This is a genomic window from Desulfospira joergensenii DSM 10085, from assembly GCF_000420085.1.
GTDB classification, from domain to species: domain Bacteria; phylum Desulfobacterota; class Desulfobacteria; order Desulfobacterales; family Desulfobacteraceae; genus Desulfospira; species Desulfospira joergensenii.
In genome coordinates this window covers 461,372-922,744 of sequence record NZ_ATUG01000001.1, presented here as the reverse complement: position 1 = coordinate 922,744, position 461,373 = coordinate 461,372, and the positions used below count along the sequence as shown (strand labels likewise).

The window sequence follows — 461,373 nt, the reverse complement described above, 5'->3', positions numbered from 1 at the left end:
CGTTCATACTGGAATGCGTTGTAAACCTTAAGGGTTTTATCCAGTTCGGCCGGGTCCATATCGGAAGAAACCGTTGCTGCAAGAACCGTGGGGTTGAAAAATGTTTTTTCATGCCTGTAAAGAACGGTCTCCCCGCCGGCGGTGGTCTTCCGGACCCCGGCACCTAAAGCCACCGGGCGGATGGGAGGTGCGGATGCCTCGGCCAGTTTTTCCCTGGCTTCGTCGGAAACATAGGGACAGGAGTCCAGTTCAGCCTTGCCGGATGCAAGGTTCATTGCAAAGGCCAGACAGGTGGGGACTCCACACTCCTTGCAATTTGTTTTGGGAAGGAGTTTGAATATCTGTATACCGGTTAATGCCATTTTTTTCTCCTTACGTCTTAATATCGGTATGGAAAAGGTGCGGCAGATTTAAATCTGGTGGAATACTGCCGCACCTTTCAGTTTAAGTGATCAGCCCACAAGAGGATCCATGGTCAGGGCAGGATGGCCTTTTTCCTGGAGAAAGGGAAGAATCTCTTCTTCTGTAATCCCCACGGTTTCATCGGCGATCATGTCATAAAGATTGGGAACCCCCATGTCAGCGCCGCGTTTATCGATGCGGTCTTTGAGCTCTTCCTTGAGCATCTTGGGCATCCAGACCATTCTGAGCAGTCCGCCGTCGCCCAGGATGAATTTTCCCTGGGTGATATTGTGTTTGGAGTGACCCACAAAACCCGGAGAAGATGCACCGCCGCCCATGACACCGGCAAGGGTGGTGAACTTCATGCCGCAGGGCGTCTCACCTGTGTAATCCCGGCCCACGGTCATCACGCCGTTGCAGGCGGGAAGCATGGCGGCAATACATTCGCAGCAGCCGCAGGTGGTCATGGGATCATGGACCATGGAGTAGAAGTTGTAATGGGTAACAGCCCCTCTGGAGGCCTTGTATACAAATTCATTTACCCCTTTCCACTGGCCCAGTTTGGGATCAATGCATTCTCCCTTTTCAATGGGCTGGTTGGGGCCGGTGGGGTTGATTTCAAAGGCCGCCTTGCAGTCCATCCAGTTGTATGCACCGCAGAGTCCCGTTCTTTCAGGGGATACAGAGCATACATGGGAGGGAGCAAAAGACTGGCACAGGGTACAGGAGTAGTAGATTTCCACGTCCTCATCCGTCATGGTGTCCACACGGGCATCCCGGGCCAGGTAATTTTCCCTGGCCACGGCCGTCATCTTGTCCACGTCCTCGGGCTTGGTGAAGAGCGTTACCTGGACCTTGTCCACGATTTTCTGGAAATCCTGGTGGAATTTGGCATGGAGGACCACACCGATATCTTTGAGGGTAAAGCCTTTTTCAATGGCAGCCTTGGAGATACGGACCCAGGAGATGTCCCGCTGTCCGATGTGCATGATGCCCTGGATATAGTTGATCAGATGATGGATCTGACGTTCCATGATGGGCTCAAAGTCTTCCTGGAACTCACGGCCGGCGATTTCCACCTTGATGCCCAAGGGGAAGGTTCCGCCTTCTTTGATACCGTCAATATCCGGACCGTCGACAATGACCTTTCCGTCTTCGATGGAACCCATGTCGGCCATTTTCACCAGCTCTGTACACTGGGTCTTGCCGCCGCCGCACTGGGCGTACAGGTCTGCACCACGGACACGCTCACCTTCATATGCCGGGCCAAAAGCGCAGGGAATGTCGATTTCAGCCACCTGAACTTTCAGGCCGCGGACTTCAACGGATCTTTGAACCATTTCATCGTGGGATACCGGAGCCACAACATGCTCGTAGGTACAGATACCCGTGGGCAGGATCTCCGGAATCTCGGTGTCGGCCAGGGTCGGGAAACCCCAGTTAACGCAGCCGGCTGCTGCCACACCCCATTCGGTACCCACATCGCCCAGGGCGTTGACAAAGGCAAATACCCTTTCCTTGTTGTACATGAGGATTTTTTTATAGTCGCCCGGTTTCACACCGCCAAATGCCATGGCTGCCCGGTTGGCAAACCCAAGGGCAAATACAGCGGAGGAGATGTCCGGCCCAAAGGGAACGATACGGGTGTTCCAGCCGATCTGCATGTCGGCTTCCAGGCACTGTTCGATGAGTGTTTTGCCGTTGTGGTTGGCCGCGCAGAAGATATAGAGAGATCTCTTCTGGTAGTCTTCCACGATCATCTTGGCAATCTCCTTGTTCGGGGCTGCCCCTACCATGGCGGCGAATCCCGGAGCGGAACCGTCAACAAATTCCACACCCCTTTTCCTCAGGATGGTATCGTCTGCCGCACCCACCCAGATTTTTCCGTTTTCAATGTCCGGATCTTCCTGGGCAATGTAAAAGTCAGGCTCATACAGATAGCGTAAGGCCTCTTTTACCTCGTAAGAGATAATGCCGGCCATGCCCGCATCCAGAAGTGGCCCCAGGTAGGGAAGCCAGTTCTTGAGCTTGATGTGGGGAGGCAGAAGACCCCTGGCAAATTCCATGGGTTTTTTCAGGTCTTCCAGGGTTTCACATTTCAGTCCGGTCAGGGAGTAAATAACCGGCAGATAGTACGCGGTATTGGGAAATCCGATTTTCGTGCTGGCATCATAGGTCTGGAGTGCTTTATCAAGTTCACCTTCAACCTGTGCGACTACTTTGTACCCGCCCTGAATGGCAGCAAATGCGATCAATTTTGACATATTATCTTCCTCCTTCGTTGAGGATTTATCTATATTAAAACAATGACACCTTTAATCGTGAATGTTTTTTCATGTCCCGATTAAATTTCATGCCTGATTACACTTCCAGGGCCTGGCGGGATGCCATATCCATGAGGACCCTTTCCCTGGCCTTGTCAATGCCCAGCGCTTTTCTCTTTTTATCGATGTGGGCGATCATGAGCTGGGCATGCTTGATGGGATCAGGCTCGACATCCCATTTGCCGCCGTAGACGTTTTCCAATTCCTTGGAGATGTAGTCGTGGAAAACCGGTGCTCCTGAAGTCGGGATGCTGCCGCCGAAAACAGTGTAGACACCGGAGGTGACAAAGTAATGGCCGATGGAGATGGCCTTTTCACTCATCCACTCGGGAGCGGAACCGGCCACGGGAAGATCGGCCAGGTCATTGCCCAGACCGCCGGCTTTCACAACTTCCGTGGCTGCCAGAAGGATTCTGGAGTTATCCACACAGGAACCCAGGTGGAGGATGGGCGGAATTCCCACAACCTCGCAGACCTCGGCAAGACCCGGTCCGCAGTGAACCTGGGCGGCTTCCGGGGTCAGGAGTCCGTGGATGGCGGCGGTGATGCCGTCGCAGCCCGTGGTGAGAACCAGGACATCGTTTTTGATCAGCTCCTTAAGAACTTTTATATGGACTTCATTGTGGCGGGACCTGGCGTTGTTGCATCCCACGACCCCGGCCACGCCCCGGATCCGGCCGTTGATGATGTTATCGTTCAGGGTGTAATAGGTGCCCCTGAAGGTTCCGCCCAGGTGATACTGGATGGATTCCACGCCGAACCCGGCGATCTGGGTGGCCTTGTGCTGGGGAATCAGGACATCGGAGCCGCGGTTCTCAAAGTTGTCAATGGCCATTTTCACGATGCGGGTGGCATCTTCCAGGGCATAATGTTCGTTGAACTCGATGTGGATGACGTTTTCCTGTTCCATCTTGGCAATGGGATGGGTGGTGATCAGCTTGGTGTGGAAGCACTTGGCCACGTTGGCCAGGTTCTGCATGACGCATTGGATATCCACGACCATGGCGTCGCAGGCCCCGGTGATGATGGCCAGTTCCTGCTGGAGAAAGTTCCCTGCAGTAGGAACCCCGTGTCTCTGGAGCATTTCATTGGCCGTACAGCAGATGCCGCCCAACTGAATTCCCTTGGCTCCCTTTCCCTTGGCATAGTCCAGCATTTCCTGGGACTGGGCCACGGCAACGATTATTTCGGACAATACGGGCTCATGGCCGTGAATAATGATGTTGACATGGTCTTCTTTCATGATCCCCAGATTGGCTTCGGACTGGAGGGGGTAGGGAGTGCCGAACAGGATATCCTGGAGATCGGTGGCCAGCATGGAGCCGCCCCATCCGTCTGCCAGGGAACAGCGGGTGCATTGTTTGATCAGGTTTTTGTAATCCTGGTCAACCCCCATGTGGGTCCTGTGCATGATTTCAACGATCTCCCGGTCGATATTCCGGGGTTTGACCCCTTCTTTTTCCCATTTTTCATAGTTGGACTGGGGAGCCCGTTTCAGGTAAAGAAGCTCGCCGTCTGATTTGCCCCATTCGTTGAGGGCGACTTCAGCGACTTCCAATGCGATTTCATCCACATCCCTGTCCTTTACTTCCCCGTCTTCTTCAACGGTGACGTCTACCCCAAGATGGGGGGCTACCTGGAGAAGTTTCTGGACGTCTTTTATCTTATAGGCATCGGTCTCTTTTTTAGCGGCTGACATGAAAACTTCAGCTACACACCTGCCGTGGTCTGAATGGGCTGCGGCTCCGGCCGCCACCATCCTGGCAAAGTTCCTGGCCGCAATGGTGTTGGCGGTGGCCCCGCAAAGACCTTTTCTTGTATCTTCGCCTACAATACCGGCCTTGGGAAGGGGAAGCCGGCAAGGACCCATGGAACAATTTTTACAACAGATTCCCTGGATACCGATATTACAGGGTTTCATGCTTACAGCCCTGTCAAAAATGGTCTCAACCCCAAGCTTATGGGATCTTTCAATCATTTCCTGGGTGGATATTTCATAGGATGCTGCGATTGGATCAGCAAGTTTGGGAGCTTTTTCTTTTTTTTCTGCCATCAGAGGTTCCTCCTCTTAATTATATGAATAAAGGGTTACACAGACTGCTGTAACCTTATTGCTTTCAGCTGGCTCTTTTGTGAGCCTTGTCCAGATGATCAATGATCTTTTCAAGCATGGTCTTCTGGATTTTTGCCGCGGTCTTGGGGACAGCGGTTTTACTTCCGGATTTGGCTTCTACGGCATGTTTTGCCATTTCAGCGGCACGTTTATCTCTTAGGGCCTGTTCTTCGGCTTCCCGTTTGGCAGCCGCGTCTTTTTCAGCCTGTTTCTCAGCCTCAACCTTGGCCTTGGCATCTGCCTCCGCTTTTGCCTTGGCATCGGCTTCTGCCTTTGCCTTGGCTTCCGCATCCGCCTTTGCCTTGGCTTCTGCATCGGCTTTTGCCTTGGCCTCAGCCGCAGCCTTTGCTTTGGCTTCGGCTTCCGGATCTGCAGCCGGAGCCGCAGGGGCTTCTTCTTTGGGCTCAGGCTTAGCTGCTTTTGCTGCCGGAGCTGCTTCCGCCTTGGGAGCCGGAGCCGCGGCCTTGGGAGCTTCTTTTTTGGCAGGGGCCGCCTTCTTGGCAGGAGCTGCCTTCTTTTCCTCTTCCATGGTGAGGTCGGCTTCCGGGGCCATTGCTGCAAAGTCTATTTCAACGTCATCCAGCTGTTTGGAGATGGGAGCAATATCCATGGCCGATCCGCCTTCGGAGATCAGTCCGATGAAAGCCTTGGCCAGTTTGATGGATTCCGGGTGGCGCATGATCAGAATGCTGGATCCGGACATGAGGTAGGATACGGCACCCACTGCTTCCATGAGAATGGCCCTGCGCTCGGGATCACCCAGTTCAGGTGCTTCTTCAACGGTCTGCTTGGCTTCTTTGCATTTCCAGACTTCATTGCCCAGGTTATTGATCATGGGGTTCTGAAGCTTGTCGTCTCCCTGGGTCATGGCTGCCTGGGTCAGACGCTCCATTACGGAGTAGGAGTATTCCAGGCCGTATCCCAATCCGCCTGTTGTGGGATCCACAATCACGTTGTCCAGGGAAACCCCCAGGTTCTCCAGCAGAATGTTTACCTGTTTTGCCAGGTTGACATCAATGGGTGACGAGGAGATGACCGTGTGGCCGTATCCCATGGCAGCGGCACCGATGCCCTTGTGGTTCTTCTCTTCAACCGGTCCCAGGATCAGGTTCTCGCCCTGGCAGACCTCGGCCACTTTCTTCAGGACCTCTTCATCCTTGGCCGGTACGGCACAACCCCACACGATCAGGGGAACATTAACGGCTCCCAGAACCTTTTTGACGGTTGCGGCAGCATCATCGGCGCTGGCGTCCTTGTCGTTGGGATCCGTGCTTTTAAGCTGGAGCACAATGGCCTGGGCTCCGTATTCTTCCACGCATTTCTTTGCCCATGCCGCAGGATCGGAAGCAACATCCTTGAACGGTGCCAGGGCGGATTCAGGCCAGTCTTCAGGTTCAAAATCCCAGATTTCCATTGCGATAACGGGTTTATTGGGCATTTCTCCTTCAAACTGATAAAAAGGATAACTGGTTTGGCCGCCGACGGTAAGCGCGGAATCACCTTTCCCAATGGTGATTCCTTTGATACTGCCGGCATAAGTTTCTTTGGTTATTTCAAAGCCCACTTTTACCTCCTAAAAATTAAAGATGGTTATGAGTTGGGGGGGATTAAAAAGATGTGATGCTATCACGGAAGAGAAAATAGGGGAGGGAATAAAAATATCAAACTTATGCCTAGCAACTTTGATAGTTATTCCCATACAATTTGCCCTAGTTTCTAAATTGATAAATGATAACAGGTAATGACTTATAATTTGTAGGGTTTTTTGTCAATAGATGAGTGAATTTAATAGAGGGGTGCGGTTGGTTATTAAAACAAGAATAATATCAGTTAGTTACCCCTCATATCAGATACGATAATTCGGGGTGAATGCGATTTAGTTTATAAATGCAAATCGTACAGGCGAAAGCTTGATTCTGAAGTCTTTTGAATAGGAATGTATGGTATTTTAGATATTCCTTAGGTTTTAGAAAAAAAATTTACATTATCATAGAATATCATTGATATTATTTGTGAAAACATATAAGAACGAGGAGCCAGACCTCTTGGGGTGTCCGTTTGTCTACCGGGCCGGGCGATGGATTTTATTGTTAAAAAATGTTGATTTTTTAGGTTTATTTATATAGGAGGGTATAAGTCTTTTAAGACCAGACTTTCTTGGTTTTCATAATACTTTTTATCACTGACTCTTGTCGGGAGTCCAAAATCATTAAAGGAGTGAACCATGGCATTAGATCCAACCAAACACTTAGACTGGGAAATTGCAGAAGATGCAGAAAAAACAATGCTCACCATCTATGAAATCGGTGAGAAACTAGGACTGACCAAGGAGGAATTGCTTCCCCAGGGTCATTACATTGCAAAAATTGATTTTCAAAAAGTACTTGAGCGCCTTAAGGACAAGCCCAATGGTAAATACATTGATGTAACGGCAATCACCCCAACACCGCTTGGTGAAGGAAAGTCTACTTCATCAATGGGTCTTGTTCAGGGCCTTGGTAAACTTGGAAAAAATGTTTGTGCTGCAATTCGTCAGCCTTCCGGCGGACCGACCATGAACATTAAAGGTTCTGCCGCAGGCGGTGGTCTTGCCCAGTGTATCCCCCTGACTCCTTTTTCCCTGGGATTCACCGGCGACATCAACGCCATCATGAATGCCCACAACCTGGCAATGGTTGCTTTGACTTCCCGGATGCAGCATGAAAGAAACTACACCGATGAGCAGCTCGAACGTCTTTCGAAAATGAAGAGAATCGATATCGATCCCACAAAGGTGGAAATGGGATGGATTATGGATTTCTGCTGCCAGGCATTGAGAAACATCATCATCGGTATTGACGGTGTAAACGGCAAGGCCGACGGTTTCATGATGAAATCAAAATTCGGTATCGCCGTATCTTCGGAAGTTATGGCAATTCTTGCCATGTCAAACGACCTGAAAGATATGCGTGAAAGAATGGGCAAGATCGTTGTTGCCTATACCAAGAAAGGCAAACCTGTTACAACGGAAGACCTTCAGGTTGCCGGCGCCATGACCGCATGGATGGTTGATGCATTGAAACCGTCTTTAATGCAGACTCTTGAAGGACAGCCGGTTATTGTTCATGCAGGCCCATTTGCCAATATCGCCATCGGTCAGAGTTCAATTCTTGCCGACAAGGTTGGCCTTAAGCTGGCCGACTACCATGTTACGGAATCCGGATTCGGTGCGGACATCGGTTTTGAGAAATTCTGGAACCTCAAATGCCGCTACTCCGGCCTGACCCCTGACTGTGCCGTTGTCGTTGCCACGATCCGGGCTCTGAAATGCCATGGTGGTGCTCCGGTTCCCGTACCCGGCAAGCCCATGCCCGAAGAATATAGTACAGAAAATGTCGAATGGGTGGCAAAGGGCTGTGAAAACCTGATCCATCACATCAGAAACGTCAGAAAAGCCGGAATTTCTCCTGTTGTATGTATCAATGCATTCTACACGGATACCGACGCAGAGATTGCAAAAGTCCGTGAATTGAGTGAGGCAGAAGGCGCAAGGGTTGCCCTTTCCCGTCACTGGGAAAAAGGCGGGGATGGCGCCATTGAATTTGCTGAAACAGTTATTGAGGCGTGTGAAGAAAAAACAGATTTCAAATTTCTCTATGAACTTGACATGCCGATTAAACAGAGAATTGAGCTTATTGCCAAAGAAGTCTATGGTGCTGACGGTGTGGATTATTCCAATGAAGCAAATGTGGCGATTGACAGGATTCAGGCTGACCCGGAACTGGCCGGCCTTGGCATGTGCATGGTAAAAACCCATTTGTCCCTGTCCGACAACCCGGCCCTCAAGGGCGTGCCCACAGGCTGGAGACTGACCATCCGCGAAGTCCTCACCTACGGCGGTGCCGGATTCATCGTGCCCGTGGCGGGCGCCATCAGTCTTATGCCGGGTACCGGCTCCAACCCGGCATTCAAGAGGGTTGATGTGGACGTTGAAACCGGCAAGGTACAGGGCGTATTCTAGAGTTATCGATACGAGATAAGGGTCGTGGGATTCTCCCACGGCTCTGAGAATGTTCAATAATCATAACCGTTCTGCATGAAATCCAGGCAGAACGGTTATGCTGAATTTATCAGGAGAAAAAATATGACTGCTGAAATCATTAGCGGAACCGCGATAAGAAAAGACATCCTTGCCGAGATCAAGGCGGAAGTCGATGAGATGAAAGAAAAAACCGGCAAGGTCCCCGGACTTGTAACCATCCTTGTCGGATCCAGTCCGGCTTCCATCAGTTATGTAACCTTAAAGGTGAAAACCGCCATCAGCCTCGGCTTCCATGAGATCCAGGACGACCAGCCCGACGATATTTCCGAAGCTGATCTTCTGGCCCTGATAGACAAGTACAATAACGATCCCGACATCCACGGCATCCTGGTTCAGCTGCCCCTGCCCAAGCATATTGATGATAAAAAGGTCCTCAATGCCATCAATCCTGACAAAGACGTGGATGCATTCCATCCGGTCAACGTGGGCCGTCTCATGATCGGCGGTGAAGAGGCCATTTTTCATCCCTGCACCCCGGCCGGAATTCAGGAGATGATCGTCCGCTCCGGCACGGAGACCTCGGGTGCCGAGGTGGTGGTTGTGGGAAGATCCAATATCGTGGGCAAGCCCATTGCCATGATGATGGCCCAGAAGGGCGTGGGTGCCAATGCCACGGTGACCATCGTTCATACCCGGACCAAGGATCTGGCCGCCCACTGCAAACGGGCCGATATCCTCATCGTTGCCGCCGGAGTTCCCGATCTCGTAAAACCCGAGTGGATCAAACCCGGGTCAACGGTTATTGACGTGGGAGTCAACCGGGTGGGCATGAACGAAAAAACCGGAAAGGCGATCCTCAAAGGAGACGTTGACTTTGACGCGGCCAAGGAAATTGCCGGCAAGATCACTCCGGTTCCGGGCGGTGTAGGCCCCATGACCATTGCCATGCTCATGAAAAACACACTCAAGTCTGCAAAGGCAGCCATGAAATAGATCTGTAAATTCTGTATTCGAGAATTTCAGGAGCCGGAAGGGATATCCCTTCCGGCTCTTTTTTTTGTCCGGAAGCTTCGGGTTTACAGCTGTTCTCAAAATAAGATTCCGATTGGTGCCGGGAGGAGCAAAGATTTTGCGCTCATTCTCGAAAATCATCCATGATTTTCTCCGAGGAGGGATCCCTTCTCCAGCGGCTTCCTGCCGCCCGAAGGAATTCAATCCGCGAAAACCTCTGCTCCTCCCTGAGGCTGAGCTCAGTCCAAGTCTAAGATAAGAATAAAGGAATTTGAGAACAGCTTATATCGGTTTTTAATTCTTTTAAAAAGTGGTATAGAAAATACTATTGATGTAAAGAGAAGAATGAGCAGACCCCGGTGGCCGATATAACCATTTGCCCGGAGGGTGAACCGCAGACCTAGGAGAAATAGAACATGGCAGAAGGAAACGGATTTGTAATGAAAAATGGCCAGGAGGCGTCGGCAAAGTCGAGAGCTTTGCCGAAAATTGACTTTTCAAGCTTTATTCTCTCCCTTTACTCTTCAGGCCTGGTTCAGCTGGGTAAGGTGGAAGACCCTTCCACCGGGGAGAAAAAACTGGATTTCAGCCTGGCCCAGCATACCATTGACATGATCGCCATGCTGGAGGAGAAAACCCGGGGAAACCTGACCAAGGATGAAGAGAACCTTTTGAAATCCCTGTTGAGCGAGATTCGCCTGGCCTTTGTCGAGGCAAGGGCTTGAGAGTCTTTTCTCCTGCAAAGATCAATCTTTTTTTACATGTCCTGGGAGAGCTGCCCGACGGGTTTCATGAACTCTTTTCCCTAATGGTTCCCATTGATTTCGGGGATGACCTGGAGTTTTCCTTTAAAGGGAAAGGGATTTCCGTGAGCTGCAACCATCCCGGGGTACCCGACGGTTCCCCAAACCTGGCCCACCGGGCCGGAATCCTGTTCTTTGATCAATACCGGAACAGAACCGGACAGGAACCCCTTGCCGGGGTGGATATCCGGATAGACAAGAGAATTCCGCCGGGGGGAGGCCTGGGAGGCGGCAGTTCCAATGCCGCTACAGTGCTCATGACCCTGAACAAAAAATGCGGAAATATATTCACCCGGAATGAACTCATGGATATGGGGTTCAGCCTTGGGGCCGATGTCCCTTTTTTTATTTTTGGGGGGGCGGCCTTTGCCCGGGGCAGGGGAGAAAAACTTGAAAAGGCGGAAAATCTTCCCAAACGTCATCTTGTTTTATGTGATCCGGGGGTGGAGGCCTCCACGGCCAAGGTGTTCAAAAATCTTGATTTATGTTTGACATCAAAGGGAAAATACACTATAAATACTGGTTCGAATGTGCTGATAAGAGGCAATGGTATTGATTTGGAACAGGGGCTGCATAATGATTTGGAAGAGACGGCATGCAGGCTCTATCCGGAGATAAAATCAGCTAGGGAAGAGATGGAAATGCTGTTGGGACAGCGGGTATTGATGTCTGGAAGCGGCTCATCTCTTTTTGCTCTTTTTTCAGGGCCTGAACAGGCTGAGCAGGGGGGTGAAACCCTGCAAAGGCAATGGCAGGGCGGGTCCAGGAAATTGTTTGTTTCCTCGTTTCAGATTGAATAAAGTTTTGCGGTACTGGGGCGTCGTCAAGTGGTAAGACACAGGGTTTTGATCCCTGCATTCAGAGGTTCGAGTCCTCTCGCCCCAGCCAAACAAGAGGACAGGGATGAGAGTCCGGGCCCGGGAATAACTGGATTTCCGGACAGGTTTTTTAGCCCGTACTCTAAACATACGAGGTAAAAGAGATTTGCTATGAACGGTTTGTCCATTTTCGCTGGAAACTCAAATCCCATTCTGGCAGGAAAAATTTCGGAATATCTTTCAAAACCCCTGGGACGACTGAAGGTTGACTGTTTCAGTGACGGAGAGATCCAGGTGGAGATCCAAGAGAATGTCCGGAAACAGGAGATTTTTGTCATTCAATCCACATGCGCCCCTGTGAACGATCATCTGGTGGAGCTCCTGCTTCTCATTGATGCTTTCAGGCGGTCTTCCGCCAGCCGCATCACCGCCGTCATTCCCTATTTCGGGTATGCCCGCCAGGATAAGAAGGTCTCTCCAAGGGTCCCCATCAGCGCCAAGCTTATTGCGGACCTCCTGGACAAGACCGGGGTTGACAGGGTGATTACAATGGATCTGCATGCCGGCCAGATCCAGGGCTTCTTCAATGTCCCCGTGGACAATCTCTATTCCGCCCCCATTATCATCGATGATATCAAAACCCGGTTCTCCGGCGATCTGGTGGTTGTGTCTCCCGATGCCGGCGGGGTTGAAAGGGCCAGGGCCTATGCCAAGCGCCTCAACTGCAGCCTGGCCATCGTTGACAAGAGAAGAAGCGCTCCCAATCAGGCAAAAGCCATGGCCATCATCGGAGACGTGGAAGACAAGGTCGCCCTTGTCATCGATGATATGGTGGATACCGCAGGGACACTGACGGAAGCTGCCGGCGTAATCCGTGAAAAGGGTGCCAGGGAAGTTCATGCATACACCACCCATCCGGTGCTTTCAGGCCCGGCCATTGAACGGATCAATGATTCGTCTTTAAATTCCCTTGTTGCTACGGACACCATTCCCCTGTCTGCCGAGGCTAAAAAATGCGACAAGATCAAGACGCTTTCCATTGCCAAGCTCGTGGGTGAAGCGATTATTCGCAGTTACAGGGGAGATTCTGTGAATTCTCTATTTGTATAATAAATATAAAAGTTGTCTGTAGCATATAGACACGGAGGAAAGAATTTTGGAATTAATTGAATTAAGCGCAAAAACAAGAGAAAACAAGGGCAAGGGAGCAGCCAGGAAGCTCAGAAATACAAATGGCATCCCTGCCATCATGTACGGGGCCAAAACCGATCCTGTCATGCTCTCCCTTGAAACCGTTGAATTGGACAGAATTATCCGGGAGAACGGAACTTCAGGCCTCTTTTTCAGCCTGAGAATTGAAGGGGGGTCCGAGAGGATCGTCATGCTCAAGGATCTTCAGATGGATACCTTTGGCTTGAAATACCTCCATGCCGATCTTCAGGAGATCGATATGGACACCATGGTGACCGTTACCGTGCCCGTTGAAACCGAGGGCGTCTCCGCAGGCGTCAAAGAGGGCGGAATCCTTCAGGTGATCCGGCGCGAACTGGATGTGCTCTGCAAGCCTGCCAACACTCCGGAGGCAATTGTACTTGATATCAGCGAACTCAATATCGGTGATGCCATCCATGTAGAGGATATCGACCTGGGGGATGACGTGGAAATTCCCTATGAAGTCAACTTCACCGTCATCACCATTATCCCGCCGACAGCTTCTGAGGAAGAAGAGACCGAAGAAGAGGTCCTTGATGAGCTGGGTGAGGAAGAGGCTGCTGAGGCACCTGCCGACGAAGAATAAAGGCCGGGTGCAATGTCAGGCTCGGCACCTAAATTGATCGCGGGTCTGGGAAATCCCGGCAGGGAATATTCCCAGACCCGTCATAATATCGGCTTCCAGGTTGTGGAGGTCCTGGCCCGGAATGCCCGGGCAGACCTCGATAAAAAGCGTTTTGATGCGGTCTATGCAAAAACCCGGATTTCCGGGCAGACCGTGTTCCTGACCCGTCCCATGTCCTACATGAACCGAAGCGGATTCCCCCTCCAGAAACTGGCCTCCTATTTTAAGATCCCTGTGCAGGATATCATTGTGATTCATGACGATATGGACCTTGAGTTCGGCAAGATTAAAATTGTAAAGTCCAGGGGACACGGCGGGCATAACGGGGTCCGTTCCATCATTGAAGCCTTTGGGAGCCGGGATTTTGTCCGGGTCCGGGTGGGGCTGGGCCGGCCGCTCCGGTCTGATGGGGGAAGGCCCGGTGTTACCGGATATGTTCTGGGCAAGTTTTCCCCCCGCGAAAAGGAGATCCTGGATACGACCATTGAAGATGCGGTTCAGGCCTGTATCCTTATTCTTGAAAAAGGCGTGACAAGGGCCATGAACCTTGTTAATTCCAAAGACCCGTCCTGATTTCTCTTTTATTTCAACTATTCGCCGCCGGTTTATATCGTAGGGAGTCATGTACTACTCTGTGTCATGGGTCAAGGTTCCCAAAGCCGCCTTGGGCAAGGTGATGATAATTTCATTGACAATGTTGTTAATATGTGGTTTCCTACCCGAGAATGGGCAAATTGTTTTTACATAAATTAAGGCGGGAGATCTAATGGGTGAGAAATCCAAAAAAGAGACGGTAGAAGCGAAATCATCAATCAAAAAAGAATTTGCAGAGGGGGACCTAGCGGTTTATCCGGCACATGGAGTTGGATGTATCGAATCCATTGAAAGCAGGGAAATCAATGGGGATACCATGAATTTCTACATGATGAAAATCGTGGAAAACGGCATGGTGATAATGATTCCAACCTCCAATGTAGAATCCGTGGGCCTGAGGGAAGTCATTCCGGAAACTGAAATTCCTCAAGTCTACAAGGTAATGCAGGAAAAAGCGCAGCCCATCGACAATCAGACCTGGAACCGGAGATACCGGGAATATATGGATAAGATCAAGACCGGTTCCATCTACGATGTCGCCGAAGTTTTCAGGGATCTTTTTCAGCTCAAACTTGAAAAAGATCTCTCTTTTGGGGAGCGCAAGCTTCTTGACACGGCCCAGAACCTCCTGGTCCAGGAGCTGTCAACGGCAAAGGACATTGATGAAAAGGCCATGATGACAGAGATCGAAGATCTGTTCAGTTAGATCCGGAGAAGCTTGATGAATTGCACCGGCAGGCGTTTGCCTGCCGGTTTTGTGTTTTAAAGGGGTAGGGAACACCGGTAAACAGCGACCACCCGGCGCCATCCATCAGACCGGCGAAAACTTCCTGCTCACCCATTTTTTACTATACTTATCCATGGAAATTGATTTTTTTATCCCTGAAGAATTGGCGGGTCAGCGTCTGGATCAGGCCCTTGTCTCACTATCGCCCGGATGGTCCAGGAGCCGGGCCGCTTCCATTGTTTCCCGGGGAAAGATTTGCGTGGACGGGATGATCAAACGCCCGGGGTACAGGGTAAAGAGGGGAGATCACGTTTCAGGGACTGTATCGGAGAGCCGTGAACCTGCAGCGGCCCTTCCCGAGCCCATGGATCTGCCTGTCCTGTTCGAGGATGAGTATATTCTCCTGGTCAACAAGCCCCCCGGCCTGGTGGTTCATCCGGGCCCGGGGAATTATTCCGGGACCCTGGTCAACGGGCTGTTGAGCCATGCCCCGGATATCCGGCGGGTTGGGCAAGACCCTCTGCGGCCCGGCATCGTCCACCGCCTGGACAAGGATACCTCCGGCCTGATCCTGACGGCCAAAACCACCAGATCCCTTGAATTTCTCCAAAAAGAGTTTCAGCAGCGCAGGGTAAAAAAGGAGTATCTCGCCCTGGTCTCCGGAAAAGACCTCCCAGACTCAGGAGAGATTGATCTTCCCATCGGCCGTCATCCGGTCCGGCGCAAGCTCATGGCCGTGAACCATGAAACCGGGAAACCGGCCCGGACATCCTGGAGGGTGGCCCATCGCTTTGATACGGCCTGCCTGGTTGAAGTCAGGCTCCATACCGGCCGGACCCACCAGATCCGGGTCCATTTCTATGCCCTGGACCATCCCCTGGTGGGGGACCGGGTCTACCAGTACAAACGTTTTAGAAAGAAGAACCTGGCGGCGGAACGGCAGATGCTCCATTCCTGGAAACTGGGGTTCCGCCATCCCTATTCCGGACGCAGAATGGAGTTCCAGGCCCCTGTGCCGCCTGATTTCAAATCTGTAATGGACAGACTCAGGCAAACCTAAAAAATTCATTTGACAACGAGGGGAATGAAATGGCCAAATCCTATAACTATAAAATGCACTCTGCCGAACATCTGCTGAACCAGGCCATGGTCCGAAGGTTTGCCTGCAGCCGATGCTTTTCAGCCCATATCAATCCCAAGAAATCAAAATGCGACTATTACTTTGACCGGCCCCTCACACCCGGCGAAATCGAGGCTGTCCAGGAGGATGTAAACCAGGCCATTGATGCGGACCTTCCGGTAACCATGGAAGAGATGCCCAAAGATAAGGCCTTGGAAGAGTTCAACTTGGACCGGGTCCCGGACATGGAGAAAATGTCCCATTTCAGGGTGGTGCGCATGGGCGACTACGATGCCTGTCCCTGCATCGGGGAGCATGTCTCTTCAACCCAGGAGATCGGTCGGTTTGCCATCACTTCCACCGGTTTTGAAGAAGGGGTCCTCAGGATCCGTTTCAAGCTCAAGTAAGACTGTCCCGCCTAATTTTTGAACCCGGTGGAGAGCCGGGGCAGGGTATCGGCTTAATTTCGCCCGGACGTCCTGTCCGGTCTCAAAGCGGACAGCCTGCTGCTTTTCTGTCCGTGAACGCATGCCCTCTGTAGGCCGCCTCAACCCCGCTCCCGCCTGGAGGATATCGGCCATGCGGATCATTTGGCAGGAGATATGGGCTTTATACCCCAAGTTATCGAGAATTGTCTTTAAATTGTCTTGTGCAGCCTGGGATCATAGGGATAATCAACAGGCGAGCCGATATTCATATCTGCAAAATCAGAATGGATAGGATTTATCAGATAGTTGCTTTCCCCGGGGATTACCACACTGGGAACTTCCAGAACTGCAGATTTACCATTCAGTATCCATTGGTCGCCGTAAAGTTGAGATGCAGGTCCTGGCGGGTGCATGTCCCATCCAACCGGTAATGTGGGTGACGCGGTTATACACGAGTCATTAAAAGTGATAGAAACACACTTATATCCTTTCAACAAATCTACCGATGGCAGATGAACTGTTAATTCCAAGGTGGCCAAGCTTAAGGACTGGGCAGTATATACCATTGACGTCCCTGGAGAATTCCACCGGCCTCCGGCTTTTTTGGCCCCGATGCCATTGAAGGCCGCTGATACATATCTTTCCTTGACAATTCTCCAGGAAACGATTTCCATCAGGAGAATACTCCCTCGTCAATACGCGTTAAAAGTTTTTCAACCTCTTTGGCGCCAATTTCCGTTTTAGCAAAATCCAATGGGGTCTCTCCTCCCAATCCAAAAGATTTTTCCTTTAACCATTTCCGGGCATATTCAGGATTGTCATCAAAGACGCATATCGCAAATTTGTATAAATTCAAAATCCGGTATAATCGTTCTGACTCTGTCTGAGAAAAATACCCCCTCTTTTTGCGCTGGGCTAGAGTGCTCACTGATAGGTTGATCAGTTCTGCCAGTTTCTTTTCCGGAATATTCAACAAAGCACAGACTTTCTTAAAAAGCGTAATGCCAAGACCTCCTTCTAAAATCTTAACCAGGCTTTTTGTTGGAAAAAGTTCTGGAAAAGAAGGACTGGATGCAGCACTCAATAGATGAGGCATTATGGGGGATATGAAGTCCTTTCCCAATTGTTTAGAGAGCGATTGCCCAATTTGTTCAAATTGTTTCTGTAGTAAGGCCTGGTCCGGGATCAATAATTGGTTTGCTGTAAGCAGGGCAAGAGCCCCGCTTGAAGAAATAAAAGCCATAAGAGCCGTTGTAACGTCAGATCTTACGTTCTTATCCCTTAATACATTGATATAATCAATATCATTTTCATATGCACTGTCTGTCGATGACATAATAACACCCCTTGTTGTGTTGCTATTTTGCAATAATGATATTGCTAAATTAGAAGAATGTCAAATGAAACCAATATAGATAATGAATTGAACAGCTCGTTTTTTTGATTCAAAAACATGTAAATGTGCAAATCGTAACCATGCCTCCGATTTTCGGAGCAGGATTATATAAACCGAAATGTTAAAATCCGTACGGAATGATGTTGTTCAACCTTCAAGACTATCAGGGCTCGGTTGTTATGCCAGGGGATCCGGAAGCGGGAGGGGCGGGGTGGAGCGGCGTTGATGGCCGGGGTGTCAGGATCAAAAGAACCGGGCATCTTCGCTTTGCCGGAGGCCAGGACGGCCGGAGGCAATTGAGCAGAACGCCCCGCCCCGTCCGCTGCCGGGTTCACTTAAATCGGGTTTAAATAAAAAACCCCTGATATCTGCAGATGCAGATATCAGGGGCGGGTGTTATAAACGAATAAGCTTAGGCTGCGCTGGGTTCGATATTGATGGCGCAGACCTTGAACTCGGGGATCTTGGCCGTGGGGTCCATCTGGGCGTTGGTCAGCTTGTTGGCCGCGGCCTTGGCAAAGTGGAAGGGGATGAAGATGGTGCCGTCCACGGCCTTGGATGAAACCTTGAGTTTGGCCGTGATCCTTCCCCTTCTGGAGCAGACATTGACCCTTGCCCCGGTATCAAGGCCGAGAGCGTTGGCATCGTTGGCAGAGATCTCCACGAAACATTCGGGAGACAACTGGTTCAGGCCCTGGGTCCGCATGGTCATGGTCCCGGTATGGTAGTGGTACAAGACCCTGCCCGTGGTCAGGACATAGGGGTATTTGTCATCGGTCAGCTCCGCCGGCGGTGCATGTTCTATGGCGTGGAAAAAACCTTTGCCCCGGGTGAACTGGGCCGTATGGAGGATGGGCGTGCCGGGATGGTTCTCATCCGGGCAGGGCCAGTGGATCCCGACCTTATCGATCCTCTCCCAGGTAATGCCCTTGTAGGAGGGGGTCACCGCACAGATCTCCTTAAAGATCTCATGGCTGTCCTCATACTTGAGTTCATATCCCATGCGGCCGGCTATGGCGCAGATGATCTCCCAGTCCTGACGGGCCTCTCCAGGAGCTTCCACGGCCTTTCTGACCCGTTGGACCCGGCGTTCGGAATTGGTAAAGGTTCCGTCCTTTTCCGCGAAGCAGAAGGCCGGCAGGACCACATCGGCCAGTTCCGAGGTTTCAGTCAGGAAAATATCCTGTACCACCAGGAAATCCAGGTTGGTCAGGGCTTTCTTGGCATGGTTCAGGTCCGGATCAGACACCATGGGATTTTCACCGATGACGAACAGGGATTTCAGGCTGCCGTCATGGGCGGCCTGGAACATCTCCGTGGCCGTGAGCCCGGGAGTGGGGGACATGCCTGAAACTTTCCAGGCCGTCTCGTATTTCATCCGGGCCTCATCGCTGGCTACAGCCTGGTAGGCCGTGAAGACATTGGGCAGGCCTCCCATGTCGCAGGCCCCCTGGACGTTGTTCTGCCCCCGCAGGGGATTGACTCCGCCCCCGGGTTTGCCCAGGTGTCCGCAGAGCATGGACAGGTTGGCCAGGGACTTGACATTATCCGTGCCGCAGGTATGCTGGGTGATGCCCATGCAGTAGAGGATGGAGGCCGCACCGGCCCGGGCAAAACCCCTGGCCGTCTCCACAAGATCTTCGGCTTTTATGCCGGTGATCTTTTCCACATGTTCGGGTGTGTATTTTTCAGCGATCTCCCTCAGGGCCTCAAAGTTCTCGGTCCGTTCCTCGATAAAGGCCTTATCCTGGAGATCTTCTTTGATGATGACGTGGATGAGGCCGTTGATCCAGGCGATATCGGTGCCTGGGAAAGGCCGGAGCCATCTGTCGGCATACTCGGTGAGTTTTACCTTTCTGGGATCGATGACCGTCAGTTTTTTGCCCTTGAGTACGGCACGTTTGACAAAGCCAGACAGGACCGGGTGATTTTCCGTGGTATTGGATCCGGTTACCAGGATAAAATCTGATTCTTCAATGTCTGCAATGGTGTTGGTCATTGCACCGCTTCCAAATGCTGCAGCCAGACCGGCTACGGTGGAGCTGTGTCACAGCCGGGCGCAATGATCGATATTGTTTGTCTTTAATACGGCCCGGGTAAATTTCTGGGCAATATAGTTGTCTTCATTGGTGGTCCGGGCAGAGGTCAGCACGCCCATGGCATCCGGTCCTGCCTCATCCCGGATGGCCGTGAATTTCTGGGCCACCAGGTCAAGGGCTTCGTCCCAGGAGGCTTGGACCAGCTTTCCGTCCTTTTTGATCAGGGGCTGGGTCAGGCGGTCCGGAGCATTGACAAAATCATATCCAAACCGTCCTTTGACGCAGAGGCTGGCGTTGTTGGGGGGCAGATCCGGATCCGCACCGTCAATCTTAACGATTGTATTGTCCTGGACAAAGAGATCCATCTGGCAGCCCACTCCGCAGAAAGAGCAGGTGGTCCTCACTTTCTGGGTCGGCTTGAACCGGTCATCCCTAAACGCCCTGTCCGGAATCAGGGCACCCACCGGGCAGACCTGGAGGCATTCTCCGCAGAAGACACAGTCGGAATCCTTGAGATGCTTATCGTCCTTGGTGATGATTTTGGGGATCTCTTCCATATGACCGAATTCAATGGCGTCATTTACCTGGATCTCACGGCAGGCCTTGATACACCGGCCGCAGAGGATGCACCTTGAAAAGTCCCTGATAATGAACGGATTGGCCCTTTCGGTCTCATGGGAACAGGCATTCAGGGGCATGCCCCTTGTCTTTACCTGGTACCGATAGGCCAGGTCCTGGAGTTCACAGTCCCCCCAGACCGGACACAGGTCTTCTTTCCCGTCGTCCTTGAGAACGCCGAGCTGGAATGAGGTCCAGTCCAAAGTGTCAAAATCCCGGATGGCGCAATTGTGATTCCCCGAAGCCAGCATCCTGCCGATGGTCTTCTGCCGGTCCCGGACCACCCTGGGAGATTCGGAAAGAATTACCATTCCCGGCTCGGCCTTGGCCACGCATGACTCCACAAGTCCGTCCTCTCCCTTTATCTCCACCACACAGATCTTGCACGTATTGGTGGGAATGGTATTCTTTAAATGGCAGAGGGTGGGGATGTCGATTTTATTGCGCTGGGCAACTTCAAGAATGGTTTCACCAGGTTCAAAGGCCAGTTTATTCTCATTTATCGTTATAATATTGGTTTCCATAGATCTCTTCCTGGATTGAATTTATAACATTTTCGCTGCTTTTCCTGGACAACGCATAATACCTATCCCATCCCCTGTTTGTTGTCAAGATTAACCCTCCATGGCCGGAGGCGGATATGAGAAATAAAATAAATTTCATTGGTATTATTGACTTTTCTTAATTGGGATGACTATACAGTAGTGGAAAAATTTCGGGCGGAATTTGCCAGGACATTCATAGGGATAAGGATGGACAAATGGTTCAGTCAATTTTGATGATGGGCGGGTTGGGAATAGCAATCGGCACGGTTCTGGTGATTGCTTCAAAAGCTTTTTATGTATATGAGGATCCAAAGGTTGTTGCCATAAACGATGGACTTCCCGGAGCCAACTGCGGGGGGTGCGGCTTTCCCGGCTGCTCGGCCAATGCCGAGGCCATTGCCAAGGGAGAGCAGGACGTCAATTCCTGTGTGGCGGCCGGAGAGGATGTGGCCCTGGCCATTGCCGCTATCATGGGGGTTTCCGTGTCTGACAAGGAACCCGAGTTTGCCGGTCCGGGATGCTATTACTCCAAGGACAAGGCCGATTTAAACTATATCTACCACGGGATCCGGGACTGCCGGGCCGCGGCCATGCTCATGGGCGGGATGAAGGTCTGCAGGATCGGATGCCTGGGGCTTGGAACCTGCGTCACTGCCTGCCAGTTCGGGGCCTTGAGCATGGGGGAAGACGGCCTTCCAAAGGTGGACCAGGAAAAATGCACCGGATGCGGGGCCTGTGAGAAGATCTGCCCCAAGAACATCATCCGCCTGACCTCTGTGACCCGGCGCATCATCCGGGAGTATACCCGGAGCGACTGCATCACCCCCTGCCAGAGGGCATGCCCCTCGGGCATCGATATCAAAGAGTATGTCCGCCTGATCAAGGAGGGGGATTACCACGGATCCCTGCAGGTGATAAAGGAAAGAATGCCTTTCCCGACCGTGATTTCCAGGATATGCCCGGCCACCTGCGAGTTCAACTGCCGAAGGCTGCTCCAGGATGAGTCCGTGGCCATCAATAATTTAAAGCGGTTTGTCTGTGATTTTGAGATGAACCAGGACAAGCGGATCCAGCCCTATAAAGCCCCGGAAACGGGAAAGAAACTGGCCGTGATCGGCGGCGGGGTCGAAGGCCTTTCTGCTGCCTATTTTTCCGCCAGGCTGGGACATGATCCCACGGTTTTTGAGTCAACGGACCGGCTGGGGGGGATCCTGAGAATGGCCATTGCCAGGGAACGACTTTCCATGGATGTCCTTGACTGGGATATCCAGGGGATTCTGGATATGGGCGTCAATGTGAAAACAGAAGTAAAGGCAGGGGTGGATTTCACCATACCCGGTCTTTTAAAAGAGGGTTTTGAGGCCGTGGCCGTGGCGACCGGGGGCTGGGACTCCAGGCTGGCCAGAAACGATATATATACGCCGGCCAATGTGTTTCCGTCCACCTTTCTTCTCATTGACCTTTTGCGGAGCGCCTCGGAAAAGAGCCTGGAGATCAATTGCGGGAAAAAGGTTGTGATTGCCGGCGGCGGGGTTCGGCTGCCCGATGCGGTGAAACTCCTGAAGGAAAAGGGGACGGACAAGATCACGGTGATTTCCAGAAAAGCACCGGAAGACTCTTCCTTTGACAAGGCCACCTTAGAGGGGTTGTCCGAACAGGGTGTTACCATCCTTTACAATACGGGCATTACCAAATTGATGGGACAAGATGAAAATCTTATTGGTGTTGAATATCTGGAGCTGGATACAGGGGAAAAACAGGTGATTGATACCGACACCCTGATCATCGGCTCAGGAAGATTCCCTGAGCTTGTCTTTGTCCCGGCGGCCCAGGAAGAAGAGGAGGCGGATCCGGATCCGGACAAAGCCCTTGTCTGGGAAGGCGTGGAACTGCCCAAGAAGCCGGATTCAAACCGGGAATCCGGACTTTTGTCCAGCCAGGATGTGATATCCGAGTACTCTTCGGCCGTTACCGCAATCAACGGAGGAAGAAAGGCTGCCGCTGCCATGCATCATCTGGTTTACGGCATTGAGTTCCAGGACCGGTCCGACATGGTCACGGAAAAGACAATCCTCCAGGATGTCCGGTTTTTAAACCATGTGGAGGCATCCCCCAAAAATCTCCTTGTCCCTGCGGAAAACAGGGAGGAGACAAAAGATGATTTTTCAACGGGTTTTTCCACTGACCAGGCCCATGAAGAGGCCAACAGGTGTCTTCGGTGCGGACTGGTCTGCTATGAAAAATCCGGATTGATCAATGGCTGAGCTTTTGTGGCTGAGTCAGCCTTTTGGATGAGTGTCGCTTGCAACTCTACCGGCATAAAACCGGCGTAATTTTAATGGTATTTTAAGATATATGAAACCTGAAAACATCCTCGTTGTTGATGACGAATCAAGGATCGTTGATAATATCAGCCGTTGTCTGAAAAGGGAGGGGTATGATACCGTGGAGGCTCAAAACGGGGCCCAGGCCCTGGCATTGTTTGAGCAGCAGCATTTTGACCTGGTCCTCCTGGATATCAGCATGCCTGAACTCAACGGGTATGAGACCATGGAACGCATCCTCCGGAAAAACAGCGAGACACTCATCATCATCATGACCGGGTTTGCCTCGGTTGAATCTGCGGTAAAGGCCCTGAAGGAAGGGGCCTGGGATTATCTTAAAAAACCCTTTGAATATGCCGAGCTCATAAAAACAGTCAAAAACGCCCTTGCCCAGGCCAGGCTTCTGGCGGATAAAAAAGCTGTGGCGGCCCGCCTGGAGGCGTCGGAAAAACAATACGAGAACATGGTGAACAATTCCCCGGACCTGATCTTTACCCTGGACGAGAAGGGGCGGTTCACCTTTATCAATGATCAGTTTGAAAGGCTTCTCGGATTTCCCAGAAAGACCCTTCTGGGAACTTCCTTCGAGGATCTGGTCCACAAGGAGGACCGGCCCAAGACAGAAGCCTTGATTCCCCCAAGCCAGGAAGGTCAGGAGATTAATTTTAGGTTCAAGCGGGCCAAAAAAGAGTTGTCTGCCGCCACACCCTATGCCTCTAATTTTGCCTTTATCGAACTCAAGGCCTCTCCCATGCATCTGCCTGCCGGCGGGAGCCGGGAGGAAAAAAAGGGGGTCTACGCGGTTGCCAGGGATATGACCGAGAGGATCAACCTGGAGGCACAGCTCCGCCAGTCCCAGAAAATGGAGGCCATCGGCACCCTGGCCGGGGGGATTGCCCATGATTTCAACAATATCCTCATGGGAATCCAGGGATATGCATCCCTGGTAAAGCACGGGTTTGAAAAGAGCAGTGTGGAGTTTAAGCGCCTGTCCAATATTGATGAGTATGTGGCCTCGGGTGCTGAGATGGCCAGACAGCTTCTGGGCTTTGCCCAGAAAAGCTTCCGTGAGGCAAATCTGATAAATTTGAATTATCTCCTCAAGATGTCGGCCAAGATGTTCTCCAGGACCAAAAAGGACATCACCATTGACCAGCGCCTGGAAAAGAATTTATGGGGAAGCGTGGTCAATGAAGGCCAGATCAAACAGGTTCTGCTCAATCTCTATGTCAATGCATGGCAGGCCATGCCCAAGGGCGGGAAAATTATCATCAGTTCGGAGAACGTCCATATTGAGTCCTCCCAGCTGAGAGAATTCGGCCTTGAAAAGACCGGTCCCTATGTGAAGATCAGCGTTTCCGATACCGGCATCGGCATGGATAAAGATACCATGCTCCAGATATTTGATCCTTTTTTCACGACCAAGGAACGGGGCCAGGGAACCGGGCTGGGCCTGGCAACTGCCTACGGCATTATCAAAAGCCATGAAGGCTGCTTTCAAGTGAGCAGCGAACCGGGCAGGGGCTCTTCTTTCATGTTCTATGTCCCGGCCCAGGAGACAGCCGTCAAGACCGGAGGCAGGGCAGCGGATGAAGATGAAAAAATTATCAGCGGCAAGGGATCGGTTCTTCTGGTAGATGATGAAAAGGGCGTGATCGAAGTCTGTTCGGAGATGATCAAGACCCTGGGATATAAGGTCATCCCGGCCGGCAGCGGCCTGGAGGCGGTCAGGATCGTGGAAAAGAGCGGCGCAGACATCGACCTGGTGATTCTGGACATGGTCATGCCCGAGATGAGCGGGTATGAGACCTATGAGATGATGAAAAAGATCCGGCCCGGGATCCGCGTCCTGGTTTCTTCGGGCTACAGCCGGGAAGAGGAGATCAACGAAATGCTGGAAAAGGGGTGTAACGACTTTATCCTGAAGCCCTTTGATGTGGCCATGCTGTCGGAGAAACTCGACTCGGTGTTCAACTCCATGGCCAAAGCCAGTGCTTAAGGCGATTTTCGCCTGGTCCGCTTCAGTAATTTTTTCCTGTTTAAATTAAAAGAGGGGCTGGAACATATGTTCCAGCCCCCCCTTATCTTTCAGATCTTGGATACAGGCTTATCCAAATACTTTTTCCAGATCAGGGATGATCTGTTTTTTACGGCTCATGATGCCGGGCAGCCAGCATTTTCCGTCCACGGGTTTTTCCCCGAAGGCTTTTTCCACAACGGATTCGTCATCGGATGCCACCAAAAGTTCGGTCCCTTCCTTCATGATATCGGTGAGCATGAGCAGAACGGTGTGGTGCCCTTTTTCCGCTTTCAGATCCCGGATATCCTTTTCCAGATCCGCCTTGATGCCGTCAACGATGGAAAGATCAACCAGCTCGAGCTGACCACAGCCCACGCCCTTTCCGCTCATGTTAAAATCTTTGTAGTCCCGGAGAACCAGTTCGCGGACCGGAGTTCCTTCAACGGCGGATTTTACCTTGAACATCTCAATGCCAAGGGCTTCCAGATCGCTTTCGCCGCAGATCTTTGCCAGTTTGGTACAGACTTCCTTGTCCTTGTCCGTACAGGTGGCGGATTTGAAGATGACCGTATCGGAAAGGATGGCGCAGAGCATGATGCCTGCGATATCCTTGGGGATTTCGATTCCAAAGTAATCATACATGGATGCGATCACGGTACCGGTGCAGCCGACAGGCCAGATCCAGCATTCCAGGGGTTGTCCCGTGGTTACATCCCCCAGTTTGTGATGGTCCACGATGCCGAGGATATTGGCATCGCCCAGGTCGTCCGGGCTCTGGGCCAGGTCGGAATGGTCCACCAGGTATACGTCCTTACCGGCATAGGAAGTGACCACTGCAGGAGCGGCAACACCGTATTTATCAAGGACAAACTTGGATTCCGGGTTGAGTTCACCCTGTACGGCAGGTGAAGCGGCTTCCCCCAGTTTTGTTTTAAGATCAGCAAGTGCGATAGCAGCAGTAACGGAATCCGTATCCGGATTTTTGTGACCAAATACCAAAGTTGACATACAAAACCTCCTAAATTTCTTTATATCATGGTTATATAATTGGATGATTCCCTTCCCGGAAATCATCATAAATTTAAACGTAGATCTTCCCCTGAAAATCAGAGTATCTTATAGAATTAATCGGCCCTAGAAACAAGGAAAATTTTCAACCCTCTATTATTTCACCGGATCAGAATCTGTCCAGCCACTTCACCTGGCTGTTGCCTGGGCAGAAAGAAGCCTAAACGGGTTCGTCCTTTATATGGCAGGAGATCCTCCCGGGGAGGTTATTTCAATCTCTTGAAATCCGTGGTCACGGCCACCCCGTAATTGGTATCAATGATGGAGAGTTTTTCACCGTTTTCGGTCAGTTTCCAGGTTCCCGGCACCAGGTGCCCCGGGGGCATGAATCCGGCGGGGGTCGGACAATTGTGGCGGACCATCTTCAGGAGAACACGGGTCTCTTCCACGGACATGATATCCAGGAGGTTATAGCAGGCCGCAGCCACGGCCCAATAGGTTTTATCGGTAATTACGGCCGTGGACGGCTCTGTGTGAGTCAGTTTCCCGCCAACATAGGTGGCCGTCCTGAGCCAGGTGCCGCAATAAGGATGGGCGCAGGGTTCGGCTTGTGTACTTCCGGGGGTGCCTGCCTGGACCTCTTTGGAAAATATTTCCTTGACCCGGCCCCGGGAAGAGGCATGGGTCAGGGTCATTTTCCCGGCACTTACCTGGTAGGTATATGTAATTTCCTTTCCCGCGGGAATGGTCGAAGGGCAGGAAGAGACCACCACCCTGGTATGGAGTTTGTCCCCCTGGACCGACAGGGAAGCGCTCATTCCGCATGCCTGTTCCGGCGGGGCCTTGACCACCTTGTTAAACGCATCCGTCGTGATGACAAGAGACGCCGGTTCCCTTCCCATGAGTCTTTCGTTCAGGTAATGGCTGTCCCGTTTCCAGATGCCTATATAGCTTTCGGATGCCGCTAAAAGGGCCGGAAAAAATACCAAAAAGATAAAAAGGGAAATGCCTGAAAAATATTTTGTGGATTCCATTTTGCTCCTTCGTAAAGACTTTAGCCAGAAGTGCTCACTTTTATAAAAGGGTTGACTGATAGACATATCTGTCGCTCTACTATTCCTTAATCCGAACATGGGGAGATGATCATAACGCCCTCCATAATTACGTTTTTGATTGTTATTACCATTGATTCAAAGGTATAACAAGTGAAGCTGGTCGTTGTTTCCTACTGCAAAGGTGAATACGGCAGGGTAAATACCGGGACCATCCTCTCTTGGGGACCGTTTGCCCGGATCCAATGCCACCAATCTTCAGTCATGCCCACAGTATCGTAAAATTCCTGTTTCTGATATCCGGGCTCTTGGAGGTTCCCCTTCCAAATATCTATGACCTCATTGCTTTTTCCTGTTACCGAACACATGAAAGAGATCATGGGAAGTCCGGATCTGATACCTTCTTCCTGGCGGGAAATAAAGCCTTCCATCAGCTCGGTGTTCATCTGCAAGACAGCTTTTGTATAGGTTTTGATCGGCTGAGTCCGACTCTCATAAATAGCTGTATGGAAGGCATTTGAGAAGAAGTCATTGGCAGTTTCCAGCAATCTGATTTGCCGTTGAGGCATTAATGTTCTTAGCTCCCGGTTCAAGGTTTGCCAGTCAGTCCCATTTTTAGCCCATGAAAAAAAATTCGTGAAAACGTCAAAACTATTCAATTCCCAGGTTTGTGTAATCTGAAACAAGGTTTTTGAATTACAGTACCACGAGGCCATCAGGGTGGCACCGTTGGCCTCATACAAGGGAACCATTTTTTCTTCTGCAAAGCGGATGAAGGCCTCAATGGTTTTGGGCATGGCAATGATTGGTGTCAGAGTCTCTTCCAGATAGAACATTATCCTCTCCCTTATATGGCTGCTATGAATTGACGGCATTTGCCTGTCACAGTTTACTGCATATAGAGTGCCATAAAATAAAATATTAAATTTCAATAGATTATAGAGAGACACCAGGGGTGTATCGTCATATATGCAGATTTGTTTTGACAATTGTGATATGCGGTAATAAATAGTGTGGGGTATGGCAATTGAAAGAAAATCCGATATCTATCAAAATGTTTTTTTCCGTGAGGCGACCATGCAAATCTGCGGAAGCCTTGATGTCCAATCGTTTCTTCACAAAAGTTTTGTCTATATCAAAGAGGCTCTGGATCTGCCAGCCGATTATGTCTCCATCATTTATTACAGCGCTGACATACGCCGCTTGATCATTATGGCAGTCGCCAATGAAGACGGGAGTGTACTTGTGAATGATTCGGTTGCCGTACCAAAAGACAAACATCAGTATATCATCAGCGACAATAGGTCCGCGGATGCAGTCATTACCGATTCGCTGGAAGATCACCCCGTTGCCGGTCTGTGGGTAGCCAAAGGATATACAAATGATACTGCCCAAATTTCACTTAGGCTGGAGATAAAAGGGGCTTATATAGGGGCGGTAAACTTCTGCTCCAAGGGAAAAAATGAGTTTACCCAGGCGCATGTCGAGATGCTTTCCCTATTAAAAGAGCCATTTTCCATTGCAGTATCCAATGTTATTGTATATCAGGAACTGCTTGAGGCCAAAGGGGCTTTACAGGAAGATAATCAACTCCTGCAAAATGAGTTGCGCATGGCTTCCGGCGGAGAAATTGTTGGCAAGGACAGAGGAATGTGGGGCGTGATGGAAAAGGTTTACCAGGTCGCACCTCTTTCCAACTCGGTTTTGCTCCTCGGAGAGACCGGTACGGGAAAAGAGCTTGTGGCCAACACCATCCACAACCTATCTGACAGAAAGGACATGCCGTTTATTAAAGTCAATTGCGGAGCCATACCTGAAACCCTTATTGACAGTGAGCTGTTCGGCCATGAGAAAGGAGCATTTACAGGGGCTTTTTTTAGAAAACAAGGGCGGTTCGAAAGGGCCCAAAAAGGAACGCTTTTCCTGGACGAAGTCGGCGAGTTGAAGCCTGACGCCCAAATCAGGCTTCTGCGTGTTCTCCAGGAAAAGGAGATTGAAAGAGTTGGTGGTGACACCCCCATAAAGGTTGATGTCAGGATCATTGCTGCCACTCATCGCAACCTGCTAAAAAGAGTTGAGGACGGTCAGTTCAGGGAAGACCTTTATTATCGTCTCAACGTGTTCCCCATTGTCATACCTCCCCTAAGGGACCGCAAATTGGATATTCCACTACTGGTTCAACATTTTATCGCGAAGAAGACACTGGATATGGGTATAGACAAAATTCCCCCTCTTTCCGTTGAATCTCATGAGCAGCTCCTGGCTTATTCCTGGCCGGGCAACGTCAGGGAGCTTGAGAATGCAGTGGAGCGCGCCCTGATTCTGTGTAAAGGAGCCCCCCTTACCTTCCCTGACCTTGATACCTCACCCCGCTCAACCCCCCGAAAAGTAGATCCTCCGAATGATGCCCTGCATTCGAAGGCATCATTTGAGAGTGCCCTTGACTTGGATGCTGTTATGGTCGATCATATCCTCAATGTCCTAAAGATAACCCGCGGAAAAGTTCATGGGAAAGACGGTGCAGCAGCAATTTTAAATGTGAATCCCTCGACTCTACGCAATAAAATGAAAAAACTGAAGATTCCCTTTGGCAGAAATACCTTGAAAAGAAATTAATTTTAGAAATAGTTCACTTGGTACAGAAAAATAAAATGTCTATAGTATTTTCAAATCCTCCCAGGAAAGGGAAACCAGCCAAGATCTGGCATCTGGATGAAGTTCTTGAGCTTGCCAAGGATTTGCCGGTATATCAGCAGAAATTGAGCGAACTTGACTCACTTGACGTTGTGGCTTGGTACGGCAACGGTTTTCACTATGGACGGTTGACTGTGAGAGAAATCGCAAAACATTCACAGAGGATTTATAAAGCTAGGCGCTGTTTCTAAATAAATCATTGCAACCAGACCAAGCAAGAAGCAATCAGAACCATCGCTTCATATCTGCTTGATAGTTTTTCATACCGAGTCGATATTCGCCGATTGGATTTTATCTTTGCAAAAAAGCATTCTACCAGGTGTCTTTCTCTATACGTATGCTTGTCAATCTCCCTCGGGTGTTTCCTGTTTGCTTTCGAAGGAATGACGACCTTGCTACCTACTGCCTCAACAAGTTCAATGAGTTTATCTGTATCATAAGCTCTATCTGCAAAAAAATAATCGCTTTCTATGCCAGCAATCAATTCATACGAAGGAACCATATCATGCACATTTCCACCGGTTAACTTAATTCGGAAAGGATTTCCAAGGGCATCGACCACTGCATGGATCTTTGTCGTCAAACCTCCTTTGCTTCTACCTATTGCTTGAAAATATTGACCTCCCTGAACTCCGCAACCGTGTTGATGCAGTTTCACATAAGACCCATCTATCATCGTTGATTCTGTGTCTATATCTTTTGTGACCTGCTTAAATAAATCTTTCCAAGCTGATAGAGTCGTCCACCTGGCAAACCTTTTATAAACAGTTTGCCATGGTCCAAACTCTTTTGGCAAATCTCGCCAAGGGGCACCGGTTTTTAGAATCCATAAAATTCCATTGAACATTAACCTGTTATCCTTCGGCTTGCGTCCTCGTGTTTCTATCTTAGGGGATGATAAGATAGGCTCTATATGTTTCCATTTTTCGTCTGAAATAGCATGTCTGTTCATAAACAGACGGAATCATTAGTATTCTCAAATGTCTAGATTTTTTTGATGTTTTTTTAGAAACAGCCCCTAATTGAACTTCAAAAACTTAATATTTTTTTCATCAATCTGGATTCCTGGATCGTTGATGAACTTTAACAAAATTTACAATGTATTGAGAAGAGCAAAAGAGAGCACTTATGGTATAAGTGCACTGGGAATTCGGATAAAAAATACTGAGCACTTTGTCTATAAGTCCGACTTTTAAAGCACATCATTTTTTTCCAAACCATAAAGGTACAGATACTTGCATAATCCTTGATTCAACTTTATACATAACAAACCTGAATACAGAAATGAGCCCGAAATAAGGATTATTGGAGCTAATCACTCCAGGGACAAAAATACAAGAGCAAAGTTTAAGGAAAAAAATCATCGTTCCCAACTCCGGCGATTGAAGACCGCAGCTCCGCAGGGTGAATGATTCTAACAGGCTCTAACCTGCACTTCTCTGAAAGGGGAAAACTCGCTGCGCTCAGACAATTCCCCTTTTTAACCGAGAAGCACAGCCAAGAGCCTGAAAAGAATCCCACCCGATGTCTCCGCCACGGCCCTCAATCGCCTCCACGATAGCATGATTTCAGTTGGTGTTAACTGGTATTTTGGATTTTTTACATGAGATTTCTTCGGGAACATGGAACCGATTCAAATTTGTCTGGGCGTGAGGCTGGTGGGGGGATGGGGTAGAGCCGGGTTCAACTTTTTGCGGCCGCAGGACGCGGAGGAGTAAAAAGTTCACCCCAAAGCCGGCACCCCATGCCCCTGCCGGCCGGCTAAATGTGTTTTTAAATTTTAAAACCTAGGAGTCGATGCAAATTCCACATTCCATGCAGTCTTTCATGGGACAGGATGCAGATTGTTTCTTTATTTTGGCCTGCTGAAATTCCCGGGCAAGAAATTTTCGGGAAACATGATGGGTGAGGCGGTCCCAGGGAAGAGGGGCCGAAACCGGTTTTTCTTTTTCAATAACGACGTCGCAATATTCCCGTTGGCTTTTCATGGCCCTTGTCCATCCGGCTTCAAGAGCCGATTCGATGATATCTGCGGTTTGCCGGTCCCCCAGGGAGAGCAGGGCATTGATTCTTGAGTTTTTCAGGGATTCTATTTGAAGGGTGAGATTAGGGGTTCTTTTCAGTCCGTTTTGAAGGATGTTTGCCCGGCGTTTCAAGGTCTTCTGGGGTGTCATTGCCGCCCATTGAAAAGGGGTACAGGGTTTGGGTATAAAGGGATTAACGCTTAAGGTAATCGTGCCGATCCTCTTGTTTTTTCTGGAGGCCTCCAGGAATACGGATTTGATTTCCAGGGCCAGGTCGACAATGGCTTCAACATCTTCATCGGTTTCAAAGGGCAGGCCGATCATGAAATAGAGCCGCAGGTTCAGGATTTGGTGTTCCACCAGTTTCCGGGCGGCATCCAGGATCTCTTTGGCTGTGATCTTTTTATTAATGATCCTGCGCATCCTTTCAGACCCGGCTTCCGGGGCAATCGTTGCCGTTTTTACACCTGACCGGGCCAGACGCTCGATGATACCTTGGTCCAGCCTGTCCGCTCTCAGGGAGGAAAAGGAGAGGGTGAATCCGTTTTCCTCTCCGTACCGGCAGATATCGCCGATGTCCGGATGATCCAGGACAGCGGAACTGACCAGTCCGATTTTGTCTGTTTTCCCCCGGGCCTTGCCCATGACCTGTAAAAGGTCTGATTTGGGATAGATCCTTGGAGGACGAAGTGCGAATCCTGCCGTGCAGAACCGGCAGCCATGGGGGCACCCTTTCAGGGTCTCCATTAAAAAGATGTTTTTAAAGGCCGTGTCCGAGGTTAAGACGGAAGTATGGGTCTGTGTTCCTTCCAGGTTTTCCTGGTATGGGACCTCAATTTTTTTAGAAAACTTTTGATCTGCTTCATCATTATCTTTATATAAAACCGGCTCGTGGAGGGCCGGAACATAAGCCCCTTTCATCCTGGTTTCCACTTTTTCAAGCAGGGATGCCTTGTCCCGGTCTTCTTTAAACAGGTCAAAAAAGGGGGTGAGCAGGCACTCGGCCTCTCCCAGGAGGAAAAGGTCGATGAAAGGGGCAATGGGTTCCGGATTGAGCAGGCAGGCAACTCCCCCCGCAGCCACCAGGGGGTGGATGTGGTTTCGATCGGATGACCGCAGGGGGATGCCTGTTTCACCAAGGATTTGAGCAAGGTGAAAAAAGTCGTTTTCAAAGGAGATTGAAAACAAGATAATATCAAACTGATTAAGGGGCAGACCGGTTTCCAGGCTTTTGACAGGGGAGTGGCGCCCCTGTCCCTGGCTTTTCCAGGTGTCCGGCAGAAATACCCGCTCGCAGGCCAGGAATTCAATCTCATTGGCCAGCCGGTAGACCGTCTGGAATCCCAGACTGGACATGCCGGCCCTGTACGTGTTGGGGTAGACCAGGGCTGCCCTGATCAGGCCTTTGCCGTGTTTGACCACGGCGCCATGTTCCTGGAGGCCTGCCTGCCTAGACGGTCCGGGCCTTTTTTTTTTCGGCCCTGTTTTCATGGATCAGTCTGCTTTTCTTCTCAGAAAAGTGGGCACCTCCAGATCGTCGTTGTCAAAGGCCATGTTGGTATAGGAATCTCCCAGGTCTTCTCCGCCAACCACCTGTTTCTGGGTGACCCGGACCGGGCTTTCATACTCGTTCCAATTGGCCAGTTCTTCCGGGGTGGGATTTCTGACCTGTCCCCTGGCCACTGCCGCGGCTTCCCGGCCCTGGGAAACCGGCCGCTGCATGGGATGGCGGGCAACGGCCTGGGCACCGTATGCTCCTGTCTGGGCCCGGGGGATCTCTTCCTGGCAGGCCTGAACCGGGGCTGAGGGCTCAAACCGGTGCATATTTTCCGCCAGCTGGGGTTCCTGGACGCCGATGCCCGTGGCAATGACGGTGATGCGCATCTCATCTCCCAGGTCGTCGTCAAAGGTCTGGCCCCAGATGATCTCTGCATCATCTCCGACTTCCTGGTGAATCCGGTCCGAGGCCTCTGTCATCTCATCCAGGGTCAGGTCTGAGCTGGAGGTGATATTCATGAGCACCCCTTTTGCCCCTGAAATGGAAATGTCTTCCAGAAGGGGATGGGAGATGGCTTTTTCAGCGGCTTCCGTGGCCCGGTTTTCACCCGAAGCGATACCAATGCCCATGAGCGCTTTTCCGGCCTTCTGCATGGTGGTTTTCACATCGGCAAAGTCAAGGTTGACCAGGCCCGGCATCATGATCAGATCGGTGATGCCTTTGACGGAATGGTGAAGGATTTCATCGGCCTTGATGAACATATCCACCATCCTTGCACCCTTGGGGGCGATTCCCCGGAGGCGGTCATTGGGGATGATGATGACCGTGTCGGTGATGTCATGGAGATTGTTCAATCCTTCCAGGGCCTGTTTTTCCCTTTTCTTGCCTTCAAAGGAAAAGGGTTTGGATGCCACGGCCACGGTAAGCACTCCGAGATCCCTGCAGATCTCTGCAATCACGGGAGCGGCCCCGGTACCGGTTCCGCCGCCGAAACCAGCCGTGATAAACACCATGTGGCTTCCGTCCAGGGCTTCCCTGATTTCGTCCATGCTTTCCAGGGCTGCATCCCGGCCGATGGACGGGTCTGCTCCGGCGCCCAGGCCTTCGGTCAGTTCCCGTCCCAGCTGGATTTTGACTTCCGCCCTGGACTGGTCCAGGGCCTGGGCATCTGTGTTGGCCACGATGAATTTGACGCCCTGGAGCTTGGCGTCAATCATATTGTTGACCGCATTGCCTCCGGCACCGCCCACTCCAATTACCTTGATTTTAGCTGAATTGTTGGTTTCCACAAAAGAAAAACTCATATCCACCTCCCTATGATTAAATAATATCCTTAAACCACTGTTTCATTCTTATAAATATCGTGTTCAGTCCCTGGTGGGACCCTTCTTTTAAACCGGGTCTGCACTCGGCGGAACCGGCACCGAAGATCACCAGTCCGACTCCCGTGGCATAGGCCGGATTCTTTACAATGTCCTTTAATCCCCCGACCTTGTCGGGCTGTCCGATCCTCACGGGAACGTTGAAAACCGATTCCGCAATCTCCGTTATTCCGTCCATGACCACGCTTCCCCCGGTGAGGACAAATCCGGCCGGGAAAGAATTTTCAAGCCCGTTGGAAAAGAGTTCCTTTTTGAGCAGGGTGAAGATCTCCTCCACCCGGGGTTCCAGAATCTCGGCCAGGATGCCCCGTGAAAGCCGTTTGGGATCCCTTCCGCCCACGGCCGGGACTTCGATGGAGTCCCCGTTTCTGGTGGTTCTGGGAATGCAGGTCCCGTGTTCCAGTTTGATTTTCTCGGCTTCGGGCAGGGGGGTTCGAAGGCCGATGGAAATATCATTGGTCAGGTTGTGGCCTCCCACGGTGAGTTCATAGATGAACTTGGCGTTCTTGTCCTTGAACAGGGCCAGGTCAGTGGTGCCTCCCCCCAGGTCTGCCAGGACGCATCCCAGTTCCTTTTCCTCGTCCGTGAGCACGGCCTGGCCCGAGGCCAGGGACTCCAGAACGATATCGCAGACCTCGAGCCCTGCCTTGTTGCAGCATTTGACAATGTTTCTTGCCGAGGAGACCGCACCCGTGACAATGTGAATCTTGGCCTCCAGGCGGATGGCGGTCATGCCCACGGGATTCTGGATGGATTCCATTTCATCCACAATGAACTCCTGGGGGATGACATGGAGGATCTCCCTGTCCGTGGGAATGGCAACGGCCTTGGCCGCGTCAATGACCCTTTCCACATCTGCTTCGGCAATTTCCCTTCCCTTGATGGCAATGATGCCGTGGCTGTTGAATCCCTTGATATGGCTGCCTGCAATCCCCACATAGACCGAGGAGATGTCACAGCCGGCCATGAGTTCGGCCTCTTCAATGGCCTTTTTAATGGAATCCACCGTGGATTCGATGTTGACCACGGATCCCTTGCGAAGGCCCGTGGAGGGATGAGACCCCACCCCGATGATATTGACCTGGTCATCCAGGAATTCTCCCACGATGGCGCAGATCTTGGTAGTGCCGATATCCAGCCCTACGATTATCTTTTCATTTCCCTGCAATTCAAACCCCCTTTTCCATTGAAATGTGTAGAGCATCATCATCCTTAATTTTGATAAAAACCTTTTCAATATCAAAAAGATCCATGGCAGAGATGGTTTTATCCGGATAGTTTTTACCGATATATGTGCTGATTTCCTTGGCCTTGATCAGTTTTTCCCGGAACCGGTCAAATCCGAGTTTGATGCGGACCACGCCATCCGGCCTAGGATGGTTTTTATTGTAAATATCCTGGGCATTGATAATAATTCCCGTGTTCTCATCTCCGTCCAGGTTGATCACGGGATGGCCGGCCAGGGGAGAGGTTTTGAGAAAATCCATAATGGAGTTGAACAGCTTTCCTTCAAACCGGTATACATTGTTCGAAAGGGTCAGATCCACTCCGGAGATCACGGGCAGGCTCTCCACCTGGTCCGTTTCCGGATCATATTCCTTAAAGGGCCGGCCCTGGGTGTTGATGAGAATCCTGGCCATGTTTTCCACATTGACAATGGCCAGGGGCGTCTCTTCATCCACCCGGATGATCAGGGTGGAAAAAAGGGAACGCCTTACAGAAGCCCGGGCAATCCAGGGGTGGGATGCGATCTGTTTTTCCATGATGTTCAGATTGACCTTGAAGATATTGCAGGGTTCTTCCAGGGCGGCAAGTTTCAGAATTTCATTTTTCACCACCCTCTGATCCCCTGAAATGAGGATTTTTTTAACCAGAAACAGGGGGGACTGGGTGACCAGGTCATGGGCCAGAATGGCTCCCAGGCTGAGAAAAAGGATGAGGGCCGGAAGTGCGAGAAAAGCAAAGATCCTTTGGACCTGATTTCCGTTTTCGGCAGATCTGACCCCTTTTTCAGGTGCCGGATCCGGCTTGTACCTGTTTTCTTTACTCTTTTTTGCCATCATCCACCACCTTTACTTCTGTTTCGAGTCTGATATTGAATTTCTCCCATACCTTTTCCCGGATTATCTTTTCCAGGGCCAGGATGTCCTTGCAGGAGGCATTGCCCCTGTTGATAATAAAATTGGCATGGCAATCCGAAACCTGGGCGTCATTCACCCTCATGCCCTTGAGTCCGGCCTGGTCGATGAGTTTCCCGGCGGACTGATCCGGCCCGGGATTTTTGAAAAAACACCCCCCGCTGGCCAGGGACACGGGCTGGGTCTTTTTTTTGGCTTTCAGGTTTTTTTCAAACCGGTCCCGGATCAATTCCGGATCACCGGGTTCAAGTTTCAGCCTGACACTTAGAATCACCTTGTCCGGTAGGCTCAGGTTTCTGTAGGAAAAGTCCATTTCCTCTTTTTTCAGGATTTTTAATTCCAGGGTATTGAGGTCAAGGACATCTACCGAGTCCAGAACATGAGAGATCCATCTGTCAGCCGTTCCGGCGTTCATCATTACGGCTCCGCCCAGGGTTCCCGGAATGCCGGCCGCAAATTCGAGCCCGGACAGCCCCTGGTCCACGGCCGAACTTACTATTCTTGCAAGGGGCTCTCCGGCCGAAGCTTCCAGGAGGGTATTTCCCTTGAGCTGAATGGAAGACCTCAGGTTTTTTAAAACAATGACAAGACCCCGGATGCCCCGGTCCGGAACCAGAATATTGGAGCCCCCCCCGATGATGGTGATGGGCAGCCGGTGCTGCCGGGCCGACTGGATCAGATCCCTGAGCTCCCGGCCGGTTCTTGGCAGGGCCATGAGATCGGCCGGCCCGCCCACCCTGAAGCTGGTATGCTTTTTCATGGGTTCCATGGGCAGGAGACTGAATCTTTGGATCAGCCGGGTATGTGTGTTGGCCGGAGTCATTCTCTATAAGATCTCCACCAGTTTTTCACCGAGGGTGTAAACATCACCCGCTCCCAGGGTCAGGACCAGGTCCCCTTTCCCGGCCTTGTGGGTGACCATGGACAGGGCCTGGGAAAAATCCGGGGCAAAGGAGACGTCCTTGTGGCCGTGGGCCCGGATGCCCTGGCAGAGTTCCTCGGAGTTGACCCCTTCAATCTCTTCCTCGCTTGCCGCATAGATGGGCAGGAGAATGAGCACGTCGGACTGGTAAAAGGAGCGGGTAAACTCATGGAACAGGGCCTTTGTCCTTGTGTACCTGTGGGGCTGGAACAGGACGATGAGTCTTTTTTCCGGATAGCTGTCCCGGACCGCATTGAGCGTGGCCGTGATTTCAGTCGGGTGGTGGCCGTAGTCATCCATGACCAGGATCTCTTTTTTCTTCCCCTTGATCTCCAGGCGGCGTTTGACCCCCTTGATCTGCTCCAGGGCCTTTTTAATGGTGTCAAAGGGGATCTTTAATTCCAGGGCCGTGGCAATGCCGGCCAGGGCATTGGAGATATTGTGCTGACCGGCGATGTTGAGGATGATTTCTCCGAGAAGGGCTTCATGGAGAAAGACCTTGAACCGGCTTTTCCCGTTTTCAAACCGGATGTCCTGGGCCTTGAGGTCGGACTGGGCGGTCATGCCGAAGGTCAGGGTCCTGACCCGGATTCTGGGCAGGATATCCTGGATATGCTCGTTGTCCAGGCAGAGGATGGCCAGACCGTAAAAGGGAACCGAATTGATGAACTGAACGAATTTATCCTTGATGTCCTCAATATCCTTGTAATAGTCCAGGTGCTCCAGGTCGATATTGGTAACTGCGGCTATGGCCGGGGCGTATTTTAAAAAGGATCCGTCGCTCTCATCGGCCTCGGCAACGATGAAATCCCCTTTCCCGTGCAGGGCATTGGTATCCAGTCCCTGGAGCAGGCCGCCGATGATGACCGTGGGATCCAGGCCGGCCGTGTTGAGGATCTGGGATATCATGGCCGTGGTGGAGGTCTTCCCGTGGGCCCCGGACACGGCAATGGAGTATTTAATCCGCATGAGTTCGGCCAGCATCTCGGCCCGGGGGATGATGGGAACAGAGAGTTCTTTGGCCCGGACCACCTCCGGGTTCTGGGAGGCAATGGCCGATGAGGTGACCACCACATCGGCGTTCTGTATCTGGTCCTTGGCATGGCCCTGGAAGATAACGGCCCCTTTTGCTTCCAGGCGCCGGGTAATATGGGAAAGCTTGAGGTCGGAGCCGGACACCCGGTATCCCAGGTTCAGGAGCAGCTCGGCAATTCCGCTCATGCCGATGCCTCCGATTCCGACAAAATGAATATGATAGTCGTTCTGGTACATTAAGCTATCCTTTTATTTCCTTTACAATATGGGCGGCGATGCGTTCGGCCGCATGGGGCATGGCAAGGCCTTTCATGACCCTGGACATGGATGCAAGCCTTTCCGGGTCTGATTTGAGTTCAAGTATGGTCTGGGCAAGACGTTTTCCGGAAAGCTCATGATCCGGGATGAGAACGGCTCCGCCTTTTTCCTCCAATGTTCTGGCATTAGAGGTCTGGTGGTCGTCGGCAGCATGGGGAAAGGGGATGAGAACGGCGGGCAGCCCCTTTATACAGAGCTCCGACAGGGTGCCGGCGCCGGCCCGGGCAATGACCAGGTCGGCCATGTCCTGGACAGCTCCCATGTCGTGGAAAAAGGCAGCGCTGTGGACCCGGATCTTCAGGTCCTGATAGGCTCTGCCGATCTCTTCCTCATCCCGGATTCCGGTCTGGTGGATGATGAAAATGTCCTGGGTCTCTTCCAGGAGTTCGGCCGCCTTGATAAGGGCGCTGTTGATGCTGGCCGCGCCCTGGCTTCCCCCGGTAACCAGGATGGTGAAATCCCCGGGCCGGGCTTTGGGGAGGTCTTCATCGGATTCATTGGTTTCGGTCCGGCGGATGGGATTTCCCACCCACTGGATTTTGGATTCAGGCATGTGCCGGGTGGCTTGAAAAGCGGTAAAAATGGTGCCGCTGAACCGGGACAAAAGCCGGTTGGTGATGCCGGGGATGGTGTTCTGTTCCTGGATGGCCGTGGGAATCCGCAGGATCCAGGCGGCCAGGACCAGGGCAAAGGAGGAAAATCCCCCCACGCCCAGGACAAATCCGGGCCGGAACATCATGATGATGAATAGCGACTGGACCAGGGAGACCAGGATCAGAACAACGGCCTTGGCCTTGGCAAAAAGGCTGCCTCCCTTGACCGGTCTGGCGGCTATGATCCTGTGGTCATACCCGTACCGTTCCAGGGTGTTGATTTCAAAGGGGGCATTGGTTCCCACAAAAAGGATACGGCATCCGGGATCTGCAGATTCCAGGGCCTGGGCCACGGCAATGCCCGGGAACAGGTGCCCCCCGGTTTTCCCGCCTGCTATGATGATCCTGGATCTATTTTCCATGTCTGGCCGATGCTCCGATATTCATTAAAATTCCCATGGCCGTCATATTGATGATCAGGGAGGTTCCCCCGTAGGAGATAAAGGGGAGGGTGAGTCCCTTGGTGGGAAGAACCCCTAAGGCCACTCCCGCGTTGATGATGACCTGGACCCCGATGTAGATGGTCAGCCCGGCTGCCGCCACCGAACCGAACATGCTTTTGGACTTCCTGGCAATGGTGCCGCCTTTGACCAGAATCACCCCGTAGAGCGCCAGGATAAAAAGTACCCCGGCAAGCCCCAGTTCTTCCCCGATGATGGAAAAGATAAAATCCGTATGGGGTTCGGGCAGGTAATGCATCTTATGCATGCCCAGCCCGATTCCCTTTCCCGTGAGCCCCCCTGAGCCGAATGCCTTCAGGGATTGGGTGATCTGGTAGCCGGTGTTATAGGGATCATCCCAGGGATTCATGAAGGTCATGACCCTGAGCAGCCGGTATTCCACCTTATAGACCAGGAAATAGGCCATGGGGATGAGCAGGGGCAGGGGGCTGAGCAGATGGAGAATCCTTACCCCGGCCACGAACATCATGCCCCAGCAGATCAGGCCCAGGACCACGATGGTGCCGAAATCCGGCTGGACAATGATGAGTCCGGCAAAGATGAGATAGATCATGAAATGGGGGATGAACCCGATGGAAAAATTTTCAATGACCGGCTGCTTCTTGGCCAGGGAATAGGCCATGAAAAGGATCAGGGCCAGTTTGGCAAATTCCGCCGGCTGAAAAGTGAAGCCGAAGAGACTGATCCACCGGCTGGCTCCCCCGGCTTTCACCCTCAAGGAGGGGATCATGACCAGGATCAGGAGGACAATGGATGCGGACAGGATGATCCAGGCCAGGCTCTTATACAGCCGGAAGGGGAAGGATGCGGCCACGAACATGACGCTCAGGCTGATGCAGAAGAAAATGGCCTGTTTCTGCATGTAATAATAGAGGGTGTTGTGCTCTTCCATGCTGATGGCCGAAGATGCAGAGCAGACCATGGTGATCCCGATCCCGCACAGAACCAGTACCGGAAACAGGATTCCCTTTTCGCTCAGAAAGGGGTGTATGGCCCTGGGCTTATCCATGATCTGTCTCCAGGTCCCTGACCCGGGCAATGAAGTCATTGCCCCGGTCCTTATAGTTGTCATACATGTCAAAGCTGGCGCAGGCCGGGGAGAGAAGAACGATTTCCCCGGATCTGCCGGTTTCATGGGCCGCATTCACGGCCTGGGCCATGCTGGTCTTTACCTGTACCGGACAGACAGACCCAAAGGTTTCCAGAATATGGGGGGCTGCCTCGCCAATGGCCAGGATCAGTCTGACCCTTTCTTTGATCACCGGGACCAGGGCGGAAAAGTCTGTTCCCTTTTCCCGGCCCCCCAGGATGAGGATGATTCTCTTTCCCGGGGAAGGCGTATCAAAGGTTTGAAGGGCCCGGACCACGGCATCCGTGTTGGTGGCCTTGGAATCATTGTAAAATTGTATCCCGCTGATTTCCCGGACAAAGGAGATCCTGTGGGCCAGGTTTTTGAACCGGGCCAGGGCCGAAGAGATCCCTTCAAGGGATGCACCGGCACAGAGGCTTGCCAGGGCGGCCGCAGCCAGGTTTTCCCGGTTGTGTCCTCCGGGCAGTTCTTTTAAATCCTTACAGGAGATCTTTGCGGAATTCTTCTTTAAAAGGTCCGGCAGGATCAGATCCACCGATGTCCCATCAACGACTGCCCCCCGTGAGATCTTCTTTTGGGGACCGGAACAAAATTCATACAGGGTGGAGGCAATGGATCGGGTGCGGGAAGAAAAGCTTTCTATCCTGCTGTTGATCACGGCATGGTCCTGATGGGTCTGGTTTTTGAATATGGACCATTTGGAATCTTCATAGGCCTTGAGATCCGTGTACCGGTCCAGGTGGTCCGGGGCCAGGTTCAGGAGGGCGGCCACATGGGGCCTGAAATTTCGGGCAAGATCGAGCTGGAAGCTGGAGACTTCAGCCACGACCACCCGGGCGGTTGAATCCTGCATCAGAAACTCCACCAGCGGGGTTCCGATATTGCCCCCCATGAAGACAGGGATGCCCGAGGCTTCCAGCATGTCCCGGACCAGGGTGGTGGTGGTGGTTTTGCCGTTTGTACCGGTAATGGCCACAATTGGGGTGGTATTGTATCGGGCAAAGATGTCCAGATCCCCGGTAAGGGCCGTGCCTGAGTCCACTGCCCTGCGGATATAGGGGATGTCCAGGGGGATGCCCGGGCTGACCACCAGGGTATTGGCCCGGTCAAAGGTCTCCTGGTCATGGAACCCGATCTGGGTCTCGATGCCCAGGTCGTTGAGTTCCTGAGCCGCATCTTTCCTTTCCGGGTCTTTGTCCGTGGCCTTTACGCAGAATCCCTTTGAATGAAGAAATCTGGCCATGGACATGCCTGAACGGCCCATGCCCACAACAAGATAATATGTATCTGATCTCTTCTTCATTCTATCCCAAATGTGTAAAAGGTGATTCTCAATGGTTTTCCTATCGTATTTTAAGGGTACTCAGCGAGATCAGGGCCAGGGTAATGGATATGATCCAGAACCTGACAATGACCTTGGATTCGTGCCAGCCCTTGAGTTCAAAATGGTGGTGCAAGGGCGCCATCCTGAAGATTCGTTTCCCCTTGGTCAGTTTAAAATAAGAGACCTGGAGGATCACGGACAATGCCTCTATGACGAAGAGTCCCCCGACGATGAGCAGCAGGATCTCCTGCTTGGTGACAATGGCAATGGCCCCCAGCATGGCCCCCAGGGGGATGGAGCCGGAGTCGCCCATGAATACCTGGGCAGGGTGGGCATTGAACCATAAAAACCCCATTCCCGCCCCGGCCAGGATTCCGCAGATCACTGAAATTTCACCGGCCGATGTGATATGTCTGACGTGGAGGTATTCGGCAAACTGGGTATGACCGGCCACATAGGCAAAAAACATATAGGTCACCGAGGCCACGATATAGGGTCCGATGGCCAGTCCGTCCAGCCCGTCCGTGAGGTTGACGGCATTGGAGGTACCCACAATGACCAGGCAGGCAAAGGGAATATAGAAAATCCCCAGGTCCGGGGAAAAGTTTTTAAAGAAGGGGATGGTCAGGCTGGTATCAAAATCCGGGCACTTGTAAATCAGGTAAGAGATGATCAGGGCAAACAATACCTGGATGGCGAACTTTCCCTTGGCCGTGAATCCCATGTTCCGTTTTTTTACCTGCATGAGATAGTCGTCGATAAATCCGATAAACCCGAAAAGCACCAGGTTCAGCACCAGGATGTTTACGTAGTGGTTGGACAGGTTCCCCCATAAAAGGGTGGTGGCCAGGATGGAAACAAGGATGAGGATACCTCCCATGGTAGGAGTTCCCTGTTTTCCCAGATGGCTCTGGGGACCGTCTGTCTGGATGATCTGTCCGATCTGCATGGTGGCAAGCTTTCTAATGACAAAGGGTCCCAGGATAAAGCAGATCAAAAATGCAGTCAGTCCCCCGTAAATGGTCCTGAAGGTGATATACCGGAAGATGTTCAGGAAGCCGAACTGTTCGTGGAGGGGATATAGGAATTCATAAAACATTTGTGTCAGGCTACCCTTTGATCTGTTTCTTTGTTCTGCATGGCCCTTCTGTCCTTTCCTGACCGCCGTTCCGGACAATGGGCGGCATAGGAAAATTGTCTTCTGTCGTTTGAGGCGCGCCTTTCCTTGAAAATGGGGGGATGACTCATAGGAACTCCTTTCCCGGTCTGCCTGGGTTTTCAGGCTTTACCTGTCCATTTATCTGGTTTTTTATCTGATTTTTCATCCGGGCGATGACGGTTTCCATGGCCATGCCCCTGGATCCCTTGACCAGGATCCAGTCGTCCTTGGCTGCATGCGTTAAAACCTTTTGGCTGATCTCTTCCTTTGATCCGTGAAAGAGATGTTCCTCAGGAAATCCGTTTTCCAGGGCGCCTTTGAGAATAAACCGGCTCTGGGGGCCGAAAAGAAAGAGTCTTGAAATGGAAAGGCCGGCTGCTGTTTTGCCGATCTCATAGTGCAGGGCCCCGGAGTCTTCTCCCAGTTCCAGCATGTCGCCCAGAACGGCAATGGCGGTTTTTTCCCGGGCCTGGTCGGCCAGGATTTTGAGGGCCTGGGTCATGGAAGCCGGATTGGCGTTATAGGAGTCGTCAATCAGGTGGATGCCGTTTGTGAGGCGGATGATATCCAGGCGGCCGGATACGGGGGTAAAGTCCATGAGTCCTGCCCGGATATCTTCGGGCCCTATGCCGGCAAGCTTTGCCGCGCCAATGGCGGCCAGGCTGTTGTTGACCATGAAAGGGGCAGGGGAGGGAAGGGTGAGACAAAGGGGCTCGCCGTCCCAGTCTATGGAGAATTGGCATTGACCCTCCTTGATCTCAACGGACTCGGCCCGGATGCCGGCTCTGTCACGGGTCCCGAAAAGGAGAATACCTGAAATATCCGGGTTCTTTTCGGCCCCGGCAATGAGTATGTCTGCCCGGGGATCATCCCCGAATATCACGGCAACGGATTCTTTTCCGGCATGTTCAAAAATTTCAGCCTTGGCCCGGGCAATATTGTCGTGGGTTTCCAGGCCTTCCAGGTGGGCACCGGCGGTATTGGTGACAAGGGCGATGTCGGGCCGGGAAATGGACGATAGCCGGGATATCTCCCCGGCGTGGTTCATGCCCATTTCCACAATGGCCCACTCATGGTGTGCCGACAGGCGTAAAAGGGTCAGGGGGACTCCGATTTCATTGTTTAAATTCCCCTGGGTGGCCAGGATATGGAATCTTTTTTTAAAGATTTCCTGGGCGATTTTCCGGGTGCTGGTCTTGCCGTTGGAACCTGTGATGCCCAACACTTTGACCCCGGACCGGATCCGCTGGTACCGGGCCAGTTGGCCCAACGCTTTCAGGGTGTCGGAAACCTGGAAAAGGGCAATTCCTTTTTCCCCGGCAAGATCTCGGATCCGGGATGCTGAGATGGAATCCTCCCGGGCCACAAAGCCCTGGATTCCCTTTCGGATCAGGTCCGGAATGAATTTATGGGCGTCAAAGTTCTCTCCCTGCAGGGCCAGGAAAATCTGGCCGGACTCAATGGACCTGGAGTCTGTGCCGATGCCCTGGAATCTGTGGCCCCGGGGCAGGGACCCGATGGCGGGAGCAAGGCCCAATGCCTGCTCCAGGTCGGCCAGACTCCATTCAATGGGCTTGAAAAGCGATTTGAATTCATCGCAGGCCAAGGCCAGTTCCTCCCTGTCGTCAAAGTGGATGGTTCCTGAGTTGGTGATCTGGTAGGTTTCATGCCCCTTGCCGGCGGCTACGATGATATCCCCGGGCCGGGATACCATTACGGCCATTTTCAATGCCTTTTTCCGGTCCGCCTGGATGGCAAATCCCTTTTTGCTTCCCTTTGGATTTTTCAGGGCAGGGGAATCCGGACGGATTTCAGGCACGGATTCTTCCCGGATGCCCTGAACGATGTCTTGAACAATGGCCTTTGGATTTTCCGTCCGGGGATTGTCTGAAGTGACAATGGCAAGATCGCTGTACCGGCAGGCGATTTTCCCCATGAGGGGGCGCTTGGACCGGTCCCGGTCTCCGCCGCAGCCGAATACGGTGATCAGCCTTTTGGGCGCCCTCTCCCTGAGGGTGCTCAAAATGGACTCCAGGGCATCCGGGGTATGGGCATAATCCACGAACAAATGGCGGAGGATATCGTTGGGTACTTTTTCAAGCCGGCCCGGGATCCGTGTACAGGATTCAAGTCCGGCCCGGATGTCCCCAGGGGAGATTCCCAGGGCGTGGGCCGCGCCTGCGGCACAGAGGATGTTTTCCAGGTTGAACCGGCCGGTCAGGGGAGATTTTACGGCAAACCGTTCATCTTCAACGGCAATGAAGCCTGACAGCCCGGTGATGTCGTCTTTCATTTCCATTGGCCTGATCCGGGCATGGGGATTCTGTCCCACCGGAATCCCGGGCCCGGGCAGGGAGGCAAAGAGCTTTTTTCCGTATTCATGGTCCGTGTTGATGACCGCGATTGCTCCTGCCGGCTGGATAAAATCGGTGAAAAAGCGGCGTTTGCATTGAAAATAATCATCCATATGGGAGTGATAATCCAGGTGATCCTGGGTCAGGTTGGTGAACACGCCCACCTTGAACTCACAGCCGTCCACCCTGCGCTGGTCCAGGCCATGGGAGGAAACCTCCATGATCACATGGGTGATGCCGGAAGCTTTCATCTCAGCCAGGGAACGCTGGATCACAACGGGATCGGGGGTGGTGACGGGGTTGTCCAGGATTTTACCCCCGTACCGGATATTTACGGTTCCCATCACCCCGCAGTTGAAACCACAGGACTTAAAAATGCTCTCCAGCATCCAGGTGATGGTGGTCTTGCCGTTGGTGCCCGTGATGCCCACCAGGGTCATCTCCTTTGAAGGATTCCCGTAAAAACGGGCCGCCAGAGCGGCCAGGGCTTGCCGTGAATCTTTGACAAGGATCACCCGCTCCCGGTTATGGGGATTTTCCTGGGCAATCACGGCTGCGGCCTTCTTTTCAAGGGCCTGGTCAATATAGTCGTGTCCGTCTGCCGCATGTCCCTTGACGGCGATAAAAAGGCTGTTGGGTTTGATATCCCTGGAATCCGAACGGATGGAAACGATCTCCGGATTCTCAGAAATCCCGGAAAGGGAAAGCCCGTGTAGGGGTTTTATCAGTTCCAAGAGTTTCACATCCGGTCTCCCTTGGCCAGGATTGCCACCATCTCTTTTTCCGGCGGAATATTCAAATAGCTGAAAGACTGTGTCATGATTTCACGGAATGCCGGGGCTGCCACATCTCCGCCATAGTAATCGTCCTTTGGTTCATCCACGATCACCAGGGCGGCCAGCCTGGGATTGTCCCTGGGAGCAAACCCGGCAAATACAGAGATGTATTTATTTTTTTCATATCCCGGCCTGTCTTTTCTGGCCTTCTGGGCCGTGCCGGTTTTCCCGCAGACCGAATACCCTTCAATGGCCGCCTTGAAACCGGTTCCCTCTTTCTCTACGGCATGTTCCAGCATCTTTCCGACCTGGTCTGCCGTGGTTTTAGAGACCACGGTCCGGATTTTTACCGGTGAAAAGACCTGGATATCCTTGCCCGTGTTTGAGATTATTTTTTTGATGAGCATGGGTTTCATCAGTATGCCCTGGTTGGCAATGGCGGAGATTCCGGAGATGAGCTGGACAGCCGAAACCGAGATGCCCTGGCCAAAGGAGATGGCCCCGGCATCCATATCCGACCATTGCCCGGGGGGCAGCAGAAGGCCGGGACTCTCTCCGGGGCAGCCCAGCCGGGTCTTGGCGCCGAAACCGAATCCGGTCAGATATTGGTAAAGGGTCTCTTTTCCGATGGTCTCCGTAATTTTTGCCGCCCCGATATTGGAGGAAAATTTTATGATTTTGTTGATGGAAAGCCAGTCATGGGGATGGGTGTCATGGACAATGTACTTTCCGATCCGGTATTCACCGTTTTCACAATAGAAAATGGACCGGGGGCTGAACCCTTTTTCCAGGGCTGCCGCAGCCGTGAACACCTTCATGGCCGAGCCCGGTTCAAAGGCATCGGTCACGGCCCGGTTCCTGAAAATTTTCTGGGTATACTCCTGGTAGTTGTTAGGGTTGAATCCGGGATAATGGGCAATGGAGAGCAGTTCTCCGGTATCCGGACGCATGACCAGGGCCATTCCGGATCGGGCCTTATGGGTTTTCACGGCGGACTCCAATGCCCGCTCCGAAAGGAATTGTATTTTTTTGTCAATGGTCAGAACAAGGGAGTTGCCTTTGAGTTCGGCTTTTTTCTGTTTGTCGATGTCCAGGATCTGGCCGGTTCCGTCCCTCCTGATTTTTATTTTGGCCCTGGCCCCGGTTAAAACCGCATTGTACTTGAACTCAAGACCTTCGAGCCCCATATCATCCTCTCCCGTAAATCCGATCACCTGGGCAGCCAGGTTCCGGTTGGGATAAAATCTTTTGGAATCGTTTTTAAAATAGATGCCCCGGATCTTAAGCTTCCGGATCCGGGCGGCCTGATCCGGTGGGACATCCCTTGCAATGATAGCAAAACGGCGGTCGGTTGACAGCCTCTTTGCCAGGGACGCAGGGTTGGTCTTTAAGATCCCGGACAGGGCTTTTGCCGTTTTTTCGGGGGCCCGGATCTGTGAGGGGTCTGCCGTGACCGTGAGGGCGTCTATGCTGGCCCCCAGTTTGTTGAAATTCCGGTCCAGGATCTGTCCCCGCTCCCCCTGGATGCTCAGGTGTCTGGAGTAGTTGTTTTCAGCCTTTCGGCTCAGGTCCCCGGACTGAAAGATCTGGACCTCAAAGGACCTGGCCCCCAGGAAAACGAGGCAGCCCACCAGAAGAATCTGGATGAAGATAATTCTCGGGCCCGTGGATCTTTCCTGCTTTTCAGGCATCAACGATCCCCTCCGTCAAGGTAGACGATTCTGTCAAATATATTTTCGGACAACCCCAGCCTGATTTTTGCGATCCCCGTAATCCGGGCATCGGATTTGAGACGGTCCCGCTCCAGGGAGAGGGCCTTGGTATAGGACTGGGCCTTTGTGAGTTTTTCCTGGGCATTGGAGATCTGGATAATGGCCTGGGTGGACTCGGTCCGGATCCAGATGTGAACCATGAGCTCGCAAAAGAGGATAAAGATCACCAAAAGCCACCGGTATCCCGGTTTCTGGTATTTTATGGTTTCTTTTCTCTGGTTCATTTATATCCTTTGGCTCATATTTTCTGGGCCACCCGGAGCCGGGAACTTCTGGCCATGGGGTTGGCGTCGATCTCTTCTTTTGTCGGTGCCAGGGGTTTTTTCAGTATGGATGTCAATTGGGGTACAAAACCGCAACCGCATTGGGGAAGGTCCCTGGGACAGGTGCATCCGGACTCAAGTTTTTTAAAGGCCTGCTTCACGATCCGGTCTTCCAGGGAGTGGAAGGAGATCACACAGATCCTGCCCCCTTTTTTCAGCAGGTCCGGCACCTCCTCCATAAAGGTCTTAAGATTTTCCAGTTCGTTGTTTACGGCAATTCTCAATGCCTGGAACACCCGGGTGGCAGGATGGATTTTCTGACGGAACCGGTTCTTTGCCGGCACAGCCGAAACGATAATGTCGGAAAGGGCCTTGCTGGTAAGGATGGGCTGGTTTGACCGTTCCCGGACAATGGCTCTTGCAATGCGGGATGAAAAATTTTCTTCCCCGAAACGGAAGAAAATCTCCCTCAGCTCCTTTTCCGTATAGGAGTTGATGATATGGCCGGCTGTCAGTTCGTTTCGAATGTCCATCCTCATGTCCAATGGTTCGTCCAGTTTAAAACTAAATCCACGTTTGCCGTGTTTTATCTGGTTGAGTGAAAAGCCAAGATCCAGGAGGATTGAATCCGCCCCTTCTATCCCGTTTGATTCAAGGATTTCGGGCAGATCGCTGAAATTATTGTGAAACAGCCTCACATTTTCTTTGAAGGGAGCGAGTTTCTTTTTCGCATGGGCCAGGGCATCCATGTCCTGATCAATGCCGATGAGCAGTCCATCGGGCAGAATGGCCTTGAGGGTAGACAGGGCATGCCCTGCGCCGCCAAGGGTGCAGTCCACGCAGATGCTTCCGGGTTTCAGGTTTTGATACTCATGCACCTCGGAGGGCATGACAGACCGATGCTCAAATCCCATTTTTACAACCCTAGGGAAGCGATTTCCTCTCTGACTTCCTCTTTTTCAAGTTCCTGCTCCATTTTCAATTTTTCCTGATCCCACTTTTCCCGGGACCAGATTTCGAACCGATCCAGTACCCCCACAAGAACGATGTCCTTTTCTATGCCGGCATAGGTTCTCAGACTCTGGGGAATGAGAATCCTGTCCTGTTTGTCACATTTCAGCGGACACGCATTGCCCAGGAAGAATCTTTTGAACTTTTCCATGGCAGCGCTTTTTGCCGCCAGGATCTTGGTTTCAAGATTTTTCCATTCGCTGAAAGTGTAGGCATAGAGGCACCCGTCCTTAATGGAGACCACGACCCCGTACTCATCATCGGCCTTGAGAACATTCCTGAATCTTGCGGGAATGATCACCCGGCCTTTGGGGTCAATCGTATGAAAGGAGCTTGATCGAAACACTTATTTAAGCCTCTGCAAAAAATACACTTACATCCACTTTCCACCACCTTAGGACACACTTTTACGAAAAAACCCGGGTAAGTCAAGGAAAAAATTCATTTTTACTTAAAAAGATAGCCGAAAACCATCTTATTTACTGGGCATTGAGAATGGGGAGTAAAGTGGATCTTGAATATTTTTCTGCAGAGGAACCTCGGAAAAAGAAGGAGTGAAAGACGGAATCTCTTTGTGGACGCGGCTCGCCGTCTGATTTTTCTATGGGATCGGAAAGAGAGATTGGAAGATAAAGGAGGGAAGGGGATAAAAGTGGAGTAACCCGGGATCAGTCACCGGGATGGATCAGATCCTCCACTGCTTTCTTTAAATCGGCAATTCTATAGGGTTTGGGAAGAATTCCCTTAAACCCGTATTTTGTAAACTCGTTCTTCAGGGAGCCTTCCGAGTCCCCCGAGGAGACAATGATACTGGCATGGGGGTCCAGGGCAAGAATTCTTTCACAGGTCTCTTTTCCGCCCATGCCTCCGGGGATGGTCAGGTCCAGGAGTACTCCCTGGAAGGGTCTGTCCTCCTCCTGGGCATTCCTGAATTTTTCAATGGCCTCTTCTCCGTCTTCGGCAAGGGTGGTGTCAAAGCCAAATTTTTCAAGCATTGCCCGGGTGATGTCTCGGATCTGTTCCTCATCGTCCATGACCAGAATTCTAGGACGATGATCCGGGTCTGAAAATGTAGAAGAACTCATTTGCATCCTCGCGGATTCATTTATGAAAAGTATTCCTTGGAGAATTCAGAATCTGTCCAAATTATCATAGAGAGATAAGGAGAAAAAAACAAGGAAAATGTCAAAAGTCCGGGAATCGAAATCAAAGGGGCCTGGCAATGGTCCGGCGGATATCGGTTATGACCTGGTCCAATTGGTCTCCATCGGAAGGCTTCAGGCGGACAGGGGCATGAACAAAGACGTCAATGGTTCCGGGGGTGAGATCAAGGGAATCCGACGGCAGGACCCGGAAAGAGTTTTTAATGGTCACCGGCAGAATGGGAAGTCCGGTTTCCAGGGCAAAGATAAAAGCGCCTTTTTTAAAGGGCAAAAGCCTTCCGTTCCGGCTCCGGGTACCCTCGGCAAAGAAAAAAACCGAGCTGTTTTCCGTCAGGGTCCTTTTGCCTTCACGGATGGACCGGATGGCTGCCCGGCTGTCGGACCGGTCAATAAAAATGCACCCCAGCCTGTGACAGGCTGCGCCGAAAATGGGGATTTTATCCAATTCCTTTTTCATGACCCATTTTATCTTCAGGCCCATGAATCCATGGATGATCGGAATATCCGCCATGCTCTGGTGGTTGGCCACCACCACATAGGCGCTGTTTCGGTTGTAGTTTTTACTTCCCTTTAGTTTTACTTTCAGAAGGGCAACCCCGCAGCAGGCCCTTGACCATATCACGGCAAAGATATCGGCGGCGTCCTGGCCAAGGACCAGTCCGGACAGGATGCACAACAGCCCCATGGCCGCGGTGTTCACAAATATAAAGGGAGCCACCACCAGCCATTTATAGGGCTGATATGCTTTTTTTAGATAGGGGTTCATTCTTTGGCCTTGTTTTTCGCCCCATTTTCCGGTTTTTTTCCTGCCTATTCTGCATCCTCTGCTTTCTTTTCTTCCAGGCCCAGGATCTTGTCCGCATGGGAGAGGATGTCTTTGGCCGTGTATGACTGGAGGGTAAAGGGATACGCATTCATCGAGGAGGTTCCGTCCACCTGTTCCTCTGCTTCCCCATCATAGAGATTTAAAACCATTTCTTCATCATTTTCAAGGATTATCGTACAGGCGGGCCCCTGGTTTTCCTCCTCTTTCTTCCGGACCCGGTATTTTTCGCATTCCAGGGATGAGAGTGAGGAAAGAAGGGAGTCGATTGCTTCCCTGTCCGGAGAGGAGCCGTCTTCATATTTCCACGAAATCCGGGATTCTCCCTCATCGTCCTTTGTCTCCGAGGCGATCAAGGTGCGGGATTTCCCGGCTTTGGTCAGCTGGATCTTCCGAATGGACTTTTCTTCAAATTTCAGGACGGTCTTGTCCCGGAAATCGTCCATGGGTTTATCAAAACTGGACCTGAAGTTTTCCCGGGCATGAAAGATCCGGGTATCCTTGTCCAGCATGACAAAGGTATGGTTGAAGCTCGGGGCGGTCTTGCCTATTTTAAAGGCCATCAAGAGGTTGTCTCCCTTGAATACCTCAACGTCCAGGGCATGGGCGTCGTCCAGTTCATACCGGAACCGGTCCTCCTTATCCGAAACCAGGGCCGATATTTTCAGGTTTTTCACCACGTCCAGCATGCTGTCCACGGCGTGTTTGTCCGCGGGAAACTTTTCTTTGCCGATGACCCATCCGTCATTGGTTTTATTGAACTCCAGGGGGGCATCCCTTTTGCCGATCCTGATTTTGTCCACCTGGGTGGTATCGACTTCTTTGATCTCAGGCAGGGTATAGTGGGTCTGGTCTTCTTTTTTCAGAACCAGATAGAGGCTCAGCCCCAGGATGAGCACTGCGAGTATGAGATATTCTTTTTTCATGGTCTTTTCCTCATGAAAGTCTAAATCTTAAAAGTTCAAAGCCAAAAGCCTGAATTGAAAAGAGGCATTTGACATTATTTGTTTTCTTTAAACATCCTGGCAATTTTTTTCTTCCTGGCGTTCCGGCTGACCAGGACCCCCATTCCGAACAGGATCACCAATACGGGCAGGCCGGCAATGTTGAATCCCTTGATCATGCCCCTGACAAAGGGGGTGGTCTGGACAATGGGATTTAAAGTCTGCTGCTTGCTTCTCATGGCCGCAATCTTGTCCCGGCCGTTAAGGTGGTCCAGGACATTGAGGATAAAGGTGGCGTTGGTGGATCGTCCTTCGGGATCAAGCATATTGTCCTGGAGCATCTGGGAACATCCGAGAACAAAGATTTTGGCCGGTTTGGAGGATTCGATCACCCGGTTCCGGGCCACAAGCTCTTTGGCACCGGGGGAAGCCTCAGCCGGTCCGGATTCTGCCTTTTCCGGGGTCTCCTTGTCTTGAATCTCTTTTTCCCCGGTCTCCTTTTCCGGAACCGGCTTGCCCTTGAAGTAGCTGGTAAATTCCCCTTCCAGGATATAGGCCAGGTCATAGCTTTCCATCTTTTCCTTGGATTCGGGCGGAGAGATAAACATGGGATTTAGGTTGATCATCCCCTTCATGAGCCAGGATTCATCTGAAGAGGAGAGCAGACGGACGGCCGTAACCCGGTCCTTGTCGATATTCTCCTCCTTCAGTTCCAGGGGGGAGATCTGCATGGCGATGAGTCCCTTGATATTGTTCATGAATTCCGGCTCGTTGTTGATGGATTTCTCCTTGATCATGGGGGCGAAGTAAATGGCCTGTTCTCCTCCTCCCTGGCTGGGGGAGGCCTGGTGCTTATAGGCGCTCTTATCCAGGACAAAGGCCTTTTCCACGGCAATCCCGTAATGGCTGAGCAGTTTTTCAAGACCCGTGTCAATGGGGGGATATTGGGGCATGCCCATGCCGCCCTGGGGCATGATCTCGTTGAAGGCGTCCCCAAAAAAGGCGATATTGGTGCCTTTCATCAGGGCCTGGTCGATCTGGAAGAGTTCGTAGTCGGAGAATTTTTCCGTGGGCTTGGCAATGATCAGGCAGTTGAGGCCTTCCGGAATGGGATCTTCCTTCAGGGAAACCGGCTTGATATCATACCGGGAAGAGAGCAGGGAGTTGAACACCTGCATGCCTCCTCCGGGCCGCCCCTGCATCATGGCCATGCGGTCCGGTCCCAGGGACTGGCTGCCGTGGTCGGCCAGGTATCCGATATCCTTGTTGATGCCGATCATCTTTTCGATAATCGTTGTCAGCTCCTCTTCCAGGGCTTCGGGATCCGCCATTTGGTAGGTGGTTCCGATGATGGGCAGTTCAACGGCAGAGATCAGCGGAAGGGTTTCGGTTTTGCCCTTGTACTCCAGTACCAGTCCGGCCGCTCCCTGGCCTTCCCCGATGTTCCTTTCCGGGATGGCCGGCCAGGAAAGGGCCATTAGATTGTACTTTCCGGCAATAGCATCCAGATCTTTTTTGGTGGTCAGGTCAAGATGTTCAAAGTCGATAATGCCCATGCTTCGGGTGTTCAGGTCCCGGATGACTTTTTCAACCCCCTTTGCCAGGCCGGGCAGCCGGTCCTCCAGGCCCAGGAGGGGGGCAATGGGGTTCAGGGAAGAGGAAAGAATCATCTTTACCTTGATCTTGTCCTTGAGACGGAGCAGGGCAGACACCTTGTCGTTCAGTTTCTGGATGGCCGTGGTAAGCTGGTACTCCAGTCCGTCGGTGGAGGTGATGGCCCCGATCTTTTCAATGAGATCCCCGTGGATGATGACAAGCCCCATGTAGGCGTTTTTGAATTTAACCTCGTCGTTCTCCATGATCCGGATCTGGACCGGGGAGATGCCGTAGCTTTTGGCCATTTCCCGGTTGGCATCGGTCCGGTCGGTAAGACCTCCCTCTTCCGGGGAGACATTGTAAAAAGTATAATTAAAGTACTTTCCCGCCCTGGCCCCGTATTCTTCCATGAGGTCCCTCAGGTAACGCTCGGTGTTGTTGTGGGGGGCGGGCAGGTCCTTTGAAAAAAAGACTTTTATGCTCAGGGGTTCGGACAGGGTGGCCACGACCTCCTTGCTGGCCTCGGACAAAGAATAGACTTTTGCCTTTGTCAGATCTGCCCTGAAAAACAGGGTCAGGCCGGCGAGATTGACCAGCACAATCACTGCGGTATACAGAATAAACTTGATATAATGTTCTTTGATCTGTGTCATGATGTCTCCTAAACTGGGTGTCTCCTTAATTCTTTTCATGCATGATCATGTGGGTGGAGAACAAAAAGATAAATGCCACGCTGATGAAGTAGATGATATCCCGGGAATCGATGATCCCCTTGGAGATGTTCATGAAGTGGGAGCCGGCCCCCACGTACTCGATCAGGTCCACTACAGCCGCGGGCATAAAAAACAACAGCCTGTCTATGATGGTCAGGGTGAAACAGAGGGCGCACCCGATGATAAAGGCAATGATCTGGTTCCGGGTCAGGGCCGATGCAAACAGGCCTGCGGCGCAATAGGCCCCGGCCAGCCCCATGGCCCCTATATATCCCCCGATCACCGGTCCCGGATCCACCTCTCCGATCAGAGAGATAAACAGGGGATAGGACAGGGTGGGAATCAGCATGGCCCCGGTAAAAAAACAGGCGGCCAGGAATTTCCCCAGGGCGATCTGGGTAAAGGATACCGGCATGGTTAAAAGGGTCTCATAGGAACCCACGTTTTTCTCCTCGGCAAAAAGGCGCATGGTGATGGCCGGGATGAAAAAGGAAAAGGTGATGGGCAGCAGGGAGAAAAAATCCCTGAGATCGGCCCGGCCGAAGATAAAAAAGGTGGAGAAGAAAAACCAGCCCGTGACCACCAGAAACAGGGCGATCACGATATAGGCAATGGGAGAGATGAAATAATCTTTGAATTCCTTAAGGGCGATGGTCTTTATCTGTGTCATGGTTTTTAAGCCTCCTCCCGTGTCAGTTCCTGGAATACCCGCTCAAGGGCCTGGGATTCCCTGGTAAGTTCCAGGAGGATCCATTCGGTCTTTTTGACCGCAAGATAGATGTCCGATCGTAAGTCCCGGTCTCCGGGAGAGCGGATTTCAAGGGATACGGTTTTTGGGTCCGGGCAGGCCATGGGCGTAATCGTAAGTCCCGGTTCCACTGAGTTGAGCAGGGCAACGGCCTCTTCCCGGTCCGGCCCCAGAAGGGAGAGCCGGATAAAGGCGTTCTGGTTCACCCCCTGTTTGAGACTGGCCGTGGTATCGTCGGCCACCACTTTTCCCTTGTTGATGATGACGATCCGGTCGCAGGTGGCCTCGGCCTCGGACAGGATATGGGTGGAAAAGATAATGGTTTTTTCCTTTCCAATGGCCCGGATAATATCCCGGATTTCCGCAATCTGGTTGGGGTCCAGGCCCGAGGTGGGCTCGTCCAGGATCAGGATCTCCGGATCGGTCATCATGGCATGGGCCAGGCCCACCCGCTGCTTGAGCCCCTTTGAAAGGTTGGCAATGGGCTTATCCATGATGGAGGAAAGGCCGCAGAGGCGGGCCAGTTCCCTGAACCGCTCCTGTCTCTTCCCCGGGTCCTTGATGCCCTTGATCCTGGCCACATAGTCCAGATAATCGTAGACCAGCATATTGTGATACAGGGGGGCGGATTCGGGGAGATATCCCATCAGGGTTTTTATCTTCAGGGTATCTTTGGGCATTTCATAATCCTTGACCGTGATACTGCCGGAACTGGGCTTGAAATAGCCTGTAAGCATCCTCAGGGTCGTGGTCTTTCCGGCACCGTTGGGGCCCAGGAGTCCCAGGATTTCCCCCGGGGGGATGGACAGACTGATATTGTCCACCGCACAGAAGTCGTTATAGTACTTTGTCAGGTTCTGAATTTCTATCAATGCTTCCTCCTAAACAAGTATTTTACATCCCCCGAAACCGGGGGTTTTTGTTCTGTCTTTATTTTTTTCAGACCCGGTGAAATCCGAATCTGCCCCAGCGGTCAAAAATCTTCAAGGACCTTGCTTTTTTCCAGAAAAATGTTGATCTCCTCCAGGGTTTTCCTGGAAGTGAGAATCGACTTTTCCATTTTTCTGCAGAAGGGATCGTCCCGGCCCAGGATCTTTGAGGCCGTGGCATAGAGCTTTTCCCCGGTCCGGAAATGGTCATCCAGGGCAGACTGAAGCTTTTTTCTCTCGCCGTGCCTGAGTTTTTCCGTCTGGATCACGGATTCCAGTTTTTGAATGGAGTATTCCACCAGGGCATCCCGGGGCATCCCATAGGTCTCTGAAATGCTGGCCAGGGCATCAATGGTCTTCCGGCTCAGGACAAATGTTTTCTGCCTTCTGGGGATCTTTTTGAACTGCCGGATCCGGATGGTCTGGGCCAGGTCATCCAGGGCTTCCATGTCTTCGATAATATGGTCAAACAGGGATTTCTGTTTGATTCCCATGTGCACGGCCACCAGACCGATGGCATCAATTGCCTTCTGGGATAATTTAAAGGTTGCCCTGACCGACTGCTTTCCCCTCAGGTCAAACATGGACGGACCGGGAAACGGATCTTCATTTTTGGGCATGGGACCTCCTCTTCCGGAGATTTTAATTATTAAAAATACATTATGCTGAAAAGTAATACACTTGCATAAATAGATCTTACCTTAAAATTTTATCACAATCAATATGGAATGGACCTGATTTGATAAAGATGACTAAACGATAATGAAATGAGATTTTGGATTGGGGATTGATGAAATCGGATTTGGTTGGGCAGTTTCCAGGTTCCAGTTGACAGCCTCAGCGCCGTTCCCGCGTGGCAGCCCGCTCATGTCGATCAATGGAGTCGGTGAGATTCTTGATGAGAACGGCTGCGAGCGCGCCGGTGATCTCCGAATGTCTCGGTGATCCCACCTGACTGTGGTCGCAAAGTGCCTTGACCAGTTGTGGTGCTGTCATGCTCACGTAACTGCTTTCTTTAGGTTTATCCATGATCCATCCCTGCTGTCAAATAATTATACAGATCCGTATAATGTGTAAAAATTAATGTTATCCAACCTTTTTAAAGGCAGGTTGACCCAAAATGAAGATCAGCTTAATTGGAGATTAAACATTCCCTGCCGAAAAAATCAAATGCCAATATATTATTAACCTCCTTTACGAGGTTGAACTCCGAAAATCAGGATACCAGTGTATTAAATTGATTTTAAAGATCGTATTCAGTTGTGGTGAGCGTCAACGAACGACCCGCATATGATGGAGTGAATTTGAACGAATTTTTAGATTGGACAACCTCGTAGAAAAATGGATCCGGAATACCATCTGACCCTATATCTAATTTGATCGGAACCCCTTCGGGCAACCCTGCACCAGGCACGGATACTTGATAGTAATAGTTAAATTCTATTAATTTGAACGATTTCCACGCACTTTGAATAAGCACCCTTTGGCCCTTTTGCAAAGGAATTTTGTGAGAGACAAAACGATTTTTTGCTCTCGGCAGAGAAGTCAGTGAAACAACCAGTATTTTTTCCTTATCTGGAAAGTCGTTCCATGTAAGGGCGGTTACCTCTCCAATTACGCTGAGCTCTCGACCTATATAGTTTGAAAAAGGCTCTTCAAAGGACACTTCTTTATCTGAAGGCCAGAATGGGATCTGATAACCACCTAATCCGATGATAATTAATAAACCAAAGAGCCCTAATACGGTTAACGTCATCCACAGGATTCCAGATATAACCCTCCGAAATATTGAGTGCGAAAATATCACATTAGTACCTTTCGGATTTCCATTATTATCATGTTGCAATCTAACGTATGAGCCGACGAACCGGCAATTGTTTTTATATAAAGACAAGGACGGCGCAGAAAACAAGGGCAAAAAGCATTGCCGTTCCTTCTTTCCCGCTTCGATGAAACTCCGGATCTGTGCGATTTTCGCAATAACAGCGGGCTTCCATGGCAAGGGTAAGGTCTTCGGCGGATTTAAAGTTTTTTTTCAGCAGGGGCCAGGTCAGATGGATCATGCGTTGGACCGGGTTTTTCCTTAAATTCCCGCACCGGGCATTTACGGCATGAGAGACTTCGGCCGCCTGGTTCAGAATCAGGGGCAGAAAGCGCAGGGCCAGGCTGATCATGATGGCGACCTTTTTTTCCGGGATCAGGGGGACGGGTTTCAGGAACCACTGGGCTGCCGCTTTAATCTCCATCGGTCTTGTGGTTGCGGTGAAGACCAGGCCCAGGAACATGATGGAAAGAAACCGGAGGGCAATGAGACTTCCCAGGGCCATACCCTGGCGGGTCAGGGTGACTCCCCAAAAGGTGAACATGGGATCGCCCGGAAAGGTCAGGCCCCTGGATAGTAAAATCAGGACCAGGAAAATCAGAAAAAAAGAGAGTTGTTTCAATATCCGGATCAGTTTGAATCCCATCTTTTTGATGAAAACGAGTAAAAAAAACAGGCAGATCAGGTTTCCCGAGAGGCCAGTGTTCAATATGGCAAGGCTCAGCAGGCAGACCAGGACGCATTTGGCCCTGACATCCAGTTCATGAACCAGGGTCGATCCCGGGCGAAAGGAAAACAGGGTCACGGCCGGGATCCTCCAAGATCGAGTCCCGGCCTGGAAGACCAGGGCTCCTTGACCCCGTGGGATTCCAGTTTTTTCACCAGGGCGTCCGGACGGCCGTCCTCAGCCACCCTGCCGTTTTCCATGATCAGTATCCGGGTGGCGTCCCGGATCACCGGTTCCACATCGTGGGTGGCCATGACAATGGCATGGCCGGCCCGGTTCAGCTCCCGGGCAAGGCCGGCCAGGGCCTGGGTGGACGGATGATCCAGGTTGGCAAAGGGCTCGTCAAACAGGATGACCTCAGGCTCCATGACCAGGACACCGGCAATGGCCAGCCTTCTTTTTTCCCCACCGGACAGGGTGGAAGGGTTCCTGTCTTTCAGATGGGAAAGATCAAGCCGGTCCAGGGTTCGGCTCACCTTTTCACGGATCATTGGACGCTCAAATCCCAGGTTTTCCAGGCCGAATGCGGTCTCATCAAATACCGTATCCCCGATGATCTGGGTGTCCGGGTCCTGGAAGATCATGCCCACTTTTTTCCGGGTCCGGGTCAGGTTTTTTTGAATATTGCACCCCTTGAACAGAACCTGGCCGGAATCGGGACGGAGAAGACCGTTAAGATGGCGGATCAGAGTGGTCTTGCCGGAGCCGTTTTTCCCGGCCAAAAGGATGAACTCATTCCCGGATATGCTGAATGAAATATCAAAGATCCCTCCCTCACCCTGTTCAAAGGAGTGGCTGAGATTCTCTATTTCCAGAATGGGGCAGGTCATGGATAAACTAGTGTCTGATTAAGGGTCTGAGTTTTTTGGCCAGAAAGGCCCCGGCAATGATCTTTAAAACGTCCCCGATCAGAAAGGGGAACATGCCCGCAGCCAGGGCCTTGTCCCAGGACATGGACAGAACGATCTTCAGCCAGGGCACGCCTACGCCGTATACCAGCAAAGAGCCTGTTGTCAGGGCCAGGATATCGCCGACCAGGGATTTTTTCAGCCCTTTGGAAATGGCAGCGGTGATGAAAACAGCCGGGATATATCCGATGAGGTAACCGCCTGTGGGGCCGAAGATCTTGCCGATTCCCGAGGTCCCCCCGGCAAACACGGGCAGGCCGGCAATGCCCATGAGAAGATAGACCCCGACACAGCCCGTCCCCCAAACCGGGCCCAGGATCAGGCCGGCCAGGAGGACAAACATGTTCTGGAGCACGATGGGCACCGGGCCCACAGGAATGGAGATAAAGGCTCCGACGCTGATCAGGGCAACGAACAGAGCGGAATAAACGGTTTGTTTGAGCGGGTTCTGCATGGGAATCCTTTCAGGAATGAAAACAGTCTCCATAGATGATTTTCTGGATCTGATTGTTTTTATCTTCAATGATCAGGGCACCGGATTCATCCACGTCCCTGGCAATGCCTTCGTAGATCTGGTTCTGGGTTTCCACCCTGACCCGGCTTCCAATGGTGGCGGTCCGGGTTTTCCACTGGGCAATGATCTGGGCCGGATCCATGGAACCGGTCAATTCCTCAAACCGGGTCAGGAATTCGGCCAGGATCTTTTTCCTGGGTACGGCTCTGCCCAGGGCGGTTTTCAGGGAGGCGGCCCGGAACGATTCCGACCGGGTTTCATTGTTCACGTTGAGCCCGATCCCCAGGAGCAGGAAATTGATCATGTCGGCCCGGGTCTCCATTTCCGAGAGCATCCCCACCAGTTTTTCCCCGTTCAGCAGCAGATCATTGGGCCATTTCACGCGGACGTCCAGATCAAACATTCGGCTCAATACCCGGGACAGGCAGGACGAGGCGGCAAAGTTGAAAATCCAGGCCAGGGGCGGGGGCAGGTCGGGTTTCAGGATCAGGGTAAACCAGAGTCCTCCTTTGGAGGATACCCATTGCCGGTCCAGCCTTCCCCGGGACTTGGACTGGTGTTCGGAAACCACGCAGCTGAAGTGGGGCGCCCCTTCCCGGGCAAGCTCCCTGGCCTTGTCCATGGTGGATTCGACCTTTTGGAAATGGAAAATCCGGTCTTGACGTCCCCGGGGAAAACAAAAGGGCTCCAGCAGGTCTTCCGGATCCACAAGCGCATATCCCCTGGGCTGGGACAGGATATCAATACCGGAGGCTTTTAAAGATTTAATGTGTTTCCAGACCGCCACCCTGGAAATCCCCGTAATTTCAGAGATTTTACTTCCGGAAACGGTTTCTCCCCCGGCCTGGTAGAGACTATTGAGTATGCTTTGCCTGTTGTCCATTGTTTTATTTATATTTGGTTAACCTTTAATGATCGGGATGGTTAACAAGATTCAGCGGGCAGGTCAAGTAAAAATTGTATACTCAGCGATTTTATAATCTGGTATGATTGCTTTTGTTCTACAGGGATCATTTAGAGAAAAGGAATTGGTAAGATGCCGGAGTCGTGTATCAGGCAGAACCTGCCCAATGTTAAGGATTTTAAACAATTTTGGAAGGATAAGGGGCCCTATTTGTATGCCCTTACCAGTGCTGAATTTCCGCCTGTGCTGCTGGAGGAGGAAGAGTGGATATTCGGCAGTGATATTGTTGATGTGCTCAAGGAACTGATGCAGTTTGATAAAAAGAAAATGGGTTTTGTCCAGGCGCCTTTCAATCCCCGGAAAAAAGGAATTTTAAGGCCGGAAAATATGATTCCGTGGAAAATCAAGAATTTTCCTGAAGAGTGGAATCACTTGGATTGCCGGGCCTTTGTTCCCGAAGGCCATCTGACCCGTTCTGTTATGGATGAAGCCGAGGATATGGAAAAAAAAGAGGCCAGGCCGGATAAAAAACCCAGTGAAGCAATAAAAATTGAAGCCGGTTTTTTCACCCTTCTGGAGAAGGATCTGGAGGACATGGGATATGTGCTTTTAAAACCTTTAAAAAATTCAAAATCTGCATCTGTGCGGGATTACCTGGAAGAGTGGGAAGAGGATGAGAAAGAGGCCGGGATTATATAAGTCAAAAGCTGAAAGTCTAAAGTCAAAAGCAAGGACAGTCCTCAATTGTTCATTCTTAATTGTCAATTATTAATTGCTTTATACCTTTCCCTCCAGAACCATCCGGCAGAGAAAATCCTTATAATCGATGCCCGCTTTTTTAAACCCCTTGGTTCCGTATTTCATATTCCCTTCCAGGACGTAGAATTTCCCCTCTGCCAGGGCAATGTCAATGCCCACATCGTCCCATCCGCAGGTTTGGGCTGTGGCCCGGGCCAGGTCCAGGGCCTCCCGGGGCAGGGGATCAAAGCGGATTTCCCCTCCCCTGGACACATTGGTCTTAAAGTCGGAACCCCGGGCCACGCGCCAATATGAAAAAACCGCTTCCCTGCCCATGACGATGATCCTCATGTCCCGGTCAAAGGGAAGATACTCCTGGATATAGGCCGGGCCTTTGAGGCTGAGATGGGCATCCAGGTGTTCCGGGGTCTGGATGAGGAAAACGCCTTTTCCCTGGGCCGAGCCCCTGGGAATCTTGGCAATAAAGGGAAAACAGAACTCTGCCAGGATTCTTTCCCGGGAAAGTTTCCCGTAAAAAATTCGGGTCCGGGGGTGGGGAATGTTCATCATCTGGAACATGGCGGTCTGTTTGATCTTGTCCATGGCAAATTTATAGGTGTGATAGCTGGGGAAGGTGGGCTTGCCCATGGCGTTGAACAGGTCGGCATAAAAAGCCGTGGGATAGAGAATCCTCGGCGTATTCAATAGAAGTTCCCGTTCTTTGGAGGTGTAATCGGAAAAATTGGGTTTGAATCCCAGGGTAAGGATCTGGGGGCATTTTTTCAACCGGGCGCCAATGGCCACGGGTTTCAATTGGTCTTTACCCAGGATTTGATCTGGGATGTCCGGGCCGGAAAATCGACCCGGCCGGAGATGCCGGCAGCTTGCATTGCTTTTTCCAATTCCTTGGATTCCAGGTTTCTCAACAGGGGGGAAACCATGAGGGGCAGTTCTTTTTTATCGTAGATTTTCCTGGTTTCCCCGGCAAAATCCGTGGATGTCATGTTGTTGAGAATCAGGCTGCAGAGCAGGGCGGAGGGCTTTTCAGCCACCATGGCTTCGAACGCATCCTGGGTGCCTGTGAAGGTTCTTGCGTCAAATCCGCTTAAATGGATGCGTTTGGCATAGACTTCCAGATAGGATTTTGATGGACTGACCACCATGATCACGGGTCTGGTGCCGACTTCTTTTGTTTCTCTCAGGTTTTGAAATCGCTTCAGGGTGGATTTAAGATTTCTCTTTTCAAGAACCTGGATATAGGCATCAAGAACCGTAATGGATGCCTTTGTTTCAAGGTAATTGGAAGCGATATAGGAAAAGGTATCCGATGTCAAAAGGGATTCTATCAACCGGGACGCCCGGACATCCAGGATGGTCCGGACCAGTTCTTCTCCGGTTTTGGAACCGGATTCGATTTTCTGTTTGATTTCAGCCACGACATAGTCTGAGCAATGCTTTTCCAATGCCTTTACCGCAGCCATCCTGACAAATGAAGCCGGTTCTGAAATTCCTTTTAAAATCATTGCCGGGGAATCCAGATCGGGATAGGCCTCCAGAGCATTATAAATTGAAAATTTCACCAAATTGTCGCCGGGATCTTCTGAAATAAGGGAGAAAATGTCCTGGACAGCCCCGGGGGGAAGGGTCATGGAGACCAGCCAGAGAAGGGAGACCAGCAGGTCGGGGTCATCAGGCCCCAGGTTGAGGGAAAGGGCCTGGGCAGTTAAGGACCCATTTTCCGAAAAGTATTGAAGCGCCTGGTATCTTTCTTCCACATTCCCGGAGGAGAGTCTGGCAATGTGGGACTCAAAGGATTCAAAGGTTTGATCATCATCCATTGGATCCGATTTAACAGGAGGATCAGGAAGAATGTCAGATTTTGGCTCTGGCTCGTCAGCCCGGAAGTGTTTTGGATTTGTTTTCAGAAATTCCAGGGCATCCACAATGTCCGGGTCTGTTTTTTCCGTGGCAGCGATCTGCTCCAGCCTCTGGTATGCCCGGTCTGTGCCGATCCTTTCCAGGGCCCTGACAGCCATGGCTTTCAACCCGGGATCGTCATAAAATACGAATTCGGCAATATCGTCCGTGAGTTTTTCCAGCCTGAGTATTCCTGCCATGCGGATGATCTGTCCCAGAAGTTCTGCCCGGGTTTCCCTGGCCAGGATATGCCTGAAAAGGGGGATGGCATTGAGTATTCTTGCCGGGTCTCCATGTTTCAATAGAACCAGGGCAAAGGGAAAATGGAGATGGGCCCGGTCGATCAGGAGCTGGAACAGGGGGCCGGATGTTTCCGGGTCAAGGGATTTGTCTTCCAGAAGAAAATCAAGCAGGGCCAGGGTTGTCTTATCCGAAGCCAGGGCCAGCATCTCCATGATCTTCTGCCGGTCCTGGGCCGGCCGGGACCTGAACCGGCTTAGGTTTTCTTTTGCCGCTTCAATTTTTGCCTCTTTGATCAGCTCCTGCAGTTTGGGTAAATAGTCGTCCATTCCGGTCTCTCAATTATGGGTTGTCAAAGCCTTCGGGGTTGTTTTTCTGCCAGTTCCAGGTATCTTTGCACATGTCTTCCAGGGTCCTGGCCGCTTTCCATCCCAGCTCTTTTTCCGCCAGGGAAGGGTCTGCATAGCAGGCTGCAATATCCCCGGGTCTTCTGTCCACAATATCATAGGCCACCCGGCGGCCTGAGGCTTTTTCAAAACCCTTTACCATTTCAAGAACGGAAAAACCCTTTCCCGTTCCCAGGTTGTAGGTCACCACTCCGGGTTTGGCAAAGAGCTTGGGAAGGGTTTTGATGTGGCCCCGGGCCAGATCAACCACGTGGATAAAATCCCTGACCCCGGTCCCGTCCGGGGTGTCGTAATCGTTTCCGAATATGCTGAGCCGGTCAAGGGAGCCGATGGCCACCCGGGCGATATAGGGAACCAGGTTATTGGGAATCCCCTGGGGATCTTCCCCGATCAGGCCGGATTCATGGGCACCCACAGGGTTGAAATACCGGAGCAGGGCGATGTCCCATTCATTGTCCGAAACATGAAGATCCCTTAAGATTTCTTCGATCATCAATTTGGTCCTGCCGTAGGGATTTGTGACGCTGAGGGGGAAATCCTCTTTGATGGGCAGGGAAGCGGGATCTCCGTATACCGTTGCGGAAGAGGAGAATACGATGGTCCTGACTCCGGCGTCTCCCATGACCTCCAGCAGGTTCAGGGTCCCCGTGATGTTGTTGTGGAAATATCTTAAGGGGATATCCACGGATTCGCCCACGGCCTTGAGACCGGCAAAATGGATGACCGCATCAATTTCATGATCTTTGAAGATCTTTTCCACGGCCGGTTTGTCCAGCAGGTCTGCCTTATGGAACACCAGATCTTTTCCCGTGATTTTTCTGACCCGGTTCAAAGACTCTTCAGAAGAGTTTGACAGATTGTCCAGAACCACCACATCATAGTTTTCATTGAGAAGTTCAACGCAGGTATGGGAGCCGATGTATCCGGCCCCGCCGGTAACAAGTATCTTCATCGATAATCCTCGTAGGGCTGCAAGATTGGTTTGTTTTTTACAGTCGCGCCTGAAAATAGCTCGGTACATAGATTACAGCATTTGCAGTCCTTTGTACAGGAAGTCAGGGTTTTAAAAAAATCAGGATCCAGCTTTTTATTGTCCATGTGATAAAAGCCGGAGAGAAAATTGGCCGCATCCATGAGATCCAGGAGATTGCCGTCAAAGGATCGGTCAATATAGGCTTCAATGCAGCGGATGAGAAATCGCCTGCCCAGGGTCCGGCCGCAGAGCTTTACCGAGTCTGCCAGATCTGAATAGTGAGGGAGATCTTCGGGGCGGATAAACGGGGATTTTAAAAATCTGTGCCCGTGATCATGGAAATAGGCATGGCATCCCAGTTCCTGATTCAGCCTGTAGGTGGTTTCCCTGACAAGACCGGTATTGGACAGGGAAATCTGTGCGTCGTGGCCTAATTTGAAAGGGCATTGATAGATGCAGCCCTCATTGGCCAGAAGTTCGATTTTTATATGGGGGCGGGCCGCTTTTATGTCCCGGACCGTGGACGCCAATTTTTTGGGTTCCCGATTTAAGGAACGGTCCAGAATAATCTTCCCCGGGAGCTTAAACCGGGTGGTTTCGATCATCTCCATAAAAGCAAAAGCTTTCTGGGATGTGTCGATCATGCAGTTGACTCCGGGCAGGGCCTCTAGCCTGGGAACAATGGGATGGCCCGTCCGGTCCAGACCTTTTAAGAGGTAAAAATCCGTAAACACGATGCCGTCAAGACCACAGGTTTCATGGAGGATTTCGATTTTGTCCAGGGCCTGGGTCAGAAAACCCTTGTCCATATACAAACCGGGCCGGACAAACCGGGTGTTGAGCAGACAATATTTTTTTGTCCGGGAAAAAGGGGAGAGCTCCCGGGCAAGGGTCTGGATATCCAGGGAAGAAATCCGTATCCTGGAATCGAGAACCGGCCCTGAACCCAGACTGAAATAAATGGATTCCAGGAAGGGGAGTTTTGTCTGAAGATAGTCTGAGTAGTCCGGGCTGGAAATATAGGGGATCGATAGTTTCATTTTTTTTAATCAGAAGTCAAAAACCTGTGGCGGGATCCATTTTCAGTCCCGGCCTCCAGGAACTTCTCCCATTATGGATTGTTCTCAGCGCAAGTGCAAGAAGGTTTTTACCCGGTGAAACCCATTTTTTTATACAACTCCGGGGTTTACAACATTGACAGGTCCCCGGTGCATGGTTAAACTTAGGACATTCAGGCGTGTTAAACCTGGATAAAAATTAACGAATAAGGAGAGAATTTACAATGATTGAATTGACAGATCCTGCCAAAGTGCAGATTGATGATTACTTCCAGGGCAAAGAACCCAGCCCTATCCGGATTTTTCTTAACTCGGGCGGCTGAGGCGGACCTTCCCTTGCTATGGCTCTGGACGAGCCGAAAAATTCAGACGACACATTTGACATCAAAGGGCTTAAATTCGTTGTTGATAAAGAATTCATGGAAAAAGCCGAAACCATTAAAATTGACTTTACCGGAATGGGTTTCAGCCTGGACTCCAATATCGATCTGGGACAGTCCGGATGCTCCAGCTGCGGATCCGGGGGCGGCTGCGGTTCATCATAAACCAGATCAATATCAAATTCTGTGGTGATTAAAAAGGTGTCTCTCCGGCACCTTTTTTATTGCCTGAAAAGCCTGTGCCTGCAATTTCTCATCTGCCCCCGGACTTGACCATGGCCTTTCTTCATGGTAGCTTCAGGAAAATCAAAAATTAAAAATCAGGATGATTCCCATGAGACGTTTTCTGATCTTCTGGCTGTTCCTGGCCCTTATCCCCCTAGGCTGCGGTGAGAAGACCCAGTCAAAAGAGGAACTGGTCCAGGGGAACTGGATTCTTTTCCGGAACCGGACCTATATCCTCCTTATCCTCAATCCCAAGGGAGAGTGGCAGTCTTCAGTGAGGATTGCCGATGCCACCTCAAAAATCGTCAAGTCCAAGGGAGATGCCAAGGGCACCTGGCATCTGGAAGAGGAACAGCTGATCTTTACGGTCATGGATTCCAGCATTGAAGAGGTCTGGGAAAAAAACACCACCAGTTTTTTTGAGATCGTGGAGCTGGGGGCCTCTGTCATGAAGTTGAGGGCAGAGAACGGGAACCTGGCTGAATGGAAGAAAACCACAACAGGCAAATCCGGTAAAGAACAGGAAAGTTCGTCCTTGATGATTCCCATGGAGCCCATTGCCGTCAACCTCAACAAGATCAGTTCCAATACCAAAGACCGGTACCTTTGTTTGAAGATGAGGCTGGTCCTCCAGGAGTTGATGCCGGGTCAGAAAGTGCCCCGGCTTCACCCCAGGGCCAGGGAGGCGGCCATGGTATTCTTAAGCTCCCTTATCTATAATGACGTCAAGGATTTTGACCGGGTCAAGGCCCAGAAGGCAAAGCTGTTAAAGGTCCTGAATCCCTATATGGAAGGGGCGATCAAGGATATTGAGATTGAGCATGTCATTGTAACGGACACCCATGAAAAGGTAGAGGAGTTTCTCATAGAACATACCATCCCCTCGGGAGCCCCGGCCGAGGGGGAAGAAGCGGACAGCAAGGACAAGGCTGCCGGCTGATTTAATCTGTGGATTTCGTTATGATCAGACTGCCGTTTGTGATGGATATCACGGCCTTCCTGTCTTTATAACAATTGCTGATGCCCAGGGTGGATCCGAATTCAAGGGTATGGTTGTCCAGGGGATATTCAAGGCCTTTCAGGGTAACCCCTTCCACCCTTTCCGATATGGGAATCACAGAGAGAAATTCCCCGGGTCTGCCCTCCAGTTCAAGGCTGTCCCCCCGTGGATTCGAACAGGTGAACAGGTAAATCTCATTATGGCCGTCAATGATCCTGGCGGTGACCTTTAAATCTGCCATTCTGCGCAGTAAAAAGATGTTGGCCAGGGTGTGGTCCAGCCTCTGGCCGGTCATGCCTGCCAGGGTGATGTCCGAGGCTCCTTTTTCCAGGGAAAAGTCCACGCAAAGATCCGTGTCCGTGTTCCCCTTTCTGCTTGGATACCGGATAAATTCGACTTTTTTTTTCTCATAAAAATTCCGGGTTTCCGGATGAATGGAGTCCAGATCTCCGATGATGAAATGGGGGGTGATGTCCAGGCTCCTTAAATGGTTTGCCCCGCCGTCGGCCGCAATGATCAGATCGGCTTTTTTTACCAGCCGGTCCAGTTTTCCGCCCCTTGTCGGGTCCGGCTCAAAAAGACCTCCTGCGATGATGATGCATTTCATGCCAAGGCCATACCATGGAACCGGGTTCACAAACAAGAATAAACAGAAGGTTTTGTCTGCTTTCCAAGGCAGGCAGAAGCCAAAAGCCCAAAGGCAAAAGCAATGGGAAAAATCAATTTCTGCTGAATGCCGGCTTCGAAGATTTGGCTTCAGACTTTTGACTTTATTCATAAAGGTTGACTATTGGGCGGGTAACCATTATTTTTCCGGGGAAATGAATTCGATTAAGATTATAAACAGATATATTTTCGGGGAAATGATCTCTCCCTTTGTCATCAGCCTTTTTTTTCTGACCTTTGTCTTTTTGATGACAAGGATCCCCGAGATTACAAACATGGTGGTCAATTACAATGCCGATTTGTCTGCCATTCTCCTGATGGTGGGCTTTACCCTGCCCAGGTTCCTTGAATTTACCCTTCCCATGTCCGTGATGATCTCCATCCTCCTGACCTTCATGCGCATGTCCGGGGAGAATGAAATCGTGGCCCTGAAAGGGGCCGGGGCTTCCCTTTATAAACTGCTGCCGCCTGTCCTGGTTTTCTGCCTCATGGGAACCTTGCTGACCCTGTGGGTTACTGTATTCGGGGTGTCCTGGGGCAAACTCTCCCTGAAGAAAAAAAGCGTTGAGCTTGCCCGGTCCAGCATTGACCTGGCCCTTCAGGAACGTCAGTTCAACGCCCAGCTCAAGGACATCATGATCTATGTCTCCCATGTGGATATGAAGACAAAGGCTTTAAAGGATGTATTTATCGAAGACAAGAGAGCCCAGGGAATCACCAGTATATCCACGGCCCCTTCGGGAAAGCTGATCCGACGGGAAAATGAAAGTATCTACACCATACGGCTTTACAAGGGCATGATCAACCAGGTCAACTCGGATGATAATTCGGTTTCCACCATCAACTTCGGCCATTATGACATCAATATCGATCTGGCGGCCATGCAAAAAGGGCCGGGAACAATAAAAAAGGATTTTGATGAGCTCAGTCTGGGGGAGCTCCGTGGCCTGATCCGGGAAGGGATAGAGAATAATGCCAGAAGGAGCGAGGCATTAATGGTTTTTCATGAAAAGTTTTCCATTCCCTTTGCCTGTCTTTCCCTGGGACTTCTGGCTTTCCCCCTGGGGGTTCAGTCCATGTCCCTGAGGCGCTCCTCAGGCTTCAGCATGGGAATTTCCTTTTTCCTGCTCTATTATTTTCTGCTGGCCGCGGGCTGGTCAGCCGGGGAAACCGGACATTATCCGCCTTTTATCGGGATGTGGCTGCCCGATCTGATCATGGGCGGAGCCGGTCTCTTTCTTCTGTGGCGGAATGCAAAAGAAAAGCCGGTAAGGCTGCCCAGGGCAATCCGGCAGACCCTTGCCGTCATCGGGAAACAGATGACCCGAAAAGTGATGTCATGACCTGTCTTCATCGATACTGGCTCAAGGAATTCAGTAAATTCTTCTGCATTATCCAGGTGCTGATTCTGGTCATTTTTATCTTCATTGATTACCTTTCCCGGATGGATGAGTTTCTCAAATCAGATATCTCTCTTTTAAGGGGGCTGTGGTACGTGCTCTTAAAGGTCCCGTTCATGTTTGTCCAGCTCACCCCGGCCGGCATCCTGCTGGGGGCCATTGCCGTATTCGGGCTGATGAATAAGAACAATGAGCTGACCACCATAAGATCCAGCGGGATCAGCGTATATTTTCTTGTAAAACCAGCCCTTGCGGCCGGTTTTGTTCTGGCATGCCTCATGTTTCTCCTGGGAGAGACCCTGATCCCGGTTTCCATGGCAAAGGCGAATCATATCCGGTATTTCGAGATCTGGAAAAATGAAAAAATCTCCATGGGCAGGAAAGACATCTGGATTAAATCGGAAAAGAACCTGATCCACATCAATTATTTTGATCCGGCAAGCAGAACAGTATCCGATATCACGGCCACAAGAATGGGAGATGATTTTAAGATCCTGGACCGGATAGACGCCAAAAAAGGGGTGTATGAGGCGGGAACCTGGATATTGGAAAATGTCATGGAACAGATCTATAATCCCGATTCCCATGAGTATGACGTGAAGACAGTGGAGACGAAAAAAATCGATCTGAAAATCAAGCCTGAAGATCTGGGGGTGATGGTTAAAAAATCCGATGAAATGAGTTTTTTCGAACTTAGGGATTATGTAGCCAAGGTGAAAAACGAGGGATACGATGCCAGGTCATATCAGGTGGATATGCACGGCAAACTCGCCTTTCCCTTTATCTGCATCATCATGGCCCTGGCAGGGGCTGCCACGGGCATGCGGTCCTTTGCCGGCACCAGTATGCCCGCGGCCATTGCAGTGGGGGTTGCCATTTCTTTTGTCTATTGGGTCATGTTCGGTTTTTGTCTGTCCATGGGGTATGCCGGCGCACTCCCCCCGGTGGTGGCGGCCTGGATCACAAACCTGGTCTCCCTATGTGCCGGCAGCCTTTATCTCATTCACACGGAATAAAAGAATGAATCTCGTCTATCATACGATTCTAACCCTGGGGTTTATTCTGGTGCTGCCTTTCCTTCCCCTGGTGTGGCTGTTTTCAACAAAACGGCGGGCCAACCTTATCCAGAGGCTGGGCTTTAATACCGGTCTGAAGAAAAAGGCGGCCCGGACCCGGCGGATCTGGATTCATGCCCTGTCCGTGGGGGAAGTGAGATCGGCTCTTCCCCTGGTCCAGGCCCTGGCAGATTCTGTCCCCGGAAAAGGGAGCCTGCCGCCTGAAATTATCTTTACCGCCTCCACAAAAACCGGGTTTGAAACGGCCTGCTCCCTGTTTTGTTCCGGAAAAAAAACTCTGGTATCCCGGATGGGATACTTCCCCTTTGATCTATGGTTTTCCATCTTACGGGTGGCCCGGATCATTGAACCGGATCTGGTCTGCCTGGTGGAGACGGATTATTGGCCCGGGTTCCTTAATACCATGAAGAGAAAAAAGATCCCGGTCCTGCTGGTCAACGCCAGGATGTCCTTATCTTCCTTAAAGGGATATGCCAGGCTGGGTCCTTTGGCGGATCTGTTTTTTTCCTCGTTTTCCCATGTCATGGCCCAGACCAGTCTGGACAGGGAACGCTTCAGGAGTCTGGGCATTCCAGAAGACCGGATTACCGTGGTCGGAAATATCAAATTTGATCAGAGATCTCTGGACATGGGGGAGGAAAAAACAGCACGGCTGAAGTCGAGACTGGGCATGGGAAAAGAGGACAGTATCTTTATCGCGGGTTCCACCCATGAAGGGGAAGAGACAATGATCCTTACCGCCTTTGGCCGGCTCAGGGAAAAAATCCCGAAGCTCAAGCTGATCCTGGCACCCAGGGATCCCGGACGCTGCAAAAAGCTGATCGATCAGATCCGGAAAAAGGAAGAGTTCCAACCGGTTTTCTGGTCGGCTTGTCAGGACGGGGCAGGGACCGGCTCCAGTGACTCCTGTTCCCATGATTTGATCCTCATGGACGTCATGGGGATTCTGGCCTCTTCCTATGCCATCTGCGATATTGCCTTTATCGGGGGCTCCCTTGTGAAATTCGGGGGGCACAATCCCCTTGAACCGGCCATGTTTGGAAAGCCCGTCCTGTTTGGTCCCCATATGGCGGATTTTTTAGAGGTGGCAGCTCTTCTCAAACAGGGCAGGGGGGCTGTGGAAGTCTGTGATGCAGAAGATTTGGCCGCCGCACTTGAGAATATCCTCACCCATCCGGAACTGGCAGGGGAAATGGGTCGATCCAATCTCAGGATTTTCAGGGAAAACTCAGGCGCGGTGGACAGGACAATTCAGATAATGGAGAAGGCCGCCCTTGTTTAAAGGATTTTTTCAAAAGATTGAGCAGGAGATCATCCAAATATCGGGCCGGGATTATGAGCCTGGATTCTTCTCCCTGGAAGGGCTTCTGGCAGGGGCTTCCCACATCTACCGGGCCGGGGCTGAAATTCGTCTTAAGCTCCATGAAAAAGGTCTTCTCAAAAAGAAACGCCTGGACTGTTTGGTGGTTTCCATCGGCAATATTTCGGTCGGAGGAACCGGGAAAACTCCCATGGCCATTTATCTGGCCGAACTCTTTTTAAGACTGGGGAAAAAACCCGTTGTGATCAGCCGGGGGTATAAAGGGAAGATCAGGATAGGGGCCGAAGTGGTCGGGGACGGGACTTCCCTGCTCCTGGATGCCGAAACCGCAGGGGACGAGCCCTATATGATGGCGGCCAGAAGATCTTTTCCAGTGGTGGTGGGGAGGGACCGATACGGGGCCGGGCTCATGGCCCTGGAGAAGCTGAACCCGGATGTCATACTTCTGGACGACGGATTCCAGCACATCCGGCTGGAACGGGACCTGGATATTCTTCTGCTTGACCATGAGCGTCCCCTGGGCAACCGGCGGCTCCTGCCAGGGGGAAGGCTGAGGGAAACCCTGGGCACGGCCAGAAAAAGAGCCCATGCCATACTCTTTACCCGGTGTCCGGAAAAACAAGGGAGTCAGTCTGAGGTGGAACCCGGACCGGGAAACATCATTCAGGAACTTGGAAGCCTTCCTTTTTTTGCAACCTTTCATGTCCCTTTTCTGGCCAAATGGGTTTCTGCCAAAGACCATGGGATTTCAAATAGACTTGAGGACCTTAAAGGGCGGGAAGCCCTTTTATTCTCAGGCATCTCCGACAACAAAAGTTTCAGGACTACAGTGGAGGATCTGGGTTGCAGGGTCTTGGACCATCTTGAATTTTCAGACCATTACAGGTATAAGGGGCCTGATATTTTAATGATCAAAAAAAGGATGGAACAGATCAAGGCCGATATTTTTGTCACCACGGAAAAGGACTGGGTAAAGCTTGATCCTAGTCTGAAATGGCCCCGGGACCTGGCCGTGATCGGTATACAGATCAAGTTCAAAGATGCAAAAGGATTTGAAACCTTTATCCGCTCGAGGCTGCCCCGGTGATAGATGAGTTTATCTATCGGATGTTGAGGCTTTCCATCTGGCTTGTGGGCCGCATGCCCGTTTTTCTTGCCGATTTTTGTTCCAGGGCCCTGGGACTGATCTGGTTCCGGCTTGACCGGCGCCACCGGGTTATTGTCCTGGAAAATATAGGCCAGGCGTATGGGGAACGGTGGGGCAAGGATAAAGTGGAAATCATGGCCAAAGAGGTGTTCAAGAATATTGCCTCCATTTTCTTTGAGGTGGCCTGGGCGTACAAGTTTGATAAACAGGAATTTTTATCCCATTTTACCATCAAGGGGCTGGAGCATGTGAGAAAAGCCCATGCAAAAGGCAGGGGGGTGATTGTCGTCACAGGTCACATGGGGAATTTTGAGATGATGATCCCGGCCATAGATGAAACCGGATTCAAGGGGTACGGCCTATACCGGCCTTTGGATTTTCAGCCCCTGGAATGGCTGATCCTGGATATCCGCCAGCGGTTTGGGGTGACCATGATGCCCATTCATGGGGCATCCAGGAAACTTGACAGAATATTGGGACAGGGATGCGTGGTCGGGACATTGCTGGACCAGAACGTGGACTGGTACAAGGGGGTGTTTGTGGATTTTTTCGGCCGACCGGCATGCACCAATAAGGGGCTGGCCACCCTGGCCATGAGAACCGGGGCGCCGGTGGTTCCCATGTACACCGTGAGGAAAAACAGGAGATATCTCATAGAGTTCTTGCCGGAAGTGCCTGTTGAAAATACCGGAGACAGGATAAGGGACATCGAGAACACCACCCAGAATTTCACGACGGCCATTGAATTTATGGTGAGGAAGCATCCGGACCAGTACTTTTGGGTCCATGACCGATGGAAAACCAAGTCCTACTGCGAACTTCCAAAGGGTTGAAGGTGGTTATGGCAAAAAATAAAGGGCTGAGGACTCAGGACGATCCCCAGACGCGGATCATGATCCGGGCGGCCAATTGGGTAGGGGACGCCATCATGACCACCCCGGTGATCCGGGCAATGAAAAAGAATTTTCCCCGGGCCTGTATCACGGTTCTGGCCAAGCCATGGGTGATCCCTGTCTATGAAAGCAATCCCCATGTGGATGAGATCATGACCTATGAAAACAGCGGACGCCATAAAACGGGCATGGGGACATTGAGGCTTGTCCGGGACATAAAAGAGCGGGGATTCCACCTTGCCATCCTGATGCAGAATGCATTTGAGGCGGCACTTCTCGCATTTCTGGCCGGAATTCCGGAACGGGTGGGTTACAATACCGATGCCAGAAGTTTGTTGCTCAATCCCAGCGTGAAGCTCAACCCGGAATTGAAAAAAAAACATCTCATCGACTATTATCTGGGCATCCTCAGGGGAGTCGGGCTTGAAGACGACGGCCGGGGGATGGATCTTTCCATCAATGATAGTGACCAGGCCTGGGCCCTTGAAGCCCTTACTAACCTGGGCCTATGCAAGGGGCGGCCCGTCATTGGCATCAATCCCGGTGCCACAGGAGGGACGGCCAAACGCTGGTTTCCGGAACGGTATGCCGGGCTGGCCGAAAAACTCTCAAATCTGTATCAGACAAAGATTGTAATTTTCGGGGGACCGGCAGACCATGGACTGGGGGAAGAGATCCTTTCTATGAGCAAGGGCGCCTGCATCAACATGGCCGGGAAGACCGGTCTTTCCCAGGCTTTTGCCCTGATCGGCAATCTGGATCTCTTTATCACCAATGATTCGGGTCTTATGCATGCGGCTGCAGCCCTCAACGTTCCCCAGGTTGCCGTGATCGGCTCCACGGATTATATTGCTACGGCGCCTTCCAGTGAAAACGCTGTCATGGTAAGGGTTCCCGTGAACTGCAGTCCCTGCCTCAAAGATGAATGTCCCATAGATCACCGGTGCATGGACAGGATCAGTGTCGAAATGGTATTAAACACCTGCCGGACGATCCTGGCGGGAAATGAGATCACCCAACCCAATGATCAGGAGAATCATCCCTGTTTGAATCCGTAAAAAATATCCTTATTGTCAAACCCAGCGCCCTGGGAGATATCGTCCATTCCCTGCCCTTTCTCAATGCACTGAAAAGGGGGTTTCCCCATGCGGACATCGACTGGGTGGTGGCCCACGGGCTTCATACCTTTCTGGAAGGTCATCCCTATATTCGAAAACTATGGGTAATCAAGAAAGATCAGTGGAAAAGGGCAGGCCGACTGGGAAAGACCCTTGGAGAGATCAATAACCTTCGAAAAGGCCTTGGGAACTCGAACTATGATGTGGCCATTGATCTGTCCGGACTTTTCAGATCCGGCCTGATTACCTGGTTCTCAAAGGCTCCGGTTAAACTCGGATTCAAGGAATCCGGCGAGGGAAGTCCTTTTTTCTATACCCATAAGATTCACGGCTCCATGGACATTCACGCCATTGACCGGTACCTTGAGATCGCCCGGTTCATGGGATGTCCCACCGACAAAATTGAATACCCCTTTGCTCCCTATGACCCTGAACCGGACATCGTGAAAAGCCTGCCGGATCAATATGTGGTGATGAGCCCCTCTGCTGGCAAGCCGGCCAATCGGTGGCATGCTGAAAAATTTGGCGAACTGGCATCCAGGCTCGATCTGCCAGTCGTGGTCATTGCCTCGGCAGCCGAAGCCCATATTGCCCGGGAGGTTGTCGATCATTCAAAGGGCAAGGCCGTCTCCATTGCCGGACAGACGGGTTTGAAAGATCTTCTGGCCGTGATCGCCAGAGCCCGGTATTTTTTCTGTAACGACACCGGCCCCATGCATATGGCTGCAGCCCTCAAGATTCCTGTATTTGCCATTTTCGGTCCGGCCAACCCGATCCGCACCGGCCCCTATGGCTCCGTCCACACGGTCATCCAGAAGGACTTTCCCTGTTCCCCCTGCTACGCCCAAAAGCCCTGCAGCCGGTTCCATTTCCGGTGCATGGAAGAGCTGTCCGTTGACGAAGTGTTTGAGATCGTCCGGGAGAACATGGAATGAAAATCTCGGTAATCGTAACTACCTATAATCGGCCCGATGCATTGAAACGGGTAGTGGACGGGCTTTATTGCCAGACCTGCCTGCCCCACGAGATTATCATTGCCGATGACGGATCTACCCATGAAACCCGGGATATGCTGGAATCCTATACCAGAAGGACAGACCTGCCTCTTTTCCATGTCTGGCAGGAAGACCAGGGTTTCCGAGCCGCCAGAATCCGAAACAAGGCAATATTAAAATCAAAGGGGGAATACCTGATCCTTTTGGACGGGGACTGCCTGCCCAGCCCCCATTTTATCTCAGATCACCAGGCCCTTGCCCTTCACGGCCATTTTTTCCAGGGCAAACGGGTGATTGTAAACCAAAAATTGGCAGATAGTTTTACCCAGGAAGATATCCGCTCCTTTTTAAATCTCGTCAAGCATACTTTCACCAATGGGATTTCCAACAGCCACCACATTTTGAGGATTCCTTTTTTCCCCAGTTACACGGTAAAAAAACAATCCGGGATTCGGAGCTGCAACATGGGGCTTTTCCGAGAAGACGCCGTTGCCGTTAACGGATTCAACCATGATTTTACTGGATGGGGAAGAGAAGATTCCGAGTTTGTGATTCGGCTGACTCGATACGGACTGAAACGCAACGAAAATCCGTTTCGGGCCATTTGTTTCCATCTATGGCATCGGGAAAATCCAAGGACTGATCTGAACAGAAATGACTATATGCTGGCGCAAGCTGCTCAATCAGCTAATTATTTTTGTAAGAACGGTCTGGATACCTTGACAAAAAGCGATTTACAGCCTGAAAAAGAATGAATTCCAAAGGCCAAAATAAAAAATGGATCATTCTTGCCCATTGTTTTAATATGGACGGCAGGGCGGCAAGTCAGACCATCACGGACAAGATCCCTTTTTTGATGAGAAAGGGCATTGAGCCCATTGTCATTAGTGCCCCGACAGGAAAAAAAGATACAAACTTTATTCATCATCAGGTGCTCTCTCCGGCTCCATCGGGAATTAATTTTGAATTGAGGAAAATGATTGAAAAGAAGTATCCGCATGGATTTATCTCGGAATTGCTAAAAGCCTTCATCACTTTATGTTGTCTTCCGGTTTTGATTTGTGAAAAAATTTTTATTAATCTCGATAGTCACTGGTCCTGGTTTATCACAGCAAGCCTGCATAGCATTTTTGTGATCAAAAAACACAGGCCGATAGTGATTTATTCTACTGCCGGGCCAAGCAGCACCCATCTGGCCGGGTATGTTTTAAAGAAGATTTTTCAAACACCCTGGATTGCAGAGATCCATGACCCATTGATTCATGAAAATGAAAAGAAGCGGTACCAAAGATATGCATTTCACAAATGGTTGGAAAAGGCGATTTTCACCAAAGCGGATGCTGTTATCTATTTTACGGAAACTGCCTGCAGAAATGCCCGAAAAAGGACCCAAATAAGCCATAATTCCCATGTACTTCGGCCCGGCGCAAATCCTCCAAAAATAAACGGTGTAAAGTATGAAAAAAAGGATAAAATTCATTTCGGTCATTTTGGTTCCCTGGATGAAGATCGCAATTTGTCTCTATTTTTCAAGGCAGTTTCAAGATTAATCGAAAAACAACCTCGGTTAAGAGAGATAATATCAGTCGATATCTACGGCACAGATCTGGATCCTGCATCAAATAATGTCGTTAAAGATTTTTCTTTGCAGGATATCGTGTGTGAGCATGGACGTCTTGAATATGACGCATCGACCGGAAAATCCGGACGGCAGAGGGTCTTTAAAGAGATGCATCTGTGTGATGTTCTTGTTATTGTTCATGGTCATACCGATATCTGTGATGAATACATTCCTTCAAAGATGTATGAATATCTTCTGACCAAAAGACCTATTATGGGAATAGCCTCCCCTGAATCGGAGTTGGGACAGATTTTGATTTCTGCAGGCCATCTGGCAGTTGCAAACAATTTAAGTGATGTCGAGATCGCTGTTGAAAATATAATTCATGACTGGGAAAATGATCGGTTAGTAGAAATCGAGCGGACTTGCGTTTTTACAGTAGAAAATGCGGTCAGAGAATTGATAGAAGTTTCAGGCGTATAATTTAAATGGAAATCGATGCACTTATCAAAGACAAGCGTATAAGGTTTTTGGGCTGCGGCAAAAAGAAGAATAAAGATCGTGTTTTACTGCTGGAGCAGTTGCACATTTTTGGCGGTAGGTTCTCCTGTCGGCGGCCCGACTATTTTTTGAATTAATCACCAGGCCTTAAGCCTAAGTGTATTATAGGCTGATTTATCGTCTCAAAGGGAAAAATATGATTCATAAACTAAAAGACATTGTCCGAAAATCAACTTTGTACCTCAGGTATAAAGAATGGAAGTATAAGCGAAGAGAGAAAAAGGAGCTTATTAATTGGGAAAAAAAAGGCCGGCCAGCCCCTCCTCCTCATCTTATTAAGCAACAGGCGTTGAGACATTTTGCTGAAAAGTTTAAATTAGAAGTCCTGGTTGAAACTGGAACATATTTTGGTGATATGGTCGAAGCAATGAGGCCATATTTTACTCAGATATATTCCATTGAATTGAGCAGAGAGCTTTTCCAAAAAGCAATGGAAAGATTTAATAATGTAAAAAATGTAACGATCATCCATGGGGACAGCGGGGTTGAGCTTGAAAAATTGACCTGTGTTCTTAAAGGGAAGTCTGTTTTGTTCTGGTTGGATGGCCACTACTCTGCCGGCGTTACAGCGAGAGGCGACAAAGACACCCCCATATACGAAGAATTAACCCACATATTCAATGCGGACCTTGGGCGGTGCGTGATTCTCATTGATGATGCTAGATGTTTCGGAGATGATCCTGCTTATCCGAGCATTGAAGAGCTGAGCGGATTTATAAAGGAAAACAGCCCCGCTGCTGAGATTGAAGTTAAGGATGACAGTATAAGAATCATACCGATTGAAGAACCCGTATAAGCGATCCTAAAAATTGATATATGACACTCTCCTTTTAAGTATCCCCTGAAGAGCTGGACACCGGATAAAATATGATATAAGAATCAGTGTCAAAGGGCTTTTCCCTGGCCTGAGAGAGGGCTTTTTGTCTGGTTTGGAAAGCCAGGCCGTGTTTCAGTCTCTTAAGGGCAGCGCAGAATGTTTTTTTAAAACCTCCCATGGACGGGTTCCGTTCGTTTGTAAATGGCCACTAGGTGACATCGATTTTGGTGTAAAGCAGGGGATTGAGATACAATTATATGAAAGATCTTGTAATATTCTGCAAATCATATTCAAAAGATTTATGGCGGGCCAAAAGGATGGCAGAGAGTGTCCAACGGTTCAATAAAGAGAATATACCTCTTTATCTATGTGTGCCGAAAGAAGATCTTCTGTCCTTTCAGGAACAATTCGGCAAGATCCCCTGTATATGGTTGACCGATGAAGAGGTTTTAACCCCTTGCTATGAAGCGCATGGACTACCTCCAAGGCTTTTTCCAAACCATCTAATGCAGCAATTGGTGAAGCTATCTTTTTGGCGAATGAATTTTTGTGAGCACTACCTTTGGGTTGACTCTGATGCCTATTTTATAAGACCGTTTTTTAATTCGGATTTTATAGATGAAAAGGGTGTCCCCAAACTTGTCATGCACAAGGCCGAACAATTGAAAAAATACTCCCAAAAATATAATCCAAAAATTGGTCAGGATATTGATAAGATGGCTGATGGGGTCCAAGGTATTTTCGGCAGAAAAGGAGATCGTTTTTGCTTTTGGGAGGCCCCCTTGCTTTGGAGCCGCAAGGTGCTTGAATCACTGGATGGGTATTTGAACCAAAGAGAGATGTCGATTTTCGAACTATTATATAAATATCCGTGTGAAATGCAGATCTATGGGGAATATCTTCTTTCGACCGGAAAGTTTGAGGTGGATCCTTCAGCACCATTTTTTAAGGTTTTTCACTATTTTGAACAATTTTGTGAGTCCCAGGAAAAAGGCGAGTCTGAGTACTCTTTGTCAAAAAAATATATGGGGATTGTCATGCAATCCAACTGGACAAACCTCAGACAGAAGAAAAAGAATGATTTGGCAAGATTTAAAAGGTTTTTAAGGAATCAGCAAAGAAAGATTGGCCTACTGGAATGGTAAAGAAAACAATAAAACCGCTTGGACCTTACAACTAAATTGAAAATGATACCACAACATAGGGTGTACAGAAGTCCATTCAGGGCTCTCTTCATTTATTATGAGGATTTTTGGAACACGGATGTGAACCCCGAGCATTGGGGTGATGTTGGTTCTTTTAAGCTTTTACCCAGTCAAGATTTTCACCCAATGATACCCGTTGGAGCCTTGTCGGACATAACACTGCCACAGATGCTATTATGGCTTCTTTCAAGGATAGACAGGCATACTGGCACAGATAAAGTTGATGCTCAAGAATAAGAGGGAAAATGACCCCTGTTAAAATATCTGTGATTATACCGTTTTTTAATGTTGAAAGTTATATTTCGCAATGCATTCGGTCTGTCCTTTCCCAGACACTTAAAGAGATTGAGATCGTCTGTGTTGATGACTGCGGTGAAGATAATTCTCTAAAAATGGTTAGAGAATTGGCCCGTGAGGATAGGCGAATTCGTCTGATCAGGCATAATATAAATAAGGGGCCCGGAGGAAGCCGAAACTCTGGTATAGATGCTTCCAGCGGTAAGTATCTATTCTTTATAGACGGCGATGATTATCTATATTCCGACACGGTTTTGGAATCCGCCTTTCATTGTTCAGAAAAATATTCAGTTCCTTATCTGATTATGCCTTATAAGGTCTTGACTTGGAATCATCAGATCGATACTTGGTCTGGTAAGGGTTTGAAAACAGGCTTTTATCCCATTGATGATTCTGTTATGAATAAATTCTACATGGCCTGCTGGGGAAAGCTTTATCATAGAAGCCTTTTTGAAAACACCCGGTTCATTGACCATATATATTTCGAGGATGTCCCCGTACATTATGTCCTGCTGCCCAAAGCAGAAACTCTCTTTTTTTTGGACGTTCCCGGCGTTGTATACAGGCAAAGGCAGTCGAGCATTACACAAAGACCTTTTTCGCAAAAAGAGTGTAGGGATTACTTAACCGGCATAGAGTATATCTGCAGATTCTACAGGGAAAACAAACTGATGGACCACTATCAAAAAAGCCTTTTGCGCTTCGTTATTGAAGTTCATCAGATCTTGATTCATCATAATTTAAAATTGGGTCTGGAATTTATTCAAGGAGTCAGCCTTCTGTCAAGTAAAGGCCTTTTGCCGAAAAGAATGCTGTTTTTTCTGAAATTAAAAGATGTTTGGTGGAGATATACATTCATGCGAAGGAAAATCATTCAGATCCACTTGACCAAAGATAAAATGTTTTTAAGGGTGCTTGGACAGGATTTGATTAAACTTAAAACCAACAAACTGGATAAAAACAGATAAAATGACTTGCCTTTTGTCCGGGGCTATCTCTGTTTAAAGGAAAGAGCCATTGGGTAAAAAATATGTTGAAACAGTTGTTAATGGAGGGTTGGGAAATCAGATTTTTCAATTCTCCGCCGGATTTGCATTGTCTAAAAGGTTAAATTTGGATCTTGTCCTAAATATATCTACCTTTGATAGCTGTCAGAAAAGAAACTTTGAGCTTTATACGTTTCCTAAAATTAAAAATTCATTTGCCTGTATAAAAGATGATGATCCGGGTGTATTCAGCAGGCTTCGAATCCCTTTCCTGAACTTTAAGGAAAAAATAAAACAATTTCATGAGAGCCATTTTTTTTTTGATCCGGCCTTTTTTGATATTAGGGAGCCTGTAAGGATTGAAGGGTATTTCCAAAGCTATAAATATTTTGAGAAATATTCAGATCAGTTAAAAGATATTTTACTTGATATCCCCTTGACATCCCGCCTTAAGACAGTCTTAAAGGTGATAAGTTCAAAAAAAGAAAGTGTCTCAGTTCACATCAGAAGAGGCGATTATATTTCTGATCAGGGTATCAATGAAGTACACGGAACCCTAAACGAGGCTTATTATCTTAACAGTATAAAACTGATGGAAAAAATGTTTCCAGAAAGTTTTTTCTTTTTGTTTACCGATGACCCTCACTATGTAGAGGAAAACTTTAAGTTTTTAGAAGATACCTCATGCATTATAAGCGATAATGATTGCCTCCCCTATGAGGATATGTATTTGATGGCAAATTGTCATCACAACATCATTGCAAATAGTTCTTTCAGTTGGTGGGGGGCATGGTTGAATCAAAATCCAGAAAAAATTGTAATCGCTCCGAGAAAATGGTTTTCCAGGAAGATTCTTATGGAAAAACCGGTCATGGATTTGTTACCGGACGATTGGATACTGCTGTAGTTAAAGAAAAAGGCGCTGTTTTATGATGAAGATCGGCCTATTCACTTCGGATTCTGTTTTCAACAAAAACCGGATGTTTGATATCAATGATAGCAAGGTCAACCGAGATAACATAATCTATCCGTATTATCTGCTGAGGGAAAACTTGATTAAAGAAAAGGTAGAATTCAATACACTGGATTTTTATGAAAATTACGAAGAATTGGACGCCATCTTTTTTTTCAAGCTCGATTTTCAGGAATTGTACAAGATCTTGAAGTCTGATTTTCATGGGAAATTGATATACTTTGCGTGGGAACCGCCTGTGGTATCCAGGGAAAATTCACCAAAGAAATTAAAAGGGATAGAGCATTTTTTTCACTATATCATGACCTGGAATGATGAGATCATTGACAATGAAAAGTACTTTAAGATCAATATACCGCAGTATTTTGATGACAGAGTTGACTTTACACGGTTAAAAACAATTAAGGACAAAAAGCTCCTCGTCAGTATTTCAATGGATAAATCTTCCAGTCATCCGGACGAATTATATGGAGAAAGAAAAAAAGTCATTTCTCATTTTGAAATCAACGATTTCAATGATTTTGATTTTTACGGTATGCTGTGGGAAAAGAATCGGTATAAAAATTATAAAGGCTCCTGTGAAAGCAAAGCTGAAATATATACAAATTATAGATTCGCGCTCTGTTTTGAAAATATGAAAAATGTGAAAGGCTATATTTCGGAAAAAATATTTGACTGTTTTAGATCGGGTATCATTCCAATATATTACGGTGCGGAAAATGTTTCAGATTATATCCCGGAACATTGCTACATTGATTATTCTAAATTCAAAAATATTCATCAAGTGTATGATTATATAAGCAATATTGATCAAAGCACATACAATGGGATTCTGAATAGGATAATAGCATTTTTAGAAAGTGATGCCAGAAAAGTGTTTGAAGAAGGATTCTTGAGAAAACAAATTATAAGAGTCATAAACAAGGATCACCAACCATTGAAATTGAGTGGTTGGGACGCACTAAGCCTTTCCGGTTATTGCCATATGAAGAGTCTCAAAGCTATCTGGCGACGCACTAAAGCAAACTGAACGGCTCACAATGCTTAGGTGGAAAAGTGCAGATCTCCCCAAACAGTTCGATCTCTTTTTCTTCAAGGAAATTCTGCAGGGGAAATTTCACTAAACACTATGATTGCAATTTTCAGCACAACTATCATAAGCCAGCCTCCGGCTTTGCCAGAAAGGTTCCCGAAGTTCGGCATTGTTGAAAAATATGAAATATAGTATAGAGAGCAAGCCAAGAAGAAAGTCGATATTATTGTTGAGTTAAAATAATACTGACAGTAAGAATTATATTAGGAGGAAAGGTGATTTGGAAAAGTGAGTATGGAGCTTACAACAAAATTTCTTTTTAATCTGTTGCTTAGAATCGTAAAACCGGAAATAGTCTGTGATATAGGATCCATGGATGGTGCAGATGCTCTTCGTTTCAAGAGAATATTGCCTGCATCCCAAGGCCTTATTTTTGAGGCCAATCCCTATAATTTTGCAGCCATATGCCAGGATTCTGTTATTAAAGAAAAATCCATTCTACTATTTAACGAAATTGTATGGAATGAGAACTGTAACAAATCTTTTTATATAGTAAAACCATCCGACATAAAAGGAGTTGATGAGCATCTTCGTGGAACGAGTTCTGTCTTTTTGCGAAACGCTGAGTCAGAAAAGAACCGTATCCAATTAAGAGGGGTGCGCTTGGACTCTAAAATTTCAGGATTAGGAGCTTTGGGAAATATTGCATTATGGATTGATGTTGAAGGCGCCTCCTATGAAGTGCTGGAAGGAATAAGGGGTATCCGTGACAGAGTTAAATTGATTCACGCAGAAGTGGAAACACAGATGGTATGGAAAGGGCAGAAAACGCGTTCCGATGTGTTGGCATTGGCTGAGAGCATGGGGTATGTATTATTGGGTCATGGTCGTAATAAGCAACAGCATGATGTCGTTTTAATTGATAAGGATTTATTCGATAGTGCTCCAAAAACATTCAAGTTCATCACCTTCATGGCCTTCTTGAAAGCCCTCCCTATCAAACGTTTATTTAAGCATTTTAGAAAAACTATAAATTTTTAAAACAAGATAAAACATGACAATTCGATCAATCGCCGTACCAAAAGAGGGAAACACAACTCTTTTAAACGAAACTGCTTATTTCCTGCTTTTGGGGGTGGCCTTTTTAAATCCGTTTCCCCATGTTTCATTTTTTATACAGGCGTTTTTCTATGCTTCACTCATACCTGTACTTATTCTGGCAATGGGTAGGAAAAAGAACTTTTATTACAAATCTCCTCTGCTGTATCCTTTGAGCTTATTTTTTATCTGGTCCGCAATCAGTGTTGTTTTCGCTTTGGACAGGGCAGACAGCCTCCATGATCTATATTCCCATTTGGTAAGATACTTGATATTTTATGTTCTGCTAATCAATTTTTCCGATACCAGGAAAAGACTTGTTTTATTGACAATCGGTATCATTCTGTCCGAGTGTGTTTTTACCATTGGAACCTTGATTTATTATTATGGTATTTTGAATTATGATATTTCTTCTCGTTTTGTTTTAAGACTTTCATCCATAGCGGTTGATATTATCCCCTTTGGTTTGATTATGGGGGTAATTTTGTCTGTATGGCTTATTCCCATTCAAAAAAAGGGTTTTCAAAGAGTTCTTTTGATCGGGGCGATGTTTATTTTATTGTTTTCTATCATTTTAACCCATTCAAGGGGGGCGCTTTTTTCTCTAATCCTAACCACGCCCATACTCTTCTGGAAGCATAAAAGAATAATGGTAATGATGTTTCTTGTCATTATCATTTCCATTGTACAGACACCAATGAAAAATAGGATCAGACCGAATCTGATTTTTAAAGATCACGCAAGAAAAGCTTTGATTTTTTATTCCCTTGAGATCATAAAGGATTATCCCATTGCCGGTACCGGATTTTCCATTGATACATTCAGGAATCCAAAGTACATTGATAGGGAAAAATATGTGGATAGAATACCGGAAGAATACAGAAAAAATAAAAATTTTTTCTGGCCCCATAATATGTTTCTCCACATAGGTGTGCGTACCGGTGTCTTTGGAATTATCATATATGCCAGTATCTTTGCAGTATCATTGTTCACCTGCGTGAAACTTATTTTGTACGGGAAAGATGAGTTTATAAAAAATGGGGCAAGATGCTGTTTGGCTATGGTAACCATGTTTTTGGTGAACGGGTTGGTGCAGCCTGTTTTTGTTCATTTTTTGGATACCATTTTTTATATTATTTTAGCTTTGATTACGATTGTCTGGAAGCTCAATCAAAACACGCCGACTCGATCTGCATAAAATAATACAAAATGTACATAGTTTTGTTTTCATGGGGTTCGGTTTAATATACAATGCAATATTATTGAAATAACAATGGTGAAGAATTTTTAGAAGATATGAATTGTTCATTGTGCAGATGATGAAAAAGAAAGCCAAAGAAATATTGTGAATATGGGCCTATGATTTCTGTATATATTATAGCCTTTAACGAGCAGGATAAGATAAGGGCGGCAATAAAAAGTGTGCAATGGGCTGACGAGATTATCGTTGCAGATTCCTTTAGCACGGATAAAACCGCAAAGATTGCCGAATCCTTGGGTGCCAGAGTCATCCAGATCCCCTTCAGGGGGTTTGGAGATTTGAGGAACCGGGCCATTGAGGCATGCTCCAATGACTGGATTTTTAGCCTGGACTCTGATGAACGATGCACGGAACAAGTCAAGGGAGAGATTCTTAAAATCATCCAGGCAGAGGATAGTCTGGATGCCTATTATATCCCCCGGAAAAATTTTTTCATGGGGAAGTGGATCCGCCATTCCGGGTTTTATCCGGATTATCGGCAGCCCCAGGTTTTCAGGCAGGGGGTGATGCATTTTCTGGATGATCCGGTCCATGAACGGTATGAGGTAAAAAGCGACAGACCCTGCGGATACCTGAAAAATGCCATTCACCAGATCCCCTTTAAATCTTTGGATGAGATTCTTTACAAGGCCAACCGGTATTCCACCCTGGGGGCCAAAAAACTGGCCCAGGCCGGAGAAAGGCCCGGAAAGATGAAATCCGTGGGTCATGCGGTTTGGTCGTTTATCCAGCACTATTTTTTAAAACTAGGATTTCTTGACGGATGGCCGGGTTTTATTATCGCCTTTGGCAATTTTGAAGGCACCTTTTACAAGTATGCCAAGCTCTATGAGCAGAATTGTGGCAGGACCGATCTGGACACAAATCCAAAGGAATAGGGTTGTGTAAGTTGGAGGGGGAAGCAACGGAATCCTTGAATCTGGCCGTTATTGTCAAGCACTTCAATCTGCTGGGCGGGGCTGAAAAATATGCCGTTGAGACCACCCGCCGTCTGATCTCCCGGGGTCACCGGGTGGATCTTTATTCCTGGGAAGCTGATGAAGGACTGCTTGCCGGGATAAATCACATCAAAATTCCCTGCCGTTTAAACATTTCATCCAGTACCAGACTCTGGGCCTTTGGCCGGGACGTTTCAAAACAATTGGCCAAAAAAAAATATGATGCCGTTCTCTCCCATGACCGGACCGGGTGCCAGGATATCTCCGTTGTTCATACGTTTTCCTATAAAACCGGTATGGACAGGTATCCGGGATTTCGGAAAATCGATCAAATCTGGATGAGCCCCAGGGCCTGGGTTTACCTCTGGATGGAAAAACAGCAGATGAATCGTCCGGTTCTTGTTCCGGTCTCCCGGATCATTGAAAAAGATATCATTCGGCACTATCCGAAGGCGAAAAATATTTCTGTGATCACACCCGGAATTGATACCAATGGGTTTTCTCCAGGGGCAATTCAGGATCGGCGGAAGAAGATCCGTGCCCGGGAGGGCATTCCGGAAAAAGACCTGGCCGTGCTCTTTGTGGGATCTGAATTTCGGCGCAAGGGGCTGGATCTATTGATTCCGGCCATTGATCAAGGCATGCAGCTTCTCGTGGCCGGGCGGGGAGAGAATATGTCCTTTTATCGAAAACGGGTAAGTCAGTGCGGGAATCAATCCCGGGTAAGCTTTCTGGGATTGCAGAAAAATATGCCGGACTGGTTTGCTGCGGCCGATGTGGTGGTGCTTCCGTCAAAGGCTGAGGCTTTTGGTATGGCCGTGCTGGAAGGGATGGCCTGCAGCCTTCCGGTCATTGCCGGACAGGCTTTGGGGGCCTCCTGTTTGATCCGTCACAATGAAAACGGGTTTATCTGTAAAAATAGAGATGATATCGCCCGGCTGCTTGTGAGATTGAAAGATCCCTCCCTCAGGAAACGAATCGGCGAAAACGCCAGAAGAACCGCCCTTGAAAACAGCTGGGATATCTGTACCGATCATTTTGAAGCCCTGTGTTTTAATCTAAAAAGACCGTAAAGGATTATTGCGCCATCCCTTACCCCGGACGTCGATCTTTCCCTTTTACCCGGCAAAGGCCGGTTCTTCCTCCAGATTCGGTCCCAGGCTCCGGCAATGACCATGCCGCCCACAATGGCCGTGATCGGTGCCACCAGGACAAGGCCGATACTGCCCACCAGGGTTCTCATGATCTCGGCGGCCACGATTTTAAGGTTGATCATCCGCATGATGCTGGGTTCCTTGACCCGGAAAATCATGAGCAGGGTAAGATATCCCCCGGAGTATGCCAGAAGAAGGGTGGTGGTCATGGTGCCGATGACCTGGCGGCCCACGTTGAAACCCGACCGCATCAGCTCTGTTGTTGAGATGTCCGGCTTTCTGGCTTTGATCTCGTCCATGGAGGCGGCCACGTCCATGGCAATATCCATGGCCGCTCCCGAGGCCCCCAGAATGATGGCGGAGTAAAAGATCTGGCGGATGTCCAGGTCATAGTAGCCGCTGAAGATCAGGGCATTGACATAGGGCTGGGTCATCCCGAAAAGTCCCGCTTCCCGGCCAACGAGGGAGGTGACCAGCAGGGTGGTGAACAGGCCGCAGGCAGTTCCGGTGAATGCGGTCAGCCCTTTTTTGTTGATCCCGGCCACCAGGAAGATGATGATGGCGGACAGGAGCAGCAGGGTCCAGGTGGTTACCGCCAGGGGAGGATATCCCCGGAGGATCAGCCGGACCAGGACTTCCCAGATGATGAACACGGTCAGAACAAAGGACATCAGGGCCTTGACGCCGATGACTCCGGCGTAGATGAGCAACGCCGCTACAAACAGACCGAACAGGAGCAGGAGGGTGTCCTGACGGAAAAGATCCACGGCTTTGACATAATCAATGGCACCATCTTCCAGGATCAGGGCGGCAATGATGGTGTCATTCTTTTGAAACAGATTCTCCAGGTCGGTCTGACCCACCAGGTTGTTGACGGCGGTCTTTTTTTGCCCCTTGAACCGGCCTTCCAGAATTTCGACCTCCAGGGTCTGGAACCCGATGTGGGACAGGCCCGAAGACCGGACTTCAGAGTTGTCCGACGAAAGGACCCGGGCCTTGACCTCCATAACGTCCATCTGTTCTGCCCCATGGTCCGGCTGGAACGTGTAATAGGCGGTGATCCCGGCCAGGATCAGGCTTAGGAAACCCAGATGAATGACCGTTTTTTTTATCATGGATGCGTTCTTATTCTAAAAACGGCCTGCTCGACTGAGAGCAGGCCGTTTTGTTTTATTCTGAAGAGGATTCCATCAGAGTGATTTTATAAATTAAAGTCCAGGAGACCGGCCATGGCCTGGGCGATCTGGGTGTTGTCCTTGTAGCCGGAAAACCGTTCCGCTCCTTTTCCCGTGGCAGACATGGGGATCATGGTGGCCGTATGGATGGTGGTGGTCCAGTTAATATTGGCCCGGTTGGACAGGATGTGTGCCGCGGTGAGGGCGGCCGGGTTGACTTTATAATACCCGGCGGTTTCACCGGCATCTGCCGATGCCATGGCCTTTGCCAGTCCGGATTTTTCAGTCTCGTTCAGATCTGAAAGGCCGAAGTTCTCCCTGAGAAAGGCAAGATAGGCTTCCTTGTCACCCTTGTACTGGCCTTTGCCGTAGGCCAGGGTATCTTCCACGGAAACTTTAGTGTCCATGAGACAGGACATATCCAGTTTATAGCCCATGGAGTCCATGCCCAGGCCCATACCGCCGGTTTCATGGTCCCCGACGACTACGATGAGGGTCTCCTCCCTGTGTTTCTGGTAGAAATCATAGGCCTCTTCCAGGGCCCGGTCAAAGGCGATGGTGTCGTGGATCACTCCTGTGGGATCATTGGCGTGGGCCGCATGGTCGATCCTTCCCCCTTCCACCATGAGAAAGAATCCTTCCGGATCCTTGGACAGGACGTCAATGGCCGCTCTCGTCATCCTGGAAAGGGAGGGAACCTCCTTGTAGATGCTGGTCCGTTCAATTTCATAGGGCATGTGGGTATAGGTGAATGCGGCAAAGACCTTATCCAGACCTGAGAATTCGGTGGTGTTGAAATCCCTGGCCCCTTTCATGCCGATAAAGGTCTTATATCCTTTTTTCTCAAAACCCTTGACCAGGTTCTTATCGTCCTTTCTCTTGGATTTAATGGTTTTGCCCACGGCATCGGCGTTTTTTTCAACCATGCCCTTGGGGATAAAATGGCGGATGCCGCCTCCGGCAAAGAAGTCCACATTACTGGTCAGAAAGTCTTCGGCAATCTCGTTTTCATTGTTTCTTGAGATGTTGTGGGAGGCAAAGGCGGCCGGGGTGGCATGGGTCAGACGGGTAGTTGTGATGATTCCCGTGGCAATGCCCCGGTCTTCGGCCGCCTCGATCAGGGTTTTGACGTCTTTGCCCGAGGGATCTTTACCGATGACTCCCTTATTGGTCTTCACACCTGAGGCCAGGGCGGTGCCCGCAGCGGCCGAGTCTGTGATCAAGGTGTCTGCGGCATAGGTGGTGTTGAGTCCGGCCACTTCAAATCTGTTCATCAGCAGCTGCTGGGCAGGGTTGTGATTTTTTTCCCGGACAAAGAACTCACTGAACTGCCGCTGGGAGGCGCCCAGGCCGTCCCCGATAAAATAGAATACGTACTTTGGCTGACTGGCCAGAGCGGGCAGGGCAAAAAAGAGCACGGCCATTGTAAAACTGATGATTCTTTTTGTTTTTTTCATGATTTCTCCTGATTGAATTTTTGGGTGAATGAAATAAAAGGCTCTTTTCCGGTCAAATTGATTATGAGGTCAATGTTTGTCCGGAGATAATGCAAGCCTTAGTAGGATCAGCTGGTTTACCTTTTTTATCTTCTTTTGAAGCCAGGGCTTGATCAATGAAGCCATGGCAGGCGGCTTTCAGGTCCTCGGCGTTATCTTCCTTCAGTACCGGTCCCACGGTCATGTGGGTTTTAAGCCGTCTGTTTTTGAAAATCTTTAAAAAATGGGGAATGAAACTGTCCTCTCCCACCCAAGCCGCGGCCCTGTTCTCATAAAGGATTGCCACCGGGACAACAGGGATCCCTTTTTTTGCTGCCATGTGGAAAATTCCCTTTTTGAATTCAAGAAGTCCCGGGCCTTCGTGGGTGGTTCCTTCCGGAAAAACAACCACTGAAATGCCCTGGTCCAGCCTTTCTGCGAGCTGCCGCCTGGATATCTCCCGGCTCTTTGGGTCGGCCCGGTCCACAAACACCGTGTTTCCCTTCATGGCCGCATATCCGAAAACCGGCCATTTCCTCAGCTCCGCCTTGGCCAGGAACGTGGATTCGATATGGGAAAGGATGACCACGATGTCCAGGTAGGACCGGTGGTTGGAAACCACCAGAACTCCCCGGTTCGGGAGCCGGCCTTCCAGGACGATGTCGATGTCAAGGCGGCTGACAAGGGCTTCAGCCCATTGGCTGGCCTGCCCGGCGACCCGTGTCCCGCTCCAGCCCCTTACAAGGGATGCGGCGATGACCCCCGCCATACGAAAGACCGTGAGGACCAGGACAAGGAAAAGCCGGTAACATGTCAGCCCCAGTGGCGGTAGAAAAGGTGTCAAATTGTGAAATTCCTAATAGATCCCCACAGCGGGTCTTTCCACGGGGGTCAGTTTTTTGATTTTGTGCTGGCGCAGATAGTATTTGAGTATGGAAGCCAGCCTGAAGTATCCGATCTGGAGCACTTCGTCTCCCTGGCTGAAATCCATCATGCCGGCATAATACTGGTTCAGATATTTTTTCCGGTGAAAATATTTAAAATCCCCTTCGTTCTTATGGAACACCGTGTCTTTGACGCTTCCCTTGAATATAAAACTATTCTCATCCAGAACCGCCTCCGGCAGCACATACATCTTATCCCTGAAATGTTCATTGATGGCCCGGGCTATTTTTATATGGGTTCTGCCCGGACTTCCCGGGGTAAAGGGGGATGGATAAACGTTTTCAAAGTGCATGGCAACGTTTCCCAGGCTGCTCAGTACGGCCGCGCAATTGCTTACCCATATCCTTCCGAAGGGGTTCTGTTTGAGCAGATAGCCGGTGAGGGCCTTTTTCACCAGGGCATGGGTCAGCCGATTTCCCCTGGCCATCGGATCCACGCAGGTCAGGCCCAGATGAAGAACCTTTCCAAGCCCCTTGACCGGAAGAAATACCATGGAGCAGAATCCGGCCGGTTGATTGTCTTTATCCCAGGCAAGGCTGATGAGTTTGTCTGACAATGCCTCCCTTGTCCCCTTCATGGCCTGGTAGTCAGGGAGTTCGTTAAAACAGGAACAGGCAATTTTCTGAAGATTCTGTACAAGGCTTTTGAATTCCCTGTCAGAAAGGTGACGTCCGGGCCGGTTGTAGACCTCTATCCGAAATGGCGGTTTTAATGCGTTCTTTCCCATGAATCATCCTGTAGGTTAAATTTAAAACAAATAAAATTTCATATTTTTTATACCCGGCACTTTAAGAAATCGTTAAGAAAGCATTAGAAAGATGTTTGGAAAAGGTCCTGCTCCTTCAGGAAATATGTTTTTTAAGGGTTTGTTCCCGGGTTATCTGTTTTGATCATGTTTTTGGTTGATGAGGACTTGGATTGAAGGTGAAGCCGGGGTATAAAAAATATCCGTCCATGGAGGGGATTGGATTTTTAATTGATTTATTCCGGCCATTCCAATAATGAATGTAAGGAAAGGTCATGGACAGGACAAGCCTGAAAACCTGAAAGACAGATCATTGAATTCTATGGAGAAAACAGAAGATGAAAAGTATCAATCCGGCAACCAATCAATGTATTAAAGAACACCGGGGCCACACCCGGGAGGAAGTCTCCCGGATTCTGGAACAGGTTCACGGGGACTGGCTTTTATGGAAAGAGACTTCGTTCAAGGAACGGGCGAGGTTCATGAGAACCGCGGCTGATATTTTGCTCCGGGAGCGGGATGAATGCGCGTCCATCATCACCAGTGAAATGGGCAAATTGAAAAAAGAGGCCCGGGCGGAAGTGGAGAAATGTGCCCTGGTCTGCAATTATTTTGCCGATTCCGCCGAAACCCTGCTCCAGGATGAGATCGTTACAACGGATTATTCCAAAAGTCTGGTGACCTTTGCGCCCATGGGGGTAATCCTGGCTGTCATGCCGTGGAATTTTCCATTCTGGCAGGCTTTCCGCTTCATCGCCCCCGCATTGATGGCCGGGAACGGCGCGGTTTTGAAACATGCCTCCAATGTGTTCGGCGCTGCCCTGAAGATAGAGGAGATCATACAAAGGGCCGGGTTTCCCAAAAATCTATTCCGGTCTTTGATCATCCCTTCGGATCAGGTGGAGAGGGTCATAGAAAATCCCGTCATCCAGGCCGTCACCCTGACGGGCAGCGAAGGGGCCGGGCGGCAGGTGGCCGGCACAGCAGGGAAAATGCTGAAAAAATCCGTACTGGAGCTGGGCGGGTCTGATCCCTTTCTGGTGATGGAGGACGCAGATCTGGACCAGAGCGCCCGGGTCTCCCTGACGGCCAGGACCATGAATGCCGGCCAGGTATGTATCTCCGCCAAGCGCTTTATCGTGCATGAAAAAGTGGCCAAGACTTTTGAAGCAAAGCAGAAAGAGCTTTTTGAATCTCTGGTCGTCGGGGACCCGTCAGAGGATGCCACCCAGATGGCGCCCATGGCCAGGCCGGATCTTGTTGATGAACTCCACGCCCAGGTGGAAAAGTCCATTGAACTGGGCGCCCGTCTGGTGACCGGCGGGCACAGGCTTGACCGGCCTGGAAATTATTATGCCCCCACCATTCTGGCCGATGTAAAAAAGGGGATGCCGGTTTACGATGAAGAGACCTTTGGTCCGGTGGCTGCCATTATTCAGGTCAAAGATGAGGAAGAGGCCGTCTTTACCGCCAATGATACCCCCTTTGGACTCGGGGCCAGTGTCTGGACAGAAGATGCGGCCCGGGGGGAAAGGATCGCCCGGAGAATCGATTCCGGAATGGTGTTTGTCAATAGCATGACCGTTTCCAATCCCAGCCTGCCCTTTGGCGGCACCAAGTCATCGGGGTACGGCCGGGAATGTTCCCAGTACGGGATCAAGGAGTTTGTTAACATCAAAACCATATGCATCCAATAGAATATCAAGGACCTTGCCCGGGGAAAGAGAACCCGTTTAACTCTTTTCCGGATCCGGAGTTTAAGAGGAGGGGTATGGCATCAGCTCTTTTTCAAGCCTGACCTGGTGGAGCCGGTAGATCCGGGTGACATCCCTTCCCGTGACATCCATGGTGTGATGCTTTTTTACCTTTTCCCTTGCGGCATGGATCCGCTCCAAGGCGGCTGCTTCGTGATTCAGGGTGTTAAGGATCTCTTTTGAAATCTGAGATTCCCTGCCCGGTTCATGGAGCAGTCCGGTCTTTTCGTGGTCAATGATCTCGGCAGCCACTCCGGTCTTTGGAGCGATGACCGGGCAGGAGCAGTACATGGCCTGGAAAAGGGTCTGGGACGTTTCCTCCACGGGAAGGCCTTTTTCATCCCGGGCCGCCAGGACCTTGCAGTCCAGGGCCCGGAAAAAGGACCAGCCGTCTTCATCGATATCTGAAAAAAGTTCTGAAAAATGGACCCGGTCTTCAATACCCAGGCGCCGGGAAAGTTCCCGGAGTCTGTCCGGGCAGACTGAGCCTCCGGTGCCAAGAACGGCCATGTGATGGGGAATGTCAGCCCGGATTTTTTTGAATGCCTTTAAAAGGGGAGGCAGCCCTCTTCCGCCGGAGACCCGGCCCGTGACCACGGCTCCGATGAAGCGGGTTGAGGTCTCAAGACCGAGTTCCCCTGCCAGGGCTTTTCTTGCTTCATCCCTTAAGACAAGGCTTTCCGGTTCCACGATTCCCGAGGGGATGGAAAAGATCTTCATATCCTTGAGGTTGAATACCTTTTGAAGGTGACTCCGGGTATGGCCGGCCGGGGTAAAGACATAGTGGCTTATATGCTTAAAAAGCCTTCGGCTGGACCAGGAATTCCGTATCGGGTCGCCAATATGCCGGGAAAGGATCCTGCAGGGAACCTCAGCTTTTTGGGCGGCGGGCAGGGCGATTTTTGAATCGGCAGGGCCGTGGGTGTTGAGGATGTGGGGCTGTTCATTTTCAAAGATCCGGATAAGGCTCCGGTAATTGGCCAGGGTCCCCAGACGCTTGAAAGACATGGGATAGAGGCGGAACCCGAATCCCTTTGCCCGGTCAAACAGGGGCGTGTTTTCCGGGGCAACGATAATGACCTGGTGACCTTTTTCCGCCATCCACATGGATTCGTTGAGGATCCGTTTTTCAATTCCGCCCCAGCCGGTCTGGCAGGCGGTATGCACTATTTTATAAAGGGATCGCATGGGGTCAGGAATTCAGAAGTTTATCCTCAATCCGTTGAATATCTTCAGGCAGGTCGATTTCCGGGGAATCAAACGGGGTGACCACCACCTTGATCTGAAATCCGAATTCAAGAACCCGCAATTGCTCCAGTTTTTCCACATTTTCCCACCTTCCCGTGGGTAAACTCACGATTTTTTCCAGGAAAGCCTTTTTATAGGCGTAAAAGCCCAGGTGCTTGTAATAGGTCACATTTTCCTGGCCGTCCCTGGGAAAGGGGATCTGGGCCCGGGAAAAGTAAAGGGCAAACCCCTGGTTGTCAAAAACGACCTTTACATCCTTGGGATCTGTGATTTCCCTTTTATCCACGATCTCAAAGGCCAGGGTGGACATGGCAAGGCCCGGATCAAGCTGAAACGGGGAGATCAGTTCATCTATGGTTGCCGGGTTGAACACGGGCTGGTCCCCCTGGATGTTGACGATGACGTCCTCGGGTCCCAGGCCGAGAATGTCTGCGGTTTCCGCCACCCGGTCCGTACCGGACCGGCAGGTGTCCGAGGTCATCAGGGCTTTACCGCCGAAGGATTCAACCGCATCCACGATCCTCTGGTCGTCCGTGGCCACAACAGCCTGGGTCACGGCCCGGGAGGCCATGGCCCTTTCATAGACCCTCTGGATCATGGGTTTTCCGGCGATCATGGCCAGGGGCTTTCCCTCAAGCCGGCTGGACCCGTATCTGGATGGAATTACGGCAATGGTCATGGTCTTGCCCTACATCCTCAGGAACAAAGATCTGGCCTTGTCCCTTGTCATGACGGATTTCCAGTCTTTGCCCAGGCAGTTCTCCCACAGGGGATCCAGTCCTAAAGCCACGGTGATCATGGTTTCGATGTCCCCTTGGGAAAGGTCCTTTGTCAGTCCCCTGGGGATATCCACCCCGCATTTATCCATCATGGTTCGAAACTCTTTGACCCCTTCCGGATAATACTCTTCCAGCACGTCAAAGGTGATGCAGCATCCCACCCCGTGGTGGGTGCCCAGGACAAAGGAAAGGCCGTATGAGAGCGCATGGCAGGCCCCCACCTGGGAATAGGCAATGGACATGCCTCCGAAAAAGGAGGCCATCATGAGCTTGTCTGCCGAGTCCGGATGCTGGTCCAGAAAAACCTGTCGGCACAGGTCCAGGGATTTTTCCCCGTAGGCCTTGGAAAATTCGTTAAGATAGGTGCCCTGGAGGGATTCAATGCAGTGGATATAGCAGTCCATGCCCGTGTAAAAATGTTGCTCTTTGGGTACGTCCGCGGTCAGTTCCGGGTCCAGGACCACCTGGTCAAATACGGTATAGTCCGAGTTGAGCCCCAGTTTTTTTTCAGGCCCGGTGAGCACGGCGGTTCTGGACACCTCTGCCCCGGTTCCGGAAAGGGTGGGCACGGCAGCGTGGTAAACCGCCGGGTTTTGGATCAGGTCCCAGCCCTGGTAGAGAGTGGAAGAACCTTCATTGGTCAGCATCAGGGAGATTGATTTGGCAAGGTCCATGGAAGAGCCCCCGCCGATACCGATGACGGCGCAGGGCAGGGCGTCTGCATGATCTTTTACTTCCAGGGTGAGCCGGTCCACATAGGCTGTCTTGGGTTCGTCATCCACGTTGACCCAGAGGAGCATATCCTTGTCGTGGAGGGGAATCCGTCCTTCCAGGTCTTTCCCTTTGAATACCTCATCCACCACAAAAACCGCCCATGCATTGGAATTTTCCCGCCGGGGTTCGATGATTTCATCCAATTGGGCAAAACAGCCCCGTCCGAAGATAATATTGGGGACGAGTTTGAAATTTCTAAACATGGTTATCCTTTACGTCTAAAGTCGGTTGTTTTTAACATATTGATTTTTGAACGGCCCGGATCCGCTGTTCAATGTCTGCCTCGGTCCAGTTGAGCATGATCTGCATGGACAGGGTCCGTTTCATTACCTCGTCCGATTCTTCAAGTACGAGATTCTTATAGTCGGGCAGGTCTTTTGCCAGTTCAAAGGCCAGTTTGGCCGAGCGTTTCATTTCCAGAAGATGGTGCCATTTCTTGTAATAATGCCAGTTATTGTCATACCAATAGGGGCAGGGCGCTCCGTTTTCCGCCAGGTTCCTGGCGGTCTGCCTTGCGGTTTTCTCATCGGGAAGCATAAAGCTTAAAAAGGTGGCCGAGTCTCCAAAGGGATCCGGCACATAGCGGAAAGATACCCCGGGCAGGTCTGCCATGGCATCCCGGATGGCCAGCTTGTTTTTTCTCTGGATCTCGACGATTTTATCCAGCTTCTTGAGCTGGGCCAACCCCACGGCAGCGTTGAGTTCCGATATCCTGTAGTTGGTTCCCATGATGGGATGATCATCAGCCCCCCGGTCCGGGCCCCCCAGATGATCGTGGCCGTGGTCGGCAAACTGGTCGCAGCGTTGGTAAACCTTTGGGTCCGAGGTGATGATCCCGCCCCCTTCTCCGCAGGTCACGGTCTTGACCGCATCAAAGGAGAAACATCCGGCCAGGCCAAAGGAGCCCAGGGCTTTGCCCTTGTACGTGGCGCCCAGGGACTGGCAGGCATCTTCCAGGAGGATGAGCTCTTTTTTATCGCAGAAGTCCTTGATCTCATCGATTCTGGCCATGGACCCGCACATGTGGACCGGAACCACGGCCCGGGTCCTGGAACTTACCACATCCTCCAGCCGGTCCGGGTTCAGACAGAGGGTCTCGTCGATTTCACCGAATACGGGGACAGCCCCGGCCTGGATTACGGCCTCGAAGGTGGCCACAAAGGTGAAGCCGGGGATGATGACCTCGTCCCCGGCCCCGATGCCGCAGGCGGCCAGGGCCGTGCACAGGGCAGCCGTGCCCGAAGAACAAAGATGGGCAAAACCGGTTCCGGTGATGTCCGCCAGTTTTTTTTCAAACTCCAGGGCCTTGAACCGCCCCTTTCTGGCCCCTTCAAATCCGTATCTGAAAAGAACGCCGGTTTCAAGAACCTCGTTGACCTCTTTTCTTTCCTCATCGCCAAATATTTCAAAACCGGGCATGGAAGCTCCTTTTTTCGGGGTGTTAAAGAATAAAGTGGGTATAAATATCACACCTTTGGTAAAAGTTTCAAGGAAAGGTTGAAGCGGTTGAGAATCAATTGGAATAAAAGGAAAAAATCAGACCCTTTTATCCCCTGGGCGGCAATTCGTGTCCGGGATACATCAAACCGGAATCTATGTCTCCTGTGGGGTTTAAACCGTATTCCCAGGCACCGGGTCAACCCTATATCCCGATATGCTTTTCTAGGAATCCGTTTTGGCTTCATCCAATGTTATTCTGACCATTTTGGCCATCTTCGTTTTAACCACAGGTTTCATTAAAAAACCGTTTATCCCTATGGATTTTGCTTTTGCTTTATCGATTCTCTCACTGAAACCGGTGCAGATGATGACGGGAATGTCATGTCGGATGGTTTTCAATTCCCTGGCAAGCTGCTCTCCCGTCATGTTCGGCATGTTCATGTCGGTTAAGACAAGATCATAGGCATCCGGCTTGGCCTTAAATGCATCCAGCGCATCCAGACTGCTGATGCGGGTTGTTACTGTATATCCCATTTTTTCAAGCATTTGTTTTTCGAGGTTTGCGATTGAGGATTCATCATCGACCAGCAGAATCTTTTCACTTCCCCTTGGATATTTTTCAGGCTCCTTTTTTGATGTTTTGTCAGCCGGTCTGCTCATCAATGGAAAAAATATCTGAAATTTTGTGCCTTTTGCTGGATTGGTATCCACCTGGATATATCCTTTATGTTCTTTGACAATGCCGTAGGCGACTGCCAAACCAAGCCCGGTTCCCTTTCCTTTTTCCTTTGTTGTAAAGTAAGGTTCAAAAATTTTACCGATAATTTCCGGGGGGATTCCCATACCGGTGTCGGAAATCGATAATCTGGCATATCGACCCGGTTCATGAGAATTTTGGGGTAAATCATTACCGTCCATTCCGGTTTCTTTCAGTTTTATGAAGATCGCTCCCCCTTTTGATTCAACCGCGTGGAAAGCATTGGTGATGATATTCATCGCGACCTGATGGATCTGTGTCGGATCTGCCATTATCAGGCCGCAATCGGATTGGATATCCTGATGGATTTCGATATCAGAGGGAATCGTTGCCCGGGTGAGCTTTAATACTTCCCTTAAAATCTGCTGAACTCGAACCGGGATCATCTTGTGCTCTGACTGACGGCTGAAGGCAAGAATCTGTTTGACCAGATCAGAGCCTCTTTTCCCTGCCTTGAAAATTTCCCGGGCGTTTTCATGTTCCATAGTTTCCGGGGCAAAGTCTTCCAATAACATCTCAGACATGCCGATGATGGGAAACAGAATATTGTTAAAGTCATGGGCAATGCCGCCGGCAAGATTTCCTATGGCCTCCATTTTTTGGGATTGTTGAACCCGGGCCTCCATTTCCTTTTTTTCCGTGATATCATAATTAATGCCGATCATTCTTGCGGGCTGCCCCTTTGAATCCCATATCACCCGCCCCAATGCCCTGATAAAGCGGATCGTGCCATCCGGCCAGATGATGCGAAATTCGGTATCATATTCTCTTTCTCCACGCCCTGCCGCCTCAGTTATCCTGTCATTTTCTTCTCGATCTTCCGGGTGCAGTCCATTCCGCCATACTTCATAGGCATTTGAAAAGGTCTCTTTTTTAACCCCATAGAGCTGATACATCCGTTCATCCCAGGTCAGCTTCCTGGCTTTTATATCCCAGTCCCAGATGCCAAGACCGGTTCCCCGGGTAGCCAGATCCAGTCGTTTCGCCATATCCTGGAATTTTTTTTCAGCCAGCTTGCGGCGGGTGATATCCCGCGTGAACTCCACTGTTCCGATGACTTGATCCCCGACTTTCATCGGGTTGTGGGATGTCTCGTAAATGTGTTGTTCGCCGTCGATCTCCCAGCAGAACTCCTCCTGGAGGCTGACACCGGACAGCACTTGTAAAAGGACTTCTTCCCAATGTGCTTTTTGATCTTTGGGCAGGTAATCCAGTGTCCGGATTCCAGGTGTTGGATCCACCTTAAAAATTCGTTTTACGACCCGGGCAAAGGCCTGATTATAAACCAGTGCCCGGCCGTTTTTATCCCGGGAGACCATGATGTCATCCGTGTTTTCAATTAATGAGGTCAGGTTGCTCTGGGATTCTTTGAGCTCCTTATCGGCATTCAAACGTTCGGTAATATCCGTTGCAACACTCAATAGGGCCGGTTTGTTCTCCCAAGCGACTTTTTTGACAAAAACCTCCATGGGGATCGGGGTGCCGTCCTTCCGGAAATGAGTTGAGGTAAAGGAGGTTTCCCCTGTATCCTCTATGATCATCATCCGCTCCTGAATCAGGGCTTCACTTTCAGGTGCATTCAGATCGTGGAGATTTACGGCCATGAATTCGTGGGGCTCATAACCGTGAATCTCAAAGGTCTTCTGGTTGGCATAGAGAAACCGGCCCCCAAAGTCATGGATCGTTATTGAATTCGGAGCGATATCGAGCATCTCCGAGATCATCCGATAGTATTGTTCCTTCTGTTTTTGTTCGGTTATATCCCTGTGGGATCCGGCCATACGGTAGGGCCGGTTTTTTTCATCCCGCAACGCCTCTCCCCTTGAGGATATCCAGCGATAGCTGCCGTCCTTATGTCTTAACCGGAACTCAATGGCAAAAACAGGGTTGTGTCCATTTAAATATTGGTCCACATAATCCATAAACTTTGGTTTGTCCTCAGGGTGAAGGCGGTCTTCAAGGCTGGAAACCGTATTGGAAAGTTCATGATCCCGGTATCCGATGATCTGCTTCCATCTGGCAGACAAAAACAAAGTATTATCCCGCAGATCCCAGTCCCAGATGCCGTCCTGGGAACCTTTGACCGCCAGAATATATTGTTCCCGGGTTTTGAGCAGGGCCTTTTCCGCCTGTTTCAATTTGGTAACGTCTGTTATGGAAACAAGCACCTGCCGGATGCCGTCCGATTCTAATCGCTTGGTGGAGATGAGGAGAGCAAGGGATCTCTTTTTCCCGCCTTGAAAAAATGTCATTCGGCCTTCTTCATCAGTGTGGGACTCTCCTGTTTCCATTGTCGCTTCGACCTTTGTTCTTATCGGACAATCCAAACATTCGGTGGTGCGGCCACACCCTTCCCCTTTAAAGGCGTTCACGCAGTTGATCACTTCACCCCCCAGAAGACCGATCAACTCTTTTTCATCCCGTCCCGAGAACCGAATCCCTTTCTGGTTTATCCTTGCCGTGTTTCCGTTTTCATCCACCAGCATCATAATATTCGGAGCACTGTTAAAGATAATATCCAGGGTTTCAGCCTGGGACTGTAATTTCTTTTCAGCTGTTTTTTGATCTGTTATGTCCAGGGCGGTTCCGATTATGCCCTGTTTGGGATCCGTGGGGTCTTTGAATTTCGAGTTCAGTACAACATTTACAGGGGTTCCCTTTTTTTGTTTCCAAATCGTCTCAATGGAACTATATCCCCTTGACGCCAGATTTTTCTTTTTTTTCTCAAAAACGCGATTGTACTCTTTCTCTGTTAAGTAAAGTTCACGGGTTGGAAGGCCTTCCAGTTCCTTTAGGCTGTAACCGGTTATTTCCGATAATTTTTTGTTTGGCCAGTGAAAGGTTCCGTCCGGGTCCAATAGCCCTATCCCCACAGGAGCGCTGCTGTGTATACTGTTTAATACGGCCTCCCTGGTTTGGGTCTCTTCTTCGGCCTTTTTCTGCCGGGTGATATCCATTGAAATCCCATTCCAGAGGATATCCCCATTTGACAGACGATGGGGAGTAGAGCTTACCCGGAACCATTTCAATTCCCCGTTTGGGGGAATCAACCGATGCTCGACATTGAATTCTGTCAGGGTCTCTGCGGAATTGTTTATCTCCTCTTGAACATGATTTAAATCATCCGGATGAATCGGCTTGAACAACAATAGGGGCTCTTTCTTAATCTGCTCCGGCCGGTAACCTGAAAATTCCCTTACTTTCTCACTGACAAAGGGGACGGAGTATGTGCCGTCTTTATGCATCACAAACTGATAAAGCATGCCAGGAATTTGACCTGCGATTTGGCGGTATCTTTTTTCACTCTCCTTCAGAGACGCTTCTGCCAGCTTCCGCTCTGAAATATCCCTCAGGAAAAAAATATATCGCCCGCCTTGTCCAGGCCGGTATTGCACACTGATTTCGATATCATATACCGTACCATCCTTACGCCGGTGTCTGGATTCAAAGCGATCCGCCTCCATTCCAGCCTTTTTCAGGCGCTCAGGCATGAACCGGTGGCTTTTATCCGCCTCCAGATCATGGATGGACATGGATAGGAGTTCATCTGTTGTATAGCCGCTCATGGAACAATAGGAATCATTCACTTCGAGAAGTCGCCCATTGACGTCGGTCAGCCAGAATCCGTCCATTGCCGTTTCAAGAATGGACCGGTGCTGTTCTTCACGCCTTTCTATATTTTTCCGGTTCTCGATCTCCTTGAGTTTTTTCAGACCGCTCTCGGCAATAATTTTAATGAGACCTTTGATAAAAAAAAGATAGTTTTCCAGTTTTTCCCGGGACCAGATCGGTACCTGCTTTACCGCTTTAATATAGGCATCTTCATTAAACCCGTATTTCCTTGCCTGTTCCTTGAAGAAAGCCAGATCCGGTTTTTCAAGAAAAAACTGACCGGTAAAGAAATTACCGTAGTGAATATCCTCGATGATAATAGGGATTGCATTTTCCACCAGCCCATGGGGGCAATGATAGGTTAGGGCCGGGTTAGCCTCATTTATATGCTCTTTGATATATTGATCGCTTTTTATGCAGATTTCTCTACTGGCGATGTTCTTCCGGTGAAATTCTGCGCAGATGTCCTGCCAGGCCGTGGCGGTAAGAATTTTACCGTCATTATCAATGATGGACGAGGGAAATGCGTAGAGTTCATTCAGTCTGTCCTGTATGTCCTGTAATTGTTTTATATTGATCAGTTCTTCCAGTCTGTACTTCATGATGGGGCTCCGGGAGAGTCTATAAAAGCGTTCACTGTAAAATGCTTTACAATTTCATATCAAAAGAAATCGGCCATTGATCATGGATTCAAATTGAATGTAAAACAATTAAAAGTACGGTACATGAAAAATTTGAGTTTAGCAAAATTTTTTAAATGGTATTAAAAATGAATACTTATGGTACCATCGGTTCCCAAATATGATTTGGGAAAAAGATCGGCCGGCCGATCTTTTGGCAGGGTATTTGGTTAAATTTAAAGTCAAAGGGTTAGGCTGCCACAATAAAATATTGGAAATTGTCTTTTTTAAAAGCAAAATATGAGATCATCAAAAACAGATTTTATCGGGAGCCTGAAAAAGGATAAAGGCATCCTGATATTGGGGCATCGGGGTTGTCGCAAAGGCGATGTCTTTGAAAATACCCTCCCGGCATTTCAGAAGGCGTTCGATGTGGGAGCCGACGGAATAGAGATCGATGTTGAAACCGCCTCAGACGGGAGCCTGGTCGTGATCAACCGTTGGTTTGCCAATAAAACCTTCGGGTTTTTCCCCTGGGAGCGGGATCTGGACATGATCCGTGCCTGCGGCCTTGAAAAAGGAATAGAGATTCCCGCCTTTGATGAGGTGTGCCAACTTATCAAAGGGTATCCCGAGGCGGTATTCAATGTTGAAATCAAATCCAGTGACAGATTTTTGTGCCGTACGGCGAAACAGGCCGGTAAGAGCATCCGCCGGTTTGGAATCGGTCATCAGGTTGTCATATCCTCTTTTGATATGAATACACTTCTTACGGCCAGGCGGTATTGTCCCGGGATCGAGACCGCTTACCTGTTCCGGATGGAAGATCGGGTGACGGAATTAAAGGAAAAAGGCAGTTTTAAATACAAGATAAACGGGTATATCAATCGATCGGGAATGAAAGCCCTCCTGGCGGGTGCGGATACCCTGCATCCGGAAATAAAGCTGGTCAATGAAAATAGACGGGCGCTTTGGGAAAAGTATGCAGAACTATCCGGAAGACGGATAAACTGCTGGACCGTTGATACTGAAAAAGATTTTAAAAAGGCGATACGCATCGGCGCAGATCTTATCATCTCAGATAATCCTGAAAGAGCGGTCCGTTATCGTTCCCGAATACAAAAGGATACGGAATCCTGACGAGGGTCAGCCCAGCATCTCCTTTAGGACTGCCATTTTTTTCATCTCTTCCATGACCAGGCTGTGGGCCGTGGCAAGATCGATTTTTTCAAATCCGATGAAATCCCCGGGCGTGGCCTGGGCCACCCTTGAAATGTCCGTGGAAACCAGTGTGGCGATTTTGGCATATCCCCCCACGGTCTGCTCCACCAGGAGGATAATGGGCTGTTCATCGGCCGGGATCTGGATGGAACCCGGCATGGAGGGCTCGGAAACTATACTCTTCGGCATGGAGGCTTTTATGGGAATGGCTTCCCCCTGGAGCCGGTATCCCATGCGGTCTGCCTTGGCCGTGACCATGTAAGGATCCCGAAAAAGAGTCGCAAGGCCCTGGTCAAAGTATTCGTCCTGGGGGCCGGGAATGACCCTGGCCGTGATCTGGGAGGGGTAGTCGGGGATCAACCGGGCCGGGATCTTCCTCTGTTTTGTTGTCAAAAGGAAATTTCCGGTATGGAGAACATCGTCCTTTTTCAGGGGGCGGCCCTGGAATCCGCCCAATTGTCCCCCCGTATAGGTGGAAAGGCTTCCCATGATCCGGGGAACGGATATTCCTCCGGAAAAGGCCAGGTAGGACCGGCAACCGGAAATGACCTGGCCGATGGTGACTATGTCTCCGGGAAAAACCCGGATGGACCGCCATCCTTTCTTTGGCTCGTCATTGATCCGGATTCCCATATCTGCCCCGGTAAGGGCCATGTCCATTTCTTTCATGATTTCAAGGGAGGGGCCCATGACCGTCAGCTCCAGGACTCCTGCATCTTCCGGATTGCCCACCAGGAGATTGGCCAGGGTAAAGGCCGACTGATCCAGGGCCCCGGACATGGGGACTCCCATGTGCTGAAATCCGAATCTGCCCCTGTCCTGGACCGTGGTGTATCCGCCCGGGGCCAGAATTTTTATGGAACTCATGAATTTTCCTCCGCCTTTTCCAGATGATCAAACGCCTGCCGGGAAACGGGAACAAACTTTATCCAGTCCCCGGCCCGGTACAAAAAGGGATTTTTTCTTTCCGGGGCAAAAAGTCTCAGGGGGGTCCGGCCGATGATCTGCCATCCCCCGGGAGAGGCAATGGGATAGATGCCGGTCTGGTTGTTGGCAATGCCCACGGAGCCCCTGGGAACGCTCATCCTCGGGGTTTTGAGCCTGGGGGTGGCCAGTTTTTTGTCCAGACCTCCCAGAAAGGGAAATCCCGGGGTAAACCCCACCATATAGATCAGGTATTCGGTGCCGGTGTGCAGCCGGATCACCTCATCCTCGGAAAGACCGGAAGAGAATCTCACATTCTCCATATCCGGCCCCAGGTCACCACCGTAGCAGACCGGAATTTCAACTATTTTCCTGGATCCTTCATCCACGGGGGAGCGGCCGGGGTCAAATCCTTTCACAAGGGCCCTGAGTTGTTCAGGCCGGATCTTTACGGGATCATGGTTGACCAGGATGGACCGGTAGGTGGGGATGATCTCCCGGACACCTTCCGGGCTTTCTTTTTCAAGGAACCGGGCCATGGCCCTGACCCGGATATTGACCTTGGGGTCAATGCCCTGTCCCAACTCAATGATAAAACCCCGGTCCCCGGCAATTCTGAACACCGGGCTGTCATAGGGACCGGTTTTCTCGCTCAAATCCATTCTCATTCCCCCATGGGCATCACATTGAAGCCGTTGTCTTCCAGCTTGAGTTTAATGGTCCGGACCAGGTCCAGGGCGGCCCTGTTGTCCCCGTGGACGCACAGGGTCTGGGCATCCAGGTCGATGCGGGTTCCGTCCACGGCCGTGACAAAGCCTGCGGCCATGTCCAGGGCCCGTTGGGCCACAAGCTCCGGATCCGAGATCACGGCCCCGGGTTCTTTTCTGGACACCAGGGTCCCTTCCGGGGTATAGGCCCGGTCCGGGAAGGCCTCAAAGGCCACTTTCAGCCCCAGATCCCGGCCCATCTGCCGCATGGTTTCCCCTTTTTGTCCGGCAAGGGCCACGAAGATCAGACCGGGATCCAGACCGATTATGGCCTCGGCCACGGCCCGGGCCACATCCTTGTCTTCGACGGCATCCAGGTAAAGGGCCCCGTGGGGTTTGACATGCTGGAGCCGGGTGTTGTTTGTCTTGCAGAAGCCGGCCAGGGCCCCGATCTGATAGACCAGGTAATGGCGGATTTCTTCCGGGCTTAAGGCCATGCTTCTCCGGCCGAATCCCATGAGGTCCGGGTATCCGGGATGGGCCCCGATACCCACATGGTTTTTAACGGCGGCCTTCACGGTTCTGTCCATGACCAGGGGATCCCCGGCATGGAATCCGCAGGCGATATTGGCCGATGAGATAAATTCCATGACCTCTTGGTCCATGCCTATTTTATAAGCGCCGAAGCTTTCCCCCATATCACAGTTTAAATCGATTTTTTTCATGGATTCCTCCTTTTTACTTGGCTGCCATGAGTTCCGGCAGGATCAGGGCGATTTTGGGAAAAAGGGTTAAAATGGTTGTGGTCAGCAGCATGAGAAAGAAAAAGGGCAGGGCGTGGCGGGCGATCTTCATGATGGGCTCTCCGGTGAGTCCCTGGATCACGAATAAATTGAATCCCACGGGCGGGGTGATCTGGCTGACCTCCACCATGAGAATCAGATAGATCCCGAACCATATGGGATCAAACCCGGCTGCCGTGACCATGGGAAGGGCAATGGGCAGGGTCATGACCACGATGGAGAACCCGTCCAGAAGACAGCCCAGGACAATATAGACCAGGCCCAGGAGGAGCATGAGCATATAGGGGGACAGTTCCATGCCCGTGATGGCCTGGGTAATGGCCGCCGGGATGCCTAAAAATCCCATGGCCCGGGACAGAAATCCCGCTCCCACAACGATGATCATGATCATGGCATTGGTTTTGACCGCTCCTTTCAGGCATTGAAAAAAGATCTTCCAGGTCATGTGGCGGTTGAGCACGGCAAAGACCAAAGCCCCGAAGACCCCAAGGGCAGCCGCTTCCGTGGGCGTGGCATATCCTCCGTAGATGGAGCCCAGAACCATGAGGATGAGGGCCAGGGTAGGAGCAAGATCCTTGAGTCCCAGGATCCGGTCTCTCCAGGAATAGGTGTCCTGGGTCCGGGGGGCGATGTCCGGGTTCTGGATTCCCCGGAAAATGATATAGACGGAGTATACCCCGGACAGCAAAAGCCCCGGTAGAACGCCTGCCATGAACATTTTGCCGATGGATACTTCGGCCAGGATTGCATATACAATCATGATCAGGGAAGGGGGGATGAGAAAGCCCAGGGTCCCGGCCCCGGCCAGGGATCCCATGGACAGACTCCTGTCATATCCCAGCTTGTCGAATTCGGCCAGGGTGATCCGGCCCACCGTGGCCGTGGTGGCGGCGCTGGAACCGGATACAGCGGCAAACAGGGTGCAGGAGACAATGTTCATGAGCAGAAGACCGCCGGGCAGGCGGTAGAGCCAGGGCACCAGGGCCTTGAACAACCGTTCCGATATCCCGGACCGGTATAGGATCTCTCCCATGAGGATGAACAGGGGCAGGGCCACGTACTCCCATTTTTCAATGATGGCCCATACCGAGGAGGCCATGTTGTTCCCGGCGGGCAGGGATGAGAAAAAGGTCATCCCGATGAATCCCACGATGAACAGGGAAAATCCCACCCAGATCCCCGCAGCCAGGGTTAGAAAAAGAGACCCGAAAACCACGACGGACATGATCAGCAATTCGGTTTCCACTAGACCACCTCCTCTTCGGTTTTAATGGCCGAGAATGTCTGGATGCATGTGGCGGCAAGCTGGATGAAAAAGCAGGCCGCGCCCACCAGCATAACAGCCTGGGGAATCCATAGAGGAGTATTTGTCAGGGTGCCGGAGGTGGATTCGTACCGGATGGAGGATCGGACCATGAAAAACAGATAAACCCATAGATATCCCATGAAAGCCGTGGTCACCAGGGTGGCGGCAAAGGTGATGATCCGGGCAATCTTTCCGGGCAGAAACCCCAGAATCAGTGTGATCCTGATATGCCCCTTTTCTTTGAGGCAGAAGCCTGCCCCCAGGAAGATGATGGCAGCCAGACCGTAGGCACTGTACTCGTCGGCAATGAGGGTTGTTTTTTCAAAGGCGTTCCAGATGAAGATCTCCACCAGGATGAGCAGGGTCATGAGACCCAGGATGACCGCGGAAATATCGGCCATGATCTCGCTCAGGGTATCGGATAGTTTTACGATTTTGTTCATTGACATAATCCCAGGGCAAACAAAAAGTCTAAGAGAAAAAAGTTTAAAATAGGGTGAACGTGGTTTCCGGATTTGGGCGGGAACTTTCCCAGATACAAGGCGCAAAGGATTTTAAGGCGGAGCGTACTGCTGTACGTGAGGACCTTAAAATCCTGCGGCAACGCCGTAGATGGGTGAGTTCCCGTTCAAATCCCCTTACCGGCCGGTGATGGTGTAATACTGCTTCAAAATCCCCTGGGCATCCTGGCCTGCTTTCTTTGCCCACTCGGCCCTAAGCTTTTCGCCCACGGCATTGAGCTGGGCCCGGAATTCCTTGGAAACCGGATCAATGATCATCCCGTTTTCCGTGAGGGTGGCCCGGCTCTTGCGGTCCATGTCCCCGGCCAGGTTCCACATCTCATCTTCCATCTGTGCGGCGATCTCAAGAACGATTCCCTGGGTTTTCTTGTCCAGTTTGTCCCAGGCTTCCATGTTCACGTTGATCATGTTCACCGGCCCAACGATATTGATGGGGGTAAAGTACTTGAGGACTTCCCAGGCTTTGGCGTCCACCCCGGATACCGAGGAGGTGTACATGGAATCCAGTAAGCCCGCTTTCATGGCCGGATACACTTCGGAAAAGGGCATTTTCCGGGCCGCAATGCCCGTGGCCTTGCCAAATGCCAGGCCTGTACCGTCATACACTCTCATCTTGAGACCGGCCAAATCAGATTCGGATTTGATGGCCCGCTGGGTATAGATGCCGGAAAAGGGCCAGACCGAGGTATAAAGGGTCATCTGCCTGAATTTTTTGAGCTGTTTGGCATAGACCGGCTTGGCCAGCTGATAGAGCAGGCGCTGTTCAAAGGCATTGGTGGAGATAAATGGCTGGGCGGTCAGGGCCAGGACCGGGGCATCCCCTTCCACCATTCCAGTGGGAATTTCAGCAATGGCCAGCTGTCCCTCAGCCACGGCCTTGAGCAGCTCAGGTCCCTTGAATCCCAGGGAAGAACCGGGATGAAGGACAATGGTCAGTTCCCCTTTGGTGGCTTTGGCCACACGGTCTGCAAAGACCTGTGCCCCCTTGGAATGAAAATTCCCGGCAGGGTAGTTTAGGTGCAGGTCCCATTTGGTCTTTGCCCATGAGGTGGAAAAGGCCGTCAAAGCAAACATCAGGCCGGTGACAACGATCAATAGTTTTTTCATTTCTTTTCTCCTTTGTTCTAGGGTTGTAAACCCTCATGAGGTCATGAACAGGATGATCCTCTGTCTGAAGGTTTCAATATGCTTGTGGAGCAGCTTCTTGAGCCGGGAACTGTTTTTTTCTTCCAGGCTTTGGATGATCTGGTCATGTTCGGTCACAACCGAATCATAGTGGATTTTCAAGGGACGGTCCGGGTCGATGGTGTTGCCGTAGGATAGGTAAGAGAGACGCTTGGCCTCGTTTCTCACGTCGTTCACGGCCCGGATCAAAAACTCATTTCTGGAGCATGCGGCAAAATTCATGTGGAACTCATGGTTGGCCTCCACCAGCCGGAATACCCGGTTGGAGAGAATTGCCTGCCTGGCCGCCTCGTTGGAGAGTCTCATCTCCTTTATATAGATGGAGCAGTCCTTGTTCACGGCCACATCCACCACGCCCTGCTCAATGATAATCATGGACTCAAACATGGCCTTGGTATTCTGAAGGGTGATGGGTCTTACGATCATCCCCTTGTTGGGATGGGATTCCACCATTTTTTCCCCCTGGAGCCTGACCAGAGCCTCCCGGACCGGGGTCCGGCCGATCTTCAGCTCTTCCACCAGCTGGGTTTCCTCCAGATGCTGGCTGGGCTGATACTCAAGGCTGACGATCTTCTTGACAATGTTTTCATAGGCAGATACTGCCAGGGGCTTTTTTGTTGCCGATTTAACCAAAGGTAAACTCCATTTTTGTGATTTTAAAAACGAAGGCCCAAAACTTTTCCGTTTTTAAAATATACTTGACATAGATCGAAAATATATGTCAAGTATATTTTAAAATTATTCTTCTCCGGATATCCGGAGCAAAAACCCAAAACAAAAGCAGGAGAAAAATGATGGGTGACAATACATATACGCTGAAATCGCCGGTCATGGGAACCTTTTACCGGGCGTCCAGCCCGGGCGGCCCGGCTCTGGCCGAAGTGGGGCAGGAGATCAGAGATTCGGATGTCCTCTGTGTGATCGAATCCATGAAGATTTTTACCGAGCTGCGCAGCGAGGTTTCCGGAACCGTTAAGCAGATCCTGGTGGAAAACGAGGAGCCTGTGATGAAAAACCAGGACATCATGATCATCGAGAAAAGCTGATCCCATTTAAAATTGAGGAGCCGGAAAATGGAAATCAAGCGCATCCTGATCGCCAACCGGGGGGAGATCGCCCTGAGGGTGATCCGTACCTGCAAGGAAATGGGAATTCACACCATTGCGGTCTATTCAGATGTCGACAGGGAAAGTCTCCACGTCAGGTCTGCAGATGAGGCCGTTCACATCGGGCCAGCCCTGAGCTATAAAAGCTATCTGAATATGGAAAATATCCTGGAGGCAGCAATCCGGGCCAAGGCCGACGCCGTCCATCCCGGATACGGATTTTTATCGGAGAACGCCGGATTTGCCCGGGCCTGTGAAGAAAAGGGTCTGATTTTCATCGGTCCCCCGGCCCGGACCATAGAAAAGGCCGGGGATAAGTCCTCTGCCCGGCAGATTCTGATGGACTCCGGTATCCCCGTGATTCCCGGATCCAAAGATGTGCTCTCCTCATCTGAAGCGGCCTGTGAGGCGGCAGAGAAGACGGGATTTCCCGTTATTTTAAAGGCTTCGGGCGGTGGCGGCGGCCGGGGAATGAGAATTGCCCGGGACCGGGACGAGCTGGTGAAGGCCTTTGACATGGCCTCGGGGGAAGCCGGGGCCGCTTTCGGTAATCCCGCCATCTACCTTGAAAAGTACATGGAAAAGCCCAGGCACATCGAGATTCAGATCCTGGGGGATCAATTCGGCAACTATGTCCATCTCAACGAGCGGGAATGTAGCATCCAGATGCGGTATCAGAAGCTCATCGAAGAGGCCCCGTCCCCTTTTGTGGATGAGAATCTGCGGAGCCTTCTCGGGGAGACCGCCATAAAAATCGCCCGGGCCATGGACTACGTCAATGCCGGGACCATGGAGTTTCTGGTGGATAAGGACAGGAACTTCTACTTCATGGAGGTCAATGCAAGGATCCAGGTGGAGCATCCCGTCACCGAGATGATCACGGGCCTGGACATCGTGGAGCAGCAGATCCGCATTGCCCGGGGAGAGAAACTGGGAATCCGCCAGGAAGATATGAGGCCCCGGGGCTGGTCCATGGAATGCCGGATCAACGCCTCGGACACCGAGGACGATTTCATGCCCTCTCCCGGGGAGATCGAATCCGTGATCTTTCCGGGGGGGCCGGGGGTCCGCATGGATACCCATATCCATGACCGGTATATGGTCGGCCCCTATTACGATTCTCTGATCGGCAAGCTCATCGTCCACGGGGAAAGCCGGGATGCTGCAGTCCGGCGCATGCAGCGGGCCCTGGACGAATTTGAGATCAAAGGGATCGCCACCACCATCCCCTTTTTCAGGAAGGTGTTTCAAACCCGGGCCTTCCGAAACGGGGATATGGATACCCATTTTATAGAAAGATATATGGAAGAAAGAGGGAAAAGCGGGTAAAGCCGGAAAAGCAGATGAGGAGGATTCATCCATGAGTGAGAGCAGCGTTTGGCTCCAGGACATGACCTGGGAAGAGGCCGGGCAGATCATTGAACAAAGCGGCAAAACCATTCTCATTCCCGTGGGAAGCACGGAACAGCACGGGTATCACCTGCCCCTGGGCACGGATACCATGGTGGCGGCCGCCGTTGCCGAAGATGCGGCAAAAAAGGCCCGGGTGCCCGTGGCCCCGCCCCTGTGGTTCGGCTGGAGCCCCCATCACATGGTCCTGCCCGGGACCATTACCGTCCGTCCGGAACTTCTGGCCGAGCTTTGCTTTGACATCATATCCTCCCTGTCCCGGCACGGATTTGAAAATTTTGTCCTGATCAACGGACATAGGATCGTCAACATCACCTGGCTCCAGATCGCAGCGGAAAGGGCCAAGCGGGAACTTGGCGTCCATCCCGTGATCTTTGATCCCGCCTATATGTCCAAGAGTCTGACCGCGTCCATGGGATGGGGCAGCGTGGGCCATGCCGAGGAGATCGAAACCTCCCAGATGATGCACTGTCATCCGGATCTGGTTAAAATTGACCGGGCCGTGGATCATCCCCACAGGGCCGTGAACCTATACAGCGTGGATCCCTCCTTTGAGGGGGACACCCTCTGTTATGTTCCCTCCAGCCCCGATGAGATGAAGGCCCTTGCCGAATCCTCCGGCGGAACCGCAGGAGAGCCCACAAAAGCCTCTGAAAAAGGGGGTAAAATTTACCACAACCACCTGGTCACCCGCCTGGTGGAGGTGATCCGGGATCTGCAGGCCAAAGGGAACTGAACAAATTTTTCCCGGAAGATCAGGGATAAATCTATCTGAAGAACAATTCACCGATTACGATTGCAACAACACCCATCATCAAGGCAATAACAATAAAACTGATCATGTTTTTCATGTCTGTTCTCCGATCTGCTGTTCAAAGGTTATCCATCCAATGGTATTTTCCAACTCAGTCTATTTCAATAGGGGGTGCCAGGAAAAAGTCATTCTCCCAGCATCATGCGGATGATCTCTTTGTCCGTCTCCCGCATCCCGTCCCGGCCCAGCCGGCCGATGTTGGCAATGGTGTTCTCCACCCCTTTTTTTACGATGCCGTCCCCGCCGTAAAACTGATACCCCTTTTGAAACATGTGAAATCCCAGGATGCCCGCGTCGACGGATGAGGCGATCTTGGCTGCACAGGAGGGCTTGGCTCCGTCGCAGATGATGCCCGAGACCGTGGCCAGGGCATTGACAATGGTATGGGCCACTTCCCTGAACCTCCCTCCGTGGAGCCAGGTAATGCCGGCCCCGGCACCGACTCCGGCGCAGACCGCCCCGCAATAGGCGGACAGCCTTCCGATTCCTGTTTTCTGGTGGATGGTCGTAAGGTTGGATACCACCAGGGCCCGGAGAAGGGTTTCCCTTTCAGCTCCAAGCTCTTTGGCATATTCAATGACCGGAACCGAGGCCGTGATTCCCTGGTTCCCGCTTCCGGAGACGATGACCACGGGCAGTTCGCACCCGCTCATCCGGGCGTCGGATCCTGCCGCAGCCATGGCCTTTGCCCGGATCTTGATGTCATTTCCCCAGGTCTCCAGCAGAATCGAGCCGATATTGGCCCCCCAGTTTCCCTTGAGCCCCTCCTCCGCGATCCTTGTATTGTACTCAATCTGACGGTCCAGGAGATCCTTTACCCGGGAAAGGTCTACCGCCTCGGCAAATTCCAGAATATCCATGACATTCATAAAGGAACGGTCCATGAGCCCGGATTTCTCGATTTCGTCGCAGTCCCGGTTCTGGTACAGGATCTCTCCGTCTTTGGTGATCAAAACGATATGGGTATGAAAGTGGGAGATCCGGACCGAGGCTTCTGACTCCCCGCTGAAAAGGGTGACCACCAGATCAAAGATCAGATCACTCCGGGTTTTACAGACCTTTATCTCCCTGTTTTCCAGAAAGGTCTTGATTCCCCTGCGGCCCTCCTCATCCACAGATGAAATCACCTCAAGGACCTGGGTCGCATCCCCGGCAACGATCCCGGCCGCGGCCGCAGCCTCTATGCCCCTGAAATTCCCGGTATTGGGCACCACCACGCTCTTTACATTTTTAATGATATTGTCGCTGGCTTCGATCCGGACCCGGTCCGGTTCCCGGCCCAGGACATCCCTGGCCTTTGCCGCAGCATAGGCGATGGCAATGGGCTCGGTACAGCCCATGGCCGGTACCAGTTCTTCCTTTAAAATATCAAGATAGTTTTTATATGATTCATCGTCCATTCTCACTCTCCTGTATCCTCTAAGTTCCAGAATTTTAGCCTGTTTTTCCATGGAAAACAATAAAAGATCCCTGGATTTTCTCGGGAATTGACTTTCCCTCCTGGCGTGCCTATATAATGAAATAGGCAAGAAAATAAAACCCAATAGGAAAAGCATCCATGGATAAAAAGAAAAAAGAGGAATACAGGGGCTTTGAGCAGGGGCCGATCCGCCCTCCCAGCGAGGCCTACAGCCTGCTGCTCCGTCTGACCCGGAACTGCCCCTGGAACCGGTGTTCCTTCTGCCGGGTCTATACCAATAAGAAGTTTTCTTTACGGCCGGTTGAGCATATCATCATGGACATTGATCTGATCCATACCTATATCCAGGGGATCTCCCAAAAATTTAAGCCCGGGCAACTCCCGGACCACAACGGGATTTCCGACCTGTTCAACAGCTTTGAAACCAAGGACAGGGTGGCGTTTAACGCGGCCATGAACTGGTATGCATCGGGCATGAAATCCATCTTTCTCCAGGACGCCAACTCCCTGATCCTCAAGCCTACGGATCTGATTTATATCCTGGAACATATCCGCAACTGCTTTCCAACGGCCGGCCGGATCACCTCCTATGCCAGGAGTCACACCATTGTAAGGATAAAGGATGAGAACCTTGAGCTCATGGCACGGGCCGGGCTCAACCGCATCCATGTGGGCATGGAATCGGGATCCGACAGGGTGCTGAAGCGGGTCAACAAGGGGGTGGACAAGCAGACCCATATCAAGGCCGGGCTAAAGGTGAAAAGGGCCGGCATGGAGCTTTCCGAGTATGTCATGCCGGGTCTGGGCGGAATCGAGCTTTCCATTGAACATGCCCTTGAAACCGCCTCGGCCCTGAACAGCATCAACCCGGATTTTATCCGTCTTCGGACCCTGGCCGTGACCAACGGCACAAAACTGGCCGAAGAAGCCCGCCGGGGAATATTTGAAAAACCCACGGATGTGATGATGGCCAAGGAGATCCGCGTGTTTCTGGAAAGCCTCAACGGCATTGATTCCTACATCAAAAGCGACCATATCCTGAACCTGTTTGAGACCATTGAGGGTAGGTTGCCCGAGGACAAGGACAAGATGATCCGGGTCATTGACCGGTTTTTCGATTTGGACCCAGAAGAACAGGCCCTTTACCAGGTGGGGCGGCGCATGGGATTCTTCCGGGGGCCTGAAGATATGGAGGGAAGCCCCCACATGGACCAGGTGAAAATGGCCTGCCGCCATTACGGGGTGACGCCGGACAATGTGGATCTGGTGATTGATGAACTGATGAAACGCTTTGTCTGAGACGGGTTCCCTTTATATCCATGTTCCCTTCTGCATCAGAAAGTGCGGGTACTGCGATTTTTATTCCATTGAAGACCAGGACCTGATCCCGGCCCTGGTCAAGGCCTTGGCCGGGGAGATCCGGCTCAGGACCGGGATCTCAGGAAAAGAGGGCTCTGATCCGGAAAAATCCTTGGAGATCTCCACCCTCTATTTCGGAGGAGGGACCCCTTCGCTTCTTCCTGTCCGGGCCGTGGAGTCCATTCTTGAGACCGTTCATGCCGCCTACCAGGTCCGGGATGGAGTTGAGATCACCTTTGAGGTCAATCCCGGCACCCTGGATGCCTCTTATCTGGCCGATCTCAGGCGTCTTGGCATCAACCGCCTCTCCATGGGGGCCCAGTCCTTTGATGGGGGAAAACTTGAGTTCCTGACCCGGATTCACACCGTGGAAGATAGTTTGAAAGCAATTGAACAGGCCCGAAAAGCCGGATTTGAAAACATGGGCCTGGACCTGATCTACGGACTTCCCGGGGAGAGTCCGGCTGACTGGGAAAAAGACCTTGAAACCGCGGTCCGGTTTGATCCGGCCCACTTGTCCTGTTATATGTTGACCATTGAACCCGGCACCCCCCTGTACAGCCTGGCGGAAAAAAAACAATTTACTCCTTGCAGCCCGGAAGCCAGGGCCCGGCTTTTTCTCAAGACTTCGGAACTCCTTGAACAGAAGGGCTATATCCACTATGAGATCTCCAATTTTTCCCGGGGACCTGGAAACCGGTCCAGGCATAACTCCAATTATTGGAACATGACGGACTACCAGGGGCTGGGCCCGTCCGCCCATTCCTTTGAACGGCCGGATCACGGGGATCCCCAAAGATCATGGAACGTTTCCGAGGTAAATACCTATATCCGGATGGTGGAAGCCTGCCTCCTGCCCCTGGAGGACCGGGAAATCCTGACCCCTGCGCAGCAGAAGCTGGAGCGGATCATGCTGGGCTTAAGAACCCGGGAAGGCATTGATATCCCCTGCTTTAACCGGGATTTTAAAGAGGATTTTTGCACAAAATTTGAAAAAATAATCCCCCGGTTAGAAGACCAGGGCTTGGGGAAGTTTACAGATCAAAAACCTTCCGGGGAAAAATTCGGCAACCTCCACTTTAGGCTGACCCGGGACGGCTGGACACGCCTGGACAGTATTGTCGAAACCTTTGCCGACAGGATTCTGTGACCGGTATCGAGGAAGCCCATTTCCTTCCTGAATCGAGATCTTCTAAAATCTTGACAAAGTTCACATATTTGTATGCTTTGAATTCACGAGGTCAATATCATTTTACAAGACCATTCCAGGGAAGTGACCTGTTGAAGACCACTTGGATTCTCTCTCTGATACTCAAGTTGCTAAAATTACCTGGGTTTTGAAATTGGTACGTGAAACTCAAAATATATCCGCCAAATATTTCAAGAAATTGGTCAATACAGATGATATCTGGGAAGTACGAGTGAGTATAGGAAAGAATATTTTCCGTCTTCTTGGTTTTATGCAGGGGCAGGAATTAATCATTTTGACGAATTCTTTTCAAAAGAAAAGTCAAAAGACCCCAAAGAAAGAGATTAAACTGGCGGAACAAAGAAAAAAAGAATATCTGAGCAGGAGGTAGCTATGGATGACCTTGATAGATATATAGAGAAAAGAAAAACAAAGAGTCCGAAATTTGCTCAAAATTATGAGAAAGGCTAGGAGCAGTTTAAAATTGGTGTTCTCCTTAAGCAGGCCGTCTTGAGGCGGGGCTCACCCAAGAGCAGGTTGCAATTAAATTAAACACCGGGAAATCTGCAATTTCACGGATCGAAAACCATGCCGAAGATATCCGTTTGTCCACCTTAGTAAACTACGCACAGGCTTTGGGAAAAAGTCTTGGGCTGGAAGTGGCATGATCTGCTCTCAATTGAAACTCATACTTTCCGCCGAAGCTGCCGCACATCCCCCACCCTAATGGTCAGATGGGTGGAGTCAAAGTATTCGATCAGGGGAATGACAAATTTCCTGGAAATCCCGGTCAGGTCCTTGAACTCGGGGGTGGACATCTGTTCATTGGCCTTTAAAAATTCAATGACCCTGTTTTCAAGATCCTGAATAATCCCGGCGTCAAAGTAGAGGTCGTCCTTGGTTTTGACAATGGCCTTTTCTTCTATGAGGACGTGAAGGACGTCTTTGGCGGTTTTCTGATCCAGGTTCAGATCCTGGCACACGGTCCGGAAAAAAGGCGGGGTCAGACCCGAGCCCTGGTAGATTTTAATGATCTTCTCCTTGATCTCGTGCTGGTCCACTTTCAGGGCGACCGTGAAATCTGCCATCTTGATCAGGTTCTTGTCCTGGACAATGAGGTTTTCCTTTGCCAGGCGGGTGAAAAGAATATTAAAGAATCGGACATCCTCAATGTACTGGAATTTGGATTTGAGTTCCTGGGTGGGCATTCCCTCTTTTAAGGGATTGACTTCATGGAAAGCCTTGATCTTTTCGATGATCTTCCCCTTGAACTCATCGAAAACCGGTCCGGACACGTAAATCTGCCGGTCCTTGTCCGTCTGGATGATGTCCTGGCGGGCCAGCATCTTCTGGAGGGTGGCGGCAAGTTTTTTGTCCGGGATATTGGTCATGACCCGGAGTTCGGTCAGGGAGAGACCCTGGAATCCTTTCTGGGACAGGAAAAACTCAAGGGTCTGTTCCGGCTCTTCCAGGATCAGGGCCTCCAGGCCCTGGATCACGTTCTGATCGTTGAGCTTATGCTTCTGGGAAACCGGGTTGAGAATGGCTCCGCCGCCGATGGTTCTCACCGGGGAGTAGCTCCTGACCACATACCGGTCATCCTTGATGCAGCAGACCGGGGATTCCAGCCTGAACTGTACCGGGGCCTCGTCTCCGGGCAAAAGTTCCTCCCGGTCCAGGAGGATCATATATCCCAGGATTTCGCTGGTGCCCGAATGGAACCGGATCCGGGTCCGGTTTTTGGCCGGTTTGGCATTGCTCTTCAGAAAATGGAAGTGGGCATCCACCATATAGCTTTCAATGAGGGTATCCGGGGTGGAGAGAATATCCCCCCGCAGGACCGCTTCCTTGTCCAGGCCCTGGAAGTTGATGGCCGTCCTTGTCCCGGCCGAGGCCTGATCCACACCGCTGGAATGGACCTGGATTCCCCGGACCTTGGATACGATCTTCCTGGGATAGACCATGATGTCTTCTCCCACCCGTATGCTGCCCGAGGTCAGGGTCCCGGTGATCACGGTCCCGAATCCTTTCATGGAAAAGACCCGGTCCACGGGGAGTCTGAAGATGGAGGAGAATTTTCGCTCGGGCAGTTCTGCGCAGATATTTTCCAGGGTGGATAAAAACAGATCCAGGCCCTGGCCCGTGGTCGAAGAGACCGGGACAACCGGTTTTTCCTCTAAAAAGGTTCCCTGGACAAAATCGTTGATATCCTCCATGGCCAGTTCCAGGAGATCTTCATCCACCAGATCGGTCTTGGTCAGGGCGATCATACCGTGTTCAATGCCCATGAGGTTGCAGATCTCCATGTGCTCCCGGGTCTGGGGCATAACCCCTTCATCCGCTGCGATCACCATGGCCACCACATCAATGCCGCTGGAACCGGCCACCATGTTTTTAACGAATTTCTCATGGCCGGGCATGTCCACAATGCCGATGTGCTTTCCGCTGGCAAGGTCCAGGGAGGCAAAGCCCAGTTCTATGGTGATCCCCCGTTCCTTCTCTTCCTTGAGCCGGTCGGTCTCGATGCCGGTCAGGGCTTTGACCAGGCTGGTTTTGCCGTGATCAATGTGGCCGGCGGTTCCTAAGATGATATTGTCCAATGAAGCATCCTCTTCCAGGCAAAAGATTTATTCTTTGGTTTTTTTGAAATAGCCCATGGCATAGGCCAGGGCCGTAAGGATTATCCCGGTGCCCACACCGTAAAAGATCCCCCAGTCCGGCCGGAACAGTCGTGTCAGAAGAATCCCGAAGACCAGGCCCAGGATCAGCCGGACAAAAAATATCAATAAAGCGTTCATAATTAAGGTTCCCAGAGTCTAATAAAATCCAAATTCATAAATAATAGTCAAACCCCCGGCCGAGGTCAATCTTATTTAAGGGTTTGACAAAGTTTACCCCAAGGTTGAAGTTTAGGAAAACAGTTCGGCCATTCTATCCCGGCTCTGGATCAGATCCTTTGGGTCCGGGGAGAAGATTTCCAGGGTCATGGTATGGTTGTATCCTGATTTCTTGATCTGCCCGGCAAATTTTTCAAAATCAATGGACCCGCTTCCCACCCTGAGATGTTCATCCTGTTTTCCGTTGTTGTCGCTCACGTGGATATGGCCGATGCGGTCCGGGAACATTCGGATGAATTCAAAGAGCCGGGTTCCTTCAGGGTCGCCCATGTTGGCATGCCCGGTGTCCAGGGTCAGTTGAAGCCCGGGAAATGCCTCGAACACGTGAATAAAGTGTTCGGGACTGAAAAAAGTATGATACCCGGGGAACATGTTTTCAAGGCAGAGGGGGATCCCTAAGCCTTCGGCCTCTGTTACAACGGTGGCGAGGCTTTCACGGGCCAGTCCTGCGGCCTTTTCCGGAACAAAGGGGCCCAGACCGCTGAGCATGGGGGGATGAACCACGGCCTTGACTGCATGGAGCCGGGCAGCCGTCTTTAGGGAAAAGATCATCTCTTCCAGGGAGGCTTTCCGGATCCTTGGCGCAAGATCCGCCGTATAGACAAAGGTGGGAAGGTGGCAGATCAGCTCCATGCCGCAATCCTCAAGGGTTCTGCTCAATTCCGTCCGGATCCTGTTAATCTCTGCATAATGGGCACAGGGCGGGTCAAGGCTCAGTTCAAAATAGTCAAACCCGAGATCGGCAATCTTCCGGAGCTCATCCGGCACCGGCTTTATGGGAAAGTTCATTGCACCGAATTTCATTTTGCATCCTGATGACGGGGTTAAATCTGTTTTTCTCTAGGATAGAGTAGTAGGCGGTCCGGCAGATGAAGTCAAGGGGTCTCTTTTTATGCTTTTCTTGCCGGAAAAATATCGGTTAGGGCTCGACAAGAAAAACCAGGGTTGATAAGGGGGGTATGGAAAAATGATTTTTTATAAATTGGGGTACCAGGAGGAGGTCAATTGTGAGCCGGACAGAATCTGCACAGGAGTTGAGAAAAGCCGCAAAAGCCATATTCAATGCCGGAATCGGGGCAGTGGCTCCGGAGGCCTGTATTGACAAGTATATCCAGGTAACCGGGGATATGCTCAAACTGGGAACGACTCAAATTCCCTTTGAAAATATCCAGCGGATCTTTCTCATCGGCGCGGGCAAGGCCTCCGCTGCCATGGCCGCCCGGGCCGAAGCCCTTCTGGGATCCCGGGTTCACGACGGACTGGTGATCACCAAGTACGGGCACGGGGCGAATCTTGAACAATGCCGGGTCATGGAGGCCGGTCATCCGGTTCCCGACCGCAACGGTCAAGATGCTGCCGACGCTCTTCTGGACCTGGTCTCCGGGGCCGGTCCCAAAGACCTGATCCTCTGCATGATCTCCGGCGGAGCTTCGGCATTGACCCCGGCCCCGGCAGAGGGAATTACCCTGGAAGACAAGCAGGAAACCACCCGGCAGCTTCTCGGCTGCGGGGCAAACATCCACGAGATCAACACCGTCCGGAAGCATCTGTCCCGGATCAAGGGCGGGCAGTTGTGCCGGAAGGCCAACGGCGCGCCCATCATCTCCCTGATCCTTTCCGATGTCATCGGGGATGATCTCGATATCATCGGGTCGGGTATGACCGCCCCGGACAGGGGCACTTTTAAGGACTGCAGGGATATCCTGGTCAAGTACGGCCTCTGGGATCAGATTCCAAAACCGGTTCAGAACCGGATTCATGCAGGGATAGAAGGGCAGATCCGGGAAACCCCCAAGCCCGGGTCTCCTGAATTTGCCAATGTCACCAATCTGATCGTGGGGAGTCTGTCCGACGCCCTATCAGCGGCTGAGAAAGAAGCCGCAAACCAGGGGTTTGCCCCCCTTGTCCTTTCCTCCATGATCCAGGGGGAGGCAAGTGAGGTGGCCAGGGTCCTCTGTGCTGTGGCCAAGGAGGTCCGCCGTTCCAACCGGCCTGTTTCTACACCGGCCTGCCTGCTTTCCGGCGGGGAGACAACGGTTACCATCCGGGGAGAGGGAAAAGGGGGACGGAACATGGAACTGGCCCTGGCCGCGGGAATGGAACTGGCCGGGGAATCCGGGATCCTGATGCTTTCCGCCGGTACCGACGGTACCGACGGCCCCACAGATGCGGCCGGCGCCTTTGCCGACGGATCCACAACGGCCCGGGCCGAAGTCTTGGGATTGTCAGCCCCAAGCTTCCTCGGGGAGAATGATTCCTACCATTTTTTCAAACCCCTGGACGATCTTCTGATCACCGGCCCCACCCGGACCAATGTCATGGATCTCCAGATCCTGCTGGTCAATACGAGGTGATTCCGGTTCCCGGGCCGGGAGAATGAAGAGAATTTTCCGGAAAATCGGAGGAGGAAATTGTATTGAGGCTTCAAGCAGCCATGCAGATTGCCGTTGATCAGGCAAAAAAAAGCCTGTGTGAAGGCAACAACGGGTTTGGCGCCGTGATCCTCCTTGGGGATAGGATCATTGCCCAAGGCCGGGATACCGAAGAGACCCGGCAGGACCCCACTGCCCATGCAGAGATAAATGTCATCCGCCAGGCTTCCAGAAAATTGGGAACCAAGGATTTGAGCGGCTGCATCCTGATCACTACCCATGAGCCCTGTCCCATGTGCGCGGCCGCCATTGTCTGGTCCGGGATAAAAAAGATCGTGTTCGGATTTTCCATTGAAGATGCCCTGAAACAGGGCCGCAGGAGAATCGGTATCCCTTGCAGGGAGATATTTTCAAGAGCAGGGGCAAAGGTGATGATTGAAAAGGGACCCTTGGGGGATGAATGCGCACTGCTCTATAATGGTGCGGTCCGGCAGGAAATCCAAAAGCTGAGAAATGCCACAAAAGATCAGCTCCTGATGTATAACGAGGAATCCACCCGGAAAAGGCTGGAATGGTTTGAGGCTAAAGTCTCTTCTTGTCATGGTTTTTCCGATGACAAGATTAAAGCCGGGTATCAGTTGTTGCTCAGTCGCTTCAATATCAGAGAAGACCAGGCCCCCATCGTGGAAAGAACCGGGAAAAAGATCCTGTTTCATTCGAAAAACTTCTGCCCGACCCTGGAGGCATGCAGGATACTCGATTTGGATACCCGGTATATCTGCAGATACTATAATGAAAGATCAACGGATCTGCTGGTCAAGCAGATTGACAAGAACCTTCGGTTTACACGGAATTATAAGAAAATAAGGCCGTATTCAGAGTATTGCGAGGAGATGATCCTCCTGGATGGATAGGGAGGATTTAGAATATCCTTCTGAAAAAGGATCAGAAAAGTATTGAAAAAACCCCCTGGCTCTGATATACAAGTCAAGTTTTGTTGCGGTGGGTGTAGCTCAGTTGGTAGAGCACTAGGTTGTGGCCCTGGTTGCCGCGGGTTCAAATCCCGTCACTCACCCCATTTTTTCTATTTAATTCCAGCCAGTTGACTTTCTTTTTTACCTTTAATCTCCAAAGATTCTTGACCAGAATTGCATTTTTGTTTTCGGGAACAACTTCATTCCATGAAGAACCCCTTCTGTATTCATCATAGTACATATACATTGGAACATCGATAACATCTCGATATAATCCAAATTTAAAATATGTAATTTGTTTCCATTTACTGTGATGAGCGGTTTGCCCTTTATATTGAATAATCTGGGTGTTATTCAGATATACATTAATAAAGCCTGATTCGGAATGTGATGCTTTAGCATGGACAACTATTCGAATCCATCTATCTTTGAAATCTTCTTTTGATTGGTAGTAATTTATTTTAGTACGATCAAATCTTTGTTTCAGTTTTAATTTGCCGTTTTCATATTCCATTGCAATAAGAGGATTGCCATCACCAGCTTGTTTTAGCTGCCATATTACAAGTCTGTTATCAATTTTGGGAAAGTCTTTAGGGATTTTGAAATCAATTCTGTACCAAGCTTCATCATCTAAGGATACTTTTAAGGGATCTTGAATTTCAGATCGTTCTGTATTCTTAGCAAGCTTGTATCCTTTATCAATCGTAATTCTAAGACCTTTCCTGCCAAAATGCTTCTCATCTGCAGTGATCTGCCAAGCATGATCTTCAATTTTATCAAATCTGAATTTTTCTTTTACTTCTAGTTCTGATTCAAAACTTGATTGAAAAATTGGTATTTTTGTGGTAGTGTCAAATATTTTTCGCACTTTTGATTCTGGTCTCAACTCAGTTTCATAATTTAAGCTGCATATTCTTTGTTAATTTTCATTTCTTTTAATAATTCCATATTCAGGTATTTTTTCGATCCCCACTTGGTGCCTGCAATATGTCTGAGTCGAGCTCCAACCAGCATAATAGCAGAGTTCCCATCAGGGAAAGCACCCACCACTCGCGTTCGTCTACGGATCTCTTTCATAATCCTCTCGAGAGGATTATTGGTCCGGATCCTCCGCCAGTGCTTACTTGGAAAATCATAATATGTGAGCGTTTCTAAAATGTTTTTTTCAACTTTTTCGGCAGCAGATCTGAGTTTTTTCTCTTTTAATTTCAAAACCACAGCCTTTGCCTTTTCAATTGCTGCCTGTTTATCTTCAGAAGCGTGAATAGCCTTGAGCATTCTGGATACTTCATTCATTTTGCCGCGAGGGACGACACTGAATACATTTCTATAAAAATGAACTGTACACCTTTGCCATTTGGCATCAGGATAAAAGTCACCCAAGGATTCAACCAGGCCAAGGCAGGCATCACTAATTACGAGTTCAACACCTTTGAGACCCCGTTGCTTTAAATGCTTTAGGAAACCACTCCAGCCTGCTTTATCTTCTTTGTGGCCTTCCTGGACACCTATTACCTGGCGATATCCCTCCTGGGAAACGCTGACGGCCACGAGGACAGATACATTACGGACTTCATTTGCCCAGGTTCTTTTGAGAACAATGCCGTCCAAGTATACATATGGATGATTACCTTCAATCGGCCGGTTCCGCCAGTCTTCTATATGTTTATAAATCTTTTTGTTCAGATTGCTCACAGTGCCGGGACTGACCCGAGTTCCCCAAAGCGCCTGGGTGATATCTTCAACCCGTCTTACAGACACACCCGCCAGATACATCTCTATCATGGCTTCTTCAACTGAAGATTCTCGGCGTTTATACCGTTCGATGATAGCGGTTTCGAATTTCTGTTGTCTCAGCTTAGGCACGTTCAGTTTAACCTCGCCTGCCTTTGTATGGAGGTTTCTTTGATAATAACCGGCTCGGGTATCAGTTCTGGATTGGGTGCGTTGGTAGCGCTCTGCATTGCAAAGTTTGTCAGCTTCTGCATCCAACATTTTATTGAGCGTCTCTTCAACTGTGCCTCTTACCATTTCTCCAAGGTGATCTTGAATCTTTGATTCATCAATTTTAATGACTTTATCCAGCTTTTGTGTATACTCTTTTTCCAAGATGGTCTCCTTTCTTGATTATTGTTTTTTCTTGGTCGATTTAACAAATAACCAAGTTGAGACCATCTTTTCAATTTTTAATTGTGCGAAATTATTTATACGTTATCAGTTCTTTTTGCTTTTCCCTTCTTCTCTTTTGACCATTACAGATACTGAACTTATAATTCCGTCAACGACGAGCTCGTCAATAACTTTGTTAAAAATCGGGCTCATTCCAAAATCATCTGCTGTTATAATTATTCCTCGTTCTTTCATAATCGATCTATCCATTATGTCGATTTAATGTTAATGATAATTTATCAACTGTGTAACTTTGTCTAAAGAAAACTGTCGACCTTGAACCCTAACTTTTCCCTATTGTTTAAATTAAAAGCAAACTGACGTATTAGGCATATCTTTATAGATGATACTTCATTATCAATTCAAATCCATGCAAGACTATAATTGAAAGTCTAAAACTATTGCTGTATTTCAATATGTTAAATTGAAAGATATTTATTCCCTTCAAAATATCTTTCTGACATAATAAATACTTTATAATAATAAGGATCTATCCGTGGAATAACTTCCCCTATGGTTATTTCAGTATCAACAGTGTTAGTTATACCAGCATCGTCAATTTGATAACCTGTAATTCGCGCCTTTTCGATTCTGCCAGAAAAAAGATCAAGTCCATCTTGGAGTTTCATTTGGACGAGGCCGCCGACTTCATCCGCTTGTAGCTTGTATTGCTCCAAAGGTATATTTGATTCAAGCAAGTATACGTGAGCAAACTCCTGGTTGAGTTTGTCTCCAACACGAGCTGAACTCATACGGATACCCAAATAAATTAAATTTTCATATTTTGCATTTATACCAAGTTCTTCATTAAGCTCTCTTAGACCATCCTCTTTTGACTCTCCTGCCGCCAAATGACCAGCGGCAGTTATATCTAAAGTGTTTGGAAACGTTTTTTTTTCGGGACCTCTTCTCTGAAACAAAATATATTGTTCTTCCCCCGTATTCCTGATTATCCAACAATGAAATGTTTGGTGCCAGTATCCTTTTTGGTGGACCTCTTTTCTACTTGCAGTACCTAAATAGTTCATCTTGTCATCAAAATAATCTAACATTTCAGACATAATCACTCTCCCTTTTTAAGATATTTTTGATTAATTTCTTGTGCTAATTTGGTGTTACCAATTGATTTGGCAGAATTAGATGCTAGTTGAAAATATTTTTTAGCTTCTTCAAGCTCACCCTCGAATTGAAATATTTTTCCTAAGCCTAAATAGCTTTCAATAACTTGATCTTCTCTTGATATCTCTTTCGATAAGGCTAAGCATTTTCTAAAAATATCCTTTGCTGCATTATAATCATCTGTTTTAAATAATAGACTCCCTTGCAAAGCTAAGCACTTCAAATGTCTGTCATTATCCTTTTCGGCTTTATATATTTCAGCCGCTTTTTCTAACTGAATTAAGCTTTGACTGTATTTATTTTCGGCTTTAAGAATGACAGCGTCTAAAAATAATAGTCCTGCTTCCATTTCCTTTTTTTTATTTAAATCAGATATTGAGATTAAATATTTTTTTGCCTTTTCAGAATAATCCTTTGCCATTTTCATCTTATTTTGTCTTAGGTAAATACCTGAAAGATGTCTTGTGGCTTTGCATGCGATAACAGGATTATTGATTTTGGTTGCGATTTCTAAACCATGCTCTATATTTTTCTTTGCCTCATCATACTCTTTCAAAACAACATATGTCCAACCCAAATCATCTATTAATGTTTCAGCTTGTTTTTCAGGGTTATTTGAGTATGCTGAGGCTGATTCAACCAGTTTGCCAATATTAATTCGCAAACTATATTTACCGGTTACCCATAATGGGCGGCTAAGAACGCTACCTATTTTTATTACTTCCTGCCATTTTTCTTTATCAAATGCAGATTTCAAGTCTAAAAATAAAGTATCGACCACCTGTGCGTCTTCTTCCTTTTGGATTTTCGAGTCCGTACTAATTCTTTTAGCCAATAGTTTAATTCGTTTTAATTCCCCAATAAGACCAAAAAGCAGATTCCCCAAACCAAACAGAAATGAAAAGAATAATATATATAAAAATCCATTAAATTTTGAGTTGGATAATATTTTATAGGAAAAAACCCAATCAATTAGAGATATGATTAACCAAAGAAAACTTAAGCAAGCAACAAACGATATTAGAATTTTCTTAACGTACATTAAATAATTTATTTCTGTATTGGGCATAATTTTTCCTTTCTCCCGTATTCAATTCACGGACAATTCTTCTCCCTAATTTATTGACATAGAGACAATTAGGCGGAACAGTTTTATTAACAATGCTTCCTGCGCCAATTACGGAATTTCGTCCAATTTTGGTCCCAGATAGAATAATACTTCCTGCCCCAATCCAGACGTTATCCTCAATGACTACTGGGGCAACTATATCTCCCTGAAACATATAAGGCACTTCCAGGGAATTAAAAATATGGTTGCTTGATAGAACTATACAATGGGAACCAAAAATAACATATTTACCAATTGTAACTTTGCCTTGGCCCGCAATTAAGCTAAATTGACTTAGGTTAGAGGACCCTTTAAATTCTATCATACCTCCGTAGGCATCTATATATGAGTTCCCCTTAAGATACGTTGATTCTCCTAGAACAATTCCATAAGGGTGATTTTTACTTCTTCCATTTAGAGTAATATCTTTACCAATAAATACGTTAGAACCTATTGATATCTGCCTCTCATTTCTGAAAATGGTACTATGGTGAATCGAAAATGGGTTATTAATATTACCAACGATATTTTGAAAATAGAATTTCATAAAAACATTCTTGAAGAGATTATGAATGCTAAAAACACCTTTAATAAATTTGCCTATTTGGGTAGTTGCCATTTCAATGCTCCATATATCTCATCGCAATCTATGTTATTATCATTCTCCAACCCATCTATAGGTTCGCTTTGATAGTATCCCTCTGCGATTTCGAGTATTTTTAATGCAATAAGCTTCCTAAAGGCAGGATCAGTTTCAGTTTTAAAAGCTTGAATAAAAATTTTCAAATCTTGCTGAGTTTTTGAATGATAGTATTTTATATGTTTTGCTCTATGCTCAATTGGGATTACTCTTTTTTTATTTTTAAAAAGATAATCTTCAATATTAGAGTAGTTTTTTCCAAATTTCATAGCTTCCTATTACCTCTATATTACCTGATGAACATATTTTATTGGTAGTTAGTTTAAGAATTAAACCTTTTGGGGTCTCGAAATAGAAATACTTATCTTGAGCATACCCTTTAAGCTTTTTTGAAAAAATGTTTAATAGGGCAAGCATAACGGATCTGTGTGTAATTAAAATAAAATTTTTTTCTTTAGACAGTAATGAATGAAAACCGTTTGAAATATCATTTTCGTAATCGTAAAGGGAGTCACCCTTTGGAAAACATATTTTGTAACCGTTGCACTGCTTATCTCGAAATCGGACTCTTGTTTCCATCAATGATGGATATTTTTCCCAAGCCGTTTTTTCTTTCAGCCCGGCTAATTCTCCCGGATTTATAGGTGGTAATGACTCTACAACACTATAAGTTAATCCCAAGTGCTCTGCTATTTTTTTAGCAGTTAATTCGGATCTCTTTCTTGGGCTAGTAAAGGGTGTTGAAATCGATGACGCAATTTTAACGTTATCCGACAAATTTTCAGTATGTTAGTAATTGAAAAAGCCTCTGTTTAGTTGTATCTTTCAAGCGCCTAAACAAAAAGGAAACAACACCACAGAGGCTTTATGCATACAAAAAATATCAGGCGAATCATCACAAAGCAATTGAAAAAGAGTTTTCCGAACTGGAAAAAGATGACAAGGAAGTCCAAAAAAGAGCTGACAAAGCAAATCATGATGGAAGTTTTGGATAATTATGATTATTCTCAAACCTTGGACATCCCCATCGAAGAACTCATAGGAGTTGAAGATCAGGCCCCCTCAGCAGAGATTCGTAGCCTTCCTGAGATGGCGTCCTACATTGAAAATTTTCATTCCGACAACCTGTTTCATTTTGACACCCTGAAAAAGCCATACCCTGAAATTGTAGACCCGGAATTGCAGTTTGTTGACCAACTTATAGACAACCAGATTATCAACAGCTTGATTGCGCCTGACGGATATTCCGCTGTGCACAGGGATATTCAACCCTACCAGTTATTTCGGATGGAGCTTTTAAAAATAATCAAATACCCTGAAATCAGTTACAGGAAATTTTGCAGCGATGAATATTTTGGCAGGGAACGAAAGCAAAACAGGCGTTTTGTGAGACTGCCTTTAAATACCAAACACCAGGCAGATCATACTGAATTGTGTCACTTCCGGCGTGGCCTGAATTTCAAACAATTGATGAATGTCCTGGTATATTTCCTCCATCATTTTTATAAATCAGGCTGTCTGGAGAGTGCCGTTATCCATGGTGTTGATTCCAGTGAACTGCCGTCTGAAATCAATTACCCCCTTTGCACAATTCAGGTCAAAGGCAAAAAAATACGAATGTATTCCGATCCGGACTGTGATTGTGGAAAACGCCGGAATAAAAGGGATAAATCGTATTACGTCATTGGCTACCGGCTTCACACCCTAACAGCCATCAACCCATCGACAGGCCATAGTTTTCCATTGGTATCCCTAATCGGGGCGGCAAATCATCATGACAGCCTGTTTTTAAAACCGTTGATCAAGCTTGCTCAAACATTGGGTATTGATATCAAATTGATAACCGCCGACCAGGCTTATCACGATAGTGATGGTTCGGTTCTCAACGAAACCGGTGTCTATGTCGTCACCCCTGCATCGGAGAAAGCCAAACTTCCTGACAACGTTTTGGAATCGCCATTAAGGGTTGCCTGTAATGATTCTTGTGAGATTCCAATGCAGTTTTTGGGATCGACACCGGAAGGCCACGAATTTGGATGTGATGCCGTTCCGGGTGAGTGTGCGTTTGAATCAAATTGTTCAAAATCAAGGATCGTTGATTTTGACAGCGGCTATTTTCAACCAATGCCGATTTTTCATAGCGGATCTCAAGACGCAATCGAGATCCGGAAAAACTGTGAAAGGCCCTTTAATCTGATGAAAAAAAGAGAAGGCCTCGAACAAACACGGGTAAGAAGCCAGCATGGTGTGATTGTCCGATCAACTCTGACGACTATCGTAACATTGTTGATTGAAATGGCCGGAACAAGGCATAAACCAATGAAAAAAGAAGATGGGCAAAAGGAGTTGTTTGCTGCCACAGGATGAATTGAACGTTCAATGCGGGATTTTTTCTGAGCCGATTGATCGGTCGCTATTGGTATATCTGAATACAACAAAGGCCGCCGTCTGAAATAGATTTTATGCGGTAAAAAACAAAACCAGATATTGCTACGGTAAAAGCCGGACAATCTGACATTGGAAAAAAGAATTACAAACGCGTGGGGCACCTATAACGAAACAGAAATTTGAACGGTTTCAACACCCTTTAGTATAAATAACAGAACCACTTCTCCAATATTTATCTAAAAACGTACATAGATGTGATAATTGTTTTTTCCCTTCTCCAGTAAGAGTGTCATTTGAATCCATGGAATCAAATTTATTATCAATATTTTTTTTGGTTTCACAATGTCGGATAATTAAAATTCTCATTTTGAAATCCTTTGTTACATTACATGACAATCGAGTTATACCAGTGACACTCCCTGAACGTTACGATAAGCATGCGACCACGCAGCAAAAAAAATCCCTCGATGCCAGCTCCAGCTTCATCTTATTTGTTGGCGAACCCGATTTATCGGGAGAGCCTTGCACGATGTCTGTCCCTTGGGTAAAAGCAATGAAACCCTCTCTGTCCGCCCCCGTGTGTCCACGTGAACGAGTCTGTAGAATAAGTCATTTTTAGGCGGTAGTCATTTGCCGCTATGAAATTATTCTCAGCCTCTTGTTTTTTATTATTCTATGTTAATTCTGTCGTTAAAATCGATTACGCTATTGTAACTGTCTCTTAAGACCGCAATATCAGCCTCTGATAAAGAGAGATCTGTTCCCCCATGCCCTTCCTTTATGTGGCTGGGATCGAACCATACCGATGTATCTTTTTCAAATTATGCAAAGCGCAGAACAGCAGCCATTGACAATTAACCTTGATTTTCCCTCTCAAAGTGAACCTGTCCAACTTTATCGTATGCCGAATATGGCCAAACACCGGTTCTACTGTCCCGAGCCGCTTGGAATAAATCATCCGACCCAAGGCGGAGTCGATTTTTTGTTTCATCCTTTCCGTGGCTGTGTCCGGGGCATCTTTGTTCTTTGTCCCGCTATGAAAATATGCCACCGATCTCTTGGGAGATCTGTCTGGATGACGAAGGCATTTTGATCTGAGCTTACAAGGGCCGCAAGCGGATTTAGGCGCCTTGAATCGCGTTACAAAATTGCCATGGGTATCGAAACCTCTGCCACTTCGGTAAAGCCGCTTTCCGGCCGGACACATGCAAAATTTAAAATCAGGATCAAAATAGAAGTCTTCTTTTGAATACAATTGGGATTTTTTCCGTTTTCCTGCGATCTCTTTACGATGCCTTTCTTTGTAGCGGTCATTATCTTTAAACCGGGGATCTCGTTTGCGGAACCGGTTATCGGCCACATAGGCGTCAATCCCTTCTTTAGCCAGCATATCCATATTGTCCTTGGTGTGAAATCCGCTGTCTGCTGTCAAAAGGGTCTTTTCAAAAACACTATCTTCCAGATTGCCCTTTGTGGATTCAATCATCGGTTTCAACAAATCCTGTTCTGGCCCTTTTCCATAGGCTTCGGCACCCACAATCACTTGATGTTTGCTGTCCACCATGGCCAGGCCGTTGTATCCCTGGATATAACCCTTTGATGATTTCATTTTGGCAGAATCGTTATCAGTGATGTTGGACTTTATGGGTTTGCCACCGGCACCCGGTTTATCATCATTGTCGTTTACCCATTCACGGATCTTTTTAATCTGCTTTTGAAGCGTTGCCATATACTTTGCATCGGACTCGATGATATTGTTTTTCTCTTCAATGTCATCGATTTGCCGGTGCTTTTCAATGATATGTTCTATGGCTTTTTCAAGTTTAAGGGCTTTTTTCTTAAAATCGGCCTTGGTGCCGCTCCATTCCTTTGAGGCATTGGAAGGCAGCTTACAGCCGTCCACAGCAAACATTTCCCTGCCGATCAGGTTCATCTCATCGCAGATAAGGATGATTTCTTGAAACAGAGCGACAGCCTCTTCATCCTGGCTGGAAACAAAATCAGCGATGGTCGTGAAATGAGGTCTTGTATGAGCGGACAGGGCCATGAAGATAATGTTTTCTTCGCAGCATTGGGAGATTTTCCGGCTGGATGTGATCCCCCTTGAATAAGCATAAAGAATTATTTTTAAAAGGATCCTGGGATCATAGGCAGGAGCCCCGGTATCATCGTTTTTATACCGTTTGTCGAAAACACTCAAATCCAGTTCATTGTCAATCAAATGACTGAGGGTATATTCGAATGTGCCCGGCAGGATCTGTCTGTCAAAATAGACCGGAAGGAAAACACCTTGATCGTATGAATAGTCTTTATATTTGGCCATTTTTTACTCTTGTCTGGTCTGCGGTTTTTCTATCTGTTTTGAAGAAAAATCTAGCACAAATTGATAAGAATCTCCAGTGCTTTCAGGCTTTTTCTACAGCCTCAACATTTAAGTTAAGCGGCTGCTGAACAGCCAAAAAAAAATCTTCAACGGTGATGCCCGACTTCAACTTAATTGTTAAATTAACCCGATTTCCGGTTCGATCTGGCACGATATTTTCCCTTGGGTAAAAGTAAGTTTTCTCTCCATCGTCCGCCCGAAGGGCTTAATTTAACAAGTAATTGAGCGGTTGTCCGTTTATCCGTTTATTATCTGACTGCTAACCGCATATCCTGAAAATTTTAATGATAACCAACCAAGTGAAGACCGCTTGGGCTAAACCCGAAAATCAACTTAATTGGAGATTAACCTTACTTCGGGTTTCATTACAAGCCCATCCTAAAAATTCAATTTTATACATGGTTGAATTTGTTATAAAATCTGATTTGCCAGCAATCAGTAATCCAAGGTCAATATCCGCCCCTTTGTAAAAGAGAAGAAAAGCTTTTTATCTGCGATCTGGATGCCATCGGCTAAATCGTCTTTGCTTTTTCCTGCCGCTTTTAGACATCCGGGGCAAGCCATGAGGATCACTTTTTTGGCTTTAAGAGCTGTCAAAGATTCCTTTGACGAAGGAAAATGTGAAAAAGTAATGTTTTCTGAATCCGATAGAACCGCATTAACTGCTTTGATGTCGAAGTAAACGAGAACATCGTGATCAACGGCCATCATGTTTGCCATATTCAGAGCCATCAATAAACGGTGGGGATCATCTTTGCCGTGACTGATATGAAGGAGTACTCCATCCCTATACGATTCTGCTAGTGCCTCACTAATCACGCCAATTACCAGCATTCCGGTTAAAAGGACTGCCGCCACAAGTACAGAAATTCTTTTCATTTTGGTTCTCCTTTTTTTGAGGGATTGATGAATAAATAATTAAATGGGTTCGAATATCATGAATAGCCGAATATTTTATAATACTCAACTGAATTGAAGGTTAAACATCCCTTGCCGAAAAAATCAACTATCAGTTTAAATATATTAACATGGCAATTAAATAGCCGATTATTTAGCAGAGATTATTTTAACAAATGTACTGTTTATAGCTATTCTCAGTGCTATCCTTGTTAAAGTGTTCATGTATTTATTTGCCGGAGTAATATTATAGTCCTGCCGTTCACTAAAATTATGACTATAGATTTTATCCAAATGGCCTGACAGCCATGATGTATGGATCGTATTTTGTCCGGGGCCGGCTATCCTAACCCGAAGAGGAAGTTGATACCGGCGTCTTGGCCACATCGCTTTCCGGTGAAGCGTTGCTGCCGTTGTTTGCCGCCGGCATGGGCTGGCCGTATCCCCCGACCACCTGCTGAGCCACCCCGATAACCATAAAGGCATCCGGATCCACCGTGGCGATGGCATATTTCAAATCCGCCACCCGGGAACGGAGTACCGTACAGAACACCATGGTCCTGGGATTTCTTGAATAGCCGCCCTCAATGGGCCAGAGGGTAACCCCCCGTCGAAGTTGATGAAGAATGGCCCACCGGACATCATCAGGCCTTTGAGTTACGATGGTGGCGGTTCGAACCTGGGAAATCCCCTCCAGAATAAAATCGGAGAACACGCCGCACAGCACCAGGGTCAGGGTTGCCAGCAGCGCCACTTCCCAGTTGAAGATGATACCGGCTATCAGGATAATGGTGCCGTCAGTAAATAAATAGCATTGGGACATGGGATATCCCAGACGCTCATAGATGATCCGGGCCGGAATGGAAGAACCACCGGCCGTACCCCCGGCCCGGTAGACCATCCCTATACCGATGCCGAAAAGTACCCCGGCATAGATGGAGGCCAGAAGCATATCCCCGGTAATTGGCCAGGTGGCGTTGAGCTGTGGCAGGTAATGGTTGAAAAGATCCGTCCCCAGTGAGAAGCAGATCACCGACATTACAGTGGAATAGACAAACCGCCATCTCCCCAGGTAGAAAAAACCGAGAACCACAAGCGGGATATTTAGGGCAAGAACGGTCAATCCTACCGGGAATCCGGTGAAATGGTTGAGAATAATGCCCACACCGGAGATACCGCCGGCCGCCAGATTAAAAGGAACCTGAAAGAGTACGAATCCGAGGGCCGCCACCAGGCTGCCCACCACAATCTGAGACTGTCGCCAGATGAACCGCCACGCGGCAGCGACTCGAGGCTGTCTGAATTTTTCCTTAATTTTTTCAGGTACACGCGAACGTCTGCGGTTTTTCGAAAATTCATTATTGACTTGAGCAAAGGCCATGGCAAGGATCCTTGTTCAGAAGTTTGTTAGATATTTTTGAGAGACGAAACCTACCATAAATTCAATAGAGCGGCAAACGATAGTTTCCGCTGGGGCTTTGCAATAAATGAAAATTGAATGGGAACAGGGAAGAGTTCTGACCGGGAAGGGGATCCGGGGCATCGTCGTGATTGGCAGCCTGATCTCCAGCTTGCAGACATTTTTTATCAGAAAGCTGATGAGTTGGAAAAAGCCTTTAATGATAGACACAGCTATCGCTTTCTAAAACGGCGAAACTGCCCCAGACGGTCTAATATGTTGCGTTCCCATGATTTGTCTCCATCGGTCACTATTTTGCTTTTTTGGGAAGATATAATAGTTGTGTTTCTATCTCCTCTTCCAGAGCTGAATCCAATAATAAATTTGAGTGTATCACTATGGGGATCTATATGATTTTTTTGAGTTACCCACCGAAAGAGAACAGACCAGAAAAAGCAGGATATGAAACATAAAACCAAATAATAAATAATAGCAAAATTAAATTCATTCATACGATAAGCGATAAATGCAACCAAAAGAGTGCACATTACAGCAGCTATAATTGGGTTTTTTTTCCCGATGAATGCGGATAGAAAAAAAGTAACAAAAACTACGGAAAAGAAGTTGATATATTGAACGTCCATAATTAGTCCTTCGATATCAATGGGTTTCTATTTCAATAGTCTGTAAGATTAGAATGATCATTCTTAAACAAGAGTGGGGTATATTATATTATAATTTAATGATAATCTCAACTTTCGTTAAAAAACGTGAAGCTATAAAGCGGGCAATCCTAGTATACAGACTCAGCTCTTTGAATAAAATCCCCACACCATATGTTATGACTGATCCCAGGCCATAAAAACCCATATAGTCCATTCTCATGACAGCCGGGGAATATCAAAAATCAAATTTATATTCTCCCTATTTTTAAAAGAGATACCATGAGACATCCGTCGTTTACTTTCAGCCGAGGGTATGCCATATTTCTTAAGGTTATTTGTACAAAAAGGACCTCCACACTTGAAGGGTAAGGGCATTGGGAAAAATGGAAGGGGCTCTCCCTTTTTTCCGGCGGCGGTCCTGAAATGGAATGAAGAAGTTGATCCTAAGGATATATCATGAAGATTCAGGTTATTAAAAGTATAGTGCAAGGGGGAAAGGCGTTGTTTCTTTTCCTCTTTTGTCTTTTTGCTCTTTCGTTTTCCGCCCAGGCGGAGGAACTTCCGGACGGGCTCTACGCCCGGTTTGAAACCACCAAGGGGATGATCCTGGCCAAGCTTTTTTATAAGGAGGTTCCCTTGACCGTGATCAATTTTGCCGGTCTGGCTGAAGGAACCAAAGACTCCAATCAGGCACCCGGGAAAAAGTTCTATGACGGTCTGAGCTTTCACCGGGTGATTCCCGATTTCATGATCCAGGGGGGAGATCCCGAAGGAACGGGCAGGGGAGGGCCGGGCTACCGATTCCCCGATGAATTTCATCCCTCATTGAAGCATGACTCTCCGGGCATCCTGTCCATGGCCAATTCCGGCCCCAATACCAATGGAAGCCAGTTCTTCATCACCCATAAGGCCACCCCGTGGCTCGATTTTAAGCATGCGGTATTCGGAAAGGTGGTCAAGGGGCAGAACGTGGTGGATGCCATTCAAAAGAGGGACAGGATCATCCATTTGACCATTCTCAGGAAGGGAAAGGAAGCAGAAGCGTTTAAGACGGATCAGGCTTCTTTTGACGCCATTATCCGGGAACGGAAACAGGAAAAGATGGCCCGCCGGGAAAAGGATCTTGCCGCATTCAAGGAAAAGATGAGGGCCAAATACCCCGATGCCGTGTCCGTGGATCCGGGGCTCCTTTACGTGGTTCTTAAGCCGGGAACCGGTGCAGGGGTGAAAAAGGGGGGCCGGGCCAGCGTTCATTATACCGGACTTTTGGAAAACGGGAAAAAATTCGACAGCTCCCGGGACCGGGGAACCCCGTTCCAGTTCAACCTGGGAAAAGGGGAGGTGATCCGGGGCTGGGATCTGGGGATCGCCGGCATGAAAAAGGGAGAGCAGCGCCGGCTGATCATTCCCTATCCCCTGGCCTATGGAGAATCCGGATATCCCGGAGTGATTCCGCCCAGGGCGACTCTGATCTTTGACGTGGAGCTGGTCGACTTACAATAGTTTCGGTCAGGGCAGGCGCATCTTCCCCATATCCCTGAGAATTCTTCGCTGGCGGTCTTTTACGTGGGCGCTGGGATGGGTAACCGACCATTTGTGGGGGCTGGGAAGAACCGCCGCCATCAGGGCGGCCTGGCTGCGGCTGAGTCCTCCGGCATCGGTTGAGAAATATTTCCTGGCCCCGGCCTGGGCTCCGACCACGCCGGTGCCCCAGTCCACCGTGTTTAAATAGATCTCCAGGATCCTTTTTTTATCCCAGAATAATTCCATGAGAAGGGTGTACCAGGCTTCGGCCATCTTTCGCAGGGGATTCCTCGAGGCCGGAAGAAACAGGGACCGGGCCGCCTGCATGGTAATGGTGGATGCCCCCCGGAAGGTCTGCTTTTCCACCATATCCCTGATGACGATTTTTATTTCCTGGAAGTCAAATCCGTTATGGATCAGGAACCTCTGGTCTTCAGAGGCCATGACGGCCCTTTTGAGAGAGGGGGAAATCTCTTCAATGTCCTGCCAGACATAGACGGGTTTTACATACCGGGTTTCCCAGATTTCAAAGGAGAGCCTTTCCCAGATCATGTTCACGGTGACCGGGGGATTGAAATACCCGAAGAACAGGACCTGACAAAGAGAGAGAAGTACCAGAACCAGGACAAGCTTGAAAAGCATTTTCCAGATCCAGATGATGATCCCGGGTCTCTTTTTTTTCCCCACTGCCCCTTCCTTGATTTTCTGCTGTTCCGGATGGATAAACAATCCCGTCTTTTTTTTGTCCCAGGGTTCTACAAAGAATCAGACTCAATGTCAATCGGCCTGAACAGAAAGGGGTTCAGGATTTTTCAGGCAGTGAGCTCTTTGGCCCCGGCTTCCCGGATTTCCCGGATTTTTGCCAGTATCCTGTCATCCAGGGGGGGGACCTTATGGCTGTCCAGAATCTGGGCCAGCCGCTCCTGGATCCTTTGGGCCATATCCTTTTCCCCCTTGGCCTGCCATTTTTCATAGGGTTCCCGGGTCAGGAGCCGGGAGTTCCATACTGCATTCCGGCAATGGGCCAGGGTATGTCCATGGGCCAGGAAATGGCCTCCCGGTCCGATATCATCGATGACCTGGCGGGCAATGGTCTCCTGGTCCACCCGGATGCCCTCCATGAATTTCCGGGCCATTCCGATGGCTTCGTTGCCCAGGACCAGCTGGGCCGGGGAGCAGACCATGGCCTGGTCAAGGTATCCCACATCATGGATCAGGTTAAGGCCGGACAGGGCCTGGGTGATGATGGAGAACCCGCTTTCAAGGCCGGCCTGGGCATCCACGCTTTTTGAATCGCTGCATCCGGCATAGCCCCAGGTGGGAAGATCAAAGGACTGGGCCACTTCTGCCTGGGCGCATATCCCCAGGCTCATCTCCGGGTATCCCACCCCGAATACCCCCGAGGACATGTTCAGGATCTGGACATTTCCGGAGAGGCAGACCGGGCAACCCGGCTGCCGAAGCTGGGCCAGAACCAGGCACATGAGGGATTCCGCCGTGATCAGAGTGATCACCCCGGCCATGGTCATGGGGCCTGTGGCCCCCATCTGGACAGCGGGTCCGGGGACCTGGGGAATGAAATGATCGGCCGCGGCAAAGATCCGGTCAATGGTTTCTTCGGGCTGGACCAGGGGGGAGATGGGCTCGGGATAGAGGGCCAAAAAGGGCTTTTGCCTTAAGTTGTCCATGCCGCCGGCAACCTCGGCCGCCATTTCCAGAACCAGTTCCGTTCCCCTGCCCGAGTACCCGATAAATACGATGGGTTTTATCGTATTGGTGACCACGGCTTCGAATTCATAGAGATCCGCGGCAATGGAGGGGACATCCTGGGATGAGCCCATGGGCATGACCCAGTCGATGTGCTCACAGGCATCGGCCACCCTGGCTCCGATGCCGATATCTTCCACGGTTGTGGGATGGATTTCACCGGTCCGGGCATCCTTGGTCCGGGGGCTTCCCGTGGAGGTTCCGTAATAGCTTTTCCGGCCTTCCACCTCCAGGGCCCGGTTCCCGTTGCGGTCGTAAAGGGTAAATCCGTTGGGGGCCGTTGCCAGGCACTGCTTGACGATGAACTCGGGAACCCTTACCCGCTCGCCCTTTACAACGGCTCCGGCCTTTTTGAGCATCTTTCTTGCCCCGGCATGGAGAACCTTGAACCCCGTGCTGTACATGAGGTCAAAGGCGGCCCGTCGGATCTCGTATATCTGGTCCTGGGTTAGGATTTTAAGAAAGGGCTGGCCTGCCTGGATGGATCCCGAGTTGATCATGTTCCCTCCTGAAATTGAAAGTTTTTAAACGGATCTTAGAAAGTAATAGCCCTTGTTTTTTTTAAATGTCAAGGATGTATTTGGGTTTAATATATTTTATAGCATTGTTTTTTGTGCTATGCATAAATTTTTTATGAATATGGTTTGTTGATCAAGACCGGATTCCGGTCCGGGTGCAGGCGGTCTCGGATCAGGAATGAATGTTCTTGTTTTCCGGGTCCAGTTGGGAGGCCGCCACAACCCGGTTCCGGCCCAGGTGCTTGGCCCGGTAAAGGGCTCTGTCCGACTTCTTCAGGGCATCTTCAATCTTGGTATCTTCTTCATTGAGTTCGGCGATGCCGATGCTCACGGTAAACTGGAAGGATTGTCCGTCCTCGCTCACAACCGCCCGGGACAATTTTTTCCTCAACCTTTCCGCCACCTGGAATCCTTTTTTCTCTTTTGTTTCCACAAGCACGGCTGAGAATTCTTCCCCTCCGACCCTTCCGAAAAGATCATTCTCCCTGAGAACGGTGAGACAGATCTCGGTCAGCAATTTCAGGGCCAGATCTCCCATGTGGTGGCCGAAGGTATCGTTGATGTCCTTGAAATGATCAATGTCGATCATCAGGGTGGAAAGAGGATGGTTGTACCTTTTGCAACGGGCCAGTTCGGTTTCGGCCTGTTCCATGAAGCTGCGCCGGTTATTGGCCCCTGTCAGGGGATCGGTCAGGGCCAGGATCCGGATCTCCTCTTCCATCTGCTTGAGATCCGTAATGTCCCAGTTGACCCCGATCATTCTGATTACGAGGCCGTTGTCATTGAACTGGGGAAGGGCCGCCCCCCGGATGTTCCGTACGGTCTTGTTGGGCCGGATGATCCTGAACTCTCCGTTAAAACGGCCGCCTTCCCTGGCGGCCCGGTCCAGGGCCTGGATTGTTTCCTGAGTATCCTCCGGATGGATCCTCCTTTTCCAGTCCTGAAAAGATCCGCTGAAATCCCGGCCTTTGATCTTGTAGATGTCCATCATCCGGCTGTCCCAGACCATTTTATTCTTTTTGACATCCCACTCCCACACACCGATTCCGCCGGCAGCCGTGGCCAGGGTGAGGCGGTCCGAGACCTCCTGAAGGGTTTCCCGGGTCCTTACCCGGTCTGATATGTCGGTACAGACCAGGGCAATGGTATCAATTTCATTTTTCCGGTTATAGATGGGAGACAGGCCCTGGTCCGTCCATATCTTCATCTTATCCTTTCCCTGCATCAGACGGTCTGCCCGGTTGGATTTGATCTCGCCCCCGGAGAACTCCTGGAGCACTGCCCTGGCATCACCCATGAATTCCGGAGCCAGCAGCTTTAAATAGTTCTGACCGATCAGGGAATCCGAGTCCTGGAATCCGAGCATCTGGGTAAAAAAGGCATTGGCGTTCCGGACAATCCCGGTTTTGTCCAGCAGGGCAATTCCGCATCCCATATTGTCAAAGAGTCCCCTGAACAGGGCCTCACTTTTTGACAGGGCCTTTTCCATAAGACGTCTGTCCGTAAGATCCATGTGGGTTCCCACCATTCTCACCGGCCTGCCAAAACCGTCCCTGGCAACCAGTTTGCCCCGGCTCAGAATCCATTTCCACTGGCCGGTTTTGGTTTTGAGACGGAAATCCACCTGAAAGGACTTGCCCAGATCGTGGCTTCGGTCAATCAGGCTTTCCACCCGCTCCAGATCATCGGGGTGGACAAGGCTTTGCCAGGCCTCCCGGGTGGGCGGGAATTCACCCGGATCATATCCCAGCATGGTGTAGTATCTGGGACTGAAAAAGGATTTTTTCCTGTTGATATTCCAGTCCCATATGGCGTCGCTGGTGGCCTCCAAAGCCAGGGCCAGCCTTTCTTCATTTAATTTAAGGGCTTCCTGTGCCCGGGTCTGTTCGGTGATATCGGTAACCACCACCACGCTGCCTTCAAATTTTCCGGATAGATCCAGCATGCCCGAACGGATCACCCGGAAGACTTTGGGTCGGTTGTCAATCCGGATTTTGATTTCAAGGGGTTCAGGCCGGAGGCCTGGACTGGCGGGCGGAGAAAAAACCGGGCTGAGCCATGGCAGCAAAGTCTCCAGGACGGTTCCCTTGAATCTTCCCGGATCTCCATGCCCGGGGATTTTTCCCGCTTTGATCAGGTCCGTACCGGCCGGATTGATGTTCTGGATCATCCCCTGGGCATCGACCAGAAAGACCGGATCGGAAAGGCTTTTAAACAGGGTCAGGTATCTGTTCTTGTCATTGGTCAGATCCCTGTTGGTCTTCTGGAGCTCGTCAATGATCCGGTCTTCGGGAACTTTGTTCCATTCGGCGCACAGGGCCAGTTCAAAAAGGTCAAAGCAGCGGACAATGAAGAGGTCGCACCGGTACCTGGTTTCATGATCTTTGATTTTTTTCCGGATCAGGTCCTGATAGGTCTGGCGGTAGTACTTTAAGAGTCCCAGAAACATCTCAAGGCGGATCCCCCTTTTCCGGTGGCGGCCGGCTTCAATAATCCCGAACCGGGCAATGGGATTTTCTGTATAGGTGTCGTCCGGGGAAAATTCGGGGAGCCGGTCGCCCAGAAGATCAATGGCCTGGATAACGGCTTGGGACAGGCCTGAAATGGAAAGTTGCCAGGCGTTGATAAGGGGGGAAGAATACCGGGTATATCCCTGTTGCTTGGCATAGTCCAGGATCTTTTCCATGAGCCATTGTTCATGGGAAATCAATAGATTTTTTAATTCGTCCAAACGAAAAAAATTCCCGGTTGCGGCAGGACTTGCCTGATTTGTCATCGCCATTCAACCCGAACGGCTTGTTAAATTGCCTTTGTATTCCTTTCAATATCTCGTTTTGGACGATTTAAGTCAAGCAAAGAATCCTGGGATCCCATCCTGATCCGGGCTGGGTGGAACATAATTGTACCCTCTTTTTTCCTAAATTTAAATTGGACAGGGAGGGGGTAAAATTGTATGTAAGAGTCTATTTGAAAACGGAGATGAAAAATTTGTCGGAAAAATTGGAAAATAGAATCGGGAAGGCCTTTCTGAGCGCCATTCCCGAGCCGTTTTTTATATTTGATGAAAACGGGGTCTATGTCAAAGTCTTTGGCGGGGCAGACATGGAAAAGTACCATGACGGAACCCATCTGACCGGCAGGCAGATACATGAGGTCATGGATAGTGAACTGGCCGATCTATACCTGTCCCAGATTCAAAAAGCCATCCGGTCCGAAAAGGTTTTAAATTACGTTTATCAATTGTCAGCCAAGGACATCAAAGGTTCTGAAACCTTACCCGGACCCGAGGGACCCCAGTGGTTTGAGGCACATATCTCTCCCCTGGAGAAGATGGAAGGCCTGCCCCGCATGGTGATCTGGATCGCCTTCAATATTACAGAATCCGTGGAAACCCTTAAAGAGAAAGAGGCCTTGATTCTGGATTTGAAAAAGGCAAACAAAGAGATAAAATCCCTGAGGGGAATCCTGCCCATCTGCGCCAGATGCAAAAAGATCAGGGATGATGAGGGATATTGGAAGCAGATCGAAGGGTATATCCAAAAACACTCCCAGGCCTCTTTCAGCCACGGTCTCTGTCCCCGGTGCTCCGACGAACTCTATGAAGGACAGGCGTGGTATGCGAGGATGAAAGAGAAGAAAGCAAAAGCCGGTCCCGGGATCCAGGATCCGTCATAAAAAAAGGCCCTTCCCGTTATATCCGGGAAGGGCCCTTGTTTCTATACTGAATTAAAACATCTTTTCAACGGTTTCCATGGCCAGGCCGAATACCTTGTCATTGAACCGGGATTTCAGGGCCAGGGTCAGCATATCTTTGGTGACGGCGATATTCCTGGCAGCAATCAGACCCAGGGAAGCCAGGGCCCAGTCCTGTTTTTTGATCTTAAGTGCCTTGAAATCGATTTCCTCCACCCGGGCCGGGGTTTCGGGAATGGTTACGGATTTTTCCTTGAGCACAAAGGTAGAGGGCGCAAGGGTCTGGAATATTTTTTTCCTCCGGGCCACGCCTTCATCGCTCAGGGCCAGGACAACCGTGGGGGATTCAATGCCGGTGTATCCGATTTCTTCGGGGGTAAGCAGAATCTCGGATACGGACTGCCCCCGGAGAACGGTGATGTTGTAGTCGTTTTTTATGGATGCGTTCATGCCTGCTGAAATGCCGGCATGGCAAACAATATCCCCGGCCGTAACAATTCGCATGCCCGCAGACCCCAGGATGACGATTTCCTGGCGTCCGGGATCGGGCAGATCAAACTGGGATTCAATCACCAGGGGTTCGGGGAATCTGGATTCCTTTTTGGCCAGTTCCCGGTAGAGCTCTCCGTATTCAGGACGCTGGTTTTCCTCAACCACGCCCCCCGGGACAGGGTTCTTTTCGATCATCTGGTCAATGGATTTTACGGTGAGCTGGTTTCTCTTGGTATACCTTCCCGTACACAGTCCCAGGGTCTCCACAAGGGAAAATCCCTTGTGCTGCATGGCCTTTACCAGTTCTTCAGGCAGTTTGGGGTCATGTCCCGAGCACTTGGATATATAGGTGGCCCCTGCGCTTTTTGCCACGGAGCAGATGTCAATGGGGATCTCGGCCCGGTTCAGGAATTCCGATCCCACCACGGCGTCATTGGGGGTGGTGGCCGAGTACTGGCCCCCGGTCATGCCGAAGTTGAAGTTGTTGAGAACGATCAGGGTAAGGTCCAGGTTTTTCCGGCAGGCGGAAAGCACGTGGGCGCCTCCTATGCCCAAGCCTCCGTCTCCCATGGTCACAATCACGTTGAGGCTGGGATCGGCCAGTTTCAGACCGGCGGCATAGGTCAGGGCCCGGCCGTGAACTCCGTGGAGGGCGTGGACGTTGAAAAAGGTGTCAAACAGGCCGGAACATCCGATGTCGGTGACAATGGCGATTTTGTCGGCCTCAAGCCCCATGTTTGAAAAGGCCTTGTCCAGACCCTTGGTGATCCGTTCATGGGTGCATCCGGGACAGAAAACAGGGGGCCGGTCTTGATTTATAAAACTAGTCATTTTCAATCACCTCCATAATCCGGGACGGCGGAATCAGAATTCCGTTCATCTGGCCGTAAAAATCAATCTCTTTTCCGCACAGAACCCGCCGTATTTCATTGACGTACTGGCCCAGGTTCATTTCGATGACCACGATGCGTTTGAACCTGGCCGCCTTTTCCAGAAGGACCTGTTCGGGAACCGGCCACAGGGTCTTTAAAGAGAGCCAGGATACGGGTTTTGCCTTTTCGGCCAGGGCCTTGGCCGCGTCGGCAACCGCCCGGGAGGTGATCCCGTAGGAGATCACCAGGGTGTCCGTGCCGGGGATGAGATTTTCCTCGTACAGGGATATCCTTTCCCGGGCCGAGTGGATCTTGGTTCTCAGCCGCTGCTGGGTGGCTGTGATCACTTCGGGATCAATGGTGATATAGCCGTCGGGCCCGTGGGTGGAAGAGGTCTGCCTGACCAGGATTTTACCGCCCATGGGGGCAAAGTCCGGGGCCTTGTCCGGCTCTGCTTCAAAGGGGAGATATTTTTCCCCGGAAAAGATCTTTCTCTCCTTCAGGGGAGGAAGGGTCAGTCCGTCCAGGTCAAAACTCTCCTTGGTCATCCCGATTTCCTTATTGGATGCGATGAAGACCGGGCACCTGAACTCCTCGGCATAGTTGAATGCATGCACGGTGAGTTCATAACAGTCCCGGACATCTTTCGGGGCCAGAACAATCACCGGGACCCCGGAGGTGGAGCCCCACCTGAGAAACTGGATGTCTGAATCCGCTGCCCGGGTGGCCGATCCCGTGGAAGGTCCCAGGCGCTGGACATCGGCGATGACCAGGGGGATTTCACTGCCGATGGCAAATGATATATGCTCGCTGTAAAGACTGATGCCGGGGGCGGATGTGGCCGTCAATGCCTTTTTCCCGGCCATGGATGCCCCGATGCAGTATCCCATGGAGGCGATTTCGTCTTCTCCCTGGATACAGATTCCACCCTTGGGGGGCAGCATTTTGAGCATGCTGCTGAATATGGTGGTGGCCGGTGTAATGGGGTAGCCGGCAAAAAAATTGCAGCCTGCGGCCACGGCTCCCCGGGCCACGGCTTCATTGCCTTCCATAAATGTTAAAGCCATTTGTATCTCTCCTTGCTGAATTCCCTAACTTCAAATTAAATATTTGATCATAAATATGATTAAATATATGAACTCATATCCTCTGAACCCGGTTATGTCAAGCAATAAGTGAACGGGAATCCCCAAGAAAAAAGGTTGAAAATCCATAAATTTTATTTGATTTTGGAATAATCTTGGTATAAGGATAATCCTATGAAAACACAAAAAAAACAAATGGCCGGGAAAACCAAGGAGGATTTCACCCAGGAGGCCTATATGGGTATCCGGCGGATGTTTTTTCTCAATGAGATCATTCCGGGCCAGAAGATATCCTACGGGGATCTGGCCAAGCGGCTCAACATGAGCACCACCCCGGTGATCCAGGCCCTCAAACGCCTTGAGTTCCAGGGGCTGGTCAGGCACGAACCCAACCGGGGATACTATACGGAAAACATCAGCCTTGGGGAAATCACCGAGATCTATGAGTTCAGGGAACTTATAGAGGTCTCCCTGCTGCCCCGGACCATTGCATCCATAGGAAAACGGGGGCTGAAAAAATTGAAAAAAGCCCTGGATACCCATTTGGAGGCGGTGCGGGATATCTATCTCAAGGACCGTCTTTTAAAAGATATGGAGTTTCACCTGCTCCTGGCCGAACTCTCCGGGGCCGGGATTCAGTTCAATACCCTCAAGTTTTTATTTGATCTGCTCTATCTGAAATACCGGGGAAACATTCTATTTGTCACCCCCATGGAGACCGTGGACTCCGAGCATATCAAACTCTACGATTATATCGCGGAAAAGAATGTTCAAGGGGCCCAGAAGATCCTGGCCAATCATATTTCCAATGTGAAAAAGCACGCCATCCTGAGTATTGAGCGGATGGACAGGGAGAAAAACATCAAAACAATTTGATGCGTGAACGATAATTCACCCATCTGCGGCGTTGCTGCGGAACTTTAAGATCCTCACTTACTTCAGTACGCTCCGGTCTTAAAATTCCTTGCGCCTTGCATATGGGTAAATTTTCATCCAAACCTTTTCTGGCAGGTGGATTGCGGTTCCCGCCTTTCATCGTTTCTGAAAAATCATTCAGTTTTGTTCAAGTTCAAGGCGGAGAAAAATTTTAACCGGAGGCATACGTAATCGTATTCTGGGGATTAAAATTTTTCTCCAACGCCGAAATCGGTCAAAAGGGGATGGTTTTGCGAAAGCTATGCATAGACCACCCGGGTTTCGGTCTCAATATCCGGATGAAGCTGGTTCTTGACGGCACATCCAGCCATGGCCTTGATAACGGGTTTGATATACTTTTCCGGGAAATCCTGACCCACATGAAGGGTGATCTCAATCCTGTGGAGGAGCTTCTGCTTTTCCTTGAAAAAGACCTCCAGAATCAGTTTCATGTCTGAGGTGTCTATTTTCCTGCTGTCACAGAAGACCTTGGCATAGATTCCGGCGCAGGAGCCAAGGGAGGCCAGAAACAGGGCAAAAGGCTCAGGCGCGGTTTCATCTCCTCCGTTTTGTTTGGATTGATCTGTTTGAATCAAAAAATTTTTGAATTTAATGTCAATTTTCTTGTTTTCGGGAAAGATAATTTCAAAGGGTTCCATTCTTCATTCCTTAATTTAGCTCCAGCCATTCAAACCAGATGGGATAATTTTCCTTATACCAGACCAGAATTGTTCTCAAGGTCTCCTGCTCCTCTTCGGAGATGGTGGCCTTGGGTATTTTTTCAAATTTGAGGACGACCTTGTCCCCGTAGTGCTCCAGCGCCTCTGTACACAGGGTCTGGAGTTCGTTTCGAATCCTTCCCGAGTCGGACACCTTCACGGCCCGGTGCATAAAATCTTCTCCCTTAAAGAACCGGTTGAGCAGGGGGGAGAACACCAGCTTGCTTTCCTCAAGGTTCTCCAGCAGCCGCAGGGCAAAGGTGATCCGCTTGTCCCCTTTCCGGGTGGCCATGCGGACGGTGATCTCATAGGTATCTTCTGAAATCCGGGTGACGCCCGGAGCCCCCGTATAGGGATCGGGAAGCATATACCCGGTGGCGGCCAGGGCCTTCCACTTTTTTTCCGAGATCAGGTCATCTGCGCAGATGGTCCGTTTCCGCAAAGGGATGCCCGCGTTCCTGGCCAGCAGGATACTCTCTCTATAACTTTCCACCAGGTCCGAATCAATTTCCCGGTTGAAAAGCTCCTTTTCAAGCCGGGATGAAAAATCAGGGGCCTCGGGATCCAGCTTCATGGAGGCGGCATCCCTGTCATAGGGCAGGTGAAATTTTGAAGAGAGGACGGCCAGGGATACATCCAGGTCCAGGACCGGCCCCAGACTGGCCGTCTGGATGGCTTCGGCCGAGCCGGCATACCCGTCCACCAGAAAGAGGTGGATCTGGTCCTTCTCGTCTGTCCAGGTGTTTATGGAATAGGTGGGGGCATAGGTTCCGGAATCGGTAAAGGGGGTAAACCCCGTGGGAAGCTCCCAGGCATCGTCCACCAGATGGGCCCCGGCATTTTCCCACTGCTCCCAGAGCGTGCGGATCCGCTGGCCCCTTCCCTTGCCCTTGAGGGTCCAGACATGGATGTTTTCCTCCCGGATTCCGGGATAGGTCTTTTTGATGGCCTCAACCACCAGCCCCCTGGGGGTGAAATAGTTGACCAGGACGGAATCCATGGCTGCGGTTTCCACCACCTCCCTGGGCAGGACCAGACTGCCCATATACCCTTCATACTGGTTGGTGATGGAAAGGGGCTGGTCAAAGAGGTGGAATACGGTCATGGGACCGGTTTCTTCCCCTTTGGCGAACCGGGAGGTATTCTCCAGGGTATCAATGGCCGCCCCCCAGACCGTGACGTCTTTTTTGGCGATGGCCCGCTTAAAGTCCTTCCATCGGTATCCCGGATCATTGATGAGCTTCAGGACACAGGCTTCAAGGAATTTGGCCACCCCCGGCCTGGCGTAGACCCTGCCGAACCCCAGAAGGGGATTGGCCCCCATTTCCGGGGTCTCCCCGGCCTTGGGCATGAGCCCTTCCCCCAGGCAGACCATGATGGCATGGTTCTCCGGCAGGGTTCGGGAAAGATACCAGAGGCTTTCGCTCATGGAGTAGGCAGAGATGGCGTCGGCATCCTTTTTCACCAGGTTAAGGTCTTTTTTCTCCATGCCGGCGCCCTGGCCGTAGCGGCCGAAAAGCCGGGTACCCAGGGCTGTGACCGCCGAGGTCATGGCCAGCATCTTTTCGGTCCTATCGTCTACGAATGAAATGGAACCGGCCAGATCGTCCCCGGCTTTTCCCCGTATCCACTCAATTTTCACATCCTCGAGCCATAGATGAAACCTGCCGAGAATCGGACGGGTATCAAAGGCCCACTGGGAGATCAGATTTTTCTGTTTCAGACTGGTCATGGTTTGCTCCCTTTATATGGGAATCAAGGTTTTACTTAAGTCCTTGCAAAAGTTTCAAATTAGTATCATTTACCGGGAAAACCTGTCAAGAATTAACCCGGAAGGGCAAAAGACATGAAGGTTTGGGTTGACAAAGTGTGGGGACCTGTCCTATCGGTATGCTAAAGCAGCAAACAGAATCATGAGGGATATCACTTTCTTCAACAGGGGAGAATCAGCAGGTGAAGATATCTGAACCCGGACGTTTAAAACCCTCACGAAATCCAGGATTTTTTGATCGGATGTACCACAGGTTTAATTCCCTGGAGATCCGGTTCAAGTTTCTCATCAGCTTTGCCATTATCTTTTTTCTGTCCATGCTGTTCTGCAATTTTTTTATCTATGTCTATGTGCGGGATAACATCGAGGAACAGATCGAAAGCGAGCTGACCAATACCACCCGGATGATCTACAACATGGTCAACACCTCGGTGAATGTCTCCATCAAAAACCACCTGAGGGCAGTGGCGGAAAAAAACCTGGACATTGTCCGCCGCCTTTACGAAAAGGCCAAGGCAGGAGAGATCAGCGAAGAAGAGGCCCAGAAAAGAGCCGCAGACGTGGTCCTCAGCCAGACCATCGGCAGTTCCGGGTATCTCTACTGCCTGGACAGCCAGGGCAAGGTGACGGTCCACCCCAGCACCACCCTGAGCGGTACCAATGTGGCTGATTTCGAGTTTGTCAAACAGATGACCACGGTCCGCCAGGGCTACCTGGAGTATGATTGGAAAAATCCCGAAGAGACCCTGGCCCGTCCCAAGGCCCTTTACATGTCCTATTTTGAACCCTGGGACTGGATCATCTCGGCCAGTGCCTACCGGTCCGAGTTCATCACCCTGGTCAATGTGGAAGATTTCAGGTCGAGTATCATGTCTTTGAAGTTCGGAGAATCCGGGTACGCCTATGTGATCGATAAAGATGCCAATGTCATCATCCATCCCGTTCTCCAGGGGGTCAACATATTTGAAGCCGAGGAACTGCCCAGCGAGCAGATGGCGGACATTCTGGCCCGGAAACGGGGCAAGGCGGTCTATTATTGGAAAAATCCGGGAGAGCCGAAAATCCGGCAGAAACTGGTAATGTTTGATTATATTCCCGAGTACCAGTGGATCGTGGCCTCATCTTCCTACCTGGATGAACTTTACAAGCCCCTTTCCACCATCCGGAACATGATTCTGAGCATTTCTGTTTTGTTTTTCGGGATTATGCTGATTACGACCATTGGCATCAGCCGGACCATTACCACACCCTTAAGGGAACTGATGGCCCGGTTCAATACGGTGACGGCAGGGGACTACTCCGCCCGGATGAAAAGCCGGTTTGATGACGAGGTCGGTCAGTTGACCCGGTACTTTAACCGGTTCATGGATCAGCTGGAAAACACCCATAAGAATCTCCAGGACCAGATCCGGGTCCGGCATATCGTGGAACAGGCAAGAAAGGAGAGTCAGGAGCGGTATTTCCTGCTCATGGAAGCGGCCCCGGATCCTATTGTCAACTACGATGTGGAGGGACGGGTGATCTATATCAATCCGGCCTTCACCCGGGTGTTCGGATGGGACCTGGAAGAGGTGACCGGAAGAAAAATGGATCATTTTGTTCCGGAAAATCACTGGGCCGAAACCCGGGAGATGATCCGGCTGGTCAGCTGCGGGGACGGGATCTTCAACGTGGAGACCCGGCGGTACTCCAAGCAGGGTTCCCTGGTGGATGTGAGCATCTCAGGGGCTGCGGCCCAGGACAGCCAGGGGGACCCTGCCGGCAGCATCATTATCCTCAGGGACATCACAAGGTCCAAGGACCTGGAAAAGCAACTCATGCAGGCCGGGGACCGGGAACGGCTCAACATCGGCCAGGATCTCCACGATGACCTCTGCCCCCATCTGATCGGGGTGGCCGGCCTGGCCGCCGTGCTCAAGACTGATCTGCAGGGCAGACAGGAGCCTTCGGCCGGCCTGGCCGAAAAGATCGGGGAACTCATGGAGGATGCCGTGGAAAAGACCCGGCAGCTGGCCCGGGGCCTCTGCCCGGTCCACCTGGTGGCCCACGGACTCCAGAACGCCCTGGAGGATATCGTCACGGGATTTGCCTATCACCCGGGAGTCCGGTTTGAATGCAAGGCAGACCCGGACGTGGATGTCCTGGACAACAGCCGGGCCACCCATCTCTTTCACATTGCCAGGGAAGCGGTGAATAACGCGGTTAAGCACTCAAAAGCCGGTCTGATCCGAATCTCTTTACAGGTGGAGAACAAGGGGACAGCATCGGAACGGATTCATCTCAAGATTCAGGACAACGGACAGGGCATTGACTGGAACAGAAAGGGCAACGGCATCGGGCTCAGGATCATGGAATACCGGGCCAAAATCATCGATGCCCAGTTTAACATGGATACCGATGCCCGGGGCACAAAGATACATATCTGCCTGGATCAGGCAGTTCAGGAAATCATCCCCGCCATCGGGGGATAGCAATCGGGGAATAACAAGGGAGGGCTCCATGACGGCAAAATCAACACCCCACAGGATTACCATCGTGGACGACCATCCCATCTTCTGCCTGGGCATGACCGAGCTGATCAACAAGGAGCCGGACCTCCTGGTGGCCCGGACCCTGGATACGGCGGACAAGGCCTGGGAAGCCGTTCAAAAGGACCTGCCCGATCTGATCATCGTTGACATTTCCCTTGCCGAGAGCAACGGAATTGACCTGGTGGAGGATATCAGCCGGGAATACCCGGACCTGCCCGTCCTGGTGCTTTCCATGTACGATGATTCCATGTACGCAGAGCGGGCTTTGCTGGCCGGGGCCCGGGGATATGTGATGAAACAGCGGGCCATCAGCCAGGTGGTGGAGGCCATCCGCCAGGTCCTGGCCGGAAACGTATATGCCAGCGACAGGATCAAGGAAAAAATGATCAACCGGATGATCAACCGGAAATCCCCCAAAACCGGTTTCAGCCTGGATGATCTGACCAACCGGGAGCTTGAGGTTTTCCGGCTTATCGGAGAAGGCCTGGATTCCAGGGAAATCGCAAGACGGCTCAACCTGAGCATGAAAACCATCAGCACCCACCGGGAAAACATCAAAGGAAAACTCGGCCTTAAGCATTATACCGAACTGGTGAAAGCCGCAGTCGACTGTGTCCACGAGATGAAAAAATAATCTGCTTCCTGACGGTATAGGTCCTAAGCCTATACCGCCTCAGGCCATCGCCCACATCAATATCAGCTTGGGGCCGATTGCCCCTTACCTCTTTTGTTTTATAAATGATGTCAAGTACTTCCCATTTGTCGTCGTTAATTCAAACAAAAGGAGGAGCCAGCCATGCCGGACAAACTCGTCAATTACGATCTTCTCAGCCCCACCAATTTTCTTGCCAGAAGCGTCACTGTCTTCCCTGACAAGACCGCAGTGGTCTATGGCGGAACATCCTATACCTGGACCCAGTTCCAGGAGCGGGTGTTCCGCCTGGCCAACGCCCTGAAAGCCCGGGGGATAGGGCCCGGAGACAAGGTCGCCTTTGTCTGTCCCAATATTCCTCCCATGCTGGAGGCCCACTATGCCGTCCCCCTGCTGGGGGCAGCCCTGGTCAGCATCAACATCCGCCTGTCCGCCGGGGAAATCTCCTATATCATCAACCATTCCGATGCCAAGGCGGTTGTGGCGGACAATGAATTCGGAAAGGTCGTGGCTCAAATCGTGTCTGAGCTGACCCAGGTGGAGACCTTTGTCAATATCTGCGATATCGACGATTCAACCCCCCTGGACGGTCCGGACTATGAAAGCTTCCTGGCGGAGAGTTCGGCAGACCCCGTGGAACTGGCCATCACCGATGAAAGGGAAATCCTTTCCATCAACTATACATCCGGCACCACCGGCCGTCCCAAGGGAGTGATGTACCACCACAGGGGCGCCTATCTCAATGCCATCGGAGAACAGCTTGAATTTAAGACCCATTCCCAGAGCCGGTACCTCTGGACCCTGCCCATGTTCCACTGCAATGGCTGGTGCTTTACCTGGGGGATCACGGCCATGGGCGCCACCCATGTCTGCCTCAGAAAGGTGGAACCCAGGGAGATTTACCGGATTATCGAGGAAGAGGAAATCACCCATCTCTGCGCCGCACCCACCATCCTCATCGGCATGTCCGTCTATGCCAAGGAGTCCGGGATCAAGCTTTCCCACGGCCTGGAGATCATGACGGCCGGGGCCCCGCCGGCTCCCACGGTGATTCTGAACATGGAGAGCATCGGGGCGAATATCACCCAGACCTACGGCCTTACAGAGGTGTTCGGTCCCCACAGCGTCTGTCAGTGGCAGGAAAAATGGGATGATCTGGAACCCATGGCCAAGGCCGGGATCAAGGCCCGCCAGGGCATCCCCTATATTGTGGCCGAGCATATGGACGTGGTGGATCCCATGACCATGACGCCGGTCCCCAGGGACGGGGCCACCATGGGGGAAATCGTGATGCGGGGCAACAACGTGATGCTGGGGTATTACAAAGATGAGAAAGCCACTGCCGAGGCCTTCCAGGGGGGATGGTTCCACTCCGGGGATCTGGCCGTCATGCACCCGGACAACTATGCCCAGATCATGGACCGGAAAAAGGACATCATCATCAGCGGCGGGGAAAACATCTCCACCGTTGAGATCGAAAACGTCCTCTACACCCATCCCGATGTCCTGGAAGTGGCCGTGATTCCGGTGCCGGACCCCAAATGGGGAGAAGTGCCCAAGGCCTTTATCGTCCCCCACAACGGATGCGAGCCTGATCCGGATAAGATTATCTCCTTTTGCAAGGAGAACCTGGCAAGATTCAAGGCGCCCAAACATATTGAGTTCGGCCCTTTACCCAAGACCGCCACCGGAAAGATCCAGAAGTTCAAGCTCCGGGAAAAGGAGTGGGAAGGCCGCGACAGGATGGTGAATTGACGGGTAGAACGATAATCAATTGGTTACCTACAAATCAATAAGGAGAACATTATGTCCCTGTACAGACGCGTGGATGGTGAAGAACAACCTTTCTGGCCCCTGGGCCCATTTAAGATCCGCCTGCCCTTTATTCATTACCGGTGGGAATGGGTGGAGTTTATCCAGGCCCTGATTCTTTTTGTGGTCAGCCTGGCCATGATTCCCCTTTTGGAGAAGTACCTTGGCCTGCCCTATGAGATTGCCCTGGCCTATGTTTTTATCTGCGGTATCGGTTTTATGATGCCCGCCTTTCTGGGAACCCCCATGGTTCCGGGATGGATTACCCCGGCCATTCCCGTGGTTCTGCTCTACCTTGGGCAGTTTACCCCGGGACCCGAGGCCATAAAGGCCCTGGTGGCGCTCCAGCTTCTGGTGGCCGCCATTTTCCTTTTCCTGGGACTGACCCGGTTAAGTTCCAAGGTCGTGGCCAAGGTGCCGGATTCCATCAAGGCCGGTATCCTCCTGGGTGCCGGGGTTGCCGCCTACATGGGTGAGCTCAAGATGGGGGGCAGAATTCCCAAAACCCCCATTGCCATCGGTCTGGGCAGTCTGGTCTGTTTTTACATGCTCTTTTCCCTTTCCTTCTCCAGGATGAAAACCGAAAACCGTCTGGCAAAACTTCTGGGAAAATACGGGATGGTGCCTGCCATGATCGTGGCCATTGTCATCGGGATGCTGGTCAATGAGTATCCTGTTCCCGATATCCAATGGGGGATTACCATGCCCGCGTTCAGGGAGATGTGGGACTATCTTCCCTTCAGTGTAGGTTTTCCGGATGCGAATATGTTCATGAAAGCCATTCCCACGGCCATCATCGCATATATCATCGCCTTTGGGGACGTAATCGTAGGCACGGTATTGGTCAAGGCCAGCTGTGAAGAGAGCCGGCCTGACGAGCATGTGGATATTGATACGGACCGGATCCATATCGTCACGGGTATCCGGAACGTGATTCATTCCTTTTTCGCCCCTTACCCCGGCCTGGCCGGCCCCATATGGACTGCGGTCACGGCTACCGTGGCAGACCGCTACCGCCAGGGCAGGACCGCCATGGATTCGATGTTCAGCGGTGCAGGCACCTTCTGGATTTCAGGTTTCATTGCCCTGTTCATCCTTCCCCTGGTCAGTTTTTTTAAACCCTTTCTTCCCATCGGTCTTTCCCTGACCATGGTGGTCACGGGTTATCTGTGCATCATCACGGCCTTCAAGCAGATCAAGGAACCCCTGCAATTGGGGGTGGCCGGAACCATGGCCGTGGTCCTTGCCGTTCACGGGGCTGCCTGGGGACTCGGGGTCGGTGTTGTCCTTCATATCTTTTTGGAGAGCCGGCTGAGCATTTCCAAAAACGTGGAGGTGCCTGCTGAAAACTGATGGATAAATTCAGCGGCCGGGCAGGGGATTCTGCCCGGCCGGTGTTGAAATTTCCCGGGATTTTTTACTCATTCTCTCCTGGGTTGGGGGCCGGGGTCTTTTGCAGATTCCGGGCCCCATTTTTTTGGGCCTGGGTTTTTTTGCCCGACAGACCGGTAAGCGGAAGACCCTGTTCTTGAAACTTCCCGATGAAAGAAAGATCTGCACCCGGTTACTTCCAGCAGATTTACCCCTGCTTTTTCTTTCGCGTATCCCTGACCAGATAGGAGTGTCCGGGGCCGCGTTTGAGTTCAAACAGATCAATGGCCTTGAACAGGGAGCTTAAATTTCTATAGCCGTAGTTCCGGCTGTCAAAAGAGGTCTTATTGGATATGTGGGAACCCACCGGACCCAGGGCGGCCCAGCCGTTTTCCTCTTCCGTGGATTCAATGGCCTGGCGCAGCAGGTTGATGAGTTTGGTATCTGACTTGATGTTTTTCGGTTTTTTCTGAACATTCCCGTTCTGTTCCGGCTCCTGGTCCAGGAAGAGGAATTTGGAGCAGGCATTCACGAAAGGCGAGGGCGCCTTGCGTTCTCCGAATCCCAGGACAACCTTGCCCTCGGCCAGGGCCCTTGTGACCATGGGGGTGAAATCGCAGTCCGAGGATACAAAACACATGACATCGATATCTTTGGTATACATCACATCCATGGCATCAATGACAAGGGCAATATCTGAGGCGTTTTTTCCCTTTGTGAGGTCATATTGCTGGATCGGCTGGATCGCATATTCGTGCAGAAGTTCTTCCCAGGGCTTAAGGGTCGGGTTTTTCCAGTTCCCATACGCTTTTCTGATGGTGACGACACCATATTTTGCAACCTCGCTCAGAACGTCTTCAAATTTGCCCGCAGGCGCATTGTCCGCATCGATGAACAAGGCTATTTTTTGTTTGGATTCATCCATGAATCTTGCACCTCTTTTTGGTTTAAAGGGGAAACCCTAACACGGATAAGCATAACCATTCCCCTGCCGGAAATGCAAGGAGAAACTTGGTGCAGGGGCTGGAGATCCATGAATCCGGGCCGGTATTCCTGTTTGGGGCTGTCCCTTCCTTTGCGGCCCGGCCTTGGAAGCTTGGGTTCCGTTCCTGGTTCTAAAAATAGGGATATAACCCCGGAAGGGCAGATTCAAAAGGCAGGGCCCGGTTTTCGGTTTCAGGCAGCAGAGCTGTTTTTTGGGATAGATCCCCGGGGACCTCACCCGGGCCTTCCGGCCGGATGAACCGGTTGCCAAAGGCCTGGATCTGCTCCTTTTCCACGAGGATTCCCGGAAGCTGGGTCTGCCGTTCGATGATCACCTTTTTGTTGGAATTGATCCGGATCTCCTTAAAGGGATTGCGGAAGGAGACAGCGGGTTTGAGGGCCGTACTGCTGTGGGATACCTTCAGGCTCACCCGGGAAAAATCCATCAGCGGCCAGAGGGAGGCATTGAAAAAGAGCTGGTCTCCGGCCTTGGATATTTTCCACAGGCTGTTATCAATATTCCGGGTCAGCAGGTTCTGGAGATTCTCCTGGATATCTTTTGGGCCCCCCATGATGCTCAGGGTCCGGATATGGCCTGTGGGGGTGGCATCTTCATGGCCGGACTTGACCAGGCCGGCGTTCCGTTTCCTGGCCCCGGCTCCCTGGAACTGATGACGGAAGGTAAAGGAGCAGTAATTGACGGGCAGGGAAATGTCCTGTTCCAGGGTGGTTCGGATCAGTTCCAGGGCAGTCAGTTCCGTTTCCAGGACCGTGACCCGGGGCCCGTGGAGAAAGGTGTATCCCCTTTGGATCAGCCGCTCCCTGTTAAAGGCGGTGCACCGGATCTGGTGAAGGTTGAGGTGATTGACACCCAGGTCAGCCAGCCGGGGCATGACCTTTTTCATGGTTTCCAGGTCTTCGGGAACGGCCGGGATTTCAACGGTCACCCGGGGGATAAGGCCCACGGCTTTTTTTAAGGCGTCAAGATGGTAATGGTCGGCGCTGATGTCAAAACGGATTTCGTCAAGACCGTTGTCTTTCAACGCCTTGAGCTTGTTTTCCGTTACCAGGAGTCCGTTGGTATACATCCAGATGTACAGGGAATCGGAGAACCGGGAGCGAAGCACCTTTAAATAGGCCAGGACCCGCTCAAAGGTCATCAGGGGCTCTCCCCCGCTGAAGCTGACTCCCTTGATATTGAAGGCCTTTACATAATCGGCATAATCCCGGGGGGAATCAAAGGTCAGGCTGCTGGTCATGGGAAGCCCTTTTTCCTTCTGGGAAGAGGGGCAGTAAAAACAGGATGCATTGCAGATTCCGTTGATAAAGAGACAGGACCAGTCCCCCTGTCCGCACAGGGCACATCCGGGAGAGATGGAATGGGTATAGAGTTTGGTGCCGTCAAAAAGCCATCCCGGCCCGGCCTGTCCCGGGGCAAAGATCTCTTGGAGAAGGGCTTTCCGTCTGTCTAGGGCCTTGTCCGCCGCTTCCGGGAAGAGCCAGTTCATCCGGTCGTAAGTGTCTGAGTATTCCTCCCGGTTCAGACGGATCCTTTCCGGGATATCGATAAATGGCATGGGATACCTTTTCATTATTTTAACAAACCGTCCTAACTCTGCATAATAGGTGCCAGGCAGACCCCATGACCGGAGATGAAAGAAACAGGCTTTAAATTGAAGGATTTATCCATAAAGAAGGTTTTGCCATTGTCTGAATGGAGGGTCCGCACCTTTCCCAAACCGGAAGTTCCAACTCCCGAATACAAAATTTTGGGAACCCGGATGTCCGGTTTTCAAAGGTTTCAACGCTTTTGCAGGGCAAAATCATCCGAACCGTTCTTCCCCTGTACCGCCCTTTTTTTAGGTAGCTCCGCTTTTTTCCCCCGGATCAAAAGATTTGCCTTTTGGCCTGAAAAATCGTAGACTTAGCTAACATTATTTTTTCAACAAGAATTTCAGCAGGAAAAAAATCGATAGATCTGTTTCAACCGCCGGGGGCTGTATGAAAAGGGCCGAAGGGGAAAAATCAATTCTGGTTTTCACGGATCTGGACGGAACTCTTCTTGATCACTTTACCTATGGCTTTGAAGAGGCCGGGCAGGCCCTTTGTCTTTTAAAGAAAAACCATATCCCGGTGATTATCAACACCAGCAAGACAAAGGCGGAGATTCTCGGAATCAGGAGGGAACTGGGCCTTGAACAAAGCCCTTTCATCGTTGAAAACGGGGGAGGGGTATATTTCCCGAAATCTTTTATTCCAAAAGGGCCTGTTGGGGGTGATCTGGAGTTGAAAGATGATTTTTACCGGCTTGAACTGGGCAGATCCCATGACCGCCTCATGGATTTTTTTGACAGGGTAAAAGAGCGGTACCCGATAACCGGGTTCTCCCGGATGAGACCCGAAAAGATCATGGAGCTGACAGGACTTTCCCGGAAAGAGGTATCAGATGCCCTGGAAAGAGAATTTTCAGAACCCTTTCTGATGGAAAGAGAGGATCTGGCAGATGATTTGAAAAGAACCGCCTTATCCCATGGCCTGGACATCACCCAAGGGGGAAGGTTTTTCCATCTGGTTTCCCGGGGACAGGATAAGGGAAGGGCGCTGGTAAAGACAAAAAAGATCTATGAAAAGATCCGGGGGATCCAGTATGGGACCATCGGCCTGGGGGACGGGAAAAACGATTTTTCAATGCTTGAAAAAAGCGATTTGCCGGTATTGATTCCAACACCCGAGGGCAGGTTTCACAACATTGAAATCCTAAACCATATAAAGGCGACCTGTCCCGGCCCCAGGGGATGGAACAGGATCATAACTCAGATTTTTAAGGGCTGGGAAAAATCGGGTTGATATCGCCTTTTGAAGGATAAATCACAAGGAAAAAGGGGGAATCTGAAATGGGAGATTTTTTTCAGAACGGAACCATCACCACCCTTCAGGATTTTCAAAACAGATCCTATGAAGATCTGGAAAAAGAGATGAAGGAAATGGCCGGGGAGACAAATATGGTCCTGCTCCTCCCGGCCCTTTACTCTGAATTTGAAACCCCGGCAATGGAGAGGATCATCAGTGAACTCAAAGAGGTTTCCTTTCTCTATAAGATCGTTCTGGGCCTGGACAACGCCACCCGGGATCAGTTTGAAACCGTTAAGCGCAAGATGGAAGATATCCCCGGACAGGTGGATATCCTGTTCAACGATGGGGAAAACATGTCCGCCCTCTACGAAGAGATCGCGGATGCCGGATTCTCAAGCATCAAAATCCGGGGCAAGGGAAGAAATGTATGGATGTGTTTAAGCTATATCCTGACAGACCCGGAAGCATATGCCATTGCCGTACATGACTGCGATATTATTGACTATGAAAAGAGCATGCTTGCCAAACTTTTTTATCCGGTGGTCCATCCGGCATTGGACTATGAGTTTAACAAGGGATATTATTCACGGGTGGAAAAAAGACTTGCCGGAAGAGCGACCCGGCTTTTTTTTACCCCCCTTGTCAGAAGCCTCCAGGATGTGGTGGGCACCAATGGCTACCTGGAGTACCTGGACAGTTTCAGGTATGCCCTGTCCGGGGAGTTCGCCATGATCCGGAACCTGGCCAGAAGCATGAGAATTTCACCCACATGGGGGCTTGAGGTCTCCACCCTGAGCGAGGTCTATGAGAATACCTCCATTCACAGGATCTGTCAGACCGAGATCGCAGACAACTACACCCACAAGCACCAGATCCTTTCCGGTTCAGACAGGAATCAGGGCATTCCCAAAATGGCCGGGGATATCGCCCAGACCGTTTTCAGGATCCTCAATCAACAGGGAGTGGTTTTCAGTGAAGCCACTTTTGATTCGGTGATTTCAACCTATGTAAACCGGGCCATTAAGATCATCACAAAGTACAATGCCCTTTCTTTGATCAACGGACTTGAGTATAATCGGGGGGAAGAGATAAAAGCGGTCAAGATCTTTTCCGAGGTATTGGAAGAGGTCTCCTGCGGGTTTATAAAAGACCACCTGGGGATACCCCTGCTTTCGTCCTGGGTAACCGTCCGGGGGGTTCTGCCCCACTTTGTTGACCAGCTCAAGGAGGCTGTCAGAGAGGATAATGAGTTGTAAAACCCCATCCGGAGAAATAAATGGCAGAAAATGAAGTCTATACCAGGATCTATTCGGGAATCGAAGAACTTCCCACCCTTCCGGCTGTCATCCCCAGGCTCCTGCGGGCCTTTGACGACAAAAATCTGAACACCGCCGGCCTGGCGGAGCTGATTTCTTCAGACCCTTCCCTGACATCCAAGATTCTGAAAACGGCAAACTCGGCATACTATGGATTTTCCCAGCAGATCGCCTCCCTGGAGTATGCCGCCGCCCTTTTGGGATTCAACATGGTCAAGTCCCTTGCCCTTTCCATCGGTGTAATGACCAGTCTGCCCGGCGGCAGGGGATCGGCATTTTTTGATCCCGGCAAATTATGGCAGCACAATATTGCGACGGCAAGGGCCATGGAAAAAATCGCCGGGAAAGTGAAGGGGATCAGAGAAGATTCCCCCCTTTTTGTCATCGGCCTGCTCCACGATATCGGAAAACTGGTCCTGGATCAGTTTTTCAACCAAGAGTTTTCGGCTGCCCTTGAACAGGCCAGGACCGATGATTCTGTGGCCCTTCACACCGGCCTGAAAAAAAGGATTGGAATGGATCACAACCAAGTGGCGGCCATGCTGTTCCAGCGGTGGAATTTTCCCGATAATATCAAGATGCCGATCCAGCTCCATCACAGTAAAGAGAGGTTTGATTCCTGTTTCAGCCTGGAAATATCTATTCTGCGCCTGGGCAACTCCATTGCCCGTCAGGCAGATATCGGCAGCGACGGGAATGCGGGATCCCTGCGGATCCGGGATTATGACCTGGAAAATACAGGTCTGGGCAGGGAAGATATGGATGAAATCACCGGGGAGCTGTTGAACGAGAAAGAGGCCATTGCCGCCTTTCTAGGCTGATGCGCACAGCCATGCCGTGTCATAGGGCAGAAGTGTCACGGGCAGGCGGCCCTTGTCGGAAAAGAACTTCTCTTCGCTTACCAGATCGAGCCAGTATTGTTGTTCATAGGCTCCCAGGTCCAGACAGACCTTACAGATGTCGGGTGTGACGTTCACAAGGGCGATGATGATCTGACCGCCGTCCACCGATATCCTTTCCACACCGAATATCTTTGAAGATATATCAAGTATCTTCTGGGATGCATTGGGATGAAAGGCGGTCTGTACCGTCCTGAGCTTGAGAAGGCGGCCCAGTTCCCTGTTGATCCTGGATATCTTGGACAGAGGGTCGGCAAGGGCGGCTGTGATGGCGCTTCTGGAGATATCCCTCCGGTTTATATCCCGGTTGCTCTTTGTCCGGAGCACGGCTTCAATGTCATTCTGGGTGCCGATCAGGCTGTGAAGGTAGATTGCCGGCACCCCTCTGAGGAGCAGGGGAATGACCCTGGAGGCCACAAAGCGTTTGACCTGGAATGCTGTATCCTCATTTTTATCATCCTCCCGGTTGAGGGCACTGTACCATGTGATGTTGATCTCATAGGGTTCTTCCGTCCCGTTTTCTCCTGTCTTAAAAGAGATGAGTCCCCCGTGTTCAAGGGCCCGGTCAGCCAAGCTGCGGATCTGTTTATCCGTTAAGATCTCCTTGGCCGCCATCAGTCCGATGCCGTCATGGGAATCCAGAAAATTGAGAAAATGGGTCTGATCCGAAGGGGGATTCAGCTTGGAGGCCCACCCGGATATGGCTTTGGTATCACCGGTGTAGAAGGTATGCAGGACAAGGGGGGGCAGGGCAAAATTATAAACCATGTGGGCTTCATCAAACCCGTTCCCGAAATAGGAGATATTTTCCTGGTGGGGAACGTTGGTTTCCGTGATCAGGGCGACGCCCGGGGCCACGATATCAAAAAGGTCCCGGAAAAGCCGGATGATCTCATGGGTCTGTTCTAGATGCACGCATCTGGTTCCCGGCTGGGACCAGAGAAAGGTGACCGCATCCAGGCGGAGAATGTCGGCCCCCCGCCGGATGTACCTCAGGAGGATGGAAAGTACCCTGACCAGCACATCCGGGTTTTGATAGTTCAGGTCGATCTGATCGTTTGAAAAGGTCGTCCAGACGTATTTGACACCATCCAGGGTGTAAAATTTTGTCAGGATGTCGCTTGTCCTCGGCCGGAATATCATCTTTCGCTGTTCCGGGGTCAGGTCGTCGTGGCTGTTAAAGGTGATGAAAAATTTTTTATAGTATTTGTCTGAATTCAGAAACTCCCTGAACCATCGGCTGTGGGAAGAGACATGGTTGACAACCCCGTCAAACATGAGCTGGTACTTTTCTTCCAGCTTTTCAATATCGGCCCAGGATCCCAGCCTGGGATCAACGGCCTCAAAATCGGTGACGGCAAAGCCCCGGTCAGAGGAATAGGGGAAAAAGGGCAGGATATGGATGGTGTTTATGGTGCCTTCCAGGTAAGTGTCGCAGAATTCTTCCAAAGCCTGGAGCGGGGATTTTTTCTCACTGTGGATGATGTCACCGTAAGTGATCAGGATAATGTCTTTTTCAGTAAACCTCTGGTCCGGGGTGAGTGTTTTTTCCGTTTCGATCAATTCCCTGGATTTATGGGCCCAGTGAACTTTCAGGATCCTTTCGATTTCAGTAAAATATTCTTTGGCAATTTTTTGGCCGTAGATCCGTTCAAGGTGTTTTTTTATCCTTTTTTTAACCTTGTCACTGAGCCGGAGCAGCTCGGTTTCATAATCGGGCTCGTTCCTGTGTACGGTTTTAACAAAACGGCTCAGGTTGTTTGATCTGGGTCGGTCCATGATACTCGCTTTCCTCTCCAAAAATTGTTGCCCCGGATATTCACCTATTACTAGGAAATATCCGGTCTAATCCAGTTCTGATTCGATCTGATCAAAGATATCTTCAATCTTGTATAAGAACTCGTCTGCCCGGGCCAGGTTACGGTTTGCAATCTGCTCCTCTGTCCGGGCGTAGAGATCCTTTAAGGCTTGTTTATGCCGGGCCAGAACCCGGGAGAACTGCATGCCGTCGTACCGGTAGAGCAGCACGTCGACCTGGCCGGCCAGTTCGTAAAAAGAGGGATTGGCGTCTGCAAGCCCCTTGTCCTGGAGCTTCAGGGCCCGGGCGAGCCTTGGATAATCCCCTTCCAGATCGCTGGTGTATTGGGAGGTTACACGGACGGTTAACTGCATTTTTTTGCTCATGGCTTCTCCTGTTGCAAAATAGAGTCAATTGCCTGGATTTTGGGACCGGACCTTGATCCTTCATTCAAAACCCGAATTAAAACCAGGACCCAAAAGCATTATTCTTGTTTTCCAGTGCCCTCGGGAAAGGTGGTCTATGTCTTGTCTTTAAATTTCAATTCACCCTTTTCTGTGAAATCAAACATGGGCCCCCACGCCACTTCCCAATGATACCCGTCCAAATCGGAAAAGTATCCGCCAAAGCCTCCCCAGGATGTTTCCCGGGGCTCCTTGACAATCCGGGCTCCGGCCGACCGGGCCCGTTCGATTACGGCAAGGACCTCATCCCTGCTGCGGCCATTGTGGGCAAGGGTAATTCCGCTAAACCCCTCCTTTGACGGATGGATTTGAGCAGAGATGTCCCCGGCTAAATTTTCCAGGGGATAAAGGGCAAGCCAGGTGCCGGGCAGTTCTATGAAGACCACCCCTTCATAGGTCAGGTTCAAAGGAGTTTTGAGCACGGATTCATAAAATTTTGCGGCCCTTTTTAAATCGGCGACCCCGAGTGTCAGCATACTGATCCTGGGAATCTTCATGATCTTCTCCAAAGTAAAGATGAATTATTTTTTTAATTTCAGGAAATCTCCGTCAATAATCATCAGTTTGACACCCTTCTTTGTAACCGACCGGTGGGAACTTAATTCGTCGGAAACCACATAGGACATTCCCTGGGTTAAAACCGATTTGGCTCCGTCTTTTTGCTCATTAAGGACTTCCCCCTCCAGGCAGTGAACGATATGGCCTTTTTCGCACCAGTGGTCTGCCTTGTAACCGGGAGAATACTCAACGATTCGGATCCGCAGCCCGTCAAACTGAAGGGTCTGCCAATATGCAACTCCGGTTTCCCCTTTGTGTTCACTCCTGGGGATTTTGCTCCAGTCAATTGTTTGAAACGGGATATTTTTATTCTTCATCTTTTCCTTTGTCTGTCCACGCTCTATTTTTTTAGGTGTGATGGCCGGCTCCAATACTCTATCTTTCCATTGGTTTCCCCGTAGGCCGGGAGTATATTTCGCCTCTTATAAACAAATCGGCCCGCAAAAGGAAAGAGAAACCAAAGCAAAAAAGGGTATCCAATTAAATACCAGAACTTCTGCAGAAAATTAAGTCCGTGGTCCGTCTTTTTCAAAAAAAAGAGATTCGTGTCAAAGGAAAATGGTTTTTCCCTTGACACGCCCCTGCCATATCAGGGACAAACAAGTCTGACAAAAAAATGGAAGTCCCCTGATCAAAAACATCCGCTGTCCTCCGGGCCGGTTACAGATAGAGTAAGATAAAGGGAGCCTGACATTGAGATTCTTGACAATTTTTCTGGTCCTGGCATGGGCATGGGGACAAAATCCAGCGATTTCTTCGGATTTACCATCCAAAAACCGCCCCAAAATCGCCATGATCACCTGGCGGGGAGAAACCCGGGCCGAAGAAGGCTTTGCAGACGGGCTTAGGGGAGACGGATATGAGCCCAGGTTTGTCAAATTTCATTGCAGCCAGGATCTGGACCGCCTGGATCAGGCGCTCAAGGCCCTGGAAAAAGAGAAGCCCGACCTGATCTATGTGTTCGGAACCACGGCAACCAAACAGGTGGTCCAAAAGATCACGGTCTGCCCCATTGTCTTTAATATTGTCACAAGGCCCGTCGAATCGGGAATCATAGCTAACTGGCAGTCATCGGGCAACAACGCCACCGGTGTTTCCAGCATGGTCCCCATCCGGCACCAGATCAAAACCTTTGAAAAAGTGGTCTCCTTTTCCCGCCTCGGGATCATCTATAACCCCCTGGAGCAGAACTCTGTGATCCAGACAAAGATTTTAAGGGAGATTGCCCGTTCCCAGGGCTTTGAGCTGATCGAATTTAAAATCACCGGCAAAAAAGAGGTTTCCCGGGTTCTTAATAATTTAAAAGATCTTGTGGATGCCGTCTATCTTCCTTCGGATTCCATGGTAAAAATACTGGGAAAACAGATCATGGCCCATGTCAATGCCCATAAGATCCCCTCCCTGGCCGCCATGGAGGAGATGGTCCTTACCGACAGCTCCATGATGGGGCTGGTCCCGGATTATTACCGGTTGGGGAGGCTTGCGGCCAGAAAAGCCCATGCCGTTTTCAGGGGGAATCATCCTTCGACTATTCCAGCGGTCACCTCGGACCATTTCAATATCACGGTCAATCTGAAAACCGCCCAAAACATCGGGATCCACATTCCCACGGCCGTTCTGGTCATGGCAGATAAAATCATCCGATAGGGGTCCTTTGCCCGGAGTTTTACAAAGGCCGGGGACCCTGCCATACCAGGGGGCCGAATGTGGCCGAAATCACCGGAACCGTGATTGCCCCGGAAATTTTTCTTGCCCTGCCGGGCGCCTGACCGGCCAAAAAGAGCGGAAGGCGCACACATCCGTCCGTGCGCCTTCCGCTCCGTTAAAAGGGGGGCATGTTTAACCTATTGAAATATAGGCAATATTTATTTTTTCCCTTCCGGCATGAAATCTGCTCTTAGACCATCCAGGGAAGTTTCAGTGCTCTATTTCTAACCGTTGCATTTTAACCATTGTTTAAGGAGGCGGATGATGAAAGCAGAAAGATGGACAAGTTTACACCGGGTTCTCATGGCAGTAATGATCTTTACCCTAGTGGCCACGGTATTGCCTGCAGAGGCGAAAAACTATCGCCTGAAGTTCCAGATGGCCTGGCACACCCAGCATCCCCAGTACAAGGCTTACCAGGAATTCATCAAAATCGTGAAGGAAAAGACAGATGGTCAGCTTAAATTCACGGTTTTCCCCGCCAGCCAGCTCATCGGCAGAAACGAGGCTCTGGACGGACTTAAAAACGGCACCATTGACATGCTGGCCAGCTGCGGCGCCTATTACCACGGCATGGTACCTGAGGGGGATGTAGACTGGCTTCCCTATATCTCCCTGGATAACCGGGAAAAATTCTGGGATTACATGAATAAAACCGGGGAAGGAAAGGAAGGGGAGTTCCACGATATCATTGCCGATTCCTATCTTGAAAAGGCCAATGCCGTATGGCTGACCAATGTGATCTGTGGAAGTTCCGGCATCATCGGCCGGGGGGAAACCGCCTATGATACGGTGGCCTCCCTGAAAAATATCAAGCTGCGGGCCGCAGGCGGGGTAAGTACCCGGGTGGCCAAAGCCTGGGGGGCCTGTCCCGTGACCATGGCCACAGGGGAGATTTATCCGGCCCTTCAGCGGGGAACCGTGGATGCCCTGATCTTTTATGCATACGGCCTTAAGGACTATAAATTTTTTGAGGTGGCCAAGACTTTTTCAAAGCCCCCGGTATTTACCTGGGCCGATGATCTGTGGATCAACCAGCAGGCCTTTGAACGCCTGCCCGAGCATCTTCAGACTGCTCTCAAAGAGGCGGCACACGAGTGGGGACGCTGGGCCAGTGTAACCTATTGGCCCCGGTATGAAGAAGAAAATGAAAAATGGTGCCAGGAGCGGAAGGTGAAATTTGTCACCATGGATCCGGAAAACATCAAAAAGTCCAAGGAAATGCTCAAAGAGGTCTGGGACTGGTATGCCAATGAAAGCCCGGGCTGCAAAAGGCTGGTGGAACTGGCAAAAGAAGAACAGAAAAAATGGTCTGCCGGAATGTAATCATCCCAAAATCTTAACGAGGAGAATGAAATGGATAAAAAGCCATTGGCTCGGCTCATGGAGAAGATATCCGCCCTGGATGAAAAACTGGCCGAAGCCGCCGGATGGATCGTGGTGATCATGATGCTGACCATCAGTTATGACGTGGCCATGCGATATATATTCAATTCCCCCACCACCTGGAGTTTTGAGATCAACCGGTATATGCTCATCATGGTGGTTTTTATCGGAGGGGCCTGGACCCTTCCGGCCGGGGGACATGTCAGCGTGGACATTGCCGTGGAGCGGTGTTCAGAGAAGAAACGGCAGATCCTGGACCTTATCACCTCTGTGATGGCCTCGGCCTATGTCCTGGTTTTCCTGGTTGAATCGACGGTATTTACCTGGGACGCGGTGGCACACAATGTCAAAAGCACTGAATACCTGGCCTGGCCCCTGTGGCCGGTCAGGGCGTTCCTGGTGATCGGCGGTCTGCTGCTCCTGCTGGAATATCTGCTGAGAATCGTCAAAAACGCCGCCGCCCTCTTTGGGGCGGTACCCGACCCGCAACCGGATAACGGATAGGAGGAGATCAATTATGGAATGGTATCTGGTACTATTGATTCTTGTGGGATCCCTGACCCTGTTTTTATTCCTGGGTCTTCCCGTGGCGTTCTCCCTGGGGTTTTTGAGCGTATTGGCTGCCCTGGTGTTCTGGCCGGGGACTTCAGGATTGTACGGGGTGGCCCTGGCCGGGTACGGCCACATGGGGAACTATACCCTGGTCTGTGTGCCGCTTTTTATCCTCATGGCCCAGCTGGTCATGCACAGCCGCATGGGAACCGATTCCTATGAGGTGGCGGACAGGTTCCTGCGGAGGCTGCCGGGAGGTCTCGGCATGACCTCTGCCGTGTTCGGGGCTGTATTCGGGGCCGTGTGCGGGGCCAGTACGGCCGGGACCGCCACCGTGGGCCTGCTTTCTTTGCCGGAGATGATCAAGCGGGAATACCAGGCAGGCATGTCCGGCGCCATTGTGGCCTTTTCCGGGGCATTGTCCATCCTGATTCCCCCAAGTGTCATCCTCATCCTCTACGGTACTCTGGCCAATGAATCCATCGGGGCTCTCTTTGCCGGAGGCATCATCCCCGGCATTCTCATGACCTTTCTTGCCCTGATCTATATTTTCATCCGGGTGATCCTGGATCCCAAGGCAGCCCCCCGGGATGATACCCGGTTTACATGGAAGGAGAAATTTTCCTCCCTGTGGAAGGTCTGGTCCCTTCTTCTGGTGATCCTTGTTCTTTTGTTCACCATCTATACGGGGGTGGCCACCCCCACCGAAGCCAGCGCCATTGCCTGCATGGCGGTTTTTGCCATTGCCCTTGTCAAAAGGAGCCTGGATCTTAAAACCACCCGCAAGGCCCTGATGCATACGGTGCGGACCACGGCCATGATCGGCTGGATCATTATCGGGGCCACCTCATTCGGGTATGTGATCATCTATTCGGGATGCGCGGCAGAACTCACCGACTGGGTGGTTTCCCTGCCCCTGCCCACTACGGCTGTGGTCATCATCCTTATGGCCGGATTCCTTATCATGGGCATGTTCCTGGACCCGGCCGCCATTGTCATGATGACCACCCCCATTGTGCTGCCCATTCTCAACGCCCTGGAAATCAACACCCTCTGGTTCGGCATCCTCATGGCCGTGAACATGTGCGCCGGCAATATTTCGCCGCCCATGGGCCTGAATCTCTATATTGTGAAGGGCCTGATGCCGGACAAGATGAAACTGGGGCAATTGTTCCGGGCCGCAGTCCCCTTTATTGTCCTGGATATCATCACCATCGGGCTGATCATGGCCTTTCCCCAGCTTGTAACCTGGTTGCCCAGCCTGATGGTGTAACCCCAAGACGAACGAGGCATACTCTATGGAAAACGAAAAAGTAATGGATCTTGCCACGGCAGTTGACCGGTTTGTAAAAAACGGATCCCATATCTCCATCGGCGGATTCACTGTGAACCGGAACCCCATGGCTGCCGTGTACGAAATCATCCGGCAGGGGAAAAAGGATCTGCATATGTACGCCCACTCCAACGGTCAGGGTGTGGACGAGCTGGCCGGGGCCGGGTGCCTTTCCCGGCTGGAAATTGCCTATGGCGGAAACGGCCGGTTCGCCCCCACCTGTATCCGGTTCAAAAAAGCGGTTCAGGAGGGCAGGCTTCTGGTGGAAGATTACTCCAATTACCAGATGACCCTGAGATTCCAGGCCGGTGCCATGGGACTGCCTTTTTTACCGGTGAGATCCGGCATGGGAACGGACATCGTGGAAAAATGGGGATTCTCCCGGCAGATGAGGACCCGGGACCCCAGGCTTCCCGATGACAAACTCAAGGTGGTGGATAATCCCTTTCCCGGATGGGCCGGAGCCCGGAGTCTTGTCCTGGTGCCGGCCATCAACCCGGATGTCACCATCATCCATGTGCAGAAGGCGGATACGGAGGGCACCTGCCAGATCAACGGCCTGCCCATGGCAGATGTGGAACAGGCCAAGTCTGCCGCCGCCCTCATCGTAACCTGCGAGGAACTGGTCCTGCCCGATGAAATGAAAAAAGAGTCGGATATGAACCGGATTCCCCATTTTTGTGTGGACGCAGTGGTGCACCAGCCATGGGGCGCCTATCCAACGGCCTGTTACAGGTGCTACGACTATGATCCTGTCTATCTGAACGCCTATAAGAAAAGCGCAGGGGATGACCGGCTCTTTGGTGAATACCTGGATAAGTTCGTCTTTGGGGTGAAAGATCATGCCCAATTCCTGGAACTTATGGGAGGGGAGCGCCTGGACGCGGTCCGGGCAGACCCTGAAACCGGATACGCCGTGAACCTGAAAAGGGCCTGACGCCCGGGTGAGAAGAGGCGGGACAACCGTTACCGGCAAGAATCAAGGAGATAAAATGACAGATTATACCCTCAGGGAGTTGATGACCATTGTGGCGGCCCGGCAGATCAGGGACGGTGAGATCCTGTTCTGCGGCACGGGAATCTCCATGCTGGCCGCCATGGCCGCCAAACATATCAGCGCCCCCAAAAGCGTTATATTTTTTGAAACCGGAGCCATTGATTCCCGGCTGGAGGAGGTCCCCCTGGCCGTGGCCGATCCCAGGGTCATGTACCATACCTCAATGAACGGCACCCTTGGGGATTCCTTTTCCGTGATGCAGAACCGGAAAACCGGCAGGCGGGTGGTGGGGATCATGGGGGCGGCCCAGATTGATATCTTCGGGAATCTGAACTCCACCGTGATCGGGGACTACCATGAGCCTAAGGTGCGGTTTTCCGGCAGCGGCGGGGCCTGTGACGTGGCCTCCTTTGTGGATAAAAGCCTGATCTTCATGCAGCATGAGCCCCGTAAATTCGTAAAAAAACTCGATTACCTGACAAGTCCGGGCTGGCTCTTTGGCCCGGACGACCGGAAAAAGGCCGGTCTTCCCGGATCCGGTCCCTCGGCCGTGATCACCAATATGGCCCTCATGGGCTTTGACCCGGACACGAAAAAAATGTTTCTGGACCGGTACTACCCGGGCATGAGCCCCCAAAAGATCCTGGACCATATGGGCTTTGAGGTGGATGTCTCCAAGGCCGAGGAACTGGCCCCCCCGACCCGGGACGAACTTGCCATTCTAAGGGAAAAATGCGATCCTCAGCGCCTGATCCTGGGTCCCTGAAGGCAATGAGCCTGCCGGACCGGTTTTGAAAGGCCTGGATTAATCCCTGATCTTGAGCCGTTCCAGGCGGCGGTTCAGGGAAAACCGGCTGATGCCCAACCGCCTGCCAGCCTTGGTTTTGTTGCCCTTTGTCTTTTCCAGGGCAGAACAGATCAATCGGGATTCAAACCGGTCCAGGCTGGTTTTCAGATCCTCCCCCGGCTCCGGGTCTTCCTTTTCCAAAGCCGGGAAATCTCGGCCGGTTTCGCTCTTCCTGGAAAATTCCCGGGGAAGGACATCCGGTCCGATCACCTCGGCTTTGGTAAAAATGATGGCCCGTTCAATCAGGTTTCTCAATTCCCGGACATTCCCTTCCCAGGGATGGCGGACCAAAATCTCTTTTACTTCCCGGGAGAGTTTCTTGGGGGCCTGTTTCATCTCGTGGCAGAACTGGGAAAGAAAATAATCGGCCAGCAGCAGGATATCCTCTTTTCTCTCTTTGAGGGGGGGCAGGTTCAGGGTGATGACGTTGAGCCTGTAGTAAAGGTCCTGGCGGAAACCGCCCTCCCGGATGGCCAGGTCAAGATCCTTATTGGTGGCGGCAATCACCCTCACATCCACCTTGATGTCCCGGCAGGAACCCAGCCGCCGGAACTGTTTTTTTTCAAGAAAGCGCAGCAGTTTTGCCTGGGCCGGCATGGGCATGTCCCCGATCTCGTCCAGGAAAACTGTTCCCTTGTCCCCCAGCTCAAACAATCCCTTTTTTGTGTTTTTGGCATCGGTAAAGGCCCCTTTCTCGTGGCCGAACAATTCGCTTTCAATGATCTGTTCCGGAAGAGAGGCACAGTTGATTTCAATGAAGGGGGCCTTGTTCCTCCTGCTTTTATAGTGAATGGCCGAAGCCACAAGCTCCTTTCCCGTTCCGCTCTGGCCGCGGACCAGGACGGTTGTATCCCCTGTACCGGCCAGCATGTCTATTTTTTTGTATACCGCCTTCATCCCTTTGCTCTGGCCCACAAGATCGCAGAACCTGTAAAATTTCCGCTGCTGGTATTTGAGGTATTCATAATCTTTTCTGAAATGCCGGTCATCCAGGGCCTTTTCCACCAGATGCCGGATATCATCCAGTTCAAAGGGTTTGTCCACAAAATTGGCCGCCCCTTTTTTTATGGCATCCACCGTGGTCTGTGTGTCTCCGTAGGCGGTCATGACGATGACGGGGATTTCAGGGTTCCAGGCCAGAATTTTTTCCATGACCGTAATTCCGTTCATCCCGGGCAGCCGGATATCCAGGAGAACCAGTTCCGGTGAAAAATCTTCAAGCCGTTCCAGGGCCTTTTCCCCGGAGTCTGCATGACAGACTTCATACCCTTTGGATTCAAAGGCCATGGCCAGGGAGCGGCTTAAGATGATTTCATCGTCAACGATCAGAATTCTGGCTTTATTCATCATTCTCTTCTCCGGTTTCATTATTGAGGGCAATGGGAAGGAGTAAAAGCACCTGGGTTCCCCGGTCCACCACACTGTCGATGAATATATACCCCTTGTTTTTCTCCAGCAGTTTATGGACAATGGGAAGGCCGAGTCCGGTCCCTTTGGGAGAGGTGGAAAAAAAGGGATTAAAGACCTGGGTTAGGTCTTTTTTGGTTATCCCGTACCCTGTATCCTTGAACCGGATGGCAATAAATTTTTGATCTTCCCTGTCCGAAATATCCATATCCGGTCTGAGCGTACTTTCGTTCTCCTTGAAATTTTCAGCCTGAATGGCAAGGGTGCCCCCCTTTTCCATGGACGTGATGCTGTTGAGCATGAGGTTGAGAAAAATCTGATAAAGCTGCTCTTTGTCGGCCATGACCTCTGACAGGTCCGGGTCGTAATTGCGGGAGACCCGGATATGATGCTTGCCGATCTTTTCCTTGAGCATGTCCACGGCCCTTTCCAGCACCCGGGTAATCTCAATGGCAGCCGGGCGGGGCGGTGACGGCCGGGAAAAGGAGAGAAGATCAGATACGATTTTATTGAGCCGGTTGATTTCGGACAGCACCCCTGAGATGAGAAGCTCTTCTTCGGGAGAACCGGCCTTTTCCGCCAGTACCTGGATGCTGGTCTTCATCCCTGCCAGGGGGTTTCTGATCTCATGGGCCATGCCTGCGGAAAGCTGTCCCAGTGAGGCCAGCTTGTCCACCCTTACCATGAGCTCCTCCATCCGCTTCCGCCGGGTAATATCCCGGATGTCGGCAATGGCCCCGATCAACCCGCCGGACAGGTCGGTGAGCTTGGAGGTGTTGACCTCCACATGGGCCATTTCCCCGCCGGGCCGGACCAGCTCCAGTTCAACGTCGAGCACATCCTTGCCCGAAGCCATGGACTGATTCACGAGTTCAAGGATTTTTTTCACCGGCGGGGTGCCCTTGTTCCCTTCATCGACACCGCATCCCAGCATGGCCTTGGCGCTTTTGTTGATGGAGGAGATCCTGCCGGTTTCATCCACGGTAATAATGCCCGAAGACAGGTTCCTGAAGATATCCTCCTTGAAATTTTTCAGGTCGAGGATCTCTTTCATGCTGGTCTTAAGGGTCCGGGCCATGCGGTTGAACTCTTTGGCCAGGTCTGAAAACTCGTCCCTGGATTTGATGGTTATCTCCTGGTCCAGTCTACCTTTTCCGATTTCTTTGGCCCCTTTGATCAGCTTGCGGATGGGCTGGGTCAGGCCGTTGATAAACAAAAAAGAAACCGGCAGGAAAAGACCGAAGACAATGCCGGTAAAGGTGAGGATCTGGTTTCTGAACCGGTGGATGTCGGCCATGAGTTCAGATTTGAATACGGTGACGCCGATGCTCCAGTTCATCCGCTGGCAGGGAAGGTAGACAATAAACTTTTCCGCATTTTCATAGGTATAATCCCCATACCCTTTCTGCCCGGCCATCATCCGGCAGATATGACTCTTGAACCGCTTATCCCCCTTGAGCACCAGATCTATTTCCAACACCGATCCGGAAGGATAGTCCGGATGAAAGATCAAACGCCCCTTGTTGTGAATCAAAAACGCACATCCTTTTTTGCCGATGCGAAGGCTTGCCACATAGTTTACAAACGCCTCCTGTTTGATATCAAAGGCCAGGATTCCCACTTTTTTGGCGGGATCTTCAAAATCGTAAACGGTTTTTCCCAGAATTACGCCCGAGCCCGGGCGGGACGAGGAAAATTCAAGGTCAGACAAAAAAACCCCGGTTTCAAGGGTCTTCAAAAACCATTTGGTCCGGGAAAAATCAGGGTTTGGCTCTTTGGGATCAGGGACAATGGATAAAATACAATGACCTTTCAGGTCCAGTAGATAGATATTATTATAGTAGTTGTTTTTTTTGCTGTAACTCTCCAAAAGCCTCTGGGCCGTGTTCAACCGCTGGTTGAACTCGTACTGGAGAAAGGCCAGCTGGACAAAGGGGGAATTGGACAGAAGCTGGATGTCTTTAAGGACCACATCAAAGAAATGATCCACCTGTTCGGCGGTTTTCCCGGCCACGTTGTCCAGCTGCTGCCGGGTCTGGACCATGAGTGCATTGGCCGCACTATGATATGAAATCGTCCCAACGACCAGGAGGGGAACCCCTCCGAGAATGATGAGGATGCAGATCAACTTGGTTCGTATGCTTGAAAAAAGCACTGGATATCTCCTTATTGGGACAATTCAACAATTCCCCCTTTCAGACCGTATCTGGTTTTTTAATCTGGTATTGCAAATCTAATGCCGTTTCTTTATGGCAAGTTTATCATTCCCGGTAAACCTTTTTTATCGGGGAGGACACAGGAATATTGGCCCTCTCCCGGGCCGGGGACCGGTTTTTAGCAAAGGATTTTATTTAAAAAAGGTGCGCATTCCGCACGCCCGGTCCCGAAAAATAAAATGTACCCCTTTTTTCGCCTCCCCCTGAGCCGGCACCCCAAAAGCTGGACACAGGAAGAAATATACTTTAAAAATACCGGGTGACAAAAAATACAAAAACATATGGGGAAAACCTTCCCCCGGTGGAGCCGGCAGAGAGCCGGGCAGACAACACCCCGGGCCTTTCCCGATCCCGGGTCCGGCTGGTCCCCCTGTCCCGCACCATTATCACCCATCTCTTTGTTTTGTTTGCCTCTTTAATCGTGGGGATTACCCTGATTACCAACAAGTATCTGACCCGGAAGATGGAGATTCAATTCCATGATCAGCTCCACGAGTATATTATCCAGCGCGGGAACCGGGAGAGTGAACTCTTCCGCCTGGCCAAGGACAACCTGATCCGGCTGAAAAACGAGTTCTGTTTTCAATACGAAAATGATCCGAGAACCGACTTTGCCCCCTGGTTTGATTCCCATATGGAGAAGCAGGAGAGCGGAGCCCTCGGGTCTCCCCGGGAATATTTTGACGGGGTATGGACCGGGGAGGGGATCTTTGAACACGGCATGGCTATGTCCGCGGAACCCCACGTGGAGATCACCGGGGAAATCAAACGGCAGATGGGCATCCTCCACGGTCTGATCCTGAAATACGGGCCGGCCTGGCGCTCCCGATTCGTAAACCTCTGGTTTGTGGGGGCAAAGGGTGTCTCCTTAAGTTATTGGCCGGACATCCGGCCGGCAACCCGGATTTCAGGCGATTTTAAAGGCAGGGAAAGCGACTGGTTCTCAAAGACCGATAAAAAGAATAACCCCGGCCGGCGCATCGTATGGACCGGTCTCTATTTTGATTCCCTTGCCGGACAATGGATGATATCTGCAGCATTGCCCATTGATGTTCAAGGAAAACAGATCGGGACCATTGGCACGGACATCGAATGCGGTGATTTTTTTAACCGCAACCTGAGCGACAGTGCCGTATCCTCTTACAGCATCATCCTGGACCGGGAGGGATACATCATTGTTCATCCCTATAAGATCGCCGAGACCATATCCAGCCGGAATCCCAAGTACAGTGTAGACCTGGCAAAGGATGCCAGCCTTTCTTCCCTCTATGAAAAGATCAGATCCGTGTCTGCTTTCCCGGCCATCATCGACAGCAATGAAAATGATGAACTCATTGCCGTGACAAAGATAGAGGGGCCGGACTGGTACCTTGCCTCGGTCTATTACAAGGCCATGTTTCAGGATCAGATCATGACCGATGTCCTCTTTACCCTGGCCCTTGGACTGGGCTCTCTCATGGCGGCCCTGTCCATCATATACCTGGTGGTCCGGAAAAATATTTCCCGTCCCCTGGGGGTACTGACCCGGGCGGCGGAAAATTTTAATGCCCTTTCCAGGGAAAAAAGCCATGAGATCGGGGCCCTGGCCCATCTGGAGTCCCTGGGGACCCGGTCCGATGAATTCGGTCTCCTGACCCGGACCTTTATCAGGGCAGGGGGGCGATTGAAAAAAAACTACCAGGACCTTGAAAATGCCAGGCTCAACCTGGAAGACCAGGTGGCCTCCCGGACGCGGGACCTTGTCCGGGCGAAAAAGGCCGCGGAAACGGCCAACCGGGATAAAAGCATGTTTCTGGCAAACATGTCCCATGAACTGAGAACCCCCTTGAACGTCATCCTCGGCTTCAGCCGTTTCATGGAACGGGATGCCTCGCTTACAAAGGATCAATGTGAAAGCCTGAGATGTATCCAGCAGAGCGGCGACCAGCTCCTGGCTCTCATCAACGATGTCCTTGATCTGTCGAAAATTGAAAACCAAAAAGCCTATTTCAGCCCTGAAAACTTTGATCTGTTTGATTTTCTGGAAAAGATTGCCGCCATGTTTCAACAGCGGGCCGCTGAAAAACAGCTGGTCTTCACCCTTGAAAAAGATGGGGAAGGCCCCCGATACGTCCAGACGGATAAGGTCAAATTAAGACAGGTGATGATCAATCTGCTGGGCAATGCCATCAAGTACACGGATGAGGGAAAGGTGACCATCCGGGCATACCGGGTCGAGGCACATCTGGAACCCCTGCCCTGGGACAGGGGCGGCATCCGGGACCATACTCCGGATGCATGGATCCGGTTTGAAATCAGGGATACGGGCAGGGGGATCGATCCCGGGGATGCGAATCTCATATTCAACCGGTTTGCCCGGGCAGAGCGCAGCGCCTCCGGGGTGACCGGAACGGGCCTGGGACTGACCATCAGCCGCCATTTTGTCCGGATCATGGGGGGGGATCTAAAGGTAAAAAGCGAGCCGGGCAGGGGATCGACCTTTTTCTTTGACCTGCCCGTGGGGATTGCCGAACCCAGGGAGATTCCGGTCCAGGACACCCGTCCCTGGCCCGTGGGACTGGCCCCGGGCCAGGGACCCTATTCGATCCTCCTGGCCGAAGACCATGAACAGAGCCGGATTATTTTGAAAAAGCTGCTCACCTCCCTGGGATTTACCATTCATACGGCCGAAGACGGTCGAAAAGCCGTTGAAAAATTTTTCAGCCTCAGCCCCGACCTGGTTCTCATGGATATCCGGATGCCTGTGATGGACGGCCTGGCCGCCGCAAAAAAGATAAAATCCGCCGCAGCCGGACTGCATATCCCGGTGATTGCCCTGACTGCCCATGCCTTTGAAGGGGAACGGGTTCAGATCCTTTCGGCCGGGTTTGACGATTTTATCCGGAAACCATTGGACGAAACCAAACTCTTTGACAAGCTGGTCCGCCACCTGGGGGTCACCTTTGCCTATGAAGAGGATTCTGCCGGAAAACAGGATGAATCCCCGGGGAGTTTTGATCCTGACAAAGTGGCCCTGCTGCCCCGGGGAATCCTGGCCGAATTAAAGACCGCCTCTGCAGAGCTGAACCAGCAACTTACCCTTGCCTGCATTGAAAGGATAAAAAAGAGAGACCGGTCAACGGCAGAGGGCCTGGCCTGTCTGGCCAATGAATTCAAGTTTGAAGAGATCCTGGCCATGATAAAAGGACCTGAAAAATGAAAATCGATCAAAGCATTTCAGACACCCTGGTCCCCGGCGACCACACCATTATGATTATCGATGACAGCCTGGAAAGCCTGAAACTGCTCACCGGTATCCTGGCGGACCAGGGATTCGGCGTCAGACAGGCCCGGAGCGGATCCCTTGCCCTGAAGGCCGTTGAAAAGAAGCTGCCCGATCTCATCATCCTCGATATCCGGATGCCGGAAATGGACGGATTTGAGGTCTGCCGGAAATTTAAAAAAAATCCTGAAACCCGGGAGGTTCCCATTATCTTCATCAGCGCCCTGGGCGGATCCATTGAAAAAACCCAGGCTTTCAGGGCAGGGGGGATTGACTATATTACCAAGCCTTTCCAGGCCCTGGAGGTCCTGGCCCGGGTGAAACTCCACCTGGCCCTGACCCGGATGAAGCAGAACCTGGAAGAACTGGTTCACCGGCGCACCATCAAGCTGGAAGAGTCCAATACCGCCCTCAAGGTCCTTCTGGAACACCGGCGCACGGAAAGGGAAAAGCTTGAGGAAAACGTGGTCAGCCAGATCAATTCCCTGATCCTGCCCACCCTGAAACGGCTGAATCAAACCGGTCTGACCCTTCAGCAAAAGGCCCTGGCCGATGTAATCGGTTCCAACCTGGAGGAAATCACATCCGGGTTTTCCTCCAGGCTTTTTCAAAAGGCAGCCGGCATCACCCCCAGGGAGATGGAGGTGGCCGCCCTGATCAAGATGGGAAAAACCAACGTGGAAATTTCAGATGTCCTTCATATTTCCGAGCCGGCGGTTTCCTTTCACCGACAAAACCTGAGAAAAAAACTGGGGCTGATCGGTAAAAAAATCAATCTGGCCGTCTATCTCAATGACATCACCCTGAAATAGGCGCCTGGAAAACAGATCTGCCTTTCTGCAGATTTGTCCACACCTATAGTTTTTACCTGTATATATTCTATGGTTTCCCTGTATTTACTTTTACGGCCCGGCCCTTTATCGTATGGACTGGGGCCCGGCCCTTTATCGTATGGACTGGAATGATGGGTGAATTCCCGTTGATTTTGTGGATTTTACAAAGAAATAAAGGATAAGGAGAGGTGTTCATGCCCCGAAAAGATCTATTGCTCCGGGTGGAAGGCCTGGAAAAACGATTTGGGGGGATTGTGGCCGTATCCGATTATACCCTCTCCCTGGGGGAAAACGAGCTAATGGGGTTGATCGGTCCCAATGGAGCCGGCAAAACCACGGTGTTCAACATGCTTTCCGGGATTTTAAAGCCCAGCCGGGGCCGCATATTCCTCAATGGGGAAGAGATTACCTCTTTTTCTCCTTCCCAGACGGCCAAGGCCGGGATTGCCAGGACCTTTCAGAACATCCGGCTGTTCAAGGACCTAAGTGTGCTGGACAATATCAAGGTGGCCTTTCACATGCACCAGGGCCGAAACCTTTTCCATACCCTCTGCCATACAAAGAAATTCTGCCGGACGGAAGAAAAGATCGACCGGGAGGCCAGGGGGTTTGGGCAGATGATGGGTCTTGGGGACCTCCTGGATGAACCGGCCAAAAACCTTCCCTATGGAGACCAGCGCAGAATGGAAATCGCCCGGGCCCTGGCCGCACGGCCAAAGGTACTTCTACTGGATGAACCGGCCGCCGGCATGAACCACCAGGAGACCGCCGACCTCATGGAGATCATCCGGAAAATCCATTCAGATTATTCCATGAGTATCCTGGTGGTGGAACATGACATGCACATGGTCATGAACCTCTGCCGGAGAATCCAGGTTTTAAACCAGGGCCGGCTCCTTGCCCAGGGAACCCCCGGAGAAATCCAGGAGTCCCCCGAGGTGATCAAGGCCTATCTGGGAGCCCCAAAGGAAAAAACAGATGCTGAGTGTTGAAAACATTGACGTGTACCGGGGAAAGACCCATGTGCTCAGAAAACTGAGCCTCTCTGTGGACCAGGGGGAAATCGTCGCCCTGGTGGGGGCCAATGGTGCCGGCAAGACCACCACCCTGAGAACCGTATCCGGACTGCTCCATCCCGCCCGGGGCAGGATAGACTACACACCGGAAAAGGGGAAAGAGCCCCTTGAGATCACGGGAATGGCCCCGGAGCAGATCGTTCAGGCCGGGATCTCCCATTGTCCGGAGGGCAGGGGCATCTTTTCCCAGCTCTCGGTGAAAGAGAATTTGCTCATCGGCGCCTATCTCCGGTCGGATAAGGGGATTCAAAAAGACCTGGACATGGTGTTTGACATGTTTCCCATCCTGGAAAAACGGGAAAACCAGGCAGGCGGGGTGCTGTCCGGAGGCGAACAGATGATGCTGGCCTTAGGAAGGGCCCTCATGAGCCGGCCCAGGCTTCTGATTCTGGATGAGCCTTCCCTGGGCCTGGCCCCCCTTGCCATTGAAATTATCTTTAACATGATCCAGACCATTAACGCACAGGGGGTGACCATCCTGATTGTCGAACAGAATGCCGTAATGGCCCTTGAGCTGTCCAGCCGGGCCTATGTGATTGAGACCGGCCGGGTGCTGCTTTCGGGATCCAGCCGCGATCTTGCCTGTGACCCCGGGGTCCAAAAAGCTTTTCTGGGAGGGAAATAATGGATTCAGGGTATCTCATACAGCAACTGGTCAACGGATTGATACTGGGCAGCATGTACGCCCTTGTGGCCATTGGATTCTCCATGATTTACGGCATTGTCCGCCTCATCAATTTTGCCCACGGGGATATCGTGATGATCGGGGCCTTTACCACCCTGGCCCTCATGGAAGCCTCCAATATCATCCCCTTTCCCGTGGTGGCCCTGTTCGTGGTCCTGGTGGGCTGCGGCGCGGGAATCCTCATTGAAAGGATCTCTTTCCGGCCCATGCGGGGGGCCCCCCAGGTGACCGGATTCATCGCCTCCCTGGGCATTTCCGTCATGCTCCAGAACATCGGGATTCTCACCATGAGCGCCCAGCCCAGGAACTTCACCTTTCCCAAATACATGCAGACCCTGATCCAGGTGGGGCCGGCCAGTTTCCGGGTGGTGGACCTGGTGATTTTTCTGGGTGCGGTTTTTCTCATGGCTGCCCTGATCTTCATGGTACGGAAGACAAAGCTGGGGATCGCCATGAGGGCCACGGCGGAAAACCTGGACGTGGCAAGACTCATGGGAATCAATATCAACAGGACCATCATGGCCACCTTTGCCATTGGCAGCGGCCTGGCCGGGATCGCCGGGCTGATGTGGGGGGGCAAATTCGGGCAGATCGATCCCCTCATGGGGTATATCCCCGGGCTCAAATCTTTTGTGGCAGCGGTCATCGGCGGTGTGGGATCGATTCCCGGGGCCATCCTGGGCGGATTTGTCCTGGGGATCAGCGAGGTGGCCTTTGTGGGGCTCTTGCCCCCAATCTATTCCTCATACCGGGATGCATTTGTCTTCGGCACCCTGATCCTGATTCTCATTGTCCTGCCCAACGGGCTTCTGGGAAAAGATATGGAGGAAAGGGCATGATAAACTCCAAGCGACCCCTTTACAGCCTCGGCATCTTTATTACGGCCCTTGCCCTATGTGCCTTTTGCGTGGATTCCTTTACCAATGATTATTTTATCGCCATTGTCTGCTTTGCCGGCATCAATATCGTTCTGGCCGTGAGCCTCAACCTGACCAATGGATTCACCGGCCTCTTTTCCCTGGGCCATCCCGCCTTCATGGCCATCGGCGGATATACCACGGCTCTGTTAACCTTTTCCCCGGACAAAAAGCCCTTGTTTCTGCCGGATCTTCCCCTTTGGATGGTCCCGATCCATGTCCCGTTTTTTCCGGCCCTGGTTGCCGGGGGATGTCTGGCCTCCCTGGTGGCTCTTTTGATCGGAAGTTCGGTCCTCCGCCTCAAGGGCCATTACCTGGCCGTGGCCACCATGGGATTTCTCATCATCGTCCAGGTCCTGCTCAACAATTCCGAATCCGTCACCCGGGGACCCCTGGGACTCAACGGGCTGGAAGACTTCACCAATCTATACTGGGTGGCTGCCTGGGTGGCCTTTACCATTTATTTTTGCTGGAAAATCAAATTTTCTTCCCTGGGCAGGGCCATGCTGGCCATGCGGGAAGATGAAATGGCGGCCAATTCCCTGGGGGTGGATCTCTTTGCCATGCGCAATTTCGCCCTGGTATCGGGGGCTTTCTTTGCCGGGATCGCCGGGGGATTATGGGCCCATCTCATCACCGCGGTGACCCCGGGTTCCTTTTCCCTGATCATGTCCTTCAACCTTGTGGTCATGGTGGTGGTGGGCGGTACCGGGAGCATTACAGGATCTGCCCTGGCCGCGGTTTTCTTTACCCTGATCAACGAAGCCTTCCGTCCTCTGGAGGAAAACTTCGGTATTTACGGGGTGGGTGAGATCGTCACCTCCCTGGTTCTTATCTCAATTCTGATTTTTAGGCCCAGCGGTATGTTCGGCAGCAGCGAACCCGGATTTATCCTGGGCAGACATAAACCCCAAACCGGTAATTAAGGAGATTGTAAGATGAAAAAATGTGTAAAGCTTGTTGTTATGGTCCTCATGTCCATGGCTCTTGTATCCCCCTGTTTCGGTGCCGAACCCATTAAAATCGGTGCCCTGTACAGCCTGACCGGAGGCATGTCCTCCATTGACACCCCCTCCCTTCGCGGCGCCCAGCTTGCCGTAAAACTCATCAATGAAAAGGGCGGACTCCTGGACGGCCGGATGATCGAACTGATCTCCGTGGATGCGAAAACCGACCAGAAAGCCGCAGCCATCGGCGCCAAAAAGCTTCTCAGCAAAGGGGTCATCGCAGGCATCGGCCACTCCGACCCTGCCTTTGTTCTGCCCTCTGCTCCCCGGTTCCAGAAAAAGGGGATTCCCTTTGTGACCTCCGGCGCCACCCTTCCCACCCTTCCCAAGATGATCGGGGACTGCATGTTCATGGTTCCCTTTGGGGATGACGACCAGTCCTTTGCCATTGCCGACTACTCTTTTAAATCCCTGGGGGTAAAGAACTTTGTCGTGTGGACCGACAATTCCATGGACTTTACCAAGACCCTTTCCCGGTTCTACAAACAGCGGGCCAAGGAGCTGGGCATGAACCTGGTTCTGGAAGATTTCTTCATGATGGGGGACAAGGATTTTTCCGCCCAGATCGCAAGGCTCAAAAACGCCTCTCCCAAGCCTGACGCCATTTTCATTTCCTCCATTCCCAACGAGGCCGGCCTGACCACCAAGCAGATCCGGGAAAACGGACTCACCCTTCCCATTGTCAGCGGTGACGGATTTGATACCGAGCTCATCGTCTCTGTCCCTGGAAAGGAACTGGCCAATGACATCTACTTTTCCACCCACACCTACCGGGCGGATTCCCGGCCCGAGGTCACCGAATTTGTGGAAAACTATAAAAAAGAGTATGGGGTTCCCCCGGAAAATGCCTTTGCCCCCCTGGGCTACGATGCCATTGATCTGATTGCCGACGCCATCACAAGGGCCGGTTCAGCCGATCCCAAGGCATTGAAGGAAAGCCTGGCCAAGACCATGGGCTTCAAGGCCGTCACCGGTGAAATCTCCTATACCCGCCCCAGCGGAGTCCCGGTCAAAGGGGTCTCCATCATCAGCGTGAAAAAAGGGGAGTACAATGTGGAAGAAGTCTGGTTTCCCGAGTCAAAATAAACAGGAACAGCCCTGGAAAAGGAGATTTTGATGAAAACGGTTAAACTTGAAGAACTCAACGAGCATTCTTTTCAGGAAGCAGGGGTTGACAAGGTGATTCTGGCCATTGGATCCACGGAAAGCCATGGGGCCCATCTGCCCTTTGGATGCGACTCCCTGGTCAGCTACGATCTTGCCCTTTCCATTGCTTCCCGGCTGGAACATACCGTGGTGGCGCCCCCTTTATGGTTCGGCATGAGCGCCCATTACCGGCACAAACCCATGTGTATCACCCTGTCCGATGAAACCCTGATCAAGGTGGTGGGTGAGATGCTTGAATCCATTATCCACTGGGGCATCAACAAGGTATTAATCATCAACGGCCATGACGGCAATATTGCCCCCATTGAAATTGCCGCCCGGAAGGTCAAGGTCAAGTATCCGGACTTTAACCTGGCCGTCCTGGACGCCTGGTGGGTCACCGCAGGAAACCTGGTGCCCGAAGATACCTTTGAGGTATGGGACGGACTGGGCCACGGCGGGGAAGGGGAGACCTCCATCGGACTTGCCATGTTCCCGGAACTCTGTGATATGAGCCGGGCCAGGGGCATGATCCCGGAGATGGACAGCAACGTGAAGCTGGTCTGGAATTTTTCCGAACTCACCGACCTGGGGGCCAGCGGAGCCCCGGAAAAGGCCACTCCGGAAAAGGGGGAGAAGATGAAAACCGCCCTTGTGGATTATCTTGTGGATTTTGTTACCCGCATGGACGCCCAGGGATGGAGATACCTTAAAAAATAAAATGCAGACCCAAGGCCGGACCCGGGATTTTTTCCGGGTCCGGCCCATGGCTCACATTTTTTTTATCCCCCGGCTGCATCTGCCCGTCAACGGTCAGATGCGGCCGGGCTTTTTTATCTTGGGAACGTTTTCCCCCGAATATCTCAGTCCGGGATATCCCCGGCCCCGGACAGCCTTGATCTATTCAGGAAAAATCCCCGGGCCCGTGCCACTCGAAAATTAGGAGAGAGGCTTTGCGAGTGCGGGAACACGGACCCAGGGAATTCGGCTAATTCAGAAAGCGCGGCTTTGTATGGGACGGGTCTCCCGATCCTTCCTGGGAAAGATCCATTTTAAAAGAATGATAAATGATCTCGGTGTCGTAAAAAGCCGCTGTTTTTTCAAACATATCTTCCAGTTTTTTCTTGATTTCGCACCGTTCTCCCGGGGGGGACTGGAAAGCCCAGAAGGTTCCGTCCCTGAAGTTGACCGTTCCCTTGGATGAAAATTCTTCGGGTGTTTCTTTGATTAAAGATCCAACCACTTCGATCTCCTTGGTCCGGATCATGAACATTTCCTCAATGGTTTTTTGATTCGGTTCAATCATGTGTATTCCTTCTGGGTTGTTGTTAAACACCTCCCTGCCTTCACCAGGACTGAACGCCGGCATAAAAAAAGCCCTTCAAGCTGTTTTTGCTTGAAAGGCTGCACCCAGTTTACTTGGGCCTTTCCACTTTACCGCCGGATCCCTGTAACGCCGCAGGGCATCAGCAATTCTTTAAGGCAGGTTTTCTGACTTTCGGATCATTCTAATGTCTGCGCCTTCCCGATTCGATTCATCGAACAGTGGCTTTTTGCAGAGTTCGTCCCCGATCACAGCGGCGGGACCGCTCCCGATTCCAACGGGATTCCCTATTAAGCCCAAAATGAGCACCTTGAAAAGGATTATTCAATGGATCAGATGGAAAGTCAAGGTGAAATCCTTTTTTTATCAATGAACCGGCCCGTGGGCGGAAAAATAATCCAGGGAAGAATATAGTAGACGGTTAAATACCAATATGTTCCCAGGAAATTCAGGCCGTGGCCGAGAAAGATCCCGGCATATAAGAGATCATAAACAAACAAAGGGACGGAAATATAAAATGCCCACCACAGGGAAGCGGTAAAGGCCCGGCCCGGTCTTGCCTTTTTTACACTCAGATAGATGATGAACCAGATCGGCGGTAAAATAATGAGATCAAAGAAGATCATGGTCCGGGTGGAGTACTGCTGGTAATAATCCGGAAGCCCGGCTGCCCAGAATAGGAGCCATGCCGTTGTGACCAGGATGAAAATCCGAAGATGATTATGGGGTTTCATGGGTTTTCCTTCGTTCCGGCATGATCCTCTTTTTCGATTAATTTGTTATAAAGTCAGGCATTATCAGGGTGTTCCCTTTAGATCCTAGTCTGACAGATAATATTCAATGGTGGATACCACGCGGACCTTTTTGATATGGGGATTGTTTTTATCCCGGGCATTTATGCTGAACTGGCCCTGGGACGCCCTTTTTATCTTTCCCAGCCGGCTCTGGGAATCCGAGGCAAACTTCTGGGCGACCTCCCTGGCTTTTCTCGTGGCTTCCTCAATCATTTCAGGCTTGATTTCATTGAGCCGGGTAAAGAGATATTCCGTCTGCGACTGATAGTTGCCCCCGGTAAATACAATGCCCTGCTTTCCAAGCTCGGACAGGGAGCCCATCACAGCCCGAACCGCCGGAATGTTTTTGGAATATACGGTCACGGTCTGGGAAGCGGTGTATCGGAATTCAGGCCGGGCGTTGCTGCCGTATTGCTGGGCGGATTTATCCGTAATGGCCGGAGCTGCAAAACTGATCTCTTCGGGGAGAATGGCATTTTTACCGAGGAATGCCTTGATCTTTGAGGTGTTGTTTTCCATGGATCCGTACAGCGTCTCCAGATCATTGCCGGCTGCGGTAAACTGAATGGGCCATATGACAATATCCGCATCATATTCCCGTTCGGACAATCCCTTTACCGTGACGCTCCGGTCATATCGTTTATATTCTATGGCCGCCTTGCCCAGCAGAAAACCCAGTGATGATAATCCAATGAATAAAAAGGCCCCCAATATAAAAGCACTTGCCCTGCTGTTCTGTTGCACGAGAATCTCCTTTTGTTGTATCGGTTCAAACTCTGCGGTTTTCCCGCCCCTTTTTTGATCGGTCCAGTTAAAATATTATGCCACCCGGCTACAGCCCCGACCTGTCCAACAAGGGTTTTTCATAGATATCGCTCTCTGCCGGGTAGCGAAGGTTCTTGAGGCCATTTTGTTTTGCCAGAGCCCAGAGAATGCTTTCCCCTGCCGGCAGCCCCGCCGGCCGCATAGCGTAAACCGGGTCCCCGTATGCCTCTTCCGGAGAGATGAATACCCAGCCCTTTGATTTGAACATAAGGATGATGTCAGGCAGAAAAGCAGCGTTGATTGCGTTGGTATGCAGAAGAAGAACGTGATTTGTGCTCCGGTTGTGGATCTGTTGGGATAAAGAATCGTAGTAAACGGCGCGGTTCCACAGATGGTTTAGATAGGCAATGCAAAAGGGTGACGGATCCCCGTCCGGATGCCTCTTTTTCCAGGCCAGATAGCGATTGTTGTAATACCAGTCACTGGCATCAATGCTCACCGCTCCTGATTGGTATCCATGGTCTGCCAGCCAGTTTCTGAATCCATCCCGTTTTGACAGGGTTTCTCCCTCTTTAAGGTATGGGAAACGCAGACGTTTGGTCCAACCGGGCATGTCCTTTAACAAGGTTTCGCTTTTTTGGGTTTCCATGATGAATTGTTTCAGCGTTGTCTTTTCCGAGCAGAAATTGAGATGGGAATAGGTATGGTTGGCAACTGCGTGACCTGCCTTTCCCCAGTCTCTCACCAGCCTGAGACCGGCAGGACTGTCGACCCGTTTTCCTGTAGGGAACAGAATTGACTTGATCCGGGCTTTTGACAAGGCTTTCAAAATCGATGCGGACCACGAAGATGCCAGGGGCTGCTTCCGGGGATCAAAGCCGTCATCAAAGGAGAGGGCGATACTCTGGGCCTGACTATACAAAGGCAGCCAAAGCAATATAAGGATTAAGAATATGATTAATCCGGAACCATTTAATTTTTTATCCATAACATAGATTACGCGTTTCATTTTTCCTTTTCCCGAAACTCTGTTTCTTCGGCCCCGTCCAGCGGCGGACATAGGGTGCATCGGTCTCTACCGCAGCACATACTCCCCCGGGCTATTTGCAGACGGGCTTTGAGGCTGCCAATTTCATGATCACAGTCCATACTCCTGCCGGATTGAATCCCCCGTCCTTAAAATCAGTAAAACCAAAATCCATATACAGCTTTCTTGCAGGATTTCCCTGGGGGACGGATTTATCAAAGGTCTGTACAAATATGCTTTTTTTCTGATCCAGTCTGCCCAGGGCAAACTCAATCAATTTCCGGCCGAATCCCATTTTGCGATACGCTTGTGAAACGGCAAGCCAGGCGATTTCATTTGACTCTTTTGAAATGACAATCCCCCCTTTTACCCCCTGATTATTTCCATCCCGATCCAATCCAATACAAAACGCCCTGTTTTCGGAAATCGCCTGGTGTAATGCTTTTTGGAAGCCGGGTTCATCGGCCATGGGACCAAATAAAGGCTCCACCTCCCTTGCCAGAGCCAGCCACGCCTCCCAATCCGTCAATTCTGAATCATAAACATCCATATTTTACACCTTCAACAAAAGGATTCATTTTTTTTTAAAAACCCCGGGCAGTGGCTTTACCGCCTGGACAGGAAAGCCTGATTCGTCTGCAAGCTCCTGAAGATTTTTGATCCGTTCCACTGCTTCGGGATGGCTGCTGAAATAATGTCCGATCAAATTATATTTTTCCTTATCTCCGGGTGCCATGGCATTGAAAAATTCAGAAGCCCCGCCCACATGGCCGTAAAAACAATCCAGCACCTCCAATGCCTTCTCATCTGCCAGCCCCTCCCGGGTCTGGGAATAGTGAGCCGTATTCAGGTTCACCGCCGGGGTAAAGAACCGGGTAAGGTCTGATCCGGCCCCCGTGATCAGGGCAGCCGCGGCAGTGATAAGGATTCCCCGGCCCATGCCCCGCAGATGATCCCTGTTTTTAAAATGGGCCAGTTCATGGGCAAGGACAAAGGCAAGGCCGTTTTCCGATTTTACCTTATCCAGGAGCCCCTTAAACACGAGGATCCGGCCCCCGGGCAAGGCCATGGCATTGGCTGTTCTGGAATCAATCAGATAAACCCTTAAGGGATAGGTAATATGAATGCATGGGCTTAAGGCCTTCACCATGGACTGGAGTTCTGCCTGTTGGGGATCCGAGTCCCGGACCGCCTCTTTTCCCGAGGGACTGAAAGCCGAGAATATCTTCCCCTCCATCTCCGGTGAGATATAATTCACTGCCCGGTCAACCAGAAGACCCGATACCCAGAACAGGGCCAGGAGAAAAAGAGTGATCCCGGAAAACAATAAGATAAATTCTCTGACCGGCCGGTCATGGGAGACATTATCATTCTTCCGGGGCAGGGCGGGCTTATATTCCATCATATCAATCTAAAAAATAAATTGCCGTCCCATAGGCCAGGACTTCAACCGAGCCCACCTGGTTCTTTTTCCCCTTGGTGATGGAAGAGGTCTCCAGGCGCAGGTTGATGATCATGTCCGCATCGGGACAGGATTCCTTCATCCTCAGAACCGCCTCGCGTCTGGCCCGGTCCACCAGGGTTTCATAGGACTGGACATTGCCCCCGAAGAAATTTCTAAGCTTGGCCAGTATCCGTTTAAAATAATCCACCGATACAACCATACTGCCGTTGACAAGCTCGCATTGACCCACTTTCCGGCAATCATCCCCAATCTTTTTTCTGGAAGTCGTGGGAAGGGTCAATAAGAGTTCTTCACGCTCCAGAATGGAGCGGTAATGTCTTTTTTCCGCATATCGGCCGAAAGAATAGCCCAGGAACAATAAAACAACAAATATAATGAGTTGTTCCATGGATTTACTCCACTGTCACGGCGGTGCCGTAGACATAGATCTCTGCAGCACCGGCAGCCACGGAAGAAGTTGAAAAACGGACATTCACAATGGCATTGGCCCCCATCTGCTCTGCCTGGGATTTCATCCGGTTAATGGCCTCATCCCGGGTTTCCTGGAGAAGGTCTGTATATCCTTTCAATTCTCCGCCGAAAATATTCTTGATCCCGGCCATGAGATCTTTCCCCACATGCTTGGCCCGGACCGTACTCCCGGAAACCACACCGTAAAAGGCCGTAATTTTTTTCCCTGGAATCTCTTCCGTGTTCGTGAGCAGCATCTTCTTCTTCCTCCTGGTTCAGGTTCATTGGGTGATGATTATACCAGCATCATTTTCTCAAAGGCAATGGAAACATCCGCTCAGATCCGTCCAGATTCTTTGATTCCTTAAGATGTGTACCCCTGATCCCCTTCAAGATCAATGGTTTTTCCCTGCCAAGGCTTCAAAGGATGCTTTGGCTTCCGGGGAAAATTCATGGAATTGATTCAGCTTTTCACAGGGCCCGTCATCACAGACCGAACAATTATCCACTGATTTTGCCATGCCGCACTTTCTGACTTCACAGGTATTGCAATAGCCGATGAGCCTCTCCCCGGAAGAAAGACACCCGTCACAATTGATCTCTTCGGGTTTTAAATTTAATCCGTATTTTTCCGCCAGGAACTTTGCCGTCTCTTCTCTTGCTTTGTCATCATCGTTCAGAGTGGCCAGGAAGGTCGGGCAGCTTGAACAGACAAGGCCGCAATATGCAATCATCTCTTCCATACGTAATCCTCCTTTTTGATTTGTGTTGTCCGTCAAGATTCAGGGGCTGCCGGAGAACGGCACAATCTCTGAATCCGGGTTAATTTTGGGGCTTTCTGCACCAGAACGCAAAATGTTTCCCCTCTTGCGCCGGTTCATCCCCTTTCAGACGACCCGCCGTTGAGATCTCTTCAAATCCGGCTTCCGCCAGAAGAGGGGGGATCTCATTCACGCCGTACATCCGCTCCTTTTCGGCAAATTTGATGATCTTATCGGTTTCAGGATAGATAAACCAGCAATGCTCATGGAAATAGATCTCATCCGCCCATTTTTCCGTAAGGGCAAAACAATCGGATAACTGCCGCCAGTTCCTTACCTTTTCCGAAGGGGGAACCTTGGGCTTTCCCGCCACATTGGCCACAAACCATGCCCCCGGCTTCAGGGACCTGAAAATCCTGGAAAAATCCTGAACCGCCTCGGAAGGGGAAAGCTGCCCCGGGCAGTAAGAGCCGGCCCAGGCCAGATCAAAATCTTCGGATTCATCCAGGTCTGAACACTTCATCTGCCGGAGTTTTACAAAATCCCGGTTCTCTTCCGTATTCTCGCGTGCAATTTCCAGATATCGGTCCCCCGGATCAAAGGCCAGAACCTGAAAGCCTTTTTGGGCAAAAGCCGAGGCATGGTAGCCCAGGCCGCATCCGATATCCAATACCTGGCCGGGGGGCTGGATGCCGGAAATCGAAAGAACCCTTTCCACCATTTTCCCGGAAATCTCAGGAGTATTGAAAAGCCAGTCCCGGTAATATTTTAAAAGGAGTTCCTGGATAACCGGGTTATACCAGGACCATTGGATTTCTGTGGTTTTCATGTTTAACCTTTAAAGAATTCCCGCAGCTGAATTGCCGGGAATGCCTTCTTTTACCGGCGGTTCTTTTTGCGCACCGCTGCAAAAGCCTTGTTATGGTTTCTATTTTTCCATAATAGCAGAATATGTTGCGAGTATCTCTTTTGTATTAGAGTTGATGATTTTGAGGGAGATCGGCAAACTGTCGCCCAAACCATGAGAAGGGGTTGAGCAAGTCTTGATAAAGTCCCCAGCCCGATGTAAGGCGACCCGGCCGTTCAGCAGTCCGCCAATCGATCCCTCCAGCTCAAATTCGATATCTTTCTCGAGGTTCTGAATAATTTGGCCATGATATTTATCAATGTTTTTAATTGTAAAAATACGTATAGCTTGAAAATCATTTGATATAATTGCTGCTTCGCCTTTGCCGAAGTACTTCTTGTTTAACCATGTGCATTTCAAATGGGACGGGCCTAAACAGGGTTCACATTGTTTGAATATGGAAAACTGCCCTGCAAAGCCTCCATCTATTTGAAGCCTCAATATCATTTCCGTTTCATTGTATACAACCTGAGTGTCGTCCCTGCTTCTGCATTTTACGGTGAGCCCGCAAAGTGCATTTGATTCTTCCGGAAGACAATCGTACCACCAATTTATAATTTTATATAAAAGAACACGGTTGTTCCCGATGTGGTAGGTTTCAGAACAATGTCCAGCATGATCAATTATGAGGCAGCATGATATGATAATTATATACAACGGTAGCCACTTCATAAGCATATTGCTATTTTCCCACATGTTTTGCTTATAATCGCGGTGCTGACCGGCGCAGCCGCCGGGAATATTTTAAAATCACCGGCTTGTCCGAAGTATCGTATCCCTTGAACTCGTTGTGTGATAATTCTATTGTTCATTTGGATCAAACGAATAATGTATGTGTCTAATTTTCCAAAAATTATCATGTTTTTCTAAATATAGTGTTGTCCTTACACACGGCTTGGGTTTGCTGGGATATCTGCATCTCATTATGATACAAGCACCATCTCCGTGCCGGTAAATAACCCTATCCTCCAACAATATTTCTTCGATTTTACCGGATTCAAAAAATTTTAAGACTTTTAACAGATGATCATCTAAATCCTGTGAATCACAATCTTCATGGTTGTCAAAGAAAATAATATCACCATCAGAAGCATATAGATTTTTGAGTCTCTTTAAATCTCTTTGATAAAAACAATCATTGTATTCATCAAGGAATACTTGAAACTCCCTGAGTTCATTTGGATCAGTAATCTTCATAACCATTTAACCTATGATTTAAGGTACATAATATTTTAAAATCACCGGCTTGTCCGAGTTCCTTTTGATTGTTGGAATTGGGTATTGTGTCCCTGGAATCTTTAATACTACCATCTTCGTTCCAATCTGCATTCTCATATTTCATAAATACAACTTGAACATTAAGATTTCTCTTTTTGAAATCCTCTGACATGAAATCTTCTGCTTCATTAAACTCCACGATGAATTCGTCATCGTCCCAATGCTTCAGTTTGTAGAAGGTTAATCCTCCAGAAAAAAATAATTTGTCACTATCTTTTAGGCCTTGAAGTCGAGCTCTCAGTTCTCCTACGGTTAATGCCCCTTTTGACATTTTGCCTCCTACTTTTTGATTATCAATATATAAGAATTTATCTGTACTGCTTCCCATATTCAATTATATTTTTAAGCGCTTCCATAGACGCTACACCAGGGATCTGGAGCCATAGGAATATCTGGTCTGAATCAGCTTTACCTTCTTTGAACAGAAGATATGCTTCGATAAAAACAAAATGAGAAAGAAGTGTAATTTTGTTCGACCCACTTGCTTTATATTTGGAAAAGGTATCGAATTCAGGTTTTCCAAGTGTAACGCTATGGTTTGCATTTATATCTGCTCCTTTTGTTAAAACAGCAAACGCATCTTTTTTAGTAATTGTAGCGTTTTCTTTCTGTTTTGTTTTACATTCCAAAAGTATCGAAACTTCATTTTGAGTTAACATGAAATCGGGCATTCCTTGCTTCATATTTATGTCTAATTTTGAAGTTTCCCATGAGAATTCTTGGAGAATAGTACTTATTGGATTTTCATACTCATTACCTTTTAAATCATATGAAGATGAGATTAATTTTTCATCTAATCCCAACTCATTAGCCACTCTTAAATGCCTATTTTTCCAGTAATCAAAATTGCTATTAAAAAATTTCGCGACTGCTTCAATGAACAACCGCGCTCTTTTTGAATTTTGAAGAATCGCTTTTAGTTGATTAATAGTTGCATTAATTATCTGATTTGGCTCTGATATTCCCTTATCAACAAGCATCATAGCTCTTTGCCTTCCCAAACCAGGAACATCAAATTTAGTGGCTGATTTTAAAATATCGATTGCTTCTTCCGTGACACCGTAACGCATCTTTTCAGCCAAAATATTTAGTTTTGTCTCTATCGATGATGGTAAAGATTCCCCTGGTGTAGTCACAATCTTTGTCAACCCATCAACAATCCATGAAATGTCAACTGATAGTGCATGCAATTGACCATAGGAGATAGGAGGAATATTGCGCCTTAACTTTTTTTCAGAAACACCTTGTATCCATAGACTCGCTCCATACGTTGCATTAGTAACACGATCATAATTTTCAACACTATCAGGGTCTATAAATAGATTTTTGGTTGATATCTCTTGCCAAGCCCGAACTTCGGGTTGATTTCTTCTTGCATACGGCAGAAAGCGTTGCCCATTTTCTTCCGAAAACTCATCACTAGAACAAATTGCATGAATTAGAGAAATTTCAAAATCTTCATCCAATACAGAACTATTGTTTTTCAATAATGAAAGAAGAAAAATAGCTGTTGATGGTAGCAAACCGGTTGATGAAATGGACCTACCCAATGGTGTTGGGTATAGGTTTTGATTATTCCCTGAAAACAATTTATTTTTAAGAAGCCAATCAATTGACTCTGAAACCAGCAGCGCGACTTGTGAGAGTTTTTTAGGATTCATTTCAAGGTGTTGATGCCACCAAAATGTTTCCGAATAAAATGAGTTTATTTCATCTTCGCTTTTACATATCCGGCTTGAGATAAGAGAGAGAACGGACTTCCTAATGCTTTTGTTAAATAATTTTGAATATAAATTCGATTCTTCCGGAGAAAGATATTCGTTCGCTTTTATGGCTTCAGCTCTATTTGTTACTAATAGAATAGATAAGCCTTCTTCATCGAAACCGAGTCGTCCAGCCCTTCCAGACATGTTTAGGTATTCACTTTTTGATATCCAAGGATCTCCTGAAACCCAGAATCTGTTGAATGAATCGAAAAGGACAGTTCTTATTGGGAAGTTTACCCCTGCTGCTAAAGTGGGCGTAGCAAAGACAACATCCAAATTCCGTTTTCGTAATGCTTCTTCGATAACTGCTCTTTCAGAAAAACTCAAATCAGTTGAATGAAAAGCAACTTTTCTTTCAGTTGTTCCTTTTAAGGTGGCAGAGACACCAGTGGGTTCACTGAAAAGATCAAGCTGTTCCGTAATCATGTATGATTTTACATCTTGCTCGCGACTTTTTGAAAACTTATCAGCTAATTCAACTGCTCTAGGTTTAGTCATGGTAAAAACCAAGACTGGCCCCAGATCCTTTTCAAGGAGATTATTTACTGCATTAATAGCATTATCAGCTACTATTTCAGTGTTTGATTCTTGAAAAACCTCTTCTGTCCCAAGATAATTATAAAATCGCTGATTATTAAACCAAAATTCTTGTCTTAAAGGAACATCCCGGTTATGCACATTAATAAAATCACACTTAAACCACCCGGCAATTTGGCCTACATTTGGGGCGGTAGCAGAAAGGGCAATAAATTGGGCCGGAATTTGTTTTCTGATAATTGATAATAGGACTTCAACATCTGATCCTCTGGCATCGTCTGAAATGATTTGTAGTTCATCGGCTATAACAATTTTATCTCTAAGAGAGTATGTTGTAGAGCTACTTATCAGTGCGAGGTATTTTTCATATGTGGCCACTAAAATACCGTCTCGCCATTCTCCCTCAGATCTGTCTCCAGTTGCAATTGATACACTGAACCAGTTGCCAGTTTCATAAGTTTCTTTAAACGAGTTGTACTTTTCTTCCGCTAAAGCCTTGTGAGTTACTAAATAAACGGTTTTTTTTCCTTTCATTGCTCCATCAACCGCAGCAATTTCAGCAATTGTAGTTTTTCCGGACGATGTAGGAGCCGCGATCACAAGACTTTTTCCATTACATAAACCTGCTTTAATGGCTTCTTCTTGAGCATATGTATATTGCTTAAACCCACCGCTTCTCAACAAATCCAAAACGGAACCATCTGCACCAAATTTTGCAGCTTCTGAAATATTCATTTTAAATCACCACCATAAGTTTGATTATGTTTGACAATTGTATCCCCAAAAATAATTGACTGAGATTTTGGGACTGGACTCAGTCAGCATTGCATTCATGGCAACAACGCCGCCATGAATGCAGTGCTAATCAGTTGTGTCGTTTTTAGCTTCGGCTGAGTTGGCTCTGTTAAATCTTTCTTTTGGAAATATTTTTATTAAGCTGAATAACTTGGATCCAAGTTCCCTAGTTGTTTTAACTACTTCCATTTCTTCATCTTTATTCAATGGTGGTATATACAGTATGCCATTGGAAACGCCAGATAATGTCAGATAACTTAACAGCTGCTCCGTTCCTCCTTTAAGAATCTGGGAACCGGCATGGAATGAATTTTTAACTTCAATAATTAATTTTTCTTTTCCCTTTTGAAGAAAAAAATCAGCTCTGTAAAACCGACGATCTTGATTTGTCGGTATTGAAAACTCAGAATAAACGTCAATATCCTCAGCAAGGCTATTCAAATAAGCCTTCAATGAACCTGATAACTCCACCTCCGTTATCCTTGGCAGCACTGTTCCTGAGGTCTTATCAGGGAAACTTTTTGAATAGGAAATCAATAACTCAACTATTCTATCTTTCAATTGTGTATTTGTCTTAGTTAAATCTTTGGCAGGTTTTGATTTTTTAAGATCCGTGGTCTTTTTGTCATAAGCCCGTTTTTCAACCATTTGGTCAAATAGTATATTTATAAAAGCTGATATATTTACGATTGCAAGAAAGGCTTCTTGCTCGGAAAAATAAAGTTTGTAATCATGTGTTGACTTATTTCTCCACTCGGTTCGATAATTAGTAAATAGCTGTAATACTCTCTCTTTCAGAACATTATTTTCTTCAAAATGTTTCTCAATCTTATGTGGAGTTACTCTATTTGGGTTTTTCCCGGAAATTATTCTATATGCCTCTTTAAGCGCACCTTCAAAGGCTTGATTACTTCTGTAGATTACATCATTGAACAAATAGTCATCACCAGATTTACCATTCTCAAAATGTCTTTCAGCAATTTCGATATGTGTGACCACGCTTGAAACGCCAATATCGTCCTCAGATGTAGAAAAATATTCAGCTTTATCTCTTAATAAATCTAACAGATTCATGTTGTTCCTTTAGAAAGTTAATCGCGGTGCAGCCGCCGTGAACAAGTAATTGACCGGATCCGCATATCATTCATGATTAGATGGCCAACCGCAGAACATGAGAAATTAAATGATATCTGGATAACATCATTCTTACACGTAATTGAAGCCATATCAGCATTCCCATATCGTGTAAAGAGATATTGTGAAATCAAATGCTTACATAGCAGAAAGGAGTGAATAAGGGTTGAGGCGCCGGACACCCTCATTTGAAAGCCCCATGATCTTTGTCTGCTGCCGTGGAGGCCGGGGCGGGGCAGGGCGGAGACATCGGGTTCGATTTCCTACAGACTCTTCATGGAGCGGAGGCATAAAAGGGCCGACTGTCTGAACGAAGTGAGTTTCGGCCCTTGGCGGAGCGGAATGATAGAGGCTGTGGAAATCGTTAACCCTGCGCAGCCGGCCCCGCCCCGGCCGGAGGTCCGATCCACGGCAACCCTTTTCCTGTTTTCCCGCTGCAGGACAGCCATAGGCATTCTTCTCTGATGGGCCGTGCAGGCTCGCAAAAAAAAAATCAGCACGAAAGTGCTGAACCTCTGAGCTCTCTGTGTCCGCAGCATTCGTTCCCAATCCAGGTTCGGGACATGGGAACTTCGGCCAGGCAAAAAGGATTGTCCCCAAACCCGGTATAAAATAGGGTGATCCCGGCCGGACGGTCCATTTAACTGCTATGGATAAGCCCCCGGCGCCGCCGGGGAGGTTCAAAGTTTGCCGTTTACTGGAAGTTTTTCTTCGCGTTCTTCATGGCAGAAAGAGTACCATGGCTTTCAAACGACGAAGGGTACGAAAATTGCGAAGGTTTTTAAGACCGCTTTCAGTGCTTTCCATCTTAAACCCTGTACAGCATCACGCCCGGGTCACCGGCGTGTCCGGCGTGCGGTGACAATATTTTTCCGGTGGTCATTGAGTACTCCTTGAAGGGACGGGAAACTCACCCTGGAAGTTGAATCCAGACTCATGGGAGTGACCGATACGAGTTCTTCAACTGCAAATACGTATATGTCTGATTCAGGATCAAGGGTCTCTGGATCTATTTCAATTTTGAGTTTTGCATCGCCGATTCTGCTCTGCAACGATGGTGAGTCCAGGTAGCTGGAGTAATACGTGCTTTTAGCCAGTTTTGATAATTTCCAGGGGGTCGAAGAGGTCGCGCCGGTTGGAATATCAATTTTTAATAGATCAACATCCCGGGGCATTGGTCGGGTCATTAAAATTTTTGCAAAGCTGTTTAGAAAGTGCCTTGACGCACTCCAGTCCTGATTTGTGTATTCGTGATGTGAGTCGATATCCGTCTGTTTTGAAATCGCTATTGCCGGAATCCCATAACTTGAGGCTTCAAGAGCAGCGCCAATGGTCCCTGAAGTTGTCACGTTTATCCCGAGATTTTCTCCGTAATTGATTCCTGAAACCAATAGATCCGGTTTTTCAAGGGGATATAAAACCTTCAAGGCATGTTTGGTAACCAGCGCCGGCGAGCATTCACAATGATATGCGGTTACCCTTTGCCCATTTACTTTGTAATCAATCGGTATGAGCCCGGCGCTTCTGTTTCCCGTTAAACTCCTTCCCATCCCTGTCTGCTGAACGCTTGGCGCGGCAACAATAAGATCCGCTAAATCCATAACCGCTTCCACCGCCGCTTTCAGCCCTGGAGAATGGATTCCGTCATCATTTGTCAATAAAATCCTGGGTCTGTTCACCATGTTTGAAGTATTCATTTTGCTTTTCCATTGTTTTAAAATCTGTGTCTGGAGATGGCGGTATCTTGTTTTATAATGCAAGAATCACTGCTTGATCCCAGGCTCCGCCAGGTTCTAAGCTTAGGGGCAGGCGCGGCGCAGCAGCCTGTCACCTGTCCGAAGAAAGCGTGTGGGTATCCTTTCAAGTTGTCATCTTTTCTATGGCTTCTTTCCACTTCCTTGCGTCTTTCAGCGCCCATGCAATTGAATCTTCGCCATATCCGGTATCAAAGTTCACACATAATAGTGGCACAAATACTGATTTGCCGTTAAATGCCTTTGGCATGGATACACTTCGGATGGAATGAATCGGTATCTTAAATTCATTTCTGGGAAATGATCTTATTGAATAAATGGCATCTTTTGTAAGAACAAGAGCACCATTTCCCCTTATCTGCGCTCCACCGCGGGATTTAATTCCAAAAAAATTTGATCTCGTGGTTGCTCCAATCAGCTCTTCTTTATTAAATCTTTCTTGAATAATTCTATCCAAATTCCTGCGGGTTTTGGAAAACACCATGGCTGAGATGAAAAAAAGAAATAACAGACCAAGAACAATTGACACGGTTATGATCAATTGGGTGTTCATCAATAATCCTTCAACGACACCACATCGGTCAGGAGCACCTGGAGCATAGCGGACTTTGCATCCGAGTTAGTTCTCATGGTTGGATTCTTTTTTTTTCAGCCAATCTTCCGGAGAAAAAGAATAGCGACGGCTGTTCCATTTTGATGCAATCCCTATATCATACCCATAGGTTAGAACAACCTGGACAAGATTTCTCTGAATTGCTTCTTCATGGGTTTCTAAAATGATATTTGCGATTTGTAAAGCAAGTCTTTCATCTTCAATGTTGGGGTGGCTTATAAGTGCCTGGGTACTCAGATAGGTTGTTGTTTTGGATTTATCATCTGATGAGCTGAAAGTTGATCGGCCATCCTGAACGGTTGCATAAACGACCTGGGGAATCTTTTGTATCTGCTCTCGGGTCTTGATGAGCTCTGAGAAAAATTCGTTTTGACTTAGATTTTCAACAAATATTGGAACGAGTAAGGCAAGCACCAGAAAGAGGCCACAGACGGCGTAGTGTACTGACCAGATAGGTTTAACTGCTTTGTCAGACACAAGGCCTTTGCGAATGACGAAAGTACCCGCCATAATATCATGCAGCGACTGGCGGGTGTTGCGGTTGAAAAGGATCAAATAAAAGATTGAAAGGCCGAACCCGAATACCAGCAGAGACACAAGGAAAAAGCCGATAGGCTGTAAAATTGATTCTGGAATCATGGCCCCATTAAGAAAATATGGAATACCGATAATAGAATACCGAAAAGCGCTTTTCCACAAGCTGATGAGTTCTCCGTTCTTATCAACAACCTGGATTTTTAGGGCTCTTTTTCCGATTGTTTGTCCTCCGCCAATCCGGCTGTTCAATAGTACAAAATAGATAGCCGCAATTGGAAATCCGACAGTTCGTCCCCAACCGCCCAATTCAACAAATTGCTGAGAAAAAAATAGGCCGAGAAGAAGGCCGAAGATTCCTAAAATGACAGCGTCTATGAAAAAAGCGCCGACTCTCTTCCAAAAGCCGGAAATTTTAAATTGCATTCATCACTCCTTTTTTGAAACCCGGCACCCCGCTGAACGGCAGGCATCAAGAAATATCCAGGCTATAAATACAGATAGTGCATTCACCTTTCCTATCACTCTATTCTCCGTGATTGCTAACAGTAATTGTACGCGTTCGCATATCATTCACGACTCAATAGCCAAACACGTACCATGAGAATAAGAGCGACACCGAATCCGCATGCCCATTTTACCTGAATCAAGCCATATCAATAATAAAATATCGTGTAAAGAGATATTGTGAAAGCAAATATTTAGATAGCGGAAAGGAGTGGATAAGGGTTTCGGTTAAAGACCGGCAGCATCATCCTAACTAATATATAGTCGTGTTTTAAATAATTTTACTAATTTTAATCAGTCTAATATGGTTTCAACTTTTAATTGCAGCATCATCGGGAAAAAGATAGGTGTGTAAAAGAAGGTATTGAACGGCAGATGTTTTGCCGCTTCTTTGCCAGGAACAGCCGACAAAATTCAAGGGCAGAAGATATCGGGAAATAAAATTTAAAGAGGTGTGTAGAATGAAAATACTGGTTGCATATGATTCGGCGTTTGCCGATGCGATTCTGCCGGAGGCGGTTAAAACGGCCAAGGCGTTTGATGCGGTTGTCTACCTTGTCAGGAGCTGCCCCCAGGAGGCATCCCAGCAGGGGATAGCCGCCCTGGAGGCTCACCTGGAAGATGTCAAAATGAATGTATTTGATGCACAGCAGATAAACTGTGAAACCCATATCCTGATCCGGGGAATGACTCCGGGTGAGGATATAGTAGACTATGCCCGGGAAAAGGCAGTTGATCAGATTATCATTGGGGTTAGGAAACAGTCCAAAGTAGGGGCTATATTTGGATCAACAGCTCAATACGTTATCCTGGAAGCCCCCTGTCCAGTGATGACAGTTAAATTGTAGGCCACCTCTAATAATTGTCTTTTGGCCCGATTTCTTCGTTGCATGAAAATTTTAATCCTCGAAATATTACGTATATTCCTCCGGTTAAAATTTTCATGCGCCTTGAACTCAAACCAAAATCCTAATTATTAGAGGTACCCTGTATTTGTTCACTGCAGGTCATTTCCTTTCCCGGGATGCCTGACTACTTGTTGAGATCTGTAAAAGTAAGCTTCTCACCGGTTTCCAGGTAGTGGTTGAGCATGGCCTCGAAAACCGAGAACTTTGCCTTGAATACCTCGGGATCGTTTTCGGCAAGAAATCTATGCCCTGCTTCATTAAAAGCCGTCAGGGTCATATGCCAGGTGGATACCGTGGTTTTATCGGGTTTTTCAAATAAGGTGATTGTATACCGGATGATGCAGCCGTCCATGTGAATAGAAAACTGGATCTTTTCATCGGGCTGGTAAAGATCGAGTATCCACATTTCAGGCAGGTTTCCATTTAAAATACGGCATTGGAAAATACAGTCCTGCTCTGCGAGTCCGGATTCGGAATACAATAGATCGCATTCCCATCCTTCAATCCACTCATACTCCCTTGTGGGGCAGAGAAGGGGGAATATTTTTGATGCCGGATGGCTGATATCGGCCACATAGAGACGGGTTTCCCGTTTTACCTCACCATTGAAACGGGTGTTCATGGTTCATCCTCCAATTTGGGTTTTCAATTCATTCTTCTAAACAATGGAGGAGGATAGAGTGTGAAGCCGTAGACAGGTCAATAGATTTTTTAGGCCGGCCACGGTCTCTTCTGCATTGTATTCGGCCACTCCGAAACTTGCGGTGATGGAGTTCACCTCGTCAAAAACCGTGGTTTCAATAACAGATCTGAGCTTTTCAGCCACGCTCCGGACCTGGTCGATTTTCTGGTGGGGCAGAAGAATGAGAAACTCCTCCCCGCCCCATCTTCCGGCAAGATGTTTTGGCGCAGGGATTCCTGGAGCAGGGTTGCTTTTTTTGAGCACCTCGTCGCCGGCCAGGGATCCGATTTCATCCTGGAACGGCCTTGCAGCCGCAAGGTTCGGCGGGAATCGGTTTTGCTGCGGGTAACTTTATCAGGGAATGTCAGGCCCGAACCGGCGGCAAGAAAAAAGGGCCATGACTGGATTAAAAGGCATCGTTCTTTTTTTAAAATCCAGAAATTAGCGCTACACCTGAAATAGCGAGAAGAACCCCGAATGACTGAGCCTTGTTTAATTTCTCTTTAACGATGACGGCGCTGAGAAAGACCGTGACTGCAGGGTAAAGACTGCTGAGAATAGAGACAACGCTTAACATCCCCTCCCTTGTTGCGGCAGCAAAGGCAAAGGCGGCGATTGTGTCCACAAGACCCATGATAACAACCCAGGGCAAATGAGGTTTCCCTACTGTGAGCGGGGTGCGGTTAATCAGCATCAGCGGTATTAAAAAAACAAGGGTAGAACATCGCATAATCATGGATGCCCAGAGTGGATGGTTTTGGGCAGCTCTGTCCATGAGGATGAAGTAAAATCCGATACAGACTGCGGCAGCGAGTGCCAGATGAATTCCTTTTGCCGCTTTCACTCGGTGGGTTTCTCCCCCGGATTCCATCACTGCCAGTATGGTTCCGGCAAATGCCATGGCCATGCCTGATAACTGCAGACCAGACAGAGTGTCACCGCAGATGATTCCCCAAACAACAGGAAGAATGGTGCCGGTGGCACTTACGGGAGCAAGAATCGAAATCACCCCAATGGCAAGGCTTCTGTACAATAGATACATGGCCGTCAACCCCACAAATCCTGCGGGAACAGACCAAATCAGGTTTGGATCTTCAGGCAGGTTCCTGCTGAAAGCTGCCACGATCAGAAGAAGACAAGAAATTCCTGATATATTGGAAATCAGCAACAGAGTAAAGGTAGGTAAAGTACGGCTTTTCAATCCGCCGATAAAGTCTGCAACACCCCAGCCAACACATGCCACAAGGGACAGGAGGATGGAAAGCATTATGGCTTCTCCTAAATTTTAAAGAGTGTCGGGATAATCTTGCCTTTATCTTAATCCTGATATAATATTACGTAAAATTATTCATTTTTATGTTTTTGATAATAAAAACTTATGAGATATGATCTGAACCGTGTCCATGTTTTCCATTGTGTCTATGCTGAAAACAGCATCAGTAAGGCTGCAGAAAAACTTCATATTTCGCAGCCTGCGGTAAGCCAGCAGATTAAAAAACTGGAGGAAGAGATTAAGACGCCTTTATTCTCAAGGCTCCACAAAAGAATCGTTCCCACAAGTGCTGCTCATCATCTTTTCAAAACTGTCCAGCCTTTTTTAAAAGAATTGGACCGTGAAATCGAGCATCTTTCCATAGCCATGGACAAACCTTACGGTTCCCTTATGATTGGTTCACCCATCATTTTCGGGACAACGTACCTACCTCAAATTTGTTCAGAGTTCAGGAAAATTTATCCCGATGTCCGTTTTTCAGTCAGGTTTGAGGAATCTGATGTGCTGATTGACCTGCTCAATAAAGGTGAGCTTGATTTCGCATTGATTGATTTTTTTTCAGCCTATGACCAGCTCCCGGGCAAACCTGAACTTTACGCAATAGAGCCGTTGATGCTGGAATATTTTGTTTTGGCCTGTTCCAGGGCATATTATGAGAAACGAATAAATAAAAACCTCTCTTTAAACGATCTGTTATCTCTGGAGTATCTGACAGATGAAAACGAGCCCATCATTCTGCGGCATTGGTTCTGGTATTATTATAAAAAAAGGATAAATGATTTTAATATTGTTATGGCCATAGAAGCGCATCAAGCTCTGATGGAATGTATTCGAAACGGTATGGGTGTCGGCCTGACTTCCGAGCACCTATGGAAAGAAGAAATCGAGAAAAAGGAAATCATCCCCATATTCCCCAAGCCTGAAAAGCTGGTGAACACCATATCCATCGTCGCTCTTAAAGACAGTGTTTTAACCCTTACCCAGAGAAAATTCCGGAACTTTTTAAAGAACCGGTTCAGTGATGGACAAGCGGTAAAAGGCGCTGTTTAGAGGGAGTCTTTCAACAAGGAAAATGTCGATCCTTCCTTGAAAAACGGTTACCCAAGTCAAGTTACATCTTCAAGATTCCACCAATTTGCGGTTCGAATTCACCCCAACCTTGCAAAAATCAGAAAGGTTTCATATCCGAGGCACCTGAAGCTCTAGTCATCTACCGCGAGGTCCTGATAACGAAGGAGATGCAACCTCGGGTTCATTTTTCTAAGCAATGGAGGATGACAGGGTGTGAAGCCGTAGACAGGTCAATGACTTTTAAAAAAAACGAGGAATGCAGTCAAGTTTGTCTTGTCCCGGGAGGGGAATGGCAAAAAAGATTGTCCTCAACCCGGGTTTGGGCTAAAGTGGCCGAGGTATGAAAAAGAATCAGACATTCCAGCCGGCCGGTCCTTCTGAGGGGGATCCCCAGGGAGAAACCGGAAAGATCCGGGAGCAGTTCACCGGGGTGGTGGACCGGGTGACCTTTCACAATCCGGACTCGGGCTGGTCCATTCTGCGGGTCCTTCCTCTGGATGTCCGGGGGAGCCGGGCAACCGTGGTGGTCCACCAGACCAAGGTCTTTGCCGGGGCCACCATGGCCTTTGAAGGGACCTGGACCGTCCATCCCAAATACGGAAGGCAGTTCAAGGCCTTTAAAGCCGTGGAAAAAAAACCGGCCTCGGCCTCGGCCCTGGAAAAGTATCTCGGGTCCGGCCTGATCAAGGGGGTGGGGCCCAAGACCGCCAAGAAGATCGTCCGCCATTTTAAGGGCAAAACCCTGGAGGTGTTTGAGCAGGACATCCAGCGTCTCACCGAGGTGGCCGGGATCGCCGGGAAAAAGCTGGCCATGATCTCATCGGCCTGGACCGAGCACCGGGCCATTCGGGATGTGATGATGTTTCTCCAGTCCCACGGGATCTCCACCCTGTTTGCCGTTCGGATCTACAAAGAGTACGGGGATGAGGCCATTGCCCGGGTGACCCGGGATCCTTACTGCCTGGCCGATGATTTTTACGGCATCGGTTTTTTTTCCGCGGACAAGGTGGCCCTGAGCATCGGATTTGCCAAGGACAGCCCCGGCCGGATCATGGCGGGAATCCGCCATGTGCTCTCGGCGGCCCGGAATTTCGGCCACTGCTTTCTGACCCTTTCCCAGATCCGGACCCAGGTGAAGGAAATCCTGGACCTGGACCCGGGAGAAGGGCTGGCCGGGATCCTGGAGTCCATGGAAACGGACCGGCTGCTCATGAAGCGGATTCTGGACCTGGGGAAGGGCGGTGAACAGGCCTGCTTTTACGCCAAGAGCCTTTACTTTGACGAGGCCTATGTGGCCGGGAGGATCCGGGACATGGGTCCTACACCGGACATTGATCTCCTCCGGGTACAGCGATGGGTCTCCCTGTTCTGCAAGACAAAAAACCTGGATCTGAGTCCGGAGCAGGCCCAGGCGGTCCAGGGAATCGTGGGCCAAAGATTCTCCGTCCTCACCGGGGGGCCCGGCTGCGGTAAAACCACTGCCACAAGGGTCCTGGTTCGCCTCATCGAGGCCATGGGGCTCAAGGTTCTCCTGGCTGCGCCCACGGGCCGGGCCGCCCAGCGCATGGGCGAGGTCATCGGCAAGCCGGCCAAGACCATTCACCGGCTCCTGGGCTGGCAGGGCACAAGGTTCAAGAGAGACGAGAAGACCCCCCTGGACATGGATTTTCTGGTGGTGGACGAATGCTCCATGCTCGACATCAGCCTCACGGCCTCCCTGCTCCGGGCCGTGCCCTTGAACAGCCAGGCGGTCTTTATCGGGGATTATGACCAGCTGCCTTCCGTGGGGGCCGGCAACGTGCTCAAGGATCTGATCTCATCGGGAAAGGTGGCCTGTTTCAGGCTGACAAAGATCTTCCGCCAGGCAGCCCAGTCCCTGATCATCAAGTACGCCCATGAGATCAATGAGGGCAAGATGCCCTGGATCAAGTCCCCGTTTGAAGATCCGGAAATCTGGAAAGGGAAAATCGACTGCCTGTTCATCGATTCCGACGAGGCCACCCAGGAACAGCTCCGGTTCGTGGCCCGGGTGAAAAGTGCCGGGAATGACCCCGGGCCTTCCCAGGCCCCCAAGGAACTCTTTGAGTTCCGGGTCGGGGAACCGGGATCTCCCTATGAGACCGAGGCCCAGATCCCCAGGAAATTCGCCCATGTGGATCTGGACCGGCTCCTGGCTTCTGAAACCCGGGTGGATGAGCTGAAGGCTGTTCTCAAAAAGGTCCATCCCTGGTCATCCCTCCATTACGGGCTTACGGCCGTGGATGCGGTGAAAAAACTCTATCTGGACTGGATTCCCAAGTACCGGGGCCGGGAGCGGGAGATTCAGATCCTTTCCCCCATGACCCGGGGGACTCTCGGGACGATAAACCTGAACCGGGTCATCCAGGAGGCGGCCAACCCGCCCGGGGAGGGCAAGGCCCAGATCCAGGCGGGCCATCGGATCTTCCGGAAGGGGGACCGGGTCATCCACCGGAAGAACAACTATAACCTGGGGGTGTTTAACGGGGATATCGGCATTATCACGGAGATCAGCGCCATGGACCTGACCTGCACGGTCTCCTTTTTCCCCTACGGCCGCCAGGTGGTCTACCAGCAGTCGGATATCATGGAACTGGACCTGGCCTATGCCGTGACCATCCACAAATCCCAGGGCAGCGAATTTGAGGCCGTGATCATTCCCATCCTGACCCAGCACTTTAAGATGCTCTTCAGGAACCTGATCTATACGGGGATCACCCGGGCCAGAAAACTGGCCGTGTTCGTGGGGACCCGCCGGGCCCTGGGCATGGCCGTGGCAAACAAGGATATCAGCAGGCGGCAGACCGCCTTAAAAGAACTTATCACACAGACCTGAAGGAGAAAATCATGCAGTTTATTGTTATCGGACGCGACGGAACCGACGAAAAGGCCCTGGACAGGAGAATGGCTGCCAGGGAAGATCATCTGGCCATGGCCAAGGAAATGCACGAAGCCGGAAAATGGCTTTATGCGGCAGCCATGCTCAACGACAAAGAGCAGATGTGCGGCTCCATGATCGTGTGCGAGTTTGAGTCCAGGCAGGCCCTGGAACAGGAATGGCTGGACCGGGAACCCTATGTCCTGGGAAAGGTCTGGGATACAATCGAAATCACCCGGGCCGCCACAGCCCCGTTCTGGGCCAAGTAGGCCAGGGGGCATAAAAATTCTATAAAAAGAGGAAACGGAAATAAGAAATCATTAGTTTCTGAGGTGCCGGGTAAACCATAGAAGAACAGGAGGATGGGCATGGGTTCAGATAATTCCAATGAAAAATTCATGTTTCCGGGATTTGATTTTTCCGCGCTTCCCTTCATGGACATTCTCTGCGGTTTTGATCAGGGTGTGCTCATGACCGATGACAAGGGGATCATGGTCTTTTACAATAAGGTCCAGGCCACCATTGACAAACTGGATCCCGCAGATGTGCTGGGAAAAAAGATCACGGACGTCTACGCGTACAACAGCGATTCCTCCACCTGCATGCGGGTGCTGGAGCACGGCCGGCCCATCATCAACTATGCCCTTTCCTACAGGTCCAGACACACCAATGTGGGCAATACCATCCACAGTGTCTTCCCCTTGTTCAAGGGAAAGAAGATCATGGGATCCATCTGTTTTGTCAAGGATTACAATATCCTGGAACGGACCATCCTTTCCTTTCTCTCTCCCAAGAACAACGAGGAATTTGCCCAGGGCACCCAGTACACCTTTTCCAACATCATCGGCTCGGATCCCGGGTTCGTGGATGCGGTGAAGACCGCCAGGATGGCCGGAAATTCCCCTTCTCCGGTCATGCTCTACGGTGAGACCGGAACCGGAAAGGAGTTGTTTGCCCAGGCCATTCACAATTTTTACTATTCAAAGCAGGGCCAGTATGTGGATATCAACTGCGCGGCCATCCCGGAGAACCTCATTGAGGGCCTCTTGTTCGGCACCTCAAAGGGGGCCTATACCGGGGCGGTTGACCGGGCCGGGCTCTTTGAGCAGGCCAATGGCGGCACTATTTTTCTCGATGAGATCAACTCCATGCCCCTGCCCCTCCAGGGAAAACTGCTCAGGGTCCTCCAGGAGAGAAAGCTGAGAAGGGTGGGATCCCTGGAAACCATCTGTCTGGATGTAAAGATCATCAGCTCCCTGAACCGCTCCCCCCGGGAACTGGTCCGGTCCGGTGAGTTCCGGATGGACCTGTTCTACCGCCTGGGGGTTATCTATATCAAGATTCCGGCCCTGAGGGAACGCATTCTGGACGTTGAGGAACTGGGCCGCCATTTTCTCCAGAGGTACAATGGGATCCTGGGCCGGAAGATCAGCAATATCTCGCCGGAGGTGATTGATTTTTTCTGGAAATATTCCTGGCCCGGCAATGTCAGGGAACTTGAGCACGTCATTGAAAGTGCCGTGAATGTGGCCGGACCCGAAGAAACCCTTCTCAAGCTGGAACATTGTTATCTTGCCAACCTTCTGGGGATTACCCAAGCCTCTTCTTCCCAGAAGACTCGGGATTCTTCCGCACCTGACCGGGCTTTGTCCCATGGGGATATCCAATTTCCCATGGCAGGTTCCATCCCCCCGCTCCGGAGGCCATCCCAAAAGGAAAGGGCAGACCAATGGGGGGCGGATTCTTCCTTTGGCAGGAGCCTGCCTTCTTCACCACCATTCACCAGCCTGGTGCAGACCCGGATCGAACTTGAAAAAAACAGTATTCTTAAGGCCCTGGAAACCAGCATGGGCAATATTGCCATGGCCGCCCGGCTGTTGGGTATGTCCCGGCAGCTTCTGGGGTATAAGATCAAAAAACTGGGTCTGCGGGCTGAATTGAATCTCATTAAAATGAGAAGATCCTCCTAGGACCCAAGGCAATTTTCTTTGCGAAAATGTAAAAATAATTTTGCATGCAAAATTATTTTTACAAAATCCCTCTCTTTTTTATCTGTTTTTGTTTTCCTTTTCCCTTTTCTGATTTCTGTCGCTTCCCTGTCTGAACAATGTTTGCAGCTGCGCCTTGGGGTTTTATCCTACAGGGGCGTTTCCCGGTATGCATATTGCTCTATGATCAGGGAATGGTTAGGGCATCATCAACGATCAACAGAGAGTTAATGAAAAGGAGAGAAAAATTGAGTACTTTGGTTCAAGACAACGTGGATTTTGCGGCAGCCCGTTCCAGTCAGAACGGTTTTTTGGGAAAGTACGATGTCAGTCTGTTTTGGGGGACACTGATCTTATGCTCCGGCATTACCCTGTGGGGGATTATCTGGCCCGACGGATTCTCCAAGGCCATGAGCGGTTCCCAGAGCTGGATCTCCCTTAACTTCGGCTGGTTTTTCATGCTGACCGTCTCCGTTTTTATTATCTTCCTGGCCTGGGCCGGGATGAGCCGATACGGGGCCATTCCCCTGGGGCAGGACGGTGAGGCACCGGAATTTTCTTTTTCATCCTGGATTGCCATGCTTTTTTCCTGCGGCATCGGCATCGGCTTCATCTTCTGGGGGGTGGCCGAACCCCTTTACCATTACATGTCCCCGCCCTATATGGCCACGGGCGCCACACCGGATGCGGCACCCGTGGCCATGCAGATCAGCCTGCTCCACTGGGGAATCCACGGCTGGGTCTGTTACGCCGTGGCCGGTCTGGCCATTGCCTACACCACCTACCGGTTGAAAATGCCCCTTTCCGTGGCCAACTCCCTGGTGGGGATCCTCGGGGATAAGACCGGCTCCCTCTGGGGAAAACTCGTGGATTTTCTGGCGGCATTTGCCACCATAGCCGGTATTTCCACATCCCTGGGCATGGGACTCATGTCCATCCGCTTCGGCATCAACCACGTGTTCGGCGCCCAGCTCGGAACCCCGGGACTGGTGGTGGTCATGCTCTTCCTCATCGCCGGATACACCCTTTCCGCGGTGTCCGGGCTGAACAAAGGTATTAAAATTTTAAGCAATATCAACATGATCCTGGCATTTGGTGTCCTGCTCTTCTTTCTCTTTGCCGGTCCCACAAGGTTTTTACTGAATCTCATGGTGGATTCCGTGGGCGCCTATCTGTCTAATATTGTCTTCATGTCCTTCTGGACGGATCCCATGGCCCAGGCCAGTGACGGGAAATGGATGGGATGGTGGACCATATTCTACTGGTGCTGGTGGATCGCCTGGGGGCCCTTTGTGGGCGGTTTTGTGGCCCGGATTTCCCGGGGCAGGACAATCGCTGAATTTGTCTTCGGCACGATCCTGGTTCCCCTGGTAATCACCATTGTCTGGTTCAATGTGATCGGCGGTTCGGCTCTGTACGCGGAAATGCACGGCATCCTTGAGATGTACAAGGCCATTTCCGCCGATGCCGGTTCCGGTATCTTCACCCTGCTGACCCAGTATCCCCTGGGCAGTCTGGTTTCTTTTGTAGTCTTCTTCAACCTGATCATCTTTCTGGTGACCTCGGCAGATTCCGCCTCCTTTTTCGTGGCCATGATCATCTCCGGCGGCGAACTGGAACCTTCCACCCCGATAAAGCTGATCTTCGGTGGACTTATCGGATCCATCACCGTTGTCCTGCTGATCACCGGGGGGCTCAAAGCTTTGCAGACCGCCTCAATCGTTGCGGCACTTCCCTTTGCCTTTGTCATGCTGGGCATGGTTGCCTCCATGCTGGTGCTGCTGAAAAAAGAAAAAGTAAAATAAGGCAGGGGAATTGAGTATGTCAAACCGTAAACTTCTGTCGGCCTCGTCCGCCATCCTTGAAAAAGCCGGAGAGCTGGGAGCCTCCCTGGCAGGATTTGCCGGTGTCGAGGATCTTCGATCGGCTCCCGGCTTTACCCTGGCCCCTCAGCTGCCCGGTGTGGACGAGGGGGTCGGTACCCGGGACAACACCACCGGCATGGGACCCGGCCGGGTGCAATGGCCGGAAAACGCCAGATCCGTTCTTGTTATTGGCCTGGAGCATCCAAAGGAAAAGCCGGAGATGGACTGGTGGTTCGGCCGGATATCCCCCCCGGGCAATAAACTTCTCATGGGGATAATCAGAGAGCTGTGCCGGTGGACCCTGGAGACCCTGGAGATTAACGTATTTCACTTCCCCTACCATATTGAAAAAGGGGGAATTTATCTGAAAGATGCAGCGGTTCTGGCGGGTTTAGGATGTATCGGCCGGAACAATCTGCTGATCACGCCCCGGTACGGGCCCAGGGTCCGGCTCAGGGCCATGGCCCTGGATGTGCCCATGCCCTCCACCGGGCCCATGGGCTTTGACCCCTGCAGGATCTGCGATGACCTCTGCCGGAGGGCCTGTCCCAGGAAGGCCTATGAAGAGACCCTTTATACACCGGAAGCTTATGGTCAGTCCATCCTGCCGGGAAGGGACGGTACTTACGCCCGCCCGGTCTGCGGCCGGCAGATGCAAAAAAATATCGACTCTGCAAAAGAGGAAAAGGCAGATGGGTTTGATGCCCCCGTTAAAATTATCCGGTACTGCAGAAACTGCGAGCTCGCCTGCCCCGTGGGCAGGACCTGAACCGGATATCTAAGAATAAATTAAAACTTCAACAGATGCCGTTCTCCGGTCAGGGTCTGCCCGGGAAGCGGCATCTCTTTTACAGGGAGGGCACGGGTTTGGATATTTCACGACCTGTCAATCGGGTTCATGTTCCGTCCAAGATGTTGTAATTATATACGATAAATCTGCCGATCTTAACTCCCCACGAAATGCCCGGGCCAAATAAAAGTTTCGGCCGGGTTTGCGATCTGTTCCCGGCCGGGGTGTGCGGATTTATATTTCGTCGCTCAAAAAGCCCTTTTATTCCCAGATTTGAATTGTTTTCGCCAGGGAAATATTGTACTATTTTTTCGCATATGCATTTCAGTAGGAATCGTGCTTTAAGTTTAGCTTAACTGCGAACCGTAAAAAGGCTAGGAACATGTCTGAACAACCTCACCGCCGGAAATTGGAAAAAGATCTTCAGGGCCCAGAACCGGTAGAAGCAGAACCTGACACCCCAACCGCGCCAAAGGAAAACGAAAGCCGGTACAGGACACTTCTCCGGAATATTCAGGCTGCCGTTGTCGTTCACGATACAGACACCCGGGTCATCGCCAGTAACCCCAAGGTCCAGGAAGTATTAGGGCTGACCGAGGACCAGTTGCTGGGGAAAGTCTCTTCTGATCCCCATTGGAGATTTCTGGACGAAGAGGGTGAAATCCTCCCGGTTGAACTTTATCCGGCCAACCAGGTAATTGAGACCCGGCAACCGCTCAAAGACTTTACAATTGGGGTGTCCCGCCCGGACAGAACCGGCACCATGTGGTTTGTGGCGAGCGGAAATCCGGTATTTGATGACCGGGGCGAAATATTAGAGGTCATCATCACCTTCATGGATATCACGGATTATAAGATGGCGGAAGAGGAAAGGGGCCGACTGGAGCAGCGCCTGATCCAGACCCAGAAACTGGAAGCCATCGGAACCCTTGCCGGGGGAATCGCCCATGATTTTAATAATATCCTTTCCGGAATTTTCGGGTATGCCCATCTGGCAGATCTGAACCTTGACCAGCCGGAAAAGGCCAAGGCAAATCTGGCCCAGATCGTCAAAGGTGCCCAGAGAGCGGCAGGGCTGGTCCATCAGATTCTCACCTACAGCCGACAGACCGAATATGAAAAGCGCGGCCTAAAGCTGTTTGTGGTGGTCAAGGAATCCCTTAAGCTCCTTCGATCCACTATCCCGGCCACCATTGAAATCAAACAGGAAGTCGTGTCAAAGGCCGAAGTCCTGGCAGATCCAACCCAGATTCACCAGGTGATCATGAACCTTTGTACCAATGCCTACCAGGCCATGCGTGACACCGGAGGGGAGTTAAAGGTCGGATTGAACGAGGTGCAGGTTTCCCCGGAAACTCCCCTGGCATACCCGGGAATCCCGTCCGGGAAATACCTTGTGCTTGAGGTCGGCGATACCGGCGTCGGCATGGACCGGAAAACCCTTGAAAAGATATTTGATCCCTATTTCACCACCAAGGAGGTCGGCGAAGGAACCGGTCTGGGCCTGTCAACGGTGTTCGGCATCATTGAAGAGCACCAGGGATATATCCGGGTAAAAAGCAACCCGGGAAAGGGCTCAATCTTTAAGGTTTTTTTCCCCATCATGGAGCCGGACCCGGAGGGAGAGGATTCAATACAAACCGATATCCTGGCCGGCGGGACCGAACAGATCATGATTGTGGATGATGAAACCGCCATCCTGGATTCCTGCCGGGAGCTTCTGGAGGATTTCGGATACCGGGTCTTCACATTTGAGGCAGGAGATCAGGCCCTGGAGGCTTTTGAAAAAGATCCTAGATCCTTTGACCTGATCATTACCGACATGACCATGCCCGGGATGACCGGGGTGGATCTTTCCAAAAAAATCCTGGAGATCCGGAAGAGCATGCCCATCATCCTCTGTACCGGTTACAGCGACCTTGTATCCGAAGACCAGGCCCTGGCCCTGGGGATAAGGAAATACCTTCCCAAACCGGCCAGCGGCCGTACCATTATCCAATCGGTCCGCCAGGTGCTGGACCAGGGCTTGAATCCGGAAGAGGGAGGTTTCGCCCATGGCCGCGGAAGTTGAATGGACCATTATGGAAAATCAGAAGGAATCCCCATGAATTCGATATTGAATCTGCAGTCATCCCACAGGTCTGTCCGTAAGTTCAAGGACAGGCCCGTTGAAGAATCCCTGTTCCGGGAACTGGTTAAAACCGCCCAGTGCGCCGCAACTTCCCACCATGTCCAGGCCTATGTCGTTATCAGGGTGAAGGACGGGGAAACAAGAAAGCAGATTGCAGATCTGGCCGGTCCCCAGCCCTGGGTGGAGCAGGCCCCTGTTTTTCTGATTTTCTGTGCCGACCTGACCCGGCTGGAATCCGTCTGTCTGGGCCAAGGCCTTGAACCGGAAACCGCCTGGGCAGAACAGTTCATCGTGGCCACCGTGGATACGGCTATCCTGGCCCAGAACCTCATGATTGCCGCGGAATCCCAGGGGCTCGGCGGAGTATTTATCGGGGGCATCCGGAATGATCCGGCCAGGATCTGTGAGCTTTTGGAAATTCCCCGGCTTGCCTATCCGGTTTTCGGGATGTGCCTGGGATACCCGGATCACCAACCCGACATCAAACCCCGGCTGCCCCTTGACCTTGTGCTCAGGGAGGACCGGTTTTACGGCTCCGGAGAGAGCCGGGTTGAAAAAGATCTTGCCCGGTACGACCGGACCATGCGGGAGTACTATCTGAGCCGGGACAGCAATATCAAGGACCAGACCTGGCAGGGTCAGATGGCCGATTTCATGAGCCGGGTCATCCGTCCCCACATGAAATCCTTTCTGGAAGAGAGGGGATTTTTTCTTAAATAAGGGACCGGTGCTCCACAAATAAAAAGCCTCCGGCATGGCCGGAGGCTTTTTGGGTTTAAATTTCCCTGGGTATCTGTTCCCGGATTTTTTTCTTTAGGGAAAAAATCCAATCCTCTTCCCGGGGTTAATAGACAAACTGGCCCACTGTCTGATTCAGTTCCTCTGCCAGTTTGTTGAGTCCTGAAGCACTGGTATTGATCTGGGCTCCGTTCTTTGTCATCTCCTTTGCGGCCTGGTTCACCTCGGTAATGGCTGAGGCGATCTCATCGGCCACGGTTGAACTCTGGGTAACGTTCTGGGTGACCTCTCCAAGACCCTGGGCTGCCTGGGTCACGTTGGCCGAAATCTCCCTGGTGGTAACAGACTGCTCCTCCACGGCTGCGGCAACGGTATCGATCATCTCATTTACGCTGGTGATATCCTTGCTGATGGCCTGTATCTCGGAAACGGTCAGACCCGTTGAACTCTGGATATTCTCAATTTTTCCCTTGATTTCCAGTGTGGCCCGGGCCGTCTGCATGGCCAGTTCCTTGATTTCGCCGGCAACAACGGCAAATCCCTTGCCGGCGCTTCCGGCCCGGGCCGCCTCAATGGTTGCGTTCAGGGCGAGAAGGTTGGTCTGCTCCGAGATATCATTTATGGTCTCGATCACCCGGCTGATTTCCTGGGCCGAGGAATTGAGAAGCATGATGTTTTCAGAGGCCTTCTTGGCCCTGGCCACGGTTTGGCCACTGGTTTCCCTTGTCTTTCCCGTATTCTGGGCAATTTCATTGATGGTTGAGGTCATCTCCTCGGCAGCCGAGGAGACCATGTTTATATTTGACGAAGATTGCTCGACAGCCGCAGCCACCGAGGACATATTGGAACTCATCTCCTCTGCAGCTGCCGCCACGGAGTTGGATTTCTCCGACATCCTGTCTGTTTCCTCGGCCATTTTCCGGGAGATATCCAGAAGTCCGCCGGAAGAGGTCCCAAGCCTTTCGGAACACCCGGCAATATCGGAAATAATTCCCTGGATTTTTTCAACAAAAGAGTTGAACCATTTGGCCAGGAGACCCACTTCGTCTTGGCTTTTAATATCGAGCCGCTTGGTCAGGTCTCCCTCTCCCTGGGCCGCGTCTTTGAGCCCTTCAACAACAAGGGTGATCAGCCGGGAGATGAATCCGGCGATGATAAAAATAATCACTGCCGCAACCACAACCACCACGGCGGAGATGATCAGGCTGGTCCGGCCCAGGCTTTTCACCGGGGCCATGATCTCCGAGTTCAGCGCAGCCACGACAATGGTCCAGCCCAGCCTTTCGTTTGTCCGGAAGGCCACCATCTTGTCCTCTCCCTCAAACCGGTACATGAGTTGTCCGTTTTTTTGGGTCATCATCTGCTTGCCGAACTCTGTTTTTCCAAGATCCAGGGTCAGTATGTTCGACTTCACCGGGTGGAAGATGGTCATGCCCCTTTTGTCTATCAGAAAGGAGTACCCTTCCTGGCCCACTTTGACGGGAGCAATGAATTTTTGGGCATAATTACTGATGTCAAACAGGCCGATCAAAACGCCTGAAACAATGTCCTTCTTTTTTACAGGGGAGGATATGACGAAAAAAGGAACCCCGGTTTCGGGATTTTTCATCACCTCCGACACGCTCTGGCTTCCTCTCAGCGACTCCTGGAAGCTTTTCCATCCGGAGATGTCCAGCTTGTCCACCAGATCCGGATTGGAGGCGGCCACGATCTTTCCCGAACTGTCTGCAAGGCAGATATCATCGTAGTGCTGATAGTCCTTTTTCAGTTCCTCCAGCATGGCATTGGCCGAGTTTCGGGCTGCTTTGCCGACAAAACCTTTTTTCAGGGAGGAGACAAAGATCTTCTGCTTGCTCCAGTTCTGAATGTCAAAGGTCCGGTCCGTAAGCCATGTGTCAAGGGAGCTAGCCGCAGAGCCTGCAAACTGGCCCACCTGGCTGGTGATCGAGTCCTGAAGCGCTGCTTTTGCCTTGAAATAGGCTGCCATCACGGTCAGCCCCATCCCCAGGATGACGATAATCAGGGTGGGAATGATAAACTTGTTTTTTATGGATAATTTCATGATTCCATTTTTCCCCCGGCTACTCGATTATTTTTCCTGCAGATTCCAGGATCTCAAAGGGAATTTCCAGGTCCAGTGCGCCGGCGATTCTTGCGTTGATAATAAGCTCGCCCTCTTTGTTCTGGGCAATGGGGATAGTGGAGGCCGGGGTGCCGGAAAGAATCTTCACTGCGGCATCGCCTGCCCATTGTCCCTGCTCCCGGGCAATCTTGGCAAAGGTGATCAGGGCGTAGGGAGCCATGAAGTCATAGGATGCGCCGGTGGGTTTAATGGTATTGGATTCAACAAAGGATTTCATTTCATCGGCATGGTCTTTGTAAAGTCCGCCGTCGGTGTCGAGGTATACGATGTCCGCCTGTTCCTGCATCTGCTTGAAGCCCTTTTTCCAGTCTTCAAAATCCTTTGCAAAATAGGTGGCCACCTGTAATCCAAACGTTTTCTTAAGATTGTCCACCTCTTTTCTCGAGGTGAGCATATCCGGTCCAAGGAAGCCGATTTTCTCTCCTTCGGCAAAGGGTTTTAGCTGTTCAATCAACTGGGGCATGGGGGTGACTTCAACCATTCCGGTTGCGTTTTTATAGGGATAGCCGTAAACGCCTCCATCCCAGTTGACCCCGCAGAAAACAACGGGGAGGTCCGCGTTCTTATAGAAAGGCATGATAAGGAATTTGGAGGCATTGTCATCGGCTGCAATGACCACATCCGGCTTGAACTCTTCGATGAGGGCTTTTGCCTTTAATGCCGCCTGGGTCTTGAATTCGTCGCTTCCGTTTCTTTTCGTATCCATTCTGAAGATTTTCAGATTGGCCCCGGTTGAGGAAACCACATCCTTAATCCCCTGGGTAATACCGTCGCTCCATGCATATCCTTCATGATAAGAGTCAACAAACAGGATTTTTTTACCACCCAGGTCTGCTGCCCAGGATATCGGTGAAACAAGGGTAATCAGGAAAAGTCCCGCTATAATAAGAATTGCTTTTTTCATGTTCAGAATCTCCTTCAATTTCAAAATCAGTCAACGTACAGCATCCGGTCAGGTTCGAGTCTGGCCATATCGAAATGAACTATTCATTTCGCAATAATTCCTAATCGATTTTATCAAAGAGTAAAGCACTATGCAATAAAAAAACTAAATTTATTTCAATAAGTTCCCATATTTTCTGTTTATAGAATCCCTCACTTTTTTTTGCGGCAGGGTCGTGGAAAGCAAGTTTTAATAAATGGTCTGGGTTTTTTACCAGATATATGACCCGGATGATCATGGCGGGTTGTAATGAATTTCGTCTTGAGTTTTACCCGGGTGAAAGAATTGATTTGTTCTTAAAATTATCAAGATCGTGCGACGATGACAGGCCTGGCGGCTTTAAGTGGGCGAGGGTTCCCGGGAGGATTGCCTGGGCCTTTGTTTGAAAAAGGAATCGCCCAACCCCAGGGGGCGTCCGGAAAAAGCGATCTTCATGGGAGGAAATCCAGGCTTTTTGGCCTGAAAATCAATCCACTCGGGGTTCAGGGCTCTTTTTTTGAAATAAAATATTGAACCAGGATCTTGTCTTTCTTTTCGGTCTTGAACACGGCCGGATCTGACATCAGGGTTACGGAGATGGTCCCGGTTTCAGCCAGGTTGTCCAGGGGAATTTTTTCCGTGAAAACCGTGGCCATGTCATTCAAGGCCAGTTCCCTTCCGATGACTTTTACCCTGGGCGGAATCGTCCGGGTTTCCCTCATGATGAGCCCCTCCGGCAGTTTTCCGGTCCATTGGGGCTGGATCGGCAGTTCTTTTTCCATGAGGGCATCCAGGGTGACATCCACTTTGGGAGGGTCGATTTTTTTCAGCTGAATCCCGGGGGGGAGGGTGATGTTTCCCTGGGAGACAAACAGGGTGTTTGTGCCGATTTTAGCGTCCGCCAGGCTGAGCTTGACATTGATCTGTTCCGTCTTCAGTGAATTGATCAGGGGCCTGGCCCCGCTGATCAGAAGCTTGACATTGGAAACCGATACGGCAGTGATGTCCATTTCCGGGTAAGGATTCATGAACTCTATGGGCACCTCGTGGGTGGCCAGGGTTTCCATGCCTTTGGAAAAACTGAACCAGAGCCCCGTGGTGGAGGAGAGGCAGATAGCAGCCGCCAGTATCAGTTCCAGAGTCTGGTGGCGGAGCCCTTTTTTCCCCGTGTCCCCGCCGGCATGCTCCTGAAGAACCTTTTCAAGATCTGCGTTTTTATTAATGGTGTGGATTTCACCCTCTTTGGCCAGGGAGACCTTTCCCCGTTCTTCTGAAACAACGATCACCAGGGCATCGGTGAGCTGGCTCAGGCCCAGGGCGGCCCGGTGCCGGGTTCCAAAGAAAGAGGAAAGATCCTTTTCCTGGGAAAGGGGAAGGATCACCCCGGACCGGGTAATCCGGTTCCCCTGGATAATGGCGGCACCGTCGTGGAGGGGATTGTCCGGCCAGAAAATGCTCACCAGCATTTCCCGGGACAGGGCGGCATTCACGGAGATTCCCCCCTGTACAATGCTTTCCAGGCCCTGTTTCAGGGGCAGTACGATCAAAGCCCCGATCTTTTTTTCAGCCAGTTCATTGACGCTTTCCACGATCATGCCCAGGGGGGTGTTTAACTGGTGCCTGGGAATTCCCCATAAAAAAGATTTCATGTCCCGGGTCTGGACCACACTGGAAATTTCATTTCTGAAGACAATGATGATGATGAAAAAGGCGGCTGTAATCACCCCCTGCATGGCCCAGTTGGTGATGACCAGCCCCATGGACTGGGCACTGCGGCTGAGGACCCAGAGAACAAAGACGCCCAGGAGTACGCGGAACACATGGGTTCCCCGGAAAAGCACATAGAGCCTGAACAGAATATAGGCGTTCAACAGGATATCAAAGGCATCCTGCCAGCGGAATCCGGGAAGGGAGGTGAGTAGCTGGTCCATGGCCATATCAGTCCGCCATGCCGAATCTCAGGGTTTTCAATATCCTGTCGTCCTCGTCCCGGATCTCCACCCGCCAGGGACCCTTATCCGCATCCCGGATCTGTATCCTGGAAAAGGAGGACCATTTGGGAGGGGAAAGGGTCAGGCGCATGGTAAAGATGAGTTTGTCCCGTTTAAACCATTTATGAAAGATATTGGTTTTTTCACGGACCGGATCAAATTCCGAAAAGCAGAACACCTCTCCCTGGGATATGGAAAAGACCACAGCCGGATGAACCGGCTGAAAATTTTCAATGGATTCACAGATCACGGCCCGGACCAGTTCCATTTTGGGCTCCTGCTGCTGGGCCCAGGCCCGGGAAGACCCAAACGCCAGTCCCGCGCATAATATGAAGATCTTTGCCCATCCGGCTGAAGTGAACGTTTTCATGGGGACCAGTATAGCGGCTCGGCTTTTATTTTCAAGGGAAAAACCCGGGCCTCTGCTTGCTTTTTCCCTGTTCATGCAGATATTATTGGAGATCAGGCCCCTACCCAACAGGGAAAAAGGAATAAGCCATGTCTAAAAGAAAAAAGTTCCCGGACAATGTGGTTCCGGTGGATTTCAGAAGAAAAGAAAAAAAGGGCAAAACCATGAAAGAACTCTATCCCGATGCATTTGCCATGTTCGTGGACACCCGGTCAAAGGATCCGGATGACTTCAGCCGGGCGGTTCTGGATGCCTGTAACGAAGGGGAGGACGAAGGCAGGGACCAGGAGAAATAAGCAGACGGGTATGGATTGAATATGGGGTGCCGGAGAACCTGGGTTTCGGTTCCATTGGGATTGATTCGATTCCGGTCACCAGTTTTCTATGTTGATTTCATAAAAAGAGGGACCTTTGCCTCTGTCAAAAGATCTGGATATCTCTCTGATCCGGCATCTGGAAAGAGATTGGGAAAGTGTTTTAGAGGTCTTCCCCGTAAAAATTCTGGTTCGGGATTCCATGTGCCTTGAAACCGTAACCTCCGGCAGAGGTTCCTTTATAGAGGATCTTTCCAACAATCTTTTCTTATCTTCCATGAGATTTTTATTCAGGCTCTCCATCTCTTCAACGGAGACCTGTTTCTCGGAGACGATTAAAGAGATTTCATCCTGGCGCTCAAATCCCAGGTCTATTTTATCTTCTGCTTTTTTTGCCTTTTGGGATAATTCCTGAATCTGATCTGTGACTTCCTTGGAAGCAGACCGGTTTTCCCGGATTTTCAAGCCCTTTTTCTTTTCTTCGAGATCGATGATCTCAAGCTGGGACCGGTCCTGGATATGGGCGTTTTTCGAAATAAGTGCATGAAGCTCCTGATTTTCATTTTCCAGCTGCAAAATCTCATCGGTCAACTGCCTGATCTTTTCCTTGGCCAGAGCCAGCCTGGATTCAATTTTTTCCACGAGAAGATTGGTATGCTCATCCACACCAACGGTGAGGATTGACGGCTGGGAGGATTTGTTCCCGATGGTTCCTCCCCGGATCCCCATTTTGGCAGAGATCCTGGAATTTAAAATCAGGCCTTTTTCGTTAACACAGGCTCCGCTCAAATAGATTTCAGAATCAATAATTTCCTTTTGTACAATCACGTCTCCAAAGGCGTAGATCTTTGAATTGCGGATGAATTTGGCCTGAACGCTTCCCCTTACGTTTACGAGTCTGGTATCAATAATGCCCATGGAAACGTTCAGATCCCCGGATACATCGATTTCACCCCCGGAGATTTCCTTGGCCGTCAATGAGGTGCATTTGACCTTAAAGCCCTGTTTGACCGATCCGGTGATAACCACGTTTCCGTCAAATTCTATGTTTCCGGTCTCAAATCCGATGTCCCCTTGAATTTGATATTCGGTGCAGACCGAAACAATACCCATGGGATCCAGATGGGGCTGTCCGCTGATCAAGGAATAAATCTTGTCTCCCTCGTCGGAAATCCGGGTCCCGGCACCGGATGAAAACCCCCAGTCAACCGGTTCTTCAACGGGGATTTTTTCACCTCCCACGCTTATGCCGACCCTTCCTTCTTCCGGATATACTTTCGACGCCAGCAGTTCATCCTCTCCGACATGGGGGGTGTCTCCCCTGTCCCTGAAATCGATACTGCCGTCCGGGTTTATTTTTCCGGCATGGAGAAAATCAATGGGGAAATAATAGTCGATCCTGGCATTTTTGGGCGGCCTGGGCTCATTGCCGTGGGCAATGAGAAAGGGCTCCTTTTTCCGGTCCTCATCGTATAGCCAGGCCTCAATCAGATGATCGGGTTTTACCCCGAAGATTATTCTATGGATTTCAAGAAACCGTTTGACATGGAAAAGAGCCAGAGTATCCGGTGCATCCGATTCCAAGCTAATATGGGCCTTGATTTTGTCGTCTGAAAGCCGAAGGCTGAAATATTTACTGAAATCGCGTAATCTTACGTCTTCATAAATTTTAGTACTCTGAACTTCTTTGTAATCGATGAGTTTTAAAAAAAGGGCGAGAGCCTGCCCGGGGAGGGGCTGATACTCACGGGTATCGGGTGCGTCGGCAAGGAGGGTTTCCCATGGGAGAGAAGGCAGGGAAAAACCATGTTTGGTTAAGATGATTTTAAGAACCTGGTTTATCTGTTCTTTGATGTCCAAAAAGGCCTTGTCAAAACCCATGGGATTAAAATGGACGTTCTTTTTATGCAAAATATCTTTTAAGCCGATGTTTTCATCAAAAGCAGCCAGGCCAAATGCCGACTTGAAACGGGACTCTAATATCCTGATTTCTTTTTCCTGCTTATCTGATTGGGCTGAATAAAGGGTCTCTTTTTTTTTAAAGCTCTCCGCGATCTGGTGAAGCTGGTCATTTTGACGCTGGGTGGTTGTCTGTAATTTTTGCAATTTTCGGATGGTTTCATAATGACTGCATCTCAGCTTCACTTGGTAGAAGAGTTCTTCATCGGTAAAGGGCAGGGGCATGCAGGCATGAATGTCCGCCGAGTTAATGGCATGGACAAAAAGCTGGAAATCCGATTGGCCGGCGATCAGGATTCTTTGTGTATCCGGGGCGATCTCTTTTGCCTTTTCAAGGGTTTTATCCCCTTTCATCCGATGGTGCATATAAACGGCGATGATCAGGGAATACGGTGTTTGTTTGGACTTGATAAGTTTTTCAAAGGCCTGGGATGGTTCATGGACGCAATCGACCCGATATCCCCGATCACACAGATATTTAATCTTTTGTTTAAGGGTGTCCCCGGAGTCGATAACAAGAATTTTGTGTTCTTTATATCCCGGTTCGATGTTGATAGGGTCCTTTGCCATAATAATTTAAGTTATATATTCGCTTGAGAAGAATCAGGAGCCATGGGATCGTCCCCGGATTTTTCAGGCATGTCAAATCCGCTTTTGGCAGCAAGATCTTGAAATTGAGAGTAAAGCTCGATCATCAGCTCCGCATGAAAAGACTGGATCTTTTCTTTGGACAGGATTTGGTTCTTCGTTAGAAAAGCTTCAATTTTACTGATAAAATTTTCGTTTTTAACACCCTGGGTTAATTTCGTTTTCAACTCTTTAATCTTCCTGTCCTTCTGGTGGATGTCTTTTTTATGGTTGTCAGCCCGTTGTTTCAATTCCATGTTCAAATGGTAGAGTTTTTTATTCTGTTTTTTGGCAAGGACAAATAATTGCCGGCTTTCCACAATCAGTTCATGATATTCAAATCCTGATCTGATCATCTGTTCCAGGGCGTTATTGTCCCATGGCTTTGTGATAAACCTGTGAACCGCACCCTTATTTACCGCATCGACAACCACATGGATGTCGGCATAGCCTGTGATGAGAAAACGGACCGTTTCAGGGGCGATCTCTTTTGCCTGTTCCAGAAAGACCGAGCCTTCCATTTCAGGCATTCTCTGATCAGAGAGGATCAAAGAGAAAGGCCGGCCGGTTTTGTCCAATCTTTCCAGCGCAGCCCTGCCCGAGTTTACATAAACGGGCTCAGCACCCATTCGTTTGATCAAACGGGCAATGGCGCGTCCCACTTGTTCTTCATCATCGACGATCAATACGGTATGATTGTATTTTTCAACCATGGGTCTCCTGTGGAAAATACCTTGGCTGGATAGGAACAATTTCAGTTTCGAAGCATATCCCCTGTATTCAAGATAGGTAAGGCTACTGTATTCTTTGAACTTTCTCAAGGGTTTTACCAAAATAAAAGTGTGGATTAAAAATAGAAAATAAGAATTGAATCTATATATGAATTTGCATATAGTAGAGGGTATAAATCAGGAAAAGTCGTTTCAGCACAGTTCCCAATCAGGTTCGTCAATATCATTCATCGCCGAGGCAGATTTTGATGTAAAGGAGTTGTTTCTTTTAGGGGAGATCATATGGAAAATAAAACCAAGGCCCGCATTCTGGTTGTTGATCCGGATGCACCTGACATTGATTTTTTAAAAAAAATCCTTGAAAAGAATGAGTATCTGGTTGATACCGCTTCAGCCGGTGATGATCTGTTTCAAATTATCAAACAAAAACGCTTAGACCTGATTTTTTGGAATGCGAAATCCTCCGGGACAGAAGGATTTGCCATCTGCAAAGATCTGAAAGCGGATCATGGAATCAAAAAAATTCCCGTTATCTTTTTGTCTGATATTGCCGATGCCGCTAAAAAGGCACAGGCTTTTGATTCCGGTGGCCTTGATTTTTTGGTCACCCCCATGGAGGCCAACGAGATCCGGGTGAAGGTGCGAACGTATCTTGATCTGAGTCATCTGCAGAAAGGGGGTGAAGAACAAGCATCCCTGTTGCATGTCCAGGCTGAAAAAATCAGGAGGCTGGAAATACGGCAACAGAGTCTGAGAGAAAGATTAAAATCCTTAACCCAGCACGTTCCCGTGGGCATTGTGCTCACCTCGCCCGGGGGCAGAATAATGGATGCCAATCCTGCATTTTTCAATCTTGTCGGCCTTTTTTCCCTGGAAGATATTCCAGAACCCTTGATTCAAAATTTTTATTATAATCAGGAAGACCGGAAAAAGGTTCTTGCGAAGATTGACGCCGGGGGGGCAGAAAATTTGGAGGTGCGCTTTCAAAAAAAAGACGGAACTCCCATCTGGGTTTCCATTTCTTCCGTACTCCAGGAAAGCAGGGAGGACGGGATTTATTATCTCAGCTCGATTCAGGATATTACGGAAAGAAAAAACATGGAGGAAGAAAAGGCCAACCTTCTGATTCAACTGATTCAAACGGATAAGCTGGCCTCCATCGGCCAGCTGGCTGCAGGCGTTGCCCATGAAATCAACAATCCGGTCGGCTTCGTTGGCAGTAATTTAAACTCTCTGGATTCCTATTTATCCGATTTGAAAGAGTTGATCGAACGCAACGAAAAATTGAATGATACCATTGGGGATGATGAAATTTCCAAGGCTTCACTCCAATTAAAAAATGAGATCAAAGAGTTTTCCAAAACCATAGAACTGGACTTTCTCTTAAAGGACATTGAAGAGTTGATGGCCGATTGCAAGGATGGATTAAGCCGCATAGAAAATATCGTCCTGAACCTCAAGGATTTTGCCCATCCCGGGAAAAAAGATCCCGAGCTTGTGGATGTCAATATCGGAATCGCGTCGACGCTAAATGTCATCAACAACGAATTAAAGTATAAGGCCAGGGTTTTTACACATTATTCGGATGTTCCCCTGATTATGGCCGTGCCCCAGCAGATCAACCAGGTGTTCTTAAATATCCTGGTAAATGCGGCCCAGTCCATAGAAAAGAAAGGCGAAATTACCATAAAGACCGGTCAGGTAAACAAGGATGTCGTCATTGAAATTTCCGACACAGGGTGCGGAATTCCCAAAGAGAACCTCAATAAGATATTTGATCCTTTTTTCACCACAAAAGAGGTGGGAAAAGGAACCGGGCTTGGCATGAATATCGCCTATAACATCATTGAGCAGCACAAAGGGTCCATTGGGGTGGAAAGTCAAATGGATAAAGGAAGCAAATTTATTATCAGACTTCCTGTTTTTGAAAACAGAGAATAAAGCCCTGGTTGGCAAAACGGCCGGTAAGGGAAGAGAGGCTGATGAAATAGGGATGGTTTTTGATTTTTTGATGGACCCTCATATGATCCGTCCTTGATTCAAAGACCGGAGAAACCTTTTGGAGGAAATCCGTGGAGAAAAAGTCTTTCATGGATTTTCCGACCTTCAGGGGTTGATCCTTAAGCATCAGTTCTTTGGCCAGACGGTTGATCAGAATAATGGTCTGGTCCGAACTCACGCCCACCACCGGTACCGGGAGTCCTTCAAAAATATTCCGGGTAAGCTCAAGGGCCTGATTCTGAAGTTCAAGTTCCCTTGTCCGCTTTGCTATGATTTTTTCAAGGTTTTGATTGATCTGCTCAAGTTCCTGATTCTTTTTTCTAACGGTAGCCGTCAAGGAACGGTTCGATTGGATGAGGTCGTGTTGTTCAAGGGATTTTTTTATCTCGAGTTTAAGATTATCATCATTCCAGGGCTTTAAAAGAAATTTATATATATTGCCCTGGTTGACGGATTCTTTGATGGACTCAATATCTGTATAGCCGGTCAATAGAATCCGAATCGTATCCGGATAGGTGATTTTGACTTTGGTCAGGAAGGTTATGCCCGACATCCCCGGCATGCGATGATCGGCAATGACCAGATGGATGTCGCGGGTTTTTAATATTTCCAGTCCTTCTTCTCCGCTTAAAGCGATCAGCAATTCATAATTTTCTCTTCTCAGAAGTCTTTTAATGGAGGAGAGAATATGCTTTTCATCGTCCACACATAGAACAGAATGTTTTTGGGTCTCCAAGCTTTCACCTGTGCTTATTTTTCCAGAAACAGTTTCCGGGCCTCATTGATCAGTTGTTCTACCTCTGGAAACCATTTTGAAGAGGATTCTATCCACGGTTGCATTCTTTCCCGGGCTTTTTTATCAAAGTATCGGTAAGCAATTGTTCCCGGCCGGGTATTGTTGTTTAAAAAATCAACATAATAGCTGTTGATAATCCCGTCCGCCGTATTGACAATCAGGCTGTCTTCATAGGTTGAAGAGCCGATCTGCATGCTGTGATGTGAATATATGGTATTGGCCAGATGCGTGGGGATATCCCATTTCTGGGAAATATAATAACCGATTTCATGGTGACCGCCGGGCATTGCTTTCTCTTCGGCTTCACGAAAAAGGAGGTCTTCTTTTTTGGCCAGATCAAGGATCTTCTTAAAATCATCGGTAAAATAATAGGCCAGGATCAGTTTTCCCATGTCGTGGAGAAGGCCGGCAACAAAACATTTTTCAGGATCCCCGATTCGGTTCTTATCGGCCAGGTATTTGCTTAAGACGGCCACACCAACGGAATGGTTCCAGAAATCCTTGATTTTGAAAATATCGCAGGGATTCTTAGAAGAGATACGGTTCAGCGTGTTAAATGTTGAAAGGGAGATGACAATGTTCCGGATGGCGTCCAATCCCAGAATGATGGCGGCTTCATTTGTGTTGGAGATTTTTTCCCTGAATCCGAAAAATGCCGAATTTACCAATCGAAGCATTTTAAAAACAATGGCCTGGTCCTTTTCAATGACAGCGCTCAGGGAATCAATGGTGGTATAGGGATTATCAAGCATCTGATTGACTTTTGCGACAATCACCGGTAGGGAAGGCAGATCTTTGATATTTTGGAATTTTTTCAGGAACTTCTTTTTTTCTTCATCCGTTGAAGAGGCTTTTAACTTTTGTGTTCCGGAATTCAAAATACGATTCTCTTTTTCACATGGATCTGATTGCGATTATGAACAATACGGTCTGATGATCGACTCTTGATTTCTTTCCCCTCTATTCTACTCTGTTGGTGGTGAACTTTCAATGCTTTGTTAAAAGAATTGTCAACGGGTGGGAAGCTCTATGGTGAAAATCGTCCCCTTATCCGGCTCAGAGTCCACACGTATGACACCGTGATATCCTTCCACCATTGCTTTGACGCTTGCCAGACCAAGGCCCGTTCCCTTTCCGATGGGCTTCGTGGTAAAATCCGGTGAAAATATTCGATGGATCTGTTCCTTTGGGATGCCGCACCCCGTATCCTTGACCCGGACGACGATCGAGTCGTTGCGGTGTGCTGTTTGAACGCTCAGTTTTTTTTCCGGTGTGTGTTCCATGGCATCAATTGAATTTTTGATAAGGTTGTCAAAAATCTGTTTGAGCTGGACCTGGTTTCCGGAAATTGCGGGGAGTCCATGATCAAGATCTATTTTTTTTTCGATTTTTTTTTTGAAAAAAGGGTCGATTTCGTACAATTTCAATTCGGTTTTTATCAATTCATTCAGATCGATTGATTCCTTATATAAAGTGCCGTGATCCCTGATATGAACAAGGATGCTGGAAATGATCTGGCCCATATCGCCGGACTTTGTTTTGGCCATGTCGACGAAACGCCGAATACCGGAAAGATCCTGGGGGGAGCTCTCTATAAGCACTTCAATCATCTGCAGGGCACCGAAAATACTGTTGAGGGGATTGTTCAGGTTATGGACGATCTGTGAGGTGTGTTTGCCGATTTCAGCTGCATTTAGCACGGAAAACAACTCCCTTGTCCGGCGCTCAACCTTGTTTTCCAGCTCGATATTGTACTCCTGAAGCTTCCTGAGCAGATGTCGTTTGTCCTGCTTAAGATTGTAAAGATCAAAAGCTTGTCTCAAAAAATTGACCAGTTCGATATCATTCCAGGGTTTGGTGATATATCTTAAAATATTACCGTCATTGATCGCTTTGAGCACTGTTTTCGAAGCCGAGTCAGCAGATATGGCCAGCCGGATAATGTCCGGATAATCTTTTGCAATTGCGGTAAGAAATTCTATTCCGTCTCTGCCCGGCATTTTAATGTCTGAGAGCACCACATGAATGGAGTTCTTTTGAATGATTGAAAGGGCATCGTCAACGTTCAAGGCGAAATGGCAATGATAAGGTTCCCGTTTCAGTATCCGTTTCAGGCTTGACAGAACCTGCTTTTGGTCGTCTAAAATCAGTAGTTCGTTTTTTCTCATCAATTTCCTCTTAACGATAAAGACATTTCCAAAAGAACCAATTCCTGACTATTCTGGGAGAGGGTAATGAAATCGGGCCGGCAACACATTGTCGGACTAAGAACAGGCAGAAGAATCGCCGTCAATCGGAAAATAAATTTTGTCTGGTATCTTGGATGTAAATACAATGCCAGCGCATTAAATACAAGAACTGTAATTTTGAGCTTACCGGGTTGGGGGGGAGGGGACTGGTCCTGATTCAATTATGAAATCAGAGGGATAGTCCCCAAAAAAGGGAATGCCCCGGGGGGAATCGCGTCCGGAAAGGATCAATGATCATTCCCGTCATAGATCCACATGGGTTCGGTTTTGCCGGCCCTTGAGAACCCGTTGGCCCTGTAAAACTCAACGGCCTTGCCGTCCGCCACAAGCATCTGCTGGTGAAAGCCGGCGTACTTCTCCTGCAGGCATTTTATCATGGCAGATCCGATTCCTTTGCCCTGATATTCCGGGTGGACCAGCATATGGGGATAGTAAACCACCAGATATCCGTCGGAGATGGCATTGGCAAGCCCCACCAGTTTCCCTGAAATTCTTGCCGTTACCAATGCATGGGAATTTTTCAGGGCAGGGATCAATTGTTCCGGTTTTCTGGCCGAAGACCAGTGGTTCGCCCGGTAGAGTTCAATGAGTTCGCCGGGTTCAAAATTATCCTCAAGACTGATCTGTAAATCAATGTTCATAAAATATATCATTCCTTCCTGTTTTTTTTGATCTGTATCTCATTTAAGAAGAGAACACAATAAATCCCTTCCTGATATATCTTTTCAGGGCAGGGGAGCGAAGAAAGATCGCCCATGAACCTGGTATGGGATTATCCGGACATGCTGGCGATCACGCGGCCCAGGCGGCGGACGGCCGGTCGGGCATTTTCCGACCAGTTGGCCGCGTTCAGGCGGATAAAGTGGTGATACCGGCGGCCCGTTGAAAAGAGGTGGCCCGGGGTGATGGCAATGCCTTCCCCTAAGGCGGTTTTATACAGGGCAAGGGCGTCCACGGTCTCGGGCAGTTCGATCCATAGCAGGTATCCGCCCATGGGGTCTGTGACCTTTATCCCCGGGGGGAAATACCGGATCACGGCATTTCTGAGTTCATTGACCCTCTGGCGGTAGATCCGGGAGATTTTGCGCAGGTGCTGGCTGAACCCGCCTTCGGCCATGAACGAGGCCACAGCCTGCTGGGGCAGGGTAGCCGTGGCCAGGCTGGCACTGAATTTCAACCATTCAACGGTGGACCGAAACCGTCCCGGGGCAGTCCATCCGATGCGCAGCCCCGGTGACAGGGTTTTGGAAAAAGAACCGCACCAGAGAACGCCTCCGTCGGAATCAAAGGCTTTGGCCGATGGAGGGCGCCGGTCCAGAAAATGAATGTCCCCGAAGATGTCATTCTCAATGAGGGGAATCTTATTTTGGGAGAGCATCCGGACAAGGGCCTGCTTCCGGCGGTCGGGTATGCAGCTGCCCAAGGGGTTGTTGAAATTGGAAATGACAACGCAGGCCCCTACCGGGTGGTTGTCAAGGGCAAAGCTCAATGCCTCCAGGCTGATCCCTTCCCTGGGGTGTGTGGGAATCTCCAGGGCTTTGAGCCCCAGGTTTTCAAGGTATTGAAATACGTCAAAGCAGATGGGGGATTCCACGGCAACGGTATCTCCGGGACGGCAGACTGCCTTTAAGCAGAGATAAACCGCCTCCCCGCATCCGGCCGTGACAATGATTTCTTCTGCATCCAGGCTGAGGCCGGCGTTTACCCCGTGCCGGGCAATCTGCTGCCTCAGGGTTTGGCTTCCGGCCGGGGGCAGATAAAGCCCGGATTTGTCCCCAAGGCGGCGGGCCCCGGAGGCCATGAGCCGGTTGAGGTGACGGGTGGCGCAAAGTGCCGGATCCGGATGGCCGGCTCCCAGCTGCACCAGTTTGGGGTTGATCGTATCCTTGAGGATGATCATGGTGATGAGTTCCCGCATGCCCACACGGATGGGATCGGGCTCCGGATCGGACAGGGCCGGTTCCGGAGGGGCGTTGGGCAGGTGGCTGCTCACATAAAAACCGGACCGGGGCCTGGGGATCAGAAGTCCCTGGGCCTCCAGAAGATAATAGGCCCTCAGAACGGTGCTGATGCTGACCTTCCACTGCCGGCTCAGTTTCCGGACGGACGGGGCAGCCGTACCCGGTCCGAAAACCCCTTCCCGGATCAACCGGGCCAGCCGGTCCGCCACCTGCTGGTATTTGGGTGTTTTGCCCATCTTTTTCCCCCTGAAATTGGATCCGGATTCCGGACCGGTACAATTTTATGGATATTTAACCAGTACAGATTGAGAAATATCATAATTGTATCCATTACAAAAATAAAACTTTGTGGCTGTTATTTTTTTTGTATTCAGTTTATTGTCAGAATCAAACCCTTTTATACCCAATTCGTATATGGAAAAGGAGGACCGGGAAGATGGATCGTAACCGAACCGCTGTATTAATGCTGCTGGCTGCTGCATTTTTCTGGTCCACCTCCGGGGTCATGATCAAATGGGTGGACCTTTCCCCCCTGGCCATTTCCGGATGGCGCAGCCTCATTGCCGGTGTGGCGATCCTGGCCCTGTGCCGCAACTCCATAGTCATATCCTGGGACAGGAACACCCTGGCGGCAGCAGCCTGCATGGGGCTTTTCAGTACCTGTTTCGTAGGGGCCACCAAATTGGGCACGGCTGCCAATGCCATTGTCCTGCAGTATTCCGCATCCGCCTATGTGGCGGTGCTCGCTCCCCGCATGCTTGGGGAGCCGACCCAGCGCCGGGACTGGCTGTTTCTGGCTTTTGTTGTAACGGGCATCGGCCTGTTCTTTTTTGACAAGCTGTCCCTGGGGGGAATATACGGGATCCTGCTGGGGATTCTTGGATCTGTTTTCTGGGCCGGGTTGGTGATTTTCCTGAGAAAGACACGGAATCAGTCCACAGCCTGGCCCCTTGCCCTGGGCAGTTTCATGGCGGCCGGCCTCTGCCTGCCCTTCATGTTCAGCCAGGTGCCCACCCTGGGGGACAGTGCCGGTCTCCTGGGACTGGGGGTTGTCTCCATCGGCCTGGGATATGCAGTATACTCTGTTGCCATCCGGCATGTCACCGCCCTGGAGGCGGTCCTGATCTGTTCCGTGGAACCCCTGATCAATCCCCTGTGGGTCTTCCTGGGCACCGGGGAAGTGCCCGGTCCTGCCGCATTGGCCGGAGGAAGCCTTGTCCTGGCTGCAGTGACGGCCCGGGGGATTTTTTCCGCGGTCGGCGACAGGAAACTTCCCGGATCTTCGGTAAAGCCCCAGCCGGATTTGACCGGGTAGAGCTCCTTTGAAATGATCCGGGCTTGGGCTTTCCGGCTCCTGCAGGGATTGTTTGTACACAGGAAAAGGACTTTTTATCTTGTCTTTTCAATGGTATTCAGCAATGTCTCAAATGAAAAGTCATATCTTTTCAGTTCCGGGTGTAAGATCTTTGAATATCGACTGAAATCAACTTCATCCCAGTTTTGTTCGGTTAACAGCCCATGGAAACGGTCTATGTTCTCCATGGTCAGCAATGTCATCCGGGTTTTGATCCTGCCGCCCAATTCGTCATAAAAATCTTTTCCGTGAAGATAATCATGGAGGAGAACCAGGCTGAAACCGATCTCCGTGAAATGACCGCCCACCGATGCATGGAGAACTCTATTTTTGATCTGGAGAATGGCCTCTTTTTTCCAGTCGATTCCCCCGGTTATTACATCCCGGTGGAGGCGTTCCATAACGGCTTTGCCCTCCAATGCCATGGCGTCCGATACGAACCAGAATGCATCCAATTTCTTATATCGTGTCAGGAGCACTTTTGTCCGCATCTGCACATCCTCCTTCACCTGTGCCTCGGGTTGGGTCCAATCAATATAGATGACCTGACGCAATTTTGCCTTCTCATCTTTTGCGGCCCTTGCCAGCCCTTCTCCTCTGTTCAGGGAAACCGGACTCTCCCGGTGGCCGGACAGCCCGGCGATTTCAATTTTTTTGCCTGGATGTTTCTTCTTTGCCGTTTGTATCAGATAGCTGGCCAGAATATGTCCGGCCGCTTTTTCGTCGGGCGCCATATGTCCGATAAAGTTTTTGTATTTTCCCCGGACACTTCCGATATCCTTTTCTTCCCCATCGGGGATATTGGCGTTCAGCATGAAAACAGGAATGCCTTTGCACCTTGCCATTTCCAGGATCTCATCTCCGATGAATCTGAAAAAGACGCCCAGAACAGCGTCTGGTTTTTCCTTTGCATTCACCGCCCGCTGAAAGGCTTCCAGATAGGTGAATCGATTGTTGTCCCGGTTATAGTAAATTTTAAAATCTATGTTTAAATCGTTTGCACTTGCCCGGGCAAAATCATGGGCTGTCCCCCAGAACCGGGAGTCATCCCTGTTGGGCGAAACAAAACTGATGTTGAGTTTTTTTTGATCTGCATGGGAGGGTGCCGGACCCCAAAGGCATATTATGAAAAGACAGAACCGAAAAATAAACAGCATCATACCCCCATTGATCCAAGCCTTGCTGAAAGGGGAAAAGCGTCCGGACAAGTTCATCCATACACTTTTCCGGCCATAGACTTAGGATAGGGGTCTATCTTTGTCAATCAAAACATGGATAGAATGAAAAGAGATCCATTTTTTTACGATATGAAATAATAAAAAACAGCCGAATCGGGTGAAATCATTTATTCAGGGGGCGGGGATAAATCCCAGGGGAAGACCCCTCTATGGGGACGGCGTTTACTGCCTTTGCATAGAAATCCGGGGTTTTGACTCCGCCGATGACGGCATAGGCATATCCCCTGGATCGCATGGCCTCAAGGCTGGAGACCAGCAGGGCCTTGCCGATCCCTTTCCCTTGATGTTTTTCGGCGACCCCCATGGGGCCGAAAAAATCCCTGCATGTGACCTCATAACAGGAAAAACCCAATAGAGCCCCTTTCTCTTCGGCGATAAAACAGGACACCGGCAGACGGCTGAAGGCTGCTTCGCACTCTCCGGCCCAGCTTCTGCCAAAGGTTTTCAGAATCCAGTCAACCACATCAAATTTTTCATGGGCCATGGCCCTACGGATCCTGATTCCCTTTTCATTCATCTTTTTAACAAGGGGCTCGGCTTTTGGCAGGTCATACAATTTAACCAGCAGGTCAACCATTTTACGGGGCCTTAATTTAATCTATGATTTGGCTCTTTAATATATTAACTCAACTTTCGGGATCCACTATCGCGGCCCCGAATGCAGGCGTAATACATTGAAATTATAATATAAAATATTGAAGAGCCCTTCTGTTTGATATATATTGAATTCGACCAAAAAGACAATAAAATCAAACAGTAAGGACTCAAATGATTCATACCAATAATGATGCCGAAACACAAGCAGACATACAGATTCTGGGTAAGATTGATGAATTTTTCAATCAATTTAACATCGCCACATTTCTACATCGATGTGGCATTAAGAAACGTCACGGACATAGTGTTCGCTCCTTGATTATGGCGATATTTACGCTTCCATTTCTGGAAAAGAATTTTTTCCGAGGTATTGTAACCAATGACAATATATCCTTCGGTAAGGATGCCGCATATGAACTCCTAAAAGGGAGTAGGTCCAACTGGAGGCGATTGCTGCTGACTATCGGTATGAAGCTTTATCATTTTTTAAATCGTTTGACAGATGATGACCGAGAATCTGTCTTGATAGTGGATGACAGCCCATATGACCGTTCTCGATCCAAGTCGGTAGAACTGCTTTCCAGAGTATGGGATCATAGCAATGGCCGTTTGGTTAAAGGCTTCAGGATGCTCACGCTTTGTTGGTCCGATGGTGCCAGTTGCCTGCCGCTGGACTTTTCACTGTTATCCTCATCAGATGCTAAAAAGCGGCTTTGCGAGAATCGAAAATCAATGGATAAAAGATGCTGCGCCTGGCAGCGGCGGCAGGAAGCGGTAGTCAAAGCGCCTGAAAATCTGGAAACCATGGTCAAGCGGATATTGGCAGCTGGTGTCCAAGCCAAATATCTATTGATGGACAGTTGGTTTGCGATGCCCGCAACCGTTACGGCCTTGAGCAAGCATATTGATGTTATCGGCATGGTGAAAAAGACATCAAAAATTCATTATGGATATAGCGGCCGCCCAATGGATTTGAAAGCTATCTATCGGAAGCTGAAAAAAAGCCGTGGCCGGGCAAAAATCCTGGCATTTGCCGTTGTAACGTTAAAAGACGGACCTCCCGCTAAACTCGTGTTTGTTCGGGATAGGCGAAAAAAAGATTGGCTGGCACTGATCTCCACGGACATTAACCTGTCAAACGAAGATATTGTTCGCATTTACGGCAAGCGCTGGGATATCGAAGTGTTTTTCAAAATGGCCAAACAGCATTTGAAATTGGCAAAGGAAATGCAATGCCGGGACTATGATGCCCTGGTGGCCCACACCACTATTGTTTTCATGCGGTATATGTTTTTGGCCTACCAAAATCGAATCGAAACGGATAACAGAACCTTTGGAGAATTGTTTTATGCCTGTTGCCAAGAAGTCTCGGATATTTCATTTGTCGAGGCGCTTTACAGAATAATGACACTTGCCGGTAATCGCTTGAAAACTCTTGGCAGTTATTGTGAAAAAACGGCTTCGGCATTTTTCGATGCAATCATAGAAGCAGCCTTGCAAGGCACCGGTTTGTTAGAAAATCGAAAGTTAGTCAGCAATTTTTAAACCCGAAAGTTGAGTATTAAGTATAGGGATAAATCAACGGAGAGTATGATGAAAACTATAGTCTGTCCCTGCGGAAACCCGGAAAACCATGAAGACTGCTGCGGCCGGTTTCTGTCCGGAACATCAATCCCCCAAACCCCGGAAGATCTGATGCGGTCCCGGTATTCTGCCTTTTGCAGGGGGGATATCGAATATTTGATCTCCACCCTCTATCCTTCCAAACGGAGTCCCGATGACCGGGAAACCCTGGCCCGGACCATCCGGGAGACCCAATGGCTGGGACTGAAGATCATTACAACCGGAATCGAAGAGGCAGACGAAAACATGGGGGTTGTGGAATTTGCCGCCTTTTACAAAAGCACGGAAACCGGGCAGCTCCATGAACGTTCAAGGTTTATCCGGGAATCCGGACTATGGTACTATCTGGACGGACAGACCCTTGATCCCGTGAAAATCGGCCGCAATGAACCCTGCTGGTGCAAGTCCGGCAAAAAGTTTAAAAAGTGCCATGGCCGGTCCTAGGAAAAAGGACGAAACTGCAGATGGGCTTCCAGGAAATAATTATTAAAACAAGGATCCAGGGGAATGAATAAAATGGCAGAACCCTGTGCCGGGTTCCCAGGGAGGGATTCAAACCGGTTCAGGGATTCTGCCGGGATGAAAAAAGTGAGTCTTGATCTATGACGGATGAAATGGTTAAACAGGGCAAAATATCTGAGAATGGCTGGTTTTTAAAGTTTCTGGAACAGCAGGTGCCTGCGTGGAAAAATCGGGAGGATTCAGAGCATGAGCAGGCCGCAATCCGGATTCTTGTGGGATTGCTGGCCGCTTCTTATCTTTTCATGGCCCTGCTGGCTTCCCGGAAACCTCTGGCCGAGGCGGTTCCGACAACCATTACCATATTTCTTTTTTTTGTGGCGGCCGCAGCCCTTCTTGTCTGGCTGGTTATTGATCCCGGCAAAAACATAAAGCGCCGTATCATTGGATGCTGTGTAGATACGGGTGCCACTTCCGTTGCCTTATATCTGAATGGAAACCTGGCTGCGCCCCTGTTCGTGATCTATCTCTGGGTGACCTTTGGCAATGGATTCCGCTTTGGAAGATCTTATCTTTTTTTTTCAATGATCCTGAGCATTACCGGGTTCTGCCTGGCCATGTATCTATCCGAGAGCTGGCAGACCAATTCATACATCAGTCTGGGACTTCTGACTGGGATGATTATGCTGCCCGCCTATGTGGCGTCATTGCTCAAGCGGCTCACCAAGGCTTTACACCAGGCGCAAATCGCCACCCGGGCCAAGTCTAATTTTCTGGCCACCATGAGCCATGAAATCCGGACCCCCCTTAACGGGATCATGGGAATCCTTGATCTTCTCAGGAAGACCCGGCTGGATAAACAACAGAAACATTACATGGACCTTGCCGACAAAAGTTCGGAATGGATGCTCCAGATTATTTCCGACGGTCTGGATTTTACGAAAATTGAAGCTGACGAACTCATTGTTGATTTTTCACCCACCGATTTAAAGCACACCCTTAAGGGTCTGTCCGACGTCTACTCGGAAATCGCATCTTCCAGGCCCATCTCTTTTGTCTGCCGGATGGATGAAAACATCCCGGCAGCAGTGGAATGTGATCATTTCCGGCTGATCCAGGTGTTGAACAATCTTTTGAGCAATGCGTTCAAGTTTACCCGGCAGGGGGAGATATGCCTTTCGGTTTTCTGCGGAAAGCAAACCCCGGGCAGCACTGTTCCCATCTGTTTCTCCGTGAGTGATACGGGCAAAGGTGTGGCCCGGGAAGATCTTGAAAGAATTTTTGAGCCCTTTCACCAGACAGGATCGTCAAGCTTACAGAATCAGGGGGGAACCGGCCTTGGCCTGGCCATAGCAAGCAGGATCGTCAGACTCATGGGCGGTTCCCTTGAAGTGGAGAGCACCCCGGACAAGGGAACCCGGTTTTATTTTTATCTGAACCTCAAACCGGTCGATCCGGTTCAAAGTATTCCCATCGCCGGGAAGGATACCTGCATTACCTGGAAGCGCCCGCCAAGGATCCTTCTGGTTGAGGATAATGAAATCAACCGGGAGGTCGCAGAGAATCTCCTCGGCCATTTCGGCTGTGAGGTATTTGCCTGTAATAACGGGGCGTCAGCCGTGACCCTTGCCGGAGAGGACCCCTTTGATTTGATATTGATGGACTGCCAGATGCCCGGGATGGATGGATATGAGGCCACTCGAAGAATCCGTGGCATGACCGGTCCCAATGCACAGATTCCCATTATCGCCCTGACCGCACACATTACCGTTGAAGACCGCAATAGATGTTTTACCGCCGGAATGGATGACTACATGGGCAAACCGTTCAGGGGAACAGATCTGGAATTGATGCTGAGCCGCCGCTTGCCCGGTCTTGTTGCCGGATACGAAAAACAAATCCCCAACATCGATGTCAACCGCGGGACCGGAGCTTTGGAAGAAATACCGGTCAGGGAAAACAAAGGGGAAATTCTGCATGACCTTCGAAATCGTCTGGGCGGCATATCCGGCAATGCAGAACTGGCCCTGATTCATCAACACAATCCAAAAGAAATGCAGGTTTTTCTGCAGAACATCCTTGAAGAGGTTGAACTGGCCACGCAGATTTCCCATTCCCTGGCAGAAACCCGGACGGGAACATAAAAGTTTTGTTTGTCTTTATCCATGCCTGTGACAAGGATCCCATGCCGGAGATTTCATTTTCCTATTTTTCCCGTGAGACCTCCATGGCAAGCTCAACATCCACATTTTCACCCACCACTCCCATTTTCAGGAATTTACCGTTCCCCACATTGTAATCCAGTCTGGCCAGGCTGAAACCGGATTCAAAGCCGGCAACCAGTTTTTTCTTATCAAACGGATGCGGCTTTGGCGGGAAAAAAAGGACTGGGATCTGAATGGACCGGGTGACCCCCCTGATGGTCATGTCGCCGTGAAGCTCATAGATATTTTCGCTTTTACGGATGATTTTGGATGAGGCAAAGGTCATCACTGGGTATGAATCAGCATCAAAGAAATCCTTTGAACGAAGATGATTGTCCCGTTTTCCATTGCCGGTATTCACGCTGTCGACCTTGACGGTAAAATCAAACCTGGATTTATCGAGCTTCTCGGGATTGAAAAATATCTCCCCCTGGAAATCGGGAAACTGACCGGAAATGGTGGTGTGGATATGCCGGATCTTAAACCTTACTTCGGAATGATCCGGATCCAATTTCCATTCGTTTGCATACGCCGCGGACGTCAGAAAAAATATGAGTGTCATTATTCGGAAAATATGTACAGTTTTCATGAATTGTCTCCTTGAATTGTTGTAAAGGAATCCGTCCGGAGTCTTTTGGCCGGGCGGTAAACTCAAAGTAAGACAGGCTTTTGGAATGTAAACCCGGTGTGCATGGCGGGGAGGGATCAGCGGAGAAATTTTTTGAGTATCAACAGGCCGAAAATTCCAGCCATGGCACATAGAGAATAAAAGGGAACTCCGGCTGCAAAGGTTTCGCTTACATTGTGCACATGGACAAAGACAAGAAAAAAAAGAAGAACAGCCCCGATCCTGTGAATCCGCTTCCATGCCGGATAGGAAATTCCCATTTTTCCCCGCCAGACCGAGATCAGAACAAAAGAGACCAAAAAGACCAGGAGAAACAGCCCGAGGATTTCAGGCCAGTATCTGTATTCCAAAGGGAAAAAGACAAAATGATCCGCTCCCAGGATCAGGATCGGATGGGCAATGGCTGCGGCCAGGAGAATCAGTCCGTTTATCCTGTGGTACCGGTACAGGTTCTTGGTTTTGAACAGAGGGGTAAGCCATTGAAGATTGGCTATGAAAAAGAGTTGGGTAACCATCAGGATCACAACAGCGATGCCCGCGATCTTCCCGGTCCTGAGCAGAAATTTATCCAGACCGGTTTTATACAAAATGGAGGGGGATTCAAAAAGATAAGGAATCGAGCCGCCGGCCGTCAGAATCAAGGCCAGTAAAAGGATGAAAACCGATTTTATCAGAATGTTTTGTTTCATATTCTTCGGGGTAACCTGGGTATGATCCGTCCAAAGGGCATATAGCCGGGCCAATGGGGTTTTACCATAGTATAATATCCAGAATTTAACCATGTTCCCGGTTTTTTCAATTTTTTTCTTCAGGTTGAAAACAGAAAAATTCTTTGCTTTAAGGCCATGGGCCCGGGAGGATGAAAGGGAAAAGAAAGAGCCTGTTTCCTTTAAGGCCCGGGTGGACGTGATCCTGGCCTCGGGTGCGTCCGGATAACCCCCCGGGGGGATGCAGCCGGACTCTTGCCTTGCCCATTGACGGGGCTTTTCCCGTGGATAATGGGGTTCGGGCCTAAAGAAGCATCCAGACAGATACACAGATCAGCATGCTGCCGAAAATATATCCTTGTAATCTGACGGATTTTTTCGAGGCAAAGATGCGGGTCAGCCCGGCCCCTCCGGCAGCCCAGGTCATGGTGGCACCGGTGGTCAAAGAGGCCAATCCTACTGAAAGCATCGTGATCTGGGAAACTTGTTCAAGACCTGCATCCAAAAACTGGGAGAACATGACCATGGTGACGGTGACGACCTTCATGTTCAATAGCTGTAGGATGATTCCGTCTACAAAATTGGGGACGGTATCTGATATCTCTCTGGCTTTCAGTTTTGACGACCGGAAGAATTTAGATGCCAAATAGAGTAAATAAGCGGAACCGGCATATTGTAAATATCGGAATAAACCGGGATAGTTTTCCAAAAATGTGCCGGCGCCAAAACCGATCAGCAATGCGTGCGCCAGGACAATGAGATTGATTCCGGATATGAAGGGCAAAGATTTAAGGAATCCAAAGCGGGCTCCCAGGGAAGCCATTGTTACATTTGCCGGGCCGGCCGAAAATATTAAAGGGCACATCATTCCAAACCATAGAAAAAATTTATTCTCAAGCATGTTTGATCTCCTGTATCCAGAATTTGCTGGGCAATAAAATAGTGTATATGCACCTATTTTGATAAAAAAATTATTCCGGCCGTAACAAAGAAATAATCCGGGTCAACTCATCGAGGAGTTCCAGGGACTGCGCCTCTCCCACCTCACGGAATATAAAGTTCTGGGCTTGTCCCCATAATGGAGATGCCTCCTTAATTTTGTCGACTCCTTTTGCCGTCAGTGCGATGTGTTTCATCCTTTTATCCGGACCTTGCTGGAAGCGGATAAGATTTTTACCTTCGAGAACTTTTAAATTCCGGGTGCATGCGGTGCGCTCGAGGATCACCTCGTCTGCAAGCTTTGTGATTGTCACAGGTCCGATCCGCTGGACAGCCAGAAGCAGGGTATACTGAGTCACTTTAATTCCAATGGGCTGAAGATGGGTATCATAAATTTTTGTGACCAACCGGCCGGCTCTTCGTAAATTGCCGCAGATACAAGGGCTTTTGGCGGCTATGTTTTTTTTTTGCTGTTCTTCGATTAAAGGATTCATTGTTTTTATTTCTATCCTTCCTATAGTCATGATTATGAACAAACCATATACGTGTATATACACATTTTTTCTGCATTGTCAATTTTTTATTGATCGTTTTAAAGAGAGGTTCTCGTGAAAATGAGGGATAATTGTCAATGAAAATAGAAAAGGTTTTCGGTGGCAACACCGAAAACCTTTCTTTTATGGCTGGGTGATAAGGATTCGAACCTTAATTGACGGAGTCAGAGTCCGTAGTCCTGCCATTGGACGATCACCCATCAAAATTGATGTCCGGGGTTTATACACCAAATGGCAGGAAGAGTCAAGAAATATCTCTGTATCTGCCGGGGCATGAAAAAAGAAGCAAGAGGTCCGTGTCGCCTTCAGTTTGATCCTTGCCGGGCAAATGTGGTAAATAAGAACTTTGAAGAGTTAAGGCTTTCAATCCCTTCATTATATAAATGCCTATCACTTATATGGAGGTGGAAATGGCGGTTACGGTTTTGATTAAGAGAAAGGTCATTGACGGAAAAGGGGAGCTTCTGGAAAACCTCTACCAAGAGCTCATTGCCCTGGCTGTGAAGCAGGAGGGGTATCTTGGGGCTGAAACCTTCCGGCGCATGGACATCAAGGACGAGTATCTGGTCATCAGCCGGTGGCGTGATGTGGAAGACTGGTCCAAATGGCTGGTCAGCGAGGGCAGGCGGGCTTTTCAGGAGCGCATTGATGCCCTGACCGATACCAATACAAAGTTTGAAATTTATGAATCCGCCCAATAGGGGGGATAGGGGAAAAAAGATTTGAGATATTCACAGGCCCGGCCGGGCAGGGTTTTTGTACTGAGACTGGAACAGGGAGAAACGGTTCATGAAACCATTGAGACCTTTGTCCGGGAAAAGGGAATTCAGACGGCATCCGTGATTGCTCTGGGCGGGGCAGACCGGGAAAGCGTGCTGGTGGCCGGGCCGGAAAAGGGAGATCAGCGGCCCATCATTACCCAGCTTCAGGTCCTGGACGATGTTCACGAAATCATGGGCACGGGCACCATTTTTCCGGATGAAGAGGGCAGCCCCATCCTCCACATGCACATGGCCTGCGGCCGGGGACCCGATGTCCGGGTCGGATGTATCCGGAACGGGGTTAAGGTATGGCTTTACATGGAAGTGGTCATCCAGGAGCTTGTGGATTCCTCCGGGATACGGAAAATGGACCAGGACTCCGGATTCAAGCTGCTGGAACCCTGAGTTCTGCCATAAGAAATTTGAAAACGGGGATTTGCCGGAAGGTCAAACCAGGGTTGATTCAAAACAAAGGCCCCGGCAGGGAATGCCGGGGCCTTGAAATTTCATCCGGGATTTTTCAGGCAGGCCGGAAAGACTTACCGGTTCTGGATCTCCAGGTCGTTAAAGAAGTAGCCGATTTCAAAGGCAGCCGTCTCAGGGGCATCGGATCCGTGAACCACGTTTTTTTCAATATCCGTGGCAAATTCTTTTCTGATGGTGCCTTCTTCAGCTTCCTTGAAATTGGTGGCGCCCATGAGTTTTCGGTTTTTGGCGATGACATCCTCCCCTTGAAGGACCATGACAACGATGGGGCCGGAGGTCATGAAATCCGTAAGGCTGCCGAAAAAAGGGCGTTCTTTGTGAACGGCATAAAAACCTTCTGCCTGGGGTTTGGTCAGGTGGATCATCTTCATGGCGGCGATTTTGATGCCGTTGGTTTCAAAACGTCTGATGACCTCGCCGATGATGTTCTTCCCGACGCCGTCGGGTTTAATGATGGATAATGTTCTTTCCATTGCTGGTATTCCTTTCCGCTGTATATGGTTAAAATTGCTTGTCAAAAACGGGGTTGCAAAGTAGCACAACAGGGGGGTATAAGTCAATGAGCGCCGGGGAGGCCGGCAGGTCGAATCGGAAAATGATATTGAGACTCCGGGATGGAAATATCGTGAAGATAATTAAAATAGGGGTGACCGGATCTGCAGGATCGGGAAAAAGCCTGGTATGCGGGATCTTCAAAGATCTGGGTCTGGTGACCCTGGACTGCGATCAGATTGCCCGGCAGGTGACCGAACCGGGTCAGAAGGCCTACACTAAAATTCTTGAACTCTTCGGCCGGGATATGGTTCTTGAAGATAAAAGACTGGACCGGCCCAGGCTGCGAAATATCATGGTGGCCCGGCCGGATCTGCGAAAGGGTCTGGAGGCCCTGCTTCATCCCATTATCCTGGATGAACTTTTTTCCCAAATGGAGGCGGCCCAATATCCCCGGGAACCGGCCTGTGCCGCCGAGGTGCCCCTCTTGTTTGAGCTGGGCCTGGAGCATCTCTTTGACGCCGTGGTCACCGTGGCCGGGGATGAAGGGGATCTAACGGCCAGAATTGCCCGAAGAGACGGGGTGTCCCGGGCCGATGCCGCCGGGATCCTGGAGCTCCAGATGACCCAGTCGGAAAAGATCAGACGATCCGATTACGTGGTTGAGAACCGGGGAACCCCGGAGGAACTTAAGAATTTAGTAAAAAAGGTTTATCAATCCATCAAAAAAGAATTCTTGACAAAAAACAAATAATACCTTATTTTTCAGGCGTTAATGATAGATGATCACTTATCTGTCTGTATTTCCGCAGTAATTTAGACCTTCAAACTGTCAAAAACAGACTGCCAGGTCGGGGTGGTGCCCCCTAAATTTTACAAATTCAAAACAAGCAAATCTAAAAATAATCAATTAAAACTCGGGAGAATGAATGAATCTTGTAGATCTCAATAAGATGAAAATCAGTGAGCTGACCAAGCTTGCAAAGGAATACAATATTGAAGGGATCAGCGGGCTAAAGAAACAGGAACTCATCTTTGCTCTGCTCCAGGCCAATATTGAAGAGAGCGGCCAGGTATACGGAGAGGGCACCCTGGAGATTCTCCCGGACGGGTTCGGTTTTTTAAGGGCTCCGGGATACAACTACCTTCCCGGGCCGGATGATATTTACGTGTCTCCCTCCCAGATCCGGCGGTTCAACCTGAGAACCGGTGATACCATCTCCGGCCAGGTCCGCCAGCCCAAGGATTCCGAGCGTTATTTTGCCCTGCTCAAGGTGGAGGCCGTCAACTTCAAGAGCCCGGAACTGGCAGCGGAAACCATTCTTTTTGACAATCTTCTGCCCCTGTATCCGGACCGTAAAATGAACCTGGAAGCCGAGCCTGACAATTTTTCCATGCGGGTGCTCGATCTCATGTGCCCCATTGGATTCGGCCAGAGGGGGCTGATCGTCTCTCCGCCCAAGGCCGGTAAGACCATGCTGCTCCAGAATATTGCCAACTCCATGATCAAGGCTCATAAAAATATCGTTCCCATGGTGGTGCTCATTGACGAGCGTCCCGAGGAAGTAACCGACATGGCCCGGTCCGTGGATGCGGAAGTGATCAGCTCCACCTTTGACGAGCCGGCGGAACGCCACGTCCAGGTGGCCGAGATGGTCATTGAAAAGGCCAAGCGAATCGTGGAACAGGGGTATGACGTGGTCATTCTCCTGGACAGTATCACCCGTCTGGCCCGGGCCTACAATGCCGTCATGCCGCCTTCGGGCAAGATCCTGTCCGGCGGCGTGGACTCCAATGCCCTGGACCGGCCCAAACGGTTTTTCGGGGCGGCCCGGAACATTGAAGAGGGGGGCAGCCTGACCATCATCGCCACAGCCCTGATCGACACGGGCTCCAGGATGGATGAGGTGATTTTTGAAGAGTTCAAGGGAACAGGCAACATGGAGCTGGTCCTGGACAGAAAGCTGGCAGATAAACGGGTGTTTCCGGCCATTGATATGAACAAGTCCGGAACAAGAAAGGAAGAATTGCTGATGGATCCCATGATTCTCAACCGGGTATGGATCCTGAGAAAATTGTTGTCAAGTTTAAATTCTGTTGATAGTATGCAATTTTTACTTGAAAAAATGCAAGGAACAAAGGATAATAAAGAGTTTCTTGAATTGATGAATTCTTAAGGGAATTCTTTTTTATTGTGCAGCCTTTATTAACGAGGCATCTTAAGGAGTTAAGGGGAAATGAAAAAAGAAATACATCCGAAATACGCAAAAACAACCGCTTCCTGCGCCTGCGGCGCCACCTTTGAAGTGGGTTCCACAAGGGAGAACATCAAGGTGGAAATCTGCTCCCAGTGCCATCCCTTTTTTACGGGGAAACAGAAACTGGTAGACTCTGCAGGACGGATTGACCGGTTTAAAAAGAAATATGCCGGGTTTGACGCAAGCAAGCTTGTTTAGTTTAAAGCGTTTTGTGTAGCTGAAAAGGGGGCTTGAGAAAAGCGCCCTTTTTGAATTTTAACCCGTGTCTAAAGTCTGGCCATGATTGAAAAATTAAAAGGCATTGAGGAAAGATTTGTAAAGCTTGAACAGCTTTTAAGTGATCCTGCGGTCATCAGCGACCAGAAAAAATACCAGGAATATCTGATCGAGCACGGGGAACTGAACAAGATCGTTCCCGTGTTCAGGCAGTATGAAGCAATCCTGGAAGAGCTGGGGGAAACCCGGGATCTGCTCAAAGACGAGGATCCGGATATCCGCACCATGGCAAAGGAAGAACTGCCGGAACTGGAAGGCCAGGCCAAGGATCTCAAATCCCAGCTCAATCTGCTCTTAATGCCCAAGGATCCCAGGGACGATAAAAATGTCCTCCTTGAAATCCGGGCCGGAACCGGCGGGGAAGAGGCCGGGATCTTTGCCGGGGACCTGTTCAGGATGTACACGAGATATGCCGAATCCAGGAACTGGTCCATTGAGCTCATCGAAAAAAACGATTCCAGTTCCGGGGGGTTCAAGGAAGTGGTCTCCCTGATCAAAGGCAAGGGTGCCTTTTCAAGCTTTAAATATGAAAGCGGGACCCACAGGGTCCAGCGGGTGCCGGAGACCGAGACCCAGGGCCGGGTCCACACTTCGGCCGTTACCGTGGCGGTTCTGCCCGAGGCCGAAGATATTGATATTGATATCAATCCTGCTGACCTGAAAATAGACGTGTTCCGCTCCTCGGGCCCGGGAGGACAGTCGGTGAACACCACGGACTCCGCGGTCAGGATCACCCATGTCCCCACCGGGGTGGTGGCCACCTGTCAGGATGAGAAATCCCAGCATAAGAACAAGGCCAAGGCCATGGGGGTGCTCAAATCCAGAATTCTGGACGCCAAGATCCGGGAGGAAGAGGAAAAGCGGTCTGCCGACCGGAAGGGTCAGGTGGGTACGGGTGACCGGAGCGGCCGGATCCGGACCTATAATTTCCCCCAGGGCAGGATGACCGATCACAGGATCGGACTGACCCTCTACAAACTTGACGCCATCATGGAGGGGGATATCCAGTCGATCATTGATGAGCTCAAGACCCATAACCAGGCCCAGGCATTAAAAGAAAGTCATTGATACACTTCTGATGGACTGGACCATTTTCAAGCTCCTCTCCTGGACGGAAACTTATTTTAAAAAGCATGCCATAGACAGCCCCAGGCTCACGGCGGAAATCCTGCTCGGGTTCAGCTTGGGTATCAAGCGTCTCGATCTGTATCTTCAGTACGACAGGCCCCTGGAAGAGGATGAGCTGATCCGGTTCAAGGCCCTGATCAAGAGGCGGATTCAACACGAACCCGTGGCCTATATTACCGGGGAGAAGGGGTTTTACGAATCCCGTTTCCGGGTGGGTCCCGGGGTGCTGATCCCCAGGCCCGACACCGAGATCATGGTGGAAAAAGCCATTGAGGTACTCGGCTCATCAAATGGGCAGGGAAAAAGAATCCTGGAGCTGGGCGTGGGGTCCGGGGCCGTTGTCATTTCCCTGGCCAGGGCCTGTCCCGGCCATTCTTACTTTGCCGGGGATGTTTCTCCGGCAGCCCTTGCTTCGGCTACTGACAATGCCGGGGAGATCCTGGACCGGCCGGTTCACTTTTTCCGGGGCTCCTGGTTTTCTTCCCTGTCTCCCAAGGCACACTTTGATTTGATCCTGTCCAATCCCCCCTATATCCCCACCCGGGACATTGAAGACCTTGCCCCTGAGATCCGGCTTCACGAACCCGGACCCGCCCTGGACGGAGGCGCCGACGGCCTGGATTCCATCCGTGAGATTTTGGATTCGGCCCATGATCACCTGAGCCCCGGGGGCCTTGTCCTCATGGAGATGGGTTTTGATCAGAAAGAGGGGGTCAAGGCCATTGCCGGGGGGATTAAGGCTTACGAATCCGTGGAATTCATCCGGGATCTGGCCGGTCACAACCGTCTGGTTTTAATTAAAAAAAGAAATTGATTCCCCCTCAAGTTTCTGATATATACAATAGGATTTTTTGTGGACATAAAAACGCACGTCCGTGGACCTGGGATCCGGTGCTTTGACCAGATCGGTTCTGGCTGAGTCGATTTCCGGGAATGAAGCGGGCGAAGGCACAAAACCATTAATTAAATTTGGAGAACAAATGGCTTACATTACAATCAGAGAACTTTTGGAATCCGGAGTCCATTTCGGACATCAGACAAAACGCTGGAACCCGAAGATGAAGAGATATATCTTCGGAGCAAGAAACGGTATCTATATCATCGATCTCCAGCAGACGGTGAAACTTTTCAGGGATGCCCACGATTTTGTCAGGGATGTGGCGGCCCAGGGCAAGGATGTCCTCTTTGTGGGAACCAAAAAACAGGCGTCCGAGGCCATCTATGAAGAGGCCAACCGCGCAGAAAGCTTTTATGTGGAAAACAGGTGGCTGGGCGGCATGCTGACCAATTTCCAGACCATCAAAAACAACATCTCCCGGTTCCATTTTCTCAACTCCATTGAAAATGACGGGACCCTTGAAAATTATCCCAAAAAAGAACAGGCCCAGATGCTCAAGGAAAAGGCAAAACTTGAGTTTGCCATCGGCGGCATCAGCAGTATGAAAAAACTGCCCGGCGTCATCTTTATCATTGATCCCAAAAAAGAGGCCATTGCGGTCAAAGAAGGCAAACGCCTTGGCATCCCCATCGTTGCCGTTGTGGATACCAATTGCGACCCCGATGATATCGATTATGTGATCCCGGGAAATGATGATGCCATCCGGTCCATCCGGCTCTTTGCCTCCCGCATGGCAGACGCCGTAATTGAAGGCCGGCAGATCTACGAGGAAAAACAGAGGGCTGAATCTGACAAGGCGCCGGACGAGGGTGCTGGTCCTGTTGACGGAGATGAGAAAGTGACCATTGAGACCGTATCCGACGGAACAGACGGACCCGTGGTTGAAAAGATCAAGAGAAAAGTTGCACCGGTTGAAACCCAGGAGCCGGAAACATCAGTTGAAACCGCTGAAGAAAAGACTGAATAAGATAATAAGGAGCAAAATACAATGGCTGAAGTTACTGCAGCAATGGTGAAGGAGCTTCGTGAAGCGACCGGATCAGGGATTATGGACTGCAAACGGGTTCTTGCCGAAGCTGAAGGGAATTTGGACAAGGCAATTGAGCTTTTACGGAAAAAGGGACTGGCAAAGGCAGCCAAGCGGGCCGGCCGTTCCACATCAGAAGGAATCATCTACTCTTACATCCACACCGGCGCCAAGCTGGGCGTGCTTGTTGAGATCAACTGCGAATCAGACTTTGTGGCAAAAACAGAAGATTTTTCAGACTTTGCCAAGAACATTGCCATGCATGTTGCCGCTGCCAATCCAGCCGGCCTGAATCCCGAAGATGTGGATCCCGCCATTGTTGAAAAAGAGAGGGAGATCTACAGGGCCCAGATGCTGGAAGAGGGCAAGCCCGAGAACATCATCGACAAGATCGTAGACGGCAAGGTGGAAAAATTCTATAAGGAATCCTGCCTCATGAGCCAGCAGTATGTTAAGGATCCCCAGGTAACCATTTCTGAACTGCTTCAGGAAACCATCGGTAAGATCGGTGAGAATATTCAGATTAGAAGATTTGCACGTTTCCAGATAGGAGAATAAAATCTTGGATGCCCAGCCTGAGTTTGGAAGGATTCTGATTAAACTGAGCGGGGAAGCCCTGATGGGAAATCAGGGCTTTGGTATTACCCCTGAAATGATCAATTACGTGGCAGAAGAAATTGCCAAGGTGGCCCGGCTCAATGTGGAGATCAGCGTGGTGGTGGGCGGCGGAAACATCTTCAGGGGGGTTGCCGGAAGTTCTGCCGGCATGGACAGGACCTCTGCGGACAACATGGGAATGCTGGCAACGGTGATCAACAGCCTGGCCCTGTGCGACGCATTGGAAAAATGTGACATTCCCACCCGGGTTCAATCGGCCATCCCCATGGACAGGGTGGCGGAACCCTTTATCCGGAGAAAGGCCATCCGCCATCTTGAAAAGGGCAGGGTGGTCATCTTTGCCGCTGGTACGGGCAACCCGTATTTTACAACGGATACGGCTGCCGTGCTCAGGGCCCATGAAACCCGTGCCGCCATCCTTTTCAAGGCGACCCAGGTGGACGGAGTCTATAACAAGGATCCCATGGTTCATGAGGATGCCGTCATGTTTGATGAACTCTCCTATATGAGGGTCATTGAAAAACAGCTCCATGTTATGGATATGACAGCCATATCCCTGGCCATGGAACATGATCTGCCCCTGCAGGTATTTGACCTTCATCAGACTGACAATATTTTCAAGGCGGTTACTGGACAGGATATCGGTACCCGTATATACAACAAGTAGGTTAACAGTTAGCCTCTAAAGCTGACAGTACCGGATAGTCAGCTTCCGCGGTTAACTGTTACCTGTTTTTAGAGGATGTGTTGTTATGATAAATGAAGTGCTGGAAGAAACCAGGGACAGGATGGGGAAATCCCAGGACTCCTTTGAAAAGGAGATGGGAAAGGTTCGCACCGGAAGGGCATCCCAGGCCATACTTGACGGCGTGAGAGTTGATTATTACGGCACACAGACTCCTTTGCCCCAGATGGCCACTGTATCCATCCCGGAAAGCCGGCTGATTACGGTGAAACCCTGGGATGTGAGTGTGATCAATGAGGTTGAAAAGGCCATTCTCAAGGCAAACCTGGGGCTCACTCCCTCCAATGACGGGAAGCTGATCCGGATATCCATCCCCCCCCTCACCGAAGAGCGGAGAAAGGAAATCGTCAAGGTGGTGGCCAAGACCTGTGAAGACTATAAGGTGGCGGTCCGGAACATCAGACGGGATTCCAATGAAATGCTCAAGGAACTCCAGAAAGACGGAGAGATCTCAGAGGACGACAGTTTTAAGGGACAAAAACAGATCCAGGATCTGACAGACAAGTATATTCAGAAGCTGGACGAGATCTTTGAAGCAAAAGAAAAGGAAATCCTTGAGGTCTGATCCATCAGAATCCGGGGCAGATGCAAAAGGGCTGAATCCTGACATCCTTCCCGTCCACGTGGGCATGATCATGGACGGAAACGGCCGGTGGGCCCAAAAAAGACTCATGAACCGGATCCGGGGGCATGAGAAAGGGACCCGGACCGTCCGCGACATTGTCTCTGCCTGCCGGGAGCTGGGAATCCAATACCTGACCCTCTACGCATTTTCCACTGAAAACTGGGGCCGCCCCCAAGCCGAAGTCAAGGCCCTCATGGTTCTTCTGAAAAAATTCATCATCTCCGAGAGAGAGGAAATGGAATCCCGGGATATCCGACTGAATATCCTGGGTCAGCTGGACAAGCTTCCCGGAGATATCCAGGAAGAGGCCCAAAAGACAATGGATCTTACCCGGGAAAACCGGTCCATGACGCTGAACCTGGCCTTAAGCTACGGAAGCCGGGAAGAGATCACCCGGGCGGTCCAGTCCCTGGCGGACCAGGTGGCCCAGGGCAGTCTCAAACCCGGGGACATCACGGAAGAATCCATATCCGCCCATCTTTATACGGCCTCCATGCCGGATCCGGACCTGATTATCCGGACTTCAGGGGAATTTAGGCTGAGCAATTTTCTCATGTGGCAGGCAGCCTATGCTGAAATCTATATTACAGATACCCTGTGGCCCGATTTCACTCGGGAGGAGTTTATTCACATCCTTAAAAATTATCAAGAAAGGGACCGACGCTTCGGTAAGGTGAAATGCAGCACGTCAAGCGATGGATAACCGCTCTGATTATTGCCCCTCTGGTGGTCTGGATTCTGCTCCGGGGCAGTACCCTGGTCCTGGCCGCTCTGATATCGGTGGTGGCCATCTTTTCCCTTCGTGAATATCTGACCATTATCTTCGGAAACGACGACGGGCCCATATCCAATACCATAAAGACCATCTCCTATACCATTGCCATGGCTCTGGTGGTGGGAGCCACCCTGGGCGCCTGGCAGGTCATGTTTCTGATTCTTTCCCTGAACCTTGCCGCCCTGGCCGGTTTCGTACTTTTCCGGTTCGCCGCCCAGCCCCGGGTCTTTGATATCATATCCAAACAGGTTCTGGGGATCGTATATATCCCGGTTTCCCTCTCCCTGCTGGTTTTTATCCGGGAGCTTGAGGGAGGAGTGTTCTGGATTATCTGGCTTCTCATCGTCATCTTTGCCAATGATACCGGTGCATTTTATGCGGGAACCTATAAGGGCAGACACAAGCTTTCCCCCAATATCAGCCCCAACAAAACAATCGAAGGCTCTTTCGGCGGGATCCTGGCTGCGGTAACTGCCGGGTTTATCTTTTGTCTGATCTTTTTTCGGGATCCTGCCCTGGCCTTTTTAACCCTGCCCTGTTCATTGGTCATGGCCCTGGCCGGACAGGTGGGAGACCTCTTTGAATCGGCCATGAAACGGGTTTCCTCCATCAAGGATTCCGGACGGATTCTTCCGGGCCACGGGGGCATGCTGGACCGGATTGACGGCCTGCTCATGGCCGTGCCCGTGCTTTACGTCTACCTGGTCTTTGTTATATGAAAGGTCTTTCCATACTCGGGGCCACCGGCTCCATCGGTTCTTCCTGTCTGGACATTGTCCGGCTTCACCCGGACCGGTTCAGGGTCAGGACCCTGACCGGGGCCAACAACCTTGACCGGATGGCGGATCTGATTGAAGAGTTCCGACCGGAGATGGTGGCGGTTCTGGATGAGGAAAAGGCCGTGGCACTCAGCCGGATGCTGAAAGGCATTTCCAAACCTGAGATCCTGTTCGGCCGGACCGGATATGTGGAAGCTGCATCCTGGCCCACCAGCGATGCCGTTGTTCTGGCCATGGTGGGGGCTGCCGGACTTCTGCCGGCCCTGGCCGCAGTAGACGCCGGAAAACAGGTGGCCCTGGCCAACAAGGAGACCCTTGTCATGGCAGGAGAACCTGTCATGGCCCGGGCCCGGGAAAAAAAGGTGGAGATCCTGCCCGTGGACAGTGAGCATTCCGCCATTTTCCAGTGCATCCGGGGAAACCGGGCCAGGGATGTCCAAAGAGTATTCCTGACCGCTTCCGGAGGTCCCTTCAGGACACGGCCCGGATCGGAATTCAGCGATATCACACCGGAAGATGCCCTGAATCATCCCACCTGGAACATGGGACCCAAGATCAGCATAGATTCGGCAAGCCTTATGAACAAGGGCCTGGAAGTGATCGAGGCCATGCATCTCTTTGATCTGGCCCCGGAAAAAATAGAGGTCCTGGTCCATCCCCAGTCCATTGTCCATTCCATGGTGGGGTTTAAAGATGGTGCCGTCATGGCCCAGATGGGAGTTCCGGACATGAAGCAGGCCATCGCCTATGCCCTTTCCCTGCCGGAACGCCTGGATCTGAACACCCCATTCCCGGACTTTGCCGGCTTGGGCGGCCTGATCTTTGAACGGCCCGATTTTGGAAAATTTCCCTCCCTTGAATTTGCCTTTGAAGCCTGCCGAAGGAAGGGAACCCTTCCGGCGGTGATGAACGGGGCCAATGAAATTGCCGTCCAGGCTTTTTTGGAAAAAAAGATAGGATTTACGGGTATATTTGATATAATATCCACATGTATGGGGCTTCATACCTGCATTGACAATCCTGATCTTTCAGGTATTATTGAGGCCGATTCCTGGGCCAGGGAAAAGGCCCTGTCTTTGATTTAAAGGAAATCCAAGGCCGGTAAACCTGCCCGGTATTAAAATCCAACCTGCTGGTTTTACAGCTGATAATTGGAGAGGTATGATATGGGTCACTCTCTTGTGGCATTTATTATAGTGATTGGGGTTCTTGTTTTCATCCATGAGCTGGGTCATTTTCTGGTCGCCCGGCTCTGCGGGGTCGGGGTCCAGGTCTTTTCCCTGGGATTCGGTCCCAAGGTCCTGAGAAAAGTCTACGGCCGGACCGAGTATTGTCTGTCGGCCATTCCCCTGGGCGGGTATGTGAAGATGATGGGAGAGGAACCCGGGGCAGAACTTGCCCCGGAAGACCGCCACCTATCCTTTACCGACAAATCCCTGGGAAAGAAAAGCCTGATCGTGGCGGCCGGTCCGTTTTTTAATTTTTTTCTGGCCATATTTATCTTTTATATCCTTTACCAGTTTTCCGGGATATACCTGGCCCGGCCCGTCATCGGCGAGGTGGTGGAAAATTCACCGGCCCAGAGCGCGGGGCTGAGGCCCGGGGATATTATCCGGGAGATCAACGGGGAAGAGATCGAGTCCTTTGAGGATATCAAAAACATGGTGTCCAAAGGAGACGGGAGCCGGCTTGAAATTGTCGTGGAAAGAGAAAGCCTGACAAGGCGCATGGCCCTTATCCCGGAAAAAAGACCGGATAAAAATGAATTCGGGGAGAGTGTGGACCGGTACGTCATCGGTATCCTGGGCTCCGGTGAGATCTTTCACAAGTCCCTTAATCCCTTCCAGGCCCTGGGAATGTCCCTGTCCGATACCTGGTCCATGGTCAGACTGACCATTGTCTCCGTGGTCAAGATGATCGACGGGTCATTGTCCGCAAAAAATCTGGGCGGACCCATCATGATCGCCCAGATGGCCGGCGAGCAGGCCAAGGCAGGGGTGGTGAACTTTGTCTGGTTCATTGCCCTGGTTTCCGTCAACCTGGGGATCATCAATTTCTTCCCCATTCCGGTTCTGGACGGGGGGCACCTCCTTTTCTACGCAATCGAGGCCGTCACCGGGAAGTCGGTCAGTGAAAAACTGCGTGAAAAACTCATGCAGTTCGGTGCGGCCGTGCTTGTGGCCCTAATGGTTTTTGTTTTTTACAACGATATCCTCAGGAACTTCAATGGTGGGTAATATGATTTCATCCATGGAAATTGCTCTTAAATCGGAACTGCGGGATGCAGAGGCATCTTCGCTGAAGAAAAAGGCCGGGTCCTATTTCGGCATCAATCTGGATTCGGTGCGGTGCGTGAATATCGTAACCATTGAATCCGATCTTACACCGGAACAACTGGAGCGGATAAGACAGGAAATCCTGACCAATCCAGTGACCCAGTTTTCCGGCCTGACTCCCCTGGACCTGGATTTTCACTGGTGCATCTGGATCGGGTTCCGGCCCGGGGTGAGGGACAACCCGGGGGCCACGGCCATGGAGGCGGTGAAGGATGTTCTGGGCAAGGAGTTCGGGGCCGGAGAGGGAATTTATACCTCCAAGCGGTACTGCATCCAGGGAGAGGACCTCAGCCGCCGGGACATGGAAACCCTGGCAGGCCAGCTTTTGTCCAACCCCATTATCCAGCAGTTCAAGATTTTTTCCCGGGAAGAGTGGGATCCGGCCAAAGGTGCGGATGTACAGCCTCCCAAGGTGATCCTCAACCACACCCCCTGCTGTGAACCCATTGACATCGACTCCAACGAGACCCTGGCCCGGATCAGCGACGCAAGAAATCTGGCCCTCAATCCCAGGGACATCCCCATTATCCGGGACTATTTCCTGGATGACCAGGTCCTGGCCTCCAGGAAGGAGGTCGGCCTGTCCAAGCCCACGGACGTGGAGCTGGAGTACATCTCCCAGGCCAGGAGCGATCACTGCAACCACAATACCTTCAACGGGATTTTCCGGTACAAAGACCTTTCCACCGGCGAGGAGGTGATTGAGACCTCCCTGTTCAAGACCTATATCCAGAAGCCCACCCTTGAACTCAAAGAGAAAAAGGAGTGGGTGGTTTCGGTGCTCTGGGACAATGCCGGGGTGGGCCGGTTTGATCCGGACAACAACTACGTGATTACCGGGGAGACCCACAACTCGCCCTCCAACATGGAGGCCTACGGCGGAGCCATCACCGGGATCGTGGGGGTCTACCGGGATCCCATGGGAACGGGTCTCGGATCCAAGCTCTTCATGGGCAGTTTCGGATTCTGTGTGGGCGACATCAACTACAGCGGCCCCTTAAAACCGCCCCTCCACCCCAGACGTCTGCTGGACGGGGTCATCGAAGGGGTCAAGGACGGGGGAAACAAGAGCGGGGTCCCGACGACCTTCGGACAGACCCTGTTTGATCCGGGATACATGGGCAAGAGTCTGGTATTTGTCACGGCCCTGGGCATCATGCCGAGACAGGTACAGGGAAAACCGAGCCATGAAAAGAAGACCTCGCCGGGCGAACTGATCATCATGAGCGGGGGAAGAGTGGGCAAGGACGGCATCCACGGGGTGACCGCATCTTCTGAATCCTATTCCGAAAATACCCCGGCCGGTCACGTTCAGATCGGTGACCCCTATACCCAGAAAAAAATGCACGATTTTCTTCTGGTCTGCCGGGACGAGGGCTTGATTCCCTTTATCACGGACAACGGGGGAGGCGGCCTTTCCTCGTCCGTGGGGGAGTCCGCCATGATCTCCAACGGCTGCGTGGTCTGGCTGGACCGGGTGCCCCTGAAATACGAGGGCCTGGACATGTGGGAGATCTGGGTGTCTGAATCCCAGGAGCGCATGACCATTGCCGTGAAACCTGAGAATCTGGACCGGTTCATGGAGCTGTCCCGGCTCCACGAGGTAGAAAGCACGGTGATCGGCGAGTATACAGATACGGGCAAGCTCCATATCAAATATAAGGATGAGACCTGTGCCTATGTGGACATGGACCTTCTGGAAAAGGGATTCCCGGCCTGGGAATTCGATGCGGTCTGGCTGCCCCCAAAGACCCGGGGGCTGACTGAACCCGTGATTTCAACGCCTTCGGATTTCAACACCCTGATGGTAAAGATGATGGAACGGCCCAATATCTGCTCCAAGGAGTGGATCATCCGCCAGTACGACCACGAGGTCCAGGGCGGATCCGTGATCAAGCCCCTGGTGGGGGTGAAGCATAACATTCCGTCTGATGCCTCCGTGACCCGGCCCGTGCTTACCTCGGAAAAGGGACTGGCCTTTTCCCAGAGCCTGCTGCCCTGGTATTCAAGGATCGACGCCTATCACATGATGACCTGCACCATTGACGAGGCGGTTCGACGGCTCATTGCCGTGGGCGGGTCCCTGGACCATATCGGCGGGGTGGACAACTTCTGCTGGCCCAATATTGGCCAGGATGAAAAGACCAATCCCGACGGCAGTTTCAAGGCGGCCCAGCTGGTCCGGGCCTGCCGGGCATTGAAAGATGCCTGCATGGGATTTCAGATCCCCCTGCTTTCGGGAAAGGACTCCATGTACGTGGACGGCCACCTGGAAGGCCAATTCGGCGAAAGAATCAAGGTCTCTGCCCTGGAAACGGTTCAGTTCTCCGCCACCTCCGTGGTCGAAGACGTGGCTTCCTGCCTGAGCCTGGATCCAAAGGTCTCCGGAGATCTGGTCTATGTGGTCGGACTGACCCGGGACGAACTGGGGGCCTCCGAGTACTACGATCTCTTCGGCAAAACCGGGCTCAATGTCCCGAAGGTGGATTTTAAAGGATCCTATACCCTCTATAAAGCCGTTGAAAAGGCCATTGAAAAGCAATTGCCCGCATCCTGCCATGCCGTAGCCAGGGGAGGACTGGGGGTCCATCTTTCCCTCATGGCCATGGCCGGCGGTCTGGGCATGGAAATCGATTTGTCCCGGGTTCCCGGAAGCGCGGAAAAGGGAAAATCCGCCCTTTCCGATGAGGCCCTTCTCTTTTCCGAATCTGCCGGCCGGTTTATCCTGACAATTTCCCCGGAAAACAAGGCTGTTTTTGAAAAACTTTGCAAGGGACTGGCCGTGGCCTGCGTGGGCCGGGTGACCGACGAACATGCCCGGATGAAGATCACCGGAGCAAAGGGCGCCCTGCTGGCCGATCTTTCCATTGAATCCCTTGAAACCGCATTCAACAAACCCTTTGGAGACATGATATGAGCGTAAAGGCATTGGTGCTGACCGGTTTTGGTCTGAACTGCGATAATGAGACGGCCCTGGCCCTGGATCGGGCCGGTGCAGAATCGTCCAGGGTTCATATTAATTCCCTGATTGCCGGGGATGTCACCCTGTCTGATTTTCATATCCTGGTATTCGGCGGAGGGTTTTCCTGGGGGGATGACCACGGTGCCGGCGTGATCCAGGCCCTGAAGATGAAAAATCATATCGGACAGGACCTGCTCTCCTTTGTGGATGAGGGAAAGCTGATCATCGGGATCTGCAACGGGTTCCAGGCCCTGGTCAACCTGGGACTTCTGCCCGGAATCGACGGGGACTATACCCGGCGGTCCGTTTCCATCACCTTTAATGACTGCGGCAATTTCAGGGACCAGTGGGTCCGTCTCAAGGCCAATGAAGAAAGTCCCTGTGTCTTTACAAAGAACATTGACACGGCTGACTACCCGATCCGCCACGGCGAGGGCAAGTTCATTGCCGACCCGGGTCTGATTGCGACCCTTATCAAGGCCAACCAGGTGGTGTTCCAATATGCAGATAAAAACGGTGCCCCGGCCAGGGGCGCTTTTCCCGAAAATCCAAACGGCTCCCTGGAGGACATTGCCGGAATCTGTGATCCCTCCGGCCGGATATTCGGGCTCATGCCCCATCCCGAGGGCTACAATCACTTTACCAACCATCCGGACTGGACCCGTCGCAAAGAAGAACTCAAGCGCCGGGGAGAATCCCTTGGCCCGGGAATGACCGTGGGGATCCGGCTTTTCAAGAACGGGGTGGATTATATTCAAGAAAATTTTCCTGAATAAGGGTTGGAAGAAGACCCGGTAAAGCTGGAAAAGCAAGAAAAGAAAACCAGGGCTTCGTCCGCATTATCCATTCTTCAATCTCAACGATCAATTGTCTAAGGGGTAAATCACATTGCTGGGAACCTTTGTCAACTGCCTGGCCATCATTGCCGGCAGTCTTGTGGGCCTGCTCTTTAAAAACGGGATACCCGAGCGGTACAATCAGACCATCTTACAGGCCATCGGCCTCTGCGTTATCCTGGTGGGCCTTAGGATGGCCTTGGGGTGCCAGGACCTGATCATCGTTATCATCAGCATGGCACTGGGCTCTGTAATCGGTGAATTGATCGGGATCGAAGACCTCCTGGAAAGGCTGGGCAAGTTGCTGGAGAAGAAATTTTCAGGCCAGGGTCCCGGTTTTTCAACCGGTTTTGTCACGGCCTCCCTTCTCTTTTGCGTGGGCTCCATGGCCATTGTGGGCTCTCTGGAAAGCGGGCTTTTGGGCAAGCACGACACCCTTTTTGCCAAATCCTGCCTGGACGGTATCACCGGTATGGTTCTGACCTCTTCCCTGGGAGTCGGGGTTATGTTTTCAGCCGGGCCGGTCCTGATCTACCAGGGGGCCATCACCCTGGCCGCCGGGGTTCTCAAACCCCTGCTGGTACCGGCGGTGATCAGCCAGATGTCCGGAGTCGGCGGTCTTCTGATCATGGGCCTGGGAGTCAATATGCTTTTGAAACAGCGGATCAAGGTGGGCAATATGCTGCCGGCCGTGTTCATTCCCCTGGTCTACTACTTTATCCGGTCCATGATTTAGCAGGAGGGCCGGGATTTATAATCCGCCAATCCCCACCGGCTGCTTGACCACGGTGAGGAGCATCTTAAACCGGGTGGATGCGGATACGCTGTGGGGGACATTGGCCGGCATGACCACGGTCTGCCCGGCTTTCACTCCGAGTTCATTGCCGTCAATATTGACCCTTGCCTCTCCATCCAGGACCAGAATCATGGCATCCCCGGGGGAGGTGTGGGCGGATATCTCCTCTCCCTTTTCAAAGGCGAACAGGGTGATATTGACATGGGCATGGCTGGCCAGGGTCCGGCTGACCACGCGGCCCTCCTCATAATCCACCAGATCCCGGATAACAATGGCCCGGGAAAAGTCTATGTTTTTAATCAGTTTTTTTTTGGGGTCTTTTTTTTGATCCGTCATGGGAAATTCTCCTGTTTTGAGGTTTCTACCCCATAAGATAGTTCTTTTCCCTGGAAATTAAATTGATCCGGATCAATTCTTTGAAAATAAATTGCAGGCGGCTTTTACAGATTTTCAAGGGGCAGGGCAGAGGGATCCATCCCCTTTTCCTTCATGAACCTGTTCATTTGGTCCAGGATTTCAGGATCGATTTCTGGCGGAGTATAGGCTGCCAGCATTTTCTCCCGGGTCTTTTGAATGTTGTCCAGGAGTTTGTCCTCCGGGGACAGGCCTCCCAAGGGTCCCCTCAGGGCCACATCCGGATTCCAGGCATGGGTCCGGCATTTTTTCATGGTGTCCATGGATGTCAGAAAGAGGCCGCCGGGTCCGATCTCCCGGATCAGCTCAAAGTTCAGGGCCTCGTCGTTCACATCGAGATCATCCATATAAAACCTGGCCATCCGGATCATTTCAAGGTCCATGATGAATTTTTCAAAACTCATGGCGGCAAAATTGTTCATGATTCCGGCACTGTGGACGATGATGGAGATATTGTTCTGAATGGCCGTGAAAATGGAGAGCATACTCTCATAACCGGCCTGGGCAGACAGGCTCCTGGCATCGTTGACCGCACCGCCTGCCCGGCTGGGCAGATTGAAATGCCGTGCCAGGGCCGCGCAGTATTTGGCCTGGAGGGCATAGGCCGGGGACCCGGTGGAGATATTGCCGGTTTTCATGTCTGATCCATAGCATTGAAGCCCGAAGATGGCCGGGGTGCCCGGGTTGAACACCTGGGCGATCATGATGATGCAAAGGGCCTCTGCCGTGGCCATGGCCAGGTTGGAGGCAAGGTCCACAGGTCCGGTGGTGCCGGCGGCCACCCCGGGGGAGGCCATGATTGGCTGGTGATATCGGGCGGCAATTTCAATGGAGTTCAGTCCCATCCGGTCCATCTGGAGGGGGCTGATGGGACTGATCATGGTGATGATGCGGGGGGACTGTTTTAGGATCTCCTCTCCGCCCAGGCGCAGGGCCGTCAGGGTCATGATCTCCTCCATCTGGTCCCGGGTGCCGGGCATTCCCATGATGCACTTGTCCGAGTAGACCAGGCTTGCATAATGCATGGCCAGGTGGCTGAATTCAGCCGGGATATCCGAGGGCTGGGCCAGGATGCCTCCGTTGATGGCAAAACAGGGGCTCTGGTGGACCAGTTTGACCAGTTCAAGATGATCCTGAAACCGGGCATCCCGGGTTTCACCCCAGGGGTCCATGACAGAGGAACACCCGTATCCCGGGGCTGTCTGGGAGAGACCCCTGCCCACGGCCATATCGTGGACAGGGTTGATTCCATACAGGGTAAAGGGTCCCGGAGCCATGGCCAGGTACTTTTGGATCTCGTCCTTTGTGAAAAAGATCCTTCCCTCTTTGATTGTCAGTCCCCTGTCCGAGAGCAGGTCAAAATACTCCTTACTCAAGATCTTTATTCCCACCTCTGCCAGAATCTTTTCGGCCAGAAGAATCAGTTTTTCAACCTTTGATTTTTCAGACAAATCCTGTCCCATGATGATTTCCTTTTGCAAGTAAAATAAAATCAGTTTCCCGATGGAGCATTATCCTGCATTTTTATGGGTGTCAATAATTTACTGATAAAAAATAGGTATTAACGATATTTTATATATAAAATTTTTACAGAACTAAAAATGATGATTTTTATGTCTCCTGTTGCAAATTGGATGGTCTTGAACTATAGTCCTGTCCGTATGGGAAGGGAGATTCGGACAAGAAACATTGAATAAATTTAGGAATATATTATGACACTCATGGACGGTAATCTGGATGATCTTGAGATAAAGATCGTACAGGCCCTGCAGAAGGATGCCAGAAAATCCTTTAAGAGCATTGCAGCAGATCTCGATGTATCCGAAGGAACCATCAGTAACCGGGTAAACCGCCTCATACAAAAGGATATCCTCAGGCTTGAGGCCCGGATCAATCCCTTTAACCTCACCAATAAAGTGGCGGCCCTCCTTGGGGTCAACCTGGACAGAAGGTCCCACAACGAAGCGGTCCGGGAAATCAAAAAACTCTCCAATGTCAACGCGGTCTGGGTCACCACGGGCAAGTACGATATCTTTGTGGAGGTCCTGGCCGATTCCATCAATGACCTGAACGACTTCATCTTCAGCGGGGGCCTGAGCAAAATCGAAAATATCACCTCCACTGAAACCCATATCATGCTCCATTCCGATACCAAATTTTTCAAGATCAGGGAAGGGTGATCCATTATAATGATGGATGAAACAAGACCCCCCATGAATATTTTCATGGGGGTTGCATTTGTGCGTCCGCCCGTTCCTGCTTTTTCCTCGATTCTGCCCCTGGATATCCTGTGCAGGGGCCGGAAATAAAATTCCTAGGCCGTTTTTGATCATTCCCTATGGCCTGATCACAGTTTTGTTGGAAGATTTTAATCCTCAGAATATTCTATATATTCCTCTGGTTAACTTTCCCTCTGTCTTACATCCGAACCGGAACTCTAATAATTGGAGATGTCCTTTCTCTTCTTCGGCTTTTCCGGAAGAGGGTGTCGGCATGTTCTTTGCTTCCTTTATTGAAATTTTGTTAGTAAATTTCAGGGGGAAAATCCGAATATGGGGGACAGATTTTATCACGGGAATCAAAAGACCGTTTGACGGCGCCGGCCGGCCGGCGGAATAAGCATTTTTCCCGGGATAGAATGGGTCACTGAATGAGTTTTAGAATTTGAATGTTTGTAAAAAAAATGATAGGGTATTGTGGGAAAAATCGAAATAGGGTCTAAGTATCTGTATTTACGGTTTAAAATTAATATTTTGATGATCCGTAGGCAAGCCGGATGTCACAAGGGCATTTGACTGCCCAAACGGGAGGGTGGAACTCAAATTAAGGAGACGGGCCGGATATAAAAGGGATGAATCAAAGGGAAAAAAGCTTTTCACAGGCGCTTTGAATATGGTTATTAACGAATTGAAAATTATTAATTTTTCTACACACATTCGGAGATAAATATGGAAGAAAAAGAATCATGGGATTGGAGTACAGATCTGAAGGAAATCCCGGTTAAAGAGTGGGAGACCCGATTCAACTGGGTGGAAGAACCCTGCATCAGTCCTGACGGAGAGCGGGTTGCCAGTATAGTCAATGTGGATGAGATGGTATTCGGCATCTGTGAGAACGGAGAAGTCTGGGAAGGGGAGTATGAAAAGGCCTGGAGCCTGAAAGCCCTTCCGAACAACCAATTTATCGCCTGTGTCTGCCAGGACGAGGAGTGGACCCTTGCCGTAAACGGTGAAGAATGGGAAAATCGGTTTGATTTTATCTGGGATCTTCAGGTCAGTTCAGACGGAGCCCACATCGGCCTGGCAATCCAGAGGGATTCGGAATACGGCATGGCCGTCAATGACAAGCCCTGGGAAACCCTGTATGAGAATCTCTCGGGTGCGGTCATGGGAGAGACCGGTGCCACCGCCGGAGTGGTTCAGGTGGAATCCATGGGAGCGGCCGATGTGGACGCCTTTAAAAAGGGAATTTTTTCCGTTGCCCTGAACGGCAAAGCCTTTGATAAAAAATTTCTCAATGCCTGGGATATCAGTTTTGACAGGAAGAATCAGAGTCTGGCCTGGGGGGTCAGAATAGACAGGGAGCGGTATACCATTGCCGTCAACGGCACTCCCTGGACCCATGAGTTTCAATCCGTGTGGAAACCGGTTTTTGCAGGTGAGGGGCAGTCGGTTCTGGCCCCGGTCCGCCACGGCGGAAAATGGAAATTGTTCAAGGATGACAAGGTGTTCTGGGAGACCGGGTATCAGCAGCTCTGGCATGTGACCCAGTCGGAAGATAAAATTGCTGCAATCGTTGCTCCTTCCTACGGGAAGTGGAGTGTGGCCCAGGATGACAGGGTCTGGCCCCTGACCATTGATACCATGATCCGGGAGATCCGCTATTCAGAGGACGGATCCAGCCTGGTGGCCGTGGTCAAGGACAAGGACTTCTGGACCCTGATCAAGGACGGCTCCAAGTGGAAGCTGTCCTGTGACAAGGTTTTTGCCCCGGTGATCAGTGCGGACGGCTCCATTCTGGCGGCCGCCGTTGAGAAACAGGGTCGTTGGTTCGTGGCTGCCAACGATGAACTGATCACGGGTCCCTATGATTGTATGGCGGATCCCGTAATCAGCCCGGATAATTCAAAAGTATTGGTCAAAGGGATAGAAAACGGCGTATACAAACGCCGGATCATTGCTTTGTAAGGACATGGAAGATACGAAACATATGGAAAAACGACATAACAAAGCTAAGAGGAGTCGCGGATGAATGCTTTTATCGGTTTTATCATGGGACCCATGGTCTGGATATCGGCATTGATTTTTGTGCTGGGACTGGTGTTCAAATTCATTAAAATCTATACGGGAATCAAGGAAAAGGAAAACTTTGTTTTTACCTACATGACCTGGCCCCACAGCCTTCGGTCCATCGGGGCATGGCTGATCCCGTTTTTTCCCCAGAGTACACGGATTCAGCCGGTTTTCTGGGGAATAACCTATTGTTTTCACATTCTGCTGTTTCTGGTGCCCCTGTTTCTTTCCGCCCATATCGTTCTATTTGACGAGGCCTTTCAGGTCTCATGGCCGGCCTTGAATGACGGTCTGGCAGATATCCTGACCCTGGCTGTTATCCTGGCCCTTGTTTTCCTGGCCGTCAGAAGGATGGTGGTGCCGGAGGTGAAATTTCTGACTTCGATCAAGGACTATATTCTGCTGGTGATCGTGCTGTTGCCGTTCCTGACCGGGTTCATCGCCTATCACCAGGCTTTTTCATACCAGTGGATGGTGATTGTCCATGTGCTGTCCGGGGAACTCATGCTCATTGCGATTCCCTTTTCACGGTTTTCTCACATGTTAACGGCACCCCTGACCCGGGCATTCACTGGATCTGAATTCGGCAATGTCAGGCATGCAAGGGACTGGTAGACAGAAAAGGAGATGAAGATGCAGGACACAAAAGTTGAAAAAAATACAGACCAGGCCGTTGAAAACGGCCTGGAAAGGCTGACCCCGGAGAGAATTGAATCTGTCATCAATCAGGTCCTTGAAAAAGAGACCGGGCCGCGTTTCAAGGCCTATGTGGAGACTTGTATGCGATGCGGCCTCTGTGCCGATGCCTGCAGTTATTTTTTATCCAATGACAGGGATCCCGAATTTTCCCCGGCAGCCAAGGTCAAGCAGACCATCTGGGAGATGCTGGAAAGAAAGGGCAGGGTGTCCAAGGACTTTTTAAGAAGGGCCGTCCACATCGCCCATCTGGAGTGCAATACCTGTAAACGATGTTCCATGTACTGCCCTTTTGGTATAGACATCGCCTATATGATGCTCCTGGTCAGAAGGATCTGTCACAAACTGGAAATCACGCCGCTCTACATCCAGGATACGGTGAATTCCCACTCTGCTACCATGAATCAGATGTGGGTCAAGGAAGACGAATGGATCGACACCCTTCAATGGCAGGAAGAGGATGCCAGAGAAGAATTTGAAAATTTAAGAATTCCCCTGGACAAGGAAGGCGCCGATATCATGTACTCGGTGATCGCGCCGGAACCCAAGTTTCAGGCAGGGCTCATCTACCAGGCTGCCGTGATGATGCATGCGGCCGGGATCAACTGGACCATGCCCTCGTCACCGGGCTGGGACAACTCCAACATGGCCATGTTCACCGGGGATAATGAAATTTCCGGCCGGATCGGCCGGGCCTTTTATGAAACCGCGGCAAAACTCAAGGTCAAGCGGATTGTCATGGGCGAGTGCGGTCATGCCTTCCGGTCGGTTTATGATGTGGCCAATAGATGGATTTCCTGGGGCATGCCTCCCTTTGAACTGGTTCATGCCCTGCAGTTCTACCACGAACTTCTGACTTCGGGCCGGATCAAGATCAAGGAAAAATTTAAGAAAAAAGTCACCTTTCACGATCCCTGCAACGTATCCCGGGGCAGGGGCCTCCATGATATGGGCAGGGCAGTGGTTGCCATGACCTGTGAGGATTGGGTGGAGATGACCCCCAACCGGGAACACAACTACTGCTGCGGTGCCGGGGGCGGGGTGGTCAACTGCGGCCCTCCGTACAAGACTGAAAGGATGGTCAACAACAGGGTAAAAGCGGAACAGCTCAAGGCTACGGGAGCTGAAATCCTCATCGCTCCCTGCCATAATTGTCACAGCGGGCTGGAGGATATCATCCACTATTATAAGCTTGGCATGGAAGTCAAGTTCCTGGGGGATATCATCTATGAAACCATGGAAAAGAAAATCTATAAGCCGGGAGAGTAATATGAAACCCAAAATTATTCTGTATACCCTGATCCTGCTGGCGGCAATTGTATGCACGGCCTTTAGCGTCCAAGAAGTCGAAAGGCTTAGCCCTGACTCCTTTGAGAACCCGAGAAGACCCGGTGCGGTTTTTGCCCATGACGACCATAATGAGGCCGCTGAAATTGATGACTGCGCTGTCTGCCACCATCTCTATGAAGACGGCAAGCTGCTGGAGGATGAATCCAGTGAGGACAGTCCCTGTTCAGAGTGCCACGCTCTGTCTGCCGGCCCGGAAAATAAAATTTCCCTTGCAAATGCGTTCCATAAACGCTGCAGGGACTGCCACTTTGATGCCGGCAAGGGACCTGTGCTCTGCGGCCAATGCCACAAGAAAGAATAAGGAGGCATGATGACAAAGAAGATTATGATCGTAGATGATGATCCCGCCATTGTTAAATATCTGGATGCATTGTTCAAGGATAACGGCTATGAGACCTGCATTGCCGAGGACGGGAAAGAGGCCATGGATGTGTTTGAGAAAAACAGTCCGGATCTGATTACCCTGGACCTTGAGATGCCCGAGGAGTGGGGACCCCGATTCTTCAGAAGATTGTCGAAAAAGGGACATAAGACCCCGGTGATCGTGGTATCGGGTCTTTCCGGACGAAAATACTCCATTCCCAAGGCTGAGGCCTATTTTGCCAAACCCTTTGACAATGAGCAATTGATTGAGAAGGTGGGGGAGATCTTAAACGGATAAAAAAACCCCCGGAAAGACGGGTGATTGTCCTTCCGGGGGAATACAAACGGGTTTGGCAAAGCTTATCTCAGTTCCTCCTTCATGGTAATGTCATGCTTTCGTTCCTGGATCGTCTTTTTGCCAAGCCTTCTGTCGCTTTCTTCGGAATAGGGGGAGGCACATACTTTTTTTAGTTTTTCAACCTTGCCTTCCAGTTCCCGCTGCTCGTCAGCAGGCAGATCTTGAATACAGTTGTCATAATCTTTGACCAGTTTTTTTTGGATTCTGCGTTCGTGGTGTCTTCTGACGGCTCTGTCTTTCATTTTCAGCTCCTTTACAATTGTATAAAAGATTCAATATTTGAACGTCCCTATTCCTGGGGAATAACGGATCTGCTCTTTGTAAAAAACATAAACATCCCGGCCCGGGCTGGCAAGAGGCGGGAGCTAAAAAAGTTTGATAAAACTAACAACAGAAAGGTGCCTTCCCGGCCACCGGAACAATCCCGGAGTTTGAAATCTGCCGGAGATTGAATAAAAAAGCCTTACACCGGAATGTCCAGGTCCCTGTATTCCTGTCTGATGATCTTTCCCAGGGCCATGATCCCCTGTTCCATCCTGGGTCCCCTTTTGATGCCGCAGTTGAGCCTCAGGCAGTGGTTGTACCTGTCCGATGAAGAGCAGATCTTTCCCGGAAGAATGGAAATTTTTTTTGCATGGGCCCTATGATAGATATCCATGGAATCGATTTTTTTATTCAATACCACCCAGATGCACATGCCGCCCGTGGGAAAGGTAATCCGGGTATCCCTGGGAAAATGTTTGGACAGGGCCATTGCCAGGGCCGAAGCCTGGTTTTTGATCTGATTGCGCAGTTTTCTTAAGTGCCGGTCATAGGCGCCGGTACTGATAAATTCCGCAGCCACGGCCTGGTTGATACCGGCATTGGATATGGTGGTGCTTGATTTCATCCTCAGAACCTTTTTAAGAAATCGGCCGGGAAGGGTCCATCCGGTTCTCAGGCCCGGGGCAAGGGTTTTGGAAAAGGAGGAACAATAGAGGACCATGCCCTCCCTGTCCATGCTTTTAAAGGTCGGGGGCCGGCTGCCACTGAAATAGAGATCTCCGTATATATCATCTTCAATGACGGGCAGACCCCGGCTTTGGGTGATTTCGAGGATGGCCGCCTTTTTTTCTTTTGACACGGCATAGCCCAGGGGATTCTGGAAATTGGAGTTTAAAATACAGGCTTTGACCTGGTTGGCATCCAGGGCCTTTTCAAGATTTTTTAGGTTGATGCCCTCTTCCGGGCAGCAGGGCAGTTCCAGGACGTAGAGATTCAGGTCTTCGATGAGCTGCAGAAAACAGTGGAAAACCGGGGATTCCACCAGAATGGTATCCCCGGGTTCGGCCACGGCCCTGAGGCAGAGGCTGACCGCGTCCAGGCATCCGTTGGTGGTGACGACCTCTTCGGGGGTGATGCTGCAGGCATGGCCGAGCATCTGCTGGGAAACGGCCTGTCTTAGGCTGATGTTGCCTGCGCAGTCTTCATAGTTGGACAGGAAGGTTCCCAGGCTGTCCCCGGGAATCGATTTCATGATCCGGGTCAGTTGCTTGAGGGGCATCAGTTCTCTGGAACAGACCGCCGTTCCGAGCTGGAGAATGTCTTCATCGGCCAGTTCAGCAATGATGGTCCGGAGAAGGTCGTTGATGTGAACCCGGCTAGGCCTGGCCTCGGCATGAACCTGTCTGGGAACGGCCAGGGGACTCCTGTCCAGGGGGCGGACATAGAATCCGGATTTTTCCCTGGCCTCCACCCGTCCCCGTTTTTCAAGCTCGATATAGGCATGGTGGACCGTGGACACGCTCAGACCCAAGCGGGTATGGAGCCGTCGTAAAGAAGGCAGTTTGTCCCCGGGCCGGAACAGGCCCTGGGTGATATTGTCCTGGATCTGATCGGCCAGGGTCACGTATCTGAAGTTGGGAGTGGATTTCATGGTCGTCTTCTGTTATGGTCAAATTTTTATTCTTCTGTAACTGTTTTTTTATCTGAATTAATATATAGTCTCCTGAAAATCAAGGGATTTGTGAACTGGGGCGGGACATCAAGGAAAGCTGAAAAAGGTTCCGGCGAAGACGGCCGGGAACCGGAAGGAAAGAGGAAAATGAAGAACTTGGCGCTTTACATGGTCACCATCCTGATCTGGGGATCCACCTGGATCGGGATAAAGTATCAGCTGGGAAGTGTGGACCCCATGGTATCCGTGATTTACAGGTTCGGGCTGGCCGCCATGATCCTCATCCTCTTCTGCAGGATCAGGGGCCTGAGTCTCAAATTTTCACCCAAAGACCATGGCTACCTGCTTCTGCTGGGCCTGCTGCTTTTTTCCCTGAACTACTGGCTGGTCTATCTGGCCGAAGTCTATCTGACTTCGGGGCTGGTGGCGGTCCTGTTCTCTTCCATCGTTTTCATGAATATTGCCAACGGCGCCATTTTTCTCAAAGCCCCGGTTCAGTCCAGGATGATTGCAGGAGCCGTGATCGGTATTGCCGGCATTGTCCTGATCTTCATGCCGGAAATCGAATCCTTCGGTTTTACAGACAAGGGCATACTGGGAATCTGCCTGGGATTTATCAGCGTGCTTCTGGCCTCCCTGGGCAATATCACCTCTGCCCGGAATTCCAGAAACAATATCCCGGTGATCCAGGCCAATGCCCTGGGCATGGGATACGGTACTCTGATTCTGATCCTGGCCGCTTTTTTCATGGGCAAGGATTTTACCTTTGCCATGACCCCGTCCTATGTGGGCTCTCTTTTTTATCTGGCCGTGTTCGGCTCCATCATCGCCTTTGGCTGCTACCTGACCCTGATCGGCTCCATGGGCGCGGACAAGGCCTCCTATGCCATCATGGTGGTGCCGGTGGTGGCCCTGGTCATCTCCTCTTTCATGGAAGGCTATTCCTGGAATCTCCCGGCCCTGTCCGGCATGCTCCTGGTGGTGGGGGGAAATTTTCTGGCGATGCATAAGCCGGCGGCGACTTCCACCTAATCTGTGCGGCCGCAATACCGGTTGCATATTCAAAGGGATATATGCTAATTAGAATCCCTATGAAACAATACCAAATAGACGGGCTGCGGCTGGAGGACTATCACAGGTTAAAGGAATACCTGGATCAGCATCTGGACTCGGCCCCGGTCGGTGGAATCTACTGGCTGGAAATTGAAAGAAAGTTATTGACGCCGATCCAAACGGACCATAAAGAGTGCGGTCCCCATGTATTTGCCCTCATGCTGGAGGAGACCTTCCTTTCCTGTGAGTTTCTGGTCAGAATCAAAAAAAATATCAAATGCGACTGCATGGGCTATGCCACCCGGGAGCAGCGGGACTGGCTCATGGATCAGGTCGACGGGCTGCTTGAAAAGCTCTCCATCCACATTTGAGAATACTCCTAGGATTTTTAAATCATGCTTAAACTCATCCCCCTTGGCGGTCTTGGCGAAATCGGTCTCAACATGATGGTGGTGGAGTATGAAGACGTCATCTTTATCATCGATGCCGGTCTCATGTTTCCCGAAGATTATATGCTGGGCGTTGACTATGTCATCCCGGCCATGGATTATCTGCGGGAAAACCGGGACAAGGTTCAGGGAATCATCATTACCCATGCCCATGAAGACCATATCGGCGCACTTCCCTATCTGTTGAGGGAGTTCCGGATACCGGTTTACGGCACCCGGTTCACCCTGGGAATCGTCCGGAACAAGCTGGTGGAATTTGAACTCAATACCCGCATTGATCTGAACCTGGTCAATCCCGGGGAGACCCTTTCCATTGAGCCCTTTGAAATAGAATTTATCCGGGTGAGCCACTCCACCATTGACGGGGTCGGACTGGCCATCAAGACTCCGGAGGGAGTGGTGGTGCATACCGGAGATTTCAGGATCAGCCACGATGCCGATCCCAAGAAGAACACCGATATCTCCAGTTTCGCAAGGTTCGGCGAGCAAGGGGTTCTGGCACTGCTTTCCGACTCCACCAATGTGGAATCGGAAGGGTATACCATGTCCGAGCATGAGGTGGCCCGGAACCTTGGCAAGGTGATTACAGCCGCCACAGGAAGGGTGATTGTGGCCCTGTTTGCCTCCAATGTCTTCAGGATCCAGCAGGTCATGGATATTGCCGTCAACAACAACCGGAAGGTGGTTTTCAACGGCCGGTCCATGGAACAGATCATTTCCATTGCCGATGAACTGGGCTATATCAATTATCCCCCCAATACCATCATGGACATCAAACAGATCAACAAGGTCCCGGACAACCAGGTGGTGATCATCACAACGGGCAGCCAGGGAGAGCCCATGTCGGCCCTGGTGAGAATGGCCACGGGGATTCACAAGCATATCAGCATAAAAAAAGGGGATTCGGTGATCCTCTCCTCCAAGTATATCCCGGGCAATGAAAAGGCCATTGCCAATATCATCAACCGGCTTTACCGCCGGGGGGCGGATGTGGTCTATTCAAAGATCGCCCAGATCCATACTTCCGGCCATGCCCACCAGGAGGAGCTCAAACTCATGCTCAACCTGACCAAACCCAAATTTTTCATACCGGTCCACGGAGAGTACCGCCACCTGGTGGTCCATGCCCGTCTGGCCGAAAAGCTGGGCATGTCCAGGGATAATGTGCTGGTGGCGGAAGACGGAAAGGTCATCGCCTTTGACGGGGACGGGGGCCGACTGGAGAGCCAGGTCCACACCGGCAGAATCCTTGTGGATGGCAAGGGAATCGGTGATGTGGGCAGAAGTGTCTTAAAGGAGAGGCGAGAACTTTCCGAAGGCGGGCTTGTGGTGGTGACCATGATTATTGACGAGGAAACCGGGGTCGTGCTCTACGGTCCGGAACTGGTCTCCCGGGGATTTGTCTTTGATTCAGCCACAGGGTATCTGGTGGACGACGCCCAATGCGTGATCCTGGAAATCGTTGAAGAAATTGAACCCGGCATTGACTCCAGGGTGGAACTGATCCGGAAGAGGCTCCAGAAGGCCTTAAAGCAGTACTTTGCCTTTGCCATCAACAGAAGGCCCCTGATCGTGCCCATTATCATTGAAGTATGAAAAAAGAACTCATCGGCATACTCCTTTTTTTTCTCATTGTCCTGTCGGCTCTGAGCCTTTTTTCCTATGATGCCTCAGATCCCTGTGTGGGAAACGGTTTTTTCCAGGTTCCGGACAATACCCATAATTATTTCGGATTGATCGGGGCCCACGTGGCCGGTCTTTTCGTCTATCTCTTCGGAATCGGGGCCTTTTGGATGCCGGTGATCCTTGCCCTTTCCAGTATCTGGTATCTCAAGGCCCGGACCCCTAAAATCATCTGGCTCACCCTTGGGGGAGGCCTGATCCTCATGGTCTGTACCGGGGCCATGTTTTTCCTGTTCAAGGATGCCTATTCCTTTTCCGGGACCCTGGTTCCGGCCGGGGGAATCCTGGGCACCCATTTTACCTCGTTTCTATTGAAGTATGCCAACATCGCAGGCTGCATCATCATCCTTGTCTTTTTTATGGTCATCGGCTTTGTTCTGGCCACGGGGATTTCCATGGTGGCCCTGGCCGGTTTTATCCGGGAAAAAGCATTTGAGCTGGCCGCCACCATTAAAGAGGATTTCCAGGAGGCCAAAGAGTTCCTGGCCCAGGCCCTTGCAGACTGGAAGGAAAAAAGAGAGGAGGCCAAGCAGGAAAGAGAAGAGATACAGATCACGCCGGGACTGCCCGAACCAGAAGATGAGCCGGAAGAAAAACCTCCGGTACAGATTCCGGAAAGAGCCCTGAGTTTTGACAAAGAGGACAAACCTTCCGGGAACGCGGTGCAGAAGGATCTGTTTGAACCCCACATTGTTCCCCTGGAAGAGGATGAGCGGGAGTATGTTTCCGAAACCCTTATTGAGGACATCCGGGAGCAGGAGGACTTTAAACTGCCGTCCATCTCTTTTCTGGATGAAAAGGTCAAGGTCAAAAAGGATATTGACACCCGGTTACTCCAGGAAAAAGCCAGGATCCTGGAGGAAAAACTTAAGGATTTCAACGTCTCCGGAGAGGTGGTTGAAATCCTTCCGGGGCCCGTGATTACCACCTTTGAATACAAACCGGCCCCCGGGGTCAAACTGAGCAAGATCACCGGGCTCTCCGATGATCTGGCCCTGGCCCTGAGCGCCATCAGTATAAGGATCGTGGCTCCCATACCGGGCCGGGATGTGGTGGGCATAGAGATCCCCAATGATGAGCGTGAGCTGGTTAATCTAAGGGAGATGGTCTCTGCCAGGGATTTCGTGACCAGTGACTCCCTCCTGACCCTGGGACTGGGCAAGGATCTCATGGGCCGGCCCGTGGCCACCAAGATGGACAAAATGCCCCATCTGCTCATTGCAGGCGCCACCGGAACCGGAAAGAGCGTGGGCCTTAACTCCATGATCATCAGCCTGTTGTACAAGGCCACCCCGGATCAGGTCAAGCTGATCATGATCGATCCCAAGCGCATTGAACTCTCGGTATACAATGATATCCCCCATCTCATATCCCCGGTGGTCACGGATATGAAAAAGGCAACCAATGCCCTGTTCTGGGCGGTCCGGGAAATGGAGCGAAGATACGAGCTCCTGGAGATGAGCGGGCTGCGGAACCTGGTCCAGTACAATGACAAGGTCAGGGAAGAACTCAAGAAAAAAGCCGGGAATCCGGAGCCATCCGGGGAAACCGCTTTCCAGGAATCTATGGAAGTTCTTCCCTATATCGTGGTGATCGTGGATGAGCTGTCCGACCTCATGATGGTGGCGTCCAAGGATGTGGAATTTGCCCTGACCCGGCTGGCCCAGATGGCCAGGGCTGCGGGCATCCATTTGATCCTTGCCACCCAGCGTCCGTCGGCCGATGTGCTCACCGGCACCATCAAGGCCAATTTTCCCACCCGGATTTCCTTTCAGGTCTCTTCCAAGATCGACGGCAGGATCATCATAGACCAGGGTGGGGCGGAAAGCCTTCTGGGCAACGGGGACATGCTGTTCTGCCCGCCCGGGACCGGAAAACTCATGCGGATCCAGGGGGCCTATATCTCTGAGACGGAGATCGCCAGGGTTACCTCCTTTTTAAAGGAACAGAGAAAGCCCGATTACAATGAAGAGATCACCATGGGAGATGAAGAGGGGGAAACCAAGGAATTTGATGAGGCAGACTATGATGAGAAGTATGACGAGGCCGTGGCCGTGGTGACACAGTCGGGCCAGGCATCCATCTCCTATGTCCAGCGGCGGCTGCGCATCGGCTATAACCGGGCGGCCCGGCTCATTGAAATCATGGAGCACGAGGGAATTGTAGGACCCCAGATCGGGTCCAAACCCAGGGAGATCCTGGTGAAATCCTATGATGAAAACAATTAAGGAAAGGGACCCTTTTAAGGGACCCTGTTTCCCATCCCAAGGACGAAAATATATATTATGATTGATTTTCAAATGCTGGGCACCATCAAGGGGTTCATGGATGATGAAGAGGCCGGAAGGCTTTACCAGGAGGCCAAAAAATCCGCCCGGCTGGGCCCCATACTTGAAATCGGAAGCTATTGCGGCAAGTCGGCCGTTATCCTGGGGACCGCCTGCCAAGAAGAGAACTCCATCCTTTTTTCCATTGACCACCACCGGGGATCTGAAGAGCAGCAAAGGGGCCAGGAGTACTTTGACCCGGATCTTTACGACGAGAGAACCCACAGGATCAATACCTTTCCCTTTTTCAGGGAAACCCTGGCCCGGACAGGGCTTGAGGATGTGGTGATCCCTGTGGTATCCAGCTCGGCCACTGCCGGCCGGATGTGGAAGACCCCGCTGGCCATGGTCTTCATCGACGGGGGCCACTCCTATGAAGCGGCCCGGGATGATTTTCTGATCTGGTCCCCCCACCTGATTCCGGGAGGCCTTCTGGTCATCCATGATATTTTCATGGACCCCTCCAAGGGAGGACAGGCCCCGAGACAGGTCTATGAACAGGCCCTTGAAACCGGCGACTATACTCCCCTTGAAATGACCCAAACTCTGGGGGTTTTGAAACGGAATTAAGATTTTAGAGGAGAGGAATGAACCAGGCCCTGCTGGACAAGATCAGAGACTACTATCTTGAGATGCTGCCCTTTAACAAGGTGCTGGGCATTGATATCGATGTTCTGGATTACGACACCGGGGAGGCTGTCACCCTCTTTCCCATGAAGCCGGAACTCATCGGAAACTCCGTGGCCGGTATTCTCCACGGAGGGGTGACCGCCGCGGTCATTGACCTTACCGGCGGGCTTTCCGCCCTGATCTCCTGCGTTAAATTGAATGCAGGCGCTTCCGAGGAACTCCTCTATAAGAAACTGATTTCATCGGCCACCATCGACATGAGGGTGGATTATCTAAGGCCGGGCAAGGGCCGTTCCTTTGTCTGCAAGAGCCGAATCATCCGGGCCGGTTCCCGCATTGTGGTGGCAAAGGTCGATCTGTTCAGTGAAACAAAAATTCGGATCGCCACGGGAACAGCCACTTACCTCATCGACTGATCCCGTGAAAGGGATGACCGGAACAGGGCTATCCCATGTCCTTTAACACCTCCTTGACCCTATTGCCGTCGGCAAGTTTTCCAAAGTGTTTCATCACCGTGCCCATGGCCTGCATGGGGCTTTTGAACTGGGAAAGGTCCACATTCTCCCGGATCCATTCCCGGATCTCCTCCGGGCCTGCCATCCGGGGGAGATAGGATTCCAGGAGGGTCAGGTAATCCGAGCCGGTCTCTTTTTTGAGTTCCAGGACGGTTTTTTCCGATTTGACGAATTTCCGGATGATGCCCAGCACATCCTCATCCGTGATCTCCTCAGGGGTTTTTACCCGGGTGGTTTTTTTCCCGCTCTCCAGGGTGATGTTGACGGTGAGATCTGGAAATGACCCGATGATCAGGCGCATGGTGTCCCGGACGCCTGTGTCCTTTTTCACCATGGCCGTTTTCATATCCTGTCTGATTTTATCATGGAGGGAGATACCCATGGTATCATCCCAGCCGTACACGGGTTCCTGCATAAATATTTCCTTTATATATGTAAATAAAGCCTGCTGATTTCTTTTTCCGGATCATACCATATCCGGCCCATGGATGCCATCCGAATGCGGAGTCCCCGCCAGGTTTTGAAGCCTATCCATTCTGACCCTCCGGCAGCCACAGGATCCGGCATAAAAATACCCAATATGTCTTTCATGGGGGAAGGTACCATAAACACGGGGAAAGACGGCTAGGTTTTTGTAAGACCTCCTGCCGGGATAATCGTGAACGGCCTTCCGTCAGCCGCAGCAGTGGTCCTGATCGCAGGCATTACATAGTATGTCTTTGACAGTATCTATTCTAAGAAAGTTCCCCTCGGATACTAGGTGGTGGAGGTCCCCGGGGAATCCTCTGTCTCGGATTCAGATTTTCCCCCGGGATTCATTTCTTTTCGGGATTTCATTTTTTTGAAGATCTTTCTGAACTTCTCACAGGGATCTTTGTAGGAGACCCGCTGGGTAAACCAGAGAAAATCGGCCGGGGGGGCCGGGGCAAACCCCTGTAGATCCAGGGGAAAAAAATATTCTTCAAGCCCTGAAGGCTCCCGGGTGATTTCCACCATGGACAGATTTTTCTGGGTGATGCCGGGAGCAAGGAATTTTACCCGGTCCACAACCCCAAGGCCGTATTCGGTGTGGCCGTTGCCCATGATCACCACAACCGGGCCTCTGCCCGAAGCCTGGCCCACAAGCTGGGTAATGGAAAGGGCCATTTTATCGTTCCTGGCCAGCCAGGTGTCATATAGTTTTTTTGTCATCTTCCCGTGGCCCATACCGCAGTGAACCTCTTTGAACAGGGTTTCCATGTGGTCCTGGTAATCTTTGTTCCCATACTCCGTGGAAAAGATCTGTTCTTTCTCGATTCGGGTGAGGCCGGAAATCCCCTTTCGGGTGATCCGCCGCTTCAGGACTTGGGACAGGTCCAGGCCGGCCATGGTAAGTCCATTGTCCCGTCCCAGGCTTACCAGGTCAAAGTAGAACTTCCACATCCTGTCGGACTGATTTTCCCAGCCCAGTTTGATTCTCAGGTCCTTTTCAATTACGGCTTCCTGCTTTTTTGAATGGGCGGCTTGGCCCGAGTCCAGGAAGTTGAGCAGGTGGGGCGTGTCTTCCATGGAGAAAAACTCAAATCCGATCACCGGGGATTTGCCCCGGTTAATGAGTTCCTGGATGATCCGGTGCTGGACGGCATGGTGCATGGGATTGTCATGCTTTTCCGAAAGATAGATGACATCCTGGTCTGCGAGACGGTCCACCAGGGAGTTGAAATCGATAAACCTTTGGGTTCCGGCTTCCACAATTTTCCCGATCAGGGGATCTTCCCGCATCAGGGTTTTCGGGGCCGTGGCACAGGAGTGGAGCAGGGGAAACAGTAAAATTAAAAATAGGAGTGTATGGGTTCGGTTCATGGTTCTAAAATACCTGTTCATGGTATGGGCAGGCAGATAATAAAGTTCGTCCCCCTGCCGGGTTGGGAAATAACATCCATGGTTCCTTTATGGTTTTCAGTGATGATAAAATAAGAGACAGACAGGCCCAGGCCGGTACCCACCCCCGGCGGTTTTGTCGTGAAAAAGGGTTCAAAGATCTTTTTGCTGGTTGCCTTATCCATGCCCACGCCGTTGTCCTCAATTTCAATCTGCAGCATGCGGGTACCGGTCTTTTGGGAAAGCCTGATAATAAACTTCGGCGCAGGAATATCCCCAGGCATATCCCGCTCGAACATGGCATGGGCCCCGTTGTTCAGAATATTCAACAGGACCTGCTGAATCTTATTCCCCTCACAGGGGATCATGGGCAGATTGTCCTGAAATTCTTTCTGAATAACAATGGATTTGAAATCATAGTCTGTTTTTAAATCATAGTCTGTATGGGCCAGGTCAAGTACCTTTTCAATCAGTTCAACCGGGTCATGGCTTGAAAAGGAGGCCTCTGTTTTCCGGGCAAAACTCAATATATTGGTGATCAGGGAAGCCATTCTTGAACCCGACTCGGTAATGGCCTTTAGTATGCGGGGCACGCCCCTGGCCTCCATGAAATTTTGTATCGATTCCATTGTGGTTCCTGCCGATTCCGCAGCCCTTACATTGGCCGGAATGGCGTCACTGGTTAACCGGTTGGACAACACATTGATATTTTGAATCACCCCTGCCAGGGGATTGTTCAATTCGTGGGCCATTCCGGCGGCCAGGCCCCCCACCGAAATCATCTTTTCCGTCTGAACCATCATCTCCTGGGTGCGTTTGTGCTCGGTAATATCCCTTGTAATCGATAAGATGACATCTTCTTCATTGATGCGCATGATCCCCGCGGACATCAGGCAGACAGCAATCTCCCCGTTTTTCCGGACAAACTGGGCCTCCATATTTCTTACATGCCCTGTTTTTTGCAAGTTTTGGATCAGTTTTTTTCTGTCCTCCGGATTTTTCCAGATATTGATTTCAGAGGAGGTCTTTCCCTGGACATCGTCCCGGGTATACCCTGTAAGATCCGTAAATCCCTGGTTGATATCGATGAACATCCCGTCAGCCAGTCTGTTCAGGTTAATGGAATCCGGAGATGTGTGAAACGCCAGGCGAAATTTCTCCTTGCTCTCGAACAATGCACGGCCGGCCTCTTTCACATCGGTGATATCCCGGGTCATCCCTTCCACGCCAAGGATCCTGCCCTGCTTGTCTTTGTAAAAACGGGCATTTGTGGAGGCCCACCAGATGGTTCCGTCTTTTTTTTTGAGCTGGGCCTCAAAGCCTTTAACCTGGCCGGCTTCCTGGAGTTTTTTTAGAAAAGCTTCCCGTTTTTCGGGAAAAAGGTAAATCTCCCGGGCCATATTCATGCCCACGGCCTCTTCAACGGTGTATCCGGAAAGGGGATAAACCGAAGCGGAAACGTAGGTAATCAATCCCCGGATATCTGTCCGGTAAAACAGGTCCGGGCTGTTGTCGATTAGAGAACGGTAAAGTTCCGGGTCGGGGTTGGCCTCATTTTGTTCATATTCGGGTGTTGTCATTTTAAGCAAAAGGCTCCGGAATGCTGAATCAGATCGTAATTTATTTTACCTGCCGCCGGAAAAGGACGGAAGGGATGCAGAATCAATTTTTCCACAGGATCACAAAAAGAATATAATGGCAATGCAGGGGAATGCAATCGGTTTTTATAAATCCAGAGCATGACTTCCCCGGAAAAAGGCCGGCAGACATGGTCATTCAAGCCGTGAGCCGGGCTGATGTGTGAATTTCCCTAAAGCTTTGTAAAGTAGAGGACCAGGCTCTTGCCCAGGAGGGGATTGAAGAGCCGGTCGAGGAGGGTGGTTGTCTTTGGTTTTTTCATCATATCCCAGACCAGGAGCCGGTGGTAGAGGTTGACCAGGGCAACGTCCGTCCGGTTCGGTCCTGCCATGCACTTGAGCCACCAGTAGGGGGTGTGGATGGAATGGGCAAAATGGGAGCGTAAGAATTTCATGCCCCGGGAGCAAAACATGTCCAGGATTTCCTTTTTCCTGTAGATCCGTACATGGCCCATATCGGCCTGGGTGTACTCCTCGGACAGCAGCCAGCAGATCTTTTCCGGGAAAAACCGGGGGACGCTCACGGCCAGGGTTTTTCCGGGTTTGACAATTCTGATCAGTTCCGAGGCGGCAAGTTCATGATCCGGGATATGTTCCAGGACCTCGGAACAGATGACCAGGTCAAAGGAATTCTTTTTGAACGGGAGCCGGGTCACGTCCATGGAGGACAGGTTCCAGGCCGCGCAGGACAGATCGTCAAGGGCCTGGTGAAACCTGAGTTTGTTCCGGGTCTGAACCAGGTTGTCAAAGAGATAATCCGCTCCAAAGCCCAGGACCGATTTTTCCCGGCAGGCCCGGACCATGTGGCGGCCTTCTCCGCACCCGATATCCAGGATCCGGTCATGGGGATGGATTCTGATCCGGTTGAAATCAACGGTGATCACGGATGATCTCCCTGTAGGTCCGGGCGGTTTTCACGGCGGTCTGTTCCCAGGTGAACTCGGACATGACCCGGTCATACCCTTTTTGGGCCAGCTCTTCACAGAGAACGGGATCGTCCATGAGCCGGATGATGGCATTTTCCAGGGCCTTTGCATCCCCGGGCGGCACCATGAGGGCCGCATCCCCGGCCACTTCGGCAAGGGCCCCCCCGGTGGTGGAGATCACGGGAATCCTGCAGGCCATTGCCTCTCCCACGGGCAGGCCGAAACCCTCGTACAGGGAGGGAACCACGGCCATGCCGGCCCTGGCATATTCCCGGACAAACCGGTCATGGCTGATGCGGCCGGTAAATTCCACATGGGAACCCAGGTCCAGGGTTTTTACCAGTCTTTCGATCCCACCCTCCTTTTTGGGAGTGCCGATCACCGTTAAAAAGACCTTTCTTTTCTTCAGGACCTGTTTTATGGCATGGAGCAGGTGATAGAGCCCTTTTAGGGGGGTGTCTGCGCTGTTGGTCACGATGATGCGACCCGGAATCCTTTTGATATGGTCCAGGGGAAAGAAATTCTCCGTGTCAATTCCAATGGGGATGGCGGTAAACCTGGATTCCTCTATTCTGTATTCCCTGGATATATCTTTTTTGGAGCTTTCCGAGACCGTGATGAGCCTGGGCAGCTTTCTTGCCACCCGCTTTTGCATGCTGATAAAAGAGTACCAGCGCAGGGCCTTGACTTTCTTGTAAAAGGAGCGGGTGCTTTTTACGGCCAGGCGCCGGTCCACGGTCATGGGATGGTGGATGGTGGCCGTCACGGGAAGATGCCGGGCCAGGGATAGGATCCCGTAGGACAGGCATTGGTTGTCATGGAGGATATCGTATCTGTTCTCTTTTCCTTTCAGGTGGCGTTTCACCCGCATGCCAAAGGTCAGGGGCTCGGGATAGCCCATGGCAGATACGTCCAGCCATTCGATGAGATTGACCGGATCCCTGAGTTCGGCAAGAGTCGGGGTCCTGAACGGATTTTCCGGGTTGTAGAGATCCAGGGTTTGAAGCATGGTCAGGGCGGCATTCCCGTTCAGCTGGGGGTCTGGAGGGCCGGCAATAACCTCGACCCGGTGACCCAGATCGGAAAGGGCCCGGCTCAGATGGCGGACGTACACGCCCTGGCCTCCGCAATGGGGATTGCTCCGGTAAGAGATGATTCCGATTTTAAGGCCTGATCTAAGGGACGGGTTCATGGGAAGCCGAATCTGAGGGGGAAAAGGTGGTACGCCCGGCTGGGATCGAACCAGCGATCTTCAGCTTCGGAGGCTGACGTGCTATCCACTGCACTACGGGCGCAAAAAAATAATCCCTCTTATACCATGTTATGAGATAAAATCCATATCTATTTTTTCTTTTGCCTCTCCCACCACGTATAAAGAACCGGCAATACAGACGGCTTTGTCTCTGGAACCCTTTGCCAGGGCATGGGCTGCGGCCTCTTTGACATCTTCGATTTCCAGGATGGGACCTTTAAAAAATTTCAGGGCAGATGTTTTCAGAATCCTGGTATCCAGGCTCCGGTCTATTTTGGGCCGGGTCAGGATGAGTTCTTCGGCCCAGGGGAGCAGATGTTTGAGCATGGCCTCATAGGGCTTGTCGTTGAGGATGCCGATCACCAGGGTGAGTTTTTTGTCTGCCAGGGCAGTGGAGAGGTATCTGCCCAGGACCTGGGCTGCCTTGAGGTTGTGGGCCCCGTCCAGGATCACCAATGGATCTGTACAGGCGATTTCCAGGCGGCCCGGCCACTTTGCCTTGGCAAGGCCCTGTTTGACAAGGTCCGGGGTCAGATCATATCTTGGATCCCTTTTTTGTTGTCTGTCAAAGATCAGCTCACAGGCGGCCAAAGCCAGACCCAGGTTTTCCTTTTGATGTTCTCCGGGCAGAGGCATGGCAAGGTCGTTGATTTTTTGGAAGATCCCATTGTACTGGACCGCTGACCTGCCCGGGTATTTCCGGGTGGAAAAATCCTTTTTGTACAGGTAAAAGGGGGCCTTCTGCTTTTGGGCCAGGGTCTGTAAAACCTCCATTCCGGAAGTCTGGGACACGGCCGTGACCACCGGTGTGTTCGGTTTGATGATCCCGCCTTTTTCCCGGGCAAGATCCCGGATGGTGGAGCCCAGATAATCTGTGTGTTCAATGGACAGGTTGGTGATCACGCTGACCCGGGGAACAACGATGTTGGTGGCGTCGAACCGCCCGCCCATTCCGGTTTCAATGACGGCCCAGTCCACCTTTTCCCGGGAGAAATGATAAAAGGCCATGGCGGTGGCGATTTCAAAAAACGTGGCCTTTCTCTTGCCCATGTCCACGGCCTTGACCGCCTCAAAGGCAGCCACGACCCCGTCGTCGGTGATCTCCTGCCCGTCCACGCAGATCCTTTCGTTGAACCGGACCAGGTGGGGGGAGGTGTAGATCCCTGTTTTGAATCCCGCCTCTTTCAGGATGGAGGAAATATATGTGGCGGTTGATCCCTTGCCGTTGGTGCCGGCCACATGGACAATATTATAATTTTTATGGGGATTGTTCAGGAACCGTAAGATATTCTGAATGGTCTCAAGTTCCAGCTTGATGCCGAACCGGCCGAGCCTGTAGATTCTATCCAGGCATTCCTGGTAAGGGGATTTTTTCATTTCAGGCATAAAAAACCCGGCATTCTTCATCCCGATGAATTCGGGAAGTCAAGATCTGCCGGGTCGTTTCCTTGGTTAACTGCGTCTTCTGCGAGATCTGGATGCGGCAATTCTCTGTCTTCTCATTGCCTCTCTCATCTTACGTCTTCTCAGCTGACATGGTTTTTCATAATGCTTTTTCACTTTAAGACGCTTGAAGAGGCCATCATTCTGGATTTTCTTCTTCAAAATTCTTAAGGCTTTTTCAACATCATTGTCAATAACCGTGACTGTAATCTCTTTCAAAAAACATCGCCCCTTTCATAGTGGATTTAAATATTAAATATTTATAACCGGGATTTGTAACAAAACCATGGCGATAAAGCAAGTAAAAAATCAGAAGCCCGGGCCGGGCCATATAGAATTCTTCCGGACCCGGATCTTTCCCTCCCTGTTGTTCCCCTGTGCCGGTTTTGAATCCATAATCTATTCATTTTCAACCCTCCTTTTTTTTGGTATATTATAGTCCCAAGGGTTTCCACGGGACGGAACAAAATCTTTACATAACGGTCAAGAAACCAAGTTTGTCGTAACAGGGGGTTCGTAGAAAAGGGGGCCTAATTGTCTGCGCAATTCAGCCATGAAGAACTAGAAAGACAGATCAAGGAATTGGAAAAAACCGAAAAGGCTTTAATTCAATCGGAATCCCATCTTCGCACCCTGGTGGATTCCATCCCGGATCTGATCTGGCTCAAAGATCCGAATGGTGTTTATCTGCGCTGTAATCCGACATTTGAAAGGTTATTCGGGGCAGAAGAATCTTCCATCGTGGGCAAAACCGATTATGATTTTGTGGATAAGGAACTTGCCGATTTTTTCCGCAAAAACGATTGCAAGGCCATGGAACTGGATCGGCCCTGCTTAAACGAAGAATGGCTTACCTTTTCCGATGACGGGTACCATGGTTTGTTTGAAACGGTCAAAACACCGATGAAAAGCCCGGATGGGAAACTCATCGGTGTACTTGGAATTGCCCGGGATATTACCAAGCGTAAACTCACAGAAGAATCTTTAAAAGAGACCGAAAGAAAACTGCGGGAAGCCCAGAAAATGGCGAAGCTCGGATTCTGGTCCTGGGATATTCATTCCGGAGCCGTGGAATGGTCCGACGAGGTTTATCAAATCTTCCGGCTTGATCCCGATGAATTTATCCCCCGAATTGAATCGATCCAGGCATTGTCTCCCTGGTCGGAAGATCATCAAAGGGATGCGGAGTTAATCCGGAGGGCCAGGGAAAATAAGGAACCCGGCGCTTATGAACAGAAGTTTCTTTTCCCGGACAAAAGCATTGGATTTTATTACTCCACCTTCCAGGGCATCTATGATGATCAGGGCGATCTTAGGGCAATAAAAGGCACGGTTCAGGATATTACGGAAAAAAAGAGGGCGGAAGAAGAACAAAAAAGGATGGAAGAGCAGCTCATTCAGGCCCAGAAGATGGAATCCATCGGCAGACTTGCCGGCGGCGTTGCCCATGATTTCAACAATATGCTCAGCATCATTCTGGGCAATGCGGAAATGGTCCTGGACGGATTGGACAAGGCCAACCCCCTGATGTCCAATGTAAAGGAAATATTAAAGGCTGCGGAACGGTCAACCAATCTGACAAAGCAATTATTGGCATTTGCCCGCAAACAGACCATAGATCCCCAATTGCTGGATTTGAACGAGATCATAGATGATATGCTCAAGATGCTGAACCGCCTCATCGGAGAAGATATCGATCTGGTTTGGCTGCCGCAAAAACCATTGGGGCTCGCAAAAATAGATCCCTCCCAGGTTGACCAGGTATTGGCCAATCTCTGCATCAATGCAAGGGATTCCATCAGGGGCGTCGGAAAGGTAACCATTGAGACGGGCAATGTGGTTTTTGATACGGATTATTGCCGGGAGCACAGGGGGTGTGTTCCCGGCCATTTTGTAATGATCGGGGTAAGCGACAATGGCTCGGGAATGGACAAGGCTACCCAGGCCAATCTCTTTGAGCCGTTTTTTACGACAAAGGAAAAGGGGCAGGGGAGCGGCCTCGGCCTGGCAACGGTTTACGGTATAGTAAAGCAGAACAATGGATTCATTAATGTTTACAGCGAACCTGACCAGGGAACCAGTTTTAAAATATATCTTCCATCCCATGCAGAATCAATGACCCCGGAAGTCAAAACCGACTTGAGGCAAGAATATTCAGGGGGGAACGAGACCCTCCTGCTGGTTGAGGATGAGTCGGCCATATTGCAGATGACCCAAACCATCCTCACCGGGCTCGGGTATAAAGTCCTGGCGGCGTCAACACCCAATGAAGCCATTGAAATCGTCCGGAAAAATGATGAAAAGAAAATTGATCTGCTCATAACCGATGTGATCCTTCCTGAAATGAACGGAAGGGATCTGTCAAAGAAATTGTTACGCATGCATCCAGACCTGAAATGCTTGTTTATGTCCGGATATACGGCAAATGTAATTGCCCACCACGGTGTTCTGGATAAGGGAATCGCATTTATCAACAAGCCCTTTTCAAGGCAAGATCTAGGCCGGAAAATACGGGAAGTATTGGACGAATCGTAAAGAAGCCTTGCGGTGACCGACTTCCCGGGCATAAGGGGGATCTCCCAGGATAAAAAGCCCCGGATCCTGACAGATCCGGGGCTGATGTCGATATGGATGCGCTTACCTGCCGGTTTCCGCTCCACGGCCCCGGGTCTCTTTTGCTTCTGTATAACATCTGTCCCGGCCTTCCTGTGAATCGTATGTGGCGTCGCAATAGGCCAGATCAAATTCAAGAAGTCTTTTTTGAATATCACCAACACGGCCGTCACTCTGTTTATGATCTTTCATATCGTGTCCTCCTGCCAAAGGGTATGTTTAAAAAGTGTCTCTGGAACAAGAAGAAAAATGGGGATTGGGTCTGACACTTCATCTATAAATAGGATAAGACTTTTTTGGAATCCGTCAATTTGAGGTTTAATCTGTTAAAGGGGTAGTTTTGTAACAATTTTAATCATATTTGCAGACGTCCACCCATTCTTTACACTTTGAATATCTTTCAAGTTCTTCCAGGGTCAATCGTATGGATGAATAAGGGTCTCCGGCGGCTGGAATGACTTCCGGGTGTTTCTTTAATGACACATCCAGGTATACGTCAATTGGTTTTTTTAATCCAAAGGGGCAGACTCCGCCTATCGCATGTCCGGTATGTTTCAGGGCCTCTTCTCTATTGAGCATCCTGGCTTTTTTGGCAAAGCAGTCTTTATACTTTTTATTATCGATCTTTGCCTTACCGGCCACGACAATTAGAATGGGGTCCCCGTCAATTTTAAACGATAATGTCTTTCCGATCTGATCCGGATCGACTCCGTGTGCCTGGGCCGCTTCTTCAACAGTTGCCGTGGAATTCTCCAAAACCATAACCCGGTGATCCATATCGTATTTTGAAAAATATTCAATAACCGCTTCCAATGACATCTTCTAACCCCTCTGCTTTAAATCCGATGGTATCAGCAAGTGTATAATGAATATGAAATTCGTATACAAGGATAAAGTGACACCTCTCCCCGGAACACCTGGCAAAAGGGTAAATAAATTTTGAAATGCCGGTCTTCTCAAATCGTGTGGAGTCCTATGAAATGCCGGAAAATTACTTTAGCAAAGCAAGCCTGCCTGACGATTTCTCTGCGGAAAAGGAATCAGGCTGATTATCTATAAATTTGATTTTCAAATCGCTTTACAGGATAAAAAAATACTGGTAAGGCTTTGTCCAGACAAATCCAATATCTGGTGGATCTGGATAATGCTTCAATTCTTCATATTCTCCAGTTGGATATCCAATTTTGAATGTTTTCCAGATCAGTGGAGCAACAAAAAAGGGGGATTTTCAATGTATGGAATTGAGAATTTTGAATTATTTTGTCTTTCAGCTGTTTTTCTGAGCATCACGCCGGGACCGGATACTATTTATATTTTGGGAAGGGCCATTTCCCAGGGACGCCATTCGGGTATTGCTTCCGTGCTCGGTATCAGTACAGGGGTTCTGATTCATACCATTGCTGCTGCCATTGGGCTTTCCACAATATTGGCCACCTCGGCTCTGGTATTTAAAATTATTAAGTTGATTGGAGCCGCATATCTGATTTACCTTGGAATAACGCTGATCCTTGCATCAAAGGATACCGACCTTATAAGCAAAAACAATTCACCTGCAAGCAGTTTTTGGAAAATATACCGCCAGGGTGTTATAACGAACGTTCTTAACCCAAAAGTCGCCCTGTTTTTTTTATCCTTTCTTCCTCAGTTTATAGATCCGAATCATGGTAACGTAACCTCTTTTATTTTTCTTGGTCTTATCTATGTTTTTATCTGTACCATATGGTATTTGATTTTCGCTGGATTTTCGTCAGCCATAGCCATAGCCTTTAAGGAAAATCCATTATGGATTCGCACCATAAACAAAATTTCAGGCTGCATTTTTATCGGGCTTGGTTTGAACCTGGCGTTTTCCAAAGCCGATTGATCTGTACAAATATTACATGGGGACAGAATGCGGACACTGCCGGCTTGAATAAAATCGGCCTCGGCAGACGATGGGAAATCCTGCTGTATTTTAAAAGACAAGGGAAATCACTAATTCAGTAGATCAGCGAAATGGATTTTTTTGAATTCGGTAAAAATAATACAATCATTTAAATATTCAGTATGATACAGATTTAATATAGAAACTTTCTAGGATATGAGACTCTTCAAAACAGATACTTTCGATCAGATTCAAGCCTATGAACTGGGCTGGTCATTAATCGGCTCCCCTTTGATGACGGTTTATTGCTATGTTTTCGATGATGTGATGATGGACACGGCCCAGTCACACATGCAGGAAGAAGCTTTGGAAATTGCGTCCCATCACAATATCCGGCGCATATATTTGACACATTATCATGAAGATCACAGTGGCAACGCCCATGCGATAAAACAAACCCTGGACACAGAGGTCTATGGTCATAAAATCACCATGGAAAAAATGAAGGCCCAATGCAAAATTTTACCCTATCAAAAATATATGTGGGGGAAAGCCGCACCCGTAAATATCAAACCAGTCCCTAAAAAAATTGAGACTGCCCTCGGAGAAATGATACCTGTCCACACTCCCGGACACTCGAAAGATCATCTCTCTTATTTAATAAAAGACAAGGGTATCCTTTTTTCCGGGGATCTATATCTGGGTACTCAAATCAAGTATTTTCGATCCGATGAAAATATAGGAGACCAACTCGAATCTTTAAAGAAAATTCTATCGTTGGACTTTCAGATGCTTTTGTGCAGCCACGCTCCAAAACGAGAACAAGGCAAAGAACGCATAAAAAGAAAACTGGATTTTCTTCAGAATTTTTATGGCAATATTATCTTGCTCTGGGAAAAGGGGATCCCTGAAAAGCAGATCTTCACTTCTTTACAACTGAAAGAAGATTATTTTGCAAAATTCATTTGCTGTGGTGATGTGAGTATGTTTAATGGGGTTAGGTCTGTTATTCGGCATTATAAATCGGAAAATAAAAAGATAGTCTCATGACCCGGGGGGCTTGCTGAATCCGGAGGAAAACACAAAGCTTGATCCGCAAGCTTTAGAGTCTTACGAATGGGAAACCAAAGAACACGGACCATCCGGCAGGAAATCATGGACTGCCTTAAAAACGATTCCATGACAATCCGGGACCTTTCCCAGGCCGTGGGGATAATGGAAAAGGATGTCTGCCATCATCTTGAATATATAGAAAAAACAGTCCGGGCCCTGAACAAGAGGGTCCACGTGGCACCCTATTCCTGTCTGGATTGCGGATTTAAATTCAGAAACAGGAAAAAATTCAAAAAGCCGGGTAAATGTCCCAAGTGTAAGGAGGGCAGGATCGCCCCTGCTTTTTTCTCGATTAGACCCTAGTGCCCGGGTATCCCCTCTTTTTTGGGGTTCTCCCCTGGGAGATCCTGAACTCCCGTCCCCCCGGTTCAGGACGCAATCTATCACAAAAAATAGTATGTCAATATTATTATCATTACAAATAACATTTTTATTGACAAGGTAATGAACATAGATTAGTTTTTTTTAAAAGGAGGCTTGAGATGATGAACGAATCGAAATCAAAAAATCCGGATATTTCATTGGATTCACTCAAGGGGATGCAATCGGTTCGAGCAACCTTTACCCTTCCCAAACACACCATTAACCTGCTAAGTGCAATTGCCAATCAATTGGGTGTAAAACAGAAATCAATATTTGACCATTTGGTCGAAAACAGGCGGATTCTGGATCAGATCGCCGACAAGGCCCGGAAGTATCAGCCCAAACAAAAACCACGGAAACAAAAGACATTTGTTCTAAGCAAAAATTCATTAACCAGACTGGATACCTTTGCCAAAGAGCATAAACTGCCAAGGGATGTGCTGGTGGAATTTTCCATCAAACAATTGCACCCCCTCATTGTCCAGGAAAAAGAGAAGCATGAAAAAAGGAAAACTCTGCTGCAGGAGATGGAGAAATTTAATGAATCAGGTACTCAATTCATGAAAAAAGCCCGGTATCTCGTGGGGGAGGAGGATTCAATTTATCAAAAACTTGAATATGTTTTTGCCCTTTACGATAAAAACATGGATGAACTGAAAAACAGGATTGAAAAGGGCAAATGCATGGAGGATTTTCACTAGCCTCGATTGCCACAGGAAGGAGAACAAAGATTCGGATCTGCCCGGGGACACCCTGCCGGGTATCTGATTTTATGATTGATTCGAGATTCCATCTTGATATTCTGGAAAGTTTTTATCAGGGAGGATATCATGCCGAAAAACCATTACCTTGTTTTGGGAGTTGCTTCAGATGCCACATCGGAGGATATCAAAGAAGCATACCGGAGACTTGCCAAAGAGTTTCATCCGGATCATTATGGAGAAAATCATTCTCCCTTTCTGGCCATCCAGGAGGCATATTCCGTATTATCAGATCCAATCAAGCGGCAGGACCATGATCTGGCCGTATTGGGCCGGGGAGAAAAGCCGGGGCAATTCCCGCGTGGAAAAGGGGTCTGGCCGGGCTCCCGGAGAATGGCGGAACCGCTGATACCGGGACAGGGTTTATCGCAAGACTTGAGGGGTGTGAATTCTGCAGAATCGTTTTATTCATATCGTTCCTCAATGGACCGGCTTTTTGGCAGGCCCCCCAGCCGTTTGAATCCAATGGCCCGGCCGGGGAGAAATCAGGCAAAAAATCTCCACCTTGAGGTCGATTTGACCCTGGAGCAGGCATTTTCCGGCGGACAGCTCCGGGTGGCTCTGCGTGGAGAATTCAGATGCCCGTCCTGCACGGGCGCGGGAAGGGCTGCCATGGGGGAGTGCCCGCATTGTCATGGGATGGGCATCCTGCCGGGAGAAACCCCTGTCATGATCCGCTGGCCTCCGGGGGTTCCGGATAATCATCGGATTCAAATGGCATTGAATCCCTCCGGCATGGACAATCTAACCCTGACGATTCATTTCAGGATTAAAGAAATGTTCTAGGACAGGAATTTAAAATCGATTTGAATAGTCCCCCTTGACACCCGGAAATTTTTATTTATTATTTTTTAAAACCCATGGATTTGATCTACAAAACGGTACAAATCCAATCCACCTCACAAACATGGATAAGGAGGAAACAATGTCTAAAGACTTTTGTATGGACTGCGGCATGTTGTTATCTCCCGATACAAACATCTGTTCTGTTTGCGGATTTGACAACAACGATGATGATCATCCGGATATCTCCCTTGATATTCCCCATCTGATCGATTCAAATGATGGATTCGTTCCGGAAAACTATCCCGGGTTCTGAGTCTCCAAAAAAAGGTTTGGTAAGCAGGGTTCGGTCTGAGGCCGGCCATGCACCCCCAGAACCCCGGGTCTGATTTTTGAATAAAAGATGAATCTGTTCCGGGCAGGGATCTTTGGGCAGGAAGCCGGAGAAGATAACGGAAAATCTGATTGGCCGTTCAGAACCTGCATGGAAGCTTGGTGCAAAACAGAAGTGCCCGGCAGGGGAACCCGCCGGGCAGCTTTGTTTCAGGACCGGTTCCCGGGGAAAATCCCCGGTCACGGATTTATAATTTGGAGATCAGCTCTGCGGTTACGTCGGGCAGGGCCTGTTCGCCGTTGAGGGTGAGGTATTTGAAGGGGGCATCCTTCAGGTCTTTGAAGTAGTAGGCAGAAGCCAGGGTGCCGGTGTCCGTGTCATAGTAAATGGAGTGGCGCTTGTCTATTGCACTTTCATCCTGGTCATCGGCCCGGGAGCTCAATGCACCCCCGCATACCCGGCATTTGTCTCCGTCGGGTTTGATGGCGTCGATGAAGATGTTGTTGGGATGGTTATTGTCTTTTTCACAGAGCCTGCGGCCCATGATCCTGTTTTTGGCAATTTCACGGTCCAGAAGCATTTCAATGACATAGCTGAGCTTGATGCCTTCCGCTTCAAGGGAGGCGTGAAGTTTTTCAGCCTGAGCCTTGTTCCTGGGGAAGCCGTCCAGGAGCCAGCCTTCTTTGCAGTCGTCTTGTTTGATACGGTCGATCATCATGGGGATTGTGATTTCATCCGGCACCAGGTCGCCTTTGTCAATGTACTCCTTGGCTTTTTTTCCAAGTTCGGTACCGCCCTTGATATTGTCACGGAAAATCGCGCCGGATTCAACATGGGCAATGTTGTACTTATCTTTCAGGATTTTTCCCTGGGTTCCCTTACCGCTGCCGTTGGGGCCGAAAAAGAGAATGTTCATCTTCACTCCTTAATATGAGATTTATGTTAAAATCGGGACAACTCTCCTAATTATAAGAGTGGTTTTTATTTGTCAAGTTTAAGGGATTTTTCAAAAATATTTTACAGGGATTCCCAGGGGAAATAAATTTCGATTAGTCCTTGAATGTAGGGGTGGTAATTGATAATAATGGAGTCCGTAAAAACCGTACAGATATAAGATCTTCAACGGGCATATTAACGGGGGTGAAAATGACTGAACTAATTGATGTCAGGGCAAGAGAGATTATTGATTCCAGAGGGAATCCCACGGTTGAAGTGGATGTGGTCCTGGCCTGCGGCGCCCAGGGCAGGGCGGCTGTCCCCTCGGGGGCTTCCACCGGGACAAGGGAGGCTCTGGAACTGCGGGACAATATGGAAAACCGCTTCATGGGCAAGGGGGTTCAGAACGCCGTGGCCAATGTCAACGAGGTCATTGCCCCGGAGATCATCGGCTATGACGCCATGGACCAGGCCGGTCTGGACCGGACCATGCTGGATATAGACGGTACGGAAAACAAGTCCAGGCTGGGAGCCAATGCCATCCTGGGCGTATCCATGGCAGCGGCCCGGGCCGTGGCAGATGCCAATGAGATTCCGTTGTACCAGCACATCGGGGGTATCAATGCCAGGGTTTTGCCCGTGCCCATGATGAATATCATCAACGGCGGGGCCCATGCGGCCAACAACCTGGATATCCAGGAGTTCATGATCCTTCCCTTTGGGGCCGGATCTCTCACCGAAGCCGTGCGCATGGGATCCGAGACCTTTCATCATCTGAAAAAGATATTAAAGGGCCAGGGCCTGAACACGGCCGTGGGGGATGAGGGCGGGTTTGCCCCGAACCTGAAATCCAATGAAGAGGCCCTGGAGTATATCATCAACGCCATTGAGGCAGCCGGATACCGTCCGGGCAGGGATATCGGCATCGCCCTGGACGCGGCGGCATCGGAGTTCTATAAGGACGGCAAATATCTTTTCCAGTCCGAGGACAGGGAAATGGTTGCCGAGGAACTCATTGACTACTATGAAAAGCTCATTGAAAAATATCCCCTCTACTCCATTGAAGACGGGCTGGCCGAAGGGGACTGGGACGCCTGGGAAACCATGACCCAGAGACTGGGCAGCGAGATCCAGATCGTGGGGGATGATATCTTTGTGACCAATCCGGATATATTTAAAAAGGGGATTGAACGGGGAATCGCCAACTCCATCCTTATTAAGCTCAATCAGATCGGGACGGTAACCGAAACCCTTGAAACCATTCAGATGGCAAAGGAATCCGGCTATACCACCGTGGTCTCCCACAGATCCGGAGAAACCGAGGATTCATTTATCGCCGATCTTGCCGTGGGAGTGAACTCGGGCCAGATCAAAACCGGGTCCATGTCAAGGAGTGACCGGGTGGCCAAGTACAATCAATTGATCCGGATTGAGGAGAGGCTGGGCGAAAGTGCCTGCTTTCCTGAAAACTTGTTTGTATAGTGGTTGGGCAAAATCTCACCCACCTGCGGCGTTGCTGCAAAATGTTAAGATTCTCCTGTACACTAGTACACTCCGGTCTTAAAATTTCTTGCGCCTTGCATGTGGGCAAGCCTTTGTCCAAGCAGGGGAAGCCTATAGGGATTTTTTAAATTTCATGAGAAATGTAATTTGCTTTATTTTGATTTCGGCTTTCTGCCTGTTCCTTCCCCTGGAAAAGACAGAGGCATTTGTGCCCAGAGCGCCTCACCTGTTCTACATGGTGATTCAGAAGATCAAACAGCCGGCAGGGCTGATCACCCTCCAGACCCGGAAAATCATCAGGGCTCCCCAGGGGTCTGATCCTCAGATGGACGAACCAGAGGCTTCGGTTCTTCCCGGATCCAAAATCCCCGGACCCGGAACCCCGGTGCCCGGAAGCATTACCCTGAATGAAAAACTCATCTATGCCCCGCCGGACAGACTGAGGGTCGAGGTCTCCTCCCCTGATTCCATTGGTTTTTATGTGGAATCAGACGCCGGGTTTATCAAAGTTTTAAACGACAAGACGATTGCCCTTGAAAAGTCTCCCCTTGATTTTTATACGGACGTTCTCCTTTACCGGGACTATGAAAGCCTTGAACTAAAGCTGGCTGCGGAGGGGATTGATACGGAAAGGGTTGCCTTCCGCAGATACGGGGACAGGATCTGCTATGTGGTGGGCCGGCCCCTGGAAAAGGGAAAGCCCTTTCCCGGTCTCTGGATCGAAAAAGAGAGTTTTTTCCCGGTGAGATATATCCTTATCAAAAAGGGGTGGGCCCTGGAGTTCCGGTATGAGAACTGGCAGCAGGTCAGCCGGACCTGGTACCCCATGGAGACGGATATCTTCATGGACGGGCAGAAGATCGCCGAGATCAGGGTCAGCCATGTGGAGCTTGCATCCGGGTTTTCTCCTGATCTGTTTGAGGTGGAGGGGCTGAAAAATACCTATCCCGGGGCGGACACCCGGAGCCCGGATAAAATCCGGGACCTGGACAGGCAGTTGGAAGAGTTTAAAAAATTATATGAATGAAAAAGAACAAGTGAGGAATTGATGGCTGAGAATACCAAGTACATTTTCGTTACCGGCGGTGTGTTATCATCCCTGGGCAAGGGCCTGGCGTCTGCTGCGATCGGCATGCTTCTGGAGAGCAGGGGGTTGAGCGTGACCATTCAGAAACTGGATCCCTATATCAACGTGGATCCCGGGACCATGAATCCGTTTCAGCACGGCGAGGTATATGTCACCGATGACGGAACCGAGACCGACCTGGACCTGGGCCATTATGAACGCTTTACCAATGCCAAGCTGGGAAAAGACAACAACTTCACCACGGGCAAGATCTACCACCAGGTCATCACAAAAGAGAGAAGAGGCGAATACCTGGGGGGGACGGTCCAGGTGATTCCTCACATCACCGATGAAATCAAACAGTCCATCTGCCTGGTCGCCAATGCCACGGACGTGGTCATCGTGGAAATCGGGGGCACCATCGGAGACATCGAATCCCTGCCGTTCCTGGAAGCCATCCGCCAGTTCAAGGCCGATGTGGGCGCCTCAAACGTGATCTATATTCATCTGACCCTGGTTCCCTATATCAAAACGGCCTGTGAGGTCAAAACCAAACCCACCCAGCACAGTGTCAAGGAGCTTCGAAGCATCGGCATCCAGCCGGATATCCTCCTGTGCCGGACCGAGAGTTTTCTTTCCCAGGATATCAAAAAGAAGATCGCCCTGTTCTGTAATGTAGAGCCTGAAGCTGTTTTTACGGCCAAGGATGTGGACTGTATCTACGAGGTTCCCCTGGTCTACAACAAGGAGGGGCTGGGGGATGTGATTTTAAAGAAGCTGAACATCTGGGCCCGGGCCCCCCGTCTGGATGAATGGCGGGAAATGGTGGAGAAGTTCAAAAATCCGAGATTTTCAGTTACCATTGCCATCGTAGGGAAATATGTGGACCTGACCGAGAGCTATAAGAGCCTGAACGAGGCCCTTACCCACGGCGGGATCTCCAACGAGGCCAAGGTCAATCTCCAGTTTGTCGACTCAACCACCCTGACCCGGGAAAATGTGGATAAGGTCATGTCCACCTGCAACGGCATCCTGGTGCCCGGGGGATTCGGCTCCAGGGGAATTGAAGGAAAAATTCTGGCTGCCAAATATGCCAGGGAGAACAAGATCCCCTATTTCGGGATCTGTCTGGGCATGCAGATGGCCGTCATCGAGATCGCCCGGAACCTGGCCGGCCTGGAGGATGCCAACGGAGAAGAGTTCAATCCCCATACCCCCCATCCCGTGATCTATCTGATGAAGGAATGGGTTGACGAGCAGACCCAGCAGGTCGAAAAAAGGGATGAGACCTCTGACAAGGGAGGGACCATGCGCCTGGGAGCCTATCCCTGCATGCTGGAACCCGATACCTTTGCCCATAAGGCATATAAGACCGAAGCCATTTCCGAGCGCCATCGCCATCGGTATGAGTTCAACAACGAGTATAAGGACCGGTTGGTAAAGGCCGGCCTGATCATCAGCGGAAGCTCTCCGGACCATGAGCTGGTCGAAATCGTGGAACTTAAGGATCATCCCTGGTTTCTGGGCTGCCAGTTCCACCCTGAATTCAAGTCCAAACCCCGGGATCCCCACCCTCTGTTCAGGGAGTTTATCAAGGCCTCCTTGAAAAACGCCAGGGAATGATGGCCTGGATAAAGACCCTTGCCCTGGGGTTGGGAATTCTGACCGTTTTTTCCCTGACCTGTGCGGCCCGTGAAGGGGGAGGGGAAGGGCCCGATCTTACCCGTCTGATCCGTGATCTCAAACCCTCAGTGGTGGCCGTGGGGACCTATTATTTCAATGACACGCCCAAGACCTCCTACCTGGGTACGGGATTTGTCATCGGGGAGGGGGACCGGATCATCACCAACTCCCATGTGGTTGCGCCCCTGGTCAAGGCGGACAAGCTGGCCAGGATGAGAATTTTTCACAGGGATTTGCCCGTAAAGGGGATCAGGGTCACCATTGCTGCCCAGGATGAGTTCCACGATCTGGCCGTCCTGGAACAGAACAGCGTTAAACTGTCCTCCCTTTCCCTTGAGCACGATCTTAACGGGGTTCAGGAGGGGGTTGAGGTGGCCTTTACCGGATATCCCATCGGCCTGGTCCTGGGGTTGAATCCCACCACCCATCGCGGAATCATCTCCAATATCGCTCCCCTGGTCAAGCCCAGTCCCAGTTCCCGGATCATGGACGGGACCCTGATCCGCCACCTGGACCGTCCCTATGATGTCTATCAGATCGATGCCGTGGCCTATCCCGGGAACAGCGGGAGCCCGGTTTACCGAACATCGGACGGCCGGGTCATCGGCGTGATCAACCAGGTCTTTGTCCGGGGGCTGAAAGAAAATGTGCTGAGCCATCCTTCGGGAATCACCTATGCCATTCCCATTCAATACGCCCTGGAGTTGAACAAGGGGATTAAGTGAGTCTTTCCAGGGTAGAAAAAAGAGACAAAAAAGGCATGGACCCGTTGCGGATACAGGTGGTCCGGTTTGATGGGGATAGGGGAAAAAGCATTCAAATGATCCGGTCCCGGGTTTTTTCCGGGGAGCAGAATGTGGATCCTGCCATAGATTTTGACGGCCGGGATCCGGGCGCCGTGCACGTCCTGGCAATCAAGGATGGAGCGGCTGTCGGTACAGGCCGCATGCTGGATGACGGCCATCTCGGAAGGATTGCCGTGGTCAGGGAAGCCAGGGGCCTGGGAATCGGAGAACAGGTGGTTCTGGCCCTGATTAAGGAGGCGTCCCAACGGCGGATCTCCAGGGTCTTTCTCGGGGCCCAGGAACATGCTGTTGGATTCTATGAAAAACTCGGCTTCCTTACCTATGGGTCTTCATTTGAAGAGGCCGGGATCGTCCATGTTCATATGGAAAAATATTTAGACATGAGGTAAGCCCATGGAAGAACAGGTCACAATCCAATGCAGCAACATCCGTCTGGCCGGCATGCTGGAAGAGAATTCTCCTGACCGGGGCGTGGTGGTGACCCATCCCCATCCCCTGTACGGGGGAAACATGGACAATCCAGTGGTCATCCAGACGGTTCAATGTTTTTCTCAAAAGGGCTTTACCACCCTTCGGTTTAATTTCAGGGGAACCGGCAACAGCACGGGTATGTTCGATAATGGGGAAGGGGAGCAGGAAGATGTCAGGGCCTGTGTTGATTTTCTCAAAAACAGGGGATGCAAGAGCGTCTGGCTGGCCGGGTATTCCTTCGGATCCAGGATAAATGCTGCCGTGGTCTCCTCGGGGCTTGAAGTCGAAGATCATATCATGGTCTCTCCGCCCATGGGCTTCATGAGCTTTGATGATATCGAGGCCCTGACGTCCACGGGTCTGATCCTCACCGGCGAGAATGATGAGATTGCCCCCCCGGACCTGATCCGGGCCAAAATCAGCCAATGGAGTCTTGAGACCCGGTTTGAGATCCTGGAGGGGTGTGATCATTTTTATTCCGGATACCTGGAAAACTTGGCTAACCGTCTGACCGCCTATTTGAATGAAAAATACCCGGGTTGATAGAACGGTTTCCATCCTTTTAAGCCTACACCGGGCAAAGTTGATTCTGGCCCTTCCCTTTTAAAGGCAATAGGTTTTTCCCTGTTCCACCAGGGGCAGGGGGGCATTGGCAAGATAGGGCGTGTGATAGCCAAGCACCTGGCCTGGAATCGACCGGGCAAGTTCCTCAAGGGCTTTCCAGTGAGTGTGGACACCGTCAGGATTATCAAAGTCGACTTCATGGAACAGGAGATCGCAGTCAGCAAACCACTGGGGAAGAAGTTCTTCCCTGGCGACAATGGAGTTGATGTGATCATTGAATTTTGTGTCTCCTGAAAAACCAAAGCATTTTCCCCCTGCTGTAAATTTCAGGCCCAATGTGCCATAGGGCAGGAAATGGTGATTCCAGCGGCATTCCACCTTCATGGAGTCCAGGCCCAGTTTTTTCCCGGGGAAGAGGGGAATCAGCTTGGTTAGCCGGGCAAAATCCGGGCATAAGGGGGTGAATTGTTTTTTCAGGACCTCGTGGATGCTAGGGGCTGTGATAAGATTTATGGGACGCCCTGTTTTCTCCGCCCGTTTCAGACATGCGGAAAATCCCTGAACATGATCTTCATGGTTGTGGGTAATGAGAATATGGGTGATGTCATCCCAGTGAACCCGTCTCCGGGCAAGGGTGTGGGCGGGATAACCGCATGGATCAATCCAGACCACCTCTTTGGCGAAACGGACAATACAGCTTGCCGTGGTTCCCACAAATCCGTTTCCCGTTCCAATGGCCGTTATTTCAAGGGATGGCCTGGGGCTCGAATCCCTGGGCGCTTTTCCAAGAGCTTCTTCCACCAGGGTGTCTGGATCGTGGGAGGCTTTGATTTTTTTTCTATTGTAAAGGATCCGGCCCTGATCTGTCAGGATGATATTCCGGTTTTCAATTAAGATCTTCAGGGAATTTTTTTCATAGACAGGAGAAGCCGGGCTCTTCTCAAACCACTGTTTCAGCCATCGTTTTTTCACAATACCGATGCGGTCACGGTCAAAGAAAAAGGAGAAGGTTTCGTCAAGGTTCCGGTAAAGGAGGTGTAAGTCTTCCGGTGTCCCGGCATAGAGTCTTTTTATGCTTCCTTTTACCTGGGCCTGCCATAGAACAAACTCTTCCCCTGTATAATTATCCCCTGCCATGGATCCTTCCCAGGGGGGAACAATGACAATCTCCTCTCTGAACCCATGAAAGCTCATCATTTTGGCAATGTCCGGCATGCTTCCCAGTCGTACCCATCCTTGAGACGTCTTTACAAGATCCACATGCAGGCCGCAGTGGGCAATGCGCTGCACATGGCTGTTTAATTTCATCAACGGGCGTGTGTCCATAAATTGGAATCTCTCATAACGATGTAAATGTTTACATGATATTTTTATATATGGAAAATATCAGGGCTGCAACCTTTAATTTGAATTGTGTTGTGGGGTTTTTTTATTTTTAATATTAAAGAGTTATGCAAAATAAAAAAAGGTTGACATGGAGATGATAAAATGAACATATAAATGTAAACGTTTGCAGGAGAGCGAATGAGCACAATACTTGACGTGGCAAAGTTGGCCGGTGTGTCCACCGCTACGGTTTCCAGGGTGATCAATTCTCCGGATGCGGTCCGGGAACCCACCCGGAAAAAAGTTCGGCGGGCCATGGAGGTCTGTAACTATAAGTACAATGCCCTTGCAAGGGGATTTGTTACCAAGCAGTCCAATACCATCGGCCTGATCATTCCCAATATCAATAACCCTGTTTTTGCCGAATCCACCCAGGGGGTTCAGGACCACGCCGATCGGAATAAAGTTCAGGTCATTCTGGGAAACACATATTACCAATACGATCAGGAAGAAAATTTGATCAGAACCTTGAGGGAAAAACAGGTGGACGGCCTGATCATCACCACAACCAACCCCAAAGGAGATGTTCTGAAATCATTGGTGGAAGAAAAGGTGCCTTTTGTTCTGCTCTACAGCACCATAAAAAAGGGTCCCATCTCTGCAGTGGGGATCGATAATTATCAGGGCGGATACCGTGCAACGGAGCATCTTGTTCAACTGGGCCATCGCCGGGTCGGCATGGTTGCAGGAAAATTTTCCATATCTGACAGGAGCCTCCACCGCTGGCACGGGTACAGGCAGTGTCTTAAAAATTACGGCATTGCCTATGATAACAGCCTCTTGTTCCAGACCGATTATTCGCTCACCGGGGGGAGTGTATCGGTCAAAAAAATGCTTGCCCTTAAAAAATCTCCCACAGCGGTTTTCTGTTCCAACGACTATTTGGCCCTGGGCGCCATGAAAGGGGCAAGAGAATGCGGGCTGAGTCTGCCTGAAGATCTGTCCATTGTCGGGTTCGATGACATTCAGATTTCATCCTATGTGATCCCCGGCCTGACAACAATCCACCAGCCGGCATATGAGATGGGGCAGCTCGGGGCAAAGCTTCTCTTCCGGCTCATGGAGGAAAAACAATCAAAGCCGGTTCAGGTGATGCTGGAATCATCCCTTGTCATCAGGGAGTCAACCCAGAAAGCAGCGACGCTTTGATTGAATACAAATTTGATCCCAGCGGGATTACCAAATTTAATGAAAAGGAGGGGATGAAAAAATTGTTTTTGGGAAAGTATCCCTATTGCCCTAACCGCTTGTTTACAATTGAATAAAGGAGAAAATCAATGAAAAAACTGGTACCAGGAAAAAGAGTATTAAAAGCGTTTATCATCGGGCTACTCTTTTCAATGTTTTCCACCATGGCCATGGCAACTGAATTAACCATGTTTTACCCTGTTGCTGTCGGCGGTCCACTGACCAAAATTGTGGATAACCTTGTCTCCGATTTTCAGGCAGAGAATCCGGACATTCAGGTGAAGGCCATATATTCGGGTAATTATTCCGATACCATGACCAAAGCCATGACCGCTCTAAAGGGAGGAAATCCCCCCAATCTGTCCGTAATCCTTTCCACGGAGATATTTACCCTCATCGACAACGACGCAATCGTGCCCTTTGACGATCTGGTCACAACGGCTGAAGAAAAAAAATGGCTTGACAGTTTTTATCCCGCTTTGATGGAAAACAGCCGCACCCTGGGCAAAACCTGGAGTATCCCCTTTCAGCGCTCCACCATTGTCATGTATTACAATAAGGATGCTTTTCGAAAAGCCGGTTTAAATCCGGATATGCCGCCGGCAAACTGGGATGAACTGGTTGAGATGGGAAAAAAGCTGGTTATCAAAGATTCATCCGGCAAGGTCATCCAATGGGGCTTGGAAATCCCTTCCACCGGGTATCCCTATTGGATGTTCGGTGCCCTGTGCCGTCAGAACGGTGAAGTTCTGATGAACAGTGCCGGGACAGAGGTCTATTTTAAAAAACCAGGGGTTGTCCAGGCCCTTGATTTCTGGAAAGATCTGGGGCAGACCCATGGGATCATGCCCAAGGGAACCATTGAGTGGGGAACCCTGAGAACGGACTTTCTGGAGCAGAAAACAGCCATCATGTGGCACAGCACCGGAAACCTTACTGCGGTCAAAAAAAATGCAAGCTTTGATTTCGGGGTTGCCATGCTTCCGGCCAAAAAGGAAAGGGGAACCCCCACAGGCGGGGGAAATTTCTATATTTTCAAGGAATCATCCCCAGAGAAAAGGGCGGCTGCGCTTAAATTTGTCAAATGGATGACCCAGCCCCGCAGAACAGCCCAGTGGAGCATCGGGACAGGATACCTGGGCACCCGGCCGGATGCTTATGAAACCGATGAGCTCAAAACCTATGTAAAGGAATTTCCTGCTGCGGCCGTTGCAAGGGATCAGCTCAAATACGCCACTGCAGAATTGTCTGTACATGAAAACGGCAGGGTATATAAGATACTCAACGATGCGATCCAGGCAGCCCTTACTGATTCGAAAACACCGGAAAAGGCATTGCAGGGCGCACAAAAACAGACCGACCGTATATTGAAACGATATTAAAATCCCTGTCCCCGGGCATCCGCCGGTGTCCGGGGACATATTGGAAAAGGAATTAATTTGATGAGATTCTGGGAGACCGGAACACGGAAAACCCTGGAGACATTCGGAGCATGGATCCTGGGGATCCTCTGGCTCATGCCTGTTGTATTCGCCTTTTGGAGTGCATTTCATCCTGCAGAATTTTCAACGAGTTTTGAGTTGTTTGCACCTCTGACCACTGAAAATTTTGTCCGGGCATGGTCCTATGCCCCTTTTCCCCGGTATCTGATGAATACCTTTGTTTTGGTCACCCTGATCCTTGGGGTACAATTCGTTCTTTGTACCCTTGCGGCCTACGGGTTTGCACGCTTTGAATTTTTCGGACGGGATATCATCTTTGCTGCGGTATTGCTGCAGCTCATGATCATGCCCGAGGTGCTTTTGGTGGAAAATTATCGGACCATCAGCAATCTTGGGCTTTTGGATACGATCCCGGCCATTGGTATGCCCTATATGGCCAGTGCATTTGGTATTTTTCTTCTCCGCCAGGCTTTTAAAACCATTCCCAGGGAGCTTGTGGAAGCCGCTCAAGTGGAGGGGATCTCTTCTCTGGGCATTCTGTGGAAAGTCTATGTGCCCCTGGCCAAATCCACCTATATCGCCTACGGTCTGGTTTCCGTCAGTTATCACTGGAATAATTTTTTGTGGCCCCTGGTCATCACCTCATCTGTGACCAGCCGGCCTCTGACGGTTGGCCTGGCCATTTTCGGTGCCCCCGAATCCGGGGTTGACTGGTCCATCATTACCGCTGCAACCGTGATGACAATGGCCCCCCTTCTGGTAGCCTTCATCCTTTTCCAGAGACAGTTTGTGCAATCCTTTATGCATTCAGGCATTAAATAATAACTTCTTGAAACAGAACCTAAAATTTTTATTTGGATTCGCATGTCAGCAATTATTTTAAAAAATGTCGATAAAAGCTGGGGCAGATTTCAGGCCCTGACCCAAATCAATTTCAAATGTGAACAGGGGCAGCTCCTGGTCCTGCTCGGACCTTCCGGATGCGGAAAATCAACGACCCTGCGCTTGATTGCGGGGCTGGAGACCCCGACATCGGGAAGGATTGAGATCGGGGGTAAAGATGTATCTTATCTGCCGCCGGTAAAGCGGAACATCTCCATGGTATTTCAAAATTATGCCCTGTTTCCCCATCTGAATGTGGCCGAAAATATCCTTTTTGGCCTCAAGGCCCGGAAAGTGTCTTTGCCTGAGCAAAAAAAGCGGCTTGAAAACGCAGCGGGTCTCCTTGGGCTTTCCGATTTTCTGGACCGGAAACCGGCTCAGTTGTCCGGTGGCCAGCGCCAGCGGGTTGCCCTGGGACGGGCCATTGTTGCCCAGGTTTCCGTCTGTCTGATGGATGAACCCCTGTCCAACCTGGATGCCAAACTCAGGCAGGAGATGCGCCAGGAAATCCGGTTTCTTCAGCAGCGGCTTAAAATGACCATGATCTATGTTACCCATGACCAGGTAGAGGCAATGACCATTGCCGATAAGATCATCCTGATGAAGGATGGGCACATTGAGCAGCACGGAACGCCTGAAGCATTATACAATCGGCCGGAAACCGCCTTTGCCGGAAGCTTTATCGGTAACCCGCCAATGAATATCCTTACCCCGGAACCGGTTCTCATGGAGATGCTCTCCTCCCGGTTGCCCGGCGGAATCAATCCTGAATCTTGTCAGATAGGAATCAGGCCGGAAAACATTAAAATTTCAGAAGACCAGGGCATGGAAGCCAGGGTCGAAACCGTTGAATACCTGGGGGCGGATACCCTGATCGCCTGCCGGTTTGGTCAGCAGAACATTACACTGACCGTCAAGGGAAAAACCGGCCTTACCGCCGGAGATCCTCTCAAACTCCGTTGGGAGGCAGATCATATCCATCTCTTTGATGCCTCAAATGGCAGACGGCTGGAGAATATGGAAAGGGGCAATCTGTGATGAAATTCAAGTTTGGTTTGGACTTCTGGAATCATGTTAACGGCTGGCTCCTGGTTCTGCCTGCCGTTTTCATGATCAGCCTGTTTACACATTTTCCCATTGCCTCGACATTGTTTCACAGTCTTTTCTCCACGGGAACGGTATCCCGGCCTGCCGAGTTTATCGGCCTCGAGAATTATGCCTATCTTCTGGAAGACGAAATTTTCTGGAAAGTGCTGTTCAACAATTTTGTGTATTCCCTTTGTACCGTTCCCGTAAGCATGGCCATGGCCTTGGGCATGGCCATACTCGTCAACCGGAAGATCAAAGGCCGCTCCCTGATCCGGATGTCTTTTTTTACCCCCACGGTTCTGCCCATGATTGCAGTGGCCAATATCTGGCTCTTTTTCTATACCCCGGAGTATGGCCTTTTTGATCAGATTTTTGCCGCCTTTGGCGGGGACAGTCACAATTGGCTGGGCAATCCGGACACGGCATTGTCCTGCCTAATCGTCATGGTCATCTGGAAAGAATCCGGATTTTTCATGGTTTTCTACCTTGCCGCCTTGCAGCAGCTTTCTCCTGAGCTCAGAGAAGCAGGCATGGTCGAGGGGGCCGGCAGCTGGTATTATTTCAGGAGGGTGACCTTTCCCTTGCTCATGCCCACCACCTTGTTCATAGGAATCAATGCAGTGGTTAATTCCTTTAAGCTGGTGGATCACCTGGTCATCATGACCAAGGGCGGACCGGACAATGCCAGTTCCCTACTGCTCTATTATATCTATGAAAACGCCTTCAGCTTCTGGGATTCCAGTTATGCGGCGACATTGACGGCTGTCCTGGTACTTATTCTGGCCGTTATCACCGTCATTCAATTCACCACTGTGGAAAAACGGATACATTATCAATAGAGAGTGAGTCATCCTTGTTTCTTTTTTGTCCGGCAAGCAAAATTGTGTTAAAAAAGGATCCTTTACCGGAAGATGAGAATAGACATTCAAAGATTGGAGTAGGGAAGCATTTATCATGAAACCCCTTGAACAGCTTGAACCCGGGCAGATTAAGAAGATCGACGCCGTTTTTTTCGATATTGATGATACCTTTTCATTTCAGGGCAAGATTCTGCCCCAGGCATATGGCGCACTTTGGAATTTAAAAGATGCCGGAATCCGGCTGGTGCCGATTACGGGCCGGCCGGCCGGCTGGTGCGATCATATTGCCAGAATGTGGCCGGTGGACGGTGTGGTCGGGGAAAACGGGGCATTTTTTTTCTGGTGCGATCAAAAGACCGGGGGGGTAAAAAATTATTTTTATGACCCGCCCCAGGTCCGCACACAAAAAAGAGAGCGCCTGGAATTGATCAAAGAAGAAATATTGGAATCCATTCCCGGAGCCGGCATTGCCTCGGATCAAAATTACAGGGAATCCGATCTTGCCGTTGATTTTTGCGAAGATGTTGCGCCTCTTGATAAAGACCAGATTCATAAAATATGCAGAATTTTTGAAAAACATGGTGCAACATACAAGGTATCATCCATCCATGTGAACGGCTGGTTCGGTGATTACAGCAAAATAGACATGACCAAAACAATGGTGTCTCATCTTTGGAAGATTGATCTGGATAATGAAAAGGATCGATATGTTTTTTGCGGGGACTCTCCCAATGATGAACCCATGTTCGAGTTTTTCCCTATTTCCATCGGGGTAAACAACGTGCTCAATTTTGAAGATCAGCTTGAAGTCAAACCAGGTTTTGTTACAAAAGGGGAAGGCGGTGTGGGATTTGCCCAGATTGCCGAGCATATCTTAAAACATAGGTGAATCTTTTGATTTTTCCTTGCCCTGCTTTATGGGGGCGTTCAAACGAAAGCATTCTGCCCGGTTCAACATGCCAATCCGGAAGGGATTCACAAGGCAGATCCGGCAGTCCCGTACTCCGGGTATTTTCCTGATTTATCTTTGTAAAAGTCCTGAATGGCCTTCAGGTCCGATTCCATGTTTCCCGTGGGGAAAAAGACCGGGCCCATGCCTCCCTGCTTTTTTTCATAGTCTATAAATCCGCAGACAATGGGAATCTTTGCCTGGAGGGCAATCTGGTAGAATCCGGTTTTCCATCTTTTGACCTTCTGTCGGGTGCCCGAGGGGGCAATGGTCAGGATCATCCTGTCTGTCCTGTCAAATTCTTGGGCCATGTCCGCCACCAGGTTTCCCTGTACGGTCCGGTTGACCGGGATGCCCCCCAGGCGTTTTAAAAGTCCTTTAAAGGGGGGGATGAACATGGACTCCTTGCCCATCCAGCGGACCGGTATCCTGAATTTGAATATGATGAGCAGGAAATAGACAAAATCCCAGTTGGTGGAGTGGGGAGCCGCGATGAGGACGTATTTTTTCAGGTCCGGGATTTCCCCTTTTGTCTGCCAGCCCACGGCCCCAAGACAGAATCTGGCGAACCAGTGAAAAAACGGGGCTAAAAAGGGGTTGCTTAAAAGCAGGGAAGGCAAGCGGCCCTCCTGAAAAATGTAGTATCCATCACCATGAATGAATCCTATATGAGATCCAATAAAAGCGGAATTCCGCTTCTCTGGATTTTACATTAATAATACAAAATCGGGGGATTTGATCCGGATGGATGGGGTATGTATAAAATAAGGTTTTTTTATTTAATACTTCATAAAATTAGGATATTAAAATATTTACAACCTTCTTTCCTATAAAAGGTAGATTTTTCCTTTAGAAAATTAAAATAATCCTTGACAAGAAAACAGGGATCTGATTAGGGTTCAAATATGGTACATTCTCAATTCTGATCTGAATTTGGTTTTATTCCTTACTCTTTTTCCATCTCCGGCCTCCAGGTGAATTCAAATTAATCAAGGAGGGAGTCATGCCGATCATTAACAACAAACTGGTCATGGACGGGTATTCATTGACCATTGAGGAGTTGATCAAGGCGGGCAATGACCTGTCCATAAAGGTCGAGGTCAACGAGGAAAACTGGCCCAAGATAAGGGAGTGCCGAAAGCTTGTGGACAAGTGGGCCAGTGAGGAGCGCTGCATTTACGGGGTCAACACCAGCTGCGGCGGGCTGGTGGATCACCTTCTGCCCAAGGAAAGGGACAATGACTTCCAGAAGAACCTGGTCCGGTCCATTACCACCCAGGTGGGAGAACCCTTTGAGGACAGCCTGGTAAGGATATTCATGATAGCCCGGGCCAACTCCCTGTGCCGGGGATACTCTGGGATCAAGGAAAAAAACCTAAGGATCTACCTGGATATGATCAATTGCCAGGTGTTTCCCCTGATCCCCAGGAAAGGATCCCTGGGCACCAGCGGCGACCTGGGCCCCCTGGGATGTATCGCCAGCGTCGCATTCGGTGAATGGAAGGCCCGGTATAAGGGTCAGGTTCTGCCCGGGAAAGAGGCCATGGAAGCAGCCGGCGTGGAGCTTATGTATCTCAATGCCAAGGAGGGCCTCTCTCTGATCAACGGGACTTCGGCCATGGTGGGTCTGGCCTGCACCGTGATCCATGAAGCGGAAAATACCCTGAAAAATTCAGACATCATCGCGGCCATGGCCATAGAGACCCTCATGGGAAGGATCAATCCCTTTGATGCCCGGGTCCATGAACAAAAATACCATCCGGGCCAGCATGCCACGGCCATGAACCTTACCAAACTGCTCACCGGGTCTGACATCGCCATTGACGAGCAGGAACTCTCCATAGAACTCCAGGCCGTACTCAAAAAGCACCAGGGCATATCCGTGGCCGACATCCCCGTGGAAGACGCCTATTCCATCCGGTGCACCCCCCAGTTTGTGGGGCCCACCAAGGAAGCCGTGGCCCGGGCCCACGACACCCTGCTCAGGGAACTCAACTCCAGCAACGACAACCCCCTGATCTTTACCGAATATGACACCTTTATCCACAACGGCCATTTCCACGGTCAGCCCATCTCCTTTGCCATGGACTGCCTGGGAATTTCCATGGTCAACCTGGGCGTGGTCAGCGACCGGCGCATCGACCGGTTCCTGGATGCGTCCAACAGTGTCGGCCTGCCGCCTTTTCTCTGCAAAGAGGACACCGGGGTCCGCATGGGCCTGATGGGAGGGCAGTTCATGACCACCTCCCTGGTGGCTGAGAACCGGACCCTGGCCGTGCCTGCCTCCATCCAGTCCATCACCTCCACGGCGGATTTCCAGGATATTGTCAGCTTCGGACTCATTGCCGGGAGAAAGGCCAGGAGAATCGTGGAAAATACCAACCACATCCTCTCCTTTGAGCTTCTCTGCGCAGCCCAGGCCGCAGACCTGAGGGGGCCTGAAAAGCTGAGCCCCGCCGGGAAGATCATGTACGAGGCGGTCCGGGAAACCCTGCCTTACCTGGACTATGACAAGGTCTACATCGACGACATGGAGACCCTTAAGTCGAGGATCGAGTCCGGGGAATTCGTTCAAAAGATCGAAAAGGAGATGGGAGAACTTCTGATTGTCCATAAAAGGGAGGAATAGGAGGGTCAGATCATGACAAGGAATATTGCCCGGAAAATAGCCGAAGAGTACAAGGAAAAGTTCAGGGAATCCAGGACCCGCCATGAACGGCTGATCCAGTATATCCCGGGCGGGGCCACCCGGAGTCTGAGCTATTTTAAGCCCTTTCCCATCCATATCTCCCATGGAAAGGGGGCCCATGTCTATACCCACGAAGGCCATAAACTCCTGGACGTGACCAATGCCTACGGGGCCCTGGTCCACGGCCACGGGGATCCGGACGTGGTCAGGGCTGTCCAGGAGGGGATTGAAAAGGGGTCCCAGTATTCCACGCCCACGGACGGCCAGTACCGGCTGGCCAAACTCCTCTGCGACCGGGTGCCCGGGTTTGACCGGGTCCGGTTCCTCAACTCCGGGACCGAGGCCACCCTCTTTGCCTTGAGAACGGCCCGGGCCTATACAGGAAAGGATAAGATCCTCAAGATGAGCGGGGGGTTCCACGGCACCCACGACTGTGTGGCCGCATCCACCAAGAAAAACGTGATCACGGCCGGGATACCAACGGGCATGACCCGGGATATGCTGGAAGTTCCCTTTAACGACGGGGAGGCCGTGGAAAAGGCAGTCCGGGAAAATGCATCCGATCTTGCCGCCGTGATCATGGAGCCTTTTCTGGGGGCCGGGGGAGTGGTGCTGCCCCGGGAGGATTATCTCCAAAGGGTGAGGCAGGTCACCCGGGATAACGGGGTCCTGCTGATCTTTGACGAGATTTTCTCCTTCAGGGTGGATACGGGCGGGTGCCAGAACCTGTACGGGGTCATCCCGGATCTCACCACCGTGGGCAAGGTGGTGGGGGGCGGCCTTCCCATCGGGGTGTTCGGCGGCAGAAAAGAGATCATGGACATCTTCTGCCATGAAAGTACGGAAAAACCCCTGTATCACTCCGGCACTTTTAACGGGTATGAAACCGTGATGCAGGCCGGGTTTGCCGCCATGTCAAAATTTGACGGACCTGCCGTGGCCTCCATCAATAAGATGGGGGATCTGTTCCAGGAGAGGCTGGTTCACAGTTTCAGGGCCAACGGCCTTAACATCCGTTCCAATCAGATCGGGTCCATTTTAAACCTTCATTTTGTCAACCAAGATATCTTCACGGCGGAGCAGGTGCTCAACTCCGTGGAGGAACTCCACGGGCTCATGCATTTGTCCCTGCTGAACAGGGGGGTGTTCACCATTCCCAGGGGACTGTTCATCCTGTCCACCGTGATTACGGAACAGGAGGTCCTGGACCTTGGGGATAAAATTGATGAAACTTTAAAAGAACTATTGCCATTGATTGAAGAAAAATATAACCATTTACTCCTATAGAACTATTGATAACCCCAATGAAAATATAGGCAATGGTCCGGAGCCCGGCTTCAGACTTTTGGCCTTGAGGAGACAAATGGCTCTGGACAGAATCGATAAAAAGATTTTAAATACACTTCAGGAAAACGGCAAAATTACCAATTCAAAATTATCAAAAATAGTGGGGATTTCCGCTCCGGCCACCCTGGAACGGGTCAAGCGGCTGGAACTATCCGGAGTGATCTCCCATTTTACAGCGGTGGTGGATCCGGAAAAAATAGGGCTGACCATCATGGCCATGGTCAGCATCAGTCTAAACCTGAGCAACCTGTCCTCGGTGCCTTCCATCAAAAAGAGGTTTGCCGCCCTGGATGAGGTCATTGAATGTTACCAGATTGCCGGGGCAAACGATTTTATCCTAAAGGTGGTGGCAAAGGACATTAAAGCCTATGCCCGGTTCATGAACGATAAGCTGACCCGGATCGAGGGAATTCAGGCGGTCCAGTCCTCTTTTATCCTTGATAATATCAAGGAGAAAAAAAAGTTTATTCTGGAAATTGAGGAGGAGGAGGGGGAAGGCTAAAGAACCTACACGGCGGGCAGGGCTTGGCCCTGGCAGAACCGGATTCAACCCGGGGTTTTTAACCGGATTATATAATTTTGTCCCATAATCTCATCAACAGGAGGTGTAAGATGGAAAATAAAATTATTATCACGGCGGCCATTACCGGTTCTGTTCATATCCCGACCATGAGTGATTTTCTTCCCATCACCCCCGACGAAATCGTGGAGGATGCCGTCAAGGCCTGGGAGGCCGGCGCGGCCATTGCCCATATCCATGTGAGAAATCCCAAAGACGGCCTGCCCGTATCGGATCCGGATCTTTTCCTTGAGGTCCATGAAAAGATAAAAGCCCGGTGCAATATGGTGCTTCTGCCCACCACGGGCGGGGGCATGAATCAGACCACCGAAGAGAAACTCATCCCCATTAAAAAACTCAGGCCTGAAATGTGCTCCTTTGATCCTGCCCCCTTTAACTTCGGGATCTTCCAGATTGCCGGCCGATTCGAGAAGTTCAAGCATGAATGGGAAAAGGATTACCTGGAACTGTGCAAGAACGTGACCTTCAGGCCCACCTTCAGTGACGATCTGATCTATGCCAAAACCTTTCTTGAGATCGACACCAAACCGGAATTTGAGATCTATGAACTGGGCCATGTCTCCTATGTCAAGTGGCTCATGGAGGAGAACCTGGTCAAACTGCCCGTCCATCTCCAATTTGTCTTCGGCCCCATGGTGGGTTGGATGACCCCTTCGGTCAAGCATCTGGTTCTGATCCATGACGAGGCCAAAGAAGTGCTGGGCCAGGAAAATTTCACCTGGTCCGTGGCTGCCGGGGGCCGGTTCCAGATTCCCATCACCTCCACGGCCATTGCCATGGGAGCCCAGAATGTAAGGGTGGGGCTTGAAGACTCCATCTATGCCGGCAAGGGGATCATGGCCAAGGCCAGCGCCGAACAGGTGACCATGATCAAAAATGTGGCCAGGGAGATGAGCCTGACTGCGGCCACCAGTGACGAGGCTCGGGAGATTCTGGGGTTAAAGGGCATTGAGAAAGTCAACTTTTAGGGATTTGGATGAAGGCTCACCCATCTGCGGCGTTGCTGCAGAATTTTAAGATCCTCACGTACAAAAGTACGCTCCGGTCTTAAAATCCTTTGCACCTTGGTTATGGGCAAGTTTTATCCAACCACAGAGTTACCGCTACAATTTAAATGAAGGAGTCTGATTTAAAAATATAAACCATTATTAGACGAGGAGGGGGAGCATTGAATTATTCAGGTTATGCGTCAATCCATGCGAGGCACATTCCCGACAAGGTCTGCCTAATTGAGAGGACACCGGCTGCCGGTTCCCGCCGGACCTTTACCTGGCAGGAGTTCAATGATGAGATCAACCGGGCCGCCAATTTTCTGTCAAAGGAACTGGGCGTGGGCCAGGGAGATTTTGTCATGCATCTTCAGAATAATTCCCTGGAATGGCTGGTAACCTACTACGCCATCATCCGTCTCGGCGCCGTGGTGGTCCCCCTGAACTTCCGGTTTGAAGGTCCGGATATCCTCTATGCCGCCGGGGTCTGCAATCCCGACGTCTTTATCCTGGGATCCGAGTTCCTGGGGGTGGTTCAGCCGGTCCGGAAGCAGCTTACCACTATCAAGCATTATGTCTGTGTGGGTGCCGGGGTGCCGGAGGGGTATATTGACTTTAAAACCGTGCTTCAGTACCCGGATACCTCGGATGCCCTGGTTGAGGTGGACCGGGATCACGACCTTGCCATGATGTTTACCTCGGGAACCACGGGAAAACCCAAGCCGGTTCTTCATACCCATTTTTCCCTGAATGCCACGGCCATGGGCAACGGCATGTCCTATTTCGTTCAAAAGGATGACAATTACCTGATCTTTCTTCCCCTGTACCATTCCGGAACCATGTTCCTATGGGCTCCCTTTTATGCCACAGGGGCGGCAGGCACCATTATCCGGGATTTCAGGGATCCCAAATGGATCATTGAGGCGGTGGCTGCGGAAAAATGCACGGATACCCTCTTTGTCGTCCCCATTGCCATTGCCGTGCTCAATGCCATGGAAGCGGGCCGGATCAAGCTGGCGGAGTACGATCTCTCCGCCTGGAAATACATGGAGATCGGTGCCCAGCCCGTCCCCTTTGACATCATGAAGATGCTGGTGGAAAAACTGCCCTGCGCCGTCTCCAATATCTACGGGATCACCGAGGGCGGGGGAGGGGGGACCTTTAATCTTTATCCCGGGGAGGTCATGGCCCAGCCCGGGTCCATTGGAAAGCCCACCTTCGGGGTGGAGGCCAAGATCGTGGATCCCATGGGCAATGAACTTGGGGAAGAAGAGGTGGGGGAACTCATCTTCAGGACCCCGAGGATGATGCGGGAGTACTATTCAAATCCGGAAAAGACCCGGGAAGCCCTGAAAAACGGGTGGCTCTATACCGGGGACCTGCTGAAAAAGGACAAAGACGGCTATTTCTATATTGTGGACCGGATGAAGGATATGATCACCAGCGGGGGAGAGAATATCTACCCCGTGGAGATCGAAGACGCCCTCATGGATCATCCGGATATCGATGATGTCGCCTGCATCGGGTATCCCGACGACCGGCTGGTGGAAATCGTGCTGGCCGTGGTCCAGGTCAAGCAGGACCGGCAGATGAAAGAAGAGGAGGTCATAGAGTTTGCAAAGTCCAGGCTTTCCCTTTACAAGGTGCCGCGCAAGGTCATCTTTGATGATGTGCCCAGAAATCCCACGGGCAAATTGATGAAACCCCATCTCCGGCAGAAGTATACCGGCCGGAAAGAGGCGTTCAAGAATTTGGTTTGATACGTGTTCATACAGTCCTGATATTCTCCTCCGGCCATGAATTGCCGGTCCTGTCCTGTTCTATTCTGATCTGATTTCCATGTCCCCAAAGGGCCGGGACATGCTTTTCACAATCTAATTTTTTGATCGGGTTTGACGGAATTTTATAATAAATTTTATAGCAATACCTAATTTTAAAGCTTAAATCATATTTTAACCTAATATTATTTTGAAAAGTCGGGTGATGCAGGGGCCCGGCAGCTTGACCTGAACCTGTATTGCTGATAGAGCTTAAGCCTTTGAACAGCGTTATAACCGGTGGGGGCTGTGGTTTCACGGGCTGCCACATATTAATTCTTAAGGAAAGGAACTAAAGAATGAAAATTAGGACATTATGGGTATGTTTACTTGTTTTAATGGTCGGTACATTTATGTTCGCTTCTCCTGGTCTGGCAAAGAAAAAACCCTCCCTGGACAAATGGAAACCGGATTTTGATCCCAAGGGCGCCAAGTACAAATGTATTGTTTCCAATGTCTCCACACCGGGTCTTGTGGGGGTGCTTGCCGGATTTGAAATGCGTGATGAAGTCTGGAAAAGAACCAAGGGGCAGGTCTATATCGACTTTAAGCCTTACTCCATGCTGGGGGGAGAGGTCGAGGTCCTCAACATGCTCCAGATGGGAGCGGTTCAGGGTATGGGGGTCTCCTCCGTGGCATCCACCAATCTGGGGCCCAGGTTCGGCATTGTCAACCTGCCTTTCCTGGTGAACTCCTTTGACAAGCTTGAAAAGTTCATCTCAAATGAGAAAATGTTCAACCATTTTCTCAAGGCCATGGACCACCAGGGCATTACCGGGCTCGATATCACCGGATACGGCAATTACGGCTGGGCAACCACCGTGCCCGTCAGAAATATTGAAGACGCCAAAAAGGTCAAATTCAGGATCGCGGAAGCCGCGGTTAACCAGCTCAGCTATCGGAACTGGGGATTCAACCCGGTTTCCATGCCCTGGCCCGATGTCCCGGTTGCCCTGAAACAGGGGGTCATTACCGGCCTTGACCATACCCTCACCGTATGCAATGTGACCAAGAAATTTGAGGTGGCCAAGTACTTCACCCAGATCAACTATGCCCAGGGCCTGTTTATCTGGATTTTCAACAAGGGATGGCTGGCCGGGCTTCCTGCGGACATCCGCCAGGCCTTTGTGGAAAGCGTCCACGATATCTGCGCCAAGAGCCGTCTGAAAACCAAGGCCGAGGAAGAGGCCAACATTGAAAAGGCAAAGGCTGCCGGGGTTGAATTCTTCCGGCTTTCCCCTGGGGATATGTCCACCCTGAAAGCCCAGAGCCAGAAAACCTATGACAAGTATGCCCCTGAGATCAATAAGATCTATCCCGGAGACACCTATCATCCGGAGAATTTTCTCAAGGAAGTTCAGGACTATCTGAAATAAGAACCATAACAGCTCTCACAGAGGCGTCAGGAACCATTTTCTGTTCCGGCGGCTTTGTGAGGGTAAAAATTATAGTCGGGATCTGATTTATGCTCGGGAAAATCTTGAGGAAACTGGACCGGATGGTCACCCATATTGAAGAGTGGACCCTTTTTATCATTGTCATTGCAGCCCTGATATCCCTGTTTGCCAATGTGGTTCTGCGGTATGGATTTAATTATACCCTTGCCTGGAGCGAGGAACTGGTGCGGATCGTGATCATATATTCCACCTTTATCGGGGCCAGCGTGGCGGTGAAGCAAAGATCCATGATTCGCATCGACGCCGTTGTCCAGATTTTTCCCAGGCTGAAACCGGGTCTGACCTTTTACTCCAATATTCTCATGCTGGTCTTTGCCGGTATGATGGTCTTTTACGGTTATAAGATGGCCCATCTCCAGCTCATGACCCAGCAGAAGACCATTATCATGCAGATTCCCCTTGTCATCATCTATACCATCATGCCCGTCATGGGCGTGATGGTGTTCATCAGAACCGTTCAGGTCATGATTCAAGATTTTCGGAACAGATAAAGAAGGACTTTTTGTATGCAGAGCAGTGACTTGATTATCCTGGGCATCCTCCTGGGTCTTATGACCACCTATATTCCCGTATTCCTGTGCCTTTTTTTCACGGCCACCGTGGGGTTTGTCTTTTTCCTGGATATGCCCCTGGCCCTGCTGGTCCAGAGTCTGTTCCGGAGCCTGGACAAATTCGCCCTGGTGGTGGTTCTCTTTTTCATCCTCTGCGGCAATATCATGAGCAAGGGAAAGACCGTTGAAAAACTGATCAACCTGGCCAACTCCCTGGTTTCCTGGCTTCCCGGGGGCCTGGGCATGGCCGGGGTTATCGGTTGCGGACTCTTCGGGGCCATATCCGGCTCCACCGTGGCCACGGTGGTTGCCCTGGGGGGATTCATGATCCCGGCCCTGATCAAAAACGGGTATGACGAGAGCTATACCCTGGGGCTCATGACCACCTCCCCCAACCTGGGCGTCATCATTCCTCCCAGCATCGCCATGATCTTTTATTCCATGATCTCCAACCAGTCCCTGGAGGGCCTGTTCATCACCGGGTTTATCCCGGGGATCCTGATCATCATCTGCGTCTGCATCTATACCTTTGTGATCTACCGGAACCGGACCGATATCAAGCGGCTGCCCGCCCCCCATTTTATCCAGCTTTTCCGGATATTCAAGGAGGGGTTCTGGGCCCTGATGCTCATCGTGATCATCTTTGGCGGGATCTTTTCAGGGGTGTTCACGGCCAACGAGGCAGCCGTGGTGGCATCGGTCTACGCTTTTTTCGTGGAATTTTTCATCTACAAATCCATGACCTTCAAGGACATCAAGGAAGTCACGGTCTCCTCGGCCGTGACTTCGGCCACCCTGCTTCTCATCGTGGCGGCGGCCACCTGTTTCGGCCGGTACCTGACCTTTGAAAACATCCCCAACCGGGTGGCAGAGGTGGTGGTGGCCAGTATCCATTCCCCGGTTGTCTTTTTGCTGGCCATGAATATACTCTTGCTGATCATCGGGATGTTCATGGATATCATCTCAGCCACCCTGATCCTGGGACCGGTATTCCTTCCCCTGCTCGGCCCCTTTAACGTGGACCCCATGCACTTCGGCCTGATCATGACCGTGAACCTGGCCATCGGCTACTGCACCCCGCCCATGGGGGTAAGCCTCTTCATCACCGGAGCCCTGGCCAAGCGGGATATCATCTTTGTGTCCCGGTCGGTTATCCCCTTTCTCGCCATCCAGATCGGGGTGCTCTTCTTTTTGACCTATTGCCCGAGGGTGGTCCTGATCCTGCCGGAGATTTTCGGGTATCGGTGAAGCAAACAAGGCAAAAAGTTAAAACCTGGATATGCGAGGGCAGCCACCGGTTCATGGAAAATCAAAACAAGAATTATCCTGGATCCGGAGGGTTTTCCTTTGTCCCGGGCCTCATTTTTTTGATTTGAGAGGACAAGGCTTTCCTGATGCCTGCCCGTGGTTTGAATTTTCTGAAAACCACAGCATGCTCTTGCCAGTGCCCAGTGGCCTCTGGTGATGAACATCGTACGATCCATCCTAGACCAGAAAATGCAATTCGTGACTAGGCTAACTTTGATTTAAATACCTTGCATACACATAGGGATAAGCTTATCATAGAACCCGGTTCTGTGTGTAACTTGTTAAAAATAAAATAAAATTGGAGACAATCGGTGCGAAACTTTCAACGCGCGGTTTTAACCCATGGGGGAGCAGGCTCGGATCCAAAAGATTTTGATGGACCCAAATCTGCCGCCAGAAGAGGAATGGATCTGATGGTGAATGGAGGAACAGCTTTGACTGCTGTGGTTGATGCTGTGAAGGTTTTAGAAGATGACCCTCGGTTTAATGCCGGTTCAGGCTCAAAGCTAAGAATTGACGGTTGTACCATGCAACTGGATGCCTCCTGTATGACCAGTGGCAATGAATTCGGAGCGGTTGCCTGTGTGGAAAATATTAAAAACCCCATTGCTATAGCCCATGGGGTATTGCGTCATTCTCCCCATATCCTTCTGGTGGGGGACGGGGCCAGAATTTTTGCAGAAGAATTTAATATTCCAATGACAGGCTTAAAGGCTTTAGGCCAGACAAAGACTCCCGGCACATCATGCGACACCGTGGGTGCAGTTGCCTTTGACGGAACCACCTTTGCAGCGGCCTTAAGTTCAGGCGGGCTTGAAAAATCAGCCATGGGGCGGGTGGGGGATGTACCCCTGCCGGGATGCGGTCTGTTTTGTGGTACGTCAGGGGCGGTTGCCTGCACCGGGGACGGTGAATTCATCGCCCTTAAGCTTCTGGCAAAAGAGGTTTACACCTGGCTGGAAAACAGCATGAGCCCGGATGAAGCCGCACAAAAGGCCATCACTTTATTTGACCCGAGTGTTGATATCGGACTCATCATTTTAACCCGGAACGGATTTGCATCCAATGCCCGCAACGGCATGGCATGGTCACATATTACGGAGAGTCAGCAATAATGGTATTAAATCCAATATTCTCAGGTCGACTGATCGCCATTGGCGGCAATGAAGACAAGGCAGATGAATTGATCGTCCTTAAACGGGTTGTCCAGGAAATCGGAAAAACCAAATTCAAGGTCGGCGTCATCACCACGGCAAGTGAAGATCCGGAACAGCGCGGCAAAGACTATCACAGCGTATTTACGATACTTGGTGCATCCAGGGTAGACATCTTTAACATCAAAGAAAGAGGTCAGGCCAATGACAGAAAATCAGCCAAAACCATCGCAGAACTTGATTTGATCTTTTTTACGGGTGGAGACCAATTGCGGCTGACCACCATCATGGGAGGGACAAGGATATTTGACGCCATTCAGGCGCATCTTGAAAACGGCGCACTTATCGCAGGTACCAGTGCCGGGGCTGCCGTGTTTTCCGACACCATGATTTATGAAGGCAAGAGTGAAGACGGCCTATTCAAGGGCAGTGTCCTTTCAACATCCGGATTCGGGTTTGTGGATAAAATTATTTTTGACACCCATTTTATGGCCAGGGGGCGGATCGGGCGGTTGATTCAGATCGTCACCTCTAATCCAACCTGTATCGGCGTTGGTATTGGTGAAGACTGCGGCGTCATTCTCAAGGGAGACGGGGTTGCCGAGGTCGTGGGTACAGGGCAGGTGATTATCGTTGATGGATGCGGTATCGGCATGTCCAACATCATGGACATCAAACCGGGGGGGCCCATTGCCGTGGAAAACGTTCGAATTCATTCTCTGGTGGATGGATATGGGTACAATTTTAGAAAAAGACGGTTTCTTACGCCAGCGTCGCTGTCAATGAAGGAGAATTCATGATTGAAATTAAAGAATTAAGAGCATTGCGCGGCCCAAACCGGCACACCCGGCATACCGCCATATTTATGGTCCTGGATATTGACGCCTATGAGGATCTGCCATCGGATAAAATAGACGGGTTTTCAGACCGCCTATTGACACTGATACCCAGCCTGCAGGAACACGGCTGCTCCATTGGAAAACCCGGGGGCTTCATCCAGCGCCTTGAAAGAGGAACCTGGGCCGGTCATATTATTGAACATATTGCCATTGAGCTTCAATGTTTGGCCGGGATGAACGTCGGATACGGCAAGACCCTGGATACATCACAAAAGGGGATTTATCTTGTGGTCTTTAGGTACTTTGTGGAATCTGCGGGGTTAAAGGCGGCCGAAGTTGCAGTATCTCTGTTTGAAGCCGTTGCCCGGGAAAAAGATTTTGATGTCGACCAGGCAGTGTCCGATCTCAAGGTTCTGCGGGAAGCCCATATGCTGGGGCCCACAACCTGGAGTATTGTTAAAGAGGCCCAGTCCAGAGGGATCCCCTTTATCCGGCTGAACCAAGACAGCCATATCCAATTGGGCCATGGCGTGCATCAAAAACAAATTCAAGCCTCCATCACCTGTCATACATCGGCCATTGCCGTGGAAACCGCCGACGAAAAGACCCGGGTGAAGACCTATTTAAAAAGAGCCGGAATTCCGGTTCCCGAGGGGCAGGTGGTATCTTCCCATGAAGAGGCACTCCGTGTTTTTAACAAACTTGGCACCGCCGTTGTTGTCAAGCCGGATGTGGGGAACCATGGCAACGGGTCCACGATTAATGTGACCGATCCTGAGCAATTGAAGATGGCGTTTCATGCGGCGTTTGCCTACCACCCCGATGTTATTGTCGAAGAGTATGTTAAAGGAGGCGATTTCCGTCTTCTCGTTATTAACGGCGATTTTATTGCCGCGGCAAAAAGAGAACCGGCCCATGTCACAGGTGATGGGAGATCCACCATCCATGATCTGATTCAAGCCGTCAATTCCGATCCCCTTCGCGGGTTTGGGCATGAAAAGGTGCTTACACAGATCGAAGTCGATGACATGACCCAAAGGCTTTTGGCTTTAAAAGGTCTTTCAATAGATTCTGTCCCGGGAAACCAGGAGGTGGTCTATCTCAAAGCCACGGCCAATCTCAGCCAGGGGGGGACGGCTACGGATGTCACCGATGAGGTCAGCCCGGATATCCGCTTCATGGCGGAACGGGCCGCCCGGATTATCGGACTGGATTGTGTCGGTGTTGATGTACTGGCAAAAGACATATCACAGCCCCTTGAGACCTCCGGCCTTAAGGTGGTTGAATTGAATGCCGCCCCTGGATTTCGCATGCATCTTGAGCCGACAAAAGGGCAGTCCCGGAATGTTGCAAAACCAGTTGTGGATATGCTCTTCCCCATGGGGTATGATCAAATTCCCGTTTTGGCCGTGACCGGGACAAATGGGAAAACAACCACCTGCAAACTCATTGCCCATACACTCAAGTATTCAGGGAAAATCGTCGGCCTGACCTGCACCACCGGTGTTGTCATTGACGGGAAGCCGATTTTAACCGGAGACTACAGCGGCCCGGAGGGTGCCGGTATTGTTCTCCGGGAGCCATCCGTGGACCACATTGTCCTGGAAGTGGCCCGTGGGGGAATCGCCAGGCGCGGCCTTGGTGTCAGCGAGGTTGATGTGGGGGTTGTGCTGAATATTGGAAAGGATCACCTGGGCAGTGACTGGATAGAGTCCCGGGAGGATCTGTGCATGATAAAATCCACTGTGGTAGAGGTTGTCAAAAAAACAGGAGTTTCTGTTTTAAACGCAGATGACGAAACGACCATGACGATTCTGAATCGTGCCCGTGGAAATCTTATTTTATTTTCTTTGGACGAAAATAATCAAAAGATGAAAGCGCATATAGAAAATGGTGGAACTGCTGTCACGCTGGTCGACCGGAACGTCATTCTCAGAGAGAGTGAATTGGATGTAATCATCTGTACGCTTGAAGAAATACCCATTACCTTCGACGGAATGATAGATTTTAATATCTCAAACACCCTTGCGGCAATCGCTGCTCTGCATGGTGTGAACATTCCCATTGATCAGATTCGAAATGGAATTATGACATTTTATCCCACACCGAATCAAAACCCCGGCCGCATGAATTTATTCGATTTCCAGCAATTCAAAGTCCTGTTGGATTACGGACATAATCCGGAATCCGCCCGTGCCATGTCCCGGTTATTGCCGAGGCTTTCGCCCGGAAGAAAGGTCGCCCTGTGCCATGGGACCGGAAACCGAACCACTGAACAGATCATTGAGTATGGAAAAGCCCTGGCCTTGGTATACGATTATATCCTGCTGACGGATTTTGACCCGCGAAACAGACCCGTCGGAGAAACTCCGGGCCTGGTTTATAAGGGATTGATTCAAGGTGGTTTTAAAAAAGAGAATATTGAAATTGTCCCGGAACCGGATACGGCTGTGGATACTATTTTCTCAAGGGCACAACCAGGGGATCTCTTGGTCATTCAACCCGATGAGCTTGAACCTGTTATGAGTCAAATCCTTGAAAAATTTCGGAGAATTGTAACACGCGTTTAACCTGTCAGACAAACGGATAGGAACCTTCCAACGCCATTGGAATTGTATTTTTTTTTACCGGCGAAAATGGTATGGTTCTATATTAAATTTTCCTGCCGCATAAAATGTTAGGGTAAGATTCAATTGATAAAGGAGCGAGGATGAGGTCTTTTTCTCTTTCCAGGTTGGAACTGCGAACACAATTATTGATTCTGATTTTTTTGATTTTCATTCCTGTTCTCGGAATCCTTTTGTATACCGGCTTCAAACAGTATCAATATACCATACAGGATACAGAAGACAATGTCGGGCAATTGCGTAAACTCTTTTACGATGAACAATTGAAAATCGTCAAACAGACAAACCAATTTTTGAGAATCCTGTCCAAGGTTCCGTCCGTCAAAGGCCTTGAACTTTCCGAGTGCAATGAATTTTTACAGGCGATTCATAGGGAAAACCCCCAGTATTCCACCCTTGTGGTTGCCAATGGCGAGGGGATGATCAATTGTTGCGCCATCCCCCTGAAAAAACCCATCAACGTGGCCGACAGAAGCTGGTTCAGGAGAATCAGCAAGAGCCGGGAATTTGTCATTGACAATTTTCTCATCAGCCGGTCTTCGAAAAAAGCCTCCCTTCCCTTTGCATATCCCATATTGAGTTCCGACGGGAAAACCCTTGTTGCGGCCGTTGGGGCGGCTTTTAATTTAGAGTACTATCGAAATGTTTTTGAGAGTGTTCCCCTTCCCCGGGATTCTGTGATCCTGGTGACGGATCGGACGGGCAATCTTCTTTATAAATCCCTGAGCCATCAGGCCTCCGGCAATCAGGACTGCCTGGGGGAAAAGCTGGAACAATGCAGAGGGTTTAAACTTCCTGATACCCGGAAGGGAAAACTCGAGGTGAGGGATGCAGACGGGAAAGACCGGATATACTGGTTTGAACGCCTTTCCGTCGGACAGGAAACCAATGAGATCTGCCTGCTGATCGGGATCTCCAAGCAGGCCCTTTTTTCCGGTGTAAAACAGATGCTGCTGATCAATATCGCCATGCTCTGCGTGGTTGCCTTTTCCTCTTTTATCATTGCCTGGTTTTTCGGCGGAAAATTTATCCTGAACCCGGTTAACCGCTTGCTGGAAAGAACCCGGCTGGTTCAGAAGGGGGATTTAAGTATCCCGGAATCCATTGGAGAGCTTCCCGGGGAACTGGAGATCCTGTCCCGGGCCTTTGACGATATGGTTCTGGATCTATATCAAAAGGGAAAAGACCGGGATGAAGCCTATACAATTATTAACAACAGTCCTTTGGTCGGCTTTATCTGGAGCAATCAATCCGGATGGCCCATTGAATTTGTAACCGAAAATATAGAAAATGTATTTGGCTATTCTCCTGATGAATTGCGGGGCAATACGATCAGGCAGGCCGGGATCGTTTTTCCGGATGATTTGGAAAGGGTTCAAAGGGAGACTGTCCGGTTCAGCCGGGAAAAAAAGAGAGAGACTTTTGCCCATACCCCCTACCGGGTACTTACCAAGTCCGGAGATATCCGATGGGTCGATCACAGGGTGTATATCAAAAGAGATCCAACAGGAAGTATTCGTAACTACCACGGGATACTGCTGGATATTACCGAGCGGAGGCAGGCAGAGGAGGAAATTCAGAATCTTCGAAACTATCTTTCCAAGATTATCGACTCCATGCCCTCGGTTCTTATCGGAGTGGACAAGGAGGGGCGGGTAACCCAATGGAACCGGAAAGCCCGGTCTGTGACAAAGATATCCAGGGAATCGGCAGAGGGAAAACCCTTTGAAGAAAATTTTCCGGGATTTTCAAGTGATCTTGAGCGTGTGAAGAACGCCGTCAAAAGTGCGGTCAATGATCATAAACTTGTCAAGGACCTGAAGGTTACCTGGACAGAAGGGGAGGAAACCCGGTATCAGGATATAACGATTTTTCCATTGGTTGACGGCAATATGGGCGGTGCAGTGATCCGGATCGATGACATCACTGAAAAAGTCCGAATGGAAGAGGTCCTGATCCAGAATGAAAAGATCCTCTCCGTTGGCGGTCTGGCCGCCGGTATGGCCCATGAAATCAACAATCCCCTGGCCGGCGTTCTTCAGAATATAGATGTGCTGGAGACCCGGTTAACCGGTATGACCATCCCGGCCAATCAAAGTGCGGCTGCCTCTGTTGGAACTTCAATGGAATCCATTGCCGAATTCATGAACCTCAGGGGTATCCCCCGCATTATTCACGGGATAAAGGATTCCGGCTTCAGGATGGCTTCCATCGTAAAAAATATGCTCGATTTTTCAAGAAAGGAAAATACTTCTTTTTCCAGTCATCATCCAACAGAGTTAATGGACAAGATCCTGGAACTGGCCAGCGCGGATTATGATTTAAAAAAACAATACGATTTTAAATCCATCCTCATCCAAAAAGAGTATGAACCGGATCTTCCCATGATCTCCTGTGAGGGAAGCAAGATCCAGCAGGTACTTTTGAATATTCTGAACAACGGCGCCCATGCCATGTTTGCTAGGGGGGAAAAAGAGGAAATGCCGCCGCCGAAGTTCATTTTAAGGTTATCCCACAAAACCGGCTTGGGCATGCTGCAGATTGAGGTTGAGGATAACGGGACCGGAATGGATGCAAAGACCCGGAAAAAAATATTTGATCCGTTTTTCACAACAAAGCCGGCCGGCGTGGGAACCGGATTGGGATTGTCGGTGTCCTATTTCATCATCAAGGAAAATCACGGGGGAACCATGGATGTGGTCTCTGAACCCGGTAAGGGAACCAATTTTATTATCCGCTTGCCCGTGGAGCAGAAAAGCCGGAAATAATATCTTGGTTCTTTCGATTCACATCAATGCAGAAGAGAGTTTCCGAAAAGAAAGAGAAACATATGATATTTTATGGCAGATGCAATACCGGAATTTATTCCAGAAGCCCTTTATAGGTGTCCAGATCGGTTTTTGAGTAGTGGAAGAACTGGTCGTGGACATTGTCGGCAAATTCCTCGAACCGGGCATAGGCCTCTTTGTCCAGGGATGCGGAATAGAGGTTGACCACCAGGTCGTGGGCAATATAATCCTCGCTTACCTCAATGAATCCCTCGTCCCGGGTCCAGGTCGCCTTGGAAGCCTCCCCCCGGGAAACAATACCGGAAACCGCATGGGCATGGTCGATGATCACCGACATGTACCGCTCTTTTTTTTCGGCCATGTACCGCTTTATCCTCCGGTGGGGGACCAGGTCTTTGTAGGTTTTTTCCCGGCCGAAATAGATGCCCCTGAGCATGACGCCCCGGTCCAGGGCAGCGTCCAATTCCCGGGTCAGGGCACTTAGCTCCTCATCCCAGATGGACAGGGCCACCCTATTTTCAGCCCCTTTGATAAGAACTTTTAAAAAGGAGATGATATTGTCCCGGCCCTGGATGACCACCAGCCTGTCATCCTGTTTGGGCTCCCGGTAGAGGGTGCCGGCATATTGGGTCAGGTCGTTGAATATCCTCTCATACCGGCTTTTCAGTTTTTTGATGAAGACGGCCGGTTCCATGGGGATGTAAACCTTGGTTTTGCCCTCGGCCTGCTCAAAGACCATCTGTTTGCTGATAAGGTTTTTCAGGACCTCGTATATCCTGGATCTGGGAATGCCAGATGCCTTGCTCAGTCCATAGCCGTTCATGGGAAATTCTTCCAGCAGGGCCAGGTAGGCCTTACACTCATAGGCGGAAAAACCAAGGGCCATCATGTCTTCTGTAATTTTCAGGGAAGGATTCACAGCTAAACACTCAAGGCCAGATAGGCCACGGCTACAGCCCCCAGCACCGGAACGATGATGCCGCCCCGGAAAAAGCCGTATACCAGGGTAAATCCCATGCCGAGTACGGCGGCCGCAGGCAGGTCCGGGGTGGCGGTGAGGGCGCCGGGGATGATCAGGGCACCGATGGCGGCCACGGGAATGGACTTTAAAAAAGCATCCACCCGGCCGGGGATCCGGGCGTTTCGAAAGAAAAGAAACGGGGCCAGCCTGGGGCCGTAGGTTACGGCGGCCATGCCCAGGATCAAGGGAATCAGACTCTTATCCATGGGCCTTCTCCTTTTTTATGGGTACCGGTGGAAGCATGGCCCCCACAGAAGCCACCACCAGGATGCAGACGATGATGCTCCAGCCCTTGGGCAGGACGTCTGCCGTCACCAGAATCCAGTTGAGCAGTCCCGAGGCCAGGGTAAGGCCCAGGGAATTAAAGGAGGATTTCAATTCCGGGATCAGGATGGCCAGAAGCAGGGCATAGAGGGCCACCCCCATGCTCTGGGTCAGGATTTCGGGCATGAATCCGCCCAGCAGGAATCCGGACAGGGTCCCCGAGATCCAGCCTGAATAGGCACAGAACTCCAGGGTCATGACAATGCCTTTGGTCAGGGGACCCCGGGTAAAGGAGAGGACCGAGAAGACCTCGTCGGTAACACCGAAGGCCATGGGAAAATAGTACCTGATGGATTTCTCCTTGATCCGGGTGGTCAGGTAGGTGCTCATGAGAAAATGGCGAAAGTTGACCAGCAGGGTGGTCAGAATGATTCCCAGGGGGCCCATGCCCGTGACCAGGAGGTTCAGGGCAATGAACTGGCTGGCTCCGGCAAAGACCACTGCGGAAAATAAAAAAGCCTCTAAAAGGGAAATCCCGGATGTTTCGGCCAGGATTCCAAAGGCCACGGCCGCCGGAAAATATCCGATAAATATGGGGATGCCGGCCCGAACCGAATTCCGGAACTCTTTTTGTTTCATCTTTCCTTCCTTGATCTTATAATAGTGACTATTGTAGTAACTACTATATTTTTATCTGTCAAGCTGATTTTGAATGGAAGGGAAAATTTTAAATTAATTTATCTTTGTCTGTTCAAGAGGTTTGGCCGGAAATCCCCGGCATCAGAGGGCTTTATAGAATTCACGTTCAAGGAGCCGGACCTTTTTTTGCCTTTCAGGCGTGAGAAAATGTCTGAACAGGGGGTCCCGGGACTGAATTTCCCGGCCGAGCAGCCTGGACTCAAGCAGGAAAAGAGCTTCCACGGAACTGTCGCATGAGGGATACCCCCGGTCATCCAGGCGGATCACCGGATCGAACCGGATTTCAACGATATTGTTGATATCCACCAGCTTGAGCCTTCCCATGGGGGTGAGGATGAGATTGCCGATGCCGGCCAGATCCGGGATGTATCCGGTGTGGCGGATCAGCTGCCTGACCCGGCCGGTAAATTCCGCCACATGCTTTCTTGCCCTTTTGGCCGGATCTCCGGGCCGGTTTTTTTCCCCGTCCCGGTAAAGATCCTCCAGGGGTGTCTTTCCGGATAATCTCCAGGGATCCAGGATCTGTCCCTCAACATACTCCTGGAGTCCGCACAGGACAATCCTGGAGACACCGGTTCCCCGGTAATCCACGATAAACTCTTCGGACCGGGCAATAAACTCTTTGCCCAGAAAATTCAGCAAAAGCTTATATTTTCTGATTTCCCTGAAGATATCGTCCTTGCTCTCAAACCGGGACCTGAATATCCGAAACATTTTCTGGGGCCGGGCCTTGGGAAACATACGCGCCCCGTCCCGGATTTCGCCCCGGGTTTCCCTTTTCACATCCTCGGTCAAAACCACCTCGAAGATATGGGAACGCAGGCCGGACCTATAGTATTTCCGGAATTCAAAGAAGCCGGAATTTTTGATGAAGTTGAGGCCCTTTACCGCATCTGCGGATAAATGGGCCTGATCTCGGATATCTTCCATACTCCAACAGATACCACAAGAACCCAGAACAGGCAAAAAACCTTCTCAAAAGGGACTGGAAACTTTGGCATAAATTCAGAGAATGATCTTTCCTTGACAGACAAAAAGATCTGTGAAACATAATGTGCTTAAAACCAGAATCAATCAAGGGCTGAAATGAACTATACGGAAAACAGAACCAGAGCCGGGGAGTACCTGAGGCTTGCCTTGGGTCATATGGCAAAGTATAATCTGCCGGCAACTCCTGTGAATTATACGATATTTTACGAGTATGCAGCCGGGAAAAATCTTAAGCTGAGAAACGCCGTTGAGGCGGCATTTAAAAGCGCAGCCCCCCTGAACCCGGAGCGCATGGAAAAGTTCTATACAAAATTCGTCGCCGACGGAGACCGGCTGGTGGTCAGCCGGCTGTTGACAAAAATCAATTTCATGCTCAGGGATATCAGCCGCCATCTGGTGGAAACCGAAGGGGATCTGGCCGGCCACGGCTCCAATCTGGAACAATTGGGCGAAAAGGTGAAAGAGGTCACCGGATATGAGGATCTCAAGGCCATCGTCGACCAGATGATACTGGAAACCAGAGAATTAATCCAGTCCGGCTCCAGGCTCCAGAACCGTATGCAAATCTCTTCCGAAGACCTGCATCAATTGAACCGGGAGCTGGAAGACGCCCAGAAGGAGGCCCAGACCGATGCCCTGACCGGGCTGATCAACCGGAGGGGACTGACCCGGGCCTTTGAAGTGGAGAGAACCCGGGCCGGCCAGAGCCGGAAAGCATTTTCCGTCATCATGCTGGATCTGGATCATTTTAAAAAAGTCAACGATACCTACGGCCATTTGGTGGGGGACAGTCTGCTGAGGGGGATTTCCCAAATCATGAAAATTCACCTGAGGGGCAGCGATATCGCGGCCCGGTACGGAGGAGAAGAGTTCCTGGTGATCCTGCCGGAGACCGAGCTTGCCGGGGCACAGGTGGTGGCCGGAAAGATTCAAAAAAGCCTGGCCTCCAAGGAATGGAAAGTCAAGGAATCCGGCAAGAGCATGGGAGTGGTCACGGCCTCCATGGGAATTGCCGTATATGCCGGAAACGAGTCCCCGGAAGATCTGATCAAAAGGGCGGACCAGGCCCTTTACATGGCCAAAAAGACCGGAAGAAACAAGATTATTACCCAGGAAGCCCTGGTCAATTAAGAGGGGTCAATTAAGAGCTATTCCACCGTCCGGGTCAGGTCGATCTTCAGTGCATAGGCCCCGCCTTCCAGCTTGGCCGTTACCGGGTACCCCCCCCCTTCAAAGACCTTGAGCATGGCCCGGTTGGAGGTCAGCACATCGGCGGTCATGGTCATGCAGCCCCTTTCCTTGGCCAGTCTGGCCAGCATCTGATAGAGAAACGAGGCAATTCCCCGGCCCTGGTATGCCTCATCCACGACAAAGGCGATATCCACAAAAGGCTTGTCCGGGTACTTTGCGATTCTGGCTTCGGCAATGATGGTCCGGTGTTCCGGTTCCCCCACCAGCCCCACCACGGAGAGGACATCCTTGTAATCCACATTGACATAGGCCTGCATCTTGGCATGGGGCATGGTCTTTATGGGGCTGAAGTAGCGGTAGTAAATGGCCTTGTCTGAAAACCGGTAAAAGAGCCGCCTCATCTGATCTTCGTCCGAAGGGCGGATGGCCCTGAAGTGGACCAGGAGATCATTCTTAAAAGATTGCTGGGTGGCGATATCCGAAGGGTAGAGATTGGCGCTGCCGGCCAGGAATATCTGATCTTTGTAAAGCAGGTTGGCTTTTTTCCCCCCTTCCACCAGATCCGCCCGGTCCTCGGGATGGGCGATTTCGATGAGGGCCTGGGCCCTTTCCCGCAGGGTCCTGCCCCGAAGATGGGCCACCCCCTGTTCCGTGACCACCATGTCCACGGATTCGGGCAGGCTGAGCAGTTCCGGGGAATCTGCCAGGGAGAGCCTGACATTGGGATGTCCGTCCCGGTTCCGGCTGGGAAGGACCACCATGGTATATCCGCCCCTGGAGATTTCAGCTCCGTTGAGAAAGTCGGCGATTTGCCCGGGGCCGGCCGCCACGCTCACCGACTGCCGGTGGAGGGCCACCCGGCCGGACAGGTCCAGGCGCCGGACCGGAAGAATCATGACAAATCTCTTGTTCCGGCCGATTTCCATGGGGCTGAATACCTTTTCCACGGTCTGGAATTCCACCATGGGATTTTTATCCAGCCACCGCATGAGTTCCTTTGATCCCAGGGCGTAAGAGGTCAGGGACCGGCCCCGGAACATGCCCTTTTCCCGGTTGGTAACGGCCCCGCTCTTGACCAGCTCCATGAGGGCATCGGTGAAAAAGGGGGTGTGGATCCCCAGATCCCGTTTGCGGGAAAGGTATTTGGGAAGGGCTTCAAATACGGGACCAAAGGTAAAGGCCAGGCATGATCCGTTGTCGATAATGGAGGAGATATTTTCCGCCAGCCGGTCGAATATGGGCGCCACCGGATACCGGGGATAGTAAAAGGGAGGGTCCTTGGCCTCCACAATCATGTCAAAGGCATCCATGTGAACAAAGGTGTCCCCCAGGGTAAAGGGGATCTCCTCATTGATTTCCCCCACCACAAGGCCGGCCAGGGCCATGGCCCGCCGGGCCACATCCACGCCCACCCCCAGGCTGCAGTATCCCGACTCGTTGGGAGGGGTGATCTGGACAAAGGCCACGTCCACCGGGATCTGCCCCTCTTTGAGCAGGAAGGGAATGGCGGAGAACCGGGAGGGAATCATGTCGGCCCGGCCCTGGGTGATGGCCCGGGCTGAAACCCAGCCGGAAAAAAAGGTCCGAAGGCGGTACCGGTGGGATTCCAGGGCCTCAAAGGAGATGGCGTCTCCAAAGCTGAGGAGCTGGATCAGGGTCAGGTCTTCCAAACGGTGTCCCTGGGCCGTCATCAGGGCCTTGACCAGGGTCCTGGGCTCTGCCGTACCCGTGCCGATAAAGATATGCATGCCGGGCTCGATTTTTTTCAGCACCTCATCCGTGGATACGGTTTTCTGCTTCCAGGCCGGACTTTTTTTCTTGAACATGGGAAGGCCTTTACTCTTTTATCTTTATGAAAAATTGATTGTACACCAGGGTGAGCATCAGGGCCAGAAGAATGGATGCCACACCGATGAATACGTTGTAATAGGGGGCTGCGGTCAGGGAAATCCGGATGAGCAGGGTGGCCAGGGCATATCCGGAATTCCGAAACACGGCCGGGAATTCGGGCAGAAAACACTGGGCCGTCAGCACCAGCAGGATATCCGAAAAAATCAGCACCGTGTAAAAATAGTTGAAAAAGGGGAATACATGGCCGCCGGACAAAAATAAAAATCCGTTATAAAGGGCCATGCCCAGGAAGACCGTCAGCATGGCCAGGGCCACGCTTTTCTTGGCCGCAATAAAACGGGTCAGGGAGGGGCCCGGTTTCAGGGTCTCGTCCAGGTTCCCCAGGAGCCGGGAATAGAGCCCCAGGAAACCGAATATGACAATGGCCCCGAATCCATAGGACAGGATATGCCAGAGCACCTCGTGGTGGCCGGACAGGGAAATGGGCTCGGGCAGGTAGACCAGTTCCTTGAACGCGCTTCGTAAAAAAATCAGGGCCAGGATTTCAAACTGCTTGCCCAGGGCCTTGGACATGGAACTGGGCAGGGTAAAGATAAGGCTGATGACCTCCAGGATCAAAACCAGCATAAAGGCCAGGTTGATGGCCATGTAATGGGTCCGGGGCAGTTTGGCGCTAAAGGGTTCGGGCACCAGTCCCTGGCGGTTGAGTTCAATGATGCCCAGGGCCAGGAGAAAGATCAGTACCAGGGCACCGGACACGAGCTTGTGGGTGTCCTCCCTTTTCCAGAATCCATGGAGGGGATCGTAAACCCGGGTAAAAAGATTCAGGACAATATCCATTATTTTTTTCTCAGTTTTTCGATGTTCTCCCGGGCAAAATCAAGGGTCGGATCAAGTTCAAGGGCGGACTCATAGTACTTGATGGCGGTATCGATCTGTCCCAGCTCCCGGTAACTGGATCCGATATTGGCATAGTTGATGCCCAGGGAGGGATCCACCTTGATGGCCTTTTCAAAGCAGATGATGGCCCTGTCATATACTTTGTCCATGAAATGGCAGGCCCCCATGGTATTGAGGAGATCCGGCCGCTGGGGATCGATTTCAAGGCCTTTCTCGCAGATCTTAACGGCCCGGCTATACTGGCCCAGGTCCTTGAGGCAGGCACCCATGTGGGAGCAGATGTCCGGCAGGTTCAGCCGGGCCGGTTCCCGGTCCATGGCGGCCTGGAATTCGGTCAGGGCGCTTTCTCCGTCATATAAGGCATTGTGCATGAGTCCCTTGTAAAAACTGGTATAGTATCTGCCCCCAAGGGCGTTCTCCAGTTCATCCAGCCGGGCCAGGGCCTGGACCGGATCCAGGGTCTCGGTGATGAGCCGGGCCAGGAACATGCCCACACTGGCGTTGACGGCCCGCTCCCTGAAATGGGCTCCGGGCATGATATTGTAGAAGGCCGGGACCTGCAACCCCTGGTGCATGGTGGAGATGGACAGGATATGGAATTCCCTTTGTTCAAGGGTCTGGACCAGGTTTTCCACCTCGATCCGGATATTGTCCGAGGAAAGATCGGGCAGATCCTGGATATTGACCATGGATTTTGGCCGCGTGATAAACTCTGCATCCTTGATATCCGTGAACTTGGGCAGGCCCGAAGCCACGTAATTGGATCCGGTGTTGAAATCCCCTGCCAGCTGGGCCGTTTCCGTGAGAGCCCGGCTCATGGCTTTCTGGGGATCCGGGGCCGTTCCTGCGGTCCAGACGATTTCACTGGTCTTGGGAAAGGTGGAAGGATCCCAGGCCAGGACCCCCACCGTGGGAATGCCCGTATCCAGGGAAAAATCACTGGCATGGACCTGGATGCCCTGGTCCTTGTATTTTTTCAGCATTTCCTTTACCAGGGGATCGGTAAAGGAGGAAAGACGGATGCCCGGCACCTCAAGACTTCCATGGCTGACAAGGGAAGAGGTATGGCGTTCCACCAGTTCGCAGATCCCCTGGATCAGGGCCTCTTCCGTACAGTTTCCGGCAGAGGGCCCGTTGAATTCATTGATCATGTAGAACCAGTCAAAGGGAATGAGGACCTCTTCCCGGGTGGTCAGGTTATAGCCTTGGGTCCACTTGAGGCGCAGTTTGTCATAGATGGGTTTGGCATTGAGCCCGTCTTCGGGGGTGTCATGGACGGATCGGATGATCTGCTCATAGGGCAGGGCTCGGTCTCCCAGTTCTTCGGGTGTGGCATAAAAAAAGTTTTCTTCCTTGTCGGCAAAGGAGAAAAAACTGAATCTCTCGGCCAGTTCCATGACGGCGCTGGCTTCGGACTGGGCCGGGGTTCCGCCCTTGCCCATCTGCTTGCTGGTCCGGGTGATCCTTTTGGCATCTTCCCCGCATTCACTGAAAAACACGGGAATACCCAGGCGGCCGTTGTCTATCCGCCGGGTCCGGCTGAGAATATCCAGATCCAGTTTTGCCAGCCTTTCCCTGAATCTTTCCACGGTCTCTTCCGGAGAGATGATCTTATCCTGGTCATAGGTATAGCCTTTGCCGGCATCCTTGAGTTCGATTTTATAGGTCATATTTTCTGCCTTTATATGAAAAAGCGGGAGCCTTCGGAATCCTTCACAAGCGGCTGCATCCTCTTTTACAATGGGGGTTGTAATTTATCTATCATAATTGCATATACAAACATAGATCCGGGCATCATTCCCGGGCCAAAAAGACAATCATAATACCACCTTCATCCCCTTTTGAAAACCGGCAATGGGGAAAGAAGATGTGTCGAAATATAACATGTGCTATCGAAATATCATCTTTTTCCGGTATTGAAAAGAAAAGGGTTGAGCCGGGGGGAGAAAAAAATCTGCATTAAAAATCCTTTGATTCACAAAGGGTTACAAAAAGAAAATCAATTTTGATCCCTCGATTTTTCAAGTGAGCATGGTTTTTGCTCAATATGCTTGTAAAGGAAAAAGATGAATGGGCTAAAGGAGGACATATGATGAATACACAGATTTTACAGCGGATTGGCTTGAATCTTCTTATTACGGTAGCGGTGGTTTTCATGTGGGCATGCCCCGGGGCTGCCGGAGAAATAGACAGATCCTTTAATTTTAAGGTTAACTTCTGTATTCTTCCTTTGTTAGAAGCCCTGGATCCCGGGAAAATGTCCATTTCATACAATGGCCTTTCCAGGGGCAGGAACCTTCCCATGGCCCGCAGCCAGTCAGACGGCTCCCTTCAAAAGACAGATCTGGGGATCCTGTTGCAGGATCAGATGGCAGGGGGAGGGCTTACCGGCCTTGACCAGCGCCTGGGGAGAATGGCTGATTTTGTCCTGCGCTATATCCGACCGGCGGCGGCCCAGGCCGGTGAGGAAGAAATCCAATGGCAGAAAAGCAAGCCTGCTGCGGCCAGCCGGCCCATGAGAAAAGATATGCTTCTTGAATTTGAGGCCAAGGGCTCGGACGTGAGCGGTGCCATCCTTTTTACCATGCCGATCTGATTATGAATGAATAGACCCGACCCGGCAGGAGAAGGGAAGGGGCGTTCCGCCCATCCCAACCCCCAGTCCTGACCGGTTGAAAATCGGAAAATCCCTTGATTTTTCCGTCCCGAAACCCCGGGTATTTACGCCGGGAAAGCCCCATTCCCTCCATCTGCCTGATTCGCCCGATTTGCCGTTTTCTTAATCGGCCACACTTACGAGTTATGTCTGCGATACGCGCACCTAAATAATACCAGGGGTGTTGCCTGTGGTTAAAGCTGGACCATGCTCTGGTTTCCAGAATATAAACCATGTGAAAATGAGATTTTTAATAATTCGGCAAAACCGGGCAGCGGACGGGGCAGGGCGTTCCGCTAAATCTCCTGCTCCCGTCCTGGGATCAGGAGAAGCGAAGATGCCCGGCTCTTTGTCGTCCTGACGCCCTGGCCATCTACGCCGCTCCAGCCCCGCCCCGCCCGCTGCCTGATCCGCCCGGTCAAACCGATCCTTTAAACCTTTACGGCCATTTGTTTAATTTTATCTTTGGAAACATCTTGCAATAAATCGGTAAATACGCTTAATCTCCAATTAACCTGAATCTTGGTTGTTTGCACAGCCACCAGATCTTGTGATTGGACAGTTTCTTTCAGAAAAAACGATCAATCATACCGGTACCTTTTCAGATTCAGACTTTCAGCAAATGAAGTTCAACCCCAGGCAAGCAATTCTTGTGGAGAATCATATACAAGGAAGAACCTGCTTAGTCCGAATTTACCGTCCAGTCATTGTAAATGCTTTGGGACTTTTGCCCGTCCACTTTTTAAAAGCATGATTAAACGCACTCTGGTCTGAATATCCAAGCATAAATGCCACCTCGCATACGGAAACATCCGGATCGGCAAGCTGGTCAATGGCAATTTTTTTTCGAACAGTTTGAACAAGTCCTCGGAAGTTTGTGTTTTCGTTTTTAAGCTTTTCCTGAAGAGAGCGTTTGCTGAGTGCAAGCTCACGGGCGATGGTATCAATCAGCGGTGCGCAGCCTTTAAATACAGCCTCGCTAATTAATCCGGCGACCCGGCCTGACCATTTATTTCCCTGAGAAACGGCTTGTCCCATCTGTACCGCATACCTTTCCATCAGATTTAATAATGCAGGATCTGCAAGTTCTATGACAATGTCCAAATCCCGGCTCTCAATCACCAGTTCGTCCCTGTCTGCCAGGAAGTGGATTGGTGCATTAAAGTAACTTTCATATCCGGCCTTGTCATTTACCCGTTTGGGACCCTGGTGGATGAAATTGACCGAGACAGGACGGATACGACCTTGTGAAAGCCTGGTCAAGACAGAATAGCAGGTACACAAAAATGCTTCTGATAGATAGGGTAGGTGGTGAGAACCAAGTACGGAAAAATCCCATGACAGGAGTAAAAAATCTTCCTTGTTTAGAAATACAGGCTGAATTTTTTCAGCCATGATCCGATGGTGCCGAACCAAAAGATCCAGGGCTATGCCAATATTTGGGCTATTCTGCATAAGAGAAAACAGAATGCTGTTGCTTGGAAAATAGTGGACAGACTGTTTACCCAGATTTAAACCGGGACAGCTATCTTTGCTTGTCTCAGCGATTTTAAACCAAACATTTGCAAATTTGCTTGCCAGAATGCTGGCTGCACCATTGTTTAGTGCTTTGGAATCAAACCCATGCTTTTGGGCCACCTTATCAAACACCACACCCCTGGATTCAGCATAGGCCTGCAGCATTTTGACTAACCCGACTGACACCTTGAAATCCTTAAAAACTGGCATATCTGACTCCCACAAAAAATTGATTTTTCATCATGAACCGAATTTGCGCAAAATATCAACTCTTTTTCGCAGATCGACAAGACCGTCCCGTCCAATCCGGATATATTCAAGCATCGTTTCGACGAACAATACAAACCACTACAAAGGAGAGAATCATGAATAGCTCAAAAAAAATACAAAGAATGAAAATATTCTGCTGGATCGGGGTTGCTGTCGATGCCCTGTGGGTCTTGGCCCTGGTATGGCCTAAACTGTTCACCGTTTTGACAGGAAACACTGCCATGGCAGATGATCTGCCTGTGCGTCTGATTGCAGGGATTGCAGCATCCATGATGGCCGGCTGGACTGTACTTCTGGCCTGGGCTGCCCAAAATCCTGTTGAACGGAGAGCAGTCATGCTTTTTACGGCCATTCCAGTTATTACAGGTTTGTTCTGTGTTTCTTTGATCGGCAATATTTACGGGCAGGGCGGGAAGGTCGTCTGGGTCCTTGTTAAGACTGCTGGGTTATTTGCCGCCATGCTGTGGGGCTATTTCACAGCCAATAAAATAGCAAAGGAGGATGTCCATGAAATCCATAATTAATATCACCGTCCGCGGATACCATATAGACCAATTTGGCCATGTCAATCATGGCAGGTATGTTGAACTGCTGGAAGAAGCTCGCTGGTGTTACTTGGAAGAGAAGAACCTGTTTGAGCCCATCCATGAGATTGGATTAATTCACGTTGTTTCAAGGCTTGAAATCGATTACAGACATCCTGCAAGGGTTAACGACACCTTGCGCTTTGAAACAAAGGTGACCGGTCGTACTGATTTCGAATTTCTGATGAACCAGGATATATTTCTTAAATCCTCGGAGAAACTCGTTATCCATGCCAGGATATTCAATGTATTTGTGGATCAACATGGGAAAGCCAAAACAATAGACCACCAGATTCTTGACCTTTGGCCCGATCTTGCAAACGCAGAAAAAATCAGCCATTTTTGAGATGGGGAAAAGCGAGCTTTATGTCTTCCATGAGAAGGCAAGTCAAGTGTTCGATTCACGAACCTCATCTTTTTGGGTGTTCAGATAACCACTCCCGGTTAGCGGAAGTGGAAGCCAGTCCCTGAGAATGGGCACCACAAACACTGCCCGTCGGAAGGGATTGGCTTCCGCTGGAGCGGGTATTTAACTCCCCATTTTCATAAACCCATACCGCCACGCTTCCATTCGCACTCTTATTGAGGTTTGCCTTTACCTCGGTGCATGTTAAGATCCGCCGGCAGGAGCTGCAATCTATTAGGCGCACTCGTTTTTCGTTATCGGCAGATAACCGGTGCAAGACATAAGCCGCAGTCTCCTGGACAGGGCGTCAGGGTCGTCTTTCATTTATGCCGTGCAGACGGCTGCACTTTTATAAAAAGGGTTGTATGGCTTTTCACCAACCCATAACTGGTGGAGTAGTACCGCTATTTTTCTTGCCACAGCAACAGCAGCACGCTTTTTTGCATTTTTGCCACCTCTTGCAGCAATTGATACGCCATATTTCCTAAGATCACTGTCAGGACCAAAAGGACCAATGATATAATGTCCACAACTAACCAGTAATGCTCTCAAGTAGGAATTACCGGCTTTGCTGATCCTCAATTGTTTATCGCATTTCCCAGACTGATCTCGCTTTGGTGTTAACCCTATATACGCTCCTAACTGTCTACTTTTGGGGAACCGATAGGGATCATCTATTGTCAAAACATAAGCCAAAGCAGTAACAGGGCCAACGCCGGGAACTTGAAGAAGCTTGTGGGTTTCTGGGTACTTTTCGCACAACTTCCTGATCTGACGATTCAATTCTTTGATTTTTATAGTCAGGTGGTCAACAGTTAAAATTAACGGCTCAATAGAGTCTTTTAGCTCCTTGGGTATATGCTCCGGTGCCCTTTTGGAAAAACTGCCCGTACTGCATTTGGGTATCCGGTAACCGCAAGTTTTTGAAACACTTCTAATATGAGTGATAAGTCGAACCCTATTTCTTACCAACGCATCCCTCGCTTTGATTACACCCAAATCTGCATAAGCCTGTCTGTCTCGATGTTTAATCGGTCATAAAAGCCTTGGTTCAACCCGGCATACCATCGCCAGTATTCTGGCATCCCGTTTATCTGATTTCTCGTAGCTATCCCAAATAATTCTTAGTTTTCTGGGATTACCAACATAAACAGTGCAACCGATTTCGTTAAGCAGTCTGCTTATCCAGGGGGAATGAGTACCAGCCTCTATAGCAACGGTGGGGCTTTTATAACGGGAAAAAAATTTTCTAAGAGAATTTTCTGTATTCCGGATACTCCCCATTTCTATTTCTTCTCCGGTTTTATCTAAAACCACAACTATGTGGCTCTGGTCCCCCAGATCCATTCCAATTGTAATGTTATTCTTTTCCATGGCTGCCCCCCCCCCCTTTTTTTGCTAAATTTATCTTAACCGTGAAATTATACCACGGTGGGCTCCAGCCTTCTCATCCTATCTATCATTGATCACGTATGTGGATCAGAGTGCGCCCATGGACTTATATCATTAGTGCTTAGGCGATTATAGATCACCAAAAGTCGATTTTGGCCCCCCTAAAGGAAGGAGTATGTTCTATAATTGATTCTTGGCTTTTCAAAGCAGGCATAATATGTAGATGCGCCACGAGGGCGTAGGATACCAGCGGATGAAAGTTCCGTCCGGGAAATTGTCGGTTCATCCCGGTAGCTACCCAGACAGCGGGACAGGGAGACTTTCCTGCTGAAGCTCTGGGGACAAATGTAAGCCTTTAGGGCTGCAGCAACCTGGCAGGCCGTAACGCGAGTGAACCCTGAGCAGGCCCCGAAAGGAAAGTTGTGGATGCCGACCCACCCTATATTTGGGGAAGGCCGAGGCAGAACAGGGATGTAACCGATCCACCTGTTCTGATTCACCGGGGTAATGGGGACAGCATGTCAGGAAGGTATTTTAGGTAACGTGGGAGACCCGTCCCGGATGCGGAGTCGCGATCCGTAACAATCAGATAGTGCGTTGGTCCGGGCGGGAGGGGTGGACGAATGGTTGGCAGGTATGAGCGGCAAACTGGATTCTTCTTCAACCTCAAAAATTCCGCCCTGCTTTGATACAATGACTTCCAGATCTTTCCCTTCGGCTGTTTCCAGCTCGATCTCTGTTACAGGCAGCCCCTGCCATGTATCTTCAAGCTGTTCCGTGATCCGGGAACCCGGATAAGCCGATTCAATGATATCGTCAATATTCACCCCGGGTGATCCTGCAATGACAGGCACCGGCATAAACAACGCTGAACCCGATATCAGCATAAAAAAACGCTGTTGCAAAAAAGTACAAGTAGTGTTGATTTCATAATCTTTCTCCCGTTGGTATCATAATTGGTGACTTGTGGGCATTCCGGCTGAAAACCGGCTGCAACTCATCCGTTTTTGAAATTTTGAAACGAGATTACCAGGTGCCGTGTGAAATAAATGTTGAAAAAAAAATGAAATTTTCGTGAAATAATGAGTTCGTTGATGCCGGTCCCGGGAGCCTGTGACGATCCCCGGCATGTCCTTGGTTCTTTCATCACATATTTCACGTTTTTTTCACGCTTTTTTTACTTTTTTTTCAACAGTGCGGCCTTATAGTGACAATGACTTTTGGACAGGGGCTGTCTGTGGCAAACATGGATATTAACGAACAAATGACATATATATCAGGGTATGGAGGAAACTGTGTATGAGAACATCAAAATCGCAACAGCCCCTTCGTATCCTGCTTGTGGAAGATGATCAGGGGATCGTGGAAAACATTTCAGACTATTTTGAAGCCCGGGGCCATGTGCTTGACTTTGCGTTGAACGGCATTGCCGGGCTGCATCTGGCCCTGACCGAAAGTTATGATGTAATGATTCTTGATATCATGCTCCCGGGAATGGACGGGCTGACCCTTTGCAGGGAACTTAGGACAACCGCTACAAACGCAATCCCCATTCTCATGCTCACGGCCCGGGATACGCTGTCCGACAAGGTCCAGGGTTTTGAATCCGGGACCGATGACTACCTGGTAAAGCCTTTTGCGCTCGAGGAGCTGGAACTTAGATGTTATGCCCTGATCAGGCGGAATGCCAATGCAAAGAAAACCGTTTTCCAGGTGGCAGACCTGGAAGTAGATACGGCCACCCGCAAAGTCCGACGTTCGGGAAAACAGATTGAACTGAATCGTGCCTGCTTTTCCATCCTGGAGATGCTCATAAAGGCCTGCCCCCATGTTGTCTTGCGCAACGATATGGAATATGCCCTGTGGAAAGATATGCCGCCTGGCAGCGATGCCCTGAGAAGCCACATGTATATGCTGAGAAAAAAAATCGATAAACCCTTTTCCTTTGCCTTGATCCATACGGTGCACGGGGTTGGATACAAGCTGGAGGTACCCGATGAAATACAGGTATAGCCTGCGCAACAGAATTGTCATTGCCTTTGGCCTGTTCGGGTTGTTTCTGGCCATGACATTCTGGTTTTTTATAGACAGTTCCATGGGACTTGTGGAGGATGCGGTCTTTAGAAACCGGCTGAAAAACGAAATCAGCTATTATCTTGAACAGGCAAAGGCTGACCCGGAATGTCCTTTGCCATCTTCACGGTATATCAACGCTTATCTTGATTTTGACAGCATGCCCAAAGCCTATAAAAATATGGCGACAGGGCTGTCGGAAGGATTTTATGAGACCGACGGACCGGGCGCTGTCAAAGGGCCGGGGAATCTGCACCTGGGGATAAAAAAAATCCCGGGAAAAGGGGAGCTTTATCTGTTCTATGATGTAGGAACCCTGAAGGTGGAAGAAAAATACGAATCCATTGTGAGCCTGGGCCTGTTTGCCAGCTCCCTGCTTGTGGCAGCCATTGGTGCAGGCCTTGGGGCGGCTGTGGCCGGAAAAATCATTGAACCGGTGACAGAACTGACAACGATTATTTCGCAAAGTGATCCCGACCACCTGCCGGTCGAACTGGGTTCCGCCTTTGCCCGGGATGAAATCGGTTTTCTGGCCAAAAACCTGGAGCAAAGCATGAAACGAATCAGGGAATTTATAGAACGGGAAAAGACATTTACCCGGGATGCCAGCCATGAACTTAGAAACCCGCTCACCGTCATAAAGGGGGCTGTGGAACTGATATCCCAAATGCCTGAATACCGGAATGCCGCACTTCAAAGGCCTTTGAAACGGATCGAAAAATCTGTTGCTAAAATGACCGTGACCATTGAGACCTTTCTTATGCTGGCCAGGGAGGATACGGCCTTGCAGGCAGGGCAGTCTTGTGACGTTGAATCCCTTGCCAGAACAGCCTTTAATGAACACCGGGACCAGTTTGAAAACCCGCTTGTTGAAACCCGGTATAAGGCAGATGCCCATCCCAGGGCCAATGCACCTGCCGCGGTGTTCAGAATTGTACTTGATAATCTGTTACGAAATGCATTCTATTACACCCCCGGGGGCAGGATATGCCTGACCGTGGGCCAGGATCATATCCGGGTGAGCAATTCCGGGGCCGCCGGTGCCCGGCCGGCAACGCCCGGCAAATGGGAAAAACATCCTAAAGGCCATGGATTCGGCCTTAACATTGTCAAGCAGCTTTGTGAACGCTTTGGCTGGCATCTGGAAATATCGTCCGGACCCGGCCAGGACAACTGCGTTATTTTAACATTTTGAACAATACAAAAAACAGGACTCCAAAGGAGGCGACATGATAATGACGCAAAAAATCAGAATTGAAAGAATCAGAATCGGTATATCCAGGGTTTATGTTGCCATGATAGTTGCTTTGATCAGTATGACGGAAAGTTATTGGAGCACCTCGTTTCCTCCGTTGACCTCGGCCATGATCATCACGGCTATTGTACTGGTGATCACCGCCTCGGTGGGCCGATTGTGGTGTTCCCTTTATATTGCCGGATACAAAACAAACCACCTTGTCACCCAGGGCCCCTATTCCATGTGCAGAAATCCCTTATATTTTTTCAGCTTCTTAGGCGCCGTGGGCGTGGGGCTTGCCACGGAAACTTTTTTGATTCCGGTACTGATTATAACGGCATTTGCAGTATATTACCCTTTGGTGATCAAGGATGAGGAGCAGGACCTGAAAAGACGCCATAAAGAAAGCTTTGAACAATATGAGAAACAGGTGCCAAGATTTTTCCCTAAACTTTCCCTGCTAAGGGAACCTGCAAGTTATCAGGTCAATCCCGTGATATTCAAAAACCATATCTTTGATGTGATCTGGTTCGGTTTCAGCATGGGCATCCTGGAAATTATCGAAGAGTGCCACCGGTTGGATCTTTTTCCTTCCATATTAAAGATTTATTAGTTCCGGTCTAAACCCTCCACCAAAGGTGGAGGGTTTAGACCGGAACTAACCAAAACATGCTGACGGACAAGCCGCAGATGTTCGCGTTAAAATCCCTGATCCTTACAAATTTTGAGGAATTGGAAACCCCACATTATGTCTATCAAAGCTCAGATTTTCAATTTTAGCTCCACCACTACATCTGGGGGTTGCCACTTCCCGATGAGAATTCAAGTCTATACTTTATTTTCCTGACAGTCCGAAAAAACCAAAATTCAAGTTTTTTATATCAGCTTGAATTTTCCTTGAAAAACAGGCTTGCTAAATTCTCAAAAGTAAGGCTAATCTCCAATGCAATTGATTCCAGCACCCGGTCCATATCAAATTTTGATATGGATTGTACCGGATTTCCGGATTTCGTTTAGGGGCATTTATTAATCCTGGTTTCGGCTCCATTGATGGATATAGAAGAGAAAATAGCAAAAAAGATAATATCACTGCAATACGGCAGAGATTTCTCTGTTTTTGCCGTATGCGGAGCTGCCGATCTCGGCAAATCGCATCTGTCTGCAGAGATAGCGAAAATACTTGGCACATTGGGGGTAAGTGCGGATTATCTATCTCTTGATTCATATCTGATCAATAGATCAATCCGCATTAAAAAAGGCATCAGTGGTTACCAGCCGGAGGCATACGATCTTTTGGCTGCGGAAAAAGATATAATCAAATTCAAGAAAGGGCAGCCCATAACCGTTTCCCCTTATTGTCATTCAACAGGGGAAAGGGTTCCAGAGGAAAAAGTCATTGACTCCTGCAATTGCCTCATCCTTGAAGGATTGCATTCAATGCATGGAATACTGATGCCGTACATTTTATTTTCGCTATTCATCCATACCGACGAAGATCAATTGATTAAAATTAGACGGAAGGCCGATATCTCAAAAAGGAAACAATCTCCATATTTTTCAAAAAAAATTGGAGCGGAAGAGTTTAAAAAATACAAAGAATTTGTAGAACCATACAAGGCAAAGGCAAATTGGCTTCTGTTTCTTGAAGAAAAATGGAACTATCTTATTCAACGACCTTCGAAAAATTAGATAGCCGGATTTTTCCTGGTCTCTGATACATTCTCAACCAGCCGCATATCCGTCCCATGCCTGGGATCATTTAAAGATCCACCCGGCGGGTTCACTTCGACCGGTTTCTTACAGGCTGATGACGGCGGCATCGCAGGAAAGATTGATAAACTCCGCTGCCGTGGCCATGCGGGCTCCCTCAATCAGGTCTTCTTCCTTTATCTGCCGGGCATTGGCGCAGGGGGTGCAGACCAGGATAGGGACCTCATGAGCCTGGAGATAGGCCAGAAGATCATCTGCCACATCACCGGTGGCGGCCCGGACATGGGTGATAATGCCCTCCTTGGCCAGATAAACCCCTTCATCCAGCAGAAAAAGACATGTGTTTTTCCCTTCCTTATGGGCGATGGTGGCCAGGTGGATGGCCCGGGTGGCGCGGTTGGTATCATTTGTTCCGCAGGATAGTGCAATTACGACATTGTTGGTCATGGTTCGCTCCCCTTGCTAAAATTAAATCAGATTCCCTTGTTGATAATATCCTCTTTGTGGAGCAGGCGTTCCTGAATTCCCCTGGAGATTTTCCAGTCTTTTTCAAAATCGTCCCAGAAATCCTTGTCTTCCTCTTTCCAGTTCTTTCCGAATCTCAGATTGAAATGATCTCCGAGCTTTTCAAAGAGCATCTTCCAGGTGGGCTTCCCGTCGTTCCGGGCTCCCAGAAGATCGTTGATCAGGGTGTCCAGATCGCTTAAATGTTCCTTGGAAAGATAGGAAATGGCCCCTTTTTGTATGGAGGTCATCAGGGATTCGGGGTTCATGGAATTGGCCGTGAGCATGATGGCCGGGATATCCCGTTTGACGCATTCCTCCAGCAGGGTCATTCCGTTTACGCCCATGATATCGAGGACGGCCAGGTCATACCGGGTCTGGAGGATTTTTTCCGAGGCGGTTTCATAATCCTGGGCCACGTCAACCTCTGCCTCGCTGAGCATCTCACCAATGGTTTCGATGACGTCCCATTCATCATCCACTGCCAGTATGTGCTTGCCTTTAAGAAAAGATCGGGTCTCAGCCATGTCATCCCCCCAGTCACTCTTTATGGATTATCATAAATCTGCTTCCTCTTATGATTTGTAATTTTTTAATGGTATCCTGTCAATATTTATCCTATTTCATTGGATCCAAGGTTTCCAGGGGGAAGGGGCTGAATTTTTTGGATCAAACAAAGAATTGACATCAAACCGGACCGGGGGTATGAATCCCTGCAAAGATAAAGAAAAGGAGTGAACATGAATAAAACAGCCAGGGATTATATTGTATTTCCGCTGGACGTGGCTTCGGCCGGGGAGGCTGAAGAACTGGTCAGGCTCCTGGACGGGCATGTGGGGATGTTCAAGATCGGGTTGGAGCTCTTCATCGACCAGGGGCCTTCGGTGATAAGAATGGTCAGGGACCTGAGCCGGGCCGGGATCTTCCTGGATCTCAAGCTCCATGACATCTCGGCCACCGTGGGCCGGGCCATGGAGAGGGTGGCCGGTCTGGGGGTGGACCTGGTGACGGTCCATGCCGGGGGGTCCTTCCAGATGCTGGAGGCGGCCGTACAGGGAGGCATGGGCAAAACCGGGGTTCTGGGCGTGACCCTGCTCACGGACAATGATTCAGAATCGGTGGAGGCCGCGGGCTTTAAAGAAGAGTTTATCCGGGAACCCCGGAAACTGGTGGAACTTCGGGCCCGGATGGCCCGCAGGGCAGGGTGTGCCGGTGTGGTCTGCTCGGGAAGGGAAGCCCGGATGATCAAACAGGAATTCGGAAAGGATTTCCTTTGCGTCACCCCCGGGATCCGTCCCCAGTGGAGTCTGCTGGAAAAGGATGATCAGAAACGGGTGACCACCCCGGCCCGGGCCGTGTCCGTGGGCAGTGACCTGCTGGTCATCGGCAGGCCCATCCGGGATGCAGATGATCCTGCCGGGGCTGCCCAAAAGGTGATTGCCGAGATCCAAGAGGCTTTGTCAAAGGCCTAATCCGAAACCGCTTCCTCCTTCTTGTCCAGGCCGAAGGCCGTGTGCAGGGTCCGTACGGCCAGTTCAGCATATTTTTCCAGGATCACGCAGGAGATCCGGATCTCCGAGGTGGAGATCAGACGGATATTGATGTTTTCCGAGGCCAGGGCCTTGAACATGACCGCGGCCACGCCCGAGTGACTCTTCATGCCCAGCCCGATCACCGATACCTTGGCGATTTCCATGGCGGTCAGGACCTCTTCCCCCCCGATCTCCCTTACGACTCTTTCGGATATTTCCCGGGCCCTTTCAAAATCATCCTTGGGCACGGTAAAGGTCAGGTCGGTTTCCCCGCCGGAGCGGGTGTTCTGGATGATCATATCCACCATGATCTCGGCATCGGCCAGGGGGCCGAATACCTTGGCTGAGATTCCGGGCTGGTCCGGCACCCGCTTCAGGGTGATCCGGGCTTCGTTCATATCGCATGTAATGCCTGATACTACCGCACTTTCCATATCAGAGCTTTCATTGATTACCATTGTTCCTTCCTCCTCATTGAATGATGATCTGACATGTACGGGCACGTTGAATTTTTTGGCAAATTCCACGGATCGTATCTGAAGTACCTTGGCCCCCAGGACGGCCATTTCAAGCATCTCCTCATAGGATATCCTTGAGATTTTCTGGGCCCTGGAACAGATCCTCGGATCTGTGGTATAGACCCCGTCAACATCTGTGAAGATTTCACAGACATCCGCGTTCAGGGAGGAGGCAATGGCAACGGCAGAGGTGTCCGAGCCCCCCCGGCCCAGGGTGGTGATGTCTCCGTCATCATCTGCGCCCTGGAATCCCGCAACCACGCAGATATTCCCCTTTTCCAGGGCCGCTTTTATCTTTTTGCAGTCAATGTCCAAAATTCTTGCCTTGCCCGGGGTATTGTCCGTGTGGATGCCGGCCTGGAACCCGAGAAAGGATCTGGCTGAAAATCCCCTGGATTTGAGAATCATGGCCAGCAGGGCCGCCGTGGTCTGTTCCCCCGTGGCCAGCAGGACATCCAGCTCTCTTTTGTCCGGCCGGTCCGCGGCCTGGCTGGCAAGGGAAATCAACTTGTCTGTCACTCCTGCCATGGCCGAGAGCACGACCACCACCTGATCACCGGCTTCATGGGCTTTCTGAACCCTGTCGGCGACCCTGGAGATGCGATGGATATCCGCAACAGAGGTGCCGCCGTATTTTTGCACTCTTAAAGGCATAGTCACTCCGGAAATGGGTTTCATTCATAAAATCAACCTGCTTAGCAGATTTCTTCCCCTCTGTCCAGACCCGAACAGGGAAATGATCCGGTTATAATCCGGGTCAAATTCAAACCGGATCTCAAGGTCAAAGGGGAAATCGGTTTCCTGCAGAAATCCCGGCCATTCCACGGCAATGACTGCCTCCTGGTCCAGGATATCCTCAAACCCCAGATAATCCAGTTCATCGGGAGAGCCCAGGCGGTAGAGATCCAGATGGCAGAGCCTGAAGGGATCCGCCGGATATTCATTGATGATATTGTAGCTGGGGCTGGTCACGTAGTACTCTTTTCCCACCCCGAGCCCGGCTGCCATACCCTGGACCAGGGTGGTCTTCCCGGCCCCCAGATCTCCTGACAGGGCAATGGCCAAAGGCTCGGTCACGGCCTTGGCCAGGGCCCGGCCCAGGTCCCGGGTCTCTTTATCGGTTTTGGAGATCAGGCTTGGCATGGCAATTCTTCGTGGATGGCCGAGGGGATGGTTTGGACCAGGTCCGAGGCCAGGAATCCGAATTCCCCCCTGGTTTTGGCAAGGATATCTCCGGCAAGACCGTGGAGATAGACCCCGGCCAAGGCGGCATCTTCCAGGGAAAATCCCTGGGCTGCGAATCCGGCGATCATCCCGGTGAGAACGTCTCCCATTCCCCCCGAGGCCATGCCCGGATTTCCCGTGGGATTGATAAAGACCCGGCCGTCGGGCAGGGCGATGAGGGTCTGGGCCCCCTTGAGAACCAGGATGACCTGATACTCCTTTGCAAACTTTCCGGCCATGCCCGGACGGTCTTCCTGGATCCGGGCCGGGGTCGTGGCGCCAAGCCTTGCCATCTCCCCCGGGTGGGGGGTGAGAACCACCGGGGCCCGGGCAGACTTGAGGATGTCCGGGCGGTCTGCGATGCTGTTGAGCCCGTCCGCATCGATGACCATGGGAATCTCAATCTCTTTTATGAGCTCACAAACCAGTTTTTTTGTCTCTTCATGGGTTCCGATTCCAGGTCCCAGGGCCAGGGCCTGGCGCCCGTCCGCCAGGCCGAGGACCGCTTTTTTCGCGGCCAGGGACAAACTGCCTTTTTTTGTTTCGGCCAGGGGGAAGGTCATGGGCTCAATGACCTGGGGCTCCAGGACCGAATTAAGGCTTTGGGGAAGGCCCAGGGTGACCAGGCCGGCCCCGCTTCTCATGGCGGCATTGGCGCACAGGGCCGCAGCCCCGGTTTTGCCCGGGGAACCGGCCAGGACCAGTACATGGCCGAAACTGCCCTTGTGGCTGTCAAATGGCCGGGGGGGAAACAGAGGGGTTATATCCCCGGCCTGGACCAGGTTGAGGCGGATATCTTCCTTGGCCGCCACAAATCCGGGGATACCGATGTCGATGATTTCAAGATCCCCTGTGTATTCATTGCCCGGATAGAGAAAGTGGCCGGCCTTGGCATGGGCAAAGGTGGCCGTGGCAGAGGCTCTTACAGCAATACCCAGGGGCCGGCCCGTATCTGAATTGAGACCTGAAGGGATGTCCACACTGAACACGGGCCGGCCCGTATGGTTGATCATCTGGATCACATCCCTGAAAAATCCCCTGACCTCGGAGTTGAGGCCGGTGCCGAAGATGGCGTCGACAAAGATATCCTGGTGCAGGAATCGAGCCCTGTTTTTTTCAAGGGTATCTGAATCCGGGATTTCGATTATTTTTGAATTTTTGTGATGGCTCAGGAATTCTTTTGCCAGAAGACAGTTGGCCCTGGCATCTCCCTTTACCCTGTCCCGGGTGGACAGCAGGAACAGGGTGACCGGAATCCCCATGTCCATGAGATACCGGGCAATGACAAATCCGTCTCCCCCGTTGTTTCCCCGGCCCGCCACCACGCAGACCCGTGTGGATTCATCCGGGTCAAACCTTCGGACCAGCATGTCAAAGGCCCCTTTTCCGGCATTTTCCATGAGCACCTGGCCGGGAAGACCAAGACTGTTGATGGTGAAGCTGTCCATGTTCTGCATCTGGCTGGCTGTTACAAGAAGCATGTGTTTCTCCTGTTTTGATTCATGGCCTGTATCTATCGTATGATGGAAAACCCCAGTCTGATAATCTCTTCTTTTTCCGTATAATCGATCAGGCGTTCTGCATATCCGTTAAAATACTGGAGATGAAGAAAAAAATTAAACCGGTCTCCCAGGATCTTTGTCAAAGGATAGCTCAGGTCTGCCTGGAAACTGGGGCCTTTTTCCGCCCAGCAGGTGCGGGTATCCAGGACAAAGCTGTCCGGGTTTCCCAGGGCCAGGCCGAGACCTGCGTATCCCCGGTAATCGGCCAGATCCGGGTTATTCTCTTCATTATCAATATAGGTCCATACCCGTGGCGCAAACTTCATGTAAAGGTGGTTTCCAAGGCTGAGGGCCATGACGGGCTCAATATAGACTGTATTGGTGCTCCTGGAGATACTCCCGCCCTGGCCGTTGGATTCGTGCCTGGCACCGATCTTCATGCCAAAGCCTTTGACCCGGGACAGGCCCAGATCAATTTTAGGGAAGAGATAGAACAATTCAGGCTTGTAACTGGTGTCGTCAAAGGGTTTTGAATTTGAATTCAGATCCCAGTATGAGGTCTGGGTATAGGCCAGGTAAAAATCATCCAGCCATGAAAAAAGCCTGTTTTCATCGGATGAATCAAAAAGCCGGTATTTGAAGCTGAGCTGGAACTTGCTTTTTTCTATACCCGGATCGGCTCCCAATAGGAAATAGGTGGGTTCATAGGAGGACAGGTGTTTTATAAAGGGCTGGAATATCGATTCCCGGGCATCCAGGGCAATCTGTCCCTCGTATTCTTCCAGGGGCAAAGGCCGGGCCCGGAACCAGACTTTTCCTGCATCTGCCCCCTCCAGGGCCAGGGTGATATTCCCGTCCATATCCTGGGGCAGAAGAAAAGAATACTCATATTTTGCATAGGCATTGGCCGGGATACTGACCGGCTCTTCCAGAGGATGATCCCGGATCACGGCTTCCAGGGTCAGGTCTTTTTTCAGCCGGGTCAGTTTTATCTTTATCCGGTTGAACTCCCGGGTGGTCAGGACATCCCTGCCGGGATTGTGGATAAAGAGGGTGAAACCCGTTCCTTGTCCGGCCCTGACCTCTCCCTGGGGGGGAACAATAAACATCCTCAGTGGCTGTGCCCACACCCGGGGACAGAGGGAAAAGACCAGGCCGGCTATCAGCAGGATGATGCGAATTCTTCTGCCTCGGATGTTCATGCCTGACCTTCCATGACCTGCCTGTGCCGGAAACAGGAGGTGAGGTGATCGTTGACCATGCCCGTGGCCTGCATATGGGCATAGATAATGGTGGATCCGGTAAACTTGAATCCCCTCTGTTTCAGGTCCTTGGAAAAGGCATCCGATTCTTTGGATGTGGCCGGGACCTGGTCAGGGCTCTGCCAACCATTCTGGATCGGCCGGCCCTCCACAAATCTCCATGCGTACCGGTCAAAGGAACCGAACTCCTCCTGAATATCGAGAAAAGCCCGGGCATTGGTCACGGCGGCGTTGATTTTCAGTTTGTTCCGGATGATCCCGGGATCCTGGAGCAGGCCCTCTATCTTTTTGGGAGTGAACCGGGCCACTTTTTCAGGATCAAATCCGGCAAAGGCTTTTTCGTATCCCCGGCGGCGCTTGAGGATGGTCAGCCAGGAGAGTCCGGCCTGGGCCCCTTCCAGGATAAGAAATTCAAAGAGCTTTTGATCCCCATGGACCGGAACCCCCCATTCTTTGTCATGGTACTCCATATAGAGCGGGTCGTTCAAACACCATCCGCATCTTTTTATTTCAGAATTTTTCATTTTCTTTTGACTCTTGTATTGCAGAACTCTTTAATTATTAACCCTGTATTATAATATTCAATCAGATCAAGGCAATACCAAAAGAGATTCTTTCAAAGATAAGATGAATGTGGTATCAAGATCACTTAAACTAAAAAAATGGACAGCGCGGACAGATATGATGAAAACGGACATGAGGATCGGGTTTGGAGCGGATGTGCACCAGCTGGTTTCCGGGCGGGAGCTGATCCTGGGCGGGGAAAAGATCGAGTATGATCGTGGCCTGAAAGGCCATTCCGATGCCGATGTGCTTATCCATGCCCTGTGCGATGCGGTTCTGGGGGCAGGCGGTCTGGGGGATATCGGGGAACATTTCCCGGATACAGATCCCCGATACAGGGGGATTTCAAGTCTTATCCTCCTTAAAAAATGTGCAGACCTGATCCGGGAAAAAGGGTATGAGATTTCTAATGCAGACTGCGTGATATTTGCCCAGGCGCCCCGGATGGGGCCCCACAAGAAAAAGATGGAAGAGAACATGGCCGGGGTTCTGGCCCTGGACCCGGACCGGGTGAATGTCAAGGCAACCACCACGGAGGGCCTTGGATTTGCCGGCAGGGGAGAGGGGATTGCCGCCCAGTGCACGGTATTGATTAAATCTATTTCAGGATGAAGATAAAATGAGTTTAAAGATATACAATACATTGTCAGGAAAAAAAGAGGATTTTATTCCCATTGAAGAGGGAAAGGTCAGCATGTACGTGTGCGGCCCCACAGTATACGATACCAGCCACATCGGCCATGCCCGGTCCGTGGTGGTCTTTGACATGGTGTTTCGCTGGCTGACCCGGCTGGAGTATGAGGTCACTTATGTCAGGAATTTCACGGATGTGGATGACAAGATCATTAAAAAATCCAATGAAACCGGGGAATCCTGCACCGCCATAACGGAAAAGTACATTGACGAGTTCCACAATGAAATGGATGCCCTCAACGTGCTCAGGCCCACCATGGAGCCCAAGGCCACCGAGCATATCAACCACATCATCGATTTCATCGGCAAACTCATCGATAAGGGAAAGGCCTATCCCGTGGAGGGCGGGGATGTCTATTTTTCCATTGATTCCTTCAAGGAATACGGGAAATTGTCCGGCCGGAACCCCGACGACATGAGGGCAGGGGCCAGGATTGCCGTGGACGAGAAAAAGCGCAGTCCCCTGGATTTTACCCTGTGGAAACCGGCCAAGCCCGGAGAGCCATCCTGGGAGAGTCCCTGGGGAAAGGGCCGTCCCGGGTGGCACATTGAATGCTCTGCCATGAGCGCCGAGTACCTGGGCCGGGGATTTGACATCCACGGCGGCGGCAAGGACCTGATCTTTCCCCACCATGAGAATGAGATTGCCCAGAGCGAGGCCCTGTTCGGGGGGCGATTCGTAAAATACTGGATCCATAACGGGTTTGTGGACATCAATAATGAGAAGATGTCCAAATCCCTGGGAAATTTCACCATGATCAAGGAGGTCCTGGCAGACCATTCCCCGGAGGTGATCCGGCTTTTTCTTTTGTCAAAGCAGTACAGGAGCCCCATCGACTACAGCGAGGACTCCATGAAAGAAGTTTCCCAGGGGCTGGACCGGGTCTATGCCTTCCTGGAGAGACTGGATAATGCCGGGATTCAAGGGGAAACCAAAGACCGGGGCCCCCTCTGGGAAGATTTTTCCCAGGCCATGAACGATGATTTCAACTCGGCCAGGGCCCTGGCCGCTGTATTCGAAGCCGTGAAAAAGGGGAACAAACTCCTGGATCAGACCAATGATGCCCCCGATGCAGACATGAAAAAAGATCTGGAAAGGGTTTACGCCGACGTGAAATCCCTGTCCGGGGTCCTGGGCATATTCCAGGAAGATCCCAAAGACTGGTTCCGGACCAAAAAAGACAAGGGCATGTCGGACAAGGCCATAGATCCGGCTGAAGTGGACGGACTGATCCAGGAACGGGCCGATGCCCGGAAATCAAAGGATTTCGCCCGGGCCGATGAGATCCGGGACCAGCTCCAGGCCATGAATATTGTTCTGGAGGACGGGCCAGGCGGGACGACCTGGCGGTTTGAGTAACAAAGATTGACGATCCAATCATCAGCTCCCGTCCCAGGGAGCTGATGAAGCTGAAAAATCCGTGATTTATTCCGTCCTGGAACCCCGCCCTTTAAGCCGCTCCAACCATTTGCCTCCCCCGGCCCGATCTGGCCCGGTCTGCCATGGGGTTGGATTCTGAAAAGCAATTCACCAATGTATTATACTCCTTATCCTTCAGCAGAAAGGAAAAACCTTAAGATATCGTGGCCAAAGCGAGGTCAAAAATCTGAACTTTGATACCATTGGTGTACAGTTTTTCGACAACTTTTTCAGAACAGAGGATAATAATAGACAACCCGTTTCATTTCGGTAATACTGAATCCCTCCATGGAACAAAAAATTCAAAAGAAGAACCAGGTGGAAATGATGGAAAAATTACTCTTGGTAGAGGATCACGCCATATTTGGGAAAATGACTCGAACAATACTTGAAAAAGAATTCGCCTGGCCGGTGACTTGGACCCAATCACTGTCTGAGACAGTCGCCTTGCTGGAAAAATCTACCGATCATTTTACCGCCGCAGTGTTGGATTTTGATTTGCCGGATGCAATGAAGGGAGAAATTATTGATGCTGTCGTAAAAGAGGGCATTCCATCAATCATTTTCACAGCAAGTATTGGTGACGGTATCCGTGAATATGTCTGGTCAAAAAAAGTTGTGGACTATATTTTTAAGGACGATCCCAACTGTCTGGATTATCTTGTGTCTTCAATTCGGAAACTGATAACGAACCAGGAAAAAATAATATTATTAGTGGATGATTCTTCGTTTTTCAGAAAAGCGCTTTCAGATCTTTTGCAGGTTCAGCAATATCAGTTAATCACAGCCAGTACCCCAGCCAAAGCCCTGAAAGCTCTAAAGAATTATCCCGATATCCAGTTGGTATTGACGGATTTTAACATGCCGGAGATGGATGGATGTCAGCTTTGTAAGGTAATCCGAAAAACAAAAAAAAAGGATGATCTTGCAATCATCGGGATTTCAGCTGAAGGAGACAAGACAATGGCGGCCCGATTTTTAAAAAGCGGCGCCAATGATTTCATTGTTAAGCAATCTTTCATCACAGAAGAATTTTATTGCAGGATCAATCAATGCCTTGAAAACATTGACCTTATACGCCAGGCAAAACTGGCAGCCATCAGTGATTTTTTAACGGGACTTTACAATCGAAGGTATTTTTTTGAACAGGGGGAAGTCGTGTTCCGTGAAGCCAAAAAAGCTTCTCTCCCTCTTGGTTGTGCCATGATTGATATAGATCTTTTTAAACAGGTGAATGATACTTATGGACACGGTGTGGGGGATCAGGTTCTACAGGCTTTATCTAAAATTCTAAAAGCATTTGTCAAAAAAAACGAATTGCTGGCAAGATTAGGTGGAGAAGAATTCTGTATCCTGGTTCCGGCGGACCCAAAGGGCGTATCCGATAAATCCGAAAGCGTATTGGATGATCTTGAAGCAAGATTCAACCAACTCCGTTCAGACATAGAAAATACAAAATTTTTTCATGGAGAACGTAGGCAATTACTCCAAATTACGGTAAGTATCGGTATTTCACATCAAACAGATCAGGACTTTTCACATTTGCTGAAAACAGCAGACCAGAAATTGTATGAAGCAAAAGAAAATGGACGAAACCAGGTGGTTTTGGCAACTGATGAATACCACCAGTGAACTGGTGGTATTCATTTGGGGCACTGTTTTTCGTACCATAAAGAAGCTTCCTCAAGGTCAGCCTCGGCTTCTGTCCGAATATGAACAGGAAAACTCACAGACGCTTTCGAATATCTGCGATCACATCATTGGCAAGACGCCCTTTAAGGCCATCTGCTTTATATTCGGCAAGCCTTCCGTCAAGTTCCGCCCGCTTTTTTGATAACGCAGCGCTTATTTCTTTTTCGGCTGATTTTTTCTGGGAGGATGCTTTTTGGCCAGTTTGGCCCAGGCATCCCGCAAGGTGACCGTCCGGTTAAACACCGGGGCGTCCTTTGAACCTTCCTTTGAATCCAGGCAGAAATATCCCAGGCGCTCAAACTGAAAGACCTTTTCAGGCTCAGCCTGTTCCAGGCTTTTCTCCAGCTTGCATCCTGTAAGGATCTCAAGGGAGTCCGGGTTCAGGTTCTCAATGAAATCCCGGCCGCCTTCTTCAGGATTTTCATCCTTGAAAAGCCGGTCATAGAGGCGGACTTCCGCCTCCATGCAGTCCCGTGCATTGACCCAGTGAATGGTGCCCTTGACCTTTCTTCCGTCCGGGGCATTGCCTCCCCGGGTCTCAGGGTCATAGGTGCAGATCAGTTCAATCACTTTTCCGGTCTCATCCTTGATTACATCCCTGCAGGTGATGAAATAGGCATATCTTAACCGGACTTCCCGTCCTGGTCCCAGGCGGAAGAATTTTTTCGGGGGATCTTCCATGAAATCGTCCTGCTCCACATAGATCTCTTTTGAAAAACTGATGTTCCGCTTTCCCATCTCCGGCTTCTGGGGATGGTTCAGGGCTTCCAGGGTTTCGGTCTGATCTTCGGGATAGTTTTCAATGGTGACCTTCAAGGGGCGGATCACTCCCATGACCCGGGGCGAGGTTTCATTGAGATCGTCCCGGAGGCAGGATTCCAGCAGGCCCATGTCAATGCGGCTGTCTTTTTTGGAGACCCCGATGATGTCGCAGAAGTTCCGGATGGATGCCGGGGTATACCCCCTCCTGCGCATGCCTTCCAGGGTGGGGAGCCTGGGATCGTCCCATCCGTTTACATGGTCCTGGTCCACGAGTTGCTGGAGTTTCCGTTTGCTCAAGACCGTATAGTTGATGTTCATCCGGGCAAATTCGATCTGCTGGGGATGGCAGGGGGTGGACAGCTGGTCGATGATCCAGTCGTAAAGGGGACGGTGATCCTCAAACTCCAGGGAGCAAAGGGAGTGGGTAATCCCCTCCAGGGCGTCTGACAGGCAGTGGGTGAAATCGTACATGGGATAGATGCACCATCGATCCCCGGTTCTGGGGTGGGATGCGTTTTTCACCCGGTAAATAATGGGATCCCTCATGTTGATGTTGGGGGATTTCATGTCGATCTTGGCCCTCAGGGTGTGCTCTCCCTCGTCAAATTCCCCGTTTTTCATCCGGGCAAACAGATCCAGGTTTTCTTCAACACTCCTCTCCCTGTAGGGACTGTCTTTCCCCGGTTCGGTCAGGGTGCCCCGGTACTCCCGGATCTCTTCGGCCGTCAGGCTGCAGACATAGGCCTTTCCCTTTTGGATGAGCTCCAGGGCAAATTCATGGAGCCGGTCAAAATAATCCGAAGCAAACAGAGGTTCGCCATATTCAAATCCCAGCCATTTGACGGCAGACTCAATGGAGTCGATGTAGACCTGTTTTTCCTTGGCCGGATTGGAGTCGTCAAACCTTAAATTGCATTGACCGTTGAACTTTCCGGCCATTCCAAAGTTGAGGCAGATGGATTTGGCATGGCCGATGTGAAGATATCCGTTGGGTTCCGGAGGGAATCGGGTGATCACCTTTCCGTGATTCTTGTTTTTGGCAAGGTCCTCCCTGATGATGGATTCGATAAAATGTCCCTTTTTAGTGTCTGCTTCCATTCCCTTTGTTTATCCTTTGATTAAAAATCTGATTTTTGTAAACCTCTTAAATAACATATTCAAAAGGCTTGTAAAAGGGCGAATCAGGACCATTGTTTATTTTTGAAAGGGTGAAACCCCAAAGAAACGGTCCGCCTCCCCGGCTGTTGTCAATACCAGGGGCAGCTTATCTTTTCTAAAAAATTGCTGCCTTCATTCAAGAGAACCCCCAGAAGACTCATGCCGAATATCCCCACAAACATGGTATTGAAATCCATCTGACCCCAGGCATCCATGATCAGATATCCCAGGCCTCTGGTGGTGGCAAAGGACTCGACAAAAAAGAGGACGGCCACACTGACCCCGGAATTTAAGCGGAGGGCCGTAAACCCGTGGGGAAGGGCGGCAGGAAGATATCCCTCCCGGAAGAGCTGCCATTTACCGGCCCCAAGGGACCGGATCGAATCCAGGTGCTGGGGTTGAATCCCCCGGACCCCGTCCCGGGTCGCCACCAATACCTGATACCCGAGGATCAGACTGATGATGAGGATCTTGGAGATATCCCCCAGTCCAAACAACAGCAGGACCACCGGGAGCATGACCACCTTGGGGATGGGATAGGTCATGGAGACAAAAGGGGAGAGGAACTTATCAAATTGAGGGGAGCTGCCCATCCATATCCCTAGGGGAAAGGCAACTCCCCAGCCGATGATCATGGCCGTCACCGCCCGGAACGTACTGGCGGAAAAATGATGCCAGAATTCAGGGGTGATCAGGGCCGACAAAAATGCCTGCACAGCCGTTTCCGGAGCCGGCAGGACATTTTGGGACACCTGGATGGCCAGAACCTTCCAGATCAGGCAGACCACCAGAATCGTAATGGAATAGGGCAGGGCAAAGCGCTTGATGAATTTCACCAGTATTCCCCCAGTTTTTCCCGGATGGACCGGATCAATTCGTAATAAGCACCGGACCGCCGGTATTCAATATCCCCAAACCCCGGGTTATCGAAAATTTCCCGGATGGATGCCGGAGAGCCGGAAAGAATCAGGATGCGCTTTCCCAAAAAAACCGCCTCTTCCACGCTGTGGGTGACCAGAAGATAGGGCACGGATGTGCCAAGCCAGGTGGTGAGCAGGGTGTCCTGGAGATTCTCCCTGGTGATGGCATCCAGGGATGAGAAGGGTTCATCCATGAGCAGCAGGCGGGGTTGGGATGCATAGGCCCTGGCAATGGCAACCCGCTGCTGTTCTCCACCGCTCATGACGGAAGGATAATCCTTTTCCCGGCCTCCCAGTCCGAGTTCAGCCAGAATTTTCCGGGCCCGGGCATTCCTGTCCTTCCTGGAAATCCCCTGTATCTTTAAACCCAGGGCCACATTCTGCAGATTGGTTTTCCAGGGCAGCAGACCAAAATTCTGGAGGATCAGCGCCACATCCGGCATGGGCCTGGATACGGTCCGGTTGTCGATCCGGATCCGGCCGCTTTCACTTTTTTCAAGGCCGCTGATGAGATGGAGCAGGGTGGTCTTGCCGCAGCCGGAAGGTCCGAGGATAACGATTGTTTCCCGGGCATCCAAATGAAAGGAGATGTCCTGTAAGACAATTTTTGAATGAAAAGTCTTGGATATGTGATCAACCTTGAGCATGAAAATTTTGCACTAGAGAATCAGATCCTGATAGGGAATGGGCTCAAGGAGCAGCCCCTTTTTCAACATCCAGTCCTGGACTTGTTTTACTTCTGATTCCGTAGGTATCCGGGGTTCCGGATATCGGTACATGGGAAAATCTCCGGCCAGGTCCCCGGGAATCCGGCAGGTCTTCAGCATGAGGCCGCGGTAGTGATCCGGCTTTTTATTGAGTGCCTTTACCGATCTGGCATAGGCCTTGATAAAAGATTCTGCCAGATGGCGTTTGTTTATGTGCATATTCAAGACGGTCAAAGGCATTTCCAGGCTCTGGTCGGTCACAACAGGTCTGGCTCCCCTGTGCTCGGCAAGAGTGGCCAGGGGCTCGGGCAGGAGTGCTGCATCAATCTCGCCCATCAACAGCATCTGCAGCCGAAGGGACATCCGTTTGATTTCCACTTCTTCCAATTCCATTTCATGGGTCTGGGAAAGCTCTTTTATATGATCCAGCAGGTATTCAATAATGGATGCCTTGGAGATCGCCACCCGGATTCTGCCTTTTTCCCTTTCCAGGGGCAGTTCAGGAGAGAGCATGAGACCGAACATCCTCTGTTTTTTATCGGTTGCGTAGGAAATGGTTAAAAAGCGGATGGGGATCTTATTTTTAGCCAAAAGAAGGGTGGCCGGCATGTCCCCGAAAAAACCGTCCAGCTGGCCGCTCTGCATTGCCGTATTCCTTTCCATGGCACTGGTAAAAGGCACCAGTTCCAAATCGATATTTTCCGCCTTGAAATACCCTTCCGCCACTCCCACCTGGAGGGGCAGGGTGTCGATGACCTGGAGAATGCCCATGCGGAAGGTTTCCGCCCAGACAGCTCCGCCCCAGAAAATGAAAAGCATGGAGAACAATAAGACAAGCCCAATCTGTCTTTTATTTCCAAAGTTTTGTATTCGTTCCACCGATATTCATTCCTCGTATGTTTTTGGAAAAACAACCGCTCAAGACGGCAATCTGATGATATCACTTAACGATGGATCATCTATAACCTAATTTTCTCCATGGGTAAAGTTCGGGGAAGAATATGTGGTTCAGGCAGGTTAAAGCCGAAGTCAAGGGAAATCCGTTCATCTCTTTCAAGGCCAGTTTCCGGTATCTTTCAGGGTCTAACAATTTTTGAAACAAAAATCCGATGGGAATTCTATTCAGGCAGAAACATGAAATTTTAAGGGAAGGTTCAGTAAAATGATACCCCGGAGTTCAATGGCGTTGGATTGACCATGGATAATGCAAACTCTTTGGAGAATCAATATCTGTAAAGATTGATCCGGAGTTGCATCCAATCCTTTTCATATCAGGCAGGGGTATGTCTCATTCGGCGATGCCAGCGAAGCACTTGTGTCCCGGTGACACTTTCCTTTTACAGGGTTTTCTCAAATAAAATTCCATTTTGAGAGAAATTCTAAAACATATTTTGCTTCAAGAAGCTTATATGGCGTTGATCTTATGCCTCTATGTATCAAGAAACAATTCTTATTTCGATTATTCCATAACGCGGCATGTTAATTGCTTTTGAGATTACTAATGCACGAAAGAAGATAGTATTTTCATGTGAACCTTTTAAGGAAATAATTTGAGATGAAAAAATTAATATTCACATACGGGTTGATCTTTTTATTGTTCGGGTATATAGGCGTCGGCTGGGCTTCATATTATTCAGAAGCAGATTCAGGCGACCTTAACGGGCATCCGTTTGATAGTGTCGGTACCTTCGACATCGGTACGAACACGGTGACAGGATCCATCTACCTGGATCCCTCCCCCAGTTCAGATTATGATAATTTTAATTTTAAGTTGTTATCAGGGTATACAATCACATCAGCGACAATCACCGTCACCGGTCAGTATTGGGATAATAATCCGGGTAACGGGATCGGCGCGAAGGCTCGATGGTATTCTCCTTACTCTGGTATTGAAGGGAATTGGATAGATTTGCTCAATCCATCGCCCCAAAATCTGTTCTTAACCGATACAACGACTCTTTCTGGCGGGTTTTATAGATTGTACCAAGCAGCCACTCACTACCCTGGAGATGGGTGGACCGCTGACTATGTCATAGAGTTCAACGTGGCGGATGCGAATGCCCCGGTGCCCGAGCCTGCCACAATGTTTCTTTTCGGTATCGGCCTTTTGGGTCTTGCGGGAGTCAGCCGGAAAACCTCAGCTGCGCTTAAATAGGTATTAAAAGGAATAGGGCAGGCCTTCAGGCCTGCCCTTATTTTCTATCAATCAGACCAATATCTTCTTCACCCATTCTGCCGAAAACCACATTGCACAGTGAATCTGCACCCTGCTCATAACGCAGGATGAATCCGTTCGTCTCACCACAATTTTATCTGTAATAGCCCTTGGCTTAAAGTTTATTCCCGCGAAGAGAGGGTACTCCCTGAATTTCCTTCAGAATTATTTATGCGACACAGAATCTCGCTAACAATTCGCTGGTATGTTTATTATATAAAGGTGTATAGTGTGCAGCAATAGGATACTATGCCGTGATGAAAGGGAAAATCCAAAAAACATCTTTAATCCGTCTCAACATCTTAAATAGAACTCTTGCTTGAAAGGAAAACGTCATGAAATTTCGTTGTCCGGTCTATACCTGCCAGAAAGTCTCTTTGCTTTTTCTGTTTACCCTGCTGGCTGCCGTTTCGGCCGGCTGCGGCAATGGGGCGTCTAAAAGTTCGGACTTCCCGGATCCGGTCCAGGCCTGTGATCTGTTAACCAAGTCAGAGGTGGAGTCCTTGATCAATGACTCTGTGGATGACCCCCGTAAAACCTTTAAGGAGCAAAAGAATCCCAGGCACTGGATGTCCACTTGCAATTACTTTTCAAAGGAAAAAAACATCAGCATCGGGCTCATGATCATCCCCCATGGCCGCAAAGGAAGCGCTGCCGAGGTTTATACCCGGCATGAGGCGGAATTGAAAAAGAATCTGGGGGAAAATTACAGAATGGAACCTGTAGCCGGGGTGGGGGAGAAGGCCGGCTGGGACGAAGAAACCAAACAACTGACCATTTTTCAGGGACCGTATATGCTGCTTCTGACCGGCGGAAGCCCTGATATTTCAGTCGATGATGCTTTGAGTCTTAACAAGCAGCTTGCGGAAAAGGTTTTGGCAAAACTTCCGAAATAAACGGTTCGCCTCCCAGCGATGTTGACTGGAAAGCCGTGCACGCAAGGAAGAGGGCAGGGGGTTGTGGGGCAAAATCCCCCTGATGTCTCCGCTGAAGTCCCTGCAGCCTTTGCACCGGACATATGCGCGTTTGTCCTGAACAAACGAAACAATTGACTGAACTGGGTCAAATCGATATGGTGTTCCCCAAAAAACAGATACCCTTAAAAACGGATAAAAAGTGAACCCAAAAAAAGAATTCAAGGCGGCAGTGGTCCAGTTTGACATTGTCAACGGGCAGATTGAGGCCAACATGGGAAAGGCCTTGGAGATCCTGGGCGGATTGTCAAAAGTTTCCCTTGCCGTTCTGCCGGAGCTTTTTGCCTCCGGATTTGACAATGAGCATATCAAAGAGCATGCCCGGCATACGCCGAAGATCCTGGACCGGCTTTCGGCTGTGGCCCTGGAAAAGAACATGGCCCTTGCCGGATCTTTGCCCGAAGACCATGAAGGGAAGATCTTCAATACCCTTTATTTCATAGACAGGGACGGAAAGGTCAAGGGCGCCTATCGCAAGCTTCATCTTTTTCCTTTGACCCTGGAGCACGAGTATTACGGCGCAGGTGACCAGGTTATGATTGTAGATACAACTATCGGAAGGGTGGGGCTCATGATCTGCTATGATTTAAGATTCCCGGAGCAGGCCAGAAAGATCTTTTTGGAAGATGCCCAAATGATACTGGTCTCGGCCCAGTGGCCGGCGCCCAGGATTGCCCAGTGGGAGATCCTGGCCCGGGCAAGGGCCGTGGAAAATCAGCTTTTTATGGTCTGCTCCAACCGGACCGGAACAGACCGGGAATTGAATTTTTCCGGGAACTCTTTGATCGTAGATCCCATGGGAAAGGTCCTGGCCCGGGCAGAGGAATCCCGATCCTCCATGACTGCCGTGATCAATATGGAAGAGGCGGACAGGGCCGGGCGTCTGATTCCCTGCAGAGAAGACCGGAGGGGGGATATCTATGGATAAGATCCTCCCCCTGGAAGAGATCCGATCCCTGGCCCGGGAGTATAGAAAGGCAGGGAAAACCATTGTCTTTACCAACGGCTGCTTTGATATCCTCCATGCCGGCCATGTGAGCTATCTGACCCTGGCTGCGGCTTTGGGGGATGTCCTGGTCCTGGGGCTCAATTCAGATTCCTCCGTGAAAAAGATAAAAGGGGAGAAGCGGCCCGTGATCGGTCAGGACCACCGGGCCCGGGTGGTGGCAGGCCTTGGGGCCGTAGCCCATGTGGTCCTGTTTGACGAGCCCGACCCGGAGAACTTGATCCAGGCGGTCTGCCCCCACATCCTGGTCAAGGGGGCGGACTGGTCCGAAGATCAGATTATCGGGGCTGATTTTGTCAAACAGCACGGCGGCCGGGTGGAGCGGGTGGTGCTGGAACCGGATATCTCCACTACCAAAATCATTGAACGGATTGTAAGGCTTTACCATGAATGAGGCGGAAGGATATGAATTTTCCCATATCCGGGAGGCCAAGGGCGTGGTTCACAGGGTCTTCTCCCGGCGGGGAGGGGCCAGCAAGGAACCCTATGATTCCCTGAATGTGGGAAAAAACAACGGGGATGATCCCCTGGCGGTCCGGGAGAATAGGCAGCGGATTCTCAAGAGTCTTGGCATGAAAAAGGCCGTTTATCTGAACCAGGTTCATGGATCCGACATCCTGGTATTGAAAAATGGGGATCCGGCAGATAAGGATCTTAAAACCGGCCTGACCGCCGACGGGGTGGTGACCGATATCCCGGGGCTGGCCCTGGTGATCCAGGTGGCCGACTGCCAGGCAGTCCTGTTGTACGATCCTGAGAACCGGGTGATCGCCAATGTCCATTCCGGCTGGCGGGGGAGTATCCAAAACATCATCGGCAGATGCGTTGACCTCATGGCAGGGGAGTTCGGGTCTGACCCGGGAAAACTCCTGGCCGGGATCTCCCCCTCCCTGGGTCCCTGCTGTGCCGAATTTATCCACTATAAGGATGAGATCCCAAAACCCCTGTGGAAATACAAAATCCCGGGCAGGAATTATTTTGATTTCTGGACTCTTTCCCGGGAACAGCTCATGGAAAAGGGGATTTTGGAAACCCGGATAGAAAATATGGCTCTGTGTACCCGGTGCCGTACGGACCGTTTTTTTTCATACCGGGCCCATCCGGTCACCGGGCGCTTTGCCTGTGCTGCCGCACTGATCTAAGCCCCGGGAATGAAAAGGGATAATCCCCGGATTGTCAGGGGGATGGCTCCGTAAAAAAGGCTGGGTTTCTGCCCTGGATTTTAATCATTTTGTACATTGACTTAGCCTGGAGCATATGATATTTGCTCAATGAGATTTGATCTTTGAAAGCCGAAAAGAGCGCAGAAAGGCGGGAAATGAAAAAAGAAACCGGTCAGACAATCAGGGAACTGGGGTATTTTGCCAGTCTGGGATTATCTGTGGCCCTTTCGATTTTCATGGGCCTTGGCCTGGGGCTCTGGCTTGACAAGAAATTCGGTACAGACCCTGTCCTGATGTTCGTGGGCCTGGCATTAGGAATTGCCGCAGGTTTCACCAATATCATCCGGGCCGGGAAAAAAGGGAAAAGATATTAATGCAGGAACTTTCACGACTGGTTGATTTTGTCACAAAGTCGAACTGGCTGATTCTGGCAATGGCGGCATGTGTGTCCCTGGCCGTGGCCAGTCACGAAGTCTACCTGGGGGTGATCTCCGGGGGACTCATCGTGGCCGTGAATTTCCATGTTTTGAAAAGGACCATTAAAAACAGTCTTTCCCCTGAACGGGTATCGGAAAAAGGATCCTCCCTTCTGGGAAACTTACTGGTAAAGTACTATATCAGATTTGTGATCAGCGGGATCCTGATTTTTCTGCTGATATCAAACCATATTGTTCATCCCCTGGGGCTTCTGGCTGGGCTTTCAGTGGTTGTTGCAAGCATATTTCTGGCGACCATGCTTGTGTTGACTAAGATTTTATTCAAGGAGGCGGTATAAGGTGGAACATCCGTATTTAATTCTCACTTCGTTGTTTGGAATGTTTGGTATGGAAGAGTGGGCAGCCCACTATTCCCATGTGACCTACATGTGGCTTGCCATGATCTTTCTTATTGTTTTCGGGTGGCTGGCAGGAAAGAGCGTTTCCCTGGTGCCCAAGGCGGGACAGAATGTCTTTGAGGTTCTGATTTCCGGGCTTGAGGAGTTCACGGTCAGCATCACCGGCGAAGAGGGGAGAAAATCCTTTCCCCTGGTTCTGACCATCTTTTTATTCGTCCTTGTAGGCAATCTCATGGGGCTGGTTCCGGCATTTTTCCCGCCCACAGCATCCATCAACACCACCCTGGCCATCGCCCTTATTGCGGTTCTGTGGAGCCATGTGGTCGGTGTCCAGCGGCACGGGATTAAGTATATCAAGCATTTTCTGGGGCCGGTTCCGGCCATGATCCCCCTGTTCCTGCCCATTGAAATCATCGGCCATTCCGCCCGGGTTCTGTCCCTGACCTTCCGTCTTTTCGGAAACATGGCCGGTCATGAGCTGGTGGTGGGCATCCTTCTGGGGCTGGGCGGCATGTTTCTGGCCCCCCTCCCGGTCATGGCCCTGGGTGCCTTTGTGGCCCTGGTCCAGGCCTTTGTGTTCTACCTCCTCTCCACCATGTATATTGCCGGTGCCATTGAGGAGGCCCATTAATTCAGGCGTTTTACGGGAACTGGAAGAAGCCCGTTATTTTTTATATTAATACTTTAATGTTTAAGGAGTAAAACATGGAATTTCTAGTTGGTAGTGTATGGGCAGCAGGGCTTGCAATCGGTATTGCCGCATTTGGTTGCGGCATTGGTCAGGGTCTGGGCCTTTCCGGCGCAATGAGCGGTATCTCAAGAAACCCCGAAGCAGCCGGTAAAATCCAGGTCAACATGCTCATCGGTCTGGCCATGATCGAATCTCTCTGTATCTATGCACTGGTTGTCGCCCTGATCCTCATGTATGCACATCCCGCGCTCAAAGGCGCCATTGCTGCAATGGGCGGACATTAATTCTGAAAGTTTGAAATGATGAAAGGGTGCAGGGCCTCGGGCCTTGCACCCTTTTTTTATCCGTCATTCCTGTCTCCTTTCCCCTTGGGGAGGGGTCCCCTCCATGTTTCTCTTGCCTGAAACCCACATTGCTGTTATATTTTTCCACATTCTGGTGTGCCAGGCCAAGGGCCTGCGCATTATCCGGCCATATATCTTTATTTGGAAGGTGAACCATGAAAGATGAATCCATTAAAATTCAACCGGTCTCCGAAAACTCGGAAGCCCGGGTCCGCAGGCAGTTTCGAGTCCCTGTGCTGGTGGAGGATGAGGCTGTCCTGGTATCAGGGGATACCCGGTACCCCGTTGTTGAAATCAGCCTGGAAGGGATCAGTGTCCGTATCCGGGAAGGGATGTCCTTTAATGAGGATGAAGAACTGGACGGCTGCCGCCTGATTCTTGGAAATATGAAATTTTCAGGCCTGAACGGGAAAGTTGTTCACTGCTCCTTTGACGCAGAGGGGTTCTGGAGGTGCGGAATCAAATGGGTTGAAATGAGTGACCGGGAAAAAGAGCAGATGGAAGGAATCCTGGGGCAGATGAAGGACATGGCCCTTAAGAAGAATGACCGTGATACGGGTGCAAAATAAGGGCATGGAGACCATGAACGAAAAAAAAGATATAATGGGTAAAATTCTTGGGGCCGATGACAAGGAATTCGCCGCCAAAACCCGTGAACTTGACTGCCTGATCTATCGAAGCGGCACAGGAGGCAAGGAAGAGGGGGAGGAAAACCTGGACATCGGAATCGAGGGTATGACGGAAAAATCCTGGAAGATATCAAAGGAGAATGTTTCCGTTGAGGTATGGGAAGGCAAGGCCAAGATCAGGCTGAAGGTGGGGACCGGAAAGTACAAGACCATGTCCATGAAGCGAATTGCCAGTATTGCTGTGGATGCCATTCTTGAGGAATTGAAAAGGGAGGATCAGGAAAAATGATCATTGTCTGTCCCAAATGTGCCAGAAAACATAAGGTAAATCCCGATATCATCAAATCCCACACGGGTTCAGGAAAAAAAATCAGCGCCACCTGCCGCTCCTGCAGCCACAGGTTTCCCATTTTATTGGATCAGGTCATGGATACGGCCGAGGCTACCCGGGAAGACCATCGTCCCGTTGCCCGGAAAATCTGTGTGACTCTCAGTAAGGGCGGTGTGGGAAAAACGACCACATCTGTCAACCTCTGTGTGGGGCTTGCTTTGGCAGGCTACAAGGTTCTGCTGGTGGATACGGATACCCAGGGACAGTCTTCCTATATCCTCGGCAAGAAGCCCTCGGCCGGACTGACAGAGCTTCTGACAAAGGAACTGACTCCGGAGGAGTGCATCGTCTCCGCCCGGAAAAACCTCTGGCTTTTGAGCGGGGGCAAATCCCTTGCCGGTGTCAAACGGATCATAGACCGGAAGAGTTTTGGCGCGGAATGGACCCTGGCAGAGGCCTTAAAACCACTGGAACGCAGGTTTGATTATATTATCATCGACACCTCGCCCGGTTGGGACCAGCTCATCGTAAATGTTCTTTTTTATGCCACCGAAGTCCTGGTTCCGGTAGCCCTGGAGGTCATGCCCCTCCACGGCCTGTCCGAGTTCATGAAAAGTCTGGGCTCCATTCAGAAATATCGCAAGGAAATTGAACTCAAATATATTGTTCCCACCTTTCTCGACACCCGGATAAAAGGGCCTGAGTCTTTGTATTCCCAGCTCAAAAGGCTTTACCCTGAATACGTTACCACCCCCATCCGGTACAGTGAAAGCCTTTCCGAGGCGCCTTCCTTTGGCAAGTCCATCTTTGAATTTGCCCCGGGATCCAATGCTTCGGCCGATTACAGGGAGCTGGTGAGAAAGGTCAGCCTCAATGAGAATGCCCTTGCCTGATAAAAAAAATCGGACATGCGGTTTCATCGGAAAGTAAAAATATGGGTTTAAGATCACGCATCATCGCGGTCGTCGTTTTCGCCTGCACAGTCATCAATCTCTTTCTCTGTTTTTATTTCACGGAACAGATCAGCAAGCTGGAACTCAAGAGCCTCAGGACAAAAATCGACAAAGCCGCCTATATGATGAAGCTGGTCAATGCCAGACCCCTCTACAATGTGGACAAGGAAACCCTTAAGTTCAACATGGAGACTTTTTTTGATGATGAAAATATGAAATCCATTGCCGTTGCGGAATCGGATATCGGAATCGACATCCGTCTTGAGCGGGAATTGGGACCCGGCGGCATGGACATTGAAAAGAGTTTTTATATCTACTATAAGGGGCTGAAACTGGGCAAGATGCTGGTGGTCTATTCCACCAGTCTCATTGAAAAGAAAATGACCCAGTTCCGCATGCAGATGCTCTTATTTACCTTTACGGTGACCGTGGTTCTGGTCTTTATCCTGGTTTTTCTGATCAACCGGTTGATGCAGCCCGTGATCCGGCTCACCGATGCCGCGTCGGAAATCGCCGCGGGAAACCTTGAAAAGGAAATCGACCAGGACGGGGTCGGGGAAGTAGGGGAACTGGCCAGGAATTTTGCCGCCATGCAGGGAGCCATCAAGGAAAAAATCACAGACCTGGCCCTGACCAACAAAGACCTGGAAGAGGAAATCCGGCAAAAGGAAATCAACGAGAAAAAGATCCTTCGCCAGAGCAAGGTGATTTCTTCGGTCAACACATTTTTCCAGAAATCCATGCTCGCGGAAACCTACACCCAGATCGCCCGCCTTTTTATTCCCATTGCCCTGGAAGTGGTCCCCTCCAGGTACTGTTTTGTGGGGGAAACCCGGAAAGACGACCCAAAGAGAATGGTTATTCTGGCCACTTCGGAGAATGTATTAAAAGAGCGGGCAATCGCGGATATGGAAACCTGGGAGATCCAAGTGACCGGCGCCCTGGGCCGGGTAATCAAGGAAAACATCCCGGTGATTGCCAATGATCCTTCCTCCCATCCTGATTTTATCAAGCTGCCCCGGAATCATGTGCCCCTGGAGTCCTTCATGGGGGTTCCCATCCGGCTGGGATCTGAAATCAAGGGAATTCTGGCCTTTGCCGGAAAGGAAAACGGTTATGATTCCGAAGATCGGGAAGCCGGCCTGATGCTGGCTCTGGCCCTGGGAGAGGCCTTGAACTTACGGCAGCAGGAGGATGAAAAAGCCAGGCTCGAAAAGATGATGGTCCAGTCGGAGAAAATGGTCTCTTTGGGGGGGCTTGCCGCAGGCATGGCCCATGAGATCAACAATCCCCTGGCCGGCATTCTCCAGAATGCCCAGGTCATTGAAAACCGCCTAAAAACCCCTCTTCCCGCCAATATCAAGGCGGCCGAAGAGACCGGGATCGACCTGGACAGACTCGCCGTCTACCTGGAGAAGCGAAATGTCTACACCATGCTGGAATCGATCATGGCCGCCGGAAAACGGGCCGCGGGCATTGTTTCCAATATGCTCTCCTTTTCCCGGAAAAGCGGCTCCGGATTTATGCCCGAGGATATCTGTGAACTCTTGGACAAGACATTGGAGCTTGCCAGCAGTGATTATAATTTAAAGACCAAATTTGATTTTAAAAAGATAAACGTCACAAAAGAGTATGATCCCGGGGTGCCCAGGCCGAAGATCAAGGCCAGTGAAATCCAGCAGGTATTTTTCAATATCCTCTCCAACGGAGCCCAGGCCATGATGACGGGTGCAGGCGTTGAAAATCCGCTTTTTTTTCTTGCAGTGTTCCCGGACCGGGACAGAACCCGGGATCTGGTCTGCATTAAAATCCGGGACAATGGGCCGGGCATGGAAAAGGAGATCCGCCAGAGGATATTTGACCCGTTTTTTACCACAAAAGAGGTGGGGGAGGGAACCGGCCTGGGACTGGCCGTGTCCTATTTTATCATCACGGAAAGCCACAACGGAAGCATAGAGGTGGAATCCGGTCCCGGCAAAGGCACCTGCTTTACCATCAAGCTGCCCGTGGATTCTCCCGGGTAAATTCCCTCACAGAGACGATGTTTGGGTTCTTCATGAAGATAACACCGTCCCTGTGGCGATGGGCTTACAGCTTACAGATGGCCTCTCCGTCAACAACCTTGATTTTGTTCTCGGCCAAAATGGTAAGGGCCCTTTGGGGGTCATCAAACCGGAATATCATGATGGCGTTCTGGCACTTGGGATTGGCAAATGCGTACATATACTCCACATTGACCTCCTGGGCACACAGGGGGTCCAATACCCGGTTCAGACCGCCGGGCTCATCTTTTACCTCAACGGCCAGGACCTTGGTTTTGCCTACGGTGAAACCTTCTTTTTTCAGGGCCGTTTCAGCCGTGTCATTGTTATCGACGATGAGGCGCAATACCCCGAAGTCAGTGGTGTCGGCCAGGGACAGGGCCCTGATGTTCACCCGGGCATCCCTGAGGATGGCCGTGACCTCTGCCAGTCTTCCTTCCTTGTTCTCGATGAATACGGATATCTGTTCGGAAAGCATGGAATCTCCTATATTTTAGATGGTGGATTTTAGATTGGAGATGATCTCCGGATCTAAAATTAAAAATCCCGGTTCATAAATTCCCTGACGATTAGATTACTCTTTTGTCAATTACCCTTACGGCCTTGCCCTGGCTCCGCTGGATGGTTTTGGGTTCCACAAGGAGGACCCTGGCGGAAACCCCCAGGTACTCCTTGATATCCTTTGATATCTTTGTCTCCATGGCCTGGAGTCCCTTGATGTCGTCGCTGAACAGTTCTTCATCAATTTCAACCTTTACGGTCAGGGTATCCAGGTTTTCCTTGCGGTCCACCTCCAGCTGGTAATGGGGGAGGATCTGCTTGGTTTCCATGAGTACGCTTTCAATCTGGGAGGGGAATACATTGACGCCCCGGATGATGAGCATGTCGTCGGTCCGGCCCGAGGGTTTGTCCATCCGGATATGGGTCCGGCCGCAGGTACAGGGAGCCGGATTCAGGGAGGTAATGTCCTTGGTCCGGTACCGGATCACCGGAAAGGCCTCTTTGGTGATGGAGGTGAAGACCAGCTCCCCTTTCTGTCCGTGGGGAACGGGTTCCAGGGTATCCGGATCAATGACCTCAACGATGAAGTGATCCTCAAATACGTGGAGCCCCCGCTGTTCTTCATAGCATTCAATGGAGACTCCCGGACCGATGACCTCGCTCAGGCCGTAGATGTCAATGGCCTTTAGGTCCAGCTTGGCTTCCAGTTCCGCCCTCATGTTTTCCGTCCAGGGCTCAGCCCCGAAGATGCCGGATTTAAATGCCAGATCATGGAAATCCACTCCCATTTCTTCGGCCACCTCTGCCAGGTGAAGGATATAGGACGGGGTGCCGCAGAGAATGGTGGGCTTGAAGTCCTTCATGATGGTGATCTGGCGTTTGGTATTTCCCCCGGAAACCGGGATTACCGAAGCCCCCAGTTTTTCCGCTCCGTAGTGGGCCCCCAGTCCCCCGGTGAACAGGCCGTAGCCGAAGGCATTATGGATGATATCCCCGGGCGTGGCCCCGGCCGCACTCAGGCTTCGGGCCATGAGCTCGGCCCAGGTGTTGATGTCCCGCTTGGTATAGCCCACCACCGTGGGTTTGCCCGTGGTACCGGAAGAAGCATGGATACGGACCACCTGTTCCATGGGAACGGCAAACATGTCATAGGGATAGTTGTCCCTCAGGTCCTGCTTTACGGTAAAGGGGATCCGCCGCAGGTCATCCAGGCTCTGGATATCCTCGGGTTTGAGCCCGGCCTTGTCAAAGCTTTTCTTATAAAAGGGAACCGTGGCGTAGACCCGTTCAATCGTGGTTTGCAGTCTTCGAAGCTGGATGGATTCAAGTCCTTCCCTGGGCATGGTTTCAAAATCAATATCGTAGATGGGCATAATTCTATATCCTTATTGAACACAATTTATCTGGTCGAGACTCATGTTTGGGCAAGTTTTTTCCCAAACTCTATTTGAGTTCTCCTTTGAATGCGGGTTTCCTCTTCTCCAGGAAGGCCGATGTCCCTTCCTCTGCATCTTCACTTGCCATGGTCAGGCCAAAGGCGTCATTTTCAATCCTGCATCCGGTTTCAAGGTCGGCATTGGCGCCATGGTGGATCACCTCCTTGGCCGATCTCAGGGCGACTTTCCCCCTGGAGGCCATCATACCGGCGGTCTTCAGGACCTCTTCCATGAGGCTTTCATGGGAGCAGACCCGGTTGACCATTCCGTATTCAAGGGCCTGGTCCGCCTTGATGTTCTGGCCGGTGAAAATCAGTTCCTTGGCCCTGTTTTTTCCCACCAGCCTTGCCAGGCGCTGGGTCCCGCCGAATCCGGGGATCAGGCCCAGACTGATTTCAGGAAGACCGAACACTGCCTTTTCAGAGGCATAGATGAAATCACAGGCCAGGGCCGCCTCTGATCCGCCTCCCAGGGCATAGCCGTTTACGGCTGCGATGGTGGGGATGGGCAGGGCCTCTAATTTGGCAAAGATCTTCTGGCCTTTTCTTGAAAAGTATTTTCCCTGGAGGGGGGACATCCTGGAGAGCTCCACAATGTCTGCCCCGGCAACAAAGGCCTTGTCGCCTGCGCCGGTGAGGATCAGCACCCGGATAGAGGTGTTTTCCTCCACCTGGTCCAGGGCCTGGTCAAGTTCGTCAAACAGGGCGTTGTTCAGGGCGTTCAGGGCCTTGGGCCGGTTGAAAAAGAGGGTGGCAATCCCGTCGTTGATTTCAAGAATGATGTTTTCAAAAGACATGGGGCATCTCCTTTATTTAGAGTTCTCTTGGATTTGTTGCATCAATATACTTTTGTATCCCGTCGGTGATGGCGTTGCAGATATCATTTCTGTAGGATGCGGTCAAAAGCCGCTTGCACTCTTTTTTGTTGCTGATAAATGAGGTTTCAATGAGAATGGAGGGCATCCTGGCCCCCAGAAGCACATAAAAGGGAGCTTGCTTCACCCCCAGGTCTTTGACCGCGGAATATTTCTTTTTCACCCCGTGGACCATGGATTTATGGACATCGTGGGCCAGGCGGGTGGACTCTTCTATTTTGGCATGTTTCATCAGGTCGCTTAGAATAAATTCCAGGTCGGAAATGTTTTTTCTGGAAGTGGCGTTTTCCCGGGCAGCCACGGCAATGGCCTTATCATCGGTGGCCAGGTTGAGAAGATAGGTCTCAATGCCGGAGAGTCTTTTGTTTTTGGCTGCATTGCAGTGAAGGGAGATGAAAAGATCGGCCCGTTCGGTATTGGCAATGGCCGTCCGTTCCTCCAGGGTCAGTTTGACGTCCTTGGACCGGGTCAGGACCACGGTGCACTTTAGGCGGTCCCTGAGTTTGGCGGCCAGGTCCTTGGCCAGCTTCAGTACGATGTCCTTTTCCCACACCCCTTTGATGGCTCCGGGTGCGCCCGGGTCCGGACCTCCATGGCCCGGATCAATGACGATCTTATTCACCCCCAGGGCCAGCTGCCGGGCGATGTCCGAGGATCTTAGATTGTCCGTGGTGATCCTGGACATCTTTATCGGTTTTTTCCCCGGTTCCAGGATCTGGTGGGCCAGCTGGGGGGGAGCCCCGTTGGAGCCCTTTCCCCATACGTCTATGACGATTCTGAAGGGGTCTTTCAGGGAGAAGATCTTATAGTTTTCAAAAGACTTGATGTCCACCACCACCCGGACCGTATGGGGCAGGTACTGACCGGCCCGGGCCTGATTGAGCAGGTTGTCGTTGATGGGGGTATGGGAGGCGATTCCCGAGCCGAGCCTTGCCTGGTCAATATCCACATAGAGTCTTTGAAAGGGCTTGTCGATCTTGGGATCCTTGTTCAGAAGCCGGTGGGTATAGGGCCGCTCGTCAGAGGCGTTTACCACGATCCGGGTATACTCGGGATTGGACCAGAACCTCAGATCCGTAACCTGGATATCCCCCTTTGTCTTCCGGGGTTTGGGCGGGTCCGGATAGACCTCTGCCTCTTCCGGCGGATCCACAGGCAGGACTTTTCCGGCGGCCTTCTCCGGACTCTTCTCTTTTGTCTTCAAGGATTTGGGGGCAATGGCCAGATTTTTTGTCTGGGCCTTTTTTGACCTCAGGTGCTTGATCGGCAGGGTCACCGGATCCGAGGTGACGGTTTTGAGAAGTGTTTTGGAACGTCTGGTATAGGCACTTTTTCTATATTTTTTCTGTATCCTGGCCAGCAGATCCACGGCCCTTGTTTTATAAATGGGGTCACCGGAGAGTTCAGACAGCTTCAGGTAAAGCCGGGATGCCTTGTACATCCCTGCCGGCGCCCAGGAAGATCCGGGAAAATCCGTGTAGATGTCTTCGTATTTCCCGATACACTTCAGCCATTCCAAAAGTTTTTGTTTTTTGGTTTCAGAGTGGCGGAGTGCCTTGTAGCAGTCATCTGCCTCCAGATATTTTCTTTTGGCCTTGGATGTTGCCGCCGGGGCACTTCCCTGCCAGAGAATCAGAACGGCCAGGACAAAGATCAGAATTTTTACCGGGAAGGATCTTTTCCTGCATGCAAACCCAAACAAAGATGTCGTGGGCATGCCCGGGGAGAGGTCTGGATGGGGAAAGGATTCAGTCCGTACCATGGCTTAGTTCAGGACCTTTTGCTTCATTTCATTGAGAAAGTTCAGGGCCTGGAGGGGGGTCATATTGGAAATATCCGCCCCTGCCAGCATCTCTTTGAGATCCGGGTTCCCATGTTCGAACAACTCCATCTGTCCGGGATCCGACACTCTTTTTTTACGGGTTTTCCGTTTTGGAGGCGGGGAGGGTTCAGGGGGGGCAGGAAGATCTGCCGGATGGGTGTTTCCGGTTTCAATCCCGGAGAGAACATGTTTGGCGCAGCGGACAATGGCGTCCGGAACCCCGGCCAGCCGGGCCACCTGGATGCCGTAGCTCTTATTGGTTCCCCCCTTGACCAGCCTTCTCAGGAAAACGATATTGTCGTTGAACTCCTTGACCGCGATATTAAAGTTCTTGATCCTGGGTTTCAGCTCTTCCAGACGGGTCAGTTCATGGTAGTGGGTGGCAAAAAGGGTTTTTACCCCTTTATCGTCAAGGTCATGGAGGAATTCGGCCACGGCCCAGGCAATGCTCATCCCATCGTAGGTGGAGGTCCCCCGGCCGATTTCATCCAGAATCACCAGGCTGTTTTCCGTGGCGTTGTTAACGATATTGGCAGTCTCCTCCATCTCCACCATAAAGGTGGACTGGCCCGAGGAAAGGTTGTCCAGGGCCCCCACCCGGGTGAATATCCGGTCGATGAGGCAGATAGAGGCTTTTTTTGCCGGGACAAAGGAGCCGGTCTGGGCCATGAGCACGGTCAGGGCCACCTGTCTGAGCACCGTTGACTTGCCGGCCATGTTGGGTCCGGTAATGATCAGGAGCTGGTTGGTTTCATTGTCCATCTCAATGGAGTTGGGCACGTACCGCTCTCCCTTGATGAGTTTTTCCACCACCGGATGCCTGCCCTCCTCAATGGAGACGGCCTGGGAGTCGTTGATCTCGGGTTTGACGTAGTTGTTTTCAGCCGCAGCCACGGCAAGACCCTGGAGGGTGTCGATGCGGGCGATGAACCGGGCCATTTTCAGGATGAACACGGCCTTTTTCACCACCTCATCCCGGACCGAGCAGAAGATCTGGTACTCCAGGGCGCTCCGTTTTTCCTGGGCGTTGAGGATGGTGGATTCCACCTCTTTCATGTCCTGGGTGATGAAGCGCTCGGCATTGACCAGGGTCTGTTTGCGGATATAGTGGTCCGGAACCGATGCAGACTGGGCCTTGGATACCTCGATAAAATACCCGAACACCTTGTTGTACTTTATCTTCAGGGAGGAGAGGCCGGTCTTTTTCTTTTCCTGGCTTTCGGTTTTTGCGATCCAGGAACGGCCGTCCCGGGATATGGCCAGGATCTCGTCCAGTTCCGGGCTGTACCCGTCATTGATGATATTGCCCTCGTTGAGCACGTGGACGGCATCCTCCCGGATGGCGGCTTTGATGAGCCGGGCCAGGCCGGTCAGTTCCTCCGTCATTCTGTCCCGGTCTTCCAGTCCGGTCCCGTTGAGCAGGGGGGCTTTGAACAGGGCCAGTTCCTTAAAGATCCCGGGCAGCTTTTCCAGGGAGGTCCTCAGGGCCAGCAGGTCCCTGGCATTGCCCTGGCCCATGGATATCCTGGAACCCAGCCGTTCCAGGTCGTATACAGACTTGAGGTGGTTCACGATAAGGGCAAGGATATGGGAGGCGCCCATGAGTTCTTCCACTGCGTCAAGCCGTTCCTCGATTTTTTTTCTGTCCACCAGGGGATGCCGGATCCAGTTTTTGATCATCCGCCCGCCCATGGCCGTGACGGTCCGGTCCAGGACCGATATCAGGCTCCCTTTTTTATCCAGAGTCTGGATATTGGCCAGCAGTTCCAGATTCCGGCAGGATCTGTCGTCGATTTTCAGATAGGAGCTGAGATCATAGGGGGTGATCTGGAAAATATGGAGGGTATCTGTCAGCTGGGTGTCCCGTACATAGGAGAGAACCGCCCCTGCCGCGGATATGGAGGCCGGCATCTCTTCAATGCCGAAGCCTTCAAGACTCCGGGTCTTGAATTTCTGGGCCAGTCTTTCCCGGGCGTCTTCCACATGGAATTCCATCTTGGGAAGATAGGTGATCTGACGGCCGGAAAGGGCCTGTCTCACTTGTCTGTACTGGGGATCGCCTTCAAAGTGGGCGGGCAGAAGCACCTCTTTGGGATCGAGCTTGACCGCCTCGTCCAGCAGGGAAGGGGGGAACTGGGAAGAGTTCTTGGGAACCTGGCAGGTTCTGAAGCTTCCCGTGGAGATATCCAGGCAGGCCAGGCCCGCCGTATCCCTGACAGAATTTAAGGCCAGAAGATAATTGTTGGAGGTTTTGTCCAGCAGGGATTCATTGAGGATCATGCCCGGGGTGATCACCCGGACCACCTCCCGTTTCACCAGGCCCTTGGCCGCGGCTGCATCCTCTACCTGCTCGCACACTGCGACCTTGCGGCCGTTTTCAATGAGTTTGGCAATATAGGTGTCTGCCGCCCTGAAAGGGACCCCGCACATGGGAATGGGGTCGGCATCGTTCTTGTTTCTGGATGTAAGGGCGATTTCCAGGATAGAGGCGGCTTCTTCCGCGTCTTTACTGAACATCTCATAGAAATCCCCCATCCGGTAAAAGAGGATGGTATCCGGGTACTCTTCCTTGATGGAGAGGTACTGCTCCATCATGGGCGTATTTTTTTTCTCACTCATGGACCAAGAATATCGGGCTGCCTTTCCTTATGCATTGGCAGGATCATGGGGTTGGGTATCGTCGGAGGCTGACACGGGGGCAGATGCAGGATCCTTGTCCCGGGAATCTCCGGGATTCGATCCTTTGGCAGCCTTGATATAGGGATCATGAATGAAAACATCCAGCCGGCTTTTCAGATCTTTGATCTCCTTTTTCAGGGAGTCGATTCCGGCATTTTTTTTCTTGATCTCCCTGCCCAGGGAAAAGGCGGTGGCAAGCCCCTTGAATCCGGTGATCAGAAGTCCGATTCCAAAACAGATCCCCCAGAACGCCAGGGTAGGTAGTTCAGGGGTGGTCCAGTGCCATCCGGATATCTTAAGGTCGATGCTTAACGCCTGCTTTGCCATGAAATAATCAAGATTCTGGTAAACTAGGAGCCCGAGCAGTCCCAGGATAATCAGCAAAAATAGAAATTTAATGGTTTTCATTCATTTTCTCCAGGTTGTTTTCACGTGTCCATGCCAAATCCTGGTGATCATAGATCAAATTTCTGATTTTTTCAATTCCCTTTTGGGAATTAAGGGCCTGGAAATCTTTATTTTACAGGATAGACCCAGGATAGACAATTGACCGGAGATCCCATAAAAACGGGTCAGATGAAAACAGGATTGATCAGGCTGACTTTATCGCGCCGGGGGAAAAGCTTCCAGTTCAATTGGTCCAATGGGATGGACCGGGGAAGCTCAATACAGGAGATGTGGAGGTGGGGAGGCAGTTTGGACCGCTTCAGACGGGTATCAAATACCCGGGCAAGGATCTCTCCCCTTTCCACCCTTGAACCGGGTTCAAGGCCCGGGGCAGGGGCCAGGTGGGAGTAAGTAAAAATGATCCTTTCAGGGGAATCCTGGAATCCCTGGTGTTCCAGAACCAGGGTTCTGCCCAGGAAATCATCGCAGACATTGAGAACCGTCCCGTCGGCCAGGGCCGGAACCTTAAGGGCTTGAATGAATTTCACGGGTCTTTTCGGGCCGGTTCTGTAAAAACAGATATCAATGCCCTCGTGGAGGGCGTGGCGGAAAGCAAAGTCATCCCACCACTTGGCCGGACTGTCCTGGAGCATGGCCGGATAAAAGAGCCATTCCGTGTCCGGCCCGAGTCTGTTTGCCCGGGCAAGGGCAGATAGATATGTTTTGAATACTTTCATCTATCAAGCAGATGAACAATTAATAATTAAGAATTGAGGAGGCTCCGCACCCATTTTTATGGGAAAAATTGTTATTCCCGAAGATCCCTCTATAATAGGCCGGCCCGCAAGGGCCGGTCCTTAATTGTTCATTATCAATTATGAATTATTAACTGCCCTTAATATGATCTTATGCCCCATGAGGTTGATATCCTCGATAATGCCCTTGATCTCTTTGCTTTCGCCCAGAAGCCCCTTGAGAAGAAAGCTGTTTTCCCCGGCAGGGGTGATGGCGGCCACATTCTCCATGACCAGGGTTTCCTGATCGTTTTCTTTTATATATACGTTTGATTCACACATGCAAGACTCCTTTATAGGGTAAACAGAGTTGACATACCATTGCTGCCGTCGGGTTTCAATAGGGTTACCCGGATCGGCCCCTCTTTTTCATACTCAATGACGACTCCGCCGCCCACCCGGCCCATGGTGCAGTTGACCACCATGGTCCGGCCCAGGACCTGGACCCCGGGCTGATTATGGATATGGCCGCAGAACAGGATACCGGGCTGGAATTTTTCAATAAAAGCTTTCAGGTTCCGGCTTCCGGCGCTGAATTTGTTTCCGACCCTGTCCAGGATTCCCCTGGGCGGGGGGTGGACCACCAGAATATTTTCCGGGCAGGAGGAGGAAAGCTCTCTGCCCAGGCGTTCCAGGATCTCTTCTTCTTTGCGGCAGATCCTGGAGGCAAAGGGCAGGGCAAGGGCCCCTCCGGTTCCTGAGAATGAAAGATCCTTGATATTCAAGGGCTCAGGGGTGAGCATGCGGATATTTTGGGATTCTTCCACAAGCTCTTCCACCCGTTTCAGGTCTGAATTCCCCCGGATCGTCAGGATGGGGATCTCCAGCCGGTCCAGTCGGCGGATGGTCTTTTCCGGAATCAGGTAATGGGTGATGTCTCCGGCGATCACCATGATCTCAGGCTCAAATCGGTCAAGCACGGAGCGGATCGCCTTTATCCGCCCCGATTTGCCGTGGATATCGGCAACCGCGTATATCTTCATCTGGTTTCTCCGGTGAATGTATCTTCACCGGGCTGTATACCGGATTTCACCTCCGATGACAACCATTTCCACCGGGGAAAGACCGGCAAGATAGCAGAGGTCTGCCGGTGCATCAATGTCCCAGAGGACCAGGTCGGCATCCTTGCCCGGCTCGATGCTGCCTTTCCTGTCCTCCATGCCCAGGGCTCTGGCCCCGTTGAGGGTGGTGCCGGCCAGGGCCTCCTCACAGGTCAGCCCGAAGAGCAGGCAGCCCATGTTCATGATCAGGGTCAGGGAATGGACCGGGCTCGACCCCGGGTTCAGGTCCGTGGACAGGGCCATGGGAATCCCCAGTTCCCGAAACCAGTGAACCGGGGGAATCTGTTTTTCCTTGAGAAAATAGAAGGCCCCTGGGAGAAGCACGGCAGAGACTTTTTTCTCGGCCATTTTCCGGGCTCCGGAAAGGGAGAGATATTCGATATGATCGCAGGAAAGGGCATTGAACTCCGCGGCCAGGGCGGCTCCGTCCGAGTCGGACAGCTGTTCCGCATGGAGCTTGACCCGGAGACCCAGATCGGTTGCCGTCTGGAACACCTTTCGGGTTTCTTCCCGGGAAAAGGCAATGGATTCGCAGAACACATCCACGGCCGTGGCTATCCCCTGGTCCTTGACCGCCGGGAGCATGGTTTGGGTGACAAGGTCGATATACTCCCCGGACCTGTCTTTGAACTCCGGGGGCAGGGCATGGGCCCCTAAAAAAGTGGGTTCGATATGGATGGGAAATTCTTGGCTGAGCCGGTCCATGACCCGGAGCATTTTTAATTCGGTTTCAAGATCCAGACCGTATCCGGATTTGATTTCAAGGGTGGTGATCCCCTGTTGGAGGCAATTTTCCATCCTTTTTTTTGCCCTGGAGAAAAGCGCGTCCCCACGGGCCGCCCGGGTGGCCTTTACCGTGGATGAAATCCCGCCTCCGGCAGCGGCAATCTCTTCGTATGTGGCCCCTTTGAGACGCATCTCAAACTCGTTGACCCGGGACCCTCCCCATACCAGGTGGGTATGGCAGTCCACGAGTCCGGGCAGGAGCCATTTGTCTTTACAGTCAATGGGAGCTGCCTCCTCTTTTTTGAGTTCCCCGGGCAGGTCCTGCCCCGGCCCGGCCCAGAGGATTTTTTCTCCCCGGGTCACAAGGGCGCCGTTTTCGATGATATTATATTTCCCGCCGGCCATGGTGGCCACGCGGCAGTTAAAGAAGAAAAGATCCTGTTCCGGATGGTCTTTGATCAAGGGTTTTGGGGTATTCAATTTTCTTTTCCCTCTGCTTTATATTTCCCTGGGTTTTCATCTGCCCAGTGTTGACATTTGTTTCTGGATTGGATAATACTTGTCTATACAAGTATAGATATGAAGTCAAGCCTTTTGTGATTCACCCGGGTCCGGGATGAGGGACCTTAAAAAGGAAAAACTTCGCTAACCGGGAACCATAGACTCTTTTACCAAAGACAGGATATGAAACCATCAGATCAGCCCTTTGCATTGTACGAGCGGATAAAATTGAGCGTGGTCCGGGATATTGAATCGGGCAGACTCAAGCCCGATGACCGGGTGGACTCGGAAACCCAGCTGGCCAGGGCCTTTAACGCATCCAGAATGACGGCCAACCGGGCCCTTAAGGAGCTTACCGAAGAGGGCAGGATCGTGAGGATCCAGGGGGTGGGAACCTTTGTGGCCCGGCCCAAGCCCGATGCGGCCCTCCTGGAGATCCGGAGTATTGCCGCAGAGATCCGGGACTGGGGCGGAGACCATTCCTGCGATATCCTTCTTCTCCGGCAGGAAAAGGCGGACAAGAGCATTGCCGGAAAAATGGATCTTGCCCCGGATGCTCCGGTGTTTCATTCCATATTTCTCCACCGGGACCGGGGGGTCTGCGTCCAGTATTCCGAGCGGTATATCAATCCCGAAGTGGCCCCGGAATACCTGGAACAGGATTTTACAAGGATCACACCCAGTGAGTATCTTCTGGAGATCGCCCCGGTTCAGGAGGCAGAGCATGTCATCGAAGCGGTCCAGTGCAGCCGGGAAATCCGGAAGCATCTTAAGATCAGGGAGGAAGAGCCCTGCCTCTGCCTGACCCGGAGAACCTGGTCCTTTGACCGGGTGGCCACCTACTCCAGGATCATCTCACCGGGATCCAGATATAAATTAAGGGGAAAATTCAAGAGGCAGTGAAAATGACGGAACCAATCAAGCTGAACGGAAATGATTTTCAATTGGAGGATCTGGTGGCCATTGCCCGCCACGGTGCAGGGGTTAAGGTTTCCCAGGGCTCTGTGGCCCGGATTCAAAAGGCAAGCCGCCTCATTGAAAAATGGGTGGACAAGGGAGAGAGAATCTACGGAGTGACCACGGGATTCGGGGCCCTGTCCGGCGTGACCATTACCAAGGAAGATACGAGAAAACTCCAGAAAAACATCCTGCTCAGCCATGCGGCCGGTGTGGGCAAAAACATGGAGGACGATGTGGTCCGGGCCATGATGGCCCTGCGGATCAACGATTTCTGCCGGGGCAACTCCGGCTTGCGCCTGGAGACCATTGAAAAACTGGCCCGGATTCTCAATGAGGGCATCATTCCCCGGGTTCCTGAAAAGGGATCTGTGGGGGCTTCCGGGGACCTGGTTCCCATGGCCCATCTGTCCCTGGTGCTCATCGGCGAGGGGGAGGCCTTTATTGACGGCCGTCTCATGTCCGGGGCCAGGGCCCTGGAGGCAAAGGGAATCTCCCCCCTGGAACTTCAGGCCGGGGAAGGCCTTGCCCTGATCAACGGAACCCAGTTCATGATCGCCCTGGGCTGCCTTGCCCTCCACGATGCCCTGAATCTTTGCAAGCATGCAGACATTGCCGCCGGCATGAGCCTGGAAACCCTCATGGGTACACGGACGGCTTTTGATCCCCGGATCCACAATGCCCGGCCCCACCAGGGCCAGATCAAGGCGGCCCGGAACATGCTCAAGATCACGGAGAACTCCGAGATCATCTCCTCCCACAAGGACTGCACCCGGGTCCAGGATGCCTATACCCTGCGCTGCTCCCCCCAGGTTCACGGGGCCTCCTGGGATGCCTTCGGATATGTGGACCGGGTGATCCGGGTGGAGATGAACTCATCCACGGAAAATCCCCTGATCTTTCCGGATTCCGAAGAGTTCCTGTCCGGCGGTAACTTCCACGGACAGCCCCTGGCCCTGGCCTGTGATTTTTTAGGGATCGCCATTGCCGAGCTGGCCAATATCTCCGAGCGCCGCATCGAACGCCTGGTCAATCCCCAGCTTTCCGGACTGCCCGCATTCCTGGTGGAGGACGGGGGGCTCAATTCCGGGTTCATGATCGCCCAGTATGTGGCCGCATCCCTGGTCTCTGAAAACAAGGTCATTGCCCATCCGGCCTCGGTGGATTCCATCCCCACCTCGGCCAACAAGGAGGACCATGTGTCCATGGGGGCTGTGGCGGCCCGGAAATGCCGGGATATCGTGGAAAATGTCGAAGAGGTCATTGCCATTGAACTGCTCTGCGGAGCCCAGGCCATTGATCTCTTCACCAATATCAAGGCCGGGGAGGGCACCATGGCCGCCTACGAGGTGATCCGCAGCCGGGTGGACTATATGAAAGAGGACCGTCTCCTGTCCAATGACATTGCCCGGGTCAGGGAACTGCTCCGGGAGGGGAGCATTGTGAAAGCGGTGGAGGATAAGGTGGGCAAACTCTATTAGGGAATGGAGAATGGATAATTTGCCCGGCCGGGGCAGGAGGAATTTTGTTGTTCCGGTCAGGGTGTTTTAATTTTTCTCCACCATCATATATACAAAATCAGGCACAGCCGGCCGATCCTCCGGTTTAAATCCCAAGGGTTTCAGCAAGGTGTCATAGGTATCATATTTCCCGGCTGTTTTTTTATGGTTCAGGCTGACCTGAAATTCTTTGAATTTTAAGCCGGCCAATCCCAGAAAAGGCGCAATCGATTCCTGGAAACCTGTTTCAGTCGATGGATGAAACCGGTAAAATATAAGCTTGGGCAATCCAGTACGCTGAATCTGGGTTTGGGATCCAACGGTCTCGGAAAAATAAGCCGTCATTTCCTGATAAAGACCGGGATAATTCGGGATATTCAATCTCAATGAAACCGGATTTTTAGAATCCCTCCGGGTCGATATCAAAGCGGCCCGGAGTAACTTTGCAGAAATCCCCTGATATTCCTTTTCGATGAAAGGCCTTACAGGCTTATGCCTTCCATCGGGAAGCCGACGATCTCCGGAAATTTCATACTGGTCAAAGGGTCGCTGAAATGAACAATAGATGGTTTTCTTCCCCTGGCTGGCAATTGAAAAAAAAGAATTCAGCCAACATGGAGCCTCCCCCTTGGTAACACTGTCCCGTTCAGAAATCTCCGTTGATGGGTTCAGGCGAAGGGATAATATCAATGGGATGGGGATTTTAAACTCTCCCGGAATTTCAGCGGGTTTCAATACAGGGCCGTAAAATTTTAATGACCCTGCTTTCTGAAATCCCATTTTCTCCATGGACGCCCCTGTAATATCAAATCCCAATGCCCGGACAATGGGCTGAAAATCCTGTTTGAGTGAGTCAGAGATCATTTTTACCAGGCTGTCATGCCGCTTGTATGGATCTGTCTGATCCCAGTTTTTTTTCAATTCTGACTCTTTCCAGATCAAGGTCCAGTTTCGAATGCTTTCAGGATAGGAAAACCAGTGAATTGCCATTGAAGACGGACTTGTTTCCTCCTGCCCCATAAAAGAGCTGCCGGCATTCAAAAGTTCCAATAACCGGGGCAGATATTTTTCCTGTAAGGGCCCCAACCGGTTGGAATAGGGGTCATTTCCCTGATAGGCCTTAAAACTGAAATAATGTTCATCTCCCATGCGAAGTTCAAATTGGATGTCATTGACCCTTACACCCATGGTGACATCCCTGACATTCACCTGCCAGCCGGTCTCCCCCACAAGCCCAGGAAATGGAGCATAGGACCCTGCAACGGCCAAACCCATCAATATAATCTGAAATCCAAAGATAAGCAGAACAGATATTCGCAATCTCATTTGATATCCCTCCATTTCCAAAAAAATGTTGTATGCAGATTTCCATCTGCTTTCAAAATTGGAACTGCCTTAATCCATGCCCGGATTGGTGAGCGTTCCGGCAATGCTTTCCGGGCGGATCCCCTGTTTTCTGGCTTCCCGGGCATAGGCTTTCCAACTCTTTTTTGTCTGGATTTTCAATGCCCTGTTAAACATATCCAGCCATTTGGGAAGTCTGTTGGTTTTGCGTTTTTCTCCCCTGCCGATCTGATAGGGGAGATCCTTGTAAACCGATTTTTCCGGAATCATATAGCTGACCTGGCAGAGACTCTCTTTTTCCGAATCGGAAAGGATGGTCAGGGTATATTCAAAATTCCCCCCATGGAATTGCTTTTCCATCCATCCGTCATAGATCCCGGTGAGTTTATGCACGGACAATAATTTCCCGGGAGATTCAATATTCTTTAAAATAAGAGCAATGGAAACGGCCGCCTGTTCCGCATGGGTTTGGGCATCGCAGATCAAATTATCAGGTGTAATGGAAAAGCCGAACCGATTGATTCGGGACAGCCGGACCGGGCCTCCGTATATTTTCCGAGTCATGGATTGACCGTCCAGTGAGGATTCAAGGGGAAGCTTCTCCAGGCTCTCGGTCTGAAAAATATCATCAACTGGCCTGTCCGGCAGCATGGCCGCAAGAATTTTTATCCCTCCCCGGGTTTTCAGCAGGATATCCATTGTGGATCGATATCCCTTTGAGGCCAAAACATCGGTGTATTCAGTTTTCGGTATCGGGATATTCACATTGTTCCAGGTCAGCTCCCAGAAACTACCGGATGAGTTTATATCAGGGGCCTTGGAAAAAGTGAGGTAGACCCTTGGATTTGTCAGGTGTTTTGATTTCAATTCCTCGCAGGACCAGGCCGATTGACCCGGCAGAGCTGTGTCGGATGCAGGTTCCATGCGCCAGGAACCGGGTAAACGCCGGATAATTACGGCTTGTGTCTTTAATTTTGAGAAATTTAATTTCCAGGATTCACAGATCTGATCATCAAAATAGACCTTTACCATATGATCTGTATGGATATTCAGGTTGCCTATAACCGGGCCTGAATGCTGACGGTTAAAGTATAAATTTTCTGAATCATCGATTTTTAAATATAGCCGGTCTGTGTGTTCACTCAATGTCTTGGCGAGATTTTCCCCGAAGTAAACTTTACCGACATTGTCATTTGCCCAGACAGATGCGGAAAAGAGGATGGCTATGAATATAATATACTTTTTCATGATTCTATTCTTTCCTTGCCTGCATCTAGCCGATCTTTATGAGTTGTCAAGCCCCTCGCTGCGCAATGCAGCCATGATTTCACCGGCAATCTCCATGTCCAGTTTGGGATTATCCCCCATACAGACCATGCCTTTGCGTAATTTCCTGAGATGGGCCGACAGATCCTCAACCGGGCATCCCCGGGCCACCACGGATACGATATGGGGGGCGTAGGAGTCATATTCGTCTGCCGGAGCAAAGTCGCCCGGAGCGAGATCCATGGGATCCCATCGCCTTAGGATCGACTGCACGATTCGAATCCGCCCCATCGTTTCCTTTTTCCGCGCTTTGTTGGTCTCTTTTCCCATACACTCTCCGTATGCCGGGCCAAATTTTGAACATCCACCAATGAAATCCGGTCCATGTCCGTTGTTGGAAATTACTTAAAGCGTGGGTCCAATCTGGGGTTTCCCCTCCGCCATTGAGCCGCAGCATTTTTTACCGTCGAAAAATTCACAAAGCGAACATGCCGGGGAGTCTGGCGGGGGAAGGACATCCGGTTTGGCCGGAATGTATGGGTCCAGCATCTCCCTTGCCCGCATCAGCCGTTCCGTATCAACCGCCACTTTTTCCCCGGCCTTAATCAATGCGGCCACAACCGCCTCTGTGGCCACATTCCCGGTGGCTCCGGGAGCAAAGGGGCACCCGCCGAGTCCGCCGACACTGGCATCCACTATCTGTATACCGTAAGAGACCGATCGAAGGATATTATCGATTCCCCTTCCATAGGTGTCGTGAAAGTGGACGGCAATGCGTTCTGCCGGAATCTTTGACAGCAATACATCCATCAGCATTCCTACTTCATCTGGTGATGCTTTGCCAATGGTGTCTGAAATGGACAATTCATCCATTCCCATATCCATCAATCGCTGGGCAACGCCTAAAACAGCCCTGGGAGAAATCTTACCCTCAAAGGCGCACCAGAAGGCCGTGGAGATGTATCCCCGGACAGGCAGGCCCAAGTTCCCGGCCCGGCGAACCACCGGCCGGAAGCGTTCCATAGAGCCTTCCACGCTGGTGTTGATATTTTTTTGATTGAAGGTTTCACTGGCTGCCGTGAATACGGAAATTTTATTCGCGCCTGCATTAACAGCCCGTTCAAGTCCTTTTGAATTGGGCACAAGCGCAGAGTAGATTACCCTTTTTTTTCGTTGGATATTTTTAAAAACAATAGAGGCATCCTTGAGCTGGGGAATCCGTTTTGGGGAGACAAAGGCGCTGACTTCGATCTCGCTTACACCTGATTCAGACAATGCATTCACAAACGCGACCTTGGTATCCGACGGTATGATTTCAGTTTCGTTTTGCAGCCCGTCCCTGGGACCGACTTCAACTATTTTTATCATTGGCAATCTCCAGAACGTTTCAACGACCTAAATTTGCAGATCCCCCGCAGCATTTGGCTTGTTTGAAATTTATAATTCAATAATCAAGGTCTGACCCTTGACCCCTGCACCTGCAAATAACCGATTTGTCCGGTTCACTTGGCTGGTTGAACCATCCTGTCACTGGATATCATCCACTCGATATAAGCGGTAATGGATCCGGTCAGATAAAACGGAATGTTCAACAGGGTGCATTCGTTCCCGTTCAACGTTGAAATTCGATTTATTTCCAATTTCCCGGAATAAATCCTTACAGCATATTGGTGAGGTGCCCGGTCTATGAACTGATGAAGAGACCTAAGCCGTCCGGTTGCAGCAGATTTTACTTCAATGGGGATGAGCAGGTTTTCATATTGAATCAGGAAATCGACTTCGGCACTGGATTGCTTTTTTTCCCGGTTCCAAAATTGCAGTTTGAACAGAGGAGATGTTTCAGCCGCGAGAAGTTCCTGCCCGACAATATGCTCTGCTATTTTTCCCTGATAGACAGAATCAATGCCATTGGCTTCAAACAGATCTTTTTGAAACCCACCAAAATAGTTGAGCATCCCGGTGTCAAGAACCTGGAGCTTTGGCGATTTTTTTATATTTGGCTGTAAGGGGGGAGAGACAGAGGACGAAGGATATAAAAGGTAAATTAACATCGCTTTTTCCAAAACTTTTAATGCTTCACTCATTTCTCTTGATTTGTAGTCGGAGTTGCCAAAACCTTGGAATTTAATTCTGCTGCCTGCTTCATAGAATGCATTTGAAACGGCATGGCGAATGACGTTTGCCATTGTCCTGTTTCGAGCATATTTCTCAACGTCATCAAGATAAGAGACGATTAAACTGTCAAATATGCTGTTGAGTGCAATGATGTCTTTTTGATCGGAATATTTTTCAACGATTTCCGGCATGCCCCCGATAACTGCGTAGATATGGAATAATTTCATCAGTTTGTCGTGTGCGAAATCAGGTACAGGAACGGTTTTGTTGAGAATGTCCAGACTGGCCGTTTCTGATAATGCACTTAAAAACTCTTTAAAACTTAACGGCTTCATCACAAGGTATTCCACCCTGCCAACCGGGAAACTGATATGTGTATCAATAAGTGTTTCTAAAAGAGATCCAGCTGCAATAACGTACATATCCGGAAATGATTCATAAAAATATCTGAGACAGGAAACAGCTGACGGGCTGTTTTGAATTTCATCGATAAATATTAAAACACTACCGTTCCCTTTTACCTGATTTTTATGAAAGAAAATTGCCTGAAGCAATTTTTCAATGGAATGGTCCTGTTCAAAGATATCCCGCTCGGCTTTAATTTCAAGATTCAGGTACAGATACTGATCAAATTGTTCTGAAAAAAGATTGATAGCTGTGGTTTTTCCCACTTGCCTTGCACCTCTCAGAATCAATGGTTTCCGGGCTTTTTTTTCTTTCCAGCTTGATAGTTCTTTTAAAATATCTCTATTGAACATTGCACTCTCATTTTTTGCTTGTCATAAAGTCAGAGTCTTTTAATAAGCATCTTGTAATAAAGTCAGTAATAATATCGACTTTATTTGTAAAATAGTCAAGCATTTAAAGTGCAGTTAATTTGACGCAGATATGTTGAACCATAGTAACACCAGACTCTGCGGCTTGTCCGTAGTATGTTTCTTGTTTGAGTTAAGTGAGCTGTCCCCGGAATTCACAGGAAAAGGATCCACAACCATCCTAACCAGACCGGCCGTCACTGACAATGGTGCATGACCTCTATAGACGCGGTGATAAGAATCTTATCTGCCAGGGTCCTGGGAAAAAAATTGCGATGGACCCCATGCCAGGAGTCCTGGAGAGGACATGGCTGCCCTATGAAACATCTGATCATATTTTTATTGACAGGCAGAAAAGATCAGGATAAGGATTATTTTATATTGTGGAAGTATCATTCCATAATGTGGAATAAAATACAACCAAACCACCCCGGCAAGGGATAGAGGTCACCCATGGCCCAAAAGGATACCAACCAGACCCGCAAAAAACCGGCAAAGCCCCAGGGCGGCGCCCAGAGTATCAGAAGGACCATTGATATCTTAAGATCCGTGTCCCGGTTCAACAAAACAGGGGCGCGGCTGTCCACCATTGCCCGGGACGTGGCCCTGCCGGCCCCCACAGCGCACCGGATTCTCACCGTGCTCCAGGAGGAGGATGTGCTCTCCTTTAACCCGGAAACCAAGCTCTACTTCCTGGGAACCGGCCTCTATGCCCTGGCTGCGGCCACAAGCCAGTTTTCCCTGCGGGACCAGTACCATTCCTGCCTCAAGCGGATCAGCGATTATACAGAGGACTCGGCCTATCTTCTGGTGAGATCCGGATATGACGGGGTCTGCATTGACCGGGTCATGGGCAGTTTCAGGGTCCAGGTCCTGGGGTATGAGGTGGGAGAACGCCGGGTGCTGGGCATTGGTGCGGCCGGCCTGGCCCTGCTCTCTTTTCTGCCTGCCCCCCTTAGGGATGAAATTCTGGCGGCCAACAGCCCAAGGTATGTCAAAGAGTTCGGCGTCTCCCCCAGAGATGTAATGGAAACCGTCGAACAGACCCGGGCCAACCGATACAGTTTAAGCGTCCACCGGGTGACCTCTGATTCCGTGGGTGTGGGAGCTCCAATTTTCAATACCGCGGGCCGGGTGGTGGCTGCCGTGAGCATGTCCGCCATCACCAAAAGATTGGGGCCGGACCGGTGCCGGGAGATTGCCCGGTTTATGATGGATGAAATATCTGCTGTGGGTCCCCCGTCTGCCTGAGGCAGACACGGGACCCTAAAACAAAAGTGAAGAGACCGATGGAAACACCAGAATATACATTTAAACACTGGCTCACGGACCTGAGGCGGGGCTTCCACCGGCAGCCGGAACTCTCATACCAGGAGGAAAAGACCACCCAAAAGGTATGTCAGGTGCTCTCCGAGCTTAACATCCCCGTTCAGACCTTTGGGGATATGACCGGCGCTGTGGGCCTGATCCAGGGCAAAGCTGTTGATGCGCCTTACCAGGGCACCATTGCCCTGAGAGCGGACATGGATGCCCTCCCCTTAGCCGAGATGACCGGCCTTGAATTTGCCTCTGAATACCCAGGTCAGATGCACGCCTGCGGGCACGATGCCAACACCGCCATTGCCCTGGGCGTGGCCAGGCTGGTTCAGGAATCCGGGCTCATGGACCGAATCAACGGGGCTGTAAAGTTTATCTTCCAGCCCTCTGAAGAAAAGCTGGGCGGCGCCCTGGCCATGATGGAAAAAGGGGTATTGGAAAACCCCAGAGTGGACCGCCTCATTGCCGGCCACATGGACCCCAACTTTCCCGTGGGTCAGGCCGGGGTGTTCCACCGTACCGGCCATGCCGCCTCCGATCCCTTTGAGCTTGTCATCCACGGCAGAGGCAGCCACGGGGCAAGGCCCCACAAGGGACGCAGCCCCATCACAGCCGGTGCCCAGTTCGTAACCAGCCTGGACACCCTTATCCTAAGGCATGTGCCGCCGGTGCACTCCGCCGTGATCAGTGTGGGCGCCTTCCACGGGGGGGATGCCGGCAACGTGATTCCGGAACAGGTGGTCATCCGGGGCTCGGTGCGGACCCATGACCCCGGAATCCGGGAAATGCTCTTCCGGGAGATGAACCGCCTGGCAAAGGGCATTGAAACCATGTTCGAAGTCCAATGCGATCTTATCTTCAAGTCCGGGGCGCCCATGGGGCTCAACGATCCTGACGCCTCTGCCTCTCTTTTCCGGGCATCGGCAGATGTCCTGGGCGAAGACCATGTCACGGTGCTGCCTTTTATCATGGGCAGTGACGATTTTTACTTTTTCGGCCGGGAATGCCCTGTGGCCATGATGCGCCTGGGATGCGCCGATCCTGACAAGAAAACCGCTCCCCCTCTGCACTCCCCAAAATTTGATATCCACGAAGATGTCTTGGAAACAGGGGCAAAGGTCTTGTTCCGGGCCATTGCCCTGTTTTTTGATAACCAGACCCAACAACCACATAAAAAAAAGGAGAAAAGATGAAAACACTGAAATACGGATGGGCCGTCCTTATGGTAACAGGCCTCTGTCTGTGCTGGCTTCTGACCCCGGCCCTTGCCGGGAAAAAGGATGATACCCTGAACATTGCCTTTTCCAAAGAACTGGAAACCCTGGACCGCTATTACAACACGGCCAGGGAGGGGATCGTGGTTTCCCGTCACGTATTTGACAACCTTTTGTACCGGGATCCTGTCACCTACGAGTACAAGGGGCTTCTGGCCAAATCCTTTAACTGGGCCTCCAACACCCAGCTGGATATTGAGCTGCGCCAGGGCGTTACATTTCACAACAGCCAGGAGATGACTGCGGAAGATGTGGCCTATACCCTGAACTATGCGGCTGACCCTGCCAGCAAGGTCAAGACCCAGCGCTACTCCGACTGGATCGACCATGTTGAAAAAACCGGGAATTACAGCGTCAGCATCTTCCTTAAAAAACCCTTTCCCGCAGCCCTTGAGTTTCTCTCCAATGCCAACCCCATCTACCCCAAAGCCTATTACAGCAAGGTGGGAAAAGATGAATTCGGGGTAAAACCCATCGGTACCGGGCCCTATAAGATCACCGAAGTGGTGCCGGGCAAAAAGATTGTGTTCGAAAAAAATGCTGACTATTTTAAGGACAGCCCCAAGGGACAGCCTGCCATCGGCAAAATCGTATGGCGGACCCTGCCGGAGATCAACACCCAGATGGCTGAACTCATGACAGGGGCTCTGGACTGGATTTACCTGGTGCCCCAGGATCAGGCTGAAAAACTGGCCATGATGCCCAGCCTCACCGTCACCCCGGCTGAAACCATGCGGGTGGGCTTTCTCCAGTTTGACGCGGTTAACCGGTCCGGCAAGGAACACGGCATGGACAACCCCTTTGCCAAGCTTGAGGTCCGCCAGGCCATCAACCACGCCATCAACCGCGAAGCCATTGCCAAGAATCTGATCGGCGGGCAGTCCCGGGCCATTTACTCGGCCTGCTTCCCCTCCCAGTTCGGCTGTGACCAGAATATCAAAACCTACGAATACGACCCTGCCAAGGCCAAGGCCCTTCTGGCCAAGGCCGGATATCCCGACGGATTTGAAACAGAACTTGTCGGATACCGGAACCGGCCCTATGCAGAGGCCATGATCGGTGATCTGGCTGCCGTGGGCATCAAGGCCAAACTTGTGATGATGAAGTACTCCGCCATGAGGGAAAAGGCCCGGGCCGGCAAGCTCCAGATGCAGTTTCTCACCTGGGGATCCTACTCCATCAACGATATCTCCGCCATCACCAGCCATTACTTCGAGTTTGAGGCCGATGACCTGGCCATGGACCCAAAGGTGCGGGACAGCCTTGTTGAAGGGGATTCCTCCATTGACCCCGAACACCGCAAGGCTGTCTATTCCAAGGCCTTAAAGCGCATTGCAGACCAGGCATACTGGTGCCCCATGTTCACCTATGTGTCCAACAACTGCTATGCCAAGGACCTTAACTTCACCCCGTACCCGGATGCCGTGCCCAGGTTTTTCCAGGCCAGCTGGAAGTAAGCGGGCCAATTCATGCTGGTATATACATTAAAACGCCTGGGGCTCGCTTTGCTGGTGCTGATAACGGTTTCCATGATTTCGTTCATGCTCCTGCGGGTCTCGGGCGACCCTGCCATATCCCTGGCAGGGGAAGGTGCAAGCAGTGAGGAAATCGAGTTTGTACGGACCCAGTACGGGTTTGACCGCCCCATTGTCGTCCAGTACATGGAATGGGCCAACAGGGCCCTTCACGGGGATTTCGGCAAATCCCCCTACCTGAACCGGCCCGTGGCCCAGATGCTTCACGAGCACATGGGGGTTACCATGATCCTGGGGGTCAGTGCCCTGTCCTTTGCCCTGATCCTCTCCATCCCCTTAGGCATGCTGGCGGCGGTGCGGCCCAATACCTGGATCGACCGGGTGGCCCTGAGCATATCGGTGATGGGCCAGGCCATGCCATCGTTCTGGTTCGGCCTGATCCTGATCATCTTTTTCGGGGTGCATCTTCGGTGGCTGCCCATTTCCGGCAGTGAGTCCTGGCAGCACTTTGTCATGCCCACCATTGCCCTGGGATATTATGCCACCCCTGCCATCATGCGCCTGGTGCGGTCCGGGATGATGGAGGTGCTGGGATCGGACCATATCAGGACCGCCCGGGCCAAGGGGCTTCGGTGGCCCACGATCCTGTTCAAGCATACCCTTCGCAACGCCATCATTCCCGTGGTGGCTGTGGCAGCGGTCCAGCTAGGGTTCATGCTCGGCGGCTCCATCGTCATCGAGTCCATATTTGCCTTAAACGGTCTGGGCAGCCTGGCCTGGGTCTCCATTTCCCGGTCAGACCTGCCCGTGGTCCAGGCCATTGTCCTGTTTTTATCCACCACTTATATTTTTCTGACCTTTCTGGGGGATCTGCTTAACGCCTTTCTCGATCCCAGAATCAGGAGTAATTAATGTCAGCAGTATCAACAACATCGGATTTTCACAAGGGCCTAGGCCTGGATGTGGTCTTTCCCACCCCGGGCCAGATCATGCGCCAGCGCATGAAAACCCATAGGGGGTTCATTGCCGGCGGTCTCATGGTCTTCATCGTTCTCATGGTGGCCCTGTTCGCCCCTTATATTGCCGGGCACGACCCTTATGCCCAGGATCTTTCCAGCCGGATGATCTCCCCGGTATGGGATGCCAAAGGCACCTGGGACCATCCCCTGGGCACGGACAACATGGGCCGGGACTATCTTTCCCGCCTGGTATACGGGGCCAGGATTTCCCTTCTCATCGGGCTTTCCTGCACGGCCATTGCCGCTGCCATCGGCATCTCCCTGGGGCTCATTGCAGGCTTTTTCGGCGGGGTAGCAGACATGGTGGTCAGCTTCATCATCACCGTACGCCTGGCCCTTCCCGCCGTTCTGGTGGCCGTGGCTGTGGTGGCGCTCATCGGCGGGTCCATGCAGGTGGTGATCCTGGTTTTGGGCTGCCTGATCTGGGACCGGTTCGCCGTGGTCCTGCGGGCCACCACCCAGCAGATCCGGGCCATGGACTATGTCCAGGCTGCCCAGGCAGCCGGATGTTCCGTGCTCTGGATCATGACACGGGAGATCATGCCCAACCTGCTGAACTCCATCGTCATCGTGGCCACCCTCGAGATCGGCCGGGCCATCCTTCTGGAGGCGGCGCTTTCCTTTCTGGGCATGGGGGTCCAGCCGCCCACGCCCTCATGGGGTCTGATGATTTCCGAAGGCAAGGATCTGATGCTCTTTTCCCCCTATCTTGTCACCATCCCTGGGGTGGCCCTGTTTTTTCTGGTCCTGGGCATGAACCTGTTCGGTGACGGGCTGCGGGATGTCACCTCACCGGAAGGACGCTCATGAACGCCCTGCTTGAAGTCAAGAACCTCTATGTGGACCTGAACCTGCCCGCAGGCTCCCTCCATGCGGTAAGGGATGTCAGCTTTTCCGTTGAAAAGGGAAAAACCTTAAGCCTTGTGGGGGAATCGGGTTGCGGAAAATCCATGACCGCCATGGCCATCATGGGGCTTTTGCCCCCGTCTGCCACCTTTCGGGCCGATGCCATCACCCTGGACGGCAAAAGCCTTTTAGGCATGACCGAGGCCCAGCTCTCCCGGGTCAGGGGCTCCCAGATGGCCATGATATTCCAGGAACCTATGACCTCCCTGGACCCCTGCTACACCATCGGGAACCAGCTCACCGAAGCCCTGACCACCCACCAGAAGGTCTCGGCACGAAAGGCCCGGGACCGGGCCGTGTTCCTGCTGGAAAAGGTGGGGATCACCGGCGCATCCTCCCGGCTCAAACAATACCCCCACCAGCTCTCTGGAGGACTGCGCCAGCGGATCATGATCGCCATGGGGCTGATGTGCGGACCGTCGCTCATCATTGCCGATGAACCCACCACCGCCCTGGACGTCACCATCCAGGCCCAGATCATGGGGCTTCTGGCCGGAATCCAGGAGGAGTTCAACATGGGCATGATCCTGATCACCCATGATCTGGGCGTGGTTTCCAGGGTGGCGGACGACGTGGTGATCATGTACTGCGGGCAGGTTGTGGAGGAGGGGTCCATCACCGATATCTTTACCCGGCCGGTCCACCCCTACACCCGGGGGCTCATGGCCTGTATCCCGGTGCCAGGAAAAACCGAACCCGGCGGCAAGCTGGGATCCATCCCCGGCATTGTCCCCACCCCAATCGGCGAGCTCTGGGGCTGCTCCTTCAGAAGCCGGTGCCCGCAGGCAGGCCCTGCGTGTGCGGACAAGGACCTTTCCCTGGTCTGCCTGCCCGACGGGCGCGCCTACCGGTGCGCCCGGATTCAGGCCCGGGGACTGTCCCATCCTGAAACCGTCTGGGATGACCCGGAAAGGGAGGCAAACTAATGAGCCAATTTGCATTGGAAACCCAGGATATTACCAAGACCTACAGGGTCAGTGCCGGTATCTTCAAGGGGAAAAAATCACTTAAGGCGGTAAATGGTGTGAGCCTTTCCATCCCCAAAGGGTCTATTCTGGGACTTGTGGGGGAGTCGGGCTGCGGCAAGACCACCATTGCCAAGATGATGCTGGGCCTTGAAACCCCGACATCAGGCGATTTGTTCATCAGCGGCCAGAACGTCGCCGTCATGGGCAGCAAACAGATCGCAAAAAAAATCCAGCCCGTATTCCAGGATCCCTACTCCTCCCTGAATCCCAGGAAATCCATTACCAAGATCATCACCCTGCCCCTGCGGTCCCAGGGCCTGGCCAGAACCGGGGCAGACCTGGACAAAAGGGTGGATGAGATCATGGAGATTGTGGGCCTGCCCCCCCGGCTCAAGCACAACTATCCCAACCAGCTCTCCGGGGGACAGCGCCAGCGGGTGGCCGTGGCCAGGGCCCTGATCATGAAACCTGAAATCGTGCTCTGCGACGAGCCCACATCCGCCCTGGACGTATCGGTCCAGGCCCAGATCCTGAACATGCTCATGGACCTGAGAAACGAACTGGACCTGACCTATCTGTTCATCAGCCACGACCTGGCCGTGGTGGAGCATATTGCCACCCATGTGGCGGTGATGTATCTGGGGCGGGTCGTGGAAGAGGCCAAGGCCTGCGACCTGTTTGCCCGGCCCAGCCACCCCTATACCCAGGCCCTGCTGGCATCGGTGCTCACGCCGGAACCTGCCATGGGCCTGCCGGATCTTCATCTGGGCATTGAATATCCCAACCCCATTGACCCGCCGTCGGGATGCACCTTCCACCCCAGGTGCGTCAAATGCCGGGATCTGTGTACCCGGGAGGCGCCAAAGACCCAGGTTAACGACGGAAAACTTGTGGCCTGCCACTTTCCGGATAATTTTTAAAGGAGACAGATATGAACCGAACCCACGCCCTTGACAGGGCCAGGGCCTTTGCAGCGGACAGCCTGTTCACCCTTCTTTCCGACTGGGTTTCCCTGGACACGGGAAGCAGGGCTGACGACCGGAAACCTTCACTCACCGCCTATCTTGAGGAAAAGATCATTCCCTGGCTGGCCTCCCGGGCGTTTGAAACCAGAATAGTGGAAAACCCGGAAGATCCCTGCGCCCCCTTTCTTATTGCCAGGCGGGTGGAGGACAAGGCTCTACCCACAGTGCTGGTTTACGGCCACGGGGATACGGTTCCGGGCATGGATGATGCCTGGACAAAGGGAGGCGGCCCCTTTGCCCTGACCCGGGACGGGGACCGCTGGTACGGCAGGGGAGCTGCAGACAACAAGGGGCAGCACGCTGTGAACCTTGCGGCCATGGACTGCGTGCTCCAGGAACGGGGAACCTTGGGGTTCAACCTCACCCTGCTTCTGGAAATGGGTGAGGAGATGGGATCTCCGGGACTTCATGCTGTTTGCGCCGCTGAAAAAACAGCCCTTGCCGCAGATGTGCTCATTGCATCGGACGGTCCCAGAATCGAGCCGGGCACCCCCACCATTTTCGGGGGCAGCCGGGCCGTATTCAACTTTGACCTGAAGCTGACCCTGCGGGAAGGGGGCCACCATTCGGGGAACTGGGGCGGGCTTTTGGCCAACCCCGGCATCATCCTCTCCCATGCCATTTCAAGCCTTGTGGATCAAAAGGGAAAGATCCTGGTGGATGCCCTGCGGCCCAAAGACCTGCCCCGATCCATTGCAGCGGCCATTGACAAGCTCTCGGTAACAGGGCAGGGCGGCCCCGAAATTGATCCGTCCTGGGGGGAACCGGGATTAAGCGCGGCACGGAAGGTATACGGATGGAACACCCTGGATGTCCTGGCCTTTGAATGCGGTACCCCGGCAAGCCCGGTCAACGCCATCCCTCCCGCGGCCTGGGCCAGATGCCATATCCGATTCCTGGCGGACATGGATCCTGCCACATTTATCCCGGCCATCCGGGCCCACCTGGACGACCACGGATTTTCCGAGGTTGAGGTGATTGAGGTTCCCAACAACTATGGGCTTGCCACCCGCATGGCCCCGGACAACCCCTGGGTCTCCTTTGTCACGGCTTCCTTTGACACCACCCTGGATCTCCTGGCAAAGGGCCCTGAGAAAAAGCAGGTCTCCTTTCTGCCCAACCTGGGCGGCACCCTGCCCAACGATGCCTTCAGCCATGTGCTGGGGCTGCCCACCATCTGGGTGCCCCACTCCTATGCCGGCTGCTGCCAGCATGCGCCCAATGAGCACGTCCTGCCGGCCATCCTGGAAGAGGGACTGGCCCTGATGACAGGGCTGTTCTGGGATATCGGGGAAACCGGAGGGCCGGAACCGGACAAAGAGACGTCGAAAAAAGGATAACCTTCTGGTGAGCACTATCAAAAAACAATGGTTTCTGGCAGGCCTTATCCTGGTATTTGCCGGGGTGATCCTGGACAGCAGCCTGACCCTGGCCCGGACAGGCATCTTTTTTAAAATCCACCAGGGACCGCCCCTGATGATTTTCATCATCTTTTTCTTCTCCGGCCTGATCATAGAACCTGCCCAGATCCGGGCCGGGATCCGGGATATCAAGGCCACGGCTGCGGCCCTGGGCCTCATTGCCGGGGTGGCCCCTGTCCTGGCCATGCTCCTGCTTCACCTTCCCCTGGAAACCGGGGTGGCCATCGGCATCATCCTTGTGGCGGTGATGCCCACCACCCTGTCATCCGGGGTGGTCATGACCGGACAGGCTGGGGGCAACATGGCCCATGCCCTGTTTGTGACCATTCTGTCCAACTGCCTCTCGGTCATCTCCATCCCCCTGATTTTGCCCAGGATGGTGGCAAACTTAGGACTTGGTGCAGACATCGTCGTCGACCGGAAGGCCATCCTCATCAAGCTGGTGTTCCTGGTGCTGGTACCCCTGGTGCTGGGACTTCTAACCAAGCAGAAGGCGCTGCCGACCGTCACGCCTGCATGGAAGAGGCGCCTGGGAATGGCCAACCAGTGCATTGTCCTTGGTATCGTATTCATGTCCCTGTCCGGGGCCCGGGAGGTGCTGATCTCCCAGACCCAGGCCATGGCCTGGATCCTGCCCCTGGTGGCGGTTTTCCATGCAGGGCTTCTGGGCATTGCCTTTCTGGTAACACCGCTGCTGGGACTGGGAAAGGGGAGGCGGGAGTCGGTGGTGTTCATGGGCGCCCAGAAAACCCTTCCCTTGGCCGTCATCATTCAGATCACCTGCTTTCCCCAGTTCGGCACCGCCCTTTTGGTCTGCGTGGTTCACCACGTGCTCCACCTCATGATGGACGGCTATCTGGCCGGGCGCATGGGAGAGGGCTGACCCCCAGCAATTTGTTACAATACTTTTCGCGAAAGCCGCTTTATACTCTGTGCCATGAAACCGAAAACAGATGTTAAATTTTTCCGGGACCCGGCCCTGTCCGGAATTGACATCGGTAGGGTAACCAACAGCCGTCACTGTTTTCCCGAACACTTCCACGACAACCAATACGTGGTCACCCTTATCAAATCCGGGACCTGCCAATGCCTGGGCAGAAAACAGAAAGCCGCCGTTGCAGGTCCTGGAAGCATAACCCTCCTCAATCCGGGTCAGATTCATTAAGGCGTTCCCTTAGGCGACAGCCGGTTAACCTATACGGTCTGCCATTTTTCCTGTAAGGCCATGACCGCCCTTGCAGAGCCCCCGCCGGTCTGGACTGCGACTGCGCAGGGTGAATTTTCTATTCTCCAACAACAGCATGAACTAATGATAGTATAGGTGTTGATTTCATACCTTCATTACAACCTGTAAAATAATGTGATTTGAAGTATTCATCTGTAATACATTCAATGTTATGGAAACCTCGTTCTCTTAGAAAATCTTCAATCTTACCTTTTTCTATACCGAAAGCTAGCGGTTCATCAGATTCAGAGGCAATTTTGAACCATTCCTTTGCTTCAAAAATTTCGGATTTTCCTTCAATCACGTCGGCATATGTAAAATCAAAAATCACGGCACTTCCTTCCCCTTCATTACTTGATATAAATGAAAGAGTTTTATCCACAGCTTTCTCATCAATATACATTGTCACCCCTTCCCAAATAAACAGAGTCTTTAGGTTTTTACGATATCCTTTTTCAATTAATACGGTTGGAAGGTTGTCTTCAAGAAAATCAATTGATACATGGTTTACGTTCGAGGGAAACGTTTTTAAAACTTCTTTTAACTTCTCTATTTTGTATTCCTGAGTAGCAGGATAATCAACCTCGAAAATCGGTATCGTATTGTTTAATTCTGGAAATCGATATGGCCTTGAATCATAACCAGCTCCGAGTATCACCAGTTGTTCCAAGTTGTTTTTAATGAAATGCTGTAGGTATTCATCTATATATCGGGTCCGTGCAAGAAAATGCTCGTGAAAGCCGGGGACACGACCTTTGAATAGTTCCAATGCGGTTTCAGGCGATATATCATGCTCTCCCACCACTGTAAAGCCGGGAGGAAGAATCATAGCTGCATATGGGTCATAACATATTCTTTGATCCTGTGGCTTTAATGATTCAATTGCTCTGTGAGCGGCAATAATCCCGGCAGATCGACTCGGTTTGTTTACTTTCATATTACCCTTTTGATTGAATGAAACATAAAATGTTAATGAAGAAGTTACTGCATGCTAACGTCGCAAATAACCAGCTGGGAAAAGGCGCAGAGCTAAGCGGCGCGGCTTTTCCCAGTCCAGGTTTATTTGCATGGTTATGTGTTTCTCCTTAGTTTCAATTTATTCCTTTTTTCCCGGTCATATGTTTGATTTCAATTTTAATCAGTTTTGTTCGATTCAGAGATTTTTCAATATACTTCATTCCTTCTTCTTTATGCATTTGAGAATCTTCTCTGCTTAAAAATTTTTTAAAAAGGACTTGCAATCCTTCTACTTTTTCATCACCAAAAACTTCTACAGCTCTTCCGAAAATAGTCACGCTATTAAAATTAGTATCAAATCCTTTAAATTTAGATTCGGAAATTATAGGAACAACAAAAACATCTTTTACAACATTGAATGATACGTTTGGACAATAGTGGATATTTTCCAATTTATGGCCTGTCTTCGCACAATGAAAATAGATACTTCCCTTGTGGTAGATGAAATTGAGCGGAATAGCATAGGGGTATCCATCTTCACCCATTGTCGCAATTGTACCATATTCTGCCGCTCTCAAAATTTCATTACAATCATCAGTGGTTAATTGTTTTTCTTTTCTTCTTATTTTTCGAAACATATAGAACCTTTACTTTTTGTTGGCCACATAACAAGATGATGTGTAGAACTGGATAACTTATATGACCAAATAGCTACCTGGATAATATGCAGATATGAAGGATATCCAGATCTTGCTAATTCCTTTATATATTCAATGGCATATCAGGATCACTGAATCGTGTAAAGCCTTATTAAAATGATTGCTCAGATACCAACCCCCATGGTAAATCAGGGCGGTCAGGCAGGGGAAGGAAAGGGGGTGGAGCGGCTTAAAAGGCCGGGGGTTCAGGACGGGATAAACCACGGGCTTTTCAGCTTCCTCTGCTCCCATGGACGGGAGCAGGGGATTAAGCGGAACGCCCCTTTCCTTCCCCTGCCGGGTTATGCCGACCCATTCCATCCCCAGGATAAGCAGATTGGGTCCCTTCCGTTTTCAGGATCCTTAAGACATGATTTCCAGGACAACCTCCGGCCGGTATGGACTGCGGCTGCGCAGGGTGAATGATTCCTACAGGCTCTAAGCCCGGCTTTGCTGAAAGGGAAAAACTCACATAAGGCTCAAACAATTTCCCTTTTTAACCGCAAAGCCAATCAAGAGCCTGTACGGAATCCCACCCGATGACTCCGCTGCAGCCCATACCGGCCTCCACGGCGGAGCGGACATGATTTTTCTGCCGCAAGTGGCGATAGTTTAAACGGGAAAAAATCGTGGCGAACATTTTTCAAAGGGTCTTGAGAAAATCTGTGGACAGGATACTATTTTTATAAAACGGTATTATGTCCCCGAATTTTCCTGCTCCTGATCCAGAGCATAGACATGAGCGTGGGGGCGGCCCAGCTACAGTCCTCGACAACCCAGATGCGCATGGCCGGTCTGCGCTCCGATCAGATTTACCTGGCCCAAAAGAAGCGCATAGACCCGGACGATCCTGCCACCTGGCCCACAGTGGCTGCGTTGGGTGACCTGTCCGGGCTGAGGGCCGCTCGCTCAAGAACGACCCCAACGGCTTCTATCTGCGGGGCATAGGTCGCTGGGGCTCCATAGACAGTCGTGACGGCGACAACGGTTATGACTATAATTCCGGGCTTCTTTCGGGCGGCTACGACCGGGTGATCAAGGGCCACTTCCTGCCGGGTGTTAGCCTGGGCTATTCCGGCACCTTTTAAGCATTTTTAGCACCTCATACTGAAATGCATCTTCCAGGTCTTCAAGTATAAATACTGATGCAGTCTGAAAGCTGTCATCTTTCAAGAAACATCCATCTGAAACTATGGCGTGGAGATGAGGATTGAAGTTGAGAAAGTCACCATAGGTCTGCACAGCCATACTGGCGCCGGGAAAAGCATCATTACAATATGCGATTGCTCTTCTGTATACATGTTTGTGGGTATTGACTTTTTTATTGTCCTGTTTCAATATCCCTAAACGAATTGACTGTTTTTTAAATCGAGCCGGCAGGATGAATCGGGAAAACAAAATTGAACAAAGGTCAGGGGAGATTCACCAAAGGCCCAGAATCTCCATATACATTCATTATCCCTGGTCCATAAAAATAGCCATCTATTTTTTGGGTGCCCTGAGCTTTGGATTTGTGGCGTTTACCATATCCTTTTTTCACCCAGTTCCTCTATTGGCAAGCATTATGGTGGGGATAGCTTACAGCATCGCATTTGGCGGGGCCGCTATTCTTATTTGCGAGGCAGGACTGGCTGTGGTTCTAAAATTTGATGGCCAGAAAAAAACGATTACTATTTTGCAGGCCTTTGGGGTTTCTTTTGGTATTTTTGTGACTGGATTTTTTCTGCTGGGGGGAATACAGGCAGGTCTCAAACCTTATGAGCTTCCTTTTCTTGCCTATTACTATGAGGCAGATACGCCTTTTAGTGCCTTTTCCATTCTGTTTTTTTTAAAAATGCTGCCTGTATGGGTGCTGGATACCATATTGGCGATTATGGCTTTAAAGTTATGGGACGAGTACGGGAAAAGTCTTATGCGGATCAGGAGTAAACGCCATGCCCGGAGTCAAAAGATCTGTTTATTTGAGAATAAGAAAAAATTTGTTTTTGAACAGACGGCCATTACCCATATTTCAATTCAGGAGCACTATGCTTCTGTCTATTTTAAAAACCAGAATCAGCTTGAAAAAAAACAGATTAAAATGTCCCTTGCAAAGATTTTGGAATGCGTCGGAGATGAGTCTTTTATCAGAATTCACAGGTCCCATGCCGTTAATGTCAGCCATGTCACTGAGTTAACAAAGATCAGTGGTGTTGATCAAGTGAAAATAGAGAACACCAATATCTGTTTGCCGGTGAGCCGGCGCAATTTACCCATGGTCAGAAAGAAGCTGGTTTATGGATAGGAACTTGTTTTTTTCAAAAAATCTATGAATGGACAACGCAATGAGTACAGAAAAGAAATGACCTACAATGAGTATGAGAAATTTTTTAAGGAAAAAATTTTCAAAATCCTCAAAAAACAGCTCTTAGCGGCCTCATTTTGACCCCAAAAACAGGACGTTAAGAATTTAATATGGTTTCCAACAATGCTCTTGCAACGGATCGCAAAAAAACCGCGACCGCTGAAGAGCCAAGTTCCCGGCGGGCAATACACAGCAGACTAGGGGGTTGGGAAAGATCCGGTTTCAGATCCAGTAAACCAATGGAAGACGAATCAAAAAGAATACCGAATTTCCAGGGAGTAAAAGGGGTTAAAAGGAAATCCCGGCCTCAAACCAGAACATATGGTTCCGGACATTGTCTGAATCTCCGCCGTTATAGTTGGCGGAAAGTGTTGTTCTGCCGTTGGACAGGGTGATCCCGGCCTCGGTGATCAGGGTGGTTTCATCTTCCTGATCCGTTACCCGCCGTGACGCCGCGCCCACAGACATGGTGCTGGAAAATTCAGCATCCGTAAGGGCCTGGGATACCCAGAATCCCAAGGAGGGATAGAGTGCCCACCCGTTTTTAGAATCTGCTTGTGTAAACCATTTCATACCAAGCCTTGCATAAAGGTCATGCTCATCCATGGTTCCGTGGGTGACGTTGGGGCCGGAGGTGTTGTCCGTGGTAAAGGCCGCCTGGTGGCTCCAGGCATAGGCCAGGCCCATCTCAGGTAAAAAGGTCTGGTTCCAGGCCCTGAGCCTGTATCCAAGGGAGGAATCCATCCGGAACCCGTTTGAACCGAAGGCTGCGGATTCCTTGTTATTGGTTGCAAGATCCTGGTAATCGCTGTGGCTGTAGGAGAGGGTGCCAAAGCATGAGAACAACCAGGTGTCATCATGTAAATAGACAGCATGGCCCCCCAGAGAATAGGTATCTGTATCATCGGACCGCTTGTCATATCCTTGTCCGGTAAACTTTATCTCATTCTGGGTGATGCCGATATGACCCCCGAAAAAAAACCGGTCCGAAAGGGCCCGGGTCACCCCGCCCATGATTCCGATGGCATCAGCCTCATATCCTGTAGCTGAATTATTTTTAAATGTAGATACAATGGGGCTGGCAAAGACAAAATCCCGGCTCTTTTCCGGCACAAAGGACAAGGGCCCGAAAGAATTCCCGAGGGCTGCCACCAGATATTCCGGTTTCTGCCCGAAGGCTGAGGTCTGGGACGATTCTGGGCGGGTTAAGGGATCGGTTAAGATATTGGACAGAACATTGCTATAGAACATCCCGTTCATCCGGCTGCTGAGCTGATTTCGAACCTGGGCGGATTTAAGGGCAGGGGAATGCTTGGGTGTAAACTCAACCCTTATCTTCTGAGGCGTCGTGCCGTTGCCGTTCACAAGACCGGCTTTATAGTCAACCGGTAAAGGGGATAATACGGCGAATTGATCTGAAATCACAGCCCCGTCCACCAGAGTGGGGAGTTCATATTCGGATTTGCCGGAAAAATTCTTTCCCAGGGTCAGATAAAGGGTGGCATCTGAGAAATAGGCCGCTGCCCCTGTGTTAAGCCCTATGGTGCCTGCATATTCGGTGGTGAATCCATTCTGGGTATTGAGTTCCATGGCGTAGCCGGTAATGGTGGTAGTGCCGTCGTTCACATATACCTGCCTGGCCTCTTGGACGCCGCCTGAAAGTCCCGGATAAAGTGTGGCCCTAACCTGTATGAGTCCCTTTGAATGAATGGTTGCGCCATTTTCATTAATCAGGATACCATAGGCTGTGGCATTGCTGCTCGTATATGCTGCTGCGGCATTTGGGCGCTCTTTTCCGGCAATGGCTGTGACGGAAATTTTACCTTCGGAATAGATATTCCCTTTTGAGCGTATACCAACGGCTTCTGCATATGCATCCTGAGATACTGGAGCCGTACTATCTCCTCCCCTGGCAATGACACTGATATTCCCCGTATTCAAGACGCTGGACCAACCAGACAATCCTATGGCCTCAGCCGAGGACAAATTGTAAACACTGCCAACCCCGGTTCCCCCCTGGGAAGAGACCCTGAGTTCTCCTGTGTTATTGACATTGCCGCAATCAATTCCAGACGCAGTGCTATAGGAAAAAACATTAGACGTACCAGACATTGCCGCCCCTGTCTCGGCGTGGACCGTTATGTTTCCTTTGTTTACAATAGTATCAGACCCCCAGGAAGAGATTCCGGCCACAACGATGGAGGCACTCTCCGTATTACCATCAACCACTCCTCCTGTTATTTTGGCGGAAATATCAATGTCACCAAAATTTTGTAATTGTCTGCCCAGGTAGATGCCATTCAATCTTATCCCGTTGTTCGTCCCGCCGCCCGTCCCATTGAGATGAATTAAGATATCGCCCCTGTTTTCCATTACAACATCTTCATTATAATTTAGAATCCCTGAAACGTCTTTCTCTGCTGTCAAAGGGTCGTTGTTGTAATTAAGATCAATAATATTGATATTTCCAGTGTTTAAAAAAAAACGGTCGGGATCATACCCGTTGAGATCATCAATGACAATACCGAGATTGGCGTCATATCCACTGCTGCTTGTCCAAAAAACAAACTCTGTGATTTCATCGGAATTGGTTTCAAATACGGAGACATCATCATATATTTTACCCGGGGCTGCCAGGGATACTGAGCAGATAAATCCGAAAAAAAACAAAAAAATGAACAGACAGATACCAGATAACCTACGGGGAAATAAATACTTCACTTTTATCCTCTATTTTGGAATGGTAGTTTTTGGTTTTGGTGCATTTGGGTTTTCGACCGCCTTTGTACTGCTTGGGAACTATGGTTCACCAGTGCTTATTCATAAGCGGTAGCAATTTATTCATAAATGGTAGCCAGGGTGTCACATATAATACAGGGAGGTTACATCTTTACGGCCATTGGAAAGGGCGGTTCTGTCTGAAAGTATATGGCGGTTTGACAGTTCAAGGTCCATAAAACATAGCAGTCCAGAAGCCAGAAAGGATTCATTTTGAAACGGAAAAATTACAGCAAAGAATTAAAAAGCGAGGTCGCGTTGGCAGCTATAAAAGGGAATCAGACTGTTAATGAAATTGCCTTGGAATTCGGTATTTATACGAGTCTTGTAAATCGGTGGAAAAAGGAAGCAATCGAAGCCTTTCCATTGGCATTTGGCAACAGTCAGGCAATACAGATCAAAGAAACCGAGATTGAGCGGGGCCGTCTTTATCAAAAGGTCGGCCAACTCCAGGGAAAATCTGGGGACATCCATGATAAGTATTGTCAAGTAAAAAATAAAACTCCCCTGCCCAACCCAAAGCCATCCATTCTTGGCGGTAAACCTGCTATCCTAAACCACTGAACACACTCGTCATGTATTGGGTCTTGATCTATTTCGTGTCAAAAAGAATAGGTTCTTTTGACCAGACATCCATTTGCAGCATCAAGTCACCTATGATCTGATGACCATCGCAGAAGTTTAAATTTGGGTAACCTGCCGGCCATGAAACACGTTACTGGAGTATCATGGTTTTAAACCAATCACTCAGTCCCCAGACTGCATGAAACGGCAGGAAGAACCATACATACGAACGCTTTTTTCCTGATCAATTATGCTGCCATTTCTGACTCCTTGATCTGGAATGCCTGCCCACTTTTATCCACGGCAAGCATGTAGGCAACCAACTTTCTGGCAACGGCCAGAGTCGCTCTATTCTTGTTGCCTCTGGCCAGCTCCTTTTGGTGAACTTCAGCCAATTGGGGGTTCCAAATAGGGGCCAGTTTGGCGGCCTCAATTAATATCGTTTGAATGTGTTTGTTCCTCTTTTTAGAAATTGGACCGCGGTACTCTTTGCCGGCGGATTCTTTTTGGGCGGCACAAAGTCCGCAATAGCTGATGCCTGGCGAATTGAATGAAACCGCTCAGGCTCACCTACTTCAAGAACCCAGGTCAACGCAGTAACTTCACCCACACCTCTAATTGATAATAGGCGTTCTACACGGCCTCGTATTAATGGGTCTCCCTTGATAGAGTGTACCAGCCTTTTTTGGATATCTGTAAATATTTCGAGGTTCGAACGGCTTAATTCGAGCATATTGATTACTGAATCAGGTACATGTTCCACGGTGTCTAAAAATTCAGAAAAATATTTTTCCCCATGTAGCCGCTTTTTATTATACTGGGCGCCAACCTCCATCAACAAACCTGAAATTTTGTTTTTTTCTTTTGTTGCCGTCCGGACGATATGGTTTCGATAGCGTAGTATTCTTCGAAGATCTCGAAGCTCTTGCGGCATCATATAGCATTCCGGCAACATATCCACCCTGAGCAGATCGGTAATCTTTTCAGCGTCTGATACATCATTCTTTTTCTTAGCAGCTGTGATGGCTTTCAACATTTCAGGATGCGCTACCTTGATGGATTGAGCATACGGTTTTAGAAAATCGTATATCCAAGCAGTGAATAATGTCGCCTCCATTGCGGCAGTCCACGGCTGGGGCAGATCCTCCAGCCAATTGCTAAGGGCTTTGCGGGTTGCCGGCAATTTCCCTTGTTTTATTACTATGCCGTTGAAGGTTTTGATGCAAAAAGCAATTATTTTTTTATGGATATCCATTCCGATGTAGTGCATACTCTCCATTGAAACCTCCTTGTGGTAATTGATTCTGGATGACTCTGTTATTCCAGCAGCATATATAAAAGCCATCATGCCGCAGGGAGGTTTCATTGTCTATATTTTACAATATCTTATGCATTTAAAGGGTGTTGAAACCGTTCAAATTTCTGTTTCGTTATAGGTGCCCCACGCGTTTGTAATTCTTTTTTCCAATGTCAGATTGTCCGGCTTTTACCGTAGCAATATCTGGTTTTGTTTTTTACCGCATAAAATCTATTTCAGACGGCGGCCTTTGTTGTATTCAGATATACCAATAGCGACCGATCAATCGGCTCAGAAAAAATCCCGCATTGAACGTTCAATTCATCCTGTGGCAGCAAACAACTCCTTTTGCCCATCTTCTTTTTTCATTGGTTTATGCCTTGTTCCGGCCATTTCAATCAACAATGTTACGATAGTCGTCAGAGTTGATCGGACAATCACACCATGCTGGCTTCTTACCCGTGTTTGTTCGAGGCCTTCTCTTTTTTTCATCAGATTAAAGGGCCTTTCACAGTTTTTCCGGATCTCGATTGCGTCTTGAGATCCGCTATGAAAAATCGGCATTGGTTGAAAATAGCCGCTGTCAAAATCAACGATCCTTGATTTTGAACAATTTGATTCAAACGCACACTCACCCGGAACGGCATCACATCCAAATTCGTGGCCTTCCGGTGTCGATCCCAAAAACTGCATTGGAATCTCACAAGAATCATTACAGGCAACCCTTAATGGCGATTCCAAAACGTTGTCAGGAAGTTTGGCTTTCTCCGATGCAGGGGTGACGACATAGACACCGGTTTCGTTGAGAACCGAACCATCACTATCGTGATAAGCCTGGTCGGCGGTTATCAATTTGATATCAATACCCAATGTTTGAGCAAGCTTGATCAACGGTTTTAAAAACAGGCTGTCATGATGATTTGCCGCCCCGATTAGGGATACCAATGGAAAACTATGGCCTGTCGATGGGTTGATGGCTGTTAGGGTGTGAAGCCGGTAGCCAATGACGTAATACGATTTATCCCTTTTATTCCGGCGTTTTCCACAATCACAGTCCGGATCGGAATACATTCGTATTTTTTTGCCTTTGACCTGAATTGTGCAAAGGGGGTAATTGATTTCAGACGGCAGTTCACTGGAATCAACACCATGGATAACGGCACTCTCCAGACAGCCTGATTTATAAAAATGATGGAGGAAATATACCAGGACATTCATCAATTGTTTGAAATTCAGGCCACGCCGGAAGTGACACAATTCAGTATGATCTGCCTGGTGTTTGGTATTTAAAGGCAGTCTCACAAAACGCCTGTTTTGCTTTCGTTCCCTGCCAAAATATTCATCGCTGCAAAATTTCCTGTAACTGATTTCAGGGTATTTGATTATTTTTAAAAGCTCCATCCGAAATAACTGGTAGGGTTGAATATCCCTGTGCACAGCGGAATATCCGTCAGGCGCAATCAAGCTGTTGATAATCTGGTTGTCTATAAGTTGGTCAACAAACTGCAATTCCGGGTCTACAATTTCAGGGTATGGCTTTTTCAGGGTGTCAAAATGAAACAGGTTGTCGGAATGAAAATTTTCAATGTAGGACGCCATCTCAGGAAGGCTACGAATCTCTGCTGAGGGGGCCTGATCTTCAACTCCTATGAGTTCTTCGATGGGGATGTCCAAGGTTTGAGAATAATCATAATTATCCAAAACTTCCATCATGATTTGCTTTGTCAGCTCTTTTTTGGACTTCCTTGTCATCTTTTTCCAGTTCGGAAAACTCTTTTTCAATTGCTTTGTGATGATTCGCCTGATATTTTTTGTATGCATAAAGCCTCTGTGGTGTTGTTTCCTTTTTGTTTAGGCGCTTGAAAGATACAACTAAACAGAGGCTTTTTCAATTACTAACATACTGAAAATTTGTCGGATAACGTTAAAATTGCGTCATCGATTTCAACACCCTTATTTAAACAGGATACTATTTTTATAAAACGGTATTATGTCCCCGAATTTTCATTTGCAAGGCTATAAGATCTTGGGTAAAAAAAATAGTTGAGAAAAATCATTTATTCGATTTTAGATACTTTTGTTGAATACTTGAACGAATCATCCAGTTACCTTGGGCTTTCCGTGGCAGAGCCTTTTCCATTTGAGTGACTATAGCCTCAAGATCATCCGATGAAGAGCAGAGTTCCCTTGCATGTTTGTCAAAAGCTATCAGATAATCCCTCATATCAGAAATGTCTTGTTTGCCGGAAAGCGGTCCATGACCGGGAATAATTTTATCCACATCTAATTTAATGATATAATCCAGGTTCTTTTTCCAACCATCAAGATCAGCATTGCCAATATACGCATGAAAATTGGTGAAGAGAATATCTCCAGTGAATAGAACCTTTTCTTTTTGGATATATACCATGATATTATCGGTTGAATGGTTTGGGGCAATATAGATAAGATCTACAATTATGTTTCCTAGGTCAATCTGAATTCTGTCATTGAAGGTAACAGATGGATATGAGATTGTTGTTCCTTCAAGAAGTTCGTCTGTCATACCCATATTTTTCACAATCCCGATCAGCTTATCTCCCCATTTAATTAAGTTTGCTTTGCCGTTTTTGTGCGAAATAATAATTGCACCTTCCTTGGCAAATTCGCTGTTTCCGAAACAATGGTCGAAATGGGTGTGCGTGTTGACAACATAGCGGATAGGCTTATTTGTTATTTTTCTGATGTCATGGATCATTTCCTGTGCTTCTTTTGCGGTAGCCAGCGTGTCAACGACAACAACGCCTTCCTGACCTACGATTATTCCAGCGTTGGCTCCGAAACTATTTGACGGAGAAGCATTCTGGGTGTCTGTATATGCAAATATTTTGTCAGAAATATTTGATAATTTCTTTGCTGCAAATGCTGGATTGGAAAAAATCAAAATTGATATTATCAAAATCAATGTGATTGCTAAAGGTTTGTTCATTGCCAATCTCCTTTTTAATTGTTGTCAATGGTAAGCCTTATAACGTTGGAGTTCAGGGGCCGCCGACCGTAGGGAGGGAACTGGGGCTCCGCCCCAGCAGTCCGCTGCAACGACGGGTTATGTGTCTGTTTTTACTTTCAGTTTGAAAATTTTCTTTGACTCGCCAAAATCGTGATCAATTTCAGCAGTGACATTTTGATTGTCTTCCCAGATTAAGGTTGCAATGTGCTCATGGTACCCTACCGGGGCAGATATAGTTTCTGTTGCTAAAACATCCTTAGTCTTTAAATCAAGAATTTTAAAAGTATATGTTCCTGGTTTTTCTGAAGCTATTATTTTTGCAGTAAACGTACCTGCTTGATTGGGAAGTTCCACCATAATTGAACCAGGTTCTGCGCCATGCCAAGAGAGGTCAGTGCAACCTAAAAAGCAAATAAGAATCAGAATTGGAACCGATTTTTTTAAAATAGTCATGAATTTATTCGCTTAATTAATTTCTGACACATAACGGTTGAATTCAGGGGCAGCTGACCGCAGGGAGGGGACTTGGGGTATGTTGGCCGAAGGCCGCCCCAAGCTGTCCGCTGCAATGAATGGTTCTGTGTCTCGAATGCCAACCGCACAGTGTTTATAAATCTGTTATTATAATTGAATCTAAGAAAGTATTAGCTTTTTCTTTAAAATTTATATCTTCATTTCCGAGTTGATATCTATAAGAATAACCGAGTTCAATACCGATAGCATGATTTTGAGGGTGTTGACCAGTATAGCCGAGTACTTCCAATATCATGGTTTTGTTACCATATTTTGCAGTAGCAACCTTGTCCTCCGCGATAGTATGATACTTCATTATATAGTTTGCGCCACCTTTAATATTCTCCTTCTCATCCTGAATAACCCTAAACCTTTCCTCTGGTTGTTGGGCTTTTTTGCCTTCTGAAATATATTGAGTGAATTGCTGCTCAGTTTCAAATTTAGGTAGTTTGAAAATGGTGATGTTCGCAATGTAGCTGGAATTTTCTGTCGGGCCGTATTTTGCCAGAACTAATTGTGTTTTATTTTTACTTGCGATCTGCCACCCTTCTTCCTGTGGTGGAAGCACAGAGACACCGACTACATCATTAATTCTTTCGGAGGGATCAACGAAATTTGAGGTTTTTTCATGCACACATGATGTAAGCAAAAAGACAAATAATAAAATCAGGATTTTTTTCATTTTATCTCCTCTATATTGAGTTAAACTACTTTGACACAGAACGAGTCTGTAGAATAAGTCATTTTTAGGCGGTAGTCATTTGCCGCTATGGAATTATTCTCAGCCTCTTGTTTTTTATTATTCTATGTTAATTCTGTCGTTAAAATCGATTACGCTATTGTAACTGTCTCTTAAGACCGCAATATCAGCCTCTGATAAAGAGAGATCTGTTCCCCCATGCCCTTCCTTTATGTGGCTGGGATCGAACCATACCGATGTATCTTTTTCAAATTATGCAAAGCGCAGAACAGCAGCCATTGACAATTAACCTTGATTTTCCCTCTCAAAGTGAACCTGTCCAACTTTATCGTATGCCGAATATGGCCAAACACCGGTTCTACTGTCCCGAGCCGCTTGGAATAAATCATCCGACCCAAGGCGGAGTCGATTTTTTGTTTCATCCTTTCCGTGGCTGTGTCCGGGGCATCTTTGTTCTTTGTCCCGCTATGAAAATATGCCACCGATCTCTTGGGAGATCTGTCTGGATGACGAAGGCATTTTGATCTGAGCTTACAAGGGCCGCAAGCGGATTTAGGCGCCTTGAATCGCGTTACAAAATTGCCCTGGGTATCGAAACCTCTGCCACTTCGGTAAAGCCGCTTTCCGGCCGGACACATGCAAAATTTAAAATCAGGATCAAAATAGAAGTCTTCTTTTGAATACAATTGGGATTTTTTCCGTTTTCCTGCGATCTCTTTACGATGCCTTTCTTTGTAGCGGTCATTATCTTTAAACCGGGGATCTCATTTGCGGAACCGGTTATCGGCCACATAGGCGTCAATCCCTTCTTTAGCCAGCATATCCATATTGTCCTTGGTGTGAAATCCGCTGTCTGCTGTCAAAAGGGTCTTTTCAAAAACACTATCTTCCAGATTGCCCTTTGTGGATTCAATCATCGGTTTCAACAAATCCTGTTCTGGCCCTTTTCCATAGGCTTCGGCACCCACAATCACTTGATGTTTGCTGTCCACCATGGCCAGGCCGTTATATCCCTGGATATAACCTTTCGATGATTTCATTTTGGCAGAATCGTTATCAGTGATGTTGGACTTTATGGGTTTGCCGCCGGCACCCGGTTTATCATCATTGTCGTTTACCCATTCACGGATCTTTTTAATCTGCTTTTGAAGCGTTGCCATATACTTTGCATCGGACTCAATGATATTGTTTTTCTCTTCAATGTCATCGATTTGCCGGTGCTTTTCAATGATATGTTCTATGGCTTTTTCAAATTTAAGGGCTTTTTTCTTAAAATCGGCCTTGGTGCCGCTCCATTCCTTTGAGGCATTGGAAGGCAGCTTACAGCCGTCCACAGCAAACATTTCCCTGCCGATCAGGTTCATCTCATCGCAGATAAGGATGATTTCTTGAAACAGAGCGACAGCCTCTTCATCCTGGCTGGAAACAAAATCAGCGATGGTCGTGAAATGAGGTCTTGTATGAGCGGACAGGGCCATGAAGATAATGTTTTCTTCGCAGCATTGGGAGATTTTCCGGCTGGATGTGATCCCCCTTGAATAAGCATAAAGAATTATTTTTAAAAGGATCCTGGGATCATAGGCAGGAGCCCCGGTATCATCGTTTTTATACCGTTTGTCGAAAACACTCAAATCCAGTTCATTGTCAATCAAATGACTGAGGGTATATTGGAATGTGCCCGGAAGGATCTGTCTGTCAAAATAGACCGGAAGGAAAACACCTTGATCGTATGAATAGTCTTTATATTTGGCCATTTTTTACTCTTGTCTGGTCTGCGGTTTTTCTATTTGTTTTAAAGAAAAATCTAGCACAAAACGATAAGAATCTCCAGTGTTTTCAACCTTTTTCTACAGCTTCAACAATGAAGCTCACCGGTCGCAAGGGTTTGCAGTGAGGCTGGTTGAAAGCACCCTTCTCCAAAGTTGTTACAGACTTTGAAAAAGGCCGCCCCTTGCGGTCCGGTGGAGCGCTGGGTGTGTGCCGGGCACGGCACATGTTCTTAAAAGTGAGTCAAACGTAAATAATTTTAGTGCGTTTGGCAAGTCTTAGATCCAGCCAGATGGAGGCGAAGGGTGTAGCGGCATGGCAACGGGGCCCCGGTGACGGTGCTTCGGGAGGAAGCCGCCCTGCTGCGGCAGGGTACCGCAAAGGTACGGGATGACGAACAGGAATCGGGCATAAGGCGCACACGCCGGGACGAGCCTGCACAACAAGGTAAAGTCCTCTATCCATCTTAAGGCGTGTCCGTAAACCCGGCATTCACGTACCGAAAGACATGTGTTTACCCCGGGAGATCTCCCATGTGCCGCAAAGGCTGAGAATCGGGCAACCGGTTCTGACCGCATGGGAGAAGTCAGCAGAAGGCATAGTAGCCGGTGGAAACGAGCCCCTTAAAAAACGGGGAGGACTCACTCCGGTGAAGGCCTGAACGGTGCCCGGCCCAAATGGCCCGGGTAAATGATAACGACAATTAGGAGGTGTGTACTTGTGAACAGACAGCCACAGCAGATGGAACTGTTCCCAGCGTCACAGATTGCCGAACGTCTGGGAAGAAATGACCGGTTAATGGAGATGATCCTTGAACGCAGCAACATGACACTGGCCTGGAAACGGGTGTGTGCCAATAAAGGAGCCCCCGGTGTTGACGGTATGAGAACCGATCAACTGGGGAAATACCTGGAAAAGCACTGGCCGAAGATCAAGCAGGCCCTGCTTAAAGGCATGTACCAGCCACTTCCGGCAAGGAGGAAAGAGATTCCCAAACCGGATGGCGGCGTACGCCTATTAGGCATCCCGACAGTGCTTGACCGGTGTATCCAGCAAGCCGTATCCCAAATCCTGGAACAGATCTGGGAACCTGTCTTTTCTGAATTCAGCTATGGGTTCAGGCCCGGCAGATCCGCCCACGATGCCTTGATACAGGGTAAAAGATACATGGTGGAAGGATACACCTATGTTGTCGATATGGACTTGTCCAAGTTCTTCGACCGGGTAAATCACGACCGCCTGATGAGCAGGCTCGCCTCAAGGATGGAGGATAAACATGCCTTGAAACTGATACGCCAATATTTGAAATCCGGCGTTATGCTCGAAGGGGTAGTGATTTCCGCGGAAGAAGGGACTCCCCAGGGAGGCCCGCTTTCTCCTCTGCTGTCCAACATCGTTCTGGATGAGCTGGATAAGGAACTGGAGAAAAGAGGACACAGACATGTCCGGTATGCCGATGATTTCAGGATCTATTGCAAAAGCCTGAAAGCAGCTGTGCGGGTTGAGCAGAGTATCACCAGATTTTTGACAGTGAAGCTCAGGCTCAAGGTAAACCAGGATAAAAGTGCTGTCAGCCGTCCATGGCTGCGTAAATTTCTCGGGTTTACATATTTCCAAATGTGTGGACAGTCCAAGATCCGTATCCATGCCAAAAGTATGAAACGCCTCAAAGACAAGGTCAGGGAATTGACTTGTCGCAGTCGGGGCAAGAATCTTTGGCAGGTTATCCGGGATCTGAACATGCTCTTCCGGGGATGGTGGAATTACTTCCGGCTTTCAGAAGCCAATGCCTTCCTCAAAGGGCTTAAGATTTGGGTAATGAGGAGATTGCGGAGCCTTGTCTGGAAACACTGGAAAAATGCGAAAACCCGGGTACGCAACCTGGAAAAACTTGGAATAGCTCACGCAGATGCCATGCTTTGCGGCAATGCCCGCAAGAAATACTGGCGCATGAGCAAGGTCAAGTGGGTCGCCATTGCCATGCCGGAAAAGTTCTTTGTGGCGCAAGGATTGTATCTGCCCGGAAACTGACTTTCCTGATCAGCCGAACCGCCCTGGTACGAGATCCGTATGCCGGGTGGTGTGGGAGGGCTCCTCAGTAATGGGGAGTCCTATCCCGATTATGTGTTTATATATTTTTAATCACCACCACTGAGATTTATTTTAGCAAGCTTATAACCGATAACAACCTTATCTTTAGTTCTAAAATCGAAGTCTTGACGTTCGTCTGAAGTGGCGCCACTGCCCCTTCGGGAAGAAGCCATGCTTAAACCGCTGCACAGAAGAACTGATTGAACTACGTATGAAGGTTCTGAAATATTCATCTTGGGGGAAAGCGATTTATTCCAGTGGTTGGTTAATCCAGATATCGAGGCTTCTTCACTTGTAGCCCCTTCATTGCACTGAAAAATAAATTTGTAATATGAGTCTATCTCCGGTAGAGGGTAACCAAATTCGAATGTAGGCAAAGCGACTGATGATGTTTGTGAAGTAAGGCTTGGAAAGGCCTCTTCTGGAGTAGCCCACAATGAGAGTCCTCCATTGGACAAAGTCACAACTGAACCTGGCCGTATGTTTGGTGAACCAACAATTTGAGTTGGCGTGTACCCCAATGAGCTAATGAAAGGAATAAGTTTTTCTACAATGTCTTTCGTATAAGCGTTGTTTACTTTTGCCTTTTGATCCGGTTCAGTGGTGTTGGAAATAGAGAGAGAGGATATTGATTGCACGGCTTTTGTACTTATCCCCTCAAGCTCAGACGTGCTACTTGATATTTCTGTTAATCTTACTTCAAGCCCTTCACCAGACAGGGAAAATCCTTGTAAACCTGAGCTAATCGGCCCACTTGTAAGGACAAGAAGAAAACCGAAAGCATAGGTAGCCCAGATGCCTATGCTATTCTTTTGATACCAAGAAAGGAGAGCACCGACACAGGTCAACCCTAAACCAACGATCACAATCATTGTATTTATCAATTGTATCTCCTCTGTTCACATAACGCCAGTTTCACCGGCCGCTACACCGATGCTCGACTAACGATGAATTTGCCAAGACCAGATAACTTGTGTCCTGCAGCGGCGATATGCGGTCCGGTGTAAACTTTTGTTGGGCACATTTACGCAACCATCACAGTTTTTCATAGCACATTAATTCTACTGGTGCCCCGTTAACCTCAATGAAAGCAACTATTAATCCTTTGCTTGGACTATTTGGACTAATGATTACTTTTTGATCTTTTAGTGCTTTATCTAAATCATCAACTTCAAATGCAATGTGAGGCACTGTTTTCACCAAATCAGGATAAGGAGCATTTTCCCAATATCTTTGCCACTGAATTCCAAAATCGTTATTTTTATGGTCACTGACCGTCATTTTTAACTTTGGAAGATCAATTTCTCCTTCAAAGCGTTCTTTTGTCGGTATACCTATATGATTATATTTCATTCTATATCTTATTCTCTTCAAATATTTTTACCGCCCAACAAGATGATGTGTAGACCTGGATAACTTACAAGACCAAATAGCTAACTGGATAATATGCAGATATGAAGGATATCCAGATCTTGCTAATTCCTTTATATATTCAATGGCATATCAGGATCACTGAATCGTGTAAAGCCTTATTAAAAATTGATGTTTATCCGTATTAAAATGATTGCTCCGATCTGATCTGGTAAGGGGCTGGCCCAATCTCCTCCATTATTTTCCCATTGACAAACCAATCCATTGTCTGTATTTTTTTTCTCAAAACCGACCGGTCGGTATTGACAGGAGGTATCATGCAAGTCCAAAAAGATGAAAAACGATTGGCAATTATCCGTGCAGCAGCAGAACTATTTGCATCCCAACCCTTTCACAAGGTAACACTCAGCGACGTGGCAACCCTTGCTGCTGTGGGCAAAGGGACCTTATATACCTATTTTAAAAGCAAAGATGACCTCTATCTTTCCATGCTCTACATCGGGTTTGAGCGACTGGTGGACCGCATCAGGCAAACCATTTGTCTTGACCGGTATTCACCCAGGAAAAATCTGGCCCATGCCATTGGGGAAATCCTGGGGGTTGCCTATGGCACTCCCTACCTGTATGAGGTCCTGCACCGGCTGGGTACAGAAGACGGAGAGCTGCTTGAAAAATGGCAAGAGAAACGCAGGGAACTAAAGGCCCTCCTTGAAGAGATCATTGTCCAGGGCATTGAAAACAAAGACTTTTATGCCCCCAATCCTGAACTCACCGCCTGTATCATCCCGGGCATCATCCGGAGTGCGGTGATTAACGCAGGCAAGACCATGGATCAGGAAGACCTGACAACCCAGGTTCTGGACTTCACCCTCAATGCACTGAGAAATCCCTAACCCCATGCAAAAGACCATGACAAATTCAAATGAAATTGATTCAGCAGCCCCTGGAACCAAACCATCCCCAAGGCCTGCCTCCAGGCGCCGGCTCATCCGCGTGGCTTCAGCGGTCTTCCTCATTGCAGCTGTCGCCTACGGCGGATCCTGGTATTGGCATGCCCTGGACCATGAATCCACAGACAATGCCTTTGTGGAGGGCCATATTTCCCAGGTGAGTCCCAGGGTTTCCGGCCATATTGTCGCGGTTAAGGCGGAGGACAACCAATGGGTGGAAAAGGGGACCGTGCTGGTGGAACTGGACCCTGCTGACTATGAAATCCAGCTGAATGCAGCCCTGGCCGCACTTAGGTCCGCACAGGTGGCGGCCCTCATGCGGGATGCGGACGTAGACCTCACCGCCATTGCCAGCCAGTCAGGCCTCAACGATGCCAGGGCCTCGGTCGACATGGCCCTGGCCAATGTGGACGTGGCCAAAGCACAGGTGGAGACTGCCCAGGGCCGATGCCGTGAAATCCAGGTTCAGATTAAGACCGCCCGGCTGGATCTTGATTTTGCCAAATCCCAGGAAGAGGCGGCCAGGGCTGAACATTTTAGAAACCTGGCTGATTTGGAACGGTTCCGGCACATGGAAAAAACCCAGACCGTTTCCCGGCAGCAGGTGGATCATATGGCTGCGGCTGCTGATATGACAGCAGCCAACCTTGAAGCCGCCCAAAAGCGGGTCCGCGCCAAAGAGACCATGATCCAGCAGTCCATGGCAGCCCTGGCCACGGCAGAGAACCAGCTGGTCCAGGCCAGAGCCCAGGTCAAGGCCAGCCAGTCGAAACTGGAACAAAGCCGGGCCGGGTGGCAGGCAGCCCAGGCCGGCCCCAAACAGGTGGACCAGAGCCGAACCATGACCGGAACAGCCAAGGCAGATATTGAAAAAGCCCAGGCCCAGGTGGACCAGGCCCGGCTCAATCTGGCCCATACCCGGATCATTGCGGAAACCAGCGGATTTATCTCCAACCGGAGTGCCGAACCAGGCATGTTTGTACAGAAAGGCCAGGCCCTCATGGCCCTGGTTTCCAAGGATGTCTGGGTGACAGCCAATTTCAAGGAAACCCAGGTGGCCAGAATCCGGCCGGGCCAGCCTGCCCTCATCCGCATCGACACCTATCCGGATGCCGTGATCAAGGGGTGGGTGGACAGTATCCAGCACGGCACAGGCGCCTGTTTCAGCCTGCTGCCCGCCCAGAACGCCACTGGCAATTTTGTTAAAGTGGTCCAGCGGATCCCGGTGAAAATCCGGATTTCACAGGAACCCACCGAGCCCGGTCTCCTCCTTATCCCGGGCATGTCTGTTATTCCTGAAATTGATGTGTCCGATCCCCAAGCCGCCATGACATCAGAAAGCAGTCATTCCCCCCGGGCCGGGAAACCAAAGAAAAGCTGACCATGCCCGAGACAAAAAAATGGCTGATCTCCATCACCGTTGTATTTGGTGCATTCATGGCGGTCATGGATATCAGCGTGGTCAATGTGGCCCTTCCCCATATGATGGGAACCTTTAGCGAGGATCTGTCCACCATCACCTGGGTGGCCACAGGCTACAGCATTGCCGAGATCATCATGATCACCATGGCGGGCTGGTTCAGCACCCTCATCGGCCGCAAACGGCTCTACCTCTTATCCTTTGCCGTATTCACCCTGGGGTCCATTCTCTGCGGCACAGCAGTCTCCTTTCACCAGATGATGGTCTACAGGATTATCCAGGGACTGGGCGGCGGCGCCCTGGTTCCGGTCTCCCAGGCCATTCTCAAGGAAGCCTTTGGCAAGGAAGAGCAGGGTATGGCCATGGCCATTTTCGGCATGGGGGTTGTCCTTGCCCCTGCTGTGGGCCCTATTTTCGGGGGCTGGCTCACAGACCATTACGGCTGGCCCTGGATCTTTTACATCAATGTTCCGGTGAGCATCGTCGGTATCCTGATGGTGATGGCCTTTGTGGAGGATCCTGCCTACCTGAAACGGGGGGTGAACAAAATCGACTGGCAGGGCATTGTGCTGCTGACCCTCTCCCTGACCTCTATGCAGTTTGTGCTGGAACGGGGGCAGGAAAAGAACTGGCTTGAATCAAAAGAGATCTGCGCAGGACTCCTGATTACCCTTGTGACCGGTTTGGGACTGGTTCTCTGGGAGCTTAAGGCCCAGGAGCCCATCATGAATCTGAGGGTGCTCAAAAACCGTGCCCTGGCCGTGGGATCCTTTGTGGGCCTTATTTTTGGCATGGCCCTTTTCGGCACCACCTTTATCCTGCCCCAGTTCACCCAGAACCTGTTGGGATACTCTGCCTTTCAGGCAGGTATTGTCCTGGCCCCAAGGGCTGTGATGCTTTTGATTTTCATGCCTGTGGCCGGACAGCTCTACAGGCGATTTGACGTCCGGGGGCTGCTCTGTTTTGCCATTCTGGTCCTTGTCTGGTCCTATTACGACCTATCCGGGCTTTCCCTTTCCGCAGGGTTCCGGAAGATGGTGCCCACTCTTGTGATCATGGGCATCGGCATGCCCTTCATGTTTGTCCCCCTAAGCGGCATCTCCCTGAGCACCGTGAGCCGGACGGACATGATCCACGCCACCTCATTCTATACCCTGAGCCGGCGCATCGGGGGCAATATCGGCTATGCTGTGGTGGCCACCCTGGTGGCCCGGGGACAGCAGGTCCACAGGGCAGACCTGGTCGCCCATGTCACCCCTTATAATCCCAACCTGTCCGGCTATCTCCACCAATTATCAGGGCACCTGTCCGGTCAGGGCGCAATGGCTTTTGTTGACCGGGTCATTATCCAGCAGGCCACCATGCTGGCTTACAATGACGTATCCATGATCTTTGGCCTGCTTTTCCTGGCTGTTCTGCCCTTTGTCTTCCTTTTGCCCTCCCAGCATGCCCAGGGCTGAAGCATCCGCATCTTTTATCCCCCGGGTCGAAATTCTTCTTGTCTCTTTACATCAACATCATCCATCGAAATTTGGACACTGCACTCTGGATTTTCATACGGGACAGGATTATCCAAAAGGTCTACAATGCCAATAGCTTTGTCCTGGCAACATTTTTCGATTGCGGACATTGCCTCCTGCTTGGGGATTTTTATTGGATGTCTATAATTGTATTCAGGTTTTATCTCCTGACATATGCCATCTTCTGAGAAACCATTTTCGTGAGAATACAACGAAAGGGCCTGGGATGACATGTACGCATCCCGGTATGGATTCTGGCGGACTTACGTAATGACGGTGATTTACAAATATCTCGACTGTGGAGATCTCCTATGGGATTTGCCAGGGTTCGTTGTGAAGAATGCGGCCGCGAGTATCTTCTGGTATTTTCCTGCAAGCGCAGGCAATTCTGTCCCTCCTGCCATCAAAAACGGGTGATTGAGTACGGTGAATGGGTGTTGACTGAAGTGCTGAAGGATTTGCCCCACCGGCAGTGGGTCTTCAGTCTTCCCAAGCGGGTAAGGATTTATTTCATGTATCATCGAAAATGGCTGGCAAAATTGTCGATCTGCGCCTGGAAGGTGATGAATGCATATCTGAGATCCGTTGTTTCCGATAAAACCGCCGTTCCTGGTGCCAGTATCGCGGTTCAGACCTATGGAGATTTTTTAAACTTTCATCCGCATCTGCATGCCATCGTTTCTGATGGTTGTTTTCATAATGATGGCTGAGCCAATGGATTCTCAGCATTGAAAAAATATCTTTTTTAACTTGACCGATACAAATAAGCATGGTAGCGAAATAGATACTGACTTTTAACGTTGGCTGGTACCCATCCAGAAACGACCACTTCGAAATTCCCACTTCTATCGCTCTATCCACCTTTGTTTTCTGATTTTATTGTCAACAACATATGAACACTGTGATGATGATTAAAATTTTCAGTAAAATCTGCTGAATAGATATTCTTTCGATCTAAGAATACGCCAAACACCCCCTATCCTAACGATATGGGGTTTTCGAAAAAAGGAGGATGGTATGAAGAAAATCATTCGTATCGTTGTTTGCCTAATTTTTATCAGCAGCGTCAGCTATGCTTCTTATCAATCAAGCAACAGGCCCATGAACCATGTCCAAAAAATGGAAAATGAGAGTGAAAAAAATGAAAATGCGAGAAAAAGAAAGGGCCAGAAAGGGCAGATCCCTCAACATGCATCCATTGACGCTTATGATGGCCCGCAAACCTGTATCGCCTGCCATGAAGAAGAAGCAGATGAAATGCTCAACAGCCTTCATATGCGATGGGACGGCCCGACCCCGGAGCTGGTCAACACCAATGGTGAATGGTTTGGCAAAGCCAATGGCGGGATCAATACTTTCTGTACCTATGCCATGTCATCCCGAGGTGCTTGTTTTTCGTGTCATGTCAGGGCGGACGGGAATGCGCCTCATCTGCCGGAGCGAAATGATGTAGACTGTCTGATGTGCCACAGCGACATCTATCAGCGGACATTTGTTCAAGATCCGGAGAATACCGAGACCGTGACAAATGTTTTAGGTGAAACCAAGACCTATGTGTTTGGCAAGGTGGATGAGCTGGGGAATTATACAAGTGTCCCTGATTTCGATAAAATGCCTGAAGGAACAACCATGGTAGATGTGGCCAGAAATGTTCATTTGCCAACCACTGCATCCTGTTTGCGCTGCCATGCCAAAGCCGGCGGCGGTGACTGGGTCAAAAGGGGGGATATGGGTGCCAATACTGCCATGGCAACCATTGACCAGGATGTACATCTTTCACCGGATGGTGCCCACCTTTATTGTGCCAATTGTCACGCGGCACCCCACCATAAAATTGGCGGTCGGGGAATTGACCTTCGCCAGACAGAGGCACCGGATCCAGCCTGCCAGGATTGCCATACGCAAACACCGCATTCGAATTCTACTTTAAATCGGCATGCAAATGGCCAAGTCAATTGCCGGGTCTGTCATATCCGCAATTTTGCCAAGGGCGGTGCCACTGAAATGTCACGGGACTGGTTGGAACCGCACTGGAATCCAGCATTCTGCTCAGGTCAAGGCGGATTTGTCGGGAATGAAATTTCAGAGTCTTTTGTCACGCCTGAATATGTATGGTTTGACGGAACATCATATGTTTACAATATCGGAGAAACAATAGCGCCTGACCAGCAGGGGATCTACCATATGGCCGTTGCAAACGGTGGCCCTTTTGACGGTAAATCCTCTATCGTTCCCATCAAGCGGCATCTAAGCAATATGCCTTTGCATGAAAGTGGTCGCATCGTTCCCCCGGCAATCATGTGGATGTTTATGACGGGTTTTTTTGATGAAGCCGTGACCAGGGGCATGGAAGAACAAGGCATGACCGGCAGCTATACAATGGTGCGAGCAGATGCGCAAATGCTTATCAGTCATGGGGTGGACCCCATAGAAAATGCCCCTGCTTGTATTGAATGCCATGATTATTCCGGTACCACACCAGATGGAAGCGGCATGATCCCCTTTACGGCTTTGGGGTACCACAAGTTTCCTGAAAGAGTTAAAGACTGCACTCTTTGCCATGAATCAGAGAACCAGGCCTGGGTAGGTATGCACCGCCAGCACAGGGAGAAGGATATCTCCTGTACCAGCTGCCATACGTCTGAGCCAACCGGACTTGTTCAGGAACAAGAACTCCTTTGTAATGCCTGCCACGAGTTAAAATTATGGGAAGAAGAATCGCATGAGAAGCATATTGAAAAGGAGGTTGAATGCACTCAATGCCATACCTTTTAACAGGCAGATTAAAAGCCGCATGTCAGCAGTTTGATAATTATAAGGACACAAACAAAAAAATCAGAGAACAAAAACGACAACTATAAATTCACAACGCAGGTATGAGTTTGACTGGCTGAGAATTTTCGCCATTTGAATTGTATTTTTCTATCACAGGTTACGGTTTTTTAACTTGGGAGACTGACACGTTAAAAACATGAATACCGATGTTTGGGTGGAGACATGGAATATTTTTGTTACCCGCTGGATGATGCCCATATTTTTTTTATAATATCCGGCGCCAGTTTGTTTTATGCGCTGGGAAAGTCAGGGGGTTGGAAACGATTTTATACAGATAAGCTATTGCGGTGGACCCCAAAGCCTGAACAGGTTCAATGCTAAAATAAGCTCTAAATCTTTTGTTTAAAAAAATTAAAAATCGAAAAAAAACGACATCTGTCCTACTCTTTATGCGCCCGCAGGGTGTAGGAAAAGTCAGCTGAACCTTTTCCCCTATTGATCCTCGGCTTCATGAACCATAGGATTATTACCGAGCCTCGTGCCTCGGCACGGTTACTAATCCTTTATTTGTTAGGGATCCTTAAATTCTTGGTTATTGATCCAAACAAGATGACTATCTATTCCATATCCTCATTTCCCAAATAGGTTTCAGTTTTTCTTTTGTGGAAAAGATTGATGATTTGTAACCGGAGCTTTGACGGATATCGTGGCTCGTTCATCAAATTATCTATTGAGAGCCAATCAAATCCAACTTGATTTTTATCGCTCTGTATTTTTGAATTACTTAATTCACCAATAAATTCACATAAAAACACAAAATCTACTCGATGGAATGATTCACCATTCCGACCTTCAATAACAAATTCAAGCGATTTTGGTTCTACTTCAACACCTAATTCCTCAGCGCACTCACGTTTTACCGCGTCAGGAAGTAATTCTTCTGTATCCTGTCCTCCTCCTGGCATAATGTAATAAATGTCCCCATTATCATCTATTTTGGAAGCAAGCATTTTACCACCTTTTATGATTATGGCTTTAGCTGAATTGCGAATTCTTCTTTTCATCATTCGTTCTCTATCTATTTTGAGTTTGCTATCGCAATGTTTTCCCTAACATGATGATCAACGGTTTATCCGGTGAATTATTTTGTTATTTCAATCGTTTGACACGATTCCATTAGCATTTTTCTATTCCAAAAATATCTTCTAAAATTCAATTATTTCCCCATCTTCAGGAATTCGTAACTGATGGGGTGGAACCCCTTTTTTTTCCGCATATGCTCTGAGGTTTTCCCTTGTCACCGTTCCATGATCGACTGTACCCATATGCGTCGCGACAACAATTGTTTTTGGTACAGCTTTACAGAGGGATACGGTCTGTTTTGCATTCATGATGATAGGTACATGATCGCCCCAGATAGCTCCACAGGAATGCGTGAAGATAATATCGGGTTTAAATTCAGAGATTATATTGAAGACTTCATCATATAAAACCGTATCTCCTGCCCAGTAAACTGTAGGTTCATTTTCTGCCTGCAGCACATATCCGGAAACCTCGCCCATTTCTTCTAAGACGTCACCAGACCCATGCCGACCTTCTGTCCGGGTAATAGTAATACCCTCCCAGGTTGCTGAGTCATGAACAGGAACAACTTGATGAAATCCAATTTTTTCAATTTCAGTTGCATCTGCCGGCTGACAATAAAGAGGTAGCTTTTTGGATATATTTTTTTGAGCTGTTTTATCAAAATGATCTGAATGAATATGTGAAATAAGTACCATCTCCACCCCGTCAAGGACATCATTAATAGAAAATGGTAATTCCACAAGCGGGCTCCATTGATCCCCTCTGTATGACACCATGGAGTGTTTCTCCGCTAAATAAGGATCAGTTAGCAGAACCTTCCCGGCATAGGTGAGTTTAAGTGTAGCATTGCGTATTTGCTGCAATTTCATAATCCGGATGACTCCTTTCTGAAATAAAAATAATCCAACGTAACTGTTTCCAAAATACTGGTCCTATAGGTAATAGCTAATTATTTATAATCAATAGCTTTAAAAACACAAGATGATGTGTAGAACTGGATAACTTCCATGACCAAATAGCTAGCTGGATAATATGCAGATATGAAAGATATCCAGATCTTGCTAATTCCTTTATATATTCAATGGCATATCAGGATCACTGAATCGTGTAAAGCCTTATTAAAATGATTGCTCAGATACCAACCCCCATGGCAAATCAGGGCGGTCAGGCAGGGGAAGGAAAGGGGGTGGAGCGGCTTAAAAGGCCGGGGTCCAGGACGGGATAAACCACGGGCTTTTCAGCTTCCCCTGCTCCCATGGACGGGAGCAGGGGATTTAGCGGAACGCCCCTTTCCTTTCCCTGCCGGGTTATGCCGACCCATTCCATTCCCAGGATAAGCAGATTGGGTCCCTTCCGTTTTCAGGATCCTTAAGACATGATTTCCAGGACAACCTCCGGCCGGTCTGGACTGCGGCTGCGCAGGGTGAATGATTCCTACAGGCTCTAGGCCCGGCTTTGCTGAAAGGGAAAAACTCGCATAAGGCTCAAACAATTTCCCTTTTTAACCGCAAAGCCAATCAAGAGCCTGTACAGAATCCCACCCGATGACTCCGCTGCAGCCCATACCGGCCTCCACGGCAGAGCGGACATGATCTTTCTGCCGCAAGTGGCGATAGTTTAAACGGGAAAAAATCCTGGCGAACATTTCTCAAAGAGTCTTGCATTAAGCTTCCTGATTGTGATTCTGATATTCGATAGCAGACAATAGGATTATTTTCAGCAGAACAGGCGGATGAAGTTGTGTGCTTCTCCGGGGCACTCAAGTTTTGTCCAGGGGAACCAGGTTCAAATCCCCCCACAGCCCCATATGCTCTCCCTTGATGATGACCAGGCCTTCAATGCCGGGGATCTGTTTTCCCGTATCAACGGCCTTTGCAATGTCCGAAGGGGTCTTGACCCGGTTGCCCAGGGCTGTGGCCACGGCATCGGCCAGGGCGCAGGAAGAGGCCAGGACGGTTACGGCATCGGCTTTTCCAAAGCTCTTGGAATGGCCCAGGGTGCCGGAAGAGGTGCACAGGCCGAATGGTTTTTTTCTTTTTTTCACCAGGATTCCCGCCTTCATGCTCAAAGGGGATTCTCCGGCATAGATGGTGAAGATTGTGTCCGAGTCGGAACGGATGAACACATCCCCTCCGTTTTCCACCACGATTTCCCTTGAAATTGTTAACAGACTCTTTCCCACATGCTCGGCCACGGCTCCGGCCACGGCGGCCATGGGACCGGTGCGGGAGGCGATGGCCGCCCGGTACATGTCCAGTACGATGCCGGGAATCAGATCCGGGACGGGCAGGGGGGCAAAAGAAGAGGAAAACTCCGGACAGGATCGGATATGGGTTTCAATATATCCCCGGAATTTCAGGGCTGCGGTCACGGCTTCCCGGGTCAGATCCTGGTCTGCCTGGATGTTGAGATTGGTCTCCTTGACCGTGATCTCAAAGGAGACCAGCCCTTTTTTCCGGTGCAGCCGCCGATAGGAGCTCCGGTCCTCAAACATGATCCACGAATTGAGGTTTGAGCCGGTCCGGGGCCTGGCGGATAAAATAGGAATCGGTCATGCCCGAGATAAAGTCCCGGACGATTTCCGGGTTTGAGTGGTCTTTTTGATAGGCCTCGTCCATGTCCAGGAGAAATTCATTGAAGATGACGGAATCCCGGTTGTCCTTTTCAAGGTCGGTAAGATAGCGTTCAAAGAGGCATTTGAAGATATCCTCAATGGATTGAAGATGCTGTTTGATGGCCGGATTCTTGTAGATGAACTTATAGTTGAATCTCTTGAGTTCCATCAGGGCCTGGGCTATGGGCTCGGAAAACCGGATCAGGGGCTGGTCCAGGCTGTTGGAAATCAGGTCCGTGACCAGGCTGAACACAATGGTGCCGTTGGTCCGGCCCAGGCTCTGCCTGCAGGGTTCCGGGATCTGGCTTCGTTCCACCAACCCTAAACGGATTCCGTCCTCCAGATCCCGGCCGATATAGGAGATGGTATCTGCCATGCGGACCACACATCCCTCCAGGGTCATGGGGATCTCATCGCAGACCGGCCCCCTGCTGACCCGGGCCGTCATGGCGTCAAAATCCTCAAAGGTCCGGGTCTGTTCCGGGGTCAGATTTTTGGAATGGACTTCCCCGTTGTGGCAGACAATGGCATCCATGGTCTGGAGGCTCAGGTTCCATCCCTTTCCCTTTCTTTCGATCCTGTCCAGGAACTGGATGGACTGGAGACTGTGGTGGAAATGGCCGGCATCACAGGCCTGGGTCAGATTGGATAAAAAACGCTCTCCGTCATGGCCAAAGGGCGGGTGGCCGATGTCATGGCCCAGGCTGGCCGCTTCGATGAGATCCTGGTTGAGCCCCAAATACCGGCCGATGGTCCGGGCCACCCGGGAGACCAGCTGGACATGAAGGACCCTGTGGGTGATATGGTCGTTCCTCACCAGGGAAAAGACCTGGGTCTTGTCAATATACCGGGTAAAGGCCAGGGAGTTGAGAATCCGGTCGGCATCGGCGCTGAAGGCCTGTCGGTACTCATTGTCCTGATGGCCCTCTTTATGGCGGCGGACCGCCCTGGTGGAAAAACAGGCCAGGGAATTCAAGGTCTCCTCTTCCCTTCGGTTCAGGAGGCTTTTCAATTCCCTGGCTTTTTTGAATGGTTTTTCCAAATCTTACCCCGTGCTGGAAGGCTTAAGGTTAGATATCCACCTGGCTGATGATGTTGTCCACAATGGTTTTAAAGGCGCTGGAAAAAGCGGTTTCCTTATCCTGGAGCATCAGGGGGACGCCCGAGTCTCCGGAGATGACCACCTGGGTGTCAAAGGGAATGGATCCCAGAAAGGTCAGGCCGGTGGCCTTGGCGGTTTTTTCGCCTCCCCCGTTGCTGAACAGGTCAATGGGCTCGTTGCAGTGGGGACATTTGAAACCGGACATGTTTTCAACAATGCCCAGGGTCTTCATCTTCACGGTTTTGCAAAAGGAGATGGATTTCCGGATATCGGCCAGGGCTACTTCCTGGGGGGTGGTGACGATGACGCCAAGGGCCTCGGGGATGGTCTGGATGACGGTGAGGGGCTCGTCACCGGTTCCGGGAGGGGCGTCAATGACCAGGAAATCAAGCTCTCCCCAGTCCACGGATCCCACGAACTGCTGGATCATCCCGGCCTTGGCCGGTCCTCTCCAGATGATGGCCTGGTCCCTGTCCTGCATCAATGCCTGGACCGAGACGGCCTTGAGGTTGTCGTTGATCTTCTGGGGCATGAGCATCTTCTGGTCCGGGGTAATGTCCAGAAGTTCCTTCATTCCCAGCATCTGAGCAATGGAGGGGCCGTGCACATCCACGTCCATGAGGCCGGTTTTATATCCCTTTTTGGACAGGCTGGCCGCCAGGTTGGCGGAAACACTGCTCTTGCCCACACCTCCCTTGCCGCTCAATACGAAAATTTTATGTTTGATTTTGGACAGAGAGGTCTTGATCATGGCCTCCTGTTCCTTTTGTCTGTTTGCTGTATCTCCGCCCTGGGAGGGGCATCCGCCGCTCTTTTTTGCCTGGTCTACATTCTCGTGAATCATGTTATGATTATCTCCTTATGAGAGGATACGGGTTAAATCTGATTAGATAATGGTCATGATCCCGGTTCTGTCAATACAAATACGGATTCTTTTATGGGGGGATTGGGGATGAATTGGGTGAGGATCAGACGGATGCTCCGGCCAAGCCTGTCCCGGATGAGGAAATCGACCGGCATGTCCCGGCCATGGACTCTTTTCACGGATAGGATCTGGATATCATAGACAAGATTTCCGGAGCCGTCTTGGCGGATCAGTCCCCGGGGGGTCCCGTCCGGGTCCAGGTCCAATACATGGACAAAAGATCCCTTACCCTGCCTGAGGATGATCTGATCCGGGGCTTCAGGTGAAAACCAGGCATCATCAAATTGTCCAAGGGGAATCTGTCCCAGGAGCATGGATACGATTTGGGAAAGCCTGATCCGGATATGGAGGGCCTGTTTCAGGTCCGGGTCCCTCCCTTTTGCGGTATAAAGACCATGGGCATGGGTATGGGAGAAAAATGTAACGGATTTGCCGTTCCCTGCAATGGTTTCAAAGGGAATGCCCGAGGCAAGCAGGGTGATTCTTGCCCGGTTGGGGGTCTTTACCGCCCAGGCCACCCTGAACCTGTCCTTTCTGCCGTCCATTTCCAGGGTTACCCAGCCTGTGCCCTTGCTCGATTTTACGTCCCGGTTAAGGGACCGGGCAGCAAGGGCCCGTTCCGAGGCTTTCTTGTCCAGGGCAGGATCGGTTACCGGCCGCATGGACCCGCATCCTGCCACCAGCAGGATCAGAACCATGGCGGATAAGATATGGGATAAAAGAGCGGTGGGTTTCATTTAATCCACAGGGGTTGATTTCTTTTCTTCTTCCAGCCGGGCCCGGACCTTTTTGATCTTTTCTTCCAGTTCTTTGATGGTTTTTTTATCCTCTTTTCCGGCCCTGGCCAGGGCCTTCTCATAGGCGGTCAGGGCATCTGAAAACCTTTCGGCCTTGACATAGGCGTCGGCCAGATGGTCGGCGATAACGGTTTCGTAATCGCTGAGCTCCGCCGCTCGTTCAAGGTATAGGATCGCTTTTCCATACTCCTTTTTTTTGAAGTAAACCCAGCCCAGGCTGTCCGTGATATAGCCGTCCTCTGGCTTGAGTTTCAGGGCCCGGGAGACCAGGTCCAGGGCCTGATCCAATTGGACGCCCATGTCTGCATAGGTATAGCCCAGGTAGTTGAGGGCGCTGGCATCCTCCGGATCAATGCGGAGGATTTGCTTCATGGTCTGGATACATTCCTGCCTCAGGCCTTTTTTGTCCTGGATCGCCCCCAGGCGAAACAGCAGGGAGGTGTTTTCCGGAGAATAGGCAAGTCCCTCTTCCAGGACGGATATGGCCTTTTCAAGGTCTTCCTGTTTTTCGTAAAAAGAGGAGAGATAGAGGAGAATATCGATATCCATGGGGGATTGGGCATGGTGATCCTCCAGAAATTGAATGGCCTCCTGGATTTTGCCCATGTCCCTATAGAGGAAGGCTGTGGTGAGAACGGCCTTTTTGTACTGGGGATGTTCCGGGCTGACCCGGCGGTACAGATCCACGGCCCTTTGAAAATCCTTGGCAGACTCATGGGCCATGGCCGTAAAAAAGATCAAATTGTCATTTTCCGGATCCGCCTTGAGCAGCTGTGAAAAAACAATCACAGCCTCTTTCCCCCTTTTCCGGGAGATATAGGTATCCACGGCAGTCATGACCAGTCTTGAATCGGTCTTGGCTTCCCGGGCCAGTTCGGCAAATAAGGTCTGGGCCTGGTTTAAATCCCCTCCCTGGTATACCAGGAGAGCGCGTTCCAGTCTGGCCTGGAGATTTTCCGGTTCAATCTCCAATATGTTCTTATAATATTCCAGGAGGGTCTTACGGTCTTCCGGCGTTGGGCCTTTGCCGGAGACCTTGTGTTCCTCTCTGTAGATATCAATCAGTCTGAACCGGGCTTCCACAAGGTTGGGCTCCAGTTCAATGCTGGCCAGAAAGGCCTGCTTTGCCGCCTCCAGGTTCCGGGTCATCATATTGGCTTCGCCCAGATAGAACTGGGCCACATAGTAGAGGGGGAATTCCTTGGCCATCCGGGTGAACAGGTCCAGGGCCTTGGGATACTGCTGGTTTTCCATATATATCTTGCCCAGGCGCAGATAGGTCTCCTTGTTGGCCGGGTCCAGGTCCAGAATCCTTTTCAGAAGGTCCTGAAGATCCTGATCCTCTTTCCGGTTCCGGTCTGACTTAAACCGGGCCAGGAGAAGAAGGTTGTCCACATTCTCAGGATCGAGTTCAACCAGGTCCTCGGCCAGGGCCAGGGCCTGGTCTTTCTGGTTCTTCTCCAGGTAGAACCGGATCAAATCCCTTTTGAGCAGGGCAGATTCCGGATCTTTTTCAATGGCCTTTTCAAGGGCGGCGATGGCCGGGTCAATCCTGCCGGCCCCGGCATGGATTCTGGATTCAAGGTAATAGAATTTGGCGGAAGGCTCCCGGCTTTCTTCCATGGCCGGCAGGGCGGCTCCCGGGCCGGATTCCGGTTTGATCCGGGCACAGCCTGCACCCCAGAAGAGCAGGGCCGCTAGAATAAGAACAGAAACATGTCTCATGGATGGGTTCACTTTGCCTGAAAAAGGGCGGTTCTATTGGTTGTGATCATACATGTCAAAATCAGGCATGTCCTTCTTGAAAAAGGCTTTCATCTTTTTCAGGATATTGTTTTCTATCTGCCTGACCCGCTCCCGGGAAATGGAGTATTGCTCGCCGATTTCCTGGAGGGTTTCCGGGGAATCCGAGAAAATGCGGCGCTCAAATATATCCAGTTCCCTGTCGTTGAGGGTGGTTTTGAATGTATTGACCTTGGTATGGAGAATATCCTCAATCTCTTTTTTTGCCATCTGGTCCTCGGATGACTCGGCCTCCACATTGATAAATTCAATGCGTTCGGTGTTTGAATCATCCTTCAGGGGCTCGTCCAGGGAAAGATCCCAGTTGGCCAATCGCTGGTCCATGTCCACCACTTCCTTTTCCGACACGCCCAGGCGCTCGGACAGAAGCTTGGGTTTGGGGTCAAACCCCTGCTCAATGAGCATCTGTTTCTCTTTTTTCAGCCGGAAGAACAATTTGCGCTGGCCCTGGGTGGTCCCGATCTTGACCATGCGCCAATTGTCCATGATAAACTTCAGGATATAGGCCTTGATCCAGAAGGAGGCATAATAGGAGAATTTTACGTTTTTATAGGGGTTGAACTTTTTAACGGCCTGGACAAGACCGATATTCCCCTCCTGGATGAGATCCAGCAGGTTCTGCATCCAGATCCTCTGGAATTCCAGGGCGATCTTTACCACCAGCCTCAGGTTTGAGGTGGTCATGATATAGGCGGCTTCCTGATCCTCTTCCTCCTGGATCCGTTTGCCCAGTATGACCTCTTCTTCCCGGGTCAGAAGTCTGTACCTGTTGATTTCATTCAGATAGCTCTGGATGGGGTCTGATTTGACAAGGGCCTTGGAACTGGAGGTTTTCATCTTTGATGCCGGAACCAGGAAATCCTCCTTGGTCAGCCTCTTTTTCGGGGTTTTTTCATCTGTCTGAACGGTATTTTTCTTCATTCCGCGAACCTTTGTTGATTAAAATTAGGAGTATACCATTAAGATGATTTCTATAAAAGTAATATATTCTTACTAAAAAGTAATCTTAGAAATTTTTTTCCAGGGCTTTCACAGAAGCCGGGAGGATTTCGGCCCTGACAGGCCCAAGGAAAGAATTGCATTCTTCCCCGTAAAAAGTTATTCATTAAAGGGGTTTTTCGTAAAAAGTTCAAAAAAAGCAAAATCCACCCACCGGTTAAGGTGCCTGATATGAAAAAGACAAAAGGAGAAAGACCAGAGGCGGCTCTGCGCGAGGAAGTCGCCTGGCTCTGGAAGATGATCCAGGAATCCAGGGACGGGATCGTGGTTCTGGATGAAAACGGGAAAGTAGAGGATGCCAATATAAAATTTGCCCGGAATCTCGGGTATTCTTTGGAAGAGGTCCTGGAGCTTTCTGTATGGGACTGGGATGATCAATGGGATAAAGAACATATTCTCGGGATGATTGAGGACCTGGATGAAGCCGGCGATCGTTTCGTAACCCGCCATCGCCGAAAGGACGGCAGTCTTTTGGACGTGGAGATCAGTACCAGCAAGGCCGTGCGGTACGGTCGGAAAATGGTGTTCTGCATATGCCGGGATATCACAAGGCGGATCCGTTCCGAAAAGGCCCTGCGGGAGAGCCAGGCCCGTCTGGCCGCATTGTCCGATGCCTCGTTTGAGTCAATTTTCCTTTCCGACCAGGGCCTCTGCCTGGATCAGAATCTTACTGCAGAACGGATGTTCGGGTATACCCGGGAAGAGGCTGTGGGCCGGTACGGGATGGAGTGGATCATCCCCGAACACAGGGACCGGGTAAAGGCCAATATGATATCCGGGTATGAAAAGCCCTATGAAGTTACCGCCCTGCGCAAAAACGGCTCCACTTTCCCGGCAGAGATCCAGGGCAGGATGATCGAGTCCCGGGGAAAAAAAATAAGAATAACGGCTCTCCGGGACATCAGTGAGCGCAAACAGGCCCAGGCCGAGAAAATGGAGGCCCTTGCCGAGGCGGCAGAATCCAAAAAACTCGCCCTGGTCGGCCAGATCGCAGGCAAAATGGCCCATGATTTTAACAATACCCTTGGTATTATCATGGGCAATGCCGAGCTGGCTCTCATCGGATGCCAGGACCCCGGGACCCGGGAAACCCTTGAACTGATATTCGACCAGACCCTGCGGGGTCAGAACCTGACCAAAAATCTGGTGGCCTTTGCCAAGGACCAGGAGCCCAAGCAGGAGTATTTCCCCGTCAATCAAAAAATCGAACTGGTCCTGAACCTGCTGAAAAGAGACCTGGAAAAGATCCATTTGATCCGGGAATACGGTCCCCGGGGACCGGACCTTCTCGCGGACCCCGGCATGATCGAACATGCCCTTGTCAATATCCTGCAGAATGCCATCCATGCCACCAGCCGGGTTGAGCGGCCGGAGATCATCATCCGGACATACCACCGCAAGGATCAGGTCTGCATCGAAATCCAGGACAACGGATGCGGCATCCCTGAAAGATTTCTTGAGAAAATTTTCGAGCCCTCTTTTACCCTGAAGGGAAGCCGGGACGAATCCGGGTCTTACGCGCCTGGAATCAAGGGAACCGGCTATGGAATGGCCAACGTAAAAAAATATGTGGACCAGCACAAAGGCAGGATAAACCTTGTTTCCAAAATTAAAAAAGGGACAAAGATCAGGATTTCCCTGCCGGTCATTCAAAAGGAACTGACAGCAGAGGAAAAGGAAGATATCGACAATGGGAAGCTTAGTTCCGGGAAATATATCCTGCTGGTTGAGGATGAACCGGCCATATCAGGGGTCCAGTACAAGATCCTGACCCAAAAGCCCTGCAATCACAGGGTGGATATCGCCGGCAACGGGCAGATCGCCGTGGATCTGTTCGACAGGAACGATTATGACCTTGTGAGCCTGGACTATATCCTTCCCGGAGGCCTTAACGGCATGGATGTCTACCACCATATCCGGAAAACAGACAGGATCGTTCCCATTCTTTTCATCTCCGGGAACATTGAATTCCTGGAGTCCATCAAAGAGTTGAAGCAAAATGATCCCTATATCGATCATCTGTCAAAGCCCTGCAGGAATCTGGACTATGTCGGCCGGATAAACCGTCTGATGACTTCGGGCTGATATGGAATCTTTGCTCCTCCCGGCAATAATCGGAATTTTATTTTGAGAACAACTATAAAAGACCGGAGGCCGGAAAAAGATTTGGTTTCCGGCCTCCGGGAGGGTATGCAAAATTATAGAGCGGTTTCCGGGTGGAAGACATTGACCTCTTTTAGATCCTCCCCCAGATATTCCCTTTCATTGGGACCGAGAATCCCCAGTGAAAGGCAGATCAGGGTCCAGAGATGGACCACGGGATAGTTTCCTCCGTAATGTTCGGAAAGTTCATGGATCTGGGCATGGCAGTTGTGGCATCCGGCAATGCAGTAATCTGCTCCGGTGGCCTTGATCTGCTGATCCTTGATCCGGCCGTAGGCCAGGCGCTCTTCCTTGAATCCGGACTGGAGAAATCCCCCGCCCCCGCCGCAGCAGTAATTGTTTGAGCGGTTGGGCTGCATATCGATAAAGTTCTCTTCCCCCACAACGGATTTAACCACAAACCTCAGGTCGTCGGCAATGGGGTCTCCATAGCTTTTCCGGACGATCTGGCAGGGGTCCTGGACCGTGAATTTGATCTTCAGGTCCTTGTTCCAGTCGGAATTGACCTTTAGCTTTCCCTCCCGGATCCATTTGGCATAGTATTCGTAAATATTTTTAATTTCAAAATCGTGTTCAAGGTTGAATCTTTTCACTCCGGACCGGACTGAGAAGGTTACGTGACCTCACTCGGTGTTGAGGTAGGTCTTGACCTTGAGCTTATTGGCCTGGTTGACCGAAGTGGCGGTAATCTGCTCCCAGTCCTTATTGTCCGCCAGAAACATGCAATAGTTTTCCCCGGCCCATCCCTTGGACCCGTAGGTCCAGTCCACACCGGCCAGGTGAAGGATCTTCCACAGGGGGACCAGTTCATCCGGCTCGGTCACCGGTTCCCTGGAATTCTGGTTGAGAAAGAATTCAGCCCCTTCCTTGTCAATGGGGGCCTCCATTTCCGCGAATTCCGGCTGGGCCTCCTGGTACTCTTCCAGGACATCCTCAATAACAAATTCAAAATCTTCCTCGGTTGTGCCCATGGCAGAGGTGGTTTCGTTTTTCAGGGCCATGTCACAGGATCCCAGGATCCCCTTTGGCCTTTCTTCCCTGGGGCGCAGGGCCCTGGCATTGAAGATGAGCTGGGGGATATCGATCTGCATGGGGCAGACATAGATGCAGCGCATGCACATGGTGCACATCCAGGGCCAGTCAGACTGGGCGATTTCTTCGTCCATGCCCAGGGCGGCCATGCGCAGAAATTTCCTGGGATCCATGTCGGCCAGTCCCGTGGCCGGGCATCCCGAAGCACAGGCCCCGCAAGTGAGACAGGCGTTCAGATTCCCGCCCTCGGGCAGAATTTCCTTTACCTTATCCAGAAATGTGGTGTCTTTTTTCTTCTTTCCAAGTTTGATGACAGCTTCTGCCATTTATCTCTCCTCTTGTTAGCAATATCCTAATGATAATCATGGGTTCCCATGATAACTTTAATCCCTGTCTTTTCCTGCAGGATTCCGGCAAGTTCTTCCGCGCCGGTATAGGGGCAGCCGGGCAGGGCGCCTGCCAGACAGGAGCTCAGATAGATCTTGTCGGGCTTGATTTGGGATAATTTTGCTGCCATGCCCAGGGTGGGCAGGACGGCTCTGCCAGGACACTGGCATTTTACAAAGGCGACAACCGAAGAGGGGGCCTCAAATTTTCCCTCCCCCTGGGAAGCGGCTTTCAGGCACCTCCATTCCCCCGGACATCCGTATCCCTGATCCATGTATGTTCCGCAGCCAACCACAGCGACTTTTTCCATGTGCGTCTCCTTTTGTATTGCAGGGTTAGAAATTCAAATATAATGTAGCATAATGCATGCCAGTCGATTTTACGAAATACGGACAGAAAAAACCCTGTCTTATCAACTGGTTGGCGTTCAGCCGGAAGACTTGCTGAGCCCAGGGTCGCAGATGTGCAACGGCCCGGCAAAAAATAGGTATCAAATCTGCCATGAGCCTTTTGATCAGGCTTCCTTTGATCGGGATATCTTTTTCATGGAAGATTGGGGAAAAGTCTTTTCCGGAGCAAGCGGATGGGGTACAATGCCGAACCACGAAACGGCCGGGAATACCGGGGCAGGGTGTAAGGGAAATGGATAAAAGGGATTTTTTAAAATTTGTTTTTGTTTCAGCTGTGCTCAAGGGGGTTCCCCAGGCCTTTGCCATGCCGCCGGAGCTCGGCTGGTCCGGTCCTGCAGGGGCTGTGCACGGGAAAAGAACCCCAAAAAAAGAACCGCAGAAAATCTCTTCTGCCGCGGCCGGAGATGCAGGTCCGGATCTGGATAAAGCCGTTAAAGACCGGCTCATGAAAAGCCGTTTTTTTGACCATGACTTTGAGGATGATATCTTTCTGGATTCCCGTGATATAGGTTTGCTCCATTCCAGTCTCAAGCGGTTGAAGCGGATTCAGCGTACGGTCGGGTACGGCAATTACGCCCTTCTCGATTTTGATCAGGCCCTGGCGCTTTCAAAGAACTATTCTTCCATCGGCCGGTTTCTCCCTTCTGAAATTCAATTCCTTGAAAAGATATTCTATGCCAAGGGGAGTGATTACGGATTTTTCGGGGAAAAACCCATTGAAGACATCACCGGGGTTATCCGGAAAAAAGAGGTTCAAAAGATCCCCCGGACCGGAAATTATCTCTACCGGGGAAAACCCATGCAGGTCTATGAGGCCGTAAAAAAGCAGGTGGGCCGGGAAATTGTGCTGACCTCCGGGGTCAGGGGAATCATGAAGCAGTTTTTATTGTTTCTGGACAAGGTTTCCCGGAGCCGGGGAAATCTTTCCATGGCTTCCAGATCCCTTGCCCCCCCCGGGTACTCCTTCCACGGGACAGGGGATTTTGATGTGGGGCAGAAGGGCTTTGGCGTATATAATTTTACGGAAAAGTTCATCGAAACAAAGGTGTATAAGAGACTGAACCGCCTGGGATACGTCAAATTCAGGTACAGCCGGGACAACGACCTGGGGGTGAGGTTTGAGCCCTGGCATATCGGGACGGTCTGAAATCAACCGGGGTTGAAACCCGGAACCGGGTGATTATTGTTGGCAAATGGATAATTGACAATGAATAATTGAGGAACAGCGCACCAAACAACATCCATTTTTAAAATTACGGATATCTGACAAATGGTACAAAAACAGACCTTATACATGGCCGTTCTTATTTCCCTTACCATCGGCTTTCTGGCCGGGGCTGCCTATACCTCTTTTAAACTGGCGGATCAGGGCCCGGAGGTTGCGGCCCAGGCCGGGCCCCATGACCCCGATAAAGGGGAGAATGCCGAAGGCATCAGCCCGGAGGTGGGGGCCAATATCTTAAAGCTGGAAGAGCACCTCAAAAAGAATCCGGATGATGCCCGGGCCTGGACCGAGCTGGGCAATCTGTTCTTTGACACCCACCGGCCGGCCGATGCCATTGAAGCCTATACCAAAGCCCTGGCCCTGGAACCGGGGAAGCCCGGGGTTCTCACGGACCTGGGGGTGATGTACAGAAGGAGCGGCCAGCCTGAAAAGGCCGTGGAGGCCTTTGATAAGGCGATTCAGGCAGATCCTTCCTTTGAAACCGCCCGTTTCAATAAGGGAATCGTTCTCATGCACGATTTAGAAGATATGGAAGCGGCTGTTCAGGCCTGGGAAGACCTGGTCAAGATCAATCCCATGGCCCTGGCTCCCAATGGAGAGCCCGTGAAAAACCTGATCGATAAGATGAAATCCAGATAAAAAAACAGTAAAAAGGAAAGAAGCGTCCCGGGGCTTTTCCTTATCAGAGTCTTGAGGCGAGTACGGCAGCGCCTATGGCCCCGTTTTCCTGGGGAAATGGATTGATGGCGATATCCCATCCCAGCCGGTCTTCCAGGGCTTTGACCATGCCCTGGTTTCTGGCCACCCCCCCGGTCATGACAACAGGGGGCCGGATTCCGGCCCGGGAGACCAGGGAGGCGATGCGCGCCGCAGCAGAGGCGTGGATGCCGGAGATGATGTTTTCCCGTTTTTTCTGCCTGGCGATCATGGAGATGACCTCGGATTCGGCAAAAACAGTGCAGACGCTGGATATCTTAACCGGTTCCTTTCCGGTCAGGCTGAGTTCCCCCAACTCTTTTAACGGAACCTCCAGGGCCTGGGCCATGACCTCCAGAAACCGGCCTGTGCCGGCCGCACACTTGTCGTTCATGGCAAAGTCCTGGACATGTCCCTCCCCATCCAAGAGAATGGCCTTGGAGTCCTGGCCCCCCACATCGATGATGCCCCGGACTCCGGGATCTAAAAAATAGGCCCCGGCTCCATGGCAGATGATTTCCGTCATGGCCTTGTCGGCAAATTCAACGCTGGCCCGGCCGTATCCCGTGGCCACGACCGCCTGGATTTCTTTTCTGTCAATCCCTGAGTCCCTGAGGATCTGTTGAAATACCTTTTCTCCGGCGGCCGAATGGTTGTATCCGGTCGGAATGACCCGGGTGGCAACTACCCGGTTATCCTTGATCAGGGCGGCTTTGGCTGTGATGGAGCCGATGTCTATGCCTGCGAAAATCATGACGCGGCTCCTCTCTGTCTGACGATTTCCATGAATGCATCGATTCTGGTCTGGGCCTGGGATCTTGCAAAACTTCTGGGATCGGTCATGTCCGCCTCCAGCATGAGAATGGGAATCCCGGCCTTTTTCCGGATGATGTTCATGATGTCCATCTGGCCGAAGGAATAGGGTTTGCAGGATCTGTTGGAGTGCATGACCATGCCATTGACATCATAAAAACGGATATAATCCAGGACCTGGGCGGCCATCTGATCCACCCCGATGTTCAGGTATATCCCGGTATAGGCCCGGGCCATGGAATCCAGGAAGTTGTCCGGATCGATGTTTTCAATGGCGCTGCACCAGGCCGAGGTATAGGTATCGGCCACCAGGCAGGCCCGGTGGCCGGCAAAGGTGGCGGAGAGCCACTTGAGCTGGTGCCAGACCGGCAGATTGTCCCAGAGGAGGCGGTACTTCTCGTCCGGTACAACCCCTATGCCCTGGGCGATCCTCTCTTCCATTTCAGCCAGCAGCTCTTTATAAAAATCAACGGCGGTCCGGGTGCCCCTGAGGGTGACGATCAGGGCCAGGAAGAAAAAGGCGTCAAAGGCGCTCATGGGAGAGGGCTTTCCCGCCGTGGTGTTGAGAACCTTCTGCCAGAGCTTCTGACCTTCAAGGGATAGTTTTCCCACTTCATCCATGCGGTCATGGTCGAGTTTTCTTTTGCTTGTTTTTTCCAGGAACTCAATGTACTCCCGGATCTGGGTCTTGACATAGGTGTCGATTTCAGGGGTATACCCGGTATGGCAGACCGGGGTATCCAGGATAAACAGGGGAACATCAAAGAACCTTGCCTGGACCTCGTACCATTTCAATACCGTGCCGCAGATATTGGTGCAGCAGACCAGCATGTCCGGCCGGGGAAGCCCGCCGATGGGCCCGCCCTTTACAACGGAGCAGGCAATGTCAGCCCGGGCATAGGAGCACAGATCCGTGCTGTACCCCATCTCTTCGGCCTTGACGCACAGGTCCTCTCCCATTTTGGAGGCCCCGATCATGGCCCCGTGGTTTTCAGGATAGACCGGGATGATGTCCATGGCCACCAGGGGCTCCACAGGGCCCCCCGAGGTGATCCAGGCCACCAGTTTGTTGTTCTGGGAGGCGGTCAGGGCATCCATGTAGTAGAGCCCCATGATGTCCCGCATCTTTTTGGCGGATTTGATTTTGATGGGTTTGTCTTTGTCCGTCATATAATATCCTTATGGTAAAGGCGAAAGCTCAAAGTCTAAAGTCAAAAGCGAAGAGCACAAAAGGCTGGAAAACCGGTGAAAGCGTTTTGTTCCCTGTTGCCGAGATCTTCTATAAAAAATGCGAAGCATCCTTACTTATCAATTCTCCATTATTCATTATCAATTGCCCTCATATCATCTGGATAAAGGTTTCCAGGCGGGTGGCGGCCTGTCCCATGCCCTGTTGATGCTCGGGAAGTTCCAGAACCTGGCTTTTGATCCCGGCCTGATCCAGAACGCTTTTCAGATAGGGGAGGTCAAAGGCATGGGGATCACAGAACTTGACCAGGAGAAAGATCACTCCATGGGCTCCATGCTCTTTTGCAATCTCCAGCAGCCGGTCCCCCCTGGCATGGATCCCGGCATGTTTGGCCGGGCAGACCATCCTTTGGGCATATCTTTCAACAAGGCCCTCCATGGGGGGCATGTCCGGGTCGATCTGCCCGTCGGCCCAGCGCTGCCCCGTGCACAGATCATCGGCCACAATTGCCCCTCCTCCCTGTTCGATAAGGGAGTGGATTTCAGGCATGGTGCAGGCAGACCCGGCCAGGACCAGACGTCTGCCGGCAAAGGGAGGTGGTTCTTTTTCTTCCAGCTTCTGGACAAGGCGTTCCAGGTGCCGGGCCAGTTCATTTCTGTCCATGATCATGGCCCCCCTGACAACGGCATAAAGATCTTTTCCAAAGATAAGTCCGGGGTGCTTTGATTTGAGTTCAAAGAGTCGGGAAAGATTTTTCCGGATGGAGTTGAACAGCCGGATGGAGGCGGCAATCTCCCGGTCCGTTACTTCCCTGTCCTCGGCCCTTTCAAGGTCCTGGCGGAATCGTTCCAGAACTTGTCCAAGATAGGCTTTGGCGCTGGCGGTATCCAGCTTGGACGGCACCAGAACATCGGCAAAGAACTCAAATTGTCCCTTTAAACGGATGATATCGCTCAACCGCATGATGGAGTCGCAGGTATGGGGAAAGACCATGCCGGAAAGATAATCCAGGTTCCCGGCAAGACAGTCCTCCAGAATTCCCCGGACCAGGGAACAGCAGTAGGACTGGAGATGGTTGTCGGCCAGGCTGACTTCGGCCTGACCCGGAAAGATCCGCATGGGATGAAATCCTGCCCCATGGATGAGCTCTTCCGGGGCATAGGAGCATACATGGCCCATGATCTTTTTCCCGGCTTTGGATTTTATCCCGGCGGCAACAGCTGAGGGATCATTGACCGCATCCCAAAAGGCCTTGAACTCTTTCATGATTTGTTTTCTCCTGCATATTTCCCTTCCCGGCGCAGCCTCTGGATTTCCTGGTCTTCAAGGGTCTTGAATGCAACCTTACCCACCCGGGTGAAGGGCAGGGTGTCCCGGAACTCCACGCTGCGGGGGCAGCTCCACTTGATCAGTTTTTCTCTGCAAAGGGTGATGATCTCTTCTTCCATGTCCGGTCCCGGGGAAAATCCCGGCTTAAGCACCACAAAGGCCTTGACCCGTTCCACCAGGTCCCTGTCCGGAACCCCGATGACACAGACCTGGGACACGGCTCCATGCTCATAGATGATCTCTTCCACCTGGGCCGGATAGACGTTCATTCCCGAGGATTTGATCATCCGTTTGAGCCGGAGCTTGAAATAGAAGAATCCGTCTTCATCCCGGGAGGCAATGTCCCCGGTGTGGAGCCAGGTCTTTTCGTCTTCATGGATTTTCAATACGGTTCTGCTTTCTTCTTCCTGGTTGAGATAGCCTTTCATCACGGCAGGCCCGGACAGACAGATCTCACCGTCCTCTCCCGGGGGGACTTCTTTTGTGGTTCCGGGAGACACGATCTTGGCATCCATGTCCGGAAAGGGTATCCCCACACTGCCTTCCCGGTAATGGCCCATGGGCATGGCCATGATGGCGGTGACCGCCTCGGTAAGGCCGTATCCTTCCAGGAGCTTGACCTTTCCTCCCCGGCGGCGGACCAGGGCCTCAAATTCGGTTTTTACCTTTTGGGGCAGGGTGTCGGCCCCTGAAAATGCCGCCTTTAGGCAGGAAAGATCTGCCCCGGAAAAGATTTTGTTCTTGTTCAGGGCCGCATAAAGGGTGGGCACGCCGATGATGAAATTGGGTTTTTTTGCCTTGATCAGTCCGGCCGTGATTTCCGGACTGAACTGGGGCACCAGGATGCTCCTGCCCCCGGCCATGAAGGCAGCATTGACACAGACTCCCAGGCCGAATCCGTGGAAAATGGGCAGGATGGCCAGGATGGTGTCATTTTCATCCAGATTTCCCCAGGCCGCCACCATCATGCCCTCGGAGATAAAGTTTTTATTGGAGAGCATAATCCCCTTGGGCCTGCCCGTAGTGCCCCCGGAGTAGAGGATCACGGCGGTGTCTTCCGAAGAGGCTTCTGCTGCCGGCTGGGCCGGAAAGGTCTGGTTCATGATCTCCTGCCACCAGGAGATCTTTGGATCTTCCGGTACCCTGGGGATCTTCCGGCCCTTGGTGAGCCAGAATCCCATCCGTTTGACAGGGGAGAGATAATCCCCGATCCGGGTCAGGATCAGTTTTTTGCAGGAGGTCTTTTCCATGGCCCGGGAAAATTTATCGTAAAAGGCATCCAGGGTCAGGGCCAGGGTCGAGCCGGACAGATCCAGGTAAAATTCAATTTCGCTCTGGGTGGACAGGGGATGGATCATGGAGGCGATGGCCCCTATCTTGTTGGCCGCATAAAAACAGATGATTCCCTGGGGAGAGGTGGGCATGGAAATGGTAATGACATCCCCTTTTTTCAATCCCAGTCCGGAAAGAGCATCAGCGCATCGGGATATGGCCCTGCCGAATTCGGCATAGGTGGACAGGGTGCCCATAAAATCCCATGCCACCCTGTCCGGTACCCGGTTCACGGTTTTCATGACGGCTTCATACATGGTGGCATCGGGGTAGTCCAGAGAGGTGGGCACTGCGGAATAAAATTTCAGCCAGGGTTTGCTTTCAGGCATGGTTCCTCCTTTTCCGCCTTTTATTCAAGGAAGTAAAACCGAGAAACGGTTTGTTGTATATCGGTTTTTATATCGAACGTCGGTCGGCATGTCAACCATTGCTTGAAGGATTTCACAGGGTATGGTATGGTAATTTTCCAGACATTTCGAACCAAGTCAATGAGAAAGACAAATCCATGAATCAAAACAACACGTTAAGCCGACTCAAGGCCAGGGAGAGAAAACTTCGGCAGAAGATCATCATCGATGCGGCCCGGGAAGTGTTCGGGACAAAAACCTATGACAAGGTCAGCATGGCTGAAATTGCCAAGTCCGCAGGCATTGCCAAGTCCTCCATCTACACCTATTTCAAGAGCCAGGAAGAACTCTATGCCGCCATTGCCTGCATGGATTCCACCGAGTTTATCAAAAAGCTGAAGAAAGAGGTTGAGACTGCCGGGGAGGACTGCGTCAAAATTACCGTGGCCCATTTTCTGGACTACTATATCAAACACAAGGCCCAGTGGAGGATGATCACCCATTTTGCCCTCCACGGATCCCGGGAGATGAAGGCATTGGACAGTCTCAACCAGGTGGGGCGCATGCTCATGGACCTTTTTGAGTCGATTTTTAAACAGCTTGGATGCAAAAATGACTCAAGAATTATGGCCCATACCCTGTTTGCCTGCCTGAGCGGCATACTCATCGCCTTTCGAAATTACCCGGGCCGCACCGAAGCCGAGCGGATTTCCCATATGAAGCGCATCGGGACCAAGGTGGAGGAGATGATCACGGCCCTGGTTAAAAATGAATCCGGTGTTTGAATGAGTCCAGCCGGTTTCCGGTGGCTGCAAGTTATGGGTTGGGGGTTGCGGCTGAACCGGGTGACAGTTCTAATTTACAATCAGTTGACAGTGAAACAGATGAAATGGATCCCTGGCTGAAAGATATCCCTTCAATTCGGCATTGACTTTCCTGTCTCATTTTCATGCCGGGAATGATTATCATGGGGAGTTTTTTGCATATTGAGCATTTCCCGTACCTTTCTGGATAGATCCTGCTTTGAAAAAGGTTTGTTTATGAACTGAACACCACTATCCAAAACGCCATGGTGAGCAATCACATTTGCAGTATAGCCTGACATAAAAAGACATTTAAGATCAGGGAAACGGTCAGTGAGTGTTTTTGCAAGATCCCGCCCATTCATTTCCGGCATGACAACATCCGTTATGACCATATCAATTACGGAGCTGGATTCGCTTGCGATTTTGATGGCTTTGCCTGGTGTGGAAGCGGATAAAACTTTATATCCCCGGCGTTCCAGCATCATTCGAGTCAGCCTGAGGATAGAGGGTTCATCCTCCACTAGAAGAATGGTCTCCGTCCCGGAAAAAACATCTGTCTGCCTGGTGTTTTCTTTTCTGGGTAAATCAGTTTCATGATACTGAGGGAGATATATCTTGAATGTGGTTCCCTGTCCGGGTTCACTATATACATTTATGAATCCGTCGTTTTGTTTGACGATGCCAAAAACTGTCGCCAATCCCAACCCGCTGCCTTTGTCGGCGTTTTTCGTTGTAAAGAACGGTTCGAAAATATTCGCAAGGGTAGCTTTATCCATGCCGACTCCGTTATCGGTTACGGCTATCATGACGTAATCGCCAGGGACGAAGTCAATATGATCTCGGCAGTATTCTTCGTCAAAAGAGATATTGTCGGTTTCAATGGTGACTTTGCCGACGCTCTTGATAGCGTCACGGGCATTAACACAGAGATTGGCCAGGATTTGGTCCACTTGAGAGGGGTCTATTCTGATTGGTTTCAGATTGTCATCAGGCAGCCAGTTTAGATCAATATCTTCCCCAATCAGACGACCTAGCATTTTCAGCATTTCACTTATAACTTGGTTCAGGTTCAACACCTTGGGATTAATAATCTGCTTGCGGGCAAAGGCCAGTAGCTGCTTGGTGAGTTTGGCGGACCGTTCCGCAGCCTTGTAGATCTCCTCTAAATTTTCAAGGTGGAAATCGGTTGAACGCATGTCCTCCATGATAATTTCCGTATTTCCGAGGATGATGGTAAGCATGTTGTTGAAATCATGGGCCACCCCTCCGGCAAGCCTTCCCACAGATTCCATTTTTTGTGCCTGCAGCAATTGGGCTTTCAGTTTCTCCTGTTCCGCCTCTGTTTCCTTGCGTAGGGTGATGTCCTGAGTTACGCCTTTTAAGCCAACAATTGCACCACTTGCATCGTGTACGGATTCACCATGCACCCACATCCATCCATGACTTTTGTCCGTACGAACGGTTTCCAGCTCAAGCTCATAGGGAGCCCCTGTATTTATTGTGTTGTTTAAGGCGGCAGACAATCTGTCCCAACTTTCAGGTGTAAACAGCTTTCGGTGTTCGGTGAAAGGCGGTGGAGGAAGTGAGGGATCAAAACCGTACATCTTGTAAAGCTCATCCGACCAAATGACCTGATTGCTCTGAACATCCAGACGCCAGCTGCCCACATGGGCGATTCGCTGTGATTCTTTTAAATCTTCTTCACTGAACCGCAATGCCTCCTCATTTTTTCTTCTCTGCTCATTTAGTTCTATCTGTTCCAATTTCTGAAATGTCATTTCACTGATCATCTCGGTCATGTTCAGCAAAAAATTCATTGCAGTTTTAACACGCTCCTGAGAAATTACCGGTACTTTCTCAAGTGCTTTAATATAGGCTCTTTTATCGAATCCATATGTCTCGGCCTGTTTTTCAAAAAAAGATAGGTCCGGTTTTTCAAAGAAAAATTGGCCGGAAAAAAGATTGGCTACATGATCCCCTTCTATTATAATGGGTACCGCTACATCAACCAATCCATTCAGGCATTTATAAAAATGGTATTTTTCCCCCTGACTCATTTTATTGGCCAAGACCGTATCGCTAACGGTACATCTTTTGGCGGTTTCAGGATTCATACGGTGAAAATCAGTACAAATCTGTCTCCATCCCGATTTCGATAAGACATTCCCTTCAAGGTCTAAAATAGCTGTTACAAAGCCAGTAGTTTGGTTGAACCCTTCAAGCAGTGTATTCACTCTCTTAAAATCGATAAAATCTAAAATTTTCATCTTCATCTTTGAAAATTTCTCCTGGTCTGAAAAGAGAACCGCCTATTCTCCCTCAGAATACGGATTGTCCGTATTGATTTTTTTTCATGTTTCAGATTTGTCTACAACATCGGGGCAACTATGAAGAATGGATGTCGTCGCTTGTTTCTTGTATATGGATCAGAATCAGGATATACAAACCAATAAAAAAAAGCAATATTCTCATGGGATTTGAGTAAAACAGAATCCGGCAACGATGGGATCAAAGCCCGGATTTTTCGAAATTCAGGAAAGACTATTGCAATACAGGCCGGAATCGGTTTAGTTTTACCGGCAGGAACAGCCAGCCAATGGGGCCGGTTCCTTTGTTTTCAACCAGAGACCGGTAAATGTTAACCTGTATATTCCAATCATGCAAAAAATCATAACAACCCCCCAAAAAGACCCCCTGGGCGAGATGCTCAAGGATTATCTGGCCGGCAATACAGGAGCGGAAGTCCAGGTAAAATCCTCCTGCATCGACATGCCGCCCATGACCGGGGCGGTCATGTTCAGATCCTTTGATAAAATGAACCGGATCGAGCAGGGAGCTCTGGGACTCTGCCGGGGACATATCCTTGACCTGGGGGCCGGTTCCGGATGCCATGCTCTTTATCTCCAGGAACAGGGCATGGGGGTCACGGCCCTGGATATCTCACCCGGATGCATGGAGGTGATGAAAAAGAGGGGAGTCCGGAACCGGGTCCACGGCAGTATTCTGGACCTCCGCAATCCCGGATACGACACCCTTCTTATGCTCATGAACGGGATTGGGATCTGCGGAACCCTGGAGGGGCTCCATCTTTTTTTGGACCATGTGAAACCCTTACTGGCCCGGGGAGGACGGATTATTGCCGATTCCACGGATCTGTCCGTATTCATGGATGAAAATCGTCGGCCGGTTTCCGGCCCGGGGAGGGAAGACGCCTCCTACTTCGGCGAGGTCGATTTTTCCATGACATATAAAGAGATCAAAGGAGATTCCTTTGACTGGCTCTACGTGGATTATTATACCCTGGAATATGTATCCGCCTGCCACGGACTGTTGTGTGAAAGGATCATGGTGGATGAAGAAGGCAGGTACCTGGTCCGTATCAGAGCGGAAAGATCAAGGGGGTATTAAAAAAAGATTCATTTTTTCCCCCTGCCTGATATATAATGGATACAATTCATCCTGAACTTCAGAATCCCTTAAGGAGGCGCCATGTCGTTGAACAATATCCTTGGAGTAAAGGAAAAATTTGAAATCCAGACCTACGGGAAACCCGGAGATTTTGATGTAAGCCGACATATTCCCTTTACCGGCTCCCCGAAAAAACATCCCCATGAAAAAGATAAGGTGATCCTGATCGCAGATCCTTTTTCAGCCAACACCTTTTTCTATGAATTCAAGGCCAGGGATATCTCCTTTGCCGAAGAACTGCCCAGCATCGCCAATATGGAAGGGAAATCCGTTCCCATGGCCAGGATCTGGCTGAAAAAACAGAGCGTGGGAGTCCAGTGCACCCCCTTTGTGGTGGATGATGTCTGGTCAAGGTAGTGTTTGGACAGGAACTGGGTCAGGGAATAAAATGATCTGACCTTTTCCGCGAAAACAGGGAGGACAGGTATGGCCTTACCGAACCGAAAGGGATGGATGGCGATTATTTTCATGCTCATATGCCTGGCGATTCCGTTCGGGATTACCTACTACGTTTCCACACCGACCTACAAGACCCGGTACCAGGGCTGGATAAGGAACAATCGGGAAGCCGGAATCCCGTCCTTTTCCAAGGTGGCGGACAATCAGGTGGTTCTGGTCAAGGGTGACAAGGTAACAGTGGGCAAGACCTGTCTGGTATTCAGAGGTGTGCAGAACAGACAGGTCCAGCTTGACCTCTATCTGCTTGAACTGGATACCGCCCGCCCCTATCCCATGCATTTTCCTGCAAATTCAAAGAACAGCATCATCAAGCTGGGGGATATCTCCTATGTCCTTCAGTCTGTAAGGGGCAAGGTTCTGACCATGAAGATCAAAGAGATGCCGGGAACCTATTGACCCCGGGCCATTGAGCCTGCTTCGGGTTTTAGCCGGTTCAACCGGGTTCCATAAAAGTACATGAAACAGCCGGGCAGATATGTCTAATCCGAGTGCGGTGGATAATAGGAGATCAGATCCCGGATACGCTTTTCCAGATCTTTTGCCGTCTGAACGTCAGCCTTTTGTTTGGCCTTCATCGCTGCAACAATGACTTTGTGATGACGAACCAGCCTCTCTGTGTAATCCTTCTGATCCGGTTTTACCCTCTGGGTGAGAAAATAATCACTGATTTTTTCAATGATTTTCTGGGCGTGGGCCTCCTTGTTCATCACCCACCGGACCAGCTGGTTCTGGGACTGGGCATCGGTTTTTCCGGCCAGTTCCCCGATCAATCGGGCGGATTTTTCCACGGTTGCCGCATCTTCAAGCATGGATTGAACCCGGGCATGATCATCATAGATCCCGCAGGGGATCTGGCAATGGGCGAACAGGGGCTGGGGCAGGATAAAAATTACAGCCGCAGACAATAGGGCGCCTGCCACTAGGGGGGTCAGATAATTTTTCATGGGAATCTCCTTTGGTTTTTCGGCGGGGGCGTGGGCTGAAATTCCAAAATTCCCTGTTTCTTATATAGAGGTATTTCGGGATGGCAGGGCGGTTCGCGTGGAAGAAGAATCTGCAGGAAACAATGGATGGATCACCCGGCATGGCCCTGCCGTTTCAGTGGTTCAAACCTACGGCCCTTTGCCTGGTTTCTATTAAAGAGAATAACATCGAATCCGGGGAAAGCAATGCCCGGGATTATTTTTGACTGGCAGCCAGCCCGATACCGGCTCCGATAAAACTAGTCCCGATGATGTTTTTTATGATTTTACCGGTGGCCGCAGTGGAGAAAATGGAGACGATCTTCTGGCCGCCGGCAGCGTAGAGCATGAAGCAGGAAAATGCGATAAGGGCGGTAATCCCCAAGAGGATGCAGGACTGGGAAACAAAGGCCAGTTCCGGTTGAATAAACTGGGGATAGACCGCCGTAAAAAACAGGATGGCCTTTGGGTTCCCCGCCGTTACAAAGGCAGCCTGGAAAAACATCTTGGTCAGGGGTTTCTTTCCTGCGTCTCTTTTGGCCCGATTAGGGGTCAGTACAAGGTCTGATGAACATAAAATACTTATCCCCAGATAGATCAGGTAGGCGGCTCCTATCCATCGTACCGCCTGGAAGATGATCTCCGAGGCGATAAAAATGGTGCCCAGCCCGGCTATGGAGACGGAGGCCTGCAATAAGGTAACCGCGACATTCCCCATGGCCGATGCAGCGGTTCTCCGGGCACCGTACTGCATGCCGTGGGTCAGGGCCAGCAGCATGCTGGGGCCGGGAATGATGGAGGCAATAAATACGGTCATTGAAAACAGGAAGATGAAATGCCAGGACATAATTTGATCCTTATCTTTTCCGGGATAATTCCCAAAACAATCCCCAAAGGACTTCCCCCAAAGAATTCTCCCAAAAAATTCTATTGTAAGCAAGGCTCCGGGAAAAGTGGTCAGTAAAGCGTTTAGAAAGCCATATCAGAAGGAGGCGGTTTTGACAATATTGTTCTGGTCTGAGGCTTTCCTTTACCCTTGTATAAAAAATTTGGGAAAAATGAGACCTTTTTGGTGTTTGCACCCCTGGGGTTTAATTTGATCTTGATTTCTGGTAAGGGAAAATATGCTTGATGCGGTGATCATAGGAGCCGGCCCGGCCGGTGCCGGTGCCGCCTTTGACCTTGCAGCAGGGGGAAGGCGGGTGCTGCTGGTGGACAGGAAAAAATTCCCCCGGGAAAAGGCCTGTGCCGGCGGCATCACCCCCAGGGCTTTTTCTCTTTTCCGGTTTGACCTTACAGGGTTTGTTCTGCGTAAATGCCGGACCTTGAAAATCAGGCCGCCCCGGGGCAGGAGTTTCCGGTTAAAAAGTCCTGCTCCTCTCTGTTACATGACAAGACGGCGGGACCTGGATCTCCTGGCATTGAACAAAGCCGTTGAAAAAGGGGCCATCTTCCGGGGGGTGAAGAAAATCCAGTCCATTAAACGCTTTCCAAACCATGTGGAGGTCCTTGCGGACGGCCGCCGGATCCGGGCTTTATACCTCATCGGTGCGGACGGGGCCAACTCCCTTGTCCGGCGGATCTGCGGATTTGATTTCAGGATCATGAAAAACCCCGCCCTTGAGGCGGAAATTCCCGTGGACCGGCCAAAAGATCATGAAATGGAATTTGACTTTTCCATGCCGGGAAAAGGCTATTACTGGGTATTTCCCAGGGATGACCACCTGAACATCGGGATTTATTCCGCTCTTCCGGGAAAAGGGGTAAAATTACAGCTCCTTTCCGACTATGCCTCCATCCGGTTTCCAGAGGCAAAGATCAATTCCTTTAAGGGATATCCCATCGGGACAGGAGGGTATTGCCGGCGCCCGGGGCAGGGCAGGGTTCTTCTTGCCGGAGATGCGGCCGGGCTGGCCGAACCCTGTTTTGGCGAGGGGATCTACTTTGCCCTTAAAAGCGGGCAGGCCGCTGCCCGGGCCATACTGGACTGCGGACCGATCAAAACTCCCGGGACTTTGTACAATCAATACATGAAAATTATCAGAAGGGATCTGATGCTTTACAGCCTGGGAAAAATCTTTCTTTACCGGTTCCCCTCCGTCTTTTTCAAATTCTTGTCATTTCCCTTGATTCAACAACGATTTGCAAGGGGATATGCAAGGGGGGACTCCCTGATGAAGATCCTGACTCATCCCTAGTCTGTCTTTGGAACCTTTCCTGCCCTGATTATAAAGAAGGTGTAAAGGAACCGGTTTTTATCCTTCCATGGATGGAAACCCATGGAAATGGCCCATGAAACCGTGAAATCGCCGGCAGATCAATGTAGAATATCCCCTCCATCGTCTTTTAGTCACAAATTCGTAATAAAAATGGCCGGATTTTTTGCCCGGTCTGAGAAATTACAATTTTGGTATAAAATTTATTACAATAAAGTCATTTCATGGCCGCGGAGCTGAAAATTGCATGCATGAATATTTCTTTTATTTTCAAATAGTTATATAAAATATTCATCAAATTTTCATCCTGGCACCTGTTTTGCTCTTACCTAAAACAAGTTGATCGCAATCCATCTGGAAAAGAGGATTTATTAAAAACAGGAGGGAAGATGAAAAAAATTCTGGCAATTATCAAACCGTTTAAGGTGGAAGAGGTCAAAGACGCCTTAACAAAAATTAACGTCAACGGCATGACCATATCCGAGGTCAAGGGGTTTGGCCGTCAAAAGGGGCATAAGGAAGTATACCGGGGTGCTGAGTATCAAACCGATTTCGTACCAAAGGTGGAGATCTCCATCGCACTGGATGATGATATGGTGGATGAGGTTGTGAAGACCATTGTGGAGACGGCAAAGACAGGTAAAATCGGAGACGGGAAGATCTTTATCCAGCCCATTGAGGAAGTCGTCCGCATCAGAACATCAGAAACAGGCTCGGCAGCCCTGTAAAATTTAAAAAGGAGATAAATAAAATGAAATTCTTTTGTATGTTGATATTCACATTAATCTGTTCGATTTCTGCGGCCTGGGCCGGAGATGATACCCCTACGGCTTTGACCAACAAAGAGGCCATTGACCTGGTTCAGTCCCATGCTGACTACGTATGGACCCTTGTTGCAGCAGCTCTTGTCTTTTTCATGCAGGCCGGTTTTGCCATGGTGGAAGCCGGTTTTACCCGGGCCAAAAATGCCGTCAATATCATGATGAAAAACCTCATGGATTTTTCCATGGGCTCCATAGCCTTCTGGGCCATCGGGTTCGGGATCATGTTCGGGACATCCAAAACCGGATTTTTCGGTACCAGCGGGTTTTTTCTAAGTGATTTCCAGATCGGCGGAGATCCCTGGGTTCTTGCATTCTGGATGTTCCAGGTGGTTTTTGCAGCCACGGCAGCCACCATCGTTTCCGGTGCCATGGCCGAAAGAACCAAATTCACTGCCTACCTGGTCTATACGGTTTTTGTTACCGCCGTCATCTATCCGGTCTTCGGGTCCTGGGCCTGGGGAAGTCTGTTCAACGGGTCCGGCTGGCTGGAAGGTCTGGGATTCATCGACTTTGCCGGCTCCACCGTGGTTCACTCCGTGGGCGGATGGGCAGCCCTGGCCGGTGCCATGGTCCTGGGACCCCGGCTGGGCAAATATGACGCAAACGGCAATGTAAGACCCATCCTCGGCCATAATATCCCCCTGGCCTCCCTGGGCGTGTTCATCCTCTGGCTGGGATGGTTCGGGTTCAACCCGGGGTCCACCACGGCAGCATCCAAGGATATTGCCATGATTTTCGTAAATACCAACCTGGCTGCCGCAGCCGGCTGCGTGGCTGCCATGGTCGTATCCTGGATCAAGTTTGGTAAACCTGAGGTCGGCATGAGCCTCAACGGCGCCCTGGCAGGGCTTGTGGGCATCACCGCCGGCTGTGCCAACGTAACTCCGGGCAGTGCGGTTGTCATCGGGCTGATTGCCGGTATCATCGTGGTATTTTCCGTTCTTTTCTTTGACAAGATCAAAATTGATGACCCTGTCGGTGCCATTTCCGTACACGGGGTCTGCGGTGCCTGGGGAACCCTGGGGGCCGGTATCTTCAACATTGAAGGCATGACCATGAAGATCCTCAGCGTTCAGGTTGTGGGAATCGCTGCCTGTTTCATCTGGACCTTTACCGCAGCCTATGCCCTGTTCAAGATCGTCGACATGGTCATGGGACTCCGGGTATCCATGGAAGAGGAACTGGAAGGCCTGGATTCCACAGAGCACGGCGGTACGGCCTATCCTGACTTTACAACCATTAATCACGGCAGTATGGGCTCTCTCTCCGGGCCCGGAACCGGCAAGCTCTCCGAATCTCCTGCCGGTTTTACTGCCAAAGACCTGGCCGGAGAAGCATAAGCGTTACATCAGTACCGGCCTTGTAAAAAACCTGCCGCCTCTAACTCCATAGAGGTGGCAGGTTTTTGTTTTTTGTGGTAGTAATCGGACCAAATACCCTTAAGTTTCCAGATCGATTTACCCATAAAGGGAGGGGTAAAAATCCTTTGGTCAACATGCTGATACGTTCTGAAAATCCGAGTCTCATTTCCTTCATGGGTCCCATGATCGATGCCTGCCTTCAAGGCATATCTTTTCCGGGATAAGCTAATGAACCGGGAAAAATACGCCAAATTCATAAAGGTGCTTTTTTTTTCAGGGGGGCTGGTTTTCATCCTGGTCCTGGCTGCCGGGGTTGATACCCTGGATTACAACTGGCAGTGGTACCGGATTCGGCCTTATTTCTTCTCATTTGAAAACGGGGAGTTTGTCCGGGGCCTTCTCCTGGACGGTCTGGTTATCACCCTGAAGATCTCCGTCCTGGGGCTGGGGCTTTCCATGATCCTGGGGCTCTCTTCGGCCCTGGCCCGGCTGTCGAATTTCCCTGTTTTCCGGGCCCTGGCCTGGGCCTATGTGGAAATCATCCGGAACACCCCTTTGCTGGTCCAGATCTTTGTGATCTATTTTGTGATCTCCCCGGTATTGGAAATCCCGGCCTTTGCCTCGGCCGTGATCGCCCTGGGGATCTTTGAAGGGGCCTATGCTTCGGAGATCATCCGGTCGGGCATCATCAATATTCCCAAGGGCCAGTTTGAAGCGGCCCAGTCCATCGGACTCTCCCCGAGAATCACCTATACCAAGATCATCATCCCCCAGATGCTCTACCAGACCCTTCCCATGCTGGCCGGCCAGAGTGTATCCCTGATTAAGGATTCAGCCCTGGTCTCCACCATATCTATCTATGACCTGACCATGCAGGGGCAGAAAATCGTGTCTGAAACATTTTTGACTTTTGAAATCTGGTTTGCTGTGGCATTATGCTATCTGGCCATTAACGCAGGCCTCTCTTTTGTAATCCGACGGCTTGAAAATAAAATGAAATTTGTCCATTAACCCCATGCAATTTTTTTAAAAAGGAGAAACCCATGAAAAAACTTCTCTGCTGGATGGCAGCCCTGATCATGCTGGCCGCCTCAACCGCATATTCTGCAGATTCCAAGGAAAGCGTCATTGAAACCATTCAAAAAAGGGGATCCATCCGGATCGGCATGTCCACCTTTGTGCCCTGGGCCATGAAAGACAAGACCGGCAAGCTCATCGGATTTGAAATCGATGTGGCCAGAAAACTGGCCCAGGACATGGGCGTTACGCCTGAGTTCATCCCCACGGCCTGGTCCGGGATCATCCCGGCCCTGCTCACGGGAAAATTTGATGTGATCATCGGAGGCATGGGCATCACCCCGGAGCGGAATCTCAAGGTCAACTTCACCATCCCCTATGAGTACTCGGGCATGTCCATGGTGGCCCATAAAACCAAAGCCAAGGGATTTTCAAGCCTGAAAGACTTCAATAAAAAAGATGTGACCATTGCCGTGCGCATGGGCACCACGGCCGAGCAGGCCGCAAAGAAGTTCATGCCGAATGCAAAGCTCAAACGCTTTGAAAACGAGAGCCAGGCACTCCAGGAACTGAACCTGGGACGGGTCCATGCCGTTGTCTCCTCCGCCCCCATGCCCGTGTTCCATGCCCTGAAATACCCGGATAAACTATTCGTTCCCCTGGAGGACAACTTTACCCGGGAGCCCATTGGATTTGCCTTGAGAAAAGGGGATCACGATGCATTGAACTTTTTCAACAACTGGATCCTCAACATGCATGAACAGGGATTTCTAAAGGAGAAAAAAGAATACTGGTTCGAATCCAAAAAATGGGAAGATCTTGTTAAGTAAACCCTCCAATAGGATTACCCCCCTGGATATGGCAGCCGTCCTGGTTCTGGCGGCTGCCGTATCTTTTTTCTTTTTCCGCATGGAACGCCTCCTGGACTATCAATGGGAATGGGAGATCATTCCCGGATACTTCATGTTCCGGGATGCCGCCACCGGCGAGTTCAGGACCAACATCCTTTTACAGGGGTTCCTCACCACCATCAAGCTCAGCGTCTGGGCCGTGGTCCTGGGCTTTATTCTGGGGACTCTTTCCGGGGTCATGGGAACCTCGGCTTCCTTTTTCAGGCGCACGGCAAGCCGGATCTACGTGGAGACCATCCGGAATATTCCCTCCCTGGTGCTGGTCATCATCTTTTACTATTTCGTGTCCAGCCAGTTCCTGGACCTGCTCCATCTGGATCAATGGCTGCGGGACCGGTCTGAAGGGTTTCAAAAGGTTTTCAGCTTTTTCCTGGCCGATGCCGGGGGGATAAACGCCTTTTTGTCCGCCGTCATCGCCCTGGCTGTTTACGAGGGGGCCTATATCTCCGAGATCGTCAGGGGGGGAATCAACGGTATTCCCTCGGGCCAGTGGGAAGCCGCCTGGTCCATGGGGCTGTCCGGCTTCAAGACCTTCCGGCTCATCGTCCTGCCCCAGGCCCTGCGCCGGGTGGCCTCTCCCCTGGCCGGTCAGTTCATATCCACCATCAAGGATTCAGCCATTGTCTCCGTGATCTCCATCCAGGAACTGACCTTCCAGGGCATGGAACTCATGGCCGCCACATTTTTAACCTTTGAGATCTGGATCACCATCACGGTGCTCTATTTTATCCTCTGCTTTACCCTGTCCGGGACCGTCTCCCTTCTTGAGAAGAGACTGGCGGTCAAGCAGTAGAAAAGGGCTTTATGCTGGATATTTTCACACAACGGGCCCTCAAGGTCATCAAGGCCATCCCCGAGGGCCGGGTCCTGACCTACGGCCGGACCGCCGGCCTGGCCGGCAAACCCGGGGGAGCCCGCCAGGTCTCAAGGCTTTTGCACTCCATGTCCCGGAAACACGATCTGCCCTGGCACAGGGTCATCAATTCCCAGGGCAGGATCTCCCTGAAACCCTCCCACGGATATGAGCTTCAAAAGGCCTTGCTGGAAGATGAGGGGGTGGAGTTCTCCCTTTCCGGGAGGGTGGATCTTTCGGTTTATCTTTGGGAGCCCGGACCTTTCTGGGACATCGACGTTATCGGGGAAAGCGGGAGCAGCTAGATCAGCCAGAGCAGTGTTTCAGGAATTGGATTTATCCTGAAAAGCCCGGGTCAACTGCTTCATCCTGATCCCGTCCTTTTTCCAGATCCGGCAGGAATCCACCAGAAAGTTTTTTCCCTGGAGTTCTTCCATGGAGGAGGGCAGGGCGATCTCTTTTTTCCTCTTTTGGGTGAGCCAGCCGTGGACGATCTCCTGGGCCATGACCGTTGTCAGTCCGCAAAGATGGGTGCAGCCCTTGGTATTTCCCATGATCTCCCGGACCCGGTTTGAAAATCCCGATTTGACTTCAAGTCCTTTCAGCTCTTCCACCCGGTCCAGGCAGGAACGGCATTCCTCCATGGGCACGGTGATCATTTCTGCTTCAGCATCGACGATCCTCAAGGGAGCCGGGGCAACGGCCAGGGTCAGGGTGATGTGGTGGATGACGCCCGGGCCCTTTGGCCGGCCCAGAATATCGAATATGGGGACATGCCGCCGGTCTTTCAGCTCTCCATGGACCAGGATCATATCGTCTTCATGGGGATAGGTGGACAGGCTGAGCTGCCGGGTATGGATCTGCTCTTTATTCTGGATCAGTTCTTTTAACATGCTTTTTCCCTGAAAAATTAAAATCGGATGACAGCCTAATTCATTTGATCTTTTAAATCAATCGCAGTTGGCCTGCTCCCTTGCGGTCCGCCCTTGTTTTCGGCTAATACATATTGATAATGCGTTAACAAGATTCACCTCTAGGGGACTTGCACCCCATAAGTTCACCATACATAATAGTGGGGGATAAATTATGAAAGTCACCATAAAAGGTCGAGTTACAATTCCTCAAATAATTCGTGAGAAATTGGGGATCACCCCTGCATCGGGAATTGATTTTATTGAAGAAAAGGGTCGTGCTTGTTTGGTGAAAAAGACCAACAACAATATTCGAAATCGAAAATTTTTGCTTAGTTGCCTGATTCGATAATCAATTTCAACGGCACAACTCGAACTATATTAAAATGTGAAATAGAGCAATCAATACCAAAGATACACAATACCCTCTCCTTGAAACCAAACTTTACATCTCTCAACTGCGGCCTGATTTTGTTCGACGCGGGCATCTGATCGAGCGGCTAAAAAATTGCCATTCGCAGAGCCTTGCGCCTGGCCAAAGGGAATCGTTCAACAGCAGCCGTGTTTTTAGGTATCGGGCGCAGACTCTGTATGATAAATTGAATTTGTACGGAATAGAAGAATGAGGATGTTGAACGGGAGAATCCGATGCCGCGGGTGAATGGGCAGCAGCATCGGATTGGGTGAAACAGCCTAAAAATTTAACTTACAATGGCGCCGGCCCGAACCCCTTTCAGATAGTTCATGCAATAATCGTCATGGGAGAGCAGCATGTCAGCCGTTCGGATGGTGGCCATGATTTTGGCATCCAGCGGATCGATAATGGCCGAATCCATGCCCGCATCCATCATCAGGGAGACAAAGGTTCGGTTGATGATATGACGCTGGGGCAACCCGTACGAGATGTTGGACAGGCCGCCGGTGATGTGAACTTCGGGAAAAGCAGCCTTGATGGCCCGGACAGCATCCAGCACCATGACCCCTTTGTTCGAATCGGTGCTGATGGGCTGGACCAGGGGGTCCATATAGATGGATCCCGTGGGAATACCGATCTTGTTGAGTGCTTTCACAAGTTCCCTGGCCCGGTTCAAAATGTCAGCGGCAGAGCCGGGCATGCCGGCATCGTCCATGCACAGGGCAATCACCTTGCATTCTTTTCCTTCGAGAAAAGGCATCATGGCATCAAATCGGTCTCGTTCCAGGCTGATGGAGTTGATCATGGGGGTCTTTTCCACCATCTTAAAGGCCATTTCCAGGACGGCCGGGTCCGGGCTGTCCAGGGTGAGGGGCACGGTGGAAATGGGCTGAATGGTGTCCAGCAGCCAGCGCATGTCCTCTTCTTCATGGCCGATGCGGGCACCGGCATTCACATCAATAAAGTTGGCCCCGGCCGCCTGTTGTTTTTTTACATCATCGATAATATAGGCAGCATCCCGCGCTGCCACGGCGGCCTGAACCAGTTTTCTGGAGGTGTTGATTCTTTCGCCTATTACTTCAAACATGGGTATCTCCTAAGGTTTATCCGATCTAATTTACCTGATTTAATTTATCGGGTCTCGTTTACCAGGGCTTTGGCCAATTTTGAGGCGGCACCGGCGTCGGCGGCAAACCCGTCTGCACCGATCTCATCGGCAAAGGCCTGGGTGACGGGGGCTCCGCCCACAAGAATCTTTACCTGGTCCCTCAGACCGCTTTCCACAATGGCATCCACGGTTTGTTTCATCATGGGCATGGTGGTGGTCAACAATGCTGACAAACAAACGATCTGGGTATTTTTTTCTTTGATCATGGCCACAAAATTTTCCGGGGCAATGTCCACGCCCAGATTGTGAACTTCCATGCCGGCGCTTTCCATCATCATGGCCACCAGGTTTTTACCTATATCATGGAGATCTCCTTTGACCGTGCCGATAAGAACAGAGGCGCCAGTGGCGGACTCTCCTTCTCCCAGCAGGGGTTTTAGGACGGCGACGCATTGTCCCATGGCCTGGGCAGCCATGAGAACTTCCGGGATGAACATGTCACCGTTTTCCATTCGTTCACCCACAATATCCATGCCGGCAATCAGGCCGTTGTTGAGAATATCACTGGCGGCGATCCCTTCTGTGATGGCGGCATTTACAAGTTGTGTCACTCGGTCTGTATCACAGGCGACCAGGGCATCTATCATTGAATTGAAATCAGTCATTTTTTTCTCCTTTAATAAATATTTTTCATATAATAAATATAGCTGAGGTCTTTACATGAAACTCCCACCGAAATGTCATCATCAGGAGCGTTTTTATTTCCGTTGTGGCCGGGAGCCCATAACCTGCTCCGGCCGTGCCGGTTATTGAAACTTGGAGAGCAAATCCAGTACATAAAGGATATCTGTTGATGTATGGCAGGCGTTAATCTGAAACCGAATGGTTTCGTCTCCCCTGGGGACTACCGGGAAGGTAAGTCCTACGACCAGAACACCATTTTCAAAAAGATATTTGACAAGATCCTGGGTTTTTTGGGTTTCTCTGACCATAAGGGGAACCACCGGGTGGGGTCCTGAAATGGATTCCAACCCTAAATTTTCCAGCCCTTTTCTAAACTGGGCCGTGCGGTCTTTTAAATTTTCCAGCAGTGACAATCCTTCATCGCTGTCGCAGATGTCAATGGCAGTCAGGGCTGCGGCACAATCCGCCACACTTAAGGGATTGGTGTAAATATAGGTGTCTGCTTTCTGGCGGACCGATTCTACGAGGGCGTGACTGCCGGCGATAAAACCGCCGTTTACACCAAAGGCCTTGCCAAAGGTTCCAACAACAATATCCGGCCATGCATTGCAATGGTCCGAAGTTCCCCGTCCGGTGTCCCCATAGGCGCCGATGCCGTGGGAATCATCGACGATGGTAATAACGCCATCTTTGAACTTGTCATCATAGGACCTGCAGATATCAACAATTTCATGGATGGGTGCGAAATCACCCCGCATGCTGAAAATCCCGTCAAAGACCACCACCACCCGTTCTATTTCAGGGCGGACTTCTTCAAGACATCGTCTTAGGTCAGTCATGTCATTGTGTTTGTATATCCCTTTGTTTTCACTGGGTATGTTGGTGATACGCATGGCCCTGATGATACTGTTGTGGTTGAGTTGATCTCCGATCCAATGGGTTTTTTTATTGGAAATGCTCAAGGCCAGGCCGCAATTTGAGGTATAAGCCGAATTAAATATTTTGGCCCCGGGTTTTTTCACAAAGGCGGCAATTCTTTTTTCAAGAGCGATATGATGGCTAAACGTACCGTCTATAAAACGCACAGCCCCCGGCCCCACACCAAAATCCAGAGTTGCTTTGTCTGCCGCGGCCACAAGGCTGGGATGGTTGGACAATGAGAGGTATGAATTGGAGTTAAATCGGATAAATTCCATTTCACTGCCCTTAAGCCTATACCGGGGGCCTGTTTCACCCCTGGGTGGAATATATTTTTCAATGATTCTTTCCGGTGGTTTTGTCCTGCCGTCTGCCGATAAGCTTTCAAGCTCAAGGTTTAGCGCTGAATCAAGTTTGTCAGTACTCATGGTTTTTACTCCGATCAAAATAAAATGTGTTCTATTCTTTTTCGTCCCAGTCCAGGATGACTTTTCCGGATTGCCCGGACCGCATCATCTCAAATCCCTTCTCAAATTCGGTATAATGGAACCTGTGGGTGATCAAAGGAGAAATATCAAGTCCGGTCTGAATCATACTGGTCATTTTATACCAGGTTTCATACATTTCCCTGCCATATATGCCTTTGATGGTTAGCATATTAAAGACCACCTTATTCCAGTCTATCGGTGTTCGGTCGGGCATGATACCTAGAAGGGCAATTTTTCCACCGTGGCACATATTGTCTAAAATGGTGTTCAGCGCCGCAGGATTGCCTGACATTTCCATGGCCACGTCAAACCCTTCTTTCATTCCCAGTTTTTGCTGGGCATCTTCAAGGGTCTCACTCCTTACATCAACGGTCAGGGTTGCGCCTGATTTTTGCGCCAGGGCAAGACGATATGGATTGACGTCGGTCACAACGATATGTCTGGCACCGGCATGTTTGGCAATGGCTGCTGCCATGCATCCAATAGGACCGGCACCGGTAATGAGAACATCTTCTCCCAGGACATCAAAGGAAAGTGCCGTGTGAACAGCGTTCCCCAATGGATCAAAACAAGCCAGCACATCTTGGGGAATGGTTTTGTCACAATACCAGACATTTGTAACCGGAATGGCCAAGTATTGGGCAAATGCGCCGGATCGATTTACACC

General features: G+C 50.3%; 435 protein-coding genes, 4 tRNA genes, 1 pseudogene and 1 riboswitch (2 of these 441 only partly in view). Of the genes and pseudogenes, 213 read left to right on the top strand and 227 right to left on the bottom strand.

Going from position 1 to position 461,373, the window contains the following annotated elements; all coding sequences use genetic code 11:
• The 4 genes from acsC to F608_RS0104590 all read right to left on the bottom strand — a co-directional run.
• Nucleotides 1-362, bottom strand: partial view of an acetyl-CoA decarbonylase/synthase complex subunit gamma gene (gene acsC, locus F608_RS0104605; RefSeq protein ID WP_022664448.1) — the 5' end (the start) only. 979 nt of this gene lie to the left of the window's left edge; the window shows 362 of its 1,341 coding nt (coding positions 1-362); the start codon lies at nucleotides 360-362; its stop codon lies off the left edge, out of view.
• A 90-nt stretch (nucleotides 363-452) separates the two neighbouring features.
• Nucleotides 453-2,666 (bottom strand): acetyl-CoA decarbonylase/synthase complex subunit alpha/beta, encoded by a 2,214-nt coding sequence (gene acsB / locus F608_RS0104600; RefSeq protein WP_022664447.1) that lies wholly within the window; start codon nucleotides 2,664-2,666, stop codon nucleotides 453-455.
• A gap of 97 nt (nucleotides 2,667-2,763) precedes the next feature.
• Nucleotides 2,764-4,779 (bottom strand): anaerobic carbon-monoxide dehydrogenase catalytic subunit, encoded by a 2,016-nt coding sequence (gene cooS / locus F608_RS0104595; protein ID WP_022664446.1) that lies wholly within the window; start codon nucleotides 4,777-4,779, stop codon nucleotides 2,764-2,766.
• Between the two features lie 64 nt (nucleotides 4,780-4,843).
• Nucleotides 4,844-6,349, bottom strand: a complete 1,506-nt coding sequence (locus F608_RS0104590) for an acetyl-CoA decarbonylase/synthase complex subunit delta (protein WP_244154277.1) — start codon at nucleotides 6,347-6,349, stop codon at nucleotides 4,844-4,846.
• Between F608_RS0104590 and F608_RS36830 the strand changes: the two genes are divergently transcribed.
• The 12 genes from F608_RS36830 (at nucleotide 6,311) to F608_RS0104530 (ending at nucleotide 16,177) form a co-directional block, all read left to right on the top strand.
• Nucleotides 6,311-6,460, top strand: a complete 150-nt coding sequence (locus F608_RS36830; protein WP_244154287.1) for a hypothetical protein — start codon at nucleotides 6,311-6,313, stop codon at nucleotides 6,458-6,460. The genes F608_RS0104590 and F608_RS36830 overlap by 39 nt on opposite strands.
• Before the next feature lie 603 nt (nucleotides 6,461-7,063).
• The gene (locus F608_RS0104585; RefSeq protein ID WP_022664444.1) at nucleotides 7,064-8,839 is read left to right on the top strand and encodes a formate--tetrahydrofolate ligase; all 1,776 of its coding nucleotides are present in this window, start codon (nucleotides 7,064-7,066) and stop codon (nucleotides 8,837-8,839) included.
• Nucleotides 8,840-8,962: 123 nt separating this feature from the next.
• On the top strand, nucleotides 8,963-9,853 hold the full coding sequence (folD, locus tag F608_RS0104580; protein ID WP_022664443.1) for a bifunctional methylenetetrahydrofolate dehydrogenase/methenyltetrahydrofolate cyclohydrolase FolD: 891 nt from the start codon (nucleotides 8,963-8,965) through the stop codon (nucleotides 9,851-9,853).
• A gap of 434 nt (nucleotides 9,854-10,287) precedes the next feature.
• On the top strand, nucleotides 10,288-10,596 hold the full coding sequence (locus F608_RS0104570; protein WP_022664441.1) for a DUF1844 domain-containing protein: 309 nt from the start codon (nucleotides 10,288-10,290) through the stop codon (nucleotides 10,594-10,596).
• Nucleotides 10,593-11,474 carry a 4-(cytidine 5'-diphospho)-2-C-methyl-D-erythritol kinase gene (gene ispE / locus F608_RS0104565; protein ID WP_022664440.1) on the top strand — a complete coding sequence of 294 codons (882 nt, stop codon included), beginning with the start codon at nucleotides 10,593-10,595 and terminating at the stop codon, nucleotides 11,472-11,474. Before F608_RS0104570 ends, ispE begins: the two co-directional genes overlap by 4 nt.
• A gap of 13 nt (nucleotides 11,475-11,487) precedes the next feature.
• Nucleotides 11,488-11,562, top strand: a tRNA-Gln gene (locus F608_RS0104560).
• A 101-nt stretch (nucleotides 11,563-11,663) separates the two neighbouring features.
• Nucleotides 11,664-12,602 carry a ribose-phosphate pyrophosphokinase gene (locus tag F608_RS0104555; RefSeq protein WP_022664439.1) on the top strand — a complete coding sequence of 313 codons (939 nt, stop codon included), beginning with the start codon at nucleotides 11,664-11,666 and terminating at the stop codon, nucleotides 12,600-12,602.
• Between the two features lie 46 nt (nucleotides 12,603-12,648).
• Nucleotides 12,649-13,290: a 50S ribosomal protein L25 gene (locus tag F608_RS0104550; RefSeq protein ID WP_022664438.1), complete on the top strand. Its 642-nt coding sequence runs from the start codon at nucleotides 12,649-12,651 to the stop codon at nucleotides 13,288-13,290.
• Between the two features lie 12 nt (nucleotides 13,291-13,302).
• A complete protein-coding gene (gene pth / locus F608_RS0104545; protein ID WP_022664437.1) occupies nucleotides 13,303-13,902 on the top strand; it encodes an aminoacyl-tRNA hydrolase in 600 nt (199 codons plus the stop codon).
• 193 nt (nucleotides 13,903-14,095) lie between these two features.
• Nucleotides 14,096-14,629: a CarD family transcriptional regulator gene (locus F608_RS0104540; RefSeq protein ID WP_022664436.1), complete on the top strand. Its 534-nt coding sequence runs from the start codon at nucleotides 14,096-14,098 to the stop codon at nucleotides 14,627-14,629.
• 49 nt (nucleotides 14,630-14,678) lie between these two features.
• Nucleotides 14,679-15,710: an RluA family pseudouridine synthase gene (locus tag F608_RS0104535; RefSeq protein WP_022664435.1), complete on the top strand. Its 1,032-nt coding sequence runs from the start codon at nucleotides 14,679-14,681 to the stop codon at nucleotides 15,708-15,710.
• 29 nt (nucleotides 15,711-15,739) lie between these two features.
• Entirely contained in the window at nucleotides 15,740-16,177 is a 438-nt protein-coding gene (locus F608_RS0104530) for an alanyl-tRNA editing protein (protein ID WP_022664434.1), read from the top strand.
• Nucleotides 16,178-16,407: 230 nt separating this feature from the next.
• On the opposite strand, the gene F608_RS0104525 is transcribed toward F608_RS0104530, so the two are convergent.
• The 3 genes from F608_RS0104525 to fdhF all read right to left on the bottom strand — a co-directional run bounded on the left by F608_RS0104525 (nucleotide 16,408) and on the right by fdhF (nucleotide 20,775).
• The gene (locus tag F608_RS0104525) at nucleotides 16,408-16,872 is read right to left on the bottom strand and encodes an RES family NAD+ phosphorylase (RefSeq protein WP_022664433.1); all 465 of its coding nucleotides are present in this window, start codon (nucleotides 16,870-16,872) and stop codon (nucleotides 16,408-16,410) included.
• Nucleotides 16,872-17,534, bottom strand: a complete 663-nt coding sequence (parS, locus tag F608_RS34395) for a type II RES/Xre toxin-antitoxin system antitoxin (RefSeq protein ID WP_022664432.1) — start codon at nucleotides 17,532-17,534, stop codon at nucleotides 16,872-16,874. Before parS ends, F608_RS0104525 begins: the two co-directional genes overlap by 1 nt.
• Before the next feature lie 472 nt (nucleotides 17,535-18,006).
• Nucleotides 18,007-20,775: a formate dehydrogenase subunit alpha gene (fdhF, locus tag F608_RS35595; RefSeq protein ID WP_084680980.1), complete on the bottom strand. Its 2,769-nt coding sequence runs from the start codon at nucleotides 20,773-20,775 to the stop codon at nucleotides 18,007-18,009.
• A 236-nt stretch (nucleotides 20,776-21,011) separates the two neighbouring features.
• Between fdhF and F608_RS0104505 the strand changes: the two genes are divergently transcribed.
• Nucleotides 21,012-23,060, top strand: coding sequence for an RnfABCDGE type electron transport complex subunit B (locus tag F608_RS0104505; RefSeq protein ID WP_022664430.1), 2,049 nt, complete (start codon nucleotides 21,012-21,014; stop codon nucleotides 23,058-23,060).
• A gap of 91 nt (nucleotides 23,061-23,151) precedes the next feature.
• Entirely contained in the window at nucleotides 23,152-25,119 is a 1,968-nt protein-coding gene (locus F608_RS0104500) for a response regulator (protein WP_022664429.1), read from the top strand.
• A 108-nt stretch (nucleotides 25,120-25,227) separates the two neighbouring features.
• Here F608_RS0104500 and F608_RS0104495 read toward each other — a convergent pair whose 3' ends face one another.
• The 3 genes from F608_RS0104495 to F608_RS0104485 all read right to left on the bottom strand — a co-directional run bounded on the left by F608_RS0104495 (nucleotide 25,228) and on the right by F608_RS0104485 (nucleotide 28,036).
• Entirely contained in the window at nucleotides 25,228-26,148 is a 921-nt protein-coding gene (locus F608_RS0104495; RefSeq protein WP_027362470.1) for a manganese-dependent inorganic pyrophosphatase, read from the bottom strand.
• 266 nt (nucleotides 26,149-26,414) lie between these two features.
• Nucleotides 26,415-27,182: a hypothetical protein gene (locus tag F608_RS0104490; protein ID WP_022664427.1), complete on the bottom strand. Its 768-nt coding sequence runs from the start codon at nucleotides 27,180-27,182 to the stop codon at nucleotides 26,415-26,417.
• A 191-nt stretch (nucleotides 27,183-27,373) separates the two neighbouring features.
• On the bottom strand, nucleotides 27,374-28,036 hold the full coding sequence (locus F608_RS0104485) for a hypothetical protein (protein WP_022664426.1): 663 nt from the start codon (nucleotides 28,034-28,036) through the stop codon (nucleotides 27,374-27,376).
• A 184-nt stretch (nucleotides 28,037-28,220) separates the two neighbouring features.
• Between F608_RS0104485 and F608_RS0104480 the strand changes: the two genes are divergently transcribed.
• On the top strand, nucleotides 28,221-29,816 hold the full coding sequence (locus F608_RS0104480; protein ID WP_022664425.1) for a sigma-54-dependent Fis family transcriptional regulator: 1,596 nt from the start codon (nucleotides 28,221-28,223) through the stop codon (nucleotides 29,814-29,816).
• 274 nt (nucleotides 29,817-30,090) lie between these two features.
• Here the strand turns inward: F608_RS0104480 and F608_RS0104470 are convergent, their stop codons facing one another.
• The 30 genes from F608_RS0104470 to F608_RS0104325 all read right to left on the bottom strand — a co-directional run bounded on the left by F608_RS0104470 (nucleotide 30,091) and on the right by F608_RS0104325 (nucleotide 61,844).
• Nucleotides 30,091-30,846 (bottom strand): IS5 family transposase, encoded by a 756-nt coding sequence (locus F608_RS0104470; protein WP_022664423.1) that lies wholly within the window; start codon nucleotides 30,844-30,846, stop codon nucleotides 30,091-30,093.
• 835 nt (nucleotides 30,847-31,681) lie between these two features.
• Nucleotides 31,682-33,409: a radical SAM protein gene (locus F608_RS0104465; RefSeq protein ID WP_022664422.1), complete on the bottom strand. Its 1,728-nt coding sequence runs from the start codon at nucleotides 33,407-33,409 to the stop codon at nucleotides 31,682-31,684.
• Nucleotides 33,410-33,412: 3 nt separating this feature from the next.
• Nucleotides 33,413-34,720: a cell division protein FtsZ gene (gene ftsZ, locus F608_RS0104460; RefSeq protein WP_022664421.1), complete on the bottom strand. Its 1,308-nt coding sequence runs from the start codon at nucleotides 34,718-34,720 to the stop codon at nucleotides 33,413-33,415.
• A gap of 16 nt (nucleotides 34,721-34,736) precedes the next feature.
• Nucleotides 34,737-35,966 carry a cell division protein FtsA gene (gene ftsA / locus F608_RS0104455; protein ID WP_027362468.1) on the bottom strand — a complete coding sequence of 410 codons (1,230 nt, stop codon included), beginning with the start codon at nucleotides 35,964-35,966 and terminating at the stop codon, nucleotides 34,737-34,739.
• Between the two features lies 1 nt (nucleotide 35,967).
• On the bottom strand, nucleotides 35,968-36,858 hold the full coding sequence (locus F608_RS0104450; RefSeq protein WP_022664419.1) for a cell division protein FtsQ/DivIB: 891 nt from the start codon (nucleotides 36,856-36,858) through the stop codon (nucleotides 35,968-35,970).
• Entirely contained in the window at nucleotides 36,842-37,759 is a 918-nt protein-coding gene (gene murB, locus F608_RS0104445; RefSeq protein ID WP_022664418.1) for a UDP-N-acetylmuramate dehydrogenase, read from the bottom strand. The genes F608_RS0104450 and murB overlap by 17 nt, the downstream gene beginning before the upstream one ends.
• Nucleotides 37,760-37,762: 3 nt before the next feature.
• Nucleotides 37,763-39,130 carry a UDP-N-acetylmuramate--L-alanine ligase gene (gene murC, locus F608_RS0104440; protein WP_022664417.1) on the bottom strand — a complete coding sequence of 456 codons (1,368 nt, stop codon included), beginning with the start codon at nucleotides 39,128-39,130 and terminating at the stop codon, nucleotides 37,763-37,765.
• Nucleotides 39,131-39,134: 4 nt separating this feature from the next.
• Nucleotides 39,135-40,226: an undecaprenyldiphospho-muramoylpentapeptide beta-N-acetylglucosaminyltransferase gene (gene murG, locus F608_RS0104435; RefSeq protein ID WP_022664416.1), complete on the bottom strand. Its 1,092-nt coding sequence runs from the start codon at nucleotides 40,224-40,226 to the stop codon at nucleotides 39,135-39,137.
• Nucleotides 40,216-41,334: a putative lipid II flippase FtsW gene (gene ftsW, locus F608_RS0104430; protein WP_022664415.1), complete on the bottom strand. Its 1,119-nt coding sequence runs from the start codon at nucleotides 41,332-41,334 to the stop codon at nucleotides 40,216-40,218. The genes murG and ftsW overlap by 11 nt, the downstream gene beginning before the upstream one ends.
• On the bottom strand, nucleotides 41,327-42,718 hold the full coding sequence (gene murD, locus F608_RS30720; RefSeq protein WP_022664414.1) for a UDP-N-acetylmuramoyl-L-alanine--D-glutamate ligase: 1,392 nt from the start codon (nucleotides 42,716-42,718) through the stop codon (nucleotides 41,327-41,329). Before murD ends, ftsW begins: the two co-directional genes overlap by 8 nt.
• 40 nt (nucleotides 42,719-42,758) lie before the next feature.
• Complete coding sequence (mraY, locus tag F608_RS0104420; RefSeq protein WP_022664413.1) at nucleotides 42,759-43,838, bottom strand: phospho-N-acetylmuramoyl-pentapeptide-transferase; 1,080 nt, start codon at nucleotides 43,836-43,838, stop codon at nucleotides 42,759-42,761.
• Between the two features lie 5 nt (nucleotides 43,839-43,843).
• Complete coding sequence (locus F608_RS36100; protein ID WP_022664412.1) at nucleotides 43,844-43,987, bottom strand: hypothetical protein; 144 nt, start codon at nucleotides 43,985-43,987, stop codon at nucleotides 43,844-43,846.
• Nucleotides 43,984-46,995, bottom strand: coding sequence for a UDP-N-acetylmuramoyl-L-alanyl-D-glutamate--2,6-diaminopimelate ligase (locus F608_RS30715; protein ID WP_022664411.1), 3,012 nt, complete (start codon nucleotides 46,993-46,995; stop codon nucleotides 43,984-43,986). Before F608_RS30715 ends, F608_RS36100 begins: the two co-directional genes overlap by 4 nt.
• Complete coding sequence (locus F608_RS0104405; protein ID WP_022664410.1) at nucleotides 46,992-48,719, bottom strand: peptidoglycan D,D-transpeptidase FtsI family protein; 1,728 nt, start codon at nucleotides 48,717-48,719, stop codon at nucleotides 46,992-46,994. The genes F608_RS30715 and F608_RS0104405 overlap by 4 nt, the downstream gene beginning before the upstream one ends.
• Entirely contained in the window at nucleotides 48,719-49,024 is a 306-nt protein-coding gene (locus tag F608_RS0104400) for an FtsB/FtsL family cell division protein (RefSeq protein ID WP_022664409.1), read from the bottom strand. Before F608_RS0104400 ends, F608_RS0104405 begins: the two co-directional genes overlap by 1 nt.
• Before the next feature lie 14 nt (nucleotides 49,025-49,038).
• On the bottom strand, nucleotides 49,039-49,977 hold the full coding sequence (gene rsmH, locus F608_RS0104395; RefSeq protein WP_022664408.1) for a 16S rRNA (cytosine(1402)-N(4))-methyltransferase RsmH: 939 nt from the start codon (nucleotides 49,975-49,977) through the stop codon (nucleotides 49,039-49,041).
• A gap of 2 nt (nucleotides 49,978-49,979) precedes the next feature.
• The gene (gene mraZ / locus F608_RS0104390; RefSeq protein WP_022664407.1) at nucleotides 49,980-50,420 is read right to left on the bottom strand and encodes a division/cell wall cluster transcriptional repressor MraZ; all 441 of its coding nucleotides are present in this window, start codon (nucleotides 50,418-50,420) and stop codon (nucleotides 49,980-49,982) included.
• Nucleotides 50,421-50,742: 322 nt separating this feature from the next.
• Entirely contained in the window at nucleotides 50,743-51,159 is a 417-nt protein-coding gene (locus F608_RS0104385) for a response regulator (RefSeq protein ID WP_022664406.1), read from the bottom strand.
• Between the two features lie 121 nt (nucleotides 51,160-51,280).
• Nucleotides 51,281-52,003, bottom strand: a complete 723-nt coding sequence (locus F608_RS0104380) for a lysophospholipid acyltransferase family protein (protein ID WP_022664405.1) — start codon at nucleotides 52,001-52,003, stop codon at nucleotides 51,281-51,283.
• Between the two features lie 44 nt (nucleotides 52,004-52,047).
• Nucleotides 52,048-52,986 carry a DUF4340 domain-containing protein gene (locus F608_RS0104375; RefSeq protein ID WP_022664404.1) on the bottom strand — a complete coding sequence of 313 codons (939 nt, stop codon included), beginning with the start codon at nucleotides 52,984-52,986 and terminating at the stop codon, nucleotides 52,048-52,050.
• A gap of 74 nt (nucleotides 52,987-53,060) precedes the next feature.
• Nucleotides 53,061-55,253 (bottom strand): Gldg family protein, encoded by a 2,193-nt coding sequence (locus tag F608_RS0104370; RefSeq protein WP_027362463.1) that lies wholly within the window; start codon nucleotides 55,251-55,253, stop codon nucleotides 53,061-53,063.
• Between the two features lie 25 nt (nucleotides 55,254-55,278).
• Nucleotides 55,279-55,983 carry an ABC-2 transporter permease gene (locus tag F608_RS0104365; protein WP_022664402.1) on the bottom strand — a complete coding sequence of 235 codons (705 nt, stop codon included), beginning with the start codon at nucleotides 55,981-55,983 and terminating at the stop codon, nucleotides 55,279-55,281.
• A 5-nt stretch (nucleotides 55,984-55,988) separates the two neighbouring features.
• Complete coding sequence (locus F608_RS0104360; RefSeq protein ID WP_022664401.1) at nucleotides 55,989-56,933, bottom strand: ABC transporter ATP-binding protein; 945 nt, start codon at nucleotides 56,931-56,933, stop codon at nucleotides 55,989-55,991.
• 101 nt (nucleotides 56,934-57,034) lie between these two features.
• Nucleotides 57,035-57,610 (bottom strand): hypothetical protein, encoded by a 576-nt coding sequence (locus F608_RS0104355; protein ID WP_022664400.1) that lies wholly within the window; start codon nucleotides 57,608-57,610, stop codon nucleotides 57,035-57,037.
• Nucleotides 57,611-57,827: 217 nt separating this feature from the next.
• The gene (locus tag F608_RS0104350) at nucleotides 57,828-58,019 is read right to left on the bottom strand and encodes a hypothetical protein (RefSeq protein ID WP_022664399.1); all 192 of its coding nucleotides are present in this window, start codon (nucleotides 58,017-58,019) and stop codon (nucleotides 57,828-57,830) included.
• 214 nt (nucleotides 58,020-58,233) lie between these two features.
• Entirely contained in the window at nucleotides 58,234-58,746 is a 513-nt protein-coding gene (locus tag F608_RS0104345) for a hypothetical protein (protein ID WP_022664398.1), read from the bottom strand.
• A gap of 124 nt (nucleotides 58,747-58,870) precedes the next feature.
• Nucleotides 58,871-59,617, bottom strand: a complete 747-nt coding sequence (locus F608_RS0104340) for an energy-coupling factor transporter transmembrane component T family protein (RefSeq protein ID WP_022664397.1) — start codon at nucleotides 59,615-59,617, stop codon at nucleotides 58,871-58,873.
• Complete coding sequence (locus F608_RS0104335) at nucleotides 59,614-60,369, bottom strand: energy-coupling factor ABC transporter ATP-binding protein (protein ID WP_022664396.1); 756 nt, start codon at nucleotides 60,367-60,369, stop codon at nucleotides 59,614-59,616. The genes F608_RS0104340 and F608_RS0104335 overlap by 4 nt, the downstream gene beginning before the upstream one ends.
• Nucleotides 60,370-60,376: 7 nt before the next feature.
• Entirely contained in the window at nucleotides 60,377-60,901 is a 525-nt protein-coding gene (locus F608_RS0104330; RefSeq protein WP_022664395.1) for a biotin transporter BioY, read from the bottom strand.
• A gap of 10 nt (nucleotides 60,902-60,911) precedes the next feature.
• Complete coding sequence (locus tag F608_RS0104325) at nucleotides 60,912-61,844, bottom strand: biotin--[acetyl-CoA-carboxylase] ligase (RefSeq protein WP_022664394.1); 933 nt, start codon at nucleotides 61,842-61,844, stop codon at nucleotides 60,912-60,914.
• Between the two features lie 153 nt (nucleotides 61,845-61,997).
• Here F608_RS0104325 and F608_RS0104320 point away from each other — a divergent pair, with 153 nt between their 5' ends.
• Nucleotides 61,998-62,564 carry a hypothetical protein gene (locus F608_RS0104320; protein WP_022664393.1) on the top strand — a complete coding sequence of 189 codons (567 nt, stop codon included), beginning with the start codon at nucleotides 61,998-62,000 and terminating at the stop codon, nucleotides 62,562-62,564.
• A 78-nt stretch (nucleotides 62,565-62,642) separates the two neighbouring features.
• Here the strand turns inward: F608_RS0104320 and F608_RS0104315 are convergent, their stop codons facing one another.
• Genes F608_RS0104315 through F608_RS30710 form a run of 4 tightly spaced genes read right to left on the bottom strand, consistent with a single transcriptional unit; the run spans nucleotide 62,643 to nucleotide 67,180 of the window.
• Nucleotides 62,643-63,407, bottom strand: a complete 765-nt coding sequence (locus F608_RS0104315; RefSeq protein WP_244154276.1) for an ATP-grasp domain-containing protein — start codon at nucleotides 63,405-63,407, stop codon at nucleotides 62,643-62,645.
• 5 nt (nucleotides 63,408-63,412) lie between these two features.
• A complete protein-coding gene (locus F608_RS0104310) occupies nucleotides 63,413-65,089 on the bottom strand; it encodes a HEAT repeat domain-containing protein (protein ID WP_022664391.1) in 1,677 nt (558 codons plus the stop codon).
• A 13-nt stretch (nucleotides 65,090-65,102) separates the two neighbouring features.
• Complete coding sequence (gene galE / locus F608_RS0104305) at nucleotides 65,103-66,119, bottom strand: UDP-glucose 4-epimerase GalE (RefSeq protein WP_022664390.1); 1,017 nt, start codon at nucleotides 66,117-66,119, stop codon at nucleotides 65,103-65,105.
• Complete coding sequence (locus tag F608_RS30710) at nucleotides 66,116-67,180, bottom strand: hypothetical protein (RefSeq protein ID WP_022664389.1); 1,065 nt, start codon at nucleotides 67,178-67,180, stop codon at nucleotides 66,116-66,118. The genes galE and F608_RS30710 overlap by 4 nt, the downstream gene beginning before the upstream one ends.
• Before the next feature lie 359 nt (nucleotides 67,181-67,539).
• On the opposite strand from F608_RS30710, the gene F608_RS37445 reads away from it, so the two are divergent.
• Both F608_RS37445 and F608_RS0104285 read left to right on the top strand, forming a co-directional pair.
• Nucleotides 67,540-67,743: a hypothetical protein gene (locus tag F608_RS37445; RefSeq protein WP_022664387.1), complete on the top strand. Its 204-nt coding sequence runs from the start codon at nucleotides 67,540-67,542 to the stop codon at nucleotides 67,741-67,743.
• A 169-nt stretch (nucleotides 67,744-67,912) separates the two neighbouring features.
• The gene (locus tag F608_RS0104285) at nucleotides 67,913-68,743 is read left to right on the top strand and encodes a flagellar basal body-associated FliL family protein (RefSeq protein WP_244154240.1); all 831 of its coding nucleotides are present in this window, start codon (nucleotides 67,913-67,915) and stop codon (nucleotides 68,741-68,743) included.
• Nucleotide 68,744: 1 nt separating this feature from the next.
• Here F608_RS0104285 and F608_RS0104280 read toward each other — a convergent pair whose 3' ends face one another.
• Nucleotides 68,745-69,410, bottom strand: coding sequence for a thiamine diphosphokinase (locus F608_RS0104280; RefSeq protein WP_022664385.1), 666 nt, complete (start codon nucleotides 69,408-69,410; stop codon nucleotides 68,745-68,747).
• Between the two features lie 214 nt (nucleotides 69,411-69,624).
• Here F608_RS0104280 and lptF point away from each other — a divergent pair, with 214 nt between their 5' ends.
• From lptF to F608_RS30690, 18 genes are all read left to right on the top strand, one after another.
• Nucleotides 69,625-70,812: an LPS export ABC transporter permease LptF gene (gene lptF / locus F608_RS0104275; protein ID WP_022664383.1), complete on the top strand. Its 1,188-nt coding sequence runs from the start codon at nucleotides 69,625-69,627 to the stop codon at nucleotides 70,810-70,812.
• Nucleotides 70,809-71,885: an LPS export ABC transporter permease LptG gene (lptG, locus tag F608_RS0104270; RefSeq protein WP_022664382.1), complete on the top strand. Its 1,077-nt coding sequence runs from the start codon at nucleotides 70,809-70,811 to the stop codon at nucleotides 71,883-71,885. The genes lptF and lptG overlap by 4 nt, the downstream gene beginning before the upstream one ends.
• Nucleotides 71,886-71,889: 4 nt before the next feature.
• Nucleotides 71,890-73,227, top strand: a complete 1,338-nt coding sequence (locus tag F608_RS0104265) for a 3-deoxy-D-manno-octulosonic acid transferase (RefSeq protein WP_022664381.1) — start codon at nucleotides 71,890-71,892, stop codon at nucleotides 73,225-73,227.
• Nucleotides 73,220-74,353 carry a tetraacyldisaccharide 4'-kinase gene (lpxK, locus tag F608_RS30705; protein WP_022664380.1) on the top strand — a complete coding sequence of 378 codons (1,134 nt, stop codon included), beginning with the start codon at nucleotides 73,220-73,222 and terminating at the stop codon, nucleotides 74,351-74,353. The genes F608_RS0104265 and lpxK overlap by 8 nt, the downstream gene beginning before the upstream one ends.
• Entirely contained in the window at nucleotides 74,350-75,246 is an 897-nt protein-coding gene (locus tag F608_RS0104255; RefSeq protein ID WP_022664379.1) for a lysophospholipid acyltransferase family protein, read from the top strand. The genes lpxK and F608_RS0104255 overlap by 4 nt, the downstream gene beginning before the upstream one ends.
• An 8-nt stretch (nucleotides 75,247-75,254) precedes the next feature.
• Nucleotides 75,255-76,364 carry a lipopolysaccharide heptosyltransferase II gene (gene waaF, locus F608_RS30700; RefSeq protein ID WP_051148547.1) on the top strand — a complete coding sequence of 370 codons (1,110 nt, stop codon included), beginning with the start codon at nucleotides 75,255-75,257 and terminating at the stop codon, nucleotides 76,362-76,364.
• 104 nt (nucleotides 76,365-76,468) lie between these two features.
• Nucleotides 76,469-77,359 carry a glycosyltransferase family 9 protein gene (locus tag F608_RS0104240; protein ID WP_244154239.1) on the top strand — a complete coding sequence of 297 codons (891 nt, stop codon included), beginning with the start codon at nucleotides 76,469-76,471 and terminating at the stop codon, nucleotides 77,357-77,359.
• On the top strand, nucleotides 77,356-78,174 hold the full coding sequence (locus F608_RS0104235) for a glycosyltransferase family 2 protein (RefSeq protein WP_022664375.1): 819 nt from the start codon (nucleotides 77,356-77,358) through the stop codon (nucleotides 78,172-78,174). Before F608_RS0104240 ends, F608_RS0104235 begins: the two co-directional genes overlap by 4 nt.
• The gene (locus F608_RS0104230; RefSeq protein WP_022664374.1) at nucleotides 78,171-79,463 is read left to right on the top strand and encodes a glycosyltransferase family protein; all 1,293 of its coding nucleotides are present in this window, start codon (nucleotides 78,171-78,173) and stop codon (nucleotides 79,461-79,463) included. Before F608_RS0104235 ends, F608_RS0104230 begins: the two co-directional genes overlap by 4 nt.
• A gap of 214 nt (nucleotides 79,464-79,677) precedes the next feature.
• Nucleotides 79,678-80,337 (top strand): hypothetical protein, encoded by a 660-nt coding sequence (locus tag F608_RS34110; protein ID WP_022664372.1) that lies wholly within the window; start codon nucleotides 79,678-79,680, stop codon nucleotides 80,335-80,337.
• A 278-nt stretch (nucleotides 80,338-80,615) separates the two neighbouring features.
• On the top strand, nucleotides 80,616-81,503 hold the full coding sequence (locus F608_RS0104215; protein WP_022664370.1) for a DUF6492 family protein: 888 nt from the start codon (nucleotides 80,616-80,618) through the stop codon (nucleotides 81,501-81,503).
• Nucleotides 81,504-81,808: 305 nt separating this feature from the next.
• Entirely contained in the window at nucleotides 81,809-82,828 is a 1,020-nt protein-coding gene (locus F608_RS0104210) for a glycosyltransferase family 2 protein (RefSeq protein WP_022664369.1), read from the top strand.
• 49 nt (nucleotides 82,829-82,877) lie between these two features.
• Nucleotides 82,878-83,753, top strand: a complete 876-nt coding sequence (locus tag F608_RS0104205) for an alpha-1,2-fucosyltransferase (protein ID WP_022664368.1) — start codon at nucleotides 82,878-82,880, stop codon at nucleotides 83,751-83,753.
• 22 nt (nucleotides 83,754-83,775) lie between these two features.
• Nucleotides 83,776-84,849, top strand: a complete 1,074-nt coding sequence (locus tag F608_RS0104200; RefSeq protein WP_022664367.1) for a glycosyltransferase family 10 domain-containing protein — start codon at nucleotides 83,776-83,778, stop codon at nucleotides 84,847-84,849.
• Between the two features lie 297 nt (nucleotides 84,850-85,146).
• A complete protein-coding gene (locus F608_RS0104195; RefSeq protein ID WP_022664366.1) occupies nucleotides 85,147-85,893 on the top strand; it encodes an FkbM family methyltransferase in 747 nt (248 codons plus the stop codon).
• A gap of 13 nt (nucleotides 85,894-85,906) precedes the next feature.
• On the top strand, nucleotides 85,907-87,148 hold the full coding sequence (locus tag F608_RS0104190) for an O-antigen ligase family protein (RefSeq protein ID WP_022664365.1): 1,242 nt from the start codon (nucleotides 85,907-85,909) through the stop codon (nucleotides 87,146-87,148).
• Nucleotides 87,149-87,309: 161 nt separating this feature from the next.
• Nucleotides 87,310-88,089, top strand: coding sequence for a glycosyltransferase family 2 protein (locus F608_RS0104185; RefSeq protein ID WP_022664364.1), 780 nt, complete (start codon nucleotides 87,310-87,312; stop codon nucleotides 88,087-88,089).
• A gap of 2 nt (nucleotides 88,090-88,091) precedes the next feature.
• Nucleotides 88,092-89,222, top strand: a complete 1,131-nt coding sequence (locus tag F608_RS30690; protein WP_051148489.1) for a glycosyltransferase family 4 protein — start codon at nucleotides 88,092-88,094, stop codon at nucleotides 89,220-89,222.
• On the opposite strand, the gene F608_RS30685 is transcribed toward F608_RS30690, so the two are convergent.
• The 4 genes from F608_RS30685 to F608_RS0104160 form a co-directional block, all read right to left on the bottom strand.
• Nucleotides 89,183-90,418 carry a YibE/F family protein gene (locus tag F608_RS30685; RefSeq protein ID WP_022664362.1) on the bottom strand — a complete coding sequence of 412 codons (1,236 nt, stop codon included), beginning with the start codon at nucleotides 90,416-90,418 and terminating at the stop codon, nucleotides 89,183-89,185. The genes F608_RS30690 and F608_RS30685 overlap by 40 nt on opposite strands.
• A gap of 86 nt (nucleotides 90,419-90,504) precedes the next feature.
• Complete coding sequence (locus tag F608_RS0104170; protein ID WP_022664361.1) at nucleotides 90,505-91,935, bottom strand: alkaline phosphatase; 1,431 nt, start codon at nucleotides 91,933-91,935, stop codon at nucleotides 90,505-90,507.
• Nucleotides 91,936-91,996: 61 nt separating this feature from the next.
• Nucleotides 91,997-92,797, bottom strand: coding sequence for a lysophospholipid acyltransferase family protein (locus F608_RS0104165; protein WP_027362459.1), 801 nt, complete (start codon nucleotides 92,795-92,797; stop codon nucleotides 91,997-91,999).
• A gap of 12 nt (nucleotides 92,798-92,809) precedes the next feature.
• The gene (locus F608_RS0104160) at nucleotides 92,810-93,625 is read right to left on the bottom strand and encodes an N-acetyltransferase (protein ID WP_022664359.1); all 816 of its coding nucleotides are present in this window, start codon (nucleotides 93,623-93,625) and stop codon (nucleotides 92,810-92,812) included.
• A 356-nt stretch (nucleotides 93,626-93,981) separates the two neighbouring features.
• On the opposite strand from F608_RS0104160, the gene F608_RS0104155 reads away from it, so the two are divergent.
• Nucleotides 93,982-95,340, top strand: a complete 1,359-nt coding sequence (locus F608_RS0104155; protein WP_022664358.1) for an NAD-dependent succinate-semialdehyde dehydrogenase — start codon at nucleotides 93,982-93,984, stop codon at nucleotides 95,338-95,340.
• A 60-nt stretch (nucleotides 95,341-95,400) separates the two neighbouring features.
• Here F608_RS0104155 and F608_RS0104150 read toward each other — a convergent pair whose 3' ends face one another.
• From F608_RS0104150 to F608_RS34390, 5 genes are all read right to left on the bottom strand, one after another.
• The gene (locus tag F608_RS0104150; protein ID WP_022664357.1) at nucleotides 95,401-96,585 is read right to left on the bottom strand and encodes a glycosyltransferase family 4 protein; all 1,185 of its coding nucleotides are present in this window, start codon (nucleotides 96,583-96,585) and stop codon (nucleotides 95,401-95,403) included.
• A gap of 4 nt (nucleotides 96,586-96,589) precedes the next feature.
• Nucleotides 96,590-97,324, bottom strand: a complete 735-nt coding sequence (gene kdsB / locus F608_RS0104145) for a 3-deoxy-manno-octulosonate cytidylyltransferase (protein ID WP_022664356.1) — start codon at nucleotides 97,322-97,324, stop codon at nucleotides 96,590-96,592.
• Between the two features lie 9 nt (nucleotides 97,325-97,333).
• Nucleotides 97,334-98,401 carry an iron-containing alcohol dehydrogenase family protein gene (locus F608_RS0104140; RefSeq protein ID WP_022664355.1) on the bottom strand — a complete coding sequence of 356 codons (1,068 nt, stop codon included), beginning with the start codon at nucleotides 98,399-98,401 and terminating at the stop codon, nucleotides 97,334-97,336.
• A gap of 31 nt (nucleotides 98,402-98,432) precedes the next feature.
• Entirely contained in the window at nucleotides 98,433-99,617 is a 1,185-nt protein-coding gene (locus F608_RS0104135) for a DegT/DnrJ/EryC1/StrS family aminotransferase (RefSeq protein WP_022664354.1), read from the bottom strand.
• A 243-nt stretch (nucleotides 99,618-99,860) separates the two neighbouring features.
• Entirely contained in the window at nucleotides 99,861-104,609 is a 4,749-nt protein-coding gene (locus tag F608_RS34390; RefSeq protein WP_022664353.1) for a PAS domain S-box protein, read from the bottom strand.
• 318 nt (nucleotides 104,610-104,927) lie between these two features.
• On the opposite strand from F608_RS34390, the gene F608_RS0104120 reads away from it, so the two are divergent.
• Nucleotides 104,928-105,767 carry a glycerophosphodiester phosphodiesterase gene (locus tag F608_RS0104120; RefSeq protein WP_022664351.1) on the top strand — a complete coding sequence of 280 codons (840 nt, stop codon included), beginning with the start codon at nucleotides 104,928-104,930 and terminating at the stop codon, nucleotides 105,765-105,767.
• A gap of 6 nt (nucleotides 105,768-105,773) precedes the next feature.
• On the opposite strand, the gene F608_RS30675 is transcribed toward F608_RS0104120, so the two are convergent.
• The 7 genes from F608_RS30675 to F608_RS0104085 form a co-directional block, all read right to left on the bottom strand.
• Nucleotides 105,774-106,715 carry a 5-oxoprolinase subunit C family protein gene (locus F608_RS30675; protein WP_022664350.1) on the bottom strand — a complete coding sequence of 314 codons (942 nt, stop codon included), beginning with the start codon at nucleotides 106,713-106,715 and terminating at the stop codon, nucleotides 105,774-105,776.
• On the bottom strand, nucleotides 106,712-107,434 hold the full coding sequence (gene pxpB / locus F608_RS0104110) for a 5-oxoprolinase subunit PxpB (RefSeq protein WP_161626814.1): 723 nt from the start codon (nucleotides 107,432-107,434) through the stop codon (nucleotides 106,712-106,714). Before pxpB ends, F608_RS30675 begins: the two co-directional genes overlap by 4 nt.
• Before the next feature lie 2 nt (nucleotides 107,435-107,436).
• Complete coding sequence (locus F608_RS0104105) at nucleotides 107,437-108,204, bottom strand: LamB/YcsF family protein (RefSeq protein ID WP_022664348.1); 768 nt, start codon at nucleotides 108,202-108,204, stop codon at nucleotides 107,437-107,439.
• 13 nt (nucleotides 108,205-108,217) lie between these two features.
• Nucleotides 108,218-109,528, bottom strand: a complete 1,311-nt coding sequence (locus F608_RS0104100) for a TRAP transporter large permease (RefSeq protein ID WP_022664347.1) — start codon at nucleotides 109,526-109,528, stop codon at nucleotides 108,218-108,220.
• Nucleotides 109,528-110,031, bottom strand: coding sequence for a TRAP transporter small permease subunit (locus F608_RS34385; protein ID WP_022664346.1), 504 nt, complete (start codon nucleotides 110,029-110,031; stop codon nucleotides 109,528-109,530). Before F608_RS34385 ends, F608_RS0104100 begins: the two co-directional genes overlap by 1 nt.
• Before the next feature lie 195 nt (nucleotides 110,032-110,226).
• The gene (locus F608_RS30665; protein WP_022664345.1) at nucleotides 110,227-111,216 is read right to left on the bottom strand and encodes a TRAP transporter substrate-binding protein; all 990 of its coding nucleotides are present in this window, start codon (nucleotides 111,214-111,216) and stop codon (nucleotides 110,227-110,229) included.
• A gap of 33 nt (nucleotides 111,217-111,249) precedes the next feature.
• The gene (locus F608_RS0104085) at nucleotides 111,250-111,927 is read right to left on the bottom strand and encodes a GntR family transcriptional regulator (protein ID WP_022664344.1); all 678 of its coding nucleotides are present in this window, start codon (nucleotides 111,925-111,927) and stop codon (nucleotides 111,250-111,252) included.
• A 161-nt stretch (nucleotides 111,928-112,088) separates the two neighbouring features.
• On the opposite strand from F608_RS0104085, the gene F608_RS30660 reads away from it, so the two are divergent.
• Genes F608_RS30660 through F608_RS30655 form a run of 3 tightly spaced genes read left to right on the top strand, consistent with a single transcriptional unit; the run spans nucleotide 112,089 to nucleotide 114,546 of the window.
• Nucleotides 112,089-112,340 carry an acetyl-CoA carboxylase biotin carboxyl carrier protein gene (locus F608_RS30660; protein ID WP_022664342.1) on the top strand — a complete coding sequence of 84 codons (252 nt, stop codon included), beginning with the start codon at nucleotides 112,089-112,091 and terminating at the stop codon, nucleotides 112,338-112,340.
• Nucleotides 112,341-112,367: 27 nt separating this feature from the next.
• Nucleotides 112,368-113,729 (top strand): acetyl-CoA carboxylase biotin carboxylase subunit, encoded by a 1,362-nt coding sequence (gene accC / locus F608_RS0104075; RefSeq protein ID WP_022664341.1) that lies wholly within the window; start codon nucleotides 112,368-112,370, stop codon nucleotides 113,727-113,729.
• Nucleotides 113,730-113,760: 31 nt separating this feature from the next.
• Nucleotides 113,761-114,546 carry a creatininase family protein gene (locus F608_RS30655; protein ID WP_022664340.1) on the top strand — a complete coding sequence of 262 codons (786 nt, stop codon included), beginning with the start codon at nucleotides 113,761-113,763 and terminating at the stop codon, nucleotides 114,544-114,546.
• Between the two features lie 203 nt (nucleotides 114,547-114,749).
• Here F608_RS30655 and F608_RS0104060 read toward each other — a convergent pair whose 3' ends face one another.
• Nucleotides 114,750-116,024: an L-cysteine desulfidase family protein gene (locus F608_RS0104060; RefSeq protein ID WP_022664339.1), complete on the bottom strand. Its 1,275-nt coding sequence runs from the start codon at nucleotides 116,022-116,024 to the stop codon at nucleotides 114,750-114,752.
• Nucleotides 116,025-116,182: 158 nt separating this feature from the next.
• On the opposite strand from F608_RS0104060, the gene F608_RS0104055 reads away from it, so the two are divergent.
• From F608_RS0104055 to F608_RS36820, 4 genes are all read left to right on the top strand, one after another.
• Nucleotides 116,183-117,343, top strand: a complete 1,161-nt coding sequence (locus tag F608_RS0104055; protein ID WP_022664338.1) for a radical SAM protein — start codon at nucleotides 116,183-116,185, stop codon at nucleotides 117,341-117,343.
• The gene (gene hemW / locus F608_RS0104050) at nucleotides 117,336-118,553 is read left to right on the top strand and encodes a radical SAM family heme chaperone HemW (RefSeq protein ID WP_022664337.1); all 1,218 of its coding nucleotides are present in this window, start codon (nucleotides 117,336-117,338) and stop codon (nucleotides 118,551-118,553) included. The genes F608_RS0104055 and hemW overlap by 8 nt, the downstream gene beginning before the upstream one ends.
• 142 nt (nucleotides 118,554-118,695) lie before the next feature.
• Nucleotides 118,696-118,983, top strand: coding sequence for a type II toxin-antitoxin system RelE/ParE family toxin (locus F608_RS0104045; RefSeq protein ID WP_022664336.1), 288 nt, complete (start codon nucleotides 118,696-118,698; stop codon nucleotides 118,981-118,983).
• 151 nt (nucleotides 118,984-119,134) lie between these two features.
• Nucleotides 119,135-119,260: a helix-turn-helix domain-containing protein gene (locus F608_RS36820; protein ID WP_244154275.1), complete on the top strand. Its 126-nt coding sequence runs from the start codon at nucleotides 119,135-119,137 to the stop codon at nucleotides 119,258-119,260.
• An 18-nt stretch (nucleotides 119,261-119,278) separates the two neighbouring features.
• Here the strand turns inward: F608_RS36820 and selB are convergent, their stop codons facing one another.
• The 3 genes from selB to F608_RS0104030 form a co-directional block, all read right to left on the bottom strand.
• Nucleotides 119,279-121,192, bottom strand: coding sequence for a selenocysteine-specific translation elongation factor (selB, locus tag F608_RS0104040; RefSeq protein WP_022664335.1), 1,914 nt, complete (start codon nucleotides 121,190-121,192; stop codon nucleotides 119,279-119,281).
• A gap of 27 nt (nucleotides 121,193-121,219) precedes the next feature.
• The gene (locus tag F608_RS36545) at nucleotides 121,220-121,390 is read right to left on the bottom strand and encodes a hypothetical protein (RefSeq protein ID WP_022664334.1); all 171 of its coding nucleotides are present in this window, start codon (nucleotides 121,388-121,390) and stop codon (nucleotides 121,220-121,222) included.
• Between the two features lie 111 nt (nucleotides 121,391-121,501).
• A complete protein-coding gene (locus F608_RS0104030; protein WP_022664333.1) occupies nucleotides 121,502-122,293 on the bottom strand; it encodes a sugar phosphate isomerase/epimerase family protein in 792 nt (263 codons plus the stop codon).
• Between the two features lie 203 nt (nucleotides 122,294-122,496).
• Between F608_RS0104030 and F608_RS0104025 the strand changes: the two genes are divergently transcribed.
• From F608_RS0104025 to F608_RS0104015, 3 genes are all read left to right on the top strand, one after another.
• Entirely contained in the window at nucleotides 122,497-123,843 is a 1,347-nt protein-coding gene (locus tag F608_RS0104025) for a glycerate kinase type-2 family protein (RefSeq protein ID WP_022664332.1), read from the top strand.
• A gap of 62 nt (nucleotides 123,844-123,905) precedes the next feature.
• Entirely contained in the window at nucleotides 123,906-124,775 is an 870-nt protein-coding gene (locus F608_RS0104020) for a nucleoside deaminase (protein WP_022664331.1), read from the top strand.
• Between the two features lie 88 nt (nucleotides 124,776-124,863).
• A tRNA-His gene (locus tag F608_RS0104015) sits at nucleotides 124,864-124,939 on the top strand.
• Here the strand turns inward: F608_RS0104015 and F608_RS35585 are convergent.
• The 8 genes from F608_RS35585 to F608_RS35575 all read right to left on the bottom strand — a co-directional run bounded on the left by F608_RS35585 (nucleotide 124,918) and on the right by F608_RS35575 (nucleotide 130,648).
• On the bottom strand, nucleotides 124,918-125,721 hold the full coding sequence (locus F608_RS35585; protein ID WP_027362452.1) for a heparin lyase I family protein: 804 nt from the start codon (nucleotides 125,719-125,721) through the stop codon (nucleotides 124,918-124,920). The genes F608_RS0104015 and F608_RS35585 overlap by 22 nt on opposite strands.
• A gap of 14 nt (nucleotides 125,722-125,735) precedes the next feature.
• Entirely contained in the window at nucleotides 125,736-126,920 is a 1,185-nt protein-coding gene (locus tag F608_RS0104005) for an IS256 family transposase (RefSeq protein WP_051148546.1), read from the bottom strand.
• 129 nt (nucleotides 126,921-127,049) lie between these two features.
• Nucleotides 127,050-127,199, bottom strand: coding sequence for a ChbG/HpnK family deacetylase (locus tag F608_RS35580; RefSeq protein WP_022664329.1), 150 nt, complete (start codon nucleotides 127,197-127,199; stop codon nucleotides 127,050-127,052).
• 224 nt (nucleotides 127,200-127,423) lie between these two features.
• Complete coding sequence (locus F608_RS30650) at nucleotides 127,424-128,065, bottom strand: NUDIX hydrolase (RefSeq protein ID WP_022664328.1); 642 nt, start codon at nucleotides 128,063-128,065, stop codon at nucleotides 127,424-127,426.
• A 2-nt stretch (nucleotides 128,066-128,067) separates the two neighbouring features.
• On the bottom strand, nucleotides 128,068-129,192 hold the full coding sequence (locus F608_RS0103990; protein WP_084680971.1) for a tetratricopeptide repeat protein: 1,125 nt from the start codon (nucleotides 129,190-129,192) through the stop codon (nucleotides 128,068-128,070).
• Nucleotides 129,155-129,850, bottom strand: coding sequence for an acyltransferase (locus tag F608_RS34380; protein ID WP_022664325.1), 696 nt, complete (start codon nucleotides 129,848-129,850; stop codon nucleotides 129,155-129,157). The genes F608_RS0103990 and F608_RS34380 overlap by 38 nt, the downstream gene beginning before the upstream one ends.
• Nucleotides 129,832-130,140, bottom strand: coding sequence for a hypothetical protein (locus F608_RS0103980; protein ID WP_022664324.1), 309 nt, complete (start codon nucleotides 130,138-130,140; stop codon nucleotides 129,832-129,834). Before F608_RS0103980 ends, F608_RS34380 begins: the two co-directional genes overlap by 19 nt.
• Nucleotides 130,115-130,648: a histidine phosphatase family protein gene (locus tag F608_RS35575; protein WP_084680970.1), complete on the bottom strand. Its 534-nt coding sequence runs from the start codon at nucleotides 130,646-130,648 to the stop codon at nucleotides 130,115-130,117. The genes F608_RS0103980 and F608_RS35575 overlap by 26 nt, the downstream gene beginning before the upstream one ends.
• Nucleotides 130,649-130,738: 90 nt before the next feature.
• Between F608_RS35575 and F608_RS0103975 the strand changes: the two genes are divergently transcribed.
• Nucleotides 130,739-132,238 (top strand): hypothetical protein, encoded by a 1,500-nt coding sequence (locus tag F608_RS0103975; protein ID WP_022663626.1) that lies wholly within the window; start codon nucleotides 130,739-130,741, stop codon nucleotides 132,236-132,238.
• A gap of 210 nt (nucleotides 132,239-132,448) precedes the next feature.
• Here F608_RS0103975 and F608_RS36095 read toward each other — a convergent pair whose 3' ends face one another.
• The 6 genes from F608_RS36095 to F608_RS0103950 form a co-directional block, all read right to left on the bottom strand.
• Complete coding sequence (locus F608_RS36095) at nucleotides 132,449-132,625, bottom strand: histidine phosphatase family protein (protein WP_153307442.1); 177 nt, start codon at nucleotides 132,623-132,625, stop codon at nucleotides 132,449-132,451.
• 412 nt (nucleotides 132,626-133,037) lie between these two features.
• The gene (locus tag F608_RS0103970; protein WP_022664323.1) at nucleotides 133,038-134,582 is read right to left on the bottom strand and encodes an IS1182 family transposase; all 1,545 of its coding nucleotides are present in this window, start codon (nucleotides 134,580-134,582) and stop codon (nucleotides 133,038-133,040) included.
• An 82-nt stretch (nucleotides 134,583-134,664) separates the two neighbouring features.
• Nucleotides 134,665-134,793, bottom strand: a complete 129-nt coding sequence (locus F608_RS37090; RefSeq protein ID WP_279615073.1) for a hypothetical protein — start codon at nucleotides 134,791-134,793, stop codon at nucleotides 134,665-134,667.
• 284 nt (nucleotides 134,794-135,077) lie between these two features.
• Nucleotides 135,078-135,521, bottom strand: coding sequence for a DsrE family protein (locus F608_RS0103965; protein WP_022664322.1), 444 nt, complete (start codon nucleotides 135,519-135,521; stop codon nucleotides 135,078-135,080).
• 364 nt (nucleotides 135,522-135,885) lie between these two features.
• On the bottom strand, nucleotides 135,886-136,920 hold the full coding sequence (locus F608_RS30640) for a YitT family protein (RefSeq protein WP_022664321.1): 1,035 nt from the start codon (nucleotides 136,918-136,920) through the stop codon (nucleotides 135,886-135,888).
• 251 nt (nucleotides 136,921-137,171) lie between these two features.
• Nucleotides 137,172-137,582 carry a hypothetical protein gene (locus F608_RS0103950; protein WP_022664319.1) on the bottom strand — a complete coding sequence of 137 codons (411 nt, stop codon included), beginning with the start codon at nucleotides 137,580-137,582 and terminating at the stop codon, nucleotides 137,172-137,174.
• A 477-nt stretch (nucleotides 137,583-138,059) separates the two neighbouring features.
• Between F608_RS0103950 and F608_RS37085 the strand changes: the two genes are divergently transcribed.
• Nucleotides 138,060-139,106, top strand: coding sequence for a peptidylprolyl isomerase (locus tag F608_RS37085; RefSeq protein WP_022664317.1), 1,047 nt, complete (start codon nucleotides 138,060-138,062; stop codon nucleotides 139,104-139,106).
• Nucleotides 139,107-139,112: 6 nt separating this feature from the next.
• Here F608_RS37085 and mtgA read toward each other — a convergent pair whose 3' ends face one another.
• From mtgA to F608_RS0103930, 3 genes are all read right to left on the bottom strand, one after another.
• Nucleotides 139,113-139,814, bottom strand: a complete 702-nt coding sequence (gene mtgA, locus F608_RS0103940) for a monofunctional biosynthetic peptidoglycan transglycosylase (RefSeq protein WP_244154238.1) — start codon at nucleotides 139,812-139,814, stop codon at nucleotides 139,113-139,115.
• 125 nt (nucleotides 139,815-139,939) lie between these two features.
• Entirely contained in the window at nucleotides 139,940-141,394 is a 1,455-nt protein-coding gene (locus F608_RS0103935; RefSeq protein ID WP_022664315.1) for a trimethylamine methyltransferase family protein, read from the bottom strand.
• 190 nt (nucleotides 141,395-141,584) lie between these two features.
• Nucleotides 141,585-144,143: a sensor domain-containing diguanylate cyclase gene (locus tag F608_RS0103930; protein WP_161626813.1), complete on the bottom strand. Its 2,559-nt coding sequence runs from the start codon at nucleotides 144,141-144,143 to the stop codon at nucleotides 141,585-141,587.
• Between the two features lie 257 nt (nucleotides 144,144-144,400).
• On the opposite strand from F608_RS0103930, the gene F608_RS34375 reads away from it, so the two are divergent.
• Entirely contained in the window at nucleotides 144,401-145,087 is a 687-nt protein-coding gene (locus F608_RS34375; protein WP_161626812.1) for a PAS domain-containing protein, read from the top strand.
• A 51-nt stretch (nucleotides 145,088-145,138) separates the two neighbouring features.
• Here the strand turns inward: F608_RS34375 and F608_RS0103920 are convergent, their stop codons facing one another.
• Both F608_RS0103920 and F608_RS0103915 read right to left on the bottom strand, forming a co-directional pair.
• Nucleotides 145,139-146,428 carry a thiamine pyrophosphate-dependent enzyme gene (locus tag F608_RS0103920; protein WP_022664312.1) on the bottom strand — a complete coding sequence of 430 codons (1,290 nt, stop codon included), beginning with the start codon at nucleotides 146,426-146,428 and terminating at the stop codon, nucleotides 145,139-145,141.
• Nucleotides 146,421-147,536, bottom strand: a complete 1,116-nt coding sequence (locus F608_RS0103915; protein WP_022664311.1) for a transketolase C-terminal domain-containing protein — start codon at nucleotides 147,534-147,536, stop codon at nucleotides 146,421-146,423. Before F608_RS0103915 ends, F608_RS0103920 begins: the two co-directional genes overlap by 8 nt.
• Nucleotides 147,537-147,728: 192 nt before the next feature.
• Between F608_RS0103915 and F608_RS0103910 the strand changes: the two genes are divergently transcribed.
• On the top strand, nucleotides 147,729-148,430 hold the full coding sequence (locus F608_RS0103910; RefSeq protein ID WP_022664310.1) for a GntR family transcriptional regulator: 702 nt from the start codon (nucleotides 147,729-147,731) through the stop codon (nucleotides 148,428-148,430).
• A 299-nt stretch (nucleotides 148,431-148,729) separates the two neighbouring features.
• Here the strand turns inward: F608_RS0103910 and F608_RS0103905 are convergent, their stop codons facing one another.
• Both F608_RS0103905 and F608_RS0103900 read right to left on the bottom strand, forming a co-directional pair.
• Nucleotides 148,730-149,128: an OsmC family protein gene (locus F608_RS0103905; RefSeq protein ID WP_022664309.1), complete on the bottom strand. Its 399-nt coding sequence runs from the start codon at nucleotides 149,126-149,128 to the stop codon at nucleotides 148,730-148,732.
• 10 nt (nucleotides 149,129-149,138) lie between these two features.
• Nucleotides 149,139-150,920 carry a hypothetical protein gene (locus tag F608_RS0103900; protein ID WP_022664308.1) on the bottom strand — a complete coding sequence of 594 codons (1,782 nt, stop codon included), beginning with the start codon at nucleotides 150,918-150,920 and terminating at the stop codon, nucleotides 149,139-149,141.
• 281 nt (nucleotides 150,921-151,201) lie between these two features.
• Between F608_RS0103900 and F608_RS35570 the strand changes: the two genes are divergently transcribed.
• The 4 genes from F608_RS35570 (at nucleotide 151,202) to F608_RS0103880 (ending at nucleotide 157,307) form a co-directional block, all read left to right on the top strand.
• Nucleotides 151,202-153,430 (top strand): cache domain-containing protein, encoded by a 2,229-nt coding sequence (locus F608_RS35570; protein ID WP_022664307.1) that lies wholly within the window; start codon nucleotides 151,202-151,204, stop codon nucleotides 153,428-153,430.
• Between the two features lie 28 nt (nucleotides 153,431-153,458).
• The gene (locus F608_RS0103890) at nucleotides 153,459-154,124 is read left to right on the top strand and encodes a response regulator transcription factor (protein WP_022664306.1); all 666 of its coding nucleotides are present in this window, start codon (nucleotides 153,459-153,461) and stop codon (nucleotides 154,122-154,124) included.
• A gap of 162 nt (nucleotides 154,125-154,286) precedes the next feature.
• Nucleotides 154,287-155,897: an acyl--CoA ligase family protein gene (locus F608_RS0103885; RefSeq protein WP_022664305.1), complete on the top strand. Its 1,611-nt coding sequence runs from the start codon at nucleotides 154,287-154,289 to the stop codon at nucleotides 155,895-155,897.
• Between the two features lie 51 nt (nucleotides 155,898-155,948).
• Nucleotides 155,949-157,307, top strand: a complete 1,359-nt coding sequence (locus F608_RS0103880) for a SulP family inorganic anion transporter (protein ID WP_022664304.1) — start codon at nucleotides 155,949-155,951, stop codon at nucleotides 157,305-157,307.
• Nucleotides 157,308-157,533: 226 nt separating this feature from the next.
• Here F608_RS0103880 and F608_RS0103870 read toward each other — a convergent pair whose 3' ends face one another.
• Together F608_RS0103870 and F608_RS30620 are read right to left on the bottom strand one after the other, a co-directional pair.
• Complete coding sequence (locus F608_RS0103870) at nucleotides 157,534-158,250, bottom strand: NYN domain-containing protein (RefSeq protein WP_022664302.1); 717 nt, start codon at nucleotides 158,248-158,250, stop codon at nucleotides 157,534-157,536.
• A 190-nt stretch (nucleotides 158,251-158,440) separates the two neighbouring features.
• Nucleotides 158,441-159,886, bottom strand: a complete 1,446-nt coding sequence (locus tag F608_RS30620; protein WP_084681089.1) for a radical SAM protein — start codon at nucleotides 159,884-159,886, stop codon at nucleotides 158,441-158,443.
• A gap of 424 nt (nucleotides 159,887-160,310) precedes the next feature.
• Between F608_RS30620 and F608_RS0103850 the strand changes: the two genes are divergently transcribed.
• From F608_RS0103850 to F608_RS34370, 3 genes are read left to right on the top strand one after another with little or no spacing between them, the layout of a single operon-like run.
• The gene (locus F608_RS0103850) at nucleotides 160,311-161,156 is read left to right on the top strand and encodes an HAD-IIB family hydrolase (RefSeq protein WP_022664298.1); all 846 of its coding nucleotides are present in this window, start codon (nucleotides 160,311-160,313) and stop codon (nucleotides 161,154-161,156) included.
• Nucleotides 161,157-161,203: 47 nt separating this feature from the next.
• Entirely contained in the window at nucleotides 161,204-162,418 is a 1,215-nt protein-coding gene (locus tag F608_RS0103845) for a glycosyltransferase family protein (RefSeq protein WP_022664297.1), read from the top strand.
• 20 nt (nucleotides 162,419-162,438) lie between these two features.
• A complete protein-coding gene (locus tag F608_RS34370) occupies nucleotides 162,439-163,299 on the top strand; it encodes an HDOD domain-containing protein (protein ID WP_022664296.1) in 861 nt (286 codons plus the stop codon).
• Here the strand turns inward: F608_RS34370 and F608_RS0103835 are convergent.
• From F608_RS0103835 to F608_RS0103820, 4 genes are all read right to left on the bottom strand, one after another.
• Nucleotides 163,291-165,156 carry an alpha-amylase family glycosyl hydrolase gene (locus tag F608_RS0103835; protein ID WP_022664295.1) on the bottom strand — a complete coding sequence of 622 codons (1,866 nt, stop codon included), beginning with the start codon at nucleotides 165,154-165,156 and terminating at the stop codon, nucleotides 163,291-163,293. The two genes, F608_RS34370 and F608_RS0103835, sit on opposite strands and share 9 nt — an antisense overlap.
• Before the next feature lie 66 nt (nucleotides 165,157-165,222).
• The gene (locus F608_RS0103830; protein WP_022664294.1) at nucleotides 165,223-165,561 is read right to left on the bottom strand and encodes a hypothetical protein; all 339 of its coding nucleotides are present in this window, start codon (nucleotides 165,559-165,561) and stop codon (nucleotides 165,223-165,225) included.
• Nucleotides 165,562-165,695: 134 nt separating this feature from the next.
• Complete coding sequence (locus tag F608_RS0103825; RefSeq protein WP_022664293.1) at nucleotides 165,696-166,136, bottom strand: VOC family protein; 441 nt, start codon at nucleotides 166,134-166,136, stop codon at nucleotides 165,696-165,698.
• Nucleotides 166,137-166,160: 24 nt separating this feature from the next.
• Nucleotides 166,161-166,514, bottom strand: coding sequence for a DHCW motif cupin fold protein (locus F608_RS0103820; protein WP_022664292.1), 354 nt, complete (start codon nucleotides 166,512-166,514; stop codon nucleotides 166,161-166,163).
• 376 nt (nucleotides 166,515-166,890) lie between these two features.
• On the opposite strand from F608_RS0103820, the gene F608_RS0103810 reads away from it, so the two are divergent.
• From F608_RS0103810 to F608_RS0103780, 6 genes are all read left to right on the top strand, one after another.
• A complete protein-coding gene (locus F608_RS0103810) occupies nucleotides 166,891-167,844 on the top strand; it encodes an ABC transporter substrate-binding protein (protein ID WP_153307441.1) in 954 nt (317 codons plus the stop codon).
• 321 nt (nucleotides 167,845-168,165) lie between these two features.
• Entirely contained in the window at nucleotides 168,166-169,230 is a 1,065-nt protein-coding gene (locus F608_RS0103800) for a TRAP transporter substrate-binding protein (RefSeq protein WP_084680969.1), read from the top strand.
• Nucleotides 169,231-169,260: 30 nt separating this feature from the next.
• Entirely contained in the window at nucleotides 169,261-169,794 is a 534-nt protein-coding gene (locus tag F608_RS0103795; RefSeq protein WP_022664287.1) for a TRAP transporter small permease subunit, read from the top strand.
• Nucleotides 169,795-169,807: 13 nt separating this feature from the next.
• Nucleotides 169,808-171,115, top strand: coding sequence for a TRAP transporter large permease (locus F608_RS0103790; protein WP_022664286.1), 1,308 nt, complete (start codon nucleotides 169,808-169,810; stop codon nucleotides 171,113-171,115).
• Between the two features lie 25 nt (nucleotides 171,116-171,140).
• Nucleotides 171,141-172,112: a CoA transferase subunit A gene (locus F608_RS0103785; protein WP_022664285.1), complete on the top strand. Its 972-nt coding sequence runs from the start codon at nucleotides 171,141-171,143 to the stop codon at nucleotides 172,110-172,112.
• Between the two features lie 55 nt (nucleotides 172,113-172,167).
• Nucleotides 172,168-172,938 (top strand): CoA-transferase subunit beta, encoded by a 771-nt coding sequence (locus F608_RS0103780; RefSeq protein WP_022664284.1) that lies wholly within the window; start codon nucleotides 172,168-172,170, stop codon nucleotides 172,936-172,938.
• Nucleotides 172,939-172,977: 39 nt separating this feature from the next.
• On the opposite strand, the gene F608_RS0103775 is transcribed toward F608_RS0103780, so the two are convergent.
• Nucleotides 172,978-174,369, bottom strand: coding sequence for a sigma-54-dependent transcriptional regulator (locus tag F608_RS0103775; RefSeq protein WP_022664283.1), 1,392 nt, complete (start codon nucleotides 174,367-174,369; stop codon nucleotides 172,978-172,980).
• Nucleotides 174,359-176,581 carry a PAS domain-containing sensor histidine kinase gene (locus F608_RS0103770; RefSeq protein WP_153307440.1) on the bottom strand — a complete coding sequence of 741 codons (2,223 nt, stop codon included), beginning with the start codon at nucleotides 176,579-176,581 and terminating at the stop codon, nucleotides 174,359-174,361. Before F608_RS0103770 ends, F608_RS0103775 begins: the two co-directional genes overlap by 11 nt.
• Before the next feature lie 320 nt (nucleotides 176,582-176,901).
• Here F608_RS0103770 and F608_RS0103765 point away from each other — a divergent pair, with 320 nt between their 5' ends.
• The 8 genes from F608_RS0103765 (at nucleotide 176,902) to F608_RS0103730 (ending at nucleotide 186,288) form a co-directional block, all read left to right on the top strand.
• Entirely contained in the window at nucleotides 176,902-179,841 is a 2,940-nt protein-coding gene (locus tag F608_RS0103765; protein WP_022664281.1) for a hybrid sensor histidine kinase/response regulator, read from the top strand.
• Nucleotides 179,838-180,716: a response regulator gene (locus F608_RS34365; protein ID WP_022664280.1), complete on the top strand. Its 879-nt coding sequence runs from the start codon at nucleotides 179,838-179,840 to the stop codon at nucleotides 180,714-180,716. Before F608_RS0103765 ends, F608_RS34365 begins: the two co-directional genes overlap by 4 nt.
• Nucleotides 180,717-180,931: 215 nt before the next feature.
• Nucleotides 180,932-181,729 (top strand): ABC transporter ATP-binding protein, encoded by a 798-nt coding sequence (locus F608_RS0103755; RefSeq protein ID WP_022664279.1) that lies wholly within the window; start codon nucleotides 180,932-180,934, stop codon nucleotides 181,727-181,729.
• Nucleotides 181,716-182,438, top strand: a complete 723-nt coding sequence (locus F608_RS0103750) for an ABC transporter ATP-binding protein (RefSeq protein ID WP_022664278.1) — start codon at nucleotides 181,716-181,718, stop codon at nucleotides 182,436-182,438. The genes F608_RS0103755 and F608_RS0103750 overlap by 14 nt, the downstream gene beginning before the upstream one ends.
• Nucleotides 182,438-183,337, top strand: coding sequence for a branched-chain amino acid ABC transporter permease (locus tag F608_RS0103745; RefSeq protein WP_022664277.1), 900 nt, complete (start codon nucleotides 182,438-182,440; stop codon nucleotides 183,335-183,337). The genes F608_RS0103750 and F608_RS0103745 overlap by 1 nt, the downstream gene beginning before the upstream one ends.
• Nucleotides 183,334-184,341 (top strand): branched-chain amino acid ABC transporter permease, encoded by a 1,008-nt coding sequence (locus F608_RS30605; protein WP_022664276.1) that lies wholly within the window; start codon nucleotides 183,334-183,336, stop codon nucleotides 184,339-184,341. Before F608_RS0103745 ends, F608_RS30605 begins: the two co-directional genes overlap by 4 nt.
• A gap of 12 nt (nucleotides 184,342-184,353) precedes the next feature.
• Nucleotides 184,354-185,508, top strand: coding sequence for an ABC transporter substrate-binding protein (locus F608_RS0103735; RefSeq protein WP_022664275.1), 1,155 nt, complete (start codon nucleotides 184,354-184,356; stop codon nucleotides 185,506-185,508).
• A gap of 30 nt (nucleotides 185,509-185,538) precedes the next feature.
• On the top strand, nucleotides 185,539-186,288 hold the full coding sequence (locus F608_RS0103730) for a creatininase family protein (protein WP_027362444.1): 750 nt from the start codon (nucleotides 185,539-185,541) through the stop codon (nucleotides 186,286-186,288).
• Nucleotides 186,289-186,556: 268 nt separating this feature from the next.
• Here the strand turns inward: F608_RS0103730 and F608_RS0103720 are convergent, their stop codons facing one another.
• The 19 genes from F608_RS0103720 to F608_RS0103630 all read right to left on the bottom strand — a co-directional run bounded on the left by F608_RS0103720 (nucleotide 186,557) and on the right by F608_RS0103630 (nucleotide 201,898).
• Nucleotides 186,557-186,874: a hypothetical protein gene (locus tag F608_RS0103720; protein WP_022664272.1), complete on the bottom strand. Its 318-nt coding sequence runs from the start codon at nucleotides 186,872-186,874 to the stop codon at nucleotides 186,557-186,559.
• A 158-nt stretch (nucleotides 186,875-187,032) separates the two neighbouring features.
• Nucleotides 187,033-187,220: riboswitch (cobalamin riboswitch) on the bottom strand.
• A 16-nt stretch (nucleotides 187,221-187,236) separates the two neighbouring features.
• Nucleotides 187,237-187,626 carry a hypothetical protein gene (locus tag F608_RS34360; RefSeq protein WP_022664271.1) on the bottom strand — a complete coding sequence of 130 codons (390 nt, stop codon included), beginning with the start codon at nucleotides 187,624-187,626 and terminating at the stop codon, nucleotides 187,237-187,239.
• An 84-nt stretch (nucleotides 187,627-187,710) separates the two neighbouring features.
• Complete coding sequence (locus F608_RS0103710) at nucleotides 187,711-188,430, bottom strand: SIMPL domain-containing protein (RefSeq protein WP_022664270.1); 720 nt, start codon at nucleotides 188,428-188,430, stop codon at nucleotides 187,711-187,713.
• Nucleotides 188,431-188,518: 88 nt separating this feature from the next.
• Nucleotides 188,519-189,460, bottom strand: a complete 942-nt coding sequence (locus F608_RS0103705) for a polysaccharide deacetylase family protein (protein ID WP_022664269.1) — start codon at nucleotides 189,458-189,460, stop codon at nucleotides 188,519-188,521.
• A gap of 91 nt (nucleotides 189,461-189,551) precedes the next feature.
• Nucleotides 189,552-190,028, bottom strand: a complete 477-nt coding sequence (locus F608_RS34355) for a GNAT family N-acetyltransferase (protein ID WP_022664268.1) — start codon at nucleotides 190,026-190,028, stop codon at nucleotides 189,552-189,554.
• A gap of 24 nt (nucleotides 190,029-190,052) precedes the next feature.
• Complete coding sequence (locus tag F608_RS30590) at nucleotides 190,053-190,880, bottom strand: M48 family metallopeptidase (protein ID WP_208599513.1); 828 nt, start codon at nucleotides 190,878-190,880, stop codon at nucleotides 190,053-190,055.
• A 4-nt stretch (nucleotides 190,881-190,884) separates the two neighbouring features.
• Nucleotides 190,885-191,331 carry a YbjQ family protein gene (locus F608_RS0103690; protein ID WP_022664266.1) on the bottom strand — a complete coding sequence of 149 codons (447 nt, stop codon included), beginning with the start codon at nucleotides 191,329-191,331 and terminating at the stop codon, nucleotides 190,885-190,887.
• Nucleotides 191,332-191,335: 4 nt separating this feature from the next.
• Nucleotides 191,336-191,650, bottom strand: coding sequence for a YbjQ family protein (locus tag F608_RS0103685; protein WP_022664265.1), 315 nt, complete (start codon nucleotides 191,648-191,650; stop codon nucleotides 191,336-191,338).
• Nucleotides 191,651-191,788: 138 nt separating this feature from the next.
• Nucleotides 191,789-192,136 carry a DUF3795 domain-containing protein gene (locus F608_RS0103680; protein WP_022664264.1) on the bottom strand — a complete coding sequence of 116 codons (348 nt, stop codon included), beginning with the start codon at nucleotides 192,134-192,136 and terminating at the stop codon, nucleotides 191,789-191,791.
• A gap of 79 nt (nucleotides 192,137-192,215) precedes the next feature.
• On the bottom strand, nucleotides 192,216-192,983 hold the full coding sequence (locus tag F608_RS0103675) for a class I SAM-dependent methyltransferase (RefSeq protein WP_022664263.1): 768 nt from the start codon (nucleotides 192,981-192,983) through the stop codon (nucleotides 192,216-192,218).
• 99 nt (nucleotides 192,984-193,082) lie between these two features.
• Complete coding sequence (locus F608_RS0103670; protein WP_027362442.1) at nucleotides 193,083-193,739, bottom strand: hypothetical protein; 657 nt, start codon at nucleotides 193,737-193,739, stop codon at nucleotides 193,083-193,085.
• Nucleotides 193,740-193,862: 123 nt separating this feature from the next.
• A complete protein-coding gene (locus F608_RS0103665; protein WP_022664261.1) occupies nucleotides 193,863-194,258 on the bottom strand; it encodes a nuclear transport factor 2 family protein in 396 nt (131 codons plus the stop codon).
• Entirely contained in the window at nucleotides 194,245-194,610 is a 366-nt protein-coding gene (locus F608_RS0103660) for a hypothetical protein (protein ID WP_022664260.1), read from the bottom strand. Before F608_RS0103660 ends, F608_RS0103665 begins: the two co-directional genes overlap by 14 nt.
• A 37-nt stretch (nucleotides 194,611-194,647) precedes the next feature.
• The gene (locus F608_RS0103655; RefSeq protein ID WP_022664259.1) at nucleotides 194,648-197,377 is read right to left on the bottom strand and encodes a DEAD/DEAH box helicase; all 2,730 of its coding nucleotides are present in this window, start codon (nucleotides 197,375-197,377) and stop codon (nucleotides 194,648-194,650) included.
• Between the two features lie 126 nt (nucleotides 197,378-197,503).
• Entirely contained in the window at nucleotides 197,504-198,511 is a 1,008-nt protein-coding gene (locus F608_RS0103650) for a GxxExxY protein (RefSeq protein WP_022664258.1), read from the bottom strand.
• 323 nt (nucleotides 198,512-198,834) lie between these two features.
• Nucleotides 198,835-199,020, bottom strand: a complete 186-nt coding sequence (locus F608_RS36090) for a hypothetical protein (RefSeq protein WP_022664257.1) — start codon at nucleotides 199,018-199,020, stop codon at nucleotides 198,835-198,837.
• Nucleotides 199,021-199,407: 387 nt separating this feature from the next.
• The gene (surE, locus tag F608_RS30585) at nucleotides 199,408-200,268 is read right to left on the bottom strand and encodes a 5'/3'-nucleotidase SurE (RefSeq protein ID WP_022664256.1); all 861 of its coding nucleotides are present in this window, start codon (nucleotides 200,266-200,268) and stop codon (nucleotides 199,408-199,410) included.
• A 163-nt stretch (nucleotides 200,269-200,431) separates the two neighbouring features.
• The gene (locus F608_RS34350) at nucleotides 200,432-200,878 is read right to left on the bottom strand and encodes a hypothetical protein (protein WP_022664255.1); all 447 of its coding nucleotides are present in this window, start codon (nucleotides 200,876-200,878) and stop codon (nucleotides 200,432-200,434) included.
• Between the two features lie 66 nt (nucleotides 200,879-200,944).
• A complete protein-coding gene (locus tag F608_RS0103630) occupies nucleotides 200,945-201,898 on the bottom strand; it encodes an RDD family protein (RefSeq protein WP_022664254.1) in 954 nt (317 codons plus the stop codon).
• Nucleotides 201,899-202,440: 542 nt separating this feature from the next.
• Here F608_RS0103630 and F608_RS0103625 point away from each other — a divergent pair.
• Nucleotides 202,441-202,827, top strand: a complete 387-nt coding sequence (locus F608_RS0103625; protein WP_022664253.1) for a universal stress protein — start codon at nucleotides 202,441-202,443, stop codon at nucleotides 202,825-202,827.
• A 184-nt stretch (nucleotides 202,828-203,011) separates the two neighbouring features.
• Here F608_RS0103625 and F608_RS0103620 read toward each other — a convergent pair whose 3' ends face one another.
• The 3 genes from F608_RS0103620 to F608_RS0103610 all read right to left on the bottom strand — a co-directional run bounded on the left by F608_RS0103620 (nucleotide 203,012) and on the right by F608_RS0103610 (nucleotide 204,836).
• Nucleotides 203,012-203,509: a hypothetical protein gene (locus tag F608_RS0103620; protein ID WP_022664252.1), complete on the bottom strand. Its 498-nt coding sequence runs from the start codon at nucleotides 203,507-203,509 to the stop codon at nucleotides 203,012-203,014.
• Between the two features lie 36 nt (nucleotides 203,510-203,545).
• Nucleotides 203,546-203,857, bottom strand: a complete 312-nt coding sequence (locus F608_RS30575; RefSeq protein WP_084680967.1) for a diguanylate cyclase domain-containing protein — start codon at nucleotides 203,855-203,857, stop codon at nucleotides 203,546-203,548.
• A 139-nt stretch (nucleotides 203,858-203,996) separates the two neighbouring features.
• On the bottom strand, nucleotides 203,997-204,836 hold the full coding sequence (locus tag F608_RS0103610; protein ID WP_022664250.1) for a DMT family transporter: 840 nt from the start codon (nucleotides 204,834-204,836) through the stop codon (nucleotides 203,997-203,999).
• Nucleotides 204,837-204,947: 111 nt separating this feature from the next.
• Here F608_RS0103610 and F608_RS0103605 point away from each other — a divergent pair, with 111 nt between their 5' ends.
• The 8 genes from F608_RS0103605 to nfsA all read left to right on the top strand — a co-directional run bounded on the left by F608_RS0103605 (nucleotide 204,948) and on the right by nfsA (nucleotide 216,303).
• Nucleotides 204,948-205,892, top strand: coding sequence for a LysR family transcriptional regulator (locus F608_RS0103605; RefSeq protein WP_022664249.1), 945 nt, complete (start codon nucleotides 204,948-204,950; stop codon nucleotides 205,890-205,892).
• 361 nt (nucleotides 205,893-206,253) lie between these two features.
• A complete protein-coding gene (gene recD2 / locus F608_RS0103600; protein WP_022664248.1) occupies nucleotides 206,254-208,767 on the top strand; it encodes an SF1B family DNA helicase RecD2 in 2,514 nt (837 codons plus the stop codon).
• 11 nt (nucleotides 208,768-208,778) lie between these two features.
• A complete protein-coding gene (locus F608_RS0103595) occupies nucleotides 208,779-209,078 on the top strand; it encodes a YciI family protein (protein WP_022664247.1) in 300 nt (99 codons plus the stop codon).
• A 99-nt stretch (nucleotides 209,079-209,177) separates the two neighbouring features.
• Nucleotides 209,178-210,779 (top strand): sigma-54 interaction domain-containing protein, encoded by a 1,602-nt coding sequence (locus tag F608_RS0103590; RefSeq protein WP_022664246.1) that lies wholly within the window; start codon nucleotides 209,178-209,180, stop codon nucleotides 210,777-210,779.
• A 266-nt stretch (nucleotides 210,780-211,045) separates the two neighbouring features.
• A complete protein-coding gene (locus F608_RS0103585; protein ID WP_244154237.1) occupies nucleotides 211,046-212,602 on the top strand; it encodes a BCCT family transporter in 1,557 nt (518 codons plus the stop codon).
• A gap of 16 nt (nucleotides 212,603-212,618) precedes the next feature.
• Complete coding sequence (locus F608_RS0103580; RefSeq protein ID WP_022664244.1) at nucleotides 212,619-213,431, top strand: hypothetical protein; 813 nt, start codon at nucleotides 212,619-212,621, stop codon at nucleotides 213,429-213,431.
• 403 nt (nucleotides 213,432-213,834) lie between these two features.
• Complete coding sequence (locus F608_RS30570; protein WP_022664243.1) at nucleotides 213,835-215,523, top strand: hybrid sensor histidine kinase/response regulator; 1,689 nt, start codon at nucleotides 213,835-213,837, stop codon at nucleotides 215,521-215,523.
• Between the two features lie 33 nt (nucleotides 215,524-215,556).
• A complete protein-coding gene (nfsA, locus tag F608_RS0103570) occupies nucleotides 215,557-216,303 on the top strand; it encodes an oxygen-insensitive NADPH nitroreductase (protein WP_027362435.1) in 747 nt (248 codons plus the stop codon).
• 124 nt (nucleotides 216,304-216,427) lie between these two features.
• On the opposite strand, the gene F608_RS34345 is transcribed toward nfsA, so the two are convergent.
• The 4 genes from F608_RS34345 to F608_RS0103540 all read right to left on the bottom strand — a co-directional run bounded on the left by F608_RS34345 (nucleotide 216,428) and on the right by F608_RS0103540 (nucleotide 221,645).
• A complete protein-coding gene (locus F608_RS34345; RefSeq protein ID WP_022664241.1) occupies nucleotides 216,428-218,383 on the bottom strand; it encodes a methyl-accepting chemotaxis protein in 1,956 nt (651 codons plus the stop codon).
• 19 nt (nucleotides 218,384-218,402) lie between these two features.
• The gene (locus tag F608_RS0103560; RefSeq protein WP_022664240.1) at nucleotides 218,403-219,368 is read right to left on the bottom strand and encodes an ABC transporter substrate-binding protein; all 966 of its coding nucleotides are present in this window, start codon (nucleotides 219,366-219,368) and stop codon (nucleotides 218,403-218,405) included.
• Nucleotides 219,369-219,889: 521 nt separating this feature from the next.
• Nucleotides 219,890-221,317 carry a diadenylate cyclase CdaA gene (gene cdaA, locus F608_RS0103545; protein WP_033398213.1) on the bottom strand — a complete coding sequence of 476 codons (1,428 nt, stop codon included), beginning with the start codon at nucleotides 221,315-221,317 and terminating at the stop codon, nucleotides 219,890-219,892.
• A gap of 7 nt (nucleotides 221,318-221,324) precedes the next feature.
• Nucleotides 221,325-221,645: a DUF2914 domain-containing protein gene (locus F608_RS0103540; RefSeq protein WP_022664236.1), complete on the bottom strand. Its 321-nt coding sequence runs from the start codon at nucleotides 221,643-221,645 to the stop codon at nucleotides 221,325-221,327.
• Nucleotides 221,646-221,875: 230 nt separating this feature from the next.
• Between F608_RS0103540 and F608_RS0103535 the strand changes: the two genes are divergently transcribed.
• Nucleotides 221,876-222,082, top strand: coding sequence for a hypothetical protein (locus F608_RS0103535; protein ID WP_022664234.1), 207 nt, complete (start codon nucleotides 221,876-221,878; stop codon nucleotides 222,080-222,082).
• 75 nt (nucleotides 222,083-222,157) lie between these two features.
• On the opposite strand, the gene F608_RS0103530 is transcribed toward F608_RS0103535, so the two are convergent.
• The gene (locus F608_RS0103530) at nucleotides 222,158-224,629 is read right to left on the bottom strand and encodes a FapA family protein (protein ID WP_022664233.1); all 2,472 of its coding nucleotides are present in this window, start codon (nucleotides 224,627-224,629) and stop codon (nucleotides 222,158-222,160) included.
• A gap of 11 nt (nucleotides 224,630-224,640) precedes the next feature.
• Nucleotides 224,641-225,399: a response regulator gene (locus tag F608_RS30555; RefSeq protein ID WP_022664232.1), complete on the bottom strand. Its 759-nt coding sequence runs from the start codon at nucleotides 225,397-225,399 to the stop codon at nucleotides 224,641-224,643.
• 300 nt (nucleotides 225,400-225,699) lie between these two features.
• On the opposite strand from F608_RS30555, the gene F608_RS30550 reads away from it, so the two are divergent.
• Nucleotides 225,700-227,358, top strand: a complete 1,659-nt coding sequence (locus F608_RS30550) for an ATP-binding protein (RefSeq protein ID WP_022664231.1) — start codon at nucleotides 225,700-225,702, stop codon at nucleotides 227,356-227,358.
• Here F608_RS30550 and F608_RS30545 read toward each other — a convergent pair.
• From F608_RS30545 to F608_RS0103485, 5 genes are all read right to left on the bottom strand, one after another.
• On the bottom strand, nucleotides 227,327-228,154 hold the full coding sequence (locus F608_RS30545; RefSeq protein ID WP_022664230.1) for a response regulator: 828 nt from the start codon (nucleotides 228,152-228,154) through the stop codon (nucleotides 227,327-227,329). The genes F608_RS30550 and F608_RS30545 overlap by 32 nt on opposite strands.
• Before the next feature lie 14 nt (nucleotides 228,155-228,168).
• The gene (locus F608_RS0103510) at nucleotides 228,169-229,092 is read right to left on the bottom strand and encodes an HDOD domain-containing protein (protein WP_022664229.1); all 924 of its coding nucleotides are present in this window, start codon (nucleotides 229,090-229,092) and stop codon (nucleotides 228,169-228,171) included.
• 132 nt (nucleotides 229,093-229,224) lie between these two features.
• A complete protein-coding gene (locus F608_RS0103505) occupies nucleotides 229,225-230,382 on the bottom strand; it encodes a hybrid sensor histidine kinase/response regulator (RefSeq protein WP_022664228.1) in 1,158 nt (385 codons plus the stop codon).
• Nucleotides 230,383-230,690: 308 nt separating this feature from the next.
• Complete coding sequence (locus F608_RS0103495; protein WP_033398209.1) at nucleotides 230,691-231,104, bottom strand: GNAT family N-acetyltransferase; 414 nt, start codon at nucleotides 231,102-231,104, stop codon at nucleotides 230,691-230,693.
• A 131-nt stretch (nucleotides 231,105-231,235) separates the two neighbouring features.
• Nucleotides 231,236-232,660, bottom strand: coding sequence for an aminotransferase-like domain-containing protein (locus F608_RS0103485; RefSeq protein WP_022664224.1), 1,425 nt, complete (start codon nucleotides 232,658-232,660; stop codon nucleotides 231,236-231,238).
• A gap of 200 nt (nucleotides 232,661-232,860) precedes the next feature.
• On the opposite strand from F608_RS0103485, the gene F608_RS30540 reads away from it, so the two are divergent.
• Nucleotides 232,861-233,739, top strand: a complete 879-nt coding sequence (locus F608_RS30540; RefSeq protein ID WP_084680963.1) for a DMT family transporter — start codon at nucleotides 232,861-232,863, stop codon at nucleotides 233,737-233,739.
• Between the two features lie 74 nt (nucleotides 233,740-233,813).
• Here the strand turns inward: F608_RS30540 and F608_RS0103465 are convergent, their stop codons facing one another.
• Together F608_RS0103465 and F608_RS0103460 are read right to left on the bottom strand one after the other, a co-directional pair.
• A complete protein-coding gene (locus F608_RS0103465; RefSeq protein WP_022664220.1) occupies nucleotides 233,814-234,935 on the bottom strand; it encodes an ABC transporter substrate-binding protein in 1,122 nt (373 codons plus the stop codon).
• 184 nt (nucleotides 234,936-235,119) lie between these two features.
• Nucleotides 235,120-235,593, bottom strand: coding sequence for a GNAT family N-acetyltransferase (locus F608_RS0103460; RefSeq protein ID WP_022664219.1), 474 nt, complete (start codon nucleotides 235,591-235,593; stop codon nucleotides 235,120-235,122).
• A 194-nt stretch (nucleotides 235,594-235,787) separates the two neighbouring features.
• On the opposite strand from F608_RS0103460, the gene F608_RS0103455 reads away from it, so the two are divergent.
• The 3 genes from F608_RS0103455 to F608_RS34340 all read left to right on the top strand — a co-directional run bounded on the left by F608_RS0103455 (nucleotide 235,788) and on the right by F608_RS34340 (nucleotide 239,839).
• The gene (locus tag F608_RS0103455; RefSeq protein WP_084681086.1) at nucleotides 235,788-237,158 is read left to right on the top strand and encodes an IS4 family transposase; all 1,371 of its coding nucleotides are present in this window, start codon (nucleotides 235,788-235,790) and stop codon (nucleotides 237,156-237,158) included.
• A gap of 45 nt (nucleotides 237,159-237,203) precedes the next feature.
• Complete coding sequence (locus F608_RS0103450) at nucleotides 237,204-237,680, top strand: YchJ family protein (RefSeq protein ID WP_208599512.1); 477 nt, start codon at nucleotides 237,204-237,206, stop codon at nucleotides 237,678-237,680.
• 158 nt (nucleotides 237,681-237,838) lie between these two features.
• The gene (locus tag F608_RS34340) at nucleotides 237,839-239,839 is read left to right on the top strand and encodes an ATP-binding protein (RefSeq protein ID WP_022664215.1); all 2,001 of its coding nucleotides are present in this window, start codon (nucleotides 237,839-237,841) and stop codon (nucleotides 239,837-239,839) included.
• A 61-nt stretch (nucleotides 239,840-239,900) separates the two neighbouring features.
• Here F608_RS34340 and F608_RS0103435 read toward each other — a convergent pair whose 3' ends face one another.
• The 5 genes from F608_RS0103435 to F608_RS0103415 all read right to left on the bottom strand — a co-directional run bounded on the left by F608_RS0103435 (nucleotide 239,901) and on the right by F608_RS0103415 (nucleotide 242,927).
• Nucleotides 239,901-240,488 carry a YceI family protein gene (locus F608_RS0103435; RefSeq protein WP_027362431.1) on the bottom strand — a complete coding sequence of 196 codons (588 nt, stop codon included), beginning with the start codon at nucleotides 240,486-240,488 and terminating at the stop codon, nucleotides 239,901-239,903.
• 116 nt (nucleotides 240,489-240,604) lie between these two features.
• Nucleotides 240,605-241,216, bottom strand: coding sequence for a ferric reductase-like transmembrane domain-containing protein (locus F608_RS0103430; RefSeq protein ID WP_161626811.1), 612 nt, complete (start codon nucleotides 241,214-241,216; stop codon nucleotides 240,605-240,607).
• Between the two features lie 322 nt (nucleotides 241,217-241,538).
• On the bottom strand, nucleotides 241,539-242,099 hold the full coding sequence (locus F608_RS0103425) for a LysE family translocator (RefSeq protein ID WP_279615079.1): 561 nt from the start codon (nucleotides 242,097-242,099) through the stop codon (nucleotides 241,539-241,541).
• A gap of 106 nt (nucleotides 242,100-242,205) precedes the next feature.
• On the bottom strand, nucleotides 242,206-242,730 hold the full coding sequence (locus F608_RS0103420; protein ID WP_084680962.1) for a MarR family winged helix-turn-helix transcriptional regulator: 525 nt from the start codon (nucleotides 242,728-242,730) through the stop codon (nucleotides 242,206-242,208).
• Between the two features lie 123 nt (nucleotides 242,731-242,853).
• A tRNA-Gln gene (locus F608_RS0103415) sits at nucleotides 242,854-242,927 on the bottom strand.
• A 210-nt stretch (nucleotides 242,928-243,137) separates the two neighbouring features.
• Here F608_RS0103415 and F608_RS0103410 point away from each other — a divergent pair.
• Entirely contained in the window at nucleotides 243,138-243,428 is a 291-nt protein-coding gene (locus tag F608_RS0103410; protein ID WP_022664210.1) for an antibiotic biosynthesis monooxygenase family protein, read from the top strand.
• Between the two features lie 21 nt (nucleotides 243,429-243,449).
• A complete protein-coding gene (locus F608_RS0103405) occupies nucleotides 243,450-243,893 on the top strand; it encodes a PPC domain-containing DNA-binding protein (protein ID WP_022664209.1) in 444 nt (147 codons plus the stop codon).
• Between the two features lie 134 nt (nucleotides 243,894-244,027).
• Here F608_RS0103405 and ndk read toward each other — a convergent pair whose 3' ends face one another.
• Entirely contained in the window at nucleotides 244,028-244,447 is a 420-nt protein-coding gene (gene ndk / locus F608_RS0103400) for a nucleoside-diphosphate kinase (RefSeq protein ID WP_022664208.1), read from the bottom strand.
• Between the two features lie 152 nt (nucleotides 244,448-244,599).
• Between ndk and coaE the strand changes: the two genes are divergently transcribed.
• From coaE to F608_RS0103320, 16 genes are all read left to right on the top strand, one after another.
• The gene (gene coaE / locus F608_RS0103395) at nucleotides 244,600-245,220 is read left to right on the top strand and encodes a dephospho-CoA kinase (RefSeq protein WP_244154236.1); all 621 of its coding nucleotides are present in this window, start codon (nucleotides 244,600-244,602) and stop codon (nucleotides 245,218-245,220) included.
• 175 nt (nucleotides 245,221-245,395) lie between these two features.
• Nucleotides 245,396-246,643, top strand: a complete 1,248-nt coding sequence (gene rho, locus F608_RS0103390; RefSeq protein ID WP_022664206.1) for a transcription termination factor Rho — start codon at nucleotides 245,396-245,398, stop codon at nucleotides 246,641-246,643.
• Nucleotides 246,644-246,703: 60 nt separating this feature from the next.
• Entirely contained in the window at nucleotides 246,704-246,922 is a 219-nt protein-coding gene (gene rpmE / locus F608_RS0103385; protein WP_022664205.1) for a 50S ribosomal protein L31, read from the top strand.
• An 81-nt stretch (nucleotides 246,923-247,003) separates the two neighbouring features.
• On the top strand, nucleotides 247,004-248,068 hold the full coding sequence (gene prfA / locus F608_RS0103380; RefSeq protein ID WP_022664204.1) for a peptide chain release factor 1: 1,065 nt from the start codon (nucleotides 247,004-247,006) through the stop codon (nucleotides 248,066-248,068).
• A 10-nt stretch (nucleotides 248,069-248,078) separates the two neighbouring features.
• Nucleotides 248,079-248,942 (top strand): peptide chain release factor N(5)-glutamine methyltransferase, encoded by an 864-nt coding sequence (prmC, locus tag F608_RS0103375; protein ID WP_022664203.1) that lies wholly within the window; start codon nucleotides 248,079-248,081, stop codon nucleotides 248,940-248,942.
• Between the two features lie 166 nt (nucleotides 248,943-249,108).
• A complete protein-coding gene (gene rpsB, locus F608_RS0103370; RefSeq protein WP_027362428.1) occupies nucleotides 249,109-249,993 on the top strand; it encodes a 30S ribosomal protein S2 in 885 nt (294 codons plus the stop codon).
• A gap of 21 nt (nucleotides 249,994-250,014) precedes the next feature.
• A complete protein-coding gene (gene tsf / locus F608_RS0103365; protein WP_022664201.1) occupies nucleotides 250,015-250,611 on the top strand; it encodes a translation elongation factor Ts in 597 nt (198 codons plus the stop codon).
• A gap of 4 nt (nucleotides 250,612-250,615) precedes the next feature.
• Nucleotides 250,616-251,338 carry a UMP kinase gene (gene pyrH / locus F608_RS0103360; protein ID WP_022664200.1) on the top strand — a complete coding sequence of 241 codons (723 nt, stop codon included), beginning with the start codon at nucleotides 250,616-250,618 and terminating at the stop codon, nucleotides 251,336-251,338.
• Between the two features lie 85 nt (nucleotides 251,339-251,423).
• Nucleotides 251,424-251,981 carry a ribosome recycling factor gene (frr, locus tag F608_RS0103355; RefSeq protein WP_022664199.1) on the top strand — a complete coding sequence of 186 codons (558 nt, stop codon included), beginning with the start codon at nucleotides 251,424-251,426 and terminating at the stop codon, nucleotides 251,979-251,981.
• Nucleotides 251,971-252,744, top strand: a complete 774-nt coding sequence (locus F608_RS0103350; RefSeq protein WP_022664198.1) for an isoprenyl transferase — start codon at nucleotides 251,971-251,973, stop codon at nucleotides 252,742-252,744. The genes frr and F608_RS0103350 overlap by 11 nt, the downstream gene beginning before the upstream one ends.
• Nucleotides 252,720-253,535, top strand: coding sequence for a phosphatidate cytidylyltransferase (locus F608_RS0103345; RefSeq protein ID WP_022664197.1), 816 nt, complete (start codon nucleotides 252,720-252,722; stop codon nucleotides 253,533-253,535). Before F608_RS0103350 ends, F608_RS0103345 begins: the two co-directional genes overlap by 25 nt.
• On the top strand, nucleotides 253,532-254,680 hold the full coding sequence (locus F608_RS0103340; RefSeq protein WP_022664196.1) for a 1-deoxy-D-xylulose-5-phosphate reductoisomerase: 1,149 nt from the start codon (nucleotides 253,532-253,534) through the stop codon (nucleotides 254,678-254,680). Before F608_RS0103345 ends, F608_RS0103340 begins: the two co-directional genes overlap by 4 nt.
• 81 nt (nucleotides 254,681-254,761) lie before the next feature.
• Entirely contained in the window at nucleotides 254,762-255,832 is a 1,071-nt protein-coding gene (rseP, locus tag F608_RS0103335; RefSeq protein WP_022664195.1) for an RIP metalloprotease RseP, read from the top strand.
• A 1-nt stretch (nucleotide 255,833) separates the two neighbouring features.
• A complete protein-coding gene (locus F608_RS0103330) occupies nucleotides 255,834-258,848 on the top strand; it encodes an AIR synthase-related protein (protein WP_027362426.1) in 3,015 nt (1,004 codons plus the stop codon).
• Nucleotides 258,845-259,669: a phosphoribosylformylglycinamidine synthase subunit PurQ gene (locus tag F608_RS0103325; protein WP_022664193.1), complete on the top strand. Its 825-nt coding sequence runs from the start codon at nucleotides 258,845-258,847 to the stop codon at nucleotides 259,667-259,669. The genes F608_RS0103330 and F608_RS0103325 overlap by 4 nt, the downstream gene beginning before the upstream one ends.
• 112 nt (nucleotides 259,670-259,781) lie before the next feature.
• Nucleotides 259,782-260,465, top strand: coding sequence for a DUF554 domain-containing protein (locus F608_RS0103320; protein WP_022664192.1), 684 nt, complete (start codon nucleotides 259,782-259,784; stop codon nucleotides 260,463-260,465).
• 15 nt (nucleotides 260,466-260,480) lie between these two features.
• Here F608_RS0103320 and F608_RS0103315 read toward each other — a convergent pair whose 3' ends face one another.
• A complete protein-coding gene (locus F608_RS0103315) occupies nucleotides 260,481-260,861 on the bottom strand; it encodes a cupin domain-containing protein (RefSeq protein ID WP_022664191.1) in 381 nt (126 codons plus the stop codon).
• A gap of 104 nt (nucleotides 260,862-260,965) precedes the next feature.
• Nucleotides 260,966-262,402, bottom strand: coding sequence for a trimethylamine methyltransferase family protein (locus F608_RS30525; protein ID WP_022664189.1), 1,437 nt, complete (start codon nucleotides 262,400-262,402; stop codon nucleotides 260,966-260,968).
• Nucleotides 262,403-262,651: 249 nt separating this feature from the next.
• On the opposite strand from F608_RS30525, the gene F608_RS0103300 reads away from it, so the two are divergent.
• The 6 genes from F608_RS0103300 (at nucleotide 262,652) to divK (ending at nucleotide 267,938) form a co-directional block, all read left to right on the top strand.
• Nucleotides 262,652-263,119, top strand: a complete 468-nt coding sequence (locus F608_RS0103300) for an Lrp/AsnC family transcriptional regulator (protein WP_022664188.1) — start codon at nucleotides 262,652-262,654, stop codon at nucleotides 263,117-263,119.
• Nucleotides 263,120-263,887: 768 nt separating this feature from the next.
• Nucleotides 263,888-265,126, top strand: coding sequence for an electron transfer complex subunit TmcD (gene tmcD / locus F608_RS0103285; protein ID WP_022664184.1), 1,239 nt, complete (start codon nucleotides 263,888-263,890; stop codon nucleotides 265,124-265,126).
• A gap of 60 nt (nucleotides 265,127-265,186) precedes the next feature.
• On the top strand, nucleotides 265,187-265,846 hold the full coding sequence (gene tmcC / locus F608_RS0103280) for a TmcC family electron transfer complex membrane anchor subunit (RefSeq protein WP_022664183.1): 660 nt from the start codon (nucleotides 265,187-265,189) through the stop codon (nucleotides 265,844-265,846).
• Between the two features lie 18 nt (nucleotides 265,847-265,864).
• On the top strand, nucleotides 265,865-267,196 hold the full coding sequence (tmcB, locus tag F608_RS0103275; RefSeq protein WP_022664182.1) for an electron transfer complex ferredoxin TmcB: 1,332 nt from the start codon (nucleotides 265,865-265,867) through the stop codon (nucleotides 267,194-267,196).
• Between the two features lies 1 nt (nucleotide 267,197).
• Nucleotides 267,198-267,578, top strand: a complete 381-nt coding sequence (tmcA, locus tag F608_RS0103270; protein ID WP_022664181.1) for an acidic tetraheme cytochrome c3 TmcA — start codon at nucleotides 267,198-267,200, stop codon at nucleotides 267,576-267,578.
• Between the two features lie 9 nt (nucleotides 267,579-267,587).
• Nucleotides 267,588-267,938, top strand: a complete 351-nt coding sequence (gene divK / locus F608_RS0103265; RefSeq protein ID WP_022664180.1) for a DVU0259 family response regulator domain-containing protein — start codon at nucleotides 267,588-267,590, stop codon at nucleotides 267,936-267,938.
• A gap of 62 nt (nucleotides 267,939-268,000) precedes the next feature.
• Here the strand turns inward: divK and F608_RS0103260 are convergent, their stop codons facing one another.
• Both F608_RS0103260 and F608_RS0103255 read right to left on the bottom strand, forming a co-directional pair.
• Nucleotides 268,001-268,240, bottom strand: a complete 240-nt coding sequence (locus F608_RS0103260) for a hypothetical protein (RefSeq protein ID WP_022664179.1) — start codon at nucleotides 268,238-268,240, stop codon at nucleotides 268,001-268,003.
• Between the two features lie 221 nt (nucleotides 268,241-268,461).
• On the bottom strand, nucleotides 268,462-269,913 hold the full coding sequence (locus F608_RS0103255) for an aminotransferase-like domain-containing protein (protein WP_022664178.1): 1,452 nt from the start codon (nucleotides 269,911-269,913) through the stop codon (nucleotides 268,462-268,464).
• Between the two features lie 168 nt (nucleotides 269,914-270,081).
• Between F608_RS0103255 and F608_RS0103250 the strand changes: the two genes are divergently transcribed.
• From F608_RS0103250 to F608_RS0103225, 6 genes are read left to right on the top strand one after another with little or no spacing between them, the layout of a single operon-like run.
• On the top strand, nucleotides 270,082-270,966 hold the full coding sequence (locus tag F608_RS0103250) for a DMT family transporter (RefSeq protein ID WP_027362424.1): 885 nt from the start codon (nucleotides 270,082-270,084) through the stop codon (nucleotides 270,964-270,966).
• A 59-nt stretch (nucleotides 270,967-271,025) separates the two neighbouring features.
• Nucleotides 271,026-271,358 carry a hypothetical protein gene (locus F608_RS0103245; RefSeq protein ID WP_022664176.1) on the top strand — a complete coding sequence of 111 codons (333 nt, stop codon included), beginning with the start codon at nucleotides 271,026-271,028 and terminating at the stop codon, nucleotides 271,356-271,358.
• 24 nt (nucleotides 271,359-271,382) lie between these two features.
• On the top strand, nucleotides 271,383-273,032 hold the full coding sequence (locus tag F608_RS0103240) for a ribonuclease J (protein ID WP_022664175.1): 1,650 nt from the start codon (nucleotides 271,383-271,385) through the stop codon (nucleotides 273,030-273,032).
• A complete protein-coding gene (locus tag F608_RS0103235) occupies nucleotides 273,029-275,347 on the top strand; it encodes a DNA translocase FtsK (protein ID WP_022664174.1) in 2,319 nt (772 codons plus the stop codon). The genes F608_RS0103240 and F608_RS0103235 overlap by 4 nt, the downstream gene beginning before the upstream one ends.
• A 57-nt stretch (nucleotides 275,348-275,404) precedes the next feature.
• Nucleotides 275,405-276,016: a class I SAM-dependent methyltransferase gene (locus F608_RS0103230; protein WP_022664173.1), complete on the top strand. Its 612-nt coding sequence runs from the start codon at nucleotides 275,405-275,407 to the stop codon at nucleotides 276,014-276,016.
• A gap of 17 nt (nucleotides 276,017-276,033) precedes the next feature.
• Nucleotides 276,034-276,492 carry a thioesterase family protein gene (locus tag F608_RS0103225; protein WP_022664172.1) on the top strand — a complete coding sequence of 153 codons (459 nt, stop codon included), beginning with the start codon at nucleotides 276,034-276,036 and terminating at the stop codon, nucleotides 276,490-276,492.
• Between the two features lie 28 nt (nucleotides 276,493-276,520).
• Here F608_RS0103225 and F608_RS0103220 read toward each other — a convergent pair whose 3' ends face one another.
• The 8 genes from F608_RS0103220 to rpsU form a co-directional block, all read right to left on the bottom strand.
• Nucleotides 276,521-277,006 carry a GatB/YqeY domain-containing protein gene (locus tag F608_RS0103220; protein WP_022664171.1) on the bottom strand — a complete coding sequence of 162 codons (486 nt, stop codon included), beginning with the start codon at nucleotides 277,004-277,006 and terminating at the stop codon, nucleotides 276,521-276,523.
• A 341-nt stretch (nucleotides 277,007-277,347) separates the two neighbouring features.
• Nucleotides 277,348-278,433 carry a ChaN family lipoprotein gene (locus F608_RS30520; protein ID WP_084681084.1) on the bottom strand — a complete coding sequence of 362 codons (1,086 nt, stop codon included), beginning with the start codon at nucleotides 278,431-278,433 and terminating at the stop codon, nucleotides 277,348-277,350.
• 17 nt (nucleotides 278,434-278,450) lie between these two features.
• Nucleotides 278,451-280,031: a PAS domain-containing sensor histidine kinase gene (locus F608_RS30515; RefSeq protein ID WP_022664168.1), complete on the bottom strand. Its 1,581-nt coding sequence runs from the start codon at nucleotides 280,029-280,031 to the stop codon at nucleotides 278,451-278,453.
• A gap of 230 nt (nucleotides 280,032-280,261) precedes the next feature.
• The gene (locus tag F608_RS0103195) at nucleotides 280,262-280,972 is read right to left on the bottom strand and encodes a class I SAM-dependent methyltransferase (protein WP_022664166.1); all 711 of its coding nucleotides are present in this window, start codon (nucleotides 280,970-280,972) and stop codon (nucleotides 280,262-280,264) included.
• Nucleotides 280,959-282,206: a glycosyltransferase family 4 protein gene (locus F608_RS0103190; protein ID WP_027362420.1), complete on the bottom strand. Its 1,248-nt coding sequence runs from the start codon at nucleotides 282,204-282,206 to the stop codon at nucleotides 280,959-280,961. Before F608_RS0103190 ends, F608_RS0103195 begins: the two co-directional genes overlap by 14 nt.
• 27 nt (nucleotides 282,207-282,233) lie before the next feature.
• Nucleotides 282,234-282,309 (bottom strand) — tRNA-Arg (locus F608_RS0103185).
• Nucleotides 282,310-282,335: 26 nt separating this feature from the next.
• The gene (locus F608_RS0103180) at nucleotides 282,336-283,652 is read right to left on the bottom strand and encodes a bifunctional folylpolyglutamate synthase/dihydrofolate synthase (RefSeq protein WP_244154235.1); all 1,317 of its coding nucleotides are present in this window, start codon (nucleotides 283,650-283,652) and stop codon (nucleotides 282,336-282,338) included.
• A gap of 66 nt (nucleotides 283,653-283,718) precedes the next feature.
• On the bottom strand, nucleotides 283,719-283,928 hold the full coding sequence (gene rpsU / locus F608_RS0103175; protein ID WP_022664164.1) for a 30S ribosomal protein S21: 210 nt from the start codon (nucleotides 283,926-283,928) through the stop codon (nucleotides 283,719-283,721).
• Nucleotides 283,929-284,243: 315 nt separating this feature from the next.
• Between rpsU and F608_RS30510 the strand changes: the two genes are divergently transcribed.
• Nucleotides 284,244-286,244, top strand: coding sequence for a hybrid sensor histidine kinase/response regulator (locus F608_RS30510; protein WP_022664162.1), 2,001 nt, complete (start codon nucleotides 284,244-284,246; stop codon nucleotides 286,242-286,244).
• A 102-nt stretch (nucleotides 286,245-286,346) separates the two neighbouring features.
• Here F608_RS30510 and F608_RS36085 read toward each other — a convergent pair whose 3' ends face one another.
• Nucleotides 286,347-286,514, bottom strand: coding sequence for a hypothetical protein (locus F608_RS36085; RefSeq protein ID WP_022664161.1), 168 nt, complete (start codon nucleotides 286,512-286,514; stop codon nucleotides 286,347-286,349).
• Between the two features lie 159 nt (nucleotides 286,515-286,673).
• Nucleotides 286,674-287,141 carry a YbaK/EbsC family protein gene (locus F608_RS0103155; RefSeq protein ID WP_022664160.1) on the bottom strand — a complete coding sequence of 156 codons (468 nt, stop codon included), beginning with the start codon at nucleotides 287,139-287,141 and terminating at the stop codon, nucleotides 286,674-286,676.
• A 412-nt stretch (nucleotides 287,142-287,553) separates the two neighbouring features.
• Here F608_RS0103155 and F608_RS0103150 point away from each other — a divergent pair, with 412 nt between their 5' ends.
• From F608_RS0103150 to F608_RS36080, 6 genes are all read left to right on the top strand, one after another.
• Complete coding sequence (locus tag F608_RS0103150) at nucleotides 287,554-288,186, top strand: LysE family translocator (protein ID WP_022664158.1); 633 nt, start codon at nucleotides 287,554-287,556, stop codon at nucleotides 288,184-288,186.
• Nucleotides 288,187-288,402: 216 nt separating this feature from the next.
• Nucleotides 288,403-289,236 (top strand): MBL fold metallo-hydrolase, encoded by an 834-nt coding sequence (locus F608_RS0103145; protein WP_022664157.1) that lies wholly within the window; start codon nucleotides 288,403-288,405, stop codon nucleotides 289,234-289,236.
• A 66-nt stretch (nucleotides 289,237-289,302) separates the two neighbouring features.
• The gene (locus F608_RS0103140) at nucleotides 289,303-289,602 is read left to right on the top strand and encodes a hypothetical protein (protein WP_022664156.1); all 300 of its coding nucleotides are present in this window, start codon (nucleotides 289,303-289,305) and stop codon (nucleotides 289,600-289,602) included.
• Between the two features lie 179 nt (nucleotides 289,603-289,781).
• Entirely contained in the window at nucleotides 289,782-290,363 is a 582-nt protein-coding gene (locus tag F608_RS0103135) for a hypothetical protein (RefSeq protein WP_022664155.1), read from the top strand.
• Nucleotides 290,364-290,492: 129 nt separating this feature from the next.
• Nucleotides 290,493-291,209 (top strand): DnaJ domain-containing protein, encoded by a 717-nt coding sequence (locus F608_RS0103130; RefSeq protein WP_022664154.1) that lies wholly within the window; start codon nucleotides 290,493-290,495, stop codon nucleotides 291,207-291,209.
• A 139-nt stretch (nucleotides 291,210-291,348) separates the two neighbouring features.
• Nucleotides 291,349-291,522 (top strand): hypothetical protein, encoded by a 174-nt coding sequence (locus F608_RS36080; protein ID WP_022664153.1) that lies wholly within the window; start codon nucleotides 291,349-291,351, stop codon nucleotides 291,520-291,522.
• A gap of 265 nt (nucleotides 291,523-291,787) precedes the next feature.
• Here F608_RS36080 and F608_RS0103115 read toward each other — a convergent pair whose 3' ends face one another.
• Nucleotides 291,788-292,456: an adenylate kinase gene (locus tag F608_RS0103115; RefSeq protein WP_022664151.1), complete on the bottom strand. Its 669-nt coding sequence runs from the start codon at nucleotides 292,454-292,456 to the stop codon at nucleotides 291,788-291,790.
• A 230-nt stretch (nucleotides 292,457-292,686) separates the two neighbouring features.
• Between F608_RS0103115 and eno the strand changes: the two genes are divergently transcribed.
• The 6 genes from eno (at nucleotide 292,687) to F608_RS0103085 (ending at nucleotide 298,548) form a co-directional block, all read left to right on the top strand.
• The gene (gene eno / locus F608_RS0103110) at nucleotides 292,687-293,958 is read left to right on the top strand and encodes a phosphopyruvate hydratase (protein ID WP_022664150.1); all 1,272 of its coding nucleotides are present in this window, start codon (nucleotides 292,687-292,689) and stop codon (nucleotides 293,956-293,958) included.
• Between the two features lie 154 nt (nucleotides 293,959-294,112).
• Nucleotides 294,113-295,006: a hypothetical protein gene (locus F608_RS0103105; RefSeq protein WP_022664149.1), complete on the top strand. Its 894-nt coding sequence runs from the start codon at nucleotides 294,113-294,115 to the stop codon at nucleotides 295,004-295,006.
• Nucleotides 295,007-295,027: 21 nt separating this feature from the next.
• Entirely contained in the window at nucleotides 295,028-296,668 is a 1,641-nt protein-coding gene (locus F608_RS0103100; protein ID WP_022664148.1) for a CTP synthase, read from the top strand.
• Nucleotides 296,668-297,453, top strand: a complete 786-nt coding sequence (locus F608_RS30505) for a S1 family peptidase (RefSeq protein ID WP_033398197.1) — start codon at nucleotides 296,668-296,670, stop codon at nucleotides 297,451-297,453. Before F608_RS0103100 ends, F608_RS30505 begins: the two co-directional genes overlap by 1 nt.
• A complete protein-coding gene (locus tag F608_RS0103090; protein ID WP_022664146.1) occupies nucleotides 297,450-297,923 on the top strand; it encodes a GNAT family N-acetyltransferase in 474 nt (157 codons plus the stop codon). The genes F608_RS30505 and F608_RS0103090 overlap by 4 nt, the downstream gene beginning before the upstream one ends.
• Nucleotides 297,924-297,927: 4 nt before the next feature.
• Complete coding sequence (locus tag F608_RS0103085; RefSeq protein WP_022664145.1) at nucleotides 297,928-298,548, top strand: alpha/beta hydrolase; 621 nt, start codon at nucleotides 297,928-297,930, stop codon at nucleotides 298,546-298,548.
• A 60-nt stretch (nucleotides 298,549-298,608) separates the two neighbouring features.
• On the opposite strand, the gene F608_RS0103075 is transcribed toward F608_RS0103085, so the two are convergent.
• On the bottom strand, nucleotides 298,609-299,877 hold the full coding sequence (locus F608_RS0103075; RefSeq protein WP_027362415.1) for an MBL fold metallo-hydrolase: 1,269 nt from the start codon (nucleotides 299,875-299,877) through the stop codon (nucleotides 298,609-298,611).
• Nucleotides 299,878-300,093: 216 nt separating this feature from the next.
• Here F608_RS0103075 and F608_RS0103070 point away from each other — a divergent pair, with 216 nt between their 5' ends.
• The 6 genes from F608_RS0103070 to F608_RS0103040 all read left to right on the top strand — a co-directional run bounded on the left by F608_RS0103070 (nucleotide 300,094) and on the right by F608_RS0103040 (nucleotide 306,305).
• Complete coding sequence (locus tag F608_RS0103070) at nucleotides 300,094-301,104, top strand: LacI family DNA-binding transcriptional regulator (RefSeq protein ID WP_022664143.1); 1,011 nt, start codon at nucleotides 300,094-300,096, stop codon at nucleotides 301,102-301,104.
• A 128-nt stretch (nucleotides 301,105-301,232) separates the two neighbouring features.
• Complete coding sequence (locus F608_RS0103060; protein WP_022664141.1) at nucleotides 301,233-302,525, top strand: ABC transporter substrate-binding protein; 1,293 nt, start codon at nucleotides 301,233-301,235, stop codon at nucleotides 302,523-302,525.
• 60 nt (nucleotides 302,526-302,585) lie between these two features.
• On the top strand, nucleotides 302,586-303,407 hold the full coding sequence (locus tag F608_RS0103055) for a carbohydrate ABC transporter permease (RefSeq protein WP_022664140.1): 822 nt from the start codon (nucleotides 302,586-302,588) through the stop codon (nucleotides 303,405-303,407).
• Between the two features lie 42 nt (nucleotides 303,408-303,449).
• A complete protein-coding gene (locus tag F608_RS0103050) occupies nucleotides 303,450-304,505 on the top strand; it encodes an ABC transporter ATP-binding protein (RefSeq protein ID WP_022664139.1) in 1,056 nt (351 codons plus the stop codon).
• Complete coding sequence (locus tag F608_RS0103045; protein WP_022664138.1) at nucleotides 304,505-305,395, top strand: carbohydrate ABC transporter permease; 891 nt, start codon at nucleotides 304,505-304,507, stop codon at nucleotides 305,393-305,395. The genes F608_RS0103050 and F608_RS0103045 overlap by 1 nt, the downstream gene beginning before the upstream one ends.
• Before the next feature lie 115 nt (nucleotides 305,396-305,510).
• Nucleotides 305,511-306,305, top strand: coding sequence for an HAD-IIB family hydrolase (locus F608_RS0103040; RefSeq protein ID WP_022664137.1), 795 nt, complete (start codon nucleotides 305,511-305,513; stop codon nucleotides 306,303-306,305).
• An 86-nt stretch (nucleotides 306,306-306,391) separates the two neighbouring features.
• Here F608_RS0103040 and F608_RS0103035 read toward each other — a convergent pair whose 3' ends face one another.
• The gene (locus F608_RS0103035; RefSeq protein ID WP_022664136.1) at nucleotides 306,392-306,985 is read right to left on the bottom strand and encodes a lysophospholipid acyltransferase family protein; all 594 of its coding nucleotides are present in this window, start codon (nucleotides 306,983-306,985) and stop codon (nucleotides 306,392-306,394) included.
• A gap of 383 nt (nucleotides 306,986-307,368) precedes the next feature.
• Here F608_RS0103035 and F608_RS0103030 point away from each other — a divergent pair, with 383 nt between their 5' ends.
• The 12 genes from F608_RS0103030 (at nucleotide 307,369) to F608_RS34335 (ending at nucleotide 324,491) form a co-directional block, all read left to right on the top strand.
• The gene (locus tag F608_RS0103030) at nucleotides 307,369-308,994 is read left to right on the top strand and encodes an aromatic amino acid lyase (RefSeq protein WP_022664135.1); all 1,626 of its coding nucleotides are present in this window, start codon (nucleotides 307,369-307,371) and stop codon (nucleotides 308,992-308,994) included.
• 12 nt (nucleotides 308,995-309,006) lie between these two features.
• Nucleotides 309,007-310,341 (top strand): aspartate aminotransferase family protein, encoded by a 1,335-nt coding sequence (locus F608_RS0103025; RefSeq protein WP_022664134.1) that lies wholly within the window; start codon nucleotides 309,007-309,009, stop codon nucleotides 310,339-310,341.
• A 76-nt stretch (nucleotides 310,342-310,417) separates the two neighbouring features.
• Complete coding sequence (locus F608_RS0103020) at nucleotides 310,418-310,903, top strand: Lrp/AsnC family transcriptional regulator (protein WP_022664133.1); 486 nt, start codon at nucleotides 310,418-310,420, stop codon at nucleotides 310,901-310,903.
• A 110-nt stretch (nucleotides 310,904-311,013) separates the two neighbouring features.
• Complete coding sequence (locus tag F608_RS0103015) at nucleotides 311,014-311,949, top strand: beta-keto acid cleavage family enzyme (protein ID WP_022664132.1); 936 nt, start codon at nucleotides 311,014-311,016, stop codon at nucleotides 311,947-311,949.
• A 200-nt stretch (nucleotides 311,950-312,149) separates the two neighbouring features.
• Entirely contained in the window at nucleotides 312,150-313,730 is a 1,581-nt protein-coding gene (locus F608_RS0103010) for a class I adenylate-forming enzyme family protein (protein ID WP_022664131.1), read from the top strand.
• 410 nt (nucleotides 313,731-314,140) lie between these two features.
• Complete coding sequence (locus tag F608_RS0103005; protein WP_244154234.1) at nucleotides 314,141-315,163, top strand: TRAP transporter substrate-binding protein; 1,023 nt, start codon at nucleotides 314,141-314,143, stop codon at nucleotides 315,161-315,163.
• 89 nt (nucleotides 315,164-315,252) lie between these two features.
• The gene (locus F608_RS0103000; RefSeq protein WP_022664129.1) at nucleotides 315,253-315,735 is read left to right on the top strand and encodes a TRAP transporter small permease; all 483 of its coding nucleotides are present in this window, start codon (nucleotides 315,253-315,255) and stop codon (nucleotides 315,733-315,735) included.
• A 15-nt stretch (nucleotides 315,736-315,750) separates the two neighbouring features.
• Nucleotides 315,751-317,043: a TRAP transporter large permease gene (locus F608_RS0102995; RefSeq protein WP_022664128.1), complete on the top strand. Its 1,293-nt coding sequence runs from the start codon at nucleotides 315,751-315,753 to the stop codon at nucleotides 317,041-317,043.
• Nucleotides 317,044-317,414: 371 nt separating this feature from the next.
• Entirely contained in the window at nucleotides 317,415-318,218 is an 804-nt protein-coding gene (locus tag F608_RS0102985; RefSeq protein WP_022664126.1) for an isoaspartyl peptidase/L-asparaginase, read from the top strand.
• Nucleotides 318,218-319,057 (top strand): cyanophycinase, encoded by an 840-nt coding sequence (locus F608_RS0102980; protein WP_022664125.1) that lies wholly within the window; start codon nucleotides 318,218-318,220, stop codon nucleotides 319,055-319,057. Before F608_RS0102985 ends, F608_RS0102980 begins: the two co-directional genes overlap by 1 nt.
• The gene (gene cphA / locus F608_RS30500; RefSeq protein WP_022664124.1) at nucleotides 319,054-321,666 is read left to right on the top strand and encodes a cyanophycin synthetase; all 2,613 of its coding nucleotides are present in this window, start codon (nucleotides 319,054-319,056) and stop codon (nucleotides 321,664-321,666) included. Before F608_RS0102980 ends, cphA begins: the two co-directional genes overlap by 4 nt.
• Nucleotides 321,667-321,896: 230 nt before the next feature.
• Nucleotides 321,897-324,491 carry a PAS domain S-box protein gene (locus F608_RS34335; protein ID WP_161626810.1) on the top strand — a complete coding sequence of 865 codons (2,595 nt, stop codon included), beginning with the start codon at nucleotides 321,897-321,899 and terminating at the stop codon, nucleotides 324,489-324,491.
• Nucleotides 324,492-324,585: 94 nt separating this feature from the next.
• On the opposite strand, the gene F608_RS0102965 is transcribed toward F608_RS34335, so the two are convergent.
• The 4 genes from F608_RS0102965 to F608_RS0102950 all read right to left on the bottom strand — a co-directional run bounded on the left by F608_RS0102965 (nucleotide 324,586) and on the right by F608_RS0102950 (nucleotide 327,426).
• Nucleotides 324,586-325,431 carry a TrmB family transcriptional regulator gene (locus tag F608_RS0102965; RefSeq protein WP_022664122.1) on the bottom strand — a complete coding sequence of 282 codons (846 nt, stop codon included), beginning with the start codon at nucleotides 325,429-325,431 and terminating at the stop codon, nucleotides 324,586-324,588.
• A 2-nt stretch (nucleotides 325,432-325,433) separates the two neighbouring features.
• The gene (locus F608_RS0102960; RefSeq protein WP_022664121.1) at nucleotides 325,434-325,739 is read right to left on the bottom strand and encodes an AzlD domain-containing protein; all 306 of its coding nucleotides are present in this window, start codon (nucleotides 325,737-325,739) and stop codon (nucleotides 325,434-325,436) included.
• Nucleotides 325,732-326,436 (bottom strand): AzlC family ABC transporter permease, encoded by a 705-nt coding sequence (locus F608_RS0102955; RefSeq protein ID WP_022664120.1) that lies wholly within the window; start codon nucleotides 326,434-326,436, stop codon nucleotides 325,732-325,734. The genes F608_RS0102960 and F608_RS0102955 overlap by 8 nt, the downstream gene beginning before the upstream one ends.
• Before the next feature lie 141 nt (nucleotides 326,437-326,577).
• A complete protein-coding gene (locus tag F608_RS0102950) occupies nucleotides 326,578-327,426 on the bottom strand; it encodes a hypothetical protein (RefSeq protein ID WP_022664119.1) in 849 nt (282 codons plus the stop codon).
• Between the two features lie 156 nt (nucleotides 327,427-327,582).
• On the opposite strand from F608_RS0102950, the gene F608_RS0102945 reads away from it, so the two are divergent.
• Entirely contained in the window at nucleotides 327,583-328,617 is a 1,035-nt protein-coding gene (locus F608_RS0102945; protein WP_022664118.1) for a GGDEF domain-containing protein, read from the top strand.
• Between the two features lie 17 nt (nucleotides 328,618-328,634).
• Here the strand turns inward: F608_RS0102945 and F608_RS0102940 are convergent, their stop codons facing one another.
• Genes F608_RS0102940 through F608_RS0102930 form a run of 3 tightly spaced genes read right to left on the bottom strand, consistent with a single transcriptional unit; the run spans nucleotide 328,635 to nucleotide 333,098 of the window.
• Nucleotides 328,635-330,503 (bottom strand): bifunctional acetyl-CoA hydrolase/transferase family protein/GNAT family N-acetyltransferase, encoded by a 1,869-nt coding sequence (locus tag F608_RS0102940; RefSeq protein ID WP_022664117.1) that lies wholly within the window; start codon nucleotides 330,501-330,503, stop codon nucleotides 328,635-328,637.
• Between the two features lie 10 nt (nucleotides 330,504-330,513).
• Entirely contained in the window at nucleotides 330,514-331,368 is an 855-nt protein-coding gene (locus tag F608_RS0102935) for a hypothetical protein (protein WP_022664116.1), read from the bottom strand.
• Nucleotides 331,368-333,098 (bottom strand): YcaO-like family protein, encoded by a 1,731-nt coding sequence (locus F608_RS0102930; protein ID WP_022664115.1) that lies wholly within the window; start codon nucleotides 333,096-333,098, stop codon nucleotides 331,368-331,370. Before F608_RS0102930 ends, F608_RS0102935 begins: the two co-directional genes overlap by 1 nt.
• 419 nt (nucleotides 333,099-333,517) lie before the next feature.
• Here F608_RS0102930 and F608_RS0102925 point away from each other — a divergent pair, with 419 nt between their 5' ends.
• The gene (locus tag F608_RS0102925; RefSeq protein WP_022664114.1) at nucleotides 333,518-334,024 is read left to right on the top strand and encodes a hypothetical protein; all 507 of its coding nucleotides are present in this window, start codon (nucleotides 333,518-333,520) and stop codon (nucleotides 334,022-334,024) included.
• A 753-nt stretch (nucleotides 334,025-334,777) separates the two neighbouring features.
• Here F608_RS0102925 and F608_RS0102915 read toward each other — a convergent pair.
• Complete coding sequence (locus F608_RS0102915; RefSeq protein WP_027362412.1) at nucleotides 334,778-335,812, bottom strand: helix-turn-helix domain-containing protein; 1,035 nt, start codon at nucleotides 335,810-335,812, stop codon at nucleotides 334,778-334,780.
• Between the two features lie 155 nt (nucleotides 335,813-335,967).
• On the opposite strand from F608_RS0102915, the gene F608_RS0102910 reads away from it, so the two are divergent.
• Nucleotides 335,968-336,396: a hypothetical protein gene (locus F608_RS0102910; protein ID WP_153307438.1), complete on the top strand. Its 429-nt coding sequence runs from the start codon at nucleotides 335,968-335,970 to the stop codon at nucleotides 336,394-336,396.
• Entirely contained in the window at nucleotides 336,380-336,802 is a 423-nt protein-coding gene (locus tag F608_RS30490; protein ID WP_022664110.1) for an acyl-CoA thioesterase, read from the top strand. The genes F608_RS0102910 and F608_RS30490 overlap by 17 nt, the downstream gene beginning before the upstream one ends.
• 384 nt (nucleotides 336,803-337,186) lie before the next feature.
• On the opposite strand, the gene F608_RS36805 is transcribed toward F608_RS30490, so the two are convergent.
• From F608_RS36805 to F608_RS0102895, 3 genes are all read right to left on the bottom strand, one after another.
• Nucleotides 337,187-337,861 (bottom strand): IS110 family RNA-guided transposase, encoded by a 675-nt coding sequence (locus F608_RS36805; protein ID WP_244154233.1) that lies wholly within the window; start codon nucleotides 337,859-337,861, stop codon nucleotides 337,187-337,189.
• Between the two features lie 36 nt (nucleotides 337,862-337,897).
• A complete protein-coding gene (locus F608_RS36800; protein ID WP_244154232.1) occupies nucleotides 337,898-338,236 on the bottom strand; it encodes an IS110 family transposase in 339 nt (112 codons plus the stop codon).
• 539 nt (nucleotides 338,237-338,775) lie between these two features.
• Entirely contained in the window at nucleotides 338,776-339,081 is a 306-nt protein-coding gene (locus F608_RS0102895) for a hypothetical protein (protein WP_153307437.1), read from the bottom strand.
• 472 nt (nucleotides 339,082-339,553) lie between these two features.
• On the opposite strand from F608_RS0102895, the gene F608_RS0102885 reads away from it, so the two are divergent.
• From F608_RS0102885 to F608_RS0102865, 4 genes are all read left to right on the top strand, one after another.
• Nucleotides 339,554-340,267 carry a response regulator transcription factor gene (locus F608_RS0102885; protein WP_022664107.1) on the top strand — a complete coding sequence of 238 codons (714 nt, stop codon included), beginning with the start codon at nucleotides 339,554-339,556 and terminating at the stop codon, nucleotides 340,265-340,267.
• Nucleotides 340,251-341,522 (top strand): sensor histidine kinase, encoded by a 1,272-nt coding sequence (locus F608_RS0102880; RefSeq protein WP_022664106.1) that lies wholly within the window; start codon nucleotides 340,251-340,253, stop codon nucleotides 341,520-341,522. Before F608_RS0102885 ends, F608_RS0102880 begins: the two co-directional genes overlap by 17 nt.
• Nucleotides 341,523-341,562: 40 nt before the next feature.
• Nucleotides 341,563-342,177: a methyltransferase family protein gene (locus tag F608_RS0102875; RefSeq protein ID WP_033398192.1), complete on the top strand. Its 615-nt coding sequence runs from the start codon at nucleotides 341,563-341,565 to the stop codon at nucleotides 342,175-342,177.
• Nucleotides 342,178-342,614: 437 nt separating this feature from the next.
• The gene (locus F608_RS0102865) at nucleotides 342,615-343,253 is read left to right on the top strand and encodes a uridine kinase family protein (protein ID WP_022664103.1); all 639 of its coding nucleotides are present in this window, start codon (nucleotides 342,615-342,617) and stop codon (nucleotides 343,251-343,253) included.
• Between the two features lie 108 nt (nucleotides 343,254-343,361).
• On the opposite strand, the gene F608_RS0102860 is transcribed toward F608_RS0102865, so the two are convergent.
• Nucleotides 343,362-343,721 (bottom strand): DsrE family protein, encoded by a 360-nt coding sequence (locus F608_RS0102860; protein WP_022664102.1) that lies wholly within the window; start codon nucleotides 343,719-343,721, stop codon nucleotides 343,362-343,364.
• 26 nt (nucleotides 343,722-343,747) lie between these two features.
• Nucleotides 343,748-344,305 carry a response regulator gene (locus tag F608_RS0102855; RefSeq protein ID WP_022664101.1) on the bottom strand — a complete coding sequence of 186 codons (558 nt, stop codon included), beginning with the start codon at nucleotides 344,303-344,305 and terminating at the stop codon, nucleotides 343,748-343,750.
• A 213-nt stretch (nucleotides 344,306-344,518) separates the two neighbouring features.
• Here F608_RS0102855 and pyrF point away from each other — a divergent pair, with 213 nt between their 5' ends.
• Complete coding sequence (pyrF, locus tag F608_RS0102850) at nucleotides 344,519-345,250, top strand: orotidine-5'-phosphate decarboxylase (protein WP_022664100.1); 732 nt, start codon at nucleotides 344,519-344,521, stop codon at nucleotides 345,248-345,250.
• Here pyrF and F608_RS0102845 read toward each other — a convergent pair.
• From F608_RS0102845 to F608_RS0102825, 5 genes are read right to left on the bottom strand one after another with little or no spacing between them, the layout of a single operon-like run.
• Nucleotides 345,247-346,482, bottom strand: a complete 1,236-nt coding sequence (locus tag F608_RS0102845; protein WP_022664099.1) for an aspartate kinase — start codon at nucleotides 346,480-346,482, stop codon at nucleotides 345,247-345,249. The two genes, pyrF and F608_RS0102845, sit on opposite strands and share 4 nt — an antisense overlap.
• 24 nt (nucleotides 346,483-346,506) lie before the next feature.
• Nucleotides 346,507-346,971, bottom strand: a complete 465-nt coding sequence (tsaE, locus tag F608_RS0102840; protein ID WP_022664098.1) for a tRNA (adenosine(37)-N6)-threonylcarbamoyltransferase complex ATPase subunit type 1 TsaE — start codon at nucleotides 346,969-346,971, stop codon at nucleotides 346,507-346,509.
• On the bottom strand, nucleotides 346,959-348,533 hold the full coding sequence (locus F608_RS0102835) for a bifunctional ADP-dependent NAD(P)H-hydrate dehydratase/NAD(P)H-hydrate epimerase (RefSeq protein WP_022664097.1): 1,575 nt from the start codon (nucleotides 348,531-348,533) through the stop codon (nucleotides 346,959-346,961). The genes tsaE and F608_RS0102835 overlap by 13 nt, the downstream gene beginning before the upstream one ends.
• Before the next feature lie 32 nt (nucleotides 348,534-348,565).
• Nucleotides 348,566-349,756: a phospholipase A gene (locus tag F608_RS34330; protein WP_022664096.1), complete on the bottom strand. Its 1,191-nt coding sequence runs from the start codon at nucleotides 349,754-349,756 to the stop codon at nucleotides 348,566-348,568.
• The gene (locus F608_RS0102825; protein WP_022664095.1) at nucleotides 349,753-350,340 is read right to left on the bottom strand and encodes a DNA-3-methyladenine glycosylase I; all 588 of its coding nucleotides are present in this window, start codon (nucleotides 350,338-350,340) and stop codon (nucleotides 349,753-349,755) included. The genes F608_RS34330 and F608_RS0102825 overlap by 4 nt, the downstream gene beginning before the upstream one ends.
• 157 nt (nucleotides 350,341-350,497) lie before the next feature.
• Here F608_RS0102825 and ispF point away from each other — a divergent pair, with 157 nt between their 5' ends.
• From ispF to F608_RS0102805, 4 genes are all read left to right on the top strand, one after another.
• On the top strand, nucleotides 350,498-350,992 hold the full coding sequence (ispF, locus tag F608_RS0102820; protein WP_022664094.1) for a 2-C-methyl-D-erythritol 2,4-cyclodiphosphate synthase: 495 nt from the start codon (nucleotides 350,498-350,500) through the stop codon (nucleotides 350,990-350,992).
• 7 nt (nucleotides 350,993-350,999) lie between these two features.
• On the top strand, nucleotides 351,000-352,433 hold the full coding sequence (gene cysS, locus F608_RS0102815) for a cysteine--tRNA ligase (protein WP_022664093.1): 1,434 nt from the start codon (nucleotides 351,000-351,002) through the stop codon (nucleotides 352,431-352,433).
• A 348-nt stretch (nucleotides 352,434-352,781) separates the two neighbouring features.
• Nucleotides 352,782-354,125 carry a diguanylate cyclase gene (locus tag F608_RS0102810; RefSeq protein ID WP_022664092.1) on the top strand — a complete coding sequence of 448 codons (1,344 nt, stop codon included), beginning with the start codon at nucleotides 352,782-352,784 and terminating at the stop codon, nucleotides 354,123-354,125.
• Nucleotides 354,109-354,327, top strand: coding sequence for a hypothetical protein (locus tag F608_RS0102805; RefSeq protein ID WP_022664091.1), 219 nt, complete (start codon nucleotides 354,109-354,111; stop codon nucleotides 354,325-354,327). Before F608_RS0102810 ends, F608_RS0102805 begins: the two co-directional genes overlap by 17 nt.
• Nucleotides 354,328-354,338: 11 nt before the next feature.
• Here the strand turns inward: F608_RS0102805 and F608_RS0102800 are convergent, their stop codons facing one another.
• From F608_RS0102800 to F608_RS0102785, 4 genes are all read right to left on the bottom strand, one after another.
• A complete protein-coding gene (locus F608_RS0102800) occupies nucleotides 354,339-356,045 on the bottom strand; it encodes a glutamine--tRNA ligase/YqeY domain fusion protein (RefSeq protein ID WP_022664090.1) in 1,707 nt (568 codons plus the stop codon).
• Between the two features lie 149 nt (nucleotides 356,046-356,194).
• Nucleotides 356,195-356,941, bottom strand: a complete 747-nt coding sequence (locus F608_RS0102795; RefSeq protein WP_022664088.1) for an ABC transporter permease — start codon at nucleotides 356,939-356,941, stop codon at nucleotides 356,195-356,197.
• Entirely contained in the window at nucleotides 356,938-357,672 is a 735-nt protein-coding gene (locus F608_RS0102790; RefSeq protein ID WP_022664087.1) for an ABC transporter ATP-binding protein, read from the bottom strand. The genes F608_RS0102795 and F608_RS0102790 overlap by 4 nt, the downstream gene beginning before the upstream one ends.
• Before the next feature lie 12 nt (nucleotides 357,673-357,684).
• On the bottom strand, nucleotides 357,685-358,611 hold the full coding sequence (locus F608_RS0102785; protein ID WP_153307436.1) for an ABC transporter substrate-binding protein: 927 nt from the start codon (nucleotides 358,609-358,611) through the stop codon (nucleotides 357,685-357,687).
• 676 nt (nucleotides 358,612-359,287) lie between these two features.
• Between F608_RS0102785 and F608_RS0102775 the strand changes: the two genes are divergently transcribed.
• From F608_RS0102775 to F608_RS0102710, 13 genes are all read left to right on the top strand, one after another.
• A complete protein-coding gene (locus tag F608_RS0102775) occupies nucleotides 359,288-359,887 on the top strand; it encodes a PEP-CTERM sorting domain-containing protein (protein ID WP_022664085.1) in 600 nt (199 codons plus the stop codon).
• Between the two features lie 395 nt (nucleotides 359,888-360,282).
• On the top strand, nucleotides 360,283-360,843 hold the full coding sequence (locus tag F608_RS0102770; protein WP_022664084.1) for a hypothetical protein: 561 nt from the start codon (nucleotides 360,283-360,285) through the stop codon (nucleotides 360,841-360,843).
• A gap of 220 nt (nucleotides 360,844-361,063) precedes the next feature.
• Complete coding sequence (locus F608_RS0102765; RefSeq protein ID WP_022664083.1) at nucleotides 361,064-361,849, top strand: nitrilase-related carbon-nitrogen hydrolase; 786 nt, start codon at nucleotides 361,064-361,066, stop codon at nucleotides 361,847-361,849.
• The gene (gene rfaE2, locus F608_RS0102760) at nucleotides 361,842-362,321 is read left to right on the top strand and encodes a D-glycero-beta-D-manno-heptose 1-phosphate adenylyltransferase (RefSeq protein WP_022664082.1); all 480 of its coding nucleotides are present in this window, start codon (nucleotides 361,842-361,844) and stop codon (nucleotides 362,319-362,321) included. Before F608_RS0102765 ends, rfaE2 begins: the two co-directional genes overlap by 8 nt.
• Nucleotides 362,314-363,069 (top strand): peptidoglycan editing factor PgeF, encoded by a 756-nt coding sequence (gene pgeF / locus F608_RS0102755; RefSeq protein ID WP_022664081.1) that lies wholly within the window; start codon nucleotides 362,314-362,316, stop codon nucleotides 363,067-363,069. Before rfaE2 ends, pgeF begins: the two co-directional genes overlap by 8 nt.
• Before the next feature lie 176 nt (nucleotides 363,070-363,245).
• Nucleotides 363,246-363,464 (top strand): AtpZ/AtpI family protein, encoded by a 219-nt coding sequence (locus F608_RS0102750; RefSeq protein ID WP_027362404.1) that lies wholly within the window; start codon nucleotides 363,246-363,248, stop codon nucleotides 363,462-363,464.
• Complete coding sequence (locus F608_RS0102745) at nucleotides 363,464-363,865, top strand: ATP synthase subunit I (protein ID WP_022664079.1); 402 nt, start codon at nucleotides 363,464-363,466, stop codon at nucleotides 363,863-363,865. Before F608_RS0102750 ends, F608_RS0102745 begins: the two co-directional genes overlap by 1 nt.
• Nucleotide 363,866: 1 nt before the next feature.
• Complete coding sequence (atpB, locus tag F608_RS0102740) at nucleotides 363,867-364,556, top strand: F0F1 ATP synthase subunit A (protein ID WP_027362403.1); 690 nt, start codon at nucleotides 363,867-363,869, stop codon at nucleotides 364,554-364,556.
• A gap of 74 nt (nucleotides 364,557-364,630) precedes the next feature.
• Entirely contained in the window at nucleotides 364,631-364,900 is a 270-nt protein-coding gene (atpE, locus tag F608_RS0102735) for an ATP synthase F0 subunit C (protein ID WP_022664077.1), read from the top strand.
• Between the two features lie 215 nt (nucleotides 364,901-365,115).
• Nucleotides 365,116-365,529 (top strand): PilZ domain-containing protein, encoded by a 414-nt coding sequence (locus F608_RS0102725; protein WP_022664075.1) that lies wholly within the window; start codon nucleotides 365,116-365,118, stop codon nucleotides 365,527-365,529.
• A 13-nt stretch (nucleotides 365,530-365,542) separates the two neighbouring features.
• Nucleotides 365,543-365,878: a hypothetical protein gene (locus tag F608_RS0102720; RefSeq protein ID WP_027362402.1), complete on the top strand. Its 336-nt coding sequence runs from the start codon at nucleotides 365,543-365,545 to the stop codon at nucleotides 365,876-365,878.
• The gene (locus F608_RS0102715) at nucleotides 365,875-366,813 is read left to right on the top strand and encodes an AAA family ATPase (protein WP_022664073.1); all 939 of its coding nucleotides are present in this window, start codon (nucleotides 365,875-365,877) and stop codon (nucleotides 366,811-366,813) included. The genes F608_RS0102720 and F608_RS0102715 overlap by 4 nt, the downstream gene beginning before the upstream one ends.
• A 41-nt stretch (nucleotides 366,814-366,854) precedes the next feature.
• On the top strand, nucleotides 366,855-368,897 hold the full coding sequence (locus F608_RS0102710; protein WP_022664072.1) for an ATP-binding protein: 2,043 nt from the start codon (nucleotides 366,855-366,857) through the stop codon (nucleotides 368,895-368,897).
• 64 nt (nucleotides 368,898-368,961) lie between these two features.
• Here the strand turns inward: F608_RS0102710 and F608_RS0102705 are convergent, their stop codons facing one another.
• The 10 genes from F608_RS0102705 to hutI form a co-directional block, all read right to left on the bottom strand.
• Entirely contained in the window at nucleotides 368,962-369,393 is a 432-nt protein-coding gene (locus F608_RS0102705; protein WP_022664071.1) for an ACT domain-containing protein, read from the bottom strand.
• A 91-nt stretch (nucleotides 369,394-369,484) separates the two neighbouring features.
• The gene (locus F608_RS0102700; protein ID WP_022664070.1) at nucleotides 369,485-370,789 is read right to left on the bottom strand and encodes a phenylacetate--CoA ligase family protein; all 1,305 of its coding nucleotides are present in this window, start codon (nucleotides 370,787-370,789) and stop codon (nucleotides 369,485-369,487) included.
• Nucleotides 370,790-370,859: 70 nt separating this feature from the next.
• Nucleotides 370,860-371,648, bottom strand: coding sequence for an enoyl-CoA hydratase-related protein (locus F608_RS0102695; protein WP_022664069.1), 789 nt, complete (start codon nucleotides 371,646-371,648; stop codon nucleotides 370,860-370,862).
• Nucleotides 371,649-371,664: 16 nt separating this feature from the next.
• The gene (locus tag F608_RS0102690) at nucleotides 371,665-373,488 is read right to left on the bottom strand and encodes an N-acetylmuramoyl-L-alanine amidase (RefSeq protein ID WP_022664068.1); all 1,824 of its coding nucleotides are present in this window, start codon (nucleotides 373,486-373,488) and stop codon (nucleotides 371,665-371,667) included.
• A 3-nt stretch (nucleotides 373,489-373,491) separates the two neighbouring features.
• Nucleotides 373,492-376,167: a DNA mismatch repair protein MutS gene (mutS, locus tag F608_RS0102685; protein ID WP_022664067.1), complete on the bottom strand. Its 2,676-nt coding sequence runs from the start codon at nucleotides 376,165-376,167 to the stop codon at nucleotides 373,492-373,494.
• Between the two features lie 27 nt (nucleotides 376,168-376,194).
• A complete protein-coding gene (locus tag F608_RS30480) occupies nucleotides 376,195-376,635 on the bottom strand; it encodes a LapA family protein (RefSeq protein WP_022664066.1) in 441 nt (146 codons plus the stop codon).
• Between the two features lie 164 nt (nucleotides 376,636-376,799).
• Nucleotides 376,800-377,351, bottom strand: coding sequence for a peptidoglycan DD-metalloendopeptidase family protein (locus tag F608_RS0102670; RefSeq protein WP_022664064.1), 552 nt, complete (start codon nucleotides 377,349-377,351; stop codon nucleotides 376,800-376,802).
• A 138-nt stretch (nucleotides 377,352-377,489) separates the two neighbouring features.
• Nucleotides 377,490-377,690 (bottom strand): CooT family nickel-binding protein, encoded by a 201-nt coding sequence (locus tag F608_RS0102665; protein ID WP_022664063.1) that lies wholly within the window; start codon nucleotides 377,688-377,690, stop codon nucleotides 377,490-377,492.
• A gap of 11 nt (nucleotides 377,691-377,701) precedes the next feature.
• Complete coding sequence (locus tag F608_RS30475; protein WP_022664062.1) at nucleotides 377,702-378,391, bottom strand: metallophosphoesterase family protein; 690 nt, start codon at nucleotides 378,389-378,391, stop codon at nucleotides 377,702-377,704.
• Nucleotides 378,392-378,415: 24 nt separating this feature from the next.
• A complete protein-coding gene (gene hutI / locus F608_RS0102655) occupies nucleotides 378,416-379,675 on the bottom strand; it encodes an imidazolonepropionase (protein ID WP_022664061.1) in 1,260 nt (419 codons plus the stop codon).
• Nucleotides 379,676-379,879: 204 nt separating this feature from the next.
• Between hutI and hutC the strand changes: the two genes are divergently transcribed.
• Complete coding sequence (hutC, locus tag F608_RS0102650; protein ID WP_022664060.1) at nucleotides 379,880-380,599, top strand: histidine utilization repressor; 720 nt, start codon at nucleotides 379,880-379,882, stop codon at nucleotides 380,597-380,599.
• Nucleotides 380,600-380,601: 2 nt separating this feature from the next.
• Complete coding sequence (gene hutH / locus F608_RS0102645; RefSeq protein WP_022664059.1) at nucleotides 380,602-382,134, top strand: histidine ammonia-lyase; 1,533 nt, start codon at nucleotides 380,602-380,604, stop codon at nucleotides 382,132-382,134.
• A gap of 66 nt (nucleotides 382,135-382,200) precedes the next feature.
• On the opposite strand, the gene F608_RS0102640 is transcribed toward hutH, so the two are convergent.
• The 5 genes from F608_RS0102640 to F608_RS0102620 all read right to left on the bottom strand — a co-directional run bounded on the left by F608_RS0102640 (nucleotide 382,201) and on the right by F608_RS0102620 (nucleotide 387,635).
• A complete protein-coding gene (locus F608_RS0102640) occupies nucleotides 382,201-383,478 on the bottom strand; it encodes a hypothetical protein (RefSeq protein WP_022664058.1) in 1,278 nt (425 codons plus the stop codon).
• Nucleotides 383,479-383,547: 69 nt separating this feature from the next.
• Complete coding sequence (locus tag F608_RS0102635) at nucleotides 383,548-384,744, bottom strand: hypothetical protein (protein ID WP_027362399.1); 1,197 nt, start codon at nucleotides 384,742-384,744, stop codon at nucleotides 383,548-383,550.
• Between the two features lie 36 nt (nucleotides 384,745-384,780).
• On the bottom strand, nucleotides 384,781-385,092 hold the full coding sequence (locus tag F608_RS0102630) for a hypothetical protein (protein WP_208599511.1): 312 nt from the start codon (nucleotides 385,090-385,092) through the stop codon (nucleotides 384,781-384,783).
• Between the two features lie 75 nt (nucleotides 385,093-385,167).
• Nucleotides 385,168-386,130, bottom strand: a complete 963-nt coding sequence (locus tag F608_RS30470; RefSeq protein WP_022664057.1) for a hydroxymethylglutaryl-CoA lyase — start codon at nucleotides 386,128-386,130, stop codon at nucleotides 385,168-385,170.
• Between the two features lie 134 nt (nucleotides 386,131-386,264).
• On the bottom strand, nucleotides 386,265-387,635 hold the full coding sequence (locus F608_RS0102620; RefSeq protein ID WP_022664056.1) for an ATP-binding protein: 1,371 nt from the start codon (nucleotides 387,633-387,635) through the stop codon (nucleotides 386,265-386,267).
• 510 nt (nucleotides 387,636-388,145) lie between these two features.
• Here F608_RS0102620 and F608_RS30465 point away from each other — a divergent pair.
• The 10 genes from F608_RS30465 to F608_RS0102565 are packed head-to-tail and all read left to right on the top strand — an operon-like array spanning nucleotide 388,146 to nucleotide 398,262.
• The gene (locus tag F608_RS30465) at nucleotides 388,146-388,943 is read left to right on the top strand and encodes an IclR family transcriptional regulator (RefSeq protein WP_022664054.1); all 798 of its coding nucleotides are present in this window, start codon (nucleotides 388,146-388,148) and stop codon (nucleotides 388,941-388,943) included.
• 38 nt (nucleotides 388,944-388,981) lie between these two features.
• The gene (locus tag F608_RS30460) at nucleotides 388,982-390,202 is read left to right on the top strand and encodes a M20 metallopeptidase family protein (protein WP_022664053.1); all 1,221 of its coding nucleotides are present in this window, start codon (nucleotides 388,982-388,984) and stop codon (nucleotides 390,200-390,202) included.
• A complete protein-coding gene (locus tag F608_RS0102600; protein WP_022664052.1) occupies nucleotides 390,199-391,740 on the top strand; it encodes an ABC transporter substrate-binding protein in 1,542 nt (513 codons plus the stop codon). The genes F608_RS30460 and F608_RS0102600 overlap by 4 nt, the downstream gene beginning before the upstream one ends.
• A 12-nt stretch (nucleotides 391,741-391,752) precedes the next feature.
• Nucleotides 391,753-392,670, top strand: coding sequence for an ABC transporter permease (locus F608_RS0102595; protein ID WP_022664051.1), 918 nt, complete (start codon nucleotides 391,753-391,755; stop codon nucleotides 392,668-392,670).
• Nucleotides 392,670-393,587: an ABC transporter permease gene (locus F608_RS0102590; protein ID WP_022664050.1), complete on the top strand. Its 918-nt coding sequence runs from the start codon at nucleotides 392,670-392,672 to the stop codon at nucleotides 393,585-393,587. Before F608_RS0102595 ends, F608_RS0102590 begins: the two co-directional genes overlap by 1 nt.
• Nucleotides 393,584-394,609 carry an ABC transporter ATP-binding protein gene (locus tag F608_RS0102585; RefSeq protein ID WP_022664049.1) on the top strand — a complete coding sequence of 342 codons (1,026 nt, stop codon included), beginning with the start codon at nucleotides 393,584-393,586 and terminating at the stop codon, nucleotides 394,607-394,609. The genes F608_RS0102590 and F608_RS0102585 overlap by 4 nt, the downstream gene beginning before the upstream one ends.
• Nucleotides 394,609-395,571 (top strand): ABC transporter ATP-binding protein, encoded by a 963-nt coding sequence (locus tag F608_RS0102580; protein ID WP_022664048.1) that lies wholly within the window; start codon nucleotides 394,609-394,611, stop codon nucleotides 395,569-395,571. Before F608_RS0102585 ends, F608_RS0102580 begins: the two co-directional genes overlap by 1 nt.
• A gap of 11 nt (nucleotides 395,572-395,582) precedes the next feature.
• Nucleotides 395,583-397,016: a M20 family metallopeptidase gene (locus F608_RS0102575; protein ID WP_022664047.1), complete on the top strand. Its 1,434-nt coding sequence runs from the start codon at nucleotides 395,583-395,585 to the stop codon at nucleotides 397,014-397,016.
• A 7-nt stretch (nucleotides 397,017-397,023) separates the two neighbouring features.
• On the top strand, nucleotides 397,024-397,980 hold the full coding sequence (locus tag F608_RS0102570) for a bile acid:sodium symporter (RefSeq protein WP_022664046.1): 957 nt from the start codon (nucleotides 397,024-397,026) through the stop codon (nucleotides 397,978-397,980).
• Nucleotides 397,981-398,034: 54 nt separating this feature from the next.
• On the top strand, nucleotides 398,035-398,262 hold the full coding sequence (locus tag F608_RS0102565; protein WP_022664045.1) for an AraC family ligand binding domain-containing protein: 228 nt from the start codon (nucleotides 398,035-398,037) through the stop codon (nucleotides 398,260-398,262).
• Nucleotides 398,263-398,380: 118 nt separating this feature from the next.
• On the opposite strand, the gene F608_RS0102560 is transcribed toward F608_RS0102565, so the two are convergent.
• Both F608_RS0102560 and F608_RS0102555 read right to left on the bottom strand, forming a co-directional pair.
• Nucleotides 398,381-399,259, bottom strand: coding sequence for an SAM-dependent methyltransferase (locus F608_RS0102560; RefSeq protein ID WP_022664044.1), 879 nt, complete (start codon nucleotides 399,257-399,259; stop codon nucleotides 398,381-398,383).
• A gap of 154 nt (nucleotides 399,260-399,413) precedes the next feature.
• A complete protein-coding gene (locus tag F608_RS0102555; protein WP_022664043.1) occupies nucleotides 399,414-399,917 on the bottom strand; it encodes a pyridoxamine 5'-phosphate oxidase family protein in 504 nt (167 codons plus the stop codon).
• Nucleotides 399,918-400,912: 995 nt separating this feature from the next.
• On the opposite strand from F608_RS0102555, the gene F608_RS37305 reads away from it, so the two are divergent.
• On the top strand, nucleotides 400,913-401,065 hold the full coding sequence (locus tag F608_RS37305) for an autotransporter domain-containing protein (protein WP_153307492.1): 153 nt from the start codon (nucleotides 400,913-400,915) through the stop codon (nucleotides 401,063-401,065).
• Here the strand turns inward: F608_RS37305 and F608_RS35565 are convergent.
• On the bottom strand, nucleotides 401,037-401,225 hold the full coding sequence (locus F608_RS35565; RefSeq protein WP_022664040.1) for a transposase: 189 nt from the start codon (nucleotides 401,223-401,225) through the stop codon (nucleotides 401,037-401,039). The genes F608_RS37305 and F608_RS35565 overlap by 29 nt on opposite strands.
• Before the next feature lie 316 nt (nucleotides 401,226-401,541).
• Between F608_RS35565 and F608_RS0102535 the strand changes: the two genes are divergently transcribed.
• Nucleotides 401,542-402,261 (top strand): LytTR family DNA-binding domain-containing protein, encoded by a 720-nt coding sequence (locus F608_RS0102535; protein WP_161626809.1) that lies wholly within the window; start codon nucleotides 401,542-401,544, stop codon nucleotides 402,259-402,261.
• Between the two features lie 348 nt (nucleotides 402,262-402,609).
• On the opposite strand, the gene F608_RS0102525 is transcribed toward F608_RS0102535, so the two are convergent.
• Complete coding sequence (locus F608_RS0102525; protein WP_153307435.1) at nucleotides 402,610-404,550, bottom strand: autotransporter outer membrane beta-barrel domain-containing protein; 1,941 nt, start codon at nucleotides 404,548-404,550, stop codon at nucleotides 402,610-402,612.
• 762 nt (nucleotides 404,551-405,312) lie between these two features.
• On the opposite strand from F608_RS0102525, the gene F608_RS30455 reads away from it, so the two are divergent.
• Nucleotides 405,313-405,663 (top strand): transposase, encoded by a 351-nt coding sequence (locus F608_RS30455; RefSeq protein WP_022664036.1) that lies wholly within the window; start codon nucleotides 405,313-405,315, stop codon nucleotides 405,661-405,663.
• A gap of 248 nt (nucleotides 405,664-405,911) precedes the next feature.
• Here F608_RS30455 and F608_RS36795 read toward each other — a convergent pair whose 3' ends face one another.
• The 8 genes and pseudogenes from F608_RS36795 to F608_RS36785 form a co-directional block, all read right to left on the bottom strand.
• Nucleotides 405,912-406,058: a hypothetical protein gene (locus F608_RS36795; protein WP_244154286.1), complete on the bottom strand. Its 147-nt coding sequence runs from the start codon at nucleotides 406,056-406,058 to the stop codon at nucleotides 405,912-405,914.
• Between the two features lie 45 nt (nucleotides 406,059-406,103).
• Nucleotides 406,104-406,918: pseudogene (locus F608_RS34100) on the bottom strand (IS110 family RNA-guided transposase); the annotation flags it as partial.
• A 363-nt stretch (nucleotides 406,919-407,281) separates the two neighbouring features.
• Entirely contained in the window at nucleotides 407,282-408,781 is a 1,500-nt protein-coding gene (locus tag F608_RS0102510) for a hypothetical protein (protein ID WP_022663626.1), read from the bottom strand.
• Nucleotides 408,782-409,013: 232 nt separating this feature from the next.
• Complete coding sequence (locus F608_RS0102505; protein WP_022664035.1) at nucleotides 409,014-409,928, bottom strand: MBL fold metallo-hydrolase; 915 nt, start codon at nucleotides 409,926-409,928, stop codon at nucleotides 409,014-409,016.
• A gap of 117 nt (nucleotides 409,929-410,045) precedes the next feature.
• Nucleotides 410,046-410,402, bottom strand: a complete 357-nt coding sequence (locus tag F608_RS0102500; protein ID WP_027362394.1) for a hypothetical protein — start codon at nucleotides 410,400-410,402, stop codon at nucleotides 410,046-410,048.
• Between the two features lie 154 nt (nucleotides 410,403-410,556).
• Nucleotides 410,557-411,144, bottom strand: coding sequence for a hypothetical protein (locus tag F608_RS0102495; RefSeq protein WP_022664033.1), 588 nt, complete (start codon nucleotides 411,142-411,144; stop codon nucleotides 410,557-410,559).
• A gap of 227 nt (nucleotides 411,145-411,371) precedes the next feature.
• Nucleotides 411,372-411,800, bottom strand: coding sequence for a transposase (locus F608_RS37300; protein ID WP_244154270.1), 429 nt, complete (start codon nucleotides 411,798-411,800; stop codon nucleotides 411,372-411,374).
• Nucleotides 411,801-411,926: 126 nt separating this feature from the next.
• A complete protein-coding gene (locus F608_RS36785) occupies nucleotides 411,927-412,916 on the bottom strand; it encodes a transposase (RefSeq protein ID WP_244154231.1) in 990 nt (329 codons plus the stop codon).
• A 733-nt stretch (nucleotides 412,917-413,649) separates the two neighbouring features.
• Between F608_RS36785 and ltrA the strand changes: the two genes are divergently transcribed.
• Nucleotides 413,650-414,960 carry a group II intron reverse transcriptase/maturase gene (gene ltrA, locus F608_RS0102485; protein WP_244154230.1) on the top strand — a complete coding sequence of 437 codons (1,311 nt, stop codon included), beginning with the start codon at nucleotides 413,650-413,652 and terminating at the stop codon, nucleotides 414,958-414,960.
• Between the two features lie 107 nt (nucleotides 414,961-415,067).
• Here the strand turns inward: ltrA and F608_RS0102480 are convergent, their stop codons facing one another.
• Both F608_RS0102480 and F608_RS0102475 read right to left on the bottom strand, forming a co-directional pair.
• Complete coding sequence (locus F608_RS0102480; RefSeq protein WP_022664031.1) at nucleotides 415,068-415,904, bottom strand: hypothetical protein; 837 nt, start codon at nucleotides 415,902-415,904, stop codon at nucleotides 415,068-415,070.
• Nucleotides 415,905-416,055: 151 nt separating this feature from the next.
• The gene (locus F608_RS0102475; protein WP_022664030.1) at nucleotides 416,056-416,373 is read right to left on the bottom strand and encodes a VOC family protein; all 318 of its coding nucleotides are present in this window, start codon (nucleotides 416,371-416,373) and stop codon (nucleotides 416,056-416,058) included.
• A 335-nt stretch (nucleotides 416,374-416,708) separates the two neighbouring features.
• Between F608_RS0102475 and F608_RS0102470 the strand changes: the two genes are divergently transcribed.
• The 3 genes from F608_RS0102470 to F608_RS0102460 are packed head-to-tail and all read left to right on the top strand — an operon-like array spanning nucleotide 416,709 to nucleotide 420,221.
• Complete coding sequence (locus F608_RS0102470) at nucleotides 416,709-417,284, top strand: TetR/AcrR family transcriptional regulator (protein WP_022664028.1); 576 nt, start codon at nucleotides 416,709-416,711, stop codon at nucleotides 417,282-417,284.
• 16 nt (nucleotides 417,285-417,300) lie between these two features.
• A complete protein-coding gene (locus F608_RS0102465; protein WP_161626808.1) occupies nucleotides 417,301-418,722 on the top strand; it encodes an HlyD family secretion protein in 1,422 nt (473 codons plus the stop codon).
• 2 nt (nucleotides 418,723-418,724) lie between these two features.
• Nucleotides 418,725-420,221: a DHA2 family efflux MFS transporter permease subunit gene (locus F608_RS0102460; protein WP_022664026.1), complete on the top strand. Its 1,497-nt coding sequence runs from the start codon at nucleotides 418,725-418,727 to the stop codon at nucleotides 420,219-420,221.
• Between the two features lie 14 nt (nucleotides 420,222-420,235).
• On the opposite strand, the gene F608_RS0102455 is transcribed toward F608_RS0102460, so the two are convergent.
• Nucleotides 420,236-420,514 carry a hypothetical protein gene (locus tag F608_RS0102455; RefSeq protein WP_022664025.1) on the bottom strand — a complete coding sequence of 93 codons (279 nt, stop codon included), beginning with the start codon at nucleotides 420,512-420,514 and terminating at the stop codon, nucleotides 420,236-420,238.
• Between the two features lie 78 nt (nucleotides 420,515-420,592).
• On the opposite strand from F608_RS0102455, the gene F608_RS34090 reads away from it, so the two are divergent.
• Together F608_RS34090 and F608_RS0102445 are read left to right on the top strand one after the other, a co-directional pair.
• Nucleotides 420,593-420,991: an IS91 family transposase gene (locus F608_RS34090; RefSeq protein WP_022664024.1), complete on the top strand. Its 399-nt coding sequence runs from the start codon at nucleotides 420,593-420,595 to the stop codon at nucleotides 420,989-420,991.
• A gap of 307 nt (nucleotides 420,992-421,298) precedes the next feature.
• Nucleotides 421,299-423,056 (top strand): hypothetical protein, encoded by a 1,758-nt coding sequence (locus tag F608_RS0102445; RefSeq protein WP_022664023.1) that lies wholly within the window; start codon nucleotides 421,299-421,301, stop codon nucleotides 423,054-423,056.
• Nucleotides 423,057-423,673: 617 nt separating this feature from the next.
• On the opposite strand, the gene F608_RS0102440 is transcribed toward F608_RS0102445, so the two are convergent.
• The 9 genes from F608_RS0102440 to F608_RS0102400 form a co-directional block, all read right to left on the bottom strand.
• A complete protein-coding gene (locus F608_RS0102440) occupies nucleotides 423,674-424,123 on the bottom strand; it encodes an NUDIX domain-containing protein (RefSeq protein WP_022664022.1) in 450 nt (149 codons plus the stop codon).
• 138 nt (nucleotides 424,124-424,261) lie between these two features.
• Nucleotides 424,262-425,011, bottom strand: a complete 750-nt coding sequence (locus F608_RS0102435; RefSeq protein WP_022664021.1) for an MBL fold metallo-hydrolase — start codon at nucleotides 425,009-425,011, stop codon at nucleotides 424,262-424,264.
• Nucleotides 425,012-425,306: 295 nt separating this feature from the next.
• Nucleotides 425,307-425,468, bottom strand: a complete 162-nt coding sequence (locus F608_RS36070) for a hypothetical protein (protein ID WP_022664020.1) — start codon at nucleotides 425,466-425,468, stop codon at nucleotides 425,307-425,309.
• 433 nt (nucleotides 425,469-425,901) lie between these two features.
• On the bottom strand, nucleotides 425,902-426,636 hold the full coding sequence (locus F608_RS0102425) for a UPF0280 family protein (RefSeq protein WP_022664019.1): 735 nt from the start codon (nucleotides 426,634-426,636) through the stop codon (nucleotides 425,902-425,904).
• Nucleotides 426,629-427,798 (bottom strand): deoxyguanosinetriphosphate triphosphohydrolase family protein, encoded by a 1,170-nt coding sequence (locus F608_RS0102420; protein WP_022664018.1) that lies wholly within the window; start codon nucleotides 427,796-427,798, stop codon nucleotides 426,629-426,631. Before F608_RS0102420 ends, F608_RS0102425 begins: the two co-directional genes overlap by 8 nt.
• Nucleotides 427,799-427,826: 28 nt before the next feature.
• A complete protein-coding gene (locus F608_RS0102415; protein WP_022664017.1) occupies nucleotides 427,827-428,702 on the bottom strand; it encodes an Mrp/NBP35 family ATP-binding protein in 876 nt (291 codons plus the stop codon).
• 53 nt (nucleotides 428,703-428,755) lie between these two features.
• On the bottom strand, nucleotides 428,756-429,520 hold the full coding sequence (locus tag F608_RS30435; protein WP_022664016.1) for a LolA family protein: 765 nt from the start codon (nucleotides 429,518-429,520) through the stop codon (nucleotides 428,756-428,758).
• On the bottom strand, nucleotides 429,521-431,305 hold the full coding sequence (locus F608_RS0102405; RefSeq protein ID WP_022664015.1) for a tetratricopeptide repeat protein: 1,785 nt from the start codon (nucleotides 431,303-431,305) through the stop codon (nucleotides 429,521-429,523).
• 33 nt (nucleotides 431,306-431,338) lie between these two features.
• The gene (locus F608_RS0102400; protein WP_022664014.1) at nucleotides 431,339-432,304 is read right to left on the bottom strand and encodes a sigma-70 family RNA polymerase sigma factor; all 966 of its coding nucleotides are present in this window, start codon (nucleotides 432,302-432,304) and stop codon (nucleotides 431,339-431,341) included.
• Between the two features lie 249 nt (nucleotides 432,305-432,553).
• Between F608_RS0102400 and F608_RS0102395 the strand changes: the two genes are divergently transcribed.
• A complete protein-coding gene (locus F608_RS0102395; RefSeq protein WP_022664013.1) occupies nucleotides 432,554-434,467 on the top strand; it encodes a hybrid sensor histidine kinase/response regulator in 1,914 nt (637 codons plus the stop codon).
• 113 nt (nucleotides 434,468-434,580) lie between these two features.
• On the opposite strand, the gene F608_RS35560 is transcribed toward F608_RS0102395, so the two are convergent.
• Both F608_RS35560 and F608_RS0102380 read right to left on the bottom strand, forming a co-directional pair.
• Nucleotides 434,581-435,903, bottom strand: coding sequence for a (Fe-S)-binding protein (locus tag F608_RS35560; protein WP_084680959.1), 1,323 nt, complete (start codon nucleotides 435,901-435,903; stop codon nucleotides 434,581-434,583).
• Between the two features lie 26 nt (nucleotides 435,904-435,929).
• Nucleotides 435,930-436,274: a CGGC domain-containing protein gene (locus F608_RS0102380; protein ID WP_022664012.1), complete on the bottom strand. Its 345-nt coding sequence runs from the start codon at nucleotides 436,272-436,274 to the stop codon at nucleotides 435,930-435,932.
• 332 nt (nucleotides 436,275-436,606) lie between these two features.
• Here F608_RS0102380 and F608_RS0102370 point away from each other — a divergent pair, with 332 nt between their 5' ends.
• Nucleotides 436,607-437,521 carry a M15 family metallopeptidase gene (locus F608_RS0102370; protein WP_022664010.1) on the top strand — a complete coding sequence of 305 codons (915 nt, stop codon included), beginning with the start codon at nucleotides 436,607-436,609 and terminating at the stop codon, nucleotides 437,519-437,521.
• 123 nt (nucleotides 437,522-437,644) lie between these two features.
• Nucleotides 437,645-438,238 (top strand): tetratricopeptide repeat protein, encoded by a 594-nt coding sequence (locus tag F608_RS0102365; RefSeq protein ID WP_027362388.1) that lies wholly within the window; start codon nucleotides 437,645-437,647, stop codon nucleotides 438,236-438,238.
• Between the two features lie 43 nt (nucleotides 438,239-438,281).
• Here the strand turns inward: F608_RS0102365 and F608_RS0102360 are convergent, their stop codons facing one another.
• The 4 genes from F608_RS0102360 to F608_RS0102345 form a co-directional block, all read right to left on the bottom strand.
• Complete coding sequence (locus F608_RS0102360) at nucleotides 438,282-439,049, bottom strand: acyl-CoA dehydratase activase (RefSeq protein ID WP_022664009.1); 768 nt, start codon at nucleotides 439,047-439,049, stop codon at nucleotides 438,282-438,284.
• A complete protein-coding gene (locus F608_RS0102355; RefSeq protein ID WP_022664008.1) occupies nucleotides 439,046-440,278 on the bottom strand; it encodes a 2-hydroxyacyl-CoA dehydratase subunit D in 1,233 nt (410 codons plus the stop codon). The genes F608_RS0102360 and F608_RS0102355 overlap by 4 nt, the downstream gene beginning before the upstream one ends.
• 169 nt (nucleotides 440,279-440,447) lie before the next feature.
• Nucleotides 440,448-441,563 carry a 2-hydroxyacyl-CoA dehydratase subunit D gene (locus tag F608_RS0102350; RefSeq protein WP_022664007.1) on the bottom strand — a complete coding sequence of 372 codons (1,116 nt, stop codon included), beginning with the start codon at nucleotides 441,561-441,563 and terminating at the stop codon, nucleotides 440,448-440,450.
• Nucleotides 441,560-443,287: an AMP-binding protein gene (locus tag F608_RS0102345; RefSeq protein ID WP_022664006.1), complete on the bottom strand. Its 1,728-nt coding sequence runs from the start codon at nucleotides 443,285-443,287 to the stop codon at nucleotides 441,560-441,562. The genes F608_RS0102350 and F608_RS0102345 overlap by 4 nt, the downstream gene beginning before the upstream one ends.
• Nucleotides 443,288-443,463: 176 nt before the next feature.
• On the opposite strand from F608_RS0102345, the gene F608_RS0102340 reads away from it, so the two are divergent.
• Nucleotides 443,464-444,090: a TetR/AcrR family transcriptional regulator gene (locus F608_RS0102340; RefSeq protein WP_022664005.1), complete on the top strand. Its 627-nt coding sequence runs from the start codon at nucleotides 443,464-443,466 to the stop codon at nucleotides 444,088-444,090.
• A 131-nt stretch (nucleotides 444,091-444,221) separates the two neighbouring features.
• Here F608_RS0102340 and F608_RS34325 read toward each other — a convergent pair whose 3' ends face one another.
• Entirely contained in the window at nucleotides 444,222-446,384 is a 2,163-nt protein-coding gene (locus F608_RS34325; RefSeq protein WP_022664004.1) for a PocR ligand-binding domain-containing protein, read from the bottom strand.
• Nucleotides 446,385-446,769: 385 nt separating this feature from the next.
• Between F608_RS34325 and F608_RS0102330 the strand changes: the two genes are divergently transcribed.
• The 3 genes from F608_RS0102330 (at nucleotide 446,770) to F608_RS0102320 (ending at nucleotide 448,434) form a co-directional block, all read left to right on the top strand.
• Nucleotides 446,770-447,519, top strand: coding sequence for a class I SAM-dependent methyltransferase (locus F608_RS0102330; RefSeq protein WP_022664003.1), 750 nt, complete (start codon nucleotides 446,770-446,772; stop codon nucleotides 447,517-447,519).
• 81 nt (nucleotides 447,520-447,600) lie between these two features.
• Complete coding sequence (locus F608_RS0102325) at nucleotides 447,601-447,936, top strand: hypothetical protein (RefSeq protein ID WP_022664002.1); 336 nt, start codon at nucleotides 447,601-447,603, stop codon at nucleotides 447,934-447,936.
• A gap of 69 nt (nucleotides 447,937-448,005) precedes the next feature.
• The gene (locus tag F608_RS0102320) at nucleotides 448,006-448,434 is read left to right on the top strand and encodes a hypothetical protein (protein WP_022664001.1); all 429 of its coding nucleotides are present in this window, start codon (nucleotides 448,006-448,008) and stop codon (nucleotides 448,432-448,434) included.
• Nucleotides 448,435-448,517: 83 nt separating this feature from the next.
• Here F608_RS0102320 and F608_RS0102315 read toward each other — a convergent pair whose 3' ends face one another.
• A complete protein-coding gene (locus F608_RS0102315; protein ID WP_022664000.1) occupies nucleotides 448,518-448,982 on the bottom strand; it encodes a superoxide dismutase, Ni in 465 nt (154 codons plus the stop codon).
• A gap of 122 nt (nucleotides 448,983-449,104) precedes the next feature.
• Between F608_RS0102315 and F608_RS37080 the strand changes: the two genes are divergently transcribed.
• Nucleotides 449,105-449,227: a hypothetical protein gene (locus tag F608_RS37080; protein WP_022663999.1), complete on the top strand. Its 123-nt coding sequence runs from the start codon at nucleotides 449,105-449,107 to the stop codon at nucleotides 449,225-449,227.
• On the opposite strand, the gene F608_RS0102305 is transcribed toward F608_RS37080, so the two are convergent.
• A complete protein-coding gene (locus tag F608_RS0102305; protein ID WP_022663998.1) occupies nucleotides 449,218-449,847 on the bottom strand; it encodes a LysE family translocator in 630 nt (209 codons plus the stop codon). The two genes, F608_RS37080 and F608_RS0102305, sit on opposite strands and share 10 nt — an antisense overlap.
• A gap of 277 nt (nucleotides 449,848-450,124) precedes the next feature.
• Between F608_RS0102305 and F608_RS0102300 the strand changes: the two genes are divergently transcribed.
• The 7 genes from F608_RS0102300 (at nucleotide 450,125) to F608_RS30420 (ending at nucleotide 456,487) form a co-directional block, all read left to right on the top strand.
• Nucleotides 450,125-451,198: a geranylgeranyl reductase family protein gene (locus F608_RS0102300; RefSeq protein WP_022663997.1), complete on the top strand. Its 1,074-nt coding sequence runs from the start codon at nucleotides 450,125-450,127 to the stop codon at nucleotides 451,196-451,198.
• Nucleotides 451,199-451,605: 407 nt separating this feature from the next.
• Nucleotides 451,606-451,944 (top strand): P-II family nitrogen regulator, encoded by a 339-nt coding sequence (locus F608_RS0102295; protein WP_022663996.1) that lies wholly within the window; start codon nucleotides 451,606-451,608, stop codon nucleotides 451,942-451,944.
• A 23-nt stretch (nucleotides 451,945-451,967) separates the two neighbouring features.
• Nucleotides 451,968-453,380 (top strand): ammonium transporter, encoded by a 1,413-nt coding sequence (locus F608_RS30425; RefSeq protein WP_022663995.1) that lies wholly within the window; start codon nucleotides 451,968-451,970, stop codon nucleotides 453,378-453,380.
• A 249-nt stretch (nucleotides 453,381-453,629) separates the two neighbouring features.
• Nucleotides 453,630-454,412 carry an amino acid ABC transporter permease gene (locus F608_RS0102280; protein WP_027362387.1) on the top strand — a complete coding sequence of 261 codons (783 nt, stop codon included), beginning with the start codon at nucleotides 453,630-453,632 and terminating at the stop codon, nucleotides 454,410-454,412.
• Between the two features lie 32 nt (nucleotides 454,413-454,444).
• On the top strand, nucleotides 454,445-455,248 hold the full coding sequence (locus F608_RS0102275; RefSeq protein WP_022663991.1) for a transporter substrate-binding domain-containing protein: 804 nt from the start codon (nucleotides 454,445-454,447) through the stop codon (nucleotides 455,246-455,248).
• Nucleotides 455,238-456,122, top strand: a complete 885-nt coding sequence (locus tag F608_RS0102270; protein WP_022663990.1) for an amino acid ABC transporter permease — start codon at nucleotides 455,238-455,240, stop codon at nucleotides 456,120-456,122. The genes F608_RS0102275 and F608_RS0102270 overlap by 11 nt, the downstream gene beginning before the upstream one ends.
• Before the next feature lie 11 nt (nucleotides 456,123-456,133).
• Nucleotides 456,134-456,487: an MGMT family protein gene (locus tag F608_RS30420; protein WP_022663989.1), complete on the top strand. Its 354-nt coding sequence runs from the start codon at nucleotides 456,134-456,136 to the stop codon at nucleotides 456,485-456,487.
• 18 nt (nucleotides 456,488-456,505) lie between these two features.
• On the opposite strand, the gene F608_RS0102260 is transcribed toward F608_RS30420, so the two are convergent.
• Nucleotides 456,506-457,075 carry a DUF2889 domain-containing protein gene (locus F608_RS0102260; protein WP_022663988.1) on the bottom strand — a complete coding sequence of 190 codons (570 nt, stop codon included), beginning with the start codon at nucleotides 457,073-457,075 and terminating at the stop codon, nucleotides 456,506-456,508.
• A gap of 193 nt (nucleotides 457,076-457,268) precedes the next feature.
• Between F608_RS0102260 and F608_RS35555 the strand changes: the two genes are divergently transcribed.
• Nucleotides 457,269-457,445, top strand: coding sequence for an AbrB/MazE/SpoVT family DNA-binding domain-containing protein (locus F608_RS35555; protein ID WP_084680957.1), 177 nt, complete (start codon nucleotides 457,269-457,271; stop codon nucleotides 457,443-457,445).
• 173 nt (nucleotides 457,446-457,618) lie between these two features.
• A complete protein-coding gene (locus tag F608_RS37295; RefSeq protein ID WP_425248191.1) occupies nucleotides 457,619-457,696 on the top strand; it encodes a hypothetical protein in 78 nt (25 codons plus the stop codon).
• Between the two features lie 98 nt (nucleotides 457,697-457,794).
• On the opposite strand, the gene F608_RS0102255 is transcribed toward F608_RS37295, so the two are convergent.
• The 4 genes from F608_RS0102255 to tdh all read right to left on the bottom strand — a co-directional run.
• Nucleotides 457,795-458,595: a methyltetrahydrofolate--corrinoid methyltransferase gene (locus tag F608_RS0102255; RefSeq protein ID WP_022663987.1), complete on the bottom strand. Its 801-nt coding sequence runs from the start codon at nucleotides 458,593-458,595 to the stop codon at nucleotides 457,795-457,797.
• A gap of 44 nt (nucleotides 458,596-458,639) precedes the next feature.
• Entirely contained in the window at nucleotides 458,640-459,281 is a 642-nt protein-coding gene (locus tag F608_RS0102250; RefSeq protein ID WP_022663986.1) for a cobalamin B12-binding domain-containing protein, read from the bottom strand.
• A 141-nt stretch (nucleotides 459,282-459,422) separates the two neighbouring features.
• Nucleotides 459,423-460,646, bottom strand: a complete 1,224-nt coding sequence (locus F608_RS0102245; protein ID WP_022663985.1) for an aminotransferase class I/II-fold pyridoxal phosphate-dependent enzyme — start codon at nucleotides 460,644-460,646, stop codon at nucleotides 459,423-459,425.
• A 31-nt stretch (nucleotides 460,647-460,677) separates the two neighbouring features.
• A protein-coding gene (gene tdh / locus F608_RS0102240) for an L-threonine 3-dehydrogenase (RefSeq protein WP_022663984.1) crosses the window boundary here: on the bottom strand, nucleotides 460,678-461,373 show its 3' portion. It continues 351 nt past the right edge of the window; only the last 696 of its 1,047 coding nucleotides appear in the window; its start codon lies beyond the right edge, outside the window; the stop codon is at nucleotides 460,678-460,680.

Excerpts from the sequence above, each read along its gene's own strand:
- F608_RS0103905 (WP_022664309.1), bottom strand. The coding sequence starts at position 149,128 with ATGGAACCCTTTGAAATTATCTTTCCCGAAAACAAGAAAATTGACATT.
- F608_RS0103430 (WP_161626811.1), bottom strand. The coding sequence starts at position 241,216 with ATGAAACAAAACATTCTGATAAAATCGGTTTTCATCCTTTTACTGGCC.
- F608_RS0102960 (WP_022664121.1), bottom strand. The coding sequence starts at position 325,739 with ATGGATAAGAGTCTGATTCCCTTGATCCTGGGCATGGCCGCCGTAACC.
- F608_RS0103885 (WP_022664305.1), top strand. The coding sequence starts at position 154,287 with ATGCCGGACAAACTCGTCAATTACGATCTTCTCAGCCCCACCAATTTT.
- F608_RS30620 (WP_084681089.1), bottom strand. The coding sequence starts at position 159,886 with ATGCCATTTATCGATATCCCGGAAAGGATCCGTCTGAACCGGGAGGAA.
- F608_RS0104405 (WP_022664410.1), bottom strand. The coding sequence starts at position 48,719 with ATGCCTGAAAAGCAGGAAAGATCCACGGGCCCGAGAATTATCTTCATC.
- F608_RS0102345 (WP_022664006.1), bottom strand. The coding sequence starts at position 443,287 with ATGCCTGAAAGCAAACCCTGGCTGAAATTTTATTCCGCAGTGCCCACC.
- F608_RS0104375 (WP_022664404.1), bottom strand. The coding sequence starts at position 52,986 with ATGAAAAAAGAATATCTCATACTCGCAGTGCTCATCCTGGGGCTGAGC.
- F608_RS0103015 (WP_022664132.1), top strand. The coding sequence starts at position 311,014 with ATGGAAAATAAAATTATTATCACGGCGGCCATTACCGGTTCTGTTCAT.
- F608_RS0103560 (WP_022664240.1), bottom strand. The coding sequence starts at position 219,368 with ATGAAAAAAGCAATTCTTATTATAGCGGGACTTTTCCTGATTACCCTT.
- F608_RS30505 (WP_033398197.1), top strand. The coding sequence starts at position 296,668 with ATGGCCTGGATAAAGACCCTTGCCCTGGGGTTGGGAATTCTGACCGTT.
- accC (WP_022664341.1), top strand. The coding sequence starts at position 112,368 with ATGGAAATCAAGCGCATCCTGATCGCCAACCGGGGGGAGATCGCCCTG.
- F608_RS0102495 (WP_022664033.1), bottom strand. The coding sequence starts at position 411,144 with ATGAAAAAAATCCTGATTTTATTATTTGTCTTTTTGCTTACATCATGT.
- F608_RS0102980 (WP_022664125.1), top strand. The coding sequence starts at position 318,218 with ATGGTATTAAATCCAATATTCTCAGGTCGACTGATCGCCATTGGCGGC.
- F608_RS0102725 (WP_022664075.1), top strand. The coding sequence starts at position 365,116 with ATGAAAGATGAATCCATTAAAATTCAACCGGTCTCCGAAAACTCGGAA.
- F608_RS0102575 (WP_022664047.1), top strand. The coding sequence starts at position 395,583 with ATGAACCGAACCCACGCCCTTGACAGGGCCAGGGCCTTTGCAGCGGAC.
- F608_RS0104530 (WP_022664434.1), top strand. The coding sequence starts at position 15,740 with ATGGCCAAATCCTATAACTATAAAATGCACTCTGCCGAACATCTGCTG.
- F608_RS0103140 (WP_022664156.1), top strand. The coding sequence starts at position 289,303 with ATGGGAAACCAAAGAACACGGACCATCCGGCAGGAAATCATGGACTGC.
- F608_RS0102405 (WP_022664015.1), bottom strand. The coding sequence starts at position 431,305 with ATGAGACATGTTTCTGTTCTTATTCTAGCGGCCCTGCTCTTCTGGGGT.
- F608_RS34110 (WP_022664372.1), top strand. The coding sequence starts at position 79,678 with ATGATTCATAAACTAAAAGACATTGTCCGAAAATCAACTTTGTACCTC.
- pyrF (WP_022664100.1), top strand. The coding sequence starts at position 344,519 with ATGAATAAAACAGCCAGGGATTATATTGTATTTCCGCTGGACGTGGCT.
- F608_RS0104135 (WP_022664354.1), bottom strand. The coding sequence starts at position 99,617 with ATGCCCGGTTTTGAAATATTTGGCGATGAGGAAAGAAAAGAGGTCAAC.
- F608_RS0104345 (WP_022664398.1), bottom strand. The coding sequence starts at position 58,746 with ATGACGTTAACCGTATTAGGGCTCTTTGGTTTATTAATTATCATCGGA.
- F608_RS30475 (WP_022664062.1), bottom strand. The coding sequence starts at position 378,391 with ATGAAGATATACGCGGTTGCCGATATCCACGGCAAATCGGGGCGGATA.
- F608_RS36080 (WP_022664153.1), top strand. The coding sequence starts at position 291,349 with ATGTCTAAAGACTTTTGTATGGACTGCGGCATGTTGTTATCTCCCGAT.
- pgeF (WP_022664081.1), top strand. The coding sequence starts at position 362,314 with ATGAATGAGGCGGAAGGATATGAATTTTCCCATATCCGGGAGGCCAAG.
- F608_RS0102775 (WP_022664085.1), top strand. The coding sequence starts at position 359,288 with ATGAAAAAATTAATATTCACATACGGGTTGATCTTTTTATTGTTCGGG.
- F608_RS0102710 (WP_022664072.1), top strand. The coding sequence starts at position 366,855 with ATGGGTTTAAGATCACGCATCATCGCGGTCGTCGTTTTCGCCTGCACA.
- F608_RS0103240 (WP_022664175.1), top strand. The coding sequence starts at position 271,383 with ATGCTTAAACTCATCCCCCTTGGCGGTCTTGGCGAAATCGGTCTCAAC.
- F608_RS0102995 (WP_022664128.1), top strand. The coding sequence starts at position 315,751 with ATGCAGAGCAGTGACTTGATTATCCTGGGCATCCTCCTGGGTCTTATG.
- F608_RS0102305 (WP_022663998.1), bottom strand. The coding sequence starts at position 449,847 with ATGTCCTGGCATTTCATCTTCCTGTTTTCAATGACCGTATTTATTGCC.
- ispF (WP_022664094.1), top strand. The coding sequence starts at position 350,498 with ATGATGAAAACGGACATGAGGATCGGGTTTGGAGCGGATGTGCACCAG.
- F608_RS0102630 (WP_208599511.1), bottom strand. The coding sequence starts at position 385,092 with ATGGGAAAAGAGACCAACAAAGCGCGGAAAAAGGAAACGATGGGGCGG.
- F608_RS0103540 (WP_022664236.1), bottom strand. The coding sequence starts at position 221,645 with ATGGAACTGGTCCGGGCCGTGATCTGTGAATCCATTGAAAATTTTCAG.
- F608_RS0104150 (WP_022664357.1), bottom strand. The coding sequence starts at position 96,585 with ATGCGATCCCTTTATAAAATAGTGCATACCGCCTGCCAGACCGGCTGG.
- F608_RS36090 (WP_022664257.1), bottom strand. The coding sequence starts at position 199,020 with ATGGCTGTCCTGCAGCGGGAAAACAGGAAAAGGGTTGCCGTGGATCGG.
- F608_RS0103225 (WP_022664172.1), top strand. The coding sequence starts at position 276,034 with ATGAACCAGGCCCTGCTGGACAAGATCAGAGACTACTATCTTGAGATG.
- F608_RS0103755 (WP_022664279.1), top strand. The coding sequence starts at position 180,932 with ATGCCCCGAAAAGATCTATTGCTCCGGGTGGAAGGCCTGGAAAAACGA.
- F608_RS0103030 (WP_022664135.1), top strand. The coding sequence starts at position 307,369 with ATGCCGATCATTAACAACAAACTGGTCATGGACGGGTATTCATTGACC.
- F608_RS0103780 (WP_022664284.1), top strand. The coding sequence starts at position 172,168 with ATGACAGATTATACCCTCAGGGAGTTGATGACCATTGTGGCGGCCCGG.
- F608_RS0103965 (WP_022664322.1), bottom strand. The coding sequence starts at position 135,521 with ATGAAAAGAATTTCTGTACTTGTGGCGGCAGTCCTTTTAACCGGAATG.
- F608_RS30425 (WP_022663995.1), top strand. The coding sequence starts at position 451,968 with ATGAAATTCTTTTGTATGTTGATATTCACATTAATCTGTTCGATTTCT.
- F608_RS0103690 (WP_022664266.1), bottom strand. The coding sequence starts at position 191,331 with ATGGAACAACTCATTATATTTGTTGTTTTATTGTTCCTGGGCTATTCT.
- F608_RS0102700 (WP_022664070.1), bottom strand. The coding sequence starts at position 370,789 with ATGCCCATCTACGATATTGATTTTGAAACCATGCCCAGGGAAGGACTT.
- F608_RS0103910 (WP_022664310.1), top strand. The coding sequence starts at position 147,729 with ATGAAAACACAAAAAAAACAAATGGCCGGGAAAACCAAGGAGGATTTC.
- F608_RS0102665 (WP_022664063.1), bottom strand. The coding sequence starts at position 377,690 with ATGTGTGAATCAAACGTATATATAAAAGAAAACGATCAGGAAACCCTG.
- F608_RS0103620 (WP_022664252.1), bottom strand. The coding sequence starts at position 203,509 with ATGAACACCCGTTTCAATGGTGAGGTAAAACGGGAAACCCGTCTCTAT.
- F608_RS0103060 (WP_022664141.1), top strand. The coding sequence starts at position 301,233 with ATGAAAAAACTGGTACCAGGAAAAAGAGTATTAAAAGCGTTTATCATC.
- F608_RS0104380 (WP_022664405.1), bottom strand. The coding sequence starts at position 52,003 with ATGAACCCCTATCTAAAAAAAGCATATCAGCCCTATAAATGGCTGGTG.
- F608_RS34325 (WP_022664004.1), bottom strand. The coding sequence starts at position 446,384 with ATGAAGATGAAAATTTTAGATTTTATCGATTTTAAGAGAGTGAATACA.
- rseP (WP_022664195.1), top strand. The coding sequence starts at position 254,762 with ATGGGTCACTCTCTTGTGGCATTTATTATAGTGATTGGGGTTCTTGTT.
- ndk (WP_022664208.1), bottom strand. The coding sequence starts at position 244,447 with ATGGAAAGAACATTATCCATCATTAAACCCGACGGCGTCGGGAAGAAC.
- F608_RS0103495 (WP_033398209.1), bottom strand. The coding sequence starts at position 231,104 with ATGAACATTGATTTACAGATCAGTCTTGAGGATAATTTTGAACCCGGC.
- F608_RS35565 (WP_022664040.1), bottom strand. The coding sequence starts at position 401,225 with ATGGCTGTGCAGACCTATGGTGACTTTCTCAACTTCAATCCTCATCTC.
- F608_RS0103055 (WP_022664140.1), top strand. The coding sequence starts at position 302,586 with ATGAGATTCTGGGAGACCGGAACACGGAAAACCCTGGAGACATTCGGA.
- F608_RS30460 (WP_022664053.1), top strand. The coding sequence starts at position 388,982 with ATGGAAACACCAGAATATACATTTAAACACTGGCTCACGGACCTGAGG.
- F608_RS30540 (WP_084680963.1), top strand. The coding sequence starts at position 232,861 with ATGGATCGTAACCGAACCGCTGTATTAATGCTGCTGGCTGCTGCATTT.
- F608_RS0104450 (WP_022664419.1), bottom strand. The coding sequence starts at position 36,858 with ATGGCAAAAAAGAGTAAAGAAAACAGGTACAAGCCGGATCCGGCACCT.
- F608_RS0103655 (WP_022664259.1), bottom strand. The coding sequence starts at position 197,377 with ATGAATATTTCAGAAGCTGCAAAATTTGGTGCAGATGGTTCCGTTTTG.
- F608_RS0102300 (WP_022663997.1), top strand. The coding sequence starts at position 450,125 with ATGCTTGATGCGGTGATCATAGGAGCCGGCCCGGCCGGTGCCGGTGCC.
- F608_RS0102355 (WP_022664008.1), bottom strand. The coding sequence starts at position 440,278 with ATGACGGACAAAGACAAACCCATCAAAATCAAATCCGCCAAAAAGATG.
- F608_RS0102295 (WP_022663996.1), top strand. The coding sequence starts at position 451,606 with ATGAAAAAAATTCTGGCAATTATCAAACCGTTTAAGGTGGAAGAGGTC.
- F608_RS0103745 (WP_022664277.1), top strand. The coding sequence starts at position 182,438 with ATGGATTCAGGGTATCTCATACAGCAACTGGTCAACGGATTGATACTG.
- rsmH (WP_022664408.1), bottom strand. The coding sequence starts at position 49,977 with ATGGGATTTGAGCATCGGTCTGTCATGCCCTCCGAGGTGCATGAGTAT.
- F608_RS0102925 (WP_022664114.1), top strand. The coding sequence starts at position 333,518 with ATGATGAATACACAGATTTTACAGCGGATTGGCTTGAATCTTCTTATT.
- tmcA (WP_022664181.1), top strand. The coding sequence starts at position 267,198 with ATGAAACCCAAAATTATTCTGTATACCCTGATCCTGCTGGCGGCAATT.
- F608_RS0103040 (WP_022664137.1), top strand. The coding sequence starts at position 305,511 with ATGAAACCCCTTGAACAGCTTGAACCCGGGCAGATTAAGAAGATCGAC.
- F608_RS0103830 (WP_022664294.1), bottom strand. The coding sequence starts at position 165,561 with ATGAGCAAAAAAATGCAGTTAACCGTCCGTGTAACCTCCCAATACACC.
- F608_RS0104585 (WP_022664444.1), top strand. The coding sequence starts at position 7,064 with ATGGCATTAGATCCAACCAAACACTTAGACTGGGAAATTGCAGAAGAT.
- F608_RS0102255 (WP_022663987.1), bottom strand. The coding sequence starts at position 458,595 with ATGTTTGAAGTAATAGGCGAAAGAATCAACACCTCCAGAAAACTGGTT.
- F608_RS0102915 (WP_027362412.1), bottom strand. The coding sequence starts at position 335,812 with ATGCCAGTTTTTAAGGATTTCAAGGTGTCAGTCGGGTTAGTCAAAATG.
- F608_RS0103535 (WP_022664234.1), top strand. The coding sequence starts at position 221,876 with ATGTCTAAAAGAAAAAAGTTCCCGGACAATGTGGTTCCGGTGGATTTC.
- cphA (WP_022664124.1), top strand. The coding sequence starts at position 319,054 with ATGATTGAAATTAAAGAATTAAGAGCATTGCGCGGCCCAAACCGGCAC.
- F608_RS0104160 (WP_022664359.1), bottom strand. The coding sequence starts at position 93,625 with ATGGGAAAGAACGCATTAAAACCGCCATTTCGGATAGAGGTCTACAAC.
- F608_RS30555 (WP_022664232.1), bottom strand. The coding sequence starts at position 225,399 with ATGGTTGAAAAATACAATCATACCGTATTGATCGTCGATGATGAAGAA.
- F608_RS0104170 (WP_022664361.1), bottom strand. The coding sequence starts at position 91,935 with ATGAAAAAAACAAAAAGAATCATCAGTTTTACAATGGCCGTGCTCTTT.
- F608_RS0103465 (WP_022664220.1), bottom strand. The coding sequence starts at position 234,935 with ATGCTGTTTATTTTTCGGTTCTGTCTTTTCATAATATGCCTTTGGGGT.
- F608_RS0104320 (WP_022664393.1), top strand. The coding sequence starts at position 61,998 with ATGCCGGAGTCGTGTATCAGGCAGAACCTGCCCAATGTTAAGGATTTT.
- F608_RS0103025 (WP_022664134.1), top strand. The coding sequence starts at position 309,007 with ATGACAAGGAATATTGCCCGGAAAATAGCCGAAGAGTACAAGGAAAAG.
- atpE (WP_022664077.1), top strand. The coding sequence starts at position 364,631 with ATGGAATTTCTAGTTGGTAGTGTATGGGCAGCAGGGCTTGCAATCGGT.
- F608_RS0102365 (WP_027362388.1), top strand. The coding sequence starts at position 437,645 with ATGGTACAAAAACAGACCTTATACATGGCCGTTCTTATTTCCCTTACC.
- F608_RS0104265 (WP_022664381.1), top strand. The coding sequence starts at position 71,890 with ATGAATCTCGTCTATCATACGATTCTAACCCTGGGGTTTATTCTGGTG.
- F608_RS0103630 (WP_022664254.1), bottom strand. The coding sequence starts at position 201,898 with ATGCAATTTAAAATTTCCGGCTTTTGGAAGAGAGTCGGCGCTTTTTTC.
- F608_RS0104335 (WP_022664396.1), bottom strand. The coding sequence starts at position 60,369 with ATGACCTGCCCCATTCTGGAAATAGAGAATCTCAGCCACTCCTTTGAA.
- F608_RS0103800 (WP_084680969.1), top strand. The coding sequence starts at position 168,166 with ATGATGAAAGCAGAAAGATGGACAAGTTTACACCGGGTTCTCATGGCA.
- F608_RS0103820 (WP_022664292.1), bottom strand. The coding sequence starts at position 166,514 with ATGAAGAATAAAAATATCCCGTTTCAAACAATTGACTGGAGCAAAATC.
- F608_RS34360 (WP_022664271.1), bottom strand. The coding sequence starts at position 187,626 with ATGAAACCCCATAATCATCTTCGGATTTTCATCCTGGTCACAACGGCA.
- murB (WP_022664418.1), bottom strand. The coding sequence starts at position 37,759 with ATGACTCCGGCCAACACACATACCCGGCTGATCCAAAGATTCAGTCTC.
- F608_RS30470 (WP_022664057.1), bottom strand. The coding sequence starts at position 386,130 with ATGATAAAAATAGTTGAAGTCGGTCCCAGGGACGGGCTGCAAAACGAA.
- F608_RS30640 (WP_022664321.1), bottom strand. The coding sequence starts at position 136,920 with ATGGCCTTTGCTCAAGTCAATAATGAATTTTCGAAAAACCGCAGACGT.
- F608_RS0104350 (WP_022664399.1), bottom strand. The coding sequence starts at position 58,019 with ATGGATAAACCTAAAGAAAGCAGTTACGTGAGCATGACAGCACCACAA.
- F608_RS0102370 (WP_022664010.1), top strand. The coding sequence starts at position 436,607 with ATGGATAAAAGGGATTTTTTAAAATTTGTTTTTGTTTCAGCTGTGCTC.
- F608_RS0102470 (WP_022664028.1), top strand. The coding sequence starts at position 416,709 with ATGCAAGTCCAAAAAGATGAAAAACGATTGGCAATTATCCGTGCAGCA.
- F608_RS0103105 (WP_022664149.1), top strand. The coding sequence starts at position 294,113 with ATGAGAAATGTAATTTGCTTTATTTTGATTTCGGCTTTCTGCCTGTTC.
- F608_RS0102505 (WP_022664035.1), bottom strand. The coding sequence starts at position 409,928 with ATGAACAAACCTTTAGCAATCACATTGATTTTGATAATATCAATTTTG.
- F608_RS0104370 (WP_027362463.1), bottom strand. The coding sequence starts at position 55,253 with ATGACACAGATCAAAGAACATTATATCAAGTTTATTCTGTATACCGCA.
- rho (WP_022664206.1), top strand. The coding sequence starts at position 245,396 with ATGAATCTTGTAGATCTCAATAAGATGAAAATCAGTGAGCTGACCAAG.
- kdsB (WP_022664356.1), bottom strand. The coding sequence starts at position 97,324 with ATGACCATTGCCGTAATTCCATCCAGATACGGGTCCAGCCGGCTTGAG.
- cdaA (WP_033398213.1), bottom strand. The coding sequence starts at position 221,317 with ATGGACCAGCTACTCACCTCCCTTCCCGGATTCCGCTGGCAGGATGCC.
- F608_RS0102340 (WP_022664005.1), top strand. The coding sequence starts at position 443,464 with ATGAATCAAAACAACACGTTAAGCCGACTCAAGGCCAGGGAGAGAAAA.
- F608_RS0102595 (WP_022664051.1), top strand. The coding sequence starts at position 391,753 with ATGCTGGTATATACATTAAAACGCCTGGGGCTCGCTTTGCTGGTGCTG.
- F608_RS0102695 (WP_022664069.1), bottom strand. The coding sequence starts at position 371,648 with ATGTCTTTTGAAAACATCATTCTTGAAATCAACGACGGGATTGCCACC.
- F608_RS30465 (WP_022664054.1), top strand. The coding sequence starts at position 388,146 with ATGGCCCAAAAGGATACCAACCAGACCCGCAAAAAACCGGCAAAGCCC.
- F608_RS0102395 (WP_022664013.1), top strand. The coding sequence starts at position 432,554 with ATGAAAAAGACAAAAGGAGAAAGACCAGAGGCGGCTCTGCGCGAGGAA.
- F608_RS0102435 (WP_022664021.1), bottom strand. The coding sequence starts at position 425,011 with ATGAAATTGCAGCAAATACGCAATGCTACACTTAAACTCACCTATGCC.
- F608_RS0104355 (WP_022664400.1), bottom strand. The coding sequence starts at position 57,610 with ATGCCCAAAAATGAAGATCCGTTTCCCGGTCCGTCCATGTTTGACCTG.
- F608_RS34365 (WP_022664280.1), top strand. The coding sequence starts at position 179,838 with ATGAAAATCGATCAAAGCATTTCAGACACCCTGGTCCCCGGCGACCAC.
- F608_RS0103625 (WP_022664253.1), top strand. The coding sequence starts at position 202,441 with ATGAAAATACTGGTTGCATATGATTCGGCGTTTGCCGATGCGATTCTG.
- F608_RS0104215 (WP_022664370.1), top strand. The coding sequence starts at position 80,616 with ATGAAAGATCTTGTAATATTCTGCAAATCATATTCAAAAGATTTATGG.
- F608_RS34350 (WP_022664255.1), bottom strand. The coding sequence starts at position 200,878 with ATGAACACCCAATTGATCATAACCGTGTCAATTGTTCTTGGTCTGTTA.
- F608_RS0102500 (WP_027362394.1), bottom strand. The coding sequence starts at position 410,402 with ATGACTATTTTAAAAAAATCGGTTCCAATTCTGATTCTTATTTGCTTT.
- divK (WP_022664180.1), top strand. The coding sequence starts at position 267,588 with ATGACAAAGAAGATTATGATCGTAGATGATGATCCCGCCATTGTTAAA.
- F608_RS0104280 (WP_022664385.1), bottom strand. The coding sequence starts at position 69,410 with ATGAAATGCATCATCATCGCAGGAGGTCTTTTTGAGCCGGACCCGACA.
- F608_RS0102475 (WP_022664030.1), bottom strand. The coding sequence starts at position 416,373 with ATGAAATATAATCATATAGGTATACCGACAAAAGAACGCTTTGAAGGA.
- rpsB (WP_027362428.1), top strand. The coding sequence starts at position 249,109 with ATGGCTTACATTACAATCAGAGAACTTTTGGAATCCGGAGTCCATTTC.
- F608_RS0103845 (WP_022664297.1), top strand. The coding sequence starts at position 161,204 with ATGGGAGATTTTTTTCAGAACGGAACCATCACCACCCTTCAGGATTTT.
- F608_RS0103590 (WP_022664246.1), top strand. The coding sequence starts at position 209,178 with ATGGGTTCAGATAATTCCAATGAAAAATTCATGTTTCCGGGATTTGAT.
- lptF (WP_022664383.1), top strand. The coding sequence starts at position 69,625 with ATGAATTCGATTAAGATTATAAACAGATATATTTTCGGGGAAATGATC.
- F608_RS0102360 (WP_022664009.1), bottom strand. The coding sequence starts at position 439,049 with ATGATTTTCGCAGGCATAGACATCGGCTCCATCACAGCCAAAGCCGCC.
- F608_RS36070 (WP_022664020.1), bottom strand. The coding sequence starts at position 425,468 with ATGGAATGGGTCGGCATAACCCGGCAGGGAAAGGAAAGGGGCGTTCCG.
- pth (WP_022664437.1), top strand. The coding sequence starts at position 13,303 with ATGTCAGGCTCGGCACCTAAATTGATCGCGGGTCTGGGAAATCCCGGC.
- F608_RS30655 (WP_022664340.1), top strand. The coding sequence starts at position 113,761 with ATGAGTGAGAGCAGCGTTTGGCTCCAGGACATGACCTGGGAAGAGGCC.
- F608_RS0103045 (WP_022664138.1), top strand. The coding sequence starts at position 304,505 with ATGAAATTCAAGTTTGGTTTGGACTTCTGGAATCATGTTAACGGCTGG.
- F608_RS30665 (WP_022664345.1), bottom strand. The coding sequence starts at position 111,216 with ATGAAAAAACTATTGATCGTTGTCACCGGCCTGATGTTTGCTTTGACG.
- F608_RS0103260 (WP_022664179.1), bottom strand. The coding sequence starts at position 268,240 with ATGAAAGACAGAGCCGTCAGAAGACACCACGAACGCAGAATCCAAAAA.
- F608_RS0103075 (WP_027362415.1), bottom strand. The coding sequence starts at position 299,877 with ATGAAATTAAACAGCCATGTGCAGCGCATTGCCCACTGCGGCCTGCAT.
- prfA (WP_022664204.1), top strand. The coding sequence starts at position 247,004 with ATGATTGAAAAATTAAAAGGCATTGAGGAAAGATTTGTAAAGCTTGAA.
- F608_RS0103720 (WP_022664272.1), bottom strand. The coding sequence starts at position 186,874 with ATGATTGAACCGAATCAAAAAACCATTGAGGAAATGTTCATGATCCGG.
- eno (WP_022664150.1), top strand. The coding sequence starts at position 292,687 with ATGACTGAACTAATTGATGTCAGGGCAAGAGAGATTATTGATTCCAGA.
- F608_RS0102465 (WP_161626808.1), top strand. The coding sequence starts at position 417,301 with ATGACAAATTCAAATGAAATTGATTCAGCAGCCCCTGGAACCAAACCA.
- F608_RS30605 (WP_022664276.1), top strand. The coding sequence starts at position 183,334 with ATGATAAACTCCAAGCGACCCCTTTACAGCCTCGGCATCTTTATTACG.
- F608_RS0102275 (WP_022663991.1), top strand. The coding sequence starts at position 454,445 with ATGAAAAAACTTCTCTGCTGGATGGCAGCCCTGATCATGCTGGCCGCC.
- F608_RS0104555 (WP_022664439.1), top strand. The coding sequence starts at position 11,664 with ATGAACGGTTTGTCCATTTTCGCTGGAAACTCAAATCCCATTCTGGCA.
- F608_RS0103850 (WP_022664298.1), top strand. The coding sequence starts at position 160,311 with ATGAAAAGGGCCGAAGGGGAAAAATCAATTCTGGTTTTCACGGATCTG.
- F608_RS30435 (WP_022664016.1), bottom strand. The coding sequence starts at position 429,520 with ATGAAACCCACCGCTCTTTTATCCCATATCTTATCCGCCATGGTTCTG.
- F608_RS0103070 (WP_022664143.1), top strand. The coding sequence starts at position 300,094 with ATGAGCACAATACTTGACGTGGCAAAGTTGGCCGGTGTGTCCACCGCT.
- F608_RS35570 (WP_022664307.1), top strand. The coding sequence starts at position 151,202 with ATGTACCACAGGTTTAATTCCCTGGAGATCCGGTTCAAGTTTCTCATC.
- nfsA (WP_027362435.1), top strand. The coding sequence starts at position 215,557 with ATGAATTCGATATTGAATCTGCAGTCATCCCACAGGTCTGTCCGTAAG.
- F608_RS0103970 (WP_022664323.1), bottom strand. The coding sequence starts at position 134,582 with ATGGCCAAATATAAAGACTATTCATACGATCAAGGTGTTTTCCTTCCG.
- F608_RS30520 (WP_084681084.1), bottom strand. The coding sequence starts at position 278,433 with ATGAACCGAACCCATACACTCCTATTTTTAATTTTACTGTTTCCCCTG.
- F608_RS0103880 (WP_022664304.1), top strand. The coding sequence starts at position 155,949 with ATGTCCCTGTACAGACGCGTGGATGGTGAAGAACAACCTTTCTGGCCC.
- F608_RS0102825 (WP_022664095.1), bottom strand. The coding sequence starts at position 350,340 with ATGAAAAATTCTGAAATAAAAAGATGCGGATGGTGTTTGAACGACCCG.
- F608_RS0102400 (WP_022664014.1), bottom strand. The coding sequence starts at position 432,304 with ATGAAGAAAAATACCGTTCAGACAGATGAAAAAACCCCGAAAAAGAGG.
- F608_RS34385 (WP_022664346.1), bottom strand. The coding sequence starts at position 110,031 with ATGAACAAAATCGTAAAACTATCCGATACCCTGAGCGAGATCATGGCC.
- F608_RS0102455 (WP_022664025.1), bottom strand. The coding sequence starts at position 420,514 with ATGTCATCCCAGGCCCTTTCGTTGTATTCTCACGAAAATGGTTTCTCA.
- tmcC (WP_022664183.1), top strand. The coding sequence starts at position 265,187 with ATGAATGCTTTTATCGGTTTTATCATGGGACCCATGGTCTGGATATCG.
- F608_RS30515 (WP_022664168.1), bottom strand. The coding sequence starts at position 280,031 with ATGACAACACCCGAATATGAACAAAATGAGGCCAACCCCGACCCGGAA.
- F608_RS0104310 (WP_022664391.1), bottom strand. The coding sequence starts at position 65,089 with ATGGACGACTATTTACCCAAACTGCAGGAGCTGATCAAAGAGGCAAAA.
- F608_RS0104365 (WP_022664402.1), bottom strand. The coding sequence starts at position 55,983 with ATGACACAGATAAAGACCATCGCCCTTAAGGAATTCAAAGATTATTTC.
- F608_RS0103890 (WP_022664306.1), top strand. The coding sequence starts at position 153,459 with ATGACGGCAAAATCAACACCCCACAGGATTACCATCGTGGACGACCAT.
- F608_RS35580 (WP_022664329.1), bottom strand. The coding sequence starts at position 127,199 with ATGAAAGAACGAGGAATAATTATAACAGCAGATGATTTTGGAATGAGC.
- F608_RS0102885 (WP_022664107.1), top strand. The coding sequence starts at position 339,554 with ATGAGAACATCAAAATCGCAACAGCCCCTTCGTATCCTGCTTGTGGAA.
- F608_RS0102800 (WP_022664090.1), bottom strand. The coding sequence starts at position 356,045 with ATGGAAGCAGACACTAAAAAGGGACATTTTATCGAATCCATCATCAGG.
- F608_RS0104195 (WP_022664366.1), top strand. The coding sequence starts at position 85,147 with ATGGAGCTTACAACAAAATTTCTTTTTAATCTGTTGCTTAGAATCGTA.
- F608_RS0102910 (WP_153307438.1), top strand. The coding sequence starts at position 335,968 with ATGAATAGCTCAAAAAAAATACAAAGAATGAAAATATTCTGCTGGATC.
- F608_RS0102810 (WP_022664092.1), top strand. The coding sequence starts at position 352,782 with ATGGAACAAAAAATTCAAAAGAAGAACCAGGTGGAAATGATGGAAAAA.
- F608_RS0104185 (WP_022664364.1), top strand. The coding sequence starts at position 87,310 with ATGATTTCTGTATATATTATAGCCTTTAACGAGCAGGATAAGATAAGG.
- F608_RS0103505 (WP_022664228.1), bottom strand. The coding sequence starts at position 230,382 with ATGAGAAAAAACGAACTACTGATTTTAGACGACCAAAAGCAGGTTCTG.
- waaF (WP_051148547.1), top strand. The coding sequence starts at position 75,255 with ATGGCAAAAAATAAAGGGCTGAGGACTCAGGACGATCCCCAGACGCGG.
- F608_RS0102620 (WP_022664056.1), bottom strand. The coding sequence starts at position 387,635 with ATGTTCAATAGAGATATTTTAAAAGAACTATCAAGCTGGAAAGAAAAA.
- F608_RS0103790 (WP_022664286.1), top strand. The coding sequence starts at position 169,808 with ATGGAATGGTATCTGGTACTATTGATTCTTGTGGGATCCCTGACCCTG.
- F608_RS30570 (WP_022664243.1), top strand. The coding sequence starts at position 213,835 with ATGTCTGAACAACCTCACCGCCGGAAATTGGAAAAAGATCTTCAGGGC.
- F608_RS0104500 (WP_022664429.1), top strand. The coding sequence starts at position 23,152 with ATGAAACCTGAAAACATCCTCGTTGTTGATGACGAATCAAGGATCGTT.
- F608_RS37300 (WP_244154270.1), bottom strand. The coding sequence starts at position 411,800 with ATGTGTCCGGCCGGAAAGCGGCTTTACCGAAGTGGCAGAGGTTTCGAT.
- F608_RS0104285 (WP_244154240.1), top strand. The coding sequence starts at position 67,913 with ATGAGACGTTTTCTGATCTTCTGGCTGTTCCTGGCCCTTATCCCCCTA.
- F608_RS0103180 (WP_244154235.1), bottom strand. The coding sequence starts at position 283,652 with ATGCCTGAAATGAAAAAATCCCCTTACCAGGAATGCCTGGATAGAATC.
- F608_RS34345 (WP_022664241.1), bottom strand. The coding sequence starts at position 218,383 with ATGAAATTATCCATAAAAAACAAGTTTATCATTCCCACCCTGATTATC.
- F608_RS36095 (WP_153307442.1), bottom strand. The coding sequence starts at position 132,625 with ATGAGAATTTTAATTATCCGACATTGTGAAACCAAAAAAAATATTGAT.
- F608_RS0103005 (WP_244154234.1), top strand. The coding sequence starts at position 314,141 with ATGTTCGCTTCTCCTGGTCTGGCAAAGAAAAAACCCTCCCTGGACAAA.
- F608_RS0103155 (WP_022664160.1), bottom strand. The coding sequence starts at position 287,141 with ATGTCATTGGAAGCGGTTATTGAATATTTTTCAAAATACGATATGGAT.
- F608_RS0102380 (WP_022664012.1), bottom strand. The coding sequence starts at position 436,274 with ATGGAAAAAGTCGCTGTGGTTGGCTGCGGAACATACATGGATCAGGGA.
- F608_RS0103135 (WP_022664155.1), top strand. The coding sequence starts at position 289,782 with ATGATGAACGAATCGAAATCAAAAAATCCGGATATTTCATTGGATTCA.
- murD (WP_022664414.1), bottom strand. The coding sequence starts at position 42,718 with ATGAAGAAGAGATCAGATACATATTATCTTGTTGTGGGCATGGGCCGT.
- F608_RS0102720 (WP_027362402.1), top strand. The coding sequence starts at position 365,543 with ATGAACGAAAAAAAAGATATAATGGGTAAAATTCTTGGGGCCGATGAC.
- F608_RS0102715 (WP_022664073.1), top strand. The coding sequence starts at position 365,875 with ATGATCATTGTCTGTCCCAAATGTGCCAGAAAACATAAGGTAAATCCC.
- F608_RS0103775 (WP_022664283.1), bottom strand. The coding sequence starts at position 174,369 with ATGATGAATAAAGCCAGAATTCTGATCGTTGACGATGAAATCATCTTA.
- tsf (WP_022664201.1), top strand. The coding sequence starts at position 250,015 with ATGGCTGAAGTTACTGCAGCAATGGTGAAGGAGCTTCGTGAAGCGACC.
- F608_RS0102950 (WP_022664119.1), bottom strand. The coding sequence starts at position 327,426 with ATGGAAGATATCCGAGATCAGGCCCATTTATCCGCAGATGCGGTAAAG.
- F608_RS0103340 (WP_022664196.1), top strand. The coding sequence starts at position 253,532 with ATGAAAGGTCTTTCCATACTCGGGGCCACCGGCTCCATCGGTTCTTCC.
- F608_RS0102835 (WP_022664097.1), bottom strand. The coding sequence starts at position 348,533 with ATGCTTCTTGTAACAGCCAGCCAGATGCAGAACATGGACAGCTTCACC.
- F608_RS0103115 (WP_022664151.1), bottom strand. The coding sequence starts at position 292,456 with ATGAACATTCTCTTTTTCGGCCCCAACGGCAGCGGTAAGGGAACCCAG.
- F608_RS0104235 (WP_022664375.1), top strand. The coding sequence starts at position 77,356 with ATGAAAATCTCGGTAATCGTAACTACCTATAATCGGCCCGATGCATTG.
- F608_RS0104490 (WP_022664427.1), bottom strand. The coding sequence starts at position 27,182 with ATGGAATCCACAAAATATTTTTCAGGCATTTCCCTTTTTATCTTTTTG.
- F608_RS0104055 (WP_022664338.1), top strand. The coding sequence starts at position 116,183 with ATGGATAAAAAGAAAAAAGAGGAATACAGGGGCTTTGAGCAGGGGCCG.
- F608_RS0104400 (WP_022664409.1), bottom strand. The coding sequence starts at position 49,024 with ATGAACCAGAGAAAAGAAACCATAAAATACCAGAAACCGGGATACCGG.
- F608_RS0104230 (WP_022664374.1), top strand. The coding sequence starts at position 78,171 with ATGAATTCCAAAGGCCAAAATAAAAAATGGATCATTCTTGCCCATTGT.
- F608_RS0102460 (WP_022664026.1), top strand. The coding sequence starts at position 418,725 with ATGCCCGAGACAAAAAAATGGCTGATCTCCATCACCGTTGTATTTGGT.
- F608_RS34355 (WP_022664268.1), bottom strand. The coding sequence starts at position 190,028 with ATGGATGTTTATGATTCAGAATTGACGGATTGGGAGGCGTGGCTGGCT.
- F608_RS0102245 (WP_022663985.1), bottom strand. The coding sequence starts at position 460,646 with ATGAGTACTGACAAACTTGATTCAGCGCTAAACCTTGAGCTTGAAAGC.
- F608_RS30550 (WP_022664231.1), top strand. The coding sequence starts at position 225,700 with ATGGAAAATAAAACCAAGGCCCGCATTCTGGTTGTTGATCCGGATGCA.
- F608_RS0102350 (WP_022664007.1), bottom strand. The coding sequence starts at position 441,563 with ATGAAAGAGTTCAAGGCCTTTTGGGATGCGGTCAATGATCCCTCAGCT.
- lptG (WP_022664382.1), top strand. The coding sequence starts at position 70,809 with ATGACCTGTCTTCATCGATACTGGCTCAAGGAATTCAGTAAATTCTTC.
- F608_RS0103530 (WP_022664233.1), bottom strand. The coding sequence starts at position 224,629 with ATGGCAAAGGACCCTATCAACATCGAACCGGGATATAAAGAACACAAA.
- F608_RS0103330 (WP_027362426.1), top strand. The coding sequence starts at position 255,834 with ATGATTTCATCCATGGAAATTGCTCTTAAATCGGAACTGCGGGATGCA.
- F608_RS0103785 (WP_022664285.1), top strand. The coding sequence starts at position 171,141 with ATGGAAAACGAAAAAGTAATGGATCTTGCCACGGCAGTTGACCGGTTT.
- rfaE2 (WP_022664082.1), top strand. The coding sequence starts at position 361,842 with ATGGATAAGATCCTCCCCCTGGAAGAGATCCGATCCCTGGCCCGGGAG.
- F608_RS0102325 (WP_022664002.1), top strand. The coding sequence starts at position 447,601 with ATGTCGTTGAACAATATCCTTGGAGTAAAGGAAAAATTTGAAATCCAG.
- F608_RS0104385 (WP_022664406.1), bottom strand. The coding sequence starts at position 51,159 with ATGAGTTCTTCTACATTTTCAGACCCGGATCATCGTCCTAGAATTCTG.
- F608_RS0102860 (WP_022664102.1), bottom strand. The coding sequence starts at position 343,721 with ATGACCAACAATGTCGTAATTGCACTATCCTGCGGAACAAATGATACC.
- F608_RS0103410 (WP_022664210.1), top strand. The coding sequence starts at position 243,138 with ATGGCGGTTACGGTTTTGATTAAGAGAAAGGTCATTGACGGAAAAGGG.
- F608_RS0104480 (WP_022664425.1), top strand. The coding sequence starts at position 28,221 with ATGGCAATTGAAAGAAAATCCGATATCTATCAAAATGTTTTTTTCCGT.
- F608_RS0103150 (WP_022664158.1), top strand. The coding sequence starts at position 287,554 with ATGTATGGAATTGAGAATTTTGAATTATTTTGTCTTTCAGCTGTTTTT.
- ftsZ (WP_022664421.1), bottom strand. The coding sequence starts at position 34,720 with ATGAGTTTTTCTTTTGTGGAAACCAACAATTCAGCTAAAATCAAGGTA.
- F608_RS0102415 (WP_022664017.1), bottom strand. The coding sequence starts at position 428,702 with ATGATTCACGAGAATGTAGACCAGGCAAAAAAGAGCGGCGGATGCCCC.
- F608_RS0104200 (WP_022664367.1), top strand. The coding sequence starts at position 83,776 with ATGATGAAGATCGGCCTATTCACTTCGGATTCTGTTTTCAACAAAAAC.
- F608_RS0103990 (WP_084680971.1), bottom strand. The coding sequence starts at position 129,192 with ATGCCCAATACAGAAATAAATTATTTAATGTACGTTAAGAAAATTCTA.
- F608_RS0104540 (WP_022664436.1), top strand. The coding sequence starts at position 14,096 with ATGGGTGAGAAATCCAAAAAAGAGACGGTAGAAGCGAAATCATCAATC.
- rpmE (WP_022664205.1), top strand. The coding sequence starts at position 246,704 with ATGAAAAAAGAAATACATCCGAAATACGCAAAAACAACCGCTTCCTGC.
- F608_RS30490 (WP_022664110.1), top strand. The coding sequence starts at position 336,380 with ATGAAATCCATAATTAATATCACCGTCCGCGGATACCATATAGACCAA.
- F608_RS0103825 (WP_022664293.1), bottom strand. The coding sequence starts at position 166,136 with ATGAAGATTCCCAGGATCAGTATGCTGACACTCGGGGTCGCCGATTTA.
- F608_RS36800 (WP_244154232.1), bottom strand. The coding sequence starts at position 338,236 with ATGGAAAAGAATAACATTACAATTGGAATGGATCTGGGGGACCAGAGC.
- parS (WP_022664432.1), bottom strand. The coding sequence starts at position 17,534 with ATGTCATCGACAGACAGTGCATATGAAAATGATATTGATTATATCAAT.
- F608_RS0103920 (WP_022664312.1), bottom strand. The coding sequence starts at position 146,428 with ATGACTAGTTTTATAAATCAAGACCGGCCCCCTGTTTTCTGTCCCGGA.
- F608_RS0102875 (WP_033398192.1), top strand. The coding sequence starts at position 341,563 with ATGACGCAAAAAATCAGAATTGAAAGAATCAGAATCGGTATATCCAGG.
- F608_RS0104505 (WP_022664430.1), top strand. The coding sequence starts at position 21,012 with ATGGTTCAGTCAATTTTGATGATGGGCGGGTTGGGAATAGCAATCGGC.
- F608_RS0103735 (WP_022664275.1), top strand. The coding sequence starts at position 184,354 with ATGAAAAAATGTGTAAAGCTTGTTGTTATGGTCCTCATGTCCATGGCT.
- F608_RS0102260 (WP_022663988.1), bottom strand. The coding sequence starts at position 457,075 with ATGTTAAAAGAACTGATCCAGAATAAAGAGCAGATCCATACCCGGCAG.
- F608_RS0104470 (WP_022664423.1), bottom strand. The coding sequence starts at position 30,846 with ATGAACAGACATGCTATTTCAGACGAAAAATGGAAACATATAGAGCCT.
- tmcD (WP_022664184.1), top strand. The coding sequence starts at position 263,888 with ATGGAAGAAAAAGAATCATGGGATTGGAGTACAGATCTGAAGGAAATC.
- F608_RS0103950 (WP_022664319.1), bottom strand. The coding sequence starts at position 137,582 with ATGGACGTTCAATATATCAACTTCTTTTCCGTAGTTTTTGTTACTTTT.
- F608_RS0103900 (WP_022664308.1), bottom strand. The coding sequence starts at position 150,920 with ATGACCAGTCTGAAACAGAAAAATCTGATCTCCCAGTGGGCCTTTGAT.
- F608_RS0102560 (WP_022664044.1), bottom strand. The coding sequence starts at position 399,259 with ATGAAAGTAAACAAACCGAGTCGATCTGCCGGGATTATTGCCGCTCAC.
- F608_RS0103935 (WP_022664315.1), bottom strand. The coding sequence starts at position 141,394 with ATGATCAACTCGGGATCCATCCAGGCAGGCCAGCCCTTTCTTAAAATC.
- F608_RS0103255 (WP_022664178.1), bottom strand. The coding sequence starts at position 269,913 with ATGAAATCCACTCCCAACTTCAGATACGTGACCCTGGCCGATCAGATC.
- F608_RS0102790 (WP_022664087.1), bottom strand. The coding sequence starts at position 357,672 with ATGCTCAAGGTTGATCACATATCCAAGACTTTTCATTCAAAAATTGTC.
- frr (WP_022664199.1), top strand. The coding sequence starts at position 251,424 with ATGATAAATGAAGTGCTGGAAGAAACCAGGGACAGGATGGGGAAATCC.
- F608_RS0104495 (WP_027362470.1), bottom strand. The coding sequence starts at position 26,148 with ATGTCAACTTTGGTATTTGGTCACAAAAATCCGGATACGGATTCCGTT.
- F608_RS36545 (WP_022664334.1), bottom strand. The coding sequence starts at position 121,390 with ATGAACGCTTTATTGATATTTTTTGTCCGGCTGATCCTGGGCCTGGTC.
- F608_RS0103610 (WP_022664250.1), bottom strand. The coding sequence starts at position 204,836 with ATGCTTTCCATCCTCCTGTCCCTTGTGGCATGTGTTGGCTGGGGTGTT.
- F608_RS0102855 (WP_022664101.1), bottom strand. The coding sequence starts at position 344,305 with ATGGCTGAGACCCGATCTTTTCTTAAAGGCAAGCACATACTGGCAGTG.
- F608_RS0103235 (WP_022664174.1), top strand. The coding sequence starts at position 273,029 with ATGAAAAAAGAACTCATCGGCATACTCCTTTTTTTTCTCATTGTCCTG.
- F608_RS0102945 (WP_022664118.1), top strand. The coding sequence starts at position 327,583 with ATGAACTATACGGAAAACAGAACCAGAGCCGGGGAGTACCTGAGGCTT.
- F608_RS0103130 (WP_022664154.1), top strand. The coding sequence starts at position 290,493 with ATGCCGAAAAACCATTACCTTGTTTTGGGAGTTGCTTCAGATGCCACA.
- F608_RS0104485 (WP_022664426.1), bottom strand. The coding sequence starts at position 28,036 with ATGTTCTATCTGGAAGAGACTCTGACACCAATCATTGCCATGCCCAAA.
- F608_RS0104120 (WP_022664351.1), top strand. The coding sequence starts at position 104,928 with ATGAGATCATCAAAAACAGATTTTATCGGGAGCCTGAAAAAGGATAAA.
- F608_RS0104030 (WP_022664333.1), bottom strand. The coding sequence starts at position 122,293 with ATGAAATTCGGTGCAATGAACTTTCCCATAAAGCCGGTGCCGGATGAG.
- F608_RS0103650 (WP_022664258.1), bottom strand. The coding sequence starts at position 198,511 with ATGAATCTGTTAGATTTATTAAGAGATAAAGCTGAATATTTTTCTACA.
- F608_RS0103050 (WP_022664139.1), top strand. The coding sequence starts at position 303,450 with ATGTCAGCAATTATTTTAAAAAATGTCGATAAAAGCTGGGGCAGATTT.
- mraY (WP_022664413.1), bottom strand. The coding sequence starts at position 43,838 with ATGTTTTATGAATTCCTATATCCCCTCCACGAACAGTTCGGCTTCCTG.
- F608_RS0102770 (WP_022664084.1), top strand. The coding sequence starts at position 360,283 with ATGAAATTTCGTTGTCCGGTCTATACCTGCCAGAAAGTCTCTTTGCTT.
- F608_RS0102955 (WP_022664120.1), bottom strand. The coding sequence starts at position 326,436 with ATGAAACAAAAAGAGTTCCGGAATTCGGTTCGGGCCGGCATCCCCATA.
- F608_RS0104105 (WP_022664348.1), bottom strand. The coding sequence starts at position 108,204 with ATGAAAAAAATCGATTTAAACTGTGATATGGGGGAAAGCTTCGGCGCT.
- F608_RS34380 (WP_022664325.1), bottom strand. The coding sequence starts at position 129,850 with ATGGCAACTACCCAAATAGGCAAATTTATTAAAGGTGTTTTTAGCATT.
- F608_RS0102705 (WP_022664071.1), bottom strand. The coding sequence starts at position 369,393 with ATGCTTTCCGAACAGATATCCGTATTCATCGAGAACAAGGAAGGAAGA.
- mutS (WP_022664067.1), bottom strand. The coding sequence starts at position 376,167 with ATGAGTGAGAAAAAAAATACGCCCATGATGGAGCAGTACCTCTCCATC.
- F608_RS0103085 (WP_022664145.1), top strand. The coding sequence starts at position 297,928 with ATGGAAGAACAGGTCACAATCCAATGCAGCAACATCCGTCTGGCCGGC.
- F608_RS0103250 (WP_027362424.1), top strand. The coding sequence starts at position 270,082 with ATGAAGAACTTGGCGCTTTACATGGTCACCATCCTGATCTGGGGATCC.
- F608_RS0102425 (WP_022664019.1), bottom strand. The coding sequence starts at position 426,636 with ATGTTTGAGGACCGGAGCTCCTATCGGCGGCTGCACCGGAAAAAAGGG.
- folD (WP_022664443.1), top strand. The coding sequence starts at position 8,963 with ATGACTGCTGAAATCATTAGCGGAACCGCGATAAGAAAAGACATCCTT.
- cysS (WP_022664093.1), top strand. The coding sequence starts at position 351,000 with ATGAGTTTAAAGATATACAATACATTGTCAGGAAAAAAAGAGGATTTT.
- F608_RS0103300 (WP_022664188.1), top strand. The coding sequence starts at position 262,652 with ATGACACTCATGGACGGTAATCTGGATGATCTTGAGATAAAGATCGTA.
- F608_RS0104140 (WP_022664355.1), bottom strand. The coding sequence starts at position 98,401 with ATGTTTAGAAATTTCAAACTCGTCCCCAATATTATCTTCGGACGGGGC.
- F608_RS0102330 (WP_022664003.1), top strand. The coding sequence starts at position 446,770 with ATGCAAAAAATCATAACAACCCCCCAAAAAGACCCCCTGGGCGAGATG.
- F608_RS0102865 (WP_022664103.1), top strand. The coding sequence starts at position 342,615 with ATGGATATAGAAGAGAAAATAGCAAAAAAGATAATATCACTGCAATAC.
- recD2 (WP_022664248.1), top strand. The coding sequence starts at position 206,254 with ATGAAAAAGAATCAGACATTCCAGCCGGCCGGTCCTTCTGAGGGGGAT.
- F608_RS35555 (WP_084680957.1), top strand. The coding sequence starts at position 457,269 with ATGAAAGTCACCATAAAAGGTCGAGTTACAATTCCTCAAATAATTCGT.
- F608_RS0102280 (WP_027362387.1), top strand. The coding sequence starts at position 453,630 with ATGAACCGGGAAAAATACGCCAAATTCATAAAGGTGCTTTTTTTTTCA.
- F608_RS34390 (WP_022664353.1), bottom strand. The coding sequence starts at position 104,609 with ATGAAGTACAGACTGGAAGAACTGATCAATATAAAACAATTACAGGAC.
- acsB (WP_022664447.1), bottom strand. The coding sequence starts at position 2,666 with ATGTCAAAATTGATCGCATTTGCTGCCATTCAGGGCGGGTACAAAGTA.
- F608_RS36785 (WP_244154231.1), bottom strand. The coding sequence starts at position 412,916 with ATGGCCAAATATAAAGACTATTCATACGATCAAGGTGTTTTCCTTCCG.
- F608_RS0103485 (WP_022664224.1), bottom strand. The coding sequence starts at position 232,660 with ATGGGCAAAACACCCAAATACCAGCAGGTGGCGGACCGGCTGGCCCGG.
- F608_RS0102585 (WP_022664049.1), top strand. The coding sequence starts at position 393,584 with ATGAACGCCCTGCTTGAAGTCAAGAACCTCTATGTGGACCTGAACCTG.
- F608_RS36085 (WP_022664161.1), bottom strand. The coding sequence starts at position 286,514 with ATGAAAGATCATAAACAGAGTGACGGCCGTGTTGGTGATATTCAAAAA.
- F608_RS30525 (WP_022664189.1), bottom strand. The coding sequence starts at position 262,402 with ATGGGACAGGATTTGTCTGAAAAATCAAAGGTTGAAAAACTGATTCTT.
- F608_RS0103580 (WP_022664244.1), top strand. The coding sequence starts at position 212,619 with ATGTCAAACCGTAAACTTCTGTCGGCCTCGTCCGCCATCCTTGAAAAA.
- F608_RS0102590 (WP_022664050.1), top strand. The coding sequence starts at position 392,670 with ATGTCAGCAGTATCAACAACATCGGATTTTCACAAGGGCCTAGGCCTG.
- murG (WP_022664416.1), bottom strand. The coding sequence starts at position 40,226 with ATGGAAAATAGATCCAGGATCATCATAGCAGGCGGGAAAACCGGGGGG.
- F608_RS0103705 (WP_022664269.1), bottom strand. The coding sequence starts at position 189,460 with ATGAAACGCGTAATCTATGTTATGGATAAAAAATTAAATGGTTCCGGA.
- F608_RS30590 (WP_208599513.1), bottom strand. The coding sequence starts at position 190,880 with ATGGAATATAAGCCCGCCCTGCCCCGGAAGAATGATAATGTCTCCCAT.
- F608_RS0103315 (WP_022664191.1), bottom strand. The coding sequence starts at position 260,861 with ATGACGGATCAAAAAAAAGACCCCAAAAAAAAACTGATTAAAAACATA.
- hutH (WP_022664059.1), top strand. The coding sequence starts at position 380,602 with ATGACGGAACCAATCAAGCTGAACGGAAATGATTTTCAATTGGAGGAT.
- F608_RS36100 (WP_022664412.1), bottom strand. The coding sequence starts at position 43,987 with ATGAGTCATCCCCCCATTTTCAAGGAAAGGCGCGCCTCAAACGACAGA.
- F608_RS37445 (WP_022664387.1), top strand. The coding sequence starts at position 67,540 with ATGGCTCTGGACGAGCCGAAAAATTCAGACGACACATTTGACATCAAA.
- pxpB (WP_161626814.1), bottom strand. The coding sequence starts at position 107,434 with ATGGATTTGAGCGAGAAAACCGGTCCCTATGACAGCCCGGTGTTCAGA.
- F608_RS0102640 (WP_022664058.1), bottom strand. The coding sequence starts at position 383,478 with ATGAGATTGCGAATATCTGTTCTGCTTATCTTTGGATTTCAGATTATA.
- F608_RS0103325 (WP_022664193.1), top strand. The coding sequence starts at position 258,845 with ATGAGCGTAAAGGCATTGGTGCTGACCGGTTTTGGTCTGAACTGCGAT.
- F608_RS0104525 (WP_022664433.1), bottom strand. The coding sequence starts at position 16,872 with ATGGAAATCGTTTCCTGGAGAATTGTCAAGGAAAGATATGTATCAGCG.
- F608_RS0103100 (WP_022664148.1), top strand. The coding sequence starts at position 295,028 with ATGGCTGAGAATACCAAGTACATTTTCGTTACCGGCGGTGTGTTATCA.
- F608_RS0103670 (WP_027362442.1), bottom strand. The coding sequence starts at position 193,739 with ATGCTTATGAAGTGGCTACCGTTGTATATAATTATCATATCATGCTGC.
- F608_RS0104210 (WP_022664369.1), top strand. The coding sequence starts at position 81,809 with ATGACCCCTGTTAAAATATCTGTGATTATACCGTTTTTTAATGTTGAA.
- F608_RS0103980 (WP_022664324.1), bottom strand. The coding sequence starts at position 130,140 with ATGAAATTTGGAAAAAACTACTCTAATATTGAAGATTATCTTTTTAAA.
- F608_RS34330 (WP_022664096.1), bottom strand. The coding sequence starts at position 349,756 with ATGAACATCCGAGGCAGAAGAATTCGCATCATCCTGCTGATAGCCGGC.
- F608_RS30660 (WP_022664342.1), top strand. The coding sequence starts at position 112,089 with ATGGGTGACAATACATATACGCTGAAATCGCCGGTCATGGGAACCTTT.
- F608_RS0102635 (WP_027362399.1), bottom strand. The coding sequence starts at position 384,744 with ATGAAAAAGTATATTATATTCATAGCCATCCTCTTTTCCGCATCTGTC.
- F608_RS0102600 (WP_022664052.1), top strand. The coding sequence starts at position 390,199 with ATGAAAACACTGAAATACGGATGGGCCGTCCTTATGGTAACAGGCCTC.
- F608_RS0102690 (WP_022664068.1), bottom strand. The coding sequence starts at position 373,488 with ATGGTACGGACTGAATCCTTTCCCCATCCAGACCTCTCCCCGGGCATG.
- F608_RS0103975 (WP_022663626.1), top strand. The coding sequence starts at position 130,739 with ATGCATACAAAAAATATCAGGCGAATCATCACAAAGCAATTGAAAAAG.
- F608_RS0103000 (WP_022664129.1), top strand. The coding sequence starts at position 315,253 with ATGCTCGGGAAAATCTTGAGGAAACTGGACCGGATGGTCACCCATATT.
- F608_RS0102845 (WP_022664099.1), bottom strand. The coding sequence starts at position 346,482 with ATGCCTTTAAGAGTGCAAAAATACGGCGGCACCTCTGTTGCGGATATC.
- murC (WP_022664417.1), bottom strand. The coding sequence starts at position 39,130 with ATGTACCAGAACGACTATCATATTCATTTTGTCGGAATCGGAGGCATC.
- F608_RS0103750 (WP_022664278.1), top strand. The coding sequence starts at position 181,716 with ATGCTGAGTGTTGAAAACATTGACGTGTACCGGGGAAAGACCCATGTG.
- F608_RS0103660 (WP_022664260.1), bottom strand. The coding sequence starts at position 194,610 with ATGTCAAAAGGGGCATTAACCGTAGGAGAACTGAGAGCTCGACTTCAA.
- F608_RS0102320 (WP_022664001.1), top strand. The coding sequence starts at position 448,006 with ATGGCCTTACCGAACCGAAAGGGATGGATGGCGATTATTTTCATGCTC.
- F608_RS30480 (WP_022664066.1), bottom strand. The coding sequence starts at position 376,635 with ATGAAAACCATTAAATTTCTATTTTTGCTGATTATCCTGGGACTGCTC.
- F608_RS0103675 (WP_022664263.1), bottom strand. The coding sequence starts at position 192,983 with ATGAAAACCACAGAAATCCAATGGTCCTGGTATAACCCGGTTATCCAG.
- F608_RS0103730 (WP_027362444.1), top strand. The coding sequence starts at position 185,539 with ATGAAAACGGTTAAACTTGAAGAACTCAACGAGCATTCTTTTCAGGAA.
- F608_RS34090 (WP_022664024.1), top strand. The coding sequence starts at position 420,593 with ATGGGATTTGCCAGGGTTCGTTGTGAAGAATGCGGCCGCGAGTATCTT.
- F608_RS0102935 (WP_022664116.1), bottom strand. The coding sequence starts at position 331,368 with ATGGATATTGTCCTGAATCTTTTTACCCGGGTTTACGATCCCCTCCAT.
- F608_RS0102315 (WP_022664000.1), bottom strand. The coding sequence starts at position 448,982 with ATGAAAAATTATCTGACCCCCCTAGTGGCAGGCGCCCTATTGTCTGCG.
- F608_RS0103915 (WP_022664311.1), bottom strand. The coding sequence starts at position 147,536 with ATGGCTTTAACATTTATGGAAGGCAATGAAGCCGTGGCCCGGGGAGCC.
- F608_RS0102805 (WP_022664091.1), top strand. The coding sequence starts at position 354,109 with ATGAATACCACCAGTGAACTGGTGGTATTCATTTGGGGCACTGTTTTT.
- F608_RS0103835 (WP_022664295.1), bottom strand. The coding sequence starts at position 165,156 with ATGGACCGACCCAGATCAAACAACCTGAGCCGTTTTGTTAAAACCGTA.
- F608_RS0103435 (WP_027362431.1), bottom strand. The coding sequence starts at position 240,488 with ATGAAAACTGTACATATTTTCCGAATAATGACACTCATATTTTTTCTG.
- F608_RS0102440 (WP_022664022.1), bottom strand. The coding sequence starts at position 424,123 with ATGATGAAAAGAAGAATTCGCAATTCAGCTAAAGCCATAATCATAAAA.
- cooS (WP_022664446.1), bottom strand. The coding sequence starts at position 4,779 with ATGGCAGAAAAAAAAGAAAAAGCTCCCAAACTTGCTGATCCAATCGCA.
- F608_RS0103450 (WP_208599512.1), top strand. The coding sequence starts at position 237,204 with ATGATGAAAACTATAGTCTGTCCCTGCGGAAACCCGGAAAACCATGAA.
- F608_RS30710 (WP_022664389.1), bottom strand. The coding sequence starts at position 67,180 with ATGAAACTATCGATCCCCTATATTTCCAGCCCGGACTACTCAGACTAT.
- F608_RS0104190 (WP_022664365.1), top strand. The coding sequence starts at position 85,907 with ATGACAATTCGATCAATCGCCGTACCAAAAGAGGGAAACACAACTCTT.
- F608_RS0102510 (WP_022663626.1), bottom strand. The coding sequence starts at position 408,781 with ATGCATACAAAAAATATCAGGCGAATCATCACAAAGCAATTGAAAAAG.
- hutC (WP_022664060.1), top strand. The coding sequence starts at position 379,880 with ATGAAACCATCAGATCAGCCCTTTGCATTGTACGAGCGGATAAAATTG.
- tmcB (WP_022664182.1), top strand. The coding sequence starts at position 265,865 with ATGCAGGACACAAAAGTTGAAAAAAATACAGACCAGGCCGTTGAAAAC.
- ftsW (WP_022664415.1), bottom strand. The coding sequence starts at position 41,334 with ATGGATAAGCCCAGGGCCATACACCCCTTTCTGAGCGAAAAGGGAATC.
- F608_RS0103145 (WP_022664157.1), top strand. The coding sequence starts at position 288,403 with ATGAGACTCTTCAAAACAGATACTTTCGATCAGATTCAAGCCTATGAA.
- F608_RS0103685 (WP_022664265.1), bottom strand. The coding sequence starts at position 191,650 with ATGCTGCTCACGAACACGGAAGAGATTCCAGGGAAAAAAATTACGGCC.
- F608_RS0104155 (WP_022664358.1), top strand. The coding sequence starts at position 93,982 with ATGAAAAGTATCAATCCGGCAACCAATCAATGTATTAAAGAACACCGG.
- F608_RS34370 (WP_022664296.1), top strand. The coding sequence starts at position 162,439 with ATGGCAGAAAATGAAGTCTATACCAGGATCTATTCGGGAATCGAAGAA.
- F608_RS0103230 (WP_022664173.1), top strand. The coding sequence starts at position 275,405 with ATGATTGATTTTCAAATGCTGGGCACCATCAAGGGGTTCATGGATGAT.
- F608_RS30685 (WP_022664362.1), bottom strand. The coding sequence starts at position 90,418 with ATGATAAAAAAAACGGTCATTCATCTGGGTTTCCTAAGCCTGATCCTG.
- F608_RS0104465 (WP_022664422.1), bottom strand. The coding sequence starts at position 33,409 with ATGAAAACAGGGCCGAAAAAAAAAAGGCCCGGACCGTCTAGGCAGGCA.
- F608_RS0104570 (WP_022664441.1), top strand. The coding sequence starts at position 10,288 with ATGGCAGAAGGAAACGGATTTGTAATGAAAAATGGCCAGGAGGCGTCG.
- F608_RS0102745 (WP_022664079.1), top strand. The coding sequence starts at position 363,464 with ATGCAGGAACTTTCACGACTGGTTGATTTTGTCACAAAGTCGAACTGG.
- F608_RS30420 (WP_022663989.1), top strand. The coding sequence starts at position 456,134 with ATGCTGGATATTTTCACACAACGGGCCCTCAAGGTCATCAAGGCCATC.
- F608_RS0102555 (WP_022664043.1), bottom strand. The coding sequence starts at position 399,917 with ATGTTTCGAAAAATAAGAAGAAAAGAAAAACAATTAACCACTGATGAT.
- F608_RS0104325 (WP_022664394.1), bottom strand. The coding sequence starts at position 61,844 with ATGGACAACAGGCAAAGCATACTCAATAGTCTCTACCAGGCCGGGGGA.
- F608_RS0102880 (WP_022664106.1), top strand. The coding sequence starts at position 340,251 with ATGAAATACAGGTATAGCCTGCGCAACAGAATTGTCATTGCCTTTGGC.
- F608_RS0103345 (WP_022664197.1), top strand. The coding sequence starts at position 252,720 with ATGCAGCACGTCAAGCGATGGATAACCGCTCTGATTATTGCCCCTCTG.
- F608_RS0104330 (WP_022664395.1), bottom strand. The coding sequence starts at position 60,901 with ATGCAGAACCCGCTCAAACAAACCGTTTATTCCGCTCTGTTCGTTGCC.
- F608_RS30650 (WP_022664328.1), bottom strand. The coding sequence starts at position 128,065 with ATGTCTGAAATGTTAGATTATTTTGATGACAAGATGAACTATTTAGGT.
- F608_RS0102940 (WP_022664117.1), bottom strand. The coding sequence starts at position 330,503 with ATGTTCAAGAAAAAAAGTCCGGCCTGGAAGCAGAAAACCGTATCCACG.
- F608_RS37085 (WP_022664317.1), top strand. The coding sequence starts at position 138,060 with ATGAAGATTCAGGTTATTAAAAGTATAGTGCAAGGGGGAAAGGCGTTG.
- F608_RS0104060 (WP_022664339.1), bottom strand. The coding sequence starts at position 116,024 with ATGGACGATGAATCATATAAAAACTATCTTGATATTTTAAAGGAAGAA.
- F608_RS0103795 (WP_022664287.1), top strand. The coding sequence starts at position 169,261 with ATGGATAAAAAGCCATTGGCTCGGCTCATGGAGAAGATATCCGCCCTG.
- F608_RS0102565 (WP_022664045.1), top strand. The coding sequence starts at position 398,035 with ATGAAACCGAAAACAGATGTTAAATTTTTCCGGGACCCGGCCCTGTCC.
- F608_RS0103245 (WP_022664176.1), top strand. The coding sequence starts at position 271,026 with ATGAAACAATACCAAATAGACGGGCTGCGGCTGGAGGACTATCACAGG.
- F608_RS0103680 (WP_022664264.1), bottom strand. The coding sequence starts at position 192,136 with ATGGAAGAGATGATTGCATATTGCGGCCTTGTCTGTTCAAGCTGCCCG.
- F608_RS0103425 (WP_279615079.1), bottom strand. The coding sequence starts at position 242,099 with ATGTGCCCTTTAATATTTTCGGCCGGCCCGGCAAATGTAACAATGGCT.
- F608_RS0103220 (WP_022664171.1), bottom strand. The coding sequence starts at position 277,006 with ATGCAGGAACCCGTGTACGGCTGGGATGATACCATGGGTATCTCCCTC.
- prmC (WP_022664203.1), top strand. The coding sequence starts at position 248,079 with ATGGACTGGACCATTTTCAAGCTCCTCTCCTGGACGGAAACTTATTTT.
- F608_RS0103665 (WP_022664261.1), bottom strand. The coding sequence starts at position 194,258 with ATGAAGATTACTGATCCAAATGAACTCAGGGAGTTTCAAGTATTCCTT.
- F608_RS37080 (WP_022663999.1), top strand. The coding sequence starts at position 449,105 with ATGGATGGATCACCCGGCATGGCCCTGCCGTTTCAGTGGTTCAAACCT.
- F608_RS0102930 (WP_022664115.1), bottom strand. The coding sequence starts at position 333,098 with ATGACCTATAAAATCGAACTCAAGGATGCCGGCAAAGGCTATACCTAT.
- galE (WP_022664390.1), bottom strand. The coding sequence starts at position 66,119 with ATGAAGATACTTGTTACCGGCGGGGCCGGATACATCGGCTCCCATACC.
- F608_RS0102535 (WP_161626809.1), top strand. The coding sequence starts at position 401,542 with ATGGTGGGGATAGCTTACAGCATCGCATTTGGCGGGGCCGCTATTCTT.
- F608_RS0103605 (WP_022664249.1), top strand. The coding sequence starts at position 204,948 with ATGAGATATGATCTGAACCGTGTCCATGTTTTCCATTGTGTCTATGCT.
- F608_RS34340 (WP_022664215.1), top strand. The coding sequence starts at position 237,839 with ATGACGGATGAAATGGTTAAACAGGGCAAAATATCTGAGAATGGCTGG.
- F608_RS30675 (WP_022664350.1), bottom strand. The coding sequence starts at position 106,715 with ATGAGTTCCATAAAAATTCTGGCCCCGGGCGGATACACCACGGTCCAG.
- F608_RS0103020 (WP_022664133.1), top strand. The coding sequence starts at position 310,418 with ATGGCTCTGGACAGAATCGATAAAAAGATTTTAAATACACTTCAGGAA.
- F608_RS0102445 (WP_022664023.1), top strand. The coding sequence starts at position 421,299 with ATGAAGAAAATCATTCGTATCGTTGTTTGCCTAATTTTTATCAGCAGC.
- F608_RS0102580 (WP_022664048.1), top strand. The coding sequence starts at position 394,609 with ATGAGCCAATTTGCATTGGAAACCCAGGATATTACCAAGACCTACAGG.
- F608_RS0102670 (WP_022664064.1), bottom strand. The coding sequence starts at position 377,351 with ATGAAAGTATTCAAAACATATCTATCTGCCCTTGCCCGGGCAAACAGA.
- F608_RS0102250 (WP_022663986.1), bottom strand. The coding sequence starts at position 459,281 with ATGACTGATTTCAATTCAATGATAGATGCCCTGGTCGCCTGTGATACA.
- F608_RS0103190 (WP_027362420.1), bottom strand. The coding sequence starts at position 282,206 with ATGAACCCGTCCCTTAGATCAGGCCTTAAAATCGGAATCATCTCTTAC.
- surE (WP_022664256.1), bottom strand. The coding sequence starts at position 200,268 with ATGAATACTTCAAACATGGTGAACAGACCCAGGATTTTATTGACAAAT.
- F608_RS0103870 (WP_022664302.1), bottom strand. The coding sequence starts at position 158,250 with ATGGATGAATCCAAACAAAAAATAGCCTTGTTCATCGATGCGGACAAT.
- F608_RS0103460 (WP_022664219.1), bottom strand. The coding sequence starts at position 235,593 with ATGGTTGACCTGCTGGTTAAATTGTATGACCTGCCAAAAGCCGAGCCC.
- F608_RS0102750 (WP_027362404.1), top strand. The coding sequence starts at position 363,246 with ATGAAAAAAGAAACCGGTCAGACAATCAGGGAACTGGGGTATTTTGCC.
- F608_RS0103595 (WP_022664247.1), top strand. The coding sequence starts at position 208,779 with ATGCAGTTTATTGTTATCGGACGCGACGGAACCGACGAAAAGGCCCTG.
- tsaE (WP_022664098.1), bottom strand. The coding sequence starts at position 346,971 with ATGCCAAGCCTGATCTCCAAAACCGATAAAGAGACCCGGGACCTGGGC.